At 62.1% G+C, this 436470-nt stretch carries 469 protein-coding genes, 2 tRNA genes and 2 pseudogenes (1 of these 473 only partly in view); 241 read left to right on the top strand and 232 right to left on the bottom strand.

Annotated elements, in window-relative coordinates; genetic code table 11:
* Positions 1-629 carry the end of a DEAD/DEAH box helicase gene (locus tag C5J22_RS09235; RefSeq protein WP_105437984.1) on the top strand. It extends 1309 nt beyond the left edge of the window, so the window shows 629 of its 1938 coding nt (coding positions 1310-1938); the start codon falls outside the window, past its left edge; it ends in the stop codon at positions 627-629.
* A gap of 118 nt (positions 630-747) precedes the next feature.
* Here C5J22_RS09235 and C5J22_RS09230 read toward each other — a convergent pair whose 3' ends face one another.
* Positions 748-1479 (bottom strand): dienelactone hydrolase family protein, encoded by a 732-nt coding sequence (locus C5J22_RS09230; protein WP_105437983.1) that lies wholly within the window; start codon positions 1477-1479, stop codon positions 748-750.
* A gap of 199 nt (positions 1480-1678) precedes the next feature.
* On the opposite strand from C5J22_RS09230, the gene C5J22_RS09225 reads away from it, so the two are divergent.
* Entirely contained in the window at positions 1679-2524 is an 846-nt protein-coding gene (locus C5J22_RS09225) for an MBL fold metallo-hydrolase (RefSeq protein ID WP_105437982.1), read from the top strand.
* Between the two features lie 24 nt (positions 2525-2548).
* Here the strand turns inward: C5J22_RS09225 and C5J22_RS09220 are convergent, their stop codons facing one another.
* Positions 2549-3061 (bottom strand): pyridoxamine 5'-phosphate oxidase family protein, encoded by a 513-nt coding sequence (locus tag C5J22_RS09220; protein WP_105400235.1) that lies wholly within the window; start codon positions 3059-3061, stop codon positions 2549-2551.
* A gap of 190 nt (positions 3062-3251) precedes the next feature.
* On the opposite strand from C5J22_RS09220, the gene C5J22_RS09215 reads away from it, so the two are divergent.
* Entirely contained in the window at positions 3252-3998 is a 747-nt protein-coding gene (locus tag C5J22_RS09215; RefSeq protein ID WP_105400236.1) for a YebC/PmpR family DNA-binding transcriptional regulator, read from the top strand.
* A gap of 58 nt (positions 3999-4056) precedes the next feature.
* On the opposite strand, the gene C5J22_RS09210 is transcribed toward C5J22_RS09215, so the two are convergent.
* Together C5J22_RS09210 and C5J22_RS09205 are read right to left on the bottom strand one after the other, a co-directional pair.
* Positions 4057-5058 carry an LLM class flavin-dependent oxidoreductase gene (locus tag C5J22_RS09210; RefSeq protein ID WP_105437981.1) on the bottom strand — a complete coding sequence of 334 codons (1002 nt, stop codon included), beginning with the start codon at positions 5056-5058 and terminating at the stop codon, positions 4057-4059.
* Between the two features lie 130 nt (positions 5059-5188).
* A complete protein-coding gene (locus C5J22_RS09205; protein ID WP_105437980.1) occupies positions 5189-6601 on the bottom strand; it encodes a methyl-accepting chemotaxis protein in 1413 nt (470 codons plus the stop codon).
* Positions 6602-6792: 191 nt separating this feature from the next.
* Here C5J22_RS09205 and ruvC point away from each other — a divergent pair, with 191 nt between their 5' ends.
* From ruvC to C5J22_RS09155, 10 genes are all read left to right on the top strand, one after another.
* Positions 6793-7302 carry a crossover junction endodeoxyribonuclease RuvC gene (gene ruvC / locus C5J22_RS09200; protein WP_105400888.1) on the top strand — a complete coding sequence of 170 codons (510 nt, stop codon included), beginning with the start codon at positions 6793-6795 and terminating at the stop codon, positions 7300-7302.
* Positions 7303-7357: 55 nt separating this feature from the next.
* Positions 7358-7618, top strand: coding sequence for an AbrB/MazE/SpoVT family DNA-binding domain-containing protein (locus C5J22_RS09195; protein ID WP_105437979.1), 261 nt, complete (start codon positions 7358-7360; stop codon positions 7616-7618).
* The gene (locus C5J22_RS09190) at positions 7599-8015 is read left to right on the top strand and encodes a type II toxin-antitoxin system VapC family toxin (protein ID WP_105437978.1); all 417 of its coding nucleotides are present in this window, start codon (positions 7599-7601) and stop codon (positions 8013-8015) included. Before C5J22_RS09195 ends, C5J22_RS09190 begins: the two co-directional genes overlap by 20 nt.
* Positions 8016-8027: 12 nt before the next feature.
* Complete coding sequence (gene ruvA / locus C5J22_RS09185; protein WP_105437977.1) at positions 8028-8645, top strand: Holliday junction branch migration protein RuvA; 618 nt, start codon at positions 8028-8030, stop codon at positions 8643-8645.
* Positions 8646-8702: 57 nt separating this feature from the next.
* Positions 8703-9038: an AbrB/MazE/SpoVT family DNA-binding domain-containing protein gene (locus C5J22_RS09180; RefSeq protein WP_172746573.1), complete on the top strand. Its 336-nt coding sequence runs from the start codon at positions 8703-8705 to the stop codon at positions 9036-9038.
* Positions 9001-9360, top strand: a complete 360-nt coding sequence (locus tag C5J22_RS09175; protein WP_172745567.1) for a PIN domain-containing protein — start codon at positions 9001-9003, stop codon at positions 9358-9360. Before C5J22_RS09180 ends, C5J22_RS09175 begins: the two co-directional genes overlap by 38 nt.
* A complete protein-coding gene (gene ruvB, locus C5J22_RS09170) occupies positions 9357-10397 on the top strand; it encodes a Holliday junction branch migration DNA helicase RuvB (RefSeq protein ID WP_038589315.1) in 1041 nt (346 codons plus the stop codon). The genes C5J22_RS09175 and ruvB overlap by 4 nt, the downstream gene beginning before the upstream one ends.
* Positions 10398-11297, top strand: coding sequence for a metallophosphoesterase (locus tag C5J22_RS09165; RefSeq protein WP_105437975.1), 900 nt, complete (start codon positions 10398-10400; stop codon positions 11295-11297).
* 5 nt (positions 11298-11302) lie between these two features.
* Positions 11303-11812: an NUDIX hydrolase gene (locus C5J22_RS09160; RefSeq protein ID WP_105437974.1), complete on the top strand. Its 510-nt coding sequence runs from the start codon at positions 11303-11305 to the stop codon at positions 11810-11812.
* Between the two features lie 206 nt (positions 11813-12018).
* A complete protein-coding gene (locus tag C5J22_RS09155; RefSeq protein WP_105437973.1) occupies positions 12019-12384 on the top strand; it encodes a hypothetical protein in 366 nt (121 codons plus the stop codon).
* Here the strand turns inward: C5J22_RS09155 and C5J22_RS09150 are convergent.
* The 3 genes from C5J22_RS09150 to C5J22_RS09140 all read right to left on the bottom strand — a co-directional run bounded on the left by C5J22_RS09150 (position 12368) and on the right by C5J22_RS09140 (position 15570).
* Entirely contained in the window at positions 12368-13255 is an 888-nt protein-coding gene (locus C5J22_RS09150; protein ID WP_105437972.1) for an NAD(P)-dependent oxidoreductase, read from the bottom strand. The two genes, C5J22_RS09155 and C5J22_RS09150, sit on opposite strands and share 17 nt — an antisense overlap.
* Positions 13252-14064 (bottom strand): glycosyltransferase, encoded by an 813-nt coding sequence (locus tag C5J22_RS09145; protein ID WP_105437971.1) that lies wholly within the window; start codon positions 14062-14064, stop codon positions 13252-13254. The genes C5J22_RS09150 and C5J22_RS09145 overlap by 4 nt, the downstream gene beginning before the upstream one ends.
* Before the next feature lie 285 nt (positions 14065-14349).
* Complete coding sequence (locus C5J22_RS09140) at positions 14350-15570, bottom strand: NAD-dependent epimerase/dehydratase family protein (RefSeq protein ID WP_105437970.1); 1221 nt, start codon at positions 15568-15570, stop codon at positions 14350-14352.
* Positions 15571-15692: 122 nt separating this feature from the next.
* On the opposite strand from C5J22_RS09140, the gene ybgC reads away from it, so the two are divergent.
* Positions 15693-16160 (top strand): tol-pal system-associated acyl-CoA thioesterase, encoded by a 468-nt coding sequence (ybgC, locus tag C5J22_RS09135; protein WP_105437969.1) that lies wholly within the window; start codon positions 15693-15695, stop codon positions 16158-16160.
* A 7-nt stretch (positions 16161-16167) separates the two neighbouring features.
* Here ybgC and C5J22_RS09130 read toward each other — a convergent pair whose 3' ends face one another.
* Positions 16168-16848: a lysozyme inhibitor LprI family protein gene (locus C5J22_RS09130; RefSeq protein ID WP_105437968.1), complete on the bottom strand. Its 681-nt coding sequence runs from the start codon at positions 16846-16848 to the stop codon at positions 16168-16170.
* Between the two features lie 348 nt (positions 16849-17196).
* Between C5J22_RS09130 and tolQ the strand changes: the two genes are divergently transcribed.
* The 9 genes from tolQ to glmM all read left to right on the top strand — a co-directional run bounded on the left by tolQ (position 17197) and on the right by glmM (position 27965).
* Positions 17197-17916, top strand: a complete 720-nt coding sequence (gene tolQ, locus C5J22_RS09125; RefSeq protein WP_105428667.1) for a protein TolQ — start codon at positions 17197-17199, stop codon at positions 17914-17916.
* 31 nt (positions 17917-17947) lie between these two features.
* On the top strand, positions 17948-18400 hold the full coding sequence (gene tolR, locus C5J22_RS09120) for a protein TolR (RefSeq protein ID WP_046634957.1): 453 nt from the start codon (positions 17948-17950) through the stop codon (positions 18398-18400).
* Between the two features lie 10 nt (positions 18401-18410).
* A complete protein-coding gene (locus C5J22_RS09115; RefSeq protein WP_105437967.1) occupies positions 18411-19631 on the top strand; it encodes a hypothetical protein in 1221 nt (406 codons plus the stop codon).
* An 84-nt stretch (positions 19632-19715) separates the two neighbouring features.
* On the top strand, positions 19716-21029 hold the full coding sequence (tolB, locus tag C5J22_RS09110; RefSeq protein WP_038544862.1) for a Tol-Pal system beta propeller repeat protein TolB: 1314 nt from the start codon (positions 19716-19718) through the stop codon (positions 21027-21029).
* Between the two features lie 170 nt (positions 21030-21199).
* Entirely contained in the window at positions 21200-21733 is a 534-nt protein-coding gene (gene pal, locus C5J22_RS09105; protein WP_046666774.1) for a peptidoglycan-associated lipoprotein Pal, read from the top strand.
* A gap of 175 nt (positions 21734-21908) precedes the next feature.
* Positions 21909-22961, top strand: a complete 1053-nt coding sequence (gene ybgF, locus C5J22_RS09100; protein ID WP_105437966.1) for a tol-pal system protein YbgF — start codon at positions 21909-21911, stop codon at positions 22959-22961.
* 19 nt (positions 22962-22980) lie between these two features.
* A complete protein-coding gene (gene tilS, locus C5J22_RS09095) occupies positions 22981-24342 on the top strand; it encodes a tRNA lysidine(34) synthetase TilS (protein ID WP_245440330.1) in 1362 nt (453 codons plus the stop codon).
* A gap of 105 nt (positions 24343-24447) precedes the next feature.
* The gene (gene ftsH / locus C5J22_RS09090; RefSeq protein WP_105400253.1) at positions 24448-26382 is read left to right on the top strand and encodes an ATP-dependent zinc metalloprotease FtsH; all 1935 of its coding nucleotides are present in this window, start codon (positions 24448-24450) and stop codon (positions 26380-26382) included.
* Between the two features lie 230 nt (positions 26383-26612).
* Positions 26613-27965 carry a phosphoglucosamine mutase gene (glmM, locus tag C5J22_RS09085; RefSeq protein WP_105437965.1) on the top strand — a complete coding sequence of 451 codons (1353 nt, stop codon included), beginning with the start codon at positions 26613-26615 and terminating at the stop codon, positions 27963-27965.
* Positions 27966-28071: 106 nt separating this feature from the next.
* Here glmM and C5J22_RS09080 read toward each other — a convergent pair whose 3' ends face one another.
* The gene (locus tag C5J22_RS09080) at positions 28072-30039 is read right to left on the bottom strand and encodes a methyl-accepting chemotaxis protein (RefSeq protein WP_105437964.1); all 1968 of its coding nucleotides are present in this window, start codon (positions 30037-30039) and stop codon (positions 28072-28074) included.
* A 599-nt stretch (positions 30040-30638) separates the two neighbouring features.
* Here C5J22_RS09080 and C5J22_RS09075 point away from each other — a divergent pair.
* From C5J22_RS09075 to C5J22_RS09060, 4 genes are all read left to right on the top strand, one after another.
* Positions 30639-31475, top strand: coding sequence for an outer membrane protein (locus C5J22_RS09075; protein WP_105437963.1), 837 nt, complete (start codon positions 30639-30641; stop codon positions 31473-31475).
* Positions 31476-31658: 183 nt separating this feature from the next.
* Positions 31659-32837, top strand: coding sequence for a phosphoserine transaminase (locus tag C5J22_RS09070; RefSeq protein WP_105437962.1), 1179 nt, complete (start codon positions 31659-31661; stop codon positions 32835-32837).
* 81 nt (positions 32838-32918) lie between these two features.
* Entirely contained in the window at positions 32919-34514 is a 1596-nt protein-coding gene (gene serA, locus C5J22_RS09065; RefSeq protein ID WP_105414653.1) for a phosphoglycerate dehydrogenase, read from the top strand.
* 244 nt (positions 34515-34758) lie between these two features.
* Positions 34759-35823 carry a Tim44 domain-containing protein gene (locus C5J22_RS09060; RefSeq protein WP_105437961.1) on the top strand — a complete coding sequence of 355 codons (1065 nt, stop codon included), beginning with the start codon at positions 34759-34761 and terminating at the stop codon, positions 35821-35823.
* On the opposite strand, the gene C5J22_RS09055 is transcribed toward C5J22_RS09060, so the two are convergent.
* Positions 35820-36239 (bottom strand): DUF1810 domain-containing protein, encoded by a 420-nt coding sequence (locus C5J22_RS09055; RefSeq protein ID WP_105437960.1) that lies wholly within the window; start codon positions 36237-36239, stop codon positions 35820-35822. The genes C5J22_RS09060 and C5J22_RS09055 overlap by 4 nt on opposite strands.
* Positions 36240-36358: 119 nt before the next feature.
* Between C5J22_RS09055 and C5J22_RS09050 the strand changes: the two genes are divergently transcribed.
* The 3 genes from C5J22_RS09050 to C5J22_RS09040 all read left to right on the top strand — a co-directional run bounded on the left by C5J22_RS09050 (position 36359) and on the right by C5J22_RS09040 (position 39085).
* Complete coding sequence (locus C5J22_RS09050; RefSeq protein ID WP_105437959.1) at positions 36359-37480, top strand: mechanosensitive ion channel family protein; 1122 nt, start codon at positions 36359-36361, stop codon at positions 37478-37480.
* A 196-nt stretch (positions 37481-37676) separates the two neighbouring features.
* Positions 37677-38873 carry a tRNA 2-thiouridine(34) synthase MnmA gene (mnmA, locus tag C5J22_RS09045; protein WP_105437958.1) on the top strand — a complete coding sequence of 399 codons (1197 nt, stop codon included), beginning with the start codon at positions 37677-37679 and terminating at the stop codon, positions 38871-38873.
* Positions 38874-39008: 135 nt separating this feature from the next.
* Positions 39009-39085: transfer RNA gene (locus C5J22_RS09040), tRNA-Met, on the top strand.
* A gap of 64 nt (positions 39086-39149) precedes the next feature.
* Here the strand turns inward: C5J22_RS09040 and C5J22_RS09035 are convergent.
* Positions 39150-39752, bottom strand: a complete 603-nt coding sequence (locus tag C5J22_RS09035) for a TetR/AcrR family transcriptional regulator (RefSeq protein ID WP_105437957.1) — start codon at positions 39750-39752, stop codon at positions 39150-39152.
* A 173-nt stretch (positions 39753-39925) separates the two neighbouring features.
* Here C5J22_RS09035 and C5J22_RS09030 point away from each other — a divergent pair, with 173 nt between their 5' ends.
* Positions 39926-40327, top strand: a complete 402-nt coding sequence (locus tag C5J22_RS09030; RefSeq protein WP_245437353.1) for a nuclear transport factor 2 family protein — start codon at positions 39926-39928, stop codon at positions 40325-40327.
* Between the two features lie 55 nt (positions 40328-40382).
* Here the strand turns inward: C5J22_RS09030 and C5J22_RS09025 are convergent, their stop codons facing one another.
* The 3 genes from C5J22_RS09025 to C5J22_RS09015 form a co-directional block, all read right to left on the bottom strand.
* On the bottom strand, positions 40383-40934 hold the full coding sequence (locus tag C5J22_RS09025) for an AraC family transcriptional regulator (RefSeq protein ID WP_105437956.1): 552 nt from the start codon (positions 40932-40934) through the stop codon (positions 40383-40385).
* A gap of 249 nt (positions 40935-41183) precedes the next feature.
* Positions 41184-42380, bottom strand: a complete 1197-nt coding sequence (locus tag C5J22_RS09020) for a mandelate racemase/muconate lactonizing enzyme family protein (protein WP_105437955.1) — start codon at positions 42378-42380, stop codon at positions 41184-41186.
* Between the two features lie 30 nt (positions 42381-42410).
* On the bottom strand, positions 42411-43193 hold the full coding sequence (locus C5J22_RS09015) for an IclR family transcriptional regulator (RefSeq protein WP_245440328.1): 783 nt from the start codon (positions 43191-43193) through the stop codon (positions 42411-42413).
* Positions 43194-43340: 147 nt separating this feature from the next.
* On the opposite strand from C5J22_RS09015, the gene C5J22_RS09010 reads away from it, so the two are divergent.
* From C5J22_RS09010 to C5J22_RS08970, 9 genes are all read left to right on the top strand, one after another.
* Positions 43341-44036 (top strand): RraA family protein, encoded by a 696-nt coding sequence (locus tag C5J22_RS09010; RefSeq protein WP_105438131.1) that lies wholly within the window; start codon positions 43341-43343, stop codon positions 44034-44036.
* Between the two features lie 14 nt (positions 44037-44050).
* Positions 44051-44488, top strand: coding sequence for a VOC family protein (locus tag C5J22_RS09005; RefSeq protein ID WP_105437954.1), 438 nt, complete (start codon positions 44051-44053; stop codon positions 44486-44488).
* A gap of 49 nt (positions 44489-44537) precedes the next feature.
* Positions 44538-45716, top strand: coding sequence for a mandelate racemase/muconate lactonizing enzyme family protein (locus C5J22_RS09000; RefSeq protein ID WP_105437953.1), 1179 nt, complete (start codon positions 44538-44540; stop codon positions 45714-45716).
* 112 nt (positions 45717-45828) lie between these two features.
* Positions 45829-46962, top strand: a complete 1134-nt coding sequence (locus C5J22_RS08995) for a mannonate dehydratase (RefSeq protein WP_105437952.1) — start codon at positions 45829-45831, stop codon at positions 46960-46962.
* Between the two features lie 64 nt (positions 46963-47026).
* On the top strand, positions 47027-48238 hold the full coding sequence (locus C5J22_RS08990; RefSeq protein WP_105438130.1) for a sugar ABC transporter substrate-binding protein: 1212 nt from the start codon (positions 47027-47029) through the stop codon (positions 48236-48238).
* 81 nt (positions 48239-48319) lie between these two features.
* Positions 48320-49180, top strand: a complete 861-nt coding sequence (locus C5J22_RS08985; protein WP_105400272.1) for a carbohydrate ABC transporter permease — start codon at positions 48320-48322, stop codon at positions 49178-49180.
* Positions 49177-50025, top strand: a complete 849-nt coding sequence (locus C5J22_RS08980; RefSeq protein ID WP_105437951.1) for a carbohydrate ABC transporter permease — start codon at positions 49177-49179, stop codon at positions 50023-50025. The genes C5J22_RS08985 and C5J22_RS08980 overlap by 4 nt, the downstream gene beginning before the upstream one ends.
* A gap of 2 nt (positions 50026-50027) precedes the next feature.
* Positions 50028-50840 carry an aldo/keto reductase gene (locus tag C5J22_RS08975; RefSeq protein WP_105437950.1) on the top strand — a complete coding sequence of 271 codons (813 nt, stop codon included), beginning with the start codon at positions 50028-50030 and terminating at the stop codon, positions 50838-50840.
* Positions 50841-50861: 21 nt separating this feature from the next.
* Positions 50862-51917 (top strand): ABC transporter ATP-binding protein, encoded by a 1056-nt coding sequence (locus tag C5J22_RS08970; RefSeq protein ID WP_105437949.1) that lies wholly within the window; start codon positions 50862-50864, stop codon positions 51915-51917.
* A 41-nt stretch (positions 51918-51958) separates the two neighbouring features.
* Here the strand turns inward: C5J22_RS08970 and C5J22_RS08965 are convergent, their stop codons facing one another.
* The 3 genes from C5J22_RS08965 to C5J22_RS08955 all read right to left on the bottom strand — a co-directional run bounded on the left by C5J22_RS08965 (position 51959) and on the right by C5J22_RS08955 (position 55469).
* Positions 51959-53029, bottom strand: coding sequence for an LLM class flavin-dependent oxidoreductase (locus tag C5J22_RS08965; protein ID WP_105438129.1), 1071 nt, complete (start codon positions 53027-53029; stop codon positions 51959-51961).
* 89 nt (positions 53030-53118) lie between these two features.
* Positions 53119-53895, bottom strand: coding sequence for an SDR family NAD(P)-dependent oxidoreductase (locus C5J22_RS08960; protein ID WP_105437948.1), 777 nt, complete (start codon positions 53893-53895; stop codon positions 53119-53121).
* A gap of 212 nt (positions 53896-54107) precedes the next feature.
* Positions 54108-55469, bottom strand: coding sequence for an amidase (locus C5J22_RS08955; RefSeq protein WP_105438128.1), 1362 nt, complete (start codon positions 55467-55469; stop codon positions 54108-54110).
* Between the two features lie 164 nt (positions 55470-55633).
* Between C5J22_RS08955 and C5J22_RS08950 the strand changes: the two genes are divergently transcribed.
* The gene (locus tag C5J22_RS08950; protein WP_105400277.1) at positions 55634-55936 is read left to right on the top strand and encodes a hypothetical protein; all 303 of its coding nucleotides are present in this window, start codon (positions 55634-55636) and stop codon (positions 55934-55936) included.
* A 6-nt stretch (positions 55937-55942) separates the two neighbouring features.
* On the opposite strand, the gene C5J22_RS08945 is transcribed toward C5J22_RS08950, so the two are convergent.
* Positions 55943-56797: a glycerophosphodiester phosphodiesterase gene (locus tag C5J22_RS08945; RefSeq protein WP_105437947.1), complete on the bottom strand. Its 855-nt coding sequence runs from the start codon at positions 56795-56797 to the stop codon at positions 55943-55945.
* 205 nt (positions 56798-57002) lie between these two features.
* Between C5J22_RS08945 and C5J22_RS08940 the strand changes: the two genes are divergently transcribed.
* From C5J22_RS08940 to C5J22_RS08930, 3 genes are all read left to right on the top strand, one after another.
* Complete coding sequence (locus C5J22_RS08940; protein WP_105427168.1) at positions 57003-57416, top strand: DUF983 domain-containing protein; 414 nt, start codon at positions 57003-57005, stop codon at positions 57414-57416.
* 87 nt (positions 57417-57503) lie between these two features.
* Positions 57504-57752: a hypothetical protein gene (locus C5J22_RS08935; RefSeq protein WP_038589101.1), complete on the top strand. Its 249-nt coding sequence runs from the start codon at positions 57504-57506 to the stop codon at positions 57750-57752.
* A 122-nt stretch (positions 57753-57874) separates the two neighbouring features.
* A complete protein-coding gene (locus C5J22_RS08930) occupies positions 57875-58732 on the top strand; it encodes an SDR family oxidoreductase (RefSeq protein ID WP_105437946.1) in 858 nt (285 codons plus the stop codon).
* A gap of 74 nt (positions 58733-58806) precedes the next feature.
* Here C5J22_RS08930 and C5J22_RS08925 read toward each other — a convergent pair whose 3' ends face one another.
* The 5 genes from C5J22_RS08925 to treZ all read right to left on the bottom strand — a co-directional run bounded on the left by C5J22_RS08925 (position 58807) and on the right by treZ (position 65214).
* Entirely contained in the window at positions 58807-59091 is a 285-nt protein-coding gene (locus tag C5J22_RS08925; protein WP_105437945.1) for a hypothetical protein, read from the bottom strand.
* Positions 59088-60416, bottom strand: coding sequence for an NAD(P)/FAD-dependent oxidoreductase (locus C5J22_RS08920; RefSeq protein ID WP_245440327.1), 1329 nt, complete (start codon positions 60414-60416; stop codon positions 59088-59090). Before C5J22_RS08920 ends, C5J22_RS08925 begins: the two co-directional genes overlap by 4 nt.
* Positions 60417-60532: 116 nt before the next feature.
* Entirely contained in the window at positions 60533-60706 is a 174-nt protein-coding gene (locus C5J22_RS08915; protein ID WP_172729913.1) for a hypothetical protein, read from the bottom strand.
* Positions 60707-60862: 156 nt separating this feature from the next.
* Positions 60863-63406, bottom strand: a complete 2544-nt coding sequence (gene treY, locus C5J22_RS08910; protein WP_105437944.1) for a malto-oligosyltrehalose synthase — start codon at positions 63404-63406, stop codon at positions 60863-60865.
* The gene (gene treZ / locus C5J22_RS08905) at positions 63403-65214 is read right to left on the bottom strand and encodes a malto-oligosyltrehalose trehalohydrolase (protein WP_105438126.1); all 1812 of its coding nucleotides are present in this window, start codon (positions 65212-65214) and stop codon (positions 63403-63405) included. The genes treY and treZ overlap by 4 nt, the downstream gene beginning before the upstream one ends.
* Before the next feature lie 186 nt (positions 65215-65400).
* Here treZ and C5J22_RS08900 point away from each other — a divergent pair, with 186 nt between their 5' ends.
* The 6 genes from C5J22_RS08900 to lpdA all read left to right on the top strand — a co-directional run bounded on the left by C5J22_RS08900 (position 65401) and on the right by lpdA (position 72514).
* On the top strand, positions 65401-66531 hold the full coding sequence (locus C5J22_RS08900; RefSeq protein WP_105437943.1) for an acyl-CoA dehydrogenase family protein: 1131 nt from the start codon (positions 65401-65403) through the stop codon (positions 66529-66531).
* A gap of 10 nt (positions 66532-66541) precedes the next feature.
* On the top strand, positions 66542-67309 hold the full coding sequence (locus C5J22_RS08895; RefSeq protein WP_105437942.1) for an SDR family NAD(P)-dependent oxidoreductase: 768 nt from the start codon (positions 66542-66544) through the stop codon (positions 67307-67309).
* Positions 67310-67347: 38 nt separating this feature from the next.
* Complete coding sequence (locus tag C5J22_RS08890) at positions 67348-68580, top strand: 3-methyl-2-oxobutanoate dehydrogenase (2-methylpropanoyl-transferring) subunit alpha (RefSeq protein WP_105400286.1); 1233 nt, start codon at positions 67348-67350, stop codon at positions 68578-68580.
* A gap of 202 nt (positions 68581-68782) precedes the next feature.
* A complete protein-coding gene (locus C5J22_RS08885) occupies positions 68783-69796 on the top strand; it encodes an alpha-ketoacid dehydrogenase subunit beta (protein WP_046635010.1) in 1014 nt (337 codons plus the stop codon).
* 3 nt (positions 69797-69799) lie between these two features.
* Positions 69800-71101: a dihydrolipoamide acetyltransferase family protein gene (locus tag C5J22_RS08880; RefSeq protein ID WP_105437941.1), complete on the top strand. Its 1302-nt coding sequence runs from the start codon at positions 69800-69802 to the stop codon at positions 71099-71101.
* A gap of 15 nt (positions 71102-71116) precedes the next feature.
* Positions 71117-72514 carry a dihydrolipoyl dehydrogenase gene (lpdA, locus tag C5J22_RS08875; protein WP_105437940.1) on the top strand — a complete coding sequence of 466 codons (1398 nt, stop codon included), beginning with the start codon at positions 71117-71119 and terminating at the stop codon, positions 72512-72514.
* 209 nt (positions 72515-72723) lie between these two features.
* On the opposite strand, the gene C5J22_RS08870 is transcribed toward lpdA, so the two are convergent.
* From C5J22_RS08870 to C5J22_RS08860, 3 genes are all read right to left on the bottom strand, one after another.
* The gene (locus C5J22_RS08870; protein WP_105400896.1) at positions 72724-73410 is read right to left on the bottom strand and encodes a metallophosphoesterase; all 687 of its coding nucleotides are present in this window, start codon (positions 73408-73410) and stop codon (positions 72724-72726) included.
* A 107-nt stretch (positions 73411-73517) separates the two neighbouring features.
* Positions 73518-74387, bottom strand: a complete 870-nt coding sequence (locus tag C5J22_RS08865; protein WP_245440326.1) for a nucleotidyltransferase family protein — start codon at positions 74385-74387, stop codon at positions 73518-73520.
* Between the two features lie 112 nt (positions 74388-74499).
* Positions 74500-74757, bottom strand: a complete 258-nt coding sequence (locus C5J22_RS08860) for a hypothetical protein (RefSeq protein ID WP_105437939.1) — start codon at positions 74755-74757, stop codon at positions 74500-74502.
* 142 nt (positions 74758-74899) lie between these two features.
* On the opposite strand from C5J22_RS08860, the gene C5J22_RS08855 reads away from it, so the two are divergent.
* Both C5J22_RS08855 and C5J22_RS08850 read left to right on the top strand, forming a co-directional pair.
* Positions 74900-75088, top strand: coding sequence for a DUF3008 family protein (locus C5J22_RS08855; protein ID WP_038544703.1), 189 nt, complete (start codon positions 74900-74902; stop codon positions 75086-75088).
* Between the two features lie 110 nt (positions 75089-75198).
* Positions 75199-75429 carry a hypothetical protein gene (locus C5J22_RS08850; RefSeq protein ID WP_105437938.1) on the top strand — a complete coding sequence of 77 codons (231 nt, stop codon included), beginning with the start codon at positions 75199-75201 and terminating at the stop codon, positions 75427-75429.
* Positions 75430-75718: 289 nt separating this feature from the next.
* Here the strand turns inward: C5J22_RS08850 and hutX are convergent, their stop codons facing one another.
* Together hutX and C5J22_RS08840 are read right to left on the bottom strand one after the other, a co-directional pair.
* On the bottom strand, positions 75719-76237 hold the full coding sequence (gene hutX / locus C5J22_RS08845) for a heme utilization cystosolic carrier protein HutX (protein WP_105437937.1): 519 nt from the start codon (positions 76235-76237) through the stop codon (positions 75719-75721).
* Between the two features lie 8 nt (positions 76238-76245).
* Entirely contained in the window at positions 76246-76593 is a 348-nt protein-coding gene (locus C5J22_RS08840) for an antibiotic biosynthesis monooxygenase (RefSeq protein WP_105437936.1), read from the bottom strand.
* 164 nt (positions 76594-76757) lie between these two features.
* Here C5J22_RS08840 and C5J22_RS08835 point away from each other — a divergent pair, with 164 nt between their 5' ends.
* From C5J22_RS08835 to C5J22_RS08825, 3 genes are read left to right on the top strand one after another with little or no spacing between them, the layout of a single operon-like run.
* Positions 76758-77642 (top strand): hemin ABC transporter substrate-binding protein, encoded by an 885-nt coding sequence (locus C5J22_RS08835; protein WP_105437935.1) that lies wholly within the window; start codon positions 76758-76760, stop codon positions 77640-77642.
* Positions 77642-78730 carry an iron ABC transporter permease gene (locus C5J22_RS08830; RefSeq protein WP_105437934.1) on the top strand — a complete coding sequence of 363 codons (1089 nt, stop codon included), beginning with the start codon at positions 77642-77644 and terminating at the stop codon, positions 78728-78730. Before C5J22_RS08835 ends, C5J22_RS08830 begins: the two co-directional genes overlap by 1 nt.
* Positions 78727-79509 (top strand): heme ABC transporter ATP-binding protein, encoded by a 783-nt coding sequence (locus tag C5J22_RS08825; RefSeq protein ID WP_105437933.1) that lies wholly within the window; start codon positions 78727-78729, stop codon positions 79507-79509. The genes C5J22_RS08830 and C5J22_RS08825 overlap by 4 nt, the downstream gene beginning before the upstream one ends.
* Before the next feature lie 12 nt (positions 79510-79521).
* Here C5J22_RS08825 and C5J22_RS08820 read toward each other — a convergent pair whose 3' ends face one another.
* On the bottom strand, positions 79522-79878 hold the full coding sequence (locus tag C5J22_RS08820; protein WP_105437932.1) for a YbaN family protein: 357 nt from the start codon (positions 79876-79878) through the stop codon (positions 79522-79524).
* 142 nt (positions 79879-80020) lie between these two features.
* Here C5J22_RS08820 and galE point away from each other — a divergent pair, with 142 nt between their 5' ends.
* From galE to C5J22_RS08800, 4 genes are all read left to right on the top strand, one after another.
* Positions 80021-81010: a UDP-glucose 4-epimerase GalE gene (galE, locus tag C5J22_RS08815; protein WP_105437931.1), complete on the top strand. Its 990-nt coding sequence runs from the start codon at positions 80021-80023 to the stop codon at positions 81008-81010.
* 11 nt (positions 81011-81021) lie between these two features.
* Complete coding sequence (gene ung / locus C5J22_RS08810) at positions 81022-81714, top strand: uracil-DNA glycosylase (RefSeq protein WP_105437930.1); 693 nt, start codon at positions 81022-81024, stop codon at positions 81712-81714.
* A 143-nt stretch (positions 81715-81857) separates the two neighbouring features.
* Entirely contained in the window at positions 81858-82790 is a 933-nt protein-coding gene (locus tag C5J22_RS08805; protein ID WP_046635037.1) for a VOC family protein, read from the top strand.
* A 23-nt stretch (positions 82791-82813) separates the two neighbouring features.
* Positions 82814-83428, top strand: coding sequence for an alpha/beta hydrolase (locus C5J22_RS08800; RefSeq protein WP_105437929.1), 615 nt, complete (start codon positions 82814-82816; stop codon positions 83426-83428).
* 70 nt (positions 83429-83498) lie between these two features.
* Here the strand turns inward: C5J22_RS08800 and C5J22_RS08795 are convergent, their stop codons facing one another.
* Complete coding sequence (locus C5J22_RS08795; RefSeq protein WP_105437928.1) at positions 83499-84416, bottom strand: DUF4344 domain-containing metallopeptidase; 918 nt, start codon at positions 84414-84416, stop codon at positions 83499-83501.
* Between the two features lie 352 nt (positions 84417-84768).
* Here C5J22_RS08795 and C5J22_RS08790 point away from each other — a divergent pair, with 352 nt between their 5' ends.
* Together C5J22_RS08790 and C5J22_RS08785 are read left to right on the top strand one after the other, a co-directional pair.
* Positions 84769-86196, top strand: coding sequence for an aldehyde dehydrogenase family protein (locus tag C5J22_RS08790; RefSeq protein ID WP_105437927.1), 1428 nt, complete (start codon positions 84769-84771; stop codon positions 86194-86196).
* A complete protein-coding gene (locus tag C5J22_RS08785; RefSeq protein WP_105437926.1) occupies positions 86186-86578 on the top strand; it encodes a RidA family protein in 393 nt (130 codons plus the stop codon). Before C5J22_RS08790 ends, C5J22_RS08785 begins: the two co-directional genes overlap by 11 nt.
* 8 nt (positions 86579-86586) lie before the next feature.
* On the opposite strand, the gene C5J22_RS08780 is transcribed toward C5J22_RS08785, so the two are convergent.
* Positions 86587-87300: a hypothetical protein gene (locus tag C5J22_RS08780; RefSeq protein ID WP_105437925.1), complete on the bottom strand. Its 714-nt coding sequence runs from the start codon at positions 87298-87300 to the stop codon at positions 86587-86589.
* A 279-nt stretch (positions 87301-87579) separates the two neighbouring features.
* Between C5J22_RS08780 and C5J22_RS08775 the strand changes: the two genes are divergently transcribed.
* Positions 87580-88008, top strand: a complete 429-nt coding sequence (locus tag C5J22_RS08775) for a L,D-transpeptidase (RefSeq protein WP_105437924.1) — start codon at positions 87580-87582, stop codon at positions 88006-88008.
* Between the two features lie 8 nt (positions 88009-88016).
* Here C5J22_RS08775 and C5J22_RS08770 read toward each other — a convergent pair whose 3' ends face one another.
* Together C5J22_RS08770 and C5J22_RS08765 are read right to left on the bottom strand one after the other, a co-directional pair.
* Positions 88017-88592: a transglycosylase SLT domain-containing protein gene (locus C5J22_RS08770; protein WP_105437923.1), complete on the bottom strand. Its 576-nt coding sequence runs from the start codon at positions 88590-88592 to the stop codon at positions 88017-88019.
* 54 nt (positions 88593-88646) lie between these two features.
* Positions 88647-89849 carry a low temperature requirement protein A gene (locus tag C5J22_RS08765; RefSeq protein WP_105437922.1) on the bottom strand — a complete coding sequence of 401 codons (1203 nt, stop codon included), beginning with the start codon at positions 89847-89849 and terminating at the stop codon, positions 88647-88649.
* A 106-nt stretch (positions 89850-89955) separates the two neighbouring features.
* Between C5J22_RS08765 and C5J22_RS08760 the strand changes: the two genes are divergently transcribed.
* Together C5J22_RS08760 and C5J22_RS08755 are read left to right on the top strand one after the other, a co-directional pair.
* Complete coding sequence (locus C5J22_RS08760; protein ID WP_105437921.1) at positions 89956-90564, top strand: GNAT family N-acetyltransferase; 609 nt, start codon at positions 89956-89958, stop codon at positions 90562-90564.
* Between the two features lie 116 nt (positions 90565-90680).
* Complete coding sequence (locus C5J22_RS08755) at positions 90681-91250, top strand: dihydrofolate reductase family protein (RefSeq protein ID WP_105437920.1); 570 nt, start codon at positions 90681-90683, stop codon at positions 91248-91250.
* Here the strand turns inward: C5J22_RS08755 and C5J22_RS08750 are convergent.
* From C5J22_RS08750 to C5J22_RS08725, 6 genes are all read right to left on the bottom strand, one after another.
* The gene (locus C5J22_RS08750) at positions 91247-91825 is read right to left on the bottom strand and encodes an NAD(P)H-dependent oxidoreductase (RefSeq protein ID WP_038544666.1); all 579 of its coding nucleotides are present in this window, start codon (positions 91823-91825) and stop codon (positions 91247-91249) included. The genes C5J22_RS08755 and C5J22_RS08750 overlap by 4 nt on opposite strands.
* Positions 91825-93231 carry an FAD-binding oxidoreductase gene (locus tag C5J22_RS08745; protein ID WP_105427009.1) on the bottom strand — a complete coding sequence of 469 codons (1407 nt, stop codon included), beginning with the start codon at positions 93229-93231 and terminating at the stop codon, positions 91825-91827. Before C5J22_RS08745 ends, C5J22_RS08750 begins: the two co-directional genes overlap by 1 nt.
* A gap of 2 nt (positions 93232-93233) precedes the next feature.
* The gene (locus C5J22_RS08740; protein ID WP_371412574.1) at positions 93234-94544 is read right to left on the bottom strand and encodes a cytosine deaminase; all 1311 of its coding nucleotides are present in this window, start codon (positions 94542-94544) and stop codon (positions 93234-93236) included.
* Positions 94544-95383 (bottom strand): ABC transporter permease, encoded by an 840-nt coding sequence (locus tag C5J22_RS08735; protein WP_046632217.1) that lies wholly within the window; start codon positions 95381-95383, stop codon positions 94544-94546. The genes C5J22_RS08740 and C5J22_RS08735 overlap by 1 nt, the downstream gene beginning before the upstream one ends.
* Entirely contained in the window at positions 95383-96207 is an 825-nt protein-coding gene (locus C5J22_RS08730) for an ABC transporter ATP-binding protein (protein ID WP_105427011.1), read from the bottom strand. The genes C5J22_RS08735 and C5J22_RS08730 overlap by 1 nt, the downstream gene beginning before the upstream one ends.
* Before the next feature lie 95 nt (positions 96208-96302).
* Entirely contained in the window at positions 96303-97319 is a 1017-nt protein-coding gene (locus tag C5J22_RS08725) for an ABC transporter substrate-binding protein (protein ID WP_105437918.1), read from the bottom strand.
* Between the two features lie 191 nt (positions 97320-97510).
* Here C5J22_RS08725 and C5J22_RS08720 point away from each other — a divergent pair, with 191 nt between their 5' ends.
* The gene (locus C5J22_RS08720; protein WP_046635069.1) at positions 97511-98482 is read left to right on the top strand and encodes a LysR family transcriptional regulator; all 972 of its coding nucleotides are present in this window, start codon (positions 97511-97513) and stop codon (positions 98480-98482) included.
* On the opposite strand, the gene C5J22_RS08715 is transcribed toward C5J22_RS08720, so the two are convergent.
* A complete protein-coding gene (locus tag C5J22_RS08715; protein WP_105437917.1) occupies positions 98479-99267 on the bottom strand; it encodes a creatininase family protein in 789 nt (262 codons plus the stop codon). The genes C5J22_RS08720 and C5J22_RS08715 overlap by 4 nt on opposite strands.
* Positions 99268-99514: 247 nt before the next feature.
* On the opposite strand from C5J22_RS08715, the gene C5J22_RS08710 reads away from it, so the two are divergent.
* Both C5J22_RS08710 and C5J22_RS08705 read left to right on the top strand, forming a co-directional pair.
* A complete protein-coding gene (locus C5J22_RS08710) occupies positions 99515-99730 on the top strand; it encodes a hypothetical protein (protein WP_105414742.1) in 216 nt (71 codons plus the stop codon).
* Positions 99731-99985: 255 nt separating this feature from the next.
* On the top strand, positions 99986-102244 hold the full coding sequence (locus C5J22_RS08705; RefSeq protein WP_245440325.1) for a methyl-accepting chemotaxis protein: 2259 nt from the start codon (positions 99986-99988) through the stop codon (positions 102242-102244).
* Positions 102245-102363: 119 nt separating this feature from the next.
* On the opposite strand, the gene C5J22_RS08700 is transcribed toward C5J22_RS08705, so the two are convergent.
* Positions 102364-103254, bottom strand: a complete 891-nt coding sequence (locus tag C5J22_RS08700) for a DMT family transporter (RefSeq protein ID WP_105437916.1) — start codon at positions 103252-103254, stop codon at positions 102364-102366.
* A 289-nt stretch (positions 103255-103543) separates the two neighbouring features.
* Between C5J22_RS08700 and C5J22_RS08695 the strand changes: the two genes are divergently transcribed.
* From C5J22_RS08695 to C5J22_RS08680, 4 genes are all read left to right on the top strand, one after another.
* The gene (locus C5J22_RS08695; RefSeq protein ID WP_105400314.1) at positions 103544-104842 is read left to right on the top strand and encodes an adenylosuccinate synthase; all 1299 of its coding nucleotides are present in this window, start codon (positions 103544-103546) and stop codon (positions 104840-104842) included.
* A 59-nt stretch (positions 104843-104901) separates the two neighbouring features.
* Positions 104902-107517 (top strand): hypothetical protein, encoded by a 2616-nt coding sequence (locus C5J22_RS08690; protein ID WP_105437915.1) that lies wholly within the window; start codon positions 104902-104904, stop codon positions 107515-107517.
* 65 nt (positions 107518-107582) lie between these two features.
* A complete protein-coding gene (locus tag C5J22_RS08685; protein WP_105414751.1) occupies positions 107583-107861 on the top strand; it encodes a type II toxin-antitoxin system RelE/ParE family toxin in 279 nt (92 codons plus the stop codon).
* 13 nt (positions 107862-107874) lie between these two features.
* On the top strand, positions 107875-108159 hold the full coding sequence (locus C5J22_RS08680; protein ID WP_105400899.1) for a HigA family addiction module antitoxin: 285 nt from the start codon (positions 107875-107877) through the stop codon (positions 108157-108159).
* 66 nt (positions 108160-108225) lie between these two features.
* Here C5J22_RS08680 and C5J22_RS08675 read toward each other — a convergent pair whose 3' ends face one another.
* Together C5J22_RS08675 and rpoH are read right to left on the bottom strand one after the other, a co-directional pair.
* Positions 108226-108609, bottom strand: coding sequence for an ACT domain-containing protein (locus C5J22_RS08675; protein ID WP_105437914.1), 384 nt, complete (start codon positions 108607-108609; stop codon positions 108226-108228).
* A 90-nt stretch (positions 108610-108699) separates the two neighbouring features.
* A complete protein-coding gene (rpoH, locus tag C5J22_RS08670) occupies positions 108700-109602 on the bottom strand; it encodes an RNA polymerase sigma factor RpoH (protein WP_046666717.1) in 903 nt (300 codons plus the stop codon).
* 277 nt (positions 109603-109879) lie between these two features.
* Here rpoH and C5J22_RS08665 point away from each other — a divergent pair, with 277 nt between their 5' ends.
* The gene (locus tag C5J22_RS08665; RefSeq protein WP_105437913.1) at positions 109880-110560 is read left to right on the top strand and encodes a hypothetical protein; all 681 of its coding nucleotides are present in this window, start codon (positions 109880-109882) and stop codon (positions 110558-110560) included.
* Positions 110561-110570: 10 nt separating this feature from the next.
* Here the strand turns inward: C5J22_RS08665 and C5J22_RS08660 are convergent, their stop codons facing one another.
* The 8 genes and pseudogenes from C5J22_RS08660 to C5J22_RS08630 all read right to left on the bottom strand — a co-directional run bounded on the left by C5J22_RS08660 (position 110571) and on the right by C5J22_RS08630 (position 116425).
* Positions 110571-111701 carry a hypothetical protein gene (locus tag C5J22_RS08660; protein WP_105437912.1) on the bottom strand — a complete coding sequence of 377 codons (1131 nt, stop codon included), beginning with the start codon at positions 111699-111701 and terminating at the stop codon, positions 110571-110573.
* A complete protein-coding gene (locus C5J22_RS08655; RefSeq protein WP_105437911.1) occupies positions 111698-112708 on the bottom strand; it encodes a hypothetical protein in 1011 nt (336 codons plus the stop codon). The genes C5J22_RS08660 and C5J22_RS08655 overlap by 4 nt, the downstream gene beginning before the upstream one ends.
* Positions 112705-113451, bottom strand: coding sequence for a hypothetical protein (locus C5J22_RS08650; RefSeq protein WP_172746571.1), 747 nt, complete (start codon positions 113449-113451; stop codon positions 112705-112707). Before C5J22_RS08650 ends, C5J22_RS08655 begins: the two co-directional genes overlap by 4 nt.
* Before the next feature lie 219 nt (positions 113452-113670).
* Positions 113671-113784 (bottom strand): annotated as a pseudogene (locus C5J22_RS31625) (class I SAM-dependent methyltransferase); the annotation flags it as partial.
* 55 nt (positions 113785-113839) lie between these two features.
* On the bottom strand, positions 113840-114145 hold the full coding sequence (locus C5J22_RS08640; protein WP_245440324.1) for a DUF1127 domain-containing protein: 306 nt from the start codon (positions 114143-114145) through the stop codon (positions 113840-113842).
* A 99-nt stretch (positions 114146-114244) separates the two neighbouring features.
* Positions 114245-114406: a hypothetical protein gene (locus C5J22_RS31105; RefSeq protein WP_172716939.1), complete on the bottom strand. Its 162-nt coding sequence runs from the start codon at positions 114404-114406 to the stop codon at positions 114245-114247.
* Positions 114407-114498: 92 nt separating this feature from the next.
* Complete coding sequence (locus C5J22_RS08635; protein WP_105437909.1) at positions 114499-115332, bottom strand: AraC family transcriptional regulator; 834 nt, start codon at positions 115330-115332, stop codon at positions 114499-114501.
* 70 nt (positions 115333-115402) lie between these two features.
* The gene (locus C5J22_RS08630; RefSeq protein WP_105437908.1) at positions 115403-116425 is read right to left on the bottom strand and encodes an RluA family pseudouridine synthase; all 1023 of its coding nucleotides are present in this window, start codon (positions 116423-116425) and stop codon (positions 115403-115405) included.
* 45 nt (positions 116426-116470) lie between these two features.
* On the opposite strand from C5J22_RS08630, the gene C5J22_RS08625 reads away from it, so the two are divergent.
* Together C5J22_RS08625 and C5J22_RS08620 are read left to right on the top strand one after the other, a co-directional pair.
* A complete protein-coding gene (locus C5J22_RS08625) occupies positions 116471-116857 on the top strand; it encodes a hypothetical protein (RefSeq protein ID WP_046635089.1) in 387 nt (128 codons plus the stop codon).
* The gene (locus C5J22_RS08620) at positions 116857-117693 is read left to right on the top strand and encodes an RNA methyltransferase (protein ID WP_105437907.1); all 837 of its coding nucleotides are present in this window, start codon (positions 116857-116859) and stop codon (positions 117691-117693) included. Before C5J22_RS08625 ends, C5J22_RS08620 begins: the two co-directional genes overlap by 1 nt.
* A 5-nt stretch (positions 117694-117698) precedes the next feature.
* Here C5J22_RS08620 and C5J22_RS08615 read toward each other — a convergent pair whose 3' ends face one another.
* Complete coding sequence (locus tag C5J22_RS08615) at positions 117699-118904, bottom strand: hypothetical protein (protein ID WP_105437906.1); 1206 nt, start codon at positions 118902-118904, stop codon at positions 117699-117701.
* A gap of 159 nt (positions 118905-119063) precedes the next feature.
* Positions 119064-119666: a DUF1134 domain-containing protein gene (locus C5J22_RS08610; protein WP_371412573.1), complete on the bottom strand. Its 603-nt coding sequence runs from the start codon at positions 119664-119666 to the stop codon at positions 119064-119066.
* A gap of 184 nt (positions 119667-119850) precedes the next feature.
* Between C5J22_RS08610 and chpT the strand changes: the two genes are divergently transcribed.
* Both chpT and C5J22_RS08600 read left to right on the top strand, forming a co-directional pair.
* Positions 119851-120498 (top strand): histidine phosphotransferase ChpT, encoded by a 648-nt coding sequence (gene chpT / locus C5J22_RS08605; RefSeq protein WP_046603646.1) that lies wholly within the window; start codon positions 119851-119853, stop codon positions 120496-120498.
* 104 nt (positions 120499-120602) lie between these two features.
* A complete protein-coding gene (locus C5J22_RS08600) occupies positions 120603-120965 on the top strand; it encodes a PleD family two-component system response regulator (RefSeq protein ID WP_105400322.1) in 363 nt (120 codons plus the stop codon).
* 146 nt (positions 120966-121111) lie between these two features.
* Here the strand turns inward: C5J22_RS08600 and ctrA are convergent, their stop codons facing one another.
* Positions 121112-121810: a response regulator transcription factor CtrA gene (gene ctrA / locus C5J22_RS08595; RefSeq protein ID WP_007769464.1), complete on the bottom strand. Its 699-nt coding sequence runs from the start codon at positions 121808-121810 to the stop codon at positions 121112-121114.
* Positions 121811-122233: 423 nt separating this feature from the next.
* Between ctrA and C5J22_RS08590 the strand changes: the two genes are divergently transcribed.
* Positions 122234-122584: a hypothetical protein gene (locus C5J22_RS08590; RefSeq protein WP_046603647.1), complete on the top strand. Its 351-nt coding sequence runs from the start codon at positions 122234-122236 to the stop codon at positions 122582-122584.
* A 120-nt stretch (positions 122585-122704) separates the two neighbouring features.
* On the opposite strand, the gene C5J22_RS08585 is transcribed toward C5J22_RS08590, so the two are convergent.
* Positions 122705-122983 (bottom strand): GNAT family N-acetyltransferase, encoded by a 279-nt coding sequence (locus C5J22_RS08585; protein ID WP_105414763.1) that lies wholly within the window; start codon positions 122981-122983, stop codon positions 122705-122707.
* 107 nt (positions 122984-123090) lie between these two features.
* Between C5J22_RS08585 and C5J22_RS08580 the strand changes: the two genes are divergently transcribed.
* A complete protein-coding gene (locus C5J22_RS08580) occupies positions 123091-123543 on the top strand; it encodes a paraquat-inducible protein A (protein ID WP_105437905.1) in 453 nt (150 codons plus the stop codon).
* Between the two features lie 91 nt (positions 123544-123634).
* On the opposite strand, the gene C5J22_RS08575 is transcribed toward C5J22_RS08580, so the two are convergent.
* The 3 genes from C5J22_RS08575 to C5J22_RS08565 form a co-directional block, all read right to left on the bottom strand.
* Entirely contained in the window at positions 123635-123910 is a 276-nt protein-coding gene (locus C5J22_RS08575; RefSeq protein WP_018327815.1) for a DUF1153 domain-containing protein, read from the bottom strand.
* A 195-nt stretch (positions 123911-124105) separates the two neighbouring features.
* Complete coding sequence (locus tag C5J22_RS08570) at positions 124106-124753, bottom strand: sugar transferase (protein ID WP_105438122.1); 648 nt, start codon at positions 124751-124753, stop codon at positions 124106-124108.
* A gap of 206 nt (positions 124754-124959) precedes the next feature.
* Positions 124960-125991: a DUF2793 domain-containing protein gene (locus C5J22_RS08565; protein WP_105437904.1), complete on the bottom strand. Its 1032-nt coding sequence runs from the start codon at positions 125989-125991 to the stop codon at positions 124960-124962.
* Positions 125992-126228: 237 nt separating this feature from the next.
* Between C5J22_RS08565 and C5J22_RS08560 the strand changes: the two genes are divergently transcribed.
* From C5J22_RS08560 to C5J22_RS08510, 11 genes are all read left to right on the top strand, one after another.
* A complete protein-coding gene (locus C5J22_RS08560) occupies positions 126229-127479 on the top strand; it encodes a sarcosine oxidase subunit beta family protein (RefSeq protein ID WP_105437903.1) in 1251 nt (416 codons plus the stop codon).
* Between the two features lie 12 nt (positions 127480-127491).
* A complete protein-coding gene (locus C5J22_RS08555) occupies positions 127492-127773 on the top strand; it encodes a sarcosine oxidase subunit delta (protein WP_105437902.1) in 282 nt (93 codons plus the stop codon).
* Positions 127770-130727, top strand: a complete 2958-nt coding sequence (locus C5J22_RS08550; protein WP_105437901.1) for a sarcosine oxidase subunit alpha family protein — start codon at positions 127770-127772, stop codon at positions 130725-130727. The genes C5J22_RS08555 and C5J22_RS08550 overlap by 4 nt, the downstream gene beginning before the upstream one ends.
* Positions 130728-130737: 10 nt before the next feature.
* Complete coding sequence (locus C5J22_RS08545) at positions 130738-131286, top strand: sarcosine oxidase subunit gamma (RefSeq protein ID WP_105437900.1); 549 nt, start codon at positions 130738-130740, stop codon at positions 131284-131286.
* 297 nt (positions 131287-131583) lie between these two features.
* Entirely contained in the window at positions 131584-132486 is a 903-nt protein-coding gene (locus tag C5J22_RS08540; RefSeq protein WP_038544603.1) for a branched-chain amino acid ABC transporter permease, read from the top strand.
* Position 132487: 1 nt separating this feature from the next.
* The gene (gene livM / locus C5J22_RS08535; protein WP_046610038.1) at positions 132488-133876 is read left to right on the top strand and encodes a high-affinity branched-chain amino acid ABC transporter permease LivM; all 1389 of its coding nucleotides are present in this window, start codon (positions 132488-132490) and stop codon (positions 133874-133876) included.
* A complete protein-coding gene (locus C5J22_RS08530; protein WP_046625208.1) occupies positions 133876-134742 on the top strand; it encodes an ABC transporter ATP-binding protein in 867 nt (288 codons plus the stop codon). The genes livM and C5J22_RS08530 overlap by 1 nt, the downstream gene beginning before the upstream one ends.
* A complete protein-coding gene (locus C5J22_RS08525; RefSeq protein ID WP_105437899.1) occupies positions 134742-135470 on the top strand; it encodes an ABC transporter ATP-binding protein in 729 nt (242 codons plus the stop codon). Before C5J22_RS08530 ends, C5J22_RS08525 begins: the two co-directional genes overlap by 1 nt.
* 39 nt (positions 135471-135509) lie before the next feature.
* Positions 135510-135863 (top strand): DUF6867 family protein, encoded by a 354-nt coding sequence (locus tag C5J22_RS08520; RefSeq protein ID WP_105437898.1) that lies wholly within the window; start codon positions 135510-135512, stop codon positions 135861-135863.
* A gap of 139 nt (positions 135864-136002) precedes the next feature.
* On the top strand, positions 136003-137127 hold the full coding sequence (locus C5J22_RS08515) for a branched-chain amino acid ABC transporter substrate-binding protein (RefSeq protein WP_105437897.1): 1125 nt from the start codon (positions 136003-136005) through the stop codon (positions 137125-137127).
* A 345-nt stretch (positions 137128-137472) separates the two neighbouring features.
* Positions 137473-137766 (top strand): hypothetical protein, encoded by a 294-nt coding sequence (locus C5J22_RS08510; protein ID WP_105437896.1) that lies wholly within the window; start codon positions 137473-137475, stop codon positions 137764-137766.
* Between the two features lie 89 nt (positions 137767-137855).
* Here the strand turns inward: C5J22_RS08510 and C5J22_RS08505 are convergent, their stop codons facing one another.
* From C5J22_RS08505 to C5J22_RS08485, 5 genes are all read right to left on the bottom strand, one after another.
* A complete protein-coding gene (locus C5J22_RS08505) occupies positions 137856-138779 on the bottom strand; it encodes a DNA-binding response regulator (protein WP_105414785.1) in 924 nt (307 codons plus the stop codon).
* The gene (locus C5J22_RS08500; RefSeq protein WP_105437895.1) at positions 138772-142158 is read right to left on the bottom strand and encodes an ATP-binding protein; all 3387 of its coding nucleotides are present in this window, start codon (positions 142156-142158) and stop codon (positions 138772-138774) included. The genes C5J22_RS08505 and C5J22_RS08500 overlap by 8 nt, the downstream gene beginning before the upstream one ends.
* A gap of 121 nt (positions 142159-142279) precedes the next feature.
* Positions 142280-143011 carry an SDR family oxidoreductase gene (locus C5J22_RS08495; RefSeq protein WP_105437894.1) on the bottom strand — a complete coding sequence of 244 codons (732 nt, stop codon included), beginning with the start codon at positions 143009-143011 and terminating at the stop codon, positions 142280-142282.
* A gap of 130 nt (positions 143012-143141) precedes the next feature.
* Positions 143142-143738 carry a LysE family translocator gene (locus C5J22_RS08490; RefSeq protein WP_105437893.1) on the bottom strand — a complete coding sequence of 199 codons (597 nt, stop codon included), beginning with the start codon at positions 143736-143738 and terminating at the stop codon, positions 143142-143144.
* 86 nt (positions 143739-143824) lie between these two features.
* Positions 143825-144262: a DUF488 family protein gene (locus C5J22_RS08485; protein ID WP_105438121.1), complete on the bottom strand. Its 438-nt coding sequence runs from the start codon at positions 144260-144262 to the stop codon at positions 143825-143827.
* Positions 144263-144382: 120 nt separating this feature from the next.
* Between C5J22_RS08485 and C5J22_RS08480 the strand changes: the two genes are divergently transcribed.
* Positions 144383-145345 (top strand): GlxA family transcriptional regulator, encoded by a 963-nt coding sequence (locus C5J22_RS08480; protein WP_105437892.1) that lies wholly within the window; start codon positions 144383-144385, stop codon positions 145343-145345.
* Between the two features lies 1 nt (position 145346).
* Here the strand turns inward: C5J22_RS08480 and C5J22_RS08475 are convergent, their stop codons facing one another.
* From C5J22_RS08475 to C5J22_RS31620, 3 genes are all read right to left on the bottom strand, one after another.
* Complete coding sequence (locus tag C5J22_RS08475) at positions 145347-147008, bottom strand: alpha-amylase family protein (RefSeq protein WP_105437891.1); 1662 nt, start codon at positions 147006-147008, stop codon at positions 145347-145349.
* A gap of 92 nt (positions 147009-147100) precedes the next feature.
* Positions 147101-147409, bottom strand: coding sequence for a putative quinol monooxygenase (locus C5J22_RS08470; RefSeq protein ID WP_105437890.1), 309 nt, complete (start codon positions 147407-147409; stop codon positions 147101-147103).
* Positions 147410-147534: 125 nt separating this feature from the next.
* The gene (locus C5J22_RS31620) at positions 147535-148842 is read right to left on the bottom strand and encodes a flagellin (protein ID WP_245440323.1); all 1308 of its coding nucleotides are present in this window, start codon (positions 148840-148842) and stop codon (positions 147535-147537) included.
* 282 nt (positions 148843-149124) lie between these two features.
* Between C5J22_RS31620 and urtA the strand changes: the two genes are divergently transcribed.
* From urtA to ureG, 18 genes are all read left to right on the top strand, one after another.
* Positions 149125-150414 (top strand): urea ABC transporter substrate-binding protein, encoded by a 1290-nt coding sequence (gene urtA, locus C5J22_RS08460; protein WP_046603671.1) that lies wholly within the window; start codon positions 149125-149127, stop codon positions 150412-150414.
* 245 nt (positions 150415-150659) lie between these two features.
* Positions 150660-152276, top strand: coding sequence for an urea ABC transporter permease subunit UrtB (gene urtB, locus C5J22_RS08455; protein WP_105438120.1), 1617 nt, complete (start codon positions 150660-150662; stop codon positions 152274-152276).
* Positions 152273-153442: an urea ABC transporter permease subunit UrtC gene (gene urtC, locus C5J22_RS08450; RefSeq protein WP_105437889.1), complete on the top strand. Its 1170-nt coding sequence runs from the start codon at positions 152273-152275 to the stop codon at positions 153440-153442. The genes urtB and urtC overlap by 4 nt, the downstream gene beginning before the upstream one ends.
* 12 nt (positions 153443-153454) lie before the next feature.
* Positions 153455-154216 carry an urea ABC transporter ATP-binding protein UrtD gene (gene urtD / locus C5J22_RS08445; protein ID WP_105437888.1) on the top strand — a complete coding sequence of 254 codons (762 nt, stop codon included), beginning with the start codon at positions 153455-153457 and terminating at the stop codon, positions 154214-154216.
* 1 nt (position 154217) lies between these two features.
* Positions 154218-154913, top strand: a complete 696-nt coding sequence (gene urtE, locus C5J22_RS08440) for an urea ABC transporter ATP-binding subunit UrtE (RefSeq protein ID WP_105437887.1) — start codon at positions 154218-154220, stop codon at positions 154911-154913.
* Positions 154914-155133: 220 nt separating this feature from the next.
* A complete protein-coding gene (locus C5J22_RS08435) occupies positions 155134-156291 on the top strand; it encodes a PHB depolymerase family esterase (RefSeq protein WP_172746570.1) in 1158 nt (385 codons plus the stop codon).
* On the top strand, positions 156228-157073 hold the full coding sequence (locus tag C5J22_RS08430) for an urease accessory protein UreD (protein ID WP_105437885.1): 846 nt from the start codon (positions 156228-156230) through the stop codon (positions 157071-157073). Before C5J22_RS08435 ends, C5J22_RS08430 begins: the two co-directional genes overlap by 64 nt.
* 18 nt (positions 157074-157091) lie before the next feature.
* Complete coding sequence (locus tag C5J22_RS08425; protein ID WP_046635146.1) at positions 157092-157394, top strand: urease subunit gamma; 303 nt, start codon at positions 157092-157094, stop codon at positions 157392-157394.
* A 12-nt stretch (positions 157395-157406) separates the two neighbouring features.
* Positions 157407-157658, top strand: coding sequence for a DUF1272 domain-containing protein (locus C5J22_RS08420; protein WP_105437884.1), 252 nt, complete (start codon positions 157407-157409; stop codon positions 157656-157658).
* Between the two features lie 11 nt (positions 157659-157669).
* Positions 157670-157975 (top strand): urease subunit beta, encoded by a 306-nt coding sequence (locus C5J22_RS08415; RefSeq protein ID WP_105437883.1) that lies wholly within the window; start codon positions 157670-157672, stop codon positions 157973-157975.
* Positions 157976-158004: 29 nt separating this feature from the next.
* Positions 158005-158385: a lysozyme inhibitor LprI family protein gene (locus C5J22_RS08410; RefSeq protein ID WP_105438119.1), complete on the top strand. Its 381-nt coding sequence runs from the start codon at positions 158005-158007 to the stop codon at positions 158383-158385.
* A 106-nt stretch (positions 158386-158491) separates the two neighbouring features.
* Positions 158492-158731, top strand: coding sequence for an AbrB/MazE/SpoVT family DNA-binding domain-containing protein (locus C5J22_RS08405; protein WP_172746569.1), 240 nt, complete (start codon positions 158492-158494; stop codon positions 158729-158731).
* Positions 158728-159135: a PIN domain-containing protein gene (locus C5J22_RS08400; RefSeq protein ID WP_046666681.1), complete on the top strand. Its 408-nt coding sequence runs from the start codon at positions 158728-158730 to the stop codon at positions 159133-159135. Before C5J22_RS08405 ends, C5J22_RS08400 begins: the two co-directional genes overlap by 4 nt.
* Before the next feature lie 3 nt (positions 159136-159138).
* The gene (ureC, locus tag C5J22_RS08395) at positions 159139-160848 is read left to right on the top strand and encodes an urease subunit alpha (protein WP_105437881.1); all 1710 of its coding nucleotides are present in this window, start codon (positions 159139-159141) and stop codon (positions 160846-160848) included.
* A 25-nt stretch (positions 160849-160873) separates the two neighbouring features.
* Positions 160874-161545: a TIGR02117 family protein gene (locus C5J22_RS08390; RefSeq protein WP_105437880.1), complete on the top strand. Its 672-nt coding sequence runs from the start codon at positions 160874-160876 to the stop codon at positions 161543-161545.
* Between the two features lie 14 nt (positions 161546-161559).
* The gene (gene ureE / locus C5J22_RS08385; protein ID WP_105437879.1) at positions 161560-162024 is read left to right on the top strand and encodes an urease accessory protein UreE; all 465 of its coding nucleotides are present in this window, start codon (positions 161560-161562) and stop codon (positions 162022-162024) included.
* Between the two features lie 42 nt (positions 162025-162066).
* A complete protein-coding gene (locus C5J22_RS08380) occupies positions 162067-162699 on the top strand; it encodes an urease accessory protein UreF (protein ID WP_105438118.1) in 633 nt (210 codons plus the stop codon).
* Positions 162700-162742: 43 nt separating this feature from the next.
* Positions 162743-163354, top strand: coding sequence for an urease accessory protein UreG (gene ureG / locus C5J22_RS08375; RefSeq protein ID WP_046635165.1), 612 nt, complete (start codon positions 162743-162745; stop codon positions 163352-163354).
* Between the two features lie 151 nt (positions 163355-163505).
* Here the strand turns inward: ureG and C5J22_RS08370 are convergent, their stop codons facing one another.
* The 9 genes from C5J22_RS08370 to C5J22_RS08325 all read right to left on the bottom strand — a co-directional run bounded on the left by C5J22_RS08370 (position 163506) and on the right by C5J22_RS08325 (position 174081).
* Positions 163506-164189, bottom strand: a complete 684-nt coding sequence (locus C5J22_RS08370; RefSeq protein ID WP_172723868.1) for a Crp/Fnr family transcriptional regulator — start codon at positions 164187-164189, stop codon at positions 163506-163508.
* Between the two features lie 197 nt (positions 164190-164386).
* Entirely contained in the window at positions 164387-167722 is a 3336-nt protein-coding gene (locus tag C5J22_RS08365) for an efflux RND transporter permease subunit (protein ID WP_105437878.1), read from the bottom strand.
* An 11-nt stretch (positions 167723-167733) separates the two neighbouring features.
* A complete protein-coding gene (locus C5J22_RS08360) occupies positions 167734-168969 on the bottom strand; it encodes an efflux RND transporter periplasmic adaptor subunit (RefSeq protein WP_105427044.1) in 1236 nt (411 codons plus the stop codon).
* A 292-nt stretch (positions 168970-169261) separates the two neighbouring features.
* Positions 169262-170236 (bottom strand): ABC transporter substrate-binding protein, encoded by a 975-nt coding sequence (locus C5J22_RS08355; RefSeq protein ID WP_105437877.1) that lies wholly within the window; start codon positions 170234-170236, stop codon positions 169262-169264.
* A 61-nt stretch (positions 170237-170297) separates the two neighbouring features.
* A complete protein-coding gene (locus C5J22_RS08350) occupies positions 170298-171425 on the bottom strand; it encodes an ABC transporter permease (protein WP_105437876.1) in 1128 nt (375 codons plus the stop codon).
* Entirely contained in the window at positions 171422-172306 is an 885-nt protein-coding gene (locus tag C5J22_RS08345; protein WP_046666674.1) for an ABC transporter permease, read from the bottom strand. The genes C5J22_RS08350 and C5J22_RS08345 overlap by 4 nt, the downstream gene beginning before the upstream one ends.
* Entirely contained in the window at positions 172303-172683 is a 381-nt protein-coding gene (locus C5J22_RS08340) for an endonuclease domain-containing protein (RefSeq protein ID WP_105437875.1), read from the bottom strand. Before C5J22_RS08340 ends, C5J22_RS08345 begins: the two co-directional genes overlap by 4 nt.
* A 235-nt stretch (positions 172684-172918) precedes the next feature.
* On the bottom strand, positions 172919-173710 hold the full coding sequence (locus tag C5J22_RS08330) for an ABC transporter ATP-binding protein (RefSeq protein WP_105437874.1): 792 nt from the start codon (positions 173708-173710) through the stop codon (positions 172919-172921).
* The gene (locus tag C5J22_RS08325; RefSeq protein WP_105437873.1) at positions 173707-174081 is read right to left on the bottom strand and encodes a hypothetical protein; all 375 of its coding nucleotides are present in this window, start codon (positions 174079-174081) and stop codon (positions 173707-173709) included. The genes C5J22_RS08330 and C5J22_RS08325 overlap by 4 nt, the downstream gene beginning before the upstream one ends.
* A gap of 184 nt (positions 174082-174265) precedes the next feature.
* Between C5J22_RS08325 and C5J22_RS08320 the strand changes: the two genes are divergently transcribed.
* Positions 174266-174679 carry a cupin domain-containing protein gene (locus C5J22_RS08320; RefSeq protein ID WP_105437872.1) on the top strand — a complete coding sequence of 138 codons (414 nt, stop codon included), beginning with the start codon at positions 174266-174268 and terminating at the stop codon, positions 174677-174679.
* Positions 174680-174707: 28 nt separating this feature from the next.
* Here the strand turns inward: C5J22_RS08320 and hydA are convergent, their stop codons facing one another.
* Genes hydA through C5J22_RS31095 form a run of 4 tightly spaced genes read right to left on the bottom strand, consistent with a single transcriptional unit; the run spans position 174708 to position 178334 of the window.
* Complete coding sequence (gene hydA / locus C5J22_RS08315) at positions 174708-176162, bottom strand: dihydropyrimidinase (RefSeq protein ID WP_105437871.1); 1455 nt, start codon at positions 176160-176162, stop codon at positions 174708-174710.
* A complete protein-coding gene (locus tag C5J22_RS08310; protein WP_105437870.1) occupies positions 176159-176824 on the bottom strand; it encodes an endonuclease domain-containing protein in 666 nt (221 codons plus the stop codon). Before C5J22_RS08310 ends, hydA begins: the two co-directional genes overlap by 4 nt.
* 4 nt (positions 176825-176828) lie before the next feature.
* The gene (locus C5J22_RS08305; RefSeq protein ID WP_105437869.1) at positions 176829-178082 is read right to left on the bottom strand and encodes a Zn-dependent hydrolase; all 1254 of its coding nucleotides are present in this window, start codon (positions 178080-178082) and stop codon (positions 176829-176831) included.
* A 3-nt stretch (positions 178083-178085) separates the two neighbouring features.
* Positions 178086-178334: a hypothetical protein gene (locus C5J22_RS31095; RefSeq protein WP_172746568.1), complete on the bottom strand. Its 249-nt coding sequence runs from the start codon at positions 178332-178334 to the stop codon at positions 178086-178088.
* Here C5J22_RS31095 and C5J22_RS08300 point away from each other — a divergent pair.
* Entirely contained in the window at positions 178333-178977 is a 645-nt protein-coding gene (locus C5J22_RS08300) for a TetR family transcriptional regulator C-terminal domain-containing protein (RefSeq protein ID WP_046635184.1), read from the top strand. The genes C5J22_RS31095 and C5J22_RS08300 overlap by 2 nt on opposite strands.
* An 86-nt stretch (positions 178978-179063) precedes the next feature.
* Here the strand turns inward: C5J22_RS08300 and C5J22_RS08295 are convergent, their stop codons facing one another.
* Positions 179064-180101 (bottom strand): glutamine synthetase beta-grasp domain-containing protein, encoded by a 1038-nt coding sequence (locus tag C5J22_RS08295; protein WP_046603692.1) that lies wholly within the window; start codon positions 180099-180101, stop codon positions 179064-179066.
* 447 nt (positions 180102-180548) lie between these two features.
* On the opposite strand from C5J22_RS08295, the gene C5J22_RS08290 reads away from it, so the two are divergent.
* Complete coding sequence (locus C5J22_RS08290) at positions 180549-180746, top strand: DUF2735 domain-containing protein (protein ID WP_105427394.1); 198 nt, start codon at positions 180549-180551, stop codon at positions 180744-180746.
* Between the two features lie 64 nt (positions 180747-180810).
* Here the strand turns inward: C5J22_RS08290 and C5J22_RS08285 are convergent, their stop codons facing one another.
* Positions 180811-181851, bottom strand: a complete 1041-nt coding sequence (locus C5J22_RS08285) for a YeiH family protein (RefSeq protein WP_105437868.1) — start codon at positions 181849-181851, stop codon at positions 180811-180813.
* 113 nt (positions 181852-181964) lie between these two features.
* On the opposite strand from C5J22_RS08285, the gene C5J22_RS08280 reads away from it, so the two are divergent.
* The 4 genes from C5J22_RS08280 (at position 181965) to C5J22_RS08265 (ending at position 184241) form a co-directional block, all read left to right on the top strand.
* Positions 181965-182864: a LysR substrate-binding domain-containing protein gene (locus tag C5J22_RS08280; protein WP_105400910.1), complete on the top strand. Its 900-nt coding sequence runs from the start codon at positions 181965-181967 to the stop codon at positions 182862-182864.
* 222 nt (positions 182865-183086) lie between these two features.
* Positions 183087-183308: a DUF680 domain-containing protein gene (locus C5J22_RS08275; protein WP_105437867.1), complete on the top strand. Its 222-nt coding sequence runs from the start codon at positions 183087-183089 to the stop codon at positions 183306-183308.
* Positions 183309-183394: 86 nt separating this feature from the next.
* Complete coding sequence (locus C5J22_RS08270) at positions 183395-183619, top strand: hypothetical protein (protein WP_105437866.1); 225 nt, start codon at positions 183395-183397, stop codon at positions 183617-183619.
* A gap of 139 nt (positions 183620-183758) precedes the next feature.
* Positions 183759-184241, top strand: a complete 483-nt coding sequence (locus C5J22_RS08265; protein ID WP_105437865.1) for a hypothetical protein — start codon at positions 183759-183761, stop codon at positions 184239-184241.
* Positions 184242-184260: 19 nt separating this feature from the next.
* Here the strand turns inward: C5J22_RS08265 and preA are convergent, their stop codons facing one another.
* Together preA and C5J22_RS08255 are read right to left on the bottom strand one after the other, a co-directional pair.
* Positions 184261-185574 (bottom strand): NAD-dependent dihydropyrimidine dehydrogenase subunit PreA, encoded by a 1314-nt coding sequence (gene preA / locus C5J22_RS08260; RefSeq protein WP_105437864.1) that lies wholly within the window; start codon positions 185572-185574, stop codon positions 184261-184263.
* Positions 185575-185589: 15 nt separating this feature from the next.
* Entirely contained in the window at positions 185590-186975 is a 1386-nt protein-coding gene (locus C5J22_RS08255; RefSeq protein ID WP_105437863.1) for an NAD(P)-dependent oxidoreductase, read from the bottom strand.
* A 225-nt stretch (positions 186976-187200) separates the two neighbouring features.
* Here C5J22_RS08255 and C5J22_RS08250 point away from each other — a divergent pair, with 225 nt between their 5' ends.
* Together C5J22_RS08250 and C5J22_RS08245 are read left to right on the top strand one after the other, a co-directional pair.
* Complete coding sequence (locus tag C5J22_RS08250) at positions 187201-187605, top strand: DUF2325 domain-containing protein (RefSeq protein WP_105438117.1); 405 nt, start codon at positions 187201-187203, stop codon at positions 187603-187605.
* Positions 187586-187807 (top strand): hypothetical protein, encoded by a 222-nt coding sequence (locus C5J22_RS08245; protein ID WP_105437862.1) that lies wholly within the window; start codon positions 187586-187588, stop codon positions 187805-187807. Before C5J22_RS08250 ends, C5J22_RS08245 begins: the two co-directional genes overlap by 20 nt.
* 207 nt (positions 187808-188014) lie before the next feature.
* On the opposite strand, the gene C5J22_RS08240 is transcribed toward C5J22_RS08245, so the two are convergent.
* From C5J22_RS08240 to xylF, 6 genes are all read right to left on the bottom strand, one after another.
* Entirely contained in the window at positions 188015-188335 is a 321-nt protein-coding gene (locus C5J22_RS08240; protein WP_245440337.1) for a DUF423 domain-containing protein, read from the bottom strand.
* 55 nt (positions 188336-188390) lie between these two features.
* Positions 188391-188780, bottom strand: a complete 390-nt coding sequence (locus C5J22_RS08235) for a group II truncated hemoglobin (RefSeq protein WP_105437860.1) — start codon at positions 188778-188780, stop codon at positions 188391-188393.
* A 109-nt stretch (positions 188781-188889) separates the two neighbouring features.
* Complete coding sequence (locus C5J22_RS08230; RefSeq protein WP_105400371.1) at positions 188890-189069, bottom strand: hypothetical protein; 180 nt, start codon at positions 189067-189069, stop codon at positions 188890-188892.
* Positions 189070-189304: 235 nt separating this feature from the next.
* Entirely contained in the window at positions 189305-190090 is a 786-nt protein-coding gene (locus C5J22_RS08225; RefSeq protein ID WP_046635213.1) for an ATP-binding cassette domain-containing protein, read from the bottom strand.
* A gap of 14 nt (positions 190091-190104) precedes the next feature.
* Entirely contained in the window at positions 190105-191430 is a 1326-nt protein-coding gene (locus tag C5J22_RS08220) for a sugar ABC transporter permease (RefSeq protein ID WP_105437859.1), read from the bottom strand.
* A gap of 195 nt (positions 191431-191625) precedes the next feature.
* The gene (gene xylF / locus C5J22_RS08215) at positions 191626-192666 is read right to left on the bottom strand and encodes a D-xylose ABC transporter substrate-binding protein (protein ID WP_105437858.1); all 1041 of its coding nucleotides are present in this window, start codon (positions 192664-192666) and stop codon (positions 191626-191628) included.
* Between the two features lie 200 nt (positions 192667-192866).
* On the opposite strand from xylF, the gene C5J22_RS08210 reads away from it, so the two are divergent.
* Positions 192867-194093 (top strand): ROK family transcriptional regulator, encoded by a 1227-nt coding sequence (locus tag C5J22_RS08210; RefSeq protein WP_105400374.1) that lies wholly within the window; start codon positions 192867-192869, stop codon positions 194091-194093.
* Between the two features lie 47 nt (positions 194094-194140).
* The gene (locus C5J22_RS08205) at positions 194141-194365 is read left to right on the top strand and encodes a hypothetical protein (protein ID WP_105437857.1); all 225 of its coding nucleotides are present in this window, start codon (positions 194141-194143) and stop codon (positions 194363-194365) included.
* Here the strand turns inward: C5J22_RS08205 and C5J22_RS08200 are convergent.
* From C5J22_RS08200 to C5J22_RS08180, 5 genes are all read right to left on the bottom strand, one after another.
* Complete coding sequence (locus C5J22_RS08200; RefSeq protein WP_105437856.1) at positions 194362-194844, bottom strand: hypothetical protein; 483 nt, start codon at positions 194842-194844, stop codon at positions 194362-194364. The two genes, C5J22_RS08205 and C5J22_RS08200, sit on opposite strands and share 4 nt — an antisense overlap.
* A 119-nt stretch (positions 194845-194963) precedes the next feature.
* Positions 194964-195929, bottom strand: coding sequence for a hypothetical protein (locus C5J22_RS08195; RefSeq protein WP_105437855.1), 966 nt, complete (start codon positions 195927-195929; stop codon positions 194964-194966).
* A 254-nt stretch (positions 195930-196183) separates the two neighbouring features.
* Positions 196184-197014: a transglutaminase family protein gene (locus C5J22_RS08190; RefSeq protein ID WP_105414875.1), complete on the bottom strand. Its 831-nt coding sequence runs from the start codon at positions 197012-197014 to the stop codon at positions 196184-196186.
* A gap of 27 nt (positions 197015-197041) precedes the next feature.
* Positions 197042-197983 carry an alpha-E domain-containing protein gene (locus C5J22_RS08185; protein WP_105414876.1) on the bottom strand — a complete coding sequence of 314 codons (942 nt, stop codon included), beginning with the start codon at positions 197981-197983 and terminating at the stop codon, positions 197042-197044.
* A gap of 12 nt (positions 197984-197995) precedes the next feature.
* Positions 197996-199405 (bottom strand): circularly permuted type 2 ATP-grasp protein, encoded by a 1410-nt coding sequence (locus C5J22_RS08180; RefSeq protein ID WP_105400380.1) that lies wholly within the window; start codon positions 199403-199405, stop codon positions 197996-197998.
* Between the two features lie 345 nt (positions 199406-199750).
* Here C5J22_RS08180 and C5J22_RS08175 point away from each other — a divergent pair, with 345 nt between their 5' ends.
* Both C5J22_RS08175 and C5J22_RS08170 read left to right on the top strand, forming a co-directional pair.
* Positions 199751-200626 (top strand): DMT family transporter, encoded by an 876-nt coding sequence (locus C5J22_RS08175; protein ID WP_105437854.1) that lies wholly within the window; start codon positions 199751-199753, stop codon positions 200624-200626.
* An 85-nt stretch (positions 200627-200711) separates the two neighbouring features.
* Positions 200712-201455: an SDR family oxidoreductase gene (locus C5J22_RS08170; RefSeq protein WP_105437853.1), complete on the top strand. Its 744-nt coding sequence runs from the start codon at positions 200712-200714 to the stop codon at positions 201453-201455.
* A 58-nt stretch (positions 201456-201513) separates the two neighbouring features.
* Here C5J22_RS08170 and C5J22_RS08165 read toward each other — a convergent pair whose 3' ends face one another.
* The 3 genes from C5J22_RS08165 to C5J22_RS31090 all read right to left on the bottom strand — a co-directional run bounded on the left by C5J22_RS08165 (position 201514) and on the right by C5J22_RS31090 (position 204453).
* Complete coding sequence (locus tag C5J22_RS08165; RefSeq protein ID WP_105437852.1) at positions 201514-203223, bottom strand: DEAD/DEAH box helicase; 1710 nt, start codon at positions 203221-203223, stop codon at positions 201514-201516.
* A 409-nt stretch (positions 203224-203632) separates the two neighbouring features.
* The gene (locus C5J22_RS08160; protein WP_046631445.1) at positions 203633-203986 is read right to left on the bottom strand and encodes a hypothetical protein; all 354 of its coding nucleotides are present in this window, start codon (positions 203984-203986) and stop codon (positions 203633-203635) included.
* A complete protein-coding gene (locus tag C5J22_RS31090) occupies positions 203974-204453 on the bottom strand; it encodes a hypothetical protein (RefSeq protein WP_172746567.1) in 480 nt (159 codons plus the stop codon). The genes C5J22_RS08160 and C5J22_RS31090 overlap by 13 nt, the downstream gene beginning before the upstream one ends.
* Between C5J22_RS31090 and C5J22_RS08155 the strand changes: the two genes are divergently transcribed.
* Positions 204446-208165: a response regulator gene (locus C5J22_RS08155; protein ID WP_105438116.1), complete on the top strand. Its 3720-nt coding sequence runs from the start codon at positions 204446-204448 to the stop codon at positions 208163-208165. The genes C5J22_RS31090 and C5J22_RS08155 overlap by 8 nt on opposite strands.
* 24 nt (positions 208166-208189) lie before the next feature.
* On the opposite strand, the gene C5J22_RS08150 is transcribed toward C5J22_RS08155, so the two are convergent.
* Positions 208190-208702: a chemotaxis protein CheD gene (locus tag C5J22_RS08150; protein ID WP_105437851.1), complete on the bottom strand. Its 513-nt coding sequence runs from the start codon at positions 208700-208702 to the stop codon at positions 208190-208192.
* Positions 208703-209101: 399 nt separating this feature from the next.
* Here C5J22_RS08150 and C5J22_RS08145 point away from each other — a divergent pair, with 399 nt between their 5' ends.
* On the top strand, positions 209102-209482 hold the full coding sequence (locus tag C5J22_RS08145; RefSeq protein WP_172746566.1) for a hypothetical protein: 381 nt from the start codon (positions 209102-209104) through the stop codon (positions 209480-209482).
* 66 nt (positions 209483-209548) lie between these two features.
* Here C5J22_RS08145 and mnmD read toward each other — a convergent pair whose 3' ends face one another.
* Positions 209549-210289: a tRNA (5-methylaminomethyl-2-thiouridine)(34)-methyltransferase MnmD gene (mnmD, locus tag C5J22_RS08140; RefSeq protein WP_105437849.1), complete on the bottom strand. Its 741-nt coding sequence runs from the start codon at positions 210287-210289 to the stop codon at positions 209549-209551.
* Here mnmD and C5J22_RS08135 point away from each other — a divergent pair.
* The 12 genes from C5J22_RS08135 to C5J22_RS08080 all read left to right on the top strand — a co-directional run bounded on the left by C5J22_RS08135 (position 210288) and on the right by C5J22_RS08080 (position 218279).
* Positions 210288-211478 (top strand): FAD-binding oxidoreductase, encoded by a 1191-nt coding sequence (locus C5J22_RS08135; protein ID WP_105437848.1) that lies wholly within the window; start codon positions 210288-210290, stop codon positions 211476-211478. The genes mnmD and C5J22_RS08135 overlap by 2 nt on opposite strands.
* 123 nt (positions 211479-211601) lie before the next feature.
* On the top strand, positions 211602-212309 hold the full coding sequence (locus C5J22_RS08130; RefSeq protein WP_105437847.1) for a DUF1045 domain-containing protein: 708 nt from the start codon (positions 211602-211604) through the stop codon (positions 212307-212309).
* Positions 212310-212376: 67 nt separating this feature from the next.
* Positions 212377-213234, top strand: a complete 858-nt coding sequence (locus C5J22_RS08125) for an AraC family transcriptional regulator (protein WP_105416541.1) — start codon at positions 212377-212379, stop codon at positions 213232-213234.
* Between the two features lie 198 nt (positions 213235-213432).
* Entirely contained in the window at positions 213433-214140 is a 708-nt protein-coding gene (locus C5J22_RS08120; RefSeq protein ID WP_105437846.1) for an AzlC family ABC transporter permease, read from the top strand.
* On the top strand, positions 214137-214439 hold the full coding sequence (locus C5J22_RS08115; protein ID WP_105427364.1) for an AzlD family protein: 303 nt from the start codon (positions 214137-214139) through the stop codon (positions 214437-214439). The genes C5J22_RS08120 and C5J22_RS08115 overlap by 4 nt, the downstream gene beginning before the upstream one ends.
* Before the next feature lie 70 nt (positions 214440-214509).
* Positions 214510-215436, top strand: coding sequence for an allantoinase PuuE (gene puuE, locus C5J22_RS08110; protein WP_105437845.1), 927 nt, complete (start codon positions 214510-214512; stop codon positions 215434-215436).
* On the top strand, positions 215433-215930 hold the full coding sequence (uraD, locus tag C5J22_RS08105) for a 2-oxo-4-hydroxy-4-carboxy-5-ureidoimidazoline decarboxylase (protein ID WP_105437844.1): 498 nt from the start codon (positions 215433-215435) through the stop codon (positions 215928-215930). The genes puuE and uraD overlap by 4 nt, the downstream gene beginning before the upstream one ends.
* 68 nt (positions 215931-215998) lie before the next feature.
* On the top strand, positions 215999-216289 hold the full coding sequence (locus C5J22_RS08100) for a nucleotidyltransferase family protein (RefSeq protein WP_046666640.1): 291 nt from the start codon (positions 215999-216001) through the stop codon (positions 216287-216289).
* A complete protein-coding gene (locus C5J22_RS08095) occupies positions 216286-216648 on the top strand; it encodes a DUF86 domain-containing protein (RefSeq protein WP_105437843.1) in 363 nt (120 codons plus the stop codon). The genes C5J22_RS08100 and C5J22_RS08095 overlap by 4 nt, the downstream gene beginning before the upstream one ends.
* A gap of 28 nt (positions 216649-216676) precedes the next feature.
* Positions 216677-217177, top strand: a complete 501-nt coding sequence (locus tag C5J22_RS08090; RefSeq protein WP_105437842.1) for an ureidoglycolate lyase — start codon at positions 216677-216679, stop codon at positions 217175-217177.
* Positions 217174-217530, top strand: coding sequence for a hydroxyisourate hydrolase (gene uraH, locus C5J22_RS08085; RefSeq protein WP_105437841.1), 357 nt, complete (start codon positions 217174-217176; stop codon positions 217528-217530). Before C5J22_RS08090 ends, uraH begins: the two co-directional genes overlap by 4 nt.
* On the top strand, positions 217530-218279 hold the full coding sequence (locus C5J22_RS08080; protein ID WP_105437840.1) for a metallophosphoesterase: 750 nt from the start codon (positions 217530-217532) through the stop codon (positions 218277-218279). Before uraH ends, C5J22_RS08080 begins: the two co-directional genes overlap by 1 nt.
* A gap of 4 nt (positions 218280-218283) precedes the next feature.
* Here C5J22_RS08080 and C5J22_RS08075 read toward each other — a convergent pair whose 3' ends face one another.
* Positions 218284-218685 carry a type II toxin-antitoxin system HicB family antitoxin gene (locus C5J22_RS08075; protein ID WP_105437839.1) on the bottom strand — a complete coding sequence of 134 codons (402 nt, stop codon included), beginning with the start codon at positions 218683-218685 and terminating at the stop codon, positions 218284-218286.
* A gap of 2 nt (positions 218686-218687) precedes the next feature.
* Positions 218688-218876: a type II toxin-antitoxin system HicA family toxin gene (locus C5J22_RS08070; RefSeq protein WP_105400397.1), complete on the bottom strand. Its 189-nt coding sequence runs from the start codon at positions 218874-218876 to the stop codon at positions 218688-218690.
* A 113-nt stretch (positions 218877-218989) separates the two neighbouring features.
* Here C5J22_RS08070 and C5J22_RS08065 point away from each other — a divergent pair, with 113 nt between their 5' ends.
* On the top strand, positions 218990-219733 hold the full coding sequence (locus tag C5J22_RS08065; RefSeq protein ID WP_105437838.1) for a hypothetical protein: 744 nt from the start codon (positions 218990-218992) through the stop codon (positions 219731-219733).
* 28 nt (positions 219734-219761) lie between these two features.
* Here the strand turns inward: C5J22_RS08065 and C5J22_RS08060 are convergent, their stop codons facing one another.
* The 5 genes from C5J22_RS08060 to puuD all read right to left on the bottom strand — a co-directional run bounded on the left by C5J22_RS08060 (position 219762) and on the right by puuD (position 224361).
* Positions 219762-220907, bottom strand: a complete 1146-nt coding sequence (locus tag C5J22_RS08060; RefSeq protein ID WP_105437837.1) for an alpha-hydroxy acid oxidase — start codon at positions 220905-220907, stop codon at positions 219762-219764.
* 171 nt (positions 220908-221078) lie between these two features.
* A complete protein-coding gene (locus C5J22_RS31085; RefSeq protein WP_172746565.1) occupies positions 221079-221492 on the bottom strand; it encodes a DUF1508 domain-containing protein in 414 nt (137 codons plus the stop codon).
* Positions 221485-221805, bottom strand: a complete 321-nt coding sequence (locus tag C5J22_RS08050; RefSeq protein WP_105437836.1) for a type II toxin-antitoxin system HigB family toxin — start codon at positions 221803-221805, stop codon at positions 221485-221487. Before C5J22_RS08050 ends, C5J22_RS31085 begins: the two co-directional genes overlap by 8 nt.
* Before the next feature lie 13 nt (positions 221806-221818).
* On the bottom strand, positions 221819-223138 hold the full coding sequence (guaD, locus tag C5J22_RS08045; protein ID WP_105437835.1) for a guanine deaminase: 1320 nt from the start codon (positions 223136-223138) through the stop codon (positions 221819-221821).
* Positions 223135-224361, bottom strand: coding sequence for a urate hydroxylase PuuD (puuD, locus tag C5J22_RS08040; protein WP_105437834.1), 1227 nt, complete (start codon positions 224359-224361; stop codon positions 223135-223137). The genes guaD and puuD overlap by 4 nt, the downstream gene beginning before the upstream one ends.
* A gap of 305 nt (positions 224362-224666) precedes the next feature.
* Here puuD and C5J22_RS08035 point away from each other — a divergent pair, with 305 nt between their 5' ends.
* Entirely contained in the window at positions 224667-225026 is a 360-nt protein-coding gene (locus tag C5J22_RS08035; protein WP_105400404.1) for a hypothetical protein, read from the top strand.
* An 87-nt stretch (positions 225027-225113) separates the two neighbouring features.
* Here C5J22_RS08035 and C5J22_RS08030 read toward each other — a convergent pair whose 3' ends face one another.
* Positions 225114-226031 carry a LysR substrate-binding domain-containing protein gene (locus C5J22_RS08030; RefSeq protein WP_105400405.1) on the bottom strand — a complete coding sequence of 306 codons (918 nt, stop codon included), beginning with the start codon at positions 226029-226031 and terminating at the stop codon, positions 225114-225116.
* Positions 226032-226127: 96 nt separating this feature from the next.
* On the opposite strand from C5J22_RS08030, the gene C5J22_RS08025 reads away from it, so the two are divergent.
* The gene (locus tag C5J22_RS08025; RefSeq protein WP_105437833.1) at positions 226128-226355 is read left to right on the top strand and encodes a hypothetical protein; all 228 of its coding nucleotides are present in this window, start codon (positions 226128-226130) and stop codon (positions 226353-226355) included.
* 43 nt (positions 226356-226398) lie between these two features.
* Here the strand turns inward: C5J22_RS08025 and C5J22_RS08020 are convergent, their stop codons facing one another.
* Positions 226399-227328 carry a LysR substrate-binding domain-containing protein gene (locus C5J22_RS08020; RefSeq protein ID WP_105437832.1) on the bottom strand — a complete coding sequence of 310 codons (930 nt, stop codon included), beginning with the start codon at positions 227326-227328 and terminating at the stop codon, positions 226399-226401.
* A 110-nt stretch (positions 227329-227438) separates the two neighbouring features.
* Here C5J22_RS08020 and C5J22_RS08015 point away from each other — a divergent pair, with 110 nt between their 5' ends.
* Positions 227439-227672, top strand: coding sequence for a hypothetical protein (locus tag C5J22_RS08015; protein WP_046635430.1), 234 nt, complete (start codon positions 227439-227441; stop codon positions 227670-227672).
* Here the strand turns inward: C5J22_RS08015 and xdhC are convergent.
* From xdhC to C5J22_RS07985, 5 genes are all read right to left on the bottom strand, one after another.
* On the bottom strand, positions 227646-228479 hold the full coding sequence (gene xdhC, locus C5J22_RS08010) for a xanthine dehydrogenase accessory protein XdhC (RefSeq protein WP_105437831.1): 834 nt from the start codon (positions 228477-228479) through the stop codon (positions 227646-227648). The genes C5J22_RS08015 and xdhC overlap by 27 nt on opposite strands.
* A 192-nt stretch (positions 228480-228671) precedes the next feature.
* Entirely contained in the window at positions 228672-229043 is a 372-nt protein-coding gene (locus C5J22_RS08000; protein ID WP_105437829.1) for an endonuclease domain-containing protein, read from the bottom strand.
* A 10-nt stretch (positions 229044-229053) separates the two neighbouring features.
* Positions 229054-231390 (bottom strand): xanthine dehydrogenase molybdopterin binding subunit, encoded by a 2337-nt coding sequence (gene xdhB / locus C5J22_RS07995; protein WP_105437828.1) that lies wholly within the window; start codon positions 231388-231390, stop codon positions 229054-229056.
* Complete coding sequence (xdhA, locus tag C5J22_RS07990) at positions 231390-232862, bottom strand: xanthine dehydrogenase small subunit (protein WP_105437827.1); 1473 nt, start codon at positions 232860-232862, stop codon at positions 231390-231392. Before xdhA ends, xdhB begins: the two co-directional genes overlap by 1 nt.
* A gap of 81 nt (positions 232863-232943) precedes the next feature.
* Positions 232944-233720 (bottom strand): 3-hydroxybutyrate dehydrogenase, encoded by a 777-nt coding sequence (locus tag C5J22_RS07985; RefSeq protein WP_105437826.1) that lies wholly within the window; start codon positions 233718-233720, stop codon positions 232944-232946.
* Between the two features lie 234 nt (positions 233721-233954).
* Here C5J22_RS07985 and C5J22_RS07980 point away from each other — a divergent pair, with 234 nt between their 5' ends.
* The 3 genes from C5J22_RS07980 to C5J22_RS07970 all read left to right on the top strand — a co-directional run bounded on the left by C5J22_RS07980 (position 233955) and on the right by C5J22_RS07970 (position 237294).
* Positions 233955-234341 (top strand): type II toxin-antitoxin system HicB family antitoxin, encoded by a 387-nt coding sequence (locus C5J22_RS07980; RefSeq protein WP_046603754.1) that lies wholly within the window; start codon positions 233955-233957, stop codon positions 234339-234341.
* A 79-nt stretch (positions 234342-234420) separates the two neighbouring features.
* The gene (glpK, locus tag C5J22_RS07975; RefSeq protein ID WP_105437824.1) at positions 234421-235914 is read left to right on the top strand and encodes a glycerol kinase GlpK; all 1494 of its coding nucleotides are present in this window, start codon (positions 234421-234423) and stop codon (positions 235912-235914) included.
* Between the two features lie 120 nt (positions 235915-236034).
* Positions 236035-237294 (top strand): D-alanyl-D-alanine carboxypeptidase, encoded by a 1260-nt coding sequence (locus C5J22_RS07970; RefSeq protein WP_105438115.1) that lies wholly within the window; start codon positions 236035-236037, stop codon positions 237292-237294.
* 6 nt (positions 237295-237300) lie between these two features.
* On the opposite strand, the gene C5J22_RS07965 is transcribed toward C5J22_RS07970, so the two are convergent.
* The 7 genes from C5J22_RS07965 to C5J22_RS07935 all read right to left on the bottom strand — a co-directional run bounded on the left by C5J22_RS07965 (position 237301) and on the right by C5J22_RS07935 (position 241294).
* Complete coding sequence (locus C5J22_RS07965; RefSeq protein WP_105437823.1) at positions 237301-237852, bottom strand: SH3 domain-containing protein; 552 nt, start codon at positions 237850-237852, stop codon at positions 237301-237303.
* Positions 237853-237974: 122 nt separating this feature from the next.
* The gene (locus C5J22_RS07960) at positions 237975-238403 is read right to left on the bottom strand and encodes a glyoxalase/bleomycin resistance/extradiol dioxygenase family protein (protein ID WP_105437822.1); all 429 of its coding nucleotides are present in this window, start codon (positions 238401-238403) and stop codon (positions 237975-237977) included.
* Between the two features lie 113 nt (positions 238404-238516).
* Positions 238517-238822, bottom strand: a complete 306-nt coding sequence (locus C5J22_RS07955) for a type II toxin-antitoxin system RelE/ParE family toxin (RefSeq protein ID WP_256386114.1) — start codon at positions 238820-238822, stop codon at positions 238517-238519.
* Positions 238822-239076: a type II toxin-antitoxin system ParD family antitoxin gene (locus tag C5J22_RS07950; RefSeq protein WP_105438114.1), complete on the bottom strand. Its 255-nt coding sequence runs from the start codon at positions 239074-239076 to the stop codon at positions 238822-238824. The genes C5J22_RS07955 and C5J22_RS07950 overlap by 1 nt, the downstream gene beginning before the upstream one ends.
* Before the next feature lie 62 nt (positions 239077-239138).
* Positions 239139-239594 (bottom strand): GFA family protein, encoded by a 456-nt coding sequence (locus tag C5J22_RS07945; protein WP_105437820.1) that lies wholly within the window; start codon positions 239592-239594, stop codon positions 239139-239141.
* Positions 239595-239640: 46 nt separating this feature from the next.
* Positions 239641-240348 (bottom strand): glutathione S-transferase N-terminal domain-containing protein, encoded by a 708-nt coding sequence (locus C5J22_RS07940; RefSeq protein ID WP_105437819.1) that lies wholly within the window; start codon positions 240346-240348, stop codon positions 239641-239643.
* 85 nt (positions 240349-240433) lie between these two features.
* Positions 240434-241294, bottom strand: coding sequence for an N-acyl homoserine lactonase family protein (locus tag C5J22_RS07935; protein WP_105437818.1), 861 nt, complete (start codon positions 241292-241294; stop codon positions 240434-240436).
* A 135-nt stretch (positions 241295-241429) separates the two neighbouring features.
* Between C5J22_RS07935 and C5J22_RS07930 the strand changes: the two genes are divergently transcribed.
* The 3 genes from C5J22_RS07930 to C5J22_RS07920 all read left to right on the top strand — a co-directional run bounded on the left by C5J22_RS07930 (position 241430) and on the right by C5J22_RS07920 (position 244006).
* A complete protein-coding gene (locus tag C5J22_RS07930) occupies positions 241430-242293 on the top strand; it encodes a helix-turn-helix domain-containing protein (RefSeq protein ID WP_105437817.1) in 864 nt (287 codons plus the stop codon).
* A 73-nt stretch (positions 242294-242366) separates the two neighbouring features.
* Complete coding sequence (locus C5J22_RS07925) at positions 242367-242756, top strand: YciI family protein (RefSeq protein WP_105400421.1); 390 nt, start codon at positions 242367-242369, stop codon at positions 242754-242756.
* On the top strand, positions 242753-244006 hold the full coding sequence (locus C5J22_RS07920; RefSeq protein ID WP_105437816.1) for an RNA polymerase sigma factor: 1254 nt from the start codon (positions 242753-242755) through the stop codon (positions 244004-244006). The genes C5J22_RS07925 and C5J22_RS07920 overlap by 4 nt, the downstream gene beginning before the upstream one ends.
* A gap of 178 nt (positions 244007-244184) precedes the next feature.
* On the opposite strand, the gene C5J22_RS07915 is transcribed toward C5J22_RS07920, so the two are convergent.
* A complete protein-coding gene (locus tag C5J22_RS07915; protein ID WP_245440322.1) occupies positions 244185-244484 on the bottom strand; it encodes a DUF1905 domain-containing protein in 300 nt (99 codons plus the stop codon).
* A gap of 151 nt (positions 244485-244635) precedes the next feature.
* Here C5J22_RS07915 and C5J22_RS07910 point away from each other — a divergent pair, with 151 nt between their 5' ends.
* Positions 244636-245106 (top strand): SRPBCC family protein, encoded by a 471-nt coding sequence (locus tag C5J22_RS07910; RefSeq protein ID WP_105437814.1) that lies wholly within the window; start codon positions 244636-244638, stop codon positions 245104-245106.
* 118 nt (positions 245107-245224) lie between these two features.
* On the opposite strand, the gene C5J22_RS07905 is transcribed toward C5J22_RS07910, so the two are convergent.
* Positions 245225-246598 carry a diguanylate cyclase gene (locus tag C5J22_RS07905; RefSeq protein ID WP_105437813.1) on the bottom strand — a complete coding sequence of 458 codons (1374 nt, stop codon included), beginning with the start codon at positions 246596-246598 and terminating at the stop codon, positions 245225-245227.
* 250 nt (positions 246599-246848) lie between these two features.
* Between C5J22_RS07905 and C5J22_RS07900 the strand changes: the two genes are divergently transcribed.
* Both C5J22_RS07900 and map read left to right on the top strand, forming a co-directional pair.
* A complete protein-coding gene (locus tag C5J22_RS07900; RefSeq protein WP_105438113.1) occupies positions 246849-247892 on the top strand; it encodes an LLM class flavin-dependent oxidoreductase in 1044 nt (347 codons plus the stop codon).
* Positions 247893-247960: 68 nt separating this feature from the next.
* A complete protein-coding gene (gene map, locus C5J22_RS07895) occupies positions 247961-248716 on the top strand; it encodes a type I methionyl aminopeptidase (protein ID WP_105414967.1) in 756 nt (251 codons plus the stop codon).
* A gap of 49 nt (positions 248717-248765) precedes the next feature.
* Here map and C5J22_RS07890 read toward each other — a convergent pair whose 3' ends face one another.
* Positions 248766-248981: a hypothetical protein gene (locus C5J22_RS07890; RefSeq protein ID WP_046632826.1), complete on the bottom strand. Its 216-nt coding sequence runs from the start codon at positions 248979-248981 to the stop codon at positions 248766-248768.
* A gap of 202 nt (positions 248982-249183) precedes the next feature.
* On the opposite strand from C5J22_RS07890, the gene C5J22_RS07885 reads away from it, so the two are divergent.
* Together C5J22_RS07885 and sbmA are read left to right on the top strand one after the other, a co-directional pair.
* Complete coding sequence (locus tag C5J22_RS07885) at positions 249184-250365, top strand: YbfB/YjiJ family MFS transporter (RefSeq protein ID WP_105437812.1); 1182 nt, start codon at positions 249184-249186, stop codon at positions 250363-250365.
* 125 nt (positions 250366-250490) lie between these two features.
* On the top strand, positions 250491-251771 hold the full coding sequence (gene sbmA, locus C5J22_RS07880) for a peptide antibiotic transporter SbmA (protein ID WP_105437811.1): 1281 nt from the start codon (positions 250491-250493) through the stop codon (positions 251769-251771).
* 627 nt (positions 251772-252398) lie between these two features.
* Here the strand turns inward: sbmA and C5J22_RS07875 are convergent.
* A complete protein-coding gene (locus C5J22_RS07875; protein WP_105437810.1) occupies positions 252399-253397 on the bottom strand; it encodes a polysaccharide deacetylase in 999 nt (332 codons plus the stop codon).
* A 266-nt stretch (positions 253398-253663) separates the two neighbouring features.
* Here C5J22_RS07875 and C5J22_RS07870 point away from each other — a divergent pair, with 266 nt between their 5' ends.
* A complete protein-coding gene (locus C5J22_RS07870) occupies positions 253664-254335 on the top strand; it encodes a tetratricopeptide repeat protein (protein WP_105437809.1) in 672 nt (223 codons plus the stop codon).
* Positions 254336-254366: 31 nt separating this feature from the next.
* Positions 254367-255794: a ribosome biogenesis GTPase Der gene (gene der / locus C5J22_RS07865; protein ID WP_046632835.1), complete on the top strand. Its 1428-nt coding sequence runs from the start codon at positions 254367-254369 to the stop codon at positions 255792-255794.
* Positions 255795-256033: 239 nt separating this feature from the next.
* On the opposite strand, the gene C5J22_RS07860 is transcribed toward der, so the two are convergent.
* Positions 256034-257095, bottom strand: coding sequence for a glycosyltransferase family 1 protein (locus C5J22_RS07860; protein ID WP_105437808.1), 1062 nt, complete (start codon positions 257093-257095; stop codon positions 256034-256036).
* Positions 257096-257271: 176 nt separating this feature from the next.
* Here C5J22_RS07860 and C5J22_RS07855 point away from each other — a divergent pair, with 176 nt between their 5' ends.
* The 3 genes from C5J22_RS07855 to C5J22_RS07845 are packed head-to-tail and all read left to right on the top strand — an operon-like array spanning position 257272 to position 258369.
* Positions 257272-257517, top strand: a complete 246-nt coding sequence (locus C5J22_RS07855) for a type II toxin-antitoxin system VapB family antitoxin (RefSeq protein WP_105437807.1) — start codon at positions 257272-257274, stop codon at positions 257515-257517.
* A complete protein-coding gene (locus C5J22_RS07850; protein WP_046666590.1) occupies positions 257514-257945 on the top strand; it encodes a type II toxin-antitoxin system VapC family toxin in 432 nt (143 codons plus the stop codon). Before C5J22_RS07855 ends, C5J22_RS07850 begins: the two co-directional genes overlap by 4 nt.
* Positions 257946-257961: 16 nt before the next feature.
* Entirely contained in the window at positions 257962-258369 is a 408-nt protein-coding gene (locus C5J22_RS07845) for an OsmC family protein (RefSeq protein WP_105437805.1), read from the top strand.
* 32 nt (positions 258370-258401) lie between these two features.
* Here the strand turns inward: C5J22_RS07845 and C5J22_RS07840 are convergent, their stop codons facing one another.
* Both C5J22_RS07840 and C5J22_RS07835 read right to left on the bottom strand, forming a co-directional pair.
* A complete protein-coding gene (locus tag C5J22_RS07840) occupies positions 258402-258920 on the bottom strand; it encodes a hypothetical protein (protein WP_105437804.1) in 519 nt (172 codons plus the stop codon).
* A gap of 154 nt (positions 258921-259074) precedes the next feature.
* Positions 259075-259989, bottom strand: a complete 915-nt coding sequence (locus C5J22_RS07835) for a sugar kinase (protein ID WP_105437803.1) — start codon at positions 259987-259989, stop codon at positions 259075-259077.
* 155 nt (positions 259990-260144) lie between these two features.
* Between C5J22_RS07835 and C5J22_RS07830 the strand changes: the two genes are divergently transcribed.
* Positions 260145-261785 carry an alpha-glucosidase gene (locus tag C5J22_RS07830; protein WP_105437802.1) on the top strand — a complete coding sequence of 547 codons (1641 nt, stop codon included), beginning with the start codon at positions 260145-260147 and terminating at the stop codon, positions 261783-261785.
* Between the two features lie 6 nt (positions 261786-261791).
* On the opposite strand, the gene C5J22_RS07825 is transcribed toward C5J22_RS07830, so the two are convergent.
* The 4 genes from C5J22_RS07825 to C5J22_RS07810 form a co-directional block, all read right to left on the bottom strand.
* Entirely contained in the window at positions 261792-262205 is a 414-nt protein-coding gene (locus C5J22_RS07825; protein ID WP_105437801.1) for a GFA family protein, read from the bottom strand.
* 109 nt (positions 262206-262314) lie between these two features.
* Positions 262315-262848 (bottom strand): SRPBCC family protein, encoded by a 534-nt coding sequence (locus C5J22_RS07820; protein WP_105437800.1) that lies wholly within the window; start codon positions 262846-262848, stop codon positions 262315-262317.
* Entirely contained in the window at positions 262845-263270 is a 426-nt protein-coding gene (locus C5J22_RS07815; protein WP_105437799.1) for a helix-turn-helix transcriptional regulator, read from the bottom strand. Before C5J22_RS07815 ends, C5J22_RS07820 begins: the two co-directional genes overlap by 4 nt.
* A 78-nt stretch (positions 263271-263348) precedes the next feature.
* A complete protein-coding gene (locus tag C5J22_RS07810) occupies positions 263349-264251 on the bottom strand; it encodes an AraC family transcriptional regulator (protein WP_105437798.1) in 903 nt (300 codons plus the stop codon).
* 207 nt (positions 264252-264458) lie between these two features.
* On the opposite strand from C5J22_RS07810, the gene C5J22_RS31080 reads away from it, so the two are divergent.
* The 4 genes from C5J22_RS31080 to C5J22_RS07795 are packed head-to-tail and all read left to right on the top strand — an operon-like array spanning position 264459 to position 265708.
* On the top strand, positions 264459-264596 hold the full coding sequence (locus C5J22_RS31080; RefSeq protein WP_172746564.1) for a hypothetical protein: 138 nt from the start codon (positions 264459-264461) through the stop codon (positions 264594-264596).
* Entirely contained in the window at positions 264589-264948 is a 360-nt protein-coding gene (locus tag C5J22_RS07805; protein ID WP_105437797.1) for an Atu4866 domain-containing protein, read from the top strand. The genes C5J22_RS31080 and C5J22_RS07805 overlap by 8 nt, the downstream gene beginning before the upstream one ends.
* 56 nt (positions 264949-265004) lie before the next feature.
* Positions 265005-265430, top strand: a complete 426-nt coding sequence (locus C5J22_RS07800) for a putative toxin-antitoxin system toxin component, PIN family (protein ID WP_105437796.1) — start codon at positions 265005-265007, stop codon at positions 265428-265430.
* Entirely contained in the window at positions 265427-265708 is a 282-nt protein-coding gene (locus tag C5J22_RS07795; protein WP_105400441.1) for a toxin-antitoxin system HicB family antitoxin, read from the top strand. Before C5J22_RS07800 ends, C5J22_RS07795 begins: the two co-directional genes overlap by 4 nt.
* On the opposite strand, the gene ade is transcribed toward C5J22_RS07795, so the two are convergent.
* From ade to C5J22_RS31615, 3 genes and pseudogenes are all read right to left on the bottom strand, one after another.
* Complete coding sequence (ade, locus tag C5J22_RS07790; RefSeq protein ID WP_105437795.1) at positions 265709-267406, bottom strand: adenine deaminase; 1698 nt, start codon at positions 267404-267406, stop codon at positions 265709-265711.
* Positions 267407-267489: 83 nt separating this feature from the next.
* Positions 267490-268218, bottom strand: a pseudogene (locus C5J22_RS07785) (threonine/serine dehydratase); the annotation flags it as partial.
* A 27-nt stretch (positions 268219-268245) separates the two neighbouring features.
* A complete protein-coding gene (locus C5J22_RS31615; RefSeq protein WP_245440321.1) occupies positions 268246-268500 on the bottom strand; it encodes a hypothetical protein in 255 nt (84 codons plus the stop codon).
* 48 nt (positions 268501-268548) lie between these two features.
* On the opposite strand from C5J22_RS31615, the gene C5J22_RS07780 reads away from it, so the two are divergent.
* Positions 268549-269010 (top strand): Lrp/AsnC family transcriptional regulator, encoded by a 462-nt coding sequence (locus C5J22_RS07780; protein WP_105437794.1) that lies wholly within the window; start codon positions 268549-268551, stop codon positions 269008-269010.
* A gap of 59 nt (positions 269011-269069) precedes the next feature.
* Here C5J22_RS07780 and C5J22_RS07775 read toward each other — a convergent pair whose 3' ends face one another.
* Positions 269070-270176, bottom strand: a complete 1107-nt coding sequence (locus C5J22_RS07775) for a branched-chain amino acid ABC transporter substrate-binding protein (protein WP_105437793.1) — start codon at positions 270174-270176, stop codon at positions 269070-269072.
* A 1-nt stretch (position 270177) separates the two neighbouring features.
* Between C5J22_RS07775 and C5J22_RS07770 the strand changes: the two genes are divergently transcribed.
* Positions 270178-270459 carry a hypothetical protein gene (locus C5J22_RS07770; RefSeq protein ID WP_105437792.1) on the top strand — a complete coding sequence of 94 codons (282 nt, stop codon included), beginning with the start codon at positions 270178-270180 and terminating at the stop codon, positions 270457-270459.
* Here the strand turns inward: C5J22_RS07770 and C5J22_RS07765 are convergent.
* Positions 270456-270896, bottom strand: coding sequence for a MarR family winged helix-turn-helix transcriptional regulator (locus C5J22_RS07765; protein ID WP_105437791.1), 441 nt, complete (start codon positions 270894-270896; stop codon positions 270456-270458). The two genes, C5J22_RS07770 and C5J22_RS07765, sit on opposite strands and share 4 nt — an antisense overlap.
* A 275-nt stretch (positions 270897-271171) precedes the next feature.
* Between C5J22_RS07765 and C5J22_RS07760 the strand changes: the two genes are divergently transcribed.
* Together C5J22_RS07760 and C5J22_RS07755 are read left to right on the top strand one after the other, a co-directional pair.
* On the top strand, positions 271172-272011 hold the full coding sequence (locus C5J22_RS07760) for an alpha/beta fold hydrolase (protein ID WP_105437790.1): 840 nt from the start codon (positions 271172-271174) through the stop codon (positions 272009-272011).
* A 356-nt stretch (positions 272012-272367) separates the two neighbouring features.
* Positions 272368-272955 (top strand): nucleotidyltransferase family protein, encoded by a 588-nt coding sequence (locus C5J22_RS07755; protein WP_105437789.1) that lies wholly within the window; start codon positions 272368-272370, stop codon positions 272953-272955.
* 96 nt (positions 272956-273051) lie between these two features.
* Here C5J22_RS07755 and C5J22_RS07750 read toward each other — a convergent pair whose 3' ends face one another.
* A complete protein-coding gene (locus C5J22_RS07750) occupies positions 273052-273741 on the bottom strand; it encodes a bifunctional 2-polyprenyl-6-hydroxyphenol methylase/3-demethylubiquinol 3-O-methyltransferase UbiG (protein WP_172746563.1) in 690 nt (229 codons plus the stop codon).
* Between the two features lie 494 nt (positions 273742-274235).
* Positions 274236-275564, bottom strand: a complete 1329-nt coding sequence (locus C5J22_RS07745; RefSeq protein ID WP_105438112.1) for an aspartate aminotransferase family protein — start codon at positions 275562-275564, stop codon at positions 274236-274238.
* 339 nt (positions 275565-275903) lie between these two features.
* Here C5J22_RS07745 and C5J22_RS07740 point away from each other — a divergent pair, with 339 nt between their 5' ends.
* The gene (locus C5J22_RS07740; protein WP_105437787.1) at positions 275904-277907 is read left to right on the top strand and encodes a GAF domain-containing protein; all 2004 of its coding nucleotides are present in this window, start codon (positions 275904-275906) and stop codon (positions 277905-277907) included.
* Positions 277908-277911: 4 nt separating this feature from the next.
* Positions 277912-278292: a response regulator gene (locus C5J22_RS07735; RefSeq protein WP_105437786.1), complete on the top strand. Its 381-nt coding sequence runs from the start codon at positions 277912-277914 to the stop codon at positions 278290-278292.
* Between the two features lie 134 nt (positions 278293-278426).
* Here C5J22_RS07735 and C5J22_RS07730 read toward each other — a convergent pair whose 3' ends face one another.
* From C5J22_RS07730 to C5J22_RS07710, 5 genes are all read right to left on the bottom strand, one after another.
* Positions 278427-278747 carry a helix-turn-helix transcriptional regulator gene (locus tag C5J22_RS07730; RefSeq protein ID WP_037076453.1) on the bottom strand — a complete coding sequence of 107 codons (321 nt, stop codon included), beginning with the start codon at positions 278745-278747 and terminating at the stop codon, positions 278427-278429.
* A 122-nt stretch (positions 278748-278869) separates the two neighbouring features.
* Positions 278870-279619, bottom strand: a complete 750-nt coding sequence (locus tag C5J22_RS07725; protein WP_105437785.1) for a HugZ family protein — start codon at positions 279617-279619, stop codon at positions 278870-278872.
* Between the two features lie 99 nt (positions 279620-279718).
* Positions 279719-280783: a choline ABC transporter ATP-binding protein gene (gene choV / locus C5J22_RS07720; protein WP_105437784.1), complete on the bottom strand. Its 1065-nt coding sequence runs from the start codon at positions 280781-280783 to the stop codon at positions 279719-279721.
* Positions 280780-281622: a choline ABC transporter permease subunit gene (gene choW, locus C5J22_RS07715; protein ID WP_105400922.1), complete on the bottom strand. Its 843-nt coding sequence runs from the start codon at positions 281620-281622 to the stop codon at positions 280780-280782. The genes choV and choW overlap by 4 nt, the downstream gene beginning before the upstream one ends.
* Before the next feature lie 81 nt (positions 281623-281703).
* Positions 281704-282660 (bottom strand): choline ABC transporter substrate-binding protein, encoded by a 957-nt coding sequence (locus tag C5J22_RS07710; RefSeq protein WP_105437783.1) that lies wholly within the window; start codon positions 282658-282660, stop codon positions 281704-281706.
* A gap of 197 nt (positions 282661-282857) precedes the next feature.
* On the opposite strand from C5J22_RS07710, the gene C5J22_RS07705 reads away from it, so the two are divergent.
* The 4 genes from C5J22_RS07705 to C5J22_RS07690 all read left to right on the top strand — a co-directional run bounded on the left by C5J22_RS07705 (position 282858) and on the right by C5J22_RS07690 (position 286370).
* The gene (locus tag C5J22_RS07705) at positions 282858-283439 is read left to right on the top strand and encodes a thymidine kinase (RefSeq protein ID WP_105437782.1); all 582 of its coding nucleotides are present in this window, start codon (positions 282858-282860) and stop codon (positions 283437-283439) included.
* Between the two features lie 161 nt (positions 283440-283600).
* Positions 283601-284047 carry a pseudoazurin gene (locus C5J22_RS07700; protein ID WP_105437781.1) on the top strand — a complete coding sequence of 149 codons (447 nt, stop codon included), beginning with the start codon at positions 283601-283603 and terminating at the stop codon, positions 284045-284047.
* A gap of 99 nt (positions 284048-284146) precedes the next feature.
* Positions 284147-285085, top strand: a complete 939-nt coding sequence (locus C5J22_RS07695) for a hypothetical protein (RefSeq protein ID WP_172746562.1) — start codon at positions 284147-284149, stop codon at positions 285083-285085.
* Between the two features lie 136 nt (positions 285086-285221).
* Positions 285222-286370: a DUF2333 family protein gene (locus C5J22_RS07690; RefSeq protein ID WP_046666565.1), complete on the top strand. Its 1149-nt coding sequence runs from the start codon at positions 285222-285224 to the stop codon at positions 286368-286370.
* Positions 286371-286400: 30 nt separating this feature from the next.
* Here the strand turns inward: C5J22_RS07690 and C5J22_RS07685 are convergent, their stop codons facing one another.
* From C5J22_RS07685 to C5J22_RS07675, 3 genes are all read right to left on the bottom strand, one after another.
* A complete protein-coding gene (locus C5J22_RS07685) occupies positions 286401-286871 on the bottom strand; it encodes a PAS domain-containing protein (RefSeq protein ID WP_105437779.1) in 471 nt (156 codons plus the stop codon).
* A gap of 38 nt (positions 286872-286909) precedes the next feature.
* On the bottom strand, positions 286910-287575 hold the full coding sequence (locus tag C5J22_RS07680) for a LuxR family transcriptional regulator (RefSeq protein ID WP_245440320.1): 666 nt from the start codon (positions 287573-287575) through the stop codon (positions 286910-286912).
* Positions 287576-287791: 216 nt separating this feature from the next.
* Positions 287792-288253 carry an Lrp/AsnC ligand binding domain-containing protein gene (locus C5J22_RS07675; protein ID WP_038544317.1) on the bottom strand — a complete coding sequence of 154 codons (462 nt, stop codon included), beginning with the start codon at positions 288251-288253 and terminating at the stop codon, positions 287792-287794.
* 110 nt (positions 288254-288363) lie between these two features.
* On the opposite strand from C5J22_RS07675, the gene putA reads away from it, so the two are divergent.
* The 4 genes from putA to C5J22_RS07655 all read left to right on the top strand — a co-directional run bounded on the left by putA (position 288364) and on the right by C5J22_RS07655 (position 296555).
* Entirely contained in the window at positions 288364-291486 is a 3123-nt protein-coding gene (putA, locus tag C5J22_RS07670) for a bifunctional proline dehydrogenase/L-glutamate gamma-semialdehyde dehydrogenase PutA (RefSeq protein WP_105437777.1), read from the top strand.
* 393 nt (positions 291487-291879) lie between these two features.
* Positions 291880-294108 carry a TonB-dependent hemoglobin/transferrin/lactoferrin family receptor gene (locus C5J22_RS07665; RefSeq protein WP_105437776.1) on the top strand — a complete coding sequence of 743 codons (2229 nt, stop codon included), beginning with the start codon at positions 291880-291882 and terminating at the stop codon, positions 294106-294108.
* A gap of 173 nt (positions 294109-294281) precedes the next feature.
* Positions 294282-295961: a formate--tetrahydrofolate ligase gene (locus tag C5J22_RS07660; protein ID WP_105437775.1), complete on the top strand. Its 1680-nt coding sequence runs from the start codon at positions 294282-294284 to the stop codon at positions 295959-295961.
* Between the two features lie 216 nt (positions 295962-296177).
* Positions 296178-296555 carry a VOC family protein gene (locus tag C5J22_RS07655; protein WP_105437774.1) on the top strand — a complete coding sequence of 126 codons (378 nt, stop codon included), beginning with the start codon at positions 296178-296180 and terminating at the stop codon, positions 296553-296555.
* Between the two features lie 117 nt (positions 296556-296672).
* On the opposite strand, the gene C5J22_RS07650 is transcribed toward C5J22_RS07655, so the two are convergent.
* Complete coding sequence (locus C5J22_RS07650; RefSeq protein WP_105437773.1) at positions 296673-297074, bottom strand: endonuclease domain-containing protein; 402 nt, start codon at positions 297072-297074, stop codon at positions 296673-296675.
* 143 nt (positions 297075-297217) lie between these two features.
* A complete protein-coding gene (locus C5J22_RS07645; protein ID WP_105437772.1) occupies positions 297218-298414 on the bottom strand; it encodes an extensin family protein in 1197 nt (398 codons plus the stop codon).
* A 309-nt stretch (positions 298415-298723) separates the two neighbouring features.
* Here C5J22_RS07645 and C5J22_RS07640 point away from each other — a divergent pair, with 309 nt between their 5' ends.
* From C5J22_RS07640 to C5J22_RS07625, 4 genes are all read left to right on the top strand, one after another.
* Positions 298724-300913 carry an anthranilate synthase gene (locus C5J22_RS07640; RefSeq protein ID WP_105437771.1) on the top strand — a complete coding sequence of 730 codons (2190 nt, stop codon included), beginning with the start codon at positions 298724-298726 and terminating at the stop codon, positions 300911-300913.
* A 1-nt stretch (position 300914) separates the two neighbouring features.
* Positions 300915-301418, top strand: a complete 504-nt coding sequence (locus tag C5J22_RS07635) for a GNAT family N-acetyltransferase (RefSeq protein WP_371412569.1) — start codon at positions 300915-300917, stop codon at positions 301416-301418.
* Positions 301419-301504: 86 nt separating this feature from the next.
* On the top strand, positions 301505-301786 hold the full coding sequence (locus tag C5J22_RS07630; protein ID WP_105438110.1) for a type II toxin-antitoxin system RelE/ParE family toxin: 282 nt from the start codon (positions 301505-301507) through the stop codon (positions 301784-301786).
* A gap of 27 nt (positions 301787-301813) precedes the next feature.
* Positions 301814-302116: a HigA family addiction module antitoxin gene (locus C5J22_RS07625; protein WP_105437770.1), complete on the top strand. Its 303-nt coding sequence runs from the start codon at positions 301814-301816 to the stop codon at positions 302114-302116.
* A 45-nt stretch (positions 302117-302161) separates the two neighbouring features.
* Here C5J22_RS07625 and C5J22_RS07620 read toward each other — a convergent pair whose 3' ends face one another.
* Positions 302162-303109: a LysR family transcriptional regulator gene (locus C5J22_RS07620; RefSeq protein WP_105437769.1), complete on the bottom strand. Its 948-nt coding sequence runs from the start codon at positions 303107-303109 to the stop codon at positions 302162-302164.
* A gap of 185 nt (positions 303110-303294) precedes the next feature.
* On the opposite strand from C5J22_RS07620, the gene C5J22_RS07615 reads away from it, so the two are divergent.
* From C5J22_RS07615 to queF, 3 genes are read left to right on the top strand one after another with little or no spacing between them, the layout of a single operon-like run.
* Complete coding sequence (locus tag C5J22_RS07615; RefSeq protein ID WP_105437768.1) at positions 303295-304869, top strand: MFS transporter; 1575 nt, start codon at positions 303295-303297, stop codon at positions 304867-304869.
* Between the two features lie 22 nt (positions 304870-304891).
* A complete protein-coding gene (locus C5J22_RS07610) occupies positions 304892-305914 on the top strand; it encodes a cation diffusion facilitator family transporter (RefSeq protein ID WP_205837165.1) in 1023 nt (340 codons plus the stop codon).
* Positions 305911-306375, top strand: a complete 465-nt coding sequence (queF, locus tag C5J22_RS07605) for a preQ(1) synthase (protein ID WP_105400469.1) — start codon at positions 305911-305913, stop codon at positions 306373-306375. Before C5J22_RS07610 ends, queF begins: the two co-directional genes overlap by 4 nt.
* Positions 306376-306476: 101 nt before the next feature.
* Here queF and C5J22_RS07600 read toward each other — a convergent pair whose 3' ends face one another.
* Positions 306477-307337 carry a DUF2076 domain-containing protein gene (locus tag C5J22_RS07600; RefSeq protein ID WP_105438108.1) on the bottom strand — a complete coding sequence of 287 codons (861 nt, stop codon included), beginning with the start codon at positions 307335-307337 and terminating at the stop codon, positions 306477-306479.
* 109 nt (positions 307338-307446) lie between these two features.
* Positions 307447-308031 carry a HupE/UreJ family protein gene (locus tag C5J22_RS07595; protein WP_105437767.1) on the bottom strand — a complete coding sequence of 195 codons (585 nt, stop codon included), beginning with the start codon at positions 308029-308031 and terminating at the stop codon, positions 307447-307449.
* Positions 308032-308226: 195 nt separating this feature from the next.
* Between C5J22_RS07595 and C5J22_RS07590 the strand changes: the two genes are divergently transcribed.
* Positions 308227-308835, top strand: coding sequence for an ATP-dependent Clp protease proteolytic subunit (locus C5J22_RS07590; protein ID WP_038549469.1), 609 nt, complete (start codon positions 308227-308229; stop codon positions 308833-308835).
* A 100-nt stretch (positions 308836-308935) separates the two neighbouring features.
* Here C5J22_RS07590 and C5J22_RS07585 read toward each other — a convergent pair whose 3' ends face one another.
* The 5 genes from C5J22_RS07585 to C5J22_RS07565 all read right to left on the bottom strand — a co-directional run bounded on the left by C5J22_RS07585 (position 308936) and on the right by C5J22_RS07565 (position 316024).
* Positions 308936-309970, bottom strand: a complete 1035-nt coding sequence (locus tag C5J22_RS07585; protein ID WP_105437766.1) for a MerR family transcriptional regulator — start codon at positions 309968-309970, stop codon at positions 308936-308938.
* Positions 309971-310178: 208 nt separating this feature from the next.
* A complete protein-coding gene (locus C5J22_RS07580) occupies positions 310179-310931 on the bottom strand; it encodes a hypothetical protein (RefSeq protein WP_105437765.1) in 753 nt (250 codons plus the stop codon).
* Between the two features lie 153 nt (positions 310932-311084).
* Positions 311085-313781 carry an EAL domain-containing protein gene (locus C5J22_RS07575; protein ID WP_105437764.1) on the bottom strand — a complete coding sequence of 899 codons (2697 nt, stop codon included), beginning with the start codon at positions 313779-313781 and terminating at the stop codon, positions 311085-311087.
* A 148-nt stretch (positions 313782-313929) separates the two neighbouring features.
* Positions 313930-314901: a class I SAM-dependent methyltransferase gene (locus C5J22_RS07570; RefSeq protein ID WP_172746561.1), complete on the bottom strand. Its 972-nt coding sequence runs from the start codon at positions 314899-314901 to the stop codon at positions 313930-313932.
* 178 nt (positions 314902-315079) lie between these two features.
* Entirely contained in the window at positions 315080-316024 is a 945-nt protein-coding gene (locus tag C5J22_RS07565) for a sensor domain-containing diguanylate cyclase (protein WP_105437762.1), read from the bottom strand.
* Positions 316025-316308: 284 nt separating this feature from the next.
* Between C5J22_RS07565 and C5J22_RS07560 the strand changes: the two genes are divergently transcribed.
* The 5 genes from C5J22_RS07560 (at position 316309) to C5J22_RS07540 (ending at position 320902) form a co-directional block, all read left to right on the top strand.
* Positions 316309-317487, top strand: a complete 1179-nt coding sequence (locus tag C5J22_RS07560; RefSeq protein WP_105437761.1) for a benzoate/H(+) symporter BenE family transporter — start codon at positions 316309-316311, stop codon at positions 317485-317487.
* 38 nt (positions 317488-317525) lie between these two features.
* On the top strand, positions 317526-317795 hold the full coding sequence (locus C5J22_RS07555; RefSeq protein WP_105426918.1) for a BrnT family toxin: 270 nt from the start codon (positions 317526-317528) through the stop codon (positions 317793-317795).
* The gene (gene brnA, locus C5J22_RS07550) at positions 317776-318018 is read left to right on the top strand and encodes a type II toxin-antitoxin system BrnA family antitoxin (RefSeq protein ID WP_205837164.1); all 243 of its coding nucleotides are present in this window, start codon (positions 317776-317778) and stop codon (positions 318016-318018) included. Before C5J22_RS07555 ends, brnA begins: the two co-directional genes overlap by 20 nt.
* Before the next feature lie 326 nt (positions 318019-318344).
* Entirely contained in the window at positions 318345-320075 is a 1731-nt protein-coding gene (gene leuA, locus C5J22_RS07545) for a 2-isopropylmalate synthase (protein WP_105437760.1), read from the top strand.
* Between the two features lie 227 nt (positions 320076-320302).
* Positions 320303-320902, top strand: coding sequence for a hypothetical protein (locus C5J22_RS07540; RefSeq protein ID WP_172746560.1), 600 nt, complete (start codon positions 320303-320305; stop codon positions 320900-320902).
* A 156-nt stretch (positions 320903-321058) separates the two neighbouring features.
* Here C5J22_RS07540 and C5J22_RS07535 read toward each other — a convergent pair whose 3' ends face one another.
* The 3 genes from C5J22_RS07535 to C5J22_RS07525 all read right to left on the bottom strand — a co-directional run bounded on the left by C5J22_RS07535 (position 321059) and on the right by C5J22_RS07525 (position 323444).
* Positions 321059-321904 (bottom strand): anti-sigma factor, encoded by an 846-nt coding sequence (locus tag C5J22_RS07535; RefSeq protein WP_105437758.1) that lies wholly within the window; start codon positions 321902-321904, stop codon positions 321059-321061.
* A 2-nt stretch (positions 321905-321906) separates the two neighbouring features.
* The gene (locus C5J22_RS07530; RefSeq protein ID WP_105437757.1) at positions 321907-322392 is read right to left on the bottom strand and encodes an RNA polymerase sigma factor; all 486 of its coding nucleotides are present in this window, start codon (positions 322390-322392) and stop codon (positions 321907-321909) included.
* Positions 322393-322490: 98 nt separating this feature from the next.
* A complete protein-coding gene (locus C5J22_RS07525) occupies positions 322491-323444 on the bottom strand; it encodes a metallophosphoesterase (protein WP_105415078.1) in 954 nt (317 codons plus the stop codon).
* A gap of 140 nt (positions 323445-323584) precedes the next feature.
* Between C5J22_RS07525 and C5J22_RS07520 the strand changes: the two genes are divergently transcribed.
* Positions 323585-323998, top strand: a complete 414-nt coding sequence (locus C5J22_RS07520) for an NUDIX domain-containing protein (RefSeq protein ID WP_105437756.1) — start codon at positions 323585-323587, stop codon at positions 323996-323998.
* Between the two features lie 198 nt (positions 323999-324196).
* Here the strand turns inward: C5J22_RS07520 and C5J22_RS07515 are convergent, their stop codons facing one another.
* Positions 324197-325186, bottom strand: a complete 990-nt coding sequence (locus C5J22_RS07515; RefSeq protein ID WP_105437755.1) for a glutathione S-transferase family protein — start codon at positions 325184-325186, stop codon at positions 324197-324199.
* Positions 325187-325446: 260 nt separating this feature from the next.
* On the opposite strand from C5J22_RS07515, the gene C5J22_RS07510 reads away from it, so the two are divergent.
* Positions 325447-325965 carry a GNAT family N-acetyltransferase gene (locus C5J22_RS07510; RefSeq protein WP_105415084.1) on the top strand — a complete coding sequence of 173 codons (519 nt, stop codon included), beginning with the start codon at positions 325447-325449 and terminating at the stop codon, positions 325963-325965.
* Positions 325966-326042: 77 nt separating this feature from the next.
* Positions 326043-327356 (top strand): MFS transporter, encoded by a 1314-nt coding sequence (locus tag C5J22_RS07505; RefSeq protein ID WP_105437754.1) that lies wholly within the window; start codon positions 326043-326045, stop codon positions 327354-327356.
* Here C5J22_RS07505 and C5J22_RS07500 read toward each other — a convergent pair.
* The 6 genes from C5J22_RS07500 to C5J22_RS07470 all read right to left on the bottom strand — a co-directional run bounded on the left by C5J22_RS07500 (position 327346) and on the right by C5J22_RS07470 (position 335295).
* Positions 327346-327777: a GNAT family N-acetyltransferase gene (locus C5J22_RS07500; RefSeq protein WP_105437753.1), complete on the bottom strand. Its 432-nt coding sequence runs from the start codon at positions 327775-327777 to the stop codon at positions 327346-327348. The genes C5J22_RS07505 and C5J22_RS07500 overlap by 11 nt on opposite strands.
* A 40-nt stretch (positions 327778-327817) precedes the next feature.
* Entirely contained in the window at positions 327818-328234 is a 417-nt protein-coding gene (locus C5J22_RS07495; protein ID WP_105437752.1) for a GNAT family N-acetyltransferase, read from the bottom strand.
* 4 nt (positions 328235-328238) lie between these two features.
* Complete coding sequence (locus C5J22_RS07490; RefSeq protein WP_105437751.1) at positions 328239-330305, bottom strand: hypothetical protein; 2067 nt, start codon at positions 330303-330305, stop codon at positions 328239-328241.
* A gap of 190 nt (positions 330306-330495) precedes the next feature.
* Complete coding sequence (locus C5J22_RS07480; protein WP_105437749.1) at positions 330496-333336, bottom strand: DUF4159 domain-containing protein; 2841 nt, start codon at positions 333334-333336, stop codon at positions 330496-330498.
* Positions 333333-334256, bottom strand: a complete 924-nt coding sequence (locus C5J22_RS07475; RefSeq protein ID WP_105426932.1) for a DUF58 domain-containing protein — start codon at positions 334254-334256, stop codon at positions 333333-333335. Before C5J22_RS07475 ends, C5J22_RS07480 begins: the two co-directional genes overlap by 4 nt.
* 25 nt (positions 334257-334281) lie before the next feature.
* Complete coding sequence (locus C5J22_RS07470) at positions 334282-335295, bottom strand: MoxR family ATPase (protein ID WP_105426982.1); 1014 nt, start codon at positions 335293-335295, stop codon at positions 334282-334284.
* Between the two features lie 235 nt (positions 335296-335530).
* On the opposite strand from C5J22_RS07470, the gene C5J22_RS07465 reads away from it, so the two are divergent.
* The 3 genes from C5J22_RS07465 to C5J22_RS07455 are packed head-to-tail and all read left to right on the top strand — an operon-like array spanning position 335531 to position 338045.
* On the top strand, positions 335531-336154 hold the full coding sequence (locus C5J22_RS07465) for a DUF1285 domain-containing protein (RefSeq protein WP_105437748.1): 624 nt from the start codon (positions 335531-335533) through the stop codon (positions 336152-336154).
* The gene (locus C5J22_RS07460; protein WP_046668678.1) at positions 336151-336786 is read left to right on the top strand and encodes a CoA pyrophosphatase; all 636 of its coding nucleotides are present in this window, start codon (positions 336151-336153) and stop codon (positions 336784-336786) included. The genes C5J22_RS07465 and C5J22_RS07460 overlap by 4 nt, the downstream gene beginning before the upstream one ends.
* Positions 336783-338045 (top strand): CCA tRNA nucleotidyltransferase, encoded by a 1263-nt coding sequence (locus tag C5J22_RS07455; protein WP_105437747.1) that lies wholly within the window; start codon positions 336783-336785, stop codon positions 338043-338045. The genes C5J22_RS07460 and C5J22_RS07455 overlap by 4 nt, the downstream gene beginning before the upstream one ends.
* Before the next feature lie 91 nt (positions 338046-338136).
* On the opposite strand, the gene C5J22_RS07450 is transcribed toward C5J22_RS07455, so the two are convergent.
* From C5J22_RS07450 to hemF, 3 genes are all read right to left on the bottom strand, one after another.
* Positions 338137-338328 (bottom strand): DUF1059 domain-containing protein, encoded by a 192-nt coding sequence (locus C5J22_RS07450; RefSeq protein WP_105400492.1) that lies wholly within the window; start codon positions 338326-338328, stop codon positions 338137-338139.
* 103 nt (positions 338329-338431) lie between these two features.
* Complete coding sequence (locus C5J22_RS07445; protein WP_245437576.1) at positions 338432-338698, bottom strand: hypothetical protein; 267 nt, start codon at positions 338696-338698, stop codon at positions 338432-338434.
* A gap of 127 nt (positions 338699-338825) precedes the next feature.
* Positions 338826-339740 carry an oxygen-dependent coproporphyrinogen oxidase gene (hemF, locus tag C5J22_RS07440; protein ID WP_105437746.1) on the bottom strand — a complete coding sequence of 305 codons (915 nt, stop codon included), beginning with the start codon at positions 339738-339740 and terminating at the stop codon, positions 338826-338828.
* Between the two features lie 175 nt (positions 339741-339915).
* On the opposite strand from hemF, the gene C5J22_RS07435 reads away from it, so the two are divergent.
* Positions 339916-340173 carry a hypothetical protein gene (locus C5J22_RS07435; RefSeq protein ID WP_037076370.1) on the top strand — a complete coding sequence of 86 codons (258 nt, stop codon included), beginning with the start codon at positions 339916-339918 and terminating at the stop codon, positions 340171-340173.
* A 9-nt stretch (positions 340174-340182) separates the two neighbouring features.
* Here the strand turns inward: C5J22_RS07435 and C5J22_RS07430 are convergent, their stop codons facing one another.
* From C5J22_RS07430 to C5J22_RS07420, 3 genes are all read right to left on the bottom strand, one after another.
* Positions 340183-340614 carry a hypothetical protein gene (locus tag C5J22_RS07430; protein ID WP_105437745.1) on the bottom strand — a complete coding sequence of 144 codons (432 nt, stop codon included), beginning with the start codon at positions 340612-340614 and terminating at the stop codon, positions 340183-340185.
* Between the two features lie 184 nt (positions 340615-340798).
* The gene (soxR, locus tag C5J22_RS07425; RefSeq protein ID WP_046639296.1) at positions 340799-341278 is read right to left on the bottom strand and encodes a redox-sensitive transcriptional activator SoxR; all 480 of its coding nucleotides are present in this window, start codon (positions 341276-341278) and stop codon (positions 340799-340801) included.
* Positions 341279-341349: 71 nt separating this feature from the next.
* The gene (locus C5J22_RS07420) at positions 341350-341829 is read right to left on the bottom strand and encodes a tRNA (cytidine(34)-2'-O)-methyltransferase (RefSeq protein WP_105437744.1); all 480 of its coding nucleotides are present in this window, start codon (positions 341827-341829) and stop codon (positions 341350-341352) included.
* 379 nt (positions 341830-342208) lie between these two features.
* Between C5J22_RS07420 and C5J22_RS07415 the strand changes: the two genes are divergently transcribed.
* Positions 342209-344065, top strand: a complete 1857-nt coding sequence (locus tag C5J22_RS07415) for an ABC transporter ATP-binding protein (protein ID WP_105437743.1) — start codon at positions 342209-342211, stop codon at positions 344063-344065.
* A gap of 63 nt (positions 344066-344128) precedes the next feature.
* On the opposite strand, the gene C5J22_RS07410 is transcribed toward C5J22_RS07415, so the two are convergent.
* The gene (locus C5J22_RS07410; protein ID WP_105437742.1) at positions 344129-344407 is read right to left on the bottom strand and encodes a type II toxin-antitoxin system RelE/ParE family toxin; all 279 of its coding nucleotides are present in this window, start codon (positions 344405-344407) and stop codon (positions 344129-344131) included.
* Positions 344407-344667, bottom strand: coding sequence for a CopG family ribbon-helix-helix protein (locus C5J22_RS07405; RefSeq protein WP_105437741.1), 261 nt, complete (start codon positions 344665-344667; stop codon positions 344407-344409). The genes C5J22_RS07410 and C5J22_RS07405 overlap by 1 nt, the downstream gene beginning before the upstream one ends.
* A gap of 153 nt (positions 344668-344820) precedes the next feature.
* Between C5J22_RS07405 and C5J22_RS07400 the strand changes: the two genes are divergently transcribed.
* Positions 344821-346683, top strand: a complete 1863-nt coding sequence (locus C5J22_RS07400) for an ABC transporter ATP-binding protein (protein WP_105437740.1) — start codon at positions 344821-344823, stop codon at positions 346681-346683.
* Between the two features lie 10 nt (positions 346684-346693).
* On the opposite strand, the gene C5J22_RS07395 is transcribed toward C5J22_RS07400, so the two are convergent.
* A complete protein-coding gene (locus C5J22_RS07395; RefSeq protein ID WP_172746558.1) occupies positions 346694-347632 on the bottom strand; it encodes an endonuclease/exonuclease/phosphatase family protein in 939 nt (312 codons plus the stop codon).
* A gap of 392 nt (positions 347633-348024) precedes the next feature.
* Between C5J22_RS07395 and petA the strand changes: the two genes are divergently transcribed.
* From petA to C5J22_RS07375, 4 genes are all read left to right on the top strand, one after another.
* Entirely contained in the window at positions 348025-348603 is a 579-nt protein-coding gene (gene petA, locus C5J22_RS07390; RefSeq protein WP_046603845.1) for a ubiquinol-cytochrome c reductase iron-sulfur subunit, read from the top strand.
* A 13-nt stretch (positions 348604-348616) separates the two neighbouring features.
* Positions 348617-349888: a cytochrome b N-terminal domain-containing protein gene (locus C5J22_RS07385; protein ID WP_105426947.1), complete on the top strand. Its 1272-nt coding sequence runs from the start codon at positions 348617-348619 to the stop codon at positions 349886-349888.
* A 27-nt stretch (positions 349889-349915) separates the two neighbouring features.
* A complete protein-coding gene (locus tag C5J22_RS07380) occupies positions 349916-350791 on the top strand; it encodes a cytochrome c1 (RefSeq protein ID WP_105426948.1) in 876 nt (291 codons plus the stop codon).
* Between the two features lie 113 nt (positions 350792-350904).
* Positions 350905-351444 (top strand): adenine phosphoribosyltransferase, encoded by a 540-nt coding sequence (locus C5J22_RS07375; RefSeq protein WP_105400505.1) that lies wholly within the window; start codon positions 350905-350907, stop codon positions 351442-351444.
* A 45-nt stretch (positions 351445-351489) separates the two neighbouring features.
* On the opposite strand, the gene C5J22_RS07370 is transcribed toward C5J22_RS07375, so the two are convergent.
* From C5J22_RS07370 to ychF, 3 genes are read right to left on the bottom strand one after another with little or no spacing between them, the layout of a single operon-like run.
* Positions 351490-351957 (bottom strand): MaoC family dehydratase, encoded by a 468-nt coding sequence (locus C5J22_RS07370; protein ID WP_105400506.1) that lies wholly within the window; start codon positions 351955-351957, stop codon positions 351490-351492.
* The gene (locus C5J22_RS07365) at positions 351954-352424 is read right to left on the bottom strand and encodes a MaoC family dehydratase (protein WP_105437738.1); all 471 of its coding nucleotides are present in this window, start codon (positions 352422-352424) and stop codon (positions 351954-351956) included. Before C5J22_RS07365 ends, C5J22_RS07370 begins: the two co-directional genes overlap by 4 nt.
* A 21-nt stretch (positions 352425-352445) precedes the next feature.
* A complete protein-coding gene (gene ychF, locus C5J22_RS07360; protein WP_105437737.1) occupies positions 352446-353549 on the bottom strand; it encodes a redox-regulated ATPase YchF in 1104 nt (367 codons plus the stop codon).
* Positions 353550-353679: 130 nt separating this feature from the next.
* On the opposite strand from ychF, the gene C5J22_RS07355 reads away from it, so the two are divergent.
* The 3 genes from C5J22_RS07355 to clpS all read left to right on the top strand — a co-directional run bounded on the left by C5J22_RS07355 (position 353680) and on the right by clpS (position 354751).
* Positions 353680-353943: an AbrB/MazE/SpoVT family DNA-binding domain-containing protein gene (locus tag C5J22_RS07355; protein WP_371412588.1), complete on the top strand. Its 264-nt coding sequence runs from the start codon at positions 353680-353682 to the stop codon at positions 353941-353943.
* Positions 353940-354341 (top strand): type II toxin-antitoxin system VapC family toxin, encoded by a 402-nt coding sequence (locus C5J22_RS07350; RefSeq protein WP_245440319.1) that lies wholly within the window; start codon positions 353940-353942, stop codon positions 354339-354341. The genes C5J22_RS07355 and C5J22_RS07350 overlap by 4 nt, the downstream gene beginning before the upstream one ends.
* Before the next feature lie 101 nt (positions 354342-354442).
* Positions 354443-354751, top strand: coding sequence for an ATP-dependent Clp protease adapter ClpS (gene clpS, locus C5J22_RS07345; protein ID WP_038588323.1), 309 nt, complete (start codon positions 354443-354445; stop codon positions 354749-354751).
* A 1-nt stretch (position 354752) separates the two neighbouring features.
* On the opposite strand, the gene prmB is transcribed toward clpS, so the two are convergent.
* From prmB to C5J22_RS07320, 5 genes are all read right to left on the bottom strand, one after another.
* Entirely contained in the window at positions 354753-355700 is a 948-nt protein-coding gene (prmB, locus tag C5J22_RS07340; RefSeq protein ID WP_105438105.1) for a 50S ribosomal protein L3 N(5)-glutamine methyltransferase, read from the bottom strand.
* Positions 355701-355744: 44 nt separating this feature from the next.
* A complete protein-coding gene (gene pth, locus C5J22_RS07335) occupies positions 355745-356473 on the bottom strand; it encodes an aminoacyl-tRNA hydrolase (RefSeq protein ID WP_105438104.1) in 729 nt (242 codons plus the stop codon).
* Positions 356474-356552: 79 nt separating this feature from the next.
* The gene (locus tag C5J22_RS07330; RefSeq protein WP_105437736.1) at positions 356553-357278 is read right to left on the bottom strand and encodes an ABC transporter substrate-binding protein; all 726 of its coding nucleotides are present in this window, start codon (positions 357276-357278) and stop codon (positions 356553-356555) included.
* Positions 357279-357345: 67 nt separating this feature from the next.
* Positions 357346-359724, bottom strand: a complete 2379-nt coding sequence (locus C5J22_RS07325; RefSeq protein WP_105438103.1) for an EAL domain-containing protein — start codon at positions 359722-359724, stop codon at positions 357346-357348.
* Positions 359725-359938: 214 nt separating this feature from the next.
* Entirely contained in the window at positions 359939-360544 is a 606-nt protein-coding gene (locus C5J22_RS07320; protein WP_105437735.1) for a 50S ribosomal protein L25/general stress protein Ctc, read from the bottom strand.
* Positions 360545-360788: 244 nt separating this feature from the next.
* Between C5J22_RS07320 and C5J22_RS07315 the strand changes: the two genes are divergently transcribed.
* Together C5J22_RS07315 and C5J22_RS07310 are read left to right on the top strand one after the other, a co-directional pair.
* Positions 360789-362234, top strand: coding sequence for a hypothetical protein (locus C5J22_RS07315; protein ID WP_105437734.1), 1446 nt, complete (start codon positions 360789-360791; stop codon positions 362232-362234).
* Positions 362235-362372: 138 nt separating this feature from the next.
* The gene (locus tag C5J22_RS07310; RefSeq protein WP_105437733.1) at positions 362373-364436 is read left to right on the top strand and encodes a bifunctional diguanylate cyclase/phosphodiesterase; all 2064 of its coding nucleotides are present in this window, start codon (positions 362373-362375) and stop codon (positions 364434-364436) included.
* Between the two features lie 8 nt (positions 364437-364444).
* On the opposite strand, the gene C5J22_RS07305 is transcribed toward C5J22_RS07310, so the two are convergent.
* From C5J22_RS07305 to C5J22_RS07260, 10 genes are all read right to left on the bottom strand, one after another.
* On the bottom strand, positions 364445-364702 hold the full coding sequence (locus tag C5J22_RS07305; RefSeq protein WP_037076303.1) for a hypothetical protein: 258 nt from the start codon (positions 364700-364702) through the stop codon (positions 364445-364447).
* 114 nt (positions 364703-364816) lie between these two features.
* Positions 364817-365278 carry a hypothetical protein gene (locus C5J22_RS07300; protein ID WP_105437732.1) on the bottom strand — a complete coding sequence of 154 codons (462 nt, stop codon included), beginning with the start codon at positions 365276-365278 and terminating at the stop codon, positions 364817-364819.
* A gap of 63 nt (positions 365279-365341) precedes the next feature.
* Positions 365342-366274 (bottom strand): ribose-phosphate pyrophosphokinase, encoded by a 933-nt coding sequence (locus tag C5J22_RS07295; protein ID WP_105437731.1) that lies wholly within the window; start codon positions 366272-366274, stop codon positions 365342-365344.
* Positions 366275-366424: 150 nt separating this feature from the next.
* On the bottom strand, positions 366425-367195 hold the full coding sequence (locus C5J22_RS07290) for a hypothetical protein (protein WP_105437730.1): 771 nt from the start codon (positions 367193-367195) through the stop codon (positions 366425-366427).
* Positions 367196-367278: 83 nt separating this feature from the next.
* The gene (locus C5J22_RS07285; RefSeq protein ID WP_105437729.1) at positions 367279-368430 is read right to left on the bottom strand and encodes a Xaa-Pro peptidase family protein; all 1152 of its coding nucleotides are present in this window, start codon (positions 368428-368430) and stop codon (positions 367279-367281) included.
* Between the two features lies 1 nt (position 368431).
* The gene (pgeF, locus tag C5J22_RS07280; RefSeq protein WP_105437728.1) at positions 368432-369226 is read right to left on the bottom strand and encodes a peptidoglycan editing factor PgeF; all 795 of its coding nucleotides are present in this window, start codon (positions 369224-369226) and stop codon (positions 368432-368434) included.
* A gap of 133 nt (positions 369227-369359) precedes the next feature.
* Positions 369360-370460 carry a class I SAM-dependent methyltransferase gene (locus tag C5J22_RS07275; RefSeq protein ID WP_105437727.1) on the bottom strand — a complete coding sequence of 367 codons (1101 nt, stop codon included), beginning with the start codon at positions 370458-370460 and terminating at the stop codon, positions 369360-369362.
* Between the two features lie 15 nt (positions 370461-370475).
* Positions 370476-371300 (bottom strand): prolipoprotein diacylglyceryl transferase, encoded by an 825-nt coding sequence (gene lgt, locus C5J22_RS07270; RefSeq protein WP_105438102.1) that lies wholly within the window; start codon positions 371298-371300, stop codon positions 370476-370478.
* Positions 371301-371452: 152 nt separating this feature from the next.
* Complete coding sequence (locus tag C5J22_RS07265; protein ID WP_105437726.1) at positions 371453-371845, bottom strand: VOC family protein; 393 nt, start codon at positions 371843-371845, stop codon at positions 371453-371455.
* A 13-nt stretch (positions 371846-371858) separates the two neighbouring features.
* Complete coding sequence (locus C5J22_RS07260) at positions 371859-372149, bottom strand: helix-turn-helix transcriptional regulator (protein ID WP_046632997.1); 291 nt, start codon at positions 372147-372149, stop codon at positions 371859-371861.
* A 192-nt stretch (positions 372150-372341) separates the two neighbouring features.
* On the opposite strand from C5J22_RS07260, the gene C5J22_RS07255 reads away from it, so the two are divergent.
* The 4 genes from C5J22_RS07255 (at position 372342) to C5J22_RS07240 (ending at position 375133) form a co-directional block, all read left to right on the top strand.
* Positions 372342-372596 (top strand): accessory factor UbiK family protein, encoded by a 255-nt coding sequence (locus tag C5J22_RS07255; protein ID WP_037076291.1) that lies wholly within the window; start codon positions 372342-372344, stop codon positions 372594-372596.
* An 866-nt stretch (positions 372597-373462) separates the two neighbouring features.
* Entirely contained in the window at positions 373463-373963 is a 501-nt protein-coding gene (locus tag C5J22_RS07250; RefSeq protein ID WP_046632999.1) for a YbjN domain-containing protein, read from the top strand.
* Entirely contained in the window at positions 373963-374781 is an 819-nt protein-coding gene (proC, locus tag C5J22_RS07245; protein ID WP_105438101.1) for a pyrroline-5-carboxylate reductase, read from the top strand. Before C5J22_RS07250 ends, proC begins: the two co-directional genes overlap by 1 nt.
* Before the next feature lie 10 nt (positions 374782-374791).
* Positions 374792-375133 carry a tRNA-binding protein gene (locus C5J22_RS07240; protein ID WP_105437725.1) on the top strand — a complete coding sequence of 114 codons (342 nt, stop codon included), beginning with the start codon at positions 374792-374794 and terminating at the stop codon, positions 375131-375133.
* A 28-nt stretch (positions 375134-375161) separates the two neighbouring features.
* Here C5J22_RS07240 and C5J22_RS07235 read toward each other — a convergent pair whose 3' ends face one another.
* From C5J22_RS07235 to C5J22_RS07215, 5 genes are all read right to left on the bottom strand, one after another.
* Positions 375162-375743: a DUF1349 domain-containing protein gene (locus C5J22_RS07235; protein ID WP_105437724.1), complete on the bottom strand. Its 582-nt coding sequence runs from the start codon at positions 375741-375743 to the stop codon at positions 375162-375164.
* A 19-nt stretch (positions 375744-375762) separates the two neighbouring features.
* On the bottom strand, positions 375763-377142 hold the full coding sequence (locus C5J22_RS07230) for an ATP-binding protein (protein ID WP_105437723.1): 1380 nt from the start codon (positions 377140-377142) through the stop codon (positions 375763-375765).
* Between the two features lie 31 nt (positions 377143-377173).
* Positions 377174-377872 (bottom strand): response regulator, encoded by a 699-nt coding sequence (locus tag C5J22_RS07225; RefSeq protein ID WP_046633005.1) that lies wholly within the window; start codon positions 377870-377872, stop codon positions 377174-377176.
* Between the two features lie 14 nt (positions 377873-377886).
* The gene (locus C5J22_RS07220; RefSeq protein ID WP_105400934.1) at positions 377887-378363 is read right to left on the bottom strand and encodes a MarR family winged helix-turn-helix transcriptional regulator; all 477 of its coding nucleotides are present in this window, start codon (positions 378361-378363) and stop codon (positions 377887-377889) included.
* Between the two features lie 245 nt (positions 378364-378608).
* On the bottom strand, positions 378609-379241 hold the full coding sequence (locus C5J22_RS07215; protein WP_105437722.1) for a DUF1236 domain-containing protein: 633 nt from the start codon (positions 379239-379241) through the stop codon (positions 378609-378611).
* A gap of 167 nt (positions 379242-379408) precedes the next feature.
* Here C5J22_RS07215 and C5J22_RS07210 point away from each other — a divergent pair, with 167 nt between their 5' ends.
* The gene (locus C5J22_RS07210; RefSeq protein ID WP_105437721.1) at positions 379409-379645 is read left to right on the top strand and encodes a hypothetical protein; all 237 of its coding nucleotides are present in this window, start codon (positions 379409-379411) and stop codon (positions 379643-379645) included.
* A 70-nt stretch (positions 379646-379715) separates the two neighbouring features.
* Positions 379716-380393, top strand: coding sequence for an MBL fold metallo-hydrolase (locus C5J22_RS07205; protein WP_105437720.1), 678 nt, complete (start codon positions 379716-379718; stop codon positions 380391-380393).
* 54 nt (positions 380394-380447) lie between these two features.
* On the opposite strand, the gene C5J22_RS07200 is transcribed toward C5J22_RS07205, so the two are convergent.
* The 3 genes from C5J22_RS07200 to C5J22_RS07195 form a co-directional block, all read right to left on the bottom strand.
* The gene (locus C5J22_RS07200; protein ID WP_003494703.1) at positions 380448-380663 is read right to left on the bottom strand and encodes a cold-shock protein; all 216 of its coding nucleotides are present in this window, start codon (positions 380661-380663) and stop codon (positions 380448-380450) included.
* A gap of 185 nt (positions 380664-380848) precedes the next feature.
* Complete coding sequence (locus C5J22_RS31075) at positions 380849-381163, bottom strand: hypothetical protein (RefSeq protein WP_172746557.1); 315 nt, start codon at positions 381161-381163, stop codon at positions 380849-380851.
* A gap of 30 nt (positions 381164-381193) precedes the next feature.
* On the bottom strand, positions 381194-382144 hold the full coding sequence (locus C5J22_RS07195; protein WP_105437719.1) for an EAL domain-containing protein: 951 nt from the start codon (positions 382142-382144) through the stop codon (positions 381194-381196).
* 217 nt (positions 382145-382361) lie between these two features.
* Between C5J22_RS07195 and C5J22_RS07190 the strand changes: the two genes are divergently transcribed.
* Entirely contained in the window at positions 382362-383564 is a 1203-nt protein-coding gene (locus C5J22_RS07190) for a pyridoxal phosphate-dependent aminotransferase (protein WP_105437718.1), read from the top strand.
* A 142-nt stretch (positions 383565-383706) separates the two neighbouring features.
* Here C5J22_RS07190 and C5J22_RS07185 read toward each other — a convergent pair whose 3' ends face one another.
* The 4 genes from C5J22_RS07185 to C5J22_RS07170 form a co-directional block, all read right to left on the bottom strand.
* The gene (locus tag C5J22_RS07185) at positions 383707-384933 is read right to left on the bottom strand and encodes a PQQ-dependent sugar dehydrogenase (RefSeq protein WP_105438100.1); all 1227 of its coding nucleotides are present in this window, start codon (positions 384931-384933) and stop codon (positions 383707-383709) included.
* A gap of 209 nt (positions 384934-385142) precedes the next feature.
* Positions 385143-385553: a DUF3597 domain-containing protein gene (locus C5J22_RS07180; protein ID WP_105437717.1), complete on the bottom strand. Its 411-nt coding sequence runs from the start codon at positions 385551-385553 to the stop codon at positions 385143-385145.
* 106 nt (positions 385554-385659) lie between these two features.
* Positions 385660-386778, bottom strand: a complete 1119-nt coding sequence (locus tag C5J22_RS07175) for a 5-methyltetrahydropteroyltriglutamate--homocysteine S-methyltransferase (RefSeq protein WP_105437716.1) — start codon at positions 386776-386778, stop codon at positions 385660-385662.
* 169 nt (positions 386779-386947) lie between these two features.
* Positions 386948-388051, bottom strand: a complete 1104-nt coding sequence (locus tag C5J22_RS07170) for a calcium:proton antiporter (protein WP_105437715.1) — start codon at positions 388049-388051, stop codon at positions 386948-386950.
* A gap of 232 nt (positions 388052-388283) precedes the next feature.
* Between C5J22_RS07170 and C5J22_RS07165 the strand changes: the two genes are divergently transcribed.
* The gene (locus tag C5J22_RS07165) at positions 388284-388547 is read left to right on the top strand and encodes a DUF2188 domain-containing protein (RefSeq protein ID WP_105400533.1); all 264 of its coding nucleotides are present in this window, start codon (positions 388284-388286) and stop codon (positions 388545-388547) included.
* 5 nt (positions 388548-388552) lie between these two features.
* On the opposite strand, the gene C5J22_RS07160 is transcribed toward C5J22_RS07165, so the two are convergent.
* Complete coding sequence (locus C5J22_RS07160; RefSeq protein WP_105437714.1) at positions 388553-389461, bottom strand: LysR family transcriptional regulator; 909 nt, start codon at positions 389459-389461, stop codon at positions 388553-388555.
* Positions 389462-389560: 99 nt separating this feature from the next.
* Here C5J22_RS07160 and C5J22_RS07155 point away from each other — a divergent pair, with 99 nt between their 5' ends.
* Complete coding sequence (locus C5J22_RS07155) at positions 389561-390583, top strand: SDR family oxidoreductase (protein WP_105437713.1); 1023 nt, start codon at positions 389561-389563, stop codon at positions 390581-390583.
* A gap of 50 nt (positions 390584-390633) precedes the next feature.
* Here the strand turns inward: C5J22_RS07155 and C5J22_RS07150 are convergent, their stop codons facing one another.
* The 4 genes from C5J22_RS07150 to trxB all read right to left on the bottom strand — a co-directional run bounded on the left by C5J22_RS07150 (position 390634) and on the right by trxB (position 394597).
* Positions 390634-391755 carry an alkene reductase gene (locus C5J22_RS07150; RefSeq protein WP_105437712.1) on the bottom strand — a complete coding sequence of 374 codons (1122 nt, stop codon included), beginning with the start codon at positions 391753-391755 and terminating at the stop codon, positions 390634-390636.
* A gap of 39 nt (positions 391756-391794) precedes the next feature.
* Positions 391795-392091 (bottom strand): helix-turn-helix transcriptional regulator, encoded by a 297-nt coding sequence (locus C5J22_RS07145; RefSeq protein WP_046603889.1) that lies wholly within the window; start codon positions 392089-392091, stop codon positions 391795-391797.
* 619 nt (positions 392092-392710) lie between these two features.
* Complete coding sequence (locus C5J22_RS07140; RefSeq protein ID WP_046633779.1) at positions 392711-393607, bottom strand: LysR family transcriptional regulator VtlR; 897 nt, start codon at positions 393605-393607, stop codon at positions 392711-392713.
* Positions 393608-393622: 15 nt separating this feature from the next.
* Positions 393623-394597, bottom strand: coding sequence for a thioredoxin-disulfide reductase (gene trxB, locus C5J22_RS07135; RefSeq protein ID WP_105400539.1), 975 nt, complete (start codon positions 394595-394597; stop codon positions 393623-393625).
* A gap of 237 nt (positions 394598-394834) precedes the next feature.
* Here trxB and C5J22_RS07130 point away from each other — a divergent pair, with 237 nt between their 5' ends.
* Positions 394835-395302: an Lrp/AsnC family transcriptional regulator gene (locus tag C5J22_RS07130; protein ID WP_105438099.1), complete on the top strand. Its 468-nt coding sequence runs from the start codon at positions 394835-394837 to the stop codon at positions 395300-395302.
* Between the two features lie 27 nt (positions 395303-395329).
* Here the strand turns inward: C5J22_RS07130 and C5J22_RS07125 are convergent, their stop codons facing one another.
* Positions 395330-396109: a glycosyltransferase family 25 protein gene (locus C5J22_RS07125; protein WP_105437711.1), complete on the bottom strand. Its 780-nt coding sequence runs from the start codon at positions 396107-396109 to the stop codon at positions 395330-395332.
* Positions 396110-396455: 346 nt separating this feature from the next.
* On the opposite strand from C5J22_RS07125, the gene C5J22_RS07120 reads away from it, so the two are divergent.
* Positions 396456-397481 (top strand): glycosyltransferase, encoded by a 1026-nt coding sequence (locus C5J22_RS07120; RefSeq protein ID WP_105437710.1) that lies wholly within the window; start codon positions 396456-396458, stop codon positions 397479-397481.
* Here the strand turns inward: C5J22_RS07120 and C5J22_RS07115 are convergent.
* The 3 genes from C5J22_RS07115 to C5J22_RS07100 form a co-directional block, all read right to left on the bottom strand.
* Entirely contained in the window at positions 397465-398523 is a 1059-nt protein-coding gene (locus C5J22_RS07115) for a glycosyltransferase family 4 protein (RefSeq protein WP_105438098.1), read from the bottom strand. The two genes, C5J22_RS07120 and C5J22_RS07115, sit on opposite strands and share 17 nt — an antisense overlap.
* Positions 398524-398554: 31 nt before the next feature.
* Positions 398555-399031, bottom strand: a complete 477-nt coding sequence (greA, locus tag C5J22_RS07110; protein ID WP_105400937.1) for a transcription elongation factor GreA — start codon at positions 399029-399031, stop codon at positions 398555-398557.
* A 357-nt stretch (positions 399032-399388) separates the two neighbouring features.
* Positions 399389-400603 carry a DUF2235 domain-containing protein gene (locus C5J22_RS07100; protein ID WP_105437708.1) on the bottom strand — a complete coding sequence of 405 codons (1215 nt, stop codon included), beginning with the start codon at positions 400601-400603 and terminating at the stop codon, positions 399389-399391.
* 107 nt (positions 400604-400710) lie between these two features.
* Between C5J22_RS07100 and C5J22_RS07095 the strand changes: the two genes are divergently transcribed.
* A complete protein-coding gene (locus C5J22_RS07095) occupies positions 400711-401751 on the top strand; it encodes an endonuclease/exonuclease/phosphatase family protein (protein WP_105437707.1) in 1041 nt (346 codons plus the stop codon).
* A gap of 189 nt (positions 401752-401940) precedes the next feature.
* On the opposite strand, the gene carB is transcribed toward C5J22_RS07095, so the two are convergent.
* Together carB and C5J22_RS07085 are read right to left on the bottom strand one after the other, a co-directional pair.
* A complete protein-coding gene (gene carB / locus C5J22_RS07090) occupies positions 401941-405429 on the bottom strand; it encodes a carbamoyl-phosphate synthase large subunit (protein ID WP_105437706.1) in 3489 nt (1162 codons plus the stop codon).
* A 244-nt stretch (positions 405430-405673) separates the two neighbouring features.
* On the bottom strand, positions 405674-406501 hold the full coding sequence (locus C5J22_RS07085; protein WP_105437705.1) for a LytTR family DNA-binding domain-containing protein: 828 nt from the start codon (positions 406499-406501) through the stop codon (positions 405674-405676).
* Positions 406502-406614: 113 nt separating this feature from the next.
* Here C5J22_RS07085 and C5J22_RS07080 point away from each other — a divergent pair, with 113 nt between their 5' ends.
* From C5J22_RS07080 to C5J22_RS07070, 3 genes are all read left to right on the top strand, one after another.
* Positions 406615-407097 carry a DUF2306 domain-containing protein gene (locus C5J22_RS07080; RefSeq protein WP_105400546.1) on the top strand — a complete coding sequence of 161 codons (483 nt, stop codon included), beginning with the start codon at positions 406615-406617 and terminating at the stop codon, positions 407095-407097.
* Between the two features lie 147 nt (positions 407098-407244).
* Positions 407245-408456 carry an MFS transporter gene (locus tag C5J22_RS07075; protein ID WP_105437704.1) on the top strand — a complete coding sequence of 404 codons (1212 nt, stop codon included), beginning with the start codon at positions 407245-407247 and terminating at the stop codon, positions 408454-408456.
* Positions 408457-408557: 101 nt separating this feature from the next.
* Entirely contained in the window at positions 408558-409466 is a 909-nt protein-coding gene (locus tag C5J22_RS07070; protein ID WP_105437703.1) for a neutral zinc metallopeptidase, read from the top strand.
* A 262-nt stretch (positions 409467-409728) separates the two neighbouring features.
* On the opposite strand, the gene C5J22_RS07065 is transcribed toward C5J22_RS07070, so the two are convergent.
* Positions 409729-410211: an SRPBCC family protein gene (locus tag C5J22_RS07065; RefSeq protein ID WP_105437702.1), complete on the bottom strand. Its 483-nt coding sequence runs from the start codon at positions 410209-410211 to the stop codon at positions 409729-409731.
* A 47-nt stretch (positions 410212-410258) separates the two neighbouring features.
* Between C5J22_RS07065 and C5J22_RS07060 the strand changes: the two genes are divergently transcribed.
* Positions 410259-410582: a helix-turn-helix transcriptional regulator gene (locus C5J22_RS07060; RefSeq protein ID WP_105437701.1), complete on the top strand. Its 324-nt coding sequence runs from the start codon at positions 410259-410261 to the stop codon at positions 410580-410582.
* Here C5J22_RS07060 and C5J22_RS07055 read toward each other — a convergent pair.
* A complete protein-coding gene (locus C5J22_RS07055; RefSeq protein ID WP_105437700.1) occupies positions 410579-411058 on the bottom strand; it encodes a DUF2938 domain-containing protein in 480 nt (159 codons plus the stop codon). The genes C5J22_RS07060 and C5J22_RS07055 overlap by 4 nt on opposite strands.
* A 280-nt stretch (positions 411059-411338) precedes the next feature.
* Here C5J22_RS07055 and C5J22_RS07050 point away from each other — a divergent pair, with 280 nt between their 5' ends.
* Positions 411339-412598, top strand: coding sequence for a TCR/Tet family MFS transporter (locus C5J22_RS07050; RefSeq protein ID WP_046633066.1), 1260 nt, complete (start codon positions 411339-411341; stop codon positions 412596-412598).
* 128 nt (positions 412599-412726) lie between these two features.
* Positions 412727-414124: an MATE family efflux transporter gene (locus C5J22_RS07045; protein WP_105437699.1), complete on the top strand. Its 1398-nt coding sequence runs from the start codon at positions 412727-412729 to the stop codon at positions 414122-414124.
* A 29-nt stretch (positions 414125-414153) separates the two neighbouring features.
* Here C5J22_RS07045 and C5J22_RS07040 read toward each other — a convergent pair whose 3' ends face one another.
* Positions 414154-414504 (bottom strand): antibiotic biosynthesis monooxygenase, encoded by a 351-nt coding sequence (locus tag C5J22_RS07040; RefSeq protein WP_172746556.1) that lies wholly within the window; start codon positions 414502-414504, stop codon positions 414154-414156.
* Positions 414505-414599: 95 nt separating this feature from the next.
* Positions 414600-415805 (bottom strand): glutamine-hydrolyzing carbamoyl-phosphate synthase small subunit, encoded by a 1206-nt coding sequence (gene carA / locus C5J22_RS07035; protein ID WP_105438097.1) that lies wholly within the window; start codon positions 415803-415805, stop codon positions 414600-414602.
* 326 nt (positions 415806-416131) lie between these two features.
* Between carA and C5J22_RS07030 the strand changes: the two genes are divergently transcribed.
* From C5J22_RS07030 to rpoD, 4 genes are all read left to right on the top strand, one after another.
* On the top strand, positions 416132-416584 hold the full coding sequence (locus C5J22_RS07030; protein ID WP_105400554.1) for a GatB/YqeY domain-containing protein: 453 nt from the start codon (positions 416132-416134) through the stop codon (positions 416582-416584).
* A gap of 389 nt (positions 416585-416973) precedes the next feature.
* Positions 416974-418977 (top strand): DNA primase, encoded by a 2004-nt coding sequence (dnaG, locus tag C5J22_RS07025; protein WP_105437697.1) that lies wholly within the window; start codon positions 416974-416976, stop codon positions 418975-418977.
* Positions 418978-419065: 88 nt separating this feature from the next.
* Positions 419066-419413 (top strand): GFA family protein, encoded by a 348-nt coding sequence (locus C5J22_RS07020; RefSeq protein ID WP_105437696.1) that lies wholly within the window; start codon positions 419066-419068, stop codon positions 419411-419413.
* A gap of 416 nt (positions 419414-419829) precedes the next feature.
* Entirely contained in the window at positions 419830-421893 is a 2064-nt protein-coding gene (gene rpoD, locus C5J22_RS07015; protein ID WP_046668753.1) for an RNA polymerase sigma factor RpoD, read from the top strand.
* A gap of 61 nt (positions 421894-421954) precedes the next feature.
* Here the strand turns inward: rpoD and C5J22_RS07010 are convergent, their stop codons facing one another.
* The 4 genes from C5J22_RS07010 to C5J22_RS06995 are packed head-to-tail and all read right to left on the bottom strand — an operon-like array spanning position 421955 to position 423587.
* The gene (locus C5J22_RS07010; protein WP_105437695.1) at positions 421955-422377 is read right to left on the bottom strand and encodes a type II toxin-antitoxin system VapC family toxin; all 423 of its coding nucleotides are present in this window, start codon (positions 422375-422377) and stop codon (positions 421955-421957) included.
* On the bottom strand, positions 422377-422619 hold the full coding sequence (locus C5J22_RS07005) for a type II toxin-antitoxin system Phd/YefM family antitoxin (RefSeq protein WP_046603914.1): 243 nt from the start codon (positions 422617-422619) through the stop codon (positions 422377-422379). The genes C5J22_RS07010 and C5J22_RS07005 overlap by 1 nt, the downstream gene beginning before the upstream one ends.
* 54 nt (positions 422620-422673) lie before the next feature.
* Positions 422674-423006, bottom strand: a complete 333-nt coding sequence (locus C5J22_RS07000; RefSeq protein ID WP_371412587.1) for a multidrug efflux SMR transporter — start codon at positions 423004-423006, stop codon at positions 422674-422676.
* A 17-nt stretch (positions 423007-423023) separates the two neighbouring features.
* Entirely contained in the window at positions 423024-423587 is a 564-nt protein-coding gene (locus C5J22_RS06995) for a TetR/AcrR family transcriptional regulator (protein WP_172746555.1), read from the bottom strand.
* Positions 423588-423749: 162 nt separating this feature from the next.
* Here C5J22_RS06995 and C5J22_RS06990 point away from each other — a divergent pair, with 162 nt between their 5' ends.
* The 6 genes from C5J22_RS06990 (at position 423750) to C5J22_RS06965 (ending at position 428135) form a co-directional block, all read left to right on the top strand.
* Positions 423750-424892 (top strand): DUF930 domain-containing protein, encoded by a 1143-nt coding sequence (locus C5J22_RS06990; protein WP_105437692.1) that lies wholly within the window; start codon positions 423750-423752, stop codon positions 424890-424892.
* A gap of 171 nt (positions 424893-425063) precedes the next feature.
* On the top strand, positions 425064-426104 hold the full coding sequence (locus C5J22_RS06985; protein WP_105437691.1) for a zinc-dependent alcohol dehydrogenase family protein: 1041 nt from the start codon (positions 425064-425066) through the stop codon (positions 426102-426104).
* 115 nt (positions 426105-426219) lie between these two features.
* Positions 426220-426618 carry a DUF427 domain-containing protein gene (locus C5J22_RS06980; protein ID WP_105437690.1) on the top strand — a complete coding sequence of 133 codons (399 nt, stop codon included), beginning with the start codon at positions 426220-426222 and terminating at the stop codon, positions 426616-426618.
* A gap of 149 nt (positions 426619-426767) precedes the next feature.
* Positions 426768-427121, top strand: a complete 354-nt coding sequence (locus tag C5J22_RS06975; RefSeq protein ID WP_046625741.1) for a DUF1428 domain-containing protein — start codon at positions 426768-426770, stop codon at positions 427119-427121.
* Between the two features lie 80 nt (positions 427122-427201).
* Complete coding sequence (locus C5J22_RS06970) at positions 427202-427624, top strand: secondary thiamine-phosphate synthase enzyme YjbQ (RefSeq protein WP_105437689.1); 423 nt, start codon at positions 427202-427204, stop codon at positions 427622-427624.
* 154 nt (positions 427625-427778) lie between these two features.
* Positions 427779-428135: a hypothetical protein gene (locus tag C5J22_RS06965; RefSeq protein WP_105437688.1), complete on the top strand. Its 357-nt coding sequence runs from the start codon at positions 427779-427781 to the stop codon at positions 428133-428135.
* A 167-nt stretch (positions 428136-428302) separates the two neighbouring features.
* Here C5J22_RS06965 and C5J22_RS06960 read toward each other — a convergent pair whose 3' ends face one another.
* On the bottom strand, positions 428303-429052 hold the full coding sequence (locus C5J22_RS06960; protein WP_105437687.1) for an SIMPL domain-containing protein: 750 nt from the start codon (positions 429050-429052) through the stop codon (positions 428303-428305).
* A gap of 241 nt (positions 429053-429293) precedes the next feature.
* On the opposite strand from C5J22_RS06960, the gene C5J22_RS06955 reads away from it, so the two are divergent.
* A tRNA-Ile gene (locus C5J22_RS06955) sits at positions 429294-429369 on the top strand.
* A 67-nt stretch (positions 429370-429436) separates the two neighbouring features.
* Here the strand turns inward: C5J22_RS06955 and C5J22_RS06950 are convergent.
* Complete coding sequence (locus C5J22_RS06950; protein ID WP_105437686.1) at positions 429437-429841, bottom strand: hypothetical protein; 405 nt, start codon at positions 429839-429841, stop codon at positions 429437-429439.
* 94 nt (positions 429842-429935) lie between these two features.
* Between C5J22_RS06950 and C5J22_RS32030 the strand changes: the two genes are divergently transcribed.
* The 4 genes from C5J22_RS32030 to C5J22_RS06930 all read left to right on the top strand — a co-directional run bounded on the left by C5J22_RS32030 (position 429936) and on the right by C5J22_RS06930 (position 431876).
* Positions 429936-430418 carry a hypothetical protein gene (locus tag C5J22_RS32030; protein WP_371412565.1) on the top strand — a complete coding sequence of 161 codons (483 nt, stop codon included), beginning with the start codon at positions 429936-429938 and terminating at the stop codon, positions 430416-430418.
* 31 nt (positions 430419-430449) lie between these two features.
* Positions 430450-430920 carry a hypothetical protein gene (locus tag C5J22_RS06940; RefSeq protein ID WP_105437685.1) on the top strand — a complete coding sequence of 157 codons (471 nt, stop codon included), beginning with the start codon at positions 430450-430452 and terminating at the stop codon, positions 430918-430920.
* Positions 430921-431017: 97 nt separating this feature from the next.
* On the top strand, positions 431018-431518 hold the full coding sequence (locus C5J22_RS06935) for an ImmA/IrrE family metallo-endopeptidase (RefSeq protein ID WP_105437684.1): 501 nt from the start codon (positions 431018-431020) through the stop codon (positions 431516-431518).
* The gene (locus C5J22_RS06930; RefSeq protein WP_105437683.1) at positions 431508-431876 is read left to right on the top strand and encodes a hypothetical protein; all 369 of its coding nucleotides are present in this window, start codon (positions 431508-431510) and stop codon (positions 431874-431876) included. The genes C5J22_RS06935 and C5J22_RS06930 overlap by 11 nt, the downstream gene beginning before the upstream one ends.
* Here the strand turns inward: C5J22_RS06930 and C5J22_RS06925 are convergent, their stop codons facing one another.
* A complete protein-coding gene (locus C5J22_RS06925; protein ID WP_105435689.1) occupies positions 431877-432173 on the bottom strand; it encodes a winged helix-turn-helix domain-containing protein in 297 nt (98 codons plus the stop codon).
* 52 nt (positions 432174-432225) lie between these two features.
* On the opposite strand from C5J22_RS06925, the gene C5J22_RS06920 reads away from it, so the two are divergent.
* The 3 genes from C5J22_RS06920 to C5J22_RS06910 are packed head-to-tail and all read left to right on the top strand — an operon-like array spanning position 432226 to position 433189.
* Positions 432226-432411: a hypothetical protein gene (locus C5J22_RS06920; protein ID WP_105437682.1), complete on the top strand. Its 186-nt coding sequence runs from the start codon at positions 432226-432228 to the stop codon at positions 432409-432411.
* On the top strand, positions 432408-432899 hold the full coding sequence (locus tag C5J22_RS06915; protein WP_105437681.1) for a hypothetical protein: 492 nt from the start codon (positions 432408-432410) through the stop codon (positions 432897-432899). Before C5J22_RS06920 ends, C5J22_RS06915 begins: the two co-directional genes overlap by 4 nt.
* Positions 432896-433189, top strand: a complete 294-nt coding sequence (locus tag C5J22_RS06910) for a hypothetical protein (protein ID WP_105437680.1) — start codon at positions 432896-432898, stop codon at positions 433187-433189. The genes C5J22_RS06915 and C5J22_RS06910 overlap by 4 nt, the downstream gene beginning before the upstream one ends.
* A 2-nt stretch (positions 433190-433191) precedes the next feature.
* Here the strand turns inward: C5J22_RS06910 and C5J22_RS06905 are convergent, their stop codons facing one another.
* From C5J22_RS06905 to C5J22_RS06890, 5 genes are read right to left on the bottom strand one after another with little or no spacing between them, the layout of a single operon-like run.
* Entirely contained in the window at positions 433192-433635 is a 444-nt protein-coding gene (locus C5J22_RS06905; RefSeq protein ID WP_105437679.1) for a DUF4376 domain-containing protein, read from the bottom strand.
* 1 nt (position 433636) lies between these two features.
* Positions 433637-434878, bottom strand: coding sequence for a hypothetical protein (locus C5J22_RS06900; RefSeq protein ID WP_105437678.1), 1242 nt, complete (start codon positions 434876-434878; stop codon positions 433637-433639).
* Positions 434878-435036, bottom strand: a complete 159-nt coding sequence (locus tag C5J22_RS31070) for a hypothetical protein (protein ID WP_172746554.1) — start codon at positions 435034-435036, stop codon at positions 434878-434880. The genes C5J22_RS06900 and C5J22_RS31070 overlap by 1 nt, the downstream gene beginning before the upstream one ends.
* A 40-nt stretch (positions 435037-435076) precedes the next feature.
* Positions 435077-435574 carry an AlpA family transcriptional regulator gene (locus C5J22_RS06895; protein ID WP_105437677.1) on the bottom strand — a complete coding sequence of 166 codons (498 nt, stop codon included), beginning with the start codon at positions 435572-435574 and terminating at the stop codon, positions 435077-435079.
* Positions 435558-436373 carry a hypothetical protein gene (locus tag C5J22_RS06890; protein WP_172746553.1) on the bottom strand — a complete coding sequence of 272 codons (816 nt, stop codon included), beginning with the start codon at positions 436371-436373 and terminating at the stop codon, positions 435558-435560. Before C5J22_RS06890 ends, C5J22_RS06895 begins: the two co-directional genes overlap by 17 nt.
* Positions 436374-436470 lie beyond the last annotated feature (97 nt).

Raw genomic sequence — 436470 nt, 5'->3', positions numbered from 1 at the left:
TCTCCGTGCAGCAGGACACCCGCAAGCCGCGCGAGCGCGCCGGCGGCGAAGGTGACTTCCCGATGACCCCGCGCCCGTCGCGCGACGAGTTCGGCCCCGCCGTATGGTTCTCGCTGTCGGTGGGCCGCAAGCAGAATGCCGAACCGCGCTGGCTGATCCCGATGCTCTGCCGCAACGGCAACGTCACCAAGCGGGAAATCGGCGCGATCAAGATGCAGCAGGACGAGACCTTCGTCGAGATCGCCGCCGATCACGCCGATGCCTTCATGCAGGCGGTCGGCAAGGACAAGGCGCTGGAGCGCGGCATCCGCGTCACCCGGCTGACCAGCGCGCCGGACCTCAGCCGTCCCGCGCCGGCCAAGCCTTATGTGAAGAAGTCCTATGACGACCGTCCGAAGGAGCCTCGTGGCGACGACTGGGCGAAGGGCAAGCCGCGGAAGAACACCTCCAACGCGGCCGGTCCGGGCGGCCCCAGGGCAGCCGAAGCGCGTGGCGACGGGAAGCCTTTCAGCAAGGATGCCAAGCCTTTCAACAAGGACGCCAAGCCCTTCAAGAAAGACGACAAGCCTTTCAAGAAGAAGGACAAGCCGAAATTGGCCAACAGCAGCAATTTCGAGCGCCGGAAGTAAGCTGGACGCTGCGCAAACCCTGTTTGGGGTGATGCTGCGTCACCGGCCGGAATGCTGGACGTTCAATGAGATCAGGGGCGGCCCGAAGCCGCCCCTTTGTCGTTTTGGAAGGGTCGTTTCAGAGGGTCTCTTCGAACAGCGTCAGCAGGCGCTTGAAGTGGCGCTCGGAACCGTCCTTGTCGTAGATGCTGTGGTCCGGCACCGTCCAGCCATGTGCCATGCCGACATAGTTCTCGACGATATGGTCGACGCCGCCGGTGCGAAACGCTTCGGCGAGCCGGGCCGACTGCTCCGGCGGGAAGCTGTTGTCGACGCCGGCGACGCCGACATAGATGCGTGCCTTGATCCGGTCAGCCAGCCGGTGCGGGCTGTCTTCGGCGTCGCTTGCGAGATTGCCGCCATGGAAACTGGCGGCTGCCTTGATGCGCTCCGGATAACGGGCTGCGGCGGTGATCGCCCGGCCGCCGCCCATGCAGTAACCCACGGCGCCGATCGCGCCGGTGGCGCCTTCGGAGGTCAACGCTTGGATGAAGGCTTCTCCGTCCTCGGCGGTGAGCGGCTGGGAGTTGGCGCGCATCAGGCCCATCAGCTGCGCCCTGGTGGCTTCTTCGCTGAAGGCCGTCTTCGCATCGAATGGGCCGTAGGCGCCCGAGCGGTAGAATAGGTCCGGAACGAGCACGGTATAACCGGCATCGGCGATGCGCTGGCCCATCCAGTAGAGCGCCTCGCGCGGGCCGAAGGCATCCATGTAGAGGATGACGCCCTTGTCCGTGGCAGCGCCGTTCGCAGGCTTGATGACGGCGGCCTTGGCCGTGCCGTCCTTGGTCTTGATCTGAATGTCATGCTTCATGAAATATCCTCTCGCGCTTCCGACCGGACGCCGGCGAGCTTATGTCGGGGCGTTGCCGCGGCTTTTCAATGATCAATCCTTGACCTCCGCCAATGACAGAATTGTGAGACCGGCCGCGGCGATTGCGGCTGGACCGGCCTTTCGCATTGCCGCATGTTTTCGCCGGGAATGAGCATGAACGCAGTTCTTTGGGATCAGCATGATGCTACGGGCTCTCGCACTCGGTCTTTCCGGCCTCCTCCTGTCCGCTGTCGCAGCGCTCGCCCAGGACGGGCTGCCCATCAGCCAATGCCAGGCGATCGCGCAAAAGCTGCCCGGCGTCACCTTCGCAAGCTTCAGCCCTTCCGACCTGCAGTACGCCCAGGCCAAGAAAAATTTGGCGCTGGCTGACAGGGAAGAGGTGAAGATCACCTTTGTCGGCCATTCCACCTATTTCATCGAAACGCCGGAAGGGATCGGCATCGCCACCGACTATAGCGGCGCCTATCGGCCGTCGCGGCTGCCGGATGTCGCGACCATGAACAAGGCCCATTCCACCCACTACACGCTCAGCCCAGATCCCGGAATAAAGCACGTCCTGCACGGCTGGAGCGATGTTCCGGGCGAAAAGGCGCAGCATCGTGTCATGGTGGGGGATGTCTATGTCCGCAACGTCGTGTCGGATATCCGCAACTGGGGCGGCGGCATCGAGGAAAACGGCAATTCGATCTTCATCTTCGAGGTCGCGGGCCTCTGCATCGGCCATCTCGGCCACCTGCATTTCGAACTGAACGAGGCGCAGTACACGGAGATCGGCCGGCTCGACATCCTGATGGTGCCGGTCGACGGCGGCCTGACGATGGGGGCGGACAGCATGAGCCGGGTCGTGCAGCGGCTGCGCTCGTCGCTCATCCTGCCGATGCACCGCTGGGGACCGCCGCTCGACAATTTCATCGCCATGTTCGACGCCAAGTTCGACATCGCCTATGCCAAGGAACCGACGATCCGGGTATCGATGCGCAGCCTGCCGAAAAAGCCGACGATACTGGTGCCGCAGGGGCTGTGATCGCCCCTGCGGCCTTGTTCCGGTTCAGTGGAATTGCGGGAAGGCGAGGTGCTGCTTGACGCCGACATCCGGCATCTTCTCGTCCTTCAGGTTGGCCTTGGCGATTTCCCAGCCGAATTTCAACGTGCTGTCGGTGGAAGCCCAGATTTCCGCGTCGTCGACCCGGAAGGCGAGCAGGGTCAGCAGCGGGTCTTCCTTGCCGCGCTCGTACCAGGCCGAGGTTACGGCGCTCCAGTATTCGTCGATCTTGGCCCGGTCGTTACGGATCTCCAGCGTGCCGGAAAGGCAGGCGTGGTAATCGTGGTTCTTGCCGACGACGCAGAAATGGGCGCGGCTGCCGGCGCGGATGGCGCGTACTAGGTCCGTGTCGGCCTTGGTGAAGAACCAGATCGTGCTCGATTTCGGATCGGCATTCGGTGCCATCGGCTGGAAATGCATATGCGAGCCCTCGATCCCGAGCATGCCGGCATGGATGTTGTTGATCTCGTCCCAGAGCTGGCGTTCGGGCGCTTCGCGGGCTTCGGTAAGGCTTGCCATCGATTGTCTCCTTGTTGTTCGTCTCGGTGAACAAACGGCAAGGCTTTGGCTTTGTTCCTGGCCTTGTCGGCGGGGCGGCATCAGGAAAAGCCCGCCTTGCCCTGGAATGCCCTTGAACGGCTCAGGCTTCGAAATTATAAGGCGCCATTCCAGAACGAGTTCCAGAACAAGCTAAAGTGTCAGGGGTGCCATGGCTGGCCATTCACAGTTCAAAAACATCATGCACCGCAAGGGCAAGCAGGATTCGATCCGGTCGAAGATGTTTTCCAAGCTTGCGCGCGAAATTACCGTCGCCGCCAAGACCGGTCTGCCCGATCCGACCATGAACGCGGCACTGCGCCTGGCGATCCAGAACGCCAAGGCTCAGTCGATGCCGAAGGACAATATCGACCGGGCGATCAAGAAGGCTGCCGGCGCGGATGCGGAAAACTACGATTCCGTCCGCTACGAGGGTTACGGCCCGGGCGGCACCGCCGTCATCGTCGAGGCGCTTACTGACAACCGCAACCGCACGGCCTCCAACGTCCGCTCGATCTTCACCAAGGCCGGCGGCGTGCTCGGTGAAACCGGCTCGGTTTCCTTCTCCTTCGACCATGTGGGCGAAATCACCTACAAGGCGAGCGTCGGCGATGCGGACAAGGTGATGGAAGCGGCGATCGAGGCAGGTGCCGACGACGTGACCACCGACGAGGACGGCCACACGATCATCTGCGCTTTCGAAAGCCTCGGCGAAGTGTCGAAGGCGCTCGAAGCGACGCTCGGCCAGGCCGAAACGGTCAAGGTCATCTGGCGGCCGCAGAACACGATCGAGGTGGACGAGGAGAAGGCGCAGTCGCTGCTGAAGCTCATCGACAACCTGGAAGACGACGACGACGTTCAGAGCGTCTATTCGAACTTCGAGGTTTCCGAAGAGGTCATGGCCAAGCTTTCGGCCTGATCGGTTCTCGACCTCCCAATTTTACGGAGCGGGCTGGCATGACCAGCCCGCCTTTGTTTCAGGCCTTCACCTTTTCCATCATCGGCAACGTGGCGAACAATTCGACCGAGCGCAGCCGCGCATCGACATCGTGGATCGGCATCGAGATGATCAGTTCGTCGGCGCCGGTTTCTCCCAGGAAATCCCTGAGCTTTGCCTCGACCGTCGCAACGGAACCGACCGCTGCGTAACGCAGCGTGTGCTCGACGTTCATCTTCTCCATCGGCGTCCAGAAACCTTCCATGCTGTCGACGGGCTTCGGGAACCGGGTGCGGACGTTCTTGCGCAGATTGACGAACTGCTGCTGCGACGAGGTGAAGGCGCGCTCCGCTTCAACATCGGTTTCCGCCGCGACGCCCATGACGCCGACCATCATGTAGGGCTTGTCGAGCTGGAGAGACGGCTTAAAACGGTCGCGGTAGATCGAGATCGCTTCCATCAGCATGTCAGGCGCGAAATGCGAGGCAAACGCATAGGGCAGGCCGAGGGCGGCTGCGAGATGGGCGCTGTAGACGCTCGATCCGAGCAGCCAGATCGGCACATGCGCATCCATGCCCGGGACGGCGAGCAGGCTCTGGTCCTTTTCGGGCGCGCCGAGCAGGCGCTGCAATTCCAGAATGTCGTGCGGGAAACTTTCGGCACCAGCATCGAGATTGCGGCGAAGGGCGCTCGCGGTGCGCATGTCGGTTCCAGGCGCGCGGCCAAGACCGAGATCAACGCGGCCGGGCAACAGCGCTTCCAGCGTGCCGAACTGTTCGGCGATGACGAGAGGGGAATGATTGGGCAACATGATGCCGCCGGAGCCGACGCGGATGGTCTTGGTGGCGGCGCCCACATGGCCGATGACGATCGCCGTTGCGGCACTGGCGATGCCCGGCATGCCGTGGTGCTCGGCAAGCCAGACGCGTTTATAGCCCTGCTCCTCGGCCTTGATCGCCAGGCGGCGGGACTGGTCGAGCGCATCGCTCACGGAATAACCTTCACCGACGGGTGAAAGATCGAGAATGGAAAAGGGGATCATCGGCGCGTCCTGAAGGCGGAATAACTGACAGGGTGTTCCAGTTATCTAGGCAGCCTCGTCCAGGAATACGACCCTGCGGCCGACAGAAAAAGAAGCGCCCGAAAAAGGCGCGCAGCGGAGCCCCTCGGCATCACGACTTGACCAGCCGCAGGTGCGAGCCGGGTTTTGCGGGTTTGAGGCTCTCCGGTACCGCCACTCCTCCCGCCTGGAGGATCGTGACGGGCGTGAAGCGCCCTGCCTGATGTTCGATCGCGCCGATATCGCGGTTCATGCGGCCGAGCTTTGCCGTCAGCGCATCCAGCGCGCCGATCTGGTCGCGGCTCGCCCTGGCAAGCGTCGTCATCGTTGTCCTGACGGCTGCGACCACTTCGATCTCCTTGCCCGAGCTTGCCGCGAGTGCTGCGACGCGATCGTGCAAGGCATCCGCGTAGATCGTCATCGCATCCAGTTCTCCGCCCGCCTTCTCGATAGACCTGCCGCCGAGTTCGGCCGCTTCCGCCGACCTTCGGGACAGGCCGGAGATTTCCTTGGCCACCTCGGCGGCCCGCTCGGCAAGTCCGCGGATTTCCTCCGCCACGGTCTTAAAGTCGGTCTCGGCCTCACTCGAATGGGTCGCTTCGAGGCCGGCATTGAGGGCGAGGATATTGGCCTGGAAGGCGATTTCCCGGATCGTAGCGGTGGCGGGCTCGATCTTGAGCGACGCCTTGCGGATCGCCTCCATCGCCACCGTTGTGGCTTCTATCATCTCCTTCGGTGGGCGCATGTCGAGCCGGGCGTTGTTGGCGATCTCGGCCGCGTGCTGGGCCTGCATCTTTCGTACCCTCAGCGTCTCGGCAAGCTTGCCGACATCCGCGGCCGTCTTGGCGATGGTTGCCGTCAGCCGGCCACCGGCCTCGGCGGTTTTCGTCAGTTCGTCGCGCGCCTCGGCGCAGTCCGTGTGGAGGCCGTGGGCGCAGCTGCCGATCATGCCGAGCACGTCCTCCAGGATCGTCAGGGCATGGTTGAAATCCGCACGCAGGCCCTCGTACCTGTCGGGGAACGGCATATCGATCCGCACGGTCAGATCGCCGACCGCCAGGCGCCGCAGACCGCCATCGAGCGCTTCGACCACTGTCTTCAGGTCGCGCGCCTCTTCTCCGGCGGCCTCAAGATCGCGAATGCGAGCTTGCTCCGCCTCCGCTTCCTGCCGCTCGCGCGCTTCTTCGTCCTTGACGAGCCGGGTGAGATGATTGCGGCAAAGCTGCTCCAACGCCCGGGAGATCGAGCCGATTTCATCGGTGCGGGCCAGATGTTCGCGTGGCACCGCCGTCTTGCCGGCGGCGACCTCCGAGACGGTTCCCGCGATGGTGCGCAGCGGATTGATGAGTGCACCGGCAAGGGAAATGGTGACGAGAGTCAGCGTTATCAGCGACGCGGCGATGCCCAGCATCTCGAAAGGCGTCAGCTCGTCGGCGACGTAAAAGAGGAGCCCCGCGAGAATCCCATTCTGCGCCAGCACAAGCCCGATCACCTTGGCGGATAGGGAATGATGTCTGCCTATCATGGCTGCCTCCTCACATTGCGTCCAAGCCGCGATTTGCAACGCGCGAGGCGCTGAGGCGTTGCCGACCGGCGACCCGAAAGGGGGCAAACCTTCCCGACGTGGTTACCGAAGGGTAAACGGTCCTCCATTCCCGTTTTCGGTTTGTTCACATTCTCATGGCACTGGTTGGGGCATCAGGATAGGGTATGGGCATGACAGGCACGATTCGCATCATCGGCATCGACCCGGGGCTTCGACGCACCGGCTGGGGCATCATCGAGACGCTGGGCAACAGCCTGAAATTCGTCGCTTCCGGCACGGTGACCTCCGACGGCGACATGGACCTCGCCTCGCGCCTCTGCCAATTGCATGACGGGCTGGCGGAAGTCGTGCACGCCTATCAGCCGCATGAGGCGGCCGTGGAGCAGACCTTCGTCAACAAGGATGCGGTCGCCACGCTGAAGCTCGGCCAGGCGAGGGGGGTCGTCATGCTGGTGCCGGCACGGGCCGGGCTGCCCGTCGCCGAATATGCGCCGAACGCCGTCAAGAAGGCGGTGATCGGTGTCGGGCACGGCGAAAAGCAGCAGATCCACATGATGTTGAAGATCCTGATGCCGAAGGCGGAGTTCAAGGGCAACGACGCTGCCGACGCGCTGGCGATCGCCATCTGCCACGCCCATAACCGCGGTGGCCAGCGCATGCGCGCCGCACTCGCCGGCTAGTTTGTTCTTGACTTGTTCTGGTTTGGCCGATAAGTAATACCTCAGAGGTATTACCATGCGCGTCACCGAAAAAGGCCAGGTTACGATCCCCAAGGAAATCCGCGACCGATTGAAGATCGGACCGGGGTCGGAGGTGGATTTTATCGTGTCTGATGACGGCGTGAGGCTTGTCAGGCTCGACGACAGCAAGCGGGACTACAAGAGCTTCGAAGAATGGGCGGACAGCGTCAAAGGCACCTGGGATCTCGGCGGCATGACGACCGATGAGTACATCGACTGGCTTCGGGGACCGCGCGATGACTTCGACCGTCGTTGATACGAATGTGCTGATCGATATGCTTGGGCCTGCCACTCCGGCGCGGAACTGGTCGCTCGGTGCATTGAAACGATGCGCGGAAGAGGGCGAACTTATCCTCAATCCGGTCATCTGGTCGGAACTGTCGGCATCGCCGCTGAGTGAACTCGAGATAACCCTGGCATTCGGCTGGCTCGGTATGAAGCGCGAGACCTTGTCTTATGATGCGGCATTTCAGGCGGGTAAGGCGCATTTTTCCTGCCGCAGGTCCGGCGGACTTCGTGAGCGAACCCTGCCGGATTTCCTGATCGGCGCCCATGCCGCGGTCCGCTCCCATCGTCTCCTGACCCGTGATGCAGCCCGTTACCGTGCCTATTTTCCCTCGCTCGATATCATCTCCCCCGAAACCCATCCCTGACGGACATCTTTCATGATCGGCAAGCTCAAAGGCACTATCGACGAGATCGGCGACGACTATGTGCTCGTCGACGTTCATGGCGTCTGTTACGAGGTCTTCTGTTCGTCGCGGGTGCTGTCGAAGATGGGGTCGATCGGCGAAGCGGTGGTCCTCTTCATAGAGACCTATGTCCGCGAGGATCAGTTCAAGCTTTTCGGCTTCCTGAGCGCGCTGGAGCGGGAATGGTTCAACCTGCTGCAGAGCGTGCAGGGTGTCGGCGCCAAGGTGGCGCTCGCGGTGCTCTCAACGCTGACGCCCTCCGAGCTTGCCAACGCTATCGCCCTTCAGGACAAGACCACTGTCTCGCGTGCGCCCGGCGTCGGGCCGAAGGTCGCGGTGCGTATCGTCACCGAACTCAAGAACAAGGCGCCCGCCTTTGCCGGCGAGGCTTCGGGCAATATCGGCCTTAAGCAGGAGCTTGGCGAGGGCGTGGCCGCTGCACCGGTTGCCGATGCCGTCTCGGCGCTCACCAATCTCGGGTACTCCCGCGACCAGGCCGCGAACGCGGTTGCGGCGGCGCTCAAGAACGGCGGCGAGGGGGGCGATAGCGCCAGGCTCATACGGCTGGGGCTGAAGGAACTGGCTCGGTGATTCCTTGCAATTTTCCATGATCCTTACTAAAATCAAAAGTAAGGAATGGAGGTACTCATGGGCTATGGCGCAAAATTGACCTCTAAAGGTCAGACGACAATCCCAATCGAAATCAGGAAATATCTCAATCTTAGTCCAGGTGATCAAATGGACTTCGTCATTGAAAATGGTGAAGTCAAATTAAGGGCCAAGACGCGGAGCGTCATGGAGTTTGCGGGTATTCTCGGCCATGCTCCCAACGGCGTCCGTTTGACCATCGAAGAAATGAGCGAAGCCGCGGCGGAAGCGGCTGCAGATGATGATCGGAGGATCATGCGTGATTGGCATCGATACAAACGTGCTCCTCAGATTTCTGATGACGGACGATCCGAAACAGTACGAAAGCGCAGTTGAGTTCTTCCGTTCAAGATCGGCAGAAAATCCGGCTTATATTTCGCTCTTCGTTTTCGCCGAAGCATGTTGGGTGATGCGGAAACGTTACGGCTACAAGAACCAGGAGATTGCGTCTCTGTTTCGTGGACTATTGGAAAGCCGAGAGCTTGTCTTCGAGGATCCGGATTTCATAGAGACCATGTTCTTGGCCGATGGTTTTGGCAAGTTTGACGTTGCAGACTATATGATCGCCGAGCTCGCAAAGAGAATTGGCTGTTCAAAAACGGTGACTTTCGACAAAACTGCCGCACGATATATACCCGGAATGGAACTTCTCGCATGAGTGAACCCGCTCGCCTGATAACGCCGGAAAAGCGGGGCGAAGACCTGGATACGACGCTGCGCCCGCAGTCGCTGGACGAGTTCACCGGCCAGGCGGAGGCGCGCGCCAACCTGAAGGTGTTCATAGAGGCGGCGAAGAACCGCGGCGAGGCGCTGGACCACGTGCTGTTCGTCGGTCCGCCGGGGCTTGGCAAGACGACGCTGGCGCAGATCATGGCCAAGGAACTCGGCGTCAATTTCCGCTCGACATCCGGCCCGGTCATCGCCAAGGCGGGCGACCTCGCGGCCCTGCTCACCAATCTCGAGGAGCGGGACGTGCTCTTCATCGACGAAATCCACCGGCTCAACCCGGCAGTCGAAGAAATCCTCTATCCAGCGATGGAGGATTTCCAGCTGGACCTGATCATCGGCGAAGGGCCGTCGGCGCGGTCGGTGAAGATCGATCTGTCGAAGTTCACGCTGGTTGCCGCCACCACCCGGGCCGGTCTGCTCACCACGCCGCTGCGCGACCGGTTCGGCATTCCCATCCGGTTGTCCTTCTACACGGTCGATGAGTTGGAACTGATCGTCCGGCGCGGTGCGCGGCTGATGAGCCTTTCGATGACCGATGCAGGCGCCCGCGAGATCGCCCGCCGCGCCCGCGGCACGCCACGCATCGCCGGGCGGCTTTTGCGCCGGGTGCGCGACTTCGCCGAAGTAGCGAAGGCCGAGGCGGTGACGAAGGAGATCGCCGACGAGGCGCTGACCCGGCTGCTGGTCGACAATATGGGCCTGGACCAGCTCGACAAACGCTACCTCAACATGATCGCCGTCAATTTCGGCGGCGGGCCGGTCGGTATCGAGACGATCGCCGCCGGCCTGTCCGAACCGCGCGATGCGATCGAGGACATCATCGAACCCTACATGATCCAGCAGGGTTTCATCCAGCGCACGCCACGGGGCCGCGTTTTGACCGCAAACGCGTGGAAACATCTGGGAATGCAGCCGCCGAAGGATCTCGAGGCCGCGCAATTCCGGATGAATCTCGAGGACGACTGAGTGCTCACAAGGCGGACTTTGCTCAAGGCCTTTGCCGGAGGAGTTGCGACCCTGTTCGCCCTGGCCGCCTATCCCTTCGTGGAGGTGATGGCACGGCCTCGGCTGACGCAGTATGCCGTCACGCCCAGGCGATGGACGCCGGGATTGAAGCTGCGCGTTGTCGTCCTTGCGGATATCCACGCCTGCGAGCCCTGGATGAGCCTCGACCGGATCGGGTCGGTCTGTTCGGCGGCCAATGCGCTGAACGGGGATGTCATCCTGCTGCTCGGCGATTACGTGTCGGGAATGAACCTGCTGACCGAGCATATCCCGTCGGCGGATTGGTCGCAGGTGTTCTCGGTGCTGAAAGCGCCACTCGGCGTTCATGCAGTGCTCGGCAATCACGACCATTGGGAGGATCTTCGCTTCCAGAGAGATCCCCTCGCCGAGAATATCGCGGCGGCTGCACTGAGGAGCGTCGGAATACCGACCTACATCAACGAGGCCGTCAGGCTGGAGAAAGACGGCCACTCGTTCTGGCTGGCGGGCCTCGGCGACCAGATGGCTCTGCGCCCCGGCAAAGACTTCAAGCGGACGATGATGAGGGGCATCGACGATCTTCCGGGAACGCTCGCGCAGATTGACGACGACGCGCCGGTGCTGCTCATGGCACATGAGCCGGACATATTTCCGCAGGTGAGCGAGAGGGTCAGTCTGACGCTTTCTGGTCATACCCATGGCGGCCAGATCAATATACTGGGCTGGCGGCCCGCCGCTGCATCGCAGGGCTCGCGGCGTTATCCGGCCGGGCATTATCGTGAGGGGGAGCGTGATCTCATCGTGTCCCGGGGCCTCGGCTGTTCCATCCTACCGGTGAGAGTAGGCTCGAGGCCAGAAATTGTCGTGATCGAACTGGGATAAACCGCATGGCGCGCACTCGCATCCGTATCAAGACCAAGAGCAAGCGCATTTTCCAGATGCGGATTGCCGGGCTTGGGTTCCGGGACGGTTACGTGCTGGTGCACCGCGCCGTGGACGAGGCCTTCTGGACTTTTCCGGGCGGGCGGGCGGAGATCGGCGAGACATCGGAGGAGACTCTCAGACGCGAGATGGTCGAGGAAATCGGCGCCGAGGTGAGCGTTCGCCGGCTGCTCTGGTCGGTCGAGAACTTCTTCCACTACGAAGACCGCGACTGGCATGAACTCGGTTATTATTACCTGATGGACATTCCGGAGACCTTTCCCTTTCATCCGACGGACATCGTCCATCGGATCAAGGACGAGCACGATCTGGAATTCAAATGGGTACCGGCGACGACCGCGGCGCTGAGGGCGCTCGACATCCCGCCCTACTTCATCGCCGAGGAAATCGAGAACTTGCCGGTCAGTCCGCGCCACCTCGTCTGGCGCGACGGCGACCTCGACCTGAAATCTTAGGTTCGATCTTTTTTCGCATTCCGCCGGACTTCAGCGCTCGCCTCCAGCGATCGTCGGCTGGTGCGGGCCGACGCCCTTTCCGTTCGCCTGCATTCCGGCTGGAACATCTGCGCATCGCTTGCCGTTTCTCCCCGAAAGGAGAACGCCATGCAGAAGATCGAGATGCGACCGCGTTCTCAAGAGTCAGTCCGACCTGAGGAAGACCCATGGATAGCGAGAATCCCGACCACATCCCGCCTGCCGAAGTGGCGCAGGCCGCTGAAAAAGGCTTGAAGCTCCGCTCCCAGCATCGTCGCGGCGGCACGATGGTGGGCGTCGCCAGAGCGCGGGACCTCAAGAACCGCAAGTTGATCTCGGAAAAGACGGTGCGGCGGATGGTGAGCTATTTTTCCCGCCACAAGACGGACAAGCGTGCCGAGAACTTCGGCGACGACGAAAATCCCTCCACCGGTTACATCGCCTGGCTGCTCTGGGGCGGTGATGCGGGCCAGAAATGGGCCGAAGAGCATAAAAAGGCGATCGAAAAGGCAAAGAACGAAGCAAAGATGCGGCGTTTCACGCAGTCGCATTGAGAGCGGCCGCAAGATCCGCGATCGTCTGCCGCAAAAGCGGCGTGCCGCCCGGCTGCCAGCCCAGCGCCTTCAGTTTGTCCGTCGACATGACGTTGACAGCGCTGCGATCGGCCGACGGCGGCAGGTTGTGGTGGGACCCAGGCAGGTGGCCGAGGATTTCGCATGTATCGGTCAGGATGTCCGAAACATTGAACACCTGGCCGGCAATCTTGCCTGTTTCGGTCTCCAGCATGAGGCGAACGGCGGCGGCGACATCGCGACCGTGCGTCTCCGTTCCCGCACGCGACGGAACCGGCCGGCCCCCCAGGTAATCCGAAAAGAGCGCGTCCCATTTATTGGGACGCAGATTGCCGTAGACGCCGGTGAGCCGGAGAGACGAGGTGGCAAAACCGGGCGCCGAAAGCTCCGCCAGTGCTCCCTCGGCCCAGAGTTTGATCTCGCCGTAGAGCCCGTCCGGCTTCAAAGCCAGGTCTTCGTGAAGCACCGTTCCGGCCGGTTGTCCGTCATAGACGGCCCTGCTCGAGAGGAAGACCGCCCTGCGGGTGCCGGCCTTCCTCGCAGTCTCGAACAGCTTGACCGTACCATCGAGGTTCAGCCGGCGGAAGCGATCGGGATCATCGCCTTCGCCGCCGCGATATTTTCCGGGCAAATGGTCGAAGGCGGCATGGACGAAGAAATAGGCCTCGTCGAAAGCTTCGATCTGGTCGAGAGCGGGATCGAGCGAAAGGGGCGCAAACTCGACGGGTTTGGAAAAGAAGCCAGGCGCCGGCGGGCTGCGCCCTCCGACGATCACCTGATATCCGGCACCAAGCAGGCCCTCGACGATGTAGCGGCCGACCAGGCCCGTTCCACCCGATATCAGCACCTTCATGGCGTCTCTCCCGGTTTCGGCAGGCTGGAGAGGGCGGGGATCTCGCGATCCTCGTAAAATGCATGCCAGAGGTCGATCAGCGGCCGCAGCCGGTCGGCCTTCGGATGATCCTTCTCCCACGGCTTCTCATACTGGTAATGCAGCACGCCGATGCTTTCCCAGTCCCAGAGATCGGGCATCTTGAACCAGACATATTGCAGCATGTTCATGAAGACCGGCAGGCCGTGCCAGTTCGGAAAGAAGCTCTCGAGAAACGTCTGGTCCGTCCGCCGCCAGAAGGCGTTCGGCTGGTCGAGCGCCGCAAGCATCCTGTCAAAAGTCTCGGCGGAAGGTTTGGCGACGAAGACGCCGGAGTTCAGGCGGTGGAAGTCGGAGAGGTTTTCATAGACGTTCGGGGCTGCGGAAAACTCCGGATAGGAAAACAGCTTGTCGATCGGCTTCAGCACCAGCGCGTCGGCGTCGATGAAGATGCAGGTTTCGTAGTCGGTGAGCTGCCAGAGCCGAAGCTTGCAGAAATTGTCCAGCGGCGTGTGGAAATCCGGCTTGCGGCCCTTGGTGAAGGGGGCGGCGCCATGCAGGTTTTTTCGCGCATGCCGTTCGTTGAAGGCTTCGGAGAGGGGCAGATGTTCGACCTCGACCAGCCGGCAGCCGAGGGCTTCGAGCGGGGCCAGCGCTGTGCGCTCGACGCCGCCGGTATGGAGGACGACGATATCGCCCTCAGTGCCGGTGCGGCGTATGGAGCGGGCCAGCGCGGTGGCGCCCATGGCGTAGTCGGCATTGGTGACCAGGGTGACGAAGGCGTTGGTCATGGAGCAGACTTCCGTAGGATCAAGGCTGCTGTTCCGCAGTCCCCCTCATCCGCCTGCCGGCACCTTCTCCCCGAGGGGAGAAGAGATTCGTGGATGGGCCGCGACCCCATCTGCCGGCGCATTTGGTTGAAGGAAATGCGTGCGGCATACCTCTTCTCCCCACCGGGGAGAAGGTGCCGGCAGGCGGATGAGGGGGCCATACGGCACAACCTTCCGACTATCCGCACAGTAGGCCTGTTTGATAGGGAAGGCCCCGACGGGCGATGCGGCGCAAACCTCATTTCTTCACGACACCGACTTCAACCTCACGCCCTCCGGGTCATGTTCCACCTTCGCGGCGATGTCCCTCGTCCAGGCGGAGACGGCGGGAACGCGTGATCTGTCAACGCGATAGGCGTATTTCTTCGCGACGTCGACGATCTCTCCGAGCAGTCCTTCGCCGAGCGTCGTCGGTTCGAGGCCGAGGCCGAGGAATTTCTCGTTCTTCACCACCAGTTCGTTTTCCGGCGCTTCCTTGCGCGGGTTGGGCAGCCAGGCGATCTTGGAGCCGCTCATCCGGGCGATCATCTCGGCAAGATTGCGCACCCGGTGGGTCTCGGTCATCTGGTTGAAGATCTCGACGCGGCTGCTGCGGGCGGGCGGGTTGTTCAGCGCGATCTCGATGCAGCGGACCGAATCCTGGATGTGAATGAAGGCGCGGGTCTGGCCGCCGGTGCCGTGGACGGTGAGCGGATAACCGATCGCCGCCTGGATGAGAAAACGATTCAAGACCGTCCCGTAATCCCCGTCATAGTCGAATCTATTGATCAATTGCGCGTGCCGGCGGGTTTGTTCGGTGTGGGTGCCCCAGACGATGCCCTGGTGCAGGTCGGTGATCCGCAATCCGTCGTTCTTCGCGTAGAACTGGAAGAGTTGCTGATCGAGGCATTTGGTCATGTGATAGATCGAGCCGGGATTGCTCGGGTATAGAATTTCCTGGGAAACGGTGCGGCCGTCGGCCGTTTCGATGCCGACCGGGAGGTAGCCTTCCGGGATCGCCGCGCCGACCGTCGAATAGCCGTAGACGCCCATCGTGCCGAGATGCACGAGATGCGCGTCCAGATCGAGTTCGACCAGCGCATTCAGGAGGTTATGGGTGGCGTTTACATTGTTGCTGACGGTGTAGTTCTTGTGCCGGTCGCTCTTCATCGAATAGGGCGCGGCCCGCTGTTCTGCGAAGTGGATGATGGCGTCCGGGCGGTTTTTTGAAAGCCAGCCCTTCAGGAGTTCGTAGTCCTTGGCGAGGTCGATCAGATGGAAATGAATGCGGCGTCCGGTCTCTGCATGCCAGATGCGGGTGCGTTCCTGGATGCTGTCCATCGGCGTCAGCGATTGGACGCCAAGCTCCGTATCGATCCAGCGGCGGGAGAGGTTGTCGAGGATGTGGATCTCGTGGCCGGCGTCGGACAGGTGAAGCGATGTCGGCCAGCCGACGAAGCCGTCGCCGCCCAGGACTGCAATCTTCATGAGTTACTCTCCGCTGGTTTTCGACTTATTTCCTGATAGGGAGGATATGTGACAGGACGTCAAAACTGGGGCGGCATTGCGCGCTTATCCAGTGGAGTAGAGGGAATTTCCAAGGCAAGGCCATGAAGGAACACAATTTTTTGTTATCGGGCGAATTGATGGAAGGTGGCCATCGGCTGGCCCAGCGCGTCTATTATGAAGACACGGATTTTTCCGGCCTCGTCTACCACGCCCGTTATCTGCATTTCCTGGAGCGCGGCCGCACCGACTATCTGCGCTGCCTCGGCTGCGAACAGAGTGCGCTGCTTTCCGCCGACGAAGAAGGGCTGGTCTTCGTCGTCCACCGGATGGAGATCGACTTCAAGCAGCCGGCCCGTATGGACGACATCCTGATCGTCCAGACGGTGACGGAAAAGGCGGGCGGCGCCAAGATGGTGCTTAACCAGGAGATCCGCCGGGGCGAAACGCTGTTGATCGCCGCAAAAGTGGTGATCGCCGTCATCAACAGGCACGGGCGTCCGCGCCGGCTGCCCGAGAGCGTGGCGGAAAAGTTTCTCGGGCGTTCGGCCGAGCAGGTCGATCCGGTCTAGACGGGACCTACGGGCCACCGCAGGCATGCTGCGAATCGGCCATTGCCCAGCTCTGCCCGGTGCGGGCGTTGGTGACGAAATATTCGCGGCCCCGGTCGTCGCCCTGCGGGCAGCGTTTGGGAATGGCAATCAGGCACATGGTCACCTTGTCGCCGGGCCTGGAGGCAATCAGCGCCTCCTCGCGGGCATAGGAAACCTGATAGCCCTCGTTGGCATATTCGATGCCGGTTCCGGCGTCGTAATCCTCGTCCTTGATGGGATCCTGGCCGACCCGCGGATGGACCTCGGTCACGTTGGTGACCGAGCATTGGCCGATCTTCGCGGGCAATGTCGGGGAGGGCTTGGCCCGCCCGCCCGCGATCGTGCTGGCGGTGATGTCCGCGGGGATGCTCTTAGGCCCGCCGAGTTCTCCAAGGACCGCGATATATGTGCTCAGAACGCAGGATCGGTCGGAGCCGCAGGTTGACCGGTCGCTCTTGAAGTCACGCAAAATCTGGCGGGTCTCCGCCCTTTTCTCCCGTTCGGCCTTTTCCTGGACCCGCGGAAGCTGCGTGTCCAGCGCCGAAAGGAGGGGATCGTTGCAGACTATCAGTTCGTCGGGCGAGGGGACGCCCTTGCAGTCGAACGAGGCGGCATGGGCCGGCACCGCGATCAACATCGTCAAGGCAATCAACACTGCGCGCCACATGGTGTGTCCCCGAGAATCCGATTCTGACAGTGTCATAACCCGTGAATGAGAAAAAACTAAGTTGGAAGTTGCCGGCTTTCCTTGCTCCAACTTCAAGTGATCTGGGAACTCGCGATTGCAAGGCCCGCCTAAACCTTTCGTTAACGATAATGGTGTCTTACTGAGACATGAGGAATTTGTGCAACGCACGCCTTCCTTTGACCAAAATTGAAAGCGAGAAGCCAAGCTTGAAGCTCAGGGTATCTTGGGGTTAGGGCTAAGCGCATCCAGCGGTCAAAGATATACTCGCGAGAGCGCTTTTGAACCGCCCGGTCCTCAACGCCGGGCGTTTGGATTCGGGGATAGTAGATGGAACAGGTAGGTTTGGCGGCAGCGGCGAGCGAAGTGAGCCTCTGGTCGCTGTTCATGCAGGCCGGTCTGGTCGTCAAGCTGGTGATGATAGGTCTCATCGGCGCATCGATCTGGACCTGGGCGATCGTGATCGACAAATATGTCAGCTTCGGCAAGGCCAAGCGCCAGTTCGACCAGTTCGAGCAGGTCTTCTGGTCCGGCCAGTCGCTGGAAGAACTCTACCGCACCCTGTCGGAACGGACGAACACCGGTCTTGCCGCGATTTTCGTCGCCGCCATGCGCGAGTGGAAGAAGAGCTTCGAGCGCGGCGCGCGCTCGCCGATCGGCCTGCAGATGCGTATCGACCGGGCGATGGACGTCACCATGTCGCGTGAAGCGGAAACCTATGAGGCCCGCCTCGGGTCGCTGGCGACGATCGGCTCGGCCGGTCCGTTCATCGGTCTGTTCGGCACGGTTGTCGGCATCATGACATCGTTCCAGGCGATCGCCGGGTCGAAGTCCACCAATCTCGCCGTTGTCGCACCCGGTATCGCCGAAGCGCTGCTCGCCACCGCGATCGGCCTGGTCGCCGCTATTCCGGCGGTCATCGCCTACAACAAGTTCACCGCCGACGCCGGCAAGCTGTCTGGCCGCATGGAAGGTTTCGCGGACGAATTTTCCGCCATCCTGTCGCGCCAGATCGACGAGAAGCTGCAGCCGCGCCAGGCGGCGCAGTAAAAAGCCTCTCGGGCTCAAGGAGTAACGTCTCATGGGTATGTCGGCCGGAGGAGCAAAATCGGGTGGCGGTCGTCGCAGGCGCGGCGGTCGTCGCAGCGGTGCGATCAGCGAAATCAACGTGACGCCGCTCGTCGACGTCATGCTCGTGCTGCTCATCATCTTCATGGTGGCGGCACCGATGATGACCGTCGGCGTGCCGATCGACCTGCCGGAAACGCAGGCGAAGGCGATGAACGCCGATACCCAGCCGATCACCGTCTCGGTCAATCCGAAGGGCGAAATCTACCTGCAGGAAACGCCGATCGGCCTCGACGAGATCGTGCCGAAGCTCCAGGCGATCGCCACCACGGGCTATAACGAACGTATCTATGTGCGCGGCGATACGACCGCGGCCTACGGCGTCGTCATGAAGGTCATGGCCCGCATTTCTTCTGCCGGGTACAAGAATATCGGCCTCGTGACCCTGCAGGAACAGGAGAAGTGATCGCGGCGCCATGAAGGTCAGTCTCGGCACATCGCTGGTCCTACACACGCTGGTACTCGGCTTGGCGCTCGTTTCGCTGAGCGCGCCCGCGACTTTCGACGTGGCCGAAGTGGACGCGCTTCCCGTCGACATCGTCTCCGTGGAATCGATCACCCAGACCCAGCAGGGTGACAAGAAGGCGCCTGCCAGCCAGAAGCCTTCGCCCAAGGAAACCAAGAACCAGAAGATCGTCGAGAACGCGCAGAACGCCGGCGAGAACGACGTCGACCTGAAGACACCTCCGACGCCGACCACCAAGCCGCAGCCGACCGAAACCACGGCCGCTCCGAAGCCGGTGGAACGGCCGACGCCTACCCCGACGCCGGAACAGAACCAGGTCAAGGACATCGTCAAGGAAGAGACGGCTCCGAAGCCGACGGAGATGGCCGCTCTGCCGCAGCCCAAGCCGGAAATCACGCCACCGAAGCCGGAAATCACCCCGCCGAAGCCCGAGCCTACGCCGCCAAAGCCGGAGGCCGCCAAGCCGACGGCCGTGCCGCTGCAGAGCGAAAACACCTCGGAGACGGGTGAGCTGCCGCAAGCGGTTCCGACGCCCGCCTCAAGGCCCCAGCCGCCGAAGCCCGAACCGCCGAAGGAGCAGGCCAAGCCTGTTGAAAAGCCGGCCGAGGCGAAGCCGGATATGGCCAAGGCAGCCGAGACGGCCAAGACCGACAACAAGGCGACCGCATCCGTCAAGCCATCCGACAAGAAGGAAGGCAAGCAGCAGGAGACCGCCAAGTCGTCGTCCTCCATGCAGAGCGATTTCAATGCCGACGACATCGCAGCCCTGCTGAACAAGCAGGAGGCATCCGGCGGCGGTGCCAAGCGTTCCACCCAGGTGGCCGCCCGCGGCGATACCAAGACCATCGGCGTCGGCCTGAGCTCCAGCGAGATCGACAACGTCAAGGGGCAGATCCAGGGCAACTGGGCGCTCGTCGGCGGTTTGACCGGCGTCTCGGAAGTGCGCGTGAAGATCAGGGTGCAGCTCGATCAGTCCGGCAATATCGTTGGCGATCCGGAGGTGACGGCGACCGGCGGTCCGGAAGGAACCCGGCGTGCGGTCGAAGGCAGCACACGCCGCGCCCTCATGAAATCCGCCCCGCTCAAGAATTTGCCGGTCGAAAAATACCAGGGCGAAAAGGGCTGGAATGTTTTGGTGCTGAACTTCGATCCGTCGGAGTTCGCATTGTGAGCCGGCAGGTATGGAACCGATGCAGAAACAGATGAAACGGAACCTGCCCCGAAACTCTCGTATTAAGCTGAAAGGCTTGTTTCAATGATCAAGAGTTCTTTTTTTCGCGCCGTGATGGTGGCCGCGGGGATGTTGACGGCATTGATGGCCGCGACCCCGGCCAACGCTGTCGTCGAGATCAACATCAACAAGGGCAATATTCAGCCGCTGCCGATCGCGGTGACGGATTTCCTGTCGAACAACGATCTCGGTGCCCAGATTTCCCAGGTGATTGCCGCAGACCTGCAGCGCTCCGGGCTTTTCGCGCCGATCAACAAAAGCGCCTTCATCGAAAAGATCGCCGATCCCAACAAGGCACCGCGCTTCGAGGACTGGAAGGTCATCAACGCGCAGGCGCTGGTGACGGGCCGTATCACCCGCGAAGGCGATGGGCGCCTGCGCGCCGAGTTCCGGCTGTGGGATACGTTTGCCGGCAGCCAGATGACCGGCCAGCAGTTCTTTACCCAGCCGGAAAACTGGCGCCGCGTCGCGCATATCATCGCCGATGCGATCTATAAGCAGATCACCGGCGAGAACGGCTATTTCGACACCCGCGTCGTGTTCGTTTCCGAAAGCGGGCCGAAGACCGCCCGCCAGCGCCAACTGGCGATCATGGACCAGGACGGCTTCAACGTCCGCATGCTGACCAACACCAAGGATATCGTGCTGACGCCGCGCTTCTCGCCGAGCCGGCAGGAAGTCACCTACATGTCGTTCGAGGGCAACCAGCCGCGGGTCTACCTGCTGCAACTGGAGACCGGGCAGCGCGAAGTGGTGGGCAATTTCCCGGGCATGACGTTCTCGCCGCGGTTCTCGCCGGACGGCCAGAAGGTGATCATGAGCCTTCAGCAGGAAGGCAATTCCAACATCTATACGATGGACCTGCGCTCGCGCACCACGACGCGGCTTACCTCGACGGCTGCGATCGATACCTCGCCCTCCTATGCACCGGATGGCGGGCGCATCGCCTTTGAAAGCGACCGCGGCGGACGTCCGCAGATCTACGTGATGAATGCCGATGGTTCGGGCCAGACCCGCATCTCGTTCGGTGACGGGTCCTATTCGACGCCGGTCTGGTCGCCGCGCGGCGATCTGATCGCCTTCACAAAACAGTCGGGCGGCAAGTTCTCGATCGGGGTGATGAAGCCCGACGGCTCCGGCGAGCGCATCCTGACGAGCGGTTTCCACAACGAAGGTCCGACCTGGGCGCCGAACGGCCGCGTGCTGATGTTCTTCCGCCAGAATGCCGGCGCCGGCGGCCCGCAGCTCTATTCCATCGACCTGACCGGCTACAACGAGCTTCAGGTCAAGACGCCTTCCTACGGTTCGGATCCGGCCTGGTCGCCGCTGCTCGAATAGGGCGGCTTGATGAAAGAGGCGGATTTCCGCCTCTTTCCCGCCCCAATCTGCTGAAAATGAACGAAAAGGGACATCGGGAATATTTTGTTAACCATAAGAATTTGATCATGGTTAACCCAACCCGGTTAGAATCTGGAAACTCTGAAATACTGATCAAGGAGAGACCGGCCATGAGCCGCATCGATACTTCGGCGATGAGCCGCATGCAGATCCTCGCCCGCAATCCTGCCGTTATCGCCCTGACTGTGGCGCTTGCACTGGCCGGCTGCGCCAACAAGAAGAACCTGCCGAACAATGCCGGCGAGCTCGGCCTCAACGGCGCCGGCGCCGCAACGCCCGGTTCGACCCAGGATTTCACCGTCAATGTCGGCGACCGCATCTTCTTCGACACCGATAGCACCTCGATCCGTGCCGACGCCCAGCAGACGCTCGACCGTCAGGCGCAGTGGCTGGCGCGTTATCCGAACTACGCGATCACCGTCGAAGGCCATGCCGACGAACGCGGCACGCGCGAATACAATCTGGCGCTCGGCGCCCGCCGCGCTGCCGCCACCAAGGAATATCTCGCCTCGCGCGGCGTTCCGGCGAATCGCTTGAAGACCATCTCCTACGGCAAGGAACGCCCGGTTGCCGTCTGCGACGATATCTCCTGCTGGTCGCAGAACCGTCGCGCCGTCACCGTTCTCGGCGGCGCTGGTATGTGATCCGAGCCACAGGCTCGATATAAAAGGCGGTCTTCGGGCCGCCTTTTTGTTTTTTCCATAGTTTAGCCCTGTTTTCCGGGATTTTTGACCGGGAGCTCGGTTGCTTTTTGCCGGCAGTTGGAAAAATCTCCTCTCGCGCCAATCCGGCGCAGACTAAAGAGCAGGACGGACAAAGATGAAGAAACTTGTCTTGGCAGCGATGCTGGGGCTGATGGCGACGAGCGCCCCGGCTGGGGCTTTGTCGCTGCCGAAACTCTTCCAGGGCAGCAATCAGCCTGCTGCAGAACAGCCGCGGGAAACCACTCCGCCCCCGGTCATTCTGGCGCAGAGCAATGATGCCGTCCGTATCCAGCAGCTCCAGGAAGAGGTCCGGCAGTTGAACGGCCGGATCGAGGAAATGAGTTTTCAGCTGCTGCAGATGCAGGAGCAGCTGCGCAAGACGCAGGAAGACAACGAATTCCGCTTCCAGGACCTGGAAAAGAAGAAGCGCACCGAAGTGGACGACGCGACCGGGAAACCGGCCGTGGCGTCCAACCGCGCTCCCGCCGCCCAGCCCCCGTTGCCGCAGACGACCGCTCCTGCCCAGTCCTCCGACGATGTCGCACGGATCATCGAATCGCCGTCCGGTCAGGGCGTCGGCGGGGCAACCGCACCCGGCCGCGCGCCGCCTCCGACGACGCTCGGTTCGATGGATCTCGACCAGAATGGCAATCCGCGTGGCGCAAGCCGCAACGACCGGGCCAACAACGCCGCCGGGCTTCCGGGCGTCGAGACCGGCCCGCAGACGACCGGCAGGACGCCGGCACCGACGGGCAGAACCGATCCGCAGCAGACCGCGTCGCTCGGCAGCGAGAACGATGCCTATCAGACCGCCTACAACCATGTGCTGGCCGGCGACTACCCACTCGCCGAGAAGGAATTCAACGGTTATCTGGCCGCCTTTCCAAAGGGCGCCAAGGTGGCGGATGCGAGCTTCTGGCTCGGCGAATCGCAGTATTCCCAAGGGAAATACAACGACGCCGCCAAGACCTTCCTCAACGCGCACCAGACCTACGGCAAGTCGCCCAAGGCGCCGGAAATGCTGCTGAAGCTCGGCATGTCGCTTGCCGCACTCGACAATACCGACACGGCCTGCGCAACCCTCAAGGAAGTCACCCGGCGTTATCCGAGCGCGCCCAAGGCCGTACTTGCCAAGGTGGGCAGCGAACAGAAGCGCCTGGCCTGCTGATCCGCGGCGTCGTTTTCTGGTGACCGCGGGCCCGAAGATCCTGTCGCCCGAACAGGCGGCCGAACGGCTGACCGCCGATCTCGCCAGACCAGCGCGCCTTCTCGTGGCGATTTCCGGGGGCAGCGATTCCTGCGGACTTCTGGTCGCCCTTTCGAAAACCAATTCCCCCGGCTCCGGCCTGTCGCTTTTCGCGGCCACGATCGATCATGGGCTGAGACCCGGATCGGCGGACGAGGCGCATGCCGTGGCAGTCCTTTGCGGCCGGCTCGGCATTCCGCATTTCATCCGCCGGTGGGAGGGCGAGAAACCGCGGACCGGCATTTCCGCGGCGGCCCGCGAGGCGCGCTACCGGCTGCTGGTCGAAATCGCCGACGCGGTCGATGCGACGGCAATCGTTACCGGCCACACGCTCGACGACCAGGCCGAAACGATCGCCATGCGCGCCGCGCGCGGCGAGGGCGATGAAAATTCCGGACTTGCCGGCATGGCCCATGCAGTGCTCCTCGATCGCCGCCGGTGGCTGCTGCGGCCGTTCCTTGAGACGCGCCGGTCCGACATCCGTGACTTCCTGACCGGGGAAGGGCAGGGCTGGATCGACGATCCCAGCAATCTCGATCCGCACTACGAGCGGGTGCGGGTCCGCGGACAGCTGGCGCAGAAGGATGGGTTCGACGCCGCCGCCCAGGCAATGGCCGCCGCGCGGCGGACGGCGCTTTCCGACGAGGCGGCGCGGCTTGTGCGGGAGCATGTGACGGTCCGCCAAGGCGTTCTGGCGCATCTTGCCCCGGCGGGCCTGCAGGAGGACGAGGCGTCACGCCGTCATGCGCTGTCGTTCCTCGCCGCGGTGCTCGGGGGCAGGGCGCATGCGCTCGGCAGCGACAGCATGGACCGGGTCATGGCCTTTCTCGACGGTGGCCAGCCTGGACGGATCACCGCCGGCCGGGTGATCTTCGACCGGCGCCGCGACGGGCTTTATCTCGTCCGCGAAAACCGCGGCATACTGCCGCTGCACCTTCCTGCGGGCGATACGGCGATCTGGGACGGTCGCTACCGCATCACGAACACCGGCCCGCACGAGATCATCATCGGCCCGACCGCTCCGGATCGCGATGAAGCATTGGCGCTGTTTCCCGGCGTGCCGCCCGCGATCGCCATGCGCGCCGCGGCAGCGATGCCTTTCATCGAGGCTAACGCACCCCTTTCGGCGGAGGATCGCGAAAACAAAGGCGTGACCGAACGAAGTATCGTCCGCCCCGTGCTTGCGCCTTTCGACCGTTTTTTGCCGCAGTTCGAGCTTAGATTTGGCATTGAGTTAGCGGTTTTGCTCGGATGCGACGGTTTTCCCCGGCTGCCAGTTAAGGATTCCTGGCGGAAAAGGTAGGCGGTGGCTCCTGTTCGCCTTGGCAAGGACTTGCCGCAACCCTATGTTATGCGGCAAGCAAGGCGGCCGGCTCAAGAAGCTGGCCGTCGCAGTCCGGGGAGTTCAATGAACCCAAACTTTCGTAATATCGCCCTCTGGGTCATCATAGCCCTCCTGCTGGTCGCGTTGTTCAGCATGTTCCAGACGGCGCCATCGCAGACCAGCTCGCGTGAGGTCCCATATTCGCAGTTCCTGCGAGATGTGGATTCGGGGCGAGTGCGGGATGTCGTCGTCACAGGCAACCGGGTGCTCGGCACCTACACCGAAAACGGATCGGGATTTCAGACCTATTCGCCCGTCATCGACGATTCTCTGATGGATCGGCTGCAGGCAAAGAACGTCACCATCGTCGCACGTCCGGAAACGGATGGATCCTCGGGTTTCCTCAGCTATCTCGGCACGCTGCTGCCGATGCTGCTCATCCTCGGCGTCTGGCTGTTCTTCATGCGGCAGATGCAGGGCGGTTCGCGCGGCGCGATGGGTTTTGGCAAATCCAAGGCCAAGCTTCTGACCGAAGCGCATGGGCGGGTGACGTTTGAAGACGTTGCCGGTGTCGACGAAGCCAAGCAGGATCTCGAAGAAATCGTCGAGTTCCTCCGCGATCCGCAGAAATTCCAGCGCCTCGGCGGTCGTATTCCGCGCGGCGTGCTGCTTGTCGGCCCTCCGGGTACTGGTAAGACGCTGCTCGCCCGTGCGATCGCCGGCGAAGCCAACGTGCCCTTCTTCACCATTTCGGGTTCCGACTTCGTCGAAATGTTCGTCGGCGTCGGTGCAAGCCGCGTGCGCGACATGTTCGAGCAGGCAAAGAAGAACGCACCCTGCATCATCTTCATCGACGAAATCGACGCTGTTGGCCGCCATCGTGGCGCTGGCTTGGGCGGCGGTAACGACGAACGCGAGCAGACCCTCAACCAGCTCCTCGTCGAGATGGACGGTTTCGAAGCCAATGAAGGCATCATCCTGATCGCCGCGACCAACCGTCCGGACGTTCTCGACCCGGCGCTCTTGCGTCCCGGCCGTTTCGACCGCCAGGTCGTCGTGCCGAACCCGGATATCGTCGGCCGCGAGCGCATCCTCAAGGTCCATGCCCGCAACGTGCCGCTGGCTCCGAATGTCGACCTCAAGGTCTTGGCCCGCGGTACGCCCGGCTTCTCCGGCGCGGACCTCATGAACCTCGTCAACGAAGCAGCCCTGATGGCCGCGCGCCGCAACAAGCGCATGGTCACCATGAGCGAATTCGAAGACGCCAAGGACAAGATCATGATGGGCGCCGAGCGCCGCTCGTCTGCCATGACGGAAGCGGAAAAGAAGCTCACCGCCTATCACGAAGCCGGCCACGCCACGACCGCGATCAACGTGCCTGTCGCAGATCCTCTGCATAAGGCGACGATCATTCCGCGCGGCCGCGCGCTTGGCATGGTCATGCAGTTGCCTGAAGGCGACCGCTACTCGATGAGCTACAAGTGGATGGTCTCGCGCCTGGTCATCATGATGGGCGGCCGCGTCGCCGAGGAACTGACCTTCGGCAAGGAAAACATCACCTCTGGCGCATCCTCGGACATCGAGCAGGCGACGAAACTTGCCCGCGCGATGGTCACCCAGTGGGGCTTTTCCGACATGCTCGGCCAAGTCGCCTATGGCGAGAACCAGCAGGAAGTCTTCCTCGGCCATTCCGTCTCGCAATCGAAGAACGTCTCGGAATCGACTGCCCAGAAGATCGACACCGAGGTTCGCCGCCTGATCGACGAAGCCTATACCGAGGCGCGCCGCATTCTCACGGAGAAGCACGACGACTTCGTCGCGATTGCCGAAGGCCTGCTCGAATACGAGACGCTTTCAGGCGAGGAAATCAAGGCGCTGATCAAGGGCCAGAAGCCGTCGCGCGATCTCGGCGACGATGCGCCTCCGACCCGCAGTTCGGCTGTTCCCTCGACTGGCTCCAAGAAGGACGAACCGAAAGGCGGAGAGCCGGAAAGCGGTCTGGAACCGCAGCCGCACTGATCCTTCGCCGACCGAATCCAAAAGCCGCCGCGGAGCAATCCGCGGCGGCTTTTGCTTGGAAGGTTTTGTTATGAGTAACGGGATATAATCGATTTTGATGCTAATTTATGTGCTTGTGCCGTTAAACTATGGCATGAGCCAAGCTTCAGGCCGGTTTTACCGTCTAACATGCTGCGGGTTCGATCCCTGCAAGGACCGCGACGTTCAGGCGCGATGACGAAGGAGCTTATATGACACGCCGCTATTTTGGCACCGATGGCATTCGCGGACAGTCCAACATCCATCCGATGACGCCGGATCTCGCGATGCGCGTCGGCATCGCCGTCGGCACGATCTTCCGCAACGGCAATCATCGCCACCGGGTGGTGATCGGCAAGGATACGCGTCTCTCCGGCTACATGCTGGAAAACGCCATGGTGGCGGGTTTCACCGCGGCCGGTCTCGACGTCTTCCTGCTCGGGCCGATCCCGACGCCGGCCGTCGCCATGCTCACCCGGTCGCTGCGCGCCGATGTCGGCGTGATGATCTCCGCCTCGCACAATCCTTACGAAGATAACGGCATCAAGCTGTTCGGTCCCGACGGCTACAAGCTCTCCGACGAGCTGGAGATGCGCATCGAGGACCTGCTCGACAGCGACCTGCACTCCCAGCTCGCCAAGTCCGGCGATATCGGCCGGGCAAAGCGTGTCGAGGGCGACATCTACCGCTATATCGAACATGTAAAGCGTACGCTGCCGCGCGACGTTACCCTGCACGGACTGCGCGTCGCGATCGATTGCGCCAATGGCGCGGCCTACAAGGTAGCTCCGCTGGCGCTCTGGGAGCTCGGCGCCGAGGTGGTGACGATCGGCAACGAACCGAACGGCACGAACATCAATCTCGACTGCGGCTCGACCAGCCCGGAAGCGCTGCAGCGGAAGGTGCATGAAGTGCGTGCCGATATCGGCATCGCGCTCGACGGCGACGCCGATCGGGTGATCATCGTCGACGAGCGCGGCGAGATCGTCGACGGCGACCAGCTGATGGCGGTGATTGCCGAGAGCTGGGCCGAGGACCAGAAGCTGAAAGGCGGCGGCATCGTCGCGACCGTGATGTCCAATCTCGGCCTGGAACGTTTCCTCAACGACAAGGGTCTCGATCTGGCACGCACCAAGGTCGGCGACCGCTATGTCGTCGAGCATATGCGCACACATGATTTCAACGTCGGCGGCGAACAGTCCGGCCATATCGTACTCTCCGATTTCGGCACGACCGGTGACGGCCTCGTCGCCGGCCTGCAGGTCCTGGCGCGGGCGAAGCGCCTTGGCCGGCCGGTCAGCGAGATCTGCCGCCGTTTCGATCCCGTTCCGCAGCTTCTGAAGAATGTCCGTTTCCAGGGCGGCAAGCCGCTCGAGGACCAGATCGTCCGTCAGGCGATCGCCGACGCGGAAGCCGAGCTTGCCGCCAAGGGCCGCCTGGTGATCCGCCCGTCCGGCACAGAGCCGCTGATCCGGGTGATGGCGGAAGGCGACGACCGGGGACAGATCGAGCGCATCGTCGATGGATTGGTCGGCGTCATCGCCAACGTCCGCAACGCAGCCTGACGGCGCAAGCCCTCCAAGCCCAATGAAAAAGGCCACCCGCGGTTTTCGCGGGTGGCCTTTATTTTTGCTGCGAGTTCCGGATGGCCGGATCGCCGTTCTTGTCGTCTCAGAACTCTTCCCAATCCTGCTTTGCGGCAGCGGCATTGCCCTGGAATGACTGCGCGACTTTGGCAACCATTTTGCGGGCCGGCGAGGCCGCCGGGCGGCTGCTGCCGGATGCGAGCGCGGGCGAGCCGCGATGCGAGGACGTTCCCGTTGCGGCGCCGCCGCCGATATGGAATTGCGACAGGAGCTGGAACAGGCCTTCCGCGTCGCGGGCAAGACTGTGTGCCGCTGCGGTGGTTTCCTCGACCATGGCCGCGTTCTGCTGCGTCCCCTGATCCATGGTATTGACCGAGGTGTTGATCTCCTTGAGGCCGGTCGACTGTTCCTTCGAGGCTTCCACAATAGCCTCGACATTGCCGTTGACCTGCTGAACCTGGATGACGATCTCCTGCAGGGCCTTGCCGGTCTCCCCGACCAGCGCCACGCCGCTCTTCACATGGTCGTTGGAGGTGTGGATCAGTTCCTTGATCTCTTTTGCCGCCTTGGCGGAACGCTGGGCCAGTTCCCGCACTTCCTGTGCCACCACCGCGAAGCCCTTGCCGGCCTCGCCGGCACGGGCAGCCTCGACACCGGCGTTGAGCGCAAGCAGATTGGTCTGAAAAGCGATTTCGTCGATGACGCCGATGATGTTGCCGATCTCGACGGCAGATGAATCGATCTTGCCCATCGCCTCGACGGCATCACGGACGACCCGGCCGGAACGCTCGGCATTTTCCTTGGTCATGCGCACCAGATTGCCAGCCTCCTGAGCGCGGTTGCTGGAGTCGGAAACCGTCGTGGTGATCTCTTCCAGGGCCGCTGCGGTTTCTTCGACGGAGGCCGCCTGCTGTTCGGTGCGTTTAGCGAGGTCGTCGGAGGCCGAGCGGATTTCCTGGGCACCGGCGGCGATCGCACTCGCATTCGCGGCAACCTTTTGCATCGCTTCGCGAAGTTTCGCCACCGCGGCGTTATAGTCGGCCCTCAACTGGTCGAGCGAGGGAGTGAAGGGTGTGTTGATCTCCCGGGTCAGATCGCCGTTTGCCAGGGCCTGCAGAGCGTCGGCGAGCTGGCGGACCGCCTGGCTCGTCTGTTCTGCGAGCGCACTGCGCTCGGTCGCTTCCTGCTCCAGCCTGTGGCGCTCTCCAACGGTCCGCTTCGCCTCGGCATCCGCTTCGCGTTCCGCCTTGATAGAGATGGCCTCCCGAAGGGCCGCCGCGGCGCGGGCCAGCATGCCGATCTCGTCGCCGCGCGCCTCGATCGTTCGGTCGCCTTCGAGGTTGCCCGCAGCCATGGCTTTCAGCGATTGCTGCAGCTTGGAGAGCGGTCCGATGATCGAGCGGGCGGTCAGGAAGGCCGCAATGATCGAAAGCAGCGCAGCGATGCCGAGGGCGGCCAGCGCAAGATTTCTAAAGCCGCTCGCCGCATTGCGGACATCGCCGCCGATCGTTTTGTTGAGCGCTTCCTGGTAGTCGATGAATTTGTTGATTGCGCCAAGCCAGGAGACGAAGAGCGGACGGGCCTGTTCCAGCAGGATCTTGCGGGCCGCGTCGCCATCGCCTTTTTCCTGCAGCGAAATGATCTGGCCGACCAGCGGGTTGGTCTTCGACTGGATGTCGGCGATCTCGGCCAATATCGTCTTTTCGCGATCCGTTGCACCGGAAGGGGCGCCGACCATTTCCGCCATGCGCTTTTCGTTTTCCGCATAGGATGCCGCGAGCTTGCCGATAAGCGCTTCCGCTTCCTTGCGCTCGGCCTCGGACGTGACGAGCGTCACGTCGCGGATCGCGATCGCCCGGTCGTGCACGCTGCCGCGATAGTTGATGGCATAACGCTGCTTGACGCTGTTGACGTCGTTTACGGTTGCCAGGTCGTTGTCGATCGTCTTGACCTGGCTGGTGGAATAGAAAGTCAGGCCGATCATCAGGAGAAGCAAAAAGCCGAACCCGACAGCCAGTCGGAATGCTATGCCGAATGCCTTGACATTGCTCATGGACAGTTCTCTCTTTTGCGGCGCCTTGCGCCGCAGCTACACGCGGTCAATCTTCTCCGGAAAAGCACTCGCGCAATCCCATCGCAGTAGTTCGCCGACTGGAGTTGCTTGTTTGGCGCAAAAGATATTTGCGGATTGACCGTATCGGCAATCTAAGCATCGAGTTCAGAATGCGCTCGGCGCTCAGGCGTACTCCACCAGTCCTTCGGCACTATCGATTCCCCGGTATTCCCCCCTTCGGAATGTGCTAAAAATAGCTATCTATGGTTTATAAAGAATTAATTGTTTATCTAAGCTTAAATTACCAATTGCTAACTATTTTGTACTGAAGCAGGTGAGATCAATAGTTCGGTGAGGCGCCGTGGATATCGCCGGCCGCGCCTGGCGGGGAAAAGAACGGAATCCGTCCGGTGCGAGTGCCTTCCTGCAAGTCTCGGGCGCGCCGTTACTTGTAGAATTGCCTGTGATTTAGGAAAACGCGCGGTAAACGAGCATGGTTAAGCGAGACTTAACCTTTGTCGATCATCATCCACGGCGGATCAACCCGTTGGCTGCCCGCTTTGCATGCCATACGCGATACGAGCTTTGGAGATGAACCCATGAAAAAGTTGCTGGCCAGCGCTTTTGCGCTGACACTGACGGTGAGTGCCGCCAATTCCGCCGATCTCTACCAGCCGCAGCCGGAGCCTTATCAGGATGCGCCCGAAGTGACCGTTCAGGAGGCTACCGGCTGGTACCTTCGCGGCGACGTCGGCTATTCTTTCAAGAAGTCGCGCGGCACCGAATTCTACCAGGGTACCGGCGGACCCGGCGTGGCGCTTGCAGAATTCGGCCGCTCCGACCTGCGTGATGCCTTCACGCTCGGGGGCGGAGTCGGTTACCAGATCAACAGCTACCTGCGCACCGACGTCACCCTCGACTACATGTTCAACAGCAAGTTCCGCGGCTCCACGTCCGGCAGTTGCGGTGTCGCCGCCGCATGTACCTCGACCGACCTGGCCTCGATGCACGCCTATTCGCTTATGGCCAACGCCTATGTCGATCTCGGCACCTATGGCTACTTCACGCCTTACGTCGGTGGCGGTATCGGCGGCACCTATGTCAAGTGGTCGAACCTGCGCAACACGTCCTGCGCCGACAGCGGCGCCGGTTGCGACCCGGAAGTGACGCATGGCGGCGAAAAGAGCTGGCGCTTCACCTATGCGCTCATGGCCGGCGCATCGATCGACGTCACCTGCAACGTCAAGGCCGATGTCGGCTACCGCTTCCGCCATGTCACGGGCGGCGACATGTTCGGTTACTCAACGGGCGGCGGCCCGGGCAAGGACAAGGGTTTCTATTCGCATGAAGCCCGCGTCGGTGCCCGCTACATCTTCGGCGGCTGCGACACGCCGCCGGCCTACGAGCCCCCGCCGCAGCAGATCGTCTACAAGTAATATTACCTCGTCTCCTAGCCAAAGCCGCCTTCGGGCGGCTTTTTGCGTTTGCGGCGACAAAGCTGCGGCAGAAATTTGTCAGTGAGCGACATTACCCGCTTGACTGTGAAAGCGCTCGGGCATAACCACAACGGCGGGACACCCTTCCCCAACGAAGGGCCATCTATCTGGAAGGATAGCCATATGGCAAACGCCGCGAAGCCGGACCTGCGTCCGAACAACACCCATTTTTCTTCTGGCCCTTGCTCGAAGCGCCCCGGTTGGTCGCTCGAAGCGCTTTCCGATGCTCCGCTCGGTCGTTCGCACCGCGCCAAGGTCGGCAAGGCGAAGCTGAAGCAGGCCATCGACCTCACCCGCGAAATTCTGGGCGTGCCGGCGGATTACCGCATCGGCATCGTGCCGGCTTCCGACACCGGCGCCGTCGAAATGGCGCTCTGGTCGCTGCTCGGCGAGCGCGGCGTCGACATGCTGTCCTGGGAAAGCTTTGGAGCCGGCTGGGTCACCGACGTCGTCAAGCAGCTGAAGCTCAAGGACGTTCGCAAGATCGAAGCCGGCTACGGCCTGCTTCCGGACCTTTCCACGGTCGATTTCGACCGCGACGTGGTCTTCACCTGGAATGGCACCACCTCCGGCGTCCGCGTTCCGAACGCCGATTTCATCCCGGCAGACCGCAAGGGCCTGACCATCTGCGACGCCACCTCGGCGGCGTTTGCTCAAGCCATGGACTTTGCCAAGCTCGACGTCGTCACCTTCTCCTGGCAGAAGGTTCTGGGCGGCGAGGGCGGTCACGGCATGCTGATCCTCAGCCCCCGCGCTGTCGAGCGTCTGCAGACATACGTTCCGGCCTGGCCGCTGCCGAAGATTTTTCGCCTGACTTCGGGCGGAAAGCTGATCGAAGGCATCTTCGTCGGCGAGACGATCAACACGCCGTCGATGCTCTGCGTCGAGGACTATATCGATGCGCTCAACTGGGCAAAGTCGGTCGGCAGCCTTGAAGGCCTGATCGCCCGTGCCGATGCCAATGCCAAGGTCATCCACGATTTCGTGGCCGCCAATGCCTGGATTGACAACCTTGCCGTCGATCCGACGACGCGCTCCAACACCTCCGTCTGCCTCAAGATCGCCGACGCCGATGTCGCCGCGCTCGATACCGACGCGCAGGAAGCCTTTGCCAAGGGCATGGTGTCCATCCTCGAAAAGGAAGGCGTCGCGCTCGACATCGGTGCCTATCGCGATGCGCCGTCCGGCCTTCGCATCTGGGCGGGCGCCACGATCGAAGAAGCCGACATGAAGGCTCTGATGCCCTGGCTCACCTACGCTTTCGAAACGCAGAAGGCTGCGCTTTCCAAGGCCGCCGCGTAAAGCAAGTCGCGTATCGGCTCCGCTGACGAAGCGGAGCCCATTCCCTCATTCACGACAGAAACTTTTTCAGGAGGCCCACTGATGGCACCTCGCGTTCTCGTATCCGACGAATTGTCGGAAACCGCCGTCCAGATCTTTCGCGATCGCGGCGTCGAAGTCGATTTCCAGCCGAAGCTCGGCAAGGACAAGGAAAAGCTTGCCGAGATCATCGGCAACTATGACGGTCTTGCGATCCGTTCCGCCACAAAGGCGACCGAAAAGCTGATCGCCGCCGCGACCAACCTCAAGGTCATCGGCCGCGCCGGCATCGGCGTCGACAATGTCGATATCCCGGCCGCCTCGCGCCGCGGCATCATCGTCATGAACACGCCGTTCGGCAACTCGATCACCACGGCCGAACACGCCATCGCCCTGATGTTCGCCGTCGCCCGCCAGCTTCCGGCAGCCGACGCCTCGACCCAGGCCGGCAAGTGGGAAAAGTCGCGCTTCATGGGCGTCGAGATCACCGGCAAGATTCTCGGCGTCATCGGCGCCGGCAATATCGGCGGCATCGTCTGCAAGAAGGCGATCGGCATCGGCATGCATGTTCTCGCCTATGACCCCTTCCTCTCGGCCGAGCGCGCCGAGGAAATGGGCGTCACCAAGGTCGAGCTCGACGAGCTTCTGGCCCAGGCCGACTTCATCACCCTGCACGTGCCGATGACCGACAAGACCCGCGGCATCCTCGGCAAGGAAGCGCTGGCCAAGACCAAGCCCGGCGTTCGCATCATCAACTGCGCCCGTGGCGGCCTCGTCGACGAGGCAGCGCTTGCCGAAGCCATCAAGTCCGGCCACGTCGCCGGCGCCGGCTTCGACGTGTTCGAAGTCGAACCCGCCACTGAAAGCCCGCTCTTCGGCCTCGAAAACGTCGTCTGCACCCCGCATCTCGGAGCATCGACCACCGAAGCGCAGGAAAACGTAGCACTTCAGGTCGCCGAGCAGATGTCGGACTACCTGATCAAGGGCGCCGTCTCGAACGCCATCAACATGCCGTCGATCACCGCGGAAGAAGCGCCGCGCCTGAAGCCGTTCATTCGTCTGGCGGACGTGCTCGGCGCCTTTGTCGGCCAGGTCACCGAGGACGCGATCAAGGAAATCGAGATCCTCTATGACGGCTCGACCGCCGGCATGAACACCAAGGCGCTGACGAGCGCGCTGCTCGCCGGCCTCATCCGTAGCCAGGTCTCCGACGTCAACATGGTTTCGGCACCGATCATGATCAAGGAAAAGGGCATCATCCTTTCCGAAGCCAAGCGCGACAAGTCGGGCGTCTTCGACGGCTATATCAAGCTTACCGTCACCACCGACACGATGACCCGCTCGGTTGCCGGCACCGTCTTCTCCGACGGCAAGCCGCGCTTCATCCAGATCAAGGGCATCAACCTCGATGCGGATGTCGGCGCCAACATGGTCTACATCGCCAATACCGACGTTCCCGGCATGATCGGCTTCATCGGTACGACGCTCGGCAATGCCGGCGTCAACATCGCCAACTTCCACCTCGGCCGCGACAGGGAAGGCGGCGACGCGATCGCTCTCCTTTACGTCGATGGTCCGGTTCCGGCCGACGTGCTGGCGAAGCTGACCGCCAATCCGGCAGTCCGCCAGGCCAAGCCGCTGGCGTTCAACGTCGACTGAGACCTTCTCCTAACGAGATCAGAAAAGGCCCGGCGCGTCCTGCGTCGGGCCTTTTCGTTTTATCATCACCGACACCAATCAGGCAAAACTTGTCATCAATGGTTGTATTTTGAGCGCTTGGCTCTCGTTTCAAACTCCGTTATCTACTTCGACGGGAAAAAATGAGGATGGGCCTAAAATCCAGATGGCCGCCTCTCTATATAAACGGGAATACCGCGCTTGAGCGGTTTATGAGGAGAAAACGATGTTATCCAACCTTCGGCGTTTCAAGAACCTGTTCGCGATCATGGCGATCGGAATGGCGGTTTCCTTGACCGCCGTGGACATGGCTGAGGCGCGCCGCGCCAGCGGTGGCTTCGGCAGCCGCGGCACGCGCACATTCTCGGCTCCGGCGACCACCAACACCGCGCCCACGGCGCCGACCGGCATCAACCGGTCGATGACGCCCAATACGCAGCAGAACGCCACGACGCCGCAGAACGGCCTTGGCCAGCAGGCGGCGCAGCAGCCCCGTCGCGGCCTCTTCGGTGGCATGTTCGGCGGCCTGCTCGGCGGTCTCGCTCTCGGCGGCCTGATCGGCATGTTCATGGGCACCGGTTTCGGTGGCATGGCCGGCATGCTCGGCATGTTGCTGCAGATCGCTTTGATCGGCGGTCTCGCCATGCTGGCTTTCCGTTGGTTCGCGCGCCGTCAGCAGACGGCAGGCGGCCCGACAGGCGGGGCGAATGCAGGCGGGGTGAATACGGGCTTTGGCCAGCCGCGCAACGCCTATGAGGCGCCGAGCCAGAACACCTCGTCCTTCCAGATTCCGAAGATCGGATCGCTGGGCGGCGGCGGTGGTCAGGGCGGTTTCGGAGGCGGTTCCAATGCCGCTCCGCGCCAGGCCGGACCGGAGACCGACGAGATCGGCATCACCAACCGCGACCTCGACCAGTTCGAGAAGCTGCTGACCAACGTCCAGTCTGCCTATGGCGAGGAAGACTATGCCAAGCTTCGCAGCCTCACGACGCCGGAAGCAATGTCCTACCTGGCCGAGGAACTCGGCGAGAACGCCACAAACGGCGTCAAGAACGAGGTAAAGGACGTCAAGCTGCTGCAGGGCGACCTGGCGGAAGCCTGGCGCGAAAACGGCCAGGACTACGCGACCGTCGCGATGCGTTACTCCAGCGTCGACTACATGAAGGACCGCACTACCGGCGCAGTCGCCGAAGGCGATCCGAACGCGGTGACCGAAACCGTCGAAGTCTGGACCTTCGTGCGCAAGCCTGCCACGGACTGGAAGCTTTCCGCGATCCAGGCTGCCGCCTAACTTCGAAGCAGCGCGATGGTCTTTTCATCGCGCTCGCCGTCAAAGAACAGTTCAAGGGCTCGCTCGAAAGGCGAGCCCTTTTTGCTGACGGCCTCGAACAGCGTCATAGAACTCTTGAACTTGATGTCGTCCGGCGAACCGAGGATGGCGTGCGCCGAAAGGTCCGAATGGGAGAGCATCGCCACGGTGCATTCGGTAAGCCGGGGCCCGAGTAGGGGGTGTTTGAGATAGGCTGTCGCCTCTGCTTTCGAGCCGATCGCGAAGCGCTGGGACATGATCGAGAAACCAAGGCCCTCCACCTGCGGAAAGATGTACCACATCCAGTGGGAGCGTTTTTTGCCATCGCGGAGTTCGCCGATGACGCGCGCATAGACCGGCGCTTGCGCGTCGACAAAGCGCATGAGGTCGAATTGCATTGTCTTTCCGTCCCTATCGCCCTGTTGCCACAAATCACCCCGCGGCCAGAAGACTCCCAAATCATGAAATTTTTGCGGCCGCTCTTTCCGATGCTGCATCGCACCCTAGCTGAGGGGGCATGGAACGCTTCATCCAGGAATTCCGCAATGATACGGCCTGGCTGCCGGACTGGCTCGTCAGCTGCGGTGTCATGGCCGTCGCATTTCTGATCGGCCTCGCAATCCAGCGCTTCGGATTTCGCTTTCTGACGCGGCTGGTCGAGAATAGGGACCTGTTCTGGCGGTCGCTGGTGTCGCGTACGCGGCGGCCGATGCGGCTGGCGATCCTCACCTGGACGCTCTCGCTCGGCGCGACCATCGCTCCTCTCAGTGCCGGGCAGGGGGACGTGATACGTCACCTGCTGCTGCTCGGCTTCATCGTCGTCGTCGGCTGGATGGCTAAGATCGCCCTGCATGTGTGGATGATCGTCTATCTGCGCCGCTTCAAGCTGGACGCGGAAGACAACCTGCTCGCCCGCACGCATGTTACCCAATCGCGGATCGCCGAACGGATCGCGAGCGTCATGATCGTGGCGATCACCATCGCCGCGATGCTGATGACCTTCCCGGCGGTGCAGCAATATGGGGTCAGCCTGCTCGCCTCCGCCGGCGTGGCGGGCGTCGTGCTCGGCCTTGCGCTGCAGCCGGTGTTGAAGAACCTCTTCGCCGGCATACAGCTTGCGATCACCCAGCCGATCCGCATCGACGACGCGCTGATCGTCGAGGGCGAATGGGGCAATGTCGAGGAGATCACCTCGACCTATGTGGTGGTGAAGCTGTGGGACTGGCGGCGGATGATCCTGCCGCTCAGCTATTTCATCGAGAAGCCGTTCCAGAACTGGACGCGCGACAGTTCGGAGCTGATCGGCACGGTGATGATCTATCTCGACTACTCGGTTCCGGTGAATGCGGTCCGTCGCAAGGTCGAGGAGATTGCCGCAACCTCAACGCTCTGGGACAAGCGGGTGGTGGCCGTGCAGGTGACGGATTTCAGGGAGAACGTCATGGAGATCCGCATCCTCGTCTCGGCCTCCAATGCCCCGCGAACCTTCGACCTCAGATGCGAGGTGCGCGAAAAGATCATCGACTTCATCCAGCGCGAATATCCGGCAAGCCTGCCGCGGGTGCGGGCGGAAGGTGCGGCCAGCGGCGTCAGGACGGCCGCCGGCAAGGTCGTACGGCATGGGGTGCTGCAGTCTTGAAGCCCGGCCTCTTCGCGGCTGAGGCCTTGTCCGTTCCTGCACGCGCCGCGCCTGCGATTCGCGCTCCTCCTTGCGCAGGCCGCAAATCCTTTCTATATCCGGCAAGAATTGCCTCCGACGGCCGATCCCGCCGCAGGCCCTGAACATGTCGCCCTCCCATCATGGACCGGCGCTTGAGAGACCGAGAGAGTTACTCGTGAATACGCTGGATTTTGACAAGAGGCCGGAAGACACACGTGTTGTCGTTGCCATGTCGGGGGGAGTGGATTCCTCCGTCGTCGCAGGTCTGCTCAAACGCCAGGGTTATGACGTGCTCGGCATCACGCTGCAGCTTTACGACCATGGCGCGGCCGTCCACCGCGCCGGCTCGTGCTGTGCCGGCCAGGACATCGACGATGCGCGGCGTGTTTCCGAAACGCTCGGCATTCCCCATTACGTGCTCGACTACGAAAAGCGTTTTCGCGAGACGGTGATCAACCCGTTTGCGGAAGCCTATGCGATGGGCGAAACGCCGATCCCCTGCGTTGCCTGCAACCAGACGGTCAAGTTCGCCGATCTGCTGGCGACCGCCAAGGACCTCGGCGCCGATGCGCTGGCGACTGGCCACTATATCCGCTCCTCCGCCAATCCGTCGCCGGGCAACCCGAACCGCCGCGCGCTGTTTCGCCCGATCGACAGCGATCGCGACCAGAGCTGGTTCCTGTTTGCAACGACCCAGGAGCAGATCGACTACCTGCGCTTCCCGCTCGGCGGCATGTCGAAGGCGCAGGTGCGCGAGTTGGCGCAAGAGATGGGCCTCGTGGTCGCCAAGAAGGCCGACAGCCAGGATATCTGTTTCGTGCCGCAGGGCAAATACGCCGACATCATCAACAAGGTTAAGCCGAACGCGGCACTCGCCGGCGATATCGTGCATATGGACGGGCGCGTGCTCGGCCGCCACGAGGGCATCGTGCATTATACGATCGGCCAGCGCCGCGGTATCGGCATCGCTACCGGCGAGCCGCTCTACGTCGTTTATCTCGATGCCCGCTCGCGCCGGGTGATCGTCGGGCCGAAGGAAGCGCTCGATACCCACCGCGTCTACCTGCGCGACGTCAACTGGATCGGCGATAGTGCGCTGGGCGAGGATGCGAAGGGCGGGTTCGCCTGTTTCGCCAAGGTGCGCTCGACACGCCCGCCGACGCCGGCGGTCCTCCATTCCGACGAACACGGCGTCTACGTGGATCTGGCGATCGGCGAGGCCGGTGTCGCGCCAGGCCAGGCGTGTGTGCTCTATTCGGCCGAAGGTGCGGATGCGCGCGTCTATGGCGGCGGTTTCATCGAGCGTTCGGAACGCGCAGCCGAGGCCGAAATCGCTCTGAAGGCCCTGCTTTCGACGCCGGTCGCGGCCTGAAACCGGCACTTGCCGGGGCTGACGAAATTGCCGCCGGTTTTTGCCCAAACCCTGCTTGACACTTTGGTGACGGGGGACTTATAAGCCGCACGACCAAAGCGGAACCGGCCACGCCGGAACTTCCGCAGTCCCTGTGGCGGGGTAGCTCAGTTGGTGAGAGCGCAGGATTCATAACCCTGAGGTCGGCAGTTCAATTCTGCCTCCCGCTACCATTCAATCTCATGGCATAACCTGAAACGGTCTCTCACGCTGGCAGAAGCTCGAGCCATGACGTGTTCAGGGACCAGCTTGGCCGAGCTGCGGGGCGGTGCCCAGTTTCAACAGAGCCATGAACAAACGGATGCCGCCCTCAAACTCCGGCCCGGCGCCGCGTGTGTGCTTGATCCCATCCATCGCCGCGACAACCAGTGCGGCCAGCTCCGTGGGTTGAGTCTGCAGGGTGGCGAGGTCGATCTCCCGGGTTTTCTCGGCTTCGCTCAGCGCCTTGATCAGCAGGTCCAGCAGCCTTGCCCGCGCCTCCAGCGCAATGTCGGGTGCCAGTTCGGTGCTGGCGGCAAAAAGCTCTTCGGCATTGTGACCGCCCCCGAATGGCGTGATCAGGCCTTCCTGAAAGGCGCGTATGGCGGCCGTTGTGCGGTCGAAGATGCTGCCGGAGCGGTCGAGTGCCGCCTTGACGTTGTTCATCGTACTGAGATGCTCGCGCTTCGACCCGGCCCGAAAGAGTTCTTCCTTGCTGTTGAAGCAGAGATAGAGCGAGGCCCGCGATATCTTCGCCGCACGGGCAATATCGGCCATGGTCGTCTTTCGAAATCCGAAACGGACGAAGACGGGCAGGGCGGCGTCGAGAATCAGGTCTGTCTTGGAAGCGGTTTCGTTCATCTGGACATATTGACACTCGGCGTCTTATTGGTCAAAAGACGATTAGACATTTTTGATCCATATGTCTATTTGAGGTGGCGCCCGACTGATCGGGGGTCTATCTGCCGCAGGTTTGGCTGGAACGCCCTCGGCCGCCGCCGAAGCCTGCTTGTCCTGAAAAACTGGAGACGCCCGTGACTCGCGACATTGCTACCGAAGAAAACCGAATCCGCCAGACCGAACGGGCAAGGCTAAGCACCTTGGTCAGCGGCGACGTGGCAGCGGCGGAAGTCTATCACGCGGCGGATTTCCAGCTGATCACGCCGATCGGCGCCGTTCTGTCGCGGGATCAATATCTCGGCGCGATCGCGTCCGGACACATCAAATATCTCACCTGGGAACCGGAGGAAATCGCTGTCCGTCTTTACGGCCCTGCGGCCGTCATCCGCTACCGAGCTCGGCTGGCCGTCGTTTTCGGCGGGCACCATGTGCCCCTCAGCGGCTATTGGCATACCGACAGCTACGAATATCGCGACGATCTCTGGGTTGCCGTATGGTCGCAGGCGACTGCCATCAGTCACGGCAGTCCCGAATAACCCGCACGGTCAAAGATAACGAAGCTCTCGGGTGACGCGCGGCTCCGTCTCATTGTCAGTTGAGTGGAGCAACGGTTGTCTCCTGAACGCCATATCCAGATCCTTCGAGCAGCATCCGCTTTCGCCATGCATTGGGAGCAATTCCGTAAAGACGGCGGAAGCTGTTGGTAAGATGTGCCTGGTCGGTCATGCCGCATTCCAGGGCGATCCGGCAGAGAGGTTCATCCGTGCCGGTCATCATCCGGCAGGCCATTTCCATGCGCCTGCGGGTGACGTATTTGTGCGGCGTTTCGCCAAGGCTTGCCTTGAAGGCCCGCTGGAAATGGCCGCTGCTCAGGTTGCAGAGACCGGCCAGGGCCTCGACGCGGATTGTCGAGCGGAGATACAGGTCGACATAGGCCTGCACATTGCGCATTTGCCACGGGGCCAGGCCGCCAACAGCGATTTGACGGAGGTTGGGCTCCGGCGCCGACTGGTCGGGATTTCGCGGGGCCTGTCCGGCGACAAGTCCTTCGAGGTCGATCTCCGACGCCCGATATCTTGAAACATCAGTGCGCTTTGCCGAAGGGTCGGCAGGCGGTGTCTGCGCGGACTGAGGGATCTGCATCCTAAGTCTCCTCCATCTCAATGTGCTTCTTCGATGATCGGAGTCTAACGCCGAGGCAGGCGGTGAGACTATTGGACAAGGGGACTTGTCCCCCTATCCAAAGGTATGACCGGGACCCACTGAAATTGCCTGGCCACCTTCGGAAGCCTGCGTTTCTGTCCCGCGGCCACATCAAAAAAGCTCCGGGACGACGGTTCCGGAGCTGTTGCTTTCTTTGGCAGTCGGTGAAGCGCCGGCAGCGGCGCCGGTTCAGTCGAAGAATGCCCGGTCATCTTCGGTGAGATAACGCCTGGCCTTTTCGGGTACGAGATCGACGCCCATGCCGGGCCGGTCGATGACGTCGATGAAGCCGTCCCTGACGATCGTTTCCGGCAGGCCTTCGACGATGTCGTACCACCAGGCGGGATCGCCGGTCGTATATTCAAAAGCGATGAAGTTGTTGGGAAGGGTCGCCGAGACCTGGATGAGGGCGGCGAGCCCGAGCAGCCCGTTGGCTGTGCCATGCGGCGCCATCAGGATCGAATGCAGGTCGGCATATTCGGCGATCCATTTCAGCTCGGCGATGCCGCCGACATCGGCAGGGTCCGGGCCGACGACATGGACGGCCTGGCCCTCGATCAGTTCCTTGAAATTCTGCCGAAGATAGATCTGTTCGCCGGTGTGGATAGGCGTCGTGCTCGTGCGGGTCAGTTCGCGATAGACGCCGGCATTGACCCAGGGTGTATAGTCGCCTGAGAGCAGGTCCTCGACCCAGAGAAGATTGTATGGCTCCAGCATGCGCACGAGGCGGATTGCATCCGGCAGCATCCAGCCGGGGCCGCAGTCGAGCGCCAGGCCTATGCTGTCGCCGGCGACTTCCTTCATCGCGGCGACGCAATCGACGAAATGCCGCAGGCCCTTTTCGGTGATCGGGCCGCGATCGAGCGCCCCATGGAAGGGGCTGGCATTCGGCTCGTGGTAGTAAAAATTCTCGACCGTGCGCTTCATCGGCGAATGGAAGCCGATCGGCTGCTTGATGATGGTGAAGCCTTCCGGCAGCGCCATCATCTTCTTGAGATCGTCGGCGAGGTCCTCCGGCCGGTGGTCGGTCATCGGGAAGCGGATCGAGCCGTTATAGACGCGCACGCGGTCGCGCACCTTGCCGCCGAGAAGCTTGTAGACGGGCACGTTGGCGGCCTTGCCGGCAATGTCCCACAGCGCCATCTCGATGACGCTGACGGCGGAGCCCCAGGGCTTGAAGCCGCCGCGCTGGCGGATCTTCAGCATGACGCGCTCGACATTGGTCGGGTCCTCGCCGATCAATGCATCTCGGAAGGCGAGGATATGGGACTTCAGGTAAGGCTTCCAAGTCTCGGCCTGACCGTAGCCCGAGATTCCCTCATCGGTGACGATCCGCACGATCGGGCTTTTGCCGATGACCGCGCATTTGAGATCGACGATCTTCATTCTTCCTCCCAACCGACATTCCGGCCCCGATCAGGCCGGCATCGCTTCGCTTATCGCCCGCGCGGCATCGATGGCGGCAAGCCGGATCTCCTCCATGCGGCTCGCCTCCGCCCCGGCGAGATAGGGAATGCTGAGCGCCGCGACCACCCGTCCGGTCCTATCCCGCACCGGGGCGGCAAAGGCCTGGATGCTGGGGGCGTTTTCGCCCCTGTCCTGCGCCCAGCCCAGCCGCTTGATGCGGGTCAGTTCCGTCATCAGCCGCTTCGGATCGGTCAGCGATTTGGGCGTATAGGCAATCAGCGGCTTTGCGAGCCAGGCAGCCATCTCCTCGGGCGGCAGATGCGCCAGCAGCAGTTTGCTGGCGGCGCCGGCGTGGATGGGCATGCGCTGGCCGGGCGCTACCGTCAAAGCATATTGCCGACGGCCCTGCGCCGCTGCCAGAACCAGAATGCCGTCCTGGTCGATGACCGACAGTTTGCTGCCTTCGCCGATTTCCGCCGACAGTTTGTCGAGGAAAGGTTGCGCCAGTGCCGCGAGGTCGACCTCGCTAACGCCGGCGACCACATGCGAGGCAAGCGACAGCAGGCGCCGCCCCAGATGATAGGCGCCGGTATCGTCCCGGCGAACCATGTCGTGGCCCTGCAGCGTGTTGACGATGCGGTAGATGGTGGTGCGGGGCAGCGACAGGAGGGCCGTCAGTTCGCGGATCGTGGCGCCGTTCGGCCGTCGCTCCAGTTGATCGAGGACATCCATCATCCGGTCGATGACCGGGATCGTGTACTTCGACGCGCCGGCGTCACTGATTTGATCCATGGAATAGGTTCGCCGTTGACAATCGGTTCGGCATCTTCCTATCATGCATTATTGAACTTCGGAAGTTCAAATATGAATTTGTCCGCAATTATTTTTTCGAGCGGCGGGCAGGTTCGCATCAGGTTTCTGCTGGAGGAGGCGGGCCATATGGAGAGAGATTCCGCAGCGATCGCGGCGAAAGCCGCGCGCTTCAACAAGCTGTACACCGCCGCCGTCTACGACATTCTCGACGAGATGGGGCTTCCGCATCAGTGCATGGATCTCGACATCCGGGCGCTCGATCGTGGCATGCGGATCGCCGGGCCGGCCTTCACCGTCGCCTGCACGGCTGACATGCGCACCGATGACGAATACGACAACGACGAAGTGAAGACCTTCACCTTCTTCCGGCGGATGTATTCCGGCTGCGTCGTGCTGGTTTCGGCGGCGGGGGAGCGCAAGGCCGGTCACTGGGGCGAGCTGATGAGCACCGGCGCGAAGAGCAAGGGTGCGGTCGGCGTCGTCGTCGATGGCGGCATCCGCGACGGCAACATCCTGATGGGCATGGAAAACTGGCCGGTCTTCACCCGCTATCTTTCGCCGATCGAATCCCGCCAGCGAACCCGCATCAGCGGCATCGAGGTGCCGATCGCGGTCCCCGGGACCTTGACCACGCAGATCAGGGTCAATCCGGGCGACTGGATCTTCGGGGACATGGATGGCGTGATCGTCATCCCCGCCGACAAGGTGGATGCGGTGCTGGATCGTGCCGAAGAGATCATGGGCATCGAGAACCGCTCGCGCAACGAAATCCGCGCAGGTGCCGACGTCGCCGACGTCTACGCCAAATACGGCCGCCTCTAACCGGAGACATTCCCATGCTGACAGTTTCGTCGATCGCCCATGTGGCCATTCGCGTCAAGGATATCGACCGTACCCTCGACTTCTACGTCAACAAGCTCGGCTTTTCGGAAATGATGCGCCTCGACCGCGAAGGCCGGCTCTGGCTGGTCTATCTGCGCATCACCGACGATCAGTATCTCGAGATCTTCCCGGAAGGCGAGGGCGATAAGGCGGCCGAGCGCGAGGCGGTCGGTTACAATCATGTCTGCCTTGCCGTGCCGGATATCCAGAAGGCTGTGGCTGAACTCGACACGCTCGGCATCGAACGCATCCGCCCGACGATCAAGGCCGCCGACAACAACTGGCAGACCTGGATCGAGGATCCGGACGGGCATCGCATCGAACTGATGCAGATGGCCGACGACAGCCTGCAGTTCGAGGCGATCAAGCGGCTGAAGGCGCAGGCCAAATAGTCACACGGCTATAACGAGGGGTGGGCGACAACCCGCCGGGAGGAACCTCATGAGGATCATGCAGCAGAAGATCTTTGTTGCGAATGTGTCCCGCACCAACTTCGTCTTCGTCAAACTCTATACGGATGAAGGTTACGAGGGTGTCGGCGAGGCGACGCTGGAGTGGAAGACGAAGACCATCGTATCGGCGCTTGAAGAGCTGGAGCGCGTGCTGATCGGCCGCAATCCGTTCGAGGTCGATGCGATCATCGAGCAGTTGCACCGGGATTCCTATTGGCGGACGGGTGCCGTGTTCCGTACGGCGCTCGGCGCCATCGAGGCGGCGTTGCTGGATATCAAGGGCAAAGCGCTCGGCGTGCCTGTCTTCGAACTGCTCGGCGGCAAATACCGGGATCGTGTCGAATGCTACGCCAACCATTGGTTCTTCGGCGCGGTGACGCCGGACCAGTATGCCGAGAATGCACGCAAGGCCGTCGCCATGGGGTATCGCGCCCTCAAATGGGACCCGTTCGACGTCGCGGACCTGGAGATGAGCCGCAAGCAGCGCCGCCAGACGATCGATATCGTCGCCGCCGTGCGAGACGCAGTCGGTCCGGACGTCGACCTGATGCTCGATGTTCACGGCCGGCTCAACGTGCCGACGGCGATCGCCATGTGCCGGGAACTGGCGCACTATGATCTCAGGTGGATCGAGGAGCCGACGCCGCCCGAAAGCATCGATGCCCTGGTGGACGTGCGGGAGAAAAGCCCAGTGCCGATCGCCGCCGGTGAGCGCTGGTACGAGCCCGGCAAGTTCCTCGAGGCGCTCAGCAAGAAGGCGGTCGATATCCTGCAGCCGGACGTCTCGCATGCCGGCGGGCTCGGCGAGACGAAACGCATTTCGCACATGGCGCATCATCACCTCATCCCCGTCGCTCCGCACAATCCGGTCGGCCCGGTGATGAACGCGATGACGCTGCATATGTCGGTCGCCATCCCGAATTTCTCGATCTTCGAGACCGTTTCGGTGGATGTGCCGTGGCGCAAGGAGCTGGTGCGCGAAACGCTGCAGTTCGAGGACGGGGCGATCCTGGCGCCGACCGCGCCGGGACTCGGGGTGGAACTCGTCGAGGAAGCCTGCGGCCGTTACCCCTACGCGCCCTATAACGTGCCTTTGTTCGACGGCAGCATGAACACCAGCGGCGTTGCCACCGGCGCACCCACGCTGGAGGACGGCAGGCGCTCATGACGGCGGAACAATTGACAATCGGGCCTTCTGGGCGCAAGTTATATTGCGAATTGATGACGTTCAAATATGAACTAACTGGCGATAAAGCCAGGCGTCAATCGGGGAGGGTAACGTGCGGGTAGGTCTGACCCTGTTCGGCGATCATCTGTCGGAGGATGGCGCGCGTTATGCGAGCCAGCTCGGCGTCGGCGACGTTGTCATCCACCTGACCCAATATGCCCGCAATGCCGACAACAGCGGCTATCGCAACGGCGGTGTCGGCCCCATCAACGGCGAATGCATCGACATGCCGCTGTGGACCTATGACGATATGGCCGGCACGGTCGCGATGCTCGCAAGGCACGGGCTCAAGGTTGCGGCGTTGGAAAACCTGTCGCCCAATTTCTGGTCGGACATCCTGCTGGACGGGCCGAAGAAACACGAACAGATGGATGGGCTGAAGCAGCTCGTCCGCGACGCCGGACGCGCAGGCATCCCGGTGCTCGGCTACAATTTTTCGATCGCCGGTGTCTGGGGCTGGCAGCGCAAGCGCGTCGCCCGCGGCGGGGCGATGACAGCGGTGTTCTTCGGCGACGAATTCGATATCGACACGCCGATCCCCGACGGAATGCTCTGGAACATGCGATACCGCCATCCTGTCGCCGGGGCTGCGCCGATCAGCGTCAGCGAGTGCGATCTCTGGTCGCGCCTCGAATGGTTCCTGAAGGAACTCGTGCCGGTGGCGGAAAAGGCAAATGTCCGGCTGGCGGCCCATCCCGACGATCCGCCGGTGGAACGCCTGCGCGGCAATGCCCGTCTCCTCAACGCCCACGCGAAATATCAGCGGCTGCTGGAGATCGCGCCGAGCCCGGCCAATGCCCTGGAATTCTGCATAGGCTCGCTGCAGGAAATGGTCGACGGCGACGTCTACGAAACGACCCGCCATTTTGCGCGGCTGGGCGCGATTGCCTATGTGCATTTCCGCAACGTCCGCGGCAAGGTCCCCCACTATGTCGAGACCTTCGTGGACGACGGCGATGTCGAGATGGCGGAAATCGTTCGCGTCCTGCGGGACGAGGGCTTTGATGGGGTGATGGTTCCCGATCATGTGCCGGATCTCGATTGCCCGGCCCCGTGGCACGCCGGCAATGCCTATACGATCGGCTTCATGAAGGCCCTGACGATGAATGCCGATGCGCTCGGACCGGCGCGTTCGCAGGATATCGCGCATTTCGGAAGAGGAAGGCAGGCCGCAGCATCGCGGTGAACCAATCCGGTGGAGGCCGGTAGGGAAAAGGGCGGCATGGAGCCGCGCGGAGGAGGAGATGATGATGAAATTCAAGAAGCTGGCCGTGATGGCCACGGCAATGACGATGCTGACGAGCGGCGCGGCGCTGGCCGGCGAGGTCGTCTGGTGGACGCCCAATTTCAACGAGGCGCGTGCCCGCGAACTCGCCACCAAGTTCGAGCAGGCCAATCAGGGCATCAAGATCAAGCTCGAGATCACCACGACCGACGGGCTGCCGCAGCGCGTGCTGACCGCCCTGCAGTCCGGTGCCGCACCGGACATCATCGATGTCCAGCACGCCTGGGTGAACGGTTATGCCCAGAACGGCCTGGTCGTTGCGGTGGATGACGTGTTGAAGGACCGCGAGGACTATATTCCCGCCTCGCTCGACTATTGCACCTGGAACAGCAAGCTCTGGGCCATTCCCTATCGTATCGAGACCCATGCGGTCATCTACAACAAGGGCGCGTTCAAGGATGCCGGCCTCGACCCGGCCAAGCCGCCGCAGACCTGGGACGAACTGGTCGCTGCTGCAAAGACGCTGTCGAAAGGCAAGGTCTCCGGTTTCGCCATTACCGGCGGCGGTGAAGTCGGCAATACGATCTTCCGGTCGCTTCCCTTCATCTGGATGAACGGCGGTGACATCATCTCGGCGGACGCCAAGAAGGCGGTCGTCAACCAGCCGGCGGCCGTGGCGGCGGTCAAGTTCTATACGGATTTCTACAAGAACAAGCAGTCGCCGGCCTCGACGCTCGAAAACGACGGCACCGCAAACCGGCGGCTGTTCATTGCGGAGACGGTCGCGGCCTATCAGTCCGGCCAGTTCGACGTCGCTTCGATCAAGAAGGAAAACCCGAAGATCGATATCGGCGTGATGCCGATCCCGCACCCGGCCGGCAAGCCGACCGCGGCGCTCCTCGGTGGTTGGAGTTTCGTCATCCCGTCCTCGGCCAAGAACCCGACCGAAGCCAAGAAGTTCGTCGCCTTCCTTGCCGAAGCGCCGAACCAGGGCGCGCTGACGGATACGTTCCCGGCCCGCAAATCGGCCATGTCGCTGCCGCGCTTCAGCGATCCGATCCTGACGGTGTTCAAGGAAATGTTGCCCTATGGTCGGGCCGTGCCCAACAACAAGAACTGGGTGCAGATCACCCAGGCCTATTTCGAAGGCATCCAGCGCATCCTTCTCGGTGACGAAGACGCGCAGACGGCGATGGACGGAGCGGCCAAGGACATCCAGGCCCTGCTCGACCAATAATGCCGGACAGCCGGATCGCTCCGGGGGACACGCGTTTCCCGGAGCACGTATTCCACCTGATGTCGTCAAGGGAACCTGCTGATGGACCGCAATTCGACGGGCCTCGTTTTCGTATTGCCGGCGCTGATCGTGCTGGCGATGCTGATCGCCTATCCCGTTGCCTATACCGGGCTGCTCAGCGTGACCGACAGGCAGGGCGCGTTCGTCGGCCTCACCAATTTCAAGGCTGTGCTTTCGGCCCGCGCGACACCGCAGGCATTCTGGAACACCATCTGGTTCGTCGGCGGCTCGATCGTTTTCCAGGTCATCCTCGGGACCGCGACCGCCATCCTGCTCAACCAGAGCTTTTTCGGGCGCGGCATCGTGCGCTCGATCACACTCATTCCCTGGGTCGTGCCGGGCATTGTCGCCGCCACCACCTGGGCATGGATGTTCCATACGGAATTCGGCATCATCAACTACATGATGACCGGTTCCGGCATCATTCCGGAGCCGATCGGCTGGCTGACCAACGGCAATACGGTGATGCCGGTGCTGATCGCCATCAATGTCTGGAAACTGTTCCCCTTCGTGGCGATCATGGTGCTTGCGGGGCTGCAGTCGATCCCCAACGATCTCTATGAAGCGGCGCGCGTCGACGGCGCCAATTTCTGGCAGGAGGTCCGCTTCATCATGATCCCGCAGGTGCGGTCGGTCATCGTCGCCGTCACTCTCCTGCTGGTGATCTGGGGCCTCAACTCGATCACGATCATCTATGCGATCACCCGCGGCGGCCCCGCCAACCGGACGCTGATCACGCCGATCCAGATCTTCCGCCTGGCGTTCGAAAGCACGCAGTTCAATCAGGCGGCCGCACTTTCAGTGATCTTCTTCGCCGTCGCGCTGGTCATCGTCATCATCTACATCAGGGCGCTCGCCTCGGCGCCGGGAGAGGCCAAATGAGCGATCCCAGCACCCTCAGGAGAACCGGCCTGCCGCTGCCGATCACTGTTGTCGGCGCCGTGGTGGTCGTCCTGATCTGCCTGTTCCCGTTCATGTGGATGGCCGTCTCGTCGATCAAGACGCTGCCGGAGCTTTATACCGTCCCGCCGATCTGGTGGCCGGAAACGCCGACGCTCGGCAACTATTACAAGGTTCTCTTCGAGAGCAATATTCCGCGCTATTTCCTCAACAGCGTCATCATTTCCGTCGGCTCGACGTTCCTGGCACTGATCCTGGCGATCTTTGCGTCCTACGGCTTTGCGCGTTTCGATTTTCGCGGAAAACCGCTGCTGCAGAGTTTTGTGCTGGTCGGCCAGCTGCTGCCGACGGCGGCGATCATCGTGCCGCTGTTCATCACGCTGCGGGTGCTCGGCTTGGTGAACACCTACTGGGGCCTGATCCTCGTCTACATGATCATCACCCTGCCGCTCTCCGTCTGGATGCTCACCTCCTATTTCAAGGCGATCCCGGTGGAGCTCGAAGAGGCGGCGATCATCGACGGGTCGTCGCGGCTCGGTATTCTCTTCCGCATCACGCTGCCGCTGTCGACGCCCGGCATCGTCGCGGTCGTCGTCTATGCCTTCGTCACCACCTGGAACGAATTCGTCTTCGCACTGTGCTTTGCGACCGATTCCTCGGTGAAGACCCTGCCGATCGGCCTTGCGGAGTTCTCCACCGAGTTCAACACCGACTGGGGTGCGGTCATGGCCGCCTCGGTCGTCATGACGCTGCCGATCGCGCTGCTGTTCTTCTCGATGCAGCGCCTGTTCGTCGGCGGCCTCACCGCCGGCGCCACGAAAGGATAATCATGAGCGACAAGACCATCCCCAGATTGGGCCTCGGCACCTATGGCAGAATCGGCAGCGAGGGCGTCGCAGCCCTTCGGAAGGCTATCGAAATCGGCTACCGCCATCTCGATACGGCACAGAGCTACGATACCGAGCAGCCGGTCGGCGAGGCGGTGCGCCGCTCCGGCGTGCCGCGCGGCGATTTCTTCATCACCACCAAGGTGGCCGATACCCATCTCGACAAGGCGCAGTTCATGCCGTCGGTCCGCCGGAGCCTCGATACGATCGGCGTCGATCAGGTCGATCTGCTGCTGATCCACTGGCCTTCCCACGGGGACGCCGTGCCGTTCGAGGATTACATGACGGCGCTCGTCGAGGCGCAGCAAATAGGTTATGCGCGCCTGATCGGCGTTTCCAACTACCCGATCGCGCTTCTCGAAAAGGCCCGCGCGCTGATCGGCAAGGACGCGCTCGCCACCAATCAGGTCGAGATCCATCCGTATCTGCAGTCACCGAAGCTCGTTGCCCATGCGCGCAAGATCGGCCTGCGGCTGACGGCCTATCAGCCACTCGCCAAGGGCGAGATTGCTGGCGATCCGGTCCTCAGGCGGATCGCCGAGAAATATGGGACAACGGTCGCGGCCGTGGCACTCGCCTTCCTGATCGGCGAGGGACATATCGTCATTCCGGCCTCCGGCAGCGAGGCCAATCTTCGCGCCAATTTCGCCGCCCTCGACGTCTCGTTGGGCGAGGCTGACATGGCGGAGATCCGCAGGCTCGATCGCGGCTATCGCCGCATCAATCCCGAAAAATCGCCCGGCTGGGATGATTGACATCATGAATGGAGTTGACCCTTGGGTTCGGTGACCATCAGACAGGTGCGCAAGAGCTATGGCGCGCTCGAAGTCCTGCACGGCGTTTCGGTCGATATCGCCAATGGCGAGTTCGTGGTGCTGGTCGGACCGTCCGGCTGCGGCAAGTCCACCCTGCTGCGGATGATCGCAGGGCTGGAAGCCATCAGCGGCGGCGAGATCGCCATCGACAGCAAGGTGGTGAATTCGCTCGCTCCGAAAGAGCGCGACATCGCCATGGTGTTCCAGTCCTATGCGCTTTATCCGCACATGACCGTCGAAGCCAATATGGGGTTTTCGCTGCGGCTTGCCGGTGCGCCGAAGCAGGAGATTTCGGCGCGCGTTGCGGAGGCCGCGCGGATATTGGGGCTTGAACCCTATCTGAAACGCTATCCGCGCCACCTCTCGGGCGGTCAGCGCCAGCGCGTCGCCATGGGGCGGGCGATGGTGCGCAAGCCGAAGGTCTTCCTGTTCGACGAGCCGCTTTCCAACCTCGATGCCAAGCTGCGCGTGCAGATGCGCTCCGAGATCAAGCAGAACCATCATCGCCTGAAGACAACGACGGTCTATGTCACCCACGACCAGATCGAGGCGATGACCATGGCCGATCGCATCGTCGTCATGAACGGCGGCGTCATCGAGCAGGTCGGCTCGCCGCTCGATCTTTACGACCGGCCGGCCAACCTGTTCGTTGCCGGCTTCATCGGGTCGCCGAGCATGAACATCCTCACCGGCAGGCTGGAAAACGGCAGCTTCGCCCTGGCCGACGGAACGACCATTCCCGCCGCCAACCTGGCGCCGTTCGGCAACCGGTCGATCCATCTCGGGGTCCGGCCGGAGCACCTCCGGCTCGATCCGGCCGGCCTGAACGCCGAGATCGTCACCGTCGAGCCGACCGGCTCCGAAACCCAGGTGGTGATGCGGCTCGGTGGCCATGAGGTAATTGGCGTTTTCCGCGAACGCATCATGAAAATGCCCGGCGAGGCACTGTCGGTCGGGATCGACATCGGGCATGTCCATATCTTCGATCCCGAGACGGGCAAGCGCCTGGAGGCCTGAGAAGAGGCCGGCTGCTTCTCGTGGTCGACCGCTGTTCCGCTTCAACCGCGCAAAAGCGGAAGTAGCTGGTCGCCCTGCCGCTTGATCTCCTGGAGATAAGGCGTGTCGGAGAGCACGAAATGGGTGATGCCGAGATCCTCGTACTTGCGCAGCGAACGGGCGACGTCTTCCGCTGAGCCGACGAGCCAGGTGGTGCCGGCACCACCACCGCCGAATTTTCCAGGCGCCGTGTAAAGGTTGTCGTCGAGGACGTCGCCGCGCTCGTGCAGTTCGAGCAGCCGGCGCTGGCCGACGGCGACCGGCTTTCCGTGGTCGTTCCAGTTGCCGGCCTTGCCCTTGGCCATCTCGGCGACCTTCGCCTCGGCATCAGCCCAAGCCTGTTCGGTCGTGTCGCGGACGAGGGTGGTGATCCGCAGCCCGAATTGAAGCGGAGGAAGGTCGCGGTCGAGCTGCCTGCTCAGCGCCTTCAGCCGTTCGATCCTCTCCCGCACGCCGTCGAGGGGCTCGCCCCAGAAAAGCTGGATATCGGCTTCCGTCGCGGCCACCTGCTCGGCGGCTTCGGAAGCGCCGCCGAAATAGAGTTTCGGGTGCTTGCGGTCGCCGCGGGGTTGGAGGCGGGGCTCGATCGTGGAGCTGGTGACCTGGAAATGCTCGCCCTTGAACGTGACGTTCTCCTCGGTCCACAGCCGGCGGACCAGCCGCATGAATTCCCTGGTGCGGGCATAACGATGCGCCTGATCGCCCTCGCTGTCGCCATAGGCGGCGAGGTTGTCCTGACCCGAGACGATGTTGATCCGCACCCGACCGCCGCTCAGATGATCGAGCGTTGCCGCGGCCGAGGCGAAGTTCGCCGGCCGCCAATAACCGGGGCGGATGGCGATCAGCGGCTCGAAGGTGGTGGTGCGGGCGGCAAGGGCGGTTGCGATGGTGAACGTATCCGGCCGACCCCAGCCGGTGCCGACGAGCGCGCCCTTCCAGCCGTGCGCCTCCAGCGCCTTGGCGTGGCTGGTCAGCGTCTCCAGGCTGTTGTGGTTCTCGGCGGAGGAATCGCCGCGATGGCCGGCTTTGACGTCGTTGGGGATATACCAGAGGAACTCGGAATTGCTGCTCATGTTATCGACCTGCATCTCTAATGGCTGAAATAGGGAAATGAGTGGGAGGCGCCGCGTGGCGCATGCCGGCCCGGGTCCGAGAGGTTCCGTCAGACGACGATCGGGTTGAGGGCGCCGTCCATGCCGATCACGACTCCGGTGACGTAGCTTGCCTTCGACGAACTCAGGAAGGTGACGACGTGGGCGATCTCGTCGGGCGTTGCCATGCGGCCGAGGGGGATGCGCTGGACCATCTTTTCAAGCGCCGCCTGCTCGCTGATGCCGTGGAGTGCCGCCTCTGCCCGAAGGCCCTCGGTTACCCGCTCCGTTTCGGTATTGCCGGGATTGATGCCGACGATGCGCAACCCGCTGGCAGCGTAGGCGTTTGCCAGGCCGACGGTCGCCAGCATCAGCGCCGCGTTGGCGGCCCCGCCCGGAAGGTGGATCGGCGAGGCGACCTTGCCGCCGCCGCCGATGACATTGACGATCACACCCGTCCGCCGGGCCGCCATCCGTTTGACCACCGGATCGATGACATTGATGTAGGAGAAATATTTGGCGTCCATCGCGGCACGCCAGTGAGCCGGGCTGAGGTCCTGGGGCGGCGTGCGTCTTGCTGCTCCCGCGCAATTGACGAGAATATCCAGCGCTCCCACGTCTGCTTCGATCTTGTCGACGAGCGACAGCGCCTCGTTTTCCGATATCAGATCGGCCGCAAAGCCGATCGCGCCGGGCAGTTTTGCCAGAGCCGCGTCGATATTCGCTTGGGAACGCGAACAGATGACGACGCGCACGCCTTCGGACAGGAGAGATTGGGCGCAGGCGAGGCCGATGCCTTTGGAGCCGCCCGTGATCAATGCCGTCTTGCCGTTCAAATCGAGTTGCATGGTGCGCCGCTTTCCTCAAAATCCAGGGGAGAGGCTAGGCTCTCGAGGATATTGGAACAAGCAAAAGGCAACCGCCGCGGTCCCGGTTACGGGGAAACGGTTCCTTAGTTAGCTGCGCAGGGAGACAACTCTTCCATGCGGCGCGCTTGGCACGTTTTGCCGGCTTTGCCGAGACGGCGATGTCTGCTGGGGCCGATCCGGCTCCAGCATTCCTACCCTCGGATGATTTCCTCATGCGCCATCGCGGCCTGCAGCAGTGTTTCATCGCAATTGGCATTGGCCGACAGGAGGAAGCCGACCGGCATGTCGGCATCGCCGCTGCCGCAGGGGATGGAGACGCCGCACCAGTCGAGGAAGTTGCCGAAACCGGTATTGCGCAGCGTCTTGCCGTTGGTGGCGAAGAACAGCTCGTCGTCCTTTTCGAGCGGTGCTATCGGCGGCGCCACATGGGCGACCGATGGCATGGCGACGAAGCGGTCGCCGATCAGCGCCTCGGTTTCGGCGATCATCCGGGCGCGGTTTTCGACGATGGCGATATAATCGGATAGGCTGGTCTTTTCGCCGAGGCGGGTGCGGGCGACGACACGGTGGTCCATCTCCTCCGCATCCGGCCCCGACAGCTTTTCCCGATGCAGGGCGAAGGCTTCGGCGGTCACCATCGGCCCGTATTTCGCCATCAGCTTCGGGAGTTCTTCGAAGGTCGGGAAGGCGAGGCGGGTGATCCTGGCTCCGGCCTTTGCCAGCCGCTCGATCGCCGCTTCGAAGGCGGCCACCACGCCCGGCTCGGCGCCGTCAAGGACGATATTGGTGGGGATGACGATATCGAGGAGTCGCGCCGGTTGGCGGGCCGTCTGCGATGCTGCGAGCCCGCGCATAGCCGCATCCACCCAGACCGCATCCTGTACCGTCCGGCAGAGCGGGCCGAGCGAATCGAGGCTGGTCGCCAGCGGATAGACGCCGTTCATCGCATAACGGCCGCGGGTCGCCTTGTAACCGACGATGCCGTTGAAACCGGCCGGAATGCGGATCGAGCCGCCGGTATCTGTGCCCATCGCGACGGGCACGAGGCCGGCCGCGACCGCGACGCCGGAACCGGAGGACGAGCCGCCGGGAATGCGCGGCGCATCCTTGCCATGCGGATTGTGCGGCGTGCCGTAATTCGGATTGATGCCGATGCCGGAAAAGGCGAATTCGCTCATGTTGGTGCGGCCGATCGCGACCATGCCGGCCTGTTTCAGCAGGTCGACGATCGCTGCGTCCTTCGCAGCGGGAGCGGCCTTCTTCAGGACTTTCGAGCCGGCGGTGGTCGCCAGCCCCTCGATGTCGAAGAGGTCCTTCCAGGCGATCGGGATGCCATCGAGCAGGCCGAGGGAACGGCCTTCCTTCATGCGCTTCGAGGATGCCAGCGCTTCCGCCATAGCGCGGTCCTCGAGAAGCGAGATGAACACGGCCTTGTCGGGGTAGGCCTTGATACCTGAGAGGACCGATTCCGTGACCTCGATCGGATCAACCCTGCCCATCTGGATGAGCGCGGAAAGCTCGGCGATCGACATCGCTCCAAAGGATTTCGTCACGGCAGTCATTCTCCTCATTCCGTTACTGGCGGGCGACAGATGTATCGGATATTTTGGCAATGGGTAGAGGATTTATCGGTTCGGTTCATGGCATGGAACTTCCCGCATATTCGCGAAGTTCAGTGAGTCCACCGCGTCAGCGGGACATCGGGAAGGATCAGCCCATGAGAAACATTATCGCCACCGTCGGTCTCGTGATCGCGCTTGCCGGCTGCAGCACGGACGGCGGCGGAACCACCGGCGCACTCGACATCGGTCCGGGCATCCGGCCGATCCCCGGCAGCATCACCTATGGCGGCCAGCCGCGCACCAAGCTCACCAAGGCGCCGATCGGCAGCGTCGTGCCGCACGAGTTCCGCAACGAACTCGGCCAGCGGGTCGAGGAAAATTACATCATCCAGCCGGACCGCAGTCTCAAGCTGGTCAACCGGCGGGTGTTTCGCGATCCGTTCGGGTTCGACGATTGATGAACGTCAAGCGGAGATGGCCGCCCAGGCACGCTCGGTCGCGACCGGTTCGTCGGTGGTGATCTGATCCGGCTTCAGCTCCATCAGGGCGGAGAAGCTGCGGGCTTCGGCCTCGTCGAACCCGGCGTCCGGGTTCTTGAGATTGAAGGTCCAGGCATCCACCAGCCGGTCGGCATCGTGGCAGAGGCCGATCAAGTCGAGCCCGTCCTTGGCCGCCTGCAACACCAGCTGCCAGGCGAGATAGATGGTGTCCGGCTCGGTCGGGCCGGCGATATCGGCGCGAAGATCCGTCTCGACGGCCTTGAGGCCCTGATGGCGATGGATCTCGATGAGCTTGCCGGTCGGGTCGATGCCGCGCTTGAGGCCCGGCAGTCTCTGCTTGATGGCGACGACAAGATCGAGATCGGCGCCGCTGACGATGATCGAGGAGCCGGCATTGCCGAAATGATCCGCGAGATGATCCATGCCGCGTGCGCCGATCGCCTCAAACCCATCCTTCATGTCGAACTGCAGCAGGGCGTCCGGATGCGCTGTTTGAAGCATCGTCGCGAGATCCTCGCTGAGGATCGGCGGATGGCCACCCTGCAAAAGCGTCAGGCCGCGGATGGTTTCGGGCAAAGCCTCACGGATGAGGCCGTGGCCGGTGGTTTCACCTTCGAGTTCGTCGTCGTGCAGCACGACAAAACCGCCATCGGCGCGAACGCGCAGATCGAGTTCGCTCGATGCTCCGAGGCGAAAACCCTCTGCCATGACGCCGGCGGAAAACAGCGGGTCCTTGAAGCTGCGGCGCAGGCGATGCCACTTCAGCCGGGTGAAACGGCCCTGATGGGCGATGCCGAGGCCTGAAAATTCTGAAGCCATGAAATACCGTCTAAGGTGAAGGGCAGCGATTCGATCGATGCCAGACTATTGTTTTGAAGCTGCCTGCCATAGATCGATGACAGAAGTTTCGTGCCGAACCTCAAAAGCCGAGATTGCGCCCGGCAGGGAACGGCTTGTTATAGAGGTCTGCCGGATAAATATCTGGAAAGCACATTTTGTCTCCTGTCACGAAAGGCAGATTTCCATGTCCCATGACGCGAATTGGGCGCCGCTTCCTCCCTATAGCACCGGCCCGCGCGGCCGTTGCCCGCGTTGCGGCCAGGGACATCTGTTCAACGGGTTCCTGTCGATGCGGCCGGCCTGCGAGGTTTGCGGCCTCGATTATTCCTTCGCCGATCCGGGAGACGGTCCCGCCTTTTTCGTCATGTGCTTCGGCTGCATTCCGAGCATTGCGCTTGCGGTCTGGATCGAGACCAGTTTCCAGCCGCCATTCTGGGTGCATCTGCTGATCTCGCTGCCTTTCCTGCTCCTCACCTGCCTTGCGCCGATGCGGCCGTTGAAGGGCTGGCTGGTCGCGAGCCAGTATTTTTACAAGGCAGGCCCCGGCAAGGTCGACAAAAGCCCGTCACCGCCAAATGACTCACAGAACGGCGGCTGACTTGGCGATAGGATAAGACGGGGCAGGATGATGAGGAACAATCTTCTCCCCAAACCATTCGGCAGGTGACAGTTCAAGGAGCCTGCAATGTCCGATGCCGATGAAATCGAAATGGAAACGCGCCGACGGTCGCTCGCGGTCGAGGGGGCGATGCTCATGCTGATCGACGGTCTGGCCGCCCGGGGCACCATCTCTGCGGACGAGGCGGAGGACATGTTGCGGATACTGTCGAAGAGCTCGGATTCCTCTGCGGCACGGGCCGCAAGCTCGCTCCGGATCGTCAATCAGCTGAAGCGCCTGCGGCGCGGCGACGGAGCAATCACCCCTGGGGCGTGAGCCGGAAGGTGGGGTCGCGTCGCGTTTTCTCCTTTTTTGATTGTTCAATTTGATTGGGAACATCTCCAGACGAGGCCAGTTGGGGCGATCAGTTCGCGACCTCGACAACAAGGAAGATCTTGATGGCCCAGTATCCCACTCCGCCGTTTCCCGAACAGCAGCAGCCGATGCCGGGCTTTACCGGGCGCATGGATCCGGTGCCCGATCACGGCGAGCTTTCCTACCGCGGTTCCGGCCGGCTGGCCGGCAAGAAGGCGGTGATCACCGGCGGCGACAGCGGCATCGGCCGGGCGGTGGCGATCGCCTATGCGCGCGAGGGCGCCGATCTCTTGATTTCCTATCTGGACGAAGACGAGGATGCCGAGGATACCAAACGTTTGGTCGAGGAGGCCGGCCGCAAAGCGGTGCTGGTGCCGGGCGATATCAAGACCGCGGCGCATTGCCGGGCAATCATCGACAAGGCGGTCCAGGAGTTCGGCGGGATCGATATCCTCGTCAACAACGCCGCTCATCAGGCGACGTTTTCCGACATCGGCGACATCAGCGACGAAGAATGGGAACTGACCTTCCAGGTCAACATCCATGCGATGTTCTATCTCACCAAGGCGGCAGTTCCCCACATGAAGCCGGGTAGCGCCATCATCAACACGGCCTCGATCAATTCCGACACTCCGAACCCGACGCTGCTTGCCTATGCGACCACCAAGGGCGCGATCCAGAATTTCACGGCAGGTCTCGCACAGCTGCTGGCCGAAAAGGGGATACGCGCCAATGCGGTCGCGCCCGGGCCGATCTGGACGCCGCTCATCCCCTCCACCATGCCGGAAGACCGGGTGAAGGAATTCGGCAAGCAGGTGCCGATGAAACGTCCCGGCCAGCCGGCCGAGCTTGCGACGGCCTATGTGATGCTCGCCGATCCGCTCTCCAGCTACGTTTCCGGCACCACGATCGCCGTCACCGGCGGCAAGCCCATCCTGTAGTTAAGCTCTCCTCCCACGAAAACAGCGGCGGCGTGGGCTCCACGCCGCCGTTCATGTTTGGCGGGTACGCTTTCTCAGGTGCGGCGGCCGACTTCCCGGGCCAGATCCTCGAAACAGAATTTGGTGCCTTGCTCGCTCGCCTCGTTTGCCAGGAGCAGGAGCCGGATCGGAAAGGCGATCGCCTTCTGATGGGACGTCGACACGGCGAGCGGCTTGTCCTCGTCAAGCACGGTGCGTTCGGCCGCCTGCAGGGCGCTCTGAATGTCGGCATGGGAGACGACACCCTTCTCGACCAGAAGCCGGTTGATTGCGGCAACGGCGAGATAGAGGCCTTCGAGCTGCGGATTGGCGGTGTTCATGTCTCTGTCCTTTGCGTGGAAGACGGAACCGAGGTTGCGGCGTTTTCATCGATCAGCCGCGCTCCGCGCTGCTGGGTCAGGTAACGCCAGATCCATTGTACGCTAACCAGCAGGCGTTTTTCAAAATTGACGAGCAGGTAGACATGGACGAGCGCCCAGAGGAACCAGGCGACCCGACCTTTGAGCGTCCATTTGCCAAAATCGAAGATCGCGGCATCGCGGCCGATGACGGCGGTATTGCCACGATTGTGGAACCGGAAAGGCTGGGGCGCCTTGCCGTCCATCAGTCTCGCCCGCAGCGCCTTGCCGAGATATTGTCCCTGCTGCTTGGCGACCTGGGCGAGTGCCGGCAGCGGCTTGCCGTCCTCCGCAAGCCCCAGTGCCGTGTCGCCGATCGCAAAGATATCCGGAAAGCCGGTGATCGAGAGGTCCGGTTCGACCGGAATGCGCCCTCCCGCCTTGCCTTCGATGCCGAGCCATCTGGCTGCTGGCGAGGCTTTGACACCCGCACCCCAGATGACGCAGCTGGTGCGGAAACGCTGCGAGCCGGCGATGACCTCGTCCTTGGTGACGGATTCGACGGCCAGATTGGTCATCACCTCGACGCCGGCCTTTTCCAGGGCCTTCAGGGCGTATTGGGTGAGGTTGTCGGGAAAGGTGGCGAGGATCTTCGGGCCGGCTTCGATGAGGATGACCCGCATGTGATCCGGCTCGAGCTTGCGGAAATCGCGGGTGATCATGAAGTGGCCGAGCTCGGCGATCGCGCCGGCCATTTCGACGCCGGTCGGACCGCCGCCGATGATGACGCTGGTGAGCAGCGCCTTTTTTTCTTCCGGGTCATGGGACAGCTCTGCCTTCTCGAAGGCGAGCAGCAGGCGTTGGCGGATCAGCCTTGCTTCGTGGATGGTCTTCAAGCCCGGGGCCCAGGCGCGCCAGTCGTCATGGCCGAAATAGTTGTAGTCCGAGCCGGTGGCGATGACGAGACGGTCGTAAGGGACCGAGGTGCCGTTATCGAGCATCACGGTCTTGGCAGCCGCATCGACGCCGGTAACTTCCGCCAGCATGACGTTGATGTTCTTGAAGCGCCCGAGCGTGCGGCGGATCGGTTCCGATATGTCGGCGGGAGACAGTGCGGCGGTCGCGACCTGATAGAGCAGCGGCTGGAAAAGATTGTGGTTGCGCCGATCGATGACCGTCACGTCGATGGGGCTGTTGCCGAGCGCTCCGGCCGTCGCAAGCCCGCCGAAACCGGCGCCGACGATGACGACGCGTGGTGGTTTTGTTTCTCCGCCCGTCATGTCGTTCTTCAAAATTTCGTCGGCCATATTGCCCCACCCTTTTGGCGGGGCAAGGCCCCGCTTGACGCTCGTTCAACCCACGCCAGGCGCGTTTGTTCCAGCCATGTTTCACCGGAACCTTTTACGCCTGTCGCCGTTCAATTTCACGACATCAAAAGGAGAAAGTCATGAACAGCATCGTTTGGTTGGTCGGCGCGGTCGTCATCGTCATCGCCGTTCTGAATCTCGTTGGGTTTGCTTGATTTATTGAATGGAATCAAACGGAAGCCTTGCTTCCACCTGTAGCGAACTGAAAAGGAGACAGTCATGAACAGCATCGTATGGCTCGTTGGAGCCGTCGTTATCGTTCTCGCCGTCCTGTCCTTCATCGGCATAGGCTGATCGGTGAGAAGCAAGACTGAAGGATATCGAAAAGGCGCCGTCCGTTTTAGGATCGGCGCCTTTTCCTTGTGAGGCTCTTTGACGTAGCTGCACTATTCCGCCAGCAGGAGCACGAAGGGGTGGTCGCCGAACGCCCAGTTGACGGCGATGCGATCCTTGGGATCGACGACCTTGCCGGTGCAGACATCGCGATATCGGCGGTGCCCCAGCCTTTCGGGCAGGGTTATCTCCGTTTCCGCCCAGCGTTCGGACCGGGACGGGGCGAGGCCCGCATGCAGCGCACTGAACACCAGCCGCGGGGCGATGACGATGAAGGCGTCGTCCATGTCGGCGCGGGCGAAGGCTATGACGTTGTCGGCGCGCTTGCCCGACGCTCCGAGCGGCAGATATTCCCCCCGCCGGAACAAGGTCGGCGCCTCCTGGCGAACGCGCAGCAGGGTGGCAATGACATGCTGTTTTAGCCGACCGCTCTGCCATTCGTCCTCCTCGGTGGAGGCAAGCTTTTCCTTCTCCGTCAACCGTTGCTGCAGCGTGTCGAAATCCGGCTCGCGGCGGTTGTCCGGATCGACGAGGCTGAGGTCGAGGCCTTCGCTGCCCTGGTAGATGTCGGGTACGCCCGGCGCCGTCAGCTTGATGATCGTCTGGGTGACGCTGTTCACCAGGCCTGCTCGGATGAAGGGGCGCAAGGTATCGGTGAAGTCTGCCAGAAAGGCCTGGTTGTTGGGCGACAGAAGCGTGCGGGCGTACTCCAGGACGGCCTTCTCGTAGGTCTCATTTGGATCGCCCCAGTTGGTGCGCAGCTTCGCCTCGCGCAGTGCCTTTTCGACATAGCCGAGGAAACGCGTCTCCAGCGCCTTGAGGCCTGCCGCGTCTTCGGTGTGGAGATCGTTCGGCCAGGCGCCGGCGAGCGCCTGGTAGAGCATCCATTCGACCGCAGGTTCCGGAGCGGGTCCGTCGTCCAGCGCGCGGACTGCTTGCCCGTTGATCCTGCGCCAGCGATCCACGCCATCGGTCCACAGATCAGGGGCCTCGGTGATCGCATAAAGCCGGGCGCGGGCATCCTCGCCGCGCTTGGTATCGTGGGTCGAGGTGCCAGAAAGGGCGTCGGGTTGCCTTTCCAGCCGCACCTGCATTTCCGCGTGGAAGCGATCGAGCGAGAAGCTGCGGGGCAGGGGCTCGGCACCGACCTCGTTGAGCGCCAGCGCCATATGCTGCCGGAAGAACAGCGTATCTTCCACGGATTTCGCCATCAGCGGGCCGGTGAGCTGCTGGAAACGGGTGCGGAAGATCGACGCGCTGCTCGCTGCGGCCTGCTCGACATCGCCGATCAGGATCCGTTCCACGAAGGCGAGCGCCGCGTCGTCCGGCGGGTTCGGGCCGTTGCGCACCTTGGCCAGAACTTTCGCCAGCATCTCCCGACCTTCGGGTGGAATGCCCTCCCACGTGCCGTAGGTGCGGTAGACCGGGAAAGCGACGAGCAGTTCCCGCAGCGCCGACTTCACCGCCGCCTCCGACAGAGCGGATTCGCGGTTCTCCGTAGGCTGGATCTGCATGGCGATATTCAGCAGCGTCGAAACCTCGCCGGCGAAATTGTTGTCGGCCATCAGGAGCTTTGCGGCCCGCAGTTCGGCTTCCATGTCGACCGGTTGGCCGGTGATCTTTTCGTAGGCGCTGCGCAGTTCGTCCAGCTTGCGGCCGTCGACCAGGGCGTCGCTGAGGGCTGCGATGAACTCATAGCCGGTCGTGCCGGAGGTCGGCCAGTCTGCCGGGATCTGTTCGCCTTCTCCGAGGATCTTTTCGACGGTGATGTAACAATCCGGCCCGGCCTCCTGCCGCAGGCGTTCGAGATAGCCCTTCGGGTCGGCGAGGCCGTCGACGTGGTCTACGCGCAGGCCGTCAATTTTGCCGTCACGGACGAGTTCGAGGATCAGCCGGTGGGTATCGTCAAATACGGCGCCATCCTCGACCCGCACGCCGGCAAGCCCGGTAATCTCGAAGAAGCGGCGATAGGAGAGTTCGCGCGGTGCATCCCGCCAAGACATCAGCCGGTAGGGCTGCTGGTCGTGCAGCCTGGCAATCGCGGCGCGATCGGTGATCTTCAGCGCTTCCGTCTCGCGGCCGGCGTAACTCGCCGGTACCAGCGGATAAAACGTGTCGTAATAGACCAAGGCGGGTTTGCCGGTTTTCGGATCGGCTTTGAGGGAAATCTCCCCGACTTCCAGCATCTTCTCGAACGTATCGCCGAGGAAGGGCAGCGTCAGGCTCATCTTCCAGTCGATATCGAAATGGCCGGCATATCGGCTGTTCTCGCCGTTTTCGACGACATCGCGCCACCAGGGATTTTCCAGCGACGCGGCCATGTGGTTCGGGACGATATCGAGGATCAGGCCGAGGCCCTCGGCCTTCAACGCCTTCACCATGCGTTCGAAACCGTCCCGACCACCGATCGCCGGGTCTATCTCATTGGCGTCGGTGACGTCGTAGCCGTGGGTGGAGCCGGTCGTGGCGGTGAAGATGGGTGAGGCGTAGAGGTGGCTGATGCCGAGCCGCTTCAGATAAGGCACCAGTCCGCTTACGCGATTGAAGGTCATGCCGTTGCGGAACTGAATGCGATAGGTGGCGGTCGGGATCATCATGCGGCGTCTCCGACTGCTTCGAAACCGACGAGCACGGAATTGGGCGGCAGGTCCTTCCCCTGTTCCGGCCACGCAAAGATCACCCTGCCGGGCATGTCCGGCAGCGCCTGCGCCTTTTCACTGAGGTTGAGCGCCATCGAAAGCGTGCCTTTCGGGAAGACCCAGGAGACCGCCAGGAAGTCCTTGTCCGTCATCAGCACCTTGCCGGAGCGACCGCCTGCGGAGCCGAGCAGGGGCATCACGATGTCCCGCCGCAGCTTCAGCAACGTCCTGGTAAACTCCAGCCAGTCGTTGCCGTCCGCCGATTCCAGCCTCTTCCAGTCGAGCCTGCAGACGTCGAAGGTCTTTCTGGCATTCGGATCGGGAACGGTCTCTCCCTCGTGGCCCGCATGCCCTTCAAACTCCTTGCGGCGCCCGTCCCGCACGGCCTTGGCAAGCTCGCCATGGAAATCGGTGAAGAACAGGAAGGGGTTGGTCTCGCCATATTCTTCGCCCATGAAGAGAAGCGGGATATGCGGCGAGAGAAGAAGCATGGCGAGCAGCGCCTTCACCTTGTCGGGACCGGCAAGCTCGATCAGCCTCTCGCCCTGGGCGCGGTTGCCGACCTGGTCGTGGTTCTGGATGAAATCCACGAAGGCGACCGGCGGCTGATCGAGGCTGGACACGCCGCGCTTTTTACCGGTCTGCGGCGAGACCTCGCCCTGGTAGGCGAAACCTTCCGCCAGCACCCGCGCCACCAGCTTTTCCGGCTCCTTGGCGAAGTCCTTGTAATAGGCATGCGTCTCGTCGGTCGCGAAGACATGGACGGCGTTGTGAAGGTCGTCGTTCCACTCGGCGGTGAAGAGCCGCGCCTTGCCATCCTCGTCTCGTGGATGCAGGAAGGTGACGTTGCGGCTGTCCTCCGTGGTCAGGTGGATGGCGCGCTCGGGGATTTCGGCGCGGATGCGCTCGGCGATCTCGATCAGCACATGTTTTTCGGACGGGTCGTTAATCTGGTCGATGGCGTCGAAACGCAATCCGTCGAGATGGAACTCCTCCAGCCAGTAGAGCGCGCATTCCATGATGTAGCGCCGCACCGGCTCGACGTCATAGGCGATTGCGGCGCCCCAGGGCGTCATCTTTTGCCTGTGGAAGAAGGCGGGCGCCAGAAGCGGCAGATAATTGCCCTCCGGGCCGAAATGGTTGAGCACGATATCGAGAACCACCGTCAGCCCATGACCGTGGGCGGCATCGATGAAGGCCTTGAAATCCTCAGGCGGACCGTAGGCGGCATGAGGCGCATAGAGGAGCACGCCGTCATAACCCCAGCCGCGGTTCCCGCCGAAATGGGCGACCGGCATGACCTCGATCATGGTGATGCCGAGGTCTGCGAGATAGGGCAGCTTGTCGATCGCGGCGCGGAATGTGCCTGCTTCCGTAAACGTGCCGATATGGATTTCGTAGACGACCGTTTCTTCCCAGGGCCGGCCCTGCCATTCCGGATGCTGCCAGGTGTAGCTGGTCGGGTCGATCACCAGCGACGGGCCGTTGACGCTGTCCTTCTGGCCGCGTGAGGCGGGATCGGGCACGACCATGCCATCGGCGAGGACATAGGCATATTCGGCGCCGGGGGTGATGCCGGTGGCGAGCAGCTCGAACCAGCCGTCGTCGCTGCGGCTCATCTCGGTATCTTCGCCGTTCAGCCTCAGCGTCACGGTCTCCTGGCCGGGTGCCCAGAGCCGGAACCGCACCTCGCCGGCGGCGACATATTCGGCTCCCCATGTCTTTGGAAACGCGCGAAACTCGGTGACGGCATTCGATTTCGGCATGCTGACCAGCCCCTGGTTGAGAGAGACCGGCAAACGGCCGAAGAGGCTTCGAGTTCCATTGTGGGGCATAGGCGCAATAAAATTGCGCGCGAGAGTAACAAATAACAAGTTCAAAGGAGTAGTCGCGGGCCCGGTTCGGTCCTAATTTAGTACTCATGCAGACGGTTTCGGGGAGGAGATCAGTGCATGCTGACTGAGGAAGAAGAGCTTATCCGCTCGACTGCCGCGGAGTTTTCCCGGGAGTTGCTGAAACCCGGAGCTGCTGCGCGCGACAAGTCGCATGCGATCGAGCCGGACGTTCTGAAACAACTCGGCGAACTCGGGTTTCTCGGCATGCGCACGGCGGAGGAATGGGGCGGCGTCGGCTGTTCCTATGTCGCTTATGCCTGCGCGCTGATGGAGATAGCTGCCGGCGACGGCGCGGTCTCGACGCTGGTCAGCGTCCACAATTCGCCAGTCTGCTCCCTCCTCGATATGCATGCTTCCAACGAGCAGAAGGAACGGTTTCTCAGGCCGCTCGCCGAAGGCCGTCATATCGGCGCCTTCGCGCTGACCGAGGCCGATACCGGCTCGGACGCCGCGGCAATCCGAACCCGGGCGACGAAGGACGGCAGCGACTATGTCGTCAACGGCTCGAAGATGTTCATCACGTCCGGCAAGATCGCCGGCACGGTGATCATCTTTGCGGTTACCGATCCGAGCGCCGGAAAACGCGGCATCTCCGCCTTCGTCACCTCGACGGATGTGCCCGGATTTTCGATTTCCAAGATCGAGGACAAGCTCGGCCAGAAGGCGTCCGATACCGCGGCGCTGATGTTCGACAACCTGCGCATTCCGGAAAGCCAGCGGATCGGGGCCGAAGGCGCCGGTTTGAAGATCGCGCTGTCGGGGCTGGAGGCGGGCCGGATCGGCATCGCCGCGCAATGCGTCGGCATGGCGCAGGCGGCGTTCGATGTGGCGCTCACCTACGCCAAGGAGCGCAAGACATTCGGGAAGCTGCTGCTCGAGCACCAGGCGGTCGCCTTCCGGCTGGCGGATGCGAAAACCCAGATCGAGGCAGCGCGGCAGCTCGTGCTGCATGCGGCGCGGCTGAAGGATCGCGGCGAACCCTGCCTCGACGAAGCCTGCATGGCTAAGCTGTTCGCCTCCGAAATGGCTGAAAAGGTCTGCTCGGCGGCGATCCAGACGCTCGGTGGCTACGGTTATATCTCCGATTTCCCTGTCGAGCGCATCTATCGCGATGTCCGCGTCTGCCAGATCTACGAGGGCACGTCCGACATCCAGAAGATCATTATCGCCCGCGGCCTGGCGAACTGAGGAGGACGGGATGCGGATCGAAGGCGGAAATTTTCTGGTGACCGGTGCCGCTTCCGGCCTTGGGCTCGCGACAGCTAAAATGCTTGTCGAAGCCGGCGGTTGCGTGGCTTTGCTCGACCTCGACGAGACGAGCGGTCGGGCAAGAGCGGAGGAACTCGGCAAGGGCACGATCTTCGTGAAGACGGATGTGCGAAGCGGTGAGGCGGTCGAAAATGCGGTTACCAAGGCGGAGGCCGCCAACGGACCGATCCGGGGCGCCGTCTGCTGCGCCGGCATCGCGCCGTCGGAAAAGGTGCTCGGCAGGGAAGGCGTCCATGCGCTCGAAAGTTTTGCCCGCGCGCTGGAGATCAACACGATTGGCACGTTCAACGTGATCCGGCTGGTGGCGCAGGCGATTGCGAGAGCCAAGCCGAACGAGGAGGGCGAGCGTGGCGTGCTTGTCGCCACGGCCTCGGTTGCTGCCTATGACGGGCAGATCGGCCAAGCCGCCTATTCCGCCTCCAAGGCGGCGGTGGCCGGCATGACGCTGCCGATCGCCCGCGAGCTGGCCCGCGACGGTATCCGCATGATGACGATCGCGCCCGGCATTTTCGAAACGCCGATGATGGCCGGATTTTCCGACGAGGTGCGTGCCTCGCTGGGTAAGTCGGTGCCGTTTCCGCCGCGGCTCGGGCGCCCGGCGGAATTCGCCCGGCTGGTGCGCGACATTATCGAAAACCCGATGCTGAACGGTGAAGTGATCCGTCTCGACGGAGCGCTCAGGATGGCGCCGCGTTGAACGACTGATTTTGACCGGTTCTTTGGGAGGAGAAACGAATGACGGATGGACAGAGACTGAGCCTGCATGTGCCGGAGCCGGAAGTGCGGCCGGGCGGCAAGCCGGATTTCTCCAATGTGCCGATCCCGAAGGCCGGTTCGGTTCGGCGGCCGGAGGTGGATGTCGATCCGAAGGAGATCCGCGACCTCGCCTATTCGATCATTCGCGTGCTCGACCGCGAGGGCGAGGCGGTCGGTCCCTGGGCCGGGTCGCTGACCGACGAGGAACTGATGGAGGGCCTCAAGCACATGATGCTGCTGCGCGTCTTCGACAGCCGCATGCTGATGGCGCAGCGGCAGGGCAAGACGTCCTTCTACATGCAGCATCTCGGCGAGGAGGCGGTCTCCTGCGCCTTCCGCAAGGCGCTTCTCCCCGGCGACATGAACTTTCCGACTTATCGTCAGGCCGGCCTGCTGATCGCCGGCGGCTATCCGATGGTCGAGATGATGAACCAGATCTATTCCAACGACGCCGATCCCTTGAAGGGGCGGCAGCTGCCGATCATGTATTCGGCAAAGGACTACGGCTTCTTCACGATCTCGGGCAATCTCGCCACGCAATATGTCCAGGCCGTCGGCTGGGCCATGGCGTCGGCGATCAAGAACGACACGAAGATCGCCGCGGCCTGGATCGGCGACGGGTCGACGGCGGAGTCGGATTTTCATTCGGCACTGGTCTTTGCGTCCACCTACCGGGCGCCTGTCGTCCTCAATGTCGTCAACAACCAGTGGGCCATCTCGACCTTCCAGGGCGTCGCCCGCGGCGGATCCGGCACCTTTGCGGCCCGCGGCCTCGGTTACGGCCTGCCGTCGCTGCGCGTCGACGGCAACGACTATCTCGCCGTGCACGCGGTTGCCAAGTGGGCGGCAGAGCGGGCCCGGCGCAATATCGGCCCGACGCTGGTCGAATACGTCACCTATCGCGTCGGCGCGCATTCCACCTCCGACGATCCGTCCGCCTATCGCCCGAAGGAGGAGTCCGAGGCCTGGCCGCTGGGCGATCCGGTCATCCGGTTGAAGAACCACCTGATCCGCATCGGCACCTGGAGCGAGGAGCGCCATCGCCAGATGGAAGCGGAAATCCGCGACACGGTCGTCGCTGCCCAGAAGGAGGCGGAGCGCCACGGCACGCTGCATTCCGGCGGCAGGCCGTCGATGCGGGACATGTTCGAAGGCGTCTATGCCGAAATGCCGCCGCACCTGAAGCGGCAGCGGCAGCAGGCGGGGGTGTGATGATGATTGTTTTTAATCTTGAAAGACCCCTCCCCAACCCCTCCCCACAAGGGGGAGGGGCTAACCCGGCCTCGCTGTCGCCTGATGTAAAATGGGGCGGTGCCACGAGTTATCTCCCCCCTTGTGGGGGAGATGGCCGGCAGGCCAGGAGGGGTCTTGCTTCCTCCGATCTCGATGCCAACCTTTTCCGGGAGGCCCGCCCATGCCGCGCATGACGATGATCGAGGCGATCCGTAGCGCCATGGATGTCTCCATGGAGCGCGACGACGACGTGGTCGTGTTCGGCGAGGATGTCGGTTATTTCGGAGGCGTCTTCCGTGGCACCCAGGGCCTCCAGCAGAAATACGGCAAGACGCGCTGCTTCGATGCGCCGATCAACGAATCCGGCATCGTCGGCGTGGCGATCGGCATGGCGGCCTACGGGCTGAAACCCTGCGTCGAGATCCAGTTCGCCGATTACATGTATCCCGCCTACGACCAGCTGACCCAGGAGGCTGCGCGGCTGCGCTATCGTTCCAACGGCGACTTCACCTGCGGCATAACCGTGCGGATGCCGACCGGCGGGGGCATCTTTGGGGGTCAGACGCACAGCCAGAGCCCGGAGGCGCTGTTCACGCATGTCTGCGGCCTGCAGGTGGTGGTGCCGTCCAACCCTTATGACGCCAAGGGCCTGCTGATCGCCTCGATCGAAAATCCCGACCCGGTGATCTTCCTCGAACCGAAGCGGCTCTATAACGGCCCGTTCGACGGTCATCACGATCGGCCGGTGACGTCCTGGGCCGGTCATCCGCTCGGCGAGGTACCGGCCGAGCACTATGTCGTTCCGCTCGGCAAGGCGGTGGTGCGGCGGCCGGGTTCTGCGGTGACCGTGCTCGCCTATGGCACGATGGTGCATGTGGCCGAGGCGACAGCCGAGGAGACCGGTATCGACGCCGAAGTGATCGACCTGCGCACCCTGATGCCGCTCGACCTCGATACCATCGTCACTTCGGTGAAGAAAACCGGCCGCTGCATGGTGGTCCACGAGGCGACGCTCACCTCCGGCTTTGGCGCGGAACTGGCGGCGCTGGTGCAGGAGCATTGTTTCTACAACCTCGAAGCCCCGGTCACCCGGGTCGCCGGCTGGGATACGCCTTACCCGCATGCGCAGGAATGGGATTATTTCCCGGGCCCGGCCCGCGTTGGCCGGGCGCTGCGCGACATGATGGAGGCCTGAGACATGGCGGAAAAACTCATCAAGCTGCCGGACGTCGGCGAAGGCGTCGCGGAAGCGGAACTGGTCGAATGGCACGTCGACGTCGGTGACCTGGTCCGCGAGGACATGGTGCTCGCGGCCGTGATGACCGGCAAGGCGACGGTCGAAATCCCATCGCCCGTGGAAGGCGAGGTGACCTTTCGGCACGGCGAGATCGGCGACATCATTGCAACCGGCACCGTCATCCTCAAGATCAGGATCGTGGGCGAGGGCAACGACGGTGAGGAGGAGCCGGAGATCGAGCTTCCGCTGTCCCAGCCCGAAGCCTTGTCCGTCGAACCGCAGAAGCAGTCCGAGCCGGTAGTGGAAAGGCCGAAGCCTGCTCCGGAGGTTATTTCTCAGAGGCCGGCGGCTTCATCTGCTCCGAGGAATGTCGGTGCCCCCCGTGCCGAGGGAGAAAAGCCGCTTGCGCCGCCGGCCGTCCGTCTTCGGGCGAAGGAGGCGGGCATCGATCTTCGGCAGGTGCCGGGCACCGGCCCGGCCGGCCGCATTACGCATGAGGATCTGGATCTGTTCCTCGACAGCCAGGGCGGCGGCGGTGTCGCTGCCGGGCTGCAGCCGAACAAGGCGGTTCAGGAGGTCAAGGTCGTCGGCCTGCGCCGCCGCATCGCCGAAAAGATGGCGCTGTCGAAATCCCGCATCCCCCACATCACCTATGTGGAGGAGGTCGACATGACCGCGCTGGAAGAGCTGCGGACCCGCATGAACGGCACCCAGAAGCCGGGCCGGCCGAAACTCACCATCCTGCCCTTCCTGATGCGGGCGATGGTCAAGGCGATCGGCGAACAGCCGGGCATTAATGCGCTTTACGACGACGAGGCCGGCATCATCCGTCAATATGGCGGCGTGCATATCGGCATTGCGGCGCAGACGCCGTCGGGCCTCGTCGTGCCGGTGGTCAAACATGCGGAAGCGCGCGACATCTTCGACTGCGCCCGGGAAGTGGCCCGGCTAAGCGATGCCGCCAAGAACGGTACCGCGCTGCGCGAGGAACTGTCCGGCTCGACGATCACCATCAGTTCGCTCGGCGCCATGGGCGGCATCGTTTCGACGCCGGTCATCAACCATCCGGAAGTGGCGATCATCGGCGTCAACAAGCTTGCCGTCCGGCCGCATTGGGACGGGGCGCAGTTCGTGCCGCGCAAGATGATGAACCTGTCCTCCAGCTTCGATCACCGGGTGATCGACGGCTGGGATGCCGCGACATTCGTACAGCGCTTGAAGGCGCTGATGGAAACGCCGGCGCTAATCTTCGTCGAGGAGTGAGGTGAGAGAAGAACAATGAAAGAGATCACCTGCAAGCTCCTCGTCCTCGGGGCCGGTCCGGGAGGCTATGTCTGCGCCATCCGGGCCGGCCAGTTGGGGATCGATACGGTCATCGTCGAAATGGCGAAACCGGGCGGCACCTGCCTCAACATCGGCTGCATTCCCTCCAAGGCGATCATCCACGCGGCCGACGATTTTGCGAAGACCATCGCAATGGCGGCCGGCAAAAATGCGATGGGCATCCGCACCGACAACCCGGTTATCGATCTTGCCAAAACCATGGCCTGGAAGGACGGCATTACCGGCCGGCTGACGCTGGGCGTTGCCGGTCTCCTGAAAAAGGCCGGCGTCAAGATCGTGGTTGGCCGGGCGAAGTTTCGGGACGGCAAGACCGTCGCGGTGGAAACCGAAACGGGCGAGCAGGTCATCCGCGCCGAAAACATCGTCATCGCCACCGGTTCGGCGCCGGTCGAGTTGCCGATGCTGCCGTTCGGGGGCAAGGTCATTTCCTCGACCGGTGCACTGTCCCTGACCGAGGTGCCGGAGAGGCTTGCGGTGGTCGGCGCCGGGTATATCGGCCTCGAACTTGGGATCGCGTTTGCCAAGCTTGGAGCGAAGGTGACGATCGTCGAAGCGCTCGACCGCATCCTGCCGCTCTATGATACGCAGCTTACCCAGCCGGTCGCCAAGCGGCTCGCGGCTTTGGGCGTCGAGGTCCTGCTCGGCACCAAGGTCAAGGGCCTGTCTTCGAACGGAGGGGCGCTGCTGGCGGAGACCGGTGCCGGCGAGGAGAAACGCATCGCGGCCGACAAGATCCTCGTCACGGTCGGACGAAAGCCGGTGACCGATGGCTGGGGCCGCGAGGAGCTGGAACTCGACATGGATGGCCGGTTCCTGAAGGTCGACGAGCAGTGCCGCACCTCGATGCGCGGCATCTATGCGGTGGGCGACGTGACCGGCGAGCCGATGCTGGCGCACCGGGCAATGGCGCAGGGCGAGATGGTGGCCGAGATCGTCTCCGGCAAGCGCCGTTCCTGGGACAAGCGGGCCATCGCCGCCGTCTGCTTCACCGATCCGGAAATCGTTTCCGTGGGCCTGTCGCCGGAGGAGGCGAAGGCGCAGGGCCGCGAGATCAAGGTCGGGCAGTTTCCGTTCGCCGCCAACGGAAGGGCGATGACGCTATCGGCGGAGGAAGGGTTTGTCCGCATCGTGGCGCGGGCGGACAACCACCTTGTGCTCGGCATCCAGGCGGTCGGGGCTGGCATCTCCGAACTCTCGGCTGCCTTCGGGCTGGCGATCGAGATGGGCGCGCGGCTGGAAGATATCGCTGGCACGATCCATGCGCATCCGACCCAGTCCGAAGCTCTTGCGGAGGCGGCGATGAAGGCACTGGGGCATGCGCTGCATATGTGAAGCGAAGGGTTTGCCCCTCATCCGCCCTGTCGGGCACCTTCTCCCCGCTCGCGGGGAGAAGGAAATCCGCGGCGCCGTTTTCCCTCTATCTCCGGTATTGCCCGAGCCCACGTTGATTGGCGCAGAGGGCGCGTCATATCCCTTCTCCCCGTCAGACGGGGAGAAGGTGGCGGCAGCCGGATGAGGGGCTATCTCAACAAAGATGGTCCTTACAATTCCAGCAGCGCATACGGTTTGCCCGTAGGCTTCTCGATATGCGAGGCGACATTGTAGACCGGGGCGCCGCCGGGTGTCTTTCCATGATAGGTGCCGCGATGGGCATGGCCGTGGACCACGGCAGAGACCGGGAAACGGTCGATGGTTTCGGCAAGGCGCGACGAGCCGAGAAACGGATAGATTTCCTCCGGCTCGCCAATCACGGTCTCGCGGATCGGCGCGTAGTGCAGAATGACCATGGCCCGCTCCGAACGAACCTGGCGCAGCGCGTTTTCGAGCCGCATGGTTTCCTCGACGCTTTCGGTGACCATCGCCTTGATGGCCGGCTCGCCAAAGGACCCGAGCATGTGGCGGCCGAAACCGCCTGCGAAACCTTTGGCACCTGCAAAGCCCACGCCATTGATCTCGACGGCCTCGCCTTCCAGCAGGTGGATGCCGGCATCTTTCAGGATATGGGTGACCTCCTCGACGCAGCCGCATTCGTAATCGTGATTGCCGAGCACGCCGACGATCGGGATCGAGCAGGAGCGCAGGTCGGCGGCCAATATTTCCGCCTCCTTCGGTTTGCCGAGATCGGTCAGATCGCCGGTCAGGACCAGGATATCGGCGGCTTGCGAGATCTCGCTGAAGAGTTCCCTGTAGGACGCCGAGCCGTGCTCCTTGATGTGCAGGTCGCCCATCGCGGCGATCCGCTGCTTGCCGTTCGCCTTCTTCGTGGATGCCTTGGTCGTGTCGGCCTTTTTTGTTTCCGTCTGGGCGGTGTCGCTCTTCGCGTCTGTCGCTTTGCTCACGCTAAGCCTCCTTGGGCCATTTCCTCTTCGACGCCGTCGCGAAGGTCACCTTCGCCGCCGACATCGGCGAAACCCCATTCCTTGACGTCGATCTCGAAATCCACGCGACTGAACATGCGGCCGCGGCAGATCTTCATCTGCGGCAGCGGCAGTTCGCGCTGCGCCTTCAGGCGGTCGAGCAATTCGTCCAGAAGCCAGTCGGGGACCTTGTCGCGCTCGGTCGGGTAGATCCAGCGAAAATTCAGGAGGTGGATCAGCAGCACCTCCCAATGCACTTCCATATGGCTCAGCAGCCGTTCCCAATCGATCTGGTCATGGGCGCGCAGGATCATATGGACGATATCGCCGCCGTCATAGCGGTGGCGGAGCTGCACGAAACATTTCGACCAGATGAGCTCGGTCGGCGCGATGATGCGCACCTTGTGGCCGTTCATCTCGATCTGGCGGGCGTTTTCGAACCACGCATCGCTGATCGGCATGGTGCCGTTCGACGCGGCGAAGATGACATCGAAGAAATGCCGGCCCTTCTTCACCTTGCCGAGCCAGCGGTCGTCCTCCACCTCGATATGATAACCCTTCTCCTTGAAGTGGGCGAGGATGCGGGCGTAGTCGCCGGCCTTGCAGAAGATGTCGAGATCCTTCGTCTGCCGGGTGATACCCGTATAGGCGCTGATGGCAAACGTGCCGGCCAGCAGGAACGGGATATGGCAGTTGGCGAGGTCCTCGACCGCCTCGGCGACAAAAGCTTCGGAATCCGCGTCGGCAAGCGTCGGCGCAGCCTTCACCTCCATTCCCGGCATGGTGTCGACCGGATGGGTGGCCTTCTCCCTCGGCAGGTTCTGCGCGGCATTCGCTTCAGCATTCATCGAGAATCTCCAAATCTTCAACTCGCGCATCAAATCTTCAACTCGCGCAGAGGAACACCCGGGCATGCCCGGAGGTTCCGCTTCGAATTGTTTGCGAGATGTGGGAGGGGCGTCAGCGTTCGGGATTGTCGGCATTGGCCATGGGGTTGGGACGGCCGTCCGGCTGGTCCAAGTCCTCACGTTCGTCGAGGTCTTCGAGATCGGTTTCCACCATGTAGGTGTCCCCGGCGCCGAGACGAGAGGCTTCCTTGACCGCCTCCTGGTTGGTCATGTCCATCTGCGCGTGAAGCGCGTCTTCGGCACGCTCCCGGCCATCCGTTTCAAAGCGTTCAGCTTCCTTGTCGTTGTCGATCTTGCGTTCGGCGTCCATGGGATGTTCCTTTCATCAAATTCTAGCCTGTCGCGGCAACGTCCTCTCCATCCAGAACACGCCGATGCCGGAGAGGTTCCGCCGGGCAGGGAACCAAGCATGAGCCTGCGGTGTTGGATGAGAAGTATAACAGGAGGCAGATATGCCAGCGAAATCCAAAGCACAGCAGAAGGCGGCCGGTGCAGCACTTGCCGCGAAACGCGGCGACATGAAGAAGAGCGAACTCAAGGGCGCTTCGAAGGGCATGGAGAAATCCATGAGCGAAAAGCAGCTCGAGGATTTCGCCTCGACCAAGCGCAAGGGCAAGCCGGATCACGCCGCTCACCACTGACGGATGCCGATTTGCCCGACGCCCGAACGGGGCTGCCGGTCCGAGACCGGAACTTCCCGGAAAGACGGACGTTCTTCGGAGCGCCGCCTTTTCGTGGAGGAAGAAGAGCCATGCCGCCTGAAGAACTCGATGCAACGCTGACCGCCCTGCCACTGAGGATCGGCGTCTATATTCCGGATGATCTGATGGAAGACTGGTTTGCGCCCAGAACGGGCATGAAGCCGGTGAGCGAGGCGGCCCTGAAGGCGGCCGAGGCCTATGGCCGCCGCTTCGAATGCGAATTTAAATATTATCCCGAGCGGATGGAAGGCGTTTTCTGGAAATGGGTGCCGGCCCTCTAGGCAGCTTTCAGGCCCGATGAGACCTGAAGATCGTTGAAGCGCGCCGCGCCGCTAAAAGATCGCTTGCCTCTCACAAGCGATCGGTCCGCCTATGGGCGCGGCGGCGCCTCTTTCTCATGACAACCACCTTCAAGGGCGGCACTTGGCTAAACGATCATCACGCAGCCAACCCACTCCGCAAGCCCTGCCACGCCCTCCAATGCAGGGGAAAACGAAAGGTTCCGCCCGGCAAGTGATTCGGACGGTTATTTTTCGCCCGAATCACCAAAACTCACGGAGCCGCCATCGCTCAGGCGTAACTGTCGCGCAGTGCTTCGAACTTCTGAAGCTGCTCGGCGATCAGTTCGCGCGCGGCATCCCGTTTGACGAACACCTTGAACATCGCCGAACCCTTGGCATTCATGAACCAGACCGAGCAGGAGCGGCGGCCGTGGAAGGCGCGGTCGACGAAGGTCACGGAGGCGCAGTTCTCCTTCTTGATGTGACCGCCGATCGGGCTGTCGCCGTGGATGTTGAACCAGCCATGGCCTTCCGAACCCATCGGCAGGCTGCCTTCGGCTTCCAGCACGATGTCTTCGGTATGGACGATGAACAGGACTTCGCCCCAGGTGGTCATCTCGGCCCAGATATCCGCGAACCTCTCCTTGTCGGCGATGACCGCCGCACCCTTCGGCAGGATTTCGAGGATTTCGGCGGGCGTCACGTCAGCCTTGGCGGCGATCGCCTCGACGACGCCGTCGGGCTTCTCCGCCAACGCGGCGAGTGCCCGTTCGCGACGGTCCGGCTTGATTTCGGAAACGGCGTTCATCAGGAGCCTCAGGCTGCTATGTCGGCGCGCACGCCGTTCTTGTCTTCGTGAATGATCACTTCGAAACCTTCGAAATGCGGGCCCGATAGATATTCCACCTTGCCGCGGTTCTCGCCGGCCTTGGCATGGGCGGCGCGGAACTGTTCCGATTTCGTCCAGGCCTGAAAGTCCTCGAAGGTTTCCCAGAGGGTATGGGATGCGTAGAGGGTGTGATCTTCAGCCTTGGGGCCTTTGAGCATGTGGAATTCGACATAACCGGGCAGCTCCGCGAGGCGGCCCTGGCGACCGCGCCAGATGGCCTCGAACGCTTCTTCATAGCCCGGCACGACGCGGAATCGGTTCATCGCGATATACATGGATAGTCCCTCACTTAAAGTTTCACTTTCGGCTCAAGATATCTGCGGCCGGTCCCCTTGAAAAGCCTAAAAAACTTGCGTAGTCAACTCAAGTTATCGCCGCCGGCCAGGCGGACCTGAGGCCCTGTTGCGCCTCGGTTTGGGCAGACAAGGAGCAGAGTATCATGGGGTCTTCCTTCACCTTGAGGGGGCTTTTCGCAGCCGTCCTCCTGGGCACCGGTCTCGTCGCGGGCGTTGCCGCTGCATCCGACAAGGGCAATCCGGAAGCCAAGCGGATCGTCTCCATCGGCGGCACGATTACCGAGATCCTCTATGCGCTCGGCGCCGAGGACCGGATCGTAGCACGGGACTCGACGAGCTTCTATCCGGATGCGGCCAATTCCAAGCCCGATGTCGGTTACATGCGCGCCCTGTCTGCGGAGGGCATTCTCGGCCAGAAGCCTGACCTGATCCTGATGGAGGAGGGTTCCGGCCCGCCGCCGGTGATCGAAATCCTGAAAGCCAGCGAAGTGCCGATGGTCGTCATCCCGACGCCGCCGAAGGTGGATGCGATCGGCAGGAAGATCCGCGACGTGGGTGCGGCGGTCGGGCTTTCCGACAAGGCTGACGCCCTTGCCGTAAAGACGGAAGACGGACTGAAGAAGCTCGCCGCCGACGTTGCCAGGATCCCCGGCCCGAAAAAGAAGGTTCTGTTCGTGCTGTCGCTCGCCAATAACCGCGTCATGGCCGGCGGTGCCGACACGGAAGCGGGCGCCGTGATCGAAATGGCCGGCGGTATCAATGCCGCGCCGACGATCAACGGCTACAAGCCGCTTGCCGACGAAGCCGTCATCGCCACCAAGCCGGATGTAGTGCTCTCCATGTCGCGCGGCGACCACACGATCACGCCGGAACAGGTTTTCGCGATACCGTCGATGCAGACGACGCCGGCTGCCGCCAACAAGGCGCTGGTCACCATGGATGGCCTGCTGCTGCTCGGCTTTGGCCCGCGCACGCCGGACGCTGCCCGCACGCTCGCGGCCCGGATCTATCCGGGGGCGATCAACTGATGATGAAGGCGCTGGCGATGCCCTTCCGCGTTGCTGCCGATGGAGACCGGACGCGCCAGGGCGTCATCGTGCTTCTTCTGCTGGCGGTGATGCTGTTTGTCGCGTGCCTGCTTTCGCTCGGCATCGGCCCGACGGGCGTCGGCCTGCGTGATCTCTGGACCTACGCGACCGGTAACAGCGCCAGCCTTTCGACCCAGGACCGGGTGATCCTCGAGGCGGTTCGCCTGCCACGCACAGCGCTTGGTCTTCTGGTCGGGGCCGGGCTTGCCGTCTCCGGCGCGATGATGCAGGGCCTGTTCCGCAATCCGCTTGCCGATCCCGGCATCGTCGGGGTGACTTCCGGCGCGGGGCTTGCCGCCGTTGCGGCGATCGTGCTCGGCAACGGCATTCTGGCACCGGTCGCCATGGTGCTCGGCAACCAGTTCCTGCCGCTGATGGCCTTCTTCGGCGGTCTCTTCAACACCTGGGCGCTCTACATCATCGCCACCCGCGACGGGCGGACCTCGACGACGACGCTGATCCTGTCGGGCATCGCGATCGGCGCGCTTTCGGCGGCGCTCATGGGCCTGCTGATCGTCATGGCCGACGACCGGCAGCTGCGCGACATCACCTTCTGGAACCTCGGCTCGCTCGGGGGCGCCACGTTCGGCCGGGTCTTGTCCATCCTGCCTTTCGTCGGCGCGGTGATGGTGATCATGCCCTTCGTGGCGCGCGGGCTCGATGCGCTGGTGCTCGGCGATGCGGCCGCGTTCCATATGGGGATACCGGTGCAGCGGCTGAAGAAGATCGTCATCGTCGCTGTCGCCGCCGCCTGCGGCTCGACCGTCGCTGTCGCCGGCTCGATCGGTTTCGTCGGCATCGTCGTGCCGCATCTGCTGCGCCTCGTCATGGGGCCGTCGCACCGGTTCCTACTGCCGGGTTCGGCGCTCGGCGGTGGTGCGCTGCTGCTGGTTGCCGACAGCGTCGCGCGCACCGTCGCTGCTCCGGCGGAACTGCCGATCGGCGTCATCACCGCGTTGTTCGGCGCTCCGGTCTTCCTCTTCCTGCTGCTGGGTAAAAACGGCATCACCACGCGGGACATGCCATGATTTCCGCCGAACACGTCACCGTCGCCCGCTCGGGCCGTAAACTGCTCGACAATGTCGGCCTCGAACTCCAGGCGGGGCGTTTCACCGTCGTCATCGGCCCGAACGGCGCCGGCAAATCGACGCTGATGAAGGTGATCTCCGGGGAGATGAAACCCGATGCCGGTTTCGTCAGCTATCACGGCACCAGCGTCGACCTCTGCCAACCCGTCGAACTTGCCAAGCGCCGGGCGGTGCTGCCGCAGGCGACGCAGCTCGCCTTTCCGTTCACCGCCCTCGAAATCGTCCGGATGGGCGCCGTCGCGCAAGGGGCGCTCAATCCGACCGAACAGGCACGCCAAGCCTTGTCACGCGTGGGCTTGCGCGGTTTCGAAAGCCGGCCCTATCCGTCGCTGTCGGGCGGAGAACAGCAGCGGGTGCAGTTCGCGCGCGCACTCGCGCAGGTGCCGCAGCCGGTCGCAGATGGCGTGCCGCGGGCGCTGTTTCTCGACGAGCCGACCGCCAGCCTCGACCTCGGACACCAGATCTCGGTGCTGGAAATCGCCCGCGACTTCGCCAATGCCGGCGGGATCGTGCTCGCCATCCTGCACGACCTCAACCTGGCTGCCGAATTCGCCGACCATCTCGTGGTGTTGAACCACGGCCGGGTGGTGGCGGAAGGCGCCTGCACGGAAACGGTGAACGACGAGATCATCGCCAGCGTCTATGGAATAACCGGTGCCGTCGGCCGCCTGCCGGCAGCCCACATCCCCTACGTATTACCGCAATCGCGGCACCGCTGAACGATTGGATGGTCAGGTGTCCGGGCGGGTGACGATGAAGGTCGCCGAGCCGAGCATGACCGCGGCGACCAGCGCCGCCCGCCACAATGGCGGCGAGGTGCCGAACCAGAACACCGCATAACTCACCGCCATCAGCGAAATGGCGGCGATCTTCGCCTTCTGTGCGATCGCACCCTTTTCCCGCCAGCTGCGCAGCGAAGGCCCGAATTTCGGGTGCTCGATCAACCATGCCTCCAGCCGCGGCGAGGAGCGGGCGAAACAGGCCACCGCCAGCAGCAGAAACGGCGTGGTGGGCAGGACAGGCAGGAAAGCGCCGACAATGCCGATTGCGACGAACAGCCATCCGAGGGCGAGAAAGAGAAGACGCATGAAATGACCTATGGAATATCCTGACTACGATAGACAAGTTCGGAGTTGGCGTCTCTATCCAAATTTCTGACGCGCGTCCGCCCTTCCCATTTAGCCGCCGCCGGTTATAGTGCCGCCGGCTTCAATAACCGCAGGGGAAATGATGTCAGTGAAGAAAGTACTCGTGGTCGGCGGGGCCGGCTATATCGGCTCCCATACGTGCCTGGTGCTCGCCGAGCGAGGTTATCAGCCGATCGTCTTCGACAATCTCTCCAACGGGCATGCGGAATTCGTGCGCTGGGGTGAGCTGGAACAGGGCGATATCCGCGATCGTGCCCGGCTCGACGAGGTGTTTGCCAAACACAAGCCGGACGCGGTGCTGCATTTCGCGGCGCTGATCGAAGTGGGTGAATCGGTCAAGAACCCGGTCGCCTTCTACGACAACAATGTGATCGGCGCACTGACGCTGCTGTCGGCGGCGATCGATGCCGGTGTGAAAGCCTTCGTGTTTTCCTCGACCTGCGCCACCTATGGTCTGCCGGACCGCGTGCCGATGGACGAGACCCACAAACAGGCGCCGATTAACCCCTATGGCCGTACCAAATTCATCGTCGAGCAGGCGCTGAAGGACTACGGCACCTACAAGGACCTGAAATCGGTCATGCTGCGCTATTTCAATGCGGCCGGCGCCGATTTCGAGGGCCGGGTCGGAGAGTGGCACACGCCTGAGACCCATGCCATTCCGCTCGCGATCGAGGCGGCGCTCGGCCGTCGCCAGGGTTTCAAGGTCTTCGGGGACGATTACGACACCCGCGACGGCACCTGCGTGCGCGACTATATCCATGTGCTCGATCTGGCCGACGCGCATGTTCGGGCGGTCGATTACCTTCTCGCCGGCGGCGAAACGGTCGAACTCAACCTCGGCACCGGCACCGGCACGACGGTGAAGGAACTGCTGGCGGCGATTTCGACGGTTTCCGGAAAACCGTTCCCGGTGGAATATACCCGCCGGCGCGAAGGTGATTCCACGTCGCTGGTCGCCAATAACGACAAGGCGCGGGCGGTGCTCGGCTGGGAGCCGAAATACAGCCTGAACGATATCATCCGTTCCGCCTGGGATTGGCATTCCCGCTCCAACCATCATGTGATCTGAAGGGCCAAGACATGGCGGAAGGCGAGGTCAAGCTCGAGGAAAGCTGGAAACATGCGCTCGGGCCTGAGTTTTCCAACCCGTATATGAGCGAATTGCGCCGCTTCCTCGTTGCCGAAAAGGAAGCGGGCAAACGCATCTTCCCGAAGGGCTCGGAATATTTCCGGGCGCTCGATCTGACGCCGCTCGACGAGGTGAAGGTGGTGATCCTCGGCCAGGATCCCTATCACGGCTTTGGCCAGGCGCATGGGCTTTGCTTCAGCGTTCGTCCGGGCGTGCGCGTCCCGCCGTCGCTCGTCAACATCTACAAGGAGATGGAGACGGATCTCGCCATTCCGCCGGCCAGGCACGGATGCCTCGAACATTGGGCGGAACAGGGTGTCCTGCTCCTGAACAGCGTGTTGACGGTCGAGGAGGCGAGGGCGGCCTCGCATCAGGGCAAGGGCTGGGAACGGTTCACCGATGCGGTGATCCGGGCTGTCAACGACGAGTGCGACGGTGTCGTCTTCATCCTGTGGGGCTCCTATGCCCAGAAGAAGGCGGCCTTCGTCGATCAGCAGCGCCATCTGGTGATCAAGTCGGCCCATCCGTCGCCGCTTTCCGCGCATAACGGCTTTCTGGGCTCGCGGCCGTTTTCCAAGGCGAATACCTATCTGCAATCGATCGGCAAGAATCCGGTCGACTGGCGCCTGCCGGAACAAGCCTAGTTCTGTGAACGATTGACCAATGGTCGTCTACGCAGAGTGAACAATGCGTTCGGATGGTCGCGTCTATCCAATCTCCGGTCCTTCCACCATCTTTACCCCAGAACAGCAGGCCGCACAGGCGGTCCGCAGAAAAGGGGTTTAAAATGCTAGACCAGATCAAGGGCCTCCACCACGTCACGTCGATGGCGGCAAGCGCCAGCACCAACAACAAGTTCTTCACCGACACGCTCGGCCTTCGCCGGGTCAAGAAGACCGTCAACTTCGACGCTCCAGATGTCTACCATCTCTATTATGGCGACGAAGTCGGTTCTCCCGGCTCGGTGATGACCTATTTCCCGTTCCCGCATATCGCCCGCGGCCGTCAGGGCACCGGCGAAGTCGGAACGACGCTCTTCTCGGTTCCCGAGGGCTCGTTCGGTTTCTGGACCGACCGTCTGACGAAAGCCGGTGCGGAAGGCATCAAGGCCGATACGGCATTCGGTGAAAACCGCCTGCATTTCGCCGGTCCGGATGGCGACGGGTTCGCTCTCGTCGAAGTCAAGGACGATGCCCGCAAGCAATTCGTCGGCAACGGCATTTCCGAAGATCATGCGATCCGCGGCTTCCACTCCGCTTCGCTTCGTCTTCGCGATGAAGGTGCTACCGCCGAACTCCTGAAGTTCATGGGCTATCAGCAGATCGACGACAAGGATGGCGTGCTGAGGCTTGCCATGCCGGGCGGCAACGGTGCCGATGTCATCGACATCGAAACCATGCCGAACATTGCCCGCGCCAATCTCGGTGCCGGCTCGGTCCATCACATCGCCTTTGCCGTCGAGAACCGCGCAAAGCAGCTCGAAGTCCGCAAGGCGCTGATGGATACCGGTTACCAGGTCACTCCGGTCATCGACCGCGATTACTTCTGGGCGATCTATTTCCGCACACCCGGCGGCGTGCTGTTCGAAATCGCCACCAACGAACCCGGCTTCGATCGGGATGAGGATACCGCCCATCTCGGCGAAGCCCTGAAGCTGCCCGCACAGCACGCACATCTGCGGGCAACGCTCGAACAACATCTCGAACCGCTGGACGCCTAACCGACGCGTCCAAGGAGACCATCATGAGTTACGACAGTTATGTGCACCGGGCGCGCCCCGGTGCTCCCGGAGCGCCGATCCTGTTCGTCTTTCACGGCACCGGCGGTGACGAAAACCAGTTCTTCGAGTTCGGCGGCCGGCTTTTGGCCGGCGCCACGGTGATCTCGCCGCGCGGCGACATTTCCGAACACGGTGCTGCGCGCTTTTTCCGGCGCAAGGCCGAAGGCGTTTACGATTGCGAGGATCTTGCCCGGGCGACCGAGCGGATGAGCGAATTCGTCGCCGCCAACCGGGAACGCTACGGTTCCTCGACCGTGCTCGGCCTCGGTTTCTCGAACGGCGCAAACATTCTCGCCAATATCATGATCGAGAAGCCCGGCCTGTTCGATGCGGGCGTGCTGATGCATCCGCTGATCCCGTTCACGCCGAAGGACCGCAAGCTCGAAGACAAGGCCTATGTGTTAATCACTGCCGGCCAGCATGACCCGATCAGTTCCGTCGAGCAGACAACCGACCTTGCCGACTATTTCAAGAAGCAGGGCGATACGGTGACGTTGGAATGGCACGGCGGCGGACACGAAATCCGTCCCAACGAGATCGAAGCCGCCAAGACGTTCTTTGCGCCCTATGGCGCCTGAACGCGACGACGAAAACGCCCGGCGTCAGGCTTGTGAAGGCTGATGCCGGGCGTATTTTTGCGGGCGCTTTCTACCAGCGAGCCGTTGCCTTGCCGATCAGGTTCTGGAGGGTGGGCTTTTTCTCGTCATCGACCGCGTCTTCGCTGTCGCCCGTTTTGCCCTCTTCCTCCTTAAAATATTTTGCGACGGTCTGCATGTGCCACTGCATCAGCTCATAGCAGTATATCACCTCCCGCTCGCCCGACGACCAATAGGCATTCGGTTCGCCGCATTCGGCGGCCGTCAGCTTGATGCCGTCCTCCAGCTTGTAGAGACCCGAGAGAAGCTCGGCGAGGATATCCAGAACCTTCGCCGTCTTCGTCAGGTCCGCATAGTCCTCGAGTTCCTTGTTGTCCGGCTTCTTGTAGGTGATCGTAAACTTGTTGTTCTGCCCGTCGGTCCGCAGGTGCGGTTTCAGGAGGCCGAACCAGCTGTCATGGGCTTTCAGATATTCGCCGACGCACTGCCTGCGGCGTCCCTCCGGAAATTCGAGGCTGTCGGCCGATTCCTTGAATTTCTCCGCATCCTTGCCGACCATCATGCAGACCATGCTGAAGGCGCGCTGGCGGTCGAGCGCGTGGACGTCCCACATGGCCAGTTCCTGTTCGGCCGCCTCGCTGGCCTCTGCGGAAAATGTCCAGCCATCGACTGAATCGGTTAGCGCCGTGTCGAAAACTTCGTCGTCGGCCTCCAGCAGGAGCAGTGTGGAAAGCGTGTCCACCGCATCCTCCTCACGGCCAAGAACCGGTAGGTTGAATTCTGAAACCAGCATGTGTCCGGCTTCATGAAACAGGAAAAACAGCGCATTGCCGAATGCGAACTCGACGCTGTCCTCGACCTGCTGCTTGGAAAGACCCTGAAGATCGTCGGTGAGGGCTGTCGCTTGTGCGCCGGGCATGGGCAGCGCAAAAAGCCCGAGAAGGGCGAGAGGGAGAAGGCTGCGTCGCATCGGGCCTGCCTGCTTTCTGAAAGCCGTGTTGATCTGTCGCGTCGATGGCCCAGCGTTGCGGAAAGTCGCTTGGTCGTCGCAAGGTCGATCTAATCCGTAACATCGAGCTTTTAAGTTCGGATGAAGCGGTATTGTTGCTGATATGTTTCGACGGGTTTTACGAACATTTAAGGTCTGTTGAAATTCCCCGGCTTTCTCTGGCCTGCAAGAGCAAAGGCGTCGGCTGCCGAGCGCTGTCTGGCGATGGAACAAGTCTCCGCACTTCGTCTTTTCGACGCATCCGCCGGGCTTGCGAGGGCGATGGCGATGGCCGATAGTGGCTCACCATTTCCTCGACGCGTGGAGATTTCCCATGAGCAACCACTTGAAATTCTTCATCGACGGTGTCTGGGTCGAGCCGGTCATTCCGGTCGCGCTCGACGTCATCGACCCGTCCACCGAAGAGGCCTATACGCGGATCGCGCTCGGTTCCAAGGCGGATGTGGACAAGGCCGTCGCAGCCGCCAAGGCCGCTTTCGCGTCTTTCTCTCAGTGGTCGAAGGAGGAGCGGCTGGCGCTGCTCCGCCGTATCCTTGCCGAATACGAAAAGCGTTACGAGGATATTGCGCAAGCCGTTTCCCAGGAAATGGGCGCGCCGATCGGCTTTGCCCGGGACGCGCAGGCCGCCGCCGGGCAGGGGCATCTCAAGGCGACCATCGAGGCGTTCGAAGCCTACGAATTCACTGAGACGCGCGGCACGACGGCCATCGTGAAAGAGCCGATCGGCGTCTGCGCTCTCATCACGCCGTGGAACTGGCCGCTCAACCAGATCGTCTGCAAGGTGGCGCCGGCGATCGCCGCCGGCTGCACCATGGTGCTCAAACCCTCCGAGATCGCGCCGATCAGCGGCATCATCTTTGCGGAAGTGATGGAGGCTGCCGGCACGCCGAAGGGCGTCTTCAACCTCGTCAACGGTACCGGTCCGGATGTGGGCCAAGTGATGGCCGGGCATCCGGATGTCGACATGGTGTCCTTCACCGGCTCGACCCGCGCCGGGGTGATCGTCGCCAAGACCGCTGCCGATACCGTGAAGCGCGTGGCGCAGGAACTCGGCGGCAAGTCGCCCAACATCATCCTGGCGGATGCGGAATTCGAAAAGGCCGTGGCCGACGGCGTGACCGCCTGCCTTGGCAATTCCGGTCAATCCTGCGACGCACCGACCCGGATGCTGGTGCCGGCCCAGCGTCACGATGAGGCGCTTCAAGTTGCCAAGGCTGCGGCTGAAAAGCTCAAGACCGGCGACCCGCGGGCCGACGGGATAGATCTGGGCCCGGTGGTCAGCCAGGTCCAGTTCGACAAGATCCAGCGGCTGATCGAGGCGGGCATTACCGAAGGCGCGACACTCGTCACCGGCGGCCCCGGCCGGCCGGAAAACCTCAACCGCGGCTACTATATCCGTCCGACCGTGTTCGGAAACGTTACCAACGACATGACCATCGCCCGCGAGGAGATATTTGGGCCGGTCCTGTCGATCCTCCCTTACGAGACCGAGGAACAGGCAATCGAGATCGCCAATGACACGCCCTACGGGTTGGCCGCCTATGTCCAGTCCGGCGACCTTGCCCATGCCCGCAAGGTGGCGGCGCGGCTGCGGGCCGGTTCGGTGTTCATCAATTATCCCGAATGGGATCTCTTTGCGCCCTTCGGCGGCTTCAAGCAATCCGGCAACGGCCGCGAATACGCCGACTGGGCCATTCACGACTTCCTCGAAATCAAGGGTATCGTCGGTTATGGCATTTAAGACCTTCAATCCTTCCTCCGTCCGCAAGCCGTTCGGCGGCTATAATCATGGTTTGCTCGTCCCTCCGGGCGCAAGCCTGCTGGTGAGCTCCGGCCAGCTCGGCATTTCGCCGGAAGACAGGATCCCGCCGGACGTGGCAGGGCAGGCCGAACTCTGCTTCAAGGCGATCGGCGCGATCCTCGAAGAGGCAGGCATGACCTATGCGGACGTCATCCGCATTTCCGGCTTCGTCACCAGCCGCGAGGATTTTCCCGCCTACATGATGGTGCGGGACCGTTATACGCTCGATCCGAAACCGGTCTCGACCCTGATCGTCGTCGGTGGCTTCACCCGCGCCGAATTCCTGGTCGAAGTGGAGGTGACGGCGGCGAAGGTGATTTGACGTCGCCCTTAGAACTCGATGACCGAGATGATCCTGGCTTGCCGTTTTGGCGAGACTTGCGGCGTGTCGGGCGGCAACTGGAATGTCCGGAGCTTTGTCGTCATGGAGATGGTCGGAAACACGGCGTTTATCTCCGCCAGATGCTCTTTGGAAACCTTTGATCGTTCACAGCCACCCTTTTGATCCCAAAGCTCCCTAGCAATGCTGCTACTGACTGCCGAGGTGACTGCGTCACCTGCGAGGTCGTTCCTGTCCACTTTGTTTTCCCTGATCAGCGTCTTGATCGCTTCGCCCAGGATTTTTGCGGATTCGTCGAAATCGACATTGCGAAGGTTGGAAAAACGGGCATCGGACGCGCCATCGACAAGACAATGGCGGGCTTCGAACACCCAGTCGTGGATCATATAGGCGGGGGCATATCCCCACGGTGACAGGCCCTTGAACAGCTGCCCCACCTTGGGGATGGAACCGCCATCGGTGTACATCAGACCAGGCTTTATGATCTGGACCGCGCCGCTGCCGGTAGGGCGTTTAAATGTCAGTTCCGAGCCGGGCGCCGGTACGAAGACAAATTTCCCGTCGCCGCTAGTGCTGCCCTCTCCAACCCACATGACGAACAGCTTGCCGCTGAAGGCGCCGGGTTGCAGATCACGGTAATAGATCGTGCCGCAGCCAGTCAGTATAAGCATGGCGGCCAGCGTGGCTTTAATCCAATATTTCATGTCCATGCTCCCCTTAGATCCAAGGATGCCAAAAAAAGCCGATATTGCAACCCTCCCGTGTCGCTGGCTTAGTTTATTTTTCTCCTCATCCGGTTCCGACGTGAATTTTGCAGGAGAAAATTCATCACTTTTGAAGGTTCTCGATTTTTTTCTTATTATCACAAGAATCTCTTCTTGGTGTTTTCGAAGTGTTGAGCTTCTTATCGTAAATCAGATTTCAGTTTTCAACCTATCCTTTCCGGCGGGGGCTGGTCGGGACATCATTGCTGGGGGTTTTCTATGCGTTGTATCGTAATGGGAGCCATGGCGCTCTTCTGTGCGCAATTTCTCGCACCCGCTGCTTTTTCTGCAAGTCTTGTCGCCAGCGTCAGCCTCTCGTCGCAAACCATGACCGTCGAGCAGGATGGCGTGGTGGTTTACGAATGGAAGGTCTCGACCGCGCGTTCGGGTTATTCGACGCCGACGGGGAACTGGGGTGCCAAGTGGCTGTCCAGGGATCACCGTTCGCGCAAATACGACAACGCACCGATGCCGTTTGCGGTGTTCTACAACGGCGGTTATGCCGTCCATGCGACCTTCGAGACGAAGCGGCTGGGCCGACCTGCCTCGCATGGCTGCATCCGCCTGCATCCTGAAAACGCAGCGACGTTCTTCTCGCTCGCCAGCCGGCACGGAGTGTCGAACACGCGCATCGTCGTCAGCCGCTAGGTTTCGCCTTAATAGCCGCAGCTTCTGAGCTGCGCTTCGTATTTGGCGGCCATGCCGGCGGATTTCTGGGCGGTCTGCTTGACGCCGTTGCCGAACTGGCCGCGCGCGTAGCCGGCCTGGCCGGTGTAGTAGGCGAGGTAGAGGTTGTAGCTGTCGGCGAGCGGGATGCCGTTCTTGAGATGGCTCTGGTTGTGATACCAGCCGACGAAATGGACGGCATCGCCGAAGTCGGTGCGGCTGGCGCTCCAGCGGCCGGTATCCTTCTTGTAGCTCAGCCACGTGCCGTCGAGAGCCTGGGCGTAACCATAGGCCGTCGAGGTGCGCGTCCAGGGGATGAAGCCGAGCAGCTTGGTGCGCGGCGGCCGGGCATAGGGCTGGAAACCGGATTCCACATAGATCGTCGCCATCAGGATCGGCACCGGCACGCCGAATTCCCGCTCCGCCTTCTTGGCGTCACGCGCCCAGTTGTTGAACAGCCCGTCGCGCTGCTCGAAGATCGCGCAGGCATTGGTGACCCTGCTCGGCGCAGACGCGCAGGCAGACAGGGACACCGTCAGGAGGGCGATGAAAAACGCAATACGCATCGCTTAATCTCTCGGTTTCCAGAGATTAATAACCGGTAAAATTTAAGGAAAAGTTTAATGGTCGGGATGAGATGTCGGTGGCGCTAAATAAGCGCGGCCGGCAAAGAAATTTCTGACGATGACGGCGAGTGCGGTCGTGGCCGCGATGCCTTCCAGGCCGAGCCCGATTGCCGGCACGACCAGCGTCAGAACAGCAAATACCGCGAGCGTGAAACGTGCCGGGCCGATGCAGACATAGCGGTCGCGCACGAACCACAGGCTCGCCAGATAGATCGCGACCGGGATCGCCACTGCGTAGTCGCCGACGAGGATGGAGACCTCGGAATGGTGGGTGATGATGTCGACGAGCACGGCAAAACCCGCGCCGACCGCCGCGCCTGAGGTGAAGATGAAGAAGTGGCCGTAGCCCCAGAGAAGCGAACGTCTCAGGTGATGGCTGTCGAGTTGTTCCTCGCGGGCAAAATAGACCCACCAGAGCGAAAAGACGATGACCAAGGCCGATAGCGCCGTATGCACCAGCATGAGGTTGAATTCGCCGGCGAACTGGCGCAACGCGATAGAGCCGGCAAGCAGCGTCTCGCCGAGCACGATGATATTGAGCAGGCCGTAACGTTCGACGATGTGGTGGCGATGCCAGGGTGTGTTGGCGGTCAGCCGTTCCGCGACGGCCGGCACGGCCAGTTCCAGAACCACGGCGAGCGCCCAGAGGATATAGGATACGCCGAAGGTGAGGGGTTGCAGGAAGAGGAAGCTCAGCCAGAGAAGCTGGACGAGGAAGATCCCGATCGCATAACCGAGCGCGGTGGGGCGGCAGCCCGGGTCGTGATAGGCGGCCCGCAGCCACAGGATGATCATGGCGATGCGCATGACGGCGTAGCCATAGATCACCAGCGTGAAATCCGGCGCCTCCGTAAAGAGGGCCGGAATGCCGGCGGCAATCGTCAGCGAGCCACCCATCAGCACCATGGTCAGCAGCCGATAGACGACGTCGTCATTGTCATAGGCAGACGAGAACCAGGTGAAGTTCATCCAGGCCCACCAGATGGCGAAGAAGGCCATGATGAAGGTCATCACGCCCTGTGCCGCATGGTTTTCGGCAACCGCGTGATGCAGCCCGGCCGCTGCCGAAGCGATCGCGATCACCGACACGAGGTCGAACAGCAGTTCGAGCGGAGTTGCGACCCGGTGATGCTCGTCGGGATCCCGGGGATGCAGGGGACGCAGGATAGTGGCGAGTGGTGAAGCTTGCTTCGTCATCGTTTGCCTGCCCCTGAGCATCAAGATTCGCGATCGAGGGAAATAGCGCAAAAAAGCGTGTTCAAGTAAAGAGTGGCAGGCGATATCGCGATGATCGAGGCTTGGGATGCGCGACGTTCTTGAGACGGAAAGGCTGATATTGCGGGAAATCGGAAAAGCCGACCTGCCGATTTTGTTTCGCATCTTCGGTGATGCCGAGAGCATGCGCTTCTACCCGCGCGCCAAGAGTTTCAAAGAGACCGAGGCATGGTTCGAAAAACTCGCCTTCCGGAGTTATGAGGAGCACGGTTTCGGTCTCTGGGGCATGGTCGAGAAGGTGACCGGCGAGCTGATCGGTGATTGCGGCATTACACTTCAACCGACGCCCCACGGCTTGGAGCCGGAGATCGGCTATCATCTCCGGCGCGAGTGGCTCGGTTGCGGTTATGCCTTCGAGGCGGCCGCTGCCTGCCGTGATTTCGGTATGGGCGGCCTCGGTTTCGAGCGGATCGTCTCGATCGTCAGCCCGGAAAATATTCCGTCGCTCCGCGTTGCGGCGAGGATCCATCAGCGGTGGGAAATCTACCGGACGGTGACAGCGGCCGGGGCGGAGGTGGACCGGTTTCTGTTCATCTCCGAGCGGAATCTGCCGGACACAGACGAACCGGATGCGGCCACGCGGGTCGCAATGGTCGAGGCGGAAACCTTGCGTCTCGGTGAGGCCCGCCGGGATTGAAGATAAGAATGAATTTTATTGGGGATCAGGTGTTGTCGGCCGCCGCGAGGCAGGTGCGTCCTAGGAGCGGAAGGACGTGATGACGCGTCCCGTCAACCGAACCATAGGACACGACAATGACTTCCAAGATCATCGTTTCACAATACATCTCGCTCGACGGCGTCATCCAGGATCCGGTTGGCATGGAGAATTCCGGCCTTGGCGACTGGACGGGTCCCTTTACCCGCGGTCCGCACGGCGACCGGTTCAAGCATGCCGAGTTGTTTTCCGTATCCGCAGTGTTACTCGGCCGCACGACCTACGACGGGTTCGCCGCCGTGTGGCCGCAAGTGAAGGACGAGGAGGGTTTTGCCGACCGGATCAACGCAATGCCGAAATTCGTCGCATCCAACAGCCTTTCGGACGCGGCCTGGAACAATACGACGGTGCTGTCCGGCGATGTCGTCGCAAAAGTGCGGGCGCTGAAGGAGACGCTCGACGGAGACATCCTGATCTACGGCAGCGCCGGGCTGGTGCATTCGCTGATGCCGGCGGGCTTGATCGACCAGTATAACCTGATGGTCTATCCGACCGTGCTCGGGCGCGGCACCCGGCTTTTCCCGCAGGAGTATTCCCTCGGCCAGTTGGTGTTCATCGATGCGCTGCCGTTCAACGACGGCATCGTGCATCTGCGCTACGCGGTCTAGAACCGCTCCATCTCCCGCCGCACCTTGTCGAGGAAGGCGGCGCGTGTCTGCGGCGTGCAGTTGTTCATGTCGTAATGGGCGAGAAACGTCACCGGCCGGGCTGGGTTGGTCTGTACCCGCAGCACGCGTTTCGACAGCTTTCGCGGCGGGTCGCCGGCGAGGAAGGCGCGCCAGCGGGTGGCGCCGTAGGTGGTGACCACCGCCACCTTGTCGATATGCAGTTTTCGCGTGAGCTTGCCGTCCTTCAGCTCGAAGGTGATGCCCGGCAGCCAGACGCGGTCGAAATAGCCCTTCAGCATGGCCGGCCAGCCGAAATTCCAGACCGGGGTGACGATCACCAGCCCTTCGGCCGCCTGCAGCCGGTCGACATAGGGTTTCACCAGCGACAGGTTGTTGGGGTAGTCGTGATAGGTCATCCGGTCATGACGCGACATGACCGGATCGAAACCTTCGGCATAGAGGTTGCAGTCGTCCACCTCGTGGCCGGCCTTCAGAAGGCTTTCGCGCGCCTGCCTGTGCAACGCGGCACCATAACTTTCCTCGACCGGATGGGAATGGACGAGCAGGACCCGCATCAGCCACCTGCTGCGGCAAGGCCCGGGAAGAGGTAGTTCTTGCCGGCGGAAAAATCGAAATCGGGATTGTCCCAGGCGATCATCTTGCCGGGGTTGAGCAGCCCCTTCGGATCGGTCTCCTTCTTGAAGGCGAGCTGGACGGTATCCGTCTGTTTCATGCCGCCTTCTTCCAGCGTATAGCGGTGCGGGTTGAAGATCGGGCAGCCGTTGTCGCGATGGATCTGCATGATCTCTTCCAGCCGCTCCCTGGTCGTGTAACGGACGAGAGGCAGGCCGGAGCACTGCATGCGACCGTCGAACTTGATGAATTCCAGATGGCCCGGCACCTCGTCGCCAAACAGTTTCGTCATCTTCTCGACCTTGGCGACGTGGTCCGGCCCCGGATACTGGACCTGGAGATAGGTGAAGCCGGGATCGACCTTCAGGGCGCGCAGCGTCGTATGGTTCCAGGCCAGTTCATAGGCATGCGGAATGCCCTTCATGCTCTCGACCTTGTCGGAGCGGAACAGGATCTCGCCCTTCTGGCGCTCTGCAAAGGCGGTGAAGGCGTCCATCGAATGCGGCGCAATCATCAGCACGACGATCGACTGGTTGCGGTCGCGCAAGAACGGCTTGTGGCGTGGGAAATAGTCGTAAGGGATCGGGGCCGCGATCGGGGCGATTTCCTTGATCAGCAGGCCGTTCTTGTGAGCCAGCGCATCGCCGAAGCGCACCGCATCCATGAAGTCGTCGTAACCGACCAGCACGTCCACCCAGTCATAGGCGGGGGCCAGCGGCATCTCGACCTCGACGATGATGCCGTTGGTGCCATAGGCGTGGGTGACCTTCTGCAGGTCCCAGGCCGTCAGGTCGAGCACGCGCGGTTCGGCCTCCATGGTAACGACGCGCAGGCGCAGGATATTGCCCAGGTCGCGAAGGCCGCCCCAGTGGATCGAGCCGACGCCGCCGGAACCGCCGGCGACAAAGCCGCCGATCGTCGCCGTCTGGGCGGTGGAGGGGTGGAAGCGCAGTTCCTGGCCGGAATGGGCCTTGGTCTGCCGGTCGAGCTCGGCGATCACGATGCCCGGCTCGGCGATGACGCGGCCCGGATGGATTTCCTTGACCTTGTTCATGTTGATGAGGTTGAGCACGATGCCGCCGGAAAGCGGCATGGCCTGGCCGTAATTGCCGGTGCCGGCACCGCGCGGGGTGACCGGCACGCCATGGGCATAGGCGACCTTCAGCACCCGGATCACCTCTTCCTCGCTTTTCGGCGAGACGACGAGATCGGCGGTGACGCTCTCGAGTTCCTCCTTGAGGATCGGCGAATACCAGTAGAAATCGCGGCTCTTCTGGCGCACCAGCGCCGGATTGTCCTCGACCGCGAGGCCTTCGAGTTCTTTCTTGATCTGTGCGTAATCCGGCATGTTCACTTGTCCAAAATCGGGTCCAGGTTACGGTAATCCGGCAGGCGACGGTCGATGCCCATGCCATTCCGCATCACGATGCGGTCAGCCTGCGGACGGGAAAGGAATTCGCTCCAGCGCCTTGCGCTGAACAGCACGAGGTCGGCGGCCCCACCTTCGGCGATGACGCCGATATCCGGCCGTCCGAGGATTTCGGCGGGCGTCGAGGTGACGACGCGCGCGGAGGTATCGAGCGGGTGGTCGAGATGCAGGATGCGGACCGCCTCGCGGAAAACCTCGACCGGATCCATGTCGCCATAGGCGTAGAACGGATCGCGGGTATTGTCGGAGGAAACGGCGGTTTTCACGCCAGCGGCCGTCAATTCATGGAACAGCGTGACGCCGCGCCAGCGCGGCGTGCGGCCGGCATGGCGGTCCTGCAGGTACATGTTGCACATCGGTAGCGACACGACCGAAATGTCGGCCTTGGCGACCTTGTCGATGACGCGCCTTGCGGTCTCGTCGTCCTGCCTTGCCAGCGAGCAGCAATGGCCGACGGTCACCGAGCCTTCGAAACGGTTGCGGAGTTTTGCTTCGGCAATGGCTTCCAGGGTCAGGACCTGCTTGTCTTCCGTCTCGTCCACATGCAGGTCGATGTCGAGGCCATTGTCGGCGGCCGCCTTGAAGAGCGTATCGAGGATACGTTCGAAATCCGGCAGGATGCGGGTGGCGCCGCCGAGCAGCCCGCCATAACGGCTCGTCGTCGCGACGATGCCGCCGAAGATGCTTTCGTCGAGCACGTTTTCCAGCGGCAGCAGGGCGACAGCCTGCAGCGCGATCCGATCTTTCCATTCAGCGCGAATCTCGTCGAACAACGGAAAGGAGATATCCGGCTGCGGCGGGATGCTGTCGAGATGGGTGCGGATCAGCTTCGTGCCGTGAGCATAGGCGCTTTTCAATGAGAATTCGAAGCGGGCGCGAATATCCTCGGCCGACCAGTTGGCGATCCGGTCCTCGCGCACATTCATCAATGCGCCTTCGAACGTGCCGTCCGGGTTTGGGCGGCGGTCCCAGAAATGTCCCTTGTCGAGATGGGTATGCATGTCGGCGAAACAGGGCCAGACCATGCCGCCGCGCATATCCGCCGCCGTCAGATCGGCAGACGCCGAGCCTTTCGGCAGGATAGCCTCGATCTTCCCGTCCGCGATGACGAGATCGGCCTCCATGAGGCCGTCCTTTACGACAGCCGGCAGGCCCTTGACGAGGACGGCCGGCAGCGTCGCATTGGTGAGTGCGAAACGGCGGGCGTCGGGAAGCGTCACGAAGGCAGTCATCAGTTTTCTCTTTTCAGGCTGCTTTCATGCCAGCGATGCAGGAAAAACCAGGAGATGAAGGAGGTGATCGCAAAAATCACCACGCCGAGCAAGGACAGCAGGATCAGTGCCGCAAACAGGCGCGGAATGTTGAGGCGATACTGAGATTCGAGCAGCCGGAAGGCAAGGCCGGAACCGGCACCCGCCGAGCCCGCCGCGAATTCCGCAACGACGGCCGCGATCAGCGCCAGGCCTCCCCCAATCCTCAGGCCCGTCATGAAATAGGGGAGCGAGGAGGGGAGTTTCAGGTAGAGCAGCGTCTGCCAGCGCGAGGCACCGTAGAGATCGAAGAGGTTGAGCAGGTTGTGGTCAACGCTCTTCAGACCCTGGACCATGTTCGACAGGATCGGGAAGAAGGCGACGAGGAAGGCGCAGATCAAAAGCGCCACCTGGGTCGTCGGCGCATAGATGAGGATCAGCGGCGCGATCGCCACGATCGGCGTCACCTGCAGGATGACCGTGATCGGATAGAAGGCGGTCTCGATCCATTTCGACTGGATGAGGAAGACGGCGATGCCGACGCCGCCGATCAGCGCCAGCGCCAGCGCCTGCATGGTGATCTGCGTCGTCACCCAGAGAGCGGGCGAGAGCGTGCCCCAGTCGTTGTAGAGCGAGTTCGCGACCGCCAGCGGCCCCGGCAGGATGTATTGCGGAATGCTGTTGACGGTGATGATGAACTGCCAGAGGAGGACGAGGCAAACCACCACGCAGATCGGGACGAGGGTGCGCAGCAGCGTATCGCGGTTGCGGCTGAGGAAGCCCGGCTTCGGCGGCACGAGGGCGGTATCGGTGTCGGCCATCAATGTTCCTCCCCGCCGATTGCTTCGATGAGCATGGTCGAGACCTTTTCGCAGGCCTGGCGGTATTCTTCCGAGGTGCGGTAACGGGCGTCGCGCTCGAGGCTCGTGACCAGCGGGAAATCCGCATGCACCCGGCCGGGCCGCGCCTTCATCACTACGATGCGGTTGGAGAGGTATGCGGATTCGAACACGGAATGGGTGACGAAGATCACTGTGATGCCGGTCTCGCGCCACAGACGCAGCACGTCGTCGTTGAGTTTCTGGCGGGTGATTTCGTCGAGCGCTGCAAACGGCTCGTCCATCAAGAGCAGCTTCGGTTTGGTGACCAGCGCACGGGCGATCGAAACGCGCATCTTCATGCCGCCCGACAGTTCGCGCGGATAGGCGTCGGCAAAATCCTGGAGACCGACGGTCGCCAGCGTGTTCATGATTTCGTCGCGGGCGGCGGACTTGGAGACGCCGCGCAGTTTCAGCGGCAGATAGACGTTGCCGAACACCGTCTGCCACGGCATCAGCGTCGGTTCCTGGAAGACGAAGGAAATGTCGCCTTCCGGCAGGCCTTTGGAGTTGATGCGCGAACTCGGCCAGTCGATCGTGCCGGTCGAGACGTCGCCGAGCCCGGCAATGATGCGCAGTGCCGTCGATTTGCCGCAGCCGGAAGGGCCGAGCAGACTGACGAATTCGCCCCCCTCGACCGTCAGCGACATGTCGGAGAGCGCCAGCGTGCCGCTGGAGAAGGTTTTCGAGACGGAGCGCATGACGACCAGCGGGCGTCTGCGTGTCTCCCCGGGAGCGGGTATCAACGGGGCTTGGGACATGCTCATTGCGGGCCTTGAACTTAGTCGGGACAGGGCGGCAATTCCCTCTTTCCCGTGACAGGCACAGCAAAGAGGGAATGAACCGTTGCGCTCTTCCGAGACTACTTTTTCAGCGCCATGCCGACGCCCTTGCAGACGAACTTGGTCGAATAGGCCTTCTTGTAATCGAGGTCGGCCGGTTGGACACCGATCGCTACCATGGACTCGAAGAACTTCTTGTAGCGCTCGTCGGTGATGCAGCCGATGCCCTTGGTTTCGGCGTCGCCCGATACGACGATCCCGTATTCCTTCATCTTGGCGATGGAATAGGCGAGCTGGCCATCCGTCATTTCCGGATTGTCCTTCTTGATCAAGTCGTTGGCGGCTTTATTGTCACCATAGAGATAAGTGTACCAGCCTTCGAGCGAGGCATCGACGAAACGCTGCACGACATCCGACTTCTTGTCGATCATCGTCTGCGTGGTGGTGATCATCGTCGAATAGGGGCCGTAGCCGGCGTCGGCGATCAGGAAGACTTTTGGTGTCCAGCCGGCCTGCTTGCCGATCTCGTAGGGTTCGGAGGTCAGGTAACCCTGCTGTGCGGAAGCCTTGTCGGCGATGAAGGGGGCTGGGTTGAACGTGTAGGGCTTGAACTGCTCGTCCTTGAAGCCTTTGAAGTTCTTCTTCATCCACTCGAAATAGGTGGTGTAGCCTTCCTTGCCCATGAAGATGGTCTTCATCTTGGCGAGGTCCTCGAACTTTTCGACGCCCGCGTCGGGATGGGCGAGCAGGACCTGCGGGTCCTTCTGGAAGATCGAGGCAACGCTGACCAGCGGGATGCCTTGCTTGACGGCATCCATGTCGCCGAGCGGGCCGCCCATGTAGAAATCGACCTTGCCGGCGATCAGGAGTGAGCGGTTGGCAGCATTCGGGCCGCCCTGCACGATCTTCACCTTCAGGCCGCGCTTTTCATAGGTGCCGTCGGCGACGGCCTGGTAGAAGCCGCCATGCTCGGCCTGGGCAAGCCAGTTGGTGCCATAGGATACTTCATCGAGAGCCGCAGCCGGCTGAGCGGCCAGCGCCACCGCCGAAAGGCCGACGGCAGCAAAAAAACTCTTCATCATCAAGGATTTGGACATGTCGCTTTGTTCCCCTGTTAAACCGTGCGGCATCGTGAGAGCAGCTTATGGTGAGCATTTGTACGGTTGCGTTGCTCTTTGAAAAGCATCAAAATTCGTTCACATTGATGCCTTTAGGGCAGCGCTCGAATTTTAACCTGCCAAATTGTGGTGCATGATCAAAAAACATGCAATGAGGGGCTTCGGAGAAAATGCTGCACTCGCGAAAACTTCAATATATCGACGAAATCGCCCGATGCGGATCGATCCGCAAGGCGGCGGCTCGGCTCAACGTCGCGTCGTCGGCGATCAACCGGCAGATTCTGGCCCTGGAGGAAGAGTTCGGGGCGCCGCTTTTCGAGCGGATGCCGCGCGGACTGAAGCTGACGGCAGCCGGGGAACTGTGCATCGAGCATATCCGGGAGGTGCTGAAGACCTATGAGCGGATGGAAGCGCGCATCCGCGGCCTCAAGATGCCGCAGGCCGGCAAGGTGACGCTGGTTTCGACCGTCGGGCTTGCCGCAGGGCCGCTTCCCGAGATCATAGCCCGCTTCGTCGCACAGCATCCGCGCGTGCGGGTTCTCCTGCGCAACGACGGGCCGTCGAACACGATGCAGCCGGTGATCACGGGGGAGGTGGATTTCGGGCTGGGCTTCAACATCCCCGCGACGCCCGGCATCCGCACGCTCGCCAACTTCGACATCCCGATCGGCGTTGTGATGCCGCCAGGGCATCGGCTGGCGGCGGAAGAGGGGCCGGTCGACCTTGCGGATGTCGTGCAGGAGCCGCTGGTGCTTGCACAGTCGGGCACCAGCCTGCGCAACATCATCAATCTGGCGCTATCGCCGCTGTCGATCGCGGTGGAGCCGCTGGTGGAAAGCAATGCCTCGGAAATGCTGAAGAAGCTGGTCAAGGCGGGCACGGGGCTGACGCTGCTCAATCCGCTCGACGTGCTGTCGGAATGCCGCCGCGGCGAACTGATCTTCCGGCCGATCGCCAACCCGCACGCACGCCACCAGCCGATGAAGCTTTTCGCCCGCGCCCGCACGACGCTCGATACGGCGACCAGCCTATTCGTGGAATTCCTGCTGTCGGAACTTGCCGCGATGGTGGCCGAATTGCAGGCCAAGGGCCATCTGCCGCCCCAGCCGCATGGTCGGGACGCGCAGCGCGACGAGGGTTAGCGGGAATAGAGTTCGTCAAGCGGGAAGGTTTCGAATTCCCGCAGCATCTCGATGAAGCCCGCGACCTGATGGCGGCAGATAGCCGCGCCTTTCTCGGCGGTGCCCTTCGAGGCGTCCCCGACGACGCCGTTGGGGTTCAGGTCGTGCGCCACCCAGGACAGCACGTGCGGCGGGGCCGGTTGCATGTATTTCGAGCGGCTTTCCGCCTTGGAGACGAAGTTCTGCGCGTTCTCCATCCGCACCAGTTCGGGGCGGAAATGCAGCATCAGCGAGGTTTCGACTTCGCCGCCATGGATACCGTATTTCTGCTCGTGCTCACTGATCAGGCCCGGCGGGTTGCCGAAGCGTCCCCATTGCGTGCCGATCACCGCCATCTTGTGGCGGACGCGCAACTCGCGGCCGACGATGCTCATGATGTCGACATTGCCGCCATGCGAGTTGACGAAGACGAGCTTCTTCACCCCTGCCTCCGCCACCTTGGCGCCGATCGCGGTCCAGGCGGGGATCAGGATTTCCGGGCCGAAGGAGAGCGAGCCGGGGCCGTAGACGTGTTCGTTCGCCTTGCCGATCTCCTGGGTTGGAAGCACCAAGAAATCGAGGTTTTCGGGGCGTTGCGCCTTCAATTCCGCGAGCATGCCGTTGGCGATCGCCACGTCGGTTGCGATCGGCAGGTGGGGGCCGTGCTGTTCGGTCGAGGCGATCGGCAGGATGGCGATGGCCTTGTCGGGCGAAAGGCCGGCGAAATCGAGTGAATTGAGTTCGTTCCAGTAAAATGGCTTGCCCATGCTGTCCTGCCTTTCTGCATCTCGTTTTTGAGGGTTAGGAGATCGGGCACATCTCGAAAAGCATCAATTTCCGCCTACTCCGCTGCCTTTTTGCGCGCGCTGTTTCGAGCCTTCTGTATCAAGTCGGGAAAAAAGCCGATTTCACTAAAATTGCAGCTATCCGTTTAAGCGCCCCGAAAAATCCGAGCGCTAGGGTGAACTCATCCAAGAAACGGCATCCAAGCCGCCTGAAGAAAAGGGTGCAGCCATGATCAAGAAGCTCATCATTTCAGCCGTGGTCCTGACGGCGCTGATTGTCAGCAAGGAATCACGTGCAGCGGGTGTTGGCGGTTTGGCTCGCGTGCTGTCCGAAAATGTGGCGTCCGAACGCCATGACGGCGCGATCATCGACATGCCGGTCGATCCGGCGCCGAGCCCGATCCGCGAGCGCCGCCCTATCATTCCGGCCCATCACCACATCTGATCCGGAGCGTCTCTCCTGCGCTCCCGTCCGTTGCAGCACGACGGACCGGCCCGTCTCCCTCCTCGGGGAGGCGGGTTTTCGCGTCTCGGCAATCGGGCTGCTTCAAGCTTCCAAAATGATTCCGCAGGCTTCCGGAACGCGTTGTATTTAATTGAATATTTAACGTTATGCGCGAGGTTGGGGCCTCTTTCCCGTGCAAGTCCGGAAAGCCGCCGAACCAGCCAACCCCGCGGCGGTTGTTTGAAATAAGGAGTGATGCAGGTGCGGATTTCGATCAAGCATACTTTGATACTGGCTTTTGTTGTCTTGAGCCTGGGCATTTTGGGCCTCATGGGCAAGATGCTGTCTGAGGAGATAGGCCGCTACCGAAACTCCACCCAGCTTTCCGAACTGGCACAGCTTGACGAAGCCCTTTTCAATGCACTGCTCGGACTGCGCGGCGAGCGCGGCGCCATTTCCTCCGCCATCAAGCTGGAACCTGCAGAGGTCGCCTCCAGCCGCAAGAACATGGATACCGGCCGCGAGTCGATGGACAAGGCCTTTTCGGCGGCAAAGACGCTTGCCGCCGACGTCGAGCAGGCAAGCCTGCGCGGTGCGATCTCTCCTGTCCTCAACGCCTATACGCAGTGGGCCGGTTATCGTGCAAATGTGGACACGGCGCTCACACAGGCGGTCAAGGATCGCGATCCGGCGCTCGGCAAAGCCGTGCTCGGACTTGCCGATACGATGCTGGCCGATCTCGAGAAGGCCGCCAATCAGGTTGAGGCTACCATCAATGCGCGCGGGCCGGGGATGATCATGTTCACCCAGATCCGCTCCCTTGCCTGGACGGCGCGCACCCAGCTCGGCACCGCCAACTCCACCTTCGTCAGTGCCCTGATCGCCAAACAGCCGCTTGCGGCGGAGAAACTGACCGAAATTGCGGTTCAGGATGCGCGCGTGGCAACCGCATGGGATGTCATTACCCAGCTCTCCAACGCGGAGACGACCCCGGAGAAGATCAAGACGCTCCACCGGACAGCACAAACGACCTATTTCGGCGGGCCGTATGCCGAGCAGCGTAATGCTGCCCTCAAGGCATTCCAGGCCGGTAAACCCTTCGACATGGCGGTCGACGACTGGCGCAAGCCCGCCGCGCCCGCACAGTCTTCGATCGCCGATATGGCGTCTGCCTCGCTCAACGAGATGACGAGGTTGACGGCAGAAGAGGCTGCTTCTGCAAAGCAATCCATCATCGTCTACAGTGTTGCGACCGTTATCGCTTTTGCGCTTTCGCTTCTCGGCATCTACACGGTCATCGTGCGGATCGCCAATCCGATCAGCCGGTTGACGGGTGTGATGCGGACGCTCGCCGGCGGCGACCTTTCCGTCGAAATCCCGGGTGCTGCCCGCACCGACGAGATCGGCGACATGGCGCGCGCCGTGGAAATCTTCCGCGAGGCTGCGCAGCAGAACCGCCAGCTCGAGGCGGATGCCGAACACTCCCGCAAGGCGGCCGAGGCCGAACGCATCGAATTCCAGCGCCGGGCAGAGTCCGAAGCCGAGCAGCGGCTGACCCAGGCCACCTCCGAACTCGCCTCCGGTCTGCAGCGCCTTGCTGCCGGCGATCTGCTGTGTGAGATCGACAAGGAATTTTCCGCGCAGTTCGAAACCTTGCGCCATGACTTCAACAGCTCGGTCCGCCAGTTGCGCACCGCGCTCGAAGGCGTGAACCGGACCGCCCAAAGCGTCCGCAGCGGCAGCGACGAAATCTCGACCGCGTCCGACCAGCTTTCGAAGCGGACGGAACAGCAGGCTGCGTCGCTGGAAGAGACGGCGGCGGCGCTGGAAGAAGTTACCACCAATGTGAAGCAGACTTCCGAAAGGGCGAGCGAGGCGCGGGAAATCGTCCGCGATGCGAGTTCCCGTGCGCAAAACTCCAGCACGGTCGTTTCCAATGCGGTCAACGCGATGCAGAAGATCGAGATGGCGTCGAACCAGATCAGCCAGATCATCGGCGTCATCGACGAGATCGCGTTCCAGACCAACCTGCTTGCCCTCAATGCAGGCGTGGAAGCCGCCCGCGCAGGCGAGGCGGGCAAGGGATTTGCGGTCGTTGCCCAGGAAGTTCGCGAACTGGCGCAGCGCTCGGCCAAGGCCGCCAAGGAGATCAAGACGCTGATCGGCAATTCCGAGGCCGCCGTGAACCAGGGCGTGGTTCTCGTCAATGATACCGGCGACGGTCTCAAGGAGATCGCCAAGCTTGTCGCGGCGGTCAACCAGCACATGGAGGCGATCGCCATCGCGGCAAACGAGCAGGCGTTAGGTCTCTCGGAAATCAACACGTCCGTGAACCACATGGACCAGATGACCCAGCAGAACGCCGCCATGGTCGAGGAAATGAATGCGGCCGGTGCTTCTCTGGCGCAGGAAAGCAGCCGTCTTTCCGAACTGCTGGCGCGCTTCGAAGTGAGCCGAAACAACGTACGCGACCAGCGCTCGTTCGCGCCCGGACGACTGGCGATGGCAAGCTGAGGAGCACTTCCGACCAGTCCGTTCCTCGATGCGTTTGCAGGTGACGGGATATCACCGGTCGAAGATCTGAAAACCGCCGGCTCCTTTGCAGGGGCCGGCGGTTTTCGTTTCCAGCAGGATTACCGGTCCATATGGGGTTTTCCCCATTCGGCGATGGCGATGCCGCCGAGCGCCAGCGCCAGCGCGACGACATGGAAGAGCTGCAGGCTTTCGCCGATGATGGCGACCGAGAGCAGCGTGCCGAACACCGGCACGAGATTGATGAACAGCCCGGCCCGGTTGGCGCCGATCTCCTCGACGCCCTTGATGTAGAGCACCTGCGCAATCAGTGAGGCGAAGATGCCCGTATAGAGAACCACGACCCAGCCTTCCGCATCCGGCCAGATCAGGCGATCGGCGGAATATTCCCAGAATACCAGCGGCAGCGAGAAGACCATCGCGAAAAAGGCGGGGACCGCCATCAGCGTTCGCCAGTCGATCCTCGGGCGCCATCTGAGCGCCACCGTGTAGATTGCATAGGCGACGACGGCGATCATCATGATCGCGTCACCGAAGTTGACGGTCAGCGTCACCAGGGCGCTCAAGTCGCCGTGGATGGCGGTGATGATGCCGCCGAGAAGCGTCAGGGTGAAGCCGAGGATCTGCGCCCAGGAGACCTTCATCCGGAACAGGGCGAAGTTGATGACGAAGATCAGCATCGGGATGACCGCCTGCTCGACCGTCACGTTGATCGCCGTCGTGTAATTGACGGCGGTGTAGAGCGCAGCATTGAAGACGACATAACCGACGACGCCGAGGAAGAGGAGAATCGGCAGGTTCTTCCTGACGACCGGCCAGTCCTTGATGAACTGCGGCACGGAGATGGCGAAGATGATGGCGACGGCGAAAAACCAGCGCCAGAAGGTCAGCATCATCGGGCTCACATGGCCGACGGCGAGCTTGCCCGCTACCGCATTGCCGCCCCAGGCCAGAGTTGCAATGACGAGCGAGAGATAGGCCTTTTTATGCAAGATGGTCTCCGGCGCCGGAAAATGACGGTGATTTCAGGAAATAACGGGCGGGAATAGCGTGCAGTCCACGGTTTTGTCACGTAAAAACCACGCCCGAGTGACAAACAGGTCGCTTTCCCTTGGCCGAGGCTTTATAGATGCGGCCGTTTGCAATGCCTCTGAACGGTTTCCATCCGCCAAAGGCGGTGCATGTAAAATCAAACTGGCGCATCGACCGTATATCAATATTGATCTACGGAAGGTGTGCGTGTGGTCGCGTGGGGCATTGCCCGCAATACAGGAAGCACAGATGACGAATGTAGTCGTGGTTGGTTCGCAATGGGGTGACGAAGGCAAGGGCAAGATTGTCGACTGGCTTTCCGAACGTGCCGATATCGTGGTGCGTTTCCAGGGCGGCCACAATGCGGGCCATACGCTCGTCATCGATGGCGTCAGCTACAAGCTGTCGCTGCTGCCCTCCGGCATCGTCCGCCCGGGCAAGATCGCGGTGATCGGCAATGGTGTCGTTCTCGATCCGCATGCGCTGCTGGCGGAAATCGAAAAGCTGGGCGCGCAGGGCGTGAAGGTCACGCCAGAGAACCTGCGCGTCGCCGACAACGCCACGCTGATTCTCTCGCTGCACCGCGAGCTCGACGGCATGCGCGAGGACGCCGCCTCCAACAGCGGCACCAAGATCGGCACCACCCGCCGCGGCATCGGCCCGGCCTATGAGGACAAGGTCGGCCGCCGCGCGATCCGCGTCATGGACCTTGCCGACATGGAGACGCTGCCGGGCAAGGTCGACCGCATCCTCACCCATCACAACGCGCTGCGCCGTGGCCTTGGAGAGAAGGAAGTCTCGCACGAGGCGATCATGCAGGAATTGACCTCGGTCGCCGACCGCGTGCTGCCCTTCCGCGAAACCGTCTGGGAACTGCTCGACAAGCAGCGCCGCAAGGGCGCCCGCATCCTTTTCGAAGGCGCTCAAGGGTCGCTGCTCGATATCGACCACGGCACCTATCCGTTCGTCACCTCGTCGAACACGGTCGCGGGCCAGGCGTCTGCCGGCTCAGGCATGGGGCCGGGTGCGCTCGGTTATATTCTCGGAATCACCAAGGCCTATACGACTCGCGTCGGCGAAGGCCCGTTCCCGACCGAACTGAAGGACGAGATCGGCCAGTTCCTCGGCGAGAAGGGCCACGAATTCGGTACGGTCACGGGCCGCAAGCGCCGTTGCGGCTGGTTCGACGCAGCGCTGGTACGCCAGTCGGTCGCCACCAACGGCATTACCGGCATCGCGCTCACCAAGCTCGACGTGCTCGACGGCCTCGACGAGTTGAAGATCTGCGTCGGCTACATGCTCGACGGCGAGCAGATCGATCATCTTCCTGCAAGCCAGGGCGCCCAGGCTCGTGTAGAGCCGGTGTATGTCACCCTCGAAGGCTGGAAGGAATCGACGGTCGGGGCTCGCTCCTGGGCGGATCTGCCGGCCCAGGCGATCAAATATGTCCGCCAGGTCGAGGAATTGATCGGTGCGCCGGTTGCCCTACTTTCCACCAGCCCGGAGCGGGACGACACCATACTTGTGACCGACCCGTTTGAAGATTAAAGTCAAGAATTGATTACCATTCGGCCGGCCTTCGGGCCGGCTTACATGAGAAAGTGCTGATGGCTGATTTTGTAGCGGTGATCCGCCGCGCCGTTGACGGTCTGGCGAACAATACGCCGGAGATGCGTGCGAAGGTTTATGAAAAGGCTCGTGGCGCCGTGCAGCGGCAACTCGAGAACATGAAGCCGCGTCCGCCTGAAGACATGCTGCGGCGGCAGCTCGACAAGCTCGAAGCCGCCATCGTCGACGTCGAGAGCGAACATGCCGAAGCACTGGAACCGATAGCCGACGGCGCAATTGCCGCAGATGCCGAGACGGCCGGTGAGGCGGCTCCGGCCGAGCAGTCCTCGGAATACCAGGACGACCAGCAACACGCTGCCGAATCGGCTCAGGTACCGGAAGCCCATGAGCCGGAAGAGACGCCGGCCGCATCCGAATCAGCCCCCGCCGTTCGCACAGAACGGCCCGTCTTTTACGAAGACGGTTATGAAGAGCCGGGACAATCCGTCGTTCACGCCGAACCCGCCGAGCCGGAGCCCGTCGCGCAGGAACCTGCCGAGGTGGAGCCTCCGGTCTCCGAACCGGCCGTCCTCCACGAGGAGGAAGAGGCAACAGCGGTTTCCGATCAGCAGGAGCCCGCAGCCCAGCAATATGGTGACTGGCGGGACGACGTGCCGTCGGAAGAGACGCCAGTCGAAGCTGCACCCTACGATCATTCCGAACAAGCGCCCGAACCTTCACAGGCTTTCGACGAGAGCACGATCGAATTTCCGACGGCCGCACCCCTGCCGGCCTCGGAGCCGGTTGTGCCGGAACCGGTCGATGCTGCCGCCGAGCCGGCCGATACTGCCGCAAGCGAATCGGCCGACGACGATTTCCCCTATCCGACACGCGGCGAGCAGACTGCCCAGCAGGACGCTCCCGAGTTCGTGGAGGCATGGCACAGCGAACCGCATCCGTTTGAAGATCAGCACCCGGTCGAGGACCGGATGGAGGTCGAACAGCCTGCCGAGGCTCACCAGGCGCCGGAACCGGCCAAATCGGCAGACGAGGATTGGGGCTGGGAGGTGCCGGCTCCGGCCGAGCCTCCGGTGTCGAGCCAGGAGACGGTCGCCGCCGCTGCATGGAACGATGTGCCGGAACTGATCACGGCCGGTCCTGTCGTGCCGATCGATCATGCGCACGGCACTGCAACTCCGGCTGACGCTCATTTCGATCCGGAGACCCATGTGTCGGCCGATTCGGTCCGCATGCCGCCGGTCGCCGATCTCCCGGAGCTCGCGGAGCAATCCGCGGCAGGAGCGGCAGCGGCTGCCGGCATTGATCCCTTCGCCGAATACCTCGATGAGCAACAGTCCAAGAAGGCTGCTGCCGCGCCGGCGAAACCGGCCGACAGCGATCCGTGGGGTGATCTCGAGGAGCTGATCGGCTTCAACAAGGATGCTCCGTCCTCTTCGGGCGGTGGCGCGCGTAGCACCCTCCACACCGATGCCGATGCGGACGATCTGATGCATGCGCCGGCCAGGCCCTATCGGGTCACTCCGGTGCGCAAGCGCAACTATGCCGGCATCGTGCTGGCGGTCGTCGGTCTGGCACTGGTCGGCGGCGGCGGTTACGCGATCTGGCTGAACCGCGACTCGCTGAACGACATGGTCGACGGCCTGATCCAGTCCAGCCTACCCGGAAGCCAGACGGCGCAGCAGACACCGGCGCCTGCACCCGCGACACCGCAGCCCAACCGCGCCCCTTCGACGCCTTCCACCCCTGCGACGCCGCCACAGAACGGTGCGGCCAATACGCCTGCCGCGCCGCGAACGGCGGACGGATCGACAGCCGGGACCAAGTTTACGCAGCGGCTGATGGCCGACGGCCGCGAGGTCGACGAGGGGCCGGGTGTCACCGCCGGGCTGGCGCAGAATGCGGAAGGCCAGTCGGTCGCGCAGCTCAATGCTCCGCCCGCCAATCCTCCGGCGCAACCGGCGCCCACTCCGAGCGCGCCGAACGGCAGCGCCAATGTGGTGCCGCCTCAGACGCCACCGGTGGTGCCGGCTCCGAATGCCGCCACGCCGCCCGCCAGCCCGCCTTCGGCGGCCCCGGCGAATACTCCGGCGGTCGCAGGCGAAAAGATGTTCCTTTATGAGGAGCGGATCGGCCAGACGGCGCCGACGGCCATCGAGGGCTCGGTCTCCTGGTCGCTGCAGCGCGAGGCAGGTGCCAACGGCCGGCAGGAACCGGTCGTCCAGGGACGTATCAACGTGCCGGGTAGAGGCCTGACGGCGCTGATGACCTTCAAGCGCAACACCGATGCGTCGCTGCCGGCGAGCCACCTGGTCGAGATCGTCTTCGCCGTGCCGCCGGATTTCGAAGGCGGTGCGATCGAAAGCGTGCAGCGCATTGCCATGAAGGCGAGCGAGCAGGATCGCGGCAATGCATTGATCGCGGTGCCTGCCAAGATCACCGACGACTTCCACATGATCGCGCTCAACGATTTCCCGGATGCGCGCTCGACCAATCTGGAGCTTCTGCGCAGCCGCAACTGGATCGACATCCCGATCGCCTATCGCAACGGCCGCCGCGCGCTGCTGACCCTCCAGAAGGGCCCGGATGGCGAACGCGCCTTCAACGACGCGATCCGCGAATGGGGCACGCTCGGAGCGACCGCCAGCGGGCAGTGACCAAGCAGGCCCTGCTTGGGTGCGGAGGAGATTGACGTACTACGCTGAGCGTAGTACGCTCAGCCATGATCAAGTCGTGGGCGAATAGTTCTACCCGCCGCTTTGCCGAGGACGGCAAAGCCAAGTTTTCGGGGATGGACGAAGAGGCCGCGATCGAGTTGCTGGCGGCGCTCCACGCGGCATCATCCCTCAACGATCTCAGCCCATTAAGGTCCGTCGGCCTTCACAAGCTTTCCGGAAGTCGCTCAGGGCAGTGGGCAATGACGATCAACGGGCCGTGGCGAATCTGCTTCACGTTCAGGGATGGAGATGCCTGGGATGTGGAGATCGTCGATTATCATTAGGAAGGATATGCAGATGATGGCAGTTCATCCTGGTCGCATTTTGAAACGCGAACTGACCGCGCGCAGTCTGTCGGCCAACCAGCTCGCCCTTTCACTCCGCCTGCCTTCAGGGCGGATCACCGACATCCTCAACGGAAAGCGCGGTATTTCTCCTGATACGGCCCTGAGACTGGCGCGGTATTTTGGAAACACCGCTCGTTTCTGGCTCGATCTGCAGACGGCCTATGAGCTTGCGCTTGCCGAACGGGAAAATGGCGCCCGGATCGCGGAAGAGGTCAAGCCGTCCGAAGCAGCCTGACGTTCCAGGCGGTGTAGCCCGACCGGCTTCTTGTACCACACATGCCAGACCGTGGTTTTGTATCGCCTAGAGAAGCGTATGGCCGGCCGCCTGCAGCAGTTCGCGGGCCTTCGGTTCGTCGGCCGTTTTGACCAGCAGGTGGTCGCCGTCGAATGTGGAGACCACGAAAATGCCGATGCCGTTTTCCGAAAGCGGCCGGATCACCGAGAGCACGATGCCGGTTTCTCCGAACGCGAACGGCCCCTGGAACTTGTAGCAGGTCCAGCCGCCGTCCTGTTTGATGCCGGAAGGAACGCGCTCATTGCGGCAGGCGATAGAGAGTTCATCCTCGGTGCGGCTGATGCTGACGAAACCTTCGCCATCCGCCCATGCGGGAATGCGGTCGGCGGGTTCAAGCCTGGCGATGGCATAGCTGCCCGCAAGTTTCCTGAGCGTAATCTGCGCTGCCATCCCTGCTTCTCCATTTCCAGTCCACGGATGCCGGATAAAGAAAAGGGGCCACCGAAGCAGCCCCTTTTATATCGTCAGCGTCGCGCGTGATTACGCGTCGACGACGCGCAGGGCGTTCGCCTGGGCGAGCGCTTCCTTCTGAACGGCTTCCTGCACCTTTTCGAAGGCGCGGACTTCGATCTGCCGGACGCGTTCGCGGCTGATGTCGAACTCGGACGACAGTTCCTCCAGCGTCACCGGATCGTCGGCAAGACGACGGGCTTCGAAGATGCGGCGTTCGCGGTCGTTCAGCACGCTCAGGGCCTTGGCCAGCATGCGGCGGCGCGTATCGAGCTCGTCCTGCTCGATCAGCACAGCTTCCTGGCTTTCGTGGTCGTCCACCAGCCAATCCTGCCACTGGCCGGATTCGCCTTCGGTGGCGCGGATCGGTGCATTCAGCGAAGCGTCGCCCGAAAGGCGGCGGTTCATGGAAACCACTTCCTCCTCGGAGACGTTCAGCTTGGTGGCGATTTCGGCCACCTGGTCGGGCTTCAGGTCACCTTCGTCGATCGCCTGGATCTTGCCCTTCAACCGGCGCAGGTTGAAGAACAGCCGTTTCTGGTTGGCGGTGGTGCCCATTTTCACGAGCGACCACGAGCGCAGGATGTATTCCTGAATCGAGGCCTTGATCCACCACATCGCATAGGTCGCCAAACGGAAGCCGCGTTCCGGATCGAACTTCTTGACGGCCTGCATCAGGCCGACGTTACCTTCGGAGACGACTTCGCCGATCGGCAGGCCGTAACCGCGATAGCCCATGGCGATCTTTGCCACGAGACGCAGGTGGCTGGTGACCAGTTTGTGGGCCGCATCCCGGTCGGCATGTTCGGCATACCGTTTCGCCAGCATGTATTCCTGCTGCGGTTCCAGCATGGGAAACTTGCGGATTTCGTCGAGATAGCGGTTGAGGCCGGCTTCACCGGCAGTAATGGAAGGCAGAGTATTGCGGGCCATAAAGCACCCCTTTCCGATCTATATATCGGCTCCCTTTTTGATCTTGCTGTACATGCTGAAGGCGAGCCAAGCGGCGCAGGTCATTTTCGACCCCACACCGACCCAAATGACAGATAAGTACGGCAGAACAGTGATTCAAGTCATCACAGAAGCGTTATATCATTACGTTTTAGTAATGTACCGGCTTCAATTGTGGGTATTGAAAGCACCCGACTTGCAATTTAACGATAGGAGGGGATCTGCGCCAGCCATGGCTTGCTACGAGGGGATAAGAATTATGAAAAAACGTGCTTCCAGGATGCGCCGCGTCGGTGGTCTGGCGATTTTTGTCGTTTTGTTTGCGCCGACGCTAGCACCGGCGCAGGATGCTCAGGATCGGGCCGGAGAGATCAAGGCCTGGCGGGAGCAATGCAACGATCCGGATCCGGACCTGCGGCTTGCCTATGTGGAGAAGGCGGTCGCCGGGGGGGACGCTGCCATCCAGCGCATCTGCACCCGCCTCGCGCTCGACAGCGATAATGCCGATATCCGCAATCTCGGACTGCGCACCGCCGTGGCGACCCTGCCGCAGATCCGTTTCTCGGTGGAGATCCCGCCCCAACTCACGGCGGCTATCAAGGCAGCGTCCGGCAACGAGAAGAAGATGGCCGAACTGGAGCGCTCGTACATCATGCGCAGCTGGCAGCTGATGCAGAATGGCCTGATCTTCGAGATTGACGGAGCCGAACCGGGTACGAGCAATTCAGCCTGGTATCCGATGGTGGGCCTCAACGACCGAAACAACAATTACAAGGGAAAGACGACCATTGTCGGCTCCCGCCTGAACTGGCTCGGCCGAGCCAACCTGCCGCAGGGGGAGTGTTCGCTCAACATCCAGTTGAAGGCCGGTTCCGAACTTGCCGGCACGTTCCAATGCGCCGACGCCTGGCCTTTCGCGGTGTCCGCCCAGCTGCTTTGACGCGCCGAGGTCAGCGCAGCTTCAGGCCGGACAGGCTCACCGGTTCCTTCGCCTCGATTCGCAGGCGAAGCTGCCGAGGCCCGTTGAGGTTGACGCGGCAGGGTGATGCTCCGACGCTGCCGGTCTGGCATTTGCCCACATAGTTCCAGCCGCTGTCTCCCGGCCGTCGCTCCTCGACCCAGAAGGTTCTCATGCCGCCTGTGCAGTTCCCCTGGTGTTGGAACTCTATCGTCTCGACCCGGTCGAGCTTGTCGGTGAGTTCGATCGTTAGTTCGACGTCGCCGCGTCCGCCATCTGCGGCGGCCCGGAAGCAGCCGGATCCGGACTGGAGAGTGGAGGGGCCGTCGCTGCCCTTGAGAAGCAGGGCGATGTAACCAAGCACGGTATAGGGCACGCCATCCGCCGTCGCCCGGCTGCCGCGTCGCTTGGCGGAGTCGTTGCTGTCGATGGCTGCAAACCGCTCGCGGATGTAGTCGAAACGTATCGCCATGACCCCGGACTGATCGGCCGGTACCCGCGTGATCATCGCGAAAGGGACCGGACTTCCCGAGCGCTCGCTCATGACGATCGCCCCGCTCAGCCCTTTTTGGAGAAAGCCCTTGTCGGCTGCATCCAGCACCTGGAACTGCAGGATAGCGCCGCCATATTCGTCGACGCCGCCGCGCTTCAGGGAGACTTCGAAATTGCCGTAGCTGGTCCTCAGCATGCTGAAGACATTCATGCGCGGAGCCGAGGCAAGCAGGTTGTTATAGACGAATGTCGGCGGACCGAGCCGCGACAGGCAGACGCCGTCCTTGCGTCCGCTTGCGACGCGGGCGAAGGCGAGGTCGGCGGCGCGCTCCTCCATGGGCGTCTTCGGAGCATCGATGGCGCCGGAGACCGGTCGTGCGCTTTCTCCGCCCACCGCATTCCGATCGGTGAAAAAGAACGGCTGCAACTCCCTGGTTTCCGGTGAGGCGACAACATGGGCGGGAACGGCGAGCCAGCACTCGCCGGGATTGATGCCTGCCGAGCCGAACAGCCAGGCCTGCCCGATCTCGCCATTGCGCGAGCGGACCGATACGGGTTCCGCCCGGGCATCGGAGAGAAGCAGGGCCGCAAGTCCCAATGCAATTCCGATTGGATGGGAAAAGCGCCTCATTCCTGCTTCTTCTCCGGATTACGCCAAAGCCCCATCCAGTTCGCGACGGCTCCCAGCACGCCGCCGAAGACGACGACAAAGCCGGTAATGATGAGTGTGAGCGAATCCGCGAATGTGCTGGTCAGCAGGCTGAGGCCGAGTGTTTCCATCTCATCCCGGCGGGTGCCAGGCCGGTAAAGTTGAAGGGTCTTCGATATGGTCGTCGCCGAAATCTGCAACCCTTTCTCGCCCGGAATCGCTGCGCCGTACCAGGCGGCAATCGCCGGGTCTACCTGCTGCTTCGGATCCAGGTTATCGCCGCCGGACAGGCGGCTGCCGAGGGGAAGCGGAAATTCGGCATCCGCCACGGGCACGAGCCGTTCGCCGTAATAGGTGCGGTTAAAGACCCTGACCCGCCCTTCCCACATGATGTCATAGACGCGGGAGGCGGTGCCTGTCGGCATGACCGGGACGCCGAATTCCTGCCCGATATCCGCCGGACCGGCGATCGGCAGCGGCCGGACCAGTTCGGTTGCGTTGCTGATCCGGACCGTCACGGGTTCCACAAGGTCGCAGTCTGCCCTGCCGGAAGATTGGAAGGTGGCCGCGACCCTCGCTCCGTTTTCGCTGACAAGCCTGCCGCCGACGATCTGAATGGCGATCCGGCCGGCGCCGGCGCGATAGCTGACGATAGCGCCTTCCGAGGGCTGCAGGAGGCCGGTGATGCGCGGCGAGGGATCGCCGGCCAATGCGACGCAGCCTTCCGCCGACGCGATCAAAGTTGCATTGGTCAGCGGGATCGTGGCAATCAGCGGCCTGACAGCGCGGAAGCGCACCAGTTCGGAGACGGCATCGACGGAGGCGTAGAGCTCCGATCTGGATAGTTGCCGAAGCGCGAGGAATGCGATGGAGGTCAGGATAAGCGCGATGATGATCAGGTTCGTCGCACCTTTCGTACTCAGGTACCTGGCGACCTCGGTTGCCAGCCATTTCGCTCGGGTCGAAACGCGCTTGCCCACGATCTTCATCTATTGCGTCTCAGCGACACGAGCACCGGTTCCTTTTCGGTATCGAAGCCGTCATCCATGGCGATCACGAAGCGGCCCACCTCATCCCGGATGCCGCGGATATCGACCCGGCATTCCTGGTCGAAGGCGATCCGCGCCCCGCCGGCCGGCGGGGCGCAGACGATGTCGGTGGCACCTGCCGGCGCCTCCAGGGTGACCCTTCGGGAGCTCGCATTGATCATGATGGTCAGTATGTCGGAGTTCCCGCGGGGTCCGATCTGGGGGAAATGCACGGCGTCCTCCGGAATGCAGTCCTTGCCTTTCGCCTCGAAGACCTTGAGCGCGTAGTCGCCGCCATCGTAGCCGGCCAGCGCCGCCGCATGAATTTTCGTCACGGGGAAAATCCGGACGCTTTTCGCAGCTTGCGTACTCGTGATTGTATATTCGTTGTTGGCCGAGTAGCGGCCGTCGCGGGTGAGGGCGCGGACGCATACCAGTGGTTTCTGCGTCATGGCGAAGCGTACGTTGTCGGGATCGAGCTTTCCGGGCATATCGCCGAGCCGCAGGCCGACGACCACGCCTCCTGAGACCGGAGCGCTTTCGTCATAGCTCTCGCGGAAATCTTCACCCGGCGTGGCGACGGCGACCTCCTGCGCGAATGCCGGCACGGAGGCTATCGACGCGAGCCACAGAAAGGCGGTTGCCAGCCGTCGACCGGATATAGATAGCCGGTATCGCGGATACCATTCTCCAATGCGCAACATGCCCTCCCGCCTATTCGCCCTGAAAGACGTCGATGGACAGCCAACGACCTCAGATTGCATGGCTGGGCAAATACCCGGTCCATGCAGCCATGCAATCGGAAATAGAGCAAATCCGAATGGCTTTCACAAGACAGCGAATAGGTGAAGGGAAGGATGGGGTTGTCCTGGTCACAAAAGGGAGCTCGCCGAGATTTTCAGCGAACCCGTCGCGGACTGCGCCTACCGATAGACGCGTTCCGAAAGGGCCCGCGTGCGCGATCGCACCATCAGTTCATAGACCATGCGACGGCTGATCGGATTGTGCAACGGTGCCACTTTCGAGCCGAGGAATTGATGCAGAAGGTCGAGAACAGCGTGTCGGTGGCACGCCTCACCCATCTCTGCCGAGTCAGAGGCATTTGCGTTCCAGTCCATGCGCGTTGGAACGGCGGTAGCGGCTGACGTCGCCATAAGCCTGGCTGCGCGAGACGCCGATATCCTTCAACTGATCGTCGGTCAACTCCAATAGCGCCAGGCGGTTGTGGCGCTGCCGAATTTTTCTCACGATAGTTGCGACCATCTGGCGCAAGGGCGATCGCTTGGCCGATGCATCGTCGGCGGCGAGCGGCTGGCATGCCGCTGCGGGCGGCAGTTCCATGACAAGGTGATAGCGTTCCGATGCGCGGTCAAAGACCGCCCGGTTCTCGTTCTTCATGATCTTTCTCCTGAAGGGGTGCCGGCCAAATGCGCGCGGCGGGTGTTCAGGAGGCGGGCGGCTGGCGCCCGCCTCGATGTCTGATACCGGTGCTGATTTTTACTTGCTGGCTGCCTGGGCCGTGCGGGTCGCGACTTCCGCTTCCCGCAGCGCTTCGGCGCATTCCTCGCAGCAGACTTCGACCGTCTTGCCGCCGATCTTCACGGCGATCCGGGTCGAATCGAGTTCGCAGTCGCAGGCAGCGCAGGTGTTCTCTTTCATGGTGGCATCTCCCGATGTTGATCTTACGGGAAGAAGAAAAGCATTTTGGCGGGGGCTTCCGCTGTCAAAATCTTTAGCGATTTTTTGGGCTGCTATCTCAAACCCGCAAAGCGCTGGAACTCCGCCGGCGTCCGCCCATAAGCGTGGCGAAAGGCCGAGGAGAAGTGGCTGTGGCTGGAAAAGCCGAGTTCCAACCCAAGCTCGGTCAGGTCGTCATAGGTGCCGAGCAGATCGAGTGCTCGCGCCAGCCGCAGGCGAAGCTGGTAGCGGTAGAGCGGCGTGCCCTCGACCTGCTGGAAGACCTGGGTGAGGTAGACCGGCGAGACGCCGGTTTCACCGGCAATCTCGGCGAGCGTCCAGCGGCGGGCGAGATCGGAAGAGAGGGCGAGCTTGGCACGGTCCACCAGCTTCTGGCGGCCGGTGCTGGCGGTCGCGGCGCGCGCGGTCCGCACACCGACGGAGCGGCGCACCAGCGTCATGGCCAGCGTTTCGGCTTCCAGCGTTTCGGCTGCGCCGCGCATCAGGCTGTGGCGCAGCAGCGCCACCAGCGCCTGGGCTCGTTCGTCGATCCTGAGACGCTGCTTGTTGAAGACGAAGCGCGATCCCTTCGGATTGCGGTGCTCGGCCGGGACCAGTTCCTCCAGCATCGCCTCCGGCACGTCCATGCTCAGGCAGGAATCGCCGCCTTCGACCGGGTGGCTGATCTGGTAGGCCTCGTCGCAGTTGAAGAACAGGACCTGATTGGCCTCCGCCACCGTGTCGTCGCTGCCGACATGGCGCATGAAGACACCGCGATAGGGGAAGACGAGGCTCGTCGCATGGGAGCATTCCTCGCCGCTGCGATGCCGGCATTCGCCGTTGCACACGACGTCGCGGACCTTGATCAGGTCCGTGTCGAGGAGCTTTCTGACGGCGAGATGGCTCATGGAGGACCTTGGGATGCCTCGTGAATGTCGAGAGTTATATACTCTTTGACGGTGCCTCAGGCCACCCGTTTCATGCCTTTAGCGCTTCGATCAGCTCCGCCATGTCGTCGGGCATCGGTGCTTCGAATTCCATCACCTCGCCGGTGCGGGGATGCTCGAAGGCGAGCAGGAAGGCGTGCAGCGCCTGGCGCGGAAAGCGGTTGACGACGCTCTTGGCAAAATCCGGCAGCAGGTTCGCCTTGGTCTTGAAGCCGGCGGAATAGTCCTGGTCGCCGATCAGCGGATGGCCGATATGTGCCATGTGGACGCGGATCTGGTGGGTACGGCCGGTCTCCAGCCGGCATTCGATCAGCGCGGCAAGCGATGTCGCATCCGGCTTTTCGTGGAAACGTTCGATCACCTGGTAATGGGTGATGGCCTCGCGGGCGTCGCTGCTGTCTTCCTTCTGCACGGCGCGCTTGGTGCGGTCTCCGGCACGGCCGAGCGGCGCGTCGATCGTGCCCTTCAGGCCGCGCGGGCGGCCCCAGACGACCGCCTGATAGGCGCGCTCCAGTGGACCCGAGCGCCCGTGGTCGGCGAACTGGTCGGCAAGGTGGCGGTGGGCGATGTCGTTCTTGGCGGCGACCATTACGCCGCTCGTATCCTTGTCGAGCCGGTGGACGATGCCGGGACGCTTGACGCCGCCGATGCCCGAAAGGCTCGCGCCGCAATGATAGATCAGCGCGTTGACCAGCGTGCCGGTCCAGTTGCCGGCGCCCGGATGCACGACGAGGCCGGCGGGCTTGGCGATGACGATCAGGTCGGCATCCTCGTAGAGAACCTGGAGCGGGATATCCTCGCCCTTGGGCTCCGGATCCTCGGGTTCCGGAAGATCGATCTCGACGGTGTCGCCGGCATTGATCTTCTTCTTCGGCTCGGTGACCGGCTTGCCGTTGAGGCTGACAGCGCCCTGTTCGATCAGCGCCTTGATCCGGTTTCGCGAAAACTCACCGTCCAGCACGGAGGTCAGCCAGGCGTCCAGCCGTCCTTCGGCCTCGTCGGAGGCGGTGAGGACTTTCCTTGCACGCTCGGCTTCTTTAAAGGGATCGTTCATTCAATCATTCCGATAGCATTCGACAAGAACAAGGACGCCGCCCTCATGCCCCAACCCGAGATCGAGGAACAGGAAGAGCCGCTTGATCCGGCAATGGAGAAAATCCGCCGGAAGATGGTGCTTCTGATACTCGTTTCGGGCGGGATCTTGTTCGTCTGCTTTATGGCGGTCCTTGGCGCCATTGTCTACAAGGTCACGCAGCGGCCTGCCACGCCCGAGACGATCGCTTCGACAGGCGGGTTCTCGGTGCCCGCCGGCCAGCCGCTTGCGGCAACCGCCGAACTGCCTGCCGGCTTCGTGGTGCAGGGCGTATCCCTCTCCGGCAGCCAGATCCTGTTCTATGGACTGCTGACCGGCGACCAGAAGGTCTTGATCTACGATATCGCTGCCGGCCGCATCGTCGCCGATGTGACGGTGGCGATACCGCAATAATGGCACCGATCCGCATCGATGAGGCGGACGATCCGCGGATCGCCGAATTCCGGTCGATCCGCGAGCGGGACCTGACCGGACGGGAAGGGCGGTTCATCGCGGAAGGCACGGTGGTGCTGAGGATGCTCGCCGCGGCGCATGGTTCCGGCGGCGATTTTCTGACCGAGAAGATCCTGCTGCTCGAAAACCGGGTTGCGGGGCTTTCCGAGATCCTCGCAGGTTTTCCGGCAGACATTCCGGTCTACGTGGCCTCGGCTGCGGTGCTGGATCAGATTGCCGGTTTCCACCTGCATCGCGGCGTGCTGGCGCTTGGACGCCGCCGGCAGGAGAGGACAGCCGCCGAGCTGATTGCCGTGTTGCCGGAGAAGGCGCTGGTGGTCGCGGCCTTCGGCATTTCGAATCACGACAATATCGGTTCCATCTTCCGCAACGCCGCAGCCTTCGGCGCCGATGCGGTGCTGCTCGATCAGGGCTGCTGCGACCCGCTCTACCGCAAGTCGCTGCGCGTTTCCGTTGGAGCAGTTTTGTCGGTGCCCTATGCCCGGCACGGCACGATGACGGATATCCTGGCCGTGCTGATGGAGAAGGGTTTTGCCGTCTGGGGGCTTTCGCCCGCGGGTTCCGTGGAAATCCGGGATGTACCGCCTTCAGAGCGTATGGTGCTGATCACCGGAACGGAGGGCGAGGGACTGCCGGCGCACGTCCTCAGCCGCATCCGATCGGCCAGGATCGCCCAGGCGCCGGGTCTCGACAGCCTCAATGCAGCGACGGCGACCGGCATCGCGCTCTACGAGATCGCCATGGCCCAAGGTCGCCTATCTCAGGGCAGGTTATAGAAGTCTCAGGTGTTTGCGTCTTGGCTGGTCGCGAGCGTCTTCTTCGATCTCGCGGCCAGGCTTTCCCGGTTGCTATTTCCGGATTTGCCGGACAGGATCTTGAAGATCGGTGAGCCGGAACCTTCGGACGCTGCCGTCATGGCCACCATGCTGGCAGCTATGGAGGCCAATTCCTGGCGAATAGCGTCGTCGCTGCCGCTGCCCTTCGCCAAGCGTTCGGACAGCGCCGCTGCCCGGTTGCGGGCCTCTTCAGCCATTCTGGCCACGACGGGATCGACATCCGGCTGCCCGGAAACCCGGGCTTGTCTCGGAGGCGGGGCGTGCGGAATTTCGCGCAGGTTGATGTCCTCCGGAGTGATCTTTTTTCTCGGCGTCGCTTTTATAACAGGGCGGACAGCCGTCGAATCGCGAAGGGCGCGACTGGAATCGCGCGCTTCGGCACTGGCGCCTTTCAGCTTGTCCCGCAGTCGGCCGATCTCGGCAAGCCGGCGTTCCAGCGCCGTCTCCCTGTCGGCACGGTCGGCGATCTCCTTGGCAAGCTTGTCCTCGAGCCGCTGGACGCGATGCTCTTCCTGGGCGAGCCGTGCCTCGGCATCCTTGGCGCGGGCAGTCTGCTGCCGGACGTCGTTGCGCAGCGTATCCCGTTCGTCGCGCAAGGCGGTGACGCGGAATTTGAGGTTCTCGACCTCCGTGTCGCGGGTGGAAAGATCGATCCGGAAATTGTCGGCGTCGGCGATCATCAGAAGCTGGCGCTGCTGCAGCTTCTCGATCTCCAGATCCTTGGCGGCGACGGTTTGCTCGGCGGTTTCGAGCGCCGCCTTCAACTGCTGGATATAGCTGTCTTCCTGACGCAGGCGCGAACGGGCGTCGGCAGCTTCGACATCCATGGTGTCGATCTGGGCACGCAGGTCGGTGATTTCGGACAGCAACTGCGTAGCTTCCTCGGCCAGCCTGTCGCTCTTGATCTGCAGCGCGACCGCCTTGTCCCTTTCCTGGACGAGTTCCTGCTTGGTGCGGGCATTCTCGGCCGCATAGACGGCGCGGGCCATGTCCCGCTGGGCGCGGACTTCCTGCGGGCTGATCGGCAGCGTCGCCTTGATGCGGTTTTCTGTGTAGCGCACGATGCGATTGTGGACCGCCGGTGCAACCAGCATCACCGCAAGCGCGGCGCTCAGGAAACCCAAGCCGAACAGAAGAGCAAACTGGATCACGATGAGGCCGTTTCGCGGTCTGGATGGGAATGCGCAGGCTGTTTAAGCATGGTCACATTCAACCGGCAAGCGCCGTTCAGGCTGAAGGCCAGATTACCGGCCGCTGTGGCGCAAAACATGAAATTCCCCTCCGTTGTCCGGAGAGGAGAATGGCGAATTTCAGAAAGGGTTCCAGGTCGGCGACTGGGTGAGCTTCAGATAACCGACGTTGATGCCGAGGCGGGCACCGAGGCCGGTGCGAATCGGCACGAGAATCATGTTGTTGTTGCGCAGCACCGTCATGCCGACGCCAGCGACCACGAAGGCGGAGCCCGACACGCCGCCGAAGCGGGCATAGAGGCTGTTCACCGAGGGAAGGTCGTAGACCAGCATCATCGCGCGGGTGCCTTGGCCGCCGTAGTCGATGCCGAGCGAGGGACCCTGCCAGAAGACCGGGTGCTGGCCGGCGTTCTTCGTATAAAGCTCACCCTCGCCATAGGTCAGGCCGGCGATGAATGCGCCCGAGCCTTCCTGGCCAAGGATATAGCCGTTCGGCAGGCCGTATTGCGAAAAGGCGTTCTCCACAACCTTTGCAAGGCCGCCGCTGGTGGAGCCGAAGAAGCCGTGGCCGGCATCGACGATTTCCTGGGCGGAATATTGGTTGGAGCGCTGCTGGGCGGCTGCCGGGCCTGCAAAGACCGCCACGGCTGCGATCACGGCAAACACCGTCGCTGCGAAGCGGGCGAGGGCGGAAGGGGTGTGGATGCGCATTGTCAGATCCATGATTGTATCATCCAGGGGCACGCCTTTTGCATCATGCTTAAGGCCCGGCCATTTTGAAGCCATGATCTTAATAATCGGTTTACCAAATATGGTGTCATTATGGCCAGGAACATTGCTACATCCTCGCGCAACCTTCAGATGGCAAGGCGAATACGGGGGGAGCATTCCCAAACAGGAGACCTACATGCCGAAGAATCCGAATCTTACCCTTGCCGGGCCAGATCTCGCGGCACTTCTGTGCAGCCGTGTCTGCCATGACGTGATCTCCCCCGTCGGCGCGATCAACAACGGCCTTGAGCTTCTCGACGAGGGTGCGGCCGACGGCGACGCGCTCGACCTCATCCGCACCTCGGCCCTGAACGCCTCGGTACGTCTCAAGTTCGCGCGGCTCGCCTTCGGTGCTTCCGGCTCGGTCGGCGCCTCGATCGATACGGGCGAGGCCGAGAAGGCCGCCAAGGATTTCGCCATCGCCGAAAAGAAGACCGAGGTCACCTGGAACGGCCCGCGGGCGATCATCGCCAAGAATCGCGTCAAGCTGCTCCTCAACCTCTTCCTGGTCGCCTATGCCGGCATTCCCCGCGGCGGCTCGATGGACGTGACGCTGGAAAATCCGGAATACGACGCGAAATTCATCCTCACCATCAAGGGACGGATGATGCGCGTACCGGCTAAGTTCGTCGAGATCGCCAGCGGCACGCTTGAAGAGCCGATCGACGCTCATTCGATCCAGCCCTATTACACAGTGCTGCTCGCAGAAGAGTCCGGCATGGAACTGAGCCATGTGGTTTCTGAAGACAAGATCGTTTTCATCGCCGAGACCGTGGCGGCTTGAGACGATCTGCGGTTGTTTGGCACCCAAGGGTAACCATTCATTAGTGCCATCCCCTTAATGATGGATGCTCGGAACCAGAGAGGGTTCAGCGTCAGGGGGATACGATGCAGCGTTTAATGATTGCCGACGGATCGGACATCGTACGCACGGTCGGAAAGCGAATCCTGTCGGAACTGGGCTTCCTCGTGATCGAGGCCGACACTGCGCGCGAGGCGGCGACGCGCTGCAATGCCGAGCTTCCCAATTTCCTGATCGTCGATGCAGCGCTGGAAGGCGCGCTTGAACTGATCGGCACCATCCGTGCGATGCCGAACGGCAAGAGCATCCGCATCTTCTATTGCGTCATCGAAGCGGACCTGAAGAAGATGATGGCCGGCAAGCGCGCCGGTGCGGACGATTTCCTGCTGAAGCCGTTCGATCGCAAGATCCTGACTTCGGTCTTCTCGGCCCTGGCGCAGGCCGCTTGATTCTCAAAGCCGATACATCCACTCGACTGGCGGCAGCCTGCATGGTTGCCGACACGCGTCTCGTTTTTGGGTCCTCAGGCGGGCCAAAACAAAACGTCCGCCTGGCAGCCAGGCGGACGTTTTCGATAAGGGGATTTTCAGGCAGCTCAGGCGGTTTCGGCGTATTCCGCCTCCGGTTCGCGCAGCACGTAGCCGCGGCCCCAGACGGTTTCGATATAGTTTGCGCCGCCGGCGGCATTGGCGAGCTTCTTGCGCAGCTTGCAGATGAAGACGTCGATGATCTTCAGTTCCGGCTCGTCCATACCGCCGTAAAGGTGGTTCAGGAACATTTCCTTGGTGAGCGTGGTACCCTTGCGGAGCGAGAGCAGCTCCAGCATCTGGTATTCCTTGCCCGTCAGGTGAACGCGCTGGCCGCCGACTTCGACGGTCTTGGCGTCGAGATTGACGATCAGTTCGCCGGTGACGATGATCGACTGTGCGTGACCCTTGGAACGGCGCACGATCGCATGGATGCGAGCGACCAGTTCATCCTTGTGGAAGGGCTTGGTCATGTAGTCGTCGGCGCCGAAACCGAGACCACGGACCTTGTCTTCGATGCCGGCCATGCCGGACAGGATGAGGATCGGTGTTTTGACCTTCGAAAGCCTCAGAGTGCGAAGCACTTCATAGCCCGACATGTCGGGCAGGTTAAGGTCGAGGAGAATGATATCATAATCGTAAAGCTTGCCGAGGTCGACGCCTTCCTCACCGAGGTCAGTCGTATAGACGTTGAAGCTTTCCGATTTCAGCATTAGCTCGATGCTCTGGGCAGTCGCGCTGTCATCTTCGATGAGTAGAACCCGCATATTTTTCCCCTTTACCGCCGCGTAAGGTATCTTTGCCCCCTTACTCGATACGGATCCAGACTGAGCCTGATTTGGAAGCTGCCACTAAATGGTTAACAAATTATGATTCAACCTGGCAAGGTTCATGATTTCGTTAAGCAAGATTAGTAGCAACCTGTTTTCCCTTCAAGTTTGGCCATCACCAGGATTGAATCCGCGGATGAGGAAATTCCGCTAAGTGATTCATTCGACTCATACATTGTCGCGGCCAATTTAGGCCCTGGCATTTACCGACCCTTAAACGATCCGGTTTATCATTAATGATGCCCGTAAACGAAAGGTTAACGCGAGCCTTAATTTATTAACGCCGCGAGAATTTTTTGATCCTGAGTGTACCAATCCGGATACACGGGCCTGGGTCTCGCTATCCACGGAGTATTGCGTATGAAGTCGCGTGACAGCATGGTTCGCCTGAAAAGCTTTCAGGTCACCGAAAAGCGCCGTCAACTGCAGCAATTGCAGATGATGATGGCCGAATTCGAGAGAATGTCTAAAGAACTCGAGCACCAGATCACTCTGGAAGAGAAGAAATCCGGTATTACCGACCGGAATCACTTCGCTTATCCAACCTTCGCAAAGGCTGCCCGCCAGCGCGCGGACAATCTTCAGGTCTCGATTCGCGAGCTGAAGGTCCAGGAGGAAAGCGCCGAACTGGCGCTCGAGGAAGCGGAAGCGGAATTCGCCAAGGCTTCGGCGCTCGAAGAGCGCGATGGCGGAATGCGCGCCCGGGCTTAACAAAGTCGGGCGGCATCATCGACGGAAATGTCATAATCTGGGGCGGTGCCGCGGTGCCAGGCCCCATTTCCGTATTTTTGGCTCTCGTTAACGTTTGTGATTCGGGTTCGGCATCCCGTGTTAACGAAGGATATCCTGCCAGTCGGGATGGCGTTCCGCCTGCGCCTTGAAGAACGGGCAGAGCGGGATGATCTTCCAGCCGCCCTTGCGGGCTTCTTCGACCGCATGCAGCGCGAGCGCCTGGCCGACGCCCTTGCCGCGAAGCGCATCCGGAACCCCGGTATGATCAACGATGACAAGTTCCGGAGATGCGCGCGAATAAGTCATTTCGGCAAAATGACCTTCGACCTCGGCGACATAACGACCGCCCGACCGTGTCTCTTCCAAAGTAATATTCATGATGGTCCCGCTTTTGTCCGTTCGCCGATGGTGTAATACGGGGAGGGCCGAAGGGAAATAGCCAAGGCTGTCCCACCGAGGGTGACACATCGTCAACGGAGAAAGCGATGAACTGGCTGCGGCCGCTTCTTCTCGCGCTGGCCGCGATCTTTCTGGCGCTCGGGCTCTTTTTGCCGATCATCCGTTTCGAGCGGCTCTATTTCTTCAGCGAAACGCCGTCTCTGCTGGAACTCGTCGCGGCGCTTTTCCAGGAGGGAGACCTGGCGCTGTCGCTGGTGGTCGGGCTGTTTTCGATCGTTTTTCCGATCGTCAAGCTGGCTGGGCTGGCGGCGCAGCTTTCCGGACGGGCGGCGGAGGCAGGATTTTTCCGCCGCGCGATGCCGCATCTTTCGAAATGGTCGATGATGGACGTGATGCTGGTGGCGATCGTGGTATTTGCGGCGAAGAGCAGCGGCCTGGCTGTTGCGGTCTCGCAGCCGGGCCTCTGGTTCTATGCCGCTTCAGCCGTCATCGCCGGGCTTCTGCCGTCGCTGTCCCGGATCGGATCCGGGCAGAATTGAGCCGTCTTTCAGAAACCGAAAGGTGCCGTTGCGTTCGTTGCAGCGGCACCTTTTGGTTTCCGGTGCGGGCTTGACGCCCGCGAATTCGGCGTCAGTGGCGATATTGCTGGATGCGTGTGGTGCGCAGACCGGCCAGGCCATGATCGTTGATGGAGGACTGCCAGGACAGGAATTCCTCGACGGTAAGCGTGTAACGCTCGCAGGCTTCTTCCAAGCTCAACAGGCCACCGCGAACCGCGGCTACCACCTCTGCCTTGCGCCGGATGACCCAGCGGCGCGTATTGGCCGGCGGCAGGTCGGCGATCGTCAGGGGGCTGCCATCGGGGCCGATGACATATTTAACTCGGGGACGTATCATTTCGGTCATTGGACTCTCTACACAACGCAAGACCACGCCGGTGAGCCTAGCTGCCCAGTTTTAATATTTGACTAAACAGGCAGCAGCATTTGTTCCCACTGCGGCAACAATCGCGCTGCGTGTCCTAATGCAGGGCAAAAAACGCTCATTTGTCCAGGAAAAGAAGGGGTTTCGGTGATTGGGCGGTCACTCGAAAGCGGCCGGTCAGAAGCCTTTGCCGCCCCGAAATTCGGCAAGCAGCGTGCCGAGCACGATACGCAGATCGAGGAAAATAGAGAAATTGTCGATGTAATACAGGTCGCATGCGATACGGGCGCGCGCCTTGCCGGGGCGGTCCGTCGGTCCGCGAAGACCGCGCATCTGGGCCAGACCGGTCATGCCCGGCCGCATCGAATGGCGGCGATGATAATCCGCAACCAGGCTCTCGTAAGGGATGCCGGCAGCCAGCATGTCGATCGCGTGACAGCGCGGACCGACCAGCGACATGTCGCCTTTCAGGACATTCAGCAACTGCGGCAGTTCATCGACATTGGCCTTGCGGATGAGGGCGCCGACGCGGGTGATGCGCGGATCGTCCCTGACCGTCTGGGCTATCCCCCGCGCATCGCCGAGATTGGTGCGCATCGAACGGAACTTGTAGACCCGGAACCTGCGACCGCCCTTGCCCCAGCGCATCTGGGTGAAGAGCGCCGGCCCGTCGCTGTCAATGCGGATCGCCAACGCGACGAGCAGCATCAGAGGCAGGAGCAGGATCAGTGCGGAAAGCGAGACGCCGATGTCGATCGCCCGCTTTGCCGCGAACTGGGTTCGAAGGCTGGGGCTGGATTTACGGGGTAAACCCGAGTGCCGGATGAGGATCGGCGGCGGCTCGATATGCCGCCAGCCGCTCGACCCGTCGGTGGTGTCGTCATGCAGATCAGGAACACTCAAAACCAGCCACCCCACCCCACGCCCGACGCCCTGAGGGCGGCGGCAACTCTTGATAGAATACCTCCAGTCGGGAGTCATCAACCAAGTTAACCGTCCGTTAAGGATGAATAGAATTTTAGGAGTTGCTGTTATTGCAGCATTGCCAAAGATAGTTCTGTTTTTCCGGCGCCCGATTCCAGTTGTGCCGTTCCGGCATGCCCGAGCGTCAGGTAATCCCCGGCGAAAAAGGAAAAAATTCCCGTTGCGGACTGCATTTGTGCTCCACCGGTGGCGCCATTCATCAGAATAAGTGCTTGTGTTGCATTGAGCATCAGGCTGGTCGCGTGGCCGGACGAGGAGAGCACCGCGAGATTGAGGGCGACGAGGTACACGCCGTCGGCCGGCACCACGAGCCGGTTGCCGCCCCCCTCGACCGCAACGCCCAGCGAAAAGCCGCCGCGGTCGAGCGCAAGCGTGGTGAAGCCGCTCTGCTGGCCGGCGGTCGGGGTGAAGCTCGTGCCGGCGCGGTAAGCGCGGGCGGCCGGCTGGTTGGGGTGCGAGACATGGCCGCTGGGCGAGATGGACAGCCCGGTCTTCCATGTCGTCCCGTCGCTGACCTTGACGGAGAACTCGGTGTCGCCGGCCAGGCCCATTTCTGCATGACCCGTCCAGTTCGACTGGAAGAGCAGCGAGGCCGTGTCGGTGGATGCGGCTTTGTTGACCTTGATCTGGTGTCCGTTGCCGGCGTGGTTGAACAGGCTTGCCGGGGAGGCGAGCGTGAGCCGGTTGGTGCTGTCGGGCGTTGCATTGATGCCGAGCTCGTCGACGCGGCCGATGGCGGGCAGGGGGATGTCCTGCCAGAGCATGCCCGAGAATACCTTGAGCTTTTCGGAAGCGGTGAACCAGGCCCGCCAGCCGACGCGCGGGATCAGGAATGCCCAGTAGCCGTCCTGCCAGGAAGCGACACGTCCCGTCTTGCCGGCCCAGGCGCCGGTTGCTCCGGTCGTCACCAGATAACAGGCGCCTTCTTCGGATGGGCCCGGCGGGCTCTCGAGTTCCGCGACGATCGTCAGATGCACCAGCGCGTCGAGCCGCAGCAGCGCCTCGTTGTGGGTCACGTGTTTCTGCGCCTGCGAAGGCAGGATGAAGGGCATGTTCAGATTTGTGGTCGTATCGGCCATGGCTGTCTCCGTTCGGTCGCCCGGAGTCTAAGGCCGATGGCGGAGACGGGGAGGCGGAAGCGGCCAAGCCTTTGAAAAACCTGAAGCGGTCCTTGAGAAACGTGCCCACCTCGACGGGCCGTGCCTTTGGCGCAACGCCTGCGCGTTTCGTCGCGTGCGGGCTTTTCGATGTCCTGATTGCGCTTGTCCTTTGTCTCGCATATGCGAATGTGAGCGCGGCGAGAGACAGGGAAAAGCATGCGTTATTCGGCCTATTCGATCTTCAAGGAAGCGCTGTCCGGCAACCGGATGTGGAAGCCGGCCTGGCGCGAACCGCAACCGAAGCCGCATTACGACGTGATCATCGTCGGCGGCGGCGGGCACGGGCTGGCGACCGCCTATTACCTGGCCAAGGAATTCGGCATCACCAATGTCGCCGTGCTCGAAAAGGGCTATCTCGGGTCGGGCAATGTCGGGCGCAACACGACGATCATCCGCTCTAACTACCTGCTTGAGGGCAACAACCCGTTTTACGAATTTTCGCTGAAGCTGTGGGAAGGGCTGGAGCGGGATTTTAACTACAACGCGATGGTCTCGCAGCGCGGCATGCTCAACCTCTTCCATTCCGACGGCCAGCGGGACGCCTATGCCCGCAGGGGTAACGGCATGCGTATCCATGGCATCGACGCCGAGCTGCTTGACCGCGAGCAAGTGCGCAGAAAAGCGCCCTATCTCAATTTCGACCACGCCCGTTTCCCGATCATGGGGGCGCTCTACCAGAAGCGTGCTGGTACGGTGCGGCACGATGCGGTCGCCTGGGGTTACGGCCGTGGGGCGGACGCCCGCGGCGTCGATCTGATCCAGCATTGCGAAGTGACCGGCATCCGCCGCGAAAACGGTCTCGTCACCGGTGTTGAGACGACCAGGGGTTTCATCGGCTGCAACAAGCTGGCGCTCGCGGCTGCCGGCAACACGACGACGGTCGGGCGGATGGCCGATCTTGAGCTGCCGATCGAATCGCATGTGCTGCAGGCCTTCGTCTCGGAAGGGCTGAAGCCGGTGGTCGACCATGTGATCACCTATGGCGCCGGCCATTTCTACATATCGCAGTCGGACAAGGGCGGATTGGTGTTCGGCGCCGAGATCGACTTCTATTCCTCCTATGCGCAGCGCGGCAATCTGGCGACCGTCGAGCACACGATGGAGGAGGGGGTGTCGCTGATCCCCGGCCTCTCGCGTGCCAAGGTGCTCAGAAGCTGGGGCGGCGTCATGGACATGTCGATGGACGGATCGCCGATCATCGACCGCACGCCGATCGACAATCTCTATCTGAACTGCGGCTGGTGTTACGGCGGCTTCAAGGCGACGCCGGCCTCCGGTTTCTGTTTCGCCCACCTGATCGCCAAGAACGAGACGCACCACGTCACCCGCTTCATGCGGCTCGACCGGTTCGAGCGCGGCTACACGATCGACGAAGCGGGCCGCGGCCCCCAGCCGAACCTTCACTGAGCAAGATCCCCCATGGCAAGCCTGATCACCTGTCCGCATTGCGGTACCAGACCCAAGGAAGAGTTTTCGATCCGCGGCGCCGCCGCGCCGAAACGCCCTTCGCCGACCGCCAAGGACGAGGCCTGGCACCGTTACGTCTATATCCGGGACAATCCGAAAGGGCGCTATCAGGAGTATTGGCATCACGTCGCCGGCTGCCGCCGTTTTCTGGTGGTCGAGCGGGATAACCTTACCCACGAGGTTTTCGGCGTGGCCGATGCCGCGGAATTAGAGCGCGCGGGAGCTGACGAATGACCTCCTATCGTCTCGGGTCCGGCGGCGCGATCAATCGCGGCCAGTCGCTCACCTTCACCTTCGACGGCCGCAGCTACAAGGGCTTCGAGGGCGATACGCTCGCCTCGGCGCTGCTTGCCAACGATCAGATGCTGATGGCCCGCAGCTTCAAATACCACCGCCCGCGCGGCGTGGTGACGGCAGGGTCCGCCGAGCCCAACGCGCTGATGACGATCGGGTCCGGCGCGCGGGCCGAGCCGAACGCCCGTGCGACGACGGTCGAGCTTTACAATGGCCTCGCTGCCGCCAGCCAGAACCGCTGGCCGTCGCTGAAACATGATTTTGGCGCGGTGAACGATCTTTTCTCGCCGTTTCTCGGTGCAGGTTTCTACTACAAGACCTTCATGTGGCCGGGCGTGCTCTGGGAAAAGCTCTACGAGCCGCTGATCCGCCGTGCCGCCGGGCTCGGCAAGGCCACGATGCAGGCCGATCCGGACCGTTACGAAAAATCCTGGGCGCATTGCGACCTGCTGGTGATCGGCGCGGGGCCGACCGGTCTGATGGCGGCGCTCGCCGCCGGCCGGGCTGGGGCGCGGGTCATTCTGGCGGACGAAGGCTTCAGGTTCGGAGGTTCGCTGCTGTCGGAAAGCGCCATGGTTGGCGGCCGGCCGGCTGCGGAATTCGCGGCTGACGTCGTCGAGGAACTGGCGTCGCTGCCGAATCTGACGCTGATGCCGCGCACGACCGTGTTCGGCTGGTATGACGACATGGTGTTCGGCGCCGTCGAGCGGGTACAGAAACACGTGGCCTCGCCATCGCCGGACCTGCCGATGGAGCGGCTGTGGCGCATCGTAGCGAAGCAGGCGATCCTTGCCACAGGTGCCGAAGAGAGGCCACTCGTCTTCGGCGGCAACGACAAGCCGGGCGTGATGACGGCCGGGGCTGCGCGCACCTATCTCAACCGCTACGGCGTTGCGGTCGGCGGCAAGGTCGCGGTCTTCACCAACGGCGGCTCCGGGTACCGCACGGCCGCCGACCTCCTCGCTCAGGGTATCGACGTCACCGCGATCATCGACGCACGACCGCAATCGGCCGACCCTGTGCCGGAGAGTGTTCGCGTCATCCGCAGCGGCTCGGTGATCGCGACCAGGGGACGCCACCGGATCGAGGGGCTGATCGTCGAGCGCTCCGGGTTCGAGGAGGTGATCGGCTGCGATGCGCTGGCGATGTCCGGCGGCTGGTCGCCGATCGTGCATCTGATGTGCCAGCGCGGCGCCAAGCCTGTGTGGTCCGACGAGAAACAGGCATTTCTGGCGCCCGACGTCGGCGGCGCTTTTGCGGCTGCCGGCTCGGCTGCCGGCCAGGTGTCGCTCGGGGCTTGCCTGAAGGATGGTTCGGCCAAGGCGCATGCCGCACTCGACGCGCTGGGCAGGCTGGTCGGCACGCTCGAAACGCCCGAGGTCGAGGGCGAATACGACCCGTCCTTCGCGCCGCTCTGGTACGTGCCGGGCGCCCGGGAGAAGGCTTTCGTCGATTTCCAGAACGACGTGCATGTCGGCGATCTCGGCCTCGCCCAGCGGGAAGGCTTCCGCCATATCGAGCACACCAAACGTTATACGACCGCCGGCATGGCGACCGACCAGGGCAAGCTCGGCAATGTCAACACGGCCGGCATCGTGGCGGGCATGCGCGGCGTGTCGCCGGCCGAGATCGGCACCACCACCTTCCGGCCGTTCTACACGCCGGTCTCGTTCGGCGCTCTGGCAGGCACCGCGCGGGCCGAGCATGCCGCCCCGGTACGTACCTCGCCGCTGCATGGCTGGGCGAGAAAGAACGGCGCGACCTTCGTCGAATCCGGTCTCTGGTACCGCTCCGCCTGGTTCCCGCAGGAGGGTGAAAAGACCTGGCGGGAAAGCGTCGACCGGGAGGTCCTGAACGTCCGCGCCCATGCCGGGCTCTGTGACGTCTCCACGCTCGGCAAGATCGAGATATTCGGGTCGGGCGCGGTGGAATTCCTCGATCGCATCTATTCCAACAGCTTTCTCAAGCTGCCGGTCGGAAGGGCACGGTACGGGCTGATGCTGCGCGAGGACGGCATCGTCTTCGACGACGGAACGGTGAGCCGGCTTTCCGAAAACCACTATGTCATGACCACGACGACGGCTTTTGCCGCGGACGTGCTCGCGCATCTGGAATTCTCGGCACAGACCTTCTGGCCGGAACTCGACGTGCGCTTCGTCTCCTCGACGGATCAGTGGGCACAGATGTCGCTCGCCGGGCCGAAGGCGCGAATCATCATGAGCCGCGTCGTGCAGGACGATATTTCCGATGCTGCCTTCCCCTTCCTCGCCGCCAGGGAGGTGATGCTGCGCGACGGGCTGAAGGCGCGGCTGTTCCGCATCTCCTTTTCGGGCGAGCTCGCCTACGAGCTTGCCGTTCCGGCCGGTTACGGAGAGGCGGTCGCCGATGCGATCATGAATGCGGGCCGCGAGGAGGGCATCAGCGCCTATGGCGTCGAGGCTCTGAACGTGCTGCGCGTCGAGAAGGGGCATGTCACCCACAGCGAGCTCGATGGCCGCACTACCGCGGACGATGTCGGGCTCGGCCGGATGATGGCGATGCAGAAGCCGGATTTCATCGGCAAGCGGCTCTCGATGCGATTCGGGCTGACGGCCGCCGACCGGTTGCAGCTCGTCGGATTGAAGCCGATCGAGGCCGACAAGGATATCAAGGCCGGCGCGCATCTCCTGAAGGAAGGTGCAAAGCCGTCGACGGCGAACGACCAGGGTTTCGTCTCGTCGGCCTGCTTTTCGCCAACGCTCGGGCAGTTCATCGCGCTCGGCATGCTGAAGTCCGGGCGCGAGCGGATTGGCGAACGGGTGATGGTCTGGGACGGGCTGCGCGGCTCGGAAGTGCTCGCGCAAGTCTGCCCGCCGGTCTTCGTCGATCCCGAAAACAGCAAACTGCATCTCTGAGGGCCGCTTGATGTCGATCAATCTTCTCCACCGGCATGTCCTTGACGATCATATCTCCGGCTTCGAGACGGATCCCAATCCTAACCATCTCTCCATCATTCGCCGGCCGGTGATCTTCTCGGTTCTCGCCCACGAGGGCCAGGAGACGGCCGTCGCCGAGGCCCTGTGGAATGCCGAGAATGTGGCGCAGCGCTTCTGCAGCCCGTCCGAATGGTTTGCCGTATCGCGGACGGTCAGCGCCGAGACGGTCGCCGGCATGCTGTCCGGGATCGCCGGAACGTCCTTCGCCGACCAGAGCGACGGCCGCGTGCTCATGGAAATCTCCGGTCCGAGCGTGCGAACGATTCTGGCCAAATGCGTGGCGATCGACCTGCATCCGGAGGTGTTCGAGGAGGGCCATTCCGCCGCGATGTTGTGCTGCCATGCGGAGGCGAATGTCGCGCGCACCGGTGCCGACAGGTTCGAGATCATCGTGCCGCGCTCGCTTGCCGGATCGGTTTTCGAGGAGCTGATGGAGATGGGCCGCGAGCATGCGCTGACCCGCGGCTTCGTGGACTGAGCGCTGAGCCTGCAGGGCGAGGGGCGCATCTGAATTTAACGTTAACCGCAGGACGATCTATAATTTCGCAAACCGGGCGTCGCGGCTAATTTTTCGACAGAAGCTGCCGTTTTTTTGGAATTTCTGATCTTTGTGTTGCCAGATTGTTGAGAAGTGCTGCGATTTTGTCGGTCTCGCGGCTTTTTGTCTTCCCATTCCTTACGAAAACGTTATGGAATGCGCCAAAGAACGTAAGAACCCGCAAGGGCCAAATAAACGAGATGCGACCCTCCCGGGATCGCATCCAGGGGAAAATATATGGAGTATTTTATCCAGCAGCTCATCAACGGGCTGACTCTTGGATCCATCTATGGCCTTGTCGCAATCGGCTATACGATGGTTTATGGCATCATCGGCATGATCAACTTCGCCCATGGCGATATTTTCATGCTTGGCGGTTTCGCCGCTCTCATCGTCTTCCTGATCGCAACCTCCTTCTTCGCCGGCATTCCGGTGGCGTTGCTTCTGCTGCTGATGTTGCTCGTCGGCATGCTGATGACGGGGTTGTGGAACTGGACGATCGAGCGGGTCGCCTACCGGCCGTTGCGTGGTTCGTTCCGGCTTGCGCCACTGATCACCGCGATCGGCATGTCGATCGTGCTGTCCAACTTCATCCAGGTGACGCAGGGGCCGCGCAACAAGCCGATCCCGCCGATGGTAACCGACGTCTTCCATATCGGCGGCATCACCATCTCGCTGAAGCAGGTGCTCATCGTCATCATCACGGCGGTGTTGCTGTTCGCCTTCTGGTACATCGTCAACAAGACGCCGCTCGGCCGCGCCCAGCGGGCAACCGAGCAGGACCGCAAGATGGCGGCGCTGCTCGGTGTCGACGTCGACCGGACGATCTCGATCACCTTCATCATGGGTGCAGCGCTCGCGGCGGTCGCCGGCGGCATGTATCTGATGTATTACGGAGTCGCCTCTTTCAATGATGGCTTCATCCCGGGCGTCAAGGCCTTCACCGCAGCGGTTCTCGGCGGTATCGGATCATTGCCGGGTGCCGTTCTCGGCGGGCTGCTGATCGGCCTCATCGAGTCGCTGTGGTCGGCCTATTTCTCCATCGCCTACAAGGACGTCGCCACGTTTGCGATCCTCGCTTTCGTGCTGATCTTCAAGCCGACCGGCATTCTCGGCCGGCCGGAAGTGGAGAAGGTGTAACATGACAGCTGCAACCGAAACCGGTCATCCGAACGTACTTGCCAAGGCGGTGCGGGAAGGCATTTTCGCCGGCGTCATCTCCTTCTTCATGTTCCTGCTGTTCGTCGGCGTCGAGACCTATCAGGACATCAACAACGCGCTCGTCTGGCGCACCCGCTGGGGTCTTCTGGCGATCTTCGTGCTGGTTGCGGCGGTCAGCCGCTTCCTCACCGTCGGGTTCATCAAGCCGCATATCGACCGTCGCAAGCTCGCCAAGGCAAAGAGCGGCGTGCTGGAAATTTCCGAGCAGAAGAACTTCTTCCACCGGCATTTCCTCAAGATCGCGCTGATCTTCCTGCTGGTCTATCCCTTCCTGTCGCTGCTTATCGTCGGTAAGCAGGGCTCGCTGAAATATGTCGACAATTTCGGCATCCAGATTCTCATCTACGTGATGCTCGCCTGGGGCCTGAACATCGTCGTTGGCCTCGCCGGACTGCTCGACCTCGGCTATGTCGCCTTCTATGCGGTCGGCGCCTATTCCTATGCGCTGCTGTCCTCCTATTTCGGCCTGTCCTTCTGGCTGCTCCTGCCGATGTCGGGCGTTCTCGCGGCACTCTGGGGGATCATCCTCGGCTTCCCGGTTCTGAGGCTGAGGGGTGACTATCTCGCCATCGTGACGCTCGCCTTCGGGGAAATCATCCGCCTGGTGCTGATCAACTGGACCGATGTGACCAAGGGAACATTCGGGATTTCGGGTATCGCCAAGGCCTCGTTCTTCGGCATCTGGTCCTTCGATACCGGCAGCGCGAACAGCTTCGTCAAGGCCTGGGGCCTGTCGGCTTCCTCGGTCTATTACAAGATCTTCCTGTTCTACATCATCCTGGCACTCTGCATGCTCACCGCCTACGTCACCATCCGGCTTCGGCGCATGCCGATCGGCCGGGCTTGGGAAGCGCTGCGCGAGGACGAGATCGCCTGCCGTTCGCTCGGCATCAACACCGTCACCACCAAGCTGACCGCCTTTGCGACCGGCGCGATGTTCGGGGGAATCGCGGGTTCCTTCTTCGCCACCCGCCAGGGTTTCGTCTCGCCGGAAAGCTTCGTCTTCCTGGAATCGGCCGTGATCCTGGCAATCGTCGTTCTCGGCGGCATGGGGTCGCTGACCGGCATCGCGATCGCCGCGGTGGTGATGGTCGGCGGTACCGAGGTGCTGCGCGAAATGTCCTTCCTCAAGGCCGTGTTCGGGCCTGACTTCACGCCTGAACTCTACCGCATGCTGCTCTTCGGCCTGGCGATGATCATCGTCATGCTGTTCAAGCCGCGCGGCTTCGTCGGATCGCGAGAACCGACGGCCTTCCTCAAGGAGCGCAGGGCGGTCTCCGGAAGCTTTACCAAGGAGGGCCACGGCTGATGGCTCTCGGAACGACGACAATGACGAACGATACGATCCTCAAGGTCGAGCACCTGTCGATGAAATTCGGCGGTCTGATGGCCATCAACGATCTCTCGCTGGAGGTACGGCGCGGCGAGATCACCGCGCTGATCGGGCCGAACGGCGCCGGCAAGACGACGGTGTTCAACTGCATCACCGGCTTCTACAAGCCGACCATGGGCATGCTCACGCTGCAGCGCAGGGACGGCAAGGAATTCCTGCTGGAACGCCTGCGCGACTTCGAGATCCCCAAGCTGGCCGGCGTCGCCCGCACGTTTCAGAACATTCGCCTGTTCTCGGGCCTGACGGTTCTCGAAAACCTGCTGGTCGCGCAGCACAATGCCCTGATGAAGGCATCGGGCTACACGATCCTCGGCCTCCTCGGTCTGCCGGCCTATAACAGGGCCGTCGATGCCTCGATCGAGAAGGCAAAATACTGGCTCGACAAGGCGGATCTGACAGATCGTGCCGACGACCCTGCCGGCGACCTTCCCTACGGTGCCCAGCGGCGGCTCGAAATCGCCCGCGCGATGTGCACCAACCCGGAACTGCTGTGCCTCGACGAACCGGCCGCCGGCCTCAACCCGCGCGAATCTGCAGCGCTCAACGCGCTGTTGCACCTGATCCGCGACGAGGGCGCTTCGATCCTGCTGATCGAGCACGACATGTCGGTGGTCATGGAGATTTCCGACCATGTCGTGGTGCTGGAATACGGCCAGAAGATATCCGACGGCTCGCCGGACCATGTGAAGAACGACCCACGAGTGATCGCCGCATATCTCGGCGTCGAGGATGACGAGGTGGAAGAGGTGATTGCGGTAGAACTCGAGGGGGGCAATCACTGATGGCGGCCGAGAACCTTCTGAAAGTCGAGGCTGTCGAGACCTACTACGGCAATATCCGTGCACTCGCAGGCGTCGATGTCGAAGTCAACAAGGGCGAGATCGTCAGCCTGATCGGCGCCAACGGCGCAGGTAAATCGACGCTGATGATGACCATCTGCGGCAGCCCGCAGGCCCGAACCGGCTCGATCATCTTCGACGGCGAGGACATCACCAAGCTGCCGACGCATCTGATCGCACGGCGCCGCATCGCCCAGTCTCCCGAAGGCCGGCGCATCTTTCCGCGCATGACCGTCTACGAGAACCTGCAGATGGGGGCCGGCCTCGACAACCTCAAATATTTCAGCGAGGACGTCGAGAAGATCTTCACGCTCTTCCCGCGCCTCAAGGAGCGCCAGAGCCAGCGCGGCGGCACGCTTTCGGGCGGCGAGCAGCAGATGCTGTCGATCGGGCGCGCGCTGATGGCGCGGCCGAAGCTGCTCTTGCTCGACGAGCCTTCGCTGGGCTTGGCGCCGCTGATCGTCAAGGGCATTTTCGAGGCGATCAAGAAGCTGAACAAGGAAGAAGGCTTGACCGTCTTCCTCGTCGAGCAGAATGCGTTCGCAGCACTGAAACTCTCCGACCGTGGCTATGTGATGGTCAACGGCAAGGTGACGATGAGCGGTTCCGGAAAAGAGCTTCTCGCCAATCCGGAAGTGCGCGCCGCTTACCTTGAAGGTGGACGGCATTGATCGTTAAGGTTGTATCAATGGCAGCCGGAGGAATTTAGGATGCAGGGACTGTTTTTCGAAAGCGACAGCGGCGTGCGGTACCTCTTGCGTTTCCTCGTGCTGATCATCGGTTTCTGGACTGCCTGGCGCTCGGGCAAGGCCGCCGCCGAGGGCTGGAACGGCTATACGACGGTGGTGGTCTATACGCTGCTACTCGGCGTGGCGATGCGTTTTCTGCACTATGCGCTGTTCCAGGGGCCATTTATCAGCCCGTTCTACTACATCATCGACGTGGCCATCCTGCTCGTCTTTTCGAGCGCCGGTTTCCGCATCCGGCGGACGCGCCAGATGGTGCAGAATTACTATTGGCTCTACGAGCCGACTTCCGCTTTCTCCTTCAAGAAGAAAGATTGACAGCCGAACTTTTCTGCCCTCAGATTAGCTCGGGTTGAAACGATAAGTAACCTAGAGTGGAACATTTCCGGCGCAGTGACGGTGGGTATTGCGCCCGGTTTCGAAAAATCAGCTCACCTAAAAAATTGGGAGTAACTCGATGAAGAAGTCTCTTCTTTCCGCGGTTGCGCTGACGGCCATGGTCGCCTTCAGCGGTAGCGCATGGGCCGACATCGTTATTGGCGTCGGCGGTCCGCTCACGGGTCCGAACGCCGCCTTCGGTGCGCAGCTCCAGAAGGGTGCCGAACAGGCCGCAGCCGATATCAATGCCGCCGGCGGCATCAACGGCGAAAAGATCAAGATCGTCCTCGGCGACGACGTATCCGATCCCAAGCAGGGCATCTCGGTTGCCAACAAGTTTGCATCCGACGGCGTCAAGTACGTGGTCGGCCACTTCAACTCCGGCGTTTCGATTCCGGCTTCCAAGGAAGTCTATGCCGAAAACGGCATGCTCGAAATCACCCCGGCTGCGACCAACCCGGTTTTCACCGAGCGTGGCCTGTGGAACGTGTTCCGTACCTGCGGTCGTGACGACCAGCAGGGCGGCGTTGCCGGCGCTTACCTCGCCGACAAGTTCAAGACCGCGAAGATCGCCATCATCGACGACAAGACGCCTTACGGCCAGGGCCTTGCCGAAGAAACCAAGAAGGCAATGAACGCCAAGGGCCTCAAGGAAGTCATCCGCGAAGGCGTCAACGTCGGCGACAAGGACTTCTCGGCTCTCATCTCCAAGATGAAGGAAGCCGGCGTTACGATCATCTACTGGGGCGGTCTCCACACCGAAGCCGGCCTGATCATCCGCCAGGCCAAGGACCAGGGTCTCAAGGCTACGCTCGTTTCGGGTGACGGTATCGTCTCCAACGAACTGGCCTCGATCGCCGGCGACGCTGTCGCAGGCACGCTCAACACCTTCGGCCCCGACCCGACGCTGAACCCGGCCAACAAGGACCTGGTTGCCAAGTTCAAGGCTGCCGGCTTCAACCCGGAAGCCTACACGCTGTATTCCTACGCAGCCGTGCAGGTCATCGCTGCCGGCATCAAGGCAACCGGCAAGGCCGACGACGCCGAAGCCGTTGCCAAGACGCTGCATGCAAAGGGTCCGTTCAAGACCGTTCTCGGCGACATTGCCTTCGACGCCAAGGGCGACCCGAAGATCCCGGGCTACATCATGTACGAATGGAAGAAGGGTCCGGACGGCAAGTACAGCTACTTCCCGCAGGGCTGAGCCGTTATCGGCAACCGTATCTTAGAAGGGAGCCCGGTCAAAAGCCGGGCTTCTTTGCGTTTGGGAGCACCTATAGGCGGCACGCCGGAGTTCCACTAAACTGGCAGCTGAATTCCGGACTTGGAAATCTCCACTATCTGGCATATCAAGGGTCAGGGCCTGTTAAATTCAGCCGAACCCGAAGGACGAGACGGGTTTCGCACCTGGACTGCGTCGGGAAGATTTGAAAATGTGCGAACATTTCCTGCTTTTTCCCTCCTAGCCAGGCACGAAATCCGTCACTTAGATTGGATGAATTCAACAGCTCCTGAGCCTGGATAGTCCAATTTGAGGAGAGGTAATGTTATGGATCTGAGTGCCATTATTGCCCAGATTATCGGCGGTGCCGTCGGCGGGACCGCGGGTGGGAAAATCCTGAAGGATACCGATCTCGGTCAGATCGGAAATATCATAGCCGGTGCGGTCGGAGGAATTGGCGGTGGTTCAATCCTCGGCTCGCTTCTTGGAGCCGGCGGCGCGGCGGCCGGAGGCGTCGATCTAGCGGCGCTCGCTGGTCAGCTCGTCGGGGGCGGTATTTCCGGGCTTGTCGTCCAGATCATCGTTGGTCTGGTCGTCAACAAGTTTTTCAAAAAAGCCTGACTGTAGCGAAGCGTCTGTCGTCGCCACGCAGAGGAGCTTGTTCGTCGCTCGAAACGGTTCGCCGGATCGTTCTCGGGCTACGCTGACTGTTACTCGCTATGCAGCACATGTGCCGCCTTGACGGCTGCCGACGCGCGGTTCTCGACGCCGAGCTTCACATAGATCTGTTCCAGATGCTTGTTCACCGTGCGGGCCGAAAGGCCGAGGATGTCGGCGATGTCGCGGTTCGACTTGCCCTTGGCGATCCACAGCAGCACTTCGGATTCCCGTTGGGTCAGGGGGAAATGCTGGCGCAGCACCTCGTCGTCCGGGCGCTTGTTGGCGGCCGTCAGGCGGAAGAGATGTTCGTCCGCGCCGATCGCGCCGAGGAAGGAGAATTGCAGGCTCGCCTGGCCGTTTTGGACGAGGGCGAAGGCGGCGTCGCGGGCAAAGCCCGGCTTGTCGCGCTCGTCCATCCAGGTGGAAATCCGGCGCGAAACGATGTCGAGCCCATCGTCGCTGTTGGTCGCTGCGTTGATCAGCCGTGTCGCCTGGGGGGTCGACCAGTGGATCGCGCCACTCGCCTTGACCGCCAGCAGATGGCGGCCGGCGGCGTCGAGCGCCACGCGAGCGCTCTGGGCCGAACGGGCATTGGAAAGGTGCACCCGGATGCGGGCGCGCAGTTCGTCGATATTGATCGGCTTGGTCAGATAATCGACGCCGCCGGAATCAAGGGCGTTGACGACGTGTTCGGTCTCGGTGAGGCCGGTCATGAAGATCACAGGCACCTGGGCGATGCCGCCATTGGTCTTCAGCTTGCGGCAGGTCTCGAAACCGTCCATGCCGGGCATCACCGCGTCGAGCAGGATGAGGTCCGGGGTAATGCGCTCGACGATATTGAGCGCCGACTGGCCGGCGGTGGCGATCAGCACCGAAAAGCCGGATTTTTCGAGCGCCTCGGTGAGGAAGCCCAGCGTTTCGGGGCTATCGTCCACGAGAAGGACGATATCGCGCGGCAGAGCAGTTTCAGCCATCACTCGTCCTTTCTGCCTCAAGGCGGCTCAGGAATTTCATATAACCGGCAAGGTCGAAGGCCTGCACGTAAGCGCCGAGTTCTTCCGTGAAGGGGCGGTGTTCCTCCTCCCGGGCGAGATCGGCGAGTTTCGCTTCGATACCGCGCACGTAGCCGATTTCACCGAGCCGCAAAAGGTCCTGGACATGGTTCGTCCCCGGACTTTTGATCGGTTTCTTCGGGCCGACGACTGCCGGAATCACCGTTTCATTTTCATAGACCCAGACGAGACCGAGATGGGCGGCGAGCTTGTCGGCGAGCCTGCGGATATCGACCGGCTTGGCGATCGCGTCGTTGTGGCCCTCGTCGCCGGAATGGGTGGCGACGCCGTCGCCGATATTAGCGGAGAGCATGACGATCGGTGCCACCTGGCCGATCTCCCGCAGCCGGGAGACGAGCTGCCAGCCGCTCATGCCAGGCATCGAAATATCGACCAGGAACAGGTCCGGCGTCACGCCCTCGATGAGGGTCAGGCAGTCCGGCCCGCTATTGGCGGTCAGCACGACGAAATCCATCGGCACCAGCACTTCGCGCATCAGGTCGCGGTGGTCTTCGTTGTCGTCGACGAGGACGATGGTGCGGCGCGGGCCGGTATAGGAGACAATCTTCTTTTCCGCCGCCGGGGCGGTGTTCGGCCGCTCGATGGCGGACAGCATCAGCCGCACCTTGAAGATCGAGCCTTCGCCCTTGGTGCTGGCGACAGCGATCTCGCCGCCGAGCGTGTTGGTGAGGAGCTGGGTGATGGTGAGGCCGAGACCGAGGCCGGGCATCGGTCTGATGCTTTCCGCCTCGCCGCGCTGGAAGGGTTCGTAGATGCGGCCGAGATCCTTTTCGGCAATGCCCCGGCCGGTATCGGAAACGGTGAAGGTGGCGACCTGGCTGCGATAGGCGACGTCGAATTTCACCATGCCCTCATCGGTGAACTTGATGGCGTTTGAGAGCAGGTTGACGAGGATCTGGCGCAGCCGCTTTTCATCGGTGCGGACATATTGCGGCAACGCCCGGGCGCGCTCGTGCTCGAATGTCAGACCCTTGGCCTGTGCCTGCAGGCCGAACATCTCGACGATCTGGTCCAAAAAATCCTGGATGTTGATCTCGTTGGAATAGACCTGCAGCCGGCCGGCCTCGATCTTGGAAATGTCGAGCAGACCGTCGATCAGGCCCGACAGATGGTCGGCGGAGCGCTTGATGACCTTGATCGCCGACTGGCGTGGTGCCGGGATCGTCTCGTCGCGCTCGAGGATCTGGGCGTAACCGAGCACGGCGTTGAGCGGCGTTCGCAGCTCATGGGAAAGGCCGACGACGTAACGGCTCTTGGCGCGGTTGGCGGATTCGGCTGTCTCCTTGGCCTCCTGCAGCGCCGCGTCGGTCTTCTTGTGGGCGGCGATTTCCTTCAGCAGCAGCGTGTTCTGGCGGGAGGATTCCTCTTCCGCCACCACCCGGCTGTCATGGGCGAGCACATAGAACCACGAGACGATGCCGGCGATGATAGCAAAGACGAAGAAGACGATCAGCACGGTTCCGACGATCACCTCGGAATTGACGGGCGTTGCCTGGCTGACCTGGTAGGCGATCATGCCGAGGATTGCGCCGATCACCGAGATCGACAGCACGGCCGTCGTCGCGTAACGCCCGAGACGGGTCATCAGGCGGGTGATGACGCTGTCCGGCAGGAAGGAGCGGGCGACGGCCCCAATCTGCGTGTTGAGCCGCGCATGCGGCTTGCACATGTCGTGGCAGCGGCTGTCGAGTGAACAGCAGAGCGAGCAGATCGGCGCGGCATAGGCGGGGCACCAGGCCATATCCTCGTGCTCGAACGGGTGCTCGCAGATGGAACAGGTGATCGAGCCGACATGTCTCCAGCTCTGGCGCGGTTTGCGGGCGAGGTAGAATTTGCCCCTGGTGGCAAAAGCGAGCGCCGGCGAGATCAGGAAGGCGACCAATGTCAGGTAGGTAGCGAGCGAGGCCATCAACGGGCCGAACAGGCCGAAATGGGCGGCGAGCGCTATCGCCGCCGAGCCGAACATCGCTCCCAAGCCCACCGGGTTGATGTCGTAGAGATGGGCGCGCTTGAACTCGATGCCTTCGGGCGACAGGCCCAGCGGCTTGTTGATCATCAGATCGGCCGAGATGGTGCAGAGCCAGGCCATGGCGACGATCGAGAAGATGCCGAGCGTCGCTTCGAGCAGCCGGTAGATGCCGAGCTCCATCAACAGCAGCGCGATCACCACGTTGAAGACCAGCCAGACGACGCGGCCGGGATGGCTGTGGGTGAGGCGGGAGAAGAAGTTCGACCAGGCGAGCGAGCCCGCATAGGCGTTCATCACGTTGATCTTCAGCTGCGAGACGACCACGAAGGCCGCCATCAGCAGTAGCGCCGCCGTATCGTTCGGGATCATGTAGCCGAAAGCCGCGAAATACATGTGCGCCGGGTCTGCCGCCTCGCGGATCGGCACGGCGGTCGAGAGCGTCAGCACTGCGAGGAACGAGCCTGCCAGGAGTTTTGGCACGCCGACCACCACCCAGCCGGGGCCGGCGAGGAAAACGGCGAACCGGTGCCGCCACTTGTTGAGGCCCTCCGGCGGCAGGAAGCGCAGGAAGTCGACCTGCTCGCCGATCTGCGGCATCAGGGCGAGGATGACCGCGGAGGCCGCGCCGAACTCGACCAGATTGAAGGGCGCCGGACCGGCGACCTCGGCGTTCGAGTGGCCGATACCGGCAAAGGCGCGCCAGAGATCGAACTTCTCCCAATCCATGAAGGCGATGAACACGAAGGGGAGGATGTTGAGCACGATCCAGAACGGCTGAGTGATCAGCTGAAAGCGGGAGATCAGCTGCACGCCGTAGATGACCAGCGGGATCACCACCACGGCGCTGATGATATAGCCGATCCACGGCGGAATGCCGAAGGCGAGATCCAGCGCGCCGGTCATGATCGAGGCCTCGATCGCAAACAGCATGAAGGTGAAGCTCGCATAGATCAGCGAGGTGATGGTCGAGCCGATGTAACCGAAGCTCGCGCCGCGGGTCAGAAGATCGATATCGACGCCGTGGCGGATCGCGTAACGGCTGATCGGCCAGCCGATCGCCAGCATGGCGATGGCGGCTGCGACGATCGCGAAAATTGCGTTGGTGGTGCCGTAGGAGAGGGTGATCGTGCCGCCGATCGCCTCCAGCGCCAGGAAGGAGATGGCGCCGATGGCGGTCTGGGAAATGCGGCTGGAGGAAAACCGGCGGGCACTCTTGGCGGTGAAACGGAGGGCGTAGTCCTCCAGCGTCTGGTTGGCGACCCAACGATTGTATTCACGCCGAACGGGAATGATGCGTTGCCGCGCTGCCATGCCTAATTTCTAGCACCTTCTGAGGGAAGACCGTCAATTGTGCACTTTCGGCTGAGGCGCGGCGTTTTGCAAGCAAAGTATGATGCGGTGCGGTAAATCCCCACCGCATCCTGGAAGCCGGTCACATGGTGCGGGTCGGGCGCACCACGATCTCGTTTGTATCCACGTCTTCAGGCTGGTCGATGACATGCAGGACAGCGCGGCCGATCGCATCGGGCGTCAGGGCGACGCTGCGATAGGTCTTCATCGCATCCGCTGCGACCGGATCGGTGATCGTGCCGGCAAGCTCGGACTCCACCACGCCCGGATAGACGCAGGTGACGCGGATCTTGTCGTTCTCCTGGCGCAGTCCGTCGGAGATTGCCCGCACCGCGTATTTGGTGGCGCAATAGACCGCCGCGGTTGGCACCACACCGAGGCCGCCGATCGACGAGATGTTGATGATCTGGCCGTACCCCTGGCCGTTCATGATCGGCAGAACCGAAGCGATGCCGTAGAGCACGCCGCGGATGTTCACGTCGATCATCCGGTCCCATTCCTCGACCTTGAGCGACGACATCAGCGACAGCGGCATCAGGCCGGCATTGTTGACGATGACGTCGATGCGGCCGAATTCGGCAAGTGCGAATTCCGCGAACGCCTGAAAGTCCTGCCGGTCGGTGACGTCGAGCCGGCGAATTCGCACGGTGCCGCCGGCCGCGGCGATCTCTTCCGCCAGGACTTCCAGCCGGTCGGTGCGGCGGGCGCCGAGCACGACCTTGGCACCGGCCGCGGCCAGAATACGCGCCGTGCCTTCGCCGATGCCGCTGCTGGCGCCGCTGATAAGAACCACCTTTTCAGTGATTTGAGTCATGTTGCTGATCCTCTGTGGCAGGCAGCGGCGGCATGCCGCTGCGAGCAAGGATCTATGCAGCGGATGTGCGGGAAAGCGGTATCAAGGTTCTCCGCAGTTCTTGCACGATCGTCCGAGCCTGCTTCTGCTGCTATTTCAGGAGCGGCCAAAGCGTTACGACCAGCAGCAATGCCATGACGATGTTGAACCATTTGAGCCGCGCCGGATCGGACAGGAACCGTCGAAGCGCCACGCCGAAGCCGGCCCAGACGGCGACGCTCGGCAGGTTGACGATGGCGACGACGAGCGTGATCAGCACCACCGACGCGAAGGGGTTTTCGGCGCTGGCATAGGCGGCCATGGCAGTCAGCGCCGCGACCCAGGCTTTGGGGTTCACCCATTGGAAGGCTGCGGATTCGAGGAAGGTGAGGGGACGGGCGGCGCTCGCGTCACCGTTAGGGACGGAGCGAGACATGGCGATCCGCCAGGCAAGATAGAGCAGGTAGGCACCGCCGGCGATCTTCAATGCCAATGCGAGCGGCGGATATGCCGTCAGCAGGGCGCCGAGGCCGAAGCCGACCGCCAGCAGAACCGATGAAAGGCCGATGGTGATGCCGAGGATCTGCGGCACGGTGCGCCGGAAGCCGAAATTGGTGCCCGAGGCAAGCAGCATCAAATTGCTCGGTCCGGGCGAAACCGAGCCGACAAGCGAGAAAAGGGCGATTGCAAGAATGGTTTCAAAGGCCATGGCAAAGGGTCTCCCGCGCAGGGAGAGGCTCCCGGCGGCGTCAGGGTGTCTGGTTGTTCAATCGAGATTCCGGCTGCGGCGAGATTCTAGAGGTGGCGGATGCCGAGCTTGCCGCCCCATTTGCCGTTCAGATAGTCGCAGACGAGCCGGCGATGGCAATGGTGCGGCTTGTCTTCCGAGCACAGCAGGCAGGAGCCATCGAACTCTTCCGCCTTGAAGTGATCTTCCACCTTGCGTTCAGCCATCAAGCCAAGGAAATCGTTCTGGAAAACATTCCAGTCGCCTTTCTCCTTCTTGAAGGCGGTCATGATCTCCTCGGTCGGCGCCAGCAGCGGTTCGTGCACATAGCCGGCGCCGCAGATCGTCTTCAGGAAGAAGGCGAGGTCCTCGGATTTGGCAAACCCCGCGAGCTGCGAGGTGTTGTGGAGGCGCACGTCCAGGACCCGCTTGACGCCGGCCGCCCTGATGCGACCGAAGAAATCCTCGGCGCTCGTCTTGGTGAAGCCGATCGTGGTGACATCCATGCTCATGTGCCTCTTCTTATCGCAACGGGCTCGGCCAGGCGACGTTTTTCAGGCCGATATTCCGCCACGTGGGCTCGGTTGCCTATTGTCAATATTGACATTGTTGATAGTGTTTTTGCCATGAAGCTACAACTCCTTGCCCTCGATCCCGTCTTTGATACCGGCCTATCGACCATGCTCGACGTTTTCACCATGGCGAACGAGCTTGCGGCCATGCTGTCGCTCGATGTGCCGGCCTTCGACGTGTCGGTGATCGGCGTGCGCAGACAAGTGAAGACGGCGCACGGGCTTGCCGTGCCGATCTCCGGAAATTTCGATCCGAAGGCCGGCGGCTGGCTGGTGGTGCCGGCGATCGCCTGCAAGATGCCGGACGTGCTGGTGCCCGCCCTCGGCCGTCCCGACATCCGCGATGCGGGGGTGGTGCTGCGCGAAGCCAAGGCGGCGGGCATGAACATCGCCGCCGCCTGTATCGGCACGTTCGTTCTGGCCGAATCCGGCCTTCTCGACGGAGAGAAATCGACGACCAGCTGGTGGCTCGCGCCGCTCTTCCGCCAGCGTTATCCCTCCGTGCAGCTCGAAGACGGCCATATGCTGGTGAAATCCGGCTCGCTGGTGACGGCGGGCGCCGCACTCGGCCATATGGACATGGCGCTCTGGCTGGTGCGGCAGGTGAGCCCGGAGCTTGCCGGCCTTGTGGCGCGCTACCTCATCGTCGACAATCGGCCGTCGCAGTCGGCTTACGTGATCACCGACCATCTTTCTCATGCCGATCCGCTGGTGCAGCGTTTCGAGCGCTGGGCACGCGGTCGTCTCAGGGAGGGGTTTTCGCTGGACGACGCGGCCGATGCGGTCGGCGCCAGCAAACGGACGCTGGCGCGGCGCATGCAGCAGGTACTCGGCAAGACGCCGCTCTCCTATTTCCAGGATCTCCGTGTCGAGCGCGCCGTGCATCTCCTGAAGACCAGCGACAAGAGCCCCAACGAAATCGCCGTGCTCATCGGTTATGCGGATGGCGTTACGCTGCGCGCATTGCTGCGGCAAAAGACTGGCCGCGGTGTGCGCGAGGTGAGGGCGGGCGGTTAGCCTAGACTTCCCTGCGGCGCAACAGGTAATCGAGGCCGCCGACTCGGAACCAGCGATAGGCATAGGCATCGAGCAGGAGCCGGTGCCGGCCGTTGGCATCCGCCTCGCTGTTGCCGCCGTCCGCGATATCGATGAGCAGATCGCCGTGTTCGCCGATACCGACCACGAACGTGACCTCGACCGGCCTCGAATGCAGGTTGTGGACGATCAGCACGGAATTGTCGCGCCAATCATAACGGAGCGCCAGGACTCCGTTGTCTCCGGTGTTGAGGGTGGTGCAAGCGCCCCAGCCGATCTCGGGCACTTCCTTGCGCATGCGGATCAGGCGTTCCGTCCAGTTCAGCAGCGAGTCGGGATCGCGTCGCTGCTCTGCGACGTTCAGATATCTGAAGCCGAGCGGCCCTGCGCTGATGACCGGCAGGACCGGCTTGTCGTTCTTGGTGAACCCGCCATGCGGCTCGGCCGACCATTGCATCGGCGTGCGGGCGCAGTTGCGCTCCGGCAGCGACAGGTCGTCGCCCATGCCGATCTCGTCGCCATAACGCAGGACCGGCGTGCCGGGCAGCGAAAACAGCAGGCTGTAGGCGAGTTCCAGGCGCCTCCGGTCGTTCTCCAGCATCGGCGCCAGCCGCCGTCGGATGCCACGGTCGTAGAGCTGCATGTTCTTGTCAGGCCCGAATACCGAAAACACTTTCTGGCGCTGTTTTTCGGTCAGGCGACCAAGATCGAGTTCATCGTGATTGCGCAGGAACATGCCCCATTGTCCCGTTTCAGGCCGATCGCTGGTATTGACGATCGCTTTCGCCAAGGGCCGGGCGTCTCCGGAGGCGAGCGCATAAAACAGGGCCTGGTTGACGTGAAAGTTGAACATCATCTGCATACGATCGCCATCATCGCCGAAATAGGCGAGGTTCTCCTTCGGCACGACATTGGCTTCGGCAAGGATGATCGAATCTCCGAGCCGCCATTGCAGGAATTCGCGAAAAACCCGGAGCATGTCGAACTGCGCCCTCGGCTTTTTCACGTCGGCGCCCTTTTCGGCGATCACGAATGGCACGGCATCCATGCGAAAACCGGAAACACCGAGCTGGATCCAGAAACCCATGATCTTGAGGATTTCCGCCTGCACATGCGGGTTGGAGGTGTTGAGATCCGGCTGGAACTCGTAGAAGCGGTGAAAGTAATATTGCCTGGCCTTTTCGTCATAGGTCCAGGTCGTCTTCTGCACGCCCGGAAACACCATTCCCTCGTTGGCATTTGCCGGCTTCTTGTCGGACCAGATATACCAGTCGCGATAGTAAGATTCCGGATTGCTTCGGGCGTCCTGGAACCAGGGGTGTTCATTGGACGTATGGTTGACCACGAGGTCTATCAGCACCCTTATGCCGCGCTGCCGGGCGCCGTGGGTGAATTCGACGAAATCGCCGAGCGTGCCGTAGCGCGGGTCGACATTATAGTAGTCGGAGACGTCGTAACCGTCGTCCCGGCCGGGCGAGGTCTGGAACGGCATCAGCCATACGGCGCTGACGCCGAGACCGGAGATATAGTCCAGCCGCCGTTGCAAGCCCTGGAAATCCCCGATCCCGTCGCCATTGGAATCCATGAAGGTCTCGACGGAGAGGCAATAGACGACGGCGTTCTTATACCAGAGGTCGTTGATCACGGGTTCGAGCTCCTCGGGTGGTTGGCGGATCCGGGGAGGCAAGCGCGTGAGGCGCAGAAATGTTCCCGAGAAGGAACGGCCTGGCCGAAGATTTACGCGGCGCGGTCTCCCCGCAGCGGGCGCCAGACTGAAATGTCGCGCGGGCTGGCGAGCAGATCCGGCAGGGCCGCGTGCCAGGCCTCGCGATAGGGGCGCTGCAACTGCACGTCCAGGACGTCCTGATGATCCTCCCAGGTCTCATAGAGCATCACGTGGTTCTCGTTGTCGGGATCGGCATGCAGCACGGCATTGTGGAACATCGGTTCGTGCCGCATGGCATCGAGCACGCCGTTCAGAAGGACCATGAAGCGGTCGCGCTGGGCTGGGAGGATATCGAAACGAATGACATAGGTAATGGGCATGGGGCTGATCCTTTCACGCTGCAAAGCTGGATCCTGGGATAGATGCCGTCGGTCGCCGGGTCGATTACCTCGGAGGTCATATATCGCACGCGCAATGCGCGCCTGCCCTCAAGGATGACGGTCTCTTACCGGAAGAGAGACAGGATGTTTTGCGCGTCCGAATTGGCGATGGAAAGCGACTGGGTCGCGAGTTGCTGCTGGACTTGCAGAGCTTTGAGCCGGCTCGACGCCTCGCTCATATTCACATCGACGAGGCGCCCGATGCCTCTGTCGAGACTGCCCGCGAGACTGTTTCCAAATGCTTCCTGCATCGCGATCCTCGACCTGAGCGAGCCAAGGTAGGCGCCGGCCGATATGACCTTCTGCTGCATCTCGTCGAGAACCAAGGTAATTGTCGGAAAATCGATGTCGGGATCGGTGACGTCGATATCGAGAATATCGATACCCTCCGGCGGCAGCGTCCGGGTGTGGACGGGCGGCTGGACGGTGATCAGCTCTGCGGCGAGAGGAATGATGGCGCGAAAGAAGATATTCGGCGTCCCGCCCTGAGCCGTCAACAAGGCGTCGGAGGGCGGCTTGTTGAGAAACGTTGCCTGCTGGAGGACTTTCGCCCAATCGGCAGCGCTTTCAATATCTCCGTCGAAGCCGTATCCTAATTCGCCTCCGAGCGCCTGGTCGACGACACTTTTGGTGATGACGAACGTATCGTTGGACGTACCCACCGAAAAGGCGACCGTGACGACGTCGAATTTCGTGATCGTGAAGGGCTGGTCGAATACCGGCCCTGGTACGTCGCCATAACCCGATGTCGAAAATCCGAGCAATCCACCGATCGTGCCGAGACCATGACCCAGATCCGGATCAGGTTCTTTCTGCAGAATTCCGCCGCCGCCATTCTTGAACAGTGCGATTTTCGACAGATCGACGTCGATGGTCCCGACGGAGACGGTTCCATCCTCGCTGCGATTGAACGATGATACGACAGACGTCTTCGCGCCTGCTTCGCTAACCTCGCCCTGCATGTCCGACCGCAGCCAGTTCTGGCCGGCGAAGCTTGCGGAGTTGGATATCGAGACGATCTGCTGCTTCAACTGCTCCAGTTCTTCCTGGATCTTGTTCTTGTCTATTCCGTCCTGCTGGGCGGAAACGACCTTGGCCATGAATGCCGCCAGGATATCGGTGGTCGCAGCGATGCCCTCATAGGCCGTCTCGACCTTTGCGGCTCCGAGGCCTAGGGCGTCCTGCACGGCCGAAAGGGCACCATTGTCCGATCGCATGGTGGTGGCGATCGACCAATAAGCGGCGTTGTCTGAAGCTTGGTCGACACGCAAGCCGGTCGCGACCTGCCGCTGCGTGCCCAACATCTGGCTGTCGAGGGAGCGAAGCATTTGGAGCGCAGAAGCAGCTCCAGCATTCGTGAGGATGCTACTCATGGGATCTACACCGAAACAACTCCCCGCCCTACATGTGCGTCGGGTCATACAATCCAAATATGGTTAATATATCAATAAATACGCTCGATACTGACCGTGCCGGCGCTGTTTGCTGAAGATGCCCGCTGGGCGTAGGATTTCTACCCTCGGCATCCTTCTTCCCCCTTCTCCCCCTCCGGTACGTCATTCGACGTATACGGTTTTGCGATGCAGCAACGGATAGTCGCTTAAGCAACGGTTAAGTTCTTCGTTGCGGACGAACGAGAAGAGGGGTTCGAACCAATGACATTCAAATCCAAACTGGGTGGCGCGCTGCTCGCTGCCGTAATGTCGACGACGGCGCTGCAGGGTGCTTTCGCCGCTGACGACACCATCAAGATCGGTGTTCTGCACTCGCTTTCGGGCACCATGGCCATCTCTGAGACCACCCTCAAGGATGTCATGCTGATGCTCATCGCCGAGCAGAACAAGAAGGGCGGCGTGCTCGGCAAGAAGCTCGAAGCCGTCGTCGTCGACCCGGCCTCCGATTGGCCGCTGTTCGCCGAAAAGGCCCGCCAGCTGATTTCCAAGGACAAGGTTGCCGCCGTTTTCGGTTGCTGGACCTCGTCTTCGCGCAAGTCGGTCCTGCCGGTCTTCGAAGAGCTGAACTCGATCCTGTTCTACCCGGTCCAGTACGAGGGTGAAGAATCCTCGCGCAACATCTTCTACACGGGTGCCGCTCCGAACCAGCAGGCGATCCCTGCCGTCGACTATCTGGCCAAGGAAGAGGGCGTCAAGCGCTGGGTTTTGGCCGGTACCGACTATGTCTATCCGCAGACGACCAACAAGATCCTCAAGGCCTATCTGATGTCGAAGGGCGTTGCCGAGTCCGACATCATGATCAACTACACGCCGTTCGGTCACTCCGACTGGCAGACGATCGTCTCCGACATCAAGAAATTCGGTTCGGCCGGCAAGAAGACCGCCGTCGTCTCGACCATCAACGGCGATGCCAACGTGCCGTTCTACAAGGAACTTGGCAACCAGGGCATCAAGGCTGAAGACATTCCCGTCGTTGCCTTCTCGGTCGGCGAAGAAGAACTTGCCGGTCTCGACACCAAGCCGCTCGTCGGCCACCTGGCCGCCTGGAACTACTTCCAGTCCGTCGATGCCGATGTGAATGCCGAATTCATCAAGGAATGGAAGGCTTTCACCAAGAACGACAAGCGCGTCACCAACGATCCGATGGAAGCCGCCTATATCGGCTTCAACGCCTGGGTAAAGGCCGTCGAAGCTGCCGGCACTACCAACACTGATGCCGTGCTGGACTCGATCATCGGCGTCTCCGTTCCGAACCTGTCGGGTGGCACGTCCACCGTCATGCCGAACCACCACATCACCAAGCCGGTGCTGATCGGTGAAATCCAGGCTGACGGCCAGTTCGACATCGTTCAGGAAACCGCACCTGTGGTCGGCGACGAGTGGTCCGATTACCTGCCGGACAGCAAGAACCTGATCTCCGATTGGCGCAAGCCGATGTCCTGCGGCAACTTCAACGTTGCTTCCGGCAAGTGCGGCGGCAAGGGCAGCTGATGGGCTAACTCCGCTGGGAGGGGGTGTTTTACCCCCTCACCAACAAAATCTACGACTTAGCTAAAGCTAAGATCGTGATTTTGTAACCTCTCCCGCAAGGGGAGAGGTAGGCCGCGGCAGCGCCGCATCTCTATCTCTCCCCTTGCGGGAGAGAAAGCGATTTCAAAATCTTAGCATAGCTAAGTTTTAGAAATCGCAAGTGAGGGGATCCGCAACGGGCAGGCCGCCGGATGAGGGACGATGTCATGACTTTGAGAATTTTATTTCGGACACTTCTTGCTTGTTTCATTCTCGTTTTCGCCGCGCCGTCGTTCGCGCAGCAGACCGATCCCAAGCCGCTGATCGACGCGCTCTCCAAGGCGGATTTCGGCGAAGCTGAAAAACTAATCGGCCAGCTCGCTGCCACCGGTGATGCGCGGCTCGTGCCGGCGCTGAATGCCTTTTCCGAGGGTGACCTCTATTTCCGCAAGTCCGATAACCTGGTGTTCATCGGTAAGGCAGCCGGCTCCAATTACGAACTGATCGATCCGGTCACCGGCGTTTCCGCCGGACAGGCCGCCAAGAACACGGTCACCAAGATCAAGATCAACAACGGCCTGCGCCGGGTCATCCGCTCGGCCATGGGTGGCCTGACGCTGATGAGCCCGGATCGCGGCGTACGGCTGCAGGCGGCCGATGCCGTGCTCCGCTCGCCGAGCCCCGAAAACCTCGAACTGATCGAAACCGCAATCTCCAAGGAAACGGACGGCGAAGTTAAAGCCCGCATGGTAGAGGCGCGCGCCGTGTCGCTGCTTTCCTCCGACCGCTCCATCGACGAAAAGCGGGCCGCGATCCAGACGATCAAGAATTATGGCGGCCGCAACGCGATCGGCATTCTGATGGGCGCATCCGCCTCGCTCGATCCGAGCCTCAAGGGCGATGTCGATGCGGCGATCGCCAGCATCGAAAGCGGCCAGAGGCTCTGGGATGTCGGCCAGAACGTCTGGTACGGCGTTTCGCTCGGCTCGGTCCTGCTTCTGGCGGCGATCGGGCTCGCGATCACCTTCGGCGTCATGGGCATCATCAACATGGCGCATGGCGAAATGGTCATGCTCGGCGCCTATTCCACCTTCGTGGTGCAGCAGGTCATCCGCGACCATGCGCCCGGCCTGTTCGACTGGTCGCTGGCGATCGCGCTTCCGGTTGCCTTCCTCGTCACCGGCGCCGTCGGCCTGGTCATCGAACGCGGCGTCATCCGCTTCCTCTACGGCCGGCCGCTCGAAACGCTGCTTGCCACCTGGGGCGTCTCGCTGATCCTGCAGCAGACGATCCGTTCGCTCTTCGGGCCTACCAACCAGGAAGTCGGCAATCCGTCCTGGATGTCCGGTTCCTTCCCGGTCGGCGGCATGACGATCACCTGGAACCGCATGTGGATCATCGCCTTCTCGCTGTCGATCTTCGTGGCGCTGCTGGTGGTGATGAAAAAATCCTCCTTCGGCCTCAACATGCGCGCCGTCACCCAGAACCGCCGCATGGCGTCATCGATGGGCATCAAGACGCCTTGGGTTGACGCTTTCACCTTCGCCCTCGGCTCCGGCATTGCCGGCATCGCCGGCGTCGCGCTCTCCCAGATCGACAACGTCTCGCCGAACCTCGGCCAGAGCTACATCATCGACAGTTTCATGGTCGTGGTGTTCGGCGGCGTCGGCAATCTCTGGGGCACGCTGGTCGGCGCACTGTCGCTCGGGGTGCTCAACAAGTTCCTCGAACCCTCGGTCGGCGCCGTGCTCGGCAAGATCCTGGTCCTGGTGCTGATCATCCTGTTCATCCAGAAACGTCCGCGCGGCCTGTTCGCGCTCAAGGGAAGGGCGGTGGAAGCATGATTTCCGGCTTTGTCTTCCGCGCCCTCGAGGGCCGCATCGTCGTAGCCGTCGGCATTCTTCTCGGCATCGGCATCCTGGTGCCGGCGCTCAACCTCTTGACCTCGCCCGATAGCGCCCTTCACATCCCGACCTATGCCATGTCGCTGTTCGGCAAGTATCTCTGCTATGCGCTGCTGGCGCTGGCGCTCGATCTCGTCTGGGGTTACTGCGGCATCCTCTCGCTCGGCCACGGTGCCTTCTTCGCGCTCGGCGGTTATGCGATGGGCATGTACCTGATGCGCCAGATCGGCCCGCGCGGCGTCTACGGCAATCCGATCCTGCCCGACTTCATGGTGTTCCTGAACTACAAGGAACTGCCGTGGTTCTGGCATGGCTTCGACTGGTTCATCTTCGCCATGGCGATGGTGATCGTGGTGCCCGGCTTGCTCGCCTTCATCTTCGGCTGGTTCGCCTTCCGCTCCCGCGTCAACGGCGTTTATCTGTCGATCATCACTCAGGCGATGACCTACGCCCTGCTGCTCGCCTTCTTCCGCAACGACATGGGGTTCGGCGGCAATAACGGCCTCACCGACTTCAAGGACATCCTCGGCTTTTCCGTCCAGGCGGACGGCACGCGGGCGGTTCTGTTCTTCATGTCGGCGCTGATGCTGTCGCTCTGCCTGATCCTCGCCTCGGCCATCGTCCGCTCGAAATTCGGCAAGGTGCTGGTCGGCGTGCGCGATGCGGAAAGCCGTGTGCGCTTCCTCGGCTTCCGGGTTGAGAACATCAAGCTCTTCACCTTCGTCGTCTCTGCCATGATGGCGGGGATCGCAGGCGCACTCTTCGTGCCGCAGGTCGGCATCATCAATCCGGGCGAATTTGCGCCCGCCAACTCGATCGAAGTCGTCGTCTGGACGGCGGTCGGCGGCCGCGGCACGCTGATCGGCCCGATCATCGGCGCCATCCTCGTCAACGGCGGCAAGAGCTTCTTCACCGGCGCCTTCCCGGAAATCTGGTTGTTTGCGCTCGGCGGCCTGTTCATCGCCGTGACGCTCTTCCTGCCGAAGGGCATCGTCGGAACGATCCAGCACGGCTTCAAAGCCCGCAAGGCGCTGAAGGCTGCGGCGGATGCGGAAAAGGGCAGGGGCGACGCTGCGGCGGTGGCCCAGGCCCAGGCGGCGGAATAGGGGCACGCAACCATGAACACGATTTCCGAAACACGACAGAAAAGCCTGCTCTATCTCGAAAACGTCTCGGTCTCCTTCGACGGCTTCAAGGCGCTGAACTCGCTGTCCTTCGTCGTGGAGCCCGGCGAACTCAGGGCAATCATCGGCCCGAACGGCGCCGGCAAGACGACGATGATGGACATCATCACCGGCAAGACACGGCCTGATACCGGCACGGTCCTGTTCGAGGATACGATCGACCTGACCAAAAAGGACGAGGCGGACATCGCCCAGCTCGGCATCGGCCGCAAATTCCAGAAGCCGACCGTGTTCGAAAGCCACACCGTCTGGGACAACCTGGAACTGGCGCTCAACCGGTCGCGCGGCGTGTTCGCCACCTTGTTCTACACGCTGTCGGCGGAGGATAAGGCTCGCATCGAGGAGATCCTCGAGACGATCCGCATGACCCACCGCAAGAACGAGTATGCCGCCAATCTCAGCCACGGCCAGAAACAGTGGCTGGAGATCGGCATGCTGCTCGCCCAGGAACCGAAGCTGCTTCTGGTCGACGAACCCGTCGCCGGGATGACGGATGCGGAGACAGCCGAGACCGCTGTGCTGCTCAAGGAAATCGCCAAGACCCGTTCGGTCGTGGTCGTCGAACATGACATGGGCTTCATCCGCGAACTCGGCGTCAAGGTGACCTGCCTTGCGGAAGGTTCGGTACTTGCCGAAGGCTCGATCGATTTCGTCTCGAGCGATCCGAAGGTGATCGAGAATTATCTGGGGCGCTGATATGCTGACAGTCAACAACGTCAATCTTCACTATGGCGCAGCGCAGGCGCTGCGAGGCGTTTCCATTCATGCGGATATGGGCAAGATCACTTGCGTGCTGGGGCGGAACGGCGTGGGGAAGAGTTCTCTTCTCCGCGCCGTCACCGGCCAGCATCCGGTCAGCGCCGGTACGATCAGCTTCCAGGGGGAAGTCCTGAACGGTCTTGCGCCCTATAACCGCGCCAAGCACGGCATCGGCTACGTGCCGCAGGGCCGGGAAATCTTTCCGCTCCTGACAGTCCAGGAAAATCTCGAAAGCGGCTACGCCCCGCTCGCGCGCAAGGACAAGTTCATCCCGGACGAGATCTTCTCGCTGTTTCCGGTGCTGAAATCGATGCTCGGCCGGCGAGGCGGGGACCTCTCAGGCGGCCAGCAGCAGCAGCTTGCGATCGGCCGCGCCATGGTCACCCGTCCAAAGATCCTCGTGCTCGACGAGCCGACCGAAGGCATCCAGCCGTCGATCATCAAGGATATCGGCCGGGCGATCCGCTACCTGCGCGATTCAACCGGCATGGCCATTCTTCTGGTGGAACAGTATCTGGACTTCTGCCGGGAACTGGCCGACCACGTCTACATCATGGATCGTGGCGAGATTGTGCACGAAGGGGCCGCCGAGACTCTGGATACGGCAGAAGCAAGGCGGCACCTGACCGTCTGAGACCAGTATTTTTACTGGTGAATGTTTGTATCGCGTTGCAGCACTTCGTGCGTTTCAAAGGCCGCTAATATATGTTAACAACACTGCGTTTTCAGGGCATTCCGCATATTTGTTGACAACCCCCGCACCCCATGATGAGGCGCTGATGGTCTTTGCACGCGTTGCCGGTTTCTTCTCTCGTTCCGCTCTTACACGCATGGTTGCTGTAGGAGCGGTTTTTTTGGGCGCCACGACCTTCCTGGGGTCAATGACCGGCAGCGCCCTTGCAGCAGGCTGCGGCCAGCCGATGGAAGCCGGTCGCCACCGGATCACCATCGAGACTGATGGTATTGCCCGTTCGGCCATCTATTTCATTCCATCGTCTTATACCGGCAAGGACAAGGTTCCGCTGGTTTTCGATCTCCATGGTAGCCACAGCAACCCTGAAGGACAGCTGAACAGAAGCTCCTGGGACAAGGTCGCGGAGAAAAACGGCTTCATCGTGCTGGCGCTGCAGGGCAGCCTGCCCGGAAGCTCCGCCGGCACCTATGCCTGGAACGTGCCTTTCGTCACCGTACAGCAGGGCGGCCTCGACGAGATCGCCTATATCAAGCAGGCCCTGAACACCGCAAAGCAGCAATTCTGCGTCGATCCGGCCCGCATCTACGCCTCGGGTTATTCGGGTGGCGGCCGCATGTTGTCGGCCTACCTCTGCTCCGGTCATGACGATTTCGCAGCCGCCGGCTTCGTGCATTCGCTGCGCGCCGGCCGTCCGGTCGAGACCGACGGCAAATGGGCTCCGGACGCGCAGGGCTGCAATCCGGCCAGGCCCATCTCGATCATGGCTTTTGCCGGCGTGAAGGATGCAGCCAACCCTTACGCGGGCGGCGGCAATACCTATTGGCAGTATGGCTTCAAGACCGCAATCCAGCGGTGGACCGAACTCGACGGCTGCAAGGGTAATGGCGACGTGAAAACGGTCGATAACGTGACCTTCAGTCTCTACGGTACCTGCAAGAACGGTGCACGCGTCGCATCCTACGTCTTCGCCAACGGCACGCATGACTGGCCGAAGCCGGTTGCCGCCACGGAAGCCGTGATCGCTGCCGCCAAGGACGGTGCTGCGAGCGTCACCAAGGTGGCCGCGGTCACCGTTGCCAAACCGGCGTTCGACGCCAATGTTGATCCGGCCTCGCGGATGTGGGAGTTCTTCGGCAAGGCCGACAGCACCGACGTGATCGCCACCGCAGCACCCGCCAAGATCGGTTCGACGGGCAAGTCTGGCACGGGCGTTGCATCGGGCTGCGGAACCGAAGCCGATCTTCAGGGGACGACGTGCAACAGCAACCAGCCGATCGATATGCGCCGCAGCGGGCAAGGGGTGCAGGACGCCTTGTAACCAAGGCTTTCGGCGGGCGGACACGGCTCGCCGAATTCTACCAGGAAGGCTGCGCAAAAATTCGCCTTCCGGAAACATTTTCGCCTGAAATGGAGGCGATCTTAATCAATACGTCGGGGGGACTGACGGGCGGCGACGTGATCGAATGGTCCGTCGCCGCTGCCGCTTCCACAAGACTGTCGGTCACCACCCAGGCGAACGAGAAAATCTACAAGGCCTCGTCCGGCACGGCCTCCGTCTCCACCCATGTGACCGTCGGCGAAGACGCATCGGTCCACTGGCTCCCCCAGGAAACCATCCTTTTCGACCAGTCCTCGCTGACCCGCCGGCTCGACGTCGATCTTTCCGAAAGGTCCGAATTCCTGGCCGTCGAGGCGGTTCTGCTCGGTCGCAAGGCGATGGGCGAGGCGGTCGCGAACGGTTTCTTCCGCGACCGCTGGCGGGTGCGCCGCTCTGGCCAGCTGATCCATGCGGAAGAGATGAAGTTCGAGGGCGAGATCGAGCAGCTTTCCCAGGCAGCCGCGGTGCTCTCCGGCCAGGTCGCCTTCGCGACGCTGTTTTACACCGGCCCGCTCGCCGAAATGCTCTTCCCGAAACTCCGCCAGATTGTCGACGGCACGTCCGGCGGAGCCAGCCTTTGGACCGGCGGAGCCAGCCACTGGAACGGCAAGCTGATCGCCCGGCTGGTGGCGCCGACCGGATTTGACTTGAGAAAAATCCTGACACCGGCAATTTCCGTATTGCGTAACGGCGCGCCAGTGCCGAAAGTCTGGAACATCTGATCTTACAGCGGGATTCCCATGAACCTGAGCCCACGAGAAAAAGACAAACTGCTGATTTCCATGGCGGCGATCGTCGCCCGACGCCGGTTGGATCGCGGGGTCAAGCTCAACTACCCGGAAGCGATCGCCCTGATTACCGATTACGTGGTGGAAGGTGCGCGCGATGGCCGCTCGGTCGCCGACCTGATGGAGGCCGGCGCCCATGTCGTCACCCGCGATCAGGTTATGGAAGGCATTGCCGAGATGATCCACGACGTGCAGGTGGAGGCGACTTTTCCGGACGGCACCAAGCTCGTCACCGTCCACGAACCGATCCGCTGAGGAGGCCCCAAGATGCTGGAGTTGCGCCCCAATTGCGAATGCTGCGACAAGGATCTCGCCCCGGAAAGCCGCGGGGCGATGATCTGCACCTTCGAGTGCACGTTCTGCGCCGATTGCGCGGCCGAGGTGCTGAAGGGCACCTGCCCGAATTGCGCCGGGGAACTGGTTCGCCGGCCGGTGCGCACGGCAGCGGCGCTCGCCCGCCATCCGGCCTCCACCAAACGTGTTCTGAAGGCTGAGGGCTGCGCGCCCAAGGCGGCTTGAAGGAGAATACCATGATCCCCGGTGAAGTGATTGCCGCAGAAGGCGAAATCGAGCTCAATGCAGGTCTTCCGACGGTAACCATAAAGGTCGCCAATACCGGCGACCGGCCGGTGCAGGTAGGCAGCCATTACCATTTCTTCGAGACCAATAACGGGCTCTCCTTCGACCGGGGCAAGGCGCGCGGCATGCGCCTCGATATCCCGGCCGGCACGGCTGTCCGTTTCGAACCCGGCCAGATGCGGGAAGTGACGCTGATCCCGCTTTCGGGCAAGCGCGAGGTCTATGGTTTCCAGCAGAAGATCATGGGTGCGCTGTGAAGCCCGCGTTGGCGTTTTCCGCCGCGTTCATGGCGCTTTTTGCCCTGCCGGCGGTGGCGCAGGAGCCGAAGGCAAATTGCAAGAACCCGCAGACGCAGATGGAGATGAACATTTGCTCGCAACGCGACTACGAGGCCGCCGACAAGGCTCTTAATGCCCAGTACCAGACAACCCGCAAGGCGATGAAAAAATGGGATGCGGATAGTTCCGCGGACCTCAAAGGCGCCGAGGATGCGCTCGTCAAGGCGCAACGCGCCTGGGTCGTCTATCGCGACGCGCAATGCATCTCCTCCGGCTTCCAGGCCCATGGCGGCTCGATGGAGCCGATGCTGATTTCCGGATGTCAGGCGGACCTCACCCGCAAGCGCATTGAGGAGCTCAAAGAGCTGACCGAGGCGATGGGGAACTGACACGTATGTGTGGAGAAATTGCTAAGGTAGGGAATTTTTGATAAGTAGGGAGAGCTAAGAAAGTTAGGGAGCGATGGCAATGGGTAGATTCGAGGCGAAGACATCCATGAAGGGACAAGCCACAATTCCGGTCGAGGTCAGGAGAGCGCTCGGCTTGCCTCCGGGCGGTCTGGTGCAGTTCATCGTCGACGACAACGGCAAGGTTTCGGTCGTGGCGAAGAAGAGCGGGCTTTCGCACCTCAAGGGAATTTTTGGAAAGGCGGATGGCCCTATCGACATCGACGAGGCTATCTACGAGACTGTGAGGCGCCGCACGGCCATCGACCGGCAGGAGGGTGATCCTTGATCGGTATCGATACCAATGTCCTGGTGCGTTACGCCCTTGACGATGATCCACACTGGTCGCCGATCGTCACACGCTTCCTCGATACGCAGCTATCCCCGCAACGGCCCGGTTACATTAATCCCATCACCCTTGTCGAACTAGTGTGGACACTGCGGCGCAAGCCCGAATACGACCGCTCCAAACTTGCCGATCTCATCGAAAGCCTTCTCGCATCGGACAGTCTCGTGCTTGGCGAGGCTGAGGCGGTCGAGCGCGCAGTTGCAGCTTTCAAACAAGGGGGAGCGGGCTTTGCCGATTATCTGATCGCCGAGCTCAATGAAGCCGCCGGTGCTTCCCCAACCGTTACCATCGATCGCGGCGCGGCCAAGAAGGCGCCCTTTGTTTCACTTTCCGAAAAGGTCTGAACCATGCCCCACAAGATGTCCCGCGCCTCCTATGCCAGCATGTTCGGTCCGACCACGGGCGACAGGGTGCGGCTTGCCGATACCGAATTGTTCATCGAGGTGGAGAAGGATTTCACCGTCTATGGCGAAGAGGTGAAGTTCGGCGGCGGCAAGGTCATTCGCGATGGCATGGGACAGAGCCAGGCGACGCGGGCGGAAGGCGCCGTCGATACGGTCATTACCAACGCGCTGATCGTCGACCATTCGGGCATCTACAAGGCTGACGTCGGTTTGAAGAACGGCCGCATCCACGCGATCGGCAAAGCCGGCAACCCGGATACCCAGCCGGGCGTGACGATCATCGTCGGCCCGTCCACCGAGGCGATCGCCGGTGAGGGCAAGATCCTGACGGCCGGCGGCATGGATGCACATATCCATTTCATCTGCCCGCAGCAGATCGAGGAGGCGCTGATGAGCGGCGTCACGACCATGCTCGGCGGAGGCTCCGGCCCGGCACATGGCACGCTCGCCACCACCTGCACCGGCGCCTGGCATATCGAGCGGATGATCGAGAGTTTTGACGCCTTCCCGATGAACCTCGCGCTCGCCGGCAAGGGCAATGCGTCGCTTCCCGCACCGCTGGAGGAAATGATCCTCGCCGGTGCCTCGTCGCTGAAGCTTCACGAGGACTGGGGTACGACGCCGGCCGCGATCGACAACTGCCTGACGGTTGCCGACGCCTTTGACGTGCAGGTAATGATCCACACCGATACGCTGAACGAAAGCGGTTTTGTCGAGGATACGGTCGCGGCCATCAAGGGCCGCACCATCCACGCCTTCCATACGGAAGGTGCCGGCGGCGGCCACGCGCCCGACATCATCAAGATCTGCGGCAATCCGAACGTCATCCCGTCTTCGACCAATCCGACCCGGCCGTATACGATCAATACGCTTGCCGAACATCTCGACATGCTGATGGTCTGCCATCACCTGTCGCCGTCGATCCCGGAAGACATCGCCTTTGCGGAAAGCCGCATCCGCAAGGAAACCATCGCTGCCGAAGACATCCTCCACGATCTCGGCGCCTTCTCGATCATCTCCTCCGACAGCCAGGCCATGGGCCGCGTCGGGGAAGTGGCGATCCGCACCTGGCAGACGGCCGACAAGATGAAGCGCCAGCGCGGCAGCCTGAAGGAAGAAACCGGCAATAACGACAACTTCCGCGTCAAGCGCTACATCGCCAAATATACGATCAACCCGGCGATTGCGCACGGCGTTTCCCATGAGATCGGCTCGGTCGAGGTCGGCAAGCGGGCGGATCTCGTGCTCTGGAGCCCTGCCTTCTTCGGGGTGAAGCCGGAAATGGTGTTGCTCGGCGGCTCGATTGCGGCCGCGCCGATGGGCGATCCGAACGCCTCGATCCCGACGCCGCAGCCGATGCACTACCGGCCGATGTTTGCGGCCTACGGCAAGCTGCGCACCAATTCCTCCGTCACCTTCGTCAGTCAGGCTTCGCTGGATGCCGGTCTTGCCCAGCGCCTCGGCGTCGCCAAGAAGCTGGTGGCGGTCAAAAACACCCGCGGCGGCATCTCCAAGGCCTCGATGATCCACAATTCGCTGACGCCGCATGTGGAGGTCAACCCAGAGACGTACGAAGTACGGGCCGACGGCGAGTTGCTCACCTGCGAGCCCGCGACCGTGCTGCCGATGGCGCAGCGTTATTTCCTGTTCTGAGGCGCTGGCACCTCGGAGCCCATTCATGAAGACGTTTTTGCGCCGGCTCCTCGCTGCGGTTCTGTTCGTGGTTGTCGCGGTGGCCGTCGGGACGTTCATCCCGCGGCCGCTGTTTGTGCCGAGCCGGGCGGCGGAACCGGCGGCGCAAAGGCGCGTCCTGGTTCTGTCCAATCCGATCCACACGGACATCGCCATTCCGCTGGCTGAGGATACCCGTGCCGCCTTCGCTTTTCTGGAGCGGTCCGGAATCCCGGTCGCCGATCCCGGTGCGGAATGGCTGGTGCTCGGTTGGGGTGGGCGGGCCTTTTATCTTGAAACGCCGACCTGGGCGGACTTGAAGCCGCTTCCGGTGTTGCGGGCGCTGACGATCGACAGTTCGGTCATGCATGTGGACGTTGCCGGCGGGATCGATGAAAGCCATCCGGCGGTGATGCCGCTCGACCTGGAGTCGGCGGAATTCCAGCGGCTTTTGGCGTTCATCCAGACGAGTTTCACCCGACAGGCAGACGAGGTGACTGTGGTGCCGGAGGCGGGCTATGGCGATAATGACCGGTTCTTCGAGGCGAACGGCTATTTCAACGCGGTTGTCGGCTGCAACACGTGGGCCGCGGCGGCACTGCGCGCCGCCGGATTGCGCACCGGCCTCTGGAATCCGCTGCCACAGACGCTTACCCTCTCACTCAAGCTTTTCAATTGACCCCGGAGTATTCCATGCAGCACGTCCACTCCTATCACCCCGCCGGCGTGGTCACCGACCCGCCGGTCGATATCATCACGCTGCCGCATGATCTGCGGCATCTGCGCCGCAAGCTGCTGCATCTCTCCAATGGCGAAATGGTGATGCTCGATCTCAAGGAGGCCGTGCTTTTCCATCACGGCGATCGGCTGGTGCTTGAGAACGGCGATACGATCGAGGTACATGCGGCCCCGGAAAAACTCTTCGAGATCAAGGGCCGCGATACGCTGCACCTGATCGAGCTCGCGTGGCATCTCGGCAACCGCCATCTGCCGGCGCAGATCGAGGAAGGCCGTATCCTCATCCTGCGCGACCACGTGATCCGTGCCATGCTGGAAGGGCTTGGTGCCGCGGTTGCCGAGGTGGAGGAAGGTTTTCAGCCCGCCCGCGGCGCCTACCATTCGCATGGCTCCCACGGCCACGACCATCATGGACATTGAGGCTTCGTGACCAACCTCGATACCAAGGTGCTTCTGAGGCTGATGGCCTGGCTCTCGCCGGCCTTTCCCATCGGCGGTTTCGCCTATTCGGGCGGGCTCGAACGGGCGGTGCACGATGGCCTCGTCAAGGATGCCGCAGGTCTGATCGCCTGGCTGACGAGCCTGCTGCGGCACGGCGCCTTGTGGAACGACGCCGTGCTGTTCGGCGAAGCCTGGCGGCGGTATGATGACGGGGCTGCGTTGAAGGAGATAGCCGAACTGGGGCTGGCGCTTGCCGGCTCTGCAGAGCGCCACGCGGAGACATTGTCGCTCGGCAAAGCATTCGCCGCGGCGGCCTCCGCGTGGCCTCATCCGGTTCTCGACCGCCTGCCGCCAGCCGTGCCGTTCCCCGTCGCAGTCGGTGCAATTGCGGCAGGGCATGGCGTGCCGGCAGCCCAGGCGCTTGCCGCCTATCTGCATGCGGCCGTCTCGCAATCGGTGTCTGCCGGTATCAGGCTTGGGGTTTCCGGGCAGGTGGAAGGGGTGGCCGTGCTCGCGGATATCGAGAGCCTGGTCAGCCAGATTGCGGAGAAGGCGAGCCTTGCCACTCTCGACGATCTGGGCGGCGCGGCAGTGCAGGCGGAAATTGCCTCTCTTCGGCATGAAACACAGCATTCGCGGCTTTTCCGCTCGTAGAAGCGGGCCTAAGCTGAAGTCTGGTAGAATGAAAGGACGACATATGAAATCGGCGAATGGACCTCTGCGCGTCGGCATCGGCGGCCCTGTCGGTTCGGGCAAGACGGCACTGACCGAGAAGCTCTGCAAGGCGATGCGGGAGGATTATTCCGTCGCGGTCGTCACCAACGACATCTATACCAAGGAGGATGCTGAGGCTCTGGTGCGCTGCCAAGCGCTGTCTTCCGACCGCATCGTCGGTGTCGAGACCGGGGGCTGCCCGCATACCGCCATTCGCGAGGACGCGACGATCAATCTGCAGGCGATCGCGGGTCTGAATGAACGCATACCGGACCTCGACGTGGTGTTCATCGAATCGGGCGGCGACAATCTCGCGGCGACCTTTTCGCCCGATCTTGCCGACATCACCATCTATGTGATTTCCACCTGCCAGGGTGAGGAAATCCCGCGCAAGGGCGGTCCCGGCATTACCCGCTCCGACCTGCTGATCATCAACAAGAAGGATCTCGCTCCCTACGTCGACGTCGATCTCGACGTAATGGACCGCGATGCGTATCGCATGCGCGAGGCCAAGCCGCATCTGTTTACCGATTTGAAGCGCGGCGTCGGCGTGGACCATGTGGTCCGGTTCCTGAAGGAGCAGGGCGGGCTTTGAAGTCTGCCGCGCGACATGCTTAAAAAAAATTGAGGCCGGTGGCCCCTCGAAGCCACCGGCCTTATCTGCATGTCGCGGTCCCGCCGCCAGTGTCACAACATGCATCCAAAGAAAGCCCGGACCCGCCCGTCCGGTCTCGCTTCGTTTAACTTCAGATCTCGCGCAGGGCCTGCACGTCGCCGACCTGGATCACGCGCCCGCGTACCGTCACTCCTGTGCGCCGGAGGGTGGAGAATGCGCGGGAGAGCGCCTCGGGAGCGAGGCCCAGCATGCCTGCGAGCAGGTTCTTCTGGAAAGGCAGGCGAATGGACGCCGGGCCGCCGTCCACCGGGCACCGCGTCAGGATATAATTTGCCACCCGCTGTGGCGCCGTATGCAACCTGTCGTTGGCTACGCAGTCCATCGTGGTTATGAGGTGTTTCGACAGCGAGGTGATCACCGCCTTGGCAATATCCCTCTCCTGGTCGGCCAGATCCCGCACCGCCTGCATGTCGAAGCGGGCAAGCGTCGTAGCTTCGGCCGTCTGGGCATGATGGCGATACTTGGTGCCGCCATAGAGAAGGCATTCGGCGAACGTGTCGCCCGGGCTGCAGATGCGGATATCCGCCTCGCGGCCGTCACGATTGAGCTGGTAGAGCCGTACGTAGCCGCTGAGAACGCAGTAGAAAGCGTCGGCATTTTCGCCCTCGCGAAAGATCGACTTGCGGTTCGTCAGACTGATGACACTCATGGTCGACATCATCCGGACGAGAGAATTGCCAGTCAGGCTGGTCAGGAAAGGCGTCTTCATCAGGACGGCCCGGTCCCTGTTGTTGAGCTTGAAATTGCTGTTCATCATGTCCGCCGTCTCTTCCATAACCTGAACCGCCGCGCATTCCCGATATCGCTAAAATAACAGGTTCACGAAATCTGAATTTGACATCGATCAAATCCGTGAAATTTTTCTGCAATCTCCGCGAGTTGGCTTATTCCAACGAAAAACGCCGGGCCCAAGGGCCCGGCGTTGTCGAAAATACAGTTCGGAGATGGGGGTTATTCGGCGGCCAGCGGCGGCAGGCGCAGCACTTTGCTGCTGGCTTGCGCACCGGGAGAACGATCGTCGTTGGCGCTCGTCTGCCGTTCCATCTGGTTGAGGCGTTCCTCCAGGGATGCGATCGACTGCGCGTTCTTGCGAGCCTCCTGGCTGAGTTCCTCGTTGGAAAGACCGAAGTCCTCCTGTTCCTTCTTGCCGACCATGCGGCCGAAGATCTTGCCGAGCAGGCGCGACAGGTCGTCCATGATCAGGAAGAAGGACGGCACGACGAGGAGCGAGAGCACCGTCGAGACGATGATGCCGCCTATTACCGCGATCGCCATCGGCGCACGGAAGGAACCGCCTTCACCGACGCCGAGCGCCGAGGGCAACATGCCCGCGGACATGGCGATCGACGTCATGATGATCGGACGGGCGCGCTTGCGGCCGGCCTCGACCATGGCATGGACGCGTTCCAGGCCCTGCCTCTTCATCTCGATCGCGAAGTCCACCAGAAGGATGGCGTTCTTCGTGACGATACCCATCAGCATCAGGATACCGATCAGGACCGGCATCGACAGCGCGTTCTGGGTAATGATCAGCGCCACCGCCACGCCGCCGATAGCAAGCGGCAGCGAGAACAGGATGGTGAAGGGCTGGATGACGTCCTTGAAGAGCAGGATCAGCACCACGAGCACCAGCATCAGGCCCATCAGCATCGCATTGCCGAAGCTCTGCTGCATTTCGGCCTGCACCTTGGCGTCGCCGCTTTCGGCCAGACGAACCGTCTTCGGCAACTCGGTCTCACCGACGATCCGCTTGAACTCGGCCGATGCGGTATCGAGCGCCGTGCCGAAGGGCACGTCGGAACCGATCGCCACGACGCGATTGCGGTCGTTGCGCTTGATCGAACTCGGGCCTTCCGAATAGTCGATGTCAGCAACGTTGTAGAGCGGCACGCTGGCACCGGCCGCAGTCTTGATCTTGAGCGCCCGGATCGAGGCCAGATCGCGCCGCACGTCGAGCGAAGCCTGGACGCGGATCGGGATCTGCCGGTCGTCGAGCGAGATCTTCGCAAGGTTGGCATCGACATCGCCGATGGTCGCGACGCGGACCGTCTCGGCGATCTGCTGCGGCGTGATGCCGAGGCGCGAAGCCTCCGCCATGCGCGGCCGGATCTGCAGTTCCGGACGGGGCAGGGCGCCTTCCGAGGAGACGTTGAACAGGACCGGCGAGGCCCGCAGCTTCGATTCCAGCATGCTGACGGCGTCGTTCAGGTCCGCCTCGTTGGTGGAGAGGAAGTTGAACGAAAGGTCGCGCTCGGCGCGGTCGTTGACCTTGGATATCCGCACGTCCGGAATGGAGCGGACGGCAGCGAAAATGTCCTTTTCGACATCCCATTGCGGACGCGTGCGGCCATTTTCCTTGATCCTCGGCACGACGTCGCGGATCAAGGGGATCGATCCCAGGCCCTTGTTAACCAGGGTCTTTACCAGCGAATGGTCGAGGTTTTGCAGGATGACGCGCACGGTTGCGCGGCGCAGTTCGAGGTCGCCTTTAGGCGACGCTCCGCCGAGGATGAAGACGCTCTCGACACCGTCGATATGGCGCACCGCGTCATAGATGACGTCGGTGCTGGCGCCCGTTTCATCGAGCGTCGCATTCGGCGGCAATTCCACCGACAGCACGACGCGCGAGTTGTCGTCCGGCGGCAGGAAGCTGCCGGGGACCTGGGATAGCAGCATCACGGAGCCGATCAGGAAGCCGATTGCGGCGAGCATCGTCGTATAACGCCAGTACCAGCGGCGGGTCGTGCCGGTGACAAGGCGCGTATAGGCCTTCATGATCCAGCCGTCGTTGTCGTGATGGTCTTCCATCCCGTCTTCGGGGCTCATCAGATAGGCGGCCATCAGCGGCGTGATCAGTCGCGCCACCGCGAGCGAGAAGAACACCGAGAATGCGACCGTCAGGCCGAACTGGATGAAATACTGGCCTGGAACGCCCGGCATGAACGACACCGGCACGAACACGGCGATGATCGTGAAGCTGGTGGCGATGACGGCGAGGCCGATTTCGTCGGCGGCTTCGAGCGCTGCCTTATAGGGCGATTTGCCCATCTTGATATGCCGCGCGATGTTCTCGATCTCGACGATCGCGTCATCGACGAGAATACCGGTCGCGAGCGTCAGCGCCAGGAAGCTTACGAGGTTCAGCGAAAACCCCATGAGGTCCATGATCCAGAAGGTCGGGATCGCCGACAACGGCAGGGCAACCGCTGCGATCAGCGTCGCGCGCCAATTCCTCAGGAACAGGAAGACCACGATGACGGCGAGGACCGAGCCTTCCACCAGCGTATGGAGGGCAGCTTCGTAATTGCCGTAGGTGAAGTAGACGGAGTCGTCGACCATTTCGATCGCGACGTTCGGATTGGCCTTGCGCACCTCGTCGAGGCTGGTGGCGACGGTTTCGGCGACCGAGACCTCGCTTGCACCCTTGGCGCGGAACACGGCGAAGGTGACCGACGGCGTGCCGTTGAAGCGCGAGAAGGATTTCGGCTCCTCGTAGGTGTCGGTGATGGTGCCGAGTTCGGTCAGCTTGACGAACTGGCCGTTGGGCAGCGTGATCGTCGTGTCGGCAAGCTGAGCGACGCTGCGGGCATCGCCGAGCGTGCGGATCGTCTGTTCGTTGCCGGCCACCTGGCCGCGGCCGGAGCCGAGGTCGACGTTGGTGCCGCGCATCTGGGTACTGACATCGGCAGCGGTAATGCCATAGGCATCCAGCTTGGCGGGGTTCAGGGACACCCGGACTTCACGGTCGGAGCCGCCGTAACGGTCGATACGGCCGACGCCGGCTTGGCCCTGCAGGGCGCGCTTGACCGTGTCGTCGACGAACCAGGAGAGTTCCTCGAGGGTCATGTTCGGCGAGGAGACGGCGAATGTCTGGATAGCCTGACCTTCGACGTCGACCTTGGTGACGACGGGTTCCTCGATGCCGGCGGGCAGGTCGCTACGGATCTTGTCGATCGCGTCCTTGGTGTCCTGTACGGCTTCTGCGGTCGGCTTTTCGATGCGGAAAACGACGACCGTCTGCGACTGGCCGTCCGTCACCGTCGACTGGATTTCGTCAATGCCGCTGATCGAGGCGACAGCGTCCTCGATCTCCTTCGTCACCTGCATTTCCAGCTCGGCGGGGGCGGCCCCGCTCTGGGTGACGGTGATCGACACGACCGGAACGTCGATATTCGGGAAACGGGTAATCGGCAGCGCGTAAAACGACTGGATGCCGACAACAAGCAGCAGGGCAAAACCGAGCATCGGCGCTATCGGATTGCGGATCGACCAGGCGGAGAAGTTCATGCGGCTCAACCTCAGTTCGCAATAGTGGCGGGTTCGGCCGGGACCGGGGCGATCTTGTCGCCGTCCCGAACGAAGGCGCCGGCCTTCGCAACGACAATGTCACCGGCCGTAAGACCGCTGACGACCTGCACGAAACCGCCATCCTGGATGCCGGTTTCAATCTTCACCTGCTTGACCACATTGTCCTCGACCTTGCGGGCGGTGGAACCGTCCCGCCCGGTGGTGACGGCGGAGAGCGGCAGCGCTAGGGCATTGGTCTCGGCGATGACGATCTCGGCACTGGCATACATGCCCGAGCGGGCGCCGCTCTTGTCGTCGATGATGATATGCACCGCCCCGAGGCGGGTCACCGGGTCGACAGTCGGGGAGACGAGCCGAACCTTGCCGGCGATCTTCACCTTGCCGCCGGCGACCGTGACGATCGCCTTCTGGCCGGCCTTGATCTTCTGGATGTCGGTCTCGGAAAGATCGGCGACCAACTCGATCGCGCTATCCTTGATGATCGTGAAGAGCGGATTACCGGTGCCGCTGGCGATCGCGCCGACCTTGGCATTGCGGACGGAAATGATACCGCCGACCGGCGCCTTCACGCCGGTGCGGGCGAGCTTCAGGTTGATGTCCTCGATCTGGGCGTCAACCACCTTGATGTCGGACTGGCCAACCGCGACCGCCTGCTTGGCGGCGTTCAGCTTGGCGTCGGATACCTCTACGAGCGCGTTCGCCTGTTCGAGCTGCGAAACCGTGCTGGTGCCGCTCTGGCTCAGGCGTTGCGTGCGGTCGCGCTGGCGCTTGGCGTCGGCAAGGTTGGCTTCCGCCTCGATCACCTGCGCCTTGTACTGCGCAAGACCAGCCTCAGCCTTTGCCTTGTTGGCCTGCAACTGGCTTTTCTCAAGGATCAGCGCGTCTTCGTTCAACGTCGCAAGCACGCTGTCGGCCTTCACTTCGTCACCGACATCGGCGTTCAGCGTCTTGATCGACAGGGCGTCGACGAGCGGCTGGACGTAGACTTCCTCGACGGGCCTGACGGTGCCGGTGGCGATGACGCGGTCGATGAGCGGCTTTTCGATCGCTTCCGTCACAATGATCGAGGGCAGCTTGATTTCCGTCTGCGCCGGGGCCGGCTTGGCCGCGTCCTGCGCAACGGCAGAATTGGGGATCAATGCGGAGCCTGCGGCAAGCGCGATGCTGGCGCCGAGTGCAAGGCGAAGAGCCGGGATACCGGCGGACTTGGTAAACTTGCGAAACATGCGATTACTTTCAAACTGAAGTAAGGGGCAAATATTCCGCTGGGAACCGCTCCGGTCACGTAACGCCCCCTCAGCGCACGATAACCCGGATCAAGGTGGTAACCGCGCAAAACGGTTACAAGACCGGCAGCGAAAGATTCATCAACGCCGCACTTTTACGTGTTTGCGTTGCACAAATCAATCCGTCGCCCTTATGAGACGAATGAGTTTTAGTTATGTTTTGAGTGAGAAAAATTTCAAAAACGCGCGGCGTGTAGCCGCGCGTTCTCTTTTAACAAGCCAGCGGCGATTATTATTTCAATGCCGCGTCGGTGATCTCGCTCGTATAGGCGCCTTCCGGCTTCTTGGTGATGATCTTCTGGTCGAGCAGCGCCTTGACCGTGCGGTCGTAGGTGGCAGTGTCGAGCTTTCCGGTGCCGGTGCCGATCAGCTTGGCGACTTCGCCCATCATCCGCTTCTGGTGGTTCTCGTCCTGGCCGCCATTGTCCATGACGATCCCGGCTGCTTCACCCGGATTGGCGATGGCGTATTTCCAGCCCTTCATTGACGCACGGACGAACTTCACCATGGTTTCCTTGAACTTCGGATCCTTGAGCTTGGTGTCCATCACGTAGAGACCATCCTCGAGCAGGTCGTTGCCCATGGCGGAGAAGTTGAAGACGACGAGCTGGTCCGGCTTGAAGCCGGCATCGATCGCCTGCCAGTATTCGTTATAGGTCATGACCGAGATGCAGTCGGCCTGCTTCTGGATGAGCGGCTGCACGTCAAAACTCTGCTTCAGAACGGTCACGCCGTCCTTGCCTCCGTCGGTCTTCAGGCCGAGCTTGTTCATCCAGGCGAAGAACGGGTATTCGTTGCCGAAGAACCAGACGCCGAGCGTGCGGCCCTTGAAGTCGGCTTCGGTCTTCACCGGGCCGTCCTTGGGGCAGATCATCTGCAGGCCGGACTTCTGGTAGGGCTGGGCGATGTTGGTGAGCGGCACGCCCTTTTCGCGGGCAACCAGCGCACCGCCCATCCAGTCGACGATCACGTCGGCGCCGCCGCCGGCGATCACCTGTTCGGGAGCGATGTCAGGGCCGCCCGGCTTGATCGTGACGTCGAGGCCTTCTTCCTTGTAGAAGCCCTTGTCCTTGGCGACGTAATAACCGCCGAACTGGCCTTGAGCCACCCATTTCAGCTGCAGGGTCACCTTGTCGGCGGCCATCGCAGCTTGGGCTGCCGCGAGCGACATGGCGCCCGCCATCAGCGCAACGAGAATTTTTCTCATGTTTTTTATCCTTCCCTCTGAGGTTTGCCGGCTCCGCCGAAACGGGCCGGATTTTAAGCGCCTAACCACCGCGGTTAGACGGATGCCAGAACGTCGTCGCTCTTTCGCCAAGCGCCACGACGCCATAAAAAACTGATCCGACCAGCGCTGCAACAGCGATTTCGGCCCAAACCATGTCGACATTCATGCGGCCGATCTCGGTCGAGATCCGGAACCCCATGCCGACGATCGGCGTGCCGAAGAATTCCGCGACGATCGCACCGATCAGCGCCAGCGTCGAGTTGATCTTCAGCGCGTTGAAGATGAAGGGCATGGCGGCCGGCAGGCGCAGCTTGATCAGCGTCTGCCAGTAGTCGGACGCGTAGGAGCGCATCAGGTCGCGTTCCATGGCGCCCGAGGCCCCGAGCCCGGCCACCGTGTTCACCAGCATCGGGAAGAAGGTCATGATGATGACGACGGCTGCCTTCGAATGCCAGTCGAAACCGAACCACATGACCATGATCGGTGCGACGCCGATGATCGGCAGCGCCGACATCAGATTGCCGATCGGCAGCAACCCTCGGCGCAGGAAGGCGATGCGATCGGCAAGGATGGCGACGACGAAGCCGGAGGCGCAGCCGACGACGTAACCGAACAGGACCGCCTTGAAGATCGTCTGCTGCACGTCTGCCCAGAGGATCGGCACCGAGCTTGCGAGCCTTGCGCCGATCGAGGACGGCGGCGGCAGGAGAATGAAGGGGATGCCGGCGCCTCGGGTCGCCGCTTCCCATAGGATCAGGATCCAGGCCCCGAAGATCGCCGGGATCAGCAGCCGGAGAAACGTGTCGCCGGTTTTGGATTTGGCGCGGATGCCGGACAGGACCGTGACGCAGCGCCAGGCGATCAACCAGCAGGCCGCGATCATCAGGAAGAAGGCAAGCGTCGCCTTGCCCTCGTTGCCGGCGATGCCCGCAAGCAGCAGCCAGACGGCGAGATGGGCCGCGAGGAACAGGACGGTTGCGAGGAGGAGCTGGGAGAGCCTGGTGAACGAGACCAGCGCTGCGCCGGCGACGAGCAGAAAGATCACAGCGAGGGCGCCGGTGCCGAACGGCGAGGGGGCATCCGCCGCCATCAGCGGCAGGGAGGCGAGGGCGGCGAGACCGAGGAGCAGCGCTATCGCGCCCTGCCAGGAACGAAGAGCCACTGTCATGCCGGCCTCCCGCCCATGGAGCGATCGACGATCTTGGCGATGATCCCGACGATCGCAACGAGGGCCGCCGCCAGCACCGAGCCGGCGATCAGCGCCGCCCAGATATCGATCGTCTGGCTGTAATAGGCCCCGGCCAGCAGTTTCGAGCCGATGCCGGCGACGGCACCGGTCGGCAGCTCGCCGACGATCGCCCCGACAAGGCTCGCGGCGATCGCCACCTTCATCGAGGTAAACAGGAACGGAATGGAGGCCGGTACCCGGAGTTTCCAGAAGGTCTGGGCACCGCTTGCATAATAGGTGCGCATCAGGTCGAGCTGGATGATCTCGGGCGAACGCAGGCCCTTCACCATGCCGACTGCCACAGGGAAAAAGGAGAGGTAGGTCGAGATCAGCGCCTTGGGAACGAGCCCGGTGACGTTGATCGCGCCGAGCACGACAATCACCATCGGCGCCACCGCCAGGATCGGCACGGTCTGCGAGGCGATGATCCACGGCATCAGGCTGCGGTCGAGCGCCTTCAGATGCACGATGCCGACCGCGATCAAGATGCCGGTCAGCGTGCCCATGGTGAAGCCGACAACGGTCGACGATAGCGTCACCCAGGCATGGTAGACAAGGCTGCGGTTCGACGTGACGCTGCGCAGAAACGTATTCTCGAAGACGTTGCTGACCACCTGATGCGGCGCCGGCAGGATGGGCTTCGGCTGCGCCATCGTCTTGCCGATGAACTCCATCGTCGTCGAAGTGACGTTGGCGCGCCGGTCGAGATCCCGCTGGAAGGGCGCGTTCATGAAATAGGCGGCGACGTACCAGACGGCGAGGATCACCACGAGGATGGTGAGGACGGGGATGATGCGGGATTTGAGGGAGTCGGGTTTCATACGAACTCCTTCTTCAAAAAAGGCGTGACGTGTTTTTCGATGGTCGTGAAGACATAGTCGGGTCCGTCGAGAACTTGATCGTTGTCGAACCTCATCACGGTAAACCCCTGACCTCTTAGAAAGGCGTCCCTCCTAAGATCATGCCGGCGACCATGATCGGTCTCGTGGCTGTCCCCGTCGACTTCCACGACGATACGTGCCGCAAGCCAGGCAAAATCAGCGATGTAAGGACCGATCGGTGTTTCTCGCCGGAAGCGGGCGCCATAGGGCCGGAAATCGCGGAGCATGTCCCACATCGCGGATTCGGCCTTGGTGAGCTCGCGGCGGAGCGTTTTGGCGCGTGTTCTGGTCTGGGGAGCGATATTGGAGTGAGGCATTCAGATTGCTCCTCGAACATCAGGGAAAAAGACCCCGCCCCAACCCCTCCCCACAAGGGGGAGGGGCTTAACCTGCGGCGGTCTTCTCATTCCCTTTGCGGCGGTGCGTCTTGATGCAAGGGTGTTGTGTGACGGGACGGTGCGGTCCGGGAAGTCCCTCCCCCTTGTGGGGAGGGGTTGGGGAGGGGACTTGCCTCCGCAATACCGAGGATGGGCCTCCTGCATCTGCAAACCCTCACTCCTCATAACTATGCCCCGCTCTCAACCCCTCGCGCACCCGATGCGCGATCTCCAGGAATTCCGGCGTCTCGCGGATTTCGAGCGGGCGTTCCCTGGGCAAGGTCGATTCGATCACGTCGGTCACCCGGCCCGGACGCGGCGACATGACGACGATGCGGGTCGAGAGATAGACGGCCTCCGGGATAGAGTGGGTGACGAAACAGATGGTCTTTTCGGTGCGCGCCCACAGCTTCAGCAGCTGTTCGTTGAGGTAATCGCGGACGATCTCGTCGAGCGCGCCGAAGGGTTCGTCCATCAAAAGCAGGTCGGCGTCGAAGGCGAGCGCACGGGCGATAGAAGCGCGCTGCTGCATGCCGCCGGAAAGCTGCCAGGGGTATTTCTTGCCGAAGCCGGAAAGGTTGACGAGATCGAGGGTTCGCTCGATGCGCGCTTTGCGATCCACCGACGAATAGCCCATGATCTCCAGAGGCAGGGCGATATTCTTCTCGATCGTCCGCCACGGATAAAGTGCCGGCGCCTGGAAGACGTAACCGTAGGAGCGCGATTTGCGCGCCTCTTCCGGCGTCATGCCGTTGACGGTGATCTCGCCGGCCGTTGCCTTTTCGAGATCGGCGATGACGCGCAGGAAAGTGGTCTTGCCGCAGCCGGACGGGCCGATGAAGGAGACGAAATCCCCCTTGTTCACCGTGAGATCGACATTCGACAGCGCATGTACCGGCCCGTCACCGGTCTCGAAGGTGAGGCCGAGCTTTTTGGCCGAAACGACGGAGGATGGAGCATTGTTCATCGGCATTTGGGCATGGGTCCGAGTTTGGTACCGTCCGGGAAGCTGACGGTATAGCCTTTGGCGGATCTGGTGAGCGTAGCGGTGTCTTCCGGTCCGACTTCCCCTTCGGCTTCGCATACTGCCTTGATGGTGAAACCGTTCGCCGTCTTCTTCGGCATGCCCTTGAATTCGCAGGCGGAAACGGAAGTCGTCACACCGTCGTCCTTGAGCAGCAGGAAATCGTCGGCACCGGACGATTCGCCGGTCCTGGCATAAGTGCAGCCTTCCTTGCTGCCATAGGCGCCGTCGAGGAAGGTCGCGGCCTTGGCGGGAACGGCAATCGAGATCGCGGCAAGGACTGCCGATGCGATGCTGAAGCGGATTGTATTCAATGACATTTCCCGAAAGGCCCCCATTCAAGTCCGTCTGCGAAGCGTACAGTATAGACATCGCCGTTGCGCAGGATATCGATCATTGTGGTGTCCAAGAGCCCTCTCTTTTCGTTTGTCTCGGCTGCCGCTCTCAAGCCGGCGTGATATGCTGGCGGCAGATCCCGTTCGACGGAGGAAACTGGCGATGGACAGTGCATCAAAACCTACCTGCCGTGTCGTCAAGCCCGGTGCGGCCTACGACGGCAAGCAGGGCATGAGTTATTTCGAGGGGATCGCGGCGGAAACGGTCGGCTCCAAGGGCATTTGCATGCATCTTGTTACCATCCCGCCGGGCGCACGGGCCAAGGCCCATCTGCATGAAACCCACGAGACGGCCATCTACGTGCTCTCCGGCTCCGCGGTCACCTGGTATGGCGACCGGCTGGAGGAATGTGCCGAACTCTCGGCCGGCGAGATGATGTATATCCCCGCCGGCGTGCCGCACCTGCCGGCCAACATTTCCGACGCGCCCTGTTCGGCGGTCATCGCCCGCACCGACCCGAACGAACAGGAAAGCGTCGTGCTTCTGCCCGAGCTGGACGGGTTGGTGAAGGGGTGACCTCTGCGGAAAGGACATCGTTTCCCGTTCAAACCCCGCTGGCCGGAATGCCTGCGCGTTCCACCTTGCGCGGCGAGGTCAGTTCCTTCCAGGTCGAAAGGGCCTTGTTGACCGCCGGATAAGGCTCGCGCTTGACGAACTGGCCGTGGCCTTCCTGCGTCCTGATCGCCCCGTCCTCGATGGCGACCACGCCGCGGGTCAATGTGTAGCGCGGCAGGCCGGTCACTTCCTTGCCCTCGAAGACGTTGTAGTCGATCGCCGACTGCTGGGTCTTGGCCGAGATCGTCTTCGACTTTTTCGGATCGAGAACGACGATATCCGCGTCGGCTCCGACCAGGATGGCGCCCTTCCTCGGATAGAGGTTGAGAATCTTGGCGATATTGGTGGAGGTGACCGCCACGAACTCGTTCATGGTGATGCGGCCGGTGGCGACGCCATGGGTCCAAAGCATCGGCAGGCGGTCTTCGAGGCCGCCGGTGCCGTTCGGGATTTTTCTGAAATCGCCGAGACCGGTCCGCTTCTGGTCGGTCGTGAAGGCGCAGTGATCGGTCGCCACCACCTGCAGCGAGCCGGAGGCAAGGCCCGCCCACAGGCTGTCCTGATGCTGCTTGCTGCGGAACGGGGGCGACATAACCCGGCGGGCCGAATGGTCCCAGTCCTTGTTGAAGTATTCGCTTTCGTCGAGCGTCAGGTGCTGGATCAGCGGCTCGCCATAAACGCGCATGCCGTTCTGGCGGGCGCGGCGGATCGCTTCATGGGCCTGTTCGCAGGACGTGTGCACGACATAAAGCGGAACGCCTGCCATGTCGGCGATGATGATGGCACGGTTGGTGGCCTCGCCCTCGACGGAGGCGGGCCTCGAATAGGCGTGGGCTTCGGGCCCGTTATTGCCCTCGTCCATCAGCTTGGTCTGCATGGCGGCGACGACGTCGCCGTTTTCGGCATGGACGAGCGGCAGGGCACCGAGTTCGGCGCAGCGCGAGAACGAGGCGAACATCTCGTCGTCGTTCACCATCAACGCGCCCTTGTAGGCCATGAAGTGCTTGAAGGTGTTGATGCCGTGATGCGCGACGACCGCCTTCATCTCGTTGAAGACCTGCTCGCCCCACCAGGTGACCGACATGTGGAAGGAATAGTCACAATTGGCGCGGGTCGCCTTGTTGTCCCAGCGCTTCAGCGCGTCAAGCAGCGACTGGCCGGGCTCGGGAAGGCAGAAATCGACGACCATGGTCGTGCCGCCGGCAAGTGCTGCCCGCGTGCCGCTCTCGAAATCGTCGGCGGAATAGGTGCCCATGAACGGCATTTCCAGATGCACATGCGGATCGATCCCGCCCGGCATGACATAACAGCCGGCGGCGTCGAGCGTGGTGTCGCCGAAAAGGTTCGGGCCGATCTCGATGATCCGGCCAGCGTCGATCTTCACGTCCGCCTTGTAGGTCAGGTCGGCCGTGACGATGGTTCCACCCTTGATGACTGTGGTCATTGTTGTTCCCCTGTCTTGTCAATTTCGGTGAGATTTGACGGATAGAAGCGCGCCGTGTCGCAGCGCTCGGTCATTTGACCGTCCAATGCGGCCAATACTGTGTCCAGTACGGCGCGTCGTTCACGGGTGATCTCGTGGTTCCAGAAGCGCAGGATGGAATAGCCTTTGGCATTGAGCCATCGCGTGCGTGCTATGTCGGATTGGCTCTCCGCGTGATGGAAGCCATCGATTTCGACGATCAAACGTTCTTCGCGGCAGAGAAAATCGACGACATAAGGTCCCAGCGGAACCTGGCGCGAGAACTTGTAACCGTTCAGAAGGCGGTTTCGCAGCTCACTCCAAAGGCGGTATTCTTCCTCGGTTTCGTTCTGACGAAGCCGCCGTGCCTGCGTTGTTTTTCCGGGGCGCCGTTTTGTGATGTCATCGCCGAGCATTGCGTGCACCCCCTCATCCGACCCTTCGGGCCACCTTCTCCCCGCTGGGGAGAAGAAGGAGCATGCCGCGCCCTCGGCGTCAAATCCACGGACTTTTGCTCGGAGCCCAACGAAGGCTGCTGGCAGCCAGGCAGATACCCTCTTCTCCCCAGCGGGGAGAAGGTGGCCCGAAGGGTCGGATGAGGGGGGCTTCGCCAAAGGCAAGGCGCCGTTCACGGAAGAAAGCATCAGCTCACTCCACAATCTCCGCGGTCTCCAGCACGGCATGGAACAGCACATCCGCGCCGGCTGCCGCCCATTCCCTGGAAATGTCCTCCGCCTCGTTGTGCGAAAGTCCGCCGACGCAGGGGCACATGATCATCGTCGCGGGCGCCACCTTGGCGGCCCAGCAGGCGTCGTGGCCGGCGCCGGAGATGATGTTCATATGGCTGTAGCCGAGCTTTTCGGCCGCTTCGCGGACCCGGCCGACCAGGACCGGATCGAAGGTCACCGGATCGAAATGGCCGACCGCCTCGACCGAACAGCCGACGCCGAGCGGCTCGCAGATCTCGACCGCCTGTTTCTCGATCATTGCCCGCATACGATCCAGCTTTTCCTGGGAGGGCGTGCGGATGTCGACGGTGAAGACCACCTTGCCCGGCAGCACGTTGCGGGAGTTCGGCGAGAAGAACACCTGGCCGACGCCGCCGACGGCGCCCGGCTGTTCGGACATCGCCACCGCCTGCACCATTTCGAGGATGCGGCCGAAGGCAAGGCCTGCATTGACGCGCAGGTTCATCGGCGTCGAGCCCGTATGCGCCTCGCGGCCGGTCAGCGTGAATTCCAGCCACCACAGGCCCTGGCAGTGGGTGACGACGCCGATCTGCTTGTTCTCCGCCTCGAGGATCGGTCCCTGTTCGATATGGTATTCGAAATAGGCATGCATCTTTCTGGCGCCGACCTCCTCGTCGCCGAGCCAGCCGATGCGCTTCAACTCGTCACCATAGGTCTTGCCGTCCGGGTCCTTGCGGCCATAGGCGTAGTCGATCGAGTGAACGCCGGCGAAGACGCCCGATGCCAGCATGGCCGGCGCGAAACGCGCGCCTTCCTCGTTCGCCCAGTTGGTGACGACGATCGGATGTTTCGTCCTGATGCCGAGGTCGTTCATGGTGCGGACCACTTCCAGCGCGCCGAGCACGCCGAGCACGCCGTCATATTTGCCGCCGGTCGGCTGGGTGTCGAGATGGCTGCCGACATAGACCGGCAGGGCATCCGGATCGGTGCCGGCGCGGGTGGCGAACATCGTGCCCATCTTGTCGACGCCGACCGTCATTCCTTCGGCCTCGCACCATGTCTTGAAGAGATGGCGGCCTTCGCCGTCCGCATCCGTCAGCGTCTGGCGATTGTTGCCGCCGGCAATGCCGGGGCCGATCTTCGCCATGTCCATGAGCATGTCCCACAGACGATCGCCGTTGATGCGCAAGTTCTCGCCGGGTGCTGCCACCATTTTTCAGTCCTCGCCTGTTTTCACGTCCACCCGTGCGGGCGGCATGCTTTTCGTTCCCATGGTCCTCCGCGCGCCCGCTTTGAAAAGAGGCATGCGAAGATCGGCATTGCGTTTATTCTGCTTGTCGCCGATAATTTGACCGCTTGGTAAAACATTACAATTTCCACGGCTCCACTCAAGACGAAAATCACGAAAAATCCAGAGGAATTTCCAAAGCGCCCGGTGGACGCGGAAGAGGGCAAGGACAGGCATGGCCATCCCGAGGGCGGCGAAGACGCAGAGACGCACCCGCATCCAGGAAGAGAAGGAGGAGCGCATCCTCGAAGCGGCGCTCGACGTATTTTCGCAGAACGGTTTCCGCGGCGCAACGATCGACCAGATCGCCGATGCGGCCGGCATGTCGAAGCCCAATCTGCTCTATTATTTCCGTACCAAGGAGGCGATCCACCGTCACCTGATCGACCGGGTCCTGTTTACCTGGCTGGAGCCGTTGCGGGCGTTCGATGCGGAAGGTAATCCGGAATCGGAGATCCGCTCCTATATCCGCCGCAAGCTCGAAATGGCCCGCGATTTCCCGCGCGAAAGCCGGCTTTTCGCCAATGAGGTGCTGCAAGGCGCGCCGCATATCGAGGATGAGCTGAAAGGCCCGTTGAAGGAACTGGTCGACGAAAAGGCGGAGGTGATCCGCGCCTGGGCGCGGTCCGGCAAGATCGCCAAATGCGATCCCTACCACCTGATCTTCTCGATCTGGTCGACGACCCAGCATTATGCCGACTTCGACGTGCAGGTGCGCGCCGTGCTCGGCCAGGACTATGCGGGCGAGGGGCGTTTCGAGGATGCGGCGCGGTTTCTGGAGCAGCTCTTCATCGACGGGCTGCGGGCGCGCAACGCCTGAGCTTCCTTCCTAAAACCGAAAGCAAAAACGAAAAACGCCGGCGCTGAGGCCGGCGTCTTCTCATTTGCCGATTGCCGGGCCTGGTATCAGGCGGCGGCGGAAGCCCGGTTGGTCGGGACTTCGGCGATCGTCTTCAGAACCTGGGAAGCGATCTGGTAGGGGTCGCCCTGGGAGTTCGGACGGCGGTCTTCCAGATAGCCCTTGTAGTCGTTCTTGACGAACGAGTGCGGCACGCGGATCGAAGCACCGCGGTCGGCAACGCCGTAGGAGAACTTGTTCCACGGAGCCGTTTCGTGCTTGCCGGTCAGGCGCTTGTCGTTGTCCGGGCCGTAGACGGCGATGTGGTCCATCAGGTTCTTGTCGAAAGCAGCCATGAGCGCTTCGAAATAGTCCTTGCCGCCAACTTCGCGCATGTACTTGGTGGAGAAGTTGCAGTGCATGCCCGAGCCGTTCCAGTCGGTGTCGCCGAGCGGCTTGCAATGATATTCGATGTCGATGCCGTACTTTTCAGTCAGGCGCTGCAGCAGGTAGCGTGCCATCCAGATCTGGTCGGCGGCCTTCTTGGAGCCCTTGCCGAAAACCTGGAATTCCCACTGGCCCTTGGCCACTTCGGCGTTGATGCCTTCGTGGTTGATGCCGGCGGCGAGGCAGAGGTCGAGATGTTCTTCGACGATTTCGCGAGCGACGTCACCGACGTTCGAGTAACCGACACCGGTGTAATACGGGCCCTGCGGAGCCGGGTAGCCCTGTTCCGGGAAGCCGAGCGGACGGCCGTTCTGGTAGAAGAAGTATTCCTGCTCGAAGCCGAACCAGGCATCCTCGTCGTCGAGGATGGTCGCACGAGCGTTGGTCGCATGCGGCGTGACGCCATCCGGCATCATGACTTCGCACATGACCAGCGCGCCGTTGGTGCGGGCCGGATCGGGATAAAGCGCAACCGGCTTCAGCACGCAATCGGACGAGCGGCCTTCGGCCTGCATGGTCGACGAACCGTCGAAGCCCCACAGCGGCAGCTGTTCGAGCGTCGGGAAGGTGTCGAATTCCTTGATCTGCGTCTTGCCACGCAGGTTCGGTACCGGGGTGTACCCGTCGAGCCAGATGTACTCGAGCTTATACTTGGTCATATTTTATCTCTCAGGCCGTGACGTTCATGGTTGAGCCATCCTGAGGAAGCGGCATCGCAACGATACCGCGCCTCCGGGGTAACCAGAAGAACGCATTTCCCGTGCCAGTTTGCATCGGAGCGGCGGTTTTTGATTAAAAAAGTGTGAACGAAGGGCCGCAGGCGGAGCGCAGAGAGGGACTAAAGGTCCCGTAGATCAGTACGGTCTCATGAAATCTCCGAGTTTTAAAGGTTCTATCCAGATTACTCGGAACCGGGCCCCGTTGGCACACGTTTCCTCGCCGGAGGTTCCTGCGAGCAAAATAGATCGCCGAGACCGCGCTGCCGCTAAATTAGCGCCTAGCGCGAGTCGGAAAAATGATATAAAATCATGCAATAAGCACAAAAAATGTGCAGATTTGTGCTCTGTGCGTGTTTGGATGCACTTTTGAAGTTAGGAGACGATAGGATGGCAATTCACATCCATCGTGAATCGGCAACGATCTACCAGTTCCCGGTCCGCCCAAGGCGGCGGCTGGAGGATGGCCGGACCGTGCCGACCGGAATCCATGAAGTTGCCTTGAGCGTTGTCGATACCAATTGCTGGTACCACGACGAGGCGGTGCGGGATTCCGACCCGAAGAACGACCAGCCGAAACCCTGCTGACCATAGATGACGAAAAGGCCGCGCCATTCGATGACGCGGCCCCATCCCTTCGGTCTGATTTTCCTCAGAACGCGAACAGCTTCAGCATCGCGTAGCCGAAAACCGCGATGAACAGCCAGCCGAACGCGCCGAGCGCGAGCGGCCGCCAGCCTTCCGCCTTCAGCTTGCGGATATCGGTCTGTAGTCCCATGGCCGCAAGTGCCATGGACAGGAGGAAGCTGGTCGCGGTCACGAGCGTCTGGCTCACCTCTGCCGGAATGGCGACCGCGCTGTTGACCAGCATCATCCCGATAAACCCGAGTACGAACCACGGCATTGGTGCCGAGGCCTTCGATGGGCCTTCCGCGCCGGAGCGCATGGCGAGCGCTAGCGTCATGATCAGCGGTGCGAGCATGACGACGCGGGCGAGTTTGGAGATGGTGCCGAACTGTCCGGCGACATCGCCGCCCTGGAAGGCGGCGGCCACCACCTGTGCGACCTCATGGATGGTGGAGCCGCTCCACAATCCGTAACCGCGTGCGTCGAGCCCGAGCGGGGCGGCGAGCAGCGGATAGGCAAGCATCGACAGCGATCCGAACAGCGTCACGCAGGCGACCGCGTAGGCGACATGCTCCTGCTTGCCGCGCACCACCGTATTGGCGGCGATGACCGCCGAGGCGCCGCAGACCGAGGTGCCGGCGGCGATCAGGTCGGTCAGCGACCTGTCGACGCCCATCGCCCGGCCGACGAAGCGGATTGCCACGAAGGTAGCCACCAGTGTCAGGGCCACCATCGCCAGACCGGCGCCGCCGAGCGAGAGGATCTGGCCTGCCGTCACCTGCAGGCCGAGCAGCACGATGCCGAAGCGCAGGATACGCTTCAACGAAAAGCCGATGCCGGGCTCGACGGCCACCGGGACAGGGGCCAGATTGCGGATCAGCATGCCGAAGACGATCGACAGGATGAGCGGGCTCAGCGTCATCCAGCCCGTCAGGTTGCGGACGGTGAGGGCGACCGTCGCAATCGCGGCGGTCAGGAGAAGTCCGGGAAGAAGCTGGGCGAAAGCCGGCCAATAGGGCGAGGAGAGGTGGGCGCGCTGTTCCGCAGTCGGCTGGATCGGCTTCATGATTTTTCCACGAGTGTCTCTATTCGTCGAAAAACATTCTCTCTTTTGCAGAAACACAAATCCAATTGATAAGTTTTCTGATATCGTTCGATAAAAGCGAATGGTTTCGGACAATGACCCTCGATCAGCTTCGAATTTTTCTGGAAGTCGCCGCGCGCGAACATGTGACCCGTGCGGCGGAGGCGCTGAACCTCACCCAGTCGGCGGTGAGTGCGGCGATCTCGGCGCTGGAGGCACGGCATGCCGTGATCCTGTTCAACCGGGTCGGGCGGCGGATCGAACTCACCGAAGCGGGAAAACTCTTTGTGCCGGAGGCGCGCGCCGTTTTGGAGCGGGCACAGACCGCCGAGCACGTGCTTGCCGATCTCGGCGGGTCGGCCTCGGGCATCCTGCGGATCCATGCCAGCCAGACGGTCGCGAGCTATTGGCTGCCGGCCCGGCTCGTCAGTTATCACGAGCGGTTTCCGCGCGTCGACCTGCGGCTCACCGTCGGCAATACCCAGAGCGCGGCCGAAGCGGTGCTGACCGGGGCGGCGGAACTCGCGGTCGTCGAAGGTGAGGTGTTTCTGGCGGGGCTGAAACGCCGCAAGGTGGCGGAGGACCGGCTGGTGCTGGTCGTGGGCAGCCGCCACCCCTGGGCGGACGGCCGCAAGATCCGCTCAAGCGATCTTCTCGAAACCAACTGGATCATGCGCGAACAGGGATCCGGCACACGCTCGGCTTTCGAGGCGCAGCTCTTCAATCTCGGCATCGAGCCGCAGTCATTGTCCGTTGTCCTTGAAATGCCGTCGAACGAAGCGGCGATGGCGGCGGTGGAGGCTGGGTTGAGCGCGACGGTGCTTTCAAGCCGGGCAGCATCGTCCCACTCCTTCTCCGGCCGGCTTCACATTGCCGATTTCCCGATGCCGCTCCGCCAGTTCTCGGCGATCTTCCATGGCGAGCGGCACGTCACCCGGGCGCTGCGCGCCATGCTCGACCTGTTGAACGAGCCGGCTGAAGACAGCTCCCGCTGATCTCCCGGCCAAATCCCCCATGTAGGCGCACGATTGTGTGAACGATAAAATTTAATTCGTTCAATATTTGCGAACAATACGTCTGCAACTTGCTGTCTATTCCCGGCGGCCGACTTGCACCATCTTGAGCATCAGAAGCGCGGCAACGAGCTTCGGAAGACAAGATCAAACATACAGAGGGGCTTAGAGAAACTCGGCTCCACCACATCAAGGAAGAAGACAATGAACAGAATTTCCTCCGCCATCGCCGCAGCCCTGATCGCTTCGGCTTCGTTCGCTTCCGTCGCACTCGCTGAAGGCGACTATTACCAGGGCGTCCAGAACGCTCCTGCCGCTTCGGCCACCGTTGACCGCATCAGCACCGGCAGCATCGGCCAGAACGAGACGCTCCAGGCCGACGTCAACACCGGCGACTATTTCGACGGCGCCAACCGCCCGAACTAACTGCAGCTCATTCAAGATACCGAAACAATCTCCGCAGGCCAGGTCGCAAACTGAAAGCCGCGGGTCACTCTGAAGGGACTACCACCATGACCAAGATCACTTCCGCTATCGCCGCAGCCCTTATCGCTTCGGCCTCGTTCGCTTCCGTCGCTCTTGCTGAAGGCGACTATTACGAAGGCGCCTCCAAGGCTTCCGCCACCGTCGACCACGTTCAGACCGGCAGCATCGCCAAGGACCAGCAGAACGCCAACCAGGTCCCGGCTCCGATCGGCCGCGGCGACTATTTTGAAGGCGCGAACCGCCCGAGCTAACCTGCATTACACACAGACGAAGAAGGCCCGGCAACCGCCGGGCCTCTTTGCGTTCGTACACCCGTCTCCAGGCAATTCGCATACGCCCCGGGTCGTGATACAATCGCCGCATCGAAAGAAGTCTTGGGAGGCAAAAGCCATGGAGAGACTGCTTTTTAGGAACCTGCGGCCGCTATACGGCTGGCTTTTCATCGTCGCCTGGTTCGCCATTCTCGGATTGATGACCTGGGTGTTTTTCCGCAACAGCGGCGTAGCGCAAGAGCCGTTCAGGGCGCTCATCCTCGCCTTTTTCTGGGGGCTGGGCGGTTGGCTGGCGTCCGGATCCCTTGCCCGGCCGATCGTCTCGGTCCGGCAGGAAAGTGATGGCAGCTGGATCGTCACCCGCCGTTGGCTCTGGACCCATGACGAGGAGCGTATCGATCCCGACCGCCTGCCGTCGCCAACGGTCGAGGCGGAAAGCGACGGGGAGGGCGGCATGCACTACCGCTGTCTCCTGAAGACGCCGGAACACGGCTCCGTGGAATTCAGCGAACACCTCAAGCTCGACAGGGCCGCGCTCGCCCGTGACCGGATGGCATCGCTGATCAGGAGCGCCAGAACGAAAATGCCCCGGCCGAGCTGACCGGGGCATAGGATATGGCCTACTCGGCGGCTTGCCTTGCCATCGGGTTGTTGGGATGCTGGGTCCAGTTGGCATAGGTCGGATCGACCACTTTGCCGGTGCGCTTGTCGAGGTCGCCAGCGGGCAGGGCTTCCATGGTGATGCAGTTCTCGACCGGACAGACGTTGACGCAGAGATTGCAGCCGACGCACTCCTCTTCCATCACCTCGAAATGGCGCACGCCGTCGACCATGTTGGTGATCGCCTGGTGGGACGTGTCCTCGCAGGCGATGTGACAGCGGCCGCACTTGATGCAGGCGTCCTGGTCGATATGCGCCTTGGCGATGTAGTTGAGGTTGAGATATTGCCAGTCGGTGACATTGGGAACTGCGCGACAGATGATGTCGTCGAGCGAGCGATGGCCCTTCTCGTCCATCCAGTCGGAAAGACCGGTGATCATTTCCTCAACGATCTTGAAGCCGTAGGTCATGGCCGCAGTGCAGACCTGCACGTTGCCGGCACCGAGCGCCAGGAACTCGGCCGCGTCGCGCCACGTGGTGATGCCGCCGATGCCGGAGATCGGCAGGCCGTAGGTCTCCGGATCGCGGGCGATTTCGGCGACCATGTTGAGCGCGATCGGCTTGACCGCCGGGCCGCAATAACCGCCATGGCTGCCCTTGCCGCCGACCGACGGGTTGGGCGAGAAGGTGTCGAGATCAACGGAGATGATCGACGAGATCGTGTTGATCAGCGAGACGGCGTCGGTGCCGCCGCGCTTGGCGGCGCGGGCGGGGTGGCGGATGTCGCTGATATTGGGCGTCAGCTTGGTGATGACCGGCATGCGGGTGTATTGCTTGCACCAGCGCACCACCATTTCGATATATTCCGGCACCTGGCCGACCGCTGAGCCCATACCACGTTCGGACATGCCGTGCGGACAGCCGAAATTGAGTTCGATGCCGTCGACTTCGGTCTCTTCGACCAGCGGCAGGATCGCTTTCCAGGCCTGTTCCTCGCACGGGACCATGATCGAGGCGACGATCGCCCGGTCCGGCCAGTTCTTCTTCACTTCCTTCATTTCGCGAAGGTTGGTGTAGAGATCGCGGTCGGTGATCAGCTCGATATTGTTCAAGCCGAGCAGGCGGCGGTCGGCACCCCAGATGGCGCCGTAGCGCGGGCCGTTGACGTTGACGACCGGCGGGCCTTCCTCGCCGAGCGTCTTCCAGACCACGCCGCCCCAGCCCGCCTTGAAGGCACGCTCGACATTGTAGGCCTTGTCGGTCGGCGGCGCCGACGCCAGCCAGAACGGGTTGGGAGATTTGATGCCGACGAAATTGTTGCGAATATCAGCCATTGTCCTGGTCTCCCCTCAAGCCACTGCGGTTGCCGGCCGCGCGGCGGCAGCCAGGGCTTTTGCGATGCTTTCTGCGGCGTCACGCCCCTGCGCAACGGCGGAGACAGTCAGGTCCTCGCCGGTGCCGATGCAGTCGCCGCCGGCCCAGACGCCCTCGAGCGAGGTGCGGCCCTCGGGATCGACGACGATCTTGCCCTTTTCAAACTGCAGCGCGCCGAGGCCCGAGGCGGAAAAGGTCTGGCCGATCGCCTTGAAGATCTGGTCGGCGGCGATGACGCCGGTCTCGCCGGTGCCAATCAGCTTGCCATCGCGCATCGCTGTATATTCCACCTCGATGCCGGCGACATGAGCGCCATTGGGGCCGTCCTTGCCGATGATCGATTTCGGCGCCAGCCAATGGCGGATGATGACGCCGTTGGCGGTCGCCAGATCCTGCTCATAGGGCGAGGCGTTCATGTTCTCCTTGCCGCGGCGATAGCAGATCGTCACCTCTTCGGCGCCGAGCAGTTTTGACTGGATGGCGGCGTCGATCGCGGTCATGCCGCCGCCGAGGACGACGACGCGCCGACCGATCGGCAGCACGCTCTTGTCCTTCGCCTGGCGAAGTGCGGCGATGAAATCCACCGCATCCTCGACGCCCGTGAGCGCCTCGCCCTCGATGCCGAGGCCGTTGACGCCGGCAAGGCCCATGCCGAGGAAAACGGCGTCATATTGCGCCGTCAGGTCGGACAGCGAGAAATCCCGGCCGAGCGCCTGGCCGTTCCTGATCTCGATGCCGCCGATCGCCGTGACGTAATCCACCTCGCGGGCGGCGAAATCGTCGACGGCCTTGTAGGTGGCGATGCCGTATTCGTTGAGACCGCCGGCCTTTTCGCGGGCTTCGAGGATCACCACCGAATGGCCGTGCATGGCGAGCCGGTGTGCGGCGGCAAGGCCGGCGGGACCGGCGCCGACCACGGCGACCGTCTTTCCGGTCGAAGCCTTGCGGCTATAGAACTGCCGGCCCTGTTCCATGGCGATGTCGGTGGAATAACGCTGCAGCTTGCCGATCTCGACCGGCTTGTCCTCGGCGGTGTTGCGCACGCAGGCCTGTTCGCAGAGCGTCTCGGTGGGACAGACGCGGGCGCACATGCCGCCCAGAATATTCTGGTCGAAGATGGTCTTCGCCGAACCGATCGGATTGCCCGTCTGTATCTGTCTTATGAACAGCGGGATATCGATGGAGGTGGGACAGGCCGTCATGCACGGCGCGTCGTAGCAGAAATAACAGCGATCGGATTCGACCAGCGCCTCGTGCCTGTCGAGACGCGGGTGGAGATCGGCGAAATTCGCCTCATAGTCGGTAGCGGCGAGGCGGCCAGCCTCGATTCCGGCCTTCGGACCGTTTCCCAGTCGTTCCATCCTAAGTTCCCTCTTTTATGGATTCATGGACAACTATTGGGCAAAAGGTACCACAGCATAAAAATTTATCAAACGGTAAACTTTTGCTTTTAGGCAGGCCGTATCAGGGCGCCCGATATATCATGATAAAAAGAGTCTACTTTAATCTTTACTCTGAAAATCAACTTTAATATGGTGCCGGCCATCGAGGAACTGCGGTTCAGCAGAATCGGCGGCGAGGGGCACATGGCCAAGAAGCAGAAGCACAAGAACAGCAATTCCGGCGCGGCACCGAAAGGCGCCGAAACGCGGGGGCCGGCTGTCACCGACGTCCGTAGTTTTCTCTATGTCGGCGGCCGTGACTGTCAGGTGGCGCACCTGAGGGAGATCGCCAGCAATTTCGGCGCGGAATTGATCCATCACGACGGCGGACTTCGCGAGGCGGTTTCCCGCATCGATACCGTGCTGCCCTCGGTCGACTGCGTCTTCTGCCCCATCGACTGTATCAGCCACGATGCGTGTCTGAGGGTGAAGACCGGCTGCAAGAAGTTCGGTGTCGCCTTCGTGCCGCTGCGCAACGGCTCCAAATCCAGTCTGGAGCGGGCGCTTCAGACCATGAAGGAACGCAATGATGAACGAAGAACGTCGTGACACCAGCCTTTTCATCGGCCTCCACAAGCTCGCCGAACAGAACGGCGACGGGCTGGTGCCGGAACTTTACGCGCTGCTGACAAGGCGAGCCGAAGCGGCTTCGGATATGACCAATGTGGTTGTGCTGCCGAAGACGGTTCGGGGGGCGGAGACGGAAGTTTCTCCCGCCGAAAGCGCTCGGGTGCTGGCGTTTAAGCGGTAGGCTCAATTGACGCCCCCTCTTCTCCCCAGCGGAGAGAAGGTGGCCCGAAGGGTCGGATGAGGGGGGCGCAGCCATGTTGGGCGCCGAATGCCTGGCCCCCTCATCGCCTCGCATGCGCTCGGCACTTCTCCCCGCTGGGGAGAAGAGGGAGTGCGCGGTTGCGTTCCATCTCTTTTCTTGCCTCTGTGGAGAAGAGACCGAGGAGCCTTAAACTTCCCTTACCTTGAAAAACGCCCCGGCCGCCACGATCAGCCAGCCCAGCATCATCCCTGTTCCGCCCACCGGGGCGGCGAGCGGAAACAGCCGGTCGCCGAGATAGTGCCGGGAGACCAGGTCACCCGCGAAGACGATCGTGCCGAGACCGAGCACCAGGGCGCCAAGCGTTGCCGTGCGAAAATGCCGGTGGCCGAGATAGAGCGCGAGCAGTACCGGCGCATGCGCCAGGCACATGGTCGAGGCGGAGCCGAGGAAAACCGTATCGCCGCCGTGGCTTGCCGCCGCCGCCAGCGCCACGCCGGCCGCGCCCATCAGGCCGCTCACAAACAGAATCAACGGCCTGACATTGTCGAGTCTTTGCAATGGCCTATTCCTTGTTCTGCATGTGGAAAGCCAGCCGCTCGATGGGCGGCCAGATGATCTCGCGCAGTTTCGGGTTTTCGATCGTCTCGTCCATGGCGCGGCGGAAGCAGAGCATCCATTCATCGCGTTCGAGAGGTCCGATCGCCGCGCCGAAATGGCGCGAGCGCAGCCTAGGATGTCCGTGCTTTTCCACATAGACCGGAGGGCCGCCGAGATAGCCGGTCAGATAATCGTAGAGTTTCGCCTCGCTGCCTTCGAGGCTCGGCGGATGGACCGCGCGGCAATGGGCCGCTTCCGGCAACGTGTCCATCAGCTCGTAGAACCGCTTCACCAGCGCCCGGACCGTCGTGTCCCCGCCGATCGCTTCGTAAAGTGTGATGGTTTCGTCCGCCATGCCCGTTTGGCTCGCTCGTTCTGATTGTCTCAAGCGGTGTTACCGATCCATGCCCGCACGGGCAAGCGCTACGGCGTCGCAGATGAGGAACTGGAGGACGATGCGCCGGTCAATCAGATCCCGCATCCACCTCTTTCGCATTGGGCTCGGGCAGCGAACCGGCACCGGGCGTTTTGTCCCTGTCGGTCAGATGCTCCTTGCCGTGCGGCCCTGCCGGCGGTTGCTGGGCCGTTTTCATCCGCTTTTCCGTGTGCTCGACGGTTTCCTGTGCAGTCCGATCTTCAGCCATGTCCGGTCCTCCGACGTTTCGGTTTCTGAAAAGCCAACGTCGAGGGAGGAGAGGAGTTCCGAGATCCGGGCGATCTCCGGAGGATGCCGCAGCTGCCAATGGCCAGCCGATGTCGCAGCACGGCGCGATCCGCTTTCAAGCGATAAGGCGGAACCGGGAGAGTGCCCGGTTCCGCCTCTGCGCTACCCTTGATCAGCGGCGGGCTTCAAAGGGTCGGCGCAATTCTGTCTGGCAGTCACACCACCTTCATGGCGCCGGGGCCAGGCGTCGCGCCGGGCGGCACCTTGCCGAGGATGATCATGCCGAGCACCTCGTCCTTGGTGACGTCCTCGGTGCGGGCATGGCCGACCACCTTGCCGTTCTTCATCACGAAGACGCGGTCGGCGAGGTCGAAGACATCGTGGATGTCGTGGCTGATCAGGAAGATGCCGATGCCTTCGCGCTTCAGCTGCTTGATGAGGTCGCCCACCTGCGCCGTCTCTTGCGGTCCAAGCGCTGCCGTCGGCTCGTCCATGATCAGGATGCGGGCGTCGAACAGGATCGCGCGGGCGATCGCCACCGACTGCCGCTGGCCGCCGGACAGTGCCTTCACCGGTTCCTTGAAGCGCTTGAAGTTGGGGTTCAAACGCCCCATCACCTCGCGGGCGCTGGCCTCCATGGCGACGTCGTCGAGCGTGCCCCATTTTGTCTGCAGCTCGCGGCCGAGATAGAGGTTGGCGGCGGCATCGACATTGTCGGCAACGGCAAGCGTCTGGTAGATCGTCTCGATGCCGTATTTCTTGGCGTCGCGTGGGTTGCGGATGTCGGCGGTCTCGCCGTTGATCATGATGTCGCCGTTGTCGCGCTTGTAGGCGCCCGACAGGATCTTGATCAGCGTCGATTTTCCGGCGCCGTTATGGCCGAGCAGCGCCACGACCTCGCCGGGGAAAAGATCGACCGAGGCATTCTCGACAGCGTGAATCCCGCCGAAGGAGATGGAAATGTTCTTCATTTCCACGAGCGGAGTGGTTTGTTCCGTCACGATGAAAACTCCTGTTATTTGGCGCGAGAGCGATAGACGGTGTCGAGCCAGACGGCGGTGACGAGCACCATGCCGACGACGATCCGCTGGAACGGCGAGTCGATGCCGAGCAGCACCATGCCGGACTGAAGCGACTGCATGACGAGCGCGCCGAGCATGGCGCCGGCGATCGACCCCATGCCGCCGGCAAGCGACGTGCCGCCGATCACGGCTGCGGCGATCGTGTAGAGTTCGTCGAGCTCCCCTTGCGCATTGGTGGCGGCGTTGAGGCGGGCGGTGGAGATCGCCGCGGCGATGGCGCAGAGCATGCCCATCAGCGCGAAGATCTTGACCGTCACCCACCGGGTCTTGATGCCGGCGAGTTCCGCCGCTTCCGGGTTACCGCCGATGGCGAAGACATAGCGGCCGAAGCGCAGGCGGGTGGCAATGAAGGTCATGACGATGCCGACCGCGATTGCAATCAGCACCGGGATGGCAATCCCTTGCGAGATGAACAGGCCACCTTCCGGCCAGGGAATATTGTTTGCGTCCGCGTAGCGGCGGGCGATGGCGGCCGGCCAGGGATAGTCGTTAGCGATATAAACCGCACCGAGCACGACGATGCAGCCGAGCGCGACCAGCACGTATTCGGCCCAGACCGGGCGGCGCGGGAAGGAGAATCGCTTGCGCTGTCGGCGGGCATTGATGATCGCCGCGATGATGGCGAGACAGGCGAGGATGCCGACGACCCAGCTCCAGGTGGCGCCGATCGAGCCTTCCGTGCCGCCGCCCATCAGACGGAAGTTGACGTCCATCGGCGCAACGGTCTGGCCGCTCGTCACGAACCAGGTGGCGCCGCGCCAGATGAGCAGGCCGCCGAGCGTCACGATGAACGAGGGCACGCCGAGAAAGGCGATGATGGAGCCCTGCAGCGTACCGATCAACGCTCCGATGGCGATGCCGCCGGCCAGTGTGATGATCCAGATGGCCGGGTGGTTGAAGCCGAACAGTTCCGGCAGGAGCCGGGCCTGCAGCACACCCATGACCATGCCGGTGAAACCGAGGATCGAGCCCACCGAAAGGTCGATGTTGCGGGTGACGATGACGAGCACCATGCCGGTCGCCATGACGGCGACCGAGGCGGTCTGCACCGAGAGGTTCCAGAGGTTGCGCGGCGTCAGGAAGAGGCCGCCCGTCAGGATATGGAACCCCACCCAGATGATCAGCAGCGCGCCGATCATGCCGAGCATGCGCGTGTCGATCTCAGTCGCGCGGAAGAAGCGGGCAACGATATTGCCTTCCGCCTGTCCTGCCGCTCCCGATGTCTTGGAATTCGTTGTGGACTGTATTGTCTCGGCCATGATTCGCCGTTCCCCACTTTAGCGAGGCGCTGCGGCTCGAAGATGTCGAGCCGGATCACGCCTGCGCGACGTTCAGCCGCCGGGTAACCCGCCGGGGGTACCTTTTATGCGGCCGCGCCATCTTACGCCGAAAACCGACGCCGCGGCAGAAGTGCTGCGGCGTCGGTGAGTTTATCGTCTGCGCAAAGCCATGCGTTACTTGCAGGCAGCTACTGCGCCGGCCTTGACGCCCTGGCAGGCTTCAGCCTTGCTGATCCAGCCCGCCTCGATGACGACGTTCAGGTTGTCCTTGGTGATTGCCTGCGGCTTCAGGAAGACCGACTGCATCTTCACCTTCTTCGGACCGCCTTCGAAGGTCTGGACGCCCTTGATCTCGGTCAGCTTCTTGCCACCGGCAAGCGCCAGAGCGATTTCAGCGGCGTTCTTGCCGAGTTCTCGGCTGTCCTTCCAGACGGAAACCGTCTGGGTGCCGAGCGCCACGCGGTTCAGGGCTGCCTTGTCGGCGTCCTGGCCGGAGACCGGAACCGAACCTGCCAACCCCTGAGCGTCGAGCGCTGCGATCGCACCGCCGGCAGTGCCGTCGTTGGATGCGACAACCGCGTCGACCTTGTTGTTGTTCTTGGTCAGGAACTGTTCCATGTTCTTCTGGGCGTTTTCGGGCTTCCAGCCGTCGGTATAGGCTTCGCCGACATTCTTGATCTTGCCGCCGTCGACTGCAGCCTTCAGCACTTCCATCTGGCCGGCAAACAGGAAGTCCGCGTTCGGATCGGAAGAAGAGCCCTTGATGAAGACGTAGTTGCCTTCAGGCTTTGCCTTGAAGACGCCCTGCGCCTGCAGGCGGCCGACTTCCTTGTTGTCGAAGGTGATGTAGAACGCAGCCGGGTTTTCGATCAGGCGGTCGTAACCGACGACCGGGATGCCTTCGGCTGCTGCCTTTTCGACGGCCGGACCGATGGCGCTCGAATCCTGCGCCAGAACGATGAGGGCGTTGGCGCCCTGGGAGATCAGCGACTCGACGTCGGTGAGCTGCTTTGCGGCGGACGACTGGGCATCAGCGGAAATATACTTGGCACCGGCAGCTGCAAGTGCCTTCTTGATGGCGGCTTCGTCGGTCTTCCAACGTTCTTCCTGGAAGTTCGACCAGGAAACGCCGACGACGAGATTGGCCGCCATGGTAGCGGAATGCATGGAAACGAGGATGGCCGCGCCGGCCATCAGCTTTACGAATGATCTCATAATGTCCTCCCGAGTGACGGCGGATGGGCGCTAGCCTCCGTGCTCTCCCTCCGCCAGATAATCTGCCGGAGAAAGCATTCAGCTTTTTTCTCGACAGTCGAGAAATTAGATGTCAGAGATTCCGAGGGCTGTCAATCGGCACTTGTAGAGGGGAAGGCACTGCCGTATCGACAGTTGGAGTGAGGGAGGCTGCAGGCGGAATGCTGGCGAAATCGAGCACGGAACTGGTCCGGCAGCAGAACAGCGCGCTCGTGCTGTCTGCGCTGCGTCGCCACGGCCGTCTCGCGCATACGGAAATCTCGGATGCAACCGGGTTGGCGTCGGCCACGATCTCCTCGATCACCGCCGATCTGGAGCGCGCCCGCATCATCGAAAAGAGCGAGCAGCAGGCGACCGTCGGCCGGGGACGGCCCCGCGTGCTGTTCAGCCAGCGGCGCAATTGCGGTTATCTCATCACCGTCATCATCTCGTCGGACCTGATCCAGTATTCGCTGGTCGATTATGCCGGCACGCTGCTCGACCGGTTCAGCGAATCCCGCGGCGAGGGCGGCACCGCAGCCTTCCTGGCAGCCATCTCGGCGGGCCTGGAGCGGGCGGTCGAACGCTCCCGCATCGACCGCGGCAGCGTCCTGCTCGTATCGGTCAGCAGCAAGGGGCTGGCCCATCCGAGTGAACCGGTGCTCGTCTGGTCGCCGGTCTTCGGTTCCCAGCCGGTGGATTTTGCCGCGGCGTTGAAAGACGGCTGGCACGCCAAGGTCATTCTCAACAACGAGACGCTGCTGGTGGCGGGCGCGCTGCTCGAACGCCAGGTGAAGACGCAGGGCGGCGGCGAGCCTGTTCTCGCGGCGCTTTCGCTCGGCCACAGCATCGGGCTCGGGATCGCGCGCCGGGTTGCCGGCGGGGTTCCTGAAATCTCGGCGCCCAATTTCGGACACATGCTGCATATGCCGAATGGCGGGCTTTGTCGCTGCGGCGCGCGCGGCTGCGTCGAGGCCTATGCCGGCTTCTACGCCATCCTGCGCGCCGCCTTCGAGGTGCCGGTGGATACGATCCCGGCGAAATTCGTGCCGGTCGCCGAAATCGACAAGATCGCCACCCGAGCCCGGCAGGGCAACCGCATGGCGCAGCTCGCGTTCCGCAATGCGGGCGCCGCTTTAGGCTATGGCCTCTCACGGCTGCTCAGCCTGCATGGCCATATGCCGGTCTTCATCACCGGTCCCGGCACCCGCTATCAGGATCTGCTGCAGGCGGGCATAGAGGAGGGGTTGGCGCAGACGCATGTGGTGCGGCTCGGCGGCATGCCGGGCCTGACCGTCGTGCCGGACGAACCTTCTCTGGTATTCGAAGGGCATCTCAACCTTGCATTTTCGATCGTCGACCAGGATATCATCGGTTCACGCCAGAGCATGCAGGCCGCCGGGGAATGACCTATGGCGAGTGACTGGTGGCGAACGACTGGCCGGGAGTTAAGACTATGATCGATCCGAACCATCCCTTCTACGAGCCGCTCTGGCGCCGGGTGCTGATCCCGGCGGTCTGCGCCGCGTGGGCGATATTCGAATTGATTGCCGGGGAACCCTTCTGGGCGATCATCGTCGGCGCCATGGGTGCCTATGCCGCCTACAAGCTGTTCATCGAAAGGAAAAAGCCGCCGGCGGAGAAACCTGCCGACGAGCCGCAGGACCAGGATTTGAGCTAGCGCCAGAACAGGCCTTTGATCGCGGTGTCGATCAGCAGGTTGGCGGTCTTCATGCGGGTATTGGCGTTCTCCCGGAATTCCGGTGCGACCCCGTCGGGATGGTTGGCCTTGGCGAAATGCCGGCGTTTTTCGCCCAGCGTCGCCTCCGTGTCGGCAGCCGTGATGTCAAGCTCCGCGGCAATCTCCTCGGTCGTCAGCCGCAGCAGGTGGGCGGGGATGACCGGTGCCGGCGGTGGCTCTTGCGGCTCTTCTTGCGCCAGCACCGATTCGATTGCGATCTCGGTAACGTCGGGAAGGAAAGCAAAATAAGCCTCGGTCCCGGTGGCCGTCACCACCGGGCCGCCATCCTGCGGCGCGACGAAACCCATGCCGAGCCCCTTGATGCGGAAACCCGTGCCAGCCTCTTCGGCCTCGTCTTCGCTATGCTCTTGCCTCAGTCGCGTCAGGACCGACTGGAAGACCGATTGCCCAAACAGCATGCGCCACCTCTTTTATGGGGCGGGACCAGAACATGCGAAGGTGGCGTCTAGCTTGTGCAGGCATATCGGCGGCTATCGGATGAGCCCCGTCCGGGGCTCATCGAGCCATCAGGCTCATATCAGCGTACGACGGGCTCACCGTGATATCTGCGCTTTGAGGGTTTCGAGACGCCGAAGCCGACTTCCATCATGAGACGCGGGTGATGTTTGGCGACCGTCCCCATATGGAAGCCGAAGGGGTCCTCGACGAACCCGTAGCCGGCCTTGCCGGTCAGGGTGAGGGCGCTTTCCTCTCCGTAGAATTCGAGCACTTCTTCTGCCGGATGCCCCACGAGCAGGGTCAGTTGGTGCTTGAGACGCCGCTTGTTGTGGCTGCCGCGCATATAGACATGCGGTCCCGCGTCCTCATCGACATTCGACAGGTAGAAGAAGAACTTCAGCATCCGCCAGTCGTCGAGATCGAAATGAAACTTGAAGGAGGCACGGCTGAGATCGGCCTCCGAAGCGGATTGAGTGGGAAAGCTCCACCACGTCCGGGTGGTGATCAGCTTGGCTTCGCCACCGAGGTAGTGCCTTGCGATATCCAGAAGAAGAGGATCCTGCTGCACTGCGACCGCTGCCTCGCAATCGGCGATCCTTTCGAAATGGTGACCGCTCAGGATCGCCCGTCCGAATCGGCGCTCGGCTTCCGCGTGTTCGTCGGCACGGAATTCGAGTTTCCGCTCGAAATTGCCGAAACAAGGGGTTTCGGACGCAAAACGGGCGATTTCCTGCCGAATCGCATCGGGCAAGACGAGGCCGGTGAATATCCCATTCCGTCTGAGTTCTTCGGCGACCTTATCGGCTTCGATATCGCCGAACATCGATGTTTGCCGCAGCGTGGACTTCGAGACGGGCTTGGCGGTTAGCCAATGCGCCCGCCTGAACGGAATTGTCCGGGCCAAAAGGAACATCGGAAGCCAAGCCGGGTTTTCCCGCAGGTCGGTGAAATAGGTGGGCAGGCGTGCGGCCATTCGCCGGAAAGTTCCGCCATGACGCGCGATCGATTCGAGATCCTGCGGCTTGGTTTTGGACGTCTCAAGCATCTGGTATCCTCATTCAGGCATGGCATTTGCCATGCGTTTCGGTAACCCGCAGCCCCGCGCATCGTAGGCAGCAATAGTCCATGCCGCAATGCAGCATAGATTGCCGCCTCCGGAATCTTCAACCCTCGAACTGCTTGTGAAATCGGGAACGCGGTGCGTGGTTAACAAACCATAGCACCGCACAACGGTGTGAGCCGGTGATTTACGGTCGGCCGAGAACGCCTGTTATGGCGTCCCCGGTTGCTGCGCGTCCGTCACCCCTGGGATTGCGTCTGGCCCTGCTGGCTTTGGGTCTGCGCCACCGTCAGCGAGACCTTGAGGTTTTCGCCGGCCGGGCCGAGGCGCATGCCGGAGACGGGGGCGCAGTCGCGGTAGCAGAGGCCGGAGGCGACCCGCACGTAACTGTCGTTCGGGCAGATCTTGTTCGACGTGTCGAAGCCGACCCAGCCGAGGCCCGGCAGATGCACTTCCGCCCAGGCATGGGTGGCGGCCTGTTCGGTCTCGCCTTCCATCAGCAGGTAGCCGGAAATGTAGCGCGCCGGGATATCCAGCAGGCGGGCGGCCGTGATGAAGATATGGGTGTGGTCCTGGCAGACGCCGGTCTTTGCCTCGAGCGCCTGTTCGGCGGTCGTCTCGGTGCCGGTCGCACCCGGCACATAGGCAACGGTCTCATGGATCGTTTCCATCAGCGCGTGCATTTTTGCAAGCTCGCTGTCGCCCTTCAGGCTTTTGGCGAGTTCGCGGATGAGCTTGCCCGGCTTGGTCAGCGCCGTCTCGCGCAGGAACAGCCAGAGCGGGCAGAAACCCTGATGCGGGCCGAACACGCCGGCGCGGTCGAGGGTCTCCACCTCGCCGGAGGCGACGATGCGGATCATGTGTTCGGTGCCCTCGGTGGAGACCAGCTCGACGCGGTTGCCGAACTGGTCGGCATAACCCGCCTCGATTTTGGCGCCATCGACGGTAATCGACCAGTTGATAACCTTCTGGCCGGGACCGTCGGTCGGCGTCAGCCTGAGCCGCTGCAGCGAATAGGGCACCGGCTCGTCGTAGAGATATTCGGTCGTATGGGAGATCTTCAGCCGCATGTGCGGTAAATCCTGTGCCTGTTGGGCCTACTGATAAAAGCGGTAGCCTTCGGAGATTTCGGCGCTGAGCTGGTTGTTGCGGCTGACGAAATCCTCCAGGAATTCGTGCAGGCCCTGGTCCATGATGTCGGAAATGGAGCCGCGCTTCAGCGTCGAGCGGATCGCCGCCGCCGTCTCGTGCGCCTTCAGCCGCTCATCATAGGTCTGTGCCAGATAATCGAGATTGCTGGTGATCTTCTCGTAACAGTAAGCCAGCGAGCGCGGCATCTGGACTTTCAGGATGAGGAAGTCTGCGATGTTGGCGGATTGATATTCGCCGTCATAGACCCAGCCGTAGGACCGGTGGGCCGAGACAGAGCGCAGAATCGATTCCCATTGGTAGTTGTCGAGCTTCGATCCGACCTGGCTGATCGCCGGCAGAAGCACGTAATATTTCACGTCGAGAATGCGGCTGGTGTTGTCGGCGCGCTCGATGAAGGTGCCGATGCGCGAGAAGTTGTAGAGGTCGTTTCTCAGCATCGAGCCGTGGAAGGCGCCGCGGATCAGGCCGCAGCGGTGCTTGATGACGTCGATCAGTTCCGGCAGGTCGGTCTGCTTCACCTTGCGGGAAAGCCGGGCCTTCAGGTCGATCCAGCATTCGTTGGTCGCCTCCCAGGTTTCGCGGGTCAGCGCGGTGCGCACCATGCGGGCGTTGTTGCGCCCGAATTCGATGCAGGACATGACGCTCGACGGGTTCGATGTGTCGCGCAGCAGGTAATCGATGGCGTCCGCCGCTGTCAGTTCGGCGTGCACTTCCGAATAGGCTTCGCGCACGCCGGCGCTTTCGAGCACGCCGTGCCAATCCTCGTCGGAGGAGCCGGCGCGGGTCAGCGATACGCGCAGGCCGGCGTCGACGAGGCGAGCGATATTCTCCGCCCGCTCGATGTAGCGGAACATCCAGTAAAGGCCGTTTGCAGTTCTTCCGAGCATGTATCTACGACCTCAATCTTCCAGTACCCAGGTGTCCTTGGTGCCGCCGCCCTGGCTGGAATTGACCACCAGCGAACCCTGTTTCAGGGCCACGCGGGTCAAGCCGCCAGGGATGATCTTCACCTTGTCGGAAACGAGCACATAGGGGCGCAGGTCGACGTGGCGGGGGGCAATCCCCTTGTTGACGAAGATCGGCACGGTGGACAGCGCCAGCGTCGGCTGGGCGATGTAGTTGTCGGGCCTGGCCGCCAGCTTCTCGGCGAAATCGGTGCGCTCCTTCTTGCTGGCCGTCGGGCCTACCAGCATGCCGTAGCCGCCCGAACCGTGCACTTCCTTGATGACCAGTTCCTCGATGTGCTCCAGCACGTATTTGAGGCTGTCGGGCTCGGAACAGCGCCAGGTCGGCACGTTTTCGAGCAGCGCCTTGCGGCCCGTGTAGAACTCGACGATCTCCGGCATGTAGGAATAGATCGCCTTGTCGTCGCAGATGCCGGTGCCGGGGGCATTGGCGATGGTGATGTTGCCGGCCCGGTAGACGTCCATGATGCCTGGAATGCCGAGCGCCGAATCCGCGCGAAAGGTCATCGGATCAAGGTAGTCGTCGTCAACGCGGCGGTAGAGCACGTCGATCGCCTCGTAGCCGCGGGTGGTGCGCATCTTGACGCGGCCGTCGATGACGCGCAGGTCACCGCCCTCGACGAGCTCGACGCCCATCTGGTCGGCGAGGAACGAGTGTTCGTAATAGGCAGAGTTGAAGATGCCGGGCGTCAGCACCGCGACGCGTGGCCGGCCCTTGCAGCCGGGAGGGGCAAGCGAGGCGAGCGACTGGCGCAGCAGCCGCGGATAGTCCTCGACCCGCTGCACCTTGTTCAGCGCGAACAGTTCAGGGAACATCTGCATCATGGTTTCCCGGTTTTCCAGCATGTAGGAAACTCCGGACGGCGTGCGGGCATTGTCTTCCAGCACGTAGAACTGGTCCTCACCGGTGCGCACGATGTCGGTGCCGACGATATGGGTGTAGACGCCGCCGGGCGGCTTGAAGCCGATCATTTCGGGAAGGAAGGTGACGTTCCTCTCGATCAGCGCGCGGGGAATGCGGCCGGCCTTGATGATCTCCTGTTTGTGGTAGATGTCGTCGAGGAAGGCGTTGAGTGCCAGAACCCGCTGCTCGATGCCCTGCGCAAGCTTGCGCCATTCACGAGCCGAGATGATGCGGGGAATGATGTCGAAGGGGATGAGCTTTTCGGAACTGTCTGCGTGTCCATAGACCGCGAATGTGATGCCTGTCTTTCTGAATATGTTTTCCGCGTCTTGGGTTTTGCGGATCAGGTGCGCAGCGTCCTGACTGGCATACCATTCGTGGTAGGTCTTGTATGGCGGTCGCGGAAGGTTTTCCGCAGTCAACATTTCATCAAATGCCAAAGGCGCATTCCCCTTTTTTGGCCATAAGAGTACAACGGTGCAGGCAATGCAAGAACTGTGCGCAATTCGCGGAAAAGAATTCTGCGCGTCAAAAAATACAGGCTCCAGGCCCCACCCGTCAGTAAATGCGCTGATTCTAGCGCTCGGCAAGCATCCTATTTTAGGAGGAGGTGAATAAGCCTCCTGCCTTGAAAAACATCATCTGCCCCAAGTGGTGTCCAAGCATTGTTCAAGCGCTGCTCATCGCAATCATCAGTTTTTCTGCTTTGACGATGAAACGGGGTGGGAATAAGCAGGCGGCTTCCATGAAAACGGCCGCTGCCGAAATCTCCGCCGGACATCCCCATCATGCTCGACCGCCTGGCTCCGGCCCTCTTCGTCCTCCTCTGGTCCACGGGCTGGATCGTCGCGAAATATGCGGCGGTGCATGCCGACCCCCTGACGTTCCTGGCCGGACGGCACGCCCTTGCCGCCATGGCGTTTTTCGCGGTCTGCCTGATCACGCGGGCCAAATGGCCGAAGAGCCGGGCCCAGCTCGGCCATGCGATGTTCTCGGGCGTTTTCCTGCACGGGCTCTATCTCGCCGGCGTCTGGTATGCGATCGGGCAGGGCGTGCCGGCCGGCCTTTCCGGCATCATCGCCGGCCTGCAGCCGCTGCTGACCGCCATGGTCGCGCCGCTTTTCCTCGGCGAGCGCCTCAAGCCCTTGCAGAAGGTCGGGCTGGCGCTCGGATTTGCCGGCATCCTGATCGCGATCTCGCCGCAGCTTCTCGACCTCTTCCAGCGCGGACTGTCCGGACTTGCGGTTCCGGTGCTGATCAATCTCGTCGCCATGACGTCGGTCACCTACGGCACGCTCTATCAGAAGCGGCACCTGCAGGAGGGCGACCTGTTCTCGATCGCCACGCTGCAATTCGTCGGCGCGCTGATCGTCACCATCCCGCTGGCGCTCAGCCTTGAAAACCTGCGCTTCGACTGGACGCATGAGGCGATCTTCGCCATGGCCTGGTCGGTCCTCGGTCTGTCGATGGGCGCCGTCGGCCTGCTGCTCTACCTCATCCGCCGCGGCCAGGTCTCCCGCGCCGCCTCGCTCATCTACCTGATGCCGCCCGTCGTAGCGATCGAGGCGGCCATCCTTTTCGGCGAGCCCCTGACCCTGCCGATGATCGTCGGCACGGTGATCGTGGTGGCGGGCGTCTACATGGTGAACCGAAAGGCCTGAGGGAGTTTTTCATCCGGTCAGGAATCGGGTGTCGATGCTAAACGGGCGGCCTTAGACAGCGGATGTAACCAACAGGAGGTACATCATGCTAACCGACAAAGTGGCCATCGTTACCGGCGCATCAAGCGGCATCGGCCGGGCCGCGGCCCTTCTCTTCGCCCGGGAAGGGGCTGCCGTCGTAGCCAATGCGCGAGGCGAGGCGGAATTGCAGAAGCTTGTTTCCGAGATCGAGGCGGCCGGCGGCCGTGCGGTCGCCGTGGCAGGCGATGTCGCGGACGAGGAAACCCATCGGGCATTGCTCGAAGCGGCGCTTGGCCGGTTCGGCGGTCTCGACATCGCCCTCAACAATGCCGGTACGGTCGGGCCCTACAAGCCGTTAGGTGAGGTGACGCTGGAGGAGTGGCAGCATACCCTGGCCATGAACCTCACGAGCGCCTTCCTCGGCGCCCGTTTGCAGATCCCGGCCATGCTCGAGCGCGGCGGCGGGTCGATCATCTTCACCTCTACCTTCGTCGGCACCAGCGTCGGCATCCCCGGCATGGGGACCTATGGCGCATCGAAGGCCGGGATCATGGGTCTGGTGAAAGGGATTACCGCCGACTACGGAGCGCGCGGCATACGCGCCAATGCGCTGCTGCCGGGCGGTACGGACACCCCGATGGCGGGCGACGCGGCGCAAAAGGAATGGGCCGCAGGCCTGCATGCCCTCAAGCGCATCGCTCAGCCTGAAGAAATCGCCCGGGCCGCACTTTTCCTGGCAAGCCCGATGGCGAGCTTCGTGGCAGGGTCCGCGCTCTATGCGGACGGAGGAAACGCGGCGGTCAAATGACAAAAAAAGAGGCCGCGCGAGCGGCCTCTTTGCTTTGTTTCCCTATACAGGGTTGCCGTTACGCCGGGCGGCGTGTGCGGCCCTGCTGGCCGGAGCGGTTGTCGTTGCCGAACTTTACCGGGCCTCCGTTGCCGCCAGCGGCGGGCCGGGCGGCTTCGACGCGCGGGCCGCGGTTGTTGCGCTGGGCAGCGGGCTCATGGGCGCCGTGTGCGGCATGGGGGTTCTGAGCCCCATTGCCGCCCTTGCGATGTTCCTTGCGGGGCTCGGTGCGTGCCGGACGGCCTTCGCCGTTCTGGGGACCGAACTGCTTCTTGGCCGGGCGGAAATCCGACGTGGTCGTCAGGTCGTTGTCGACTTCCGGGCGCGGAGCGTCCTCACCGCGGCGCTGGCCGCGGAAATCGTCGTTGCGACGGTTGTCGCGCTGCGGGCGATCACCATGGGGACGAGCCGGACGCTGGGGACGATCACCGCCCTCGGCGCCTTCTGCTGCGAAGAACGGCTTGCGGGCCGGACGTTCGCGGCGCTCGGGACGGCCTTCGCCGTTGCCGCGTGCCTGGCCGTTGCCGCCACGGCCGCTTTTGGCCGCGCCGCCACGGTTGTTGTTGCCGGCTCCGCCGCGTGGCTGGCGGCCGCCTTCGGGGCGTTCGCCGGATGCGGTGGTGATCTCGATGTTCATCAGGCGCTCAATGTCGCGCAGCAGACGCGCTTCGTCGGGAGCGCAGAAGGCGATCGCGATGCCGTCACGACCGGCACGTGCGGTACGGCCAATGCGGTGAACATAGGCGTCCGGTACTTCCGGGAGATCGTAGTTGAAGACGTGGGTAACGCCGGGAATGTCGATGCCGCGGGCAGCAACGTCGGTGGCGACCAGAACGCGGATCTCATTGTCGCGGAAGGCCTTGAGGGCGCGTTCGCGCTGGCCCTGGCTCTTGTTGCCGTGGATCGAGGCGACCTTGAAGCCGATATGCTCGAGATGCTTGGAGAGCTTCTCGGCGCCGTGCTTGGTGCGCAGGAAGACCATGGCGCGGCCGGTGGGGTTTTCTTCGAGCGACTTCTTCAGAAGGTCCGTCTTGTCGTTCTTGCCGACCACGAAGTGGACGAACTGTTCGACCTTGTCGGCAGCCTTGCCCGGAGGCGTGACCGAGACCTGAACCGGATCCTTGAGGAAGTCGGAGGCAAGATCTGCGATCGCCTTCGGCATGGTGGCCGAGAAGAGCAGGGTCTGGCGCTTGTTCGGCACCATCTTGGAAATCTTGCGCAGATCGTGGATGAAGCCGAGATCGAGCATCTGGTCGGCTTCGTCGAGAACGAGGTAACGAACCGCGGTCAGGCCGATGGCACGGCGGGCGATCAGGTCAAGCAGGCGGCCCGGGGTGGCGACGAGAATGTCGGTGCCCTTTTCGAGCTGCAGCTGCTGCTTGTTGATAGAGGCGCCGCCAACGACGGCGTTGATCTTCATCGGCGTGCCGCGCACGTAGCTCTTCAGGCTGGCGGCGATCTGGTTGACCAGTTCGCGGGTCGGAGCGAGGATGAGCGTACGGGTGGTGCGGTTGTCAGGACGCTTCGGGTCCTTGGCAAGCATTTCGATGATCGGGAGACCGAATGCGGCGGTCTTGCCGGTGCCGGTCTGGGCAAGGCCGACCATGTCGCGGCCTTCGAGAAGCTGGGGGATGGCCTGGGCCTGGATAGGGGTCGGCGTTTCGTAACCGAGCGCAAAAAGAGTGGCTACGGTCTGCTTGGACAGACCAAGCTCGTGGAAATTCGTCAAGTCGAATACCTTTTCGGGGCGCCAAAAGCGTATCGCCGGACTGGCACCATGCCGTCCGGTCTGCCTTTGGCGTCAAGAACCCCGCGTGAAGTGGGAACTTGCAAGTTGGAAATTGCTCTCCAGCGCTTAAACCCTCCGGGATCGAGGGCGATCTATCTGTGCGCCTTGTTCCTTCTTCGCGGTGTCTTTAATGACGCGGGGCCAACTCACGCGGCGGCCGGAAGGTGAAAGCTGAAGCGCATTTGGTGGTTTTCCGGGCAAAAGTCAAGCAGATGTTTCGCAATCGCGAAATGGAGCGGCTTCCCGGCTGCGGCTGCAACGGCGCTCAGAATGTCTCCACCACAGCAAAAAGCCTGCCTCCGCCGGCGGCGGAAACAGGCCCTTCAGGATATGCGATCAGCCTTGCGGATCAGCGCGAGCAGACTTCGACGCGATAGGGTTCGCCGTAGCGGTTGCGACGCCATTCGAGCTCGCAGACCGGCGGGTAGTCGCGGTAATAGGCGCGGCGGTAATAAACGGGCGGCGGGGGCGGGGGAGCATAGTCGTATTCCGGCTCCACATATTCAGGCTCGGCATAGGCCGGCCGCTGCGATCCGGCGACGATCGCGCCGCCGATGATGCCGCCGGCAAGTCCAGCCGCCACGCCCGGCCAGACGTCGCGATGGCGGTCGCGGGCTTCAGCCGCAGGAGCGGTCACCGTCAGGGCGCCCGCTACGGACAGTGCGACGAGGCCGAGTGATATCGTCTTCTTCAGTGCCGACATGTTTTTTCCTTTCCCTTTTTGTCCTCAAGGGGTGCAGAAATCGTGGCGCGCAAAGGCGGCGGATTGATGAAGACGATTTCCCGATAGTCTGAACGGACGTTCAGCTTCATGCCGCTTTCGGTTGATTTTCGCCAAGCCTGAGCAATCGCTAATGGAGATCGTGGCGAGATCGTGGCAATCTCATGGCAAAGATTTGGCGGTGCAAATCCGGCCAAGCCTTCGATTCTCCTTCCCGATCGATCCGCGACAGCTTCATCCGCGTCGCGGGCGGCCAACACCGGTACTCGACCTGAGGCTGTATTTTCGACGGGAGGCCCTGGCTTCCGATTGACAAATGCCAAAGATGATAAGTCGTACCGTTTCAACAACACGATATTAACACTCGCTATGGTGTTATCAGTCGATTGGGAGACAAACGAATCGAGCCGGATATCGGCCGGCACGAAGGAGCGGGGGAAGGTGGACACGGAAAGCGAACTCTTGAAAACGGCGTGCGAGCGGATCAACGATCTCGCCGAGCCCGCCTTCATCAAGGACAGCGCCCTCATCTACGTGGCGGTGAACGCCGCCTATGCGCGCCTTTTCGGCATGCATCCGAGCGATTTTGCCGGCAATACCAGCCGCGGCCTTGCAGGCGCGCCGGAAGATGCCGACCGCAAGGAAAAGGAATGCCGGGCGATCGTCTTCGGCACCGACGAGACGGCGCTCTGTTTCGACCGCTCGGGCGTCGTCCGCCATGAGATCCACATCGAGCGTTTCCTCACGGAAGACGACCACACCTATCTGTTCGGCACGTTCGCGGCGGTTCCGGGCATTGATGCCGGGTTCGAACCGAAGCTGGTCACCTCGGTTGCCGGCACCTCGATCACCGCTACAAGGCCCATCGCGCCGTTCTCGCCGTTCAACAATGCGCTTCTCGACGATGCCCTCGACATGCTCGAAATGGGCATCGGCATCTACGACAAGCATAACGTCCTGCTCTACTGCAACTCCCAACTCATCAACCATTTTGCGTCGATCTCGATCGATATCCAGCCGGGGATCACCCTCCAGGATATCCTTGGATTTGCCTATGATCGCCGCCAGCGCGTGTCGCCGGCGAGTTTCGGTCCCGATGCGCCGAGCAAGGACGCATGGATCGCCGAGCGGATGAAGCCGTTCGAGCTTCCCTATTCCGAAAGCACCGACCAGCTTTCCGACGGGCGCTGGCTGCGGAGCATCAACAAGCGCCTCGAAAACGGCCTGCTGATCGCCATCCGCCACGACGTGACCGAATTCAAGGAGCAGGAAATGCTCCTGCGCACCCATGTCTCGGAGACGGACCTGTTCCGCGCGGTCCTCGAAGACCTGCCGGTGCCAGTGTTCGTGCGCAACAGCGACCGCCAGCTCACCTATGCCAATGCCGCCTACGAGGCGATGCTCGGCAAGCCCAGGAGCCATTTTCTCGGCAAGACCGAAATGGAAATGTTCCCCGACGCGGCCGATCGTTTCCGTGTCGAGAATGACCGGGTGATGACAGGCGAGGACATCGAGAAGTCGGAGGACATCACCTTTCCCGACGGAACAGTTGTCCCGGTCATCACGCACCTGCGCCGGGTGACCACCAATGACGGCGCCCACAACCTCGTCGGCTCGCGCATGGACGTCTCTCGCATCAAGGAGGCGCAGAACAAGGCGGAGAAGATGGGCAAGGATCTTCAGACGATCCTGCACACCATGCCCGTCGGCGTGGCGATCCTCGACGATCAGTTCCTGTTCGAATACGCCAACCCGGCCTTTTATTCCTTCTGGGATGCCGGAGAGCAGTTCGATCTGCCCGGGCGCTCCTACCGGGACTTCCTGAAGGTCAATTTCGACCACGGCATCTATAACGGCTCGACGAGCAGCTTCGAGGAAATCTACCAGGAGCGCATCGCCGCCTTGACCGATGGCCAGGAGCGGCCGCCGATCGAGGTGAAAAGCCGCACCGGTCTGGTGATCGTCATCTCCGGCACCCAGCTTTCCGGCGGTAAGATCCTGCTGAGCTACATGGACATTACGGCCGTGCGCAAGCGCGAGCAGGAAATCCAGGAAGCCCGTGCCGCGCTTGAAACTCACGGCGCGCTGATGCGCGACGCGACGAGCGCGATGTCTCAAGGGTTGCTCATCCTGCATGACGGCGAGATCATCTTCTCCAACGACGCGCTGCCGGCCATGCTCGACATGTCGGCCGAGATGGTGCGCGCCGGAGGCCTGTGGCGCGATCTCTTCCGCCATTGCGTCGAGCGCGGCGATCTCGGCACGCCCGAGGAGGCGGCCGCGACCCTCAAGGCCTGGGAAGACAATGTAGCAGCCGGCAAGCCGGTGTTTGCCGCTTTCCGCGTCGACGGCCGCAAGTGGATCCATGTCGAGGCCAAGCTTACCGGCAGCGACCATTGGCTGGCGGTGTTCACCGACGTCACCGAAATGAAGAGCCGCGAGGAGGAACTGACCCGCCTCCTGCACCGCGCCGAGGCCGCCGACCGCGCGAAGTCGGAATTCCTCGCCAACATGAGCCACGAGATCCGCACGCCGATGAACGGCGTGCTCGGCATGGCGGAGCTGCTTGCCAAGTCCAATCTCGACACCCGCCAGAAAACTTTCATCGACATCATCGTCAAGTCGGGCAACGCGCTCCTGACGATCATCAACGACATTCTCGACTTCTCCAAGATCGATGCCGGGCAGATGACGTTGCGCAAGGCGCCGTTCGACCCGGTCGAGGCGATCGAGGACGTGGCGACGCTTTTGTCGTCATCGGCCGCCGAGAAGGATATCGAGCTCATCGTGCGCGGCGACGTCTCGATCCGCGAGACGGTGATGGGCGACGCGGGGCGTTTCCGCCAGATCATCACCAATCTCGTCGGCAACGCGGTAAAATTCACCGAAAAGGGGCATGTCTTCATCGACCTGAGGTCGGAGGCAAAAGGCCCCGGCGAGATGATGCTGTCGATTCGCATCGAGGATACCGGGCTCGGCATTCCCGAAGAGAAACTGAAATCGGTCTTCGAGAAATTCTCGCAGGTCGATACGTCCTCGACGCGCCGCCACGAAGGCACCGGTCTCGGACTGGCGATCACCGCAGGTCTCACCGAGCTCTTCGGCGGCTATATCGACGTGACCAGCGAAGTCGGACGCGGTTCGGTCTTCACCGTGCATCTGCCGTTCGAGGTGGTCAGCGAACGCAATGTGCTCACCAGCCTACCGATCAATACGAGCGGCGCCCGCATCCTCGTCGTCGACGACAATGCCGTCAACCGCCGTATCCTCAACGAGCAGCTCACCATGTGGGGCTTCGATACGGTCGCAGCCGAGAGCGGCGCCGAGGGTCTGGCGATCCTCAACGAAGCCGCCCGCATCGGCGTCACCGTCGACGCCATCGTGCTCGACTACCACATGCCCGAGATGAACGGGCTCGATTTCGCAAAGCACCTCAGGCGCGACGCACGCTTCGACGGCACCGGCGTGGTCTTCCTGACGTCCATGGACATGGCCGGCGACGACAGCATGTTTGCCGCCCTCAACGTCCAGGCCCATCTGATGAAGCCGGCGCGCGCCAATCTGCTGCGCAGCACGATCATCGACGTCGTCCGCTCGATCCGCACCAAGCGGCGGGCGGTCGAAGCGGGGCAGGCGGCTGCTCGCCCTCAGGCCACGGTGCGGACGCTCGCGCCGGTTGCCGCACCCACGCTGGTTTCTTCGACGCCGGTGATTGCCGAACAGCCGGCGGCGCCGGTCTCCACGCCGCCCATGCAGGCGGCGCCGACGCTCGACGTGCTGGTCGCCGAGGACAACGAGGTCAACCAGATCGTCTTCACCCAGATCCTGCAGACTACCGGCTGGCTGTTCCAGATCGTCAAGAACGGTGCGGAAGCGGTCGAGGCGTGGAAAAAGCACGATCCCGCGGTGATCATCATGGACGTCTCGATGCCGATCATGAACGGGCATCAGGCAACCCAGAAGATCCGCGAGCTCGAACAGGAGACGGGAACCCACACCCCGATCATCGGCGTCACGGCGCATGCGCTCGAAAGCGACCGCGAACTCTGCTTCCAGGTGGGCATGGATGATTATCTTTCCAAGCCGATTAGCCCGGAGGCACTGGAAGCCAAGGTCCGCAACTGGCTCGGCGGTGCGATCGTGAGTTCCGTTTCGAACTGAGCGGGCAGGACGTATCCAACCCTTTCAATATCGCCTCTCACGCGCCGCCCCTGCAACCGAGGGAGCGGGCATGGTGTCGGTAATCCTCATCTGCACCTTGCCTGTCGTCGGTTGAAATGTGATCCAGCGCGCCAGATCCTCGCCGAGGCTGGTGTCGACAAGCTTGATGCCCTCCTCCAGAAGGAACCGTCTGGCGAATGCGGAATTGAGAGATCCCGGATCGTAGCCGCTCGACTTTCGCGTGCGGCCGCCAAAGAGCTTGGCCCTGAGATTTCGGCGTTCGGCACCGAAACCGTAGAGATCGTCGACCAGCGTGCGCATGGCCAGATCGCCATAACGTTCCGGGCGTTCGGCGATATCCAGTCCGCCGCACGTCGGCAGGATAAAATGGTTCATCCCTCCGATATTGGTAACCGTATCATAGATGCAGGCCGAGACGCAGGAGCCGAGAACGGTCATCAGAATCATATCGGGATCGGCGGATACGGCATATTGACCGCCGAGGATATGAATATGGTGGGAGTCTATGAAGTTCATCTAATGCTCCGATCCCGTGCATGCGGAAACAAATTTCCCGCAAAAGTATGAAGGCGATACGCGAACGGGAGGGCCCAACAATGAATGACGAGAAGTACTGGCTGGTACGTGTTTTGTAATTCTGGGGATGGGGGTAGAGGCGGTTCGCGCTCGATCGGGAGCGGCATGCGCGCGTTTCGCCGCTATGGAGCGACAACCAGGTCCGCCGCTGGTTGGGGCGAAGCGAGACCTCGCGCGGCGGCCCCGCTTCCGCAGAGCCGGTCGATCCTGTCACAGGCTTTCTCCCGCGCGCGGCTTTTCCGTTCAGATACCATTAAGCAGGCCATGTGCATTGTCCCGGAATATCGGGCTTTTTCCTGCCGCTCGCAGGCGCGCTCGGTGGAAACGGAGACGCTTGTGATGAAGAAGATAATTGTCTCGGCGCTGATCCTGGCGGCCACCTGCACCAGCATCGTGGTACCCGCCGGTGAAGCTGCGGCCCAGCAATGGGACAGACACTATGACCGATACGATCGATACGATCGATACGACCGATACGATCGCCGTGGTCCTCCGCCTCCGCCGCGCAGACATCGTAACAACGACGGCGCCATAATCGCCGGGGGCCTTGCGGCCGGCGTCATAGGCGGCCTGATCGGCGGCGCTCTCGCCAATGACGGCGGGCCGCGCTACATCGACCCGCCACCACCGCCCCGGCCGCGCTGCTGGTTCGAGGACCGCCGCGTGCGCAACGCCTATGACGGCGGCTGGCACATGGAAAGCCTGCGCGTCTGCCAATAGGTGGCGCGCGACATGATGGATGGCAGCCGGTCTCAGGGCCGGCTGTTTTGCGTTGGGCTGAGCCGATCAGGGCGCCGGTTTGGTGCCGCACAACATCTCGCGCTTGCCAGCAAAGCCCGGCCGCCGCTCGACCGTGAAACCGGCGGCCTGCAGGTTCCTCCGTACGAAGCCGGCGGCCGCATAGGTGCCGAACGTGCCGCCGGATAAGGTCTTGTCGTAGATCGCCTGCATGATTTCCGGCGACCACATGTCCGGATTGCGCGCCGGTGCAAAACCGTCGAGGAACCAGGCGTCGAAATCGGCCTTCGCTACGGAGACGCCTTCGAGCGCGGGTCCGCAGACGACCGTCAACCGGGTCTCGGCGTCAGCGTCGATCACGACGTGGCCGGCGGGCCTGTCCGGCCAGGCCTCGATCAGCGCCTGCCGTTCCGCATCGATCTCCGGCCAGCGGGCTAGCGCCCGGTCGATCTCGTCGCGCTGCATCGGGTAAAGCTCGAACGAAGTGAAATGAAGCTTCGCGCCCGTGGGACGGACAAGCTTCCACTGCCGCCAGGTCTCGCAGAAGTTCAACCCGGTGCCGAAGCCGAGTTCGCCGATCCGGAAAGTCCGTTGCCCTTCCCAGCGCTCCGGCAGGCCCCAGCGCTCCGGCAGGCCATTGCCGGCCAGAAACGTGTGGCCACATTCCAGCCGACCGTCGGTGCGGCAATAAAAGTGATCGCCAAACTTTTGCGAATAGGGCATATCGCCGTCATGCCAGTCCAAGGTCTGGCTTTCGGTCACACGAATTTCAGGATCACGGTCGCTCATGGGACATGCGGATAATCCTGCCGGCTCCGGCGGTCAATCTCATGTCCTGCCGCCATCCGCCGATCTCGTCATCCTTGGCGGCGGCATCATGGGCCTCTGGGCGGCGGTCAAGGCGGAGCGGCTCGGTATCACTACCCTGCTTGTCGATGCTGGCCCGCTGGGGCAGGGGGCGAGCGGCGGGCTGCTCGGCGCCCTCATGCCGCACATGCCCGACAAGTGGAACGACAAGAAACAGTTCCAGTTCGATGCGCTTCTGTCGCTGGAAGACGAGATCACCGAGCTCGAAGCCGAGACCGGCGTCACCTGCGGCTACCGCCGCTCCGGCCGGCTGATCCCGCTGCCGAAGCCGCACTTACGGAAGATCGCGCTCGGGCACTCGGCCGATGCGGAAGCCTGCTGGCGGCGCGGCGACCGCCGTTTCCATTGGCATGTGCTTGACCGCCCCCCGCAAAAAGGGTGGCCGGATGCCTCCTTCGCGGGTGCCGGACTGGTGCATGACACGTTTGCCGCCCGGGTTTCGCCGCGCGGCCTCGTCTCGGCGCTTGTCGCTTATCTGCGGACGGCCAGCAATGTTCGGATCGTCGAAGGCCTGGAGGCGGAGGCGATCGACCCCGCAGGAAGTAGGATTATATTCCGCACCGGCGAGACCGTCGCCTTCGGCCACTGTATCGTCTCGGCCGGCCACGGGTCTTTTTCGCTGCTCCATGGCATTTCAACGCCGCTGAAGCGCCCGATCGGCCAGGCGGTCAAGGGGCAGGCAGCGCTCCTCAAGGCCGATATCGACCCCGCCTTGCCGGTGATCTTCCTGAACGGCCTTTATGTGGTCGCCCATGAGGGCGGTCACGTCGCGGTCGGCAGCACCAGCGAGGATGTATTCGACGACCCGTCCTCGACCGATTCCCAGCTGGACGAGCTGATCGCGCGCGCCCGGGCGCTGGTGCCGGCCCTGGCCCAGGCCCCAGTCATCGAACGCTGGGCGGGATTGCGGCCGAAGGCGATCGATCGCGATCCAATGGTCGGCGCGCACCCCGATCACGCCCGAGTGATCGCGCTCACAGGTGGTTTCAAGGTGAGTTTCGGTATCGCGCACAGGTTGGCCGATGCGGCCCTCAACGCCCTGAACGGCCGGGAAATGCGGCTTCCAGCGTCGTTCACGCTCGCCAATCACCTTGCCGTCGCCTCGCGTTAAACGCGAACTTTCACTCCTTCGCGTCGTTATTCTGTCACGCAAATCACTTAACCCCCAGGGCAGGGATTGTTGAGCAATGCGTAAAACACGGGGTTGCTGAAAAGGACGTTCAGAAGGTGACGCATGCGCTATGCCATTCATTTCACGCCTCCGGCGCATGATCCGCTGACGCTTGCCGCGGCCCAGTGGCTCGGTCGCAATGCCTTTTCGGGCGAGGCGATGGAGCCGCCGGCGATCCGCGGCATCGGCATACATGACATCGCCTTCAATACCGCGCTGCCGCGTCGCTACGGTTTCCATGCGACGCTGAAGGCGCCGTTCCGGCTGGCGCCCGACGTCACCGAACCGATGCTGCTGCGCCATCTGATGCGCTTTGCTGGTACCCACAGCCCGTTCGAACTGCCAAAGCTCGAAGTCGTCCGGCTCGGCAATTTCTTCGGCCTTGCGCCGATCGTCCCGTGCGATACCGCCCGGTTCCTCGCCGCTTCCGTCGTCCAGGAGTTTGACAATTTCCGCACGCCGCTGTCGGAAGCCGAGCTGGAGCGCAGCGATTCAGGCGATCTCTCGGCGCCGCAATTCGCCAACCTGTATCGCTGGGGCCATCCTTACGTGATGGACGAGTTTCGTTTCCACATGACCCTGACCGGCCCGCTGTCGCCGGTCGAGATGCCGCGTTTCGAAGCTGCGCTGCGCGATTATTTCGAGCCCTATCTGAAAAAGCCGGTCGAGATCACCAACCTGGCGCTGTTCATCGAGGAGGAGCCCGGCGCGCCCTTCCAGGTGCACTCACTGCACCCGATGGGACGAGTGGCGGCGCGCAAGATCGCCTGAGATTTTGGGTGCCGGCGGCGCACTTTTGTTCAAGAGCAACCGCTCTCTCATCTGCTATATTCTCCCCATGGAGAATATCTCGCAGGAACAGGCCACCGATCACATGCCGCTGATGCCGGCAGAGGTGACCCGTTTCTGGCGCGACGATCGCTTCGGCGGCATGGAATGCCTGCGCGCGACGTTCCTCACCCACGAATTTGCGCCGCATGCGCATGACACGTTCAGCATCGGTGCGATCGAGCAAGGCATGCAGGTCTGCACCATCAAGGGCAGCCGCGAAAGCGCTGGGCCAGGCGGTCTTTACCTGATCAATCCGGGCGAGACACATGACGGTGCGCCGCGGGGCGGCGGTTATCGCTACCGGATGATCTATCCGGATGTCGCACTGCTCCGCGAAATCCTCGAAGATGTCACCGGCAAACCCTTCCGGGGCACGCCCGCCTTCGGCATCCAACTCCTCCATGACCAGGCGCTTGCCGACGCTTTCCACGAGGCGCACCGGACGTTGGAGGAAGGCTCCGGCGCGCTCGAAGCCAGCCAGGCGATGTTCCTGGTACTCGACGCAATGTTCCGCCGCCACGGCAGTTCGATCATCGTGCCGGCCGATTCGACCGAGCGCACCGCCGTGCGCCAGGCCCGCGACTACCTCACCGAGCATTTTGCGTCCGATGTCGGGCTGGAGGAACTCGCAACCGTCGCAGGTCTTAGCCGCGCCCACCTCATCCGCGCGTTCCGCAAGGAATTCCACATCACCCCGCATTCCTTCCTGACCGATATCCGCATCCGTGCGGCCCGCAAGCGGTTGAGGGAAGGCGGCCAGCCGGCCGAGATCGCGCTCGAATGCGGTTTTGCCGACCAGGCCCATTTCACCCGCCACTTCAAGGCCCGCACCGGGCTGACACCGGGGCAATACAGGGCTCGCTGATCACTTTCGTTCAAGACGGTGGATGTCGGGCGCCTTAAGCCTCCCCCTCATCCGCCTGCCGGCCCCTTCTCCCCGAGGGGAGAAGAGACCCGCCGGGCCCTTGCTATTCCCTCCTCTCCCCTCGGGGAGAGGGTGGCCGAGCGAAGCGGAGGCCGGGTGAGGGAGCGACGTGCTCTGACGTCAGATCAAGGTTATTGGATGAACAACGATACGAAACTGCAAGACTTCCTCAGCGGCATGCGGGCGATCTCGCCGCTGATCGCCGCGGTCATCCCGATCGGCCTTGTTTTCGGGGCGGTGGCAGCGACAAAAGGACTGTCGCCGGCCGAGGCGGGGCTGATGAGCGCGCTCGTTTTTGCAGGCGGCTCGCAATTCGTGGCGATGGATATCTGGACCCATCCGGCCTCCTGGACAGGCGTTGGGTTTGCAGCCCTTTTGGTCAACATCCGCCACGTGCTGATGAGCGCCTCGCTCGGCACAAGGATGGAGGGTTTCGGCCAACCGGCGCGCTATCTCTCGATGCTGTTCCTCGCCGACGAAATCTGGGCGATGGCGGAGTTCCGGGCCAAGGTGGCGCGGCTGACGCCCGCCTGGTTCGCCGGCCTCGTTGCTCCCTTCTATCTCGCCTGGGTGTTTTCAGGCCTTGCGGGTGCAACCCTCGGCGCCTTTCTCGGCGATCCGGCGGTGCTCGGGCTCGACTTCGCCTTCCCGGCCGTCTTCATCGTGCTGGTCATGGGCTTCTGGAAAGGTCCGGAAACCGGGGCCGTGCTGCTGGCGAGCGGGGCTGCTGCCGTTGCCACCCAGCATTTCGTGCCGGGCGTCTGGTATATCGCTGCCGGTGCCATCGCCGGCCTTGCCGCCGCCCTGGTGACCGGCAGGTCCCGGGATATCGAGGTGACGCCATGACTGTCGATCTCGCCACGCTCATAGCCATCCTCGCCATGGCGGCCGCGACCGCGCTCACCCGGCTGAGCGGCCTCGTGCTCATCCGCCATGTCTCGCTCGAAGGCAGCCGCCGCAAGGCGATCGAATCGATTCCGCCCGCCGTGCTGATGGCCGTCGTCGCGCCGACTGCGTTTGCTACCGGGATTGCTGAAACCTTGGCCTGCGCGGTGACTGCTTTTGCGGCACTTCGGCTGCCGATGCTCGTTTCCGTGGCACTCGGGGTCGCCTCGGTCGCGATCCTTCGGGCGCTCGGCCTCTGAGCGTCGTTTCCATCTCGACATGGCCGGAAAGGGTGCGCTACCGTCCGGCCTCATTCGTCGAAGGTGACCCATGCAGGCAAAAGACTATCCGCGCGAACTCGTCGGCTACGGCCGTTCCACCCCTGATCCGAAATGGCCGGGCGGCGCCCATGTCGCGGTGCAGTTCGTGATCAATTACGAGGAGGGCGGCGAGAGCTCGATCATGGACGGCGATCCGGCCTCGGAGAACCTGCTGTCGGAAATCGTCGGTGCCGCGCCCTGGCCGGGCCAGCGCAACCTCAACATGGAATCGATCTACGAATACGGCTCGCGCGCAGGCTTCTGGCGGCTGTTTCGGATGTTTACCGAACTCAAGGTCCAGACCACCGTCTATGGCGTGACGCTCGCCATGGCCCGCAATCCGGAAGCGGTCGCCGCCATGAAGGAAGCCGGTTGGGAAATCGCCAGCCACGGCTACCGCTGGCTGGAATACAAGGATTTCCCGGAGGCAAAGGAGCGCGAACACATCCTCGAAGCCGTGCGCCTGCATACCGAGCTGGTCGGCGAGCGGCCCTACGGCATGTACCAGGGCAAGCCCTCCGACAACACGCTGAAACTGGTGATGGAAGAGGGCGGTTTTCTCTATTCTTCCGACAGTTACGCGGACGATCTACCCTATTGGGTACCCGGCCTTGACCGGAAACCATTCCTGATCATCCCCTATACGCTGGAGACCAACGACATGCGGTTTGCGACACCGCAGGGGTTCAACACCGGCGACCAGTTCTTCACCTACCTCAAGGACGCCTTCGACGTGCTTTACCAGGAGGGCAGGGAAGGCGCGCCGAAGATGATGTCGGTCGGCCTCCACTGCCGCCTCGTCGGTCGCCCCGGCCGCGCCGCCGCGTTGAAGCGTTTCATCGAATATGTGCTCAGCCACGACAAGGTCTGGATCCCGCAGCGGATCGAGATCGCCAGACACTGGCACGAACACCATAAGCCGGCGGCCGCGCTATGAGCGCGCGCGGGGATTTCATCGCGATGTTCGGTGGTGTGTTCGAGCACTCACCCTTCATCGCCGAGCGGGCCTATGATTCAGGGCTGATGCTGGTGCCGCTGACGTCCAAGAGCGTGCATGACGCGCTGACCTCGATCTTCCGCAAGGCAAGCCGCGAGGAACGCCTCGGCGTGCTGCGCGCCCATCCTGACCTTGCGGGCAAGCTGGCGATTGCCGGCGAACTGACCGAGGACAGCAAAAAGGAACAGGCAGGCGCGGGGCTCGATCGGTTGAGTGCCGAGGAACACGCCCGGTTTACCGAGCTCAATACCGCTTACATGGAAAAATTCGGCTTCCCTTTCATCATCGCGGTCAAGGGTCTTACCAAGGACGACATCCTGGCCGCCTTCGAGAAACGCATCCACAACTCGGCCGAAGAGGAGTTCGATACCGCCACCGCCCAGGTGGAAAAGATCGCGCTCCTGCGTCTGCAATCGCTGCTGCCGGGACATTGAGGCCTTGGACGCTGCTTTCCTCCGCCCCTTCCGTCGCTTATATTGGCGATATCAGGAGTGACGCCGCCATGAGACCGTCGGAAGTGCTGGAGAAGAACCGGGATATCATCCGGGAGATCGTTGCCCGCCGGCAGGTCTCCAATCCTCGCGTCTATGGTTCAGTGCTGCGCGGCGAAGACCGGCCCGACAGCGATCTCGATATCCTGGTCGATCCGTCGCCAACCACGTCGCTGTTCACGCTCGGCGGGCTTCAGGGAGATCTCGAAGAAGCGCTGGGCGTCCCGGTGGATGTCAAGGTTCCGGGGGATTTCCCGCCCAAGATCCGCGAACGCATCGTGGCGGAAGCGTTGGCGATATGAGTGCAGAGCGTCTCGAAGCCTATCTCGACCGGATGATCGTCACGGGAGGCAAGGCCGCCCGATATGTCTCGGGCCTGGATCGTGAGGCGTTTCGGCTTGATGAGATCAAGCAGGATGCGGTGATCGCCAACATCATGGCGATCGGCGAATGCGCGACCAAGATCATGGAGCGTTTTCCGGATTTCGTCGTCGAGCACCCGGAGATTCCCTGGAAAGACATCCGCGACATGCGCAACCGCATTGCGCATCAATATTTTCACCTGGATATCGATACGGTCTGGCTGACCGTCGATCGGATGATCCCGGAACTTCTGTCCCAGCTCGACTCCCTGCGCAACTGGCGTGCCCAGGGCGAATAACGAAGCCGAATGATCGAAGGCGAATGACGTGACCGAATATCTGGAAATCCTGCCCCTCACAAAGGAAGCCTTCGCGCCCTTCGGCGATGTCATCGAGGCCGATCCGGCGACCATGCGGCTGATCAACGGCGGCACGACCGAGCGCTATCATGCGCTCGCCGAGCCGGTGGTGATCGGCGAGCCGGAGCGGCTGATCTTCAGCATCTTCCGCAGCAAGCCGCGGCAGTTCCCTTATGCGATCACCATGATGGAGCGGCATCCTTTCGCCAGCCAGAGCTTTTCGCCGATCTCCGGCCAGCCGTTCCTGATCGCCGTTTCGGACGACGAAGGCGGACGGCCGGGCAAACCGCAGGTCTTCCTCGTGCAGCCGCATCAGGGCGTCAATTATTTCCCCAATTCGTGGCATCATCCGCTGATGGCGATCGGGGTCGTCAGCGATTTCCTGGTCGTCGATCGCGACAGCCCAGCCGCAAATTACGAGGAAGCCTTTTTCGAGACCCCGTATCTCATTGCGGAGCCAGGCCTATGACAGGCCTCACCACCCATGTCCTCGACACCGCCAGCGGCATGCCTGCGGAGGGGCTTTCGATCGATCTCTACCGGCTGAACGGTGAGACTCGCGAAAAGCTGAAGACCATCGTCACCAACAGCGACGGCCGCGTCGATGGCGGGCCGATCCTGATTGGCGAGACCTTTCTTGCCGGCGAATACGAACTGGTTTTCCACGCCGGCGCCTACCTTCGAGCCCGCGGCGTAGCACTCGCTGAGCCGGCCTTTCTCGACGTGATCCCGATCCGTTTCGGCATTTCCGACACGACGGCGCACTATCATGTGCCGCTGCTGCTCTCGCCCTACGGTTATTCCACCTATCGGGGGAGCTGATGCGTTTTGCCGCGATCGCCGACATCCACGGGAATTGCGCAGCGCTCGAAGCGGTGCTCGCCGACATTCACGCACAGGGCATTACCGAAATCGTCAATCTCGGCGATTGCCTGAGCGGACCGCTTGAAGCCGGGCGCACCGCGGATCTGCTGCTGCTTCTCGATACGATGGCGACGCTGACGGTGCGCGGCAATCACGATCGGTACCTGATCGAAAATCCGGCGGATGCCATGCCGTCCTGGGAAGTGCACGCCTTCTCGCAACTGGCGCCGCGCCACCTGCAATGGCTGCGCAAGCTGCCGTTCAGCGCCGTTTATCGGGACGAGGCCTACCTTTGTCACGCGACGCCGCAGTCGGACAACGTTTACTGGCTGGAGCAGGTATCGAGCGAAGGCCATGTCTTCCTGAAGCCGCTGGAGGAGATCGAGGTGCTGGCTGATGGCATCGAGCAGCCGCTGATCCTCTGCGGCCACAGCCATATTCCGCGGGCGGTGCAACTGTCCGATGGCCGGCTGATCGTCAACCCCGGCAGCGTCGGCTGCCCGGCCTATGACGACGACACGCCGCATTTCCACAAGGTGGAAACCGGCCACACTATGGCGTCCTACGCGATCCTGGAAAAGACCTCCGCCGGCTGGACACCGCAATTCCGCAACGTGTCCTACGATCACCTGGCAATGTCGCGCCTCGCCGCCGAAAACGGCCGCGCCGACTGGGCGGTGGCGCTGGCGACCGGCCGGGCGGGGTAGGTTTTCAGCCGGTGCTGCGTTCGATCTCGTGGCTTGCTGCGCGGGCAAGGAAACCCGATCGCGACAGGCCATGATCCGCGGCGAAACGGTCGATCCGTTCCAGCACGTCTTCCGGCAGCGTGATATTGATGCGGACGGCCTTGGCTGTCTGGCTTTTCAGGGTCACGAGGATCGCTACACCGTCGCGATTGTCCGTATCTGCCATCACGCTTTCAAGGCTCGACGGTTCGGGGATCGCGTCACCGTCCTCGACCATGCCTTCGACGTGAAGGGCAAGCGCTTCCTCCGCCATATGGCGCGCCTCGTCGAGCGTCGCGCCGGCGGTCACGACACCCGGAAAATCCGGGAAGGAGACGCCGTAGTCGCTCTCCGCGTCCTTATGGATCAGGCCGATATAGTTGCTCATGATCACCTCAGCTTCAGTCCAGCTTGCTTCTCGATACTGCGCAATGTGCCGAGCGGAATATCGCGCTTCGGATGGGGCACGGTCACACGGCCCGGTTTTTGCGGATGTTTGAACTGAACATGACTGCCCTTCTGGGCAACCTCCATCCAACCATCCCGGCGCAACAGCGCGATGACCTCGGCGCTTTTCATCGGTTGAATTTATACACACTCATACACAATATCAATCCTTGCCTGAAGGAGCGGAAACCTTTCGGCAATCCTTCCCCCCGATACTTCTTTCCGATTCGACAGGAGAGATCGTCATGGCTCAAACGCGCGGCAAATCCGGTTCTCGGCGCAAGAGTTCGCCGAAGCGGTCGTCGGGCTCCGGCTCGTCGCTCTGGCCCTGGCTCGGCGCGCTGGCGCTGGTGGCCGGCGGTATCGCACTTTATGAGAATTCCGCGGAGGCCCGGCGTTTCGTCAAAGGCCTGACGTCCGGCAACCAGGTGCAGGTTGCCGCAAAACCGGTGCCTGCAAAGCCTGTGCAGGCAAGTTCCGGGCCGTCGCACCGCCCACTGTCGCCGAAGCCGGTGGCGGCTCCCGATCAGAGCCACACCGCCGCGATCATCCCGCCTGCGCCTGTCGGCAAGCCTGTGATCGAGGAAATGCAGAAGGCCGCCGAGCAGCCAAAGAGCAGCGAGAGCCTCGCCGGCGCCTATCAGGCGAAATTCTATCTGTGCGGTTCGGCCAAGCAGGACGACTGCGTCGTGGCCGCGGACCGTTTCGTGTTCCACGGCCAGAAGATCCGGCTGGTCGGCATCGAGGTGCCCGACATCAAGAAGCCGCGCTGCGAGGCGGAGCGGATCAAGGCGAGCGATGCGGAGCTGCGGGTGCGCGCCTTCCTGGATTCCGGTCCGTTCGAACTCGTCACCTGGCAGGGTAACGAGGACGAGATCGAAGGCCACAAGCTGCGCGAAGTGACGCGCAACGGCCGCTCGCTCGCCGATGTCCTTGTCAACGAGGGCCTGGCCAGACGACCGGGCGCCGGCAGGGGCGGCTGGTGCTGATCGTAGTACCGACCACCCTCGGCCGTCGTTAGAACGGCATGTTGGCGAGGATGTTGCGGTCGATATGCTGGATATCGCGTTTTCCGCAGAGCGCCATGGTGACGTCGAGTTCCTTGCGGATGATCTCGAGTGTCGTGGTGACGCCTTCCTTGCCCATGGCGCCGAGGCCGTAGAGGAAGGGCCGGCCGATATAGGTGCCGCGGGCGCCGAGCGCCACGGCCTTCAGCACGTCCTGGCCGGAGCGGATGCCGCCGTCCAGATGCACTTCGATCCGGTCGCCGACCGCCTCGACGATTTTCGGCAGCATGCTGATCGATGAGGGGGCACCGTCGAGCTGGCGGCCGCCGTGGTTGGAGACGATGATCGCATCTGCGCCGGTGTCGGCAGCGGCGCGCGCATCCTCTTCGTCGAGAATGCCCTTGATGATCATCTTGCCGCCCCAGAGGTCCTTGATCCAGCGGATATCATCCCAGGAAAGCCGTGGATCGAACTGTTCCGCCGTCCAGGCGCCGAGCGAGGAGAGGTCCGAAACATTGCTCGCATGGCCGACGATATTGCCGAAACCGCGGCGCTTCGTCCCGAGCATTTCGAGGCACCATCTCGGGCGCGTCACGAGTTGCAGGGCGGCGTTGAGCGTCGGCTTCGGCGGAGCTGCAAGGCCGTTGCGCAGGTCTTTGTGCCGCTGGCCGAGGATCTGCAGGTCGGCGGTGACGACGAGCGCCGAGCATTTCGCCGCCTTGGCGCGGCCGATCAGCCGTTCGACGAAGCCGCGGTCCTTCATCACGTAGAGCTGGAACCAGAAGGGTTTGGTGGTCACCGAGGCGACGTCCTCGATCGAGCAGATGCTCATGGTCGACAGCGTGAAAGGCACGCCGAATTCTTCCGCCGCCTTGGCGGCCAGCATTTCACCGTCGGCATGCTGCATGCCGGTCATGCCGGTCGGCGCCAGCGCCACGGGCATCGCCGCTTTTTCGCCGATCATCGTGGTTTCAAGCGTACGGTTGGTCATGTCGACCAGTACGCGCTGACGCAGCTTGACCTTGGAGAAGTCTTCCTCGTTCGCCCGGTAGGTCCCCTCGGTCCAGGCGCCGCTGTCGGCATAATCGAAGAACATTTTTGGCACCCGACGGCGGGCAAGTTTTTTGAGGTCTGCGATGGTCAGCGGTTTGGACATCGGTCGAATTGCTTTCGAAGGCGGGGAGACAAGACGAGCAAGGAACTAGCATAAATTTTCGGCGCTGGTCACCGAAAATGATCGGGTTTCCCGCGGTCTACGCGCGCATTCGTCGGGCAGCGGCCGGCGATATATGGAAGGCGGCACAGCTGTGCTCCATACAGCAGGCTTTTAGGCCGCCTGTTCGACGATCTTCGAGTGAGAAGCGCTCTCTTGGAGCAGCCTGATGGCATTGATCGCATCGGATTTCGTATCGAACGTCTCCGAATGAAGGATAATTTTGCCCTCTCCCGCCAAAAGGCGAAATGCAAAGCGGCCCGCTTTATCTTTGAAGACCTGAAAGACAAGCTGATTTTCGAGCGACGCTGCCAAAGCTTCCTGCTGCTCCTTTTCGAAAGCTGCCAGTGCTTCGGGACCGGGAGCATCCATCGGAAAATGCTCCTTTTCATACGCGTCAATCAACGTCGCGAGAATATCGAGCTGGTCGCCCTCCGGCGTCCCGCTTGCTGCTCCCCAGAGCTGGGAGAGGGTTCGCAGAGCGCCTTCGTAGTCCTCTTTTGAACGGATGGGCCGGATCTCATTCATATTCCACCTTTGCCGCGTCGATGTGATCGTATTCCTTGTGTGTGCCGATCCATTTTATCCAGATAATCGACTTGTCGAAATCGATTGCGACCACCAGTCTATAGTCGTTTCCCTTGATATTGAAAATGATGCGCTCGGCATTGACGATGCTCGCCGTGGCGAAAGTTTGCCGAACGTCGGCAGAATTCCTCCATTGAGCCTTGCTGGCACGATCATGCCAGACGTCAATCGCGTCCTTGACAGCAGGATGATCCCGCCGACCTGCAAGGCTCTCCACAAATCTAGTTAGAGTCCGGCGGGCAATGATCCTCACGGCAGAGACGGTCTCATATCACACCTACCAGCTCGCCCTTCATCGCCTTGCCCGCCACATAGGTCTCGACCACGGCGCGGTCGTCGCCCATGGTCTGCAGCAGAAACAGTTCCTCGGCCAGCGTCTTCACCGTTTCCATCCGCAGCCGCATGGCCGGCGTCGAGGCGCCGTTCAGCACCACGAGGTCGGCATCGGTGCCGGGCTCCAGCGTGCCGATATGTGCCGCCATCGACAGCGCCTCGGCATTGCCCCTTGTCATCAGGTAGAAGCTTTCGAGCGGGTTCAGACGCTCGCCGAGGAGCTGCTGGATCTTGTAGGCCTCGTCCATGGTGCGCAGCATCGAATAGCTCGAACCGCCGCCGATGTCGGTCGCGACCGCCACCCTGACCGGCTTTTGCCGCCGCATCAGCGATTTCATCGGGAACAGGCCGGAGCCGAGGAAGAGGTTGGAGGTCGGGCAGTGGACGGCGACGGCGCCGGCCTCGGACAACACGTCGGCTTCGCGGTCGGAGAGATGGATCGCGTGGCCGAGCAGGGTCTTGGGCCCGAGAAGGCCGTAATGGGCGTAGATGTCGGTATAGTCCCTGGCGTCCGGATAGAGTTCGCCCGTGTAGCGGATCTCTTCGTGGTTTTCGGAGAGATGCGTCTGGATATGCAGGTCTGGAAACTCCTGCGCCAGCGCCTGGGCGGCCTTCATCTGGGCGGGCGTCGAAGTGATCGCGAAGCGCGGGGTGATGGCGACGTGGCAGCGGCCCTTGCCATGCCAGTCGGCGATCACGGCTCTCGTTTCGTCATAACCCATCTGCGGCGTGTCGAGCAGGCCCTGCGGCGCGTTGCGGTCCATCATCACCTTGCCGCCGACCACGCACATGCCGCGCTTCAGCGCTTCGGCAAAGAAGGCGTCGGCCGAGGTCTTGTGAACGGAGCAATAAGCGACCGCCGTCGTGGTGCCGTGGCGCAGCAACTCGTCATAGAAATGCGTGGCGATGCGCGCCGCGTGCTCGCTTTCGACGAACCGGCATTCCTCCGGAAAGGTGTAGGTGTTCAGCCACTCGAGCAGGTTGGCGGCATAGGAGGCGATCACCTGCATCTGCGGAAAATGCAGGTGCATGTCGATGAAGCCGGGCAGGATCAGATGCGGCCGGTGGTCGATCTCCTCGACGCCCTCGGGCGCGATCGCCTTGACCGTTCCGTAGCTGCCGGCAACCGAAATCTTGTCCCCGTCGATCAGCAGCGCGCCATCGCTCTCATAGGCGTAACTGTCCGTGTCGGTCAGGGAGTGCGGAGCGCGCTTGAAGGAAAGCAGCCGTCCGCGGATCAGCATCTGGGTCATCGGGATATCGTGCTTTCGTACCAGGCCACCAGCAGCCGGCGTTCTTCCGGCGAGATGGCGGTGACATTGCCGGGCGGCATTGCCTGACTGCGGCCCGCCTGGAGATAGATCTCCCGCGCGTGGGCGGCAATCTCCGCGTCCGTTTCCAGCTTGACGGATTTAGGGGTGAAACGGACACCCTCATAAACAGGTTCCGCCGCATGGCACATGGAACAGCGCGCCTGCACCACGTCCCTTGCTGCGCCGAAATGGGCGTTGGCGGCGAATTGTTGGGCGATCGGGGTCATCGAGGTCTCGGTCTCGCCGGTCAGCACCTTCGGAACGGTCGAGAGCCACATGATGACGATGAAGAGCAGCACCGTCACCAGCCAGGTCCAGGTCGGCTTGCCCTTGCGGGCATGGGTGGTGTTGAACCAGTGCCTTATCGTCACGCCCATCAGGAAGACCAGGGCGGCGATCACCCAGTTGAAATGGGTCGCGAACGCCAGCGGATAGTGGTTCGACAGCATGAAGAAGATGACGGGCAGCGTCAGGTAGTTGTTGTGTAGCGAGCGCTGCTTGGCGATGGCGCCGTATTTCGGGTCCGGCGTGCGCCCCGCGATCAGGTCGGCGACGACGATCTTCTGGTTGGGAATGATGATGAAGAAGACGTTGGCCGACATGATCGTCGCGGTAAACGCACCGAGATGCAGGAAGGCGGCGCGGCCGGAGAATACCTGCGTATACCCCCAGGCCATGACGATCAGCACCAGGAAGAGCAGGCCCATCAGCCCCCAGGTATTCTTGCCAAGCGGTGACTTGCAGAGCAGGTCGTAGATGATCCACCCGACAGACAGCGATGCGAGCGACAGGCCGATCGCCTGCCATGGCGCGAGATCCATCACGGTGCGGTCGATCAGGAACAGGTCGGCGCCGCCGTAATAGACGATGCAGAGCATCAGGAAGCCGGAAATCCAGGTGAAATAGCTCTCGTATTTGAACCAGGTCAGGTGCTCGGGCATCTGGGCCGGCGCCACCAGGTATTTTTGGACGTGGTAGAAGCCGCCGCCATGCACCTGCCATTCCTCGCCATAGACGCCGGCGGGCATGTTCGGGCGCTTCGTCAGCCCCAGATCGAGCGCGATGAAATAGAACGACGAGCCGATCCAGGCGATCGCCGTGATGACGTGGAACCAGCGGGCGGCGAAACTCAGCCATTCCCAGGCGACGGCATATTCATACATTCAGACTTCCCCTTTTTGCCCCCCGACTCGTCACTTTGGGGAAAAAAACCGGCCAAGGGAAGAGGGCGCTGCCGGGAACACTTTTTGTTCCGCAACGGAACCGGGGCCGGCAGCTTCGAGTTCCTTTCGCGCGATCCCCATGATTGGCAATAGTAGAGTGTTCTTAATTGTGCATCGCGATAAGTAAGGGTTAATTGGTCAGATCGACTCACGTATTGTGACAGTTGCAAGTCAGCCGGCGAAAGCTTGGTAATGCGTGCGGTTCGAGCCGGTGATGGGGGCATTCATCAACGGAGACTAAGCTCATGCGTGGTATTCTGACAGGTGTGATGATTGCGTACGCGTCCTGCATCCAGATCGGTTCGGCCAGTGCCCACGAGGCACACAGCGCGACCGGCGTGACCTGGAAATATGACGGCTTCTGTTGCAATGGCGACAACCATACCGGCGATTGCCAGATGATCTCGACCAAGAACGTCAAGATCATCGACGGCGGCTACGAGATCATTTTGGGTCCGGGCGATCATCGGCTGATCACCCGCCCGCATGATTTCAAGCTGCCGCAGAGCCAGGCGAGGAGAAGCCAAGACGAGGAATATCATCTCTGCCTCTATCCGACCGAAGATACGCTGCGCTGCTTCTACGCGCCGGATATGAGCTATTAGAGGCCGTCAGCGGCCAGAAGTAACATGTCCAGCCGGTTTTCCGTCCAGCAAAGCGGCGGATAGAAAACCGACTGCAGGGTCCCGACCCTAGTCCCGGAATGTCGGCATGGTTTTCCGCATGAAGTCGCGGAAGGCGCGGATTTTCTTGGAGTTCCTACGGGCTTCCGGGTAGACGAGCCAATAGTCGCTGCCGTCATAGCCGAGAATGTCGAAAGGCTGAACCAGCCGCCCGAGGGCGATATCGTCGGCATAAAATTCCGGCTGCAGGATCCCGACACCTTGGCCGGCGATCGCGGCGGCGGCCTCGAAGGCCTGCGCCCCGTACCTGCTCACCGGCCGGCCGGTGAGATCGACATCCGGCAGGCCGGCTGCGGCAAACCAGGAAGGCCACCATGGATCGCCCGGATCGATGATCCTGAGCTTCAGGATGTCTTCCGGCGTCTTCACACCCCCGATCGTGGCGGCGAAATCCGGGCTCAGCATCGGCGTGAAATGATTGCGCATCAGAAAATGCCCGCGCAGGCCCGGCCATTCGCCCTTGCCGCTGCGGATCGCGATATCCGCCTGCGCCCGCGAAAAATCGATCATCTCCTGCGATGTCTCCAGCCTGACGGCAATGCCCGGATTTTCGAGCTGGAAGGTGCCCAGATGGCGCGCCAGCCAGCGCGAGGCGAAGGTCGCCGTCGAATGGATGATCAGCGTGCCCTCCGATGCATCGTGCAGGGTGGAGAGCGCATCGCCCATGATCGCGAAAGCCTCGGTGATCCTCGGCGCCAGCCGCTCCCCTGCTTCCGTCAGCGAGACCTGCCGCGGCCGGCGCAGGAAAAGCTGTTCACTGAGCGTGTCCTCCAGAAGCTTGATCTGGTAGCTCACCGCCGTCTGGGTGAGCCCGAGTTCCTCGCCGGCCCGGGTGAAACTCATCAAGCGGGCGGCAGCTTCGAACACCCGAAGCGCATTCAGCGGAAACTGTTTCGACATCTTCATAGATAAGGTCTCTTGATCCATGCAGACGGTAATTCGATTGGATTACCGAGATTTTCCGGCGCAAATTACCTCCATATCGATCAAATGAAAACGGGGTATCCCCGTTGGAGGCAAGAGATGTTTTCCATCCTCACCTGGCCGTTCGAGCAGTTCATGCCGAAGCTCGGCATAGCCGCCGCGATCGGCCGCCGTCTGGCTGTCCGCCGCAACACCCTCGATCTGGAAGAAATGCCGCAATCCTGGCAACGGGACCTCGGCCTGCTCGATGGCCGCGACAAGCGCGACCCCCGGGACGAAGGCGCCTTCCGTGCAGCGAGGCTTCTCTATTCGCATCGGAACCTTTGAAGTGCGCAGCGGATGGCGGGCAGGTCTGCTTGACGGGCTGCCCCTATTGAGCGGCCGCCTCGCTGCGATTGGTGCCTATGGTCGCAAGGTCATCGGCAAGGGCCGACTGGATCCAGGTCGCAAAGGCCGTGATCTTCGCGGCATTTCGCGGCGCCCGCGCGTAACACAGCCAATAGGTCTTGCCGTCGCCGACGCAGAGGTCGAAAGGCTGGAGGAGACGGCCGGATGCCAGATCTTCCCGGAATAGGAACGGGCTCAGCATTGCCACGCCATGGCCGGACATGGCGGCCCTTGCCTCCAGGTCGAGCGCGCCGAGAGCGTTCAGGCTCGTGTGCCTGATCTGCTTCGAGTCGATTTGAGTGGCCTCAAACCATTCGTGCCACCAGTCACGGGTGTCGGTGATCCAGGGCAGTTTCAAAAGATCGGAAGGCTGCCGTATGCCACCCACGCTTTCCGCCAGTTGCGGAGACAGCATGGGCGCATAGTTGAGCCGAAAGAGAGGATGGCTGATCAACCCGTCGGATGGCCGGGCGCTGATACAGATCGTGACATCGGCCGAGCCATGGTGGTCGATGTTATCCAGCTGGCGCAGCAGGCGGACCTCGATTTGCGGGTGCAGGGCCTTGAAAATGTGGAGATGCGGCGACAGCCATTGCGCGGCAAACGATGGGGGCGAGTGGATTTCCAGCGTTTCCTCGATGCCGTGCCGCGTCGATTGGACCGCCTCGGTCAGCAGCGTGAAAGCCTCCGCCACCTTCGGAAGCAGCTTTTCACCCGTTTCGGTGAGTTTCAGCGCCCGTGGGCGGCGCAGGAAAACGGTGTCGCCGAGAAATTCCTCCAAGAGCTTGATCTGGTAGGTCACCGCCGTCTGGGTCATGCCGAGTTCTTCCGCGGCACGGGTGAAATTTTCCAGGCGCGCGACGGCCTCGAAGACCCGAAGTGCATTCAGCGGAAACCGGCGTGACAATTTCATCGATAAGTTCTCTTGATCGCGACCGACTGTATTTGAATTGGAATTCTCCGGCAATCGGCTCCATTGATGGTTGCAACCAAATAATCCTTTCCTGTCGATGTGGAGCAACCATGCTGTCCGCGGACGCCTATCCGTTGCCTTTGAAATCCTCCCGCCCGGTGTCCGCCTGGCGGCAGCTCGGCCGGTTTTTCCGCAGGCTCCTGCAGCCCGCGGGTCCAAGCATCCCGGCACTGCCGGACGAGCTGCGCGGCGATGTCGCGCTCCCGGAAGCCGGGCCGCAAAGCCGCGAGGCTGCATTCTGGGACGGGAAACGGCGCTCAGGTGGTCGGGATCTGCCGCTTTGAGGTCTGCGCCTGCCGCGTGGCGTAGGTTTGAAGCAGTTCGGCGGCGACGAGCGCTGCGATCACGGCCGGGCGCTTGTCCCTGACCGTCGTGCCGCCGATCGGCAGCACGAGACGGGGCAGCATGTCATCGCCGCCGCCCTCGCGCCTCAGCCAGTTGGCGAAGGTGGCGCGTTTGGTCCGCGAGCCGATCATGCCGACATAGGCAAGGTCGGTGCGTGCCAGTGCCTTTTGGGCAATCAGGAAATCCAGCGCATGGTCGTGGGTGAGGATGATCGCCGCGCCGCCGGCGGGGATCTTTTCGACAAAGGCTTCCGGCATCGCGGTCAGGTGTTTTTCCGTTTCGGCCGGCAGGTCGTCCAGCGCTTCGGCGCGGGTCTCTATGACGGTCACCGCGAAGGGCAGGGGGGCCAGCGCCCTTGCGAGCGCCTGGCCGACATGACCCGATCCGAACAGGGTCACCGCCGGCCGGTCGTCCGCCTCGTCGCGCAGGCGCCTTTCCAGCGCCTCTGCCAGCTCCGGCGTCAACGGCTGGAAGGCAAGCCGGGTATGGCCGCCGCAGCACTGGCCGATCTCCGGCCCGAGCGGAATGTCCATCACCGCCTCGCCACCGCCCGACAGCATCGCCCGGGCGTTGTCGATCGCCATATATTCAAACTGCCCCCCGCCGATCGTCCCCCAGATGGCGGTCTCCGCGACCAGCATGAACGTGCCGGCCTCGCGGGGCGTGGAGCCCTTCGCCTCGTGGATTTCGACGAGGATTGTGTGTGGGTGGGTGGTGATGAAGGCGGGGAAGGTGAGGTCGCGCACTAGGCACCCCCCTCTGCCCTGCCGGGCATCTCCCCCTCAAGGGGGGAGATCGGCAAGACGTGGTGTCTTGCCCGGTCCTCAGCCTCATCTGTGACGTGAGCCCGCCGCACCGAGAGGGAGTGGGGCCTAGCCACATCCGATCTCCCCCCTTGAGGGGGAGATGCCCAGCAGGGCAGAGGGGGGTAGCAACATCTACTCAAAGCGCTCGATCCCGATAATTCGCAGGAGATGCATGCACGCGTCGTCGATATGGCCGTACACCTCGTCATTGGTGAATCTTATCACCCGCCAGCCAAGCGAGGCCAGTTTCTCATCTCGCGCGGCGTCCCGGCCGATATTCTGATCGAATGAATGGCTCACACCGTCAATTTCGATGACCAACTTATGCTCCGGGCAGGCAAAATCCACGATGTAGCCGGCGATCGGCATCTGCCGCCGGAAGCCAATTCCCATGAGGCGATGAGCGCGGACCGCGTTCCAGAATTTCAGCTCCGCTTCGGTCAGCGCCCGGCGCATGTTCCTGGCGTTTTTCCGATTGGCGTCGCGGACATGGAAATGCGGCATGCGCGCTCCATCACATCGCCTTCAGCCGTTCCACCGCCATCAGCACCCGTTCCGGCGTTGCCGGCGCGTCGAGTCTCGGGCAGGCGGAATAATCAGCCACGCTTGCCACCGCCATCGACAAGGCCTCCAGCACCGAGATCGCCAGCATGAACGGCGGTTCGCCGACGGCCTTGGAGCGGCCGATGGTCGGCTCGGCGTTTTCGGCCCATTCGGCGAGCTGCACGTTAAAAATCTTCGGCCGGTCGGAGGCGAGCGGGATCTTGTAGGTGGAGGGCGCGTGGGTGCGCAGGCGGCCCTTGTCGTCCCACCACAGTTCCTCGGTGGTCAGCCAGCCCATCCCTTGCACGAACGCGCCTTCAACTTGGCCGATATCGATCGCCGGATTGAGCGACTTGCCGACGTCGTGGAGGATGTCGGTGCGCTCGACCATGTATTCGCCGGTCAGCGTGTCGATCGAGACTTCCGAGACCGCGGCGCCATAGGCGAAGTAGTAGAACGGCCGGCCGCGGCCCGCCTTGCGGTCCCAGTGGATGCGCGGCGTCTTGTAGAAGCCGGCGGCGGAGAGTTGCACGCGGTCGTAATAGGCGGCGCGGATGAACGTGTCGAAGGGCACGATCTCGCCGCCGATCCGCAGGCGGTTCGGCAGGAACTCGACCTTGTCGCGGCCGACCTTCCATTGGCGCATGGCAAAATCGATCAGCCGTTCCTTGATCTGGCGGGCGGCGTCATAGGCGGCCATGCCGTTGAGGTCGGTGCCGGAGGAGGCGGCGGTGGCGGAGGTGTTGGGCACCTTGCCGGTGGTCGTCGCGGTGATCTTCACCCGGTCGATATCGACCTGGAACGTATCGGCGACCACCTGCGCCACCTTGGTATAGAGGCCCTGGCCCATTTCGGTGCCGCCGTGGTTCAGGTGGATCGAACCGTCATTGTAGATATGCACCAGCGCGCCCGCCTGATTATAGGCGGTCATGGTGAACGAGATGCCGAACTTCACCGGCGTCAGCGCGATGCCCTTGCGGATCACCGGGCTGTGCGAGTTGAACTCCAGGATCGCCTGCCGGCGGGCCTGGTATTCGGACGAGGTTTCCAGCTCGTCGACAACCCTCGCGATGATGTTGTCCTCGACGTCCTGGTGGTAGGGCGTCATCGTCCGGTCCGAACCGCGCTGGCCATAGAAGTTCAGCTTGCGGATCTCGAGCGGGTCCTTGCCGACCGCATAGGCGATCTCCTCGATGATCCGTTCGCCGCCGAGCATGCCCTGCGGCCCGCCGAAACCGCGGAAGGCGGTATTGGAGACCGTATGGGTCTTCAGCGGCTGCGAGGTCAGGCGCACATGCGGGTAGAAATAGCTGGAATCGGCATGGAAGAGGGCTCGGTCGGTGACCGGGCCGGAGAGGTCGGCGGAAAAACCGCAGCGCGCCGCATAGATCGCGTCGACCGCATGAATGCGGCCTTCCTCGTCGAAGGCGACGTCGTAATCGACGCGGAAATCGTGCCGCTTGCCGGTGATCGACATGTCCTCGTCGCGGTCGGGGCGGAATTTCACAGCCCGCCTCAGCTTCTTGGCGGCGACCGCCGCAAGTGCCGCGAACTGGTTGCCCTGCGTTTCCTTGCCGCCGAAACCGCCGCCCATGCGGCGGGTCTGGACCGTCACCGCATTGTTGGCGACGCCCAGCACGTGCGCCACCATGTGCTGCACTTCGCTCGGATGCTGGGTGGAGGACCAGACGATCACCTCGTCGTCCTCGCCGGGGATGGCGAGCGCGATATGGCTTTCCAGGTAAAAATGCTCCTGGCCGCCGATATACATGTGGTTCTGGACCCGCAGGGGCGCGTTCTCGATCTCGGTTTCCGGCTCGCCGCGCTTCAGCGTCATCGGTTCGACGACATAAGGCGCGTCGTTTTCGCGGGCGCTGTCGATATCGGTCCAGTGCGGCAGGTCGCGATATTCGATCTTTGCGAGCTTTGCGGCACGGCGGGCCTGGTCGCGGGTCTCGGCGATGACGGCGAAGATGATCTGGCCATGGAACTGGACGTTGGTGGTGGCAAGCAGCGGCTCGTCGTGCTGGCCGGTCGAGGCGACGTCGTTGAAGCCCGGAATGTCCTCCGCGGTGATCACCCAGACGATGCCGGGTGCGCTCTTCACCGCCGAAAGATCGATCGAGACGATTTCCGCATGCGCCCGGTCGGCAAGCCCGAGGCCGCCGTGCAGGGTACCTGAGGGTTCCGGAATATCGTCGATATATTCGGCGGTTCCGGTGACGTGCTTATGTGCTGAATCATGTTTCAGCGACACGTGCATGCGGCCGTTGACGGTGGGTTTGGTATCGAACGTGGTCTTGTCCATCACGCCTCCTCCAGCTCGAACCGGCGAAGTTCCGCAGGCGCTCCGGCGGTTTCGAGGAAAAAGCGGGTGAGCAGGTTGCGGGCGGTGAGGCTGCGGTATTCCGCGCTCGCCCGCCAGTCGGTAAGGGGTTGGTAGTCCTGCTCGAACGCGTCGCGCACGGCCGAGACGGCACCCCAGCTCCAGACCTCGCCGAGGAGCGCGTCCTCGACGTGTTTCGCCCGTTTCGGGGTCGCCGCCATGCCGCCGAAGGCGATGCGGATGGTCTCGACCTTGCCGTCGGCATCGAGCACGAGATGGAAGGCGCCACAGAGCGCCGAGATGTCCTCGTCGCGGCGTTTGGAGATCTTGTAGACGGCGAAATGGCTGCCCTCGGCCGGACGTGGCACGAAAACCTTCTCGACGAATTCGGTCGGCAGCCGGTCCTGCTTGCCGTAGCTCAGGAAATAGTCCTCGAGCGCGATGGTGCGGCGGCCGGAATGGGAGCGCAGCGTCAGGTCGGCCCCGAGCGCGATCAGAGGCGGCGGAGTGTCGCCGATCGGCGAACCGTTGGCTATATTGCCACCGATCGTTCCCATGTTGCGCACTTGGCAACCGCCGATCCGATCGATCAGCCGGCCGAAGGCGGGGATCTCGTCGGAAAGCACGTCGAAGGCCTGGGTATAGCTGACGCCGGCGCCGATGGTGATGCCGGTCTCGTCCGCCGTGATCGACTGCAGCTCGGTCAGGTGGTTGATGAAGATCACCGGGTTGAGGAGCCGCATCTGCTTGGTGACCCACAGGCCGACATCGGTCGCCCCGGCGACGATCGTCGCCTCGGGTTCGTCGGCAAGGATATCGGCAAAGGCGGCGACGGAGGCCGGCACGATCGAGCGGGCGCCGTCCTTGGTGATGATGGTCGTGTCGTTGCCCGAATGGATGCCCCAGAGTTTCGCCATGATCTGGATGCGGTCGCGCTCCAGCGGATCGAAGAGCGAGCTCGGCCGGTTGACGGAGATATGCTCGGCCGCCTTGACGATCGGCTCATAGCCGGTGCAGCGACAGAGATTGCCCTGCAGCGCGCTTTCGATATCGGCGCGCGTCGGCGTGCCGTTCGAGAGCCACAGGCCATAGAGCGACATCACGAAGCCGGGGGTGCAGAAGCCGCATTGCGAGCCGTGGAAATCGACCATCGCCTGCTGCACAGGATGCAGCGCGCCGTCGCGGCCGGCCAGGTGCTCGACGGTCACCACATGGGTGCCGTGCAGGGAGCCTAAGAACCGGATGCAGGCGTTGACGCTTTCGTAGCGCAGGCCGTGTTCCGTCAACCGCCCGATCAGCACCGTGCAGGCGCCGCAGTCGCCTTCCGCACAGCCTTCCTTGGTACCCGTCAGCCGCCGCCTCAGGCGAAGATAATCGAGAAGGGTTTCCGTCGGACCGAAATCTCCAAGGGTGACCTCTTCTCCATTCACGATGAAGCGGATGGCTTCGCTCATTTCTCTCCTTCGTCCGCCGTTGCCGGCTTTTGTGTTCCGTTACTGGCCCATCCCGTCATTGGCCAGTTACTGCCTTGTCAATTACTGGGCGGTCCAGCCGCCGTCGATCGAGATATGCGTGCCGGTAATGCTCCTCGCCGCATCGCTGGCGAGATAGATTGCGGCCTGCGCGACCTCTTCGATCGCCACGAATTCCTTGGTCGCCTGCAGTTTCAGCATTACCTCGGTCTTCACCTGTTCCTCGGTGATGCCGCGCTCGCGGGCGGTATCGGGGATCTGCTTCTCGACCAGCGGGGTCAGCACGTAGCCCGGGCATATCGCATTCACGGTAATCCCGAATTCCGCAAGTTCCAAGGCCGCCGTTTTGGTTAGTCCTAAAATACCATGTTTGGCAGCCACATAGGCGGATTTGAACGGCGAGGCGACCAGTGCATGGGCGGACGCCACGTTGATGATGCGGCCTTTACCCGCCGTCTTCATCAGCGGGATCGTATGGCGCATGGTGTGGAAGGCCGATGTCAGCAGGATGGCGATCAGCTGGTCCCACTTTTCCGGCGGGAATTCCTCGATCTTCGCCACGTGCTGAATGCCGGCATTGTTGACCAGCACGTCGACCGTGCCGAAGGCCTTGGCGGCGGTGGCGATGAGGTCCTCGATCTCGGCGGGCCTGGTCATGTCGGCGCCATGATAAAGAACCGTGCCGGTCCCCAGCGCATCGAGTTCGCGGCGGGCCGCCTCGATCGCATCGGCCGGCCCGAAACCGTTGATGACGACATTGGCGCCCTCGGCTGCAAACGCTTTCGCAACACCGAGCCCGATGCCGCTCGTGGAGCCGGTGACGACGACGGTTCTGCTCATGCCCAAATCTCCCTGCGATCCAGCCTTCCTGGGCGGCGTTCTTGTGCGCCGCAATGATCACGGCAGGTTATGCGCAAATTCCGCGGGATGGCAATTCCTCTCTTTACTTGCCTTTTAATTGGATTGTGCATATATATGCACGTCATGAGAGGCGTGCCTACCCAAGGGGCACCGATGGTCGCGCGCTCGATCGCAGGAAGGCCGGATGGCCGGATTGATGTGAGAGGAAATCCTATGGACCGCTACCCCGCCCTGATCGATGGAGAAGCTGGCGCCTATGGTGTCACGTTTCCGGATATCGATGGCATCGTGGCCATGGGCGAGACCTTGGACGAGGCGATGCTCAATGCCGAGGAGGCGCTGCGCGACTACGCAATCGAGACCGAAAAGGACAAGGTTGCCTTGGTCCAACCAAGCGCGCCGGAAGAAGTCGAGGTTCCGGAAGGATGCACGCTGATCAGCGTGCCCTTGATACGGCTCAGTGGCCGGGCGGTGCGCGCGAACATGATGCTGGACGAGGATGTTCTCGCTTTTATCGACCAGGAGGCGCGCCGCCGCTCGATGACGCGCACATCCTATGTCGCCTGGATGACCCGGCGTATCGCCCAGATGGGGGGGTGACTCTCCATTTCCGTTTGACACTCCTTCGTTCCTTCTGCTCAAACCGTCCGGGCGCATTGCATGGACTGGGAGGAGCGGCATGGCGGGTTATGTTCTGGCGATCGATCAAGGGACGACTTCGACGCGGGCGATCGTGTTCGACGGCGACATGCGGATCGCCGGCATCGGCCAGAAGGAATTCACCCAGATCTTCCCGAAATCCGGCTGGGTCGAGCATGATCCGGAAGAGATCTGGGAGACCGTGCTCTGGGCGATCAAGCAGGCTTTGAAGGAAGCCAAGCTCGAGGCGTCCGAGATTGCCGCAATCGGCATCACCAATCAGCGCGAGACGGTCGTCGTCTGGGAACGCGACAGCGGCAAGCCGATCCACAACGCCATCGTCTGGCAGGACCGCCGCACCGCCAGCTATTGCGAAAAGCTGAAGCGCCAGGACCTCGAGAAACTGTTCACCCGCCGCACCGGCCTGCTGCTCGATCCCTATTTTTCCGGCACCAAGCTGTCCTGGATGCTCGCCAACGTGAAGGGCGCGCGGGCAAGGGCGGCCAAGGGCGAACTCTGCTTCGGCACGATCGACACCTTCCTGATCTGGCGCCTGACCGGTGGAAAAAGCTTCGTCACCGACGCGACCAATGCCTCGCGCACCCTCATCTACAACATTGCCGATAACCGCTGGGATGAGGATCTTCTCGAAATCCTGCGCATTCCCGCCGCCATGCTGCCGGAGGTCAAGGACTGCGCCGACGAATTCGGCATCACCGACGAAAGCCTGTTCGGCGCGGCTATCCCGATCCTCGGCGTTGCCGGCGACCAGCAGGCGGCGGTCATCGGCCAGGCCTGTTTCGAACCGGGCATGATGAAGTCCACCTACGGCACCGGCTGCTTTGCAGTGCTGAATACCGGTGCCGACATGGTCCGCTCCAAGAACCGGCTGCTCACCACCATCGCCTATCGCCTGAACGGCGAGACGACCTATGCGCTGGAGGGCTCGATCTTCATCGCCGGCGCCGCCGTGCAATGGCTGCGCGACGGGCTTGGCATCATCGAAAGGGCTTCCCAAACCGGCGAGTTGGCGGAGCAAGCCGATCCTCAGCAGGAGGTCTACCTGGTGCCCGCTTTCACAGGGCTTGGCGCACCCTACTGGGATGCGGAGGCACGCGGCGCCATGTTCGGCCTGACGCGTGCGACCGGGCCTGCGGAAATCTCCCGCGCCGCGCTGGAGGCGGTCTGCTACCAGACCCGCGACCTCTACGACGCGATGCAGAAGGACTGGCGCAATGCCAACGGCAGCACGGTGCTGCGTGTCGATGGCGGCATGGTCGCCTCCGACTGGACGATGCAGCGGCTCTCGGATCTGATCGACGCTCCCGTCGACCGGCCAACCATCCTCGAGACCACGGCGCTCGGGGCGGCCTGGCTCGCCGGCTCAAAGGCAGGCGTCTGGCCCGACCAGAAGGCGTTCGCGAAAAGCTGGGCGCGGCAGCGGCGATTCGAGCCGCAGATGGACGAAAAGACCCGCGCTTCCAAGATTCGCGGCTGGAAGGACGCTGTCAGGAGGACGCTGACAAATGCCTAAGTCCTTATTTTTAATTAACCATCTTGTTAAAATTAGATTTAAATCCGCAATGCGTCATTTTCGCACCATGTTCGTTGCCATATGTTCGCCGGCGACTTAGAGAGGGCGGGCATGTTTCGAATTCAGCAGATTTTGGCTTTCCTTTTGGTGCTTGGCGCCTCTCTGGCGGTCAGCCGTACGGCCGAGGCCGGCTACGCCCATTTCATCTATGATGTGAAGAGCGGCAAGGTTCTCGCGTCGGAAAATGCCGACGAGATTAACCATCCGGCGTCGCTGACCAAGATGATGACGCTCTACATGACCTTCGAGGCGCTGCGCGAGGGTCGCCTCAAATGGGATCAGGACATCCCCTTGACGCCAAATGCCGCGTCCAAGATCCCCTCCAAGCTCGGTGTGCCCGCCGGCCGGACAATTACCGTTCGCGAGGCCGTCAACGGCATGATCGTGCGCTCGGCCAATGACGCGGCTGCGACGATGGGCGATTATCTCGGCGGTTCGGAAGACCGTTTCGGGGAGATGATGACCAGGAAGGCCCGCGCACTCGGCATGAGCCGCACCGTGTTCCGCAATGCGTCAGGCCTGCCGGACGACTCCCAAGTGACGACGGCGCGGGACATGGCCCAGCTGGCTCTCGCGCTCATCCGTGACTTTCCCCGGGAATACCAACTGTTTTCAGCCAGGAACATGGAGTTCCGCGGCAAGCGCCTGCGCGGCCACAACAACCTGATGTACCGCTATCCCGGCATGGACGGCGTCAAGACCGGCTTTACCAACGCTTCCGGCTACAATATCGCCAGCGCCGTCACCATCGACGGCCGGCGGGTGATCGGCGTGGTGATGGGCGGCAAGAGCGCACGCAAGCGCGACGACCAGATGGCGGCGCTTCTCGATCGCTACGTGCCCGGCAACAATGCGGCATCCGGCGGTCTGGTGGCGTTCGAGACCCAGAAACGACCGGCCCAAGACACGCTGCCGCTCGCCTTTGCGACGCCTTCGCCGCGCAAGGAGATCACGCTCGGCGTAACGCCCAAGACCGCGATCGCCAACCTCTATGCAACGCCTCGGGCCACTGTTCCGAACGCTGCGCCATCCCCGACCGCGTCGTCTCAGACAATGACGTCCCCGCAGCCGGCGGGCTCGGCCTGGCGCATCCAGATCGCCGCGGCCGCGAGCCGCGACCAGGCATCCGCGCTGCTCGAAAAGGCAGTGCCGCTGCTCGCTCAGGGGTATGGCCGCGTTACGCCGAGCGTCGAAAGTTCTGCCGACGGCGGCAAGCAGATCTACCGCGCCCGTTTCGTCGGTTTTGCGGATGGCGATTCGGCCACGCGGGCCTGCTCGGTCCTGCAGGCAAAGGCGATCAGCTGCTTCGTGGTGCGCTGAGCGTCGCTACTCGATCGTTTCGTCGGGATAGACGCCCCAGAGCGAGCCTTGTTGAACATAGCCGCGCAAGCGTTCTTTCTGGAGGTTGGCCTTGCACCAGGTGCCGTCGCAGGTCATCAAGTCGAGGCGTACCTCCGGCAGAAGCCTTGCGACGATGCGGGCGGTTCTGGAGGGAGCCGAGCGGAGCGGGATCGGCTGTTTCAGCCATGGCCCGATCACCGCGGTCCGCTTGCTCGACAGCAGCGGCGCGAACATCCATCCGCTCGTGCCGTCGGCATCGCGTACTCTCCGCCAGTTGCCATATTCCCCGGTAATCTCGAGAGGCAGACCCTGGGCGCTATAGACCCAGGCCGTGGCATAATCGGTCGAAGGGCCAATCCGCAGGTTCGCCGATCTTGCTTTCAGCGAGACGAAGCGAGGCACGGGAAGCCCCGTTTCCCGGCCTTTCTCCCAGCCGTCGTCGAAGGCGGGCTTTGCCTGAAGCGGCTGGCCCATCGCGACGGGCGAAAGGAAAACGAGCGCCACGAGGGCCGAGGCAACAAGAGATCTGGTCTTCATTGATCCGCCGAGATTGACGATCCGGCTCGGATATGCCGGTCAGCTCCATTGGCCCCGGCAATGATTGCCGGAAGATTAATGCCTCCCGGCAATCGGGGCGGAAGTGGTCACGATGGCTTGATCTACTCCCTGACCGGCGCGTTCATCGCCCAGGCGACGCCGAAGGGGTCGCGGACCTGGCCGTAGCGGTCGCCCCAGAACATCACCTGCAACTCCGTTTCCACCGTCATGCCGGCATCGACGGCGCGTTTCCACCAGAAATCGATATCGTCGACCGGCAGCATCATGGTGAAGGCCTGCGGTTTTTCGAGCGGGTGGCCGTAGTCCGGATAGGGGTCGCAGAGCATTACCGAGCTGCCGTTGATATAGAGATGGATGTGCATCGTGCGGCCCTGGTCGTCCACCGGATGAAAGGACTCGATCTCGGCGCCGAGGGCCTTTTTGTAATATTCGGCAGCCTTCATCGCGCCGTCGAGCTGAAGATAGGCGACCACGCCGCCGCGGACGGGCGATTGCGCCTGCTTGTCGTTCGTCTGGGCATTCGTATCCATGATTTTCCCTCCTTGTTCGGATCGTTCTCGTCCATGCCGGACAATACAAGGACGAACGGGAGAAGGAGATGCCGACAGTCAGCGCGAATTTTTTCGCAGTGTGCCGGATAGGATCATCTGTCCCATTTGACCCGCCGAAGATCGACGGCACCGTCGACGACGCGGACAATGCGAACCGTGTCATCGATGATTGCGTAGAGGGCGAGCCATCTCTCGACCACGAGCATGCGAGCGGATTGGGCGATATCGGAGCGACCTGGCCCCATCTCGGGGTGGTCCGCCAATCGCGATATGCGGGCTTCTATGCGCTCGGCAACCGCATCGGCCATGATCACCCCGCTCTTGTCGGCAATCCAGGACCATATCTCCAGCATATCGTCACGGGCGCGGCTGGAATAAACGACCGCTTGGCCATGGATCAGGGTTTGCCCGCGCGTCTGCTGCGGCCTTCAGCCTTGATCGCCTTCAAATCCAGCGGGCGGTAGTCACCGCTCTCGACGCCTTCCTCCCAGGCTTTTTTCAGGCGCGTCAGATCGTCGACGGCATGGTCCTGCTCCTCCAGCAGGCGCAGAGCGTCCTCGACGACTTCGCTCGAAGAGCGATAGTGTCCAGATTCCATCTTGGATTTCACGAACTCGGCCAGATCGTCCGTCAGCGTAACATGGATGTCCATCGACAGCTCCTTCCCGCACATGATGGGAGTGGCCCGGGGTTTTGACAAGAGATTTCCGGACTTCAATCCTGTTCCGCAAATTCCTTCGCCAGGCCCTCATAGGCTTCCATCGGCGGAAAGGTTTCGTAGGAATGCACGGCCGGTGTCGTCGCCCAAGGCAGTTTTTCGGACGTATATGTCTCGATGAAGGGCACGAACCATTGCGCGTCGTCGAGCATGGTCGGACGCAGGTTGACGAACCAGTCCATGCCGACCGGCCTGGTGAACATCCAGCTCTTGCAGTGCGGGCAGTGGTAGTGGTGGGCGTCGCTGCCATGCAGGCCGCCGATCACCGGCTCGCCTTGCGTCACCTCGAACCCTTCGGAGGGGATCGCGGCGGAGAGCGAGAAGGCGCTGGCGCTCATCTTCTGGCAGCCGGTGCAGTGGCAGGCCATGGTCAGGATCGGAGGGGCGCTGATTTTCAGCCGCACCTGCCCGCAGCGGCATCCGCCTTCCATGGGAAGAGTGGGTTTCGGCATGTCTTACCTCCATCTCCCCATGAATTAGGGCGGCTATGCTGTTTGATCAGGCCGGACGTTTCGGGATATCCAGGCCACGCTGGACCGCAGGCCTTGCCAGCGCGCGCTCCAGCCATTCCGGCACGCGCTTCAGCCGGTCGTATTCGACGAACTCGCCGGCGCCGTAGAAGCCGATCAGGTTGCGCACCCAGCCGAGCATGGAAATGTCGGCGATCGAATATTCGTCGCCCATGATCCAGTCGCGGCCTTCGAGCCGGCTTTCGATGACGCGGATGATGCGGTGCGATTCCTTGGCGTAGCGGTCGCGCGGGCGCTTGTCCTCGATGTCCTTGCCGGCAAACTTGTGGAAGAAGCCGAGCTGGCCGAACATCGGCCCGACGCTCGCCATCTGGAACATCACCCACTGAATCGTCTCATAGCGACTGGCCGGATCCGCGGACATCAGCTTGCCAGTCTTTTCCGCCAGGTAGACGAGGATTGCGCCACTCTCGAACAGCGCCAACGGCTTGTCCCCGGGGCCGTGCGGATCGAGGATCGCTGGGATCTTGCCGTTCGGGTTGAGCGACAGATATTCCGGACCCCAGGTCTCGTCGGCGCCGATATTGATGAAATGCGGCTCGTAGGGCAGGCCGATCTCCTCCAGCATGATCGACACCTTCACGCCGTTCGGCGTCGGCGTCGAATAGAGCTGCAGCACGTCCGGGTTCTGGGCGGGCCATCTGGAGGTGATCGGGAAGGCGGAAAGGTCGGCCATGTCGGGGTTCCTTGGGAGGCAGAGTTTTTGTTCCCGCGGAATATAGCCACCGGCGCGCGATGCGCCAGTGGCGATCTCATCGAAGTCAGCGGGCGCTGGCCGGGAAAGCCGGCAGCTTGCCGATATCGTTTGCGTCGTGCTGGACGACCAGCTTTGCGTTCAGCTGCTTGGCGATCCCGTTCATGCGTTCCATCGAGGCGAGGCTTTCGGCCCGGTCGATATTGAAGGGCGGCACGCCGTTGTTTCCGATCTGCTCTTCGAAATGTACGACGTCGCCGGAGAGCAGCACCGGTCCGCTCTGCGGCAGTTTGACGAGCAGCGCGGTCTCGCCCTTGGTATGACCGGGCATGGCCAGCATCATCACCGAACCGTCACCGAACACGTCGCGATCGCCCGAGACCGGATCGATCTTCGCCTTGCCGTCCATCCACGGCTGGACGAGCGCCGGCATGACCCCGAAGGGCAGGGGATTTTCGTGCAGGCTTTCCCAGTCGCCGGCGCCGATCATCAGCGTTGCCTTCGCAAACGTCGAGGCCTGGCCCATATGGTCGAAGTGGTTGTGGCTGATGCCGACGATGCCGATCTGGTCCGGCTTGATGCCGATCTTTGCGAGTTGGGTCGGGATGTCGACGCTGAGCGACGGTGCCAGCGGCTGTGAGAGGTCCGCCGCCTTGCCGATCAGCGCCGCCGGCAGGCCGGTGTCCCAGAGAAGGTAATCGGCGCCGTGGCGGATCACGTAGCAGCTGTCGGTCAGGGTGCGGCTTTCGCCTTTATAAGCGAACGTATCGGAAAAGCTCGACAGGTCCTTGACCACGACCGAGCCGCAATCGAGCCGCCACAGTTCGAGATCGGCTGCGGCCTGGGCGGAGCCGGACAGGGCGAGGAGGCCGACGCCTGCGGCCAGAATGGAAGCGCCAAGGGTGGAAAGAGTGGCTAAAGTCTTCATCAAAAGTCTCCTGCGTTGAAGCCACCGCCTTCTGCCCCCGTTCCATGTTCCGTCAGGGCCGGATTTTTGCCGACTTGAGCCCGAAACGCTCGGCTGGGGTGTTTTTCGACTGGCATCCTCCGCTATAGTGCGGCGATGAACCTGATCGTCACCCAGCGCCTGCCCGATCTTTCCCGCCGCCTGCTCGACCGCCTGCGCCCGATGGTGGCGGGGCGGCTGAAGCCCGGAATGAACGCCTATGCGGAGCAGCTGTTCATCTATTGCTGTTTCGACCGGGAAAAGGTGAAGGCGCTCGAGCTCGAAGATCCGATGATCGGCATCGTGCTCCACGGCCAGAAGGAAATCTGGCTCGGCGACCGGACGCATGCCTTCCCGCCGGGCTCCGTCTTCGTGCTGCCGGGCAAGGTGCCGATGGATGTCGTCAACATTCCCGACGAGACGACCGGGTTCTACGTCGCGCTGCGCCTCGACGTTCCGTCACCGCCGGAGGGCATTGCTCCGCTTTCGGCAACGGAGCGCCTGGAAGGCGGCGAGGCGGGTTCGTTCGGCGTCCCGCTCGGCGAAGATCTCGTGGAAGCGCTCTGCCATGCGGCGGCGGCGGTCACCGACGGGGCGGTCAGCGAAACGATCAAGCGCCTGAGGCTGACCGAGGTCCTGGCGCTGCTCAGGCCGCTGCCGGAGGCGCGGGCGCTGTTTCGCCAGAGCCTTTCGGAAGAGGTCGCATGGCTGATCGCCACCGCACCCTCCGAGCCCTGGAGTGTCTCCGACATGGCGGGAGAGCTCGGTATCGGCGCCTCGACGCTGCGCCGTCATCTCACGGCGGAAGGCACGTCCTTTCGCGCCATCCTGCGCCGCGAGCGCCTGAAGGCGGCCCACAGTGCGATTGCCTCGGGCGCGTCCAGCATCGCGGCGGCGGAGGCGGCGGGTTACGCCTCGCGGTCGCATTTCTCCCGCCGTTTCCGCGAAACGTTCGGCACCAGTCCGACCGGTCGGCGCTGATCCAACAAAAAATTGCTGCGCCCTGTCGGCACCCGCGCTAATCCTTCGTCTTCATTAGGAGAAGGAGCTACGCATGCTTTACGCCATCCTTTGCTACGCCCATGAGGAAACCGTCTTCGCCTGGTCCAAGGAAGAAGAGGATGCCGTCATGGCGAAGCTCATCGAGGTGCAGACGCCCTACGCACAAGCCGGCAAGCTCGGCCCGGTCGGACGGCTGATGCCGACGACAGCCGCCACCACCGTGCGAAAAGGCAAGGAGGAGCCGCTGGTGCTCGACGGGCCGTTTGCGGAAACCAAGGAAGTGCTGCTCGGTTTCTACACGCTCGAGGCCGAGACGCTGGAAGAAGCAGTCGCCTTCTCGAAGGAGCTTTCGGCGGTCAATCCCGGCTCCAGCTCCTATGAAATCCGGCCCTTCTACGTCTTCCATCCCGGCGAGATCAAGAATAGCGAGACCAAGACATGACAGATATTGCGTGGATCGATCTTGCGCTGACGGCGGCCCGGCCGCAGGCGCTCGGCGCGCTCCTTCGTTACTTCCGCGATCTCGATACCGCGGAAGAAGCCTTCCAGGAGGCGTGCCTGCGCGCCATCAAGACCTGGCCGGACAAGGGCCCGCCGCGCGATCCGACGGCCTGGCTGATCTTCGTCGGCCGCAACAGCGGCATCGACGTGGTCCGCAAGCGCTCCAAGAACGATCCATTGCCGGAGGAGGAAGCCTTCTCCGATCTGTCCGATGCCGAGGGCGACATGGCCGACCGGCTCGACAACTCGCACTACCGCGACGACATCCTGCGGCTGATGTTCATCTGCTGCCATCCGGACCTGCCGGCGACCCAGCAGATTGCGCTGGCGCTCAGGATCGTCTCAGGCCTCAGCGTCGCGCAGATCGCCCGGGCATTCCTCGTCGGCGACAGCGCCATGGAACAGCGCATCACCCGCGCCAAGGCGCGCGTCGCCAAGGCCGGCGTGCCGTTCGAGACGCCGGGGCCTTCGGAACGGGCAGAACGGCTCGGCATCGTCTCCTCGATGATCTATCTGGTCTTCAACGAGGGGTATTCCGCCGGCATCACCAACCCCGACAGCGCCGCATTCTGCGACGAGGCGATCCGGCTTGCCCGGCTGCTGTTGCGGATCTTCCCGGCCGAGCCGGAGATCATGGGCCTTTTGGCGCTGATGCTGCTGCAGCACTCGCGTGCCAGAACGCGCATCGACAAGGACGGCCAGATCGTGCTTCTCGAGGACCAGGACCGCAGCCGCTGGGACAGCAAGCTGATCAACGAGGCCCTGGCGCTGCTCGACAAGGCGATCCGGCACCGCAAGCCCGGCCCCTACCAGGTGCAGGCGGCGATCTCGGCGCTGCATGCCCGCGCGCCGACACCCAAGGATACGGACTGGAAGGAGATCACCATGCTCTACGGACTGCTGGAGCGCATCCAGCCGTCGCCGGTCGTCACCCTCAACAAGGCTGTCGCGGTCTCGAAGCTCGAAGGGCCGGAGGCGGCGCTCGACATGATCGCACCGCTTGCCGACAAGCTCGACGGCTATTTCTATTTCCACGGGGTCAAGGGCGGGCTGATGATGCAGGCCGGGCAACGGCGCGAAGCCCGCGAGGCCTTCGACCGGGCGATCGCGCTTGCCAATTCCGCCGCCGAATGCGCGCATATCCGCCAGCAGATCGACAAGCTCGGCGCGGTTACGCCGCTGGCGGAGTAGGGCGGGCATTGCATATGAAACGTGAGGCGGTGCGGCACTCTTAACCCTCCCCCTTGTGGGGAGGGTGGCCGGCAGGCGGGAGGGGTCTTGAGGCGGAGTGAAGTCCCCTCCCCAACCCCTCCCCACAAGGGGGAGGGGCTCCACGCACCGCCTCATATTCCACATGCAATGCTCTCCGCTACCGCCGCGGCGGACGCAGCGTCATCTCGACCGCAATCAGGTCGCCGGCCGTGATGCCGGTCTTTTTCCGCACCGCGTCCTTCAATGGCAGCAGATAGGTTTCGTCCTTCGGGAAGAGCGACGTGTAGAAGGAGACGCCGCCGATCGTGGCGTCGACCGGGATCACGCCCCAGCCGTAGCTCACGAGCTTCGACAGCCGCCTGATCTCCTCGGCATGGCTGAGTGGGAGCGGTGCGAAGAAGAAAGGGGACGGGCCGCGCCAGTGGATGACCGTCGCCTCGAATGTGAATTGGTCCACCGATCTCCTCCCACCGCCTGTCATTTCGTTCCGAAGATATTTGCCGCATGGCTTGAAAAAATTCCATGACACTTGTCGGATATCGTGCTCGTCAAACGTCCTAAGTCCAGCATCGGATGAGATGTTTTGTAAAACTCAAGGGAGACAGACAATGACCGCCAATACCGCCAAGCACGCCCTGCAGATCGTCCGCGAAATGAAGGTGCCGGCCGACAAGCTCTACAAGGCCTGGACCACGCCCGAACGGATGGGCGAATGGTTCTGCCCGCAGCCGTGGAAGGTGACCGAAGCCCGGGTGGACGTCCGTGCCGGCGGCTCGAGCTTCATCCTGATGGAAGGGCCGAACGGCGAAAAAATCCCCAATTACGGAATCTACCTGGAAGTCGTGCCGAACAAGAAGCTGGTCTTCACCGACGCCTATACGAGCGCCTGGGTGCCCTCGGAAAAACCGTTCATGACCGCGGTCGTCGAATTCGAAGACCTCGGCAACGGCCGCACGAAATACACGGCAACGGTTTTTCACTGGACCGAGGAAGACAAGAACGCTCATCAGCAGATGGGCTTTGAGGAAGGCTGGGGCATCGTCGCCGACCAGCTCGAACAGGTCGCCAAGACCTTCTGAAACAGGGAGCTGCCGCCCGGGCCCAAGCTCGGGCGGCTATACCTCAAGGCGCTTTCTGGATCGATTCAAAAGGCTGCCGTAAGTCTTTGAAAACGGATTCGAAACGTCGTTTGGCAATTCACCGGGTGCCGGGGCGCCGGGTCACTCGGGTACGGGGTTCTTCCGGTTCCTGCGGTTGGGGGATCAGCGCTTCCGGTATCGTCAGGCTTGAATAGACCCGGTTGCGGCCATTCTTTTTCGCCATGTAGAGAAGCTGGTCGGCGGCGTTGAGCTGGTTTCCGAAGGTCTCGCGCTCCTCCATTTCCATGACGCCGATGGAGATGGTCACCGATATGTCCTTGTCCTGCACCGGGATGCTGGTGGCCTGGACGCGCGTGCGTACCTGCTCGCAGAAGGAATGGGCCTGGAAGGCGTTGGTATCCTTCATGTAGATTGCGAACTCTTCGCCGCCGAGGCGGGCGGCGAGGTATCGCTTGTCGATGGTCATCTCCCTGAGGGTGCTGGCAAGACGCTTCAGCACCTGGTCGCCGGCCTCGTGGCCGTAGGTGTCGTTGACCGATTTGAAATGGTCGATGTCGAGGATGGCAACCGCGTCGTTTGCCGGTGCAGGCTCCAGGGGCGGGTTCTTCTCGAAGAAGAAGCGGCGGTTTGCGAGGCCCGTCAGATGATCTCGCTCCGCCAGGTAACGTAGCCGCTTCAGCTGGGTCAGCGTTTCGACATTGTTGTCGATGCGGCATTGCAGCTCTTCCGGGACGAAGGGACGGTACACGAAATCCGACGCGCCGGCCTTCAGGAAGCTTGCGGAAAGGCCGCGATCGGACGAAGATGAAACGCCGATGATGCGCAGTTCGTCCGAAGGCCGGGTTGCGCGAATGCGCCTCGTCAGCTCGTGTCCGTCCATGTCGGGCATGTTGTAGTCGGTGATGACCAGTTCGATTGATGGGTTGTCGGCAAGCATGTCCAGGGCCTCCTTGCCGGAAAGGGCTTCGAGGACACGGAAGTTCTGCCGCTGCATGATCTCGACCAGACCGGAGCGAGCCCATCTCGCGTCATCGACGACGAGAACGGAAAAGGCGCTGTTGGTCAGGATGCGGTTCACGGTCCTGACGACCGTATCGACCGTCGTGTTGTCGCTCTTGACGATGTAGTCGATGATCTTCCGCTCGGTGTAGCGGATCGTAGCGTCCGTCTCGGAGGTTGCCGTGAAGACGATTGTCGGAAGCGCGTATTCGGCAAGCAGGGCAAGGATCTCGCCGTTGGGCGCGTCAGGCAGGTTGAGGCCGGTCAGGGCCAGGGTGAACTTCTGTCCTGCCAGCAGCATGCGGGCTTGAGCCAGGCTCGCACAGCAAAAGGTCCTGCCGGCAGTCTCCCGCTCGATCCGCTGTCGCAGCAAGGCCGAAAGGGCGGCGGAATCCTCGACAATAAGGATGTCATTCGATGATTGCAGGTTCGGAAAGTCCGAGTCGGGCCGATTTCCGGTGCCGTCATTCATTCGATTGCCTAAACGCTGTTCCTGTTGGCCGGGAAGAATATGCCCGATGGATTACCATTCTCTTAGAATCTAAACCTATGTTTGCGTCCAAAATCTCGTAGTCCCGTGTCGGTTGCCAAATCACGGAGCCGGCGACGCCCGTCGCCCCCGCACCCATCCATTCCATCGAACGTTCCCTTCGAAAGAATAGCATTTGCGCCAAACGCGCCCGATAACTATCTGACGGCATCAACGAATGGATTTTTGCAAGATGGAACTCGGGCTTCATACTTTTGGCGACGTCGATGCCGCGGCACTGGACAAGGGCGCGGAAGGCGCAAGGCGGATCAAGAATCTGCTGGAGGAGATCGTGCTTGCCGATCAGGTGGGGCTCGACGTGTTCGGGCTCGGCGAACACCACCGCCCCGACTATGTGGTCTCGTCGCCCTCCACCGTGCTTGCCGCGGCAGCGGCGATCACCAAAAACATCCGGCTGACCAGCGCCGTCTCGGTGCTCTCGTCCGACGATCCGGTGCGGGTTTTCCAACAGTTCTCGACCGTCGATCTCATTTCGAATGGGCGAGCGGAGATCATGGCAGGCCGCGGTTCGTTCATCGAATCCTATCCGTTGTTCGGCTACGACCTCGGCGACTACGACGAACTGTTCACCGAAAAGCTCGACCTGCTGCTTGCCATCCGCGATGAGGAGATCGTCACCTGGCAGGGCCAGAAGCGCGCGCCGATCAATGGCCGCGGCGTCTATCCGCGCCCGCTGCAGAAGGAATTGCCGATCTGGATCGCCGTCGGCGGCACGCCGCAATCGGTGGCGCGGGCAGGGGCCATGGGCCTGCCGCTCGCGGTCGCCATCATCGGCGGCGAGTATCCTCGCTTCGCACCCTTCTTCAACCTCTACCGCGAGGCCGCCCGCCGCGCCGGTCAGGATCCAGCGAAGCTTAAGACCAGCATCAACGTGCATGGTTTCATCGCGGATACGACAGAGGCGGCCGCCGACCAGTTCTACGGCCCGCAGGCGGAGGTCATGAACCGCATCGGCCGCGAACGCGGCTGGGGTCCGACCAACCGGGCGCATTTCGACGAGGCGCGCTCGGCGCTCGGCAATCTCTTCCTCGGCGAGCCGGAACTGGTGGCCGAAAAGATCATCGCCGCCCACAAGGTGTTCGGCATGGACCGGTTCCTGCTGCAGATGGCGATCGGTCCGATGCCGCATGCCCAGGTGATGCGCGGCATCGAGCTCTACGGCACGAAAGTGGCGCCGCTGGTCAGAAAAGAACTGGGGTCGCCAGAAAAGAATTGACGGGCTCGACCGATGGCGCGAAACCGGCGCCTGATCGAGACAGGACGCGTTAGGACGTTAGGCAGACCATGGTTATCTCCACCGAAGACGAACTGGCCAAGCTGAAGGAGATCGGCAGGCTTTGCGCGCAGGCAATGGAGACCATGGCGAAGGCACTGGAGCCGGGGATCACCACCCGCGAGCTCGACGCGATCGGCCGCAAGTTCCTGGAGGACAACGGGGCGCAGTCTGCACCGGAGACCTGCTACCAGTTTCCGGGCGCCACCTGCATCAGCGTCAACGAGGAAGTCGCCCACGGCATTCCGGGTGACCGGGTGATCCAGGCGGGCGATCTCGTCAACATCGACGTGTCGGCGGTCAAGGACGGTTTCTTCGGTGATACGGGCTCCTCCTACGCGGTGCCGCCGGTGAAGCGCGAGATCGAAAAACTATGCCGCGACGGCCGCCGCGCGCTCTGGACCGGTCTGCAGCAGGTCAAGGCCGGCAAGCCGCTTTCCGGCATCGGCAATGCGATCGGGACCTTCGCCAAGAAGAACCGCTATACGCTGATCACCAATCTTTCGAGCCACGGGATCGGCCTGACGCTGCATGACGAGCCGAAGGAAATCCCGACCTGGCCGGATCGCCATGAGACGCGTTCGATGGAAGACGGGCTGGTCTTCACCGTCGAACCTTTCCTGTCTCTCGGCGCCAACTGGGCCGAGGACGGCGGCAATGGCGATCCCTGGACGCTTTACAGCGATCCCAAGGCACCTACCGTGCAATACGAGCACACGATCGTCGCGACCCGAAACGGGCCGCTGATCCTGACGCTTGCGGATTAAGCAAAGACTTCTGTCGTTACGGAAAAATGCTGCCGTTACGGCAGATCGGTCAGTTGTGTTTGTTGCCGGCAGACACGGCATCGACACGACGATAGAAGGCGTCGGTACGCTCTGTCTGAAGGTTTCCAAGCATCTGGCGCGTATGGACGCGGGCCGCGCTCTGCAGCAATTGTGCAAAAGCGGCGTAACCGACGGAGTCGGCCTGGCGAAGCTGGGTGATCAACGGATCGACGAGTACTTCGGATAGGGTCAGGTCATGTTCCATGCGCATGCCTCCGCGCCCCGATGGCGATGGGTGAGAGATTGGCTGGCTTTCATGTCAGCAGCAAGACGATTTCCGTCATGCACTGCACCAAATCGTCGCGGCACATGCACGATCGCTTGTATACCGATCCATCATTCCGGTGCATCGCTGCAATGAAAATTCCTTATTTGCCGCAACCGGGCGCGGCTGCGATAACCGTGCCATGCTGCAGATCAATACGAGTTATTCGCACCGCCCCCTGCTGATCGGCTTTGCCGGCTCGATCGCCATGGCGGCGGCGATGGGTTTCGGGCGCTTCTTCTACACGCCGATCCTGCCCGGGATGATGACGGGCATCCCCCTTTCGGCGGCCGACGCGGGGTATATCGCGGCCGGCAATTTCGCCGGCTATCTCGCCGGCGCCATCCTGTCGGCCTATGGCTGGGCGGCCGGGCGCGAGCGCAAGGTGGCGCTCTGCGGGCTTCTGGCGACCGCGATCCTGCTTGCCGCCATGGCTGCGACGAACTCCGTCGTCGCCTTCACCGTCATCCGGTTTCTGGCAGGGCTTGCGAGCGCGCTTGCGATGATCTTCACCTCGTCGATCGTGCTGCCCTATGCGGTCGGCCGCGACAATGTGAACGTCCTGCATTTCGGCGGTGTCGGGCTTGGCATCGCCCTGTCTTCGGCGCTGGTCTTCGTCGTCAACGCGATGGCCGGCGATGGCGCACATGGATGGCGCATGAACTGGCTTGCCGGTGCGGCGATCGTGCTCATCGTGCTCGCCGCAGTCGCCTGGATCCTGCCGAAACAGGCGATCGGCACCGGCTCAGTGGTCGAACCGCCGCTTCAATGGCGCAGGCCGCTCGTGCTGCTCACCGCCTCCTACGGGCTGTTCGGCTTCGGCTACGTGATCACCGCGACCTTCCTCGTCACCATCGCGCGGATCGGCAATGCCGGTCCGATCGTCGAATTCCTGGCCTGGTTCCTGACCGGTTCGGCGGCCGCCGTCTCGCTGATCCTGTGGCGGCCGGTGCTCAACCGCTTCGGGCTCGCCAAGGCCTATACCGCAGCACTCGGGCTGCAGATGGTCGGGGTGCTCGGTTCGGTCATGCTGCCGCCGACCGCGGGCGCGCTTGTCGGAGGGCTGCTGCTCGGCGTCACCTTCATGGTGATCACCGCCTACGGGCTGCAGATCGGCCGGAAACTCTCGCCTGAAAGCCCGCGCCGGGCGCTCGCCTCCGCCACCGCCGCCTTCGGCACCGGCCAGATCATCGGCCCGCTCGTGGCCGGCTGGATCGCTGAAGCAAGCGGCGGCAGTTTTGTCGCCCCGACGCTGATTGCGGCGGCGGCGCTCGTCGTCTGCGTCCTGCTCGCACTCCCGGTTGCGCGCAGCGCCTCCGAATAATCCCACGGTTACAATTACGTAACCACGGAACGCGGCCATTGCCGCTCCCTTGGAACTGCCTTAGTTTCCGGCTCAATAGTCGTTCCGACATCCCGTCGACTCGAACTCAGGAAAGCCCAAGCTCCGTGTTCCACTCATTCTTTCCCCGACCTAAACTGTTCTTTACGTCCGGCGCGATCTGGGCTGCGATCTGCATTATTGTCTGGTATTCGGTCGGACCGCAGATGGGAGCGGCTGTCGGCTTGCCGCCGCTTGCCGAAGGAGAAAAACCGCCGATCGGCCTCGGTTACTTCTTCACACCGGACAATCTCTGGTTCTATCTCTACTTCACGATCTTCGTGGGGATATTCGGCGGCGTCTGGAAGGTGATCGCCAGGGACCATCCCTGGGCCAACTGGTCGATCTGGGGGTCGGCCTTCATCATCTTCATCGCCTATTTCGCGGTGCAGGCGTCCGTCGCGATCAACAACTGGCGCGGCCCGTTCTTCGACCTCCTGCAGGCGGCGCTTGCCAAGCAGCCTGGGATCACCGCCTGGCAGTTCTACGAGCTGCAGATCCACTTTCTGGAAATCGGTTTCGTCGGCGTCGCGCTGAATGTCATCACCGCCTTCTTCACCAACCACTACGTTTTCCGCTGGCGCACCGCGATGAACGACTACTACATGTCGAAATGGGACAAGCTGCGGCATATCGAAGGCGCCTCGCAGCGTGTCCAGGAAGATACGATGCGGTTCGCCAACATCCTGGAAGGCCTCGGCGTTACCCTGATCAACTCGGTGATGACGCTGGTGGTGTTCCTGCCGCTGCTGTTCGCCATGTCGGTCCATGTCGACGATCTGCCGATCATCGGCGCGATCCCGCACGCGCTCTTCTGGCTGGCGATCGTCTGGTCGCTGTTCGGCACGGCGCTTCTGGCATTCGCCGGCATCAAGCTGCCGGGCCTCAACTTCCGCAACCAGCGCGTCGAGGCCGCCTACCGCAAGGAACTGGTCTATGGCGAGGATCACATGGACCGCGCCCAGCCGGTGACCGTCACGGAGCTTTATGCCAATGTGCGCCGGAATTATTTCCGGATGTACTGGCACTACCTCTATTTCAACGTGGCGCGTTATTCCTACGGCCAGCTCGACGCGATCTTCTTGAACTTCATCCTCATTCCGACCTTCGTGACGGGCAAAATCACCCTTGGCATCTGGCAGCAGATCGCCACCGCCTTCGGTGAAGTCAGCAATTCCTTCCAGTATCTCGTCAACTACTGGTCGACGATCATCGAACTCCTGTCCATCCATAAACGTCTGGTGGCTTTCGAAGCGGCCATCGACGATCAGCCGCTGCCGGAAATCGACCAGCATTACCTGGAGCGGGAAGCTGAGGCCGGCGAGATCGCGGCCGACCGGCCGTATTGATCGCATCTAAACGCAAGCAACTTTGGCCGCGCCGGACGTCTTGTCCGGCGCGGTTTTGGTTTGGGAATGGGGCAGGCGGCGTCGAGTATTGTATGAGGTAGGTGGTTTTGCCTGCCCCGACCGTTTCCTGCAGCTTTTGGGGAGTTGTCAGTTCCCGTTCCACCACGTTCGACGGCCATCACCGGAAACCGGGGTCCGAAAACCCTTGGAGGAGAATTCCGGTTCGCGAACCCGGTTTCCCATCCGATGACGGGTCAATTATGGAGCGGGTTTCGGGAGGCGGGGACGGACGGGGACGTGAATGCGGGTAAGGAGTTGATGAGGCTGGACGGGTTTTTCGCGGGTGGGTGAAATCGTCCCCGGCAAAGACCCCTCCCGGCCTGCCGGCCACCCTCCCCACAAGGGGGAGGGACATATGCCGTGCGCTCACCGTTCTCCATCGTGGGCATGGATGTTTCCGAAGATGACGAGGTCATATCTTCGATCGCGAGAGTGCCCAGAGGCCGATGTTCGAGGTTGATAGTTTGGCGCCGGCATAGCGGCTTGGTCTCCCTCCCCCTTGTGGGGAGGGTGGCCGGCAGGCCGGGAGGGGTCTTTTACTCCCAAACTCTCAGGCCTATCGAAATCCTACAGCCCCGACGCCACTCGCGGTTTCTCCCGTTCGCGGATCAGCCTGATCGCCTCCGAATAACTCGCGCAGGCGACGTCCTCGCGCGCGCAGACTTCGGTCACCAGCCGTTCCATCGCCCGCCAGTAGGCGCCGCCGTTCATTTCGACGAAATGCAGGCCGATCTGGAGGGGGATGCGGTCGCCGTCATACTCCTTATCGAAAGCGGCCTTGAAGGCGGAATAGGCGCGTTCCTCGAATTCGGCGGAACTGCTCGGATTGTCGATACCGCCGGAATGGCGGATGAAGAGGTTGTAGTCCATGGCGATGATCGGCCGATTGGATGGGCCTTCCGGGATAAGCGGCAGTCCGAAGCGGATGAGGCCGCCCTTTTCGTCCGGCATCATCGGGCCCTTGGTGACGAGGCTGGCGTCATAACGGACGCCGGCCCGTCTTTCGGCTTCGACCAAGCCGGGACCGATGGAAAAATAAGGAGCGCGGAAACCTGTGATCCCGGTCGCGACGAAGTTCTTCCAGCCTGGAGGTTCCTCCGATCCGGCGCCCACGGTCTTCCAGGCATCGGTCATCACGTCGTAAAAGGTGCTGAACTCGGCGGTCCAATCGGCCGCCGTCCAGTCCTTGCCGTCGAAATGGCCGCAGGTATGGCTGGAAATGTCGTGGCCTTCGAGATGCGCCTGCCAGACGTGGCCTAGCCTTTCGCGGGCCTCGGCAGCCGTCTGGGCAAAGCCGATATTCGATTTGCCGGGCCTCTCATTCGGCCCCTGATAGCTTTTGGCATTGGCGCGCTCGATGACCAGCGTGCATGAGAGAAAGTAAGTGAAATGAGCATTGGTGCGCCGGGCGAGATCGCGGCTGCGCTGCCAGAGATTGTTGGCGCCGGCGCCGTCGAAGGAGACCATCACCAGCTGTTTCGGCTTGCCAGAGGTATTGTCCGCTGCATTGGCTGCGAGGGGCGCGGCGAGAAGACAGAGGGCGAGGGGGAGGGCAAGCGAACGCATAAGGTACCTGAATCATGGCGAAGGGCAGCGGGCTTTGTGGCCGCAGAATAAGGCGAAGCTTTGAGCGGGTAGCTTTAAGTGCGGATTCCGGCCGAAAGGCCGCCAACCAGCGCTCCCGGGCGGGTGTTTTTCGCTTTGCGCTCACCGTCCTGGCAAAACCGGCGCCCACTTTTGCGCGACAGGAGTTAAGGGGGGCCTTACATCTCAGGGAAAATAGGCTAGAAGGCGCTTTTCCGCATGATGGGCCGGTTGGGCCGGAGACTTTGATGGCGCAGGACGACGACAGTTTTATTCGCGAAGTGAACGAGGAACTTCGCTCCGATCAGTTCAGGGGGGCATGGCAGCGTTACGGCAGGGTCGTGATCGCGGTCGCTGTGCTGATCGTCGTCGGTACGGCCGGCTATCGCGGTTACGAATACTGGGACACGCATAATTCCTCGCAGTCCGGCGACCGTTTTCTGGCGGCCTTGAAGCTTGCTTCGGAAAACAAGAACGACGAGGCGCTCGCCGCCTTCGAAGCACTCGAAAAAGACGGCACCGGCGCCTATCCCGTGCTCGCCAAGCTGCGCGCCGGCTCGGTGCAGCAGTCCAAGGGCGATGCAGCCGGGGCGATTGCCACCTTCTCGGCAGTCGGCAAGGACAATGCAGCGCCGCAGTCGATGCGCGACCTTGCCAGGATGCGCGCCGCATGGCTCCTGATCGACAACGGTACCTATGAACAGGTGGCCGCCGAGGTGCAGCCGATGGCGGTGCCGGCCAACCCGCTTGCCAATTCCGCCCGCGAGGCGCTTGGTCTTGCCGCCTATAAGGCCGGCAACTTCGCGCAAGCCAAGGAATGGTTCCAGCAAATTGCCAATGATGCCTCTGCGCCGCGTAACGTCGCCAACCGCGCGCAGATCATGCTCGACAACATCGCCTCTTCAGGCAAGGCGCCCTGACGGTTTTCGCCCAGGGCTTTAAGGATACAGAATGAGCTTCACCGTCGCCATCGTCGGACGCCCGAATGTCGGCAAGTCCACGCTTTTCAATCGCCTGGTTGGAAAGAAGCTGGCGCTTGTCGACGACACGCCGGGCGTCACTCGCGACCGCCGTCCGGGCGACGCGAAGCTCATCGACCTGAGATTCACGATCATCGATACCGCCGGTCTCGAAGAGGCGGGACCCGAGACGCTCGAAGGCCGCATGCGCGCCCAGACCGAGGCCGCGGTCGACGATGCCGACCTGACGCTGTTCGTGGTCGATGCCAAGTCGGGCCTGACGCCGCTCGACAAGACCTTCGGCGAGCTTCTGCGCCGCAGCGGCAAGCCGGTCGTGCTGGTCGCCAACAAGTCGGAAGCGCGTGGTTCCGACGCGGGTTTCTACGATGCCTATACGCTGGGTCTCGGCGAGCCGGTGCCGATCTCGGCCGAACACGGCCAGGGCATGATCGACCTGCGCGACGCGATCGTCGAGGCGCTCGGCGAGGAGCGGGCGTTTCCGGAAGACGATGACGAGGCGGAGACCAATATCGACGTCCGGGATTCCGATTTTGCGGACGATGCCGAGGACGAGGCCGAGCCGGAATACGACGAGACCAAGCCGCTGCGCGTCGCCATCATCGGCCGCCCGAATGCCGGCAAGTCGACGCTGATCAACCGTTTCCTCGGCGAGGACCGGCTGCTGACCGGCCCGGAAGCGGGCATCACCCGCGACAGTATCTCGGTCGAATGGGAATGGCGCGACCGCACCATCAAGATGTTCGACACCGCCGGCATGCGCAAGAAGGCGCGCGTCCAGGAGAAGCTCGAAAAGCTCTCTGTTGCCGATGCGCTGCGCTCGATCCGGTTCGCCGAGACGGTGGTGATCGTTTTCGACGCGACCATTCCCTTCGAAAAGCAGGACCTGCAGCTCGTCGACCTGGTGCTGCGCGAAGGCCGGGCCGCCGTGCTTGCCTTCAACAAGTGGGATCTGGTCGAGGACACGCAGGCGGTGCTCGCGGATCTGCGCGAAAAGACCGAACGGCTGCTGCCGCAGGCGCGGGGGCTTCGCGCCGTGCCGATTTCCGGCCAGACCGGCTACGGGCTCGACAAGCTGATGCAGAGCATCATCGACACGGACAAGGTGTGGAACAAGCGCATCTCGACCGCCAGGCTCAACCGCTGGCTCGACGGCGTGCAGACCCAGCATCCGCCACCGGCCGTCTCCGGGCGCCGCCTGAAGCTCAAGTACATGACCCAGGTCAAGGCCCGCCCGCCGGCCTTCATGGTGTCCTGCACCAGGCCCGACGCGCTGCCGGAAAGCTATATCCGCTACCTGATCAACGGGTTGCGTGCCGATTTTGATATTCCGGGCGTGCCGATCCGCATGCATTTCAAGGCGGGTGAAAACCCCTTCGAGGGACGCAAGAAGAAGCGGTAAGGGGCTTCATGCCCCTCATCCGGCTGCCGCCACCTTCTCCCCGTTTTGACGGGGAGAAGGACGCAAGCCGCGAGCTCCCAGTGCAAACCGCTCCATCGGAATGCTGCCGTTTTTTGCAGCGATAACGTTAGCGAAAACTGTGCGGCATCGTTTCCTTCTCCCCGTCAAAACGGGGAGAAGGTGCCCGGCAGGGCGGATGAGGGGCAGCCCCAAGGCGAGAGCCCCGTGAGCGGCTGCGGCTACACCGCCGAAGGCCGAATTCCACCGCGTGGGGCCGGCAGTTTCGGCCGCCCTTGGGCGATCAGCACGTTGTTCAGGAACTGTTTCGATGCCGCTTCCCAGGTGAACTTGCGGGCAAGCGTCCGGGCGTTTTCGCGCGAGCAGCCGAGCGCCGCAAGGCAGGCTTCGCGCAGGTCTTCGCTGAGCGCCCCGGCGCCCGAACCTTCCTCGATGATGTCGATCGGGCCGGTGACCGGGTAGGCGGCGACCGGCACGCCGCTGGCCAGCGCCTCGAGGATCGTGTTGCCGAACGTGTCGGTCTTCGAGGGGAAGACGAAGACGTCGGCCTGGGCATAGGCGCGGGCGAGGTCCTCGCCGGTCTTCATGCCGGTGAACAGCACGTTCGGATAACGTCTCTGCAGATCGGCGCGCGCCGGGCCGTCGCCGACCACGACCTTGGAGCCGGGCAGGTCGAGATCGAGGAAGGCGGGCAGGTTCTTCTCCACCGCGACGCGGCCAACGGTCATGAAGATCGGGCGCGGCAGGTCGAAGGGACGCTCGTCGAGATCCATCGGGTGGAACATGGTCTGGTCGATGCCACGGCTCCAGCGTAGCAGGTTTTTGAGGCCGAGCTTGGCGAGTTCGCGCTCGAGGCTGGCGGTCGCAACCATGCAGCCATTGCCGGCATTGTGGAACCAGCGCACGAAGCCATGCAGCCAGCGGACCGGGATCGGGAAGCGCGCCGACACGTATTCCGGAAAACGGGTGTGATAGCTGGTCGAGAAGGGGATGTTGTTCTTGAGGCACCAGCGGCGGGCGAGCAGTCCGAGCGGGCCTTCGGTGGCGATATGCACGGCGGTCGGCATCGACGCCTCGATGGCGCTGGCGATCTGCCAGTAGGTGGCGACTGACAAGCGGATCTCCGGATAGGTGGGGCAGGGAACGCTGGTGAAATCCTGCGGCGTCACCATTGCCACGTCGACGCCCATCTGGGCGAGTTCGCGGTTGGTATTCTCGATCGAACGGACGACACCGTTTACCTGAGGGTACCAGGCATCCGTCACGATGGTTATTCTTGTCATGGAAGGCCGAGCCCGGTTGCCGATCCGTCCACGACTCGCGCCAACGGACACGTTTTCAGCCTTCTATCGGAAAAGTTTGTTACAGGCTGATGAAGGGTGCATGTCGGGCGCCTCAGAGCGGAATTGCCGCGGATCGGGAAAGATGATATCCAATTCCTCCGAGGGAGATATCTCAGATGCCGCTTTTCGTTCGCGACGAGGAAATCGCCGAGATGACTGTCGAGCTGCAGGGGCTTTTGAAAGTCCCCACCAAGACTGAGGCTTTGCGCCAAGCCTTGCGCCACGAGCTGGAACGGGTCAGGGCAACGGTGCCGCTCAAGGAACGGCTGACAAAGGCGCGAGCCATGGCCGATGCGCTGGGGCCTTCCAATTCCGACTTCGATCAGAAGGCCTTCACCGACGACCTCTGGGACGATCTCTGATGTTTATCGATGCCTCGGTCATCGTTGCGATCCTGAAACCGGAAGAGGATGCCGATGAGCAGATGCGGCGGCTCGATGACGCGGGCGGGCCGTTCTACGTGTCCCCGCTCGTCAGAATGGAAGCCAGCCTTTCGCTGGCACGGGCCAAGGCAGAGGCTTTGGGCAAGGATAAAAGACCGACGCCGGAAATGGTCCAAGGCGCTGGCGCGGCAGTTGATGAGTTCATGATCGCGCTTGCGGCAGAAGAGATCGCTATCTCCCCGGAGATCGGTTTGGCGGCGCGTGAGGCAGCGGTTCGTTATGGAAAGATCGTCGGCCACAAGGCCAAGCTCAATCTCGGCGACTGTTTCACTTATGCCTGTGCTTCCAGCATAGGACAGAAGATCGCCTACAAGGGCGGGGATTTTATTCACACCGACATGGCGTGAGAGCGGAGGATTGCCCATGATTACGTCGACCGTCGAGCTTCGCAACGTGGCCGGAACCGAGGCGGCTTTGGGCTGGGCCGGCAGCCATACGATCGTTGTCGACCGGCCGGAGGGCAAGGCCGGCGGGCGCAATCTCGGGTTCAACGGCGGACAGCTTCTGGCGCTGGCGATCGGCGGGTGTTTCTGCAACGACCTCCGATACGCGGCGCACGAGATGAACATCGATATCGAGGATATCGCCGTCAGCGTCACCCTCCAACTTGAGGGCGCGCCGCTGATCGCCGTCGGCGCCGAGCTCGACGTCATCTGCACCTCGGGCGACGGTAGCGACACCCAGGCCCTGATCGAACGCGCCAAAAGCGTCTGCACGGTCGCCAATTCGGTGATGCGGGGGTTTCCGGTATCGTTCCGGGTCGCCGGCTGACCCTCGAGCGAGGGCAGCCGACGCCGGGGCGGTTAGTTGGCGGCGATGGTGAATTCCTGATCGAAAGTCGAGGTCTGGCCGCCGCTCATGTCGTGGATCGTGTAGGTCAGGGTATATTTGCCAGCCGGAGCGCCCGTCAGCGTCAGGGTGAAATCCATGGAGAATTCCATGTTGGCGTTGTGGCTCTGCAGGACATTGGTGGAGAAGGCCTTCTGGTCGAGCATGACCTCGCCGTTCGCCGCCTTGATCTTCAGGTCCGACACGAAGTTGAGTTCGTACATGTCGTGGGGAAGCTCTTTCCACCCAAATCCGATCGGCTCGACATAGGTGATGACCTTTTCACCCGGCTTGAAAATGCTGGACTGCTTTTCCTGATAGATGCCGTAGCCGGTGGAGGGCGCGGTGACGAAGGTCACCAGACGCTCCGTCAGGCCGAGCTTTCCCCATGCCTCGTAGGTCTTTGTTTCGGCCTTGGTCAGGGCATCGATCGGAGCGGAGTGTGCGGCCGGGGAGAGGGCCAGGACGGTCAGGAAGGCAAGCGCGATACGCATTTTCTGTTCCTCGTTGAGAGCGATCGTTTCATCGATCCCAACCCTGTCACATAATGACTGAGAATTGATTTATGACGCAGCGAGGAAATCAGCCGGACATTTTCGCCGGTTTCGATCTCTGCCGTCGGTCGCTGTCGGCTGTGTCCGTCGGTGTTCAGCCCGGCAGCAGCGCCGGGCTGATGAGGGCGCCGTGGTGACCGATGACGACGGACGCGACCGAGGCGCCGTAGGCCGCGGCCTGTGCCGGCGGGGTGCCACGGACGAGGCGTGACAGGAAGGCGCCGTTAAAGCTGTCGCCGGCGCTGGTGGTGTCGACGAGCTGGGCGGTCCTGACCGAAGGGACATGGACGGGAGCGGTGCCTGCGAAGCTCAGCGTTGCGCCATCCGCGCCGTTCTTGACCACGACGTCTCCGACGCCGAGCGCATGGTAGCGGGCGATGGTGTCGGCCACCGTCGCGTCGCCGAAATGGGTGGTCTCGTCGTCGAAGCTCGGCAGGACCAGCGAGGCCGCGCGGGCGCCTGCCTCGATCGTCTGCAGCATATAATCCCCGTTCGGCCAGAGGCGGGGGCGGATGTTCGGGTCGAAGGCGACCATCTTGCCGGAAGCCTTGGCGCGGCGCAGTTCCGACAGCAGCGTCTCGACCGCTTCCGGGCTAAGGATGCCCAGCGTGATGCCGGAGAAATAGAGGATGTCGGCAGCCTCGATGGCACTGCGCAGATGGTCGGCATCGTCGGCGAGTTTCCTGGCGGCGGCGGTGTCGCGCCAGTAGCTGAAGGTGCGTTCGCCGTTCTTCAGCGTGATCAGGTAGAGGCCCGGCGTCTTGCCTTCGATGCGGCGGACGAAGCTCGTGCCGATGCCGGCATCCCTCATCATCGACAGCATTTCGGTCGACAGCGGATCGTCGCCGACCGCGGTGAAATAATCCACCGACCATTCGGCCGGCAGGCAGGCCCGCGCGTACCAGGCGGTGTTGAAGGTGTCGCCGGCAAAGCCCTTGCGCAACAGGCCTTCGCCCGCCTGCGACAGCTCCACCATGCATTCGCCAATCGAAAGAAGCCGTCCGCCCATTGCATCTCTCCCGTGTTTTGAAATTCGCATAGGCCGAAGTTTCAGCCGTGGCAAGGGAGCAGTCTCGGAACTTGGCAGAGCCTTGCTTTTGCGTTGTCTTTTAAGCCGGGGGCACTAGGTTGGCCTGGAACATTTGACGGAAGGAGAGTCCAAAGATGGCGACGCAGGCGGTCGATGCAAACTGGTGGCGCGGCGCGGTGATCTACCAGATCTATCCGCGCTCCTTTCAGGACACGACCGGCGACGGGATCGGCGACATCAAGGGCATCACCGAGCGCCTGCCGCATGTCGCCTCGCTTGGCGTCGACGCGATCTGGCTTTCGCCCTTCTTCACCTCGCCGATGGCCGACATGGGCTATGACGTCTCCGACTACTGCAATGTCGATCCGATGTTCGGCACGCTCGCCGATTTCGACGAGATGATGGCGGAGGCCGATCGCCTTGGGCTGAAGGTGATCATCGACCAAGTGATTTCCCACACCTCCGACCGGCATCCGTGGTTCGTCGAAAGCCGATCCAGCCGCACCAATCCGAAGGCGGACTGGTATGTCTGGGCCGACCCCAAGCCGGACGGCACGGCGCCGAACAATTGGCTGTCGATCTTCGGCGGGCCGGGCTGGGAATGGGACGGCGTGCGCAAGCAATATTACATGCACAACTTCCTGATCGCCCAGCCGGATCTCAACTTCCACAATCCCGATGTCCAGAACGCCATGCTGGACACGGTGCGTTTCTGGCTCGACCGCGGCGTGCACGGGTTCCGGCTCGATACGGTCAACTACTATTTCCATGACAAGCAGCTGCGCAACAATCCGCCGATGGTCTACGACACGGACGGCGCCGGCATGGAGACGGATACCAATCCCTATTCGATGCAGAACCACCTCTACGACAAGAGCCAGCCGGAGAATATCGAGTTCCTGAAGCGGCTCAGGGCGCTGCTCGACACCTATGAGGGACGCGCGACGGTCGGCGAGGTCGGCGACGGCCCACGCTCGCTGACGACGCTTGCGATCTATACCAGCGGCAACGACAAGCTGCATATGTGCTACACGTTCGACCTGCTCGGCCCGGCCTTCAACGCCGCCTACATCCGCAAGGTGATGACGACCGTGCAGGACACGGTGACCAACGGCTGGGTGTGCTGGGCCTTTTCCAACCACGACGTGATGCGGCACGTGACCCGCTTCATCGAGGCTCCGGAAGAGCAGGATCGCATCGCGAAATTGTCGATCACACTGATCTCGGTTCTGCGTGGCTCGATCTGCCTCTACCAGGGCGAGGAGCTGGGGCTGACCGAGGCGGAGCTTTCCTACGAGGACCTGCGCGACCCCTATGGCATCCGCTTCTGGCCGGCCTTCAAGGGGCGCGACGGATGCCGCACGCCGATGGTGTGGGAGGCAAGCGAACCGCATGCGGGCTTCACCACGGGTTCGAAGACCTGGCTGCCGGTTCCGGGCGAACATGCGGCGCGAGCCGTCGATGCGCAGGAGGGGCTTTCGGAGTCCGTGCTGCACCATTACCGGGCGGCACTCACCTTCCGCAAGGCGCATCCGCCGCTCGTCGACGGCGACATGACCTTCCTCGATACCAATCAGGACCTGCTCGCCTTCGTGCGCGAAAAGGGCGGCGAAAAACTGCTGTTCATTTTCAACCTGACCCGCAGGGCCCAGGATTTCACCCTGCCGAAGCGGCTCAGCGAAATCCTGCCAGTCAACTTGCCGGGCTTCATGTCGCGGCTCGACAAGGGCGTGGTGCAGCTCGACGCCCTCGACGTGTTCTGCGCCCGGGTGTGAAGGTTTTTAAGTCGGCGGCATATTCTCGAATTTCGGCAGGGCCGGATCGAGATGGTCCCAGGCGTGGCCGGCGGCGTGCCAGGTCACGAATTGCGGCTTGTACCGGCTCGGATCGTCGAGGCTGCCGGCGCGGATGACGAAATAGTCCGGCATGGCGGGGAACGTCATGTAGACCGGCGAACCGCAGGTGGGGCAGAAGGCCCGCCTCTTGACCGTTCCGCCGTCGCCGGTCGCCTCCCAATGGGTCGCCTTGCCCTCGACCTTGACGGCAGCGCTTGGGAAGGTGAGGTGGGAGGCGTGGCCGGTGCCGCTTTCGCGCTGGCACTGGCGGCACTGGCAATCGACCATGACCGCCGGTTCGGCAGAGATCTCATAACGAAGTGCGCCACAGGCGCATCCGCCCGTAAAAGAGGTGCTCATATCTTGTCTCCATGGGATGGCGCCAACCGCGGACGGAAGGGTTCGGCTGAGACCTCCGCCCGGGTCCGAGGCGTCCTCGGGACCATGGGGCGGAGGCGACAACGATGCTTCAAGCCGGGATGCGGCGGTCGTATTCTTCCTTGAGGCGGCTCCAGCCTTCCCAGAACGGTTCAGGCTTGGCGCCGGTTGCCCGGGCAACCAGGATGTCGAGATGCATGTGCCAGCCGGCGCCGACCATGACCATGTTGCGGCGATCGGAGATCCGCCGGTGGGTGACGGTGAGCAGGATTTCGCTGCCGGCCGGCTGAAGTTCAAAGCTGACCTCGCCGCGTGGGGGCCACGAGAAGACGAGCCGATGCGGAGGCTCGAAGGCGATCACCTCGCTCTGCATGCTGTGTTCGGCGGGAAAACCCTCAGGCTTGCCTTCCGACGAATCGGACAGTTCGTCGTTACGCCAGGTGAGTTCGAAGGAACTGCCCGCCTGTGCCGGTATCATGCCCGACGCGAGCCACTGGCGGCGCAGATCGCTGTCGGTGAGGTAGTCCCAGATCCGCTCGATGGGGCCGGGCAACCGGCGCTGGATGCTGAAAGCGAAAGGTTCGGCTACAGCGCCGTATTTGTTCAAGGATGTCATGTCGTTCATTGGTCTTCTCCCGTTTCAGGTTCAGTTTCAGATTTCTGTGGGGCAGGGGATTTCAGCGGGCGCTTCCGGATTTCGTCCGGAGCACTCTTTTGAGCGTCCTCCTCCCTGAGAAGGCGTTCCAGGATATCGAGCCTGCTGGTCCAGAAGCGCTCATAGAAGGTGAGCCATTCATGGGCGGTCGCAAGCGGGCCGGGTTCGAGGCGGCAGAGATGGGTGCGGCCGTGGATCTCGCGGCGGATCAGCCCGGCGCCTTCCAGCACCTTGATGTGTTTCGAGGCCGCCGCGAGCGACATGTCGTGCGGCTCGGCCAGCTGGCTGACCGTGCGCTCGCCCTGTGCCAGCTCGCGGAGCATGCGGCGGCGCGTGCCGTCGCTGAGGGCGTGAAAGACCGTATCGATCGGATGTATGTTTAATTCAACCATGTGGTTGAATATGCGCGCACGGAATTTTATTGTCAACCGATCGGTTGAATAACTTTGGAGAAGAGGGAATCGGGCGGATCAGGCCTGGGCGTAACGGACCGGTTCGCTTCTGAGCCTGGTGATATCCTGGATCGGCGGGGCGCCGAACAGGCGGCGGTATTCGCGACTGAACTGCGAGGGGCTATCGTAACCGACCTGATGGGCGGCGGTGGCGGCATCCATGGCATTGCCGAGGATGAGGCGGCGGGCCTCCTGCAGGCGCAGCTGCTTCTGGTATTGCAGCGGGCTCATCGCCGTCACCTCGCGAAAATGCTGGTGCAGCGAGGACGTGCTCATGCGCGCTTCGATCGCCACCTGCTCGATCGAAAAGGGGGCGGAGAAGTTCTGGCGGATCCAGGAAATAGCCCGGTTGACCTGCTGCAGCCGGTTTTCAGGGGCGAGGATCTGACGGATCATCTCGGCCTGGTCGCCACGCAGCAGCCGGAACATCAGTTCGCGCTCGATCAGCGGCGCGAGATAGGCGATCTCGTCGGGCTTACCGAGAAGCTGGGCGAGGCGGAGTGCGGCATCCAGGAATTCCGGCGTGGTGTGACTGAGGCCGATGCATTTTTTTCGCATGGCCGGGACACCTGCTGCTGCCGGCATGTCCACCAGCATCTCGCTCAGCAGCTTCAGGTCGAGATCGAGGCGCAGGCAGAGATAGGGCTCTTCCTGATTAGCCTCGATGACCTGGCCGGTGACCGGCATGTCGACCGAGACGACCAGATACTGGCCGGGGCTGTAGCGAAAGATCTCCTCGGCCAGCATGACCTGTTTCGCCCCTTGCGCAATGATGCACACCGCCGGCTGATGGATGGCGTGCAGCGGCTCGGTCGGCTTCGACATGCGGATCACCGACAGGCGCGGGATCACTGTCTCGAACACGCCGTCGCCATCGGTGTTTTGTGCAATCAGCCGGGCAAGTTGATTGAGTTTTTCCATCTTGGGCCTCGTGCGGAGTTGTGAATGCCGGAAATACAGGATTCCGCGGTTTGGTGTGGGCACCATATGGTGGCGCTGTTGGCCGTTTCAATCGAGCTTCGGAGGATTGTGCAATCATGCCGGAGGACTGGTCTACCGCTCGCCCGCTGCTTTCCACCATATTCGGCTCGTCCGATCGAACCAGCCCGGACGCAAATGGAGATGGTGATGAGCAATTTTCAGCGCTTACTTGAAAGCCCCATCCATTGGGTCGCCGATTTTGCCGGCGGTTTCCTCAAACGCTCTCGCGGCACGGAAAGACGCCGCCGCGAACGGATGCTCAGGAGGGAATATCTCAATGGCTGAACGGTTTTTTCGCGCCCTCTCGGGTTTCCGAGCCCCGCTCGCGTTTGCCGCCGCCTTCACCTTGGTCGCGACGTTTACGGCGCTTGCACACGACATCAGGCAAGAGGAGAAAACCATGACCGAGCATCCCTATGCCGGAATGTGGGTGACCGAGGACAACCACATCCGTCACGAACTGCTGCCGAACGGCCGCTATGTGGAAGCGCGCGGCACCCGCGAAAAGGCCTATGAGGGCCGCTACTGGGTGAACGGCGACCATATCGACTACAAGGACGACACCGGCTTTACCGCCGACGGCGATTTCCGCGACGGGGTGCTTTATCATGCGGGGATGGTGCTGAGGCGGCGGTGAGGGCGGCGGTGCCTGGATATTGAAACATCCCATGGGATGTATTATCGTCGGAGACGATGAAACGCGTGGTGCTCGATACCAATGTTCTGGCTGCCGGTTACCGAAGCCGTGGTGGAGCGTCCTATGCTATTTTGCAGTCCATAGGGTCGCGGCAGATCCGACCCCTTGTCACCGTGGCTCTGTTTCTCGAATACGAAGCGGTTCTCAAAAGAGCAGAACACATGAACGTGCATGGAATGGCATGGGCCGACATCGACCGGGCTCTTGCGGGTTTTCTGACATTGGCCGAGTCAGTTGATGTTCACTACCAATGGCGACCGCAGCTTTCAGACGCAAAAGACGAAATGGTGCTCGATGCAGCGCTTAACGGACGTGCGGACGCATTGATAACGCACAATGTTCGAGATTTCGAGCAGGCAAGGAAGCCATTTGGACTCCGAATATTAAAGCCCAGCGAACTGTTGGAGGAACTGAGGACATGAGTACAAATACATATCCGTTGAAACTCCCAGCGTCGATCAAGGCGGCCGCTGCACGACTGGCCAAAGAGGATGGCGTGTCTCTGAACCAGTGGATCGCGTCGGCGGTCGCTCAGAAAGTTGGAGTAGTAGAGACGGCGGCGGAATTTCTCAAGAAACGTGCTGGAAACGCGACGCCAGAGGATTTTCTCAAGTCGCTTGAAAACGTCCCCGACAATCCACCCATGGAAGGCGACGAGCTTCCTGAGGGGTGGATGAAGGCCAAAGGCTATCAGAAATAGTCACCCGATCAGCGCAAACCTATCCACATCCACCATGCCCTTGTCGGAAATCTTCAGGTGCGGAATGACGGGCAACGGCAGGAAGGCGACCTGGAGGAAGGGTTCCTGGAGCGTGGTGCCGAGCGCATAGGCGGCCTGGCGGAGGTGGTGGAGAGTGTCGCGGACCACTTCGTAGGGCTCGAGGCTCATCAGGCCCGCGATGGGCAGGGCGATTTCCCCGGTGACCTTGCCGTCCTCGACCACCACGAAGCCGCCGTGGATTTCGCCGAGCCGGTTGGCGGCCATCGCCATGTCGTCCTCGCTGACGCCGACGACGCAGATATTGTGGCTGTCATGCCCGACAGTCGAGGCGATCGCCCCCTTCTTCAATCCGAAACCCTGAACGAAACCATTGGCATGGTTGCCGTTCTTGCCATGCCGCTCGATGACCGCGACCTTGATAATATCGCGGTCGAGATCGACGCCGGTCTGGTTGCCGTTTGCGGGCAGGCGGTAGCGGCGGTGTTCGGTGATGATCTTGCCTGGCATCACGCCGATGACCGGCGTTTCGCCCTCCGTGAAGGGCACGCCGAAATGCATCGCCTGCACCGGGCGTGCCTTGACGCTGTCGAGGCCGACCGGGGCGACGGGTCTGCGGGTGGCGAAAAGTTCGTCGGTGACCTTGCGGCCGGCGGAGAACACCATCTCGGCCTTGCAGTTTTCGAGGCTGTCGACGACGACGAGATCGGCCCGCCAGCCAGGTGCGACGAGGCCGCGGTCGCGCAAGCCGAACGCCTTGGCGGCGGAAATCGAGGCGGCGCGGTAGACGGCGAGCGGTTCGACGCCATGGGCGATCGCGGTGCGGATCATGTAGTCGAGATGGCCCTGTTCGGCGATGTCGAGCGGATTGCGGTCGTCGGTGCAGAGCGCGAGATAGGGTGACAGCCGCTCGGTGAGGAGCGGCATCAGGGCGTGGAGGTCTTTCGAGACAGAGCCTTCGCGCACCAGGATATGCATGCCCTTGCGGATCTTTTCGAGCGCCTCCTCGGCGGTGGTGCATTCATGCTCGGTGCGGATGCCGGCGGAGAGATAGCCGTTCAAATCTTTGCCGCGCAGCAGCGGCGCGTGACCGTCGATATGGTCGCCGTAGAAGGCGTCGAGCTTGGCGAGGCAGATCGGGTCCTTATAAATGACGCCAGGAAAATTCATGAATTCGGCAAGGCCGATGACCTTGGAGTGATCGCGGAAGGGTAGCAGCTTTTCGATCGGCAGGTCGGCGCCGGCCGTCTCCAGATGAGTGGCCGGCACGCAGGAGGAGAGCTGGACGCGGATGTCCATGATCGTTTCCAGCGAGGAATCCAGGAAGAACTGGATGCCCTCGGTCCCGAGCACGTTGGCGATCTCGTGGGGATCGCAGATCGCCGTCGTCACCCCATAGGGCAGGACACAGCGGTCGAACTCGTGCGGCGTCACCAGCGAGCTCTCGATGTGGAGATGGGTGTCGATGAAGCCCGGGACGACGATCTTGCCGGAAATGTCGATTTCAGTCTTGCCGGTATAGTCGCCGCAGGTGCCGACGATACGGTCACTGCTGATGGCGATGTCGGAGGCGACGAGTTCGCCGGTGACGAGATCGAAGAATTTGCCGCCCTTCAGCACGATATCGGCGGGTTCGCGGCCGGTGCCCTGGTCGATGAGGGTTTCGAGACGGGTGGTCATGGCGGGCTCCTCGCGCTGAATCAGTCGCCTAACCTAACCGTTCAATGAGGAAACGGGGAGAGGCGACCGATGCAGGCGGAACGTCATGCGATATCGGTGCGGACATTGCCGCCGCAGAGGATGGTGGCGACGGTTCGGCCTTTGAGGTTCGCGCCGTTTTCCAGGAGACCGGCAATGCCGGCGGCGCCGGCTTCCTCGACGACGAGGCCGTAATGGATGCGGCAGAATTCCCGCGCCTCGCGGATGGCCGCTTCGCTCGCTTCCCAGACCTCGTCGACGGTCGTCCTCATGCAGTCCAGTGCATAAGGAACGCACTCCCGAACCGCGATGCCATCGGCTGCGGTTGCTGCGGTCTCCGTGGTGACGAGCCGGCCGGTTTCATGAGATTGCTTCATGGCGGGCGCATTGGCGGCGACCACACCGATGACCTTGCAGTTGGGTGCCTTGGCACGGATCCAGGTGCCGATCCCGGTCAGAAGCGCGCCATTGCCGAGCGGCACGAGGATGGCGTCGAGTCCAACGGCTTGCCGGGAGAGGCGCTCGGTGATTTCCAGCGCGATCGTGCCTGCCCCTTCGGCGATACTCCGCAGGGCGCCGTCTTCGACAAAGGGGCAGCCATGCGCTTGCGCATAGGCACGCGCGGCGGCTTTGGCGGCGTCGAAATCGATGCCTTCCAGCCGCACCTCGGCGCCGAGCCGGCGCATTGCTTCGACCTTGCCGGGATTGGCGGTGGTGGCGGAAAAGATCACCACCCTGCGTCCGCGCGCCCGGCCGGCATAGGCGAGCCCCTGGCCGAAATTGCCGGCGGAGGCGGAGACGACGGGGTGGTCGCCAGCCGGTTAGTTCTGCATCCACCAGTCGGTGCCGCGTCCCTTGAAGGAGCGGATCGGATTCAGCGTCTCCACTTTTGCCAGCAGGCGAAGGCCGAGAGCCGTATTGGCCGTCTGCTGCTCGATCAGCGGGCTGTTGGTGAAGACGGGATCGATGCTTTTCGAAGCAGCGAGAATGCCGTCGGCGGAAGGGTGTGGCTGGTTCCGGGTCATGGCGTTAAGATGCCAACGAAAAGCCGGCAGGATTCCTGAAATCATGCTCATGATCAGGAATATTTCCCGGAATTTGCTTTGAAGCCGGGAAATCTTCTCATGGCATTGACGAAAGCCGATCGTGAAATCCTCAAGCTCATGCAGCGGGATGCGACCATCACCTTGAACGAGCTTGCCGAGCGCGTGGGTCTGTCGCCGTCCTCGGCACAGCGGCGGCTGCAGAAGCTTCGGGAGGACAAGGTGATCCTGCGGGACGTTTCGATCGTCGATCCGAAAAAGGTCGGCATGGCCGTTTCCATGCTGGTCGAGGTGGAACTGGAGCGCGACCGGCCGGAGCTCATGCCGCCTTTGCTGCGCTGGGTGGCGGATACGCCGGAGGTGCAGGAGGCCTGGGGTACGTCCGGCCGGGGCGATTTCACGCTGGTGATCCTCGTCCAGTCCGTCGAGCATTTTGATGTGCTGGCGGACCGGATGATGGAGATGAACCCGAATATCCGCAAATTCACGACGAGCGTCGTGCTGAAGACGCTGAAGCGGACGCTGGCGGTTCATGTCGAGTGAGGCGGCTCAAAACAAACGGGCGCCCGAAGGCGCCCGCCGGTCATGTGATTTGAAAGATGTCACTCGGCGGCGACGATCTTGCCGTCTTCCCATTTGAACAGGGAAAAACTCTGCGAGGTGAGGTCGCCCGTCTTGCCGTAGGTGAGCTTGCCGATGGCAGTGGCGATCGGTTCGCCGGACTTGATGGCCGCGGCCACCGCTTCCGCATCTTCGGCGCTCTTTGCCTTTTCGATGCCGGCCTTGATCACTTCGACGGCGGCATAGGCGTTCAGCGTGAAGGCTTCGGCGGGGATCTTGCGGGCGGCGAGGGCTTCGGCGGCAGCCTTGGAATCCGGGCTCTTGGTCGCGTCGGAGGCGTTGGTAAAGACGGTGCCGGCCGCAGCCTTGGTGCCGATGTTCCAGAACTCGCTGTTCGACAGGCCGTCGCCGCCGATGATCGTTGCCTTGACGCCGAGATCGGCGAGCTGGCGGGCGAGCAGGCCGCCTTCCGGATGGTAACCGCCGAAATAGATCACGTCGACATTCTGCGACTTCAGGCGGGTCGTCAGCGCGCTGAAATCCTTGTCGCCGGGGGTGACTGCGTCGTCGAGCACTTCCTTGACACCACCGGCGTTCAGAGCTGCCTTGAAGGCGTCTGCGAGGCCTTTGCCATAGGCGCCCTTGTCGTTGATGATCGCGACTTTCTTGTCCTTGAAGGCTTTCAGGACGTAATTGGCGGCAACCACGGCCTGCTGGTCGTCGCGGCCGCAGGTGCGGAACACGTTGGTGAGGCCGCGGCTGGTGAGGGCCGGGGTGGTCGCTGTCGGAGTGACCATCAGCACGCCGTTTTCGGCAAGCGCATCGGAAGCCGGCATGGCAACGCCTGACGTCACCGGACCGACCACGAAACGGATGCCTTCGCCGACCAGCTGGTTGGCCGCAGAAACGCCCTGCTTGGGTTCCGCAGCGTCGTCGGCCGCCTTCAGGACGACCTTTTCGCCGAGAATGCCGCCCTTCTTGTTGATCTCCGCAATGGCGGTTTCGGCGCCGTTCTTGACCTGGTCACCATAGGCCGCGACCGGGCCGGTGAGCGGGGCGATCAGGCCGATGACGATGTCGGCCTGGGCAAGCGGAGCGAAAGTCAGGGAGGCGAGTGCCGTTGCCCCCAGAAGCATCTTGAGGTTCATCTTGGTCTCCTTGGATGGGGGCTTCAACCCCGCGGTGAACGCCGCACCCCTACCTTCCGTCTTCGATATCGCGCCGGGCGCGGTCGTGCCAAGGACGGAAAGCGATGCGGTCGATACCGTGCCGAGCCATTTTTGGCTTTCGGCGGTCGGCAGCCAATTCTGTATGAATTTCGCCGGGATTCCGCAAGAAGATAACAAAACGGGACGGATTTTTGTGATTTTCACCAAGGAATGCGCGAAAATTCTGGATCTCGCCCAGATTCAGCGACGTATGCGAAACTAGGCCTTGCGCTCCAGAGCGGTGAGGAAGGTACGGACTTGACGGTTGAAAGCCTGGAATTCCTTCGGCGGCATGCCGGACCGTTCGATCAAAGTTTCGCCGAGGCATGTGCTCTTCGCGATCAGGACGCGGCCGGCGTCGGTCAACCAGACATGCACCTGGCGCTCGTCGGTCTTGCTGCGGCGGCGCTCCAGCAGCCCGGCCTGTTCGAGCCGCTTGACGGGCGGGGTGATGGTGCTCGATTCCAGGCCCAGCCTTTCCGCGATCGTGCCGATCGTCGAGCCGTCCTGTTCGCCGAGCACGCTCAGGACGAGGTACTGCGGATAGGTGATGCCCATGTCGTCGAGCATCGGCTTGTAGGCGCGATTGATGGCGATATGGGCCGCATAGAGCGAAAAGCAGAGCTGCTCGTCGAGCGGCGGAAGGGGGGAGGCGGGCATGCTTGCTCCGGTGCTGTTCCAGGTTCTTCCCGACATATAGCACAATTTTGATATCGCGATAAATATTTTTGTAGACACGATCGAAGAGTGCCGTTACCCATATGTTTATCGCGATAACAAATATCGAGGTATGGAGATCGCGATAATCCGAAGGGTGCGGTTCAAAGGAACGACACGCAACGGTACTATGAATGTCTGGTCGGCCATTTTTGCTGCCGCGCCCGCCATTCATGTCGCAGTCATTGAAAAATCAGTTTCGAAAGGACACGAGAACCATGACCAGCAATTTCATCACCACCAAGGACGGCACGCAGATCTTCTACAAGGACTGGGGTTCGAAGGACGCCCAGCCGGTCGTCTTCCATCACGGTTGGCCGCTCTCGGCCGACGATTGGGACGCCCAGATGCTGTTTTTCCTGCACCAGGGTTTTCGCGTCATCGCCCATGACCGCCGCGGCCACGGTCGTTCGACCCAGACCGAAACCGGCAACGAAATGAATACCTATGCTGCCGATGTTGCCGAGCTCGCCGCCCATCTCGATCTGAAAAACGCCATCCATGTCGGCCATTCGACCGGCGGCGGCGAAGTTGCCCGCTACGTTGCCCAGTATGGCGGCGGTGGCCGAGTGGCCAAGGCGGTTCTGATGGGCGCCGTGCCGCCGATCATGCTGAAGACGGACAATAATCCGGGCGGCCTGCCTCTCGAAGTCTTCGACGGTTTTCGCGCAGCGCTTGCCGCCAACCGCGCCCAGTTCTTCCGCGACGTTCCGGCCGGCCCGTTCTACGGCTTCAACCGGGAAGGCGCTACCGTTTCCGAAGGCGTCATCGCCAATTGGTGGCGGCAGGGGATGATGGGCGGCACCAAGGCCCATTACGATTGCATCAAGGCGTTTTCGGAAACCGACTTCACCGAAGACCTGAAGGCGATCGACGTGCCGGTTCTCGTCATGCATGGCGACGACGACCAGATCGTCCCGATCGCCGATTCTGCCCTGCTTGCGGTCAAGCTTCTCAAGAACGGTACGCTGAAGGTCTATGAAGGTTTTCCGCACGGCATGGCGACTACCCATGCAGATGTGATCAATGCCGACTTGCTGGCGTTCTTCAAGGGCTAAGGTTTCAGTTGAATGACATCGTCATCCGCTGAAGTCTGGCGGATGGCAGTGCGGCATCTCATTCCTCATCCCTGTAGTGAGCACGGGGATGAGGGAAGACAAAAAGACGGCCCTCGGGCCCAGCCCCGACCGAAATGTGGAATCCAAGTAGATACTCGTGCCGAATCCCCTTGCGGCATGGGTGTCCGGGGCGGTTTATCTTACTGGAAATATCTCGCGAAGCATTCTACGCACTCACCTGTCGCGAAACGTTGGTTTTTTCGACGTCGAAAAATTTGGTCGCAAAACTGTCGCTTTAATTGGGAGTTTCGCGACAGGCGGTTGCGAAGCTCATAAGCAAAAAAGGAGGGGAAGCTATGTCGCTTACGGAACAGCAGTTTTTTGAGTCCGTTCGGCGTAACCCTATAAATGGTGAAGTGTTAAGCCGGCTGCGTCCCCTCCAGATTCCCCAAGGCATTCTAACGGCTGGCTGCCTCGTGCAGACGGTTTGGAATCTAAAATCTGGCTACGATCCACAGTACGGGATAAAGGACTACGACGTCTTCTATTTCGATGATTCCGACTTATCATGGGACGCCGAAGATGCCGTCATTCGGCGGGTGCAGCAAGCCGTTGCCGATTTACCCGCAAAGGTGGAAGTCAAGAACCAAGCTCGGGTCCATCTCTGGTACAGGGAAAAGTTTGAAGCGGAATATCCGGCCTTAAAAAAGGCAGAGGATGGCATCGACCGTTATCTTACCCTTTGCACAAGAGTCGGTATTCGCCTTTCCGATTACAGCCTTTATGCTCCTGATGGCTTGGAGGATATGTGGAATGGCATCCTGCGCCTAAATCCCCTCAACCCTCAGCGTAAGTTATATCAGATTAAATGCATGGAATACTTAAAACGGTGGCCATGGCTGACGATCATTGACGGCCAAACAGAAGATTGCAATGCCCTATAAGAATGCCCTTTGTATTAAAGCAACTGTCATAAAGTGGCCATGCGAAGGGATTGGCGGAAGTCGATGGTTGCGTACCGCTATTCGACACCATCAGTGTTAAGTCTGATGGACCTTTCGGCCTGTCGCATGAAACAGCCGGGCCATTATCCTATAGGGATCGCGTACCGAAGCTGTCTGCTCAAGTGCAATCAGTGCGTCAGCGAGGTTATCGTCAAAGCTATCCGCATCGAGCTGATCCGAAAAGATGCGAATCCCCCTCCATTGGCAGTCATCAAAACCGCACCGCTTCATGAGATCGATGACCGCCGAAGGATCGTCACCGCGAGTGCTGATGCCAAGGTTGCCCATGCTGCTGGCTGCGTCAGTCTCGATCAACTGCCGTGCAAGCGTGTAGTCTCCTCGGAAAGCTTCGCGAAACCCGCTGGAGAGCGCGTTCTTGGTCAGAATACTGAGCACGCCGCCATGGGTAACGTGATTTGACAATTTTTGAATCGCGGCGCTGCTGTCGTCTAGGTACATTAGTACCCCATGACAGCAGACTGCATCGAACGTCTGTTCTGGCTCGAAACTTTCGATATCGCCGACCGCAAAATTAAGCCGCTTGCGGGCTTTCTCGGGCAAATGGGCCTTGCGTAGATTTGCCCGGCGCAGCATTTCGGACGATGCATCGACGCCAAGGACATTGAACCCGGCTTCGCATAGACGCAGTGATATTTCGCCGTCGCCACACCCCATGTCCAGAACGGTTCCTCCCGCTGCTGTTAGTCCGGCCACGACCTCGAACACCAGCTCGTGTCGTATTCTTCCGCGTATCCCGTCCGAATATCTCTGGTAGTCGCTTCCAACTCTTCCGAAATCATTTGGCGGCATATCGTCCCCCCTTATTTCCATCAATTAAAGATTCAATCGCATGAGCCTACTGATAAAACGCCTTTGATTCTGAAGGGTGCGCCATTGAGATGGATTTTGCCACAGCTCGTTTTAGCCACCCGTCCCGGCGTCCATAAGTTTGCATTCTAGTCCAACGTGACGCAATCCGGGCTCATCCATCTAGGCAGCGGTTCATATTCCGCCAGTAGGTCTTGACGAAGAGCCATCGCAAAAATCCTAAGTTTCGTGACAAAATCGGGAACACCGATTTTTCAGGGGAATATCTGTCGCAAAACTCATTCGCAAAAGTCGCAGTTTCGCGACAGATATTTGCGACAGAAAATATTCCACATTTAAGTTAGGGGCTGGGCCTTCGGGCCGCCTTTTCCGTACGGATAGCCAACCTCGCCTCAGATATTGCTCGTCAAGATCTCGCGCAGCTTGCCAAAGATCTCGTCGATATGATGCTTTTCGACGATCAGCGGCGGGGACATGGCAATCGTGTCGCCTGTTGTGCGGATCAAGAGGCCGTCTTCGTAGGCCTTCAGGAAGGCGGTGAAGGCGCGTTTGGTGGGTTCGCCGGCGATCGGGTCGAGTTCGATCGCGCCGATCAGGCCGAGGTTTCTGATATCGATGACGTTCGGCAGATCTTTCAGCGAATGCAGGCCCGCTTCCCAATAGGGGGCGATGTCACGGGCGCGGTCGAACAGGCCTTCTTCCTTGTAGGTTTCGAGCGTCGCGAGGCCGGCGGCAGAGGCGATCGGGTTGCCGGAATAGGTATAGCCGTGCATGAACTCGATCATGTGCTCCGGCCCGGTCATGAAGGCGTCGTGGATCTCGGAGGTGACGAAGACCGCACCCATCGGGATCACGCCGTTGGTGAGGCCCTTGGCGGTGGTGATGATGTCCGGCTTGACGTCGAAATACTGGGCCGCGAACGGCGCGCCCAGGCGGCCGAAACCGGTGATGACTTCGTCGAAGATCAGCAGGATGCCGTGCTTGGTGCAGATCTCGCGCAGCTTCTGCAGATAGCCCTTCGGCGGAATCAGCACGCCGGTGGAGCCGGCGACCGGCTCGACGATGACGGCTGCGACGGTCGAGGCGTCATGCAGGGTGACGATGCGCTCAAGCTCGGTCGCAAGATCGCCGCCATGCTCCGGCTCGCCCTTGGTGAAGGCGTTCTTGCCCGGCAGGTGGGTATGCGGCAGGTGGTCGACGCCGGTCAGAAGCGTGCCGAACATCTTTCTGTTGGAGACGATGCCGCCGACCGAGATGCCGCCGAAATTGACGCCGTGATAACCGCGCTCGCGGCCGATCAGGCGGAAGCGCGAGCCGTTGCCCTTCACGCGGTGGTAGGCGAGCGCCACCTTCAGCGCCGTCTCGACCGATTCCGAGCCGGAATTGGTATAGAGAACGTGGTTCATGCCCTCTGGCGCGATATCGACCAGGCGGTTGGCGAGTTCGAACGCCTTCGGATGGCCGAGCTGGAAGGCGGGCGCGTAATCCAGCTCGCCGGCCTGTTCGCGGATCGCCTCGGTGATCTTCGGGCGGCAGTGGCCGGCATTGACGCACCAGAGGCCGGCGGTGGCATCGAGCACCTGGCGGCCGTCATGGGTCGTGTAGTGCATATCCTTGGCACCGACGAAGAGGCGGGGTTCCTGTTTGAACTGGCGGTTTGCCGTAAACGGCATCCAGAACGCCCGAAGATCGTTGGGCGTGGTATTCAGGCGGTTGGACATGACATTCTCCATGGCCATTCGGTTTCTTCGGGTGGCCATTTCCCGGTCGGCGTCATTGCACCAAGTTTTGACTGCATGGTCAAATTATCAGGGGGATCGGAGGCGTCAACCGCCTTCGGAGCGAGGGCTGCGCGAATTCCCGCGTCCGTGCAAAAACCGCCGGACCGGCCCTGCCGGTCGAGGCGATCGCGCTAGGGTAGCGGTCCAGGCCTTCGGATTTCCAGCGAAGGCTCAAGATTTCAACGCGGTTTCCACCGGTCGTGAAATTTGATTGCGCCTCTCTGGTCTTTTGGCGAAAGCTGCCAATATCGCGTTAAAACTTCAATTCCGAGACCCTCATTGGCCGATCCCGATCCCAACGAAGACGTGCATATCGAGCGGCTGGAAGCGCTCGATGCCTATAACATCATGGACACCGAGCCGGAGCCGGAGTTCGACGATATCGTGCTTGTCGCGTCCACCCTCTGCGGCGCGCCCGTGGCGCTCGTCAGTCTGGTCGAGAGGGACCGGCAGTGGTTCAAGGCGCGCGTCGGGTTCGAGGCATGCGACACGCCGATCGAGCAGTCGGTCTGCGCCCATGCGCTCGGCAGTTCCGATGTGCTGGTCATCCCCGACCTGCAGCTCGACCAACGCACCCGTGCCAATACGCTCGTGACCGGCGAGCCGCATATCCGCTTCTACGCCGGTGCGCCGCTGATCACGCCGGACGAGGTGGTGATCGGCACTCTCTGCGTCATCGACGTCCAGCCTCGGCCGCGGGGGCTCGACGAGGGGCAGAAGGCGGCGCTGCAGGCACTTGCCCGGCAGGTCGTAGCACTTCTCGAAATGCGGCGCATCTCGCAGCGTAAGGACGACCTGTTCCGGCGCCAGAAGACCATCAGCGCCAATATTCGCTCCAGCGTCAATGCGAGCCTGGCGGCCCAGGAGGCGGGAAGGATCGGCACATTCGAAATCGATATCGCCACCTCGATGATGCGGGTCTCGCGGGAATTCTGCCGGATCTTCCACGTGCCCATCGCCGAGACCTATCCGACGCGGGTCTTCGAGGACATGGTGCTGCCGCAGGACAAGGGCCTGCAGTCCGACGATACGTCCCGGCAGCAGGGGGATGCGCCGCTCGACGTTGAATATCGCATTCGCGTGCCGGGATACGGCGTGCGCTGGATCGCCCGCAATGCCAGCTTTCGCCATGACGAGGCGGGCCGGCCGGTCAAGATGATCGGCACGGTCAGGGACGTGACCGCCGCCAAACGGGAGGCCGCCCGGGTGCAGGCCCTGCTCGATGTCGGCGACAGGCTGCGTGACCTCAGCGACATGGAATCGATGGCGATCGCTGCCGGCGACCTGATGGCCAGGGCGCTTGATGCGACGCGCGCCGGTTTCGGCATCGTCAACGCAGCGGACGAGACGGTGTCGGTACCGCCCGAATGGTGCGCCCCCGGCGTCAAGAGCCTTGCCGGGCTTCACCACTTCCGGGACTACGGGTCTTTTGTCGACGACCTGAAGCGCGGGGAGGCCGTTGTCATCGCCGACGTCGCCACCGACCCACGCACCCGCGACCACGCGCCGGCGCTTCTTGCGCTTGGCATCCGCGTGCTCGTCAACGTGCCGATCTTCGAACTCGGGCGCTTCAGGCTCGTCGCCTTCATCCATCACGACCAGCCTTATCCCTGGATGGAGGAAGAGATTTCTTTCGTCCGCAGCTTCGGCAATCGCATCCAGATCGCGATGTCGCGGGTTCAGGCCGAGCTGGAGCAGCAGATGCTCAACAGGGAAATGAGCCATCGGCTGAAGAACACCCTGTCGATGGTGCAGGCGATTGCCACCCAGACGCTCCGGCCGGTGGCGGAGCGGGGCCTCGTGGAGGCCTTCGAAAAGCGCCTGCACGCGCTCAGCACCGCCCACGACATCCTGTTCGAGCAGAACTGGACGAGCGCCTCGGTCTACGCGGTCGTCGACCGGACGATGAACGGGATCGGCATGCGTGACCGGATCGACGCGCAGGGTCCCAACGTGCGGTTCGGGCCGAAAGGCTCGCTTTCGCTTTCCCTGCTCCTGCACGAGTTGACGACCAATGCGGTGAAATACGGGGCGCTCTCCAACGATACGGGGCGGGTGGCGATCGACTGGCGCATCGAAGGCACCGGCGACGGCGCGATCTTCTACCTCTCCTGGCGGGAAACCGGCGGCCCGCCTCCGCGCGAGCCGGAGCGCAAGGGTTTCGGCTCCAAGCTTATTCGCATGGGTTTGATCGGAACCGGCGGTGTTCTCGTTAGTTATGGTCAACCGGGGTTCAGCGCTGAGATGACAGCTGTGCTCCTTCAGCTAGCACAGGCAGACTGACCGGATGGTACAATCCACACCGCCGAAAAAACAGGCTGTCCTCGTGGTCGAGGACGAGCCGCTTCTGCGCATGATGGCAATGGACCTTGTGGAGGATGCGGGGTTCCGGGCGATCGAGGCAGCCGATGCCGACGAGGCGGTGACGATCCTTGAAACACGCACCGATATCCGCATCGTCTTTACCGATATCGACATGCCCGGCAGTATGAACGGCATGAAGCTGGCGGCTGCCGTGCGCGACCGCTGGCCGCCGATCGAGATCATCATCGTGTCGGGGCAGGTCCGTCTGAGCGAGGCCGATCTGCCCGAGCGCAGCGTGTTCTTTTCCAAACCCTACGACTGGCAGAAAGTGACCGCCACGCTGCGTCGCATGGCCAGGCACTAATTCGTTGGTGCCGGGCCTTGCGCCCGCAGGCTCGATACCCGGTCGGCTGGCCCGGCATGGAAATGCCCCAGCCCCCGGCCGTCATGGCGGGGGCTGGGGCAGGGCAGCGTGACGTCATGTCAGCGCTGTCATTCTCACGCGGCTGCTGATTTCTTCTGTACCGGAGCGCAGTAGATTTCTTCCAAGGTCTCGAGGACCTTGATCACCGATTCCGACGAGCTGGAGTAATAGATGGTCTGCGCATCGCGGCGGGTCTTCACCAGCTTCTGGGCCCGCAGCTTGGAAAGGTGCTGGGACAGTGCTGACTGGCTGAGGCCGACTTGCGACGCAAGCGCACCCACGGCGACTTCGCCCTTGACCAGGCAGCACAGGATCATCAACCGCTTCGGGTTGGCCATGGCAGACAGCAGGCCTGCGGCTGCGTTGGAATGCTCAGAAAGTGCCATCGTATCCATATGTCTTAAATTCCCCTCGTATTCCAAAGCGGCCCCCCGCTCAAAAATTCGGCCATCGTCCTATGGGTGAAAATTAGCAAGGAGCAAAAGGGATTGTATATCCCTAAATTTCAGGTAACCAGTTATCGTATGTTAGCGATCTCAAAAACATAATCAAGAACGGCCTGGGGAGACTCCGCAAGAAAGTCGAATTCGTGCCTGAGTTGAAAATCTCCCGCGATAAGGTCGATTCCAGCTCGGTCAACTCCTCCGAAGCGCCAGTTTTTCCCGTTTTCCGTGCCGAGACGAGCGGCAACTTTTTGCGCTTGCTCCGGAATATTTTTTAACTTTTCTTGCAGGTCCAGCCATTCCGCTGTCGTCCCCGGCTCGGGAATCACCAGGTCCGATCCGGTCAGCATGTATGCACGGCCGAATCCTCCATTCAAGGAGGCTGCCTGCGGGGTGATTCGAAAAAACCGGAAATCACCGAAATCTGCATACAATGCAGCCTTGGGATGGCGATCCAGAAAACGCTGGCGAACGCGCGCATGTCCGGGCGTATCGCGCACGACGCCCTCGGCAAGGCACTGGACGGTGATCCGGGGATGGGCGAGCGGATCGCCCTTGCCGGGCTCGCCGGCCAGAAGCGAGCAGCGCGGATCGGCGACCAGGCCCTTCGTATGGCCGGAGAGGCCTGAGACGAGGATGACCGGCACGCCGTCGACATCGGTACCGGTGAGCGCGCGGCTGGCGGAGGGGAAGCCGGTCTCCGGATCGAGGACCGCCAGCGCCATGTAACGCGCGCCGCGCACCAGCGTGCGGGCAAGCCGGCGGGCGTCGTCATCCGTATCGCGCAGCACCTGCGGCTTGTCGGTCTGCCGTTCGTCGGCCAATTCGTCGATCTCCTGTTCGTCCGCCGCGAGGCAGCCGCATTCGGCGTCGGCATAGCATCCGGCGCGGCGAAACGAAAGGTGACTTCGTGGCTCGGCTTATTAGGCGTCGCGGCGGCGATGGCGGGTGAGGCCGGCAATCACGTCATCGGAGGAAATGCTGCCGATGATCGTGCCGTTGTCGACCACCCCGATGGCGCCCGGCTGACGCGACAGCGCATCCAGGATATCGACGAGCGGCGTCGTCGGCAGCGCGGTGGCGGAGACGGCCGTGGCGCCTGCCACAGGGCTTACCCCGGTCCGCATCACATCACCGGCGGTCAGCATGCTGATCGGGTTGAGGTGCTGCACGAAATCGGCGACGTACTGGTCGGCAGGCGCACGGACGATCTCCTGCGGCGTGCCGCACTGGATGATGTGTCCGCCCTCCATGATGGCGATTCGGTTGCCGATCCGGAACGCTTCATCGAGATCGTGGCTGACGAAAAGGATGGTCTTCTTCAACCGTCGCTGGAATTCGAGAAGCTCGTCCTGCAGCCGGGTTCTGATCAACGGATCGAGTGCCGAGAAGGGCTCGTCCATCAACAGGATCGGAGCGCCGGTGGCAAAGGCGCGAGCAAGGCCGACGCGCTGCTGCATGCCGCCGGACAGCTCGCCGACCTTGCGGCCGGCCCATTTGGTCAGGTTGACCAGTTCGAGCTGTTCGTTGACCTGCTTCGCACGCTCGGCATCCGGAACGCCGGCGAGCTCAAGGCCGAAACCGACATTTTCCGCGACCGTGCGCCAGGGGAGAAGCCCGAACTGCTGGAAGACCATCGAGACGGTGTGCATGCGCAGGTCGCGCAGCACCTTCGGGCTCGACTTGTAGGGATCGACCGGACCCGATGGGGTCGCGACGCTGACATTGCCGCGCACCACGGGGGCGAGCCCGTTGACGGCGCGCAGCAGCGTCGACTTGCCCGAACCGGAGAGGCCCATCAGCACGAGGATTTCGCCCTCGTGGATGGTAAGCGAGGCGCTGGCGACACCCATGACGATGCCGGTCGCGGCACTGATCTCGTCGCGGGTCTTGCCTTGGTCGACCATGGCCAGCGCCCGTTCCGGCTTGTCGCCGAAGACGATGTCGACATTGTCGAAGACGACGCAATCGGTTGTCTGGGCTGTCATTGGCCGTCTCCCGTCGACGTGCGGAACATGCGGTCGAGGATGATCGCCAGGATGACGATGCAGAGACCGGAATCGAAGCCGCGGGCGACGTTCACGGTATTCAGCGCCCGGAGCACCGGCACGCCGAGGCCGTTGGCGCCGACCAGCGCCGCGATGACGACCATCGACAGCGACAGCATGATCGTCTGGGTGAGGCCGGCCATGATCTGCGGCATGGCAAAGGGCAGTTCCACCTTGCGCAGGATCTGCGACGGAGTGGCGCCGAAGGCGACGGCCGCTTCCCGCAGCGAACTCGGGGTCGAGACGATGCCGAGGCGCGTGAGGCGGATCGGTGCCGGGATCGCAAAGATGACGGTGGCAATCAGGCCCGGAACCATGCCGAGGCCGAAGAGGATCAGCGCCGGGATGAGATAGACGAAGCTCGGCAGCGTCTGCATCAGATCGAGGACCGGCCGCATGGCTTCGTAAAACCATTGGCGGCGGGCAGCGGCGATGCCGAGCGGCACCCCGACCACCATGCTGACGGCCGTCGAGGCGAGCACCAGCGCCAGGGTTTCGGTGGTTTCCTTCCAGTAGCCCTGGTTGAAGATCAGGAGCAGGCCGAGGAAGGTGAAGGCCACCAGTACGAGGGAACGGCGCAGCCACCAGGAAAGCCCTGCCATGGCGGCCATGACGAACAGCGGATGCGGCGTCGCAAGACACCACAAAAGGCCGTTGATCACTCCCAGGAGAACGGAAGAAAGCCAGTCGAAGAACCAGTCGGCATTCGCCGTCAACCAGTCAACGACCGCCTTCGCCCAGGAACCTATAGGTATTCGATGATCTGCGATCCAATCCACGAGAAAACTGCCGTCCATAGGGAGAGAAAGGGCGGGCTCCGGGGCAGGCGATCCGCCGCCCCGGAAACATTTTCAGGACTGTTAGAGACCGAGTGCCTTCTTGACAGCGGCGAGGCCGTCCTTGCCGTCATAGGTGGTGACGCCGGCAACCCAGGGCTCGATGACCTTCGGATTGGCCTTCAGCCAAACCTTGGCAGCGTCGTCGGCGTCCTCGCCGTCATTGAGGATCTTGCCCATGATGGTGTTTTCCATGTCGAGCGAGAACTTCACGTTCTTGAGGAGTTTTCCGACGTTCGGGCATTGGGCGGCATAACCGCCGCGCGCCACGGTATAGACCGTCGCACCGCCATAGTTCGGACCGAAGACGGTGGCGTCGCCGCCGGCGAGATAGGTGATCTGATGGGCAACGTTCATCGGATGCGGCGCCCAGGCGAGGAAGACGATCGGCTTGCCTTCCTTGTCCGCGCGGGTGACCTGGGTCAGCATGCCCTGCTCGGAGGATTCGACGACCTCGAAGCCCTTGAGGCCGAAGGTGTTGGCTTCGATCAGCGACACGATCATGCCGTTGCCTTCGTTGCCGGGCTCGATGCCGTAAACCTTGCCGTCGAGTTCCTTCTTATGGGTGGCGACGTCCTTGAAGTCCTTGATGCCGAGCTTGGCGCCGGCGGCATTGGTGCCGAGCGTGTACTTGGCGCCTTCGAGGTTGACGGCGATGCTCTCGATCGACTTGTCGTCGAGATAGGGCTGGATGGCGCCCTGCTGGGCCGGCATCCAGTTGCCGAGGAAGATGTCGATATCCTTGTTCTTCATGGAAGAATAGGTGACCGGAACACCGAGGGTCTTGACGTCGGCCTTGTAGCCGAGCGCTTCGAGAACCTGGATGAACGAGGCGTTGGTCGAGGCGAGGTCCGTCCAGCCCACATCCGAAATCCGGACGGTCTTGCAGGCTTCCGGTTCGGCGGCGGATGCGGTGCCGACGATCGCGAGGATCGATACGGCGGCGGCGAGCGTGGTCTTCAATGAGGTAGTCATGCGCATGGGCTGCTCCCGTTTTTATGGTTCCCGCCATTATCAATATATGCTGCGCCGAGGCAAGCGCGCGCATTCGCGGCGGAGAAGGGGGGGCATTTGCGACATTTATGACTTTCTCCCCCAGCATTGCGCAGTCTACAGTTTCCTGTGGTTTTCGGCAAAGACGGCTTTTCCCGAATCCCGATCGCGATCAGAAGGCAGATATGGCCAAGCTCTATTTCCATTACGCCACCATGAATGCCGGCAAGTCGACGATGCTTCTGCAGGCATCCTATAACTACCGCGAGCGCGGCATGCGCACCGCGATCTTCACCGCATCGCTGGACGACCGGGCCGGCCAGGGCCGGGTCGCCTCGCGGATCGGGCTCTCCTCCGATGCCATCCCCTTCGGGCCGTCCGACGACCTCTTTTCGGACATCGAGGCGATGCATGCGGAGGAGCCGGTCGCCTGCGTGTTCGTCGACGAGGCGCAGTTCCTGTCGCCCGAACAGGTCTGGCAGCTCGCACGGATCTCCGACCGGGTCGGCATCCCGGTAATGACCTATGGCTTGAGGACCGATTTCCAGGGCAAGCTGTTTCCCGGCTCGCTGGAGCTGCTGGCGATCGCCGACGAGCTGCGCGAGGTGCGCACCATCTGCCATTGCGGGCGCAAGGCGACCATGGTGGTGAGGCTCGACGAGGACGGCAAGCTGGTGCGCGAAGGCGCCCAAGTGGATGTCGGCGGCAACGAGAAATACGTTTCGCTCTGCCGGCGGCACTGGGAAGATCAGATGCGTTGCGAGTGATGCCCAGATTTTAAGCCGCCGTTCACCGTACGGAGCGGAAACCGGCGGCGACGCGGCGAAATTGATTCTGGTCAAAGTCTGCGGCTGGAAAACATGTCTAGGTATCACATCCGAAACGTCCCGGCTCGACCGGGCGGTGGTTCCCAGCAGGAGTTCGCCGCATGCGCAAGACCACCAAGACCTTTAGCCTGGCCACCAGCCTCGCCCTGTTCGCCCTGCCGGCGTTCAGCGCCGAAATCGAGGTGAAGATGCTCAACAAGGGCAGCGACGGCGAGGCCATGGTGTTCGAGCCGGCGGCCGTGAAGGCGCAGCCGGGCGATACGATCAGGTTCGTTCCGGTCGACAAGGGGCATGACGCCGTTTCGATGCCCGGCCTCGTGCCGGAAGGCGTCGCTGAAATCAAAGGCAAGATCAGCCAGGAAATTTCGTTCACGGCCGACAAGGCGGGCGCCTACGTCTTCAAATGCACGCCGCATTTTGGCATGGGCATGGTCGCGATGATCGTCGTCGGCGACGCTCCGGCCAATCTCGACGCGGTGAAGGGCGCAAAGATGCCGAAAAAGGCAAAGGACCGCCTTGATGCGGAAATCGCCAAGCTCGGGCTTTGATTTACCGGACTTTCCCAATTTTTCCCGGCAATCGAGGCCGGACGCGTGGCATAATTTTGCGGGGGCGTTATCTTCTCCTCCGACGGCGGGAGTATGCGCGTGGCGGCTTTTAAGAATTTCGACGGCGAGATCGAGCGGATCAGCGGCCTTTTGGCGGCGATGCGCGACGCGCTTGGCTCGGTCTCGTCCCTGCTGGCCGAAACCGCGCAGGATCTCGCCCTGCCGGATGAGGAGAAGCTGGCTGCGGAAGCCGAGCAGCTGAGGGCCGAGATACCCGAGCGGCAGGCGGTCGAAGCGGCAACATCCCGGTTGGTCGCGAGGCTGGCGGCCGAGATCGACATCTGCGCCCGGGAATTCGACGATCGCGAGGTGCCAACCCGCTTCGAAACGTTGATCGGCTACGTTTCCGGGGCAGCCAGACACCGCCGCCAGCAGGCGCGCTGGCGCAGCCCCGTGCCGCTCAACCGGCTGGCGGAGCTTCTGCGGCGTGCCGATCTGCTGGCTGGTCTGGTGCGGCAGGAGCGCGACTTCCTGATCGGGCAGCGGAAGGAGAGCGAGGGCGATCTGGTGACGCTCATCGACCACCGACCGGAGATCATCGAAAAGCTGCGCGGCGAGGACGGTGCCGCAATGACCGGCCTGGACGTGATCGGCCGCACCGAACCTGCGATCACGGTCTTCCAGGATTTCGTCGCCGGGCTCAACGCCCGGGTAGGCACCTGCAACATCCTTCTGCACAAGCTGATCACCGATACTGAAAACCTTCTCATCCTCTACCGGATTGTCGCCGATGCCAGCGGGCGTGGCGATGCAGGCCTGAAGCCTGACCTGTTTCCGCATCTGGCCCCCGAGGTGGAGCGCTTCTCAAGCGGGCTGCTGACATTGCACGGCCTCGACCGCCGGCGGCATCGCGCCGATCAGGCATTTGCCGAGCGATTTGCCGCGGAGGCGGCGGGGGAGGCGGCCGAAGCCGACGGCGCAACGGGCGGCTTTCGACTGCCGGCCGTTTTCAGCTTCAAGCTCATCCGGTCCCAATAGGGCTGCCGAGGATCGGCAACGCGGCCGTTTCCAGCGGTTGCGGCGAAACGTTGCGCCCCCGTTGTGCTTGTGACGCCGAGCACATATGTGTGTGCCACGCCAAATCGGATGCACCCCGCCTCACAAGGAGACAGCGATGCTCGACCGGATTACCGCCTTCTTTCAAGGGATCGGCCAGGCCGTCGGGCGGGGCATAGGGCTGTTGATCGCCTGGATCGTCTGGCCGTTCATGGCCGCACACGGCTGGTATCGCCAGCGGCACTGGATGGTGAAGGGTCCCATCCTCGCCTTCCTGGTGCTGATGTTCGGGCTCTACGGCTATTTTTTCTGGCAGACGCAGGTCTGGACCAATTTCAATCCGAATTTCGTCGACAGCTATCGCTGGTCGGAGCGCAACGTGCCGGCAGGCCAGGAATTGCCGGCAACGGCTCCTGCAAGCGCCAATGCGACCGCTCCGGCGACTGGGGCGAGGCAATGCCAGTCGTCGGCGATCGTCGATGCGGCCGCCGATCTCACCGACATGAACGTCAACCAGAATGCCTGGATTTCCTCGATGCTGCTCTATCGGCTGGGGTTCTTCGGTATCGACTGGGATCACACGCCGTTCCTCGACAACAAGGCCTCCTTCCAGCGCGGCGTCAATCAGGCGGTGCGGCGCACATCGACGGAACTCGTCGATTCGCTTGGGCGCGTGCGCGGAACGTCGAGCATCAACAACAATCTCCAGGATGCCCGCGGCAACCTGCAGTTCGACGAATATTCCTGGTATTTCGGGCTCAGCCCCTTCGGGCCGAAGACCCCGACCCCAAGCTATTATCGCGCGGCGATCGGCAAGCTGAGGGCCTTCAATACCGATCTGACCACCTGCAACGCGACCTTCGACAGCCGCGCCGACAACCTGATCCAGTTCATCGACCGGATCGCCAACGATCTCGGCGGCACGTCGGCCATCCTGCGCGAGCGTTCGGAGAACTACAATGCCGGCTGGTTCGACACGCGTGCCGACGACCGCTTCTGGTTCGCCTACGGCCAGCTCTACGGCTATTATGCGGTGCTTTCGGCGGCAGGCGCGGATTTCTCCCAGGTGATACGCGAGCGCAATATCGGGCCGCTCTGGACCGATACGCTGTCGCAGTTCAAGTCGGCGTTGCGCATCCAGCCGGCGATCATTTCCAACGGCCGCGAAGACGGCTGGATCATGCCGAGCCATCTGGCGGTAATGGGATTCTATACTCTCCGGGTCCGCTCGAACCTGGTGGAATTGCGCTCGGTGCTGGACCGGTAAGCCGGCCGGCGCCGGCTGGGTTTTAGGGAGTCAGGTTTTAGGGAGATCGGGTTCGTCGAGAAAGAACGTCACGCCTGGACGTTCGGCAAAGAACTCGTAGGTCATGCCGACGACTTCGCCGCTCGTGCCCGGCTTGTCGCGGAACTTGCCGACGCTGCGAACGTATTTGTAGCGCTCGGCATCGGCCTTGACGCGGTAGATGTTGTGATAGGTCAGGCGTTCGCCGCTGGCGCGCTCGAAGGTTTCCATCAGTTGCGGCATATCGTCGGGATGGATTCGCGCGATGATGGCGACCATGTTCAGGGGACCGTCCTTCGGCTCCAGGCCGAGGATGCGACAGACATCCTCCGTCGCGAAGAAGTGGCCGGTGTCCAGATCGATTCGCCAATAACCGTAGAAACGAAAGGCCGAGGCGAGTTCAATCACCTCGTCTGCAGAAAGTCCCATTTCCCGGTATTGAGTATTGACGCGTTTTTCGGTGTGTTCGACCCAAAACGTCAATCTTTTTCTCCCATAGGCCGGGAGATAACGCCCCAACCTTACACTATGAGTCTCAATCTCAATGCCTTAGCTACCAACTGGGTGCGGTTGACGCAATCCAGTTTCTTTATGGCATTGGTCATATATGCGTTAACGGTATGATCCGAGAGGGAAAGAATCCGGCCGATTTCCGAGGATGTCTTGCCCTGCGCCGTCCAGCGGACGACCTCCAGCTCGCGGGTGGTGAGGGGTCCTGCGGTACCGGTCCTGGCACTGCGGCGGATCTTGTCGAAGACATCGAAGGCATGCAGCACGATCATGCCGATCTCGTTGAGCTCCACCTGGCTCAGCCGATGCCGGACGCCGTCGAAGCGCAGCATGAAACGGCCGCCATCGATCGAATGTAACGCCATCGCGACGCTGGTGATGATGTCGTAGCGGCGCTGCAATTCGTCCGTCTCGACCGGAACCGGGAAACCGCGCACGCTTTCGGGATCGTCGATCGACCAACAGTAGGGAAGGGCGGATTTCGAGATGATCGGCGCAACCGGACAAAGCTTCAGAAGGCGCCGGCGGTCAAATTCCTGGACATAGCTTACCGGCAGTGTCGTCTCGACGATCATCCTCGACAAAAGCGTCTCATCCGCTCTGGTGGCGGCGAAAAGCGTGATGTGGCGAAACCCGAACTCGTGGGCAACGCGCTTCAGAGCAGCAAATATTTCCACCCGCGAATCCGCTGCGGAAATCTCGCTGTTCAGAATCGATTGCCGTTCCAAAGTGATCATGCGGGCGAGCAGACAGGTGAGTTATGTGATCGTTAACAAATATACAAATCGATTTGAATAGCCAGCGAAATTTCCTGCGCTGCAGCAGAAATTGGCACATTTTCCGATACAGGCTCACTTTATTTCCATGAATTCATGGAGTTACCGGCTCAAGATTTATACGGGGATATATCCGGTTCCCTTAATTTCCTCCATGACGGCATAGGTGTGGGTTTCCCTGACCCCCGGAAGCGGGAGAATCACCTCCGAGAGGAACTGCCGATAGGCCTCCATTCCGGCGACCCGCGCCTTCACCAGATAATCGAACCCGCCTGCCACCATGTGGCATTCCATCACATCGTCGCTGCGCTTCACCGCGGCGGCGAAGGCATCGAAAACGTCGGGCGTGGTGCGGTCGAGCTTGACCTGCACGAAGACGAGCAGATTGCGCCCGAGCTTCTCCGGCGACAGCAAAGCGCTATAACCGGTGATGTATCCTTCGCGGGTCAGCCGCTTGACCCGTTCGGCGGTCGCCGTGGGTGAAAGCGAGACGCGATCGGCGAGTTCGAGATTGCTCAGGCGCCCCTCTTTCTGGAGCGCGCGGAGGATTTTTCGGTCGAGACGGTCGATGTCCTTCATGTTTCGCTACATTTTGCCAGAGTTGCCGTGAGATGCTTCGTTAATGCCATAAAAATCCGCTGAAATCACCAGGAAATTCCCGCTATGGAGAGAATGAAACGGAGATGCGTATGAGCCAGATTCTGACCGAGCCCTTCATTCCCTTCAATGCGCCCTATGCCGGTGACGACGATCGGCTGATCCGGCAGTTCGCCGCCCGCACCAGCTTCACGTCGGCGCAGGACGCGGCGATCGACCAGCGGGCGCGTCGGATGGTCAATGCCATCCGCGACGGGGCCGGCAAGGTCGGTGGCGTCGAGGACTTTTTGCGCGAATACGGGCTTTCGACCCGGGAAGGGCTGGCGCTGATGGTGCTTGCCGAGGCGCTGCTCCGCGTGCCCGATGCCCTGACCCAGGACCGGCTGATCGAGGACAAGCTGCGCGAAGGTGGCTGGAGCACCCATGAGGCCTCCGGCGAAAGCTGGTTCGTGTCGGCCTCCGCCTGGGCGCTTGCCGTTTCGGCGCGCGTCATCGGCCCGGGCGAGACGCCCGAGGGAATCCTCCGCGGCCTCGTCAAGCGCGTCGGCCTGCCGACCGTGCGCACCGCCACCAAGCAGGCGATGCGTTTCCTCGGCCACCATTTCGTGCTCGGCGAGACGATGAAGGATGCGCTGGTGCGCGCCGCCAAGAGCGAGGAGAAAGGCTATCGCCATTCCTTCGACATGCTGGGCGAGGGCGCCCGCACGGCTGAAGATGCCAGGCGTTATTTCCGCTCCTATGCCGACGCGATCCAGTCGATCGGCGCGCATATGAAAAAGCATGGCAAGGGCAGGCAGCTTCCCGACCGGATGGGCATTTCCGTCAAGCTTTCGGCGCTGCATCCGCGCTATCTCGCCACCCATCATGACCGGGTGATGGCCGAACTGGTGCCCGACCTTCTCGACCTCGCCCGGATGGCGAAGGAACACCAGCTCAACTTCACCGTCGATGCGGAAGAAGCCGACCGGCTGGAACTGTCGCTCGACGTGATTGCCGCTACCTTCTCCGACCCGTCGCTTTCCGGCTGGGACGGGTTCGGCCTGGCGATCCAGGCCTATCAGAAGCGGGCGCCTCAGGTGATCGACTATATCGACCAGCTTTGCACCACGCATGGCCGGCGGATGATGGTGCGGCTCGTCAAGGGCGCCTATTGGGACACCGAGGTGAAGCGGGCGCAGGAGCGGGGGATCGAGGACTATCCGGTCTGGACCCGCAAGCCGGCGACGGATCTTGCCTATCTCGCCTGCGCCCAGCAGCTTCTCGCCAAGCGGGCGCGGATCTTTCCGCAATTTGCGACCCATAACGCGCTGACCGTCTCGACCATCCTGGAACTCGCCGGCCCTGACCGCACCGGCTTCGAATTCCAGCGGCTGCACGGAATGGGCGAGGCGCTTTACGACGACCTGCTCGAAAGCAACGACCGGATCGCCTGCCGCATCTATGCGCCGGTCGGCGGTTATCGCGACCTGCTCGCCTACCTCGTCCGCCGGCTTCTCGAAAACGGCGCCAACTCCTCCTTCGTGGCGGTTGCGGGCGACAAACAGGTACCGGTCGAAAAGCTGCTGGAACGGCCATCGGCGCGGCTCGGCCTCGACGACGGCATCAGCGCCCGGCACAAGCAGATCCCGCTTCCCTCGGACATCTATGGTCGCCGCAAGAACAGCGCCGGTTTCGAATTCGGCCACCGGGTCGAGCTCGAAAGGCTGATGGCCAGCGTTTCCAAGCCGTGGGGTGAGGTGAAGGCGGGGCCGTTGGTGGCGGGCGTCGCCTCCAAGGCAGAAGAAAAGCCCGTGCGGTCTCCTTCCGACCGGTCGAAAATCGTCGGCACCGTGCGTGACGCGACGCCGGCAGATGTGGATGCCGCCTTCACTGCTGCGGCCAAGGCGTTTCGGGCCTGGTCGCGCCAGCCGGTGGAAATCCGCGCTGCCTGCCTGGAGCGGGCCGCCGGGCTGATGGAGGAAAACCGCGATCGGCTGCTGGCGCTGCTTGCCGCCGAGGCTGGCAAGACGCTGGACGACGGGATTGCAGAAATCCGCGAGGCGGTGGATTTCTGCCGCTATTACGCAGACAAGGGTCGGGAGCTGTTCGCCATGCCCACGACGATGCCGGGACCGACCGGCGAGGACAACCGCCATTTTTGGCGCGGCCGCGGCGTGTTCGGGTGCATTTCGCCGTGGAATTTCCCGCTGGCAATCTTCCTCGGGCAGATTTCGGCGGCACTGGTGGCCGGCAATACGGTTGTCGCCAAGCCGGCGCCGCAGACGCCGCTGATCGCCCATGAGGCCATCAAGCTGTTTCACCAGGCAGGGGTTCCGACCGAAGTGCTGGCGCTGGTGCCGGGTGGCCCGGATGTCGGCTCGGCGATCACCGCGCATCCGAAGCTCGCTGGCATCGCCTTCACCGGTTCCACGAAGACGGCGCATGCGATCAACCGGGCGCTGGCTGCCAAGGATGGGCCGATCGTGCCCTTTATCGCAGAGACCGGCGGCATCAACGCGATGATCGTCGATGCGACGGCGCTTTCGGAACAGGTGGCGGACGATGTCGTCGTTTCCGCCTTCCGCTCGGCGGGCCAGCGCTGCTCGGCACTGCGCATCCTCTTCCTGCAGGAGGATGTCGCCGACGGCATGCTGAAGATGATCGAAGGGGCGGCGGCCGAACTCAATCTCGGCGATCCGGCAAAACAGAATACCGATGTCGGGCCGATCATCGACGAGAACCAGAAAAAAACGCTGGCCGACCACATCTCGGACATGCGGGCCAGAAAACAGAAGATACGGTATGCCGGAGGCGCACCCACGACCGGCAATTTCTTCGCCCCCCACATCATCGAACTCGACAGCGCCGCGGTACTGACCAAGGAAGTGTTCGGGCCGGTCCTGCATGTGGTGCGCTGGAAAGCGAAGGAGTTCGACAAGGTGCTTTCGGCGATCGACGCGACAGGCTACGGCCTGACGCTCGGCATCCACAGCCGCATCGAGGCGACGATCCGCAAGGTGACGGAGGCGCTCGATACCGGCAATGTCTATGTCAACCGCAACATGATCGGCGCCGTGGTCGGCACCCAACCCTTCGGCGGCTCCGGCCTTTCCGGCACCGGCTTCAAGGCTGGCGGCCCGGCCTATCTGATGCGGTTTGCCGAAGAGCAGGTGATCTCCGTCAACACCGCCGCCGCCGGCGGCAACGCCAGCCTGATCGCAATCGGGGAGGGGTGAGACGCGACGGCCTAGCCGTCAAAACGCTCCAGTGGAGCGTTTTGAGCGTCGAACGCGCCGAGCCCAAGCGAGGCGCCGGGAGGCGGCTGCTTTTCAGGGGACTCCGCGTCTAGCCCCGAGGCCTGCACGACTACCCAGAACCAAAAGGCTCGGAGCGATCCGGGCCTTCTTGCATTCCGCCTGTTGTATTTTTGCCATCGGATCGGGCTCGCATAAATATGATCATTAGAGTCATGTTTTAATAATTGACAATAACACTCATGTTTTCTAATGGCATGAATAAGGCATTTCCTGCCTCCCGCCACATTCTTGCCAGAATTGAAAAAGGGCCGCCGCCTTTCCGGTGCGTTCGCGCGCGCCGACGGTTTCGCGTGCCCTGTTGAAAGGACAGTCATGGTCACCCGGCGTCTGCGATCCACCCTTGCCACCTGCACCGCGCTCGCGGTGTTTTCCCTCGCCTGCGGCGCGACCGCCCAGCAGGCTACCCAGCCCCAGACGGACACGACGCTGAAGCCGATCGTGCTGAAGGGGAAACGGGTGAAGGCGGGCGATCCTGCCGGCAACACGCCACTGGCGAGCACGACGACGGCGGAAGAGATCGCCAAGAAGGATATCGGCTCCGTCAAGGATCTGGGAAACACAACCGAGCCCGGCGTTGATTTTGTTGAAAGTCGTCCGGGGGTCGCCGGAGGAATGTTCATCCGCGGACTCGGTGGTCCGCGCGTCGTTACCTTGATCGACAATATTCCGATCCCTTTCATGAGCAACGATGCGCGCACCGGCTCTCAGTCTCCGACGACGGGCATCAGCGATGGCAACGACAGCTACGATTTTTCGTCGCTCTCGTCGGTGGACGTTGTGCGGGGTGCGGATTCCAGCCGTATCGGCAATGGCGCGCTCGGCGGAGCTCTCGTTCTGCGCACGCTGGAGCCTGAGGACGTGATAGAAGAGGGGCGGGACTGGGGCGGTGTCGCCAAGCTTACCTATGACGGCAACAACGATAGCTTTGGTGGCTCCGTTGCAGTCGCAAAGAAGATCGAGAACACTTCTATCCTCTTTCAAGGTGGATTGAAGAAGGGACATGAAAGGAAGAGCAATGGTGACGTCGGCGGAATAGGCTCCGCTCGCAGCGAGCCAAACCCAACTGATTTTGATCAGAACAATCTGTTGTTCAAGGTAAGGCAGGATATCGAGGGTGGCCACCGGATCGGAGTTACGGCTGAGCGCTTTGATATTCAAAACGATACCGACCTGAAAACTATCCAAGGCACAGGAACGCCAGCATATACTTTAGGCGATTATGATGGCTTCGACAATACGCGGCGTGAGCGTGTCTCCATCGACTATTTGTTCGAAGCTCCCGATGCCGATAGCCTGATCGACGCAGCATCGCTGACGCTTTACTGGCAGCGTCTCACCAAGGAATCCGGTTCTGACGGTACGCGCAATAACGGCGCGACGATTTATCAGCGCTCCAATGAAATGGAGGAAGGCTCATTCGGTGTCACCGGTGGTCTCATCTCCCGTTTCGACACCGGTTATCTCGATCATGAACTTCGCTTCGGCGGTCTTGCCTCCATTTCCAATACGAAGGGTTTTGTGACGGTAAATCCACCCAGCGCGGTTACCATATCGCAGGCGGATATGCCTGATGTCGACGGGAGCAAGATCGGCCTCTATCTTGAAGATGAGATGAAGCTCGGCGATACCGGGTTTGCCCTGACACCCGGTGTACGGTTCGACTGGTACAAGTACGACCCGCAGGAGTCTGCGGCCTTCAGCAATAATACGGGCATCCCGGCGTTCGGCCTGCCGTCTGGTCAGGATGGCATGCGACTGTCCCCCAAACTGCTCGCAACCTATGATTTGACACCGGAAATCCAGATCTTCGCGCAGTGGGCTATGGGCTTTCGCGCGCCGACAATCAACGAACTCTACGTCAACTTCACGAACACCGGTCCAGCCAATTACGCCCATATCGGTAACCCCGATCTCAAGCCGGAAACATCTCATGGCTTCGAAATTGGCGCGGCTTATAATACCAATGACTTGGAAGCCAAGCTGACATTGTTCCATAACCGCTACAAGAACTTCATCGACGTCGAGACGATCGTCCCAGGGTTGGCGGGAACAAACTTCACCGAACGGTTCCGCAATCGTGCCAATGTTCGGATATCTGGTCTTGAAATCAGCGCGCGTAAGGAACTGGCAAACGGGTTCCATGTCAGCGGCTCACTTGCCTATGCTTACGGCGAGGACAGCGACACCAAGGAGCTGATCCGCACCGTAGCGCCGTTCAAGGCCATAGTCGGTGTCGGGTATGCGCAGGAAACGTGGGGCGCCGATTTGACCGGCATTTTCGCGACGGGCATGTACGATGACGGAAACGCGAGCACGTTTGACGCCCCCGGCTACGGCATAGCGAATCTCGCCGGCTGGTGGGAGCCGGAACAGGTCAAGGGTCTGCGTATCCAGGCAGGCGTCTACAATATCTTCGATCAGACCTACTACAACGCTCTCAGCGTCCGAAGCGTCAATCTAACGAGCGCCACGACACAACCGCGCGACTACTACTCCGAGCCAGGCCGCACCTTCAAACTCTCGCTGACCCAGCGGTTCTGATCCAGATAAAGGGGCGGGGGCGCCTGAGAAGGGCGGTGCGAGCGATCGCGCGGCCCTTTTCCTTGTGCACGCTCCCGGCGGCTATCCGGTTGCGGCTATTCACATAGCCTTTCCTTCGCTAACCATAACCGCAAGGACATGTTTGATCCGAAAGCACTTGGGGGAGCGAAGCTATGGCAGAGGTCAGATCCGACATCGAAATCGCCCGTGCCGCGAAGAAGAAGCCGATCGCGGAGATCGGCGCGAAGCTCGGCATCCCCGTTGAAGCGCTCGCTCCCTATGGCCACGACAAGGCGAAAGTCGGGGCGGAGTTTATCGCGTCGCTTTCGGGAAAGAAGGACGGCAAGCTGATCCTCGTGACCGCCATCAACCCGACGCCGGCGGGCGAGGGGAAGACGACCACTACCGTGGGCCTCGGCGACGGGCTGAACCGGATCGGAAAGAGGGCGGTGATCTGCGTGCGCGAGCCGTCGCTCGGGCCGTGTTTCGGGGTCAAGGGTGGAGCGGCCGGCGGTGGGTATGCGCAGGTCATTCCGATGGAAGACATCAACCTGCATTTCACCGGCGACTTCCACGCCATCACGTCCGCCCACAACCTGCTGTCGACGATGATCGACAACCATATCTACTGGGGCAATGCCGAGAACATGGATACCCGGCGGATCAGCTGGCGGCGGGTGATGGACATGAACGACCGGGCGCTGCGCCAGACGGTCGTATCGCTCGGCGGCGTCGCCAACGGTTTTCCGCGCGAGAGCGGCTTCGATATCACCGTCGCCTCGGAAGTGATGGCGATCCTGTGCCTGGCGGCCGACCTCAAGGACCTCGAAAGGCGGCTCGGCGACATCGTCATCGGCTACAGGTTCGACCGCTCGCCGGTGTTTGCCCGCGACCTCAAGGCCGACAAGGCGATGACGGTGCTGTTGAAGGACGCGATGCAGCCGAACCTGGTGCAGACGCTCGAAAACAATCCGGCCTTCGTGCATGGCGGGCCGTTCGCCAATATCGCCCATGGCTGCAATTCGGTGATCGCCACACGCACGGCGCTGAAGCTCGGCGACTATGTGGTGACGGAAGCGGGTTTCGGGGCCGATCTCGGCGCCGAAAAATTCTTCGACATCAAGTGCCGCAAGGCGGGGCTGAAGCCGGATGCGGCCGTCATCGTCGCCACCGTGCGGGCATTGAAGATGAACGGCGGGGTGAGAAAAGAGGATCTGGGCCAGGAGAATGTCGAGGCGCTGAAGCGGGGTGCTGCCAATCTCGGCCGCCATATCGCCAATGTGCGGAAATTCGGCGTGCCGGTGGTCGTCGCCATCAATCATTTCACTTCGGATACGGAGGATGAGATCGCCGCCATCAAGGACTACGCGGCGCGGCACGGCGCGGACGGCATCGTCTGCCGGCATTGGGCGGAAGGGTCCGCCGGCATCGAGGAGCTTGCCCTCAAGGTGGTCGAGCTTGCCGAGGGCGGGCAGGCAAAATTCCAGCCGCTCTATCCCGATCACCTGCCGCTCCTCGAAAAGATCGAGATCATCGCCTCGAAGATCTATCACGCCGGCGAAGTCACCACCGACCGGGGCGTGCGCGACCAGCTGAAGGCCTGGGAGGAACAGGGTTACGGCGACCTGCCGATCTGCATCGCCAAGACGCAATATTCCTTCTCGACGGATCCCGCGGTGCGCGGCGCGCCGGAGGGCCATATCGTGCATGTGCGCGAAGTGCGGCTTTCCGCCGGCGCCGGTTTCGTCGTCGCGATCACCGGCGAGATCATGACCATGCCCGGCCTGCCGCGCGTGCCGTCTGCGGAGCGCATCTTTCTGAACGAGGATGGGTTCGTGGAGGGGTTGTTCTGAGGGCTTGAGCGCCCAAGCCGGCTTGTGTTAAAGCTCATCGGTCGAAAAAGGCAGGGCCGGATATGGTAAGCACGGCCCCTTCCGCAAGGAAGCTCTGATCCTTCGGTCTACCGTTGAGAACCCGCGACGAGAAACGGCACATCCCGTGCCGCTCTCGGCGGATTCTCGTGGCTTTTTTAGCGTCGCGTTCCGCCGGGGTAACCTTGCGAGAAAACGATGCGTATGAACCATATCGATATCCACGTGCCCGACGTTGCGGCAACCACTGCCTTCCTTGTCCGGCATTTCGGCCTGACTCTGCGTGAGGCGCGCGGTGGGAACGGCCTTGCCATCCTCAACGACGATGCCGGCCTCGAAATCGTCGTCAGCCACCCGGTCGAAAAATTCGGCGGGGCCGAGCAGCAGGCGCTCGGGGTCGTCACCTACCATCTCGGCTTCATCCAGCCGGAAAGAGCCGAGGTCGACAGGCTTTATCGGGAATTGAAGGATGGCGACGCCGAACTGGTGGGGGAGCCGCGCGAGATGCGTGGTGGTTATCTCTTCTATTGCCTGGCACCCGGCCGGGTGATGATCGAGGTGGGGTGGCGGGGGTAGAGCTGTGGCTTGTTCCTCGGCCGCATCAGGGTGGCATTGCGAGGAGCGCAGACAGTGCCGCATATGCCCTTCTCCCCGCTTGCGGGGAGAAGGTGCCGGCGGGCGGATGAGGGGCCGCTATCCCTCGGCTGCCGGCATGAATTTCAGATCTGGCGCATCCTCAGGTTCATTCAACCTGCCCTCCAGAATTGCGACGATGGTCTCCAACACAGATTCCATTTCAGTCAGCACCGCCACATTCCAGAACCGGGCGACCGACCATCCGTCGGCATTCATGAAGCTATCCCGCTGCCTGTCGTAGTCGCTATTGGCGTGTTGGCTTCCGTCTATCTCGATGACAAGCTTTCGGTCCCGGCAAGCAAAATCCGCAAAGTAGCGACCGATCGGAAGCTGCCGGACGAACTTGAATCCGTTCAGTCGCCGGGCGCGCAACTCTTCCCAAAGCTTTGCCTCCGAAACATTGTCGGAACGGCGCAACGAGCGGGCACGAGTAGTCATGTTTGTTTTTGGTCCCCGCATCGCAAGTTGCCCCTCATCCGCCTGCCGGCACCTTCTCCCCGTTGAAACGGGGAGAAGGAAATATGCCGCGCCGTCGTCTCAATCTCAATGTCTGTGTGGCCGGAATGCGCGTTATGCGTGCGTTGTGGCGGGCGACATGCCGTCTACCGGCAATACCGATACCCGTCCTTCCGCTCCAGCACGTCGAGATGAAGGTGGTTCTGGTGGGCGGCGTCGCTGCCCGGTGACAGGACGGTGGTGAAGTGGAGGCAGGCGCCGGCAGTGGCGGTGCGCTGGAAGGCGCCTTCCATGGTCGAGTCCTCGGCCCGAGGCTTCATCTCCAGCTTCTCGCCGTTGCCGAGCTTGAACGCGGCGACGTCGAAGGCGTTGCCGCGGGCGTGTTCGGAAATCTTGCCCGTCGAGGCGCTGTTGCGCAGGCGGCAGGCGTAGGTGGAGCCGGGCACCAGCCCGGTGATCCTGCGGCCCGGCATGGCGATGTCGAGTGCCGGCTGGACGGTGTCCTTCAGCCAATGCGCCAGGCTGACCGCCGTCTTGCAGCGCATCGTCGCGCCGCCGACCTCGACCCCCGGCAGGACTGCGGCGACGTCGATCGGGCTTTCGATGCCGCAGCCATTGCCCTCGTCGATCGGATCGGTCGGTTCGAATTTCGCGCCGAGCGAGGTGAGTTCGGCAAGGCAGGCCTTCAGCTCTTCGGGATCCTCCTTGACAAGCGGAGGCGGTGGTGGCGGTGGGGGAGCTTCGGCCTTCTGCTCGTCCGGTTGCTTGCCGTCTTCCGTGGTCTCCCCAGGCTTGGCTGCATCCGTTCCAGGGGTGGCCGCCTGGTCGGGTTTGTCGGCCGCCTGCGCGTCGGCAGCCGCTGTACCCGGTTTCGGCAGCGGCGTTGGAACCTCGGCCTCATGTGCCGGTTCGGAGGCGGTGCCGGGCTGCTCGACGACGGGCGGAGTTGGGGGCGGGCCTTGCGGATTTTCGCTCGGCCGGTTCTGCGCCACGGGCGGCTGGGCTTCGGGGACGACCGACTTGTCGGCAGGGCGCTCCGTCGGCTGAGGTGCCTCGGTCGTCTTCCCCACCTCTCCCCCGGGCTTCGGGATCGGCAGGGGAACGTCTGCCAGCGCCGGCGGCTGGGGTATCGCGCCGCGTCCCTGCTGTCGTGAAGGCGCACGGCGGCGAGGTGCGCGGTTACGCGATCCGCCGTCCTGCAGAATGCGGGTCAGGAAGTTCACCTCCACGACGCCCGCCGGAGCACCGGAATGCTGCGCCTGCGGTATCGGTCTTTCGGGCGGCACACCCGCCCCGATCATCAGGGGCAGGCCTGCCAGAATTGCGATCCACGAATGCTGCATGCCGTATCCTTCCCGGATGCGTTTCTTCGGTCCTTGCGGGACTATAAACGCCGATCACCGGTTTTGGTCGCATCGGACGCCAGAATTCCGTTTCCAGGTCATGGAAATTCGCTTGCGCGGCTCGAAAACCCAAGCTAACAATTCGGCCCATGATGAATTCGATGAACATCGCTAACTGGTGGCCGGCACGCTCAACGCGGCCTTGACCAGTCATGTCCATCGACAAGACCACAAGCCGCCCGGAACCCGAGGCGGCTTTTTTGTTATCCGCCGCAGGCACCCGGGCAAAGACATTGGAGAGGCAGGACAATGGTAACGATCATTCGGGATGACGGTTCGGAAGTCTACGAGACGAGGGGCGGAATTGCGGTCAGCAGGCAGCGGCGCGCAGCCCCTTATGCGGATGCGATCTCCTCCTATGTCGACAGGCTCGACGAACGGCGCGGCGCGGTGTTTTCCTCCAACTACGAATATCCGGGCCGCTATACCCGCTGGGATACAGCGATCGCCGATCCGCCGCTCGGGATCTCCTCGAATGGCCGCAGGGTGTGGATCGAAGCCTTCAACGGCCGCGGCGAGGTGCTGCTCGGTTTCGTCGCGGACAAGCTGAAGACGGTGACCGAACTGACGCTCGGGGAGCGGACGGCCCGGCGCCTCGATCTCACCGTCAACGAGCCGACTCGCGTGTTCACCGAGGAAGAGCGCTCGAAGATGCCGACGGTGTTTTCCGTGCTGCGGGCAATCGTCGACCTGTTCCATTCGGAAGCGGATTCGGCGATCGGCCTGTTTGGCGCCTTTGGTTACGACATCGCCTTCCAGTTCGACGCGATCAAGCTTTCGATGCAGCGGCCGGAAGACCAGCGCGACATGGTTCTGTTCCTGCCCGATGAAATTCTCGTCGTCGACCATCATGCCGCCAAGGCCTGGATCGACCGCTACGACTTTTCCAAGGACGGGGTGACGACGGAAGGCAAGGACCAGGAGATCGCGCCCGACCCGTTCCAGCGCAACGATACGATACCGCCGAAGGGCGACCATCGGCCCGGCGAATATGCGGCTCTCGTCACCAAGGCGAAGGAAAGTTTCCGCCGCGGCGACCTGTTCGAAGTGGTGCCGGGGCAGAAGTTCATGGAACGCTGCGACTCGAAGCCTTCGGAAATCTCCAACCGGCTGAAGGCGATCAATCCGTCGCCCTATTCCTTCTTCATCAATCTCGGTCATCAGGAATATCTGGTCGGCGCCTCGCCGGAAATGTTCGTGCGGGTGTCGGGCCGGCGTATCGAGACCTGCCCGATTTCCGGGACGATCAAGCGCGGCGAAGACCCGATCGCCGACTCGGAGCAGATCCTGAAGCTCCTGAACTCCAAGAAGGACGAGTCCGAACTCACCATGTGCTCGGATGTCGACCGCAACGACAAGAGCCGCGTCTGCGAGCCGGGTTCGGTCAAGGTGATCGGCCGCCGGCAGATCGAGATGTATTCGCGGCTCATCCACACCGTCGACCATATCGAAGGGCGTCTGCGGCCCGACATGGACGCGTTCGACGGCTTTCTCAGCCACGCCTGGGCCGTCACCGTCACCGGTGCGCCAAAGCTGTGGGCGATGCGGTTCATCGAGAACCACGAAAAGAGCCCGCGCGCCTGGTATGGCGGGGCGATCGGAATGGTCGGTTTCAACGGCGACATGAATACCGGGCTTACGCTGCGCACCATCCGCATCAAGGACGGCATTGCCGAGGTGCGCGCCGGCGCGACGCTGCTCAACGACAGCGATCCGAACGAGGAAGAAGCCGAAACCGAACTGAAGGCCTCCGCCATGCTGACAGCAATCCGTGATGCAAAGGCCGGCAATGCGGCGAAGGCCGGCCGCGACGTGGCGCGGGTGGGGCAGGGGGTCAAGATCCTGCTCGTCGACCACGAGGACAGTTTTGTCCATACGCTCGCCAACTACTTCCGCCAGACGGGTGCGACTGTCTCGACCGTGCGCACGCCGGTGCCGGAAGAAGTGTTCGACCGCTTCGATCCGGATCTCGTCGTGCTCTCGCCCGGGCCTGGCAATCCGAAGGATTTCGACTGCAAGGCGACCATCAAGATGGCGCGCTCGAAAGGCCTGCCGATCTTCGGCGTCTGCCTCGGCCTGCAGGCGCTGGCCGAAGCCTATGGCGGCGAACTGAGACACCTGGCGCTGCCGATGCACGGCAAGCCGTCGCGCATCCGGGTGCTGGAGCCGGGCATCGTCTTCTCCGGGCTTGCCAAGGAAGTCACCGTCGGGCGTTACCACTCGATCTTCGCCGATCCGAAGACGCTGCACCCGGATTTCATGATCACCGCCGAAAGCGAAGACGGCACGATCATGGGTATCGAGCACGTCAAGGAGCCGGTGGCGGCGGTGCAGTTCCACCCGGAATCGATCATGACGCTCGGCGGCGATGCCGGCATGCGGATGATCGAGAACGTCGTGGCGCATCTGTCGCGACGGGCAAAGACCAAGGCGGCGTAAGGTGTTGCCCGAGACCATCCCGATCGAATCCATCCGCGAAGAGCATATCGAGAGCTTTCACAAGGCGCTCGACATGGTCTCGCGGGAGCGAAAATACCTGAGCTTCCTGGAGGCGCCGCCGCTTGAAGACGTGCGGCCTTTTGTACTCGACAACATCGAGAACGGCCATCCGCAGGTCGTCGCCGTCGTCGATGGAGAAGTAGTCGGCTGGTGCGATATCCGCCGGCATCCCCGCCCGACCGCCGCCCATTGCGGCGCGCTCGGCATGGGCATCATCCCCGGTTATCGCGAAAAAGGGCTCGGCACGCGGCTGATCCGCGCTGCAATCGGGCAGGCCCGAGACCGCGGCTTCCACCGGATTGAGCTGCATGTGCATGCCGACAACGTGAGGGCGATCGCGCTCTATGAAAAGGTCGGTTTCGTGCGCGAGGGCGTGGCGCGCGATGCGGTGAGGATCAACGGGCGGTACATCGACAGCATCGGGATGGCGGTGGTCTTCGGGTAGGTGGTCCAGAAAGGTATCATTGGATGATACCTTTCTGTTGACTATTGTTGGTATCTCTCTATGATACGCTCATCGGGAGGCCTGCCGTGATCCGATCGTACAAAGACAAGCTTACCCGCTCGATCGATGACGGTACGGTCAGGAAAGGTTTCCCTCCCGATCTTGTTCGTCGCACCCAGCAACTGCTGACGGTGTTGAATGCGGCCACCTCTTTGGAAGACCTCCGTTCCCCTCCAGGCAATCGCCTGGAAAAACTCTCGGGAGATCGGGAAGGGCAGTATTCCATCCGCATCAACAAGCAGTGGCGGATTTGCTTCGTCTGGACAGAAGCTGGGCCTGAGGAGGTCGAGATTGCCGACTATCACTAAGCCCACCACGGCACACAGGAGACCGCTATGAGTATCAGCCACCTTCCGCCGATCCATCCCGGCGAGATTCTGCGTGATCTCTATCTGGAACCGCTGGAGATGACGCCCTATGCACTGGCCAAGAAACTCAATGTCCCACGCACCCGAATAGAGCGTATCGTCGCGCAGAAGACCGGGATCACCTCGGATACAGCGTTGCGGTTGGCCAAGTTCTTCAAGACCTCTCCGGAATTCTGGATGAATCTGCAGAACAGTTTCGATCTCAAGATCGAGGCCGAGAACCTCAGGGACGAACTTGAGCATATTCCGGAATACGAAGCGGCCGCGTAGTGGCCTTTGGCATTCGCAGACCGTGCCGGTTTCGCTAACTCGGCATTATTCAGCGGCACCCGCGAGCAACGAAGCTTCCGGCGCCGCCGGCAACCTTTCGCATGTTTCCGCAAACAGCTTCTCGCTCAAGAAATCGACCAGCACCCGGACTTTCGGCGACAGATGCCGGCTGGAGGGCCAGAGGAGGTGGAACTGGCCGGGGGCGTCGAGGTGTTCGTCGAGGATGGTCCGCAGCCGGCCGTCGGCGACCGGTTCCCTTGCCAGGAAATCCGGCATGCAGCCGATGCCGAGGCCGGCGATGACGGTGCTGCGCAGCGCCTCCATGTTGTTGCAGGTGAGCGCCGTGCGCAGGTGCGGCTCGGCGCCTTCGGGCGGCAGGGTGATCGGCCAGTCCTGCAGCTTGCGGCTGTTTGGATAACGAAAGAGGATCGCCAGATGGCCGTCGAGCTCTCGCGGGCATTGCGGGATGCCGTGGCGGTCGAGATAGGTCGGGGCGGCACAGAGGAGCATCCGGAACGGCCTGAGCGTCCGTGACATCAGCCGTGAATCCGGCAGGTTGCCGCTGCGGATCGCCACGTCCACCTCCTCGTCGATTAGGTCGACGATCCGGTCGTTGAAGTCGAGATCAAGTTCGATCTCAGGATAACGCTCGACGAATTCCGGCAGCACCGGCAGCAGGAGATGATAGGTGACGATCGGCGCGCTGACGCGGAGCTTTCCGCGCGGCACGGCGACGGCACTCGCCAGCGAGGCTTCGGCATCATTCAGGTCGTCGAGCACGCGGCGGCACCGTTCGTGGAAAAGCCGTCCTTCTTCTGTTAGGCGAAGGCTGCGGGTCGAGCGCTGGAAAAGCCGGACGCCGAGTTCCTTTTCGAGATTGGTGACGGCCTTGCCGACCGCCGACGCCGACAGGCCGAGCACCCGGCCGGCAGCGACGAAACTGCCGAGATCGGCGGTGCGCACGAAGGCCGTCAGTCCACCCAGACGATCCAATAGCGTCTCCCATTCGAGCGTTTTCTTCCGCCATATAAGGAACGGACCGGGGATTTTCCAAGCATTGCATCGGATTTATCTTGTGTTGGTGACATAAAGCCCTCCGGCCGGGTGGGTTCAAGGCGGTGGCTTCTCCCAAAGGCCGCCCGCCTTCCCCTTTGCTCCAACACAGCGGAATCTCCGATATGAGAGACAACACACATGCTGTAACGGCAGCCGGACGGCTGTTCGTTCTGATCGCAGTCTGCTGCGCGGCGATTGCCATGCCGCTGACCTTTACCGGCACGGCCGTCGGCCTTCCCGCCATCAGCCGGGCGCTCGGCGGCAGCCCGATCGCCCTCAACTGGGCCACCAATGCCTTCATGCTTTCCTTCGGCAGCACGCTGATGGCTGCCGGCGCGCTCGCCGATAGTTACGGACGCAAGCGGATTTTCCTGAGCGGCCTCGGCATTTTCGCGCTGTTCTCGACAGGTCTTGCCTTCGCGGGTGATATCGTCTGGTTCGATGTGCTGCGGGCGCTGCAGGGCATCGGCGCGGCAGCCGCCTTTTCCGGCGGCATGGCCTCGCTCGCCCAGGAATTCGACGGTGCGGCGCGGCTCAGGGCATTCAGCATCGTCGGTGCCAGTTTCGGCATCGGGCTCGCCTTCGGTCCTATCGCGTCAGGCTGGATGATCGCCATGTTTGGCTGGCCGGCGATTTTCGTATTGGTGGTCGCCCTTGCGGTAATCGCCTTCATTCTCGGCGCGATCTTCATGCAGGAATCACGCGATCCGGACGCGTCCGGCCTCGATTGGAAGGGCGCGCTCAGCTTCACGGCGGCGCTGACCGCTCTGACCTTCGGCGTGCTGCAGGCGCCGGAAAGCGGCTGGGGCGACCCGCTCGTCATCGTCATGCTGCTGGCGGCAGTCCTGCTCTTCCTGGCCTTCGGCCGGATCGAACGGACTGTGGCGCGGCCGATGCTCGATCTCACGCTGTTCCGTTATCCGCGTTTCGTCGGCGTACAATTGCTGGCGGCGGCCCCGGCCTATGCGTTCGTGGTGCTGCTCATCCTCCTGCCGGTGCGGTTCATCGGCATCGAGGGCATGGACGAGATTGCCGGCGGGCGGATGATGATCGCGCTCTCCGGGCCGCTCCTCATCCTTCCGATCGCCGCCGGGCTGCTGACGCGCTGGTTCGCGCCGGCGACGATTTGCGGCGCCGGCCTGGCGATCTCGGCGGTTGGCCTGTTCTGGCTCAGCCGGTTCCCGGTCGGCTCGGAGCCGATACTACTGATTGCGCCGCTCCTGACGATCGGGATCGGCATCAGCCTGCCCTGGGGCCTGATGGACGGTCTTGCCGTCAGCGTCGTACCGAAGGAAAGAGCCGGCATGGCGACCGGCATCTTCAGCACCACGCGCGTGGCCGGCGAAGGTGTTGCGCTTGCGGTGGTGACGGCGGTGCTTTCGGCGCTCACCAGCGCGAACCTCGGCAGCGACACCGGTGATCAGGCGGGCGCGATCGCGCAGCGGTTGGTGACCGGCGACCTCCAGGATGCGGCGAAGCTTCTGCCGTCGATCGACCAGGCGGCCTTGCTGCAGGGGTATGGCGACGGGTTTTCGTCGCTCCTGTGGCTGCTGACCGCGATCACGGCGCTGACGGCAGTGGTGGTGTTCCTCTTCCTCGGGCGGGGAAGCGAGACGGTGGAGGACCTCGAGGAGGAGGCGGAAGTGGCCACCGCGATGCAATCCGACAAGGCGCGATTAGGCCAGCCGGCCCTTTGACAAACCCGCTCATCTGAGCGATATGCAGGCTATTCGAAACCGCCGGAGCGAAACCATCTCGCTCCGGCGGTTTCGCCGTTTTGGACCTCCGGTCCTGCAAATCATTCGCACGCGCAAAAAGGAAGACATCGTGCCGAGGGAAGTCAAAATCGTCGAGCGGCTGGCCTTCTGGGGCATGCCGCTGTCGCTCGGCGTCATGTCCTTGAAGATGCTGGCGTGGTGGGTGACAGGCTCCGTCGCGCTGCTGTCGGACGGGCTGGAATCCTTCGTCAACGTGGTTGCCGCCTTCATCGCCTATTTCGTCATCCGTTATGCGCAGCGGCCGGCCGACCACGACCATCAGTTCGGTCATCACAAGGCGGAATACATGTCGGCGGTGGTCGAAGGCGGGCTGATCATCGTCGCGGCATTCCTGATCATCAGCGAGGCCTGGGACGGGCTGCTCGCGCCGAGACTTCCGGATGCGCCGGTGCTCGGCCTTGCGATCAACGGGCTTGCGGCGGTCATCAATGCATTCTGGGCAACAACCCTGATCCGGGTCGGCACTGCCCATCATTCGCCGGCGATGGCGGCCGATGGCCAGCACATCATGTCCGACGTGGTCACCTCGGCCGGGGTGTTCGCCGGCCTCATCCTGGCGATTGCAACAGGTTATGCGATCCTCGACCCGGTGCTCGCCATCCTGGTCGCGATCAACATTCTCTGGCAGGGCTACAAGGTGATCGCCCATTCCATCGGGGGGCTGATGGACCGGGCGCTGGAGCCGGACGAGGAGGCGGCGGTGCGCGAGGCGATCGCCACCCATTCTGGCGGCGCGCTCGGCGTCCATGATCTCAAGTCACGCCGGGCCGGGGCTGCGGCCTTCATCGATTTTCATCTGGTCGTACCGGCCGACATGACCGTCGAAGAGGCGCATGTGATCTGCGACCGCTTGGAAGATGCGATCAAAGCGAGTATTGCCGGCGCCACATTGGCAATCCATGTGGAGCCCGAAGGCGAGCGCGCCCATGGACAGAAAGTAGACGTTGAAGGAACAGGCAAATGACGATGACCGATGTCACCGGGCTCTCGCAGCTCGGATCCCAGGTTGAGGCTCCGCAGAGCCCGGAAACCGCGGTGCTGGAAAAGGTGCCGAACGGCAACCAGGGCACCGATTACGTGGTGCGCTTCACGGCGCCGGAATTCACCTCGCTCTGCCCGATGACCGGCCAGCCGGACTTCGCCCATATCGTCATCGACTATATTCCGGACGGGTTCCTGGTGGAGTCGAAGTCGCTGAAGCTGTTCCTGCACTCGTTCCGGAACCACGGCGCGTTCCATGAGGATTGCTCGATCTATATCGCCAAGCGGATCGTCGACCTGCTCGCCCCGAAGTGGCTGAGGATCGGCGCCTACTGGTATCCGCGCGGCGGCATTCCGATCGACGTGTTCTGGCAGACGGGCGAGGCCCCGGCCGGCGTATGGCTGCCGGAGCAGGGGGTCGCGACGTATCGGGGACGTGGGTGAGGAACGGTCCGGCGAAGCCGGAGCAATCGATCCAGTGAATCGATTGCAGTGACGAACGCGCTGAGCCAAAGCGAAGCGCCGGAATGGCGCGGCGCGCTCCCTCACACGTCCATCGAATCGTCGCTGCCCAAATCGCTGTTGTCGAAATCCGCCTGGTCGTCGGAGAAGTCGTCGTTGCCGTAATCGGCTTGCTGCAGGCCGGAATTGTCGGCTGCATCATTGGTGTTGGCGGTGGCGCTTTTGTCATCCGAGGCCTGGCGGATCGCGTCATCGCCGAAATAGTTGTTGTTGATGACGGTTTCCTCGCCCGAGGCGTTGCCGCTGCCGAAGGGGTTGCTGCCGGCGAGCGGCGAGCCCCAGCCGAGCGAGTTCATGTGGCTGCCGAAAATGCCGGACAGCGAATTGGCGAGCAGTATGCCGCCGGCGACGCCCGCAGCGGTTCCCAAAGCGCCGCGCAGGAAACTGCCGCCGGCTGACGGGGCGGATGTCTGGCCGCTCCAGGGGACGGCGGAGGGCGGAGGTGCACGATACCCGTCGTCATAGTCGCTGCCGGTGCGGTAGCTCTGACGTGGGGCGGCACCCCATGGGCCGGGCTGGAGGCCGGATTGGGACCCCGCCTGTGGACCGGTTCGAAGACCGGGCTGCGGGGCGGGGGAATGCTGGGCCTGGCCGGTGCCGAAGATCGAGCTCAGAAATCCGCCGCTCTGTTCGGCGCGGTGATGATCGCTGGTCTCCGCTTCGAGCTGGCGGACGCGGTCTTCCAGTTCCTTGATATGGTTGGCGGCAGCTTCCAGGCCCTTTTCCTGCACGATCACGGCCTGGGCCAGATAATAGGTGGCGTAGGGCTGTTCGCGGGTTGCCTGGTCTATCAAGGTCTCGGCATCTCCGTCGCGCGGCGTGGCGGCGGCGGTGCGGATGCGGTCGAAAAGGGCAGTCAGGAGCTGGCGTTCTTCCGGTGACATGTTTGCCTCCTTGCAGGCGTTTGCCGTCACCAGGAAGGTAGGCAGGGATTCCGGCATTTCAAAGCCGGAATCCCTTACATTTCGGTAATCTTGGCCAGTGACCGGGGGCTCAGCCGAAGGCCAGCGAAAGGCCGAGAAGCGCGGTCCCGGCGCCGAGGATACGGGCGATGTAGGGGCTGAAGCGGGCGATGCCGAGGCCGAGCGCGATGCCGGCTGCATGCAGGAACGCGGTGGCGATCATGAAGCCGATGCCGAACTGCAACGCGCCTGCCGAGCCGAGCTCGCCGCCATGGGCGTGGCCGTGGAACAAGGCGAAGACGCCGACCACTGCCGCTGCAGCCGAAACCGGCAGTTTCGCCGTCGTTGCGACGAGCAGGCCAAGCCCGATGACCGAGGCGAGGATTGCCGGTTCGACGAAGGGGAGGCCGGCGCCGCCGAGGGCGAGCAGGAAGCCGGCGGCCATGGTGCCGACGAAGGCCAGGGGGATTGTCCACAGCGCATTGCGGCTGCTGCCGATCGCGATCTGTGCCGCCCACAGGCCGACGGCGACCATGACCAGGATATGGTCGGCGCCGAACAGCGGATGGGAAAACCCGGCGAGAAACGAGCCGTGCGCGGCCGGGTCGAGATGCGCGAAGGCGGGTGCGGTGGCGGCGGCAAGAATGGCGGCGGCGAGCGAAAGGCGTTTCAGCATTTGGTCCCCTGGAAATTATGTGCATGCGGAATGACTGCGAAGATAGGCAAGCGCTTTGTGGCTGTCCATCGGCAATTGCCGCGGCAGGAGGCTCGGTACTACGTCATTCACCTTAGTCCGTGGAAGGTGCCGTCTTAGACTCTACGCTCCATTGTTTTACGGCGGCGAACACATTATGTCCGGTATATGAATCTGATGCAGGAGACTCTCAGCGTGCTCGACGACGAAGACGACAAGGACGACAAGACCAAGGAACTGCCGCTCGGCAAGGAAACGGAAGCGAATCTTTTCAAGTCGCGTTCGATCTTCATCTATGGAACGATTACCCAGGAACTGGCGCAGAAGGTCAACACGCAGCTCGTGGCGCTTGCCGCCGCCAGCGACGAAGACATCCGCGTCTATGTGAGCTCGCCCGGCGGCCACGTGGAATCGGGCGATTCGATCCATGACATGATCAAGTTCATCAAGCCGAAGGTCTGGATGATCGGTACGGGCTGGGTCGCATCGGCCGGCGCTCTGATCTACGTGTCCGTTCCGAAGGAGCGCCGCATCTGCTTGCCGAACACCCGCTTCCTGCTTCATCAACCGTCCGGCGGTACCCGCGGCATGGCATCCGATATCGAGATCCAGGCCCGCGAAATCATCAAGATGAACGAGCGGCTGAACAGGATCATGGCCGAAGCCACTGGCCAGTCGGTCGAGAAGATCGCCGCCGACACGGACCGCGACTATTGGCTGTCAGCCGAAGAAGCCAAGGTCTACGGCCTGGTTTCGAGGATCGTGACGTCGCAGAGCGAAATCTGATCGCTCCCTGCCATCTGAATTGAAAAAGCCCCGCCGGTTCCGCCGGCGGGGCTTTTTGTTGTTTGCAGGCTCGCATTGCCCGCGGATGGGCCCATGCGGTTCAGGCGACCTGCGGACGCCAGGCGATGACGCCTTCCGTGCGGGCGCGGACGTCCGGAGCGGCAAGGCAGGTGGCGACGGCCTCGTAACCGGGTGCACCCGGGACGGGCGCGACGCGGCTCGGCGGACTGTGGTTGGCGGGGCAGAGGATGATCGCCTCGTCCGGCCCGACGGCGCCGAGATCGAGGATCGCCGAGGAGCGGGTCATGACGAAGAGTGGACGGGCGCCGGGACCGCGATTGCGCAGATAGGCGGAGACTGCTTCCTGCGACGGCTGGTCCAGACCCTGCTCGATCATGTCGATGACCAGGATGCCGTCCGCGTCGGCTTCGACGGTCACGAGGAGGGCGGTGAGGGCAGGCGTTGGCGTAGCGCCCTCCTCGACAAGCCAGGCGAGCGATTGCTCGACGCGTAGCTTCTGCGCCGGATCGGTTTCCATCCGTGCCCGGGCGTCGGCGGCGCCGTTGGCGGCGCGATCGAGATCGACGAAGGTCGCGCCCGGAAGATGTTCGGCGATCGCCTTGGAGAACCGGGTCTTGCCGCTGCCGAGCGGGCCGATGATGTAGTTGAGCGGCCTCACGTCCCTGAGTTCGAAGCGTTCGCCGCCCCAGGGCCAGGGAAGGTCGAACGCTGCGACGATCTCGGCCGCCGGACGCGTCAGGCGCGTCAACTCGTGCATCCGCGGCGGTTCGCCGACGGCAAGGTCCGCGCGCAGGTTGCGGACTCTTTCGACCGTCTCGGCGATCCTGTGGGCTTCCGTTTCGAGCCTCGCCTGGTGGGCGGCAAGAGCGGGCGCAAGGTCCTGCGCCTCGCCTTTCAGCACCCGCGCCACCTGCGCGAGGCTGAGGCCAAGGGCTCGCAATGCGGCGATCTCGCCGGCGCGGGCCATTTCGACAGGGCCGTAGGTCCGCCATCCGGCCGCGGTGCGTACCGGGGCGATCAGGCCGCGCTGTTCATAGAGGCGCAGCGCCTTCGGGGAAATGCCGAGCCGTTCGGCGGCGTCGGACGGGCTCAGGTAGCGTGCGGAAGAACTCAAGGAATCACCTCGCCGGTTGTTGACCGCTCCTCCTATCGGGGCAGCCCCAGGGGCCGGGTCAACATCTGTTTTGCGAGGCTCGATTTTTTCCGAAGGCGGTTCGCAACGGAAAGAGGGTTTAGTCGGCGGACTTTTCCTTCGGCGTGTTCATTTAGGCGCGATGGTTCAGGGTTCTCTTGAAATTGAACCGACGGGAGCAGCTGTACGATCAAGCCGACCTCGATTGCCGGGTGGTCTCCACGACCTGCTGAGCGAGGTAGAACAACAGGAAGATGGCGGCATTGAATTCCAGCAGTTCCTCCACCGCCGAGAGCGTGCGGGATGTCGTGGCTACATCAACGACCTGCGCCATACCGATCAGTCCTACGTGAAGGAAAATCAGAACGTGGTTCGAAAGCCACGGCCATTCTGCATCGATGCGCATGTTCCATACAACTCTCAGCGCAAAGACCAATGTGCCGAGGGAAATGGCAAGAATGAGTCCAATGAACGCCCAGCCAAGACCCGGGCTGAGCTCGTCCAGAAGCCGGTAGGCCAAGATCAGCAAATCATGGAAACCATCCAGTTCGCCTCCACCGTAGAGAGCTGGCGGTTGAAATCCAAGGATGCGAGCGCCGAAGCTTGTCTCATCCATCAACTCAGCGAGCCCAAGCAGGCCGCCCAACGACAGAGCCGCACGCGGGCCAGATACGACAGTAGCTGCTCCCGCCAACAGCACAACGCTTGCCAGGCACACGGCGCCACCCGTTTCGATGATGCCGTCCTCCCCGAGAAGCACGGCTCGGGCACTTGGTACGAAAACGGCCGTCAAGGCACTGCCAGCGGTGCAGAGGGCGACCACCGTCAACGGCCATATGAGCCATCGAAGTTGGCTGGTCTGCGAAGGCAGATGGGGGAAATCCAAGTGCGTAGATGTGTCACCATCGTCAATGTCTTCAGCACGAATTTTGAGGTTTTTCATCGCTCTACCGTGTCATCTGTTTGTCACAAACTTACCGGTTTGACGAATGGTTGACCAATAACATTAGCTTTCAGAAGGTTTCAAAGGCCGATCCGGCGGTCGAGCCGGTCGCTCTGTTTTGCGAGGTTCGGTTTTTTTCCGGAGGCAGTTCGCTCAGTCGACCAGCGCTAGCGATGGCGCGAACCACGTATGGTTGCCTGCCCGCCAGTCCGTCGCGAAAGCGATGAACTCGTTGGCCGGCATCGGTTTTGCGAAGACGTATCCCTGCAGGGTCTGGCAGCCGAGGCTGCGCAGGATGTCCACATGCGCTGCCGTCTCCACCCCTTCGGCGACGATCTCGATGCCCTGGGAGCGGCCGATCTCGATGATCGAGGCGACCAGCCGGCGCTGCGAGCCGGCGGCTTCGAGCGGTGCAATCAGCTTGCGGTCGATCTTCAGCCGCTTGGGCCCGAGTTCGAGAAGGCTGACGATCGAGGCATGGCCGGTGCCGAAATCGTCGATTTCGATATCGATCCCGAGCGCCTTGAGGTCGAGAATGGCGGACCTCAGTTCCTTGTCCTGATCCTCGAAGGAGATCGATTCGAGAAGTTCGAACGACAGGGTCCCGGGCGCGATCGGCAGTTCGGCCAGTCGTTTGAACAGCCTTTCGTCCTTCAGGCGCTGCGCCGAGATGTTGACGGAAAGATGCGGGATATCGAGGCCAAGCGCGCTCCATCTCACCGATTGGAAGAGCGCCTTTTCGAGAATGATCGCATCGATATCGGCTGACCGGTGCAGGCTCTCGGCGATCGCCAGGAAACTGTCCGGCGCCAGCAGGCCGCGTTTGGGATGCTGCCAGCGGGCCAGCGCCTCGACGCCGACTATGTCGAGCGAATGCGCATCGAACTGGGGCTGGAAAAAGGGGATGATCTGGTCGCCTTCGAGCGCGCTCAGGAACTCGTCGGACATGCGCTTGCGCTGCACGACCGCCGAGCGCAGTTCCTTCGAGAAAACCTCGACGCGGTTGCGGCCGCGCTTCTTGGCTTCATAGAGCGCGATATCGGCGTTGATCAGCAGTTGGCTCAGTTCCTCGCCGGCTACGGACTGGCAGGCGATGCCGGCGCTGCAGCCGATGCGACATTCATGCCCGCCGATATCGATGGGGCGGGCAAGGGTGTTGACGATCGACTGGGCGAGGTATTCCGCCCGGCGCTGCGGCTCCGTCCCGCCGGTCACGACGACGAATTCGTCACCGCCGATGCGGGAGGCGAACTCGTCGTGGTCGATCAGTTCGAGCAGGCGGGACGTGGCCACTTTCAGGACCGCGTCGCCCGCCGCATGGCCAAGCGTGTCGTTGACTTCCTTGAAGCGGTCGAGATCGATGTGGATGAATGCCAGCCGGTGACCCGCAGCCTGGTTTTCTCCGGCGGTCATGAACTGGTCGAGGAAGCGCCGGTTTGGCAGGCCCGTTAGGGCGTCGTGCAACGACTGGTGTTCGAGCGTGCGCCTTGCCGAACGCAATTCGTCGTTCTGCAATTCGGCCTTCGTCTGCGCCAGCCGCAGTTCGGAATGCAGCGTGACGTCCCTGGTGACGTCCCAGTTGGCGCCGACCACCCGCTTGACGCCTCCCGCGGTCCGGTAGGTGGCTCCGTGCGCACGGATGTGGCGGATCTCGCCGCTGTGGGAGACGACACGGAACTCGGTACGGTAACTCGTTTCATCCATGAGCGCCTTGCGGAAGTAGGCTTCGGCGGCTTCCAGGTCGTCGGGATGCAGCGCATCGCGCCAGTCCACGTATTCGAGGACATCGCTGTCCGGCGGCGCGTCGTAGAGTTCGCGCATGCGCTGGTCCCAGATCAGCGTGTCGGTCGAAGGTTCATATTCCCAGACGCCGACGCCCGAGGCCTGAAGTGCCAGTTCGAGGCGCTGTGACAGCGTTTCCAGCTGTTCCTCGCGCTGCTGCAGAGTGAGGATGTTGCCGTGGCGCTGTTTCATCAACAACCCGGCCCAGAAGAGCGGGGCGGCGATGCAGAAGGCGATCAGAAGGGCGGTGATCCGGAAGCTGAACATGTCCGGCGGCGAGCTCTGCCATCCGCCTTTCGGGACTGCGGCGAGATACCAGGTGTCGTAACCAAGCTCGATCCTCGACTTGACGGGGTCCTGCGAAAATATGGCGCCCTTTCCAAGGAAAATGTCGCGCTCGGCGGGGATGGGCCGCTGCGAGATTGTAATGTCCAGTGCTTGACGCTGGGTATTGACGTTGCTGTCCGCGTAGAGCCTGTCGAGGTCGATGACCGCCGAAACGACACCCCAGAACCGGCCGTTGGCAAGCGAGAAGACCGGATAGCGGGCAATCAGCCCTTGGCCGCCCTGCACCAGATTGACCGGCCCCGTAATGACGAGCGTCCGCCGCTCGACGGCTCTCATCACGGCATCCCGCTGGAGCTCGTTGGTGCGGTAGTCGAGGCCGAGGGCCTTCTTGTTCGCCTCTTCGGGGTAGACCAGGCCGACGACCAGATCCTTGGCGGCGACGACGTTGCGCAGCTGCGACGGAACGTCGAAAATCCGCTCCGAAAGCGCCGTGAATTGCGGCTGGTTGATATTCGGGTTGGCGGCAATGGCGGCCACCAGCCCGTAGATAAGGTTGACGTTGCCGTGGATGTTGGTCTCAAGGCTTGCAGCGACCCGGGCGAGTTGCTCGGCTGCCTTGACCTGCTGTGCCACGTGATATTGTTCGCGTTTCTCGACATCGGCGCGGACGACACCGACCAGCAGGCCGGCGACAGCAAGGATGGCCGGGAAGAAATAGCCGAGGCCGAAGAACTGAAGACCAGACGATTTCGATTTCGAGATGAAGGGCAGCGAGGTCATTGGGATTTCCGATGGTGTCCCCCACTGTGGCCGACAAAATTTAAGATTGTCTAATTTATCCTCGCGTCAGTTAGATTTGGCGCGGATAGCTCCGATCCAAAGACCGACAGGGTGGGAAAAAGGCTTGCCGCATCGGCGTATGAGAGTTCTATACCGGCGTGTGCTCCGGCGCGCCCGGCCGGCGCCCGTAGACGGCGACGGAATCGTATTTCTTCTCGTCGGAGGCAAAGGCCGTTGAAAGAAGAAGCTGGATCGACCGCAGCACCGTATGCCGGCGGCCTGAAGGATGGGCGGTATATTCGCGGGTCCGGTCGTAGATCGAGGCCTCCCATTGCCGCCAGCTCGCATGGTGGTGGCGGGTATAACCCATGTATTGGAAGCTGGAGAAGGTGAAGCCGCCGAGGCCGATCACCTTGCGAAGACAGGCGGGCGTGAAGAAGTAGAGATGACGCGGCGCGTCGAACATGGCCGAGCAGACGCCGAGGCTTTTGAAATGAGTGGCCGCGCAGTTGGGCACTTCGCAGAACAGTATCCCACCCGGACGCGTCAGGAAGAAGGCCTTCTGGAGCGCCAGGATCGGGTCGCGGCAATGTTCCAGCACATGGCGCATGATCACGAGATCGCAGCTCTGTCCTTTGAGATCGGCCGGAAGCTCCTCGCAGGTGCCCGCAAGCACCGTGATGCCAGCCTTGGCCGCCTCGGCTCTTGCCGCTGCATCCGGCTCGACGCCGAGGACGTTGAAGCCGAGCGCCTTGAAACGGCTGAGGAGATCACCGCCGCCGCAGCCGAGGTCGCAGATCGAGGCGCCCGGCGGCAGATCCTTGGCGATACGCTCGGGATCGAGCGACTGGCCCTTGTCGAGGCGCCAGGCGGCATGGAGCAGCGCCCTGTCGAGGAGGGTCTGATTGACCTCCACGAGATGACCCTGCCCGTGGGTGTAATACCGGGCGGTATCATAAAAAGACGGAATTTCTTCCGAGCTGGGCATGGGGCTGACGGCACCGAGCCCGCATTCCGTGCAGACCACGAAGTCTTTATGGGTGTTTTCGGCGCCCTTTAACGGGTCGAGCGGCATATACGTCCACGGGGCAGTCTGCCCACCGCAGGAAAAGCAAGTCATCTCATGCTCCGCCAAAGATGGTCGCAATTTGCCGAGGATACCGATCTTCAACAACATGCCTAAAGTGATGATCTACCGATGGAGTATGTCGTGATATTTCGGGAATGGCGCTTGCCAATCCGCGCGTGTCGCCGAAGCACGGTATTCTGCTTTGTATCGGAGGGGATTTCGGCCGTTCCTATGCGGGGCTGATAAGGTTCCGGCCGGCACGCTTGGAACGGTAGAGGCCGTCGTCGGCGCGTTTCAGAATGTCCTCGGAGGAGGCATCGGCCGGCAGAAATTCGCTCAAGCCGCCGCTGATCGTGGCGTGATGGCCAAGCGCCTCCCGGACCTCGGTGGCGACGCGCTGGCGCAGCCGGTTGGCGATGACGATGCCATGCTCCTGCCGGGTGGCGGGCATGACCACGACGAATTCGTCGCCGCCGAGGCGGGCGAGAAAGTCGGTCTTGCGCAATTCCAGGCGACAGACGCCGGCGATCGCTTTCAGAACCGCATCGCCCATCGCATGTCCAAGCTCGTCGTTGACGGTCTTGAAGTGGTCGATGTCGAACATGAAGACGGATGTCGGGATATGCTCGTCCCGAAAAAGCTCGAACTTCAGGGCGAGCACGTCCATTAGCTTGCGGCGGTTGAAGAAGCCGGTCAGCGCGTCGGTCTCGCTCTGATGGCGCAGCTGGTTCTCGACGGCATTCTTTTCCGTGATGTTGCTGGCGACCCAGACGATCGCATCCTCGCCGTCGACCTGGAAATCAAGCGCCTGCAAGCGTCCCTCGAACCAGATCGGGTGGGCGGGACCATCGTTCTGCAGCCCCTTCACGTCGCTGCCGGAGAGGCTGTATTCGATGATATGCAGGGCACGCGAGGCGAGCGCCTTTTCGATCTCCCGCACAAAACGTTGCGCCTTCTCGACGACGAGGACGTCGTAGAGGCTCTTGCCGACGAGATAGCTGCCCTCGTGATAATAGCGGGTGTCCTTGCCGCCGAAGAGCGCGGCATAACGGCCGCTACGGGTCAGGACGAAGCAGGGGTCCGGGAGCGCTGACAGAATGAAATAAAGCTGATCGCGGGAAAAGGCGGTTTCCTGTCCGATCTGGATCTCTGGCGCAAGGTGAACTGCCGTCATTGCGTTTCCCGGAGCGTTGATGCAATCCGGGCTGCATGGCCGGACCGACCGGAAGCAACGGGCGCACGGTCCGGAGACTACCGCCAAACTCCTTCCAAATTATCAACAGATGCAAATATTCGCAGGAACGAATAAAGGCGGGGGCGGCAGCCGGCAAAGATAAATGGCTGGCTGCAGCCATGGCTTTCCATCTCGGCCGTACCCTTTTGCGGCAAACGCACCTTGCCTTTGCTGGCGGGCCTATGTTCGATTGCGGACTTTCAAATTCATGAGTCCCAGCCGGTATGTTCAAGGATTTTTCCGTTTCAGCCCTGATGATGGGGCTGCTCACTGCCTTTGTCGGGTTCATCAGCTCGTTTGCGGTCATCATGCAGGGGTTGCAGGCGATGGGTGCGACCGCGCCGGAAATCGCCTCGGCTCTCCTGGCGCAATCGATTTCGATGGGTTTGCTGGCGATCGTGTTCTCGAGCTTGTACCGGATGCCGATCAGCATCGCCTGGTCGACGCCGGGGGCGGCGCTTCTGTCCGGCATCAGCATGATCGAGGGCGGATTTCCGGCCGTGGTCGGCGCTTTCGTGGTCTGCGGCGTGCTGATCATTCTCTCCGGCCTGTTCCGGCCGCTCAGCCGGGCGATCCGGCTGATCCCGGCGCCGCTCGCCAATGCCATGCTGGCCGGTATTCTGCTCAGTCTTTGCCTCGCGCCGGTGAAGGCTGTCGCCTTCAATGCGGCGCTCGGCCTGCCGATCGTGCTGACCTGGATGGTCGTGGTTTCGAGATGGCGTCTCTGGGCGGTGCCGGCGTCGCTCGGCGCGCTGATCCTGGTGCTGGTCTTCGGCGTCGACCTTCCCTCGGACGCGATGGCGCAGATCGGCGCAGCGATCCATCCGGGCCTCACCTTCGTCACGCCGGTCTTCACCCTGCATGGGATGATCTCGGTGGCGCTGCCGCTGTTCATCGTCACCATGGCCTCGCAGAACATACCCGGCATGGCGATCCTGAAGGTGCATCACTACGAGCCGCCGGCGGGTGTGATGTTTGTCGGCACGGGGATATTCTCGATCCTCGGCGGGTTGGTCGGCGGCGTGCCGGTCAACATGGCGGCGATCACGGCGGCGATGTGCGCCAGCGAGGATGCCCACCCCGATCCCGCCAGACGCTACTGGGCGGCGATCGTCGCCGGCTTCGGTTACATCGTGTTCGGCCTGATCGCCGGCGGCATCATCGCCTTCGTATCGCTGGCGCCGCCGATCCTGCTGCAGGCGGTGGCGGGCCTCGGACTGATCGGCGCCTTTGCCAACGCGGCCTTTGCAGCCTATCGCGACCCGGAAACGCGGGAGGCCGCCGCGATCACCTTCCTCGTGACGGCGTCGGGTCTTTCGTTTGCGGGGATTTCCGGGCCTTTCTGGGGGCTCGTCGCGGGCGGGGTGATGATGGGATTGCAGGGCTTCGTCAGGCGTGCTTGAATGTCTGGAAATGGTATAATTTCTATATTATATTGGTCATGAAGTTCGAATTCGATCCTGACAAGAGCGCCACGAACAGGGACAAACACGGAATCGATTTCGTGGAGGCGCAGGCGTTGTGGGCAGATGAGAGGCGGACCGTCGCTCCGGTCCTGTCGGATACGGAGTCGCGATATATCCTTACGGGAAAGATTGCGGAGAAGCATTGGACCGCGGTCTATACATGGCGAGGAGACTGGCTGCGAATTATATCGGTCAGGCGCGCACGTGACAAAGAGAAGCAGACCTATGAAGACAATAACCGCTGAAGAGTTTGACAAGAAATTCGACGATGGCGAGGACATCAGCGAATATGTGGACTGGTCTAAGGTCACACGCCCGGGTCTCGAACCCAAGCGCGTCAATATCGATTTTCCGACCTGGGTCGTGAACGGGCTGGATCAGGAGGCACAGCGTCTTGGTGTTACGCGGCAGTCGCTGGTGAAACTCTGGATCGCCGAACGGCTTGAGGCAAGACGCCAAGGCAAGTGAAAGCCCACTTGCCTCTCTTCCACTCTGAGGTTATACACTTCGCCCATGACCATGACAGGCGCAATCATGTCCGACCGTTCGTCTACCCGCCGCATCGCGGCCGGGACGATGGTATTTGCGCTTTCCTCGCTTCTTAGCCTCGACCTTACGCGCGGTTGCCGGGTCCGTTGAGGAGCGCCCGGCGGCCGAAGGCCCGCCCGGCATAAGAGCTCCTCTCACGAACATTCAAGACCGAGCCACCAAAGACCGCTAAAGGTCCGCATCGACGACGGCCAATTCCCCAGACGGGTGCCGAGCGACGCGTGAAGCGAGAAGAGACGACGACAATGGACGCCAACACTCATTCCCCGAAATACGGTCATAAATCCGGGATGCCCGACGCGGCTATGAAATACCGCGCTTACCCGCCCATCAACATTCCCGACCGCACCTGGCCCACGAAAACCATCACCAAGGCGCCGATCTGGTGTTCGGTCGACCTGCGCGACGGCAACCAGTCTCTGGTCAACCCGATGGGCCATGACCGCAAGGCCCGCATGTTCCGCATGCTGCTCGACATGGGTTTCAAGGAAATCGAGATCGGTTTCCCGTCCGCCTCGCAGACCGATTTCGACTTCGCTCGCTGGTGCGTGGAAGAGGGCGGCGTGCCGGAAGACGTGTCCATGCAGGTCCTGGTCCAGTGCCGGCCTGAGCTGATCACCCGCACCTTCGAATCTCTGGAGGGCGCCCACAAGCCGATCATCCACTTCTACAACTCGACCTCCGAGCTGCAGCGCCGCGTAGTGTTCGCCAAGGACGTCGCCGGTATCAAGCAGATCGCGGTGGACGCGGCCAAGATGATCACCGACATGGCAGCCAAGGCCGCCAATGGTGCAAATGGGGGTTTTCGTTTCCAGTATTCGCCGGAAAGCTTTACCGGCACCGAGTTGGAAGTGGCGCTGGAAATCTGCAATGCAGTCACCGAGGTGATCAGGCCGACCGCCGAGGACAAGTTGATCCTCAACCTGCCCTCGACGGTGGAGATGGCGACCCCGAACGTCTACGCGGACCAGATCGAATGGATGTGCCGCAATCTCGACAACCGCGAAAACATCATCATCTCGCTGCATCCGCATAACGACCGCGGCACCGGTATCGCTGCGACCGAGCTCGGCCTGATGGCGGGTGCCGACCGTGTCGAAGGCACGCTGTTCGGCAATGGCGAGCGCACCGGCAATGTCGACGTGGTGACGCTCGCCTTGAACATGTACACGCAGGGCGTTGATCCGGAACTGGATTGCTCCGATATCGAGCGGATCAAGGCGGTCTACGAATATTCCAACCAGATGGTCATTCCCGAACGGCATCCTTATGTCGGCGAACTGGTCTATACGGCCTTTTCCGGCTCGCACCAGGATGCGATCAACAAGGGCATGAAGGCCATCAAGGTCGCCAATCACCCAGTCTGGGAAGTGCCCTACCTGCCGATCGACCCGCGCGATGTCGGCCGTTCCTACGAGGCGATCATCCGCATCAACTCGCAGTCCGGCAAGGGTGGCATCGCCTATATCCTCTCGGAGGATTACGGCCTGAACCTGCCGCGTAACCTGCAGGTCGAGTTCCGCGAGGAGATCCAGCGGATCACCGACGAAGAGGGCGTGGAGCTTCCCGCCAGGCGCATCTATGAAAGCTTCATCGAACGCTATGTCGAGCAACCCGGCGGACGGCTGAAGTTCGTCGATCACCACACCTTTCCGGCCGGGGTCGATCACAAGGGCGTTCGCGTCGTCGCAGCGGAGATCACCGACGGCGGCGAAACGAAGCGGATCGAAGGCACGGGCACGGGACCGATCGACGGTTTCATCAACGCGCTGTCGACCTATCTCGGCATAGAACTTTCGGTCGCCGACTATTCCGAACATTCGCTGCAGCACGGCTCCAACGCGTCCGCCATCGCCTATGTGGAGATGGAGCACCCGAACGGAAAACTGTTCGGCGCCGGCATCAACAAGAACATCGTCGCGGCCTCGCTCGAAGCGATCGTCTCGGCGGCGAACCGGGTGATCGAGGGGCGCTGAGGAAGGTCGGGGTTGTAAAAATTGCGGAGGGCCGCTCGACTATCTGGGCGGCCTCTTGATTGTCGCAGGAAGTTTAGAACTGGACTTGTTTTTGCTCGCCTGACGTGCAATTTGCCCATAGTGTGGCGGGAGCATCAGACGTGAGTGCCGGGAGCCAAAGCACGCATAGTACGCGAATTAATTTGTCATCACGTCTATTCGGCTGATTTTATGAATAGGTTATGGCCATGAGTGATGATGAAGCGTCATATCTCAAAAGAATCTCGATTCTCGATATTCCAGAGTTTTTTTATTTACAAATTTTATTCCGAAAAATACTCATATGCTCATTTTTCATTTTTTTTATCCTAGGTATTTTTATTGGTTTTTTCCGCTTTGATCATTCTTTCTGCGATGTGTTTTTGAGTTCTGCCGGTTCAAGTATCAACTCATTATTGATACTTGAACCTGAGACAGAGTTGTTGCGCTGCAGATTGATTTTGTCATTATATACATTTCCGGCCGTTGTGCTTACAATTTCGTTCTTATTTTCTATTTTGATCGTGCGCCATCTTTTTATTTTTACTCAAGTCGAGAGCGGAAGTTATAAATTCCAGAATTTCATGAGGGAAAGCTTTTCCATTGTAATTTTCTCTTTAGCCTTCTTGTTGGCAATATATTGGCATCCGCAGCAAGGACGATATGGAGGCTCGGGTGAGGTTTTGCTTGGCGGCGCTTTTATCATCGTCTTTGCGTCATTCGCTTGGTATATTTTTTGCGCTGCATTTCTTGCTTTGATGATACTTACAGCAACATACTTCGGGCAATTTCGAGAAAATAGATCTTGAACATTATTGACGGCTGTACGGCGGTAATGCAGCCATTTTCGCTGACAGCTGCATCCACGTTTTGTCATTACTTTTAACTTTACTGCAGTTCACCGCTCATAACTCGCTTGAATCTAAGGCGCGCTTAGGCAGCCAGGCGTTTCCATATGTCGTAGCCTAGATCAGCCCCGCCGCCTTGGCCGCGATATCATCCAGATCGGCCGCAGACGACGGGCCGACGATCATGTAGGTGGCCAGCGGCGTGACCCAGGAGACGAGGCCGGTGTCGTTGCGGATTTCCTCGATCGAGCGGTTGCCCTCGGGTCGGGTCTTGGTGAAGGAAATGGCGATCACGTCGCCGTCTCCTTCACCGTCGGTCCGGCGGTAGATAAGCTGGCCGACCGGCCCGCCGCCGGCGGCAAACAGGCGGGCGCCCTGGAAGGTCAGGCCGCTGTCGCTGAGATCGGGGATCCGAAAGCCGACGCCGGTATTGGTGGTCAGCCATTCGAGGATATCGGCAGGCCTGTCGGCTGGGATTTCAGCAAGGTGATTGGTCTGGCGCGCATAGAGCCGGTAATGGGCGATGATATCGTCCAGCCAGTCGCGGCTGCTGGTGCCGGGCATGGAGATCATCGAAAACTGCGGCACCGCGGGGTTGCTGCCGATCATATAGCCGATGCCGCCGCCGAATACGAAAAACAGGGCGCAGGCGGCCACTGCCTGCAGGCCGGACGGCTTGAAGGAAAGCGTCGGGCGCGGCCCCTGCGGCAGGCGTACGGCCCGGCGCGGCAGCGGCGCATTCTTGATGGTGCGCACCAGATCGAGCGGCACCGGCTCCTTCAGCATGTCGTCGAACGCGCGCCTTCCGAGATCGGCGCCGCGCTTCAGCGCGTCGTGCAGGGACCGCGCCTGCGGGTCGTTGACCAGCAGTTCCTCGACGTCATGCCTGTCATCGTCGCTGGCCCGGCCATCGATATAGGCGGAAAGCCGCAGTTCGAGCGGCGAGGGCTGGGGGATGTTCATCCTCATGCTCTCCGCTCGCTCGTTTCGGCGGCGGCCGCCGCCAGGCTGAGACGTGCGGTGCAAAGGCGGGCGGCAAAGAGATCCGGCTGGATGCCGAGAATGGCGGCCGCCTCCGCATAGGCGAAACCTTCCACATCGGCGAGCAGGAAAACGCTCGCCAGCCCGTCCGGCAGGCAAGCGAGGGCGTCCTTCTTCGACGGGCGGGAATTTCCGGCCGTGGACGCGTCGTCGGCGGCATTGCCCTCGGCGCGACGGCGCTTCTTGGCCTCGTCCACGAAGGTGCTGCGGATCATGCTGAAAAGCCAGCTTTCCAGCCGGCCTTCGCCCTTCCAGTGATGGCTTTTCTGGATCGCCCGGCCGGCCGCTCCACGCACCAGATCATCGGCCTCGGCCGCACTTCCCGTTAGCGTCAGCGCAAAACGGCGCAGACGCGGCAGGAGCGCTACGAGATCGCGCCGGATGTCGGTCGATGGGCTCGGCTGGGTCATGTATAGGAGCGGCTTACCTGTGATCTACTTCAATAACCGGAACGAACTCATAGCTATGACGGGATTGTGGCGATTCCGCAACAATCGCGCCATTGATTCTACAACATTCTCGCGACTTGCGGAATCGACATCGTCGCTGGCTCCTCACCGTAGAGAAGCCGGCTGTTGTCGAGCGCAACGCCGTCGCCCCGTTCCGTGAGGCCATAACGGTCGCAAAGAAGATTCCAGGCACCGGGCTCGCCGGAGAGCGTGAAGAGGTTGTAGGCGGCGCGCGGCTTGTGTCCGCCAGGTCCCTGGGACGCCGACGCGATGCCGACCACCGGCACGTTGCCGGTATGGCTTCGCAGCCAGTAGAGCGTGTTGAGATGGGTATGCCCATGCAGCACCAGTTCCGCGCCACCGGTGGAGATCGCCGCTGCGAACCGGCGGATGCCGAGCATGCGCTTGTGCGAGGAGGCGGCACCGCGGATTGGCGGATGGTGGATCAGCACCACCCGGAAGAGGCCTTCGTCTCCGGCTTTCTTCAACAGGTTGACCGTCTCGCGGGCTTGGCGCGAGCCGAAATATCCCGAGGCCGAAAAGGGCAGGGTGGCATTGGAGGTCGAGCAGCCGATGATGGCGATCGGACCCCGACAGCGCAGGGTCGGAAAGATATGGTCGTCTTCGGGCCATTCGGCGGGGTCGTCGTCGCTCTTGATGAACGGATACCATTCGTTGACCGACTTGTCGTGCGCGCCCGGCACATAGGCGTCGTGGTTGCCGGGCACGAAAGTCGTATCATAGGGGTCGCCGATGGTGCGCAGCCACTCGCCGGCAAGCCGCGTCTCGATCTTGGTCGCCAGGTTGACGAGGTCGCCGGTGATGACGAGCTGGTCCGGTTCGCGCGTCTTCAAATCGCTCAAAAGCAGGTCGAGCGTGTTGACGAAAAGGTGCTTGCGCCGATTGCGGTGCCAGTTCACAAACCCGGTGATCCGCTTCGAGAAAAGCTCGCGAAGCGTCAGGTTTGGAAGCGGCCCCAGATGGATGTCGGAAATATGCGCGAATTTGAACATGGCGCACACATAACGCATGAGTGCAGAAATCGTTATCGATTTTCTGGGCGCTCCCGGAGTTATGAATGAGTGGCGAAGGGATGCCGTAAATCCGCAACGGGCGGACCCGGATCGTCGTCTGGCTGCTGCACCGGGTCTTCATGCTGACGCGCGGCATGACGCTCGGGGTGCGCGCCGCCTGCTTCGACGGCGAAGGCCGCATCTTCCTCGTGCGTCATACCTATGTTCCCGGCTGGTACATGCCGGGCGGTGGCGTCGAACGCGGAGAGACGGTGCTCGACGCGCTGCGCAAGGAACTACGCGAGGAAGGCAATCTGGAGATCTGCGGGGAGATTTCGCTCTTTCACGCCTATTACAATCGCAATGCCAGCAAACGCGACCACGTGCTGTTCTATCGGGTGACGGTGGAGCAGACGGCTCCGCGTGCGCCGGATCGGGAGATTGCCGAGAGCGGATTCTTCGCGCTGGATGCGCTGCCTAAGGAGACGACCGCGGCGACGCTGCGGCGGTTGCGGGAGTTGAAGGGCGAGGTGGAGAGGGCGGACTACTGGTGAGGGATCCCAGTTTGCCCCTCATCCGCCCTGCCGGGCACCTTCTCCCCGTTCTGACGGGGAGAAGGACAGATGCCGCACCGTCTCACCCTATCGGCAACGCTTTGGTTTGAAGGGGACCGGGAGCTTGCCGCTTGCGTCCTTCGCCCCGCTTGCGGGGAGAAGGTGCCGGCAGGCGGATGAGGGGCAGATGCGTCTCGATCAAGCCACCCGCTTCACCTTCTCCCGCCCATGCGGTGCGTCGAGGTCTATCACCGGGCCGACGGGGACGATGCCGGTCGGGTTGATGGTCTTGTGGCTCTCATAATAGTGGTGCTTGATGTGGAACAGGTTGCAGGTCTCGGCGATGCCGGGTTGCTGATAGAGATCAGCGAGATAGCCGGACAGGTTCGGGTAGTCCGCTATGCGGCGGATGTTGCACTTGAAGTGGCCGACATAGACCGGATCGAAGCGGAGCAGCGTGGTGAACAGGCGCCAGTCCGCCTCGGTCGTAGTGTCGCCGAACAGGTAGCGGCTGCCTGACAGGCGCTGTTCCAGAATGTCGAGGGTTTCGAACAGCCGGGTGACGGCGGCTTCGTAGGCGTCCTGGGCGGTTGCGAAACCGGCCTTGTAGACGCCGTTGTTCACCGTGTCGTAGACGAGCGCGTTCAGTTCGTCGATCTTGCCGCGCAGTGCCTGCGGATAAAAATCCACTGTCGAGCCGGTCAGGCCGTCGAAGGCGCTGTTGAACATGCGGATGATCTCGGAACTCTCGTTCGAGACGATGGTGTTCTCAAGCTTGTCCCAGAGGACGGGCACGGTGACGCGGCCGGAATAGTTTGGATCGGCCTTCAGGTAGACCTGGTAGAGATAGTCCGAGCCGAACAGGTCGTCGCCGGTGGCGCCGTCGCGTTTCCGGAACTCCCAGCCGTTCTCCAGCATCAGGTAATCGACGACGGAGACCGAGACCAGGTCCTCGAGCTTTTTCAGCTTGCGGAAGATCAGGGTGCGGTGCGCCCAGGGACAGGCATAGGAAACATAGAGGTGGTAGCGCCCGGCTTCGGCCTTGAAACCTTGCCTGCCGGAGGGACCGGCGGAACCGTCCGCGGTCACCCAGTTGCGGAACTGCGATTCGGCCCGCTTGAAATGGCCCTTGTTTTCCTTGGTATCGTACCAGACGTCCTGCCATCTTCCTTCGACGAGCCTGCCCATGGTTATCTCCTTGGATTTTCCTTGAGGTGATAGATACGGCACCGGCTGCCGAATACGAGGCAGGATTTTATGAACGGTGTGTTTTTGCGTTGGACGCGGGAAATTTTTCCTGCTAATTCGCTTTCCGGATTTTAAGGATACTTTCCTCTATGACCGAAGTGCGGACACTGCGACGACGCTGATCATCGACCACGACGCTTGAACAGGCGTCATCGAGATCCCTTGTCCTGTCCGCTCTCAATCTACGGCTTCGGTCCTTCATGTCTCAGCACAACGCCCTCTATAAGCACGAACTCGTTTATCTCACGGAAGATGCATCCCATGATGAGGTCATCGAACTCATCAACGCGGAAGCCTTCGGCCCCGGGCGCCATACCCGCGCCGCCGCCCGCATCCGCGAGCAGGGGCCGCATGACCGAACACTCTCCTTCGTCTGTGCCGATGACGGCGAAACGATCGCTTCGGTCAGGATGACGCCGGTCCATGCGGGTTCGGTGAAGGGCCACCTGCTCGGGCCGCTTGCGGTGCGGCCGTCGCACAAGAACCAGGGCATCGGCCGGGAACTGGTGCGGATCGCCATCGAAGCGGCGAGGCGCCAGGGTTCCGAAGCGGTGATCCTGGTCGGCGACCCGCCTTATTACGGTCCGCTCGGATTCGAGAAAGTTGCCTATGGCGCGCTGGAATTCCCGGGACCTGTCGATCCCGGCCGGGTGCTGGTCGTGCCGATCGCAGCCGACGTGCATGCGCGGCTCAAGGGCGTCATCGGCTGGCGCGAATAGGCCATTTCCTTTAAGCAGATGACGGATCGGTCGGCGAAAGCCGGCCGCACGATTCGTCGAAGCGGGGGACCGGGCGCATGACAGCAATCACCATGGACGAGGCGCTCGATCGCGCCGGAGCGGGGACCTATCAGCGACGGCTGATGGGTGTTTTCGGCCTCGTCTGGACGGCCGATGCGATGCAGGTGCTGGCGGTCGGTTTCACCGCCGCCTCTATCGCGGCAACTTTCGGGCTGACCGTGCCGCAGGCGCTGCAAACGGGCACGGCCTTCTTCTTCGGCATGCTGCTCGGCGCGCTCGGTTTCGGAAGGCTTGCCGACCGGATCGGCCGCCGCCGGGTGCTGATCGTCACGGTCGCCTGCGACGCGCTGTTCGGCACGCTCTCCATCTTTGCCCCGGATTTCACCATCCTGCTTGTGCTGCGCTTCCTGACCGGCGCTGCCGTCGGCGGTACGCTGCCGGTCGATTATGCAATGATGGCGGAGTTCCTGCCTGCCAGGAACCGTGGCCGCTGGCTGGTCCTGCTCGAAGGCTTCTGGGCAGTCGGGACGCTGATCGTGGCGCTCGCCGCCTGGGCCGCAAGCCTTGCCGGCGTCGCTGATGCCTGGCGTTATATCTTTGCGGTCACCGCCATTCCGGCGATTGCCGGCATCGGCCTGCGTTTCCTGGTGCCGGAATCGCCGCTCTACCTGATGCGCTCGGGCCGCAATGACGAGGCGAGGGCGATCGTCGACCGGATGCTCGTCGTCAACGGTCGTCCGCAGCTCGGGGCTGGCACCAGCCTGGTCCCGCCGCCGCCGGTCAAGGCGACCGGCATCTTCTCGGGCGAGTTGCGCCAGCGCAGCATCATGATCCTGGCGATCTGGTTCCTTGTCTCGGTCTCCTATTACGGCGTCTTTACCTGGATGCCGGCGAGGCTCGCCGGCGAGGGCTTCGGTTTCGTGCGCGGTTACGGCTTTCTGGTACTGGTCGCGCTGGCGCAGCTTCCGGGGTATGCGCTTGCCGCCTATGGCGTGGAGAAATGGGGCCGCAAGCCGACGCTGATCGGCTTCTGCCTGCTCTCGGCGCTAGGCTGCCTGATGTTTGTCGTCGCGCCGAGTGCCCTCCTGGTCGGGGCCGCGCTGCTGATCATGAGCTTTGCGCTGCTCGGCACCTGGGGTGCGCTCTATGCCTATACGCCGGAACTTTATCCGACCGCGTCGCGGGCGACCGGCATGGGGGCAGCCGGCGCCATGGCGCGTCTCGGCGGCCTGCTGGCGCCGTCGCTGGTCGGTTATGTCGTGGTTCAGGGGCTTGGCCTGACGATCGGCATCTTTGCCGGCCTGCTGGTGCTGGCGGCGATTGCCGCGACGATGATCAATGCGGAAACGCGGCAGGCCTCTATCGCCTGAGCTGGAACCGTTTTTGCAGCCACGTCACCGAATGGCCTCCTTCGAGGCCCTTCAGCGTGCCAATCTCTGTGTAACCCTGCTTCAGATAAAGCTTGAGTGCGGCGGGGTTCATCGTGTCGATATAGGCGCCGATCGCGCCGCGAGCTTTGGCTTCGGCTTCGGCCATGTCGAGCATGCGGGCGGCAAGGCCGCGGCCGCGCAGTTCGTCGGGGATGTAGAGCATCGAAACATAGAGCCAGCCGCGGCCGGTATAACCGGTCAGCCCGCCGATGAGGTTGCCGTCGTCGTCATGCAGCGGCACCGCCAGCTCGCGGCGGTCGGTGGGGCCGAACGTCGCTGCATTGTGGGTCATCAGCCGTTCGAGGATGAAATCCTCCTCGTCGGCGGTCATGCCTTCGATGATTTTCAGGTCGATATCCATGCGGCTATTCCCGTCTCCATGTTCGGAGCGCACGGATAACCTACAGAGCTTTCCTGAGGAAGGTGCGGGTGCGGCCCTTCGGAAATTCCAGCAGTTCCCCGAAGATTTCGTAGCCCTGGCGCATATAGGCCTTGCGGGCGACCGGGCTGAACGTATCGATCCAGGCACCGTGACAACCGCGCGCGCGGGCTTCCTGTTCGGCCTGGCTCAGCAGCTTGCCGGCCATGCCTTCACCCCGCAATGTTTCCGGGATGAACAGCCATTGGGTGAAGAGCCAGCCCCAGGCCGTATAGCCGGAAAGCCCGCCGATAACCTTTCCATCGATATCGCGGATCAGGATGGCGAGAGCTTGACGTTCCGACGGGCCGACATCGGCTTCGTTGAAGGCCGTCAGTCCCTCGCTGATCGCAGCCAGGTCCTCCGGCAGAGGCGAGGCGGTCATATCGAGCTGCGTCATACCTTTAGCGACCCTCGCGCCACCACATGGCCGCGACCGCCAACAGCAGCGCGGAGAGGCCGGCAAAGCCGGCAAACAGCGGCAGCGTGTTGATGCCGCGCAGCACCGTCTCGTCGGTCAGGCGGATGATCATGCGGTTGGGATCGTTGACGCGCACTTCGCCGCGCACCGGCAATATGTCCGGCAGCGAGATGCCGTTGCCCGAGGCGACGCGGGTGACGAGCCCGCGGGTCTTGTCGGCATAGGGTTTCAACGTGGCCTCGGTCGAGATCATCGCCTTGAATTCCGGCGCATCCACGGTGCCGACATGCACGAGCGTCGAAAACTGGCCGTTGGTGACCTCGAACAGGCCGGTCTCTTCCATGCGGCGTTCCAGCCGGTATTGGCCGGGACCGGCCGCCGTCATAGGCAAGGTCTCGGTGCGGCCGGACGGATATTTGATCGTCGCGGGGCCTGGATCGTCGCCGATCGTCTGGCGGGTTGCTTCGAGCGTGCGGCCGACGGCGCGGGCGGTCAGCGCCTCTTCCTCGAGTTCCGGTTCCTTCATCAGCCAATGGGCGATGCGGCGATAGAGCGAGACGTGCGGGCCGCCGCCTTCGAAACCGCGGGCCCAGAGCCAGCCCTGGTCGGAGAGCAGCATGGCGACGCGGCCTTCGCCCTGCCGGTTGAGGACGAGCAGCGGGCGGTCGCCGTCGCCTTCCATGACGGTCTGGCCCTGCGGCGTATCGACGTCGATGGTGCGGAACCAGCGGCCCCAGGCCGGCGGGTTGGCATTGGAGCCGTCGAGCCCGCGGGTCACGGGGTGTTTTTCGCCCTCCGGCGACAGATGCGGATAAAAGGCGGCGCTGTGGACTTCGCCGGTCGGTGCGGCCGGCAGGACCTGCTCAAGCGGCGTCGAGGCGATCGAATCCTCGCCGGCATGTTCGGGGCCGGCAGCGATCAGCAGCGCGCCGCCATTGTTCACGTACTGGGCGATGTAGTCGTAATAGAGGATCGGCAGAACGCCGCGGTGCTTGTAGCGGTCGAAGATGATCAGGTCGAAATCCTTGATCTTCTCGACGAACAGTTCGCGGGTCGGGAAGGCGATCAGCGACAGTTCGTTGATCGGCGTGCCGTCCTGTTTTTCCGGCGGGCGCAGGATGGTGAAGTGGACGAGGTCGACCGACGCATCGGACTTCAACAGATTGCGCCAGGCGCGCTCGCCGGCATGCGGTTCGCCGGAGACGAGCAGGACGCGCAGGTTCTGGCGGATGCCGTCGATGACGTGAACGGCGCGGTTGTTGGCGATCGTCACCTCGCCTGGAAGCTCGGCGACCGAAAATTCCATGACATTGTTGCCGCCGCGCGGAACGGTGAAGGAGAAGGGCGTCTCCTGGCCGGGCGTGGCGCGCAGCGTCGCAGTCTGCTGACCGTTCATGCGCACGGTGACCTGTGCCGGGCCGCCGCCGGTGCGACCGTCGTCGAAGACCCGCAGCGTCAGTTCCTGTTCCTCGCCGACGATGCCGAAACGGGGCGCGCGGACCACTTCGACGCGGCGGTCGAACTCGTCGGGCTTGCCGGTGATCAGGCCGTGGACGGGGGCGTTGAAGCCGAGGTCCTGGTTGATGCCGGGCAGGTCGTGGATCTGGCCGTCGGTCAGGAAGACCGCACCGCCGATACGGGCCGGCGGTACGTCGGAAATGGCGGAACGAAGGGCAGTGAACAGCTTTGTCGACGGCGTGTCGGATTCGCCGTCGTCATCGACCTCGACAATGCGCGTCTCGATGCGCGGGTAGCGGGAGAACCGGTCCTGCAGGCTCGCGAGTGCCTCGTCGGTCTGCTCTTTGCGCTGGGCGGTATCCTGGCTCTGCGAGCGGTCGACGATGATCGGCACCACGGTCGAAAGCTGGTCGCGGTCCTCCTGCAGCAGCGTCGGGTTGGCGAGCGCCAGGAGCAGGGCGGCGAGTGCCAGCGTGCGCAGGGTAGCGCCGCGGATGCCGCGCCAGAAGGCAAGGCCTGCGACGATCAGCGCAAAGACGCCGAGCGCGGCGAGGATCGGCCAGGAGAAGAAGGGCGCGAATTCGATGGTCATGAGGATTTCCCTCTATTGGCCGGGGAAATTGCGGTTACCCCCTCATCCGATCCTTCGGACCACCTTCTCCCCGCTGGGGAGAAGAGGGAGTTTGCCGCGACGGCGCCGTTCCTCCTCTCCCCTTGGGGAGAGGGTCGCCGAGCGTAGCGGAGGCGGGGTGAGGGGGAACGCGTCATACGCTGGTTTTCCCTCACTGCCCAAGCCGCTCAAGCAGAGCCGGGACGTGCACCTGGTCGGCTTTGTAGTTGCCGGTCAGCATGTACATCATGATGTTGACGCCGGAGCGATAGGCATATTCGCGCTGCATCTCGTCCGGGGGGACGGTGGGAAGAACAGGCCCGCCCTGGCTGTCGACTGCCCAGGCGCCGGCAAAATCGTTGCCGGTGATCAGCAGCGGCGTCACGCCGTCGCCGCTGGAGGAGAGCTGCGCGCCGGTGTTCTTGGCTTCCTGCCGCGCCTCGACCCAAAGGGGGCTGCCGGTATAGCGGCCAGGGAAATTGGTGAGCAGGTAGAACGAACGGGTCAGCACATGGTCGGCCGGCGTCGGCTCCAGCGGCGGGATGTCGATATTGGCGAGGATCGCCTGCAGCCGTTCGCCATTTGGCGTAGTGCCGCCTCCATCGAGCGACGAATACTGGTCGCGCGTGTCGAAGAGCACCGTGCCGCCGTTGCGCATGTAGGCGTCGATCCGGGAGATCGCCGCTTGGCTGGGCATCGGTGCCGTGGCGGAGATCGGCCAGTAGATGATCGGATAGAATGCGAGTTCGTCCTTGGTGATATCGAGACCGACCGGGGCGCCGGGTTCCAGCGTCGTGCGGTAGGTGAGGAATTGGCTGAGACCTTCGAGACCCTGTTCGGAAATGCTGTCGACGTCCCTCTCGCCGGTCACGACATAGGCGAGGTGGGTCGTATCCAGCCGTTCGAGGATCTGCTCGTCACCGGGCTTGGCTCCGGCACCGGGCGGCATCTCCTGCGCTTGCAACGGGCTCGGGACGAAGGCGAGGAGGCCGAAGGTGACGGCGGCGATGACCGCCGCGGCACTGCCGGCGGTGCGGCGACGGGTAGGCACGCGGGAGAAGGCGCCGTTCATGAAGAGCACCACAAGGCTGTCGAGGATCAGCATCGCCAGGGCGGCTGCAAAAAGGGCGGGACGCAGCGATACGGCTTCGCCGCCAGCGAGGCCTTCGCGCACCAGCGGCCGGCCGGCCGTGGTCGGATCGAAGCGGGCAATGACGGTCTTCGGCGCCAGCAGGTTGACGGCGGTGAAGCCGTCCTCGGTGCCGTAAAGGCCGGGCGGGTGGTCGAAACTCGCGACCGGCACCTGGTTGGCGGCAATCGCGATCGGTCGAGCCGTTCCGGTTTCGGTGGTGAGCACGCCGTCGGCGGTGAGCAACCGGTAGGGAGCCAGCGTCGCCGCGGTCCCCTCTGCTCCCGAGCCGGACGACGCGGCACCGCCGGCACGGGCGAGCTGCACCAGGCGGCGGAGCATTTCGACGAAATTGCCCGACAGCGGCAGGTTGGACCAGGTGGCTTCGGCGCTCGTGTGGAAGAGTACGATGCGGCCGGCCTCGACTTCCTTTTCGGTGACGAGCGGCGTTCCGTCGGCAAGGCTTGCCCAGGTGCGTTCGGCAAGATCCGGCGTCGGTTCGGCGAGAACCTGGCGGGTGACCGTGATGTCGGCGGCGCGCGGCAGGCCGGCGAAGGGGCCGAAGCCCGGGAAATCGGCGAGCGACTGCGGCTCCGACCAGGACATGGCACCGCCGAGCGCGCGTTCGCCCTGGCGCAGGATGACCGGCACCAGCGGATCGTCGGCGGGGGCGGCGGCAAGGCGCGGACCGGCAAAGCGGATCAGCGTGCCCCCTTGAGCGATCCATCGCTGCAGCGGCGCATAGGATTCGGAGGGCAGGCGGCCGACGTCGGCGAGGATGATGGCGGACGGATTGCCCTGCAGGATCTGCGGGATGGCGACCGAAAGATCTGCGGTGTTCGGCTGGATGACGTCCGCATAGGGCAGGAGCGCGCGGCTGATGTAATAGAGCGGCTGCAGGAGCGGCTGGAAATCGCTGCCGCTTTCGCCGGCGAGAAGAGCGATGCGGCGGCGCTTGAAGCCATCGTCGAGCAGGTGTGCCGCGCCGGCCGTGGCAAGCCCGTCGATGTTGAGCCGGGCGAAATCGTTGCGCAGTTCGAACGGCGAGGCGATCTCGGCGGTGGCAGTCGCTGCACCCGCATCGAAGCGCAGCGTGCCGGAGGCGAGCGCGCGCCCTTGGGCGTCCAGCGCGTTGACGTTCATCTGCTGCGCCGATGCGGTCGAGAGGCGCGTCGCGGTCACCGACATGGCGGCGGCGTTGTTGACCGCGTCTGTCAGCGCCACGGCGCTGTGGCCGTCGCCTTCGATCAGGCGCATTTCGGCGGGTGAGAGGGCTGCGAGCGTCGACATGGCTTCGTTGTCGCCAGCCGCCGCCATGCCGTCCGAAAGGATGGCCAGAGTGCCGGGACGGGCGCCGTTCATGGCTTCTCTCACCGCCTGGGCGGCGCGGGCGCGATCCGGAACCAGCGGCTTGGGGCTTGCGGCCGTCAGCTTGTCGCGGGCAGCGGCTGCCGTGCCGGGCACGGCCTCATGGCCGGCATCGGCTGTGAAGGTGATCGACACCGGCACGTCGGCGCTTTCGGCGTCATCGATCAGGAGGTTGGCGGTCTGGACGCGGCGCTCCCAGTCGGCTGCTGTCGCCCAGCCATTGTCGATGACGACAACCAGCGGGCCGCCGGCATTCAGGGAGTTGGCGCGCGGGTTCATGACCGGATCGGCGATCGCCAGGATCACGGCGGCGGCCAGCAGCATCCGCAGCAGCGTCAGCCACCACGGGCTCTTCGAGGGCGTTTCCTCACGCTTCAGGACCGTTGCCAGGATCCGGAGCGGCGGGAAGACTTCCGCCTTCGGGCGCGGCGGGGTGAGCCGCAGCAGCCACCAGATGACCGGCAGCGCGATCAGGCCGAAGAGAATGGCGGGATTTGCGAAGATGAGCGCGCTCATGACCTGCCTCCGCCCGGCTTTTGCGCCGGCAAGCCCGACAGATAACCATGCACGGCGACCAGCGCCTCGGAGGCGAGATGATCGGTCCGGTGGAAGACAAAACTCCAGCCGAGCCGCCGCAGCGATTCACCCAGCGCATCGCGGCGGGCGAAATAGGCGCGCTGGTAATCCTCGCGGATCATCTCGGCGCGGCCGGAGACGAGTTTCTCGCCGGTTTCGGGATCGGTGAATTCTGTGCGGCCGGTATAGGGGAAAGTCTCCTCTGCCGGATCGGCGATCTCGACCACATGGCCGCGCAGCCCGCGGCGTCCGAGCGGGGTGATGCGTTCCATCACCCGGTCGGCGTCGTCGAGGAAATCGCCGATCAGCACGATGTCGCTGTGACCGCGGATCATCGCGGTGTCCGGCAGGCCGGTGGTCAGCGGCGCGTGCATGATCGAGGCGGCAAGCCGTTCGGCGGCGTTGCGGGACGATACCGGCTCCATGATGCCGGGGCAGCCGATCCGCTCGCCGGACCGGGCAAGGATTTCGGCCAGCGCCAGCATCAGCACCAGCGCCCGGCTTTCCTTCGAGGCAATGGCGAGCGTCGACTTGTACATCATCGACGGCGACATGTCGGCCCAGAGCCAGACGGTGTGGGCGGCTTCCCATTCGCGTTCGCGGACATAGGTATGGTCGTCGCGGGCCGAGCGCCGCCAGTCGATGCGAGACAGGCTTTCACCCTCGGCATAAGGCCGGAACTGCCAGAAATTTTCGCCGATGCCGCGCTTGCGGCGGCCATGCCAGCCGGCGATCACCGTGTTGGCGATACGCTTGGCTTCCACCATGCAGTCCGGCACAAGCGTCGCGCGGGCCTGGGCTCGGGAGAGGAGTTCGCTACTCGGTGTCTGCTCTACGATCTGGCCAATGGTGGATGCCACGCAGGTTCCTTTCTAGCCGGCGGACTTAGCCGCGGGCCTGCTTCACCAGACCGGCGATGACGTCGCGTACCGACATGCCTTCGGCGCGCGCCGCAAACGTCAACGCCATGCGGTGCTCCAGCACCGGTTCGGCAAGCGCATAGACGTCGTCCAGCGATGGAGCCAGACGGCCTTCGTAGAGGGCGCGGGCACGGGCCGTCAGCATCAGCGACTGGCCGGCGCGCGGGCCGGGACCCCAGGCGACATGCTTGTCGGTATGGGCATTGCCATGGCCGGGGCGGGCGGAGCGCACCAGCGACAGGATCGCATCGACCACCTTGTCGCTGACCGGCATCTGTCGGATCAGCACCTGGATTTCCTGAAGGCGGGCAGAGTCGATCACGCCCCGCGCCTTGGATTCCGAAAGGCCGGTGGTTTCGAGCAGGATCTGCCGCTCGGCGGCGAGTTCCGGATACAGCACGTCGACCTGCAGCAGGAAGCGGTCGAGCTGCGCTTCCGGCAGCGGGTAGGTACCTTCCTGCTCCAGCGGGTTCTGGGTCGCGAGCACGTGGAAGGGGGCGGGCAGATCGTAACGCTGGCCGGCGACCGTGATATGGTATTCCTGCATGGATTGCAGCAGCGCCGACTGGGTGCGCGGCGAGGCGCGGTTGATTTCGTCGGCCATCAGGAGCTGGGCGAAGACCGGGCCCTTGATGAAGCGGAAGGAGCGGCGGCCGGCATCGTCCGTATCCATCACTTCCGAGCCGAGAATGTCGGAGGGCATCAGGTCGGGGGTGAACTGGATGCGGTTGGCGCCGAGACCGAGCACGGTGCCGAGCGTGGTGACGAGCTTGGTCTTGGCAAGGCCGGGGACGCCGACGAGCAGCGCATGGCCACCGGACAGGACGGCCAGCAGCGTGTTCTCGACCACTTTTTCCTGACCGAAGATCACCTTGGCGACTTCGGTGCGGATGGCGGCGATGTCGGAAAGGGCCATTTCGGCGGCAGCGATGATGGCTTTCTCATCGAGGACGGTATCGGTGGAATTCATCAGGCCCATGTCGCTCTCCATCATCCAAAACTGGCTGGCATCCAGAACCGGCAGGCACTCAGAAACCGACTGGCTTTCCAAGGCCGGGCTCTTCATATCCCGGCATCGAATCGCTGCATCGCAGCATCCGGCTTATCCGATCAAACTTATTCCCCGAAATATGGCTGACAAGCACGTATTGAATGACTATCTCGTGAGGAACAATTGCTTTGGTGAATGCTTAAGGTCGAACCGGGACTGAAAGATGGCAGCGCAAACGATAAATTCGGCACCCGATGCCGCAGGGCTTGCGGCCCTGATTTCGCGCGCTTCCGAGCAAACCGGCGACGGAAAGCGCGGCTTGCCGCCCGTCGACAAGTGGAATCCACCCTTCTGCGGCGATATCGACATGGAAATCCGTGCCGACGGCACCTGGTTCTACATGGGCACGCCGATCGGTCGTGCACCGCTGGTGCGGCTGTTTTCAACGGTGCTGCGCAGGGACGAGGACGGCAGCACCTACCTCGTAACACCTGTGGAAAAAGTCGGCATCCGGGTCGTGGACGCACCCTTCCTCGCCGTCGAGATGCAGGTGACGCAGCGTGAAGGCCGGCAGGTGCTCACGTTCAGGACAAATGTCGGTGATGTGGTCGAGGCAAGCGCGGAACATCCCTTGCGCTTCGAAATCTCCGGCGAAAACCGCGAGCTGAAACCCTATCTCCTGGTGCGCGGCCGGCTGGAGGCGCTCGTTTCCCGCGCGGTCATGTACGATCTCGTGGAACTGGGCGAGGCGATCGTGATAGACGAGGTGCCGATGTTCTCCGTCCGCTCCGGAACGGAGGTCTTTGCCGTGATGCCCAAGGCCGAATTGGACGCCTTATCGCAATGAGTGACTTTCCCCTTTTTTCGGCCGGCGATTTCCGCCGCCGGGCGCTGAACCAGAACGGTGGGCCGATCGATCACGCCTGGCGCGACCACGGCGACCATCTGCTCAATCCGACGCTGGTGGATTTCGCCGCGGGGCTGAAGCTGAAGGATGCGGCGGTGCTGGTGCCCGTCGTCGACGACGGCGACGGGGCGAAGGTAATCCTGACGCAGCGGACATCGACGATGCGCAAGCACTCCGGGCAGATCGCCTTTCCGGGCGGCGGGATCGATCCGCAGGATCGGTCGCCGGAACAGGCGGCATTGCGCGAGGCGGAAGAAGAGATCGGCCTCGACCGTTCCTTCGTCGAAACGCTGTCGCGCCTGCCGACCTATTACGCGGCGACCGGTTTCCGCATCACGCCGGTGCTCTCCGTGGTCAGGCGCGGCTTCGAGATCACGCCCAATCCGGCCGAGGTGGACGATGTCTTCGAGGTGCCGCTGTCTTTCCTGATGAACGAGGCAAACCACCAGCGCGGCAGCCGCGAATGGGACGGCAAGGAGCGGCATTTCTACGTGATGCCCTACGAGGAACGAAACATCTGGGGCATTACCGCGGGCATTCTGCGCACGCTCTATGAAAGGCTTTATGCATGACCAGTGTAGCCGACGAGGCCTGGTTCCGGGACCCGGCGCTGCAGCGCATCCTGACCCTGCTCAATGCCGACGGCGGCGAGGCGCGGGTGGCGGGCGGCGCGGTGCGCAATGCGCTGATGGGGCTTCCCGTCGCCGATGTCGACGTCGCCACTACGCTTCGCCCGGAAAAGGTCGTCGAGCGCGCGGTTGCTGGCGGGATCAAGGCGGTCCCGACCGGTTTCGAGCATGGCACGGTGACGCTGGTCGTCGCCGGCCACGGCTTTGAAGTCACGACGTTGCGTCGCGATGTCGAGACCGACGGGCGGCGCGCCAAGGTCGCTTTCGGTACCGACTGGCAGGTGGACGCCGAACGGCGGGACTTGACGATCAACGCGCTTTATGCGGACGCTCAAGGCGTTGTGATCGACCTTGTGAACGGAATTCCGGATATCGAGACGCGCACCATTCGCTTCATCGGTGATGCGGCCGAGCGGATCGCCGAGGACTACCTGCGCATCCTGCGCTTCTTCCGCTTCTTTGCCCACTACGGTTCTGGCCGGCCGGATGCGGATGGCCTGAGGGCCTGCGCCCGCGCCAAGGACAAGCTCTCAACGCTGTCGGCCGAGCGGGTCTGGTCCGAGACAAAGAAACTCCTGTCCGCCGCCGATCCTTCCCGCGCACTGCTGTGGATGCGGCAGGCGGGCGTGCTCACCGAAATTCTGCCCGAGACGGAAAAGTGGGGTATCGACGGCATTCACGGCCTCGTGGCGGCCGAGAAGTCGCTCGGCTGGACGCCCGATCCGACATTGCGGCTGGCGGCGATCGTGCCGCCGGATGCCGAGCGGCTGGATGCACTCGCGAAGCGGCTGAAGATGTCGAATGCAGAGGCTGCCAAGCTTGCAGCCTGGGCGAATGCGCCGGTGCCGCCGGACGAGGTGACGGATGTCGGCTTCGACCGGCTGCTCTACCGGCAGGGCGCGGAGGGATTGGTCATGCGGCTGCGGCTCGCACTTGCCTCCGTTCGAACTACGGCCGAAGGCGATCCCGCGGCGATGCGTAAATCCGCGCGGCTGTCTGTCTTGCTGAAGAGGGCGGAGAACTACGAGAAGCCGGTCTTTCCGGTCAGTGGTGCCGATATCGTCGCAGCCGGCGTGCCCGCCGGAAAGCGGGTGGGAGAAATTCTGAAGGAACTGGAAGACTTCTGGGTGGAGCGCAACTTCGCCCTCGACCGGGCGGCACTGACCGCCCGGCTGGAGGATATGATCCGAAATTCGCTCTGACGTCAGGCAACTTGCTGCTCTGGCATCGCTTGGAAGCGAGGCCGCGAGCGTTCTGCGGCAGAACGGCTGGCGGCCCGGTACGCCCCAGGCGTCAGGCCGCCTCCGCGCCGTTTTCGTCGCGAATGCGCGCCTTAATGTTCTCGACCATGTTTTCGCGAATGATCTCTTCCCCGTGCACCGTGCGCAGATGCTCCACGGCGCGGCGGACCACTTCGGCGTCCTCGTCGGCACGGGTATGCCACTGGCAACCGGGCACAAGCGTCCCGCATTCGAACAGTCGCATGACATTTCCTCCTGTTAGCGTTGGACTGGAGGCGGCGGATATCTCCCATATCCGCCGGCGCCAACCTCGATAACTCGGAAACTACAAGGACCGTTCCCGACGCTTATTCGGAAAACGCCCAGGCGTGGAAGACGGAAGCCTGTTCCTGCCCCTTTTCCCGCGCCGTCTCGTCATTGGCGGCCGACATGGCAACCGACTTGCCGGCAAGCTGGCGCCTTACCTGGTCCACATAAAAGGCATGGGGGAGCTCACCGCCGGTTCTCGCGCGCATTTCCGTCGCGAGACGGTCGATCATGTCAGCAGTATCAAGGGAACGGGCGTCCTTGTTCTCAGACGCATCCGGCATTGGCATGCTATTCGGTGCCATCATGGCGATCCTCCTCCGGTACAACCAAGGGGACGCTACCACCATCGCAGCGATTCCGATATCGCATTTGTTAAGGGCGAGATATTGGGGCCCGTTTATACCCAAAATCGTTAATTTTGTGATCTTTTATCTAAGGCCACCTTACAACCGGAGGCAGTGACGACAGAATGGACTCGACGTTGCCGCCGGTCTTCAACCCGAAAATGGTGCCCCGGTCGTAGAGCAGGTTGAATTCGACATAGCGGCCGCGGCGGATCAGTTGCTCGTCGCGATCATGCTCCGTCCAGGGCTTGTTGAAATTGGCACGGACGATTTTCGGGTAGACGAGATTGAAGGCCCGGCCGACGTCCTGCACGAAGGCGAAATCCGCATCCCAGCCGCCTTTTTCCTCGACCGGATGCAGCCAGTCGAAGAAAATGCCGCCGACGCCGCGCGGTTCGTTGCGGTGCTTCAGGAAGAAATACTCGTCGCACCAGGCCTTGTAACGATCATAGTCGGCGACCGCCTCGTGGCGCTTGCAGGTGATCTCCATGACCCGGTGGAAGAGGGCGCTGTCGGGATCCGTCTGGGTGCGGCGCCGGTCGAGCACCGGGGTGAGATCGGCGCCGCCGCCGAACCACTGGCTCGACGTCACCACCATGCGGGTGTTCATGTGGACGGTCGGCACGTTGGGATTGACCGGATGGGCGATCAGCGAGATGCCCGTCGCCCAGAAGCGCGGGTCTTCCTCCGCACCCGGCATCTGGCTGCGGAAATCGTCGGAAAATTCTCCGTGTACGGTCGAGGTGTGGACGCCGACCTTCTCGAAGACGCGCCCCTCCATCATCGACATTCTGCCGCCGCCGCCGGCACCGCCGTCGCGCAGCCAGTCCTTGGGCTTGAAGCGGCCGGGCTCCTGATCGGCAAGAGGTCCGGTCAGCTCGGCCTCGAGACCTTCCAGAGAGGCGCAGATCGTGTCGCGCAGGCTCTCGAACCAGGCTCTCGCCGCCGCCTTCTTGTCTTCGATGTCCTCAGGCAATCCCTTGGGCAGTACCGGCCGTTCCATGTCTCTATTCCTCTCGCCATCCCCTTGGCGCGATTCGCATTTTTCCGATCGGGGATTAGCATTTCTGGCTTTCGCGAGCCATTCCATCGGTTGTCGCAGGTGGAAAATGAGACTCGCAAAGCGTGTCGCTGCGCATTATCTTTACCGCATAAACAGGTGCTGATCAGAGGCTTTCATGGCAAAGTTCACACCCCCGCCGCTCGACGGGCTGAAACGCAGGATCGACCGCCACCGGCAGGAAAAAGCCGGCGAGCGCCAGGGCATGTTCGTACGGCAGACCTTCCAGCTCTCGCGGGAAGAAGCCCGCGAAAAGGCGCGCGAATGGTTTCACGAATTTCCGAAGGCAGCCTACTGGACGGAAGTGGAAAGCTGGCGCCAGCTCGAAGGCGACCAGATCGAATTCACCATGCGCAGGTTGCCGACGGCGGATTGATCCGATCTGTCACTTCGGGTCCTCATAGGTGTAGAGCGCGCACATTTCGGCGCTGCTCTTCGGCGGATTTTTCCCCGTAAACACGGCGATCGCCGACATTCCCTTGGCCGACGCCCAGTTGGCGACATAGGTCACGTCGCCCGATCCGCAGAGTTGATTGCCGTTTTCGAGCTCCGGATCGGCCGGTTCCGCGACCCGGTAGACCGATCCCGGCACCCGCCTGCCGTCCACCCGGAAATTATCGGCAACGAGATCGGAGAATTCGAGAGTTTCCTCATTCTCGAAGGTGATGCCGAAGTCGTCGAGCCAGACGTCCCCGGTGACGCTCATCGCCGTCTTGCTGACCGCGGTATAGTGCTCTGCCTCCTGAGCGTGGACGGGCGAGGCCAACAAGATCATGGCGGCAGCGGTGATCGGGTAGCAGAGCAGGAAATTACGCATCGATGTCCCGGGGCTTGGTGTTTATGGCTTTCGGGAGAACGATCTCCGTTGCGGAAACATATGCGATTTCCGAGATTTGGCCCATGGGCTTCGATCGGTTCGGCAAGCGTTTTTCAAAAGATGCTAAACGGAGACGGAGGCCTCCTGGTACCGACCACGCTCAAGCATAAGCCTATCCGTGCAATCAATCCGCATCCACCTGCTCTTCCGCCTCCAGCAAAATCGGTCCCGCACCCTTTTCGCCAAGCATGTCGAGCGGGTTTCTGAGCGGGCAGTCCTCCATGGACAGGCAGCCGCAGCCGATGCAGCCGGTCAGGTGGTCGCGGAGCGCCGTGAGGCTGGCGATCCGCGCATCGAGCTGGCGTTTCCAGGTTTCCGAAAGGCGCTGCCAGTCCTTCGCCGTCAGCGGCCGGTCGTGGGGTAGGACGGAAAGCGCCTCGGCGATATCGGCAAGCGGTATGCCGGTCTTCTGCGCAACCTTGATGACCGCGACCCGGCGCAGCACGACGCGCGGATAACGGCGCTGGTTGCCGCGGTTGCGGCGGCTCTGGATCAGGCCCTTGGTCTCGTAGAAATGCAGGGTGGACACCGCCACACCGCTGCGTGTCGCGACTTCCCCGACCGTCAGTTCAAGCTCCAGCCGCCCGCCCGGATTTTTCTTCATCATCGCTGTTGACCTCAATATAACTTGAGGTTTTATAGCAGAGGCTTCGTGAAAGAAAACCGGAGCCCGGTTCAATGAAGACGAAAATCGTTCTGCCGCAGCGCCTCGCCGGCGATCATGGCTGCCGACATGGCGACGTTGATGGACCGCTGGCCTTCGACCATGGGGATGAGGATACGGGCATCGGCCGCCTCATGCACATGATCAGGCACGCCGGCGCTTTCGCGGCCGAAGAGCAGGATGTCGTCCGGCCGGTATTCGAAGCGGGTATAGGGCAGGGCGGCCTTGGTGGAGGCAAGCACAACGCGCCGGCCGTTCGCCTTGCGCCATTCGTCGAAGCGCTGCCAGTTGACGTGGCGGGCAAGCGTGACGCCCGCCAGATAGTCCATGCCGGAGCGCTTCAGGTTCCGGTCGGAAATGTCGAAGCCGGCCGGCTCGATGATATCGACCGACAGGCCGAGGCAGGCGGCGAGCCGGAGGATCGTGCCGGTATTGCCGGGAATATCCGGCTGGTAAAGGGCGATGCGGAGCCCGCGGGATATGTCACTCATACACCGTCCTTACGGGAAACCGAGGCTGCGGCTCAAGCCCTTTCGATGCGCGGCATGGCTGTGACGATCGGGCAACAGAAAAGCTCAGGGTGGCGGGATACGGCGATTTTCCCTTTTCAATTTGTACCCGAGAGGGTAGAAGACTTGCGTCACTCAACGCCCACTCAAGGAGGCCTACATGGATATGACCGTGCTTTCGCGCCTCCGCCGCCAGATTACTCGCTTTCTGGCCTAGGCGTTCGCGGTTTCTCGCAAACTCTTCCCTTCCTGACTCGTTACGTGGCCGACATCCGGCCTCGATATCCTAGGTTTTCGCCGCCCGATTCTGGCCACCTTGCGTGCCGAGCCGGTACGGCAATCCGATTTACGGAGCTTTTTCATGTTCTCGTGGTTCGAACGGCGCGTTGATCCCTATCCGGACGAAGCGCCCTCACTACCGCCCGCCGGCCTTGCGGCCTTCCTGTGGCACTATACCAAGCCGGTCTGGCCGTGGGTCGTCATCATGTCGACCTGTACGATGCTGATTGCGGTCGGCGAAGTGGCGCTGTTCCAGTTCCTCGGCGATATCGTCGACTGGCTGACCAATGCCGATCGGGCGACCTTCCTTGAAAGCGAAGGGCCGAAACTGTTCTTCATGGCCTTCGTGGTGCTGATCGCATTGCCGGCGATCGCGACCCTCAATTCGCTGATCATGCATCAGATCCTGATGGGCAATTTCCCGATGATCGCCCGCTGGCAGATGCACCGGTTCCTGCTCCGGCACTCGATGACGTTCTTCGCCAACGAGTTCGCCGGCCGCGTCTCGACCAAGGTGATGCAGACCTCGCTCGCCATCCGCGAAACGGTGATGAAGGTGCTCGACGTATTCGTCTACGTCTTCACCTATTTCGTCTCGATGATCGCCATCGTCGCGGCGGCCGACCTGCGCCTTGCGGTGCCGCTCGTCCTCTGGATCGTCTTCTACTCGATCACGGTCGCCTATTACGTGCCGCGTCTGAGGAAGATCTCGGCGGAACAGGCGGATGCGCGCTCGATGATGACCGGCCGCGTGGTGGACAGCTATACGAACATCGCGACCGTCAAGCTCTTCTCGCATGCCGGCAGGGAAGAGGCCTATGCGCAGGACGCGATGGACGTCTTCCTGAAAACCGTACATGCGCAGATGCGCAAGGTGACGGGTTTCCAGGCGCTGGTCTATTTCTACAACTGTGCCGCCCTCTTTACCGTCGGCACGTTGTCGATCTGGTTCTGGCTGGACAGCGCCATCTCGATCGGGGCGATCGCGATCGCCATCGGCCTTGCGATGCGCATCAACGGCATGTCGCAATGGGTGATGTGGGAAGTGTCGGCGCTCTTCGAAAACATCGGCACCGTCTATGACGGCATGTCGATGATGACCAAGGCGCATGACGTGGTGGACCAGAAGGGCGCTTCGACGCTCACCGTGAAAAAGGGCCACATCCGCTACGACAACGTCCACTTCCACTATGGCAAGGGCAAGGGCGTCATCGAAGGCATGACGCTCGATATCCCGGCCGGACAGAAGGTCGGTCTGGTCGGCCGCTCCGGTGCCGGCAAGACGACGCTGATGAACCTGCTCCTGCGCTTCTACGATCTGGAGGGCGGCCGCATCACCATCGACGGCCAGGACATATCGACGGTGACGCAGGACAGCCTGCGTTCGCTGATCGGCGTGGTCACCCAGGATACCTCGCTGCTGCACCGTTCGATCCGCGACAACATCGCCTACGGCAAGCCGGATGCGACCGACGCGGACATCATCGAAGCGGCAAAGCGGGCAAACGCCTGGGAGTTCATCGACGGACTTGCCGACATGCAGGGACGCAAGGGTCTCGATGCGCATGTGGGCGAACGCGGCGTGAAGCTTTCCGGCGGGCAGCGGCAGCGCATCGCGATCGCCCGCGTCTTCCTGAAGGACGCGCCGATCCTGGTGCTCGACGAGGCGACTTCGGCACTCGACTCGGAAGTCGAAGCGGCGATCCAGGAGAACCTGTTCGCGCTGATGGAAGGCAAGACGGTGATCGCGATTGCCCACCGGCTGTCGACGCTGACCGAAATGGACCGGCTGATCGTGCTCGATCGCGGCCGGATCATCGAGGCAGGCACGCATCGCGAGCTGGTCGCGACCGGCGGCATCTATGCCGACCTCTGGAACCGCCAGTCCGGCGGCTTCATCGGCCATGAGGACGTGATCGAGGAAGAGGCGGCGGAGTAAGCTCCGCCGCCATCCCTTTCTCTGGCTCTAAGGTCGGTATTCCAGGGCATGCTTCCGCAGAATTCAAAATCGGTTTTCGCGGGTGTGCCAGATACGGAGAAGAAAAATCATCTCGCCCTGTATCTCGTATCGCAACTCGTAGTCACCAATCAAAAGTCGTCGGATTTCACGCGGCGCGAACTCATCCAGCCTTTCACCAAGGCGCGGATGCTGGATGAGTTTTTTGGGTGCTGCAGCCAGGTTTTGAGCCGTACGCGTCGCCGCGGGTGCATTCACCGCGGCCAGAAAATCATGAAGGCGGCCGAGATCGGACACCGCTTTTGACGACCACTTCAGGTCCATTACAACGGACGGGGCAGGGGCTTGTCAGCGCCTAAGCTGGCAACCCACTTTTCGACCTCCTCCTGATCGACCACGTTTCCCGCATCGACGTCCGCCATTGCCTCCAGCGTCAGCCGCCGCCGCTCCTCTTCCAGCTCGATCCAGTCGGCGAGTGCCTGCTTGACGATCCAGCCCCTTGAACGTTCCAGGCGGGTCGCCAGTTCGTCCACTTTCTCAGCCAGCTGAACCGGCACATGTGCAGTCAGAACACGGGTTTCCATGGGAACTCCTTTGGGGCAATCATAATGATTGATATTGATTATGTCCAATGGGCGCGAAGGTCCGCCCGGCAGGGCTTCCACATTAAGAAAATGTAAGCCGCGGCCCGGCCGCTTTTGCTTTGCCGGGCTTGAGAATCCGCCTATATCGGGTCCATGTTGAAATCGGTCTTCCGCACCTTCGAGAGCTTTATCAAGCCGTTTGCGAGGCGGGACGACCTGAAGCCACCCGTCGGCCTTGTCGGCTTCATCTGGTTCTATGTCCGCCAGGCAAAGCTTCCCTTCTTCGCCATGCTGGTGCTCGGCGGGCTTGCCGCCGGCGTCGAGGCGGCGATGTTCTGGTATGTCGGCCGGCTGGTTGATATCCTCGACACGACCCAACCTTCCGAGGGATGGTCGGGGCTGCTTTCCGACCATGGGACCGAACTGGTCGTCATGGCGCTGGTGGTCGGCATCGGCCGCTTCCTGATCGGGCTGATGACGGCGCTGGTCGACCAGCAGATCATCACGCCCGGTTTCTACAACCTGGTGCGCTGGCAGTCGTATATCCACGTATCGCGCCAGTCGCTCTCCTTCTTCCAGAACGATTTCTCCGGCCGTATCGTCACGAAAGTCTGGTCGGCCGGCCAGGCGACCGGCGACGTTCTGACCTCCTTCATGGAAAGCGTCTGGTTCGTCGGCATCTATTCCGTCTCGACCATCGCGCTGGTCGCCGGGCTCGACTGGCGGCTGGCGGTGGTCGTCGTCGCATGGCTTTCGATCTTCGCGGTGCTCGCCAGGTATTACGTGCCGCGCATTCGCGAACACTCCAAGGCCTCGGCCGAGGCCGGATCGATGATCAGCGGCCGCATGGTGGACGCCTATTCGAACATTCAGACGCTTCGGCTGTTCGGCCGCGACGAAGCGAACGACCGCTACATGCTCTCCGGTTTCGAGAGCTTTCAGGACACGATCATCGCCTTCACTAGGCTGCTGACCAGCGTGCGCGCCTCCATGGCCTTCCTCTCCGGCACGATGATCGTCACCATGGCGGCAATGAGCGTGCATCTGTGGCTCTCCGGTCTGATCTCATCCGGCGCGGTCGCCTTCACCATGGCGCTGATGCTGCGGCTGAATTTCCTGCTCGGCCGGCTGATGACGCAGCTCAACGGCATCATGCGCAATATCGGCACCATCCAGAATTCGGCCGAACTGATCTCGCAACCGATCGGACTGGTGGATGCGCCTGACGCAACGCAGCTGGTGGTAAAACGCCCGGAAATCCGTTTCGAGAATGTCAGCTTCCATTATGGCAAGGCGAAGGGCGTCATCGACAATCTGTCGCTCACCATCCGGCCGGGCGAGAAGCTTGGCATCGTCGGGCGTTCCGGCGCCGGCAAGTCGACCCTCGTCAACCTGCTCCTGCGGTTCTACGATCTCGAAGGCGGCCGCATCCTGATCGACGGGCAGGATATCGCCAGGGCGACGCAGGAATCGCTGCGCGCCCAGATCGGCATGGTGACGCAGGACACCTCGCTGCTGCACCGCTCGATCCGCGACAATATCCTGTTCGGCCGGCCGGATGCGACGGAGGCGCAGCTTATCGAGGCGGCGCGCAAGGCTGAAGCCGACACGTTCATCGCGGCTCTTGAGGACCAGCGCGGCCGCAAGGGTTTCGACGCGCATGTGGGCGAACGCGGCGTCAAGCTTTCCGGCGGCCAGCGCCAGCGGGTGGCGATCGCCCGCGTGATGATCAAGGATGCGCCGATCCTGGTGCTCGACGAGGCCACCTCGGCACTCGACTCGGAGGTCGAAGCGGCGATCCAGTCGAACCTGAAGCGGCTGATGCAGGGCAAGACCGTGCTCGCCATCGCGCACCGGCTCTCGACGATCGCAGCGCTCGACCGCCTGATCGTCATGGACAAGGGCCGGATCATCGAGGACGGCACACATAACGAACTGATTGCGCGGGGAGGGCTCTATTCGGAGCTCTGGGCAAGGCAGTCCGGCGGGTTCCTCGCCGCGGACGCCGCCCAGTAGCGTCGCCGGCTCATTGTCCGGTAATTGCGATCTCGGCGATCAGCCCGAAGTGGTTCGATCCGTGCGCCTGGGGAATGCGGGTCAGCGACTTTATCTTGAGCGGCGCCCGCGCATAGACATGGTCGATCGGGACGCCGAACGCACCCGCCCGGATCGGCCAGGTGGCGGGCTCGAAGCCGGCAGTGGCCAGCTCGGCATTGCGGAGGAACCGACGCATGTTCGGCGCCAGGCTCGAGGCGTTGAAATCGCCCGACAGCAGCAGGGGCCCGCTCGTCTCGCTGATCGCGAGAGCGGCGCGGGTCAGTTCCACGGAGTGGAAATTGTCGAAATACGGCTTGGTCGTATGCATGCCGACGAAATGGATCGTTTGGCCGCGGACGGTCACCTTGGCGAGGATGAAGCGATCCGGAAAGATCTCGCTGAGCGATTGTACCGTCGGCCCTTCGATCGGCACCTTCGATAGCATGAGCTGGTCGCAATCCTCGATCAGCAGGCCGCAGCCCACCCGGTAGGGATAGGTTTTCGCCAGCTCGCCCATATAGACCCTGAGCGGGGCGGCTTCCATGATGTTGACCAGGTCGGCGCCGGACGACCGGATCGTTTCGACGATGTCTTCCGCATTGGCGAAATTGTCGTTGAGGATGTTGAAGGACATCAGCTTGATGGTCGGTGCATTCACCTCTGCCGGTGTCATCGGCGCGGCGAAGTCGCGGCTCATCAGCACCGCGTGACCGACAAAGAGGAGCGTGGCGGCGAACAGCAGCCAGACCAGGAAGTGGCGCTTGACGAGAAGGGCTACGACCATGGCCGCGACGCAGCCGAGTGCCGCGTGCAGCTGCAGGCTGTAAAGCGTTCCCAAAAGCCAGTGGGGGTGTACGTAACGCGTCCCGATCGCCATCAGAACAAGCGACACGATGACGCAGATGGCAACCGATAGTGTTTGTCTCATTCGGGTATGTCCGGGACGGCCGCCTTCTGTCGTGGGCTTGGCCTAACATGAGGCCCGATTTGTTGCAATGCGGTGCCCGGCAGGGGAGTTAACGGGAAGTGCGCCATCCCCGCTGTTTCGCTTGAAAAACGCCTGATTTTTCCAGGCCCAACAGGCCAGTGCAGGCCTTGTTTCTCAGGCCTGTGCTCTGCCTGTCACGCTGGTCCGGAACCCTCCGGGTTTTCCGGCGACAAACTGGTCGGCACCCCTTGCCAAGGCTGGACATATTTTGCGATCAAGCATAGAACGCGCCGGATTGCTGGGGAATCTATGGTCGAATTGTGTTCAACTGAGATTCGCCCGGACGGGGGCAGAGCGGTTTCCGCGAATTGCGTGAGAAGGATGATTGAGCCGTGAGCGAGCACGACACACATAGCGAAACACTGGGCGAGCCCACTCGCCGTGATTTCCTTTATCTGACCACCGGCATGGCCGGCGCAGTCGGCGCTGTATCGGTTGCGTGGCCTTTCATCGATCAGATGCGCCCGGACGCCTCGACGCTGGCACTCGCGTCCATCGAAGTGAATGTCGGCGCTCTCCAGCCGGGCATGTCGCTGACCGTCAAGTGGCGCGGCAAGCCTGTCTTCATTCGCAACCGCACGCCGAAGGAAGTGGAAGAGGCGAATGCCGTGGCGCTGGCGGATCTCAAGGATCCCGTCGCCCGCAACGCCAATCTGCCGGCCGACGCGCAGGCAAGCGATATCGATCGTTCCGCCGGCCAGGGCAAGGAGAACTGGATCGTGATGATCGGTTCCTGCACCCATCTCGGCTGCGTTCCGCTCGGCCAGTCCGGCGATTTCGGCGGATGGTTCTGTCCGTGCCACGGCTCTCACTACGATACGGCCGGCCGTATCCGTAAGGGCCCGGCGCCGCAGAACCTCGCCATTCCGAATTTTGCATTTGCGTCCGACACAGTGATCAGGATCGGGTGAGGGGATAATATCTATGAGCGGTCATTCCACATACCAGCCATCGACCGGCATCGAAAAGTGGATCGATTCGCGGCTTCCGCTGCCGCGCATGATCCATGACAGCTTCATTTCCTACCCCGTTCCCCGCAATCTGAACTATGCCTACACGTTCGGCGCCATGCTGTCCGTCATGCTGATCGTGCAGATCATCACCGGCGTGGTGCTCGCCATGCATTATACCGCTTCGACCGGCATCGCCTTCGACTCGGTCGAAAAGATCATGCGCGACGTGAACCATGGCTGGCTGCTGCGCTACATGCATGCCAACGGCGCCTCGTTCTTCTTCGTCGCCGTTTATCTGCATATCGCCCGTGGCCTCTATTACGGCTCCTACAAGGCACCCCGCGAAATCCTCTGGATCCTCGGCGTGGTGATCTACCTCCTGATGATGGCGACCGGCTTCATGGGCTACGTTCTGCCCTGGGGTCAGATGTCCTTCTGGGGCGCGACCGTCATCACCGGCTTCTTCTCGGCCTTCCCGCTGGTCGGCGAATGGATCCAGCAGTTCCTGCTCGGCGGCTTTGCCGTCGACCAGCCGACGCTGAACCGCTTCTTCTCGCTGCACTACCTGCTGCCCTTCATGATCGCCGGCGTCGTCGTCCTGCACATCTGGGCCCTGCACGTCACCGGCCAGACCAACCCGACCGGCGTCGAGGTGAAGACCAAGACCGACACCGTCGCCTTCACGCCCTATGCGACGATGAAGGATGCGCTCGGCGTCTCCGTCTTCCTGATCGTCTATGCCTGGTTCATCTTCTACATGCCGAACTACCTCGGCCACCCGGACAACTACATCCCGGCCGACGCCTTGAAGACCCCCGCTCACATCGTTCCGGAATGGTACTACCTGCCGTTCTACGCCATGCTGCGCGCGATCACCTTCAACGTCCTCTTCATCGACTCCAAGCTTGGCGGCGTTCTGGTGATGTTCGGTTCTATCCTCATCCTGTTCTTCCTGCCCTGGCTCGACACGTCGAAGGTCCGCTCCGCCGTCTACCGTCCCTGGTACAAGCTGTTCTTCTGGCTGTTCGTCGCCAATGCGATCATGCTCGGCTGGCTCGGTTCCCAGCCTGCGGAAGGCATCTTCACCGCGCTGTCGCAGATCGGCACGCTCTATTACTTCGGCTTCTTCCTGGTGATCATGCCGCTTCTCGGCCTGTTCGAAACGCCGAGGCGCATTCCAAACTCCATCACGGAAGCAGTTCTTGAGAAAAAGAACGGCAAATCCGCCGAAGCCCGCGCCTGACGCCTGCGACCGAGAGGGATTAGAATTATGAACAAGCTTGTTACAAGCCTCGTCTCGCTGGCCTTCCTGGCGGGAATGGGCGTTGCCTCGGCCGTTGCGCAGGAAAATCACGCTGCGGCCCCGGCCGCGGAACATGCGGAAACGCCGCATTTTCCGATCCACCATCCCAAGGAAACCGACTGGAGCTTCGCGGGTCCGTTCGGCCATTACGACAAGGGCCAGCTCCAGCGTGGCCTGAAGGTCTATACGGAAGTCTGTTCCGCCTGCCATTCGATGCGTCTGGTCTCTTTCCGCACCCTGGAGGACCTCGGTTATTCGGAAGCCCAGGTGAAGGCTTTTGCCGCCAACTACAAGGTTCAGGACGGCCCAAACGACGAAGGCGAAATGTTCGAACGCACCGCCGTTCCGTCCGACCAGTTCCCGTCGCCCTTCCCGAACACCCAGGCTGCCGCTGCCGCCAACAACGGCGCAGCACCGCCGGACATGTCGCTGATCGCCAAGGCCCGCGGCGTGACCCGCGGCTTCCCGCAGTTCGTCATCGACATATTCACTCAGTACCAGGAAGGCGGACCGGATTACATCCATTCGCTGCTGACTGGCTACGAGCAGCCGCCGGCTGGCGTTGAGGTTGCTCCGGGCACCCATTACAATCCGTATTTCGCTGGCGCCGCCGCGCTCGCCATGGCTCCGCCGCTCAGCGCCGACCAGGTGACCTATGACGACGGCGCGCCGCAGACGGTCGATCAGTATGCCAAGGATGTCTCGGCCTTCCTGATGTGGGCTGCCGAGCCTCATCTCGAAGATCGCAAGCGCACCGGTTTCATGGTGATGATCTTCCTGGTGATCTTCACAGGCCTGATCTACCTGACCAAGAAGTCGGTCTATGCCAGCAAGGAACACTGAGGTTTTACCTCATGATTGCGAAAAGGCGGCCTGCGGGTCGCCTTTTTTGTTGGGAGGGGAGCCATCAGTTGCTAGGCTCGGTCTCCCTTCCTGCCGCCAAATATGTGGATCACATGTCTTCCAAAAACGCTCTCTCCGCCGCCATCCGTTCCATCCCGGATTATCCGAAACCGGGCATCATCTTCCGCGACATCACCACGCTGCTCGGCGACGCCGTTGCCTTCAGGCAGGCGGTGGATGAGCTGGTGGCGCCCTATGCGGGCCTGGGCGTCGACAAGATCGCCGGCATCGAGGCACGCGGCTTCATTCTCGGCGGCGCGCTGGCGCACCAGCTGAGGGCCGGTTTCGTGCCGATCCGCAAGAAGGGCAAGCTGCCACACCAGACCGTGCGAATGGCCTACAGTCTCGAATACGGCACCGACGAGATGGAGATCCATGTGGATGCGGTGAAGGCCGGCGAGAAGGTGATCCTCACCGACGACCTGATTGCGACAGGCGGCACCGCGGAAGGTGCGGTAAAGCTGCTGCGTCAGCTTGGCGCCGAGATCGTCTCGGCCTGCTTCGTCATCGACCTGCCGGATCTCGGCGGCCGCAGGAAGCTCGAAGCGCTCGGCGTGGAAGTCAGAACGCTGGTTGAATTTTCAGGTCATTGAAGTCCCGGCCACGAAGGCGGGCCGGGCGAGGGGGGCACGGGAGCTTCAAGCGAACTCCAGCACGGTGCCTTCGTAGCGCATCACCACCTCGCCATGCTGGTTCACGCCGTCACAGACGGTCATGTTGATCCAGGTGCCGGGACGCGAGACGAGCGAGCGGCTCTCGGTCAGCGCGACGGAATAGGTGACGCTGTCGCCGGCATAGACCGGTTTCAGCCATTGCAGCTTCCTGAAGCCGGCCGAAGGCCCGAGCTTCGGGGCCGTGATGCCCTCGCTTTCGAGCCGCGCCACCTCGGTTTTCCAGTAGGCGATATAGGTCTTCATCCAGCCGGCGCAGGTGTGCCAGCCGGAGGCGCAGAGAGCGCCGAAAACGTAGTTCTTCGCCGCTTCGGCATCCACATGGAAGGGCTGGGGGTCGAATTTCTTCGCGTAGCGGACGATGTCCTCGGCGGTGAAGAGAAGCGTGCCGGTGATGACTTTCTGGCCGGGTGGAGAAAGCTCGATCAGCCTCATGCAGCGTCCTCCCAGGCGTCGCGCAGCCGCATCATGATCGGATTCTCGCCGCGCATGACGATCTCGCCGCGCTGGTTCTCCACTTCGTGCAGGAACTTGACGATGCCGATGCCGGGGCGTGAGCGAAGCGAGCGGGATTCGAGCACGGTCGAGCGGCCGGACAACGTGTCGCCGGCCAGAACCGGTTTCTTCCATTCCATGAACTCGATGCCCGGCGATCCCTCCGACGAGGAACTGGACAGCCAGCCATCGAACATCATGCGCATGAACATGCTCGCCGTATGCCAGCCTGAAGCCGAAAGGCCGCCGAGGATGCTCGCCCTGCCGGCCGCCTCGTCGAGATGCATCGGCTGCGGATCGAACTCGGCAGCGAATTCGACCATCTCGTCCGCCGTCACCAGCTTGGATGCGAGCGGGAAAACCCGCCCCACCGAAAAGTCCTCGAAATAATACGCGGCTTCCGTCATGTGGCCCTCCCGCCCACGGTCTCAGGTGTTGAAGCGGAAGTGGATCACGTCGCCGTCCTGGACGACATATTCCTTGCCTTCGTCGCGGCCCTTGCCGGCTTCCTTGGCGCCGACTTCGCCCTTGAAGGCGATGTAGTCGTCAAAGGCGATGGTGAAGGCGCGGATGAAACCGCGCTCGAAGTCTGTATGGATGACGCCTGCGGCGGCAGGGGCCTTGGTGCCGCGCACGATCGTCCAGGCGCGGGTCTCCTTGGGGCCGACGGTGAAATAGGTGATCAGGTCGAGCAGGTGGTAACCGGCGCGGATCAGCCGGTCGAGGCCGGCTTCCTCAAGCCCGAGGGCCGACAGGAACTCCTTGGACTCTTCCTCCGGAAGCTGGGCCACTTCGGATTCGATCGCGGCCGAGATGACCACGCATTCGGCGCCCTGTTCCTTGGCCATGGCGGCAACGGCTTTTGTGTGCTCGTTGCCGGTCGAGGCATCCGCTTCCGCGACGTTGCAGACATAGAGGACCGGGTGTGAAGTCAGAAGGTTGAGACCCTTCAGGATCTCGATCTCTTCGGGCGCCAGCGTCTTCAAAAGCAGGCGTGCCGGCTTGCCGTCGTTCAGGAGCTTGATAACCGCATCCATGACCGGCAGCTGAGCAACGGAATCTTTGTCCTTGCTGGCGGCGCGCTTGCGGGTCTGCTCGACGCGGCGCTCCAGGCTCTCGAGGTCGGCGAGCATCAGCTCGGTCTCGATCGTGTCGGCGTCGCCGACAGGATTGATGCGTCCCTCGACATGGGTGATGTCGTCGTCCTCGAAGCAGCGCAGAACGTGCACCACTGCATCCACTTCGCGGATATTGGCGAGGAACTTGTTGCCGAGGCCTTCACCCTTGGATGCGCCACGCACGAGGCCGGCGATATCGACGAAGGAAATGCGGGTCGGGATGATCTCCTTGGAGCCGGCGACCGCCGCCAGCTTCTGCATGCGCGGATCGGGAACCGCCACTTCGCCGGTGTTCGGCTCGATCGTGCAGAAAGGATAGTTGGCCGCCTGGGCGGCAGCCGTCTTGGTGAGCGCATTGAAGAGAGTAGACTTGCCGACATTCGGCAGGCCCACGATACCGCATTTGAAACCCATGGGTCCGGACCCTGTATTGGAAGAAATTTCGTTGCTGTGGCTATGGGGGAAAGTGCTCGGGCGGTCAAGGCTCTGCTGTCAGGCGATCTTGCGCGTAAGGCATATTTGCCTTACTTTAAGTCGATGGAGAATGGCCATGGTTAGATTGAAAGTCACAGCGAAAGGACAGGTTACCTTGAAAAAGGAAGTTCTTGATCATCTTGGCATCAAGCCCGGCGATGAGATCGATGTCGATCTCCAACCGAAGCGGCAGGCCATGATCCATCCGATTGCCGGCAAACTCCCGATCGAAAGCGTCTTCGGAATGTTCAAGAATACGACCGGCAAAAGCTATTCGATCGACGAGATCAACGAGGCGATTGCGGCAAGCTACGCCGGTGAGGCCGAGCAATGAGCCTGATCGTCGATACCAACATCCTTTTAAGGGCAATGATCTTCGACCATGAAGTCGAGAGCCCCAAGGCTCAGGCTCTTTTGGCTTCGAACGAGGTGACCATTTCAAACCAGACCTTATGCGAAATGGTGTGGGTTCTTCGTCGGCTCTACAAAAAAAGCCAGAGCGACCTTGCCGTAGCAATCCGGACGTGGATGAGCGTCAAGACCGTAGCGCTTGATCGTGGGGCGGTCGAAGCCGGTCTCACTTTCCTGGAAGCGGGAGGCGACTTCGCAGATGGTGTAATCGATTTCGAGGGACGTAGGCTCGGCGGCGACACATTCGTTACCTTCGACAAGCGGGCGGCTTCAATCGTGCGTGCACAGGGTCGCGAATGCCTGCTACTCGACGCCGATTGACCCGCACTCCACTCCGATCAGCTGCTTGAAAAATTCCGGTTGCGGTGCGATATAAGCCGAAATGCCTAGTGTCGGACGCCGTCATCAGGAGGCGAGACGCCATGAGCGAAGATACCACCCTAAAACCGAAGACGAAAACCAAGACCAAGCTGGAGCGGCCGAAGCTCTACAAGGTTCTGCTCGTCAACGACGATTATACGCCGCGCGAATTCGTGACGATGGTGTTGAAAGCCGTGTTCCGGATGAGCGAGGAAACCGGCTACCGCGTGATGCTGACCGCGCACCGGATGGGGCTGGCGGTCGTCGTCGTCTGTACCAAGGACATCGCCGAGACCAAGGCGAAGGAAGCGGTCGATCTCGCCAAGGAGGCAGGTTTTCCGCTGATGTTCATCACCGAGCCCGAGGAATAGGTTACTTCCTCTTTTTCCCCGCCTTCACGCCGAGCGCTTCGGCGCTGATCCAGAACACTGCGTCCTGCGATTCCGCCGTTTCCAGCCACAGGAAGTCGAGGTCGGGGAATTCCTCTTCGAGGATTTCGCGGCCCGAGCCGATTTCGCAGATCATGCCGCCCTCGGGATTGAGATGCGCCGGGGCTTCCGCCAGCAGCCGGCGGACGAGGTCGAGGCCGTCGACGCCGCCGTCGAAGGCCATGGCCGGTTCGGAGCGGAACTCTTCCGGAAAACCGTCCATCGCCTCGTGGTCTACATAGGGCGGATTGGTGATGATCAGGTCGTATTTTTTGCTTCCGAGCGGCGTGAAGAGGTCGCCGTTCAAAAGCGTGACCTGATCTTCGACGCTATGCTCGGCAACGTTCAGCTTTGCAACTTCGAGTGCATCGGCCGAGAGGTCCACGGCATCGACCGCGGCATTCGGGAAGAATTTTGCGGCGAGGATGGCAAGGCAGCCGGAACCGGTGCAGATGTCGACGGCGCTTTCGACGCCCAGCGGATCGGGCAGAAAGGACGAACCGCTTTCTCCCAGATATTCGCTGAACAGGATTTCGCCGATATGGGAGCGGGGTACGATGACCCGTTCGTCGACCAGGAAGCGGACGCCCTGGATATAGGCGTGGCCGGTCAGGTAGGATGTCGGTTTGCGGCTCGTAACGCGGGCGTCGATCCGCTCGGCCAGCAGCCGCCGTTCGGCCGGCAGCAGGCGTGCGTCGAGAAACGGATCGAGCGCGTCGATCGGCAGGTCGAGGCTGTCGAGGACCAGGAAGGCGGCGTCGTCGCTTGCCGTCGTCGTGCCGTGGCCATAGCTGAGGTTTGCGGCGCTGAACCGGGAGATGGCATAACGCCAGTAGTCGCGAAGGGTGACGAGTTCACCGGTGATGTCATCCATGTTCGAAGTCTTAATCATTTCGCGCTTCTGGTCCTGATTTTTCATTCCTGAGGGCATCGACACTATTCGCCCTTGCCGCCGAACATCTTCTTGAGCATCTCGGCCATTGGGCCTGATGTCGGTAAGTTCGGTTTGCCGCCGCTGCGGGCCTGGTGGATATGCGATTGCCCGGCCGGCTTGGCGACGGGCTTCTTTTCGGGTTTAGGCTTTTCCTCATCTGGCTTGCCGCCGACCGCGAGCGCCAGCTTGTTCATCAGTTGAGAATCCTCGGCCTTCACCAGCATCTCGGCATTGTCGGCGAGCGCGTCGAGAAGAGGGGAGAGCCAGGTCTGGTCGACCTTGGCGAAATCACCGAGCACATGATTGTGCACCAGCTCCTTGGCGCCCGGATGGCCGATGCCAAGGCGAAGCCTGCGGTATTCCCGGCCGCAATGGGCGTCGAGCGACTTCACGCCGTTATGGCCGCCATGGCCGCCTCCGGTCTTGATGCGGGCCTTGGCCGCCGGCAGATCGAGTTCGTCGTAGATGGCGATGATGTTTTCCGGACCCAGCTTGTAGAAACGCATGGCCTCGCCGACCGCTTCGCCGGAGAGGTTCATGAAGGTCTGCGGCTTGATCAGCAGCACCTTTTCGCCGGCAAGCTCGCCTTCCGAGATCAGTGACTTGAACTTCTTCGACCAGGGCGAAAAGCCGGGACGGCGCTGGATCGCGTCCACGGCCATGAAGCCGATATTGTGTCGGTTGCCCGCATATTGGGAACCGGGATTGCCGAGGCCGGCGATGATGAGCATGGAGACGTCCATCCTTGACTGCTGGCTTTTCACCACCGCGAAACGCCGCCAAAGTCAACCGGTTTCAACGCCTGAGCCTCTATTGAGGCTCGCCGATGCCGTAGCGCTTCAGAATGACGGTCTGGATGCCGTCCTTGATGAGGCGGTCGAGACCTGCCTGCATCCTGACGATCAGTTCGTCGGGCACATCCGGATTGCACGCAATGCCGAGATGCTGTTCGGTGAACAGGACGACCTTTTCGATCGGCGTCCCGTCCGCCTTCAGCTTCTGATAGACGCCTTCCGACATGGGCATCATGTCGATACGGTCCTGCAGCAGCTTTCTGAGCGTCGTATCGACGTCGGCGCTGAGATCGACCTTCGGGAAACCGGAGCTCTTCAGAAGCCCCTCGGTGTAGTCGGCGCGATGGGTGCCGACCGTGTACTGCCTGGCCTCCTCCAGGGTGGTTGCCGCGACCTTCGAACCCGCATGGCGCACGAGAATGCTGCGGTCGACGAAAAGAGGCACGACCCATTTGAAACGCGGTTCGCGTTCCGGCGTGCGGGCGGCGGCGAAGACGCAGTGCATGGATTGCGTCTCGGCCATGGCGATGGCCCGGGCCCAGGGCATGATCTCCAGCGTGTAAGGCGTGCCCGCGTCCTGCATGATGATGCTTACCTGGTCGATGCCGACGCCGCGGTAGTTGCCGCCGGGCTCCTGGTAGCTGAAGGGCGGGTAGGACTCGGTCGAAAAGACGATGGCCTGCTGGGCATGGGCACCACACGCGAGGCTGAGGCTGGCAAGAAGCGGCGCTGCGATTTTCATCTGTCCCCCTTCCAAACGCATATGTTGTCATTTCTGACCCAGCATCTGGTCCGGAGGTGAGAACGTGTCAGCTCGCCATGGACTCGATTTCGGCCTGCCGGGTGGATAGGGCCGAGAGCAGTTCGGAAATTTCACGGGGCTTCGAGAAGAGATAGCCCTGCGCATAGTCAATGCCCATTTGCCGCAGCAACGAGCGCTGTTCTTCCGTCTCGACGCCTTCGGCGACGACCTTGCAGTTCATCTTGTGAGAAATAGCACTGATGCCTTCGACGAGCATCCTGTTCTTACTGCCTATGTCGCCCGTCTGTTCGGTGAGCGAATGGATGAAGGACTGGTCGATCTTGACGATGTCGACCGGGAAACGGCTCATATAGCTCAGCGACGAATAGCCGGTGCCGAAATCGTCGAGCGCGATGCGGCAGCCGAAGCGGTGGAGTTCGTTGAGAATGGTGCGGATCTCCGGGTTGTCGTGCATCAGCACGGCTTCGGTGATTTCCACCACCAGGCGCGACGGATCGATGCCGTAGCGGCCGAGCAGGCCGGCAAGGCGTGCCGGCAGGCCGGGCTCGAATTGCAGCGGCGAGAAGTTGACCGCGACATAGGTCTCGCCCATGCCGGGCAGGCGCGAGACGCGGGCGAGGTTCGCCATCGCGTCTTCCAGGATGAGGTTGCCGATCTGGCCGATCGAGCCGGTCTCCTCAGCAACACTGATGATGCCGGCCGGCGACAGCAGGCCCTTGCGGGGATGGCGCATCCGCATCAGCGCTTCGAAGCCAGAGGGGATGCCGGTCTCGATGTCGACGATCGGCTGGAAATGCGCCTCGAACCAGCTTGCGGCGATGGCGACCTCGATGTCGCTCTCGATCTCGGCCCGTTCCCGCGTCTGGTCGAGAATGGCGGGATCGTAGACCTGCGCGCCGTTCTTGCCGTCGCGTTTGCGGGCATACATGGCCATGTCCGACTTCTGCAGCAGTTCGGCGGCGCTGGCGGCATGGCTGGGATAGAAGGCAAGGCCGATACTGGCGCTCAACCGCACGCCGGTGCCCTGAATCCGGAAGGGAACCTCGAACATGTCGACGATCTTCTGGCTGAGTTCGGTCGCGCGGCGCTCGGCACCGTCCCCGGCAATCAGGATGGCGAATTCGTCGCCGCCGAGACGGGAGGCGGTATCGCCGTCGTTGAGCATCGGCTTCGTCCGTTCGACGAACTGGCAGAGCACGGCGTCGCCGGCTGCATGGCCGAGATTGTCGTTGATCGCCTTGAAGCGGTCGAGATCGACGAACAGGCAGGCGACCTCGGTGCGCGCCCTGTCGGCCTCGGCGATCTTCTGGTCGAGCGTCGCCTCGAATCCCTGGCGGTTCAGGAGCCCGGTCAGATGGTCGGAGATGGCCTGCTGACGGTTGCGCAGTTCTGATTGCCTGAGTTCCGTGACATCCGTCATGACGCTCAGCGAGCCGGGAATGTTGCCGCCGGCCGTGCCAAGCTCGGTCTCGACGATCAGCACGTCCATCAGGCGGCTGTCGGCGCACAGGAACCGGACCGTGACTTCGATCGCCGGGCCGCTCGGTTTTGCCTGCTGCTTGCGCCTTGCATAAATCTGGCGGTCAGCAGGGGCCACGAGTTCGGAAAAGGGATGGCCGATCACGTCTTCGCGGCGATAGCCGGTCGCGAGAAGCCAATAATCGCTGACCGCGGCGATCTGGTCGCCTCGGGTCAGCGAAAACAGCATGGCCGGCGTCAGGTTGTAGATTTCCGTGGTCTGCTGATGGGCGCGCTTCAGTTCGCGTTCCTCGCGCTCCAGCAGCGTCTGCATTTCGTTGAAGCTCTTCGCCAGCCGGCCCATTTCGTCGTTCGAACGCCAGTCGACATGGTGGCGTGAGCCGAGCCTGCGGGTCGCCTCGATCGCGGCGGTCAACCGCATCAGCGGCTTGATGACCATGACGCGATTGCCGAGGATCGCCGCGCCGAAGACCGTCAGGATGGTGATGATGAAGATGGAGATGAAGGCCATTTCCATCTGATGCAGGGCGGAGAACCAGCCGAGCTTCGGCACGTAGACGGTAATGCTGCCGACACTGCGGGTGCCCTGCTGCGACTTGTAGAAGATGGGCTCGGAGATCGCTTCCAGGCCGCGGAAATCGGCCGGATTGACGTCCACTTCGGAAATATTCAGCTTGCCCGTATTGTCGCTGATCTGCACGCCGTTGATGGCGGGATCGGCGATCAGCATCGAGGCGACCTGGTGGATGCTGTCGGTGTCGAGATCCCAGAGCGGCTTGCCGAGGGCCTGGGAATTGGTCACCAGCACGACATTGACATGTTCGCTGAGGTTCTTGGCGGCCTGCTGGGAGGAAAGCGCCAGGAAAAGCGTGAACAGCGGTGCGACGACGACCAGAAGGGCGCCTGAAATGATCGCAATAAAACGACTCTCAACGGAATGAGTCACCGTCTTCCCCGCATTCATCGTCTGGCTGCCGCCGGACTTTCCCCGTCATGCTGAAGTAGCGTGCATCGTTTCACCTATTCATTAAACTTCACTGAAACGACAATGCCAAGATTCCAACGAATTACGGAAGCAGCGTTACTAAACTGTATTCGATGGACAATAAAAAACCCGCTTTCTTGCGAAAGCGGGTCCCATTTCAAGAATTTCGGCCTGGTTATTCAGCAGAAGCCGGTTCTTCCTCGGTAACGCCTGCAGCCGGGGCGACGATCGTCGCGATGGTGAAGTCGCGGTCGGAGATGACCGGACGTACGCCAGCCGGCAGCTTGACGGCGGAGATGTGGAGGCTGTCGCCGATCTTCGCGCCCGTCAGGTCGACGGTCAGGAATTCCGGAATGTCGTTGGCCGGGCAAAGCAGCTCGACTTCGTGACGGACGATGTTGAGAACGCCACCGATCTTGATGCCCGGGGACTTCTCTTCGTTGACGAAGTGAACCGGAACTTCAACGGAAACTTCCGTGTTGCCCGAGACGCGTAGAAAATCCACGTGCATGGTGAAGTCGCGGACCGGATCGAGCTGATAGTCCTTCGGGAGGACCTGAATCTTCTCGCCGTTGACGTCGATCGTGGCAACCGTGGTCATGAAACCGCCGGCATGGATGCGCTTCGTCACTTCGTTGGTCGACAGAGCGATCGCGAGGGGGGACTGCTTGTCACCATAGATGACAGCAGGAATGAAACCGTTGCGGCGAAGTTCACGGGAGGACCCCTTACCTACCCGTTCGCGCGCCTCGGCCTTGAGCTCGTATGATGCGTGGCTCATGGCATATCCTTTCGAGGTTGTTTGGAGAGTTTTTCGCAAGCGTTGTCGGCTCGCGTCAAACTGAAGGGCATCATCCGATGCGCTTCATCCGCGTTGCCTCCAAGGGTGTCTACGCGGACCGGCGCGCTATAATACAATGAGCAGGGATGTGCAAGCTTTTCGGCCTGAAAACAAAGGACTTGCGCTTGACTTCGGCGGCCCGACTTCCATTTTGTGCCCGTTGAACGAGGGAAGGGCTTGATTCATGAAACGGACTTTGATCGCGGCCAGCGTAATGGCTGCGTCCTGCGTATACCCAGTTGCTGCGGCTGAGATCAACGACAGGGGGGCCCGCACCCTCAAGGAAAGCCTCATCCACTTTCTGCCGGATACGGTCAAGACTACGGGCTTCCTGACGGTGAAGCCGGCCGGCGAGCGATACGAGATCAGCTACGATTTCGCCAAGCTTCTGAAATCCATCAACAAGAAGAACTTCAAGATCTCCGGCCTGAAGCCGTTTTCGGTTTTCGCCGCACCCCTCGACAACGGCCAGTGGAAGTTCAACAGCGACAGCGACATGAATTTCACCGTGCAGGGCAAGATGCCCGATGGCAAGCCGACGAACCTCAACTACTCCGTCACCGATATGGTGTTTTCCGGCATTTTCGATCCGGCGATCAGCTATCTGCGGTCGGGTGAGGCGACGTCCGGCCCGATCCGCATGGTCTCGAAGAGCGGCTCTGAAGAGGTCGAGGCGAGCTTTGCCGGCATGAACTATTCACTGGCGTCCACGGCGAGTGCGGCACCCGGCGGCACGGATTTCACCGGCAAGGGCTCGTTCTTGCGCTTCTACGAACGGATCGCGACGCCGGAAACCCCGCCGATACAGATCCGCGCCGAAAGCCTCGATTTCGACGTCGGCGTCCAGGGCGTGATGGCCGAGAAAATCCGCGCTCTCGTCGCCTTCATGCTCGAACTCGTCAACGACGAAAAGCCGTCGCAGGCCGAGATCACCAAGCTGAAGGATCTCATTCGCGGCGCGATGCCATTCTTCACGGCGCTTTCCGAAAAGATCAGCTTCAACCAGTTCACCGTGGCAAGTCCGCTCGGCGATTTCGGCGTCAACAAGCTCGACTATACGTTCACGATGAGCGAGCCCGCCGAGGCAACCCGGATCGGCTTCGGTGCCCGCATCGAGACCATCTCGACGCCGGACGGCATCATTCCCCCGCTCTATGCCCAGTTGGTGCCGGACATGGCGGAAATGGAATTCGGGGTCGCGGACCTCAACTTCCAGCGCTTCGTCGACACCTTCATGGACATCGACTTTTCCAAGCCGGACCCGTTGCCGGATTCGGAGGGCGAGCGTCTCGGCAAGGCCTTTCTCAATGAGGGACAGCTGACCCTCGATTTCCCGCGGATTGCCGCGAAATCCGCTCTCTACGACGTCGAGGCCTCCGGCAAGGTCAAGGGTTATCCGGACGAGAAGGAACGCTACACGCTCGAAACCTCGATCCTTGCCCGCGACATCGACAAGCTGATCCAGTATTTCCAGGCCGCCGCCAAGAGCGACCCCGAATTCAACCAGGTTTCGTTCGCGATGATGATGGCCAAGGGCATGGCGAAGACTGAACCGGACGGCCGCCTGCGCTGGGACATCAAGTTCGAGGACGGCAAGAACTTCAGCGTCAACGGGCAGCCGATCCAGTGATCTGACGACCCGCCCACACCTTCTTATGCCGGCTGTACGTTTGCTAGTCAGCCGGCATTTACCATCCCAAGGAACGTTTCGAACATGTTTCGGTGCTAGCACTTCTCAATCAAAACAGTTGAAAAGTATCAAGCATTCATGTTTCGCGTTTTCTCCTGCATCTTCGTCGAGCACGATCTTCGCTATGTCGCCTGCGCGGTCTTGATATGCGTGATCGGATCCTTCCTGACCATCCGGCTCTTTTCCAGAGCGCGGCGCGGCGGCGGGATCGAAAAGGTCATCTGGCTTTTCCTGACGGGCTTCATCGGCGGTTCGACCACCTGGACAACGCACTTCCTCGCGATGCTCGGTTATCTCGGAGGCGGGCAGGCGGGATATGACCCGACCCAGACGCTTCTGTCTTTCGTGATCGCGGTGGCGAGCGCCACGATCGGCTTCGGCGTTGCGAGCTATGGCGGCCGTTCCCTGCTCGCGGAGGCCGGCGGCGTCGTCATGGGGCTCGGTATCGCGGCGATGCATTACACGGGCATGGCCGCCTACGAGGTGCAGGGCGTCATCGACTGGAACCAGTCCTATGTTGTCGCCTCGCTCATCTTTGCCGCCGTGCTCGGCGCTCTGGTAACCAATCGCGTTGCGCACCCCGTGACGCGGTTCTGCAAGTACGGTTCGGTCCTGGCAATGATCCTTGCGATCGCCACCACCCATTTCACCGCGATGGGGGCGATCGAGGTCGTTCTCGATCCGCGCGCGGTCCTGCCGAATGAGGTCGTCCCGCCGGTGGTGCTGGGCTTCGCCGTGCTGTCGCTGATGCTGATCCTGCTGGCGCTGACGGCTGCCACCTATCTGATCGATGCCCGCGTGACCAAGGCTGCCGTCGAGCAGTATCGCCACCTTTCCCTGCACGACGCTCTGACCGGCCTTGCCAATCGCGCCGCATTCAACGAGCAGCTTGCGGAGATCGCGGCGCGACCGGCAGACCTAGCCGCTAGCATCGCAGTTCTCTCGCTCGATCTCAACCGCTTCAAGGAAATCAACGACGTCCATGGCCATGCCGCTGGCGATGAGGTGCTGCGCGCGATCGGCGGCAGGCTTGCCGAGGCGGCAGGTGAGGGCGAATTCATCGCCCGTGTCGGTGGCGACGAGTTCGTCGCGCTGAAACACATGTACTACCGGCGCTCCGACGCGATGCTGCTCGCCGGCCGGCTGCTTGCGGAAATCTGCAAGCCGGTCGAATGGAACGGCAACACGCTCACCGTCGGTTCGAGCGTCGGCATCGCGCTCTATCCGGGGGACGCAAAGACGGTCGACGATCTTGTGGCCCAGGCGGATGTCGCCATGTACCGCGCCAAGCAGTCGGGCGACAATGCCATCCGCTTCTATGACTCTTCGATGGACCAGGCGGCCCGCGAACGCAATGCACTTGCCATGGACATGCGTTCCGGGCTCGTGGCCGGCCAGTTCGAGCTCTATTACCAGCTTCAGAACGATACGTTCTCCGGCGAGGTCATCGGTTTCGAGGTTCTGTTGCGCTGGAACCACCCCGTTCGCGGACTGGTGTCTCCCAACGAATTCATCCCGATCGCCGAGCGTACCGGCTTCATCGTCGAGCTTGGCGAATGGGTGCTCCGGAGCGCCTGCGCGGAGGCGGCGACCTGGAAAAACCCGTTCGGCTTCGCCGTCAACGTCGCCGGCCAGCAGCTTGCCGATCCGCAATTCCCGAACAAGGTCCGCGACATCATCAAGGAGACGGGGCTGGATGCGGAGAGGCTCGAGCTTGAGATCACCGAGTCCGGCATCATCGCCGATCATCAGCGGGCGCTGCAGACCGTGCGCCACTTGAAGAGCCTCGGAGTGAAGATCGCCATGGACGACTATGGCACCGGTTATTCGTCGCTTTCGACGCTGATGTCCTTCCCCTTCGACAAGATCAAGATCGACCGCACCTTCGTGGACGGGGTCTCGGACAATTCCCAGTCGGCGGCGATCGTCCGCTCGACCCTCATCCTCGCCTCGAGCCTCCAAATACCGGTGCTTGCCGAAGGGGTGGAGACGGAGGCGCATATGGCCTTCCTGCGCAAGGAGGGCTGCATGCAGGTGCAGGGATACCTTTTTGGCAGGCCCGGCCCGAGGGCGCTGATCGAGCATCTCGTCAATGGCGAAGCCGGCGGCGAAATCCGATCGGCGGCCACCAAGGTCGCCTGACCTCGGCGTCAGCGCCGGGGTTCGCCACCTGGGGCATAGACTGTCTTCTGCTCGAAACGGAACTTGTGGCCACACTGGCTGCAGCGGATCATGTATTTGCGCGGATCGGTCGAGGCGAATTCCGTCAGAAAACCTTTCGGCAGCTCATCGATGCGGAAATCGCGATTGCCCTGCCGCCTGTCGTCGGTCTCGGAAACCTCGGCGAAACCGACATTGCCGCACTGGGAACATTCGAGCTTTCGGGAATAACGGTCGCGAGCGGCCATGCTTGTCTCCTTCTTCGGGGGGCCTTCTAGCCGAAGCTTTGGCACAAAGCAAAACGCCGGAACCAGGTTCCGGCGTTTTCCATCGGTGATTTACAGTTACTTCAGGCAGGCCCTCTAGCGGCGGCACTCGCCGGACGCGACGACGCTGTAGCCGGCGTTTGCCGCTTCGCAGGCGTTCGGGAAAGTCTGTGTGCGTCCACCCTGCTGGCCGCAGACGGGGCGGTACTCTCTCGTGCAGAAGCGAGGCTCTCCGGGTCTTCCGGGGCGGCCAGGCTGGTTCCAGTCCGGACGATCCGGGCGGTCGGGACGATCGGGCCTGCCAGGCTGGTTCCAGTCCGGGCGGTCGGGTCGTTGCGGGCGATCCCAGTCGGGACGGTCCGGCCGACCGGGGCGACCCGGAGTTCCCGGGCGATCCCAATCCGGGCGATCAGGCCTCTGGGGACGGTTCCAGTCCGGCCGCGGCCGTTCCGGTGGGTAATAGCCGCCAGGCCGGCTGCTGCTATCGACGCATGCCGACAGCAGCGGGATCAGAAGGAAAATGGCCAGTTTCTTCGACAGGCCGATCAAGGAAGACATCGCGACTCACCCTCAGTTTGCGTTCGGAGGCGAGTCTATCCAAATACTTGTGGCAGAAGAAGGTCAGTCGAACAGGCTGGAGACGGAGGATTCCATTGCCGTACGGTTGATCGCCTCGCCAAGCAGGTTGGCGGTGGTGATAACCCGGATGTTGTGCGCCGACTGGACGGCCGTGGTCGGCTGGATCGAGTCGGTGATCACCAATTCCTTGAGCTTGGAAGCAGCGATGCGGGCAACCGCGCCGCCGGAGAGCACACCGTGGGTGATGTAAGCGGTGACGCTGGTGGCGCCGTTTTTCAGAAGCGCTTCGGCCGCGTTACAGAGCGTGCCGCCGGAATCGACGATATCGTCGATCAGCAGGCAGTCCTTGCCGGAGATGTCGCCGATGACGTTCATCACTTCGGACTCGCCGGCGCGTTCGCGGCGCTTGTCGACGATCGCCAGCTGACAGTCGATGCGCTTGGCGAGCGCACGCGCTCGAACCACGCCGCCGACGTCGGGCGAGACGACCATGACGTTGTTGAGGTCGTAGTGTTCCTTGACGTCACGGGCGAGCACCGGCACCGCGAAGAGATTGTCGGTGGGGATATCGAAAAAGCCCTGGATCTGGCCTGCATGCAGGTCGAGCGTCAGGACGCGGTCGGCGCCGGCCTCGGTGATCAGGTTGGCGACGAGCTTCGCCGAGATCGGGGTGCGCGGGCCGGCCTTGCGGTCCTGGCGGGCGTAGCCGAAATAGGGCAGAACCGCGGTGATGCGCCTGGCGGAGGACCGCCGGAACGCATCGATCATGATCAGCAGTTCCATCAGGTGGTCGTTGGTCGGGAAGGACGTGGACTGGATGATGAAGACATCTTCGCCACGCACGTTTTCCTGAATTTCAACGAAGATTTCCTGGTCTGCAAATCGCCTTACGCTGGCTTTTCCGACTGGAACATTAAGATAGCTGCAGATCGCGTCGGCGAGATGCCGGTTCGAATTGCCTGCGAAAACCTTCATTGCGGTCCGCCTGTTTTGAAGCTGGATGCGGGCCTTTTACCGCCGCGGCCTTCGAATGCAAGTGCGTTTCGCACCCGCTCACTCTTTTTTATGAAGAAACTGTGACCCGTGGCTTTTGAGGTTCAGTCCAGGATCGGTCGGCCGGACCGCTCAGCCCTGGGATTGGCGCCAGGCCACATAGTCGTGGATCGTCTTGGCGGCGATGGTCTCCATGGTCGAAGCGGGGACCGACGTCCAGGGGTCCTGGCCGCTGCCGGGCACGCTTTCCTGTCCCTGCATGCGGTGCAGCCGCGCGCCGGAACCGTCGAGAATATCCCAGACATAGACGATGGTGACCTTGCCGCTGTCGGAGAAGGCGGAGAAATAGCCTTTTAGGATGTGCTCGGTGCTGCTGTCGCTCGACGGCCGGATCGTCAGCCCGTTGGCGCGCGCCTGGGCGCCGAGCTGGCGCGACAGCGGCGTCACCGCCTGGACCGGAGCGCCGATGATCGGCAGGAAGCGGACGGTCGGACCGGACGCGGGCGGTAGCGAGGCGTTCTGCTGTTGACCGGACTGTTGCTGCTGGGGCGCGGGCTGCTGCGCCTGAGGTTGCTGCGCTTGGGTCTGCTGTTGGCCCTGGTTCCCCTGGCCCTCCCATTGCGGCGGGGCGCCGGAGGAGGAGGGCGAGACGGTGCTGCCGGATTCCAGCGCCCGCGCCTGGGCTTCGAGTGTGTTCTGGGGGCCGGAGCGATATCCGCCGCTATAGGTTTCCGGCTGCGCGGAGCTCGCCATCCGGTCGGCTTCGGCCTGGGTCACCGGCGAGGAGGCCCTCGCGCCGCCGCCGCCGACATTCGCCTGCGGCGTCAATGCTTCCGTCGTGTTGCAGGAGGCAAGCGCGAGTGCCAGCAGGGCAGCGGACAGCAGTGTTCCGAAAGGCCGCATATCCGTCTCCCCTGCCGTAGATTCCTCGGCCGGAGCTTAGGGTTGGCGTTCCCAACCTGTCAATTGCCTGATTTTCGTAGCGTTCAGCGCTGAATGAGCTCCAGGGTGTGGCGGGAAAGTGGCTGCGGATCGCCTTCGGTCGTCAGGTAGGTGTGGCCGAGGGTCATGGCGGCGCCGCTGTCGGAATCCATGATGATCATGTGCACGAACAGCGTCATGTCCGGCAGGATTTCCTGCGGATTGCCGAAGTGGAACATCTGGTGCTCCATCCAGGAAGGCGAGAACCGCGCGCCGAGCGAATAACCGCAGGCGTTGAGGCGGTGGCGCGACAGGCCGCGCTCGTCGAGAATGCGGGCATGGGTGTCGAAGACGTCGCCGAAAGTCTGGCCGGGGTGCAGAACCTCCTCGATCGCCGTGATGGTTTCGAGGCAGGCCTTGTGGAGCTCGCGGTGGCGAGGCAACGGTTCGCCGACGATGACCGTGCGCATCATCGCCGCGTGGTAATGCGCGGCCGCACCGGCCCATTCGAGCGTCAGCTGGTCGGTCGCGTCGAGCTTGCGGCGCCCGGCCTTGTAGCGGCAGAGCAGCGCGTCGGCGCCGGAGCCGATGATGAATTCGTTGGCGGGATAATCGCCGCCGCCGAGAAAGACCGCACCCTGCATGGCGGCGAGGATTTCCGCCTCGTCGCCGCCGGCCTTGATCAGCGGCAGCGCCGCATCGAGCGCGTCGTCGGCAAGCTCGGCGGCGCGCCTGGCATAGGCGATCTCCGCCGGGCTTTTGACGAGGCGCAGCCTGCTGACCAAATAGGAGGCGTCGCTGATCTGGCCGAAGGTTGCGAGTTGGTTGTCGAGCAGGCGGGCGACGCGGCCGGTCATGCCGTGGGTATCGTATTCGACGCCGATCCTGGCGCCGAGCAGGTCCATGTCGCTCAACAGGTTCTTGAGGTCGAGCGTCGGGTCGGCATTCACCCGGTCCACCCAGACGACGATGTTCTCGACGGTCGAGGTGTGGCGGGCCTGGCGCAGGTCGGCCGAGCGGGTGAGCAGCGTCATCGCCCCGTCCGCCTTGACGATCAGGGTCTGGAAAAAGCAGTAGCCGAACGTGTCGTAGCCGGTCAGCCAGTACATGCTTTCCTGCGCGAAGATCAAAAGCGCATCCAGCTTGTCGGCGCGCATCTTCTCCGTCAGCCGCGTCAGCCGGTCGGCGTATTCGCTCCTCTCGAAATGCAGGGCCATATCAATTCTCCCGAAGTGCGATTGCTGAAATCTGGCGGCCGTAATCCGGCTCTTTGGCATGGGTGGTGCGGCGGTAGGAATAGAACCGTTCCGCATCCGGATAGGTATCGAGACCGAGGCTCTGGGCCCTTACGCCTGCTGCCGTCAATCGCTTGATGGTCAGCGACGGCAGGTCGAACATAGAATGCCCCGCACTCGATGACGGCGTGAAGAAAGCCCCGTAGGAGGGATCGTGGCTCAGGAACCGTTCGACGAATTCCGGTCCGACCTCGTAACTTGCGGGGCCGATCGAGGGGCCGAGGACAGCGGTGATGTTTTCGCGCGCCGCACCCAGCGAGACCATTGCCTCAATGGTGTTTTCGAGCACGCCGGTCAGCGCACCCTTCCAGCCGGCATGGGCCGCGCCGATCACGCCGTTCTCGCCGTCGGCAAACAGGATCGGGCCGCAATCGGCCGCGAGCACACCGAGTGCCACGCCCGGAACACTCGTCACCATGGCGTCGACCTTCGGCCGTTCGCCGGCATAGGTTTCGTCGACGACGAAGACGTCGGGCGAATGGATCTGGTGCACGGTCGCCAGCTTTTCGAGCGGCAGGCCGAACCAGGCTGCAACGCGGGCCCGATTCTCGGTGACCCTCGCACGGTCGTCGTCCGAGCCGATACCGACGTTGAGGCCGGCATAAAGGCCTTGCGAAACGCCGCCCCGGCGGGTGAAGAAACCATGGCGGATACCGGCGCCGGCCCTGTCGTTCAACAGGGGGCTCTCGATCGGCTCCGGCAAGGGTATGTCCTGCATCGGTGTTATCTATCCCGTTGATTTGAAGAGGTTTTGGGCGCTCTCTCAAGGCCTGCCCGCTGCTTCGATCTAGGGCGAGAGTGGCGCAAGAAAAGGGCGGATGTCAATCGGTTGATGAATTGACGGCCGCGGTTTACTCCACCGCGCGAAACGGCATCAGCTTCAATGCCGGGCTCGATACCGCGATGACTTTGAAGAGTTCGCCCATCTTGCCGGCCCCTTCGCCGGCCAGCCGGTCGACGGCGGCAGCGATCAGGCGCTGCTCGGCAGGCTCCTTGTCCTTGGCAAGCGCGTTCGCCCGCTCGGCAAGGCCGAGGCCGAAAAGAAAATCGCCCTGATGCAGGCCGCCGTTCAGGTGAACGCCCGTGGAGACGGCAATGCGCGCGAGGTCCTCGAAATCGACATGGCTGGTCAGATCCGCTTCGCCGGGATTTTCGAGCGGCGGATCGTAGTCGTGGTGGCGGATGGCCTGCAGCGTATCGCCGAAACCGGTGACCAGGTGGCCGTAGTCGATGATCAGAGCCGTGCCGCCAAAGGTCCGCAGGCGTTCGCACAGCGTCAGCATCACCGCCTGGCGGGCGGGGGAAAGTTCGAAGATCGTACCGTCGGGAATGCCGGCGACAGGCGAGGGCAGCAGCTGCGGGTCGAGCGTGGCGATGCCGACGGCAAAACCGAGTTCGTCCTCGGCGTTGAGGCCGACGAGACGTTCGCGAAAACCGGTCGGCGTCTTGACGAACTGGCGGATCGGGATCGCGTCGAACAGCTCGTTGGCGGCGATCAGCGTAAAACCTTCGGGAATGTCCTCGAAACTGTCATGCCAGGAGATCTTGGTGGAGAAGGCTTCGAGCGTGATGCGCTGGACGCCGCGCAGACGCTCGCTGGTCTCGACCAGATGCACGTGCAGATCTTCGAAAAACCGGGGCGCGATGCGTTTGATCACCCGCAGCATGTCGGCCATCATCGTGCCGCGGCCGGGGCCAATCTCCACCAGCCGGACGCCCGTGGGCGTGCCATGCTGCTGCCAGGCATGCACCATGAAGACGCCGACCATCTCGCCGAACAACTGGCTGATCTCCGGCGCGGTGATGAAGTCACCATGGCGGCCGAAAGGTTCGCGGGTGCGATAATAACCGTATTCCGGATCGGCGAGGCACAGCGCGAAATAGTCGGTCACGCTGATCGGGCCGTTGGTGCGGATCAGGGTCTTGATCTTTTCGGTGAGGGGGGTGCTCAACGGCCTTGCCTCCCCTCAGGCCTTCGCCGCGGACGTTACCGCCGCGCGGGCACGGAGAATGGCCCAGACACCCGCAGCGATCATCGGCAGCGACAGCACCATGCCCATGGTCAGCCAATTGGTGCCGAGCAGATAACCGAGCTGCGCATCCGGTTCGCGAAAAAATTCCACGAAGATGCGGCAGAGCGCGTAACCGACGACGAAGGTGCCGGCGATGGTGCCCGGGACCTTCAGCGCCTTGAAACGGAAGATCAGCAGGGCAAGGACGAGGACGAGTACGATACCTTCGAGGCCTGCCTCGTAAAGCTGGCTCGGATGGCGGGAGAACGGGCCGCCGGTCGGGAAGACGACCGCCCAGGGCGCGCTGCTGAGGCGTCCCCAGAGTTCGCCGTTGATGAAATTGGCGATGCGGCCGAAGAGCAGGCCGAAAGGCACGACGGCGGCGACCGTGTCGAACATGCTCCAGACGGGAATGGCATTGCGGCGGGCGAAGATGATCATCGCGATCGTCGCGCCGATGAAGCCGCCATGGAAGGACATGCCGCCGTTCCAGATCTCGATCGCGCGGATGGGGTTCGCGGCCACGGCCCCCATATCGTAGAACAGGATATAGCCGATGCGGCCGCCAAGCACGATGCCGGCTGCGACCCAGACGAGGAAGTCGTCGAGTTGGACGGCCGTGATCGGCGACTGGCCGTCTTTCCACAGCGAGCCGTTCGTCGCCAGCCGACGCGCATAAAACCAGCCGAGCAGGATGCCGGCGACATAGGCGAGCCCATACCAATGGACCGCCAGCGGTCCGATGGAGAAGGCCACCGGATCGATATTCGGGAACGGCATCAGAGCGAAAAGATGAAGCGCTTCGTACAAATTACAAGGTTCTCATACAAACCGAATTGTCGCGGAACATGGCGTTGCGCTCATCGCCGGTCAAGGCGAATCTCGGGGATTGCGCCTTTAACCCCAGTGAAGTTCGGCGATTGCCGGGAACCTCAGTTATCCTTCATCTGTATCAACTGAATAAGGTTTCCGCAGGTATCGTCGAGCACCACCATACGGACAGGGCCGGCATCCATCGGTTTCTGGGTGAAGGAGACGCCGAGCGAAACAAGCCTCTCATATTCAGAATCGATGTCGTCGACCTGGAACGAGGTTGCGGGGATGCCGTCCTCGACGAGCGCCGCCTTGAAGGGCCTAGCGGCGGGGTGTTCGCTCGGTTCCAGAAGCAGCTCGGTCCCTTCGGGATTTTCGGGCGAGACGACCGTCAGCCAGCGATGCTCCCCCATGGGGATATCGTGCTTCACCTTGAACCCCAGCACGCGTGTGTAGAAATCCAGGGCTTTCGATTGGTCGTCCACAAGGACGCTCGTGACGTAGATTCTCATGGAAACATCCTTTCTAGAGATGGTGGCGGAGCCACAGGTCAACAGCCTCTCGCAGCGGACCGGGATCGAGAGAATGGATCCTGGTCCGGCCTGACCATTCGACACGAACCAGTCCGGCTTTTTGCAGCATGTCGATGTGCTGGGTGATCGCCTGACGCGAAAGTGCCATGCCGTTCTCCGCGAAAAACAGAGCGCAGATTTCGAACAATGACTGGCCAGGGCGTTCGCGCAGGCGATCGATGATCTTGCGACGAGTGGGATCGCCAAGCGCTTTGAAAATGTGATCGAGATCGTCATCGTTCATGGCATCGAATATGCAATAAAATTATTGCATGTCAAGGAAGGGCTCGACCGTGCGGCAAGCGGACGATTTGTCCGAGACGGGGCGAGCGGTACCTCGGATGATGCTTGCAAGCGGCCCGCACAGGCCCTACTTGATCCCTATGGACATTCGCCGGCCCGGATTGCCGGCCAGACGATATGGGAGTTCAAAACCATGGCAACCGGCACGAACCGCATTCTCGACGATTTCGCGCGGCTGATGACCGATGCGGCCGGCGCTGCCCAGGGCGTGCGCAAGGAGGTCGAAACGGCATTCCATGCCCAGGCCGAGCGGTTTCTCAACAATATGGATGTGGTCAAGCGCGAGGAATTCGAGGCCGTCCGCGAAATGGCCGCCCGCGCCCGCGACGAGAACGAGGCGCTGAAGGCGCGGATCGAAGCGCTGGAAGCGAAGCTTTCGGGACAGTGACCTGCGTTTCCCGGGGATGATCAGCCTCTCTCCCGTAAAATCTGGCACTCAGCTTGTCAGCTAAGGTACTGTTTTTTCTTCCTCTCCCCAAGGGAAGAGGAAAGGCAGCGCACCTGATACCTTCCCCGTCCCTTCGACCCATGCCTACAATCCTCCCGCTTCCGTCGCCGGAGTGTTTCGCGAGACGTTCGCGGGCAGGCGGAGGCCGGCGCTTTCATTGGAACCGTAACGTGCGGGGATGGTGGAAGAGGTGAAAGCCATGGAGTGCAAGTCGAAAGACGACCATTCCTATCAAGCCTCCCCCGGACAGCCATGTCCGGTTCGGTTGAGCCGTGCAAGTGGCAAGGTTTCCCGAAAGGAAACCGTGAACACAGCCACGCAGCGAGGCGAGATGATCACCTGTAGGGGCCGGAAGCCCCGAAAAGACGCCGAAGGCCACGCGAATGCGGAGCCACCATTAAAAAACCAATCGAGGTTCCGCATTCGTGTGGGCTCTCCGTTCGTACCGTGCCGAACAGATTTTCGGCGCGGGCGCAGGTGTTGAAATGAAAAAAATGACGCCCTGTGGACACATTCAAAAAAGCCAGTGTCCAGAGTCGCTTATGACTCCGTTCTGATCTCCGCTGCGAACCATGTTTGGAGTTTTGCCCATGTAAAAACCGAGGAAGGGGCTGGCAGCCGGACTCCGTCTAGGTACACTGATTTTAAAGGATGATTCGAAACGGCTTGGTAAGCTCCAGACAGGGTGACTGCGTTATTCTGGAAGCGTCGGACGATCATCGACAGTGTTGTTCCCGGTTAGTGTTCGCGTGTTTTTGGCGTTTTACCGCACGAATTCGCATTCATTCCGGTCAAGAAGGTGCCGCATGACGCTTATGGAAATGGAAATCGAACGCCAGTCGAATCCGGTCGATATGATCGAATTCGTTGCTGCCTCGAACGATTGGACGTTCGAACGGTCGGGTGAAGACGAGATCGCCATGACCGTGGAAGGCCGCTGGACGGACTACCATGTTTCCTTCTCCTGGATGGAGGAGTTCGAAGCGCTGCATCTCGCCTGCGCTTTCGACCTCAAAATTCCCGACGCCCGCGTCAACGAGGTCATCCGCCTGCTGAGCCACGTCAACGGCCAGGTGCTGATGGGCCATTTCGACGTATGGCGCCAGGAAGACGTCGTCATCTTCCGGCAGTCGCTGCTGCTGGCCGGCGGTGCCGAACCCAACAACCAGCAGGTCGAAGTGCTGCTTTCGAGCGCCCTCGACGCCTGCGAATCCTATTACCAGGCGTTCCAGTTTGTCGTATGGTCGGGCATGGAGGCGAAAGCCGCCATGGAAGCCGTTCTGTTCGAAACCGTGGGCGAATGCTGATGGCATTGGGTCATTTGGGATCCATCATTCTGATCGGCGTCGGCAATATGGGTGGCGCCATGCTGTCTGGCTGGCTGAAGAAGGGCGTGCCCGGCACGTCCGTGACGGTCATCGATCCGTCGCCTTCGGACGCCATGAAGACGATGATCTCTGAGGCCGGCGCGCGTCACTTTGCGTCGGTGCCCGATGGTGCTTCCGCCGACATCCTGTTTCTTGCCGTCAAGCCGCAGCTCATGGATGCGGTCCTGCCGCCTCTGAAATCTGTCGTAGGGCCCGGCACGGCGGTGGTTTCGGTCGCCGCCGGCAAGACGCTCGCCTATCTCGAAAAACATCTCGGCGAGGCGGCCATGGTGCGCGCCATGCCGAATACGCCTGCCATGATCGGCCGCGGCGTTACCGGCGCCTATGCCAATCCCAAGGTTACCGACGCCCAGCGCGAAACGGTGCAATCCCTGCTCAAGGTCAGCGGGCCGGTGGAATGGGTTTCGAGCGAAGCGGATATCGACGCCGTGACCGCCGTTTCGGGCAGCGGCCCGGCTTACGTGTTCTATCTCGTGGAGTGCATGGCGGAAGCGGGCCGGAAAGCAGGCCTGCCGGCGGACCTCGCCATGCGGCTTGCGCGGGAAACTGTCTCGGGGGCTGGTGAGCTCCTCTACCAGTCCCCGGACGACGCTTCCAGACTTCGGCAGAACGTCACCTCGCCGAACGGCACGACGGCTGCGGCACTTGCCGTGCTGATGGCCGACGACGGCATGCAGCCGCTGTTCGACAAGGCGATCGCGGCTGCCCGCGACAGAGCCGAAGAACTCGGCGCCTGAGTGAATTCGAATGGCTGAGAACATCACCTATTCCGACTTCGAAAAGGTGGACATCCGCGTCGGCACGATCATCGAGGTCGAGGCGTTTCCGGAAGCCCGGAAGCCCGCCTTCAAGCTGAAGATCGATTTCGGCCCGGAGATCGGCATCAAGAAATCCTCGGCGCAGATCACCGTGCATTATACCCCGGAAACGCTTGTCGGACGGCAGGTGCTGGGCGTCGTCAACTTCCCGCCGAGGCAGATCGGGCCGTTCCGCTCGGAAGTGCTGACCCTCGGATTCGAGGACGAAAACGGTGCAATCGTGCTTGCCTCCGTCGAACAGCCGGTGCCGAACGGCCGGAAGCTGATGTAGCCCGGGCGCTGATCCGCAGTGCGGATTGTCAGTGGATATCGCGGCTGTCGACCTCAGTCAGCCTGAACGACCGGAACTCGACCTCGAAGCCTTCGCGTTGCGGCGAGCAGAAGGTCATGCCGATAGAGAGGTCGGTGAGTTCGGGTGGGAAGAAAGCGAGCCGCGCCATTCGCCAGTCCGGCTGGGTGTCGGTTCGGTACTGGACGAAGAGGGCGTCGCCCATGCGGGTGACGCGGACGGAGATTTCCTCGAAATCGTCGGTGAGGCGGAAGGCGGACCAGTCGGAGTGGCCGTTGGTCACCACCACGCTGAAATGGCGGGCGCCGTCGGTGAATTCGACGCCGCATTTCATCCAGTGTTTTTCGTCATGGCGGATCATCAGGCCCGCCTGGTCGTAGAGCGCCTCGTAGCGGCCGACGAAGGAGGTTTCGGCGGTGAAGTCGCCGCTTCGGATCCGATGGAGGAAGTGGCCGCTGTCGCGGTGAAAGCCGTAATAGGTGCCCTGCCAGAAGTCGGTCTCGAAGCCGGAGCGGGCGGCCAGACTGCCGTTCTCTTCACGGCTTTCCGGCGGCGGGTTCAGCCAGGTCATGTGGGACAGGTCGATCGGCATCGGTTCCTCGAAAGAATGATCAGGCTGGGACGCGGACGACGGCGCGCAAGCCACCGCGGGGACTGTCGGCGAGCGTGACGTTGCCGCCATGGGCGCGGGCGATATCGCGGGCGATCGCAAGGCCGAGGCCGGTGCCGGACGCATTGAGATTGCGAGCCTCGTCCAGGCGGTAGAACGGCTTGAAGACGTCCTCGCGAGATTGCGGCGGAATGCCCGGACCGTCGTCGTCGAGCGTCAGCGTCAGCCACTTGGCGCTATGCCGAGCGTCCACATGGAGCGTCTTGGCGTAACGCTCGCTGTTGGACACCAAGTTGCCGACAAGCCGGGCGAAGGCATTCGGCCGCACCGCGATCTCGTCCTCGCCGTCGATCTCGTAGGTCATGGTCTTGCCGTGCAGCGCAAATTCCGACCGGAGCTTTTCAAGCAGTTCGCTCAACCGCAGTTCGCCAAAATCTTCTTCCGCTTCACCCTTGGCGAAGGCGAGATAACCTTCCAGCATCGATTGCATGTCGTCGGCATCCTGGCTCATGCCGGCCAGTTCCGGCTTGTCGCCGGCAAGCGCCAGCTGCAGCTTGAAGCGGGTGAGGATGGTTCTCAAGTCGTGGCTGATGCCGGCGAGCATGGCGGTGCGCTGCTCCATCTGCCGCTCGATGCGCTCGCGCATCTGGATGAAGGCAAGGCCGGCGCGGCGGATTTCGTCAGCGCCGCGGGGCGCGAAACCGTCGGTCTTCTGCCCCTTGCCGAAGCTTTCGGCGGCGCTCGCAAGCGTCAGGATCGGCCGGATCTGGCCGCGCAGGAAAAGGATGGAGATTATCACCAGAACGACGGCCGCCCCGATCATCCAGACCAGGAAGATATGAGTGTTGGAGGCATAGGTGGAGCCGCGGCGGACGAAGACGCGCAGCACCCGGGTATCGAACTTGATACGGATCTCGACAAGCCGGCTGTCTCCGATCGTGTCGATCCAGAACGGCATCTGGATCTGGCGGGTGATCTGTTCGGCAAGGATGTCATCGAGGATCTCAAAGAAGGGGCGGGAGCGGGGTGGCGGCAGCTGGCCGTTTTCCTCGACCGCGATGGTGAGGTTCAGCGCGTCGCTTGCGATGCGGCTGATGGCGTCATAGTTGCTGTCCTGCGGATAGGCCTGGATCACCTCGATAATGCCGGCGATATCGCGCACCGTGCTTTCCGACAGGCGCTCGGTCACCATGCGCCAGTGCCGCTCCATGAAGACGGAGGCGACGACACCCTGCAGCAGCAGCATCGGCAGGATGACGATCAGAAGCGAACGGGTGTAGAGGCCGGTCGGCAGGCGGCGGCGCAGCCAGCGGGTCATCGGGCGCCAGCCCGGCAGGGTGAGCCGGTCGATGTCGCGCTTCAGTGGGTCGAAAAGTGCCATCCTGCCTTCAGCCTGTGCCGGTCTCTTCCGGCTAATCGATACTCAGCCTGTATCCGATGCCACGCACCGTCTGGAGATAGACGGGGTTGGCCGGATCTTCCTCGATCTTACGCCGCAAACGATTGATCTGCACGTCGATCGTGCGCTCGCCGACCTCGGCATCGTCGCCGATCAGCTCGTGGCGGGGAATGGTGTCGCCGGCCCGCAGCGCGAAAAGCAACATGATCTCCTGTTCGCGATCGGTCAGCCGGATGGTTTCGGCGGCCCTGCGCAATTCCTTGCGCGGGATCGAGAAGGTGAAGGGGCCGAACATGATCTGCTCGATCTTGGGCGTATCGGGTGAGGTGCTGCGGCGCAGGATATTGTTGATGCGCAGCACCAGTTCGCGCGGATCGAACGGCTTCGACAGATAGTCGTCGGCGCCCGCTTCGAGACCGGCGATACGGGATTCCGATTCGGCGCGCGCCGTCAGCAGGATCACCGGCACCGTCTTCTTCTGGTAGAGCGATTGGGTGAGCGAAATGCCGGATTCCCCGGGCATCATCACGTCGAGAATGATGAGGTCGAAATGCAGGCCTTCGAGCTTGCGGCGGGCTTCGGCGGCGTCGCCCGCGACGGTGATGCGAAAACCCTGCTCCATCAGGTAGCGGTTCAGAAGATCGCGGATGCGCGTGTCGTCATCGACGACGAGAAGATGAGGCGCATCATCGGAAGGGGGCAGTGTCGTCATCTCAAAGGTCCCACTTAGTCCAAGTCGCTGTCGATAGGCTCGAGGCTTTCGTCGCGGCCGCGCATACGGCGCAGGAATTCCTTGACCGAGGCCCGCGTGTCGGGGGGCAGCTCGTCCATGGCGCGAGCGATACGGCGCGATTGCGGCTCGGAAAGGGCGAGAGCCAGCTCACGGCCTGCAAGGGTCGGATAGAGCCTGCGCTCGCGGCGATCCTTGGCGCCGGCCATCTGGCGTATATAGCCGGATTCGATCAGCTGCTTGAGAACGCGCGCAAGGCTCTGTTTGGTGATCTGCAGCGTGTCGAGAAGGTCGGTGACCATCATGCCCGGCTGGCGGCAGACGAAATAGACGACGCGGTGGTGGGCGCGGCCCATGCCGATCTTGGCGAGGATCGCATCCGGGTCGGACACGAAATCGCGGTAGGCGAAGAAAAGCAGTTCGATGGTCTCGAAGTCGATCTGGGCTTCGTCGACTGCCGGCATTGTCGGCATGACCTTCTTGACGGCTTTTCCCGTCGATGCGCGCGACACTCGCGTTTCCTTTCCCTTTGCGGCTGCTTACCCCAGGGTCCGAAGATCTTGGGGCCGAAGCTCTTATTGCCGATCTCGCATTGTAACCTGCCGCTCGTCATAAAGCGCGATCAGGCTGAACAATCAACAGCATTTGTTGGGGAGGGCGGGGGCGCTGTGAGCCACCGGGAAGGGCGCTGCCGAACAGCGCCCTTTTATGGTGGAGCTCAATCGTAGATGTGCACGATACGGCGGGTGCCGGGATCGACAAGAACCGGGCGGTCGTTGACGACGACGTAATCGTAATCGTAGTCCGGCACCTGCTGGACCACGACCTCAGGCGGCAGCGTCGCGCCGATCGCCACTTCGTTGCGGACGTAGACCGGCCGGACCGGGTGCTCTTCGATGTAGCTGATGACGGTTTCCGGCGGTTCGACGGGTTCGACCGCACCGACCGGGCCGAGCAGGACATCCCCCGGACCCGGAACGGCGGCCGGCGGGGTGACGCTTGCGGTCGTCTCATAGGTCACGGACGGCACTTCATACCGAGTGCGATATTCTTCCACCGCCACCGCCGAGCCGTTGTGGCGGATGGTCAGGTATTCCGCATAGACCCACCCGCGCATGCCGTTGACGTCGATGCGGCACCATTTGCTACCCTGGAGGCAGCCGTCCATCATGGCGGGGCTGCCGCGGGTGGCCATCCCGATCTCGGGATAATCCTGGCCGGGACCGGAGCGGACGATGATGTCCGAAGCGGTGGTGGTGGTCATCTGCGCCTGGGCGGGCAGGGCAAGCGCCGAAAGGACGGCGCCGAGGCCAAGCCACTTCAATTCCGGGCATTTCAACCAAGTCGTCATGGATTTTCTCCTCATGTTGACTGGCAGGGTAACACCCGCATGTCCCGGTGGTTCCGCCGAATACGGGCGGATTCTGCAAGCTGTGGCGAGGGTGCCACAGGTAGAATGGGGGACGGAACCTTTGTGCCGCCAACCCATTGATCCCGCCAGAAGCACCGGAGAGACCCATGACGAACCCGACCGCGACCGCCCAGACCTTCACCGCCCAGACCTTCAGCGCCCAGACCTTCAGCGCATTGCCGCCGATCAGGATGGAAACATCCGGCGCGGCCAATCCGCTCAGAAGCGTGCTGGTGACCGTTTTCGTGCTGAAGATCGCGATTGCAGCCTTCCTGATTGCCACCGTATCGCTCGCGCCGCCGGTTTCCGCCAACGCGCATTACACGACCCTTGCCTCGAACTGATCTTTTCGGCTGAAATGCCCTGCGTTTATCGGTATATCCCGGCAAGCATCATCGTTCAGGCCGAGGCATCATGGGCAAGTTACAGGCCGGTATCATTCCGGTTACGCCATTCCAGCAGAACTGCACCATCCTCTTCGACGAGGAGACCAAGCAGGGCGTGGTCGTCGATCCGGGCGGCGACGTGCCGACGATCCTTCAGATCATCAAGGAAAACGGCATCACGGCCATGGAAATCTGGCTGACGCACGGGCACATCGATCATGCGGGCGGCGCCGACGAATTGCGCGAGGCGCTGGGCATCCCGGTGATCGGTCCCCACGAGGCGGACCTGCCGCTGCTGCAGCGCCTGGAGACGCAGGCGGAAAAATTCGGGGTCAAGATGGAGGTGCGCAACGTCTTGCCGGACCGCTGGCTCAACGAAGGAGACAAGGTTTCGTTCGGCGAGCATGTCTTCGAGATTTTCCATTGCCCCGGACATGCGCCCGGACATGTGATCTACTACAACCGTGCTCAGGGTTTCGCGCATCTCGGCGACGTGCTGTTCAACGGCTCGATCGGGCGCACGGATCTGCCGGGCGGAGATCACGATACGCTGCTCGCTTCGATCCGCGACAAGGTTCTGCCGCTCGGGGACGAGGTCGGGTTCATCTGCGGCCACGGGCCGGGCAGCCGGATCGGCGACGAACGGCGCACAAATCCATTCCTGCGCGGCCTCGGCGGATCGAAGCCGCAACATACGTCGGTTTAAAAAAACCCGGCATCTCTGCCGGGCTTCAACTCGAAATGGCAAGCCTCTGGAGGCTTAGCCGGCGATCTGCAGATTGACGGCCTTGGGGCCTTTGCCGCGACGATCCGGTTCCGTGTCGAAGCTTACTTTCTGGTTTTCAGACAATCCGGACAGGCCGGAAGCCTGTACGGCAGAGATATGGACAAAGATATCGGCGCCACCATTGTCAGGCTTGATAAAGCCGAAGCCTTTGTCGGTATTGAAGAATTTTACAGTGCCAGTCTCGGCCATGCAGCAGGTCCTTTTCTCTCTGTCCGTGTTCAGCGGCGGACAGCATCACAGTGTAGCCCCGAAGGGCGGCGGCAGGCAGCTTTAAGAAAGGGTCCCTGTCTTTACCGCGATGACCGGAAGGAATTGCTTTGAAATCTCCGCCCCCGGCCTACCGCCCGAAGTCTTAGCGCCTTCGGAGCGCGTCATTATAGGTCTTCCCATGCTCGTAAATTGCCCGAACTTGCACAGAGTGCTGTGTTTATTGAAAATTGGCAAGAAAAAGTTTTTTGAATTGTCGCCACAATGGCAAATTGCAAATCGCGGGAACCCCCGGAAAATGCGGGCTTTGCGCCTTCCCTGATGGTGCGGCGAGGCGATTCCATCGCTGGCAATGCTTTGCTAACCTTCTTCTGTGCCGTTTTGGCGCAAATGGCGCGAAAAGAAAAAATTTTGCCGCTCATGTCTCTGAATGAGGTCGGAGCGCATTCCGGGCCGATATTGCAGACGATAGCGATACGCATCCCCAGCGTGAAATCTGCGGTCTGCTGGACCTACTCGCCGCTGGATTGCCGGCGGCCAAAAGCGCGGGCAGGCCTTGCGAATGCCGGTTTGGCCAGGGCCGGAGGAGGTAGGGTTGCTGCGGCCCGGCTGACGCCGGCCGTGATTTCATTGCCGGTCGTCTGGAGCGGCGCGAAGTCGGCCAGGCTTTCCGGGAAGCTTTCGTTGAATGTCGTCGGGGCGAGTTCGGGCCGCGCCAGGGCATAACCCTGCATCAGCGGCACGCCGAGATCTTCGCAGAGATCTACCTGCCAAAGCTCTTCGAGCCCTTCGAAGATCGGTTCGATACCATCGTCGAGCATCTGCCGGACGATGACGCGCAGTAGAGCGTAACCGGCGGAATTATCCAGGAAGTCGCGCACCCAGGCGGCCTCGAATTTCACGTAGTCCGGCTTGATGCGCTTCAGACGGTCGAGATCGGAATCGCGGGCGCCATAATCGTCGATCGCGATGCGGAAGCCGACCGCCTGCATGTGCTCGGTGAAGGCGACGACAATGTCGTCCGACGCGCCGGATCTTTCGGAGATTTCGCAGACGATCCGATCGGGCGCCAGGCCGGCCTCGTGGCTGGCGACCTTGATGCGATCGACTTCCTGGCGCATTTCCTGGGACGTGCGGAAGAGGCCGGGATGGAACTTGACGAAGATCCCGGCGCGGGACCGGTTCAGCCGGCCGGTGTTCAAGATGTGAATGGTGCGCAGGATGCTGTCGACATCGGCCATGTCGATCGGGGACACGAGCGGAAAGAACTCGGCCGGCGACACCGGTTCGCCATCGCGGGAGGCGCGCAGCAGGCCCTCGAAAGCTTCGATTTCAAGGCCGGTTTCCGGGCCGGAGCGAAGGATCGGCTGTAGCGCGGATTGCAGCAGGAAAGGACCGTAGACGGTGGAGAACGACCCATTGTCGCTGCGAACCAGATTGGCGAAGATGCTTCTCGGCGTCATGCCCGTGCCCGTCGATTTCCGTTATCCCATCCCTCCTGGTTGTAGCAGCCAAGGGTTACGCGGTTGTAAACAAGGTTTCGAAGGTTTTAATCAGCTTCTTTCATGGCTCACATTCAAGCTTTGTGCTTGAAACGGCGTCATAGTTTAGACATAGAGCGTACGGGCGGTTTTCGGCGCGCGATGCCGCCTTGTTCAACAGCTCTTCAGGACGAAGATTATGGCCTTTCTTGCCGACGCACTTTCCCGCGTAAAGCCCTCTGCCACCATCGCCGTTTCCCAGAAAGCCCGCGACCTGAAAGCAAAGGGCCGCGACGTGATCGGGCTCGGCGCAGGCGAGCCGGACTTCGATACGCCGGACAACATCAAGAAAGCCGCCATCGACGCGATCAATCGCGGCGAGACCAAATATCCGCCGGTATCCGGCATTCCGCAGCTTCGCGAGGCGATCGCCAAGAAGTTCAAGCGCGAGAACAATCTCGACTACACGCCGGCCCAGACGATCGTCGGCACCGGCGGAAAGCAGATTCTTTTCAACGCCTTCATGGCGACCTTGAATCCCGGCGATGAAGTGATCATCACCGCGCCCTACTGGGTTTCCTATCCGGAGATGGTTGCCATCTGCGGCGGCACTTCGGTGATCATCAAGGCGAGCCAGGAAAACAACTTCAAGGTGACCGCCGCCGATCTCGAAAAGGCGATCACGCCGAAGACCAAGTGGTTCCTGTTCAACTCGCCGTCCAACCCGTCGGGCGCTGCCTATAGCCATGACGAACTCAAGGCGCTGACCGACGTGCTCGTCAAGCACGAGCATGTCTGGGTACTGACCGACGACATGTACGAGCACCTGACCTATGGCGACTTCAAGTTCGTCTCGCCGGCGGAAGTGGAGCCGAAGCTCTACAACCGGACGCTGACGATGAACGGCGTTTCCAAGGCCTATGCGATGACCGGCTGGCGTATCGGTTATGCGGCCGGCCCGCTCGAACTGATCAAGGCAATGGACATGATCCAGGGCCAGCAGACGTCAGGCGCCTGCACGATCGCCCAATGGGCTTCGGTGGAGGCGCTCAACGGTCCGCAGGATTTCATTCCGCAGAACAAGAAGATCTTCGAAGGCCGCCGCGACCTGGTCGTGTCGATGCTGAACCAGGCGAAGGGCATTGTCTGCCCGTCTCCGGAAGGTGCCTTTTACGTCTACCCGTCCTGCGCCGGGCTGATCGGGAAGACTTCGCCGTCGGGCAAGGTCATGGAGACCGACGAAGATTTCGTCACCGAGCTTCTGGAAACCGAAGGCGTGGCCGTCGTCCACGGTTCGGCCTTCGGCCTCGGCCCCAATTTCCGCATTTCCTATGCGGCTTCGGAAGAACAGCTCGAAGAAGCCTGCAAGCGGATCCAGCGCTTCTGCGCAAACTGCAAGTAAGCTGTCTCACTCAATCAGCAGAAGCCCGCCAGCGACGGCGGGCTTTTCTGTTTTCAGGCATCCGTTGACCATGACAGCGGCCGGACATACATTTCGGTCAGGCAGCGGGCGCCGTAAAGTGCCGCTTGCCCAAAATCACCCATCAGCTCTTGGTCAGTTTTACGATTGTCGATTCCCCGCCGCCGCGTTGTTCGGTGACGGCGTAGACGGCGCCGTCGGGGCCGATCTTGACGTCGCGGATGCGGGCCTGGAGCGGCACGCGCTCTTCATAGGCGACCTTGTCGCCGTCCATGTGGACGACCACGATACCCTGGGCGACGAGGCCGCCGATCAGGAAGGAATTTTTCCATTCGGGGATGGCGTCGCCGTCGTAATAGGCCATGCCGGACGGGGCGATGACCGGGTCCCAGAAATAGACCGGCTGTTCCGTCTCCCTCGTGGCGGTGATGCCCTTGCCGATCGGCCTGCCGCTATAGTCGATGCCATAGGTGACTTCCGGCCAGCCGTAATTCTTGCCGGCTTCCGGGCGGTTCAGCTCGTCGCCGCCGCGCGGTCCGTGCTCGACGGTCCAGAGACGGCCCTGTCCGTCGAGGGTGGCGGACTGCAGGTTGCGGTGGCCGAGCGACCAGATTTCCGGCTGGGCGCTCTGCCGATTGACGAACGGATTGTCGGGCAGAGCCTTGCCGTTCACGTCGATGCGAAAGACTTTGCCGAGGCCGCTCGCGATATCCTGCGCCTGTACGCGCGGCTGCGGATCGGAACGTTCGCCGACCGTCACGTAGAGTTCCCCGTTGGGGCCGAAGACGAGGCGCGAGCCGAAATGATTGTTGCCGTCATAGCTCGGCATCTGGCGGAAGATCACCTTGACGTTCTCGAGCTTGCCGCTGCTGCGGTCGTCCCGGACGAGTTTGGCCGATGCGACCGATGTGCCGTTGCCGTCTTGGCGCTGTTCGGAGAAGGAGAAGAAGATCATGCCGGATGTGGCAAAATCCGGGGCAAGCGCGACGTCGAGCAGGCCGCCCTGGCCTCTGGCGAGGACTGCCGGAACGCCTTCGATCTTCGGTCCAGCTTCGCCTTCCTCGGAGATGATGTGCATGGCGCCCTGCTTGGCGGTCACCAGCATACGGCCGTCGGGCAGGAATTCCATTGCCCAGAGATGCGGCAGGCCGTCGGCGACCACCTCCTGTGCGATCTTCGGCATCCGGGCCGGCTGTGGAGCGCGCGTCTGGTTGGCGAAGGCGGGTTTCTGGTCGCGGGCGTTCGGCGCCTTGGTTTCCGCGGGCTGGCCGGCGTTCTGAGCAAAAACGGGGCCGGCCAACAGGGCAAGCGAGAGGGCCGAACCGGTCACGAGAAGACTGAGGCGTTTCATCATGGACTCCCTTCAATAGGGCGGCATCGACCGCCAAGGCCTGCAACGACACTCCCGCACGCGGCGAAGGAGTCTTCGGCAATGCCTTCATCTAGGGCGTTCATCGGCAAGCGCCGTACACAGTTCGTTCAAGATTATTTTATTGCTGGGTTGCGAACAAAAAGCCCGCCGGTGAGAGCGGGCTTCGTGCGTTCGGACGAGATTGCGGATCAGTCGGCGAGGTCAGCCGGAACCTTGCCGCCGTTTTCGGCGAGCTTCTTCATCAGCGCCTTGTGGAGCCAGACGTTCATCGTCGCGGAGTCGTTGGTGTCGCCGGTATAGTGCAGCTCGGCGGCCAGTTCCTTGCGGGCCGTAAGGCTGGAATCGAGACCGAGCGCCTTCATCAGGTCGACGATCGACTTGCGCCAATCGAGCTTCTGGCCGCTCTTCTTGACCGCTGCGTCGAGTATGGGCGTGATGTCGACGGGACCCGACGACGGCGTTGCCGAAGGGATGGGCGTCGGATTGGCCGCCGGGGCGGCGGACGCGGAAACCGGAGCGGCCGGTTTCAGAGGTTCGGCGGCCGGTGCTGCTTCATCCGCGCCCCAAATCGCATTCTTGATCTTGTCGAATATACCCATTGTTGCAATCTCCCTCGGGTTAAATCCGAATAGGAACCTAAGCTAGAACAATGATTTCTCAAGTGGCAGCCGCGGGTTATTCGACCCGCGGCGCACGAATATCAGATCAGGCCGTGCCCCAGATGGCTTCGGCGGTCTTGACGACGAGTTCCAGCTTCCGCTTCTGGTCGTCCTCGGTGATCGAATTGCCTTCTTCGGTCGAGGCGAAACCGCATTGCGGCGCGATGCCGAGCTGGTCGATATCGACGAACTTGGAGGCTTCGTCGAAGTGACGGCGCAGCGAATCGAGCGTCTCCAGTTCACCGGTCTTGGTGGTGATGAAGCCCGGATAGACGCGCTGCTTGGAACCCTTCTGGAGAAGGCTCAGCGGCTGCAGGCCGCCGGCACGCTCGGTGTCGTATTCCATGAAGAACATGTCGACGCCGGTCTTGTTGAAGATCGCGTCGGCCGCTGCATCGTAACCGCCTTCGGCAGCCCAGGTGGAGCGGAAGTTGCCGCGGCACATATGCATGCCGATCAGCATGTCCTTCGGGCGGTCCTTGATCGCTTCATGCATGGTCAATGCGTATTTCTCGATCAGCCAGTCCGGATCGTAGCCTTCCTCGCGCTTCATGGCGCGCTGCTTCTCGTCGCCAAGATAGGCGAAATAGATGTCGTCCATCTGCAGATAACGGCAGCCGGCTTCGTAGAATTTCCGCACGGCCTTGGCATAGGTGCGGGCGAGAGCTGCGAAGAACGCTTCCTGGTCCTGGTATTCCGGATAGGTCACGTCGGCGCGGGCGGTGCGGTAATGGGCGACGCTCGGGCCGGGGATGGAGATCTTCGGCGTCACGTTGGTGTTGGCGGCGAGGAACTTGAAGTGTTCCAGATGCGGGTGATCATCCGGGAAGTCGAGCTTGCCGTTGATGGTCGGGAAGGTCGGCGGCAGTTTGACGCCGTGGAAGGTGACGCCCTTGTGGGCCTCGCGGGTGACGAATTCCATGCCGTCGAGCAGGCCGAGGAAGTCGTAATGCCAGAAGTGGCGACGGGCTTCGCCGTCGGTCACGACCTTCAGGCCGACGCTTTCCTGCAACTTGACGAGTTCGCGGATGCCTTCGTCTTCGACGGCCTTCAACTCGTCTGCGGAAATGCTCTTGTCTTCATAGAACTTCTTGCGGGCTTCCTTGACGGAAGCGGGACGCAGCAGCGAACCGACGTGGTCGGCTCTGTAGGGAGGTGTAGACATTTAAAATCTCCTTCGTGCGCAACACGGTTATCGCGCCCATTGCTGGACGACCGGCTGGGAAACCGGCCTTCGCCGCGGCGGACACGACCATATTTCAGACATTGATTCAACCTCTTCCCGATCCGATTCCGTTGTCGCGCGCAAGCCTTTGATGCGGAATCTCTTTTGCCTAGAGACCCAGCGCCGTCAGCATCACGAAGGTAGCGAAAAGAACGAAATGGGTCATGCCTTCGATGGCGTTGGTCTGCCCGTCGTTGAGGTTGATCGCGGCGGCGATCAGGGTGACGGCGACCATGACGGTCTGAACCGGCGTCATTGCCATCACGAAGGGCTGGCCGCTGTAGAGGGCGATGCTCTCCATCACGGGCACGGTGAGGATGACGGTCGAGAGCGAGGCTCCCATGGCGATGTTGACGACGGACTGCATGCGGTTGCGCAGTGCTGCGCGCAGGGCGGTCAGGATTTCGGGCGCTGCGGAAATCGCCGCAACCACGACAGCCATCAGTGTCAGCGGTGCGCCGCTGCCCTCCAGCCCGGCATTCATGAAGGTGGACATGAATTCGGCGAGGAAGCCGATGATCAGGACGCCGACAAGGATGAGGCCGATCGAGATCGCCGAGGATTCGTGTTCGGCCTCCTCTTTCGGCGTCTGGCCGCCCGTTGCCACCTTGGCGCGCGGATAGGTGTAGCTGAAGAAATAGCTGTGCGGACCGACCTGCATCTTCAGGAAGACCGCATAGAGCGCGATCATCGCACAGATCGTGAAGGCGGAATAATAGTGCCAACGGTGGCCGGGAATGAACTCCGGGACGATCATGGAAATGCTCATGGCCGTCAGGATCATGACGCTGTAGGTGCGGCTGGAATCGTCGTTATAGGGCTGCTCGCCATGGCGCAGGCCGCCGAGCAGGGCGGCGAGGCCAAGGATGCCGTTGATGTCCAGCATGACCGCCGCATAGATCGTGTCACGCACCAGGGTGGGTGAGCTGGTATTGCCCATCATGATGGCGAGGATCAGCACTTCGACCGCCACTGCCGACAGCGTCAGGATCATCGTGCCGTAGGGATCGCCGACCTTGTGGGCGAGCACTTCGGCATGGTGGGCGACGCGGGTCGAGGCGAGAATGATGATGCCGATCAGGACGACGGCGGCGATCAGCGAAGCCGTTTTGCCGGCCTCGAGCAGGGAGTGTTCGACGGAATAAGCAACGAAGCCTGCGGCCAGCGCGACGATAAGAAATCTTTCCTGCTTCAGCAGGGACAACAGACCCACGTTCCGCTCCTGACCTTGGCCGATGACAATCTAAGGCGGCAACCTGCGGCATCAAGCAAGGTTCCGCTTTCGTGTCGAGGATTTGCGGTCGGCGGCCTTTGATGTCATAATTTATGACGTGATTTGCGATGTGGCTTGGAACTTCGCGGTACCTTTTCAATTTCTCACCCCGGTGCCGCGACAGGACAAGGATCCGAATGGATCGAGGCAGCCGTAAAAGACAGGAGGGAGTATGACCAAGGTTACCTATAAAGTCGTGCCGCATGACGGCGGCTGGGCCTATCGCCAGGGCGACGTCTATTCGGAAACTTTTCCCAGCCATTCAGACGCCTTGCAGGCGGCGCGCATCGTCGCGGCCGAACAGCAGGTCGGCGGAGACCCGGAAGAAATCAGCTGGCAGGATGAAAAGGGCATCTGGCACACCGAATACAGCGAGGGTGGCGACCGGCCAGAGGCCGAGGTCATGGATGGCGACGAGGCGCCGACCACCCACTGAAGCGGTCAGCCGCGGACATAGTCCAATAGGCCTTTGACGAGCGCGTCGAAGGCGACGCGCCAGCGCGGGGACGATTTCAGATTTTCATGCATGGCAACCCAGGTGTCGAGCGGCAGCTCGAAAACTTCGGGCAGCAGCCGGACCAGATTCGGATCGCGACGGGCAATGCCGACCTGGCAGATGCCGATGCCGACAGCGCCGCGGATCGCCGCCAGTTGGGCGAGATTGTTGTCCGCCTTGTAGCTCCAGCGGATATTTTCGATATCGGGAAAGGCCGGCGAGGTGGCCCGGATACGGTCCGCGGCGGCGCGAACGAAGGCGGTGCGACGGTCGAAGCCGATCAGCCTATGGGCGGCGAGGTCGTCCGGGCTTTGCGGAACTCCATGCCGGTCCAGATAACGTCGATGGGCAAAAAGCCCAAGCGGGATGTCGCCGATATGGCGGGTGACGAGCGCATCCTGGACCGGACTGGTCATGCGCACCGCGATATCCGACTCGCGCCTTAAAAGATCCTCCAGCGAATCCGACAGTGACAGTTCCAGTTCCAGCCCCGGGTGCTGGTCCTGGAGGCTGGCGAAGATCGGCGGCAGGATTTCGACGCCGATCACCTCGCTGGCGCTGATCCTCACCGTTCCCTTGACCGCGCCGATCTCGCCTGAGGCCAGCCGCTGCATGGCGGCGGTCGTGATGGCGAGGTTCTCCGCATAGGGTTTCATCGCGAGCGCCGGCTCGGTCGGCAGCAAGCCCTGTTGCGAGCGGGTGAAGAGCTGGTGGCCCAAGGCCTGCTCGAGAGCGTCGATATGACGACCGACGGTCGGCTGCGTCAGGCCGAGATCGCGCGCCGCAGCCGACAACGAGCCAAGCCGCAGGACGGCAAGGAAGGTCCGGTAGAAGTCCCAGCTGATGTCATTCATTTTTGTATGGATACCAAAGATATTATGCCAATTCCGTATAGAAGCGAATGGCGCGATAGTCCAGCCAACGAAACGCATGCAGCTGGAAGGATTATCGCCATGTCGGGACTATCGAACTCCAACCCCGGTCTAAAGCCCATCGCCCTCGTTCTCGGCGCCACCGGCGGGATAGGCGGCCATGTGGCGCGGGGCCTTGCCGCACGTGGCTGGACCGTCCGCGCCCTCAACCGCAAAGCGGGGGAAGCGGCAAAGCGGGAACCTAGCTTTCACTGGCTCCAGGGCGACGCGATGAATGCAGCCGATGTCCGCCGTGCCGCCCAGGATGCCAGGCTGATCGTCCATGCGGTCAATCCGCCGGGCTATAAGGACTGGGAAAAGCTGGTCCTGCCGATGCTCGACAACACGATCGCGGCGGCCCGCGCCGTCGGCGCCCGTATCCTGCTGCCGGGCACGGTCTATAATTACGGGCCGGACGCCTTTCCCGAGATCACCGAGGAAAGCCCGCAGAACCCAGTGACACGCAAGGGCGCGATCCGGGTCGAGCTGGAACGACGGCTGGAAGCCGCTTCGAACGAGGGCGTGCCGGTACTGATCGTGCGGGCCGGCGATTATTTCGGTCCCGGCGCGGCGAACAGCTGGTTCGCCCAAGGCCTGGTGAAGCCCGGCAAGCCGGTTCGGTCGGTCAGCCGGCCGAATGCCGAGGGCGTCGGCCACCAATGGGCCTATCTGCCGGACGTGGCCGAGACCATGTTGCGGCTGATCGATCGCGAAGGTGAACTGCCGCATTTCGCCCGCTTCCAGATGCGAGGTTTCTGGGACCGGGACGGCAGCGAGATGATCACGGCAATCGGCAGGGTCGTCGGGCAACAGCCGAAGGTCAAGGCGTTTCCATGGTGGCTGCTGAAGCTTGGATCGCCCTTCGTGCCGATATTCCGGGAGCTCGGCGAGATGCGCTATCTCTGGAAGGTGTCGGTGCGAATGAGCAATGACAAACTGCAAGCCTTCCTGGGCGAGGAGCCTTCGACGCCGATCGACGAAGCAATTCGGGCGACGCTTGCCGATCTCCACTGTATCGAGCCCAAGCCAGCCAAGGCTGCAAAGCCGGTGGCGCTTCTGGCCTGAGCGGTGTTCTCAAGGAAAGGGCCGCTTTTGGGCGGCCCTTCCGAAATGCATCAGGCGACCGCTTCGAGCACCGGGTAGTCGGTATAGCCCTTGGCGCCGCCGCCGTAGAAGGTGGACTTGTCGGCCTCGTTGAGCGGCGCATTGTCCTTGAGGCGCTGGACGAGATCCGGGTTGGCGAGGAAGAGCTTGCCGAAGGCGACCGCGTCGGCATAACCGCTTTCGACGGCCTTGGAGGCGCTTTCGCCGTCATAACCGTTGTTGACGAGCCAGCCGCCCTTGCCGCCGGCCTTGCGGTAGATATCCTTGAGTTCCTGGTAATCAAAGGGCTTGTCGCCCTGGAAGAAGGCGCGGTCGCCGCCGGTGGCACCTTCGATCAGGTGGATGAAGGAGAGGCCGCGGGGTCCGAGCTGTTCTACGACATAGTTGAAGACGGCCTGCGGATCGGGATCGCTGACGCCATTGGCCGGTGTCACCGGCGACAGGCGGATGCCGACGCGGCCGGCGCCGATTTCCTTGGTCACCGCATCGACGACTTCCACCAGGAACCGTGCCCGGTTCTCGATCGAGCCGCCGTATTCGTCCGTGCGCTGGTTGGCGCCGGACTTCAGGAACTGGTCGATCAGGTAGCCGTTGGCGCCGTGGATTTCGATGCCGTCGAAACCGGCGTCGATCGCGGCGCGGGCGCCCTTGGCGAAATCAGCGACGATGCCGGCGATTTCCGCATGTTCCAGCGCGCGGGGAGCGGAGGTATCGACAAAGGCGCCGTTGCCATCCGGATTGATGATGTAGGTCTTGCCGCCGGCGGGAATGGCCGAGGGTGCAACGGGAGCGCCGCTGTTCGGCTGCAGGGAGGTGTGCGAGACACGGCCGACATGCCAAATCTGGGTGACGATCTTGCCGCCCCTGCGGTGGACGGCATCCGTCACCTTCTTCCAGCCTTCGATCGCCTGCGGCAGATACAGGCCCGGTACGTCCGCATAACCCTGGCCCTGCTGGCTGACCGGCGTGCCTTCGGTGACGATCAGACCCGCGCTGGCGCGCTGTTCGTAATAGGTGACGTTGAGGTTGTTGGGGATCGCTTTCGGCGAACGGTTGCGCGTCAGGGGAGCCATGACGACGCGATTGGCGAGTTCGATATCGCCGAACGTGGTCGGATCAAAAATGCTGGCCATCGGAAAATTCCTTATGCTGTTGGGAGGAGAGGCGGGGGATCAGAGGGTCGATCTGAGATCGTCGAGGAAGGCCGCGATGGTTTTTTCGTCGCGGTGGTAGAATGCCCATTGGCCGACCCGGTCGATTTTCACCAGGCGGGCTTTCTCGAGCGTCGAAAGATGCGCCGAGACCGTGGATTGGGAGAGGCCGCAGCGTTTTTCGAACTGGCTGGCGCAGATGCCCATTTCGAGCGGGTGCGCCTGATCGCAAAAATGACGTTCCGGCTCCTTCATCCATTCCAGGAATTCGACCCGGACCGGATGCGCCAGCGCTTTCAGAATTTCCGTCTTGTCCATGATCAGGATCCAACATCGGAGTTTCCCGATATATAGATCGTCGGATGACGATTTAAAGGGAGCGGTTTGCGGAGAAGCGGGGGATTGTAAAAAAAATGGGCCGCCGGATCGCTCCGAGGCCCAATAATTGTGAAGGTCAAAACCTCCAGAGGGGAACAGCCGGCACAGACGACAGGGACGTCGCCGAAGCGCGCCAGCTGAACTCAATATGGGGAGCCAGGTTTCGCTCGACAAGGGTATGGATGGGATATTGAACAGAAGTTTTCACGCGGACTGCGGCGGCGGAAACCGGTGAATGAGCAACGGCAGAATTCAGGGCAAAAAAAGAGGGCCACTGGATCGCTCCAGGGCCCTATAAGTGTGAAGGTCAAAAAAACCTCCAGAGGGGAACAGCTGCTGCGGCGGAACTGGGAGGAAAAGCCGCCATGTGCATCAGCTGTGAGCGATATGGTGGTTTTTTGTGCAGTGAACAATACTCTTTTGTGCAGGACAGCCATGCATGAGGTGCAACGCTTTAATTTAATGCGCTCAGTGGTTACATATCAGGCGGCCGCAGAAGCCGCGAAATCCCCAGCGTTCTAGGGTTTTCGGGGGCATATCCGGTCCGGACCGGCGCCGGTCAGAAGCTCCAGTTGCGGGCCTTGCCCACCACGAAATCGCGGAAGACTTTCAGCTTCGCGGCGTTCTTCATTTCATCCGGATAGCAGAAATAGGTGTCGAAGGACGGGATGTCGGCATTGATGGCCAGCTGAATCAGCCCCGGATCGCGGCCGACGATATAGTCCGGCAGGCAGGCGATGCCGATTCCCAGCAGGCAGGCGCGCTTGATCGAGGTCTGGCTGTTGATCTGCAGATGCGGCGTGCGGGTATTGTCCGACGACCGGCCCGCGTATTCCAGCCAGTTGACGTCGAGCAGGTAGTTCGGCGCCGGTTCCCCGAAGGTGATGATGCGATGTTGGTCGAGATCCTCGACGGATTGCGGCTCGCCGTAACGGTTGATGTAGGAGGGGGCCGCATAGACGTGCATGTGGACGGTGAAGAGCTTGCGCTGGATGAGGTCGGACTGCACCGGCTGACGAAGCCGGATGGCGCAATCCGCATGGCGCATGTTGACGTCCACTTCCTCGTTGTCGAGGATCAACTGGATCGACATTTCCGGATAGAGCTGCAGGAATTCCTGCACCTTGTCGGTGAGCCAGCCCTGGCCGAGGCCGACGGTCGTCGTCACGCGCAGCTTGCCGGACGGCTTTTCCGTCGTCTCGGTGAGCTGCATCTTCACCGTTTCGAGCTTCAGGAGCACGTCGTGGGCGGTGCGGTAGAGCAGTTCGCCCTGTTCGGTGAGGATCAGGCCGCGTGCGTGGCGATGGAAGAGTTTTACCCCGACATCCTGTTCCAGCGCGCTGACCTGACGGCTGATCGCCGACTGGGAAAGATGCAGCTTGTCGGCCGCATGGGTGAAGGATCCCGCCTCCGCCGCCGCGTGGAAAATGCGCAGTTTATCCCAGTCGAGCGGCACACCCATCGTTCAACGTCACTCCGCGGCTATGGCAACCGGCTGGATGCCGGAGAGGTAACGTTCGGCCTCGAGCGCTGCCATGCAGCCCATGCCGGCGGCGGTGATCGCCTGGCGGAAAGTGTCGTCCGTCACGTCGCCGGCGGCAAACACGCCGGGCACGTCGGTGGCGGTCGAATCCGGCGCCGTCCAGAGATAACCGTTCGGCTTCATCTTCAATTTGCCCTGGAACAGTTCCGTCGCCGGCGCATGGCCGATGGCCACGAAGACGCCATGGATGGGGAAGTCGGTGACGGTACCCGTCTGGGTGTTGCGTAGCTTGACGCCCTCGACGGACGGCGGCATCGGCGCCTTGGCCGGCTTGCCGGTGATCTCGGCGATTTCGGTGTTCCACAGCACGTTGACATTGGGGCGCTGGAAAAGGCGTTCCTGCAGGATTTTTTCGGAGCGGAAACTATCGCGGCGATGCACCACGGTCACCGTCTTGGCGATATTCGACAGGTAGAGCGCTTCCTCGACCGCGGAATTGCCGCCGCCGACCACGATCACGTCCTTGTTGCGATAGAAGAAGCCGTCGCAGGTGGCGCAGGCGGACACGCCAAAGCCCTGGAACTGCTGTTCGGTTTCGATGCCGAGCCATTTTGCCTTGGCGCCGGTCGAGATGATGATCGTCTCGGCGGTCCAGACGGCGCCAGAATCGGTGCGCACGGTGAAGGGGCGATGGTGGAGTTCGACCTCGGTGACGAGGTCGTTGACGATCTCGGCGCCCACATGGGTCGCCTGTTTCAGCATCTGCTCCATCAGCCAGGGACCCTGGATCGGATCGCCGAAGCCCGGATAGTTTTCGACATCCGTGGTGATCATCAGCTGGCCGCCCTGTTCCATGCCGGCGATCAAAACCGGTTTCAGCATGGCGCGCGCCGCGTAGATGGCGGCCGTATAACCGGCCGGGCCGGAGCCGATGATCAGGACCTCGGTATGACGGGAGGACATGGAGTAATTTCCTTTCAAAGACCGGTCGACGTTTCGTTGCCCCTCATATAGGTGGTCGATGTCCGGTCTGCCGCTTTAGAAGCGCCATGTAAGATCGATCCATGCAGCAATGCAAGGGCAGCCTTGCACTAACAACAGATCAGTTGGCATGGAAACCGAAGCCCAAGCGCCCCAAGACATATTCTTGCGTAAAATTCCTCTTGCGATAAAAGCACTGCAGAATTGAAGGGGACCTATGTGCTTCGCGCCGATCTTGATGCCATCGACCTAAAAATCCTGCGGGAATTGCAACGTGACGGGCGCATGACCAATGTCGAGCTCGCAGAACGCGTCGGCATTTCCGCCCCGCCCTGCCTGCGCCGCGTGCGCAAGCTCGAGGACGCCGGTATCATCGAAGGTTATCACGCGCTGCTCAACGCCCCGAAACTGGGCGTGGATCTCGTCGCCTTCTGCATGGTCGGGCTGAAGCGCCAGTCGGACGCGGACTTGAAGGCCTTCGGGGCGAAGGTCCAGCAATGGCCGATGGTGCGGGAGGCCTGGATGGTCAACGGCGACAGCGATTTCCTGCTGCGCTGCGCAGCCCAGAACCTCACCGTCTTCCAGGACTTCGTCATCGAGGTGCTGACCGCCGACCAGCATGTCGATACCGTCCGCACCATGCTGACCATCCGTCAGGTCAAGCATCTGGGGCTGGTGGAAATCTGACGCTCACCGTTGCCGGCGGGCGCCTCGTCACTTGCTTCCGGCAGGACGAAACCGCTTCTTGTGGATGAAAGCGATCAGCTTGTCTTCCATCAGGCGCCGCTGCTTGGCGAACGCGTAGAACCATTTCCGCTTGTTGGTTTTTCTGGCCCGGCCGGAGCTCGCCAGGATTTCGCTTGCGGCATCCGTAGTGGTGACGGGCGAGGGCCAGAAGGAGTAGCCGTGGCCGGTGCGGGTCAGCCAGTGGCGGAAATAATTGTCAACCGGAGCGAACATCTTGCCATGCTCCTCGATGAAGAGCCGGGCGCCTTCGCGCGACCAGACGATCGCGCTCGTCGTCATCGGGAAATAATGGGCGGCCACCAGTTCGCAGTCGTGTCCGCCGATGCCGTAACGGGCGAGCGGTGTGGCGATCTTCAGCTTGTTATTGCCGATATTGATCAGCCGCCAGTCGGGATCGAGCTTTTCGAGATCCGGCAGGGCCGCTTCGAGCAGTTCGACCGGGTTGCAGAGCGGCAGCGCATCGTCTTCCAGCACCAATGCATAACGGGCGTCGGATTTCAGGAAATGTTCGGCGACCTTCAGGTGGCTGCGGTAGCAGCCGATTTCGCCGCCGACGAGGGTGCGGCCCATATAGCTCTGGGCGCGCTCGGCGTCGTAGTCCGGGATCGTCGCGAGATCGAACTTGCGGCCGTCGACGGCGGAGATCCGTTCGAAGGCGATGCCGAAGGCTGAAAGACGGTCGCTGATGGTCTGCAGGCGGTCATTGCTGCCATCCAGATTGATGACATAGGTCTCAAGCGATTGCATTTTACCCTTTTTCAGCGAGGAGGCGCTGCGGCTTTTCGTCCGCCACGGCCGCTTCCGTCGCCGGTAGACTTGTGATGGTGCGTCGACGTGGTCGAAGCTGTTTGAGCTTTGCTATATCGTGACCCGGCCTTTTTGGGAACAAGCGGGGCTTTCTTCCCGATAACATCGGCCGGACCGGTGCGGAAGGGTCACTGCAGCCCCATCCTGCCCAGCCCCCAAGATTTCAGCGACAACCATTCCCATACCCCTTGCGCAGGTTTTTCAACCGTAACATATAGGCGGCGCTGCCTACAGATGCTGGTTTCCGGTATAAAGCGGCGGAAAACAGACAGGCGAGGCGACATCGATGCGGGTTCACCAGTATATTTTCGGCAAGGACGGCGGGGCGGAGAAGTTCTTCGTGCATCTGGTCGGCGCGCTTGCGCGGCGTGGCGTAGAGCAGACGGCCGTAATGCGCTGGAACCGCCGCTGGAAGCCGGATGTCGAGGCCCATGCCAAGGTGATCGAGAGCAATTTCCGCAACCTGTCGATCGACCGTATCCTTCTGCCGATGAAGGTGCTGTCCATGGCCAAGCGGGACAAGGCCGACGCGATCATTTCCTGGTCCACCCGCGGCGCCCGGCTGATGCCGGACTATAAGGGCGGTATCAAGCTCTCCCGTCTCGGCGACTATCCGACCCACCTCGGTTATTTCAAGAATTCCGACATTCTCGTCTGCAATACGCCCGGCATTGCCGACCATGTGCGCAACAATCTCGGCTGGACCCGCGGCGTCGAGGTGATTTCGAACTTCACCGATACGTCGGTCGTGGCGCCGATCTCAAGGTCGGTTGCCGATACGCCAGACGGCGTGCCGCTGATCATGACGATGGGCCGTTTCGTCAAGCGCAAGCGTTTCCACCTGCTGATCGAGGCGATGGCGGCGGTGCCGGACGCCTATCTGTGGATCGCCGGCGACGGCGAGGAGCGGGAAGCGCTGGAAGCTGTCATGCGCGAGCACAAGATGGAGAACCGGGTGCGGTTCCTCGGCTGGCACAAGGATACGCGGCCGTATCTTGCCGCCGCCGACATCTTCATCATGCCATCCAGCCACGAGCCGCTCGGCAACGTCATTTTCGAGGCATGGGCGCAGAGCAAGCCGGTGATTTCCTCACGCTCGGAGGGTCCGTCCTGGTTCATGCGCGACGGCGAAAACGGCCTGCTCGTCGATATCGACGACGTCCCGGGCTATTCGCGCGCCATCAACCAGTTGATCGCAGACCCTCAGCTGGCTGCGAGCCTTGGCGAAAAGGGCAGGGCGACGCTGGTCGGGCAGTTTTCGGAAGAGGCGGTGGCGAACGCCTATATCGAGCTTTTCAAGCGGAAGCCGTGATCCGGTAGATATTGCCGAGCAGTTTGGCCTCGCCCTCAATGCTGAAATTTTCCAGCGCATGGGCGCGGGAGCGAGCCGAAGCGGCCTTGCGTCGGGCTTCGTTGTCCATGAAGGCGGCTGCGGCCTCGGCCATGGCATCGACGCTGTCGCGGGCGATGATCACGCCGGTCTCTTCGTCGCCCGTCACCAGAAGCTCAGGGAAGGCGCCGACATCGGTGGCGATCACCGGGACCGCGGTCGCCATTGCTTCCAGCGGCGTCAACCCGAAACCTTCCCAGCGCTGCGGCGCGATGAAGAGGTCGAGGGCGCGATACCATTCGTTGATATCGGTATGCTCGCCGACGAACAGGATGCGGTCGGCAAGGCCGGCGGCGGCGACCTTGTTCTTCAATCCGTCCTCGAAATCCACATGCGGGCCGGTGGCGCGGCCAGCGATGATCGCCGACCAGTCCTTGCGCTCGGAAAGCACCCGGATCATCGAATCCACGAAGAGATCGGTGCCCTTCTGCCGCCGCACGCGGCCGAAGCAGCCGACGATCTTCTGTGCCGGATCGAGGCCGCGGGCGCGCTTCGCCTCACCCTTGTCCGATGGCGGCGAGAAGCGGACGGTATCGATGCCGTGCAGCACGACGGTGTTCTTGACTGCCAGGTAATCGGCCGTCTTGCCGCTGGTGGCGATCACGCCGTCCATCTTCGAGACCAGCCATTTCGTCCAGCCGGTATGGTGCCGTTGCGAGGCGGAGGTGAAGACGATTTTCAGCGGCATGCGCAGCGCGTCGCGCATGAAAATTGCCGGCAGCATCTCGATATTGCGGCGCGCGTGCCAGATCCGGCACCGTTTGCCGCGCGGCGGCGACCAGAGGCGGAAGAGGTCGCGGTAACGGATATGCGGCAGATCGGCAGGCAGGCCGGGGCCAAGCGCTGCGACCTTCTGGCCGAGCGATCTCTGGACTGGCACGAGCTGGATGATCGTCGACGTGACGCCGGAGAGCCGCCGCTTGAAATTCGGCGCAATCACTTCGACGTCACGGATATCGATGATGGCGGGATCGCCGCTTTTACCCACGGGCGTATCAGCCCCAGGAAATGGCGAGGATTTCGTAGGCCTTGGAGCCGCCGGGGGCGACAACTTCGATGGAATCGCCCTTTTCCTTGCCGATCATCGCGCGCGCGATCGGCGAAGAGATGGAGATACGGCCAGCCTTCACATCGGCTTCCTGGTCACCGACGATCTGGTAGACCTTTTCTTCTTCCGTATCCTCGTCGATGAGCTTGACGGTCGCGCCGAACTTGATCTTCGAGCCGGACATCTTGGACAAATCGATGACTTCGGCGCGTGCCGTCAGATCCTCGAGTTCCGTAATACGGCCTTCGTTGTGGCTTTGGGCCTCCTTGGCAGCATGGTACTCGGCGTTTTCCGAAAGGTCGCCATGGGCGCGCGCTTCTGCAATTGCCTCGATGATACGGGGACGCTCCTCCTGCTGGCGCCAGCGCAGCTCTTCCTGCAGTTTGGAAAAACCGCTCTGCGTCATCGGTACCTTTTCAACCATTTCCTTGTCCTTCAGGCGCATGCCCGCGGATGCCGCGGACACAAAAAGAAACAGGTTCCGGAGCGAAACTTCGGAACCATCGTAAAATCAGAATGTGGGTCACTATAACAGAATTTCGACAGCGAGCGCTAGGAATTTCGAAACCCTGTCCGTGTGCCCCTCCCGCAGCATGTGGATGCAAGCGGCACCATTTGTCAATGACTTGACGGACGCGAAAAGAACATTTAGTGAACATGCTAATGAAGAAGTCGCTGAAAGAACGCCTGGCGATCCTTTCGGATGCCGCCAAATACGATGCTTCCTGTGCCTCCAGCGGAACTGTGAAGCGGAGGCATCGGCGTCACGCAGGGTTGGGTATCAAGGGACGAAGGTCGGCGCTTTCGGCAGGTTGGGCGGATCATAGTCGCCGGCATCCAGCCGGGTCTTGACCGAGTCGTGAAGCTTCGCGCCGTCCGGAATGAGGCGCCGGTCTTCGAGGGGAAAATACAGGCCCGTGCGATGGCCCCGTTTGCGCCATGAGCTCTCCGGGACCCGTCGCGGAACGTATTCAAGGATTTTCCAGCCCTTCGTCATCGAGTCGTGCAGCTGGGCTTTGGGATTCGGCGGGACGTATTTGTTGGCGTTCTTGCCGAGCACGATATTGTTGATGGTGCGCGTGACGTAGATGAGGCCGGTCGACCCAGTCTCGCGGATCATCCAGTCGAGCGGGAGCTTGATTTGGCCGCTCTCGGCTTCGGGGTAACCGCCGCCGATATCGCCGTGCACCCCGGAAAACCAGACTTCCTTGAAGTTCTGTTTGGCGACTTCGGTTTTCGGTTTGAACGGGCCGCCCCAATAATCCTGGTCCGGTATCCACAGTTCCGGCTGGAACATGGTGCGACGCTCGTCGATCGCCACCGCATGGCGGACGCATTCGACGCTCGGGTTCTTGCGGGTGAAGGGATGGGTCTTCAATTGCGGCCGCCATTTGCCCGATTCGATGACCGACGCCACCGTATCGAAAAGGCCGAGCAGAGCGATCGGCGGCCGGTCGTTGCGGAGCATCCGCTCGTAGAGGCGCATGCTGGCGAATGCCGAGGATGTGTCTTCATCCTCGATCGCCGCATCTTCGCTGCGCTGTTCCTGCTCGGGAATGCCCTTGTAGGTCTTGTAGGCGTAGTCCAGCAGGTTCAGATGATATTTGGTGGTCAGGCCGAAGGCGTGGATGAAGCCGGCCAGCACCCGCGCCGAATAGGCGCCGCGGCTGAAGCCGAAGATGTAGATGCGGTCCCGGTCGGCATGCCGGCCATCGACGTTCTTAGGGCCGTGCTCATAGTTCTCGACCAGGAAACGATAGGCTTCCTTGACGTTCTCGTCCAAACCCCAGCCGGTGGCCAGCCCCCAGACTTCAAAGGCCTTGCGATAGAATCTCGACCAGGAATTTGCAGCCCCGAAGGTGCCGACGCCGGGATCATAATAGACGATCTGTTCGTCCGAGCGCTTCAGGCAGCCGAACAGTCTCAGGATATTGGTACGATCGGCGGATATTTCATTCGACGTGCCGTCGAACAGAATGACGATATTCTTCGACATGGTTTCCCCCGAAATGATGTAGCTCGGAGAGTATCATCACCATGTCATGTTTACAATTTTAAGTAGATGCATCAATCTTGGCATTCGCCATTTTGCGGGAGGCAGGCATGGCCGATTTCAGATTCGCGACCTTCAATCTTTATCATTTCGCCGCGCCGGGCATTTTCTGGCATGAGCGAGATCCCAAATCGACCTATACGCCGGAACAATGGCAGGCCAAGCGGGACTGGATTTCCAGCATGCTGGCGCAGATGAATGCCGATGTGGTCGGCTTTCAGGAAGTGGTGTCGTTCGAAGCTCTGCGGGAGCTCGCTGCAGCCGCGGGCTATCCGCATTTCTACAATGCCGGCGCGCCGATCTTCGACGCTGATGACAGCGCGATCTACGTGAATGCCACGGTAGCGATCGCCTCGCGCCATCCGTTTACGGCAGTGGGCGACCTGATCGGGGTTGCCGATATCGACGTCGATACGGTCGTCGATCCCGGCTTCAGGTTTTCCCGCACGCCGGTCGCGGCGCGCATCGACCTGCCGGGGATCGGCGGGATGGATGTCTATGTGTGCCACCTGAAATCACAGGGGGCATTTGTCGACCCCCGCGACGTTGATCCGATCACGGACTGGGCTGAGAAGATCAAGACATATTATGCGCTCCGCAACGCCGCCGGCGTCGATCAGGTCGCCAAGCGTGCGGCCGAAGCGGGCGTCGTCTACAGGCTCTTCCGCCGTGCCATCGATCGCGACAACGATGCGCCGGTCCTGCTGCTCGGCGACCTTAACGAGGGCCCGGATTCGCACACGATCGGCATCCTTACCCAAGGGGAGCGGGTATTTTCCTGGGGCAGCATCCCGGGCAACGGCATTCCGCCGGAATTCGCCTTTCTCAAACATGTCTACAAGCTCTACGACACCTGGCCACTCGTGCCGACCCAGCTTCAGGGCCGGCCGATCACCCATAGCAGTTCGGGCCACGGTTCGATCCTCGACTACGCGATCGTTTCCAACGGGCTCAACCCGAACAATCCGCGCCGGCGCGGCACGGTGACCAAGGTGGAAGTGTTCGATGATCATTTCCGCGATGGGCCGCCGAAGGGCATTGCCTCCGACCATGCGCCGGTCATCGTCACCATCAATGGACGCGATGCCTGACGGCATGGGAGCGTGTCTGACCGCGCTCCCTCGCTGAAGGTGGCGAGGGCGAGGCAGGTGTCTCTCCTCCGGATATGGGCCAAGCGGCGCCGGCCGCTACGCGCAGTATAGGCGCGGCGCATGTCCCGGACATGAAGGTGGGAGGCGAGGGCGGCGGCCGAAGGTGTTACTTCGGCCGTGCCTTTGATATCAGGCGAAATAGCTCTGCAGTGGCCGGACTTCGAGATTGCCGGCTTTCAGCGCCTTGATCGCCATGGCGGCGGCTTCGGCGCCCGCCATGGTGGTGTAATAAGGCACCTTCTGCATCAGTGTGGCGCGGCGCAGCGACTTGCTATCCGAGATCGCCTTGTTGCCGTCCGTGGTGTTGATGACGAGCTGGACCTGGCGGTTGCGGATCGCGTCCTCGATATGCGGACGGCCTTCCAGCACCTTGTTGATGCGGGTGGAGGCAATGCCCTGTTCGGCAAGGAAGCGGGCGGTGCCGCCGGTTGCAAGCACCTTGAAGCCGATATCGGTCAGGATGCGGATCGCCGGGAGTACACGCGCCTTGTCCTCGTCGCGTACGGAGACGAACACCGTGCCGTCGCGAGGCAGTTCGACACTGGCGCCGAGCTGCGACTTTGCGAAGGCCAGCGCGAAATCGGTGTCGAGGCCGATGACTTCGCCGGTCGAGCGCATTTCCGGGCCGAGCAGCGTATCGACGCCCGGGAAGCGGGCGAACGGGAAGACGGCTTCCTTGACGGCGATGTGCTTCAGCGCGCGCGGATCCGGCTTGGTGCCGTAGGCGGCAAATGTCGCGTCGAGCTTTTCGCCGGCCATGACGCGGGCGGCGATCTTGGCGATCGGCGCGCCGATGGTCTTGGCGACGAAGGGCACCGTGCGCGAGGCGCGCGGGTTGACTTCCAGCACGTAGACCGTTCCGTCCTTGATGGCGAACTGGACGTTCATCAGGCCGACGACATGCAGCGCTTTGGCCATGGCCTTCGCCTGGCGCTCCAACTCGTCGATCATTTCCGGCGACAAGGTGCGCGGCGGCAGCGAGCAGGCGCTGTCACCCGAATGGATGCCGGCTTCCTCGATATGCTCCATGATGCCGGCGACATAAACGTCGGTGCCGTCGCAGACGCAATCGACGTCGACTTCGATCGCATTGCTCAGGTAGCTGTCGAACAGAAGCGGGTTCTTGCCGAGCAGGGTGTTGATCTGGCCGGTCTTGTCGTTCGGGTAACGCTGCTTGATGTCTTCCGGCACGAGACCCGGCACGGTGTCGAGCAGGTAGGTCTGCAGCATCGATTCCGAGTGGATGATCTGCATGGCGCGGCCGCCGAGCACGTAGGACGGGCGCACGACCAGCGGGAAACCGATTTCGGCGGCGACGAGGCGGGCCTGCTCGACGGAATAGGCGATGCCGTTGTTCGGCTGATTCAAATCGAGCTTCATCAGAAGCTTCTGGAAACGGTCGCGGTCTTCGGCAAGGTCGATCATGTCGGGCGCGGTGCCGAGGATCGGGATGCCGTTCTTTTCGAGCGCCTCGGCAAGCTTCAGCGGTGTCTGGCCGCCGAACTGGACGATGACGCCGACCACTTCACCCTTTTCCTGCTCGGCGCGCAGGATTTCGATGACGTCTTCAGCTGTCAGCGGCTCGAAATAGAGACGGTCCGACGTGTCGTAGTCGGTCGACACGGTTTCCGGGTTGCAGTTGATCATGATCGCTTCATAGCCGGCATCCTTCAGCGCGAAGGCGGCGTGGCAGCAGCAATAGTCGAACTCGATGCCCTGGCCGATGCGGTTCGGACCGCCGCCGAGGATGACGACCTTCTTGGCGGCCGAGACTTCCGCTTCCGAACGCAGGCTGCCGACGAAGGGCGTTTCGTAGGTCGAGTACATGTAGGCGGTCGGCGAGGCGAATTCGGCGGCGCAGGTGTCGATGCGCTTGAACACGGGGCGGACGTTCAGGCTGTTGCGCAGTTCGGCGACTTCCTTCGGGCGCTTTTTGGTAAGGCTTGCAAGGCGGGCGTCGGAAAAACCCATGGCCTTCAGCATGCGCAGGTTCTCGGCATCCTCCGGCAGGCCGTGCTCGCGGACGCGGGCCTCCATGTCGGTGATCGCCTTCAGCTGGGCGATGAACCACGGGTCGATCTTGCAGGCCTCGTGGACTTCGCCTTCGGTGAGGCCAAGGCGCAGCGCCTGGGCGACCATGCGCAGCCGGTCCGGAGTCGGCGTGCCGATCGCGGCGCGGATGGCGTTCTTGGAATTTTCGCCTTCCTCGAAGCCGGGGATTTCGATCTCGTCGAGGCCGGTCAGGCCGGTTTCGAGGCCGCGCAACGCCTTCTGCAGCGATTCCGCGAAGGTGCGGCCGATCGCCATGACTTCGCCGACCGACTTCATCGCGGTGGTCAGGACCGGCGAGGCGCCCGGGAATTTCTCGAAGGCAAAACGCGGGATCTTGGTGACGACGTAGTCGATCGACGGTTCGAACGAGGCAGGTGTGGCGCCCCCGGTAATGTCGTTGTCGAGTTCGTCGAGCGTGTAACCGATCGCGAGCTTGGCGGCGACCTTGGCGATGGGGAAGCCGGTGGCCTTGGAGGCGAGCGCCGACGAGCGCGAAACGCGCGGGTTCATTTCGATGACGACGAGGCGGCCGTCCTTGGGGTTGACGGCGAACTGCACGTTCGAGCCGCCGGTCTCGACGCCGATCTCGCGCAAGACCGCGATCGAGGCGTTGCGCATCATCTGGTATTCCTTGTCGGTCAGCGTCAGCGCCGGCGCGACGGTGATCGAATCGCCCGTGTGGACGCCCATCGGGTCGATGTTCTCGATCGAGCAGATGATGATGCAGTTGTCCGCCTTGTCGCGGATCACCTCCATCTCGTATTCCTTCCAGCCGAGCACCGACTCTTCGATCAGCACTTCGGTGGTCGGCGAAGCGTCGAGGCCGCCACCGACGATCTCGAAGAATTCCGAGCGGTTATAGGCGATGCCGCCGCCGGTGCCGCCCATCGTGAAGGAGGGACGGATGATGGCAGGCAGGCCGACCACGTCGATCGCCTGGGCGGCGATCGCCATGGCGTGGCTGATGTAGCGCTGCTTGCGGTCGGTCTCGCCGAGGTTCCACTGGTTTTCGAGCGCGTCGAGCGCCTTGTCGAGATCGGCACCCGTCAGGCTTTCCTTTACCCGGTTGCGCTCGATCTCATGGGTCTTGCGGTCGGCATCCTTGATGTCGGTGGCGTTGGCCAGCATCGACTTCGGGGTTTCAAGCCCGATGCGGGACATTGCCTCGCGGAAGAGGGCGCGGTCCTCGGCCATGTCGATGGCAGCCGGCTTGGCGCCGATCATCTCGACATTGTAGCGGTCGAGCACGCCCATCCGCTTCAGGGAGAGCGCGGTATTCAGCGCGGTCTGGCCGCCCATGGTCGGCAGCAGCGCGTCCGGCCGTTCCTTGGCGATGATCTTGGCGACGACTTCGGGCGTGATCGGCTCGACATAGGTCGCGTCGGCAAGGCCGGGATCGGTCATGATCGTCGCCGGGTTGGAGTTGACCAGGATGACCCGGTAACCTTCCTCCTTCAGCGCCTTGCAGGCCTGGGTGCCGGAATAGTCGAACTCGCATGCCTGGCCGATGACGATCGGACCCGCGCCGATGATGAGGATCGATTTCAAATCTTGGCGCTTGGGCATGGGGTATCTTTCCGCTTTTTTCCTGCGCGGAAAACCGGCGCGGTGTGGAATACCACCGGTCGGGTCACGCGCGCATGTCTTTTCAGGCTAGACGCGGCTTATAGGCAAATGTTCTCCCGAACGGAACCCCATAAATCGCCAAATCGACAGGAAAAGCGTTCAGCGTGGCTTGCCGAGGGATCGGGCTTTTCGACAACTTCGCCATCGGCACTGCCGCGGCAATGTTGGTGGCGCAGGGGACCGCTTAACGGGAGAGTTCGCCGAACCGCGTCCGCACCGCCTCGGCATAGGTGCGGCTCACGGGAATCTCCGTGCCGTCCTTCATGATCAGCAAAAGCTTGCCGCCGTCGCGTTTCAGCGTTTCGACATGCGCATCCGCCACCCAGTGGGAACGATGCACCTGCAGGCCGGGCGTGAGCCCGAGTTCCTTCAGGGCGTCGGCGAAACGCAGCAGGATCAGTTCGCGGCCGCGGCTGGTGACCACCTCGGTATAATGGTCCTGGACCGAAAGCCGCAGGAGTGCGCCGCGGTTATGGGGTTTCAGGCGGGCGAGGATTTCGGGTTCGGATGAGGAGGAAGCCGCGGGCTCCGGGGCAGAAGAAGGCGATGCGGGCGGGGCCGGGGCTGACACCTCGGCAATCTGTCGGTGCATGGCCATGTAGGTGAGCAGGCAGAAGAGGGCACAGAGCGGCAGCGCGACCAGCGCCCGCCTGAAGCCGTCGCCGATCTCGATCCAGTGGCCGAAAAACGCGAAGTCGATTGCGCCGAGGGCAAAGCCGATCGGCAGGGCGGCGGTGAGCGAGCCGATCATCATGCGGGCAAGCGTATGCTTGAGATGTTGCCGCAACAGGATTTCGGCCATGACCGAAAGGCAGATGGCGATCGACCAGGTGACGGCGTGCACGATCAGCCAGTAACCCAGCCGGATACCGAGCGTCATCCGCTCGAAAGTGCCGTAGGGTCCGCTGACGACGAAGATCAGGATAACGAGCGCAAAGGTCGTCCAGAAACGCCGGGAACGGGTGAAGAGCTGCAATTCACGAAGCGTGGAACTCAAGAACGGGTGATTCACGAAATTTATCCGTCGTCTGCGCCATTCCGGTGGAGGATCAACGAGTCATGGCGGAAACAGGCGGCCAATTCAATCGCTTCCCAGCTTCACGATGATTTCGACAGGTATTTCCGATGAACCTTCAGCCGCTCCTCGATGCCCCGCTTGCCGTTCAGGTCCATGTCGCAGCCGTCCTGCCGGCCACCGTGCTCGGTGCCTACATCCTGATGAACGCTAAGGGCACGCCGATACACCGACTGCTCGGCAAGATCTGGATGGCGCTCATGGTGATCACCTCGCTCTCCAGCTTCTTCATCCACGAGATCAACCTCGTCTACGGCTTCAGCCCGATCCATCTCCTGTCGGTCTTCGTGCTCGTCGCGGTGTGGCGGGCAATCAGTGCTGCCCGCGCCCATAATATCCGGGCACACAAGGCGGCGGTCATCGGCATGTATTTCGGCGGCATCGGGATCGCCGGCCTGTTCACGCTGATCCCGGGGCGGATCATGAACGCGGTGGTTTTCTCCGGCGGCCCGAGCTGGATATTGCTTCTGACGCTCGCCGGTATCGCTGGAGCACTTGTCCTTCAGCAGAGGCTGGCGTCGCGGCGAACTTAAGAGAGCCGGCATCAAGAATTTCCTCGAAGCGTACCGTTCGGCGCTTTGCTGTCATGGACAGGCCCGGCTTGCGGGACTAGATCTGCGTCCAAGACACTTGCAGCAAGCGCCATCCGCGATGACGACCGCTTGCGCGGAGGAAATCCCATGGCCGATGCAACATCCAAACCCGTTTCCGCAACTGCCGCCGAAGTGACGGTGCTGCCGATCATCCTGGCGGTCAGCTTCTGCCATATGCTGAACGACATCATGCAGTCGATGATCGCGGCGATCTATCCGATGCTGAAGACGGATTATGCCCTCGACTTCTGGCAGATCGGCATCCTGACGCTCGCATTCCAGTGCACGGCCTCGCTGTTGCAGCCAGTGATCGGCATCATCACCGACAAGAAGCCTTTTCCATATTCGCTGCCGGTCGGCATGGGTTCGACCTTCATCGGCCTCTTCATGCTGGCGGCCGCCCAATCCTATGTCATGCTGGTCGTCGCGGCATCGCTGATCGGCATCGGATCGGCGGTCTTTCATCCGGAATCGTCGCGGGTCGCGCGGCTGGCGTCCGGTGGCCGCTACGGCTTTGCGCAGTCGGTCTTCCAGGTGGGCGGCAATTTCGGCCAGTCGATCGGGCCGCTGCTCGCCGCCTTCATCATCGTGCCGAACGGGCAGGGGAGCGTCGCCTGGTTCTCCGGCATCGCGCTGCTCGGCATCGTCATCCTGTCGTGGGTGGCGCGCTGGTACAAGGCGCATATGCTTGCCAACAAGGGCCGCAAGCGCGTGCTGAACGCCCACAACCTCTCCAGGCGCACGGTCACCGTCGCCCTCGTCGTGCTGGCGCTTCTGACCTTTTCCAAGAATGCCTACATGGCGTCGATCGGCAGCTATTATACGTTCTTCGTCATCGAGCGTTTCCAGGTGACGGTGCAGCAGTCGCAGATCATGCTTTTCATCTTCCTCGGCGCCGTGGCGCTCGGCACCGTCATCGGCGGGCCGATCGGCGACCGGTTCGGCTCGAAGGTGGTGATCTGGTTCTCGATCCTCGGCGTGCTGCCGTTCACGCTTGCCATGCCGTTTGCCAACCTGCCGATAACGATCGCGCTTTCGGGCATTATCGGCTTCATCATGGCATCGTCCTTCCCGGCGATCGTGGTCATGGCGCAGGAACTGGTGCCGGGCCGGGTCGGCATGATCGCCGGCATCTTCTTCGGGATCGCCTTCGGCATCGGGGGCATCGCCGCGGCGGTACTCGGCGTCTTTGCCGACCGGTACGGCATCGGCTTCGTCTACAATGTCTGCGCCTTCCTGCCGGCGCTCGGGTTGCTGACGGTTTTCCTGCCGGGCAAGAAGGCTCTGCGGGTCGCCTGAGAACGAATCTTCGGCTATGAGATGCTGGACGGATCGCTTTTGCGGCCGCCAGCGTTATATCGCCCGGCAGGCGTGATGTCGCCGAAGAGGAGTGAGCGAAAATGGAATGGAAAGGCCGTCGGCAATCGGACAACGTCGAGGACCAGCGTGGCGCTTCCATGGGCGGCAGTCCGCTCGGTCGCGGCGGCTTGCGCATTCCGATCGGTGGCGGTGGCCGCCGCGGGGGCGGGCTCGGCATCGGCGGGATCATCGTCATCCTGATCATCTGCTGGATCACCGGCATCAATCCGCTTTCGCTGCTGTCCGGCGAACTGGGGATGGACGGATCGGGATTCGAGCAGCAGCAGACGACCGGCGACCGCACGCCGGCCACCGACGAGACGACTGCGTTCGTGCGCACGGTGCTTGCCGAGACGGAAGATACCTGGAACGGCATATTCCAGGCCAACGGCCAGCAATATCAGGAGCCGGTGCTGGTGCTGTTTTCCGGCCAGGTGAACTCCGCCTGCGGATTTGCGTCTTCCGCGACCGGGCCGTTCTACTGCCCCGGTGACCACAAGCTTTACCTGGACACTAACTTCTTCAAGGAACTCGAACAGCGCTTCGACGCGGCCGGCGATTTTGCCGAGGCCTATGTGATCGCCCACGAGGTCGGCCACCACGTGCAGAACCTGCTCGGCATCCTGCCGAAGTTCAACCAGGCCCGCCAGCGGATGAGCGAAGCGGATGCCAACCGCATGTCGGTGCGCGTCGAGCTGCAGGCCGACTGCTTTGCCGGCGTGTGGGGCAAGTTCACTCAGCAGAAGGGTATCCTCGACACCGGCGATCTCGAAGAGGCCCTCAACGCCGCCCAGCAGATCGGCGACGATACGCTGCAGAAGCGCAGCCAGGGTTATGTCGTGCCGGAAAGCTTCAACCACGGCACTTCGGCGCAGCGCGCGCGCTGGTTCAAGCGCGGGTTCGATACGGGCGACATGAAGGCCTGCGATACGTTCTCGGGGAATGTCTGAGGGTTTGCTGTGTTTGGATCCTCGGGTGTTAACCCGAGGATGACGACGGAGAGGGCGGAGCCAGGATGCCCCCCTCTGCCCTGCCGGGCATCTCCCCCTCAGGTTGGGAGATCACAGGCGGCACGATCCCCGCCTCCAAGTAACCATTGCCAAGGATGTGACGTTTAAGGCAGGGGAGTGAGCAGGCTCCAGCCGATCTCCCCCCTTGAGGGGGAGATGCCCGGCAGGGCAGAGGGGGGTGAGTGGCACCCTCAGGAGCCAATTACTTATACATCCCCTCGCGCAGGTTGATCCCATATTCCACATAGGCCTTCAGGGCACACAGCATCTGCGACCAGCCCTGGCAGTTGCCGTAGGAGGCAGAAAGTCCAGCGGGCGTTTCTCGCCAGCCTTCCTCGGCGATCGTCACCAGCGTGCGGCCATCCTCCAGTGAATCAAAGGTCATGGTGATGGTCGTTTTGTAGGTGTTTTTAGCCTCTGGAGGAACCGGATGGGTTGTGGGGTCGTCGTCATTGGCATCCCAGCGCAAGACGATCTTCTTGTTCTTCTCCACCTCGACGACTTCCACCGGGAAGGCGCCGGGAAAATCGGCGAAATCCCACGTAACGATGGTGCCGGTCTCAAGCCGGCCCTTGGCACCGCCTGTCGTAAAATAACCCGACAGCTGCTTCGGATCGGCGACGGCCTCGAACACTTCCTCGACCGGTTTTGAAATCCGGCCGGATACCTTGAATTTCAGTTCCATGATCTTTCTCCCTTGTTTCTTCCTCTATAATGTTATAAAAACATAACATGTCAAGTGGTGAGAAAAACGACCTTATTTTCAAGGCCTTGGCGGCTCCGGTTCGCAGGGAGATTCTCGACGAGCTGAAGGATCGGCCGCAGACGACGGGCGATCTCTGCGCCCGGTTTCCAAGGCTCGACCGCTGCACGGTGATGCAGCATCTGAAGGTTCTGGAAGCGGCCGACCTCGTGCTGGTGAAGCGCGAGGGCCGGGAGCGGTGGAACCACCTCAATCCGCTGCCGATCAAGGCGATCCACGACCGCTGGATCGGCGCCTATGCGGCGCGTGCGGTCGACATGCTCGACCGGATGAAGCAGGATCTGGAAGACTAGCGGATCAACAGTGCGGTGCCGTAAAGCCCGAGCGCGAAAACGGTATGGGCGGCGAAATTGAGGAGACGCACTTTGTTCGGCTTCGGCGTTTTCGAAGCGGCCCAGCCGAGACCGAGGCCCGGCTGCATCAGGAACCATCCAGCGCCGATGGTGACGATGCCGAAGATCCACGCAGGAATGAAGGTTGGGGCGGCGAACCAGTTCGGCCCCATGATCAGGGCGAGGATCACTCCGTAGAGAAGACCGACGGCATAATGGCCGACCCAGCCGAGCGCCAACTCATGTTCGTAGGGTTCGGCCGCCGCGATGCTGTCGTGAAAGACTTTTCCCCGCCCCAGGTGCCAGAACCAGCGACCGGCCGGCGCCCAGTTGGCCTTGGGCTGGCCGAAAACCTTGTTGAGGACGATCGCCCAGAGATCCATCAGGATGGTTGCGCCAAGGCCGATGAGGATGCCGCGCCAGAGAAGTTCGATCATGAGAGAGGTCTGCCGGAGAGAGGGAGGTCACCTCTAATCTCTATGGGCTCCGGTTTGGGCTGTCGAGACCTTCCGGCCCTCCGGGCGGGGAAACATCCTGTCGGCGGGTGCGGCCCGACACCGAGATTGCCGAACCGGCTGAACGATGCGCGGTGGTTGTGCCTTTCATCAAAAACTTTGAAATGTTCACGTATTGTTTCGATTTTCTTTTGCCGTTATGTAAGCACCCGGCGAGTTGATCGTCTTTCCAGAAAACACCATTGCTAGAGAGACATTTATAATGCTCGACCCGAAATTTGTGCGCCGCGGCCTTTTCCTCGTCTTCATGATCCTTTTCCTCGATGTCATCGGAATCGCGATCATCATGCCTGTGCTGCCGGCCTTCCTGCGCGAGCTGACCGGCGACGACCTGAGTGCGGCCGCGGTCGACGGTGGCTGGCTGCTGCTCATCTATTCCGCCATGCAATTCCTGTTTGCGCCGTTGCTTGGCAACCTCAGCGACCGTTTCGGCCGGCGGCCGATCCTGCTCGCTTCCGTCCTTACCTTTGCGCTCGACAACCTGATCTGCGCGGCGGCCACCAGTTTCTGGATGCTGTTCGTCGGTCGCGTCCTCGCCGGCATTTCCGGCGGTAGTTTCGCCACCTGCTCGGCCTACATTGCCGACATCAGCAACGACGAGAACCGCGCCAAGAATTTTGGCCTGATCGGCATCGCCTTCGGCGTCGGTTTCACGGTCGGGCCGGTGATCGGCGGGCTGCTCGGCGAGCTCGGACCACGCGTGCCGTTCCTCGGCGCGGGTCTGTTGTCGCTTGCCAACTTCGTGGCCTCCTGGTTCCTGCTGCCGGAAACGCTCGATAAGGCGAACCGCCGCAAGTTCGAGCTGAAACGCGCCAATCCGCTGGGCGCCCTGCGCCAGATGCGCCACTACCCGGGCATCGGCTGGGTCATGCTGGTGATGTTCCTCTACTGGCTGGCGCATGCGGTCTATCCGTCGGTCTGGTCCTTCGTGTCGGCCTATCGCTACGGCTGGAGCGAGGGGCAGATCGGTCTGTCGCTCGGGCTGTTCGGCATCTGCGCCGCCTTTGTCATGGGGTTCATTTTGCCGAAACTGGTGCCGGTGCTCGGGGAATGGAGGACCGCGGTGCTCGGGCTTTGTTTCTCCTGCCTCGGCCTCACCGGCTATGCCTTCGCGTGGCAGGGGTGGGTTGTTTACGCCGTCATCCTCGTCACGACGATCGAGAACGTCGCCGATCCGGCGCTCCGCAGCATTGCCTCGGCCAAGGTGCCGCCGTCGGCGCAAGGGGAGCTGCAGGGCGCGATGACAAGCCTCACCAGCCTGACGACGATCGTCGGCCCGGCGATCTTCACGCTGCTGTTCAGCGCGTTTACCGGAGAGAATGCAACGATGGAATTCGCAGGGGCGCCATACATGATGGCGGCGATTTTCATGGCTTGTGCCATTCTGGTGTTTTTGACCCGGATTTCACGAAAGACGGCCGCGGGTCCGCTCGAAGCCGAGCTTACGCATCAGATTTCTTGAAGAGACGTCCAAAAATTCTGCTTAATCGCCTGTAAGTGTTGCCGCACGGATGATGCTCCTCTATAGGCTGCATCATCCGCCGCTCGCCAGTTTCTGGAAGCGGCTTTTTTCGTCTGCGGAGGAGTGTCATGTCGAGCCTTTCCACCACCATGGCTGTGACGACGACGGACAATTCCTGGTCCGCGCATATGCGTGCGACATTTGCGCTCGGCGTGCCGCTGGTCGGGGCGCAGCTGGCGCAGATGGCGATCAACACGACCGACGTCATCCTGGTCGGCTGGCTCGGGACAACCGAACTCGCCTCGGTGGTGCTCGCCACCCAGATGTTCTTCCTGGTCTTCATCTTCGGCACCGGCTTTACCAGCGCCGTGGTGCCGATGGTGGCTCAGGCGCTCGGGCATGGGGATACCCGCTTGGTGCGCCGTACGGTGCGCATGGGGTTGTGGATCGCGCTCGCCTTTGGCGTGCTGACGGCCCCGCTCCTATGGTTTTCGGCACCCATCCTTCTCGCGCTCGGGCAGCAGCCGGATGTCGCGGCGAATGCGCAAAGCTATCTGCGCATCGCCCAATGGGGTATTTTCCCGGCACTGGGGCTGATGGCGCTTCGAAGCTTCGTCACCGGACTCGAGAAGGGCGGCATCGTGCTCTACGTCACGATCGTGATGTTCTTCATCAATGCCGGCGTTGCCTACCTGCTGATCTTTGGCCATTTCGGCGCGCCGAACATGGGGCTGCACGGGGCTGCGATCGCTTCGGTCGCTGCCAACCTGTTCGGGTTCGTCGCCGCCCTGCTTTATGTGGAAAGCCAGCCGAAGATGCGCGCCTACGAGATCTTCGTGCGCTTCTGGCGGCCGGACTGGAGCATGGTGCGCGAGATCGTCGTGCTGGGCCTGCCGATCAGCTTCACCATTCTGGCGGAGACCAGCCTGTTTTCGGCCGCTTCCCTGCTGATGGGCATCCTCGGCAAGCTGGAGCTCGCAGCCCACGGCATCGCGCTGCAGCTGGCGGCGATCGCCTTCATGATCCCGCTCGGCCTGTCGCAGGTAGCGACGGTGCGCGTCGGGCTCGCCAACGGCCGCGGCGATCTTCTGGGTGTGAAGCGGGCCGCCATCGCCGTGCTGGTGGTCAGCGTGCTCTTCACGACGATAGGCAGCGTGCTGTATGCGACGATCCCGCGTTTCTTCGGCAATCTCTTCCTGGATATACGCAAGGAGGATGCCGCGACCGTGCTGGAACTGGCGGTGCCGCTGATCGTGATCGCCGGGGCTTTCCAACTGGTCGACGGGCTGCAGGTGGTCGGTGCCAGCCTGTTGCGCGGGCTCAAGGATACGCGGGTGCCGATGGTGCTGGCGTTGATCGCCTATTGGCCGATCGGTTTCTCCTGCGCCTGGGTATTCGCATTCCCGCTCGGTTTTCGCGGCGAGGGCGTCTGGTTCGGCTTCGTCACCGGGCTTGCGGCCGCGGCCGCATTGCTTTGCGGCCGCTTCTGGCTGCTGGTAAGACGCCGGACGACAAGGGCTCACTGAGAGCCCGCTCGTCCGCGCGGCTCAGACGGTCAGGCGGGCAGAAGCTCGCGGACCTTGATCGGAGCATAGAAACCAACGTTCGCTTCGACGCCGAGCTCGCGGCTGAGAGCCTGACGGTCGATGCCCGCTTCCCTGTCCGACCGTGCGACAGCAGCGATAATCGGCTGGAGGACGTGCTCGCCCTCGAACTGAATGATGGTGATCAGGCTGAGAATGTCGGCGCCTGCCTGCTGTTCCAATATCATGTCGTCGATGAAGCCGGGCTGCTCGCGCATCACCCGGTGGGTGCGTTCGAGAAGCTCCATGAATTCAGGCCGTGCCTCTTCCGGCAACGAGAACCTGTTGACGCGGACCACGCGTCCGCTGTGTATTTCGCTCATATGAAAAACCCCTGCTCGAGATGAACAGGGGTTTTATGGGACCTCAACCAAAGTTGAGGTCAATAGGGTCGCTGGATTTTTTCAAAGCGCCGAAATCAGCGTTCCGCGAGGGCGGGTTCGCCCTTCTTCTCGCGCACCATGTTGATGAAGCGACGGAAGAGGTAGTGGCTGTCCTGCGGGCCGGGCGAGGCTTCCGGGTGATGCTGGACCGAAAAGACCTGTTTGCCGGTGACGCGCAGGCCGCAATTGCTGCCGTCGAAGAGCGAAATATGAGTCTCCTCAACGCCTTGCGGCAGAGACTTCGAATCGACCGCGAAGCCGTGGTTCATCGAAACGATCTCCACCTTGCCGGTCGTGTGATCCTTGACCGGATGGTTGGCGCCGTGATGGCCCTGGTGCATCTTCTCGGTCTTGGCGCCGAGCGCCAGGCCGAGCATTTGGTGGCCGAGGCAGATGCCGAAGGTCGGGATATCCGTCTTGATGACGTCCCTGATGACCGGCACGGCATATTCGCCGGTCGCGGCCGGGTCACCCGGGCCGTTCGACAGGAAGATGCCATCCGGCTTCAGCGCCATGATGTCTTCGGCCGAAGTCTGGGCGGGGACCACCGTCACTTTGCAGTCGAGGCCGGCAAAAAGGCGCAGGATGTTGCGCTTCACGCCGTAGTCGACGCAGACGATATGGTATTTCGCGTCTTCCGGCTGCAGTTCGCCGTAACCTTCGTTCCAGACCCAGGGTTTCTGGCTCCACGGCGAGGACTGGCCGGATGTCGCCTCCTTGGCGAGGTCGAGGCCTTCGAGGCCACTCCAGGCCCGGGCTTCGGCCTTCAGGGCTTCGATGTCGAAGACGCCGTTCGGATCATGGGCGATGACGGCGTTCGGGGCGCCGTTCTGGCGGATCCAGGCGGTCAGCGCGCGGGTGTCGATGCCGGACAGGCCGATGATGCCGCGGGCCTTCAGCCAGCCGTCGAGATCCTTGCCGGCGCGGTAGTTGGAGGGCTCGGTGATGTCGGCCTTGAAGATCGTGCCGACCGCGCCGCGCCTTGCTGCCGGCGTCAGGTCCTCGACGTCTTCTTCGTTGGTGCCGATGTTGCCGATATGCGGGAAGGTGAAGGTGACGATCTGGCCGAGATAGGAGGGGTCGGTCAGGATTTCCTGGTAGCCGGTCAGCGCGGTGTTGAACACCACTTCGGCCGGCACCTTGCCGGTCGCGCCGATGCCGGTTCCTTCGATCACGGTGCCGTCGGCCAGAACGAGCAATGCGGTGGGTTTCTTGATTGTCCAGGGGGCGGTCGCGGTCATATCCATCCTTCTGCCTCACCGGTCCCGTCCCTTGAAGAGACAGGCTGCGAGGGCCATCTATGGTCGTGAGAGACGGGCGCGCGGAAATCCCGGCGCAAGCCCAAACCTCTAAATCTCGTGCAGGTGCCGGAAAATAGACAAAGCGGACGAGGTGGTCAATCTCGCCGCTCAAGAATTCCACGAGGATTATAGCCTATGGGGATTCAACGGTTTGGGTGATTTGATTTGATCGGCCCGGACCTGTCGTCTATGACAACGGTGTGAATGCCAAGGAAAAGCCACAATTCACCATGCCTGCGGCCGGCTTTTTCCCAAGGAGAAAAACGATGATGCGCGACAAGCTTTCCGATGCGCTCAAGGAATCCATGAAGGCCAAGGACACCCGCCGGCTTTCGACCGTGCGGCTGATCCAGACCGCGATCAAGGATCGCGATATCGCCAATCGTGGTCTCGGCAAGGACCCCGTCAGCGACGACGACATCCTGCAGATCCTGCAGAAGATGGTGAAGCAGCGCGAGGAATCGGCAAAGATCTATCAAGACGCCGGACGCGCCGAACTTGCGACGCAGGAGCGCGAGGAAATCGACGTCATCAAGGGGTTCATGCCGGAGCAGCTTTCCGAAGAGAAAGTCCGCGAATTCTGCCAGGCCGCGATCAGCGAGACCAGCGCGCAGGGCTTGCGCGACATGGGCAAGGTCATGGGCGTGCTGAAGGAAAAGCACCCGGGCCAGATGGACTTCGCCAAGGCTTCCGGCCTGGTGAAGGATCTTCTGAAGTAAGCTGCCCTTTTCAAGCCCGGCAAACGAAAGGCGGGAATCCGATCATCGGCTTCCCGCCTTTTTGTTTCTCCGAATCTCGCTGGCCGAGTTGCGGATTTGCCACCGGCGAGACGGTACGAGGCGTCGCAACACGCCCTGTACCGGAATCAAAGGAAATTCCTCCGTTGCCGGCACTTCCCACTTCAGAAAGAGCCAAATCCCCAGGCGCCTGTCTGGCAAAATTACAAAAATATAGTCTTGCCGGCTCACGATCCGTCAAAAATTTGACCGAGTGGCGCCGGCGAGCCGGTTGCCCCGTTCGCTCCCTGTGAATAGCGGGAAGCATTTCCCTTGGCGGTGGCGTTCCTGAAGGTCTGCGCTTATATGGAAGCTGGCCGTAAGAGGTAGAAATGCGCTTTTCCAACAGTTTTCTCGACGAGATCCGCGACCGCGTGCCGATATCGGCCGTTGTCGGCCGTCGGGTGACGTGGGATCGCAAGAAGACCAATGTGTCGCGCGGCGACTATTGGGCCTGCTGCCCCTTCCACGGCGAAAAGAGCCCGAGCTTCCATTGCGAGGACCGAAAAGGCCGATACCACTGCTTCGGCTGTGGTGTCACGGGCGACCATTTCCGGTTCCTGACCGAGCTCGAAGGGCAGAGTTTTCCGGAAGCCGTGCAGACGGTCGCCGATATGGCCGGCATCGCCATGCCGCAGCCGGACCCCCAGGCCGAGAAGCGCGAGAAGGAACGCACGACGCTGCTCGACGTCATGGAACTGGCGACGCAGTTTTTCCAGGACCAGCTCCAGAGCGCCGTCGGGGCCAAGGCGCGCGCCTACCTGCGCGATCGCGGGCTGACCGGCCGCACGATCGAGACCTTCCGTCTCGGCTATGCGCCGGAAAGCCGCAATGCGCTGAAGGAATATCTCGCGGGTAAAGGGGTGCCCAAGGACCAGATCGAGGCCTGCGGGCTGGTGGTGCACGGGGAGGGGATCGCTGTCTCCTACGACCGCTTTCGCGACCGCATCATGTTTCCGATCCTGTCGTCGCGGGAAAAGGTGATCGCGTTCGGCGGCCGTGCAATGGCGCCGGACGCGCCGGCGAAATACCTGAACTCCAACGAGACCGAGCTCTTCCACAAGGGGCGGGTGCTCTACAATTTTTCGCGTGCCAGACGGGCTCAGGGTGTCGGCAAGCCGGGGCAGGGCGAGGGCACGATCATCGCCGTCGAAGGCTACATGGATGTCATCGCGCTGCATCAGGCGGGCGTCGAGAATGCCGTGGCGCCGCTCGGCACCGCGCTCACCGAAAACCAGCTTGAGCTTCTCTGGCGGATGACCTCGCAGCCGGTGCTCTGCTTCGACGGCGACGGCGCGGGCCTCAGGGCTGCAAGCCGTGCCGCCGATCTGGCGCTTCCGTTTCTGAAGCCCGGAAGATCGGTGCGGTTCGCCCTGCTTCCCGATGGCAAGGATCCGGACGATCTCGTCCGCCATGAGGGCCGCGCGCCGTTCGACAAGGTGCTCAACGAAGCAAAGCCGCTGGTGGAGATGATCTGGCAGCGCGAGGCATCGTCGGCAAGTTTCGATACGCCGGAAAAACGCGCCGAGCTGGAGGCGCGGCTGAAGCAGATCGTTTCCGTCATCGCCGACGAAAACGTGCGCCGCCATTATCAGCAGGCCATCCGCGACCGGCTGAACAGCTTCTTCGCGCCGGCGCCGCGCGGCGGGGGCGACCGGCGCCAGAATTTTCAGCGCGGCTCAGGTGGTGGCAGGCCAGGCCAGGGCGGTCCGCCGCAGGGACCGCGTGCAGCAGGACGGGCTGCCGGCGTTTCGGACCGGCTCGCCCGCTCCGGCCTCGTGCGCGGTTACCGCGACCTGCCGGCGCTTCGCGAAAGCGTGCTGGCGCTCACCATCGTCAACCATCCCCAGCTTCTGCTGGAGGAATATGACGAGATCGCCGCGATCGATTTCGAGAACCGCGACCTGCAGCGCTTCTGGTCGGCGATGCTGCCGGCAGCCGCGACTGCGGGCGCCAGCCTTTCGCGCGAATACCTGATGCAGAGGCTTGCCGGCGAGGGGTTCGACGTGATGCTGAAGTCCCTGGACCAGCAGGTGCGCAACGCGCGGCTGTGGACTGCAACCGAGATCGCCGCGCTGGAAGATGCGCGTGAAGGTTATCGGCAGGCGCTGTCGCTGCATAAGCGCACCAAGGCGCTCAGGCTCCAGAAAATCGAACTGGAGCGGGAAATCGCCGAAACAACCGAAGCGGGCGATGCGGGTGAGATCGAGCCGCTGCTGCGGGCGCTGTCCGAAGTCCAGCTCGAAATTCTCCGGATGGAAAACCAGGAAGCGATCATCGACGGGTTCGGGGTGCTTTCCGGTCGAGTGAAGGGGGCCGCCGTCAGCCACGGCTGAGGGGCATGCGGCGCGGAAGTCCCGCCCCTTGCCGAACGATGGCGTGGCCCTATTGTATCGGCGTTGAGTCGGCGGAGTGGGGAGCTTGATGCAGATTTCGGGAAGTTGTCATTGCGGCAAGATAGCCTTCGAGGCGGAGGGCGAGTTCGGCACCGCGATGGAATGCAACTGTTCCCTCTGCCGGCGAAAGGGCGTGCTGCTGGCTTTCGTTCCGCGCAGCCAGTTCCGGCTCGCGACCCCGCGGGAGAACCTTTCCTCCTACCAGTTCAACAAGCATGTGATCACGCACTACTTCTGCGCCACTTGCGGTATCGCACCGTTCAGCGAAGCGACGATGCCGAACGGCGCGGAGATGGCGGCGATCAATCTGAGATGCGTGCCGGAAATCGACATTGCCACGCTGACGGTAACCCAGTATGACGGTGCTTCCCGCTAGGGAATATGCCGGACGAAAAGCATAAGCCTTTATGTCTACGCAAACCCTTGTCTTTCAGGGCCTACCGCCTACATATCGGTTAAATCTGGTGAGCGTACCCCTATTAGACCCCCTTAAAGGGCGTATTTTTGACATTTCCTGGGTATGACCTACGGAAATGCTTGACGGGGCGTTAATTTGTGGGAATCACCATTTCAAGGCAAAATAGGCGGAGTGGGTCAATAGCACCGAACATGACCGGTGATCCTCTTGTAGGACGGTCCTGAGTCAAAAACGGCCGCCGAATGGTAATCGGGAATTAAAGGTCATTCCGTTACGTGTTGGACAGTGATTCGCGACTAAGGCGGTCAACCCCGTCTTCAGCCGGTGGCCACGAAGCGCGGCGAAAGTAGCGTTCAGGGAAAGCGACGAAATACATGGCAACAAAAGTCAAAGAAAACGAAGAAGCAGAGAACGAACGCGAAGGCTCGCACGACGGTCCGCTTCTCGACCTTTCTGACGACGCCGTCAAGAAGATGATCAAAGCCGCAAAGAAGCGCGGCTATGTCACCATGGACGAGTTGAACTCGGTGCTGCCGTCGGAGGAAGTCACCTCCGAGCAGATCGAAGACACGATGGCGATGCTGTCGGACATGGGCATCAACGTCGTCGAAGACGAAGAGGCGGAAGAAACCACCGCCAGCGACGACGATGCTGACGGCGACAGCGATGACAATGAGAGCGAAGGCGGCGAAATCGCCACCACCTCCAGCACTGCGCTCGCGACCGCGAAGAAGAAAGAGCCGACCGATCGTACCGACGACCCGGTGCGCATGTATCTGCGCGAAATGGGCTCCGTCGAGCTTCTTTCGCGCGAAGGCGAAATCGCGATCGCCAAGCGCATCGAAGCCGGCCGCGAAACGATGATCGCCGGGCTCTGTGAGAGCCCGCTGACCTTCCAGGCGCTGATCATCTGGCGTGACGAACTGAACGAAGGCACCACCCTGCTTCGCGAGATCATTGATCTCGAAACGACCTATTCCGGTCCCGAAGCCAAGGCAGCGCCGCAGTTCCAGAGCCCGGAAAAGATCGAGGCCGACCGCAAGGCCGCCGAGGAGAAGGAAAAGACCCGCAAGGCTCGTTTCTCCGCTGCCAACGACGACGACATTACCGCTGTCGGCGGCGATGGCATGAACCTCGAGGAAGAGGAAGAGGACGACGACGAGTCGAGCCTTTCTCTCGCCGCGATGGAAGCCGAGCTGCGTCCGCAGGTCATGGAAACGCTCGACACGATCGCCGACACCTACAAGAAGCTGCGCAAGCTGCAGGACCAGCAGGTCGAGCAGCGTCTGGCGGCAACCGGTACGCTGTCGTCCGCCCAGGAGCGTCGCTACAAGGAACTCAAGGACGAGCTGATCACCGCGGTGAAGTCGCTGTCGCTCAACCAGAACCGTGTCGATTCTCTGGTCGAGCAGCTCTACGACATCTCGAAGCGCCTGATGCAGAACGAGGGCCGCCTGTTGCGCCTCGCCGAATCCTACGGCGTCAAGCGTGACTCGTTCCTCGAACAGTACCAGGGTGCCGAGCTCGATCCGAACTGGATGAAATCGATCGCCAATCTGGCCGCCCGCGGCTGGAAGGAGTTCGCGCGCGCCGAGAACACCACGATCCGCGACATCCGCCAGGAAATCCAAAACCTTGCGACGGAGACCGGCATCTCGATCGCCGAATTCCGCCGGATCGTCTCGATGGTCCAGAAGGGCGAGCGCGAAGCACGCATCGCCAAGAAGGAAATGGTCGAAGCGAACCTTCGCCTCGTCATCTCGATCGCCAAGAAGTACACGAACCGCGGACTGCAGTTCCTCGACCTCATTCAGGAAGGCAATATCGGCCTGATGAAGGCGGTCGACAAGTTCGAATACCGCCGCGGTTACAAGTTCTCGACCTATGCCACATGGTGGATCCGGCAGGCGATCACCCGTTCGATCGCCGACCAGGCCCGCACGATCCGCATTCCGGTGCACATGATCGAGACGATCAACAAGATCGTTCGCACATCGCGCCAGATGCTGCACGAGATCGGCCGCGAGCCGACCCCGGAAGAACTGGCTGAAAAGCTCGCAATGCCGCTCGAAAAGGTCCGCAAGGTCCTGAAGATCGCCAAGGAGCCGATCTCGCTCGAAACCCCCGTGGGCGACGAAGAGGATTCGCATCTCGGCGATTTCATCGAGGACAAGAACGCGCTTCTGCCGATCGATGCGGCCATCCAGGCGAACCTGCGCGAAACCACGACCCGCGTCCTCGCCTCGCTCACGCCGCGTGAAGAACGCGTGCTGCGCATGCGCTTCGGCATCGGCATGAACACCGACCACACGCTCGAAGAAGTCGGCCAGCAGTTCTCGGTCACCCGCGAACGTATCCGTCAGATCGAAGCGAAAGCGTTGAGGAAGCTGAAGCACCCGAGCCGCAGCCGCAAGCTGCGGAGCTTCCTGGACAGCTAACGGTTTCAGCGGTTAGAAAATCAGAGAGACCCGGTTTGCGAGAGCAGGCCGGGTTTTTCCGTTACAGGAGGATGCTGCGCCCGCCGAGGGCGTTTGCCGCGGAAGCGAGCCGCTTGTCCAGCGTAAAGATTTCCGCGCCGGCTTCCATTGCGACGGCGAGATGCAATGCGTCGCCCGAGCGGAGGCCAACGTCGATATCGTCGGCGAGCCGCGCGGCCGCGACGAAATGGCGAGAGAATATCGGGAGTATTTCGAGGGATTGAGAGGCCATGCGATTGAACCCCGCCAGTGCCAGTTGCCGCAGTTCCTGGGGCATTCGTTCGTGTCTCGCTTTCACCGAGAGTGCGGACGAAAACTCGGTGATTGTCCACTCGCTGACGAGAGTTCGCCGGTCTCCGTTCCTCGCAAACCAGTCGAGCACTCTTTCGACGGATGTCTCTCCCACCAGCAAAGCAATCAGGGCTGATGTATCGATGTAGAACATCAGTAGCGTTCGTCGTCCCTGAAACGTCGCATGAATGTTCCGGCGTCTTCACTTTGCGGAGGCATTTTCTCCCGTATCGCCTTGAGCATCTCGAAGTCGATTGGCTGCTTTTTCGACCGCGGAGGCGCAAGCTGCGCGACTGCCAGTCCGTCGCGTGTAATCTCAACCGTCTCGCCTTGTGCGACGCGGTCGATCAATTCGCCGAGTTTTTCTTTTGCTTCCGCCAGAGTGATCGCAGTCATCGTGATCTCCTGATCATTCCCTGCAAATATACGTCCGAAGCGTCGTTTCCGCAATCAATGCCCGACCGAGCTTGAAAACACGTTGACCACCACCACGCCGGAGATGATCAGGCCGAGGCCGATCATGGCGGCGGTGTCGAGGGTCTGGCGGAACAGGATCAGGCCGACGGCCGAGATCAGCACGATGCCGAGGCCGCTCCAGATCGCGTAGGCGATGCCGACCGGCAGGGTGCGCAAGGCGATCGACAGGAGATAGAAGGCAATACCATAGCACAGCCCCATGAGGATGGTCGGAAGCGCCCGGGTGAACTGCTGGCTCTGCTGCAGGAAGGTGGTGCCAACGACTTCCAGCACGATGGCAGCGGCAAGCGAGCCGTAGGTGAGGATTGCGGGGTTCATTTCCGTTACTCTTGTTTCGTGAGGTTATGGAGTTGGTCACGAAGTTCGGCGAGCTCTTTCGCCGGTAATCCGTCCGCTTCCATGAGATTGGCGAGCCATATGCCGTCCGCGGCGTAGCGCGCGAGCTTGAGGGCCGGGTGACTGTCGGTCTGCGCATGACGCTGCAGCCGATCGCGCATCCATTCCGACCAGATCTGCCTGAGTCGCGGATCGGTCATGCAGGAGATCGACAGCGCCGCCCAGGGGCTTTCAGGCCCATCGCGGGTCACCTGGAAAAAAGCGTCGACATAGGCGCGCGTGAACCGGCCGCGATCGGTTTCGTCCTCGTTCATCAGCCGGTCGATCTCCATATCGAGCTTGCCGAGGAGATCTTCGAAGACGGCTTCGATCAAAGCCTGCTTGCTCGGGAAATGATGCAGCAACCCGCCCTTGGTGACGGAGGCCGCATCGGCGACCGCCTGCAGGGTGAGGCTGGCGAGACCTTCGGAAACGGCGCATCGCGCCGCATGATCCAAGAGGGATCGCCGCACGTGGTCTGGCTGCTTTTCGCGTCTGTGAGCTTTCGACATGAATAAACATACCTTATGGTCGGTTTGTTTGCAACGGCAAACTCCTTACGAGTCCCATGGGAGAGGGGCGGCAGCGCAAATCGCTCCGGAAAGCTGGATTTTGCATTGTTTTGATCATTCGGGGACTCGATACGGCCGGCTTTCCATCTTACATCCGCTGCCATGACGGATTTATCTGGAAAGCCGCGCGGCGACATAAGATGGGGTATTCCTGCCTCCATCCTGGTGCATGTCGTTTTCGCGGCGGCCCTTTTCTTCCATCTGCCGGTCGATCAGTCCGAGCCGCAGAAGGAGGAGACCGTCCAGGTCGAAATCGTGCCTCCGCCGGAAGAGCCGGAAAAACCGAAACCCGAGGAAAAGAAGGCCGAGGAAAAGAAGCCGGAAGAGGCGAAACCGGAGGAGACGAAACCTCCGGAACCTGCAAACCAGGAAGAGGCCAAGAAGGCGGAGCCAACCCCGCCGCCCGAGCCGCCGAAGCAGGAAGAGGCGAAGAAGGCGGAGCCGCCACCTCCGCCTCCGCCGGCGCCTGAGGAAAAGCCCACCGAGCCGCCGTCCCCCGAAGAGGCCAAGAAGCAGCCTTTGCCGGCTCAGCGCCCCGTCTTCGAATTCGGCGAGAAGGATGCCGGGCCGAAAAAATCTCTGACCGGCAATGCATCGAAGGAAACGACCAGCCCGCCCGCCGAGAGCAAGGTGGATGCGAAGTCCGTCGAACCGGTAAAACAGGCCAAGGAGGCGCCTGCCGTCGTGGAGGCACCACCGGCCAATCCGGTGCCGGACGATATCCAGCTGCCTGAGGTCGGCATTGCGGCGGCCAACGGATTGCAGAACGGTCCCATTGCCGGCACCTCGCCGGATGCGGCCAAGACCGAGATCGTGACGGCGCCGCCAATCGCTTCGCCCAAGAGCGACACTTCCAAGACGCCGCCCCCCGGCAAGCCGGTCGAGCTGACGGAGGCAAAGACGCTGTTTTCGCCGAGTGCGACGGACGATCCCATTGCTACCATCGCGATGGGCAGCATTCCACGGAGCGTGCGGGCAGGGCAACTCTGCTGGACCGAACTGAACCTGCAGCTGCGGCATTCGCCCCAATCCTTCAGGCCGGAAATAGTGCCGGTTTATGAACTGTCGAGCGGATCGGTTTTGGAGATCAAGCGCAGTGAGTTTCGGGCGAACGCGCAATGGTATGACCTCAGGTTCCGCTGCGAGGTGAATGAGGACGCCACCAAGGTAATCTCCTTCGCCTTTGAAGTCGGCAAGCCGGTGCCGCGGAGCGAATGGCGCAAGCGTGGCTTTCCCGGATTCTAGAAGCAGTGTCGGCCCTGCGGAGGATGGAGCGGTTCGGGGCTAATTTCACGGCGTTCCGGTCATCGTGATGAGACTGAGCCTAGCCGCCCCGGTCGGGCAAGCCAGATCTCTACTCGATTGACCCGCGAGCCTCGTCGACTATGCTTCACCCGATTCAAGATGAGGCCCGCCATGAAAGCCATGTTCTACGATGCCTTTGAAAAGGCGCCGGAAATCCGCAATGTTCCCGATCCGGAGCCGACATTTGATGGTGTCGTGGTCAAGGTCGGCGCGAGCGGGCTCTGCCGCAGCGACTGGCATGGCTGGATGGGGCATGACCCGGATATCCGCCTGCCGCATGTGCCGGGACATGAACTGGCCGGCAAGGTGGTAGCGACCGGCAAGGGCGTCATGCGCTTCAAGATCGGCGACCGGGTGACGGTGCCGTTCGTGTCGGGCTGCGGCCATTGTTCCGAATGCCATTCCGGCAACCAGCAGGTCTGCCCCAACCAGTTCCAACCGGGCTTTACCCATTGGGGTTCGTTCGCCGAATATGTGGCGATCGACTATGCCGACACCAACCTCGTGCACCTGCCCGAAGAGATCGACGATGCGACGGCGGCAAGCCTTGGCTGCCGGTTCGCCACCTCCTTCCGCGCGGTTGCCGACCAGGCCCGCACCGGGCCTGGCGACTGGGTCGCGGTGCATGGCTGCGGCGGCGTCGGGCTGTCGGCGATCATGATCGCTACCGCGCTTGGAGCGAACGCGATCGGCATCGATCTTTCCGAAGACAAGCTGGCATTCGCCCGCCAATGCGGTGCGGTTGCAACCATCAATGCGAGCACGGTCGCCGATGTGGTCGAGGCGGTTCGCGAGATCACCGGGGGTGGCGCGCATGTGTCGATCGACGCGCTCGGCCATCCGGTCACCTGCTTCAATTCGATCAAGAATCTCCGCCGCCGCGGCCGGCACGTGCAGGTCGGGCTGATGCTCGGCGAGCACGCCACGCCCTCGATCCCGATGGCACAGGTGATCGGCCATGAGCTTGAGATCTATGGCAGCCACGGCATGCAGGCCTGGCGCTACGACGCGATGCTCGCCATGTTGAAGGCCGGCAAGATGAAGCCGCAGCAACTGATCGCCAAGCGGATCAGCCTCGAAGAAGCTGTGCCGGGGCTGATGACGCTCGACAGATCCGAAACGCCCGGCATCAGCGTGATTACCACGTTCTGACGGGTGACGCGGCGATTGTTCGCCGTCGATGGCCGGAGCATTCCGCTTCGGCCGCTTGGTGGCGTTTCGGGACGCCCTATATCGGGAACATGCGTCGAACCCGAAAGGACGAACCATGAATGCCAGGGCACAGAAAATCCCAGGGCCGGATCACCCGATTACCGTTACCCACAATCCGGCGCGGGTAGTGGTCAAGCTTGGCGGCAAGGTGATTGCCGATAGCGTCAATTCGCTCACCTTGCGCGAGTCCTCCTATCCGCCGGTCCACTATATCCCGCGCAAGGATGTGGATATGTCGCTCCTTGAGCGGACCGACCACCAGAGCTACTGCCCGTATAAGGGAGAGGCTTCCTATTTCAGCATTCCGGCTGGCGACGAGCGTTCCAGGAATGCCGTCTGGTCCTACGAAAACCCTTACGAAGCCGTCTCCGGGATCAAGGAACACGTCGCCTTCTATCCCGACCGGGTCGATTCCATCGACGAGCTTGGCGCCCCTGAAGCGGGTCAGTTCTGACAGGCGGACGGGCCGCCGAGCGTGTGCTCGCCGCCCTTCTGAGCTTTGAGGGTGAGAAACCTGGAGGGCGAAGAAAAAGCCGGTGCACTTGTCGACTTTGCTTTCCCTCCCACGTCCTTGGGGTGTTGACGCAACCAAGGAGGAAAATCATGCCCTATGTCGACGGGTTTATTCTTGCCGTGCCCAAGGCCAATCTTGAACGCTACAAGGACATGGCGCGCCTTGCCGGCACCGTGTGGATGGAAAACGGCGCATTGTCCTATGTGGAATGCTTGGGCGACGACGTGCCCTACGGAGAGCTCACCTCCTTCCCGCGGGCGGTGCAGGCCAAGGAGGACGAGATCGTCATCTTCTCCTGGATCACCTATGAAAGCCGGGCCCGCCGGGACGAGATCAATGCGAGGGTGATGAAGGACGAGCGGTTCTCCGGAAACGAGTGGACGCAGGTCTTTGACGGCAAACGGATGATCTTCGGCGGGTTCGAGCCCTTCCTGACATTGTAGCCGGCCGGTGATAGGAGTGCCGTCTCCCTGCCGGTGCTTCTATTTTTGCTGCCGGCGCCTTCGCCGATAAAGGACCCCCCATGCCCCAGACCGTGATCTCGATCTCCACAAGCGGCCAGGGGCTCTATGAATTCACCGACGCGGCGCAGGACTTTTTGCGCCGCGCGCAAGTGGGCGAGGGGCTGCTTACCGTGTTCGTGCGCCATACGTCCTGCTCCCTGATCATCCAGGAAAATGCCGATCCGGATGTCCGCCGCGACCTGAAGACCTTCTTCTCCCGGTTGGTGCCGCCGACCACCGATCCTGACATGCGCTGGGTCACCCACACCGCCGAGGGTCCCGACGACATGCCGGCGCATATCAAGGCGGCGCTGACCGCCGTTTCGCTCGGCATTCCCGTCAGGGACGGACGGCTGGCGCTCGGCACCTGGCAGGGCATCTATCTGTTCGAACATCGCGATCACCCGCATGTCCGCCAGGTCGTGCTGCATCTTTCGCCGTGACCATTTCGGTACCAGCGGCAGATGAATACCGGCTGAATGACCGGTTAGGATGTTGTTCAGACCCCTTGGGCTAGGGTCGCGCCAATCGCTCGGAAAGGCGAGAGCAACAACCTTTGGGGCCGCAGAACCTGGCCCGGATTTCGGAGAACATTCTATGACCAGCATGATCGTCAAGGCCGGCGTGGCCGCTCTCATCGCGCTCACCGGCCTTTCCGCAACAGCCCCGACGGCTGCTGCCGCCGGCCCGGAATTCGCTATCCAGGTCCAGTATCGCGACCGTGATCGCGATTGGCGTCCGGATCGCGGCGGTGATCGTGACTGGCGTCCGGATCGTGGCCCCCGCGGTTGCTCTCCCTGGCTGGCAGAAGAAAAGGCAAGCCGGATGGGCCTGCGCCGTGCCCGCGTCGTGGATGCCGGCCGCCGGGTCGTGATCGTTGCCGGTTTCGGCCGCCGCGGCCCTGACCGGATCGTTTTCGCCAACGAGCGCGGCTGCCCGGTCATTCGCCGCTAGGCTTCATCCCAAAGGAACCCTTCCGTCTCCATCGCCCGTTGACGGAGGACAAGCGCCCCCACCAGGTCTGACGATCCGGTGGGGGCGTTTTATTTTTTGCCTTTTTGCGGGCGAGGGAGGGCCGGGCGCCATTGAGGCGGCGCCCGGCTTTGTTCAACAGCCCGTAATTACTGCTCGAGGGCAAAGGTGACGTTGACGGTCACCGTATAGGTGTTTTCGCCGCCGGCGACCGGAACCGCTTCGGCGGCCATGTCCTTGGCCATCGCCATGCGCATCATCGGCTGGGGTGCGGGGCGCATGGAATTCTCGCTGATTTCCAGGATCCGGCCGAGCTTGACGCCGGTCGCGTCCGTCAGCGTCCTTGCCTTGGCGAGTGCCTCGGCGACCGCCTTCTTGCGCGCCTCGGTCATCACGTCGTCGGGCTTGTCGTTGGTGAAGGTAATCTGACCGCCCTGGTTGACGCCGAGCTTCACCGAACGGTCGATGAGACCGCCGAGCTTCTGAAGGTCGCGGACCTTGAGGGTGAGCGTGTTGGACACCTCATAGCCGATCACCTGCGGCGGTTCGATGACGCCACCCTTCGGTTCGGGGTGGCGGTATTGCGGATAGATCGAGAAATTGCTGGTCTGAATATCGCGATCGGCGATGCCGTCGCCCTTTATGGCCGAAAGCACGTCCTTCATGGCGGCGCTGCTGGCCGAAAGTGCGGCTTCCGCGGTCTTGCCGTTGCGAACCACCGAAAGCGTCAGGACGGCCATGTCGGGCGCCACCGAGGCCTGGCCCTCGCCGAGCACATTGATGACCGGTTCGCGGGGGCGGATATCCTGGGCCAGGACCTGGCCCGCGGAAGAGACGGCGACCGCACCGGCGAATGCGGCTGCAAGGACGAGACGTGACGACGAAAGCGCAACGCGCATGGATGTTCTCCCCGATCTGTCAGGGCGGAGGGGAATGCTGCTCCCGGACCGCCCGCCATGTTCCGTCTGCCGCGCGAACCCGCCGAAACGGGAATCGGCTCGGCCTGTTCGCGCCAGACGAGCCTACCTGCCGGTTGATTGTGAAGCTATTGCGGCAACGGCTTGTAGCATCTCGTGAATTGCGTTAGAGCGGACCTTGATGTGACGGCGGACCATTGCGCCCCACTTCTGCCGGATCGGCGGGCCTGTAGCTCAATGGTTAGAGCCGGCGGCTCATAACCGCTTGGTTGGGGGTTCGAGTCCCTCCGGGCCCACCAGCATTTTCCAGGGTTTTAGCGCTAAGCGCCACCTTTCCTGAAATTCTGGGCAACTTCTGGGGCAACATCAGCAGGCTAGCCGGCGAGCTCTTTCGATAGACCCGGCCGCGGCGCTGATCTCCCTATGAATTCCCGAGAGGCCATACTGGAGGGCGTTCACCGCTTGTACGAGATCCGGATCAGCCGAGAGACCCTCAAGGGCGAGATCCACGAGTTCTGCAAAGCCTCGCGCCGCGCCCAGCTTGTCGACGCCCTCCAAGAGCGCGGACGAAAGCGCGGGTCCTTCAAGGCTGATCTCAAATTCATAACGGGGCTTTTGGCCCATAGATGCAGCGTAAATCACGAGCTGACCCTTTTTAGGCACCTGATCGAGAAGGGAGCCGATCTCCCGCGCGAGTTCGGCGATACGCTTTTCGATGATGGCTTCAGTTGGCACGCCTTCAGCGGCGGCCGGAACGGTGGTGTTCGGCATTAAAATCTCCGGTTCTTGCGTTAATCAATACTTAGGGTATTATCTGATACCAGAGGAATCGTCAATACCTGGGGTATTATTCTAGCGAGGATCAATGATCACGAGTGAGCAGATAAGGGCGGCTCGCGCTCTTTTACGTTGGGAACAAAAGGATCTGGCGAGGGCATCTGGAGTGTCCCTCCCATCTATCAAGCGCCTCGAAACGGAGCCGGGGCTTGTGACTGCCCAAGAGAGAACGACCGCGGCCATAAAAAACGCCCTCCAAGATGCAGGCGTAGACTTTCTTGATACCGCTCAGGTGGCAAATAATTTCGGCGTAGCATTCCAGGAAATCGACTATGAATCGACGGGCCTGCAGCCTTATGGCGACTGGCGGCCTGTTGATAATCAATCCGGTGCCATTTTGGCCCTTCGTAAACTTTGGAAATACGGGCCGCAAGGCAACGGCATTGATAGCGTCTGGGCCGCTTGTGATCAGAAGCAACTCGTGAGGATCGGCGAAGCTATTCTGGATCCGGAGAATGGTGAGTGGAAGCTTCGAACGAAAAAAATCGTTTTCAAAAAGCCGGCGCGATGAGCAACGGCGGGGCCGGCGTGAGGTTGAAGCGATGAACGACGTGCCGACCTGGATCCAGATCGTGCAAGCGTTGGCAACTCCTGCTGTCGCCATCGCTGCCGGGGCAATCGCCTATCGCCAATGGCGAACCGCGCACGAAAAAGTCGTGCTCGATCTGTTCGAGAAGCGCTTTGAGGTATTCATGGGCGTTCGAGAGATCGTCAGTCGGGGCGGAAAGCGTACCCTACTGAGGGATCAGGGCCTGCCAAACGAGCTCCTCGCCAGAGGGCGTTTCTTGTTTGGGCGAGATGTGGTTTCCGAACTGGAGGAGATTCATCGCCTGTGCGCTGAGGTCGATACAGGTTCCCATACGGCCTTCAGGGAACTGCACGAGACGTTCGATCGAATCCTCGTGAAACTCGAACCCTATATGGAGATGAGCCAAAAGCGAGTGAGCTGGGGGGACTGGCTTACCGAACGGAACAAGACCCGCCTTAGCTATGCCGACGAGAAGCAGAAGTGATCCGTGTCGACTGCAGTAGATCTGCGTGCATACCAGCATTGGTAAACGCCCTGGACTCGCTTATATTCAGCCAAATCATACCATCGAGAGGGCATCAATGGACACGTTGACCATTCCGAATTATGCCCGCGTCAAGCGCGAGGTTAAACGCATTCACGACGAGTTCGGTGTCCTCGCGCCGCCCATCAACCCAGCGGAGATCGCAAGAAACCTTGGGGTTGAGGTGGTGTTTGCTAGGTTCGGAGGGGATTTTTTCAATATTTCCGGCTTCTACGATGCCGATACAAAGACCATTATCGCGAACGAACAAGAGTACCCTCTTCGTCAAACCTTCACGATTGCACACGAGCTCGGCCACCACATCTTACACGCAGACTGGGTTCGCTCATCCGAATACAGTGTGCTCATGCGGGACGCCGATTACACTGGCAATGACGCGCAGGAAAAGGAAGCGAACGCGTTTGCCGGTCACCTCCTGGTGCCGCGATTTCTCCTAGATCAGTATTGGCGAACTACCAACGTGGAAGGGCTTTCGAAGCTCTTCGCCGTGTCCGTTCCGGTGATCAAGAACAGGCTGGCGTTTGAATATGGCGTTTGATCGGAAGGCAGCGAAAGAAGCAATCCAGGCAAAAAGCGGCGATGATGCAGAGTTTGATGAAGCCCAAGTCCGAGCTCACGATTTCCAGCTGAAGATAGCCCAAGAAAACAATCGCCACGAAGAGACGATGAGGCGCCACGACCTTGGCTTCCTTGGCAGAGCATTTGGCGGAGAGAAGTCGGCTCCCACCTATATCGCATTTCTGGTAATGGTTGCGATGATGATGGGGGCTTTCTATTGCTGGAGCCGCGCGGGCGAGGCTGGGCAAGCGACCGAATTCTGGTCAGCGCAGGCAGAGAGAGCGATCGCCTTTGCCGCCAGCGCGCTTGCCTACATCTTCGGCCGCGGCAACAAGTAATCATTTCCAGTTTTCCTTGCCGTCGATGCCGGGCGGCCCGGTGATTCCGCGCCGGCGCTTCCAGGGCTCCATCTCATCGGGCGGATAGATGCCCCCAGGCTCATCGGACATTCCATAACGCCAGTCGAGCCAGGCGCGAACGGCAGGCCAATAACGCCGGTTTTTGAAGAGTGGATCCTGTGGGGGAAACCCTTGCTTGGTCAGGACAGCTGCGATGGCTTTCAACTCATCAGTCGGTACACCGATCCGTTCGGCGCACTCCGCCTCGGTTACGAAAAGCTTGTCTAATTTGGCCATTGTGGTTCTCCTATGGAAACGTGCAAGTTGGCCACGGCCGCAGGGAGGAATGATGGCACAGCAGGAGATCACCGACCTGATCCGAGCCGCCGAGGCATTCGTCGACGAGCTCAGGCTGTTCGGCTACGGCGAGACGAGCCTGAAACCGTTGCCCGGATCGTTCGAGCCGTTCGTCGCCGCCCTTGAGGCCGCACGCGAGAAGATGATCGACCAGGCGCTGGATCAGGATCCGAAATGATCTGGGAGGCGATGCAAGGCTTTGGCGCGCTTGTCGGCATGGTGACCGCCGCGTTCGTTATCTGGGAGCGCTTCTACCGTTACGAACCTGCCGCCTTCATAGTGGCCCAGCCGCTCATTCCAGGCGGCAGGCAAAAAGGCGCCTACCTTCGAGTGATAAACCGAAGCGAACGACCCATCATCGTGTCATGGCCGAATGGCATCCAAGACAACGCGATGCGCATTGCCCTGAGTCATAGCACTCGATCAATTGTCGTCTCGCTCCTGGAAGGCGAAACGGCCTTGGCAATTGATGGCGAGAAGGATTTCCTGTTTCCTATCCTGAAACCGCCGAACTGGGGCAGCATTAGCGACGACAACACGATCGACATAACGATCCACTGGCGATTTGTTCAGCCGCAGCTCTGGAAGAGAGATCGCGAGATCAAGGTGAGTATCACCAAGCGTTCATGGAACGTCATAGTCGACGAGATCGAGGACGAGGAGTGACCGAGCCCTACCAGCCCGGATACCAATGGAAACGAACGCAGATCGACGAGAATGATCCGCCGACCGATCTGGATTGGATCGGTTATGACGGCGTCGGTGCGGTTGGCAGGATCAGGAAAGAGATGCACGGCCCCACGAAGGGCAAATGGCATTGGGCGGGCTGGGTACCGCGAAACCTGAAGGGAACGACACCAACACCAAACGCCGGCTATTGCGAGACCGCCCGGGAGGCAACGCGGATGGTCGAGGAGTATTGGGACCGCTGCAAGGCGGTGATGGAGCCGCGGTGACCCTATGGCCAATAGGCCGGATTGGTGGCGAAATCGGACGGAATAGGGTCCATGTCCTTCAGCGCGCGACACGCGAAGATATGGAGCTGCTTGTGAGTCATCGCGGCCTTGCCGAAGGCGAACATAGTCTCAGCGTCCATAGGATGCGAAGCATTGTCGGCGGCTATCCACGCAAACTCTGTGTTCGGGTCGCCATGCCAATGGTAATCACCAGGTTGTGCGCCAGCCACCAAGGCCGCGAGCGCTGCAGTGGATGCGCCCATGATGTTCTCACGATCTTCGGGACGTGATTGATATAAGACCCCTTCGAAGGTGAAGCCTGCAGTGATGCGGCGGTCGCGCTCGGAGTCAACCTCGCCAGAAGTCGGAAAGGCGGGCGGCTCAGGGGTGAATTCCTCTTGGCTGTATGTGCCGGAAATCAGATCATAGATGTATCTCGGCGCCATCTTAGATATCCATTTCTCTGAAGAATTCCACGGAACCGCCGAGTGTGGCAGTGTTGGCAACTGTGCCGAACCGGATGCGATCAAGGGTTCCCGGTAGAGTAACCAAAGAAGTGGCCATGACCATGCCACCACTAATCACTTGGACAACTGACGTCACTAGCCATTGGTTCGTACTTCCTATGCGAGTTAACATGAGGTGACCGATGTAGGGCCCTACCATACTCGCAGTTTGATAGGTAACCGGATGCCCCGTGGTCAACGCGGCACCGCCTGCGCCGCCTGTGCCCGCAAAACCTGCGGAGCCTTCGTACCCAGTCGTGACTACGCCAGCCGAGCTGCCTAGCTGCATGAACAGTTGAGCGGCAGCAGATACAGTCACCTTATTCAGGGCTACAAAAATACGACGTACGCCTGTTGGTATCCCAATTATGTCCTGACTGACACCTGACAACGTAACCACGGCGTCCGTTTTAATCCCCATCGCCCCAAGGTCCACGGGAGAATCCGGCATCGTAACGACCCGATCGGCCGTCAATGCTGTGGTGTTGAAGGTTAGAGCGCGGGGTGTTCCAGCCGCGTTGAATAGTTTGAAACTCGCGGAATCGAACTGGGCGTTGGCGATGGTGCGCGACGTTTTGAAAGTGCCGGCCAGGAGTTCGGAATACAGGAGACTGGTCAGCAAGCCGGCGGAGACATCATAGACCGGGATCTTGTCGTTATTTGCCAAATTGGCGCCGGTAAGCGCCGGTGCGTTATTGATCGCGGAGCCTGTCACGTCGCCGTTGCTGAGGTAGGTTCGAAAGGAGGTGCCGTCTCCTTTGAGGATGACCGAACCGCCGGCCGGGACCGTGATCGCGGCATTGACGCCATCGATCAGCTCAGCGCCGGTCGGGGTAATGCTCAGCACGCCGACGCCGATATTTTTGAAGCCGGCAACGAACTTGGATGTGAGGGCCGCAGCGGTACCAAGCGTGAAGTTGATAGCCGTCGCCTTGTTAGCCACCAGCATCTTGCCGATATCGCCGACGACGATGGGATAATCGTTCGTCTTGATGTCTTGCAAGTAACCGAAGGCACCGTCGTTCTTGCCGTCATCGCGTGCCAGTGGGATGCCGCCAGCCGTCACCCCATCGTGTACGACGGCCGTCTTCTTGTCCGTATCTACGGTGACTTCGGCAAGGGCGCCGGTGAATGCCGCGTGCTGGGCCGTGGTGCCGCGACGGTGGCGAATTTGGGTGGCCATTAGATATCTCCCCGGTTCTCGAAACCAGACGGGGGTACGTCGATCTCGCCAAAATCGAGCGGCGGATCGCCTAGCTCTTTCGGATCGTCAAGTTGGCCGAAGTCCAGGCGGTCATCGGCCGGTTTTGGCAGCTCAGATTTGGGTTCGGTCGTTTTCATTTTAGGAAGTATCATCGCGTCCACCTCAGCGAGCAAAGCACTACGCGACCTCTGCTAATTGCTTGAAATTCCTGGTTGCCCGCGGCAGTTCGACGAGAACGAGGGCAACCCTGAGACCGCCCAGCCACAGCGGCAGAGTGTCGGGGCCGACGCCGCGGCCATAGTGGCGTTGATAATTCTCAAGCTTGGAGGTGTAGCCCTCCTGCATCCCCGATCTGGCGTCCAGCTCGATCATCGTCATCTTTCGCCGCGCGCGCTGGGCAATCATCGCGTTCACGAATTGGTCGTAGTCGGTGATGAAGCCTGAGACGACGGGAAAGCCTTCGATCGACTCCGGCACATCCGGATTGAGCCCGGCGCGGCGCAACTCCCATTTCAGGATTTCCGCCTCATCGAAGAAGTGGATGCGGTTGATCCAGATAGGTTTCGGAAATGCGATCTCAGGATGCTGGGACCACCGCCGCAGGGTGTGGCGACTGATTCCATATCGTTGGCAAACATCTGCCGTGGAGAGCTTGCGGTTATTCGGCTTCGGCATCGGTCGGCACCGGGATCGACTTGGCGATATAGGCCATGTTCATGGCGAGGTCGCGCTCGATGCGCCCTTCGACGGCGCTGCGCTCCTCTTCCGTCCAGCGTCGTTCGAGTATTCGCCGCCCGGACCAGGTAACGTCTCCCATCCTGCCGTTGCCGGCCGCATCGTTGAACGCCCGCAAGGCGTCGGCCATATAGTTTCCGATACGAGCTTTGACCGCTGATTCCGTCAACTCATGAATGTCGCGATCTCCCGGCGTATAGACCATTCCCTTGATCCGACGTCGGTTCTGCGGCTGGCTGTTGAAAAGATCGACCGCATCCTGGCAGATGAGCTGCTGGGTGCCGCAGATCTGCAGAAAGTCGAAAATCGAACTGACGGCGAGATCGAAACTCTGTTGGGCCTTGTCCAGCGCCGCGAGCCGCTCCTCCTCGATGGACCTGATGCTTTCGATCAGCGTCGACGCCAGTTGCCGTGCTTGCAGGGTGGCCCGCTCGTCGGCCTCGCGCTGCTCACGCCTCTGGGCTCTAACGATGGCCTTGTCGAGGGCCGCTAGATGCTCGTTGATCAGCAGGATTTCATTGTTGTGCTCGAACTCCTCGCCCAGTTCCAGGGCATCGACTTGCGCTTGGCGGAGTTCATCAAGCCGGGTTTCGGCGGACCGCTTCTGATCAATGAGGGAGGCGGATGAAACGACCTTCTTGCCCGACATTTTGTTTGCTCCGATGCATTTTGAGATGGTGCACGGTGTATCATCGTGCGCGCAACTACGAAAAGCACAGGACTTTTCCAATGCAAGCAATTGATTTTATTATCTGATTTTCGAGGGTGTGCTTTTCGGGATGCGCGGTCAGAAACCGCCGCGCCTGCGGGTGCGAGGCTTCTTGGCGGGCGGGCGG

It is taken from the genome of Neorhizobium sp. T25_13 (assembly GCF_002968675.1).
Taxonomy (GTDB): domain Bacteria; phylum Pseudomonadota; class Alphaproteobacteria; order Rhizobiales; family Rhizobiaceae; genus Neorhizobium; species Neorhizobium tomejilense.
The sequence above is the reverse complement of the archived record's forward strand: the minus strand, read 5'-3'. Positions and strand labels throughout refer to the sequence as shown.

What these genes read in the sequence shown, in the direction of transcription:
- C5J22_RS07455 (WP_105437747.1), top strand. Translation starts at nt 336,783, where the DNA reads ATGACCAGTGTAGCCGACGAGGCCTGGTTCCGGGACCCGGCGCTGCAG.
- C5J22_RS07735 (WP_105437786.1), top strand. Translation starts at nt 277,912, where the DNA reads ATGGTACAATCCACACCGCCGAAAAAACAGGCTGTCCTCGTGGTCGAG.
- C5J22_RS07410 (WP_105437742.1), bottom strand. Translation starts at nt 344,407, where the DNA reads ATGGACCTGAAGTGGTCGTCAAAAGCGGTGTCCGATCTCGGCCGCCTT.
- C5J22_RS08095 (WP_105437843.1), top strand. Translation starts at nt 216,286, where the DNA reads ATGAGTGCAGAGCGTCTCGAAGCCTATCTCGACCGGATGATCGTCACG.
- C5J22_RS08655 (WP_105437911.1), bottom strand. Translation starts at nt 112,708, where the DNA reads ATGAAGATCGTGGGCAAGCGCGTTTCGACCCGAGCGAAATGGCTGGCA.
- queF (WP_105400469.1), top strand. Translation starts at nt 305,911, where the DNA reads ATGACGATGACCGATGTCACCGGGCTCTCGCAGCTCGGATCCCAGGTT.
- C5J22_RS08290 (WP_105427394.1), top strand. Translation starts at nt 180,549, where the DNA reads ATGGCAATTCACATCCATCGTGAATCGGCAACGATCTACCAGTTCCCG.
- C5J22_RS08575 (WP_018327815.1), bottom strand. Translation starts at nt 123,910, where the DNA reads ATGACCGAAATGATACGTCCCCGAGTTAAATATGTCATCGGCCCCGAT.
- C5J22_RS09005 (WP_105437954.1), top strand. Translation starts at nt 44,051, where the DNA reads ATGCTGACAGTTTCGTCGATCGCCCATGTGGCCATTCGCGTCAAGGAT.
- C5J22_RS07420 (WP_105437744.1), bottom strand. Translation starts at nt 341,829, where the DNA reads ATGAGTGACATATCCCGCGGGCTCCGCATCGCCCTTTACCAGCCGGAT.
- hydA (WP_105437871.1), bottom strand. Translation starts at nt 176,162, where the DNA reads ATGACCACAGTCATCAAGGGTGGAACCATCGTCACGGCCGACCTGACC.
- C5J22_RS07030 (WP_105400554.1), top strand. Translation starts at nt 416,132, where the DNA reads ATGATGCGCGACAAGCTTTCCGATGCGCTCAAGGAATCCATGAAGGCC.
- brnA (WP_205837164.1), top strand. Translation starts at nt 317,776, where the DNA reads ATGAAGACAATAACCGCTGAAGAGTTTGACAAGAAATTCGACGATGGC.
- C5J22_RS07640 (WP_105437771.1), top strand. Translation starts at nt 298,724, where the DNA reads ATGGTAACGATCATTCGGGATGACGGTTCGGAAGTCTACGAGACGAGG.
- C5J22_RS08515 (WP_105437897.1), top strand. Translation starts at nt 136,003, where the DNA reads ATGAAGAAGTCTCTTCTTTCCGCGGTTGCGCTGACGGCCATGGTCGCC.
- C5J22_RS08520 (WP_105437898.1), top strand. Translation starts at nt 135,510, where the DNA reads ATGCAGGGACTGTTTTTCGAAAGCGACAGCGGCGTGCGGTACCTCTTG.
- treZ (WP_105438126.1), bottom strand. Translation starts at nt 65,214, where the DNA reads ATGCCGAAATCGAATGCCGTCACCGAGTTTCGCGCGTTTCCAAAGACA.
- C5J22_RS07185 (WP_105438100.1), bottom strand. Translation starts at nt 384,933, where the DNA reads ATGAAACGCCTCAGTCTTCTCGTGACCGGTTCGGCCCTCTCGCTTGCC.
- C5J22_RS08530 (WP_046625208.1), top strand. Translation starts at nt 133,876, where the DNA reads ATGGCTCTCGGAACGACGACAATGACGAACGATACGATCCTCAAGGTC.
- C5J22_RS08150 (WP_105437851.1), bottom strand. Translation starts at nt 208,702, where the DNA reads ATGAACTTCATAGACTCCCACCATATTCATATCCTCGGCGGTCAATAT.
- C5J22_RS07155 (WP_105437713.1), top strand. Translation starts at nt 389,561, where the DNA reads ATGTCGGGACTATCGAACTCCAACCCCGGTCTAAAGCCCATCGCCCTC.
- C5J22_RS08965 (WP_105438129.1), bottom strand. Translation starts at nt 53,029, where the DNA reads ATGAGCAGCAATTCCGAGTTCCTCTGGTATATCCCCAACGACGTCAAA.
- C5J22_RS08780 (WP_105437925.1), bottom strand. Translation starts at nt 87,300, where the DNA reads ATGAAATATTGGATTAAAGCCACGCTGGCCGCCATGCTTATACTGACT.
- C5J22_RS08425 (WP_046635146.1), top strand. Translation starts at nt 157,092, where the DNA reads ATGAACCTGAGCCCACGAGAAAAAGACAAACTGCTGATTTCCATGGCG.
- C5J22_RS08660 (WP_105437912.1), bottom strand. Translation starts at nt 111,701, where the DNA reads ATGAGGCGCTTTTCCCATCCAATCGGAATTGCATTGGGACTTGCGGCC.
- C5J22_RS07565 (WP_105437762.1), bottom strand. Translation starts at nt 316,024, where the DNA reads ATGACGGCAGTTCACCTTGCGCCAGAGATCCAGATCGGACAGGAAACC.
- C5J22_RS08715 (WP_105437917.1), bottom strand. Translation starts at nt 99,267, where the DNA reads ATGGGCAAGCCATTTTACTGGAACGAACTCAATTCACTCGATTTCGCC.
- C5J22_RS07905 (WP_105437813.1), bottom strand. Translation starts at nt 246,598, where the DNA reads ATGAATGACGGCACCGGAAATCGGCCCGACTCGGACTTTCCGAACCTG.
- tolB (WP_038544862.1), top strand. Translation starts at nt 19,716, where the DNA reads ATGATCAAGAGTTCTTTTTTTCGCGCCGTGATGGTGGCCGCGGGGATG.
- livM (WP_046610038.1), top strand. Translation starts at nt 132,488, where the DNA reads ATGACAGCTGCAACCGAAACCGGTCATCCGAACGTACTTGCCAAGGCG.
- C5J22_RS08170 (WP_105437853.1), top strand. Translation starts at nt 200,712, where the DNA reads ATGCTAACCGACAAAGTGGCCATCGTTACCGGCGCATCAAGCGGCATC.
- C5J22_RS07830 (WP_105437802.1), top strand. Translation starts at nt 260,145, where the DNA reads ATGGCGACGCAGGCGGTCGATGCAAACTGGTGGCGCGGCGCGGTGATC.
- C5J22_RS08820 (WP_105437932.1), bottom strand. Translation starts at nt 79,878, where the DNA reads ATGCGTCTTCTCTTTCTCGCCCTCGGATGGCTGTTCGTCGCAATCGGC.
- C5J22_RS06965 (WP_105437688.1), top strand. Translation starts at nt 427,779, where the DNA reads ATGACCAGCATGATCGTCAAGGCCGGCGTGGCCGCTCTCATCGCGCTC.
- C5J22_RS08470 (WP_105437890.1), bottom strand. Translation starts at nt 147,409, where the DNA reads ATGCCCATTACCTATGTCATTCGTTTCGATATCCTCCCAGCCCAGCGC.
- C5J22_RS07810 (WP_105437798.1), bottom strand. Translation starts at nt 264,251, where the DNA reads ATGGAAAAACTCAATCAACTTGCCCGGCTGATTGCACAAAACACCGAT.
- urtB (WP_105438120.1), top strand. Translation starts at nt 150,660, where the DNA reads ATGACTTTGAGAATTTTATTTCGGACACTTCTTGCTTGTTTCATTCTC.
- C5J22_RS08525 (WP_105437899.1), top strand. Translation starts at nt 134,742, where the DNA reads ATGGCGGCCGAGAACCTTCTGAAAGTCGAGGCTGTCGAGACCTACTAC.
- C5J22_RS08940 (WP_105427168.1), top strand. Translation starts at nt 57,003, where the DNA reads ATGTCCCATGACGCGAATTGGGCGCCGCTTCCTCCCTATAGCACCGGC.
- C5J22_RS08265 (WP_105437865.1), top strand. Translation starts at nt 183,759, where the DNA reads ATGGAGAGACTGCTTTTTAGGAACCTGCGGCCGCTATACGGCTGGCTT.
- C5J22_RS07690 (WP_046666565.1), top strand. Translation starts at nt 285,222, where the DNA reads ATGCTCGACCGGATTACCGCCTTCTTTCAAGGGATCGGCCAGGCCGTC.
- C5J22_RS07665 (WP_105437776.1), top strand. Translation starts at nt 291,880, where the DNA reads ATGGTCACCCGGCGTCTGCGATCCACCCTTGCCACCTGCACCGCGCTC.
- C5J22_RS07525 (WP_105415078.1), bottom strand. Translation starts at nt 323,444, where the DNA reads ATGTTCAAATTCGCGCATATTTCCGACATCCATCTGGGGCCGCTTCCA.
- C5J22_RS08285 (WP_105437868.1), bottom strand. Translation starts at nt 181,851, where the DNA reads ATGAAGCCGATCCAGCCGACTGCGGAACAGCGCGCCCACCTCTCCTCG.
- C5J22_RS07930 (WP_105437817.1), top strand. Translation starts at nt 241,430, where the DNA reads ATGAACCTGATCGTCACCCAGCGCCTGCCCGATCTTTCCCGCCGCCTG.
- C5J22_RS07875 (WP_105437810.1), bottom strand. Translation starts at nt 253,397, where the DNA reads ATGCGTTCGCTTGCCCTCCCCCTCGCCCTCTGTCTTCTCGCCGCGCCC.
- C5J22_RS07940 (WP_105437819.1), bottom strand. Translation starts at nt 240,348, where the DNA reads ATGGCCGACCTTTCCGCCTTCCCGATCACCTCCAGATGGCCCGCCCAG.
- C5J22_RS08990 (WP_105438130.1), top strand. Translation starts at nt 47,027, where the DNA reads ATGAAATTCAAGAAGCTGGCCGTGATGGCCACGGCAATGACGATGCTG.
- C5J22_RS07505 (WP_105437754.1), top strand. Translation starts at nt 326,043, where the DNA reads ATGACAGCAATCACCATGGACGAGGCGCTCGATCGCGCCGGAGCGGGG.
- C5J22_RS07700 (WP_105437781.1), top strand. Translation starts at nt 283,601, where the DNA reads ATGCGCAAGACCACCAAGACCTTTAGCCTGGCCACCAGCCTCGCCCTG.
- puuE (WP_105437845.1), top strand. Translation starts at nt 214,510, where the DNA reads ATGCAGGCAAAAGACTATCCGCGCGAACTCGTCGGCTACGGCCGTTCC.
- C5J22_RS08565 (WP_105437904.1), bottom strand. Translation starts at nt 125,991, where the DNA reads ATGGCCGATACGACCACAAATCTGAACATGCCCTTCATCCTGCCTTCG.
- C5J22_RS09195 (WP_105437979.1), top strand. Translation starts at nt 7,358, where the DNA reads ATGCGCGTCACCGAAAAAGGCCAGGTTACGATCCCCAAGGAAATCCGC.
- tolR (WP_046634957.1), top strand. Translation starts at nt 17,948, where the DNA reads ATGGGTATGTCGGCCGGAGGAGCAAAATCGGGTGGCGGTCGTCGCAGG.
- C5J22_RS08805 (WP_046635037.1), top strand. Translation starts at nt 81,858, where the DNA reads ATGCTAGACCAGATCAAGGGCCTCCACCACGTCACGTCGATGGCGGCA.
- C5J22_RS08505 (WP_105414785.1), bottom strand. Translation starts at nt 138,779, where the DNA reads ATGGCTGAAACTGCTCTGCCGCGCGATATCGTCCTTCTCGTGGACGAT.
- C5J22_RS08865 (WP_245440326.1), bottom strand. Translation starts at nt 74,387, where the DNA reads ATGAATGCTGAAGCGAATGCCGCGCAGAACCTGCCGAGGGAGAAGGCC.
- C5J22_RS08945 (WP_105437947.1), bottom strand. Translation starts at nt 56,797, where the DNA reads ATGGCTTCAGAATTTTCAGGCCTCGGCATCGCCCATCAGGGCCGTTTC.
- C5J22_RS08855 (WP_038544703.1), top strand. Translation starts at nt 74,900, where the DNA reads ATGCCAGCGAAATCCAAAGCACAGCAGAAGGCGGCCGGTGCAGCACTT.
- C5J22_RS07655 (WP_105437774.1), top strand. Translation starts at nt 296,178, where the DNA reads ATGCGTATGAACCATATCGATATCCACGTGCCCGACGTTGCGGCAACC.
- C5J22_RS07285 (WP_105437729.1), bottom strand. Translation starts at nt 368,430, where the DNA reads ATGGCCCTGCATTTCGAGAGGAGCGAATACGCCGACCGGCTGACGCGG.
- C5J22_RS08915 (WP_172729913.1), bottom strand. Translation starts at nt 60,706, where the DNA reads ATGCTGTTCATGACTGTCTCCTTTTCAGTTCGCTACAGGTGGAAGCAA.
- C5J22_RS08790 (WP_105437927.1), top strand. Translation starts at nt 84,769, where the DNA reads ATGAGCAACCACTTGAAATTCTTCATCGACGGTGTCTGGGTCGAGCCG.
- C5J22_RS08935 (WP_038589101.1), top strand. Translation starts at nt 57,504, where the DNA reads ATGTCCGATGCCGATGAAATCGAAATGGAAACGCGCCGACGGTCGCTC.
- C5J22_RS07040 (WP_172746556.1), bottom strand. Translation starts at nt 414,504, where the DNA reads ATGAGCGAAATACACAGCGGACGCGTGGTCCGCGTCAACAGGTTCTCG.
- ruvC (WP_105400888.1), top strand. Translation starts at nt 6,793, where the DNA reads ATGACAGGCACGATTCGCATCATCGGCATCGACCCGGGGCTTCGACGC.
- ychF (WP_105437737.1), bottom strand. Translation starts at nt 353,549, where the DNA reads ATGGGTTTCAAATGCGGTATCGTGGGCCTGCCGAATGTCGGCAAGTCT.
- dnaG (WP_105437697.1), top strand. Translation starts at nt 416,974, where the DNA reads ATGCGCTTTTCCAACAGTTTTCTCGACGAGATCCGCGACCGCGTGCCG.
- C5J22_RS07125 (WP_105437711.1), bottom strand. Translation starts at nt 396,109, where the DNA reads ATGCAATCGCTTGAGACCTATGTCATCAATCTGGATGGCAGCAATGAC.
- C5J22_RS08210 (WP_105400374.1), top strand. Translation starts at nt 192,867, where the DNA reads ATGCTGGCGAAATCGAGCACGGAACTGGTCCGGCAGCAGAACAGCGCG.
- C5J22_RS08330 (WP_105437874.1), bottom strand. Translation starts at nt 173,710, where the DNA reads ATGAACAATGCTCCATCCTCCGTCGTTTCGGCCAAAAAGCTCGGCCTC.
- C5J22_RS08760 (WP_105437921.1), top strand. Translation starts at nt 89,956, where the DNA reads ATGCGCGACGTTCTTGAGACGGAAAGGCTGATATTGCGGGAAATCGGA.
- C5J22_RS06985 (WP_105437691.1), top strand. Translation starts at nt 425,064, where the DNA reads ATGAAAGCCATGTTCTACGATGCCTTTGAAAAGGCGCCGGAAATCCGC.
- C5J22_RS07225 (WP_046633005.1), bottom strand. Translation starts at nt 377,872, where the DNA reads ATGACGACACTGCCCCCTTCCGATGATGCGCCTCATCTTCTCGTCGTC.
- C5J22_RS07295 (WP_105437731.1), bottom strand. Translation starts at nt 366,274, where the DNA reads ATGAAGGTTTTCGCAGGCAATTCGAACCGGCATCTCGCCGACGCGATC.
- pth (WP_105438104.1), bottom strand. Translation starts at nt 356,473, where the DNA reads ATGCTCATCATCGCCGGCCTCGGCAATCCCGGTTCCCAATATGCGGGC.
- uraH (WP_105437841.1), top strand. Translation starts at nt 217,174, where the DNA reads ATGACAGGCCTCACCACCCATGTCCTCGACACCGCCAGCGGCATGCCT.
- C5J22_RS08745 (WP_105427009.1), bottom strand. Translation starts at nt 93,231, where the DNA reads ATGCCGGATTACGCACAGATCAAGAAAGAACTCGAAGGCCTCGCGGTC.
- C5J22_RS07380 (WP_105426948.1), top strand. Translation starts at nt 349,916, where the DNA reads ATGAACAAGCTTGTTACAAGCCTCGTCTCGCTGGCCTTCCTGGCGGGA.
- C5J22_RS07260 (WP_046632997.1), bottom strand. Translation starts at nt 372,149, where the DNA reads ATGAACGATGACGATCTCGATCACATTTTCAAAGCGCTTGGCGATCCC.
- C5J22_RS08665 (WP_105437913.1), top strand. Translation starts at nt 109,880, where the DNA reads ATGAAAAAACGTGCTTCCAGGATGCGCCGCGTCGGTGGTCTGGCGATT.
- C5J22_RS09015 (WP_245440328.1), bottom strand. Translation starts at nt 43,193, where the DNA reads ATGGATCAAATCAGTGACGCCGGCGCGTCGAAGTACACGATCCCGGTC.
- C5J22_RS07020 (WP_105437696.1), top strand. Translation starts at nt 419,066, where the DNA reads ATGCAGATTTCGGGAAGTTGTCATTGCGGCAAGATAGCCTTCGAGGCG.
- C5J22_RS06960 (WP_105437687.1), bottom strand. Translation starts at nt 429,052, where the DNA reads ATGCGCGTTGCGCTTTCGTCGTCACGTCTCGTCCTTGCAGCCGCATTC.
- C5J22_RS07575 (WP_105437764.1), bottom strand. Translation starts at nt 313,781, where the DNA reads ATGACCTCGCTGCCCTTCATCTCGAAATCGAAATCGTCTGGTCTTCAG.
- C5J22_RS08020 (WP_105437832.1), bottom strand. Translation starts at nt 227,328, where the DNA reads ATGAAATTGTCACGCCGGTTTCCGCTGAATGCACTTCGGGTCTTCGAG.
- prmB (WP_105438105.1), bottom strand. Translation starts at nt 355,700, where the DNA reads ATGATTAAGACTTCGAACATGGATGACATCACCGGTGAACTCGTCACC.
- carA (WP_105438097.1), bottom strand. Translation starts at nt 415,805, where the DNA reads ATGACCGCGACCGCCCCCTGGACAATCAAGAAACCCACCGCATTGCTC.
- C5J22_RS07555 (WP_105426918.1), top strand. Translation starts at nt 317,526, where the DNA reads ATGAAGTTCGAATTCGATCCTGACAAGAGCGCCACGAACAGGGACAAA.
- ruvB (WP_038589315.1), top strand. Translation starts at nt 9,357, where the DNA reads ATGAGTGAACCCGCTCGCCTGATAACGCCGGAAAAGCGGGGCGAAGAC.
- puuD (WP_105437834.1), bottom strand. Translation starts at nt 224,361, where the DNA reads ATGTATGAATATGCCGTCGCCTGGGAATGGCTGAGTTTCGCCGCCCGC.
- rpoH (WP_046666717.1), bottom strand. Translation starts at nt 109,602, where the DNA reads ATGGCCCGCAATACTCTGCCTTCCATTACTGCCGGTGAAGCCGGCCTC.
- C5J22_RS07540 (WP_172746560.1), top strand. Translation starts at nt 320,303, where the DNA reads ATGAGTGATGATGAAGCGTCATATCTCAAAAGAATCTCGATTCTCGAT.
- C5J22_RS06900 (WP_105437678.1), bottom strand. Translation starts at nt 434,878, where the DNA reads ATGGCCACCCAAATTCGCCACCGTCGCGGCACCACGGCCCAGCACGCG.
- C5J22_RS31615 (WP_245440321.1), bottom strand. Translation starts at nt 268,500, where the DNA reads ATGAGCATGATTTCAGGAATCCTGCCGGCTTTTCGTTGGCATCTTAAC.
- C5J22_RS08630 (WP_105437908.1), bottom strand. Translation starts at nt 116,425, where the DNA reads ATGAACGATCCCTTTAAAGAAGCCGAGCGTGCAAGGAAAGTCCTCACC.
- C5J22_RS07450 (WP_105400492.1), bottom strand. Translation starts at nt 338,328, where the DNA reads ATGCGACTGTTCGAATGCGGGACGCTTGTGCCCGGTTGCCAGTGGCAT.
- C5J22_RS08270 (WP_105437866.1), top strand. Translation starts at nt 183,395, where the DNA reads ATGACCAAGATCACTTCCGCTATCGCCGCAGCCCTTATCGCTTCGGCC.
- C5J22_RS09130 (WP_105437968.1), bottom strand. Translation starts at nt 16,848, where the DNA reads ATGTGGCGCGCAGTGTTGATTGCCTTGACGATGTTGATCGCGGTGCCG.
- C5J22_RS08230 (WP_105400371.1), bottom strand. Translation starts at nt 189,069, where the DNA reads ATGGCTGAAGATCGGACTGCACAGGAAACCGTCGAGCACACGGAAAAG.
- C5J22_RS08350 (WP_105437876.1), bottom strand. Translation starts at nt 171,425, where the DNA reads ATGACAGTGGCTCTTCGTTCCTGGCAGGGCGCGATAGCGCTGCTCCTC.
- C5J22_RS07195 (WP_105437719.1), bottom strand. Translation starts at nt 382,144, where the DNA reads ATGACGCCGAGAAGCATCTTCGCCAATCTGGTTCGCAGCGACAATGGG.
- C5J22_RS07315 (WP_105437734.1), top strand. Translation starts at nt 360,789, where the DNA reads ATGAAACGGACTTTGATCGCGGCCAGCGTAATGGCTGCGTCCTGCGTA.
- C5J22_RS08490 (WP_105437893.1), bottom strand. Translation starts at nt 143,738, where the DNA reads ATGGCCTTTGAAACCATTCTTGCAATCGCCCTTTTCTCGCTTGTCGGC.
- C5J22_RS08070 (WP_105400397.1), bottom strand. Translation starts at nt 218,876, where the DNA reads ATGAAAAGCGCCGAGGTCATCGCGCTGTTGCGCCGGGATGGTTGGATG.
- urtD (WP_105437888.1), top strand. Translation starts at nt 153,455, where the DNA reads ATGAACACGATTTCCGAAACACGACAGAAAAGCCTGCTCTATCTCGAA.
- C5J22_RS08610 (WP_371412573.1), bottom strand. Translation starts at nt 119,666, where the DNA reads ATGGATCTGACAATGCGCATCCACACCCCTTCCGCCCTCGCCCGCTTC.
- C5J22_RS07775 (WP_105437793.1), bottom strand. Translation starts at nt 270,176, where the DNA reads ATGAACCTCAAGATGCTTCTGGGGGCAACGGCACTCGCCTCCCTGACT.
- C5J22_RS07200 (WP_003494703.1), bottom strand. Translation starts at nt 380,663, where the DNA reads ATGGCCGAGACTGGCACTGTAAAATTCTTCAATACCGACAAAGGCTTC.
- C5J22_RS08370 (WP_172723868.1), bottom strand. Translation starts at nt 164,189, where the DNA reads ATGAACAGCAATTTCAAGCTCAACAACAGGGACCGGGCCGTCCTGATG.
- C5J22_RS06915 (WP_105437681.1), top strand. Translation starts at nt 432,408, where the DNA reads ATGATCTGGGAGGCGATGCAAGGCTTTGGCGCGCTTGTCGGCATGGTG.
- C5J22_RS07100 (WP_105437708.1), bottom strand. Translation starts at nt 400,603, where the DNA reads ATGTCGAAGAATATCGTCATTCTGTTCGACGGCACGTCGAATGAAATA.
- C5J22_RS07980 (WP_046603754.1), top strand. Translation starts at nt 233,955, where the DNA reads ATGGACCGCTACCCCGCCCTGATCGATGGAGAAGCTGGCGCCTATGGT.
- C5J22_RS08680 (WP_105400899.1), top strand. Translation starts at nt 107,875, where the DNA reads ATGATGGCAGTTCATCCTGGTCGCATTTTGAAACGCGAACTGACCGCG.
- ung (WP_105437930.1), top strand. Translation starts at nt 81,022, where the DNA reads ATGGCGGAAGGCGAGGTCAAGCTCGAGGAAAGCTGGAAACATGCGCTC.
- C5J22_RS08690 (WP_105437915.1), top strand. Translation starts at nt 104,902, where the DNA reads ATGGCTGATTTTGTAGCGGTGATCCGCCGCGCCGTTGACGGTCTGGCG.
- C5J22_RS07230 (WP_105437723.1), bottom strand. Translation starts at nt 377,142, where the DNA reads ATGGCACTTTTCGACCCACTGAAGCGCGACATCGACCGGCTCACCCTG.
- C5J22_RS07010 (WP_105437695.1), bottom strand. Translation starts at nt 422,377, where the DNA reads ATGTTCTACATCGATACATCAGCCCTGATTGCTTTGCTGGTGGGAGAG.
- C5J22_RS09215 (WP_105400236.1), top strand. Translation starts at nt 3,252, where the DNA reads ATGGCTGGCCATTCACAGTTCAAAAACATCATGCACCGCAAGGGCAAG.
- C5J22_RS08860 (WP_105437939.1), bottom strand. Translation starts at nt 74,757, where the DNA reads ATGGACGCCGAACGCAAGATCGACAACGACAAGGAAGCTGAACGCTTT.
- C5J22_RS06970 (WP_105437689.1), top strand. Translation starts at nt 427,202, where the DNA reads ATGCCCCAGACCGTGATCTCGATCTCCACAAGCGGCCAGGGGCTCTAT.
- C5J22_RS08880 (WP_105437941.1), top strand. Translation starts at nt 69,800, where the DNA reads ATGGCGGAAAAACTCATCAAGCTGCCGGACGTCGGCGAAGGCGTCGCG.
- C5J22_RS08695 (WP_105400314.1), top strand. Translation starts at nt 103,544, where the DNA reads ATGACGAATGTAGTCGTGGTTGGTTCGCAATGGGGTGACGAAGGCAAG.
- treY (WP_105437944.1), bottom strand. Translation starts at nt 63,406, where the DNA reads ATGATGATCCCGACCGCCACCTATCGCATTCAGTTCCGCAACGGCATG.
- C5J22_RS07840 (WP_105437804.1), bottom strand. Translation starts at nt 258,920, where the DNA reads ATGCGTATCGCGCTTGCCTTCCTGACCGTCCTGGCCCTCTCCCCGGCC.
- C5J22_RS07610 (WP_205837165.1), top strand. Translation starts at nt 304,892, where the DNA reads ATGCAGGCTATTCGAAACCGCCGGAGCGAAACCATCTCGCTCCGGCGG.
- C5J22_RS07005 (WP_046603914.1), bottom strand. Translation starts at nt 422,619, where the DNA reads ATGACTGCGATCACTCTGGCGGAAGCAAAAGAAAAACTCGGCGAATTG.
- C5J22_RS07960 (WP_105437822.1), bottom strand. Translation starts at nt 238,403, where the DNA reads ATGGATACGAATGCCCAGACGAACGACAAGCAGGCGCAATCGCCCGTC.
- C5J22_RS06950 (WP_105437686.1), bottom strand. Translation starts at nt 429,841, where the DNA reads ATGCCGAACACCACCGTTCCGGCCGCCGCTGAAGGCGTGCCAACTGAA.
- soxR (WP_046639296.1), bottom strand. Translation starts at nt 341,278, where the DNA reads ATGAAGAAAAATCCGGGCGGGCGGCTGGAGCTTGAACTGACGGTCGGG.
- glpK (WP_105437824.1), top strand. Translation starts at nt 234,421, where the DNA reads ATGGCGGGTTATGTTCTGGCGATCGATCAAGGGACGACTTCGACGCGG.
- C5J22_RS08205 (WP_105437857.1), top strand. Translation starts at nt 194,141, where the DNA reads ATGATCGATCCGAACCATCCCTTCTACGAGCCGCTCTGGCGCCGGGTG.
- C5J22_RS31105 (WP_172716939.1), bottom strand. Translation starts at nt 114,406, where the DNA reads ATGAAAGAGAACACCTGCGCTGCCTGCGACTGCGAACTCGATTCGACC.
- C5J22_RS07305 (WP_037076303.1), bottom strand. Translation starts at nt 364,702, where the DNA reads ATGGCCGCTCGCGACCGTTATTCCCGAAAGCTCGAATGTTCCCAGTGC.
- C5J22_RS09000 (WP_105437953.1), top strand. Translation starts at nt 44,538, where the DNA reads ATGAGGATCATGCAGCAGAAGATCTTTGTTGCGAATGTGTCCCGCACC.
- C5J22_RS09055 (WP_105437960.1), bottom strand. Translation starts at nt 36,239, where the DNA reads ATGCAATTCGACCTCATGCGCTTTGTCGACGCGCAAGCGCCGGTCTAT.
- C5J22_RS07430 (WP_105437745.1), bottom strand. Translation starts at nt 340,614, where the DNA reads ATGCGTAATTTCCTGCTCTGCTACCCGATCACCGCTGCCGCCATGATC.
- C5J22_RS08380 (WP_105438118.1), top strand. Translation starts at nt 162,067, where the DNA reads ATGGCCTGGCTCTCGCCGGCCTTTCCCATCGGCGGTTTCGCCTATTCG.
- C5J22_RS07215 (WP_105437722.1), bottom strand. Translation starts at nt 379,241, where the DNA reads ATGACGACTTGGTTGAAATGCCCGGAATTGAAGTGGCTTGGCCTCGGC.
- C5J22_RS07495 (WP_105437752.1), bottom strand. Translation starts at nt 328,234, where the DNA reads ATGACGCAGCTCGATATGACCGCCTCGCCTCTGCCGGAGGACCTGGCT.
- ureE (WP_105437879.1), top strand. Translation starts at nt 161,560, where the DNA reads ATGCAGCACGTCCACTCCTATCACCCCGCCGGCGTGGTCACCGACCCG.
- C5J22_RS08510 (WP_105437896.1), top strand. Translation starts at nt 137,473, where the DNA reads ATGGATCTGAGTGCCATTATTGCCCAGATTATCGGCGGTGCCGTCGGC.
- C5J22_RS07760 (WP_105437790.1), top strand. Translation starts at nt 271,172, where the DNA reads ATGACCAGCAATTTCATCACCACCAAGGACGGCACGCAGATCTTCTAC.
- C5J22_RS08300 (WP_046635184.1), top strand. Translation starts at nt 178,333, where the DNA reads ATGGCCATCCCGAGGGCGGCGAAGACGCAGAGACGCACCCGCATCCAG.
- C5J22_RS09025 (WP_105437956.1), bottom strand. Translation starts at nt 40,934, where the DNA reads ATGCAGATCCCTCAGTCCGCGCAGACACCGCCTGCCGACCCTTCGGCA.
- C5J22_RS07580 (WP_105437765.1), bottom strand. Translation starts at nt 310,931, where the DNA reads ATGAAAAACCTCAAAATTCGTGCTGAAGACATTGACGATGGTGACACA.
- C5J22_RS08750 (WP_038544666.1), bottom strand. Translation starts at nt 91,825, where the DNA reads ATGCGGGTCCTGCTCGTCCATTCCCATCCGGTCGAGGAAAGTTATGGT.
- C5J22_RS08275 (WP_105437867.1), top strand. Translation starts at nt 183,087, where the DNA reads ATGAACAGAATTTCCTCCGCCATCGCCGCAGCCCTGATCGCTTCGGCT.
- glmM (WP_105437965.1), top strand. Translation starts at nt 26,613, where the DNA reads ATGACACGCCGCTATTTTGGCACCGATGGCATTCGCGGACAGTCCAAC.
- C5J22_RS09080 (WP_105437964.1), bottom strand. Translation starts at nt 30,039, where the DNA reads ATGAGCAATGTCAAGGCATTCGGCATAGCATTCCGACTGGCTGTCGGG.
- C5J22_RS07675 (WP_038544317.1), bottom strand. Translation starts at nt 288,253, where the DNA reads ATGAAGGACATCGACCGTCTCGACCGAAAAATCCTCCGCGCGCTCCAG.
- C5J22_RS31095 (WP_172746568.1), bottom strand. Translation starts at nt 178,334, where the DNA reads ATGCCTGTCCTTGCCCTCTTCCGCGTCCACCGGGCGCTTTGGAAATTC.
- C5J22_RS08640 (WP_245440324.1), bottom strand. Translation starts at nt 114,145, where the DNA reads ATGAAGAACGAGAACCGGGCGGTCTTTGACCGCGCATCGGAACGCTAT.
- C5J22_RS07365 (WP_105437738.1), bottom strand. Translation starts at nt 352,424, where the DNA reads ATGACGGAAGCCGCGTATTATTTCGAGGACTTTTCGGTGGGGCGGGTT.
- C5J22_RS08580 (WP_105437905.1), top strand. Translation starts at nt 123,091, where the DNA reads ATGAACTGGCTGCGGCCGCTTCTTCTCGCGCTGGCCGCGATCTTTCTG.
- C5J22_RS08625 (WP_046635089.1), top strand. Translation starts at nt 116,471, where the DNA reads ATGCCCCAACCCGAGATCGAGGAACAGGAAGAGCCGCTTGATCCGGCA.
- C5J22_RS07755 (WP_105437789.1), top strand. Translation starts at nt 272,368, where the DNA reads ATGTCGCTTACGGAACAGCAGTTTTTTGAGTCCGTTCGGCGTAACCCT.
- C5J22_RS08480 (WP_105437892.1), top strand. Translation starts at nt 144,383, where the DNA reads ATGAAGCTACAACTCCTTGCCCTCGATCCCGTCTTTGATACCGGCCTA.
- C5J22_RS07470 (WP_105426982.1), bottom strand. Translation starts at nt 335,295, where the DNA reads ATGGGCCTGATGAATTCCACCGATACCGTCCTCGATGAGAAAGCCATC.
- C5J22_RS07965 (WP_105437823.1), bottom strand. Translation starts at nt 237,852, where the DNA reads ATGAAGACCAGATCTCTTGTTGCCTCGGCCCTCGTGGCGCTCGTTTTC.
- serA (WP_105414653.1), top strand. Translation starts at nt 32,919, where the DNA reads ATGGCACCTCGCGTTCTCGTATCCGACGAATTGTCGGAAACCGCCGTC.
- C5J22_RS08485 (WP_105438121.1), bottom strand. Translation starts at nt 144,262, where the DNA reads ATGGATGTCACCACGATCGGCTTCACCAAGACGAGCGCCGAGGATTTC.
- C5J22_RS08015 (WP_046635430.1), top strand. Translation starts at nt 227,439, where the DNA reads ATGCTGTCCGCGGACGCCTATCCGTTGCCTTTGAAATCCTCCCGCCCG.
- C5J22_RS07660 (WP_105437775.1), top strand. Translation starts at nt 294,282, where the DNA reads ATGGCAGAGGTCAGATCCGACATCGAAATCGCCCGTGCCGCGAAGAAG.
- C5J22_RS08590 (WP_046603647.1), top strand. Translation starts at nt 122,234, where the DNA reads ATGAAGTCGCGTGACAGCATGGTTCGCCTGAAAAGCTTTCAGGTCACC.
- C5J22_RS08115 (WP_105427364.1), top strand. Translation starts at nt 214,137, where the DNA reads ATGACTGTCGATCTCGCCACGCTCATAGCCATCCTCGCCATGGCGGCC.
- C5J22_RS07160 (WP_105437714.1), bottom strand. Translation starts at nt 389,461, where the DNA reads ATGAATGACATCAGCTGGGACTTCTACCGGACCTTCCTTGCCGTCCTG.
- C5J22_RS08890 (WP_105400286.1), top strand. Translation starts at nt 67,348, where the DNA reads ATGACGGATGGACAGAGACTGAGCCTGCATGTGCCGGAGCCGGAAGTG.
- C5J22_RS08755 (WP_105437920.1), top strand. Translation starts at nt 90,681, where the DNA reads ATGACTTCCAAGATCATCGTTTCACAATACATCTCGCTCGACGGCGTC.
- C5J22_RS07615 (WP_105437768.1), top strand. Translation starts at nt 303,295, where the DNA reads ATGAGAGACAACACACATGCTGTAACGGCAGCCGGACGGCTGTTCGTT.
- C5J22_RS07845 (WP_105437805.1), top strand. Translation starts at nt 257,962, where the DNA reads ATGATTACGTCGACCGTCGAGCTTCGCAACGTGGCCGGAACCGAGGCG.
- C5J22_RS08100 (WP_046666640.1), top strand. Translation starts at nt 215,999, where the DNA reads ATGAGACCGTCGGAAGTGCTGGAGAAGAACCGGGATATCATCCGGGAG.
- C5J22_RS32030 (WP_371412565.1), top strand. Translation starts at nt 429,936, where the DNA reads ATGATCACGAGTGAGCAGATAAGGGCGGCTCGCGCTCTTTTACGTTGG.
- C5J22_RS07730 (WP_037076453.1), bottom strand. Translation starts at nt 278,747, where the DNA reads ATGGATACGATGGCACTTTCTGAGCATTCCAACGCAGCCGCAGGCCTG.
- C5J22_RS08710 (WP_105414742.1), top strand. Translation starts at nt 99,515, where the DNA reads ATGATCAAGAAGCTCATCATTTCAGCCGTGGTCCTGACGGCGCTGATT.
- C5J22_RS07860 (WP_105437808.1), bottom strand. Translation starts at nt 257,095, where the DNA reads ATGACAAGAATAACCATCGTGACGGATGCCTGGTACCCTCAGGTAAAC.
- C5J22_RS08925 (WP_105437945.1), bottom strand. Translation starts at nt 59,091, where the DNA reads ATGAACACCGCCAATCCGCAGCTCGAAGGCCTCTATCTCGCCGTTGCC.
- C5J22_RS08160 (WP_046631445.1), bottom strand. Translation starts at nt 203,986, where the DNA reads ATGTCGGCACTGAAGAAGACGATATCACTCGGCCTCGTCGCACTGTCC.
- C5J22_RS07490 (WP_105437751.1), bottom strand. Translation starts at nt 330,305, where the DNA reads ATGACCATCGAATTCGCGCCCTTCTTCTCCTGGCCGATCCTCGCCGCG.
- C5J22_RS07835 (WP_105437803.1), bottom strand. Translation starts at nt 259,989, where the DNA reads ATGGGCGGACGGCTTCTTTCGATTGGCGAATGCATGGTGGAGCTGTCG.
- C5J22_RS07745 (WP_105438112.1), bottom strand. Translation starts at nt 275,564, where the DNA reads ATGTCCAACCGCCTGAATACCACGCCCAACGATCTTCGGGCGTTCTGG.
- C5J22_RS09225 (WP_105437982.1), top strand. Translation starts at nt 1,679, where the DNA reads ATGATGCTACGGGCTCTCGCACTCGGTCTTTCCGGCCTCCTCCTGTCC.
- map (WP_105414967.1), top strand. Translation starts at nt 247,961, where the DNA reads ATGGTTATCTCCACCGAAGACGAACTGGCCAAGCTGAAGGAGATCGGC.
- C5J22_RS08120 (WP_105437846.1), top strand. Translation starts at nt 213,433, where the DNA reads ATGAACAACGATACGAAACTGCAAGACTTCCTCAGCGGCATGCGGGCG.
- C5J22_RS08410 (WP_105438119.1), top strand. Translation starts at nt 158,005, where the DNA reads ATGGCGCTTTTTGCCCTGCCGGCGGTGGCGCAGGAGCCGAAGGCAAAT.
- C5J22_RS09035 (WP_105437957.1), bottom strand. Translation starts at nt 39,752, where the DNA reads ATGAACGAAACCGCTTCCAAGACAGACCTGATTCTCGACGCCGCCCTG.
- C5J22_RS07355 (WP_371412588.1), top strand. Translation starts at nt 353,680, where the DNA reads ATGGCCATGGTTAGATTGAAAGTCACAGCGAAAGGACAGGTTACCTTG.
- ybgF (WP_105437966.1), top strand. Translation starts at nt 21,909, where the DNA reads ATGAAGAAACTTGTCTTGGCAGCGATGCTGGGGCTGATGGCGACGAGC.
- C5J22_RS07080 (WP_105400546.1), top strand. Translation starts at nt 406,615, where the DNA reads ATGAACCTTCAGCCGCTCCTCGATGCCCCGCTTGCCGTTCAGGTCCAT.
- C5J22_RS07175 (WP_105437716.1), bottom strand. Translation starts at nt 386,778, where the DNA reads ATGTCTACACCTCCCTACAGAGCCGACCACGTCGGTTCGCTGCTGCGT.
- C5J22_RS08200 (WP_105437856.1), bottom strand. Translation starts at nt 194,844, where the DNA reads ATGCTGTTTGGGCAATCGGTCTTCCAGTCGGTCCTGACGCGACTGAGG.
- C5J22_RS06995 (WP_172746555.1), bottom strand. Translation starts at nt 423,587, where the DNA reads ATGTCGAAAGCTCACAGACGCGAAAAGCAGCCAGACCACGTGCGGCGA.
- C5J22_RS07765 (WP_105437791.1), bottom strand. Translation starts at nt 270,896, where the DNA reads ATGCCCGCCTCCCCCCTTCCGCCGCTCGACGAGCAGCTCTGCTTTTCG.
- C5J22_RS07910 (WP_105437814.1), top strand. Translation starts at nt 244,636, where the DNA reads ATGACCGCCAATACCGCCAAGCACGCCCTGCAGATCGTCCGCGAAATG.
- C5J22_RS08705 (WP_245440325.1), top strand. Translation starts at nt 99,986, where the DNA reads ATGCAGGTGCGGATTTCGATCAAGCATACTTTGATACTGGCTTTTGTT.
- C5J22_RS07405 (WP_105437741.1), bottom strand. Translation starts at nt 344,667, where the DNA reads ATGGAAACCCGTGTTCTGACTGCACATGTGCCGGTTCAGCTGGCTGAG.
- C5J22_RS07370 (WP_105400506.1), bottom strand. Translation starts at nt 351,957, where the DNA reads ATGAGGCTGATCGAGCTTTCTCCACCCGGCCAGAAAGTCATCACCGGC.
- C5J22_RS08785 (WP_105437926.1), top strand. Translation starts at nt 86,186, where the DNA reads ATGGCATTTAAGACCTTCAATCCTTCCTCCGTCCGCAAGCCGTTCGGC.
- C5J22_RS08545 (WP_105437900.1), top strand. Translation starts at nt 130,738, where the DNA reads ATGTCGATCAATCTTCTCCACCGGCATGTCCTTGACGATCATATCTCC.
- greA (WP_105400937.1), bottom strand. Translation starts at nt 399,031, where the DNA reads ATGGTTGAAAAGGTACCGATGACGCAGAGCGGTTTTTCCAAACTGCAG.
- pgeF (WP_105437728.1), bottom strand. Translation starts at nt 369,226, where the DNA reads ATGCAGGACATACCCTTGCCGGAGCCGATCGAGAGCCCCCTGTTGAAC.
- C5J22_RS08030 (WP_105400405.1), bottom strand. Translation starts at nt 226,031, where the DNA reads ATGGATCAAGAGACCTTATCTATGAAGATGTCGAAACAGTTTCCGCTG.
- C5J22_RS09220 (WP_105400235.1), bottom strand. Translation starts at nt 3,061, where the DNA reads ATGGCAAGCCTTACCGAAGCCCGCGAAGCGCCCGAACGCCAGCTCTGG.
- C5J22_RS08850 (WP_105437938.1), top strand. Translation starts at nt 75,199, where the DNA reads ATGCCGCCTGAAGAACTCGATGCAACGCTGACCGCCCTGCCACTGAGG.
- C5J22_RS07795 (WP_105400441.1), top strand. Translation starts at nt 265,427, where the DNA reads ATGAGTACAAATACATATCCGTTGAAACTCCCAGCGTCGATCAAGGCG.
- C5J22_RS09050 (WP_105437959.1), top strand. Translation starts at nt 36,359, where the DNA reads ATGGAACGCTTCATCCAGGAATTCCGCAATGATACGGCCTGGCTGCCG.
- C5J22_RS07515 (WP_105437755.1), bottom strand. Translation starts at nt 325,186, where the DNA reads ATGGGCAGGCTCGTCGAAGGAAGATGGCAGGACGTCTGGTACGATACC.
- galE (WP_105437931.1), top strand. Translation starts at nt 80,021, where the DNA reads ATGTCAGTGAAGAAAGTACTCGTGGTCGGCGGGGCCGGCTATATCGGC.
- xdhA (WP_105437827.1), bottom strand. Translation starts at nt 232,862, where the DNA reads ATGAGCGAAGCCATCCGCTTCATCGTGAATGGAGAAGAGGTCACCCTT.
- C5J22_RS08985 (WP_105400272.1), top strand. Translation starts at nt 48,320, where the DNA reads ATGGACCGCAATTCGACGGGCCTCGTTTTCGTATTGCCGGCGCTGATC.
- proC (WP_105438101.1), top strand. Translation starts at nt 373,963, where the DNA reads ATGGCATTGGGTCATTTGGGATCCATCATTCTGATCGGCGTCGGCAAT.
- mnmD (WP_105437849.1), bottom strand. Translation starts at nt 210,289, where the DNA reads ATGAGCGACCGTGATCCTGAAATTCGTGTGACCGAAAGCCAGACCTTG.
- C5J22_RS08950 (WP_105400277.1), top strand. Translation starts at nt 55,634, where the DNA reads ATGAGAAACATTATCGCCACCGTCGGTCTCGTGATCGCGCTTGCCGGC.
- C5J22_RS08360 (WP_105427044.1), bottom strand. Translation starts at nt 168,969, where the DNA reads ATGTTTCGCAAGTTTACCAAGTCCGCCGGTATCCCGGCTCTTCGCCTT.
- C5J22_RS07935 (WP_105437818.1), bottom strand. Translation starts at nt 241,294, where the DNA reads ATGAAGACTTTAGCCACTCTTTCCACCCTTGGCGCTTCCATTCTGGCC.
- preA (WP_105437864.1), bottom strand. Translation starts at nt 185,574, where the DNA reads ATGGCTGATATTCGCAACAATTTCGTCGGCATCAAATCTCCCAACCCG.
- C5J22_RS08795 (WP_105437928.1), bottom strand. Translation starts at nt 84,416, where the DNA reads ATGCGACGCAGCCTTCTCCCTCTCGCCCTTCTCGGGCTTTTTGCGCTG.
- C5J22_RS09070 (WP_105437962.1), top strand. Translation starts at nt 31,659, where the DNA reads ATGGCAAACGCCGCGAAGCCGGACCTGCGTCCGAACAACACCCATTTT.
- C5J22_RS08305 (WP_105437869.1), bottom strand. Translation starts at nt 178,082, where the DNA reads ATGGTGGCAGCACCCGGCGAGAACTTGCGCATCAACGGCGATCGTCTG.
- C5J22_RS08195 (WP_105437855.1), bottom strand. Translation starts at nt 195,929, where the DNA reads ATGCTTGAGACGTCCAAAACCAAGCCGCAGGATCTCGAATCGATCGCG.
- C5J22_RS07415 (WP_105437743.1), top strand. Translation starts at nt 342,209, where the DNA reads ATGTTCTCGTGGTTCGAACGGCGCGTTGATCCCTATCCGGACGAAGCG.
- C5J22_RS09010 (WP_105438131.1), top strand. Translation starts at nt 43,341, where the DNA reads ATGGAGAGAGATTCCGCAGCGATCGCGGCGAAAGCCGCGCGCTTCAAC.
- C5J22_RS07510 (WP_105415084.1), top strand. Translation starts at nt 325,447, where the DNA reads ATGTCTCAGCACAACGCCCTCTATAAGCACGAACTCGTTTATCTCACG.
- hutX (WP_105437937.1), bottom strand. Translation starts at nt 76,237, where the DNA reads ATGAACGCCGTTTCCGAAATCAAGCCGGACCGTCGCGAACGGGCACTC.
- C5J22_RS07520 (WP_105437756.1), top strand. Translation starts at nt 323,585, where the DNA reads ATGCTGACGCGCGGCATGACGCTCGGGGTGCGCGCCGCCTGCTTCGAC.
- C5J22_RS07220 (WP_105400934.1), bottom strand. Translation starts at nt 378,363, where the DNA reads ATGCCGACAATGCCGGCAGTCGACGAAGCCCAGATCGACTTCGAGACC.
- C5J22_RS06930 (WP_105437683.1), top strand. Translation starts at nt 431,508, where the DNA reads ATGGCGTTTGATCGGAAGGCAGCGAAAGAAGCAATCCAGGCAAAAAGC.
- C5J22_RS08740 (WP_371412574.1), bottom strand. Translation starts at nt 94,544, where the DNA reads ATGACTGCCTTCGTGACGCTTCCCGACGCCCGCCGTTTCGCACTCACC.
- C5J22_RS08825 (WP_105437933.1), top strand. Translation starts at nt 78,727, where the DNA reads ATGATTTCCGCCGAACACGTCACCGTCGCCCGCTCGGGCCGTAAACTG.
- C5J22_RS07590 (WP_038549469.1), top strand. Translation starts at nt 308,227, where the DNA reads ATGCAGGAGACTCTCAGCGTGCTCGACGACGAAGACGACAAGGACGAC.
- C5J22_RS09075 (WP_105437963.1), top strand. Translation starts at nt 30,639, where the DNA reads ATGAAAAAGTTGCTGGCCAGCGCTTTTGCGCTGACACTGACGGTGAGT.
- C5J22_RS08930 (WP_105437946.1), top strand. Translation starts at nt 57,875, where the DNA reads ATGGCCCAGTATCCCACTCCGCCGTTTCCCGAACAGCAGCAGCCGATG.
- C5J22_RS08730 (WP_105427011.1), bottom strand. Translation starts at nt 96,207, where the DNA reads ATGAGCATGTCCCAAGCCCCGTTGATACCCGCTCCCGGGGAGACACGC.
- tolQ (WP_105428667.1), top strand. Translation starts at nt 17,197, where the DNA reads ATGGAACAGGTAGGTTTGGCGGCAGCGGCGAGCGAAGTGAGCCTCTGG.
- C5J22_RS08235 (WP_105437860.1), bottom strand. Translation starts at nt 188,780, where the DNA reads ATGGCGGACGAAACCATCACACTTTACGAAGCGATCGGCGGGGACACG.
- C5J22_RS07210 (WP_105437721.1), top strand. Translation starts at nt 379,409, where the DNA reads ATGACGAACCCGACCGCGACCGCCCAGACCTTCACCGCCCAGACCTTC.
- C5J22_RS08310 (WP_105437870.1), bottom strand. Translation starts at nt 176,824, where the DNA reads ATGCTTTCTTCCGTGAACGGCGCCTTGCCTTTGGCGAAGCCCCCCTCA.
- C5J22_RS08340 (WP_105437875.1), bottom strand. Translation starts at nt 172,683, where the DNA reads ATGCCTCACTCCAATATCGCTCCCCAGACCAGAACACGCGCCAAAACG.
- C5J22_RS09145 (WP_105437971.1), bottom strand. Translation starts at nt 14,064, where the DNA reads ATGACCAACGCCTTCGTCACCCTGGTCACCAATGCCGACTACGCCATG.
- putA (WP_105437777.1), top strand. Translation starts at nt 288,364, where the DNA reads ATGAGCCAGATTCTGACCGAGCCCTTCATTCCCTTCAATGCGCCCTAT.
- C5J22_RS08600 (WP_105400322.1), top strand. Translation starts at nt 120,603, where the DNA reads ATGCAGCGTTTAATGATTGCCGACGGATCGGACATCGTACGCACGGTC.
- xylF (WP_105437858.1), bottom strand. Translation starts at nt 192,666, where the DNA reads ATGAGATCATTCGTAAAGCTGATGGCCGGCGCGGCCATCCTCGTTTCC.
- rpoD (WP_046668753.1), top strand. Translation starts at nt 419,830, where the DNA reads ATGGCAACAAAAGTCAAAGAAAACGAAGAAGCAGAGAACGAACGCGAA.
- C5J22_RS07595 (WP_105437767.1), bottom strand. Translation starts at nt 308,031, where the DNA reads ATGCTGAAACGCCTTTCGCTCGCCGCCGCCATTCTTGCCGCCGCCACC.
- choV (WP_105437784.1), bottom strand. Translation starts at nt 280,783, where the DNA reads ATGACAGCCCAGACAACCGATTGCGTCGTCTTCGACAATGTCGACATC.
- C5J22_RS06905 (WP_105437679.1), bottom strand. Translation starts at nt 433,635, where the DNA reads ATGGCGCCGAGATACATCTATGATCTGATTTCCGGCACATACAGCCAA.
- C5J22_RS08500 (WP_105437895.1), bottom strand. Translation starts at nt 142,158, where the DNA reads ATGGCAGCGCGGCAACGCATCATTCCCGTTCGGCGTGAATACAATCGT.
- C5J22_RS07950 (WP_105438114.1), bottom strand. Translation starts at nt 239,076, where the DNA reads ATGGACATCCATGTTACGCTGACGGACGATCTGGCCGAGTTCGTGAAA.
- C5J22_RS08540 (WP_038544603.1), top strand. Translation starts at nt 131,584, where the DNA reads ATGGAGTATTTTATCCAGCAGCTCATCAACGGGCTGACTCTTGGATCC.
- C5J22_RS07050 (WP_046633066.1), top strand. Translation starts at nt 411,339, where the DNA reads ATGCTCGACCCGAAATTTGTGCGCCGCGGCCTTTTCCTCGTCTTCATG.
- C5J22_RS07985 (WP_105437826.1), bottom strand. Translation starts at nt 233,720, where the DNA reads ATGAGCAGAACCGTCGTCGTCACCGGCTCCACGAGCGGCATCGGGCTC.
- C5J22_RS08585 (WP_105414763.1), bottom strand. Translation starts at nt 122,983, where the DNA reads ATGAATATTACTTTGGAAGAGACACGGTCGGGCGGTCGTTATGTCGCC.
- C5J22_RS07800 (WP_105437796.1), top strand. Translation starts at nt 265,005, where the DNA reads ATGAAACGCGTGGTGCTCGATACCAATGTTCTGGCTGCCGGTTACCGA.
- C5J22_RS09115 (WP_105437967.1), top strand. Translation starts at nt 18,411, where the DNA reads ATGAAGGTCAGTCTCGGCACATCGCTGGTCCTACACACGCTGGTACTC.
- chpT (WP_046603646.1), top strand. Translation starts at nt 119,851, where the DNA reads ATGCCGAAGAATCCGAATCTTACCCTTGCCGGGCCAGATCTCGCGGCA.
- C5J22_RS09155 (WP_105437973.1), top strand. Translation starts at nt 12,019, where the DNA reads ATGGATAGCGAGAATCCCGACCACATCCCGCCTGCCGAAGTGGCGCAG.
- C5J22_RS07250 (WP_046632999.1), top strand. Translation starts at nt 373,463, where the DNA reads ATGACGCTTATGGAAATGGAAATCGAACGCCAGTCGAATCCGGTCGAT.
- der (WP_046632835.1), top strand. Translation starts at nt 254,367, where the DNA reads ATGAGCTTCACCGTCGCCATCGTCGGACGCCCGAATGTCGGCAAGTCC.
- C5J22_RS09140 (WP_105437970.1), bottom strand. Translation starts at nt 15,570, where the DNA reads ATGAAGATTGCAGTCCTGGGCGGCGACGGCTTCGTCGGCTGGCCGACA.
- C5J22_RS09210 (WP_105437981.1), bottom strand. Translation starts at nt 5,058, where the DNA reads ATGATCCCCTTTTCCATTCTCGATCTTTCACCCGTCGGTGAAGGTTAT.
- C5J22_RS08135 (WP_105437848.1), top strand. Translation starts at nt 210,288, where the DNA reads ATGGGACATGCGGATAATCCTGCCGGCTCCGGCGGTCAATCTCATGTC.
- C5J22_RS07480 (WP_105437749.1), bottom strand. Translation starts at nt 333,336, where the DNA reads ATGAGCGCGCTCATCTTCGCAAATCCCGCCATTCTCTTCGGCCTGATC.
- C5J22_RS07900 (WP_105438113.1), top strand. Translation starts at nt 246,849, where the DNA reads ATGGAACTCGGGCTTCATACTTTTGGCGACGTCGATGCCGCGGCACTG.
- C5J22_RS07240 (WP_105437725.1), top strand. Translation starts at nt 374,792, where the DNA reads ATGGCTGAGAACATCACCTATTCCGACTTCGAAAAGGTGGACATCCGC.
- C5J22_RS09160 (WP_105437974.1), top strand. Translation starts at nt 11,303, where the DNA reads ATGGCGCGCACTCGCATCCGTATCAAGACCAAGAGCAAGCGCATTTTC.
- C5J22_RS08250 (WP_105438117.1), top strand. Translation starts at nt 187,201, where the DNA reads ATGGCCAAGAAGCAGAAGCACAAGAACAGCAATTCCGGCGCGGCACCG.
- ureG (WP_046635165.1), top strand. Translation starts at nt 162,743, where the DNA reads ATGAAATCGGCGAATGGACCTCTGCGCGTCGGCATCGGCGGCCCTGTC.
- C5J22_RS08800 (WP_105437929.1), top strand. Translation starts at nt 82,814, where the DNA reads ATGAGTTACGACAGTTATGTGCACCGGGCGCGCCCCGGTGCTCCCGGA.
- C5J22_RS06980 (WP_105437690.1), top strand. Translation starts at nt 426,220, where the DNA reads ATGAATGCCAGGGCACAGAAAATCCCAGGGCCGGATCACCCGATTACC.
- C5J22_RS07825 (WP_105437801.1), bottom strand. Translation starts at nt 262,205, where the DNA reads ATGAGCACCTCTTTTACGGGCGGATGCGCCTGTGGCGCACTTCGTTAT.
- C5J22_RS06895 (WP_105437677.1), bottom strand. Translation starts at nt 435,574, where the DNA reads ATGCCGAAGCCGAATAACCGCAAGCTCTCCACGGCAGATGTTTGCCAA.
- C5J22_RS07235 (WP_105437724.1), bottom strand. Translation starts at nt 375,743, where the DNA reads ATGCCGATCGACCTGTCCCACATGACCTGGCTGAACCCGCCGCCGGAA.
- ruvA (WP_105437977.1), top strand. Translation starts at nt 8,028, where the DNA reads ATGATCGGCAAGCTCAAAGGCACTATCGACGAGATCGGCGACGACTAT.
- C5J22_RS08035 (WP_105400404.1), top strand. Translation starts at nt 224,667, where the DNA reads ATGCGTGGTATTCTGACAGGTGTGATGATTGCGTACGCGTCCTGCATC.
- C5J22_RS09175 (WP_172745567.1), top strand. Translation starts at nt 9,001, where the DNA reads ATGACGGACGATCCGAAACAGTACGAAAGCGCAGTTGAGTTCTTCCGT.
- C5J22_RS07560 (WP_105437761.1), top strand. Translation starts at nt 316,309, where the DNA reads ATGTTCAAGGATTTTTCCGTTTCAGCCCTGATGATGGGGCTGCTCACT.
- C5J22_RS08365 (WP_105437878.1), bottom strand. Translation starts at nt 167,722, where the DNA reads ATGAACTTCTCCGCCTGGTCGATCCGCAATCCGATAGCGCCGATGCTC.
- C5J22_RS08295 (WP_046603692.1), bottom strand. Translation starts at nt 180,101, where the DNA reads ATGACCAAGTATAAGCTCGAGTACATCTGGCTCGACGGGTACACCCCG.
- C5J22_RS07925 (WP_105400421.1), top strand. Translation starts at nt 242,367, where the DNA reads ATGCTTTACGCCATCCTTTGCTACGCCCATGAGGAAACCGTCTTCGCC.
- C5J22_RS08675 (WP_105437914.1), bottom strand. Translation starts at nt 108,609, where the DNA reads ATGGCAGCGCAGATTACGCTCAGGAAACTTGCGGGCAGCTATGCCATC.
- C5J22_RS07265 (WP_105437726.1), bottom strand. Translation starts at nt 371,845, where the DNA reads ATGAGAATCTACGTCACGAGCGTCCTTGTGGACGACCAATCGAAAGCC.
- C5J22_RS08550 (WP_105437901.1), top strand. Translation starts at nt 127,770, where the DNA reads ATGACCTCCTATCGTCTCGGGTCCGGCGGCGCGATCAATCGCGGCCAG.
- C5J22_RS07075 (WP_105437704.1), top strand. Translation starts at nt 407,245, where the DNA reads ATGGCCGATGCAACATCCAAACCCGTTTCCGCAACTGCCGCCGAAGTG.
- C5J22_RS06920 (WP_105437682.1), top strand. Translation starts at nt 432,226, where the DNA reads ATGGCACAGCAGGAGATCACCGACCTGATCCGAGCCGCCGAGGCATTC.
- C5J22_RS08025 (WP_105437833.1), top strand. Translation starts at nt 226,128, where the DNA reads ATGTTTTCCATCCTCACCTGGCCGTTCGAGCAGTTCATGCCGAAGCTC.
- C5J22_RS07070 (WP_105437703.1), top strand. Translation starts at nt 408,558, where the DNA reads ATGGAATGGAAAGGCCGTCGGCAATCGGACAACGTCGAGGACCAGCGT.
- C5J22_RS06990 (WP_105437692.1), top strand. Translation starts at nt 423,750, where the DNA reads ATGACGGATTTATCTGGAAAGCCGCGCGGCGACATAAGATGGGGTATT.
- clpS (WP_038588323.1), top strand. Translation starts at nt 354,443, where the DNA reads ATGAGCGAAGATACCACCCTAAAACCGAAGACGAAAACCAAGACCAAG.
- C5J22_RS08735 (WP_046632217.1), bottom strand. Translation starts at nt 95,383, where the DNA reads ATGGCCGACACCGATACCGCCCTCGTGCCGCCGAAGCCGGGCTTCCTC.
- C5J22_RS07205 (WP_105437720.1), top strand. Translation starts at nt 379,716, where the DNA reads ATGGGCAAGTTACAGGCCGGTATCATTCCGGTTACGCCATTCCAGCAG.
- C5J22_RS08065 (WP_105437838.1), top strand. Translation starts at nt 218,990, where the DNA reads ATGGCTCAAACGCGCGGCAAATCCGGTTCTCGGCGCAAGAGTTCGCCG.
- C5J22_RS31070 (WP_172746554.1), bottom strand. Translation starts at nt 435,036, where the DNA reads ATGAAAACGACCGAACCCAAATCTGAGCTGCCAAAACCGGCCGATGAC.
- C5J22_RS07815 (WP_105437799.1), bottom strand. Translation starts at nt 263,270, where the DNA reads ATGGTTGAATTAAACATACATCCGATCGATACGGTCTTTCACGCCCTC.
- C5J22_RS08080 (WP_105437840.1), top strand. Translation starts at nt 217,530, where the DNA reads ATGCGTTTTGCCGCGATCGCCGACATCCACGGGAATTGCGCAGCGCTC.
- C5J22_RS08650 (WP_172746571.1), bottom strand. Translation starts at nt 113,451, where the DNA reads ATGTTGCGCATTGGAGAATGGTATCCGCGATACCGGCTATCTATATCC.
- ftsH (WP_105400253.1), top strand. Translation starts at nt 24,448, where the DNA reads ATGAACCCAAACTTTCGTAATATCGCCCTCTGGGTCATCATAGCCCTC.
- C5J22_RS07820 (WP_105437800.1), bottom strand. Translation starts at nt 262,848, where the DNA reads ATGAACGACATGACATCCTTGAACAAATACGGCGCTGTAGCCGAACCT.
- lgt (WP_105438102.1), bottom strand. Translation starts at nt 371,300, where the DNA reads ATGCCGTTCCCGAATATCGATCCGGTGGCCTTCTCCATCGGACCGCTG.
- C5J22_RS07060 (WP_105437701.1), top strand. Translation starts at nt 410,259, where the DNA reads ATGTCAAGTGGTGAGAAAAACGACCTTATTTTCAAGGCCTTGGCGGCT.
- C5J22_RS08885 (WP_046635010.1), top strand. Translation starts at nt 68,783, where the DNA reads ATGCCGCGCATGACGATGATCGAGGCGATCCGTAGCGCCATGGATGTC.
- urtC (WP_105437889.1), top strand. Translation starts at nt 152,273, where the DNA reads ATGATTTCCGGCTTTGTCTTCCGCGCCCTCGAGGGCCGCATCGTCGTA.
- C5J22_RS07400 (WP_105437740.1), top strand. Translation starts at nt 344,821, where the DNA reads ATGTTGAAATCGGTCTTCCGCACCTTCGAGAGCTTTATCAAGCCGTTT.
- C5J22_RS07535 (WP_105437758.1), bottom strand. Translation starts at nt 321,904, where the DNA reads ATGAACATCCCCCAGCCCTCGCCGCTCGAACTGCGGCTTTCCGCCTAT.
- C5J22_RS08960 (WP_105437948.1), bottom strand. Translation starts at nt 53,895, where the DNA reads ATGCAACTCGATTTGAACGGCAAGACGGCATTGATCACGGGCGGCTCC.
- C5J22_RS09190 (WP_105437978.1), top strand. Translation starts at nt 7,599, where the DNA reads ATGACTTCGACCGTCGTTGATACGAATGTGCTGATCGATATGCTTGGG.
- C5J22_RS09205 (WP_105437980.1), bottom strand. Translation starts at nt 6,601, where the DNA reads ATGATAGGCAGACATCATTCCCTATCCGCCAAGGTGATCGGGCTTGTG.
- C5J22_RS07395 (WP_172746558.1), bottom strand. Translation starts at nt 347,632, where the DNA reads ATGAGACAAACACTATCGGTTGCCATCTGCGTCATCGTGTCGCTTGTT.
- C5J22_RS08255 (WP_105437863.1), bottom strand. Translation starts at nt 186,975, where the DNA reads ATGGAACGACTGGGAAACGGTCCGAAGGCCGGAATCGAGGCTGGCCGC.
- C5J22_RS08765 (WP_105437922.1), bottom strand. Translation starts at nt 89,849, where the DNA reads ATGACGAAGCAAGCTTCACCACTCGCCACTATCCTGCGTCCCCTGCAT.
- C5J22_RS08320 (WP_105437872.1), top strand. Translation starts at nt 174,266, where the DNA reads ATGGACAGTGCATCAAAACCTACCTGCCGTGTCGTCAAGCCCGGTGCG.
- C5J22_RS07890 (WP_046632826.1), bottom strand. Translation starts at nt 248,981, where the DNA reads ATGGAACATGACCTGACCCTATCCGAAGTACTCGTCGATCCGTTGATC.
- ade (WP_105437795.1), bottom strand. Translation starts at nt 267,406, where the DNA reads ATGACCACCCGTCTCGAAACCCTCATCGACCAGGGCACCGGCCGCGAA.
- C5J22_RS07180 (WP_105437717.1), bottom strand. Translation starts at nt 385,553, where the DNA reads ATGGGTATATTCGACAAGATCAAGAATGCGATTTGGGGCGCGGATGAA.
- C5J22_RS07255 (WP_037076291.1), top strand. Translation starts at nt 372,342, where the DNA reads ATGGCAACCGGCACGAACCGCATTCTCGACGATTTCGCGCGGCTGATG.
- C5J22_RS07870 (WP_105437809.1), top strand. Translation starts at nt 253,664, where the DNA reads ATGGCGCAGGACGACGACAGTTTTATTCGCGAAGTGAACGAGGAACTT.
- C5J22_RS07465 (WP_105437748.1), top strand. Translation starts at nt 335,531, where the DNA reads ATGGCAGCGCAAACGATAAATTCGGCACCCGATGCCGCAGGGCTTGCG.
- C5J22_RS08725 (WP_105437918.1), bottom strand. Translation starts at nt 97,319, where the DNA reads ATGTCCAAATCCTTGATGATGAAGAGTTTTTTTGCTGCCGTCGGCCTT.
- uraD (WP_105437844.1), top strand. Translation starts at nt 215,433, where the DNA reads ATGAGCGCGCGCGGGGATTTCATCGCGATGTTCGGTGGTGTGTTCGAG.
- C5J22_RS07095 (WP_105437707.1), top strand. Translation starts at nt 400,711, where the DNA reads ATGGCCGATTTCAGATTCGCGACCTTCAATCTTTATCATTTCGCCGCG.
- C5J22_RS08720 (WP_046635069.1), top strand. Translation starts at nt 97,511, where the DNA reads ATGCTGCACTCGCGAAAACTTCAATATATCGACGAAATCGCCCGATGC.
- C5J22_RS07705 (WP_105437782.1), top strand. Translation starts at nt 282,858, where the DNA reads ATGGCCAAGCTCTATTTCCATTACGCCACCATGAATGCCGGCAAGTCG.
- ctrA (WP_007769464.1), bottom strand. Translation starts at nt 121,810, where the DNA reads ATGCGGGTTCTACTCATCGAAGATGACAGCGCGACTGCCCAGAGCATC.
- C5J22_RS09150 (WP_105437972.1), bottom strand. Translation starts at nt 13,255, where the DNA reads ATGAAGGTGCTGATATCGGGTGGAACGGGCCTGGTCGGCCGCTACATC.
- C5J22_RS06940 (WP_105437685.1), top strand. Translation starts at nt 430,450, where the DNA reads ATGAACGACGTGCCGACCTGGATCCAGATCGTGCAAGCGTTGGCAACT.
- C5J22_RS08405 (WP_172746569.1), top strand. Translation starts at nt 158,492, where the DNA reads ATGAAGGGACAAGCCACAATTCCGGTCGAGGTCAGGAGAGCGCTCGGC.
- C5J22_RS08555 (WP_105437902.1), top strand. Translation starts at nt 127,492, where the DNA reads ATGGCAAGCCTGATCACCTGTCCGCATTGCGGTACCAGACCCAAGGAA.
- C5J22_RS07600 (WP_105438108.1), bottom strand. Translation starts at nt 307,337, where the DNA reads ATGTCACCGGAAGAACGCCAGCTCCTGACTGCCCTTTTCGACCGCATC.
- C5J22_RS08635 (WP_105437909.1), bottom strand. Translation starts at nt 115,332, where the DNA reads ATGAGCCATCTCGCCGTCAGAAAGCTCCTCGACACGGACCTGATCAAG.
- C5J22_RS09230 (WP_105437983.1), bottom strand. Translation starts at nt 1,479, where the DNA reads ATGAAGCATGACATTCAGATCAAGACCAAGGACGGCACGGCCAAGGCC.
- guaD (WP_105437835.1), bottom strand. Translation starts at nt 223,138, where the DNA reads ATGACCCAGATGCTGATCCGCGGACGGCTGCTTTCCTTCAAGCGCGCT.
- lpdA (WP_105437940.1), top strand. Translation starts at nt 71,117, where the DNA reads ATGAAAGAGATCACCTGCAAGCTCCTCGTCCTCGGGGCCGGTCCGGGA.
- C5J22_RS09020 (WP_105437955.1), bottom strand. Translation starts at nt 42,380, where the DNA reads ATGAAGATCGTCGATCTCAAATGCGCGGTCATCGGCAAAAGCCCGATC.
- C5J22_RS08870 (WP_105400896.1), bottom strand. Translation starts at nt 73,410, where the DNA reads ATGGGCGACCTGCACATCAAGGAGCACGGCTCGGCGTCCTACAGGGAA.
- C5J22_RS08415 (WP_105437883.1), top strand. Translation starts at nt 157,670, where the DNA reads ATGATCCCCGGTGAAGTGATTGCCGCAGAAGGCGAAATCGAGCTCAAT.
- C5J22_RS31620 (WP_245440323.1), bottom strand. Translation starts at nt 148,842, where the DNA reads ATGAGTAGCATCCTCACGAATGCTGGAGCTGCTTCTGCGCTCCAAATG.
- C5J22_RS08145 (WP_172746566.1), top strand. Translation starts at nt 209,102, where the DNA reads ATGAAGAAGATAATTGTCTCGGCGCTGATCCTGGCGGCCACCTGCACC.
- C5J22_RS07120 (WP_105437710.1), top strand. Translation starts at nt 396,456, where the DNA reads ATGCGGGTTCACCAGTATATTTTCGGCAAGGACGGCGGGGCGGAGAAG.
- C5J22_RS07500 (WP_105437753.1), bottom strand. Translation starts at nt 327,777, where the DNA reads ATGGATATCGACCTGAAAATCATCGAAGGCATGACCGCCGACGAGGAG.
- C5J22_RS07650 (WP_105437773.1), bottom strand. Translation starts at nt 297,074, where the DNA reads ATGCGGGGACCAAAAACAAACATGACTACTCGTGCCCGCTCGTTGCGC.
- C5J22_RS07780 (WP_105437794.1), top strand. Translation starts at nt 268,549, where the DNA reads ATGGCATTGACGAAAGCCGATCGTGAAATCCTCAAGCTCATGCAGCGG.
- C5J22_RS07320 (WP_105437735.1), bottom strand. Translation starts at nt 360,544, where the DNA reads ATGAGCCACGCATCATACGAGCTCAAGGCCGAGGCGCGCGAACGGGTA.
- C5J22_RS07045 (WP_105437699.1), top strand. Translation starts at nt 412,727, where the DNA reads ATGTCGAGCCTTTCCACCACCATGGCTGTGACGACGACGGACAATTCC.
- C5J22_RS06935 (WP_105437684.1), top strand. Translation starts at nt 431,018, where the DNA reads ATGGACACGTTGACCATTCCGAATTATGCCCGCGTCAAGCGCGAGGTT.
- C5J22_RS31075 (WP_172746557.1), bottom strand. Translation starts at nt 381,163, where the DNA reads ATGCGTATCGCTATCGTCTGCAATATCGGCCCGGAATGCGCTCCGACC.
- C5J22_RS31085 (WP_172746565.1), bottom strand. Translation starts at nt 221,492, where the DNA reads ATGAATGAGATCCGGCCCATCCGTTCAAAAGAGGACTACGAAGGCGCT.
- C5J22_RS07165 (WP_105400533.1), top strand. Translation starts at nt 388,284, where the DNA reads ATGACCAAGGTTACCTATAAAGTCGTGCCGCATGACGGCGGCTGGGCC.
- C5J22_RS08495 (WP_105437894.1), bottom strand. Translation starts at nt 143,011, where the DNA reads ATGACTCAAATCACTGAAAAGGTGGTTCTTATCAGCGGCGCCAGCAGC.
- C5J22_RS08835 (WP_105437935.1), top strand. Translation starts at nt 76,758, where the DNA reads ATGGGGTCTTCCTTCACCTTGAGGGGGCTTTTCGCAGCCGTCCTCCTG.
- hemF (WP_105437746.1), bottom strand. Translation starts at nt 339,740, where the DNA reads ATGGAACGGCCGGTACTGCCCAAGGGATTGCCTGAGGACATCGAAGAC.
- C5J22_RS07570 (WP_172746561.1), bottom strand. Translation starts at nt 314,901, where the DNA reads ATGACTTGCTTTTCCTGCGGTGGGCAGACTGCCCCGTGGACGTATATG.
- C5J22_RS07710 (WP_105437783.1), bottom strand. Translation starts at nt 282,660, where the DNA reads ATGCGCATGACTACCTCATTGAAGACCACGCTCGCCGCCGCCGTATCG.
- C5J22_RS07530 (WP_105437757.1), bottom strand. Translation starts at nt 322,392, where the DNA reads ATGACCCAGCCGAGCCCATCGACCGACATCCGGCGCGATCTCGTAGCG.
- C5J22_RS07190 (WP_105437718.1), top strand. Translation starts at nt 382,362, where the DNA reads ATGGCCTTTCTTGCCGACGCACTTTCCCGCGTAAAGCCCTCTGCCACC.
- C5J22_RS08920 (WP_245440327.1), bottom strand. Translation starts at nt 60,416, where the DNA reads ATGGCCGACGAAATTTTGAAGAACGACATGACGGGCGGAGAAACAAAA.
- C5J22_RS08190 (WP_105414875.1), bottom strand. Translation starts at nt 197,014, where the DNA reads ATGCGGCTGAAGATCTCCCATACGACCGAATATCTCTACGACGAGCCG.
- C5J22_RS07460 (WP_046668678.1), top strand. Translation starts at nt 336,151, where the DNA reads ATGAGTGACTTTCCCCTTTTTTCGGCCGGCGATTTCCGCCGCCGGGCG.
- C5J22_RS08240 (WP_245440337.1), bottom strand. Translation starts at nt 188,335, where the DNA reads ATGGGCGCGGCCGGCGTGGCGCTGGCGGCGGCGGCAAGCCACGGCGGC.
- C5J22_RS08185 (WP_105414876.1), bottom strand. Translation starts at nt 197,983, where the DNA reads ATGCTCGGAAGAACTGCAAACGGCCTTTACTGGATGTTCCGCTACATC.
- carB (WP_105437706.1), bottom strand. Translation starts at nt 405,429, where the DNA reads ATGCCCAAGCGCCAAGATTTGAAATCGATCCTCATCATCGGCGCGGGT.
- C5J22_RS08975 (WP_105437950.1), top strand. Translation starts at nt 50,028, where the DNA reads ATGAGCGACAAGACCATCCCCAGATTGGGCCTCGGCACCTATGGCAGA.
- C5J22_RS07290 (WP_105437730.1), bottom strand. Translation starts at nt 367,195, where the DNA reads ATGCGGCCTTTCGGAACACTGCTGTCCGCTGCCCTGCTGGCACTCGCG.
- C5J22_RS07065 (WP_105437702.1), bottom strand. Translation starts at nt 410,211, where the DNA reads ATGGAACTGAAATTCAAGGTATCCGGCCGGATTTCAAAACCGGTCGAG.
- urtA (WP_046603671.1), top strand. Translation starts at nt 149,125, where the DNA reads ATGACATTCAAATCCAAACTGGGTGGCGCGCTGCTCGCTGCCGTAATG.
- C5J22_RS07445 (WP_245437576.1), bottom strand. Translation starts at nt 338,698, where the DNA reads ATGATGGCACCGAATAGCATGCCAATGCCGGATGCGTCTGAGAACAAG.
- C5J22_RS07855 (WP_105437807.1), top strand. Translation starts at nt 257,272, where the DNA reads ATGCCGCTTTTCGTTCGCGACGAGGAAATCGCCGAGATGACTGTCGAG.
- leuA (WP_105437760.1), top strand. Translation starts at nt 318,345, where the DNA reads ATGGACGCCAACACTCATTCCCCGAAATACGGTCATAAATCCGGGATG.
- C5J22_RS08280 (WP_105400910.1), top strand. Translation starts at nt 181,965, where the DNA reads ATGACCCTCGATCAGCTTCGAATTTTTCTGGAAGTCGCCGCGCGCGAA.
- C5J22_RS08130 (WP_105437847.1), top strand. Translation starts at nt 211,602, where the DNA reads ATGCGCTATGCCATTCATTTCACGCCTCCGGCGCATGATCCGCTGACG.
- C5J22_RS08000 (WP_105437829.1), bottom strand. Translation starts at nt 229,043, where the DNA reads ATGCCGCATTTCCATGTCCGCGACGCCAATCGGAAAAACGCCAGGAAC.
- C5J22_RS08840 (WP_105437936.1), bottom strand. Translation starts at nt 76,593, where the DNA reads ATGTATATCGCGATGAACCGATTCCGCGTCGTGCCGGGCTATGAAGAA.
- C5J22_RS07435 (WP_037076370.1), top strand. Translation starts at nt 339,916, where the DNA reads ATGGCAAAGTTCACACCCCCGCCGCTCGACGGGCTGAAACGCAGGATC.
- C5J22_RS08980 (WP_105437951.1), top strand. Translation starts at nt 49,177, where the DNA reads ATGAGCGATCCCAGCACCCTCAGGAGAACCGGCCTGCCGCTGCCGATC.
- C5J22_RS08390 (WP_105437880.1), top strand. Translation starts at nt 160,874, where the DNA reads ATGAAGACGTTTTTGCGCCGGCTCCTCGCTGCGGTTCTGTTCGTGGTT.
- xdhB (WP_105437828.1), bottom strand. Translation starts at nt 231,390, where the DNA reads ATGGACAAGACCACGTTCGATACCAAACCCACCGTCAACGGCCGCATG.
- C5J22_RS07645 (WP_105437772.1), bottom strand. Translation starts at nt 298,414, where the DNA reads ATGCAGCATTCGTGGATCGCAATTCTGGCAGGCCTGCCCCTGATGATC.
- C5J22_RS07375 (WP_105400505.1), top strand. Translation starts at nt 350,905, where the DNA reads ATGTCTTCCAAAAACGCTCTCTCCGCCGCCATCCGTTCCATCCCGGAT.
- C5J22_RS08620 (WP_105437907.1), top strand. Translation starts at nt 116,857, where the DNA reads ATGGCACCGATCCGCATCGATGAGGCGGACGATCCGCGGATCGCCGAA.
- C5J22_RS08770 (WP_105437923.1), bottom strand. Translation starts at nt 88,592, where the DNA reads ATGCGTATTGCGTTTTTCATCGCCCTCCTGACGGTGTCCCTGTCTGCC.
- C5J22_RS07385 (WP_105426947.1), top strand. Translation starts at nt 348,617, where the DNA reads ATGAGCGGTCATTCCACATACCAGCCATCGACCGGCATCGAAAAGTGG.
- C5J22_RS08075 (WP_105437839.1), bottom strand. Translation starts at nt 218,685, where the DNA reads ATGAGCAACTATATCGGCCTGATCCATAAGGACGCGGAGAGCGACTAC.
- C5J22_RS07945 (WP_105437820.1), bottom strand. Translation starts at nt 239,594, where the DNA reads ATGCCGAAACCCACTCTTCCCATGGAAGGCGGATGCCGCTGCGGGCAG.
- C5J22_RS08220 (WP_105437859.1), bottom strand. Translation starts at nt 191,430, where the DNA reads ATGGCCGAGACAATACAGTCCACAACGAATTCCAAGACATCGGGAGCG.
- C5J22_RS09060 (WP_105437961.1), top strand. Translation starts at nt 34,759, where the DNA reads ATGTTATCCAACCTTCGGCGTTTCAAGAACCTGTTCGCGATCATGGCG.
- C5J22_RS09180 (WP_172746573.1), top strand. Translation starts at nt 8,703, where the DNA reads ATGGGCTATGGCGCAAAATTGACCTCTAAAGGTCAGACGACAATCCCA.
- C5J22_RS08895 (WP_105437942.1), top strand. Translation starts at nt 66,542, where the DNA reads ATGCGGATCGAAGGCGGAAATTTTCTGGTGACCGGTGCCGCTTCCGGC.
- C5J22_RS08685 (WP_105414751.1), top strand. Translation starts at nt 107,583, where the DNA reads ATGATCAAGTCGTGGGCGAATAGTTCTACCCGCCGCTTTGCCGAGGAC.
- C5J22_RS07330 (WP_105437736.1), bottom strand. Translation starts at nt 357,278, where the DNA reads ATGAAAATCGCAGCGCCGCTTCTTGCCAGCCTCAGCCTCGCGTGTGGT.
- C5J22_RS07300 (WP_105437732.1), bottom strand. Translation starts at nt 365,278, where the DNA reads ATGTCTTCCTTGATCGGCCTGTCGAAGAAACTGGCCATTTTCCTTCTG.
- C5J22_RS08355 (WP_105437877.1), bottom strand. Translation starts at nt 170,236, where the DNA reads ATGAGAAAAATTCTCGTTGCGCTGATGGCGGGCGCCATGTCGCTCGCG.
- C5J22_RS08060 (WP_105437837.1), bottom strand. Translation starts at nt 220,907, where the DNA reads ATGTCCAAACCGCTGACCATCGCAGACCTCAAAAAACTTGCCCGCCGT.
- C5J22_RS07885 (WP_105437812.1), top strand. Translation starts at nt 249,184, where the DNA reads ATGCTGCAGATCAATACGAGTTATTCGCACCGCCCCCTGCTGATCGGC.
- C5J22_RS08345 (WP_046666674.1), bottom strand. Translation starts at nt 172,306, where the DNA reads ATGAAACCCGACTCCCTCAAATCCCGCATCATCCCCGTCCTCACCATC.
- ureC (WP_105437881.1), top strand. Translation starts at nt 159,139, where the DNA reads ATGCCCCACAAGATGTCCCGCGCCTCCTATGCCAGCATGTTCGGTCCG.
- C5J22_RS07920 (WP_105437816.1), top strand. Translation starts at nt 242,753, where the DNA reads ATGACAGATATTGCGTGGATCGATCTTGCGCTGACGGCGGCCCGGCCG.
- C5J22_RS08245 (WP_105437862.1), top strand. Translation starts at nt 187,586, where the DNA reads ATGAACGAAGAACGTCGTGACACCAGCCTTTTCATCGGCCTCCACAAG.
- urtE (WP_105437887.1), top strand. Translation starts at nt 154,218, where the DNA reads ATGCTGACAGTCAACAACGTCAATCTTCACTATGGCGCAGCGCAGGCG.
- C5J22_RS07145 (WP_046603889.1), bottom strand. Translation starts at nt 392,091, where the DNA reads ATGGACAAGACGGAAATTCTGAAAGCGCTGGCGCATCCGGTCCGGGTC.
- C5J22_RS08900 (WP_105437943.1), top strand. Translation starts at nt 65,401, where the DNA reads ATGCTGACTGAGGAAGAAGAGCTTATCCGCTCGACTGCCGCGGAGTTT.
- C5J22_RS06925 (WP_105435689.1), bottom strand. Translation starts at nt 432,173, where the DNA reads ATGGCCAAATTAGACAAGCTTTTCGTAACCGAGGCGGAGTGCGCCGAA.
- C5J22_RS31080 (WP_172746564.1), top strand. Translation starts at nt 264,459, where the DNA reads ATGAGCAATTTTCAGCGCTTACTTGAAAGCCCCATCCATTGGGTCGCC.
- C5J22_RS08560 (WP_105437903.1), top strand. Translation starts at nt 126,229, where the DNA reads ATGCGTTATTCGGCCTATTCGATCTTCAAGGAAGCGCTGTCCGGCAAC.
- C5J22_RS07310 (WP_105437733.1), top strand. Translation starts at nt 362,373, where the DNA reads ATGTTTCGCGTTTTCTCCTGCATCTTCGTCGAGCACGATCTTCGCTAT.
- C5J22_RS08775 (WP_105437924.1), top strand. Translation starts at nt 87,580, where the DNA reads ATGCGTTGTATCGTAATGGGAGCCATGGCGCTCTTCTGTGCGCAATTT.
- C5J22_RS07150 (WP_105437712.1), bottom strand. Translation starts at nt 391,755, where the DNA reads ATGGCCAGCATTTTTGATCCGACCACGTTCGGCGATATCGAACTCGCC.
- ybgC (WP_105437969.1), top strand. Translation starts at nt 15,693, where the DNA reads ATGAAGGAACACAATTTTTTGTTATCGGGCGAATTGATGGAAGGTGGC.
- C5J22_RS08420 (WP_105437884.1), top strand. Translation starts at nt 157,407, where the DNA reads ATGCTGGAGTTGCGCCCCAATTGCGAATGCTGCGACAAGGATCTCGCC.
- C5J22_RS07625 (WP_105437770.1), top strand. Translation starts at nt 301,814, where the DNA reads ATGAGTATCAGCCACCTTCCGCCGATCCATCCCGGCGAGATTCTGCGT.
- C5J22_RS06975 (WP_046625741.1), top strand. Translation starts at nt 426,768, where the DNA reads ATGCCCTATGTCGACGGGTTTATTCTTGCCGTGCCCAAGGCCAATCTT.
- C5J22_RS08125 (WP_105416541.1), top strand. Translation starts at nt 212,377, where the DNA reads ATGGAGAATATCTCGCAGGAACAGGCCACCGATCACATGCCGCTGATG.
- C5J22_RS08830 (WP_105437934.1), top strand. Translation starts at nt 77,642, where the DNA reads ATGATGAAGGCGCTGGCGATGCCCTTCCGCGTTGCTGCCGATGGAGAC.
- C5J22_RS07350 (WP_245440319.1), top strand. Translation starts at nt 353,940, where the DNA reads ATGAGCCTGATCGTCGATACCAACATCCTTTTAAGGGCAATGATCTTC.
- C5J22_RS07055 (WP_105437700.1), bottom strand. Translation starts at nt 411,058, where the DNA reads ATGATCGAACTTCTCTGGCGCGGCATCCTCATCGGCCTTGGCGCAACC.
- C5J22_RS07805 (WP_105437797.1), top strand. Translation starts at nt 264,589, where the DNA reads ATGGCTGAACGGTTTTTTCGCGCCCTCTCGGGTTTCCGAGCCCCGCTC.
- trxB (WP_105400539.1), bottom strand. Translation starts at nt 394,597, where the DNA reads ATGTCCTCCCGTCATACCGAGGTCCTGATCATCGGCTCCGGCCCGGCC.
- pal (WP_046666774.1), top strand. Translation starts at nt 21,200, where the DNA reads ATGAGCCGCATCGATACTTCGGCGATGAGCCGCATGCAGATCCTCGCC.